364 protein-coding genes, 5 tRNA genes, 3 pseudogenes and 1 riboswitch are annotated in these 372,634 nt (G+C 65.0%); of the genes and pseudogenes, 215 read left to right on the top strand and 157 right to left on the bottom strand.

The annotated features are described in order from the left end of the window. Nucleotides 1-852 precede the first annotated feature (852 nt). From J2T47_RS09335 to algD, 12 genes are all read right to left on the bottom strand, one after another. The gene (locus J2T47_RS09335; RefSeq protein WP_253445086.1) at nucleotides 853-2,295 is read right to left on the bottom strand and encodes a mannose-1-phosphate guanylyltransferase/mannose-6-phosphate isomerase; all 1,443 of its coding nucleotides are present in this window, start codon (nucleotides 2,293-2,295) and stop codon (nucleotides 853-855) included. Nucleotides 2,296-2,577: 282 nt separating this feature from the next. Next, nucleotides 2,578-3,231 (bottom strand): alginate O-acetyltransferase AlgF, encoded by a 654-nt coding sequence (locus J2T47_RS09330; protein WP_437180965.1) that lies wholly within the window; start codon nucleotides 3,229-3,231, stop codon nucleotides 2,578-2,580. Between the two features lie 89 nt (nucleotides 3,232-3,320). Continuing rightward, nucleotides 3,321-4,511: an alginate O-acetyltransferase gene (locus tag J2T47_RS09325; protein WP_253445084.1), complete on the bottom strand. Its 1,191-nt coding sequence runs from the start codon at nucleotides 4,509-4,511 to the stop codon at nucleotides 3,321-3,323. A gap of 13 nt (nucleotides 4,512-4,524) precedes the next feature. Next, nucleotides 4,525-6,087, bottom strand: coding sequence for an MBOAT family O-acyltransferase (locus J2T47_RS09320; RefSeq protein ID WP_253445081.1), 1,563 nt, complete (start codon nucleotides 6,085-6,087; stop codon nucleotides 4,525-4,527). A 344-nt stretch (nucleotides 6,088-6,431) separates the two neighbouring features. Next, nucleotides 6,432-7,547, bottom strand: coding sequence for a mannuronate-specific alginate lyase (locus J2T47_RS09315; RefSeq protein WP_253445135.1), 1,116 nt, complete (start codon nucleotides 7,545-7,547; stop codon nucleotides 6,432-6,434). A 36-nt stretch (nucleotides 7,548-7,583) separates the two neighbouring features. Then, the gene (locus J2T47_RS09310) at nucleotides 7,584-8,996 is read right to left on the bottom strand and encodes an alginate O-acetyltransferase (RefSeq protein ID WP_253445078.1); all 1,413 of its coding nucleotides are present in this window, start codon (nucleotides 8,994-8,996) and stop codon (nucleotides 7,584-7,586) included. A gap of 10 nt (nucleotides 8,997-9,006) precedes the next feature. Further along, a complete protein-coding gene (gene algG / locus J2T47_RS09305) occupies nucleotides 9,007-10,674 on the bottom strand; it encodes a mannuronan 5-epimerase AlgG (RefSeq protein ID WP_253445074.1) in 1,668 nt (555 codons plus the stop codon). 104 nt (nucleotides 10,675-10,778) lie between these two features. Beyond that, nucleotides 10,779-12,212 carry an alginate export family protein gene (locus J2T47_RS09300; protein WP_253445132.1) on the bottom strand — a complete coding sequence of 478 codons (1,434 nt, stop codon included), beginning with the start codon at nucleotides 12,210-12,212 and terminating at the stop codon, nucleotides 10,779-10,781. Nucleotides 12,213-12,313: 101 nt separating this feature from the next. After that, the gene (algK, locus tag J2T47_RS09295) at nucleotides 12,314-13,711 is read right to left on the bottom strand and encodes an alginate biosynthesis TPR repeat lipoprotein AlgK (RefSeq protein ID WP_253445071.1); all 1,398 of its coding nucleotides are present in this window, start codon (nucleotides 13,709-13,711) and stop codon (nucleotides 12,314-12,316) included. Nucleotides 13,712-13,724: 13 nt separating this feature from the next. Continuing rightward, nucleotides 13,725-14,897 (bottom strand): alginate biosynthesis protein Alg44, encoded by a 1,173-nt coding sequence (locus J2T47_RS09290; RefSeq protein ID WP_253445065.1) that lies wholly within the window; start codon nucleotides 14,895-14,897, stop codon nucleotides 13,725-13,727. Nucleotides 14,898-14,930: 33 nt separating this feature from the next. Further along, on the bottom strand, nucleotides 14,931-16,412 hold the full coding sequence (gene alg8 / locus J2T47_RS09285) for a mannuronan synthase (RefSeq protein WP_253445061.1): 1,482 nt from the start codon (nucleotides 16,410-16,412) through the stop codon (nucleotides 14,931-14,933). 104 nt (nucleotides 16,413-16,516) lie between these two features. Beyond that, on the bottom strand, nucleotides 16,517-17,827 hold the full coding sequence (gene algD / locus J2T47_RS09280; RefSeq protein ID WP_081516164.1) for a GDP-mannose 6-dehydrogenase: 1,311 nt from the start codon (nucleotides 17,825-17,827) through the stop codon (nucleotides 16,517-16,519). On the opposite strand from algD, the gene J2T47_RS09275 reads away from it, so the two are divergent. After that, nucleotides 17,814-18,092 carry a hypothetical protein gene (locus J2T47_RS09275; protein WP_253445058.1) on the top strand — a complete coding sequence of 93 codons (279 nt, stop codon included), beginning with the start codon at nucleotides 17,814-17,816 and terminating at the stop codon, nucleotides 18,090-18,092. The genes algD and J2T47_RS09275 overlap by 14 nt on opposite strands. 920 nt (nucleotides 18,093-19,012) lie before the next feature. On the opposite strand, the gene yaaA is transcribed toward J2T47_RS09275, so the two are convergent. Further along, nucleotides 19,013-19,792, bottom strand: coding sequence for a peroxide stress protein YaaA (gene yaaA / locus J2T47_RS09270; RefSeq protein WP_253445054.1), 780 nt, complete (start codon nucleotides 19,790-19,792; stop codon nucleotides 19,013-19,015). Nucleotides 19,793-20,286: 494 nt separating this feature from the next. On the opposite strand from yaaA, the gene J2T47_RS09265 reads away from it, so the two are divergent. The 9 genes from J2T47_RS09265 (at nucleotide 20,287) to ubiT (ending at nucleotide 27,422) form a co-directional block, all read left to right on the top strand. Next, nucleotides 20,287-21,678, top strand: a complete 1,392-nt coding sequence (locus tag J2T47_RS09265; RefSeq protein WP_253445051.1) for a PhoH family protein — start codon at nucleotides 20,287-20,289, stop codon at nucleotides 21,676-21,678. Nucleotides 21,679-21,833: 155 nt separating this feature from the next. Continuing rightward, nucleotides 21,834-22,325, top strand: a complete 492-nt coding sequence (gene moaC, locus J2T47_RS09260) for a cyclic pyranopterin monophosphate synthase MoaC (protein WP_253445048.1) — start codon at nucleotides 21,834-21,836, stop codon at nucleotides 22,323-22,325. Then, the gene (locus J2T47_RS09255) at nucleotides 22,322-22,570 is read left to right on the top strand and encodes a MoaD/ThiS family protein (RefSeq protein WP_138216131.1); all 249 of its coding nucleotides are present in this window, start codon (nucleotides 22,322-22,324) and stop codon (nucleotides 22,568-22,570) included. Before moaC ends, J2T47_RS09255 begins: the two co-directional genes overlap by 4 nt. 4 nt (nucleotides 22,571-22,574) lie before the next feature. Then, nucleotides 22,575-23,027 carry a molybdopterin synthase catalytic subunit MoaE gene (gene moaE / locus J2T47_RS09250; RefSeq protein WP_253445045.1) on the top strand — a complete coding sequence of 151 codons (453 nt, stop codon included), beginning with the start codon at nucleotides 22,575-22,577 and terminating at the stop codon, nucleotides 23,025-23,027. A gap of 189 nt (nucleotides 23,028-23,216) precedes the next feature. After that, nucleotides 23,217-23,771 (top strand): molybdenum cofactor biosynthesis protein B, encoded by a 555-nt coding sequence (gene moaB, locus J2T47_RS09245; protein WP_253445041.1) that lies wholly within the window; start codon nucleotides 23,217-23,219, stop codon nucleotides 23,769-23,771. Then, a complete protein-coding gene (locus tag J2T47_RS09240; protein WP_253445038.1) occupies nucleotides 23,768-25,003 on the top strand; it encodes a molybdopterin molybdotransferase MoeA in 1,236 nt (411 codons plus the stop codon). The genes moaB and J2T47_RS09240 overlap by 4 nt, the downstream gene beginning before the upstream one ends. Nucleotides 25,004-25,058: 55 nt before the next feature. Beyond that, a complete protein-coding gene (gene ubiU / locus J2T47_RS09235) occupies nucleotides 25,059-26,054 on the top strand; it encodes a ubiquinone anaerobic biosynthesis protein UbiU (RefSeq protein ID WP_253445035.1) in 996 nt (331 codons plus the stop codon). A gap of 10 nt (nucleotides 26,055-26,064) precedes the next feature. Continuing rightward, nucleotides 26,065-26,955 carry a U32 family peptidase gene (locus tag J2T47_RS09230; protein ID WP_253445032.1) on the top strand — a complete coding sequence of 297 codons (891 nt, stop codon included), beginning with the start codon at nucleotides 26,065-26,067 and terminating at the stop codon, nucleotides 26,953-26,955. Beyond that, on the top strand, nucleotides 26,949-27,422 hold the full coding sequence (ubiT, locus tag J2T47_RS09225) for a ubiquinone anaerobic biosynthesis accessory factor UbiT (protein ID WP_437180962.1): 474 nt from the start codon (nucleotides 26,949-26,951) through the stop codon (nucleotides 27,420-27,422). The genes J2T47_RS09230 and ubiT overlap by 7 nt, the downstream gene beginning before the upstream one ends. 123 nt (nucleotides 27,423-27,545) lie before the next feature. On the opposite strand, the gene J2T47_RS09220 is transcribed toward ubiT, so the two are convergent. The 3 genes from J2T47_RS09220 to J2T47_RS09210 all read right to left on the bottom strand — a co-directional run bounded on the left by J2T47_RS09220 (nucleotide 27,546) and on the right by J2T47_RS09210 (nucleotide 30,725). Continuing rightward, nucleotides 27,546-27,914: a putative zinc-binding protein gene (locus J2T47_RS09220; RefSeq protein WP_253445029.1), complete on the bottom strand. Its 369-nt coding sequence runs from the start codon at nucleotides 27,912-27,914 to the stop codon at nucleotides 27,546-27,548. A 298-nt stretch (nucleotides 27,915-28,212) separates the two neighbouring features. After that, complete coding sequence (gene narL, locus J2T47_RS09215) at nucleotides 28,213-28,866, bottom strand: two-component system response regulator NarL (RefSeq protein WP_045210700.1); 654 nt, start codon at nucleotides 28,864-28,866, stop codon at nucleotides 28,213-28,215. Continuing rightward, entirely contained in the window at nucleotides 28,863-30,725 is a 1,863-nt protein-coding gene (locus tag J2T47_RS09210) for a histidine kinase (RefSeq protein ID WP_253445026.1), read from the bottom strand. The genes narL and J2T47_RS09210 overlap by 4 nt, the downstream gene beginning before the upstream one ends. 172 nt (nucleotides 30,726-30,897) lie before the next feature. Here J2T47_RS09210 and J2T47_RS09205 point away from each other — a divergent pair, with 172 nt between their 5' ends. The 9 genes from J2T47_RS09205 (at nucleotide 30,898) to J2T47_RS09165 (ending at nucleotide 44,016) form a co-directional block, all read left to right on the top strand. Beyond that, nucleotides 30,898-32,199, top strand: a complete 1,302-nt coding sequence (locus tag J2T47_RS09205; RefSeq protein ID WP_253445023.1) for a nitrate/nitrite transporter — start codon at nucleotides 30,898-30,900, stop codon at nucleotides 32,197-32,199. Nucleotides 32,200-32,211: 12 nt separating this feature from the next. Continuing rightward, the gene (locus tag J2T47_RS09200) at nucleotides 32,212-33,615 is read left to right on the top strand and encodes a NarK family nitrate/nitrite MFS transporter (RefSeq protein WP_253445020.1); all 1,404 of its coding nucleotides are present in this window, start codon (nucleotides 32,212-32,214) and stop codon (nucleotides 33,613-33,615) included. Between the two features lie 95 nt (nucleotides 33,616-33,710). Further along, complete coding sequence (locus J2T47_RS09195; RefSeq protein ID WP_253445017.1) at nucleotides 33,711-37,490, top strand: nitrate reductase subunit alpha; 3,780 nt, start codon at nucleotides 33,711-33,713, stop codon at nucleotides 37,488-37,490. A gap of 11 nt (nucleotides 37,491-37,501) precedes the next feature. Beyond that, nucleotides 37,502-39,037 carry a nitrate reductase subunit beta gene (gene narH, locus J2T47_RS09190; protein ID WP_151188179.1) on the top strand — a complete coding sequence of 512 codons (1,536 nt, stop codon included), beginning with the start codon at nucleotides 37,502-37,504 and terminating at the stop codon, nucleotides 39,035-39,037. 5 nt (nucleotides 39,038-39,042) lie between these two features. Further along, entirely contained in the window at nucleotides 39,043-39,783 is a 741-nt protein-coding gene (gene narJ / locus J2T47_RS09185) for a nitrate reductase molybdenum cofactor assembly chaperone (RefSeq protein WP_253445015.1), read from the top strand. Nucleotides 39,784-39,785: 2 nt separating this feature from the next. Then, nucleotides 39,786-40,472, top strand: coding sequence for a respiratory nitrate reductase subunit gamma (gene narI, locus J2T47_RS09180; protein ID WP_024765823.1), 687 nt, complete (start codon nucleotides 39,786-39,788; stop codon nucleotides 40,470-40,472). A gap of 103 nt (nucleotides 40,473-40,575) precedes the next feature. Continuing rightward, entirely contained in the window at nucleotides 40,576-41,394 is an 819-nt protein-coding gene (locus tag J2T47_RS09175; protein ID WP_253445012.1) for a peptidylprolyl isomerase, read from the top strand. A 116-nt stretch (nucleotides 41,395-41,510) separates the two neighbouring features. Then, the gene (gene moaA / locus J2T47_RS09170) at nucleotides 41,511-42,497 is read left to right on the top strand and encodes a GTP 3',8-cyclase MoaA (protein WP_253445010.1); all 987 of its coding nucleotides are present in this window, start codon (nucleotides 41,511-41,513) and stop codon (nucleotides 42,495-42,497) included. A 742-nt stretch (nucleotides 42,498-43,239) separates the two neighbouring features. Continuing rightward, on the top strand, nucleotides 43,240-44,016 hold the full coding sequence (locus J2T47_RS09165) for an ABC transporter substrate-binding protein (RefSeq protein ID WP_081516127.1): 777 nt from the start codon (nucleotides 43,240-43,242) through the stop codon (nucleotides 44,014-44,016). Between the two features lie 61 nt (nucleotides 44,017-44,077). On the opposite strand, the gene J2T47_RS09160 is transcribed toward J2T47_RS09165, so the two are convergent. From J2T47_RS09160 to J2T47_RS09110, 11 genes are all read right to left on the bottom strand, one after another. Further along, a complete protein-coding gene (locus J2T47_RS09160) occupies nucleotides 44,078-44,347 on the bottom strand; it encodes a hypothetical protein (protein WP_253445007.1) in 270 nt (89 codons plus the stop codon). A 449-nt stretch (nucleotides 44,348-44,796) separates the two neighbouring features. After that, nucleotides 44,797-45,420 (bottom strand): helix-turn-helix transcriptional regulator, encoded by a 624-nt coding sequence (locus tag J2T47_RS09155; RefSeq protein WP_253445005.1) that lies wholly within the window; start codon nucleotides 45,418-45,420, stop codon nucleotides 44,797-44,799. 78 nt (nucleotides 45,421-45,498) lie between these two features. Then, a complete protein-coding gene (locus J2T47_RS09150) occupies nucleotides 45,499-46,629 on the bottom strand; it encodes an NAD(P)/FAD-dependent oxidoreductase (RefSeq protein ID WP_253445003.1) in 1,131 nt (376 codons plus the stop codon). 13 nt (nucleotides 46,630-46,642) lie between these two features. After that, the gene (locus J2T47_RS09145; RefSeq protein WP_253445001.1) at nucleotides 46,643-47,590 is read right to left on the bottom strand and encodes an ornithine cyclodeaminase family protein; all 948 of its coding nucleotides are present in this window, start codon (nucleotides 47,588-47,590) and stop codon (nucleotides 46,643-46,645) included. 74 nt (nucleotides 47,591-47,664) lie between these two features. Beyond that, nucleotides 47,665-48,705: a DUF2157 domain-containing protein gene (locus J2T47_RS09140; RefSeq protein ID WP_253444998.1), complete on the bottom strand. Its 1,041-nt coding sequence runs from the start codon at nucleotides 48,703-48,705 to the stop codon at nucleotides 47,665-47,667. Nucleotides 48,706-48,914: 209 nt separating this feature from the next. Beyond that, on the bottom strand, nucleotides 48,915-50,873 hold the full coding sequence (locus J2T47_RS09135) for a methyl-accepting chemotaxis protein (protein WP_253444995.1): 1,959 nt from the start codon (nucleotides 50,871-50,873) through the stop codon (nucleotides 48,915-48,917). 299 nt (nucleotides 50,874-51,172) lie between these two features. After that, a complete protein-coding gene (rhlB, locus tag J2T47_RS09130) occupies nucleotides 51,173-52,723 on the bottom strand; it encodes an ATP-dependent RNA helicase RhlB (protein WP_253444992.1) in 1,551 nt (516 codons plus the stop codon). A 96-nt stretch (nucleotides 52,724-52,819) separates the two neighbouring features. Further along, nucleotides 52,820-53,977, bottom strand: coding sequence for a dipeptidase (locus J2T47_RS09125; protein ID WP_253444989.1), 1,158 nt, complete (start codon nucleotides 53,975-53,977; stop codon nucleotides 52,820-52,822). 78 nt (nucleotides 53,978-54,055) lie between these two features. Then, nucleotides 54,056-54,994 (bottom strand): GGDEF domain-containing protein, encoded by a 939-nt coding sequence (locus J2T47_RS09120; RefSeq protein ID WP_253444985.1) that lies wholly within the window; start codon nucleotides 54,992-54,994, stop codon nucleotides 54,056-54,058. 151 nt (nucleotides 54,995-55,145) lie between these two features. Then, nucleotides 55,146-57,038, bottom strand: coding sequence for an acyl-CoA synthetase (locus J2T47_RS09115; RefSeq protein ID WP_253444982.1), 1,893 nt, complete (start codon nucleotides 57,036-57,038; stop codon nucleotides 55,146-55,148). Nucleotides 57,039-57,069: 31 nt separating this feature from the next. Next, the gene (locus J2T47_RS09110) at nucleotides 57,070-57,723 is read right to left on the bottom strand and encodes an alpha/beta hydrolase (RefSeq protein WP_253444979.1); all 654 of its coding nucleotides are present in this window, start codon (nucleotides 57,721-57,723) and stop codon (nucleotides 57,070-57,072) included. Between the two features lie 513 nt (nucleotides 57,724-58,236). Between J2T47_RS09110 and J2T47_RS09105 the strand changes: the two genes are divergently transcribed. The 5 genes from J2T47_RS09105 (at nucleotide 58,237) to pcsA (ending at nucleotide 63,581) form a co-directional block, all read left to right on the top strand. Further along, a complete protein-coding gene (locus J2T47_RS09105; RefSeq protein WP_253444976.1) occupies nucleotides 58,237-59,265 on the top strand; it encodes an amino acid ABC transporter substrate-binding protein in 1,029 nt (342 codons plus the stop codon). 116 nt (nucleotides 59,266-59,381) lie between these two features. After that, nucleotides 59,382-60,566 carry an amino acid ABC transporter permease gene (locus J2T47_RS09100; protein ID WP_253444973.1) on the top strand — a complete coding sequence of 395 codons (1,185 nt, stop codon included), beginning with the start codon at nucleotides 59,382-59,384 and terminating at the stop codon, nucleotides 60,564-60,566. 10 nt (nucleotides 60,567-60,576) lie between these two features. Next, nucleotides 60,577-61,674, top strand: a complete 1,098-nt coding sequence (locus J2T47_RS09095) for an amino acid ABC transporter permease (RefSeq protein WP_081516105.1) — start codon at nucleotides 60,577-60,579, stop codon at nucleotides 61,672-61,674. Between the two features lie 12 nt (nucleotides 61,675-61,686). After that, a complete protein-coding gene (locus J2T47_RS09090; RefSeq protein WP_253444970.1) occupies nucleotides 61,687-62,463 on the top strand; it encodes an amino acid ABC transporter ATP-binding protein in 777 nt (258 codons plus the stop codon). A 401-nt stretch (nucleotides 62,464-62,864) separates the two neighbouring features. Then, complete coding sequence (gene pcsA / locus J2T47_RS09085) at nucleotides 62,865-63,581, top strand: phosphatidylcholine synthase (protein ID WP_253444967.1); 717 nt, start codon at nucleotides 62,865-62,867, stop codon at nucleotides 63,579-63,581. 58 nt (nucleotides 63,582-63,639) lie between these two features. Here the strand turns inward: pcsA and J2T47_RS09080 are convergent, their stop codons facing one another. Next, a complete protein-coding gene (locus J2T47_RS09080; RefSeq protein WP_253444964.1) occupies nucleotides 63,640-64,596 on the bottom strand; it encodes a GlxA family transcriptional regulator in 957 nt (318 codons plus the stop codon). 123 nt (nucleotides 64,597-64,719) lie between these two features. Between J2T47_RS09080 and J2T47_RS09075 the strand changes: the two genes are divergently transcribed. The 4 genes from J2T47_RS09075 to J2T47_RS09060 all read left to right on the top strand — a co-directional run bounded on the left by J2T47_RS09075 (nucleotide 64,720) and on the right by J2T47_RS09060 (nucleotide 67,278). Further along, the gene (locus tag J2T47_RS09075; RefSeq protein WP_253444961.1) at nucleotides 64,720-65,202 is read left to right on the top strand and encodes a nuclear transport factor 2 family protein; all 483 of its coding nucleotides are present in this window, start codon (nucleotides 64,720-64,722) and stop codon (nucleotides 65,200-65,202) included. Nucleotides 65,203-65,275: 73 nt separating this feature from the next. Beyond that, nucleotides 65,276-65,977, top strand: coding sequence for a glutathione S-transferase C-terminal domain-containing protein (locus J2T47_RS09070; protein WP_253444958.1), 702 nt, complete (start codon nucleotides 65,276-65,278; stop codon nucleotides 65,975-65,977). After that, entirely contained in the window at nucleotides 65,974-66,279 is a 306-nt protein-coding gene (locus J2T47_RS09065; protein WP_253444955.1) for a GIY-YIG nuclease family protein, read from the top strand. Before J2T47_RS09070 ends, J2T47_RS09065 begins: the two co-directional genes overlap by 4 nt. Before the next feature lie 63 nt (nucleotides 66,280-66,342). Beyond that, nucleotides 66,343-67,278, top strand: a complete 936-nt coding sequence (locus J2T47_RS09060; RefSeq protein ID WP_253444952.1) for a glutathione S-transferase family protein — start codon at nucleotides 66,343-66,345, stop codon at nucleotides 67,276-67,278. On the opposite strand, the gene J2T47_RS09055 is transcribed toward J2T47_RS09060, so the two are convergent. Continuing rightward, nucleotides 67,259-68,029, bottom strand: a complete 771-nt coding sequence (locus tag J2T47_RS09055) for a DUF4344 domain-containing metallopeptidase (protein WP_253444949.1) — start codon at nucleotides 68,027-68,029, stop codon at nucleotides 67,259-67,261. The genes J2T47_RS09060 and J2T47_RS09055 overlap by 20 nt on opposite strands. 327 nt (nucleotides 68,030-68,356) lie before the next feature. Between J2T47_RS09055 and J2T47_RS09050 the strand changes: the two genes are divergently transcribed. Next, a complete protein-coding gene (locus J2T47_RS09050; protein ID WP_253444945.1) occupies nucleotides 68,357-69,265 on the top strand; it encodes a hypothetical protein in 909 nt (302 codons plus the stop codon). Nucleotides 69,266-69,442: 177 nt separating this feature from the next. Here J2T47_RS09050 and yejK read toward each other — a convergent pair whose 3' ends face one another. The 4 genes from yejK to J2T47_RS09030 form a co-directional block, all read right to left on the bottom strand. Next, a complete protein-coding gene (gene yejK / locus J2T47_RS09045) occupies nucleotides 69,443-70,450 on the bottom strand; it encodes a nucleoid-associated protein YejK (protein ID WP_192291739.1) in 1,008 nt (335 codons plus the stop codon). Nucleotides 70,451-70,562: 112 nt separating this feature from the next. Next, nucleotides 70,563-70,847 (bottom strand): type II toxin-antitoxin system RelE/ParE family toxin, encoded by a 285-nt coding sequence (locus J2T47_RS09040; RefSeq protein WP_253444942.1) that lies wholly within the window; start codon nucleotides 70,845-70,847, stop codon nucleotides 70,563-70,565. Continuing rightward, nucleotides 70,837-71,076: a CopG family ribbon-helix-helix protein gene (locus tag J2T47_RS09035; RefSeq protein WP_253444939.1), complete on the bottom strand. Its 240-nt coding sequence runs from the start codon at nucleotides 71,074-71,076 to the stop codon at nucleotides 70,837-70,839. The genes J2T47_RS09040 and J2T47_RS09035 overlap by 11 nt, the downstream gene beginning before the upstream one ends. Before the next feature lie 118 nt (nucleotides 71,077-71,194). Continuing rightward, the gene (locus J2T47_RS09030; RefSeq protein WP_253444934.1) at nucleotides 71,195-72,556 is read right to left on the bottom strand and encodes a TAXI family TRAP transporter solute-binding subunit; all 1,362 of its coding nucleotides are present in this window, start codon (nucleotides 72,554-72,556) and stop codon (nucleotides 71,195-71,197) included. 237 nt (nucleotides 72,557-72,793) lie between these two features. Here J2T47_RS09030 and sbcD point away from each other — a divergent pair, with 237 nt between their 5' ends. The 4 genes from sbcD (at nucleotide 72,794) to J2T47_RS09010 (ending at nucleotide 78,818) form a co-directional block, all read left to right on the top strand. Further along, entirely contained in the window at nucleotides 72,794-74,014 is a 1,221-nt protein-coding gene (gene sbcD, locus J2T47_RS09025; protein ID WP_253444930.1) for an exonuclease subunit SbcD, read from the top strand. Then, on the top strand, nucleotides 74,011-77,475 hold the full coding sequence (locus J2T47_RS09020) for an AAA family ATPase (RefSeq protein WP_253444927.1): 3,465 nt from the start codon (nucleotides 74,011-74,013) through the stop codon (nucleotides 77,473-77,475). Before sbcD ends, J2T47_RS09020 begins: the two co-directional genes overlap by 4 nt. Then, nucleotides 77,475-77,930, top strand: coding sequence for an aminoglycoside 6'-N-acetyltransferase (gene aac(6'), locus J2T47_RS09015; protein ID WP_253444924.1), 456 nt, complete (start codon nucleotides 77,475-77,477; stop codon nucleotides 77,928-77,930). The genes J2T47_RS09020 and aac(6') overlap by 1 nt, the downstream gene beginning before the upstream one ends. 396 nt (nucleotides 77,931-78,326) lie before the next feature. Next, a complete protein-coding gene (locus J2T47_RS09010; RefSeq protein ID WP_253444921.1) occupies nucleotides 78,327-78,818 on the top strand; it encodes a Dps family protein in 492 nt (163 codons plus the stop codon). 46 nt (nucleotides 78,819-78,864) lie between these two features. On the opposite strand, the gene J2T47_RS09005 is transcribed toward J2T47_RS09010, so the two are convergent. Both J2T47_RS09005 and J2T47_RS09000 read right to left on the bottom strand, forming a co-directional pair. After that, nucleotides 78,865-79,680 carry a hypothetical protein gene (locus J2T47_RS09005; RefSeq protein ID WP_253444918.1) on the bottom strand — a complete coding sequence of 272 codons (816 nt, stop codon included), beginning with the start codon at nucleotides 79,678-79,680 and terminating at the stop codon, nucleotides 78,865-78,867. 29 nt (nucleotides 79,681-79,709) lie between these two features. Beyond that, nucleotides 79,710-80,945, bottom strand: a complete 1,236-nt coding sequence (locus tag J2T47_RS09000) for a dienelactone hydrolase family protein (RefSeq protein WP_253444914.1) — start codon at nucleotides 80,943-80,945, stop codon at nucleotides 79,710-79,712. A gap of 170 nt (nucleotides 80,946-81,115) precedes the next feature. On the opposite strand from J2T47_RS09000, the gene J2T47_RS08995 reads away from it, so the two are divergent. Then, nucleotides 81,116-81,658 carry a hydrolase gene (locus J2T47_RS08995; protein WP_253444910.1) on the top strand — a complete coding sequence of 181 codons (543 nt, stop codon included), beginning with the start codon at nucleotides 81,116-81,118 and terminating at the stop codon, nucleotides 81,656-81,658. Nucleotides 81,659-81,677: 19 nt separating this feature from the next. On the opposite strand, the gene J2T47_RS08990 is transcribed toward J2T47_RS08995, so the two are convergent. After that, nucleotides 81,678-82,568 carry a LysR family transcriptional regulator gene (locus J2T47_RS08990; RefSeq protein ID WP_253444907.1) on the bottom strand — a complete coding sequence of 297 codons (891 nt, stop codon included), beginning with the start codon at nucleotides 82,566-82,568 and terminating at the stop codon, nucleotides 81,678-81,680. Between the two features lie 158 nt (nucleotides 82,569-82,726). On the opposite strand from J2T47_RS08990, the gene J2T47_RS08985 reads away from it, so the two are divergent. Beyond that, nucleotides 82,727-84,250, top strand: coding sequence for an MFS transporter (locus J2T47_RS08985; RefSeq protein WP_253444904.1), 1,524 nt, complete (start codon nucleotides 82,727-82,729; stop codon nucleotides 84,248-84,250). Between the two features lie 23 nt (nucleotides 84,251-84,273). On the opposite strand, the gene rlmF is transcribed toward J2T47_RS08985, so the two are convergent. From rlmF to J2T47_RS08930, 11 genes are all read right to left on the bottom strand, one after another. Continuing rightward, entirely contained in the window at nucleotides 84,274-85,275 is a 1,002-nt protein-coding gene (gene rlmF, locus J2T47_RS08980; protein ID WP_253444901.1) for a 23S rRNA (adenine(1618)-N(6))-methyltransferase RlmF, read from the bottom strand. A 52-nt stretch (nucleotides 85,276-85,327) separates the two neighbouring features. Further along, complete coding sequence (locus tag J2T47_RS08975; RefSeq protein ID WP_253444898.1) at nucleotides 85,328-85,906, bottom strand: VTT domain-containing protein; 579 nt, start codon at nucleotides 85,904-85,906, stop codon at nucleotides 85,328-85,330. A gap of 9 nt (nucleotides 85,907-85,915) precedes the next feature. Beyond that, the gene (locus tag J2T47_RS08970) at nucleotides 85,916-86,212 is read right to left on the bottom strand and encodes a winged helix-turn-helix domain-containing protein (RefSeq protein WP_253444895.1); all 297 of its coding nucleotides are present in this window, start codon (nucleotides 86,210-86,212) and stop codon (nucleotides 85,916-85,918) included. 34 nt (nucleotides 86,213-86,246) lie between these two features. Further along, entirely contained in the window at nucleotides 86,247-88,076 is a 1,830-nt protein-coding gene (locus J2T47_RS08965; protein ID WP_253444892.1) for an SLC13 family permease, read from the bottom strand. Nucleotides 88,077-88,187: 111 nt separating this feature from the next. Further along, nucleotides 88,188-89,843: a thiamine pyrophosphate-binding protein gene (locus tag J2T47_RS08960; protein ID WP_253444888.1), complete on the bottom strand. Its 1,656-nt coding sequence runs from the start codon at nucleotides 89,841-89,843 to the stop codon at nucleotides 88,188-88,190. Nucleotides 89,844-89,971: 128 nt separating this feature from the next. Continuing rightward, nucleotides 89,972-90,334, bottom strand: a complete 363-nt coding sequence (locus J2T47_RS08955; RefSeq protein WP_253444885.1) for a HepT-like ribonuclease domain-containing protein — start codon at nucleotides 90,332-90,334, stop codon at nucleotides 89,972-89,974. Continuing rightward, entirely contained in the window at nucleotides 90,327-90,617 is a 291-nt protein-coding gene (locus J2T47_RS08950; protein WP_253444882.1) for a nucleotidyltransferase family protein, read from the bottom strand. Before J2T47_RS08950 ends, J2T47_RS08955 begins: the two co-directional genes overlap by 8 nt. An 84-nt stretch (nucleotides 90,618-90,701) precedes the next feature. Further along, on the bottom strand, nucleotides 90,702-93,551 hold the full coding sequence (locus J2T47_RS08945; protein ID WP_253444879.1) for a valine--tRNA ligase: 2,850 nt from the start codon (nucleotides 93,549-93,551) through the stop codon (nucleotides 90,702-90,704). Nucleotides 93,552-94,269: 718 nt separating this feature from the next. Then, nucleotides 94,270-94,641 (bottom strand): DNA polymerase III subunit chi, encoded by a 372-nt coding sequence (locus J2T47_RS08940; protein WP_253444874.1) that lies wholly within the window; start codon nucleotides 94,639-94,641, stop codon nucleotides 94,270-94,272. A gap of 19 nt (nucleotides 94,642-94,660) precedes the next feature. Continuing rightward, nucleotides 94,661-95,089: a DNA polymerase III subunit chi gene (locus J2T47_RS08935; protein WP_081516047.1), complete on the bottom strand. Its 429-nt coding sequence runs from the start codon at nucleotides 95,087-95,089 to the stop codon at nucleotides 94,661-94,663. Nucleotides 95,090-95,123: 34 nt separating this feature from the next. Then, nucleotides 95,124-96,614 carry a leucyl aminopeptidase gene (locus J2T47_RS08930; protein WP_253444872.1) on the bottom strand — a complete coding sequence of 497 codons (1,491 nt, stop codon included), beginning with the start codon at nucleotides 96,612-96,614 and terminating at the stop codon, nucleotides 95,124-95,126. Between the two features lie 191 nt (nucleotides 96,615-96,805). Here J2T47_RS08930 and lptF point away from each other — a divergent pair, with 191 nt between their 5' ends. Continuing rightward, nucleotides 96,806-97,930 carry an LPS export ABC transporter permease LptF gene (lptF, locus tag J2T47_RS08925; RefSeq protein WP_253444869.1) on the top strand — a complete coding sequence of 375 codons (1,125 nt, stop codon included), beginning with the start codon at nucleotides 96,806-96,808 and terminating at the stop codon, nucleotides 97,928-97,930. Beyond that, nucleotides 97,923-98,990, top strand: a complete 1,068-nt coding sequence (gene lptG, locus J2T47_RS08920; protein WP_253444864.1) for an LPS export ABC transporter permease LptG — start codon at nucleotides 97,923-97,925, stop codon at nucleotides 98,988-98,990. The genes lptF and lptG overlap by 8 nt, the downstream gene beginning before the upstream one ends. A 71-nt stretch (nucleotides 98,991-99,061) precedes the next feature. On the opposite strand, the gene J2T47_RS08915 is transcribed toward lptG, so the two are convergent. Beyond that, the gene (locus J2T47_RS08915) at nucleotides 99,062-99,577 is read right to left on the bottom strand and encodes an RDD family protein (RefSeq protein ID WP_253444861.1); all 516 of its coding nucleotides are present in this window, start codon (nucleotides 99,575-99,577) and stop codon (nucleotides 99,062-99,064) included. A 161-nt stretch (nucleotides 99,578-99,738) separates the two neighbouring features. Between J2T47_RS08915 and J2T47_RS08910 the strand changes: the two genes are divergently transcribed. The 7 genes from J2T47_RS08910 (at nucleotide 99,739) to J2T47_RS08880 (ending at nucleotide 107,985) form a co-directional block, all read left to right on the top strand. Beyond that, a complete protein-coding gene (locus tag J2T47_RS08910; RefSeq protein WP_253444858.1) occupies nucleotides 99,739-101,286 on the top strand; it encodes an EAL domain-containing protein in 1,548 nt (515 codons plus the stop codon). Nucleotides 101,287-101,873: 587 nt separating this feature from the next. Next, entirely contained in the window at nucleotides 101,874-102,263 is a 390-nt protein-coding gene (locus tag J2T47_RS08905) for a type IV pilin protein (RefSeq protein WP_253444855.1), read from the top strand. A 5-nt stretch (nucleotides 102,264-102,268) separates the two neighbouring features. After that, a complete protein-coding gene (pilV, locus tag J2T47_RS08900) occupies nucleotides 102,269-102,820 on the top strand; it encodes a type IV pilus modification protein PilV (protein ID WP_253444851.1) in 552 nt (183 codons plus the stop codon). Then, a complete protein-coding gene (locus J2T47_RS08895) occupies nucleotides 102,817-103,935 on the top strand; it encodes a PilW family protein (RefSeq protein WP_253444848.1) in 1,119 nt (372 codons plus the stop codon). The genes pilV and J2T47_RS08895 overlap by 4 nt, the downstream gene beginning before the upstream one ends. Then, complete coding sequence (locus J2T47_RS08890) at nucleotides 103,932-104,420, top strand: PilX N-terminal domain-containing pilus assembly protein (protein ID WP_253444845.1); 489 nt, start codon at nucleotides 103,932-103,934, stop codon at nucleotides 104,418-104,420. The genes J2T47_RS08895 and J2T47_RS08890 overlap by 4 nt, the downstream gene beginning before the upstream one ends. Nucleotides 104,421-104,422: 2 nt before the next feature. Beyond that, nucleotides 104,423-107,473 (top strand): pilus assembly protein, encoded by a 3,051-nt coding sequence (locus tag J2T47_RS08885; RefSeq protein WP_253444842.1) that lies wholly within the window; start codon nucleotides 104,423-104,425, stop codon nucleotides 107,471-107,473. An 11-nt stretch (nucleotides 107,474-107,484) separates the two neighbouring features. Beyond that, on the top strand, nucleotides 107,485-107,985 hold the full coding sequence (locus J2T47_RS08880) for a GspH/FimT family pseudopilin (RefSeq protein WP_253444839.1): 501 nt from the start codon (nucleotides 107,485-107,487) through the stop codon (nucleotides 107,983-107,985). 119 nt (nucleotides 107,986-108,104) lie between these two features. Here the strand turns inward: J2T47_RS08880 and J2T47_RS08875 are convergent. Then, nucleotides 108,105-108,190: transfer RNA gene (locus tag J2T47_RS08875), tRNA-Leu, on the bottom strand. A gap of 105 nt (nucleotides 108,191-108,295) precedes the next feature. Here J2T47_RS08875 and queA point away from each other — a divergent pair. The 6 genes from queA (at nucleotide 108,296) to J2T47_RS08845 (ending at nucleotide 114,401) form a co-directional block, all read left to right on the top strand. After that, complete coding sequence (queA, locus tag J2T47_RS08870; RefSeq protein ID WP_045210558.1) at nucleotides 108,296-109,339, top strand: tRNA preQ1(34) S-adenosylmethionine ribosyltransferase-isomerase QueA; 1,044 nt, start codon at nucleotides 108,296-108,298, stop codon at nucleotides 109,337-109,339. 12 nt (nucleotides 109,340-109,351) lie between these two features. Continuing rightward, entirely contained in the window at nucleotides 109,352-110,470 is a 1,119-nt protein-coding gene (tgt, locus tag J2T47_RS08865; protein WP_138525109.1) for a tRNA guanosine(34) transglycosylase Tgt, read from the top strand. Between the two features lie 38 nt (nucleotides 110,471-110,508). Beyond that, nucleotides 110,509-110,850 (top strand): preprotein translocase subunit YajC, encoded by a 342-nt coding sequence (gene yajC, locus J2T47_RS08860; RefSeq protein ID WP_017522301.1) that lies wholly within the window; start codon nucleotides 110,509-110,511, stop codon nucleotides 110,848-110,850. Between the two features lie 64 nt (nucleotides 110,851-110,914). Further along, on the top strand, nucleotides 110,915-112,777 hold the full coding sequence (secD, locus tag J2T47_RS08855; protein ID WP_253444836.1) for a protein translocase subunit SecD: 1,863 nt from the start codon (nucleotides 110,915-110,917) through the stop codon (nucleotides 112,775-112,777). A 10-nt stretch (nucleotides 112,778-112,787) separates the two neighbouring features. After that, nucleotides 112,788-113,705 (top strand): protein translocase subunit SecF, encoded by a 918-nt coding sequence (gene secF, locus J2T47_RS08850; RefSeq protein ID WP_253444833.1) that lies wholly within the window; start codon nucleotides 112,788-112,790, stop codon nucleotides 113,703-113,705. 159 nt (nucleotides 113,706-113,864) lie between these two features. Continuing rightward, nucleotides 113,865-114,401 carry a glycine zipper 2TM domain-containing protein gene (locus J2T47_RS08845; protein WP_253444830.1) on the top strand — a complete coding sequence of 179 codons (537 nt, stop codon included), beginning with the start codon at nucleotides 113,865-113,867 and terminating at the stop codon, nucleotides 114,399-114,401. A gap of 209 nt (nucleotides 114,402-114,610) precedes the next feature. On the opposite strand, the gene suhB is transcribed toward J2T47_RS08845, so the two are convergent. Continuing rightward, nucleotides 114,611-115,426, bottom strand: a complete 816-nt coding sequence (suhB, locus tag J2T47_RS08840) for a type III secretion system regulator SuhB (protein WP_253444827.1) — start codon at nucleotides 115,424-115,426, stop codon at nucleotides 114,611-114,613. 146 nt (nucleotides 115,427-115,572) lie between these two features. Here suhB and trmJ point away from each other — a divergent pair, with 146 nt between their 5' ends. The 21 genes from trmJ to J2T47_RS08735 all read left to right on the top strand — a co-directional run bounded on the left by trmJ (nucleotide 115,573) and on the right by J2T47_RS08735 (nucleotide 134,243). Beyond that, entirely contained in the window at nucleotides 115,573-116,352 is a 780-nt protein-coding gene (trmJ, locus tag J2T47_RS08835) for a tRNA (cytosine(32)/uridine(32)-2'-O)-methyltransferase TrmJ (RefSeq protein WP_236174186.1), read from the top strand. Further along, nucleotides 116,345-117,124 (top strand): serine O-acetyltransferase, encoded by a 780-nt coding sequence (gene cysE, locus J2T47_RS08830; protein ID WP_081515983.1) that lies wholly within the window; start codon nucleotides 116,345-116,347, stop codon nucleotides 117,122-117,124. The genes trmJ and cysE overlap by 8 nt, the downstream gene beginning before the upstream one ends. A 140-nt stretch (nucleotides 117,125-117,264) precedes the next feature. Continuing rightward, on the top strand, nucleotides 117,265-117,759 hold the full coding sequence (gene iscR / locus J2T47_RS08825) for a Fe-S cluster assembly transcriptional regulator IscR (RefSeq protein ID WP_017522294.1): 495 nt from the start codon (nucleotides 117,265-117,267) through the stop codon (nucleotides 117,757-117,759). Between the two features lie 28 nt (nucleotides 117,760-117,787). After that, nucleotides 117,788-119,002: an IscS subfamily cysteine desulfurase gene (locus J2T47_RS08820; RefSeq protein ID WP_081515981.1), complete on the top strand. Its 1,215-nt coding sequence runs from the start codon at nucleotides 117,788-117,790 to the stop codon at nucleotides 119,000-119,002. 27 nt (nucleotides 119,003-119,029) lie between these two features. Further along, nucleotides 119,030-119,416 (top strand): Fe-S cluster assembly scaffold IscU, encoded by a 387-nt coding sequence (gene iscU, locus J2T47_RS08815; protein WP_192435189.1) that lies wholly within the window; start codon nucleotides 119,030-119,032, stop codon nucleotides 119,414-119,416. A 26-nt stretch (nucleotides 119,417-119,442) separates the two neighbouring features. Further along, nucleotides 119,443-119,766 carry an iron-sulfur cluster assembly protein IscA gene (gene iscA, locus J2T47_RS08810; RefSeq protein ID WP_184591201.1) on the top strand — a complete coding sequence of 108 codons (324 nt, stop codon included), beginning with the start codon at nucleotides 119,443-119,445 and terminating at the stop codon, nucleotides 119,764-119,766. An 8-nt stretch (nucleotides 119,767-119,774) separates the two neighbouring features. Next, nucleotides 119,775-120,296: a co-chaperone HscB gene (gene hscB / locus J2T47_RS08805; protein WP_253444824.1), complete on the top strand. Its 522-nt coding sequence runs from the start codon at nucleotides 119,775-119,777 to the stop codon at nucleotides 120,294-120,296. A 44-nt stretch (nucleotides 120,297-120,340) separates the two neighbouring features. Next, nucleotides 120,341-122,200 (top strand): Fe-S protein assembly chaperone HscA, encoded by a 1,860-nt coding sequence (gene hscA, locus J2T47_RS08800; RefSeq protein ID WP_253444821.1) that lies wholly within the window; start codon nucleotides 120,341-120,343, stop codon nucleotides 122,198-122,200. A gap of 6 nt (nucleotides 122,201-122,206) precedes the next feature. After that, complete coding sequence (gene fdx, locus J2T47_RS08795) at nucleotides 122,207-122,545, top strand: ISC system 2Fe-2S type ferredoxin (protein ID WP_253444818.1); 339 nt, start codon at nucleotides 122,207-122,209, stop codon at nucleotides 122,543-122,545. A gap of 14 nt (nucleotides 122,546-122,559) precedes the next feature. Continuing rightward, nucleotides 122,560-122,760, top strand: a complete 201-nt coding sequence (gene iscX, locus J2T47_RS08790; protein WP_184591209.1) for a Fe-S cluster assembly protein IscX — start codon at nucleotides 122,560-122,562, stop codon at nucleotides 122,758-122,760. A 249-nt stretch (nucleotides 122,761-123,009) separates the two neighbouring features. Then, nucleotides 123,010-123,441, top strand: a complete 432-nt coding sequence (gene ndk / locus J2T47_RS08785) for a nucleoside-diphosphate kinase (protein ID WP_253444815.1) — start codon at nucleotides 123,010-123,012, stop codon at nucleotides 123,439-123,441. A gap of 27 nt (nucleotides 123,442-123,468) precedes the next feature. After that, nucleotides 123,469-124,617, top strand: a complete 1,149-nt coding sequence (gene rlmN / locus J2T47_RS08780; RefSeq protein WP_253444812.1) for a 23S rRNA (adenine(2503)-C(2))-methyltransferase RlmN — start codon at nucleotides 123,469-123,471, stop codon at nucleotides 124,615-124,617. Between the two features lie 16 nt (nucleotides 124,618-124,633). Next, on the top strand, nucleotides 124,634-125,392 hold the full coding sequence (gene pilW, locus J2T47_RS08775; RefSeq protein ID WP_253444809.1) for a type IV pilus biogenesis/stability protein PilW: 759 nt from the start codon (nucleotides 124,634-124,636) through the stop codon (nucleotides 125,390-125,392). Then, nucleotides 125,389-126,426 carry a RodZ domain-containing protein gene (locus J2T47_RS08770; RefSeq protein WP_253444805.1) on the top strand — a complete coding sequence of 346 codons (1,038 nt, stop codon included), beginning with the start codon at nucleotides 125,389-125,391 and terminating at the stop codon, nucleotides 126,424-126,426. The genes pilW and J2T47_RS08770 overlap by 4 nt, the downstream gene beginning before the upstream one ends. A 1-nt stretch (nucleotide 126,427) precedes the next feature. Then, complete coding sequence (gene ispG, locus J2T47_RS08765; protein ID WP_017522283.1) at nucleotides 126,428-127,540, top strand: flavodoxin-dependent (E)-4-hydroxy-3-methylbut-2-enyl-diphosphate synthase; 1,113 nt, start codon at nucleotides 126,428-126,430, stop codon at nucleotides 127,538-127,540. 18 nt (nucleotides 127,541-127,558) lie between these two features. Beyond that, entirely contained in the window at nucleotides 127,559-128,848 is a 1,290-nt protein-coding gene (gene hisS, locus J2T47_RS08760) for a histidine--tRNA ligase (protein ID WP_081515967.1), read from the top strand. 23 nt (nucleotides 128,849-128,871) lie between these two features. After that, complete coding sequence (locus J2T47_RS08755; RefSeq protein WP_253444802.1) at nucleotides 128,872-129,516, top strand: YfgM family protein; 645 nt, start codon at nucleotides 128,872-128,874, stop codon at nucleotides 129,514-129,516. 1 nt (nucleotide 129,517) lies between these two features. Next, nucleotides 129,518-130,660 (top strand): outer membrane protein assembly factor BamB, encoded by a 1,143-nt coding sequence (gene bamB / locus J2T47_RS08750; RefSeq protein ID WP_253444800.1) that lies wholly within the window; start codon nucleotides 129,518-129,520, stop codon nucleotides 130,658-130,660. Between the two features lie 83 nt (nucleotides 130,661-130,743). Further along, on the top strand, nucleotides 130,744-132,231 hold the full coding sequence (gene der / locus J2T47_RS08745) for a ribosome biogenesis GTPase Der (protein ID WP_253444797.1): 1,488 nt from the start codon (nucleotides 130,744-130,746) through the stop codon (nucleotides 132,229-132,231). Between the two features lie 81 nt (nucleotides 132,232-132,312). Then, a complete protein-coding gene (locus tag J2T47_RS08740) occupies nucleotides 132,313-133,461 on the top strand; it encodes a pyridoxal phosphate-dependent aminotransferase (protein ID WP_253444794.1) in 1,149 nt (382 codons plus the stop codon). Further along, a complete protein-coding gene (locus J2T47_RS08735; protein ID WP_253444791.1) occupies nucleotides 133,449-134,243 on the top strand; it encodes an amidohydrolase in 795 nt (264 codons plus the stop codon). Before J2T47_RS08740 ends, J2T47_RS08735 begins: the two co-directional genes overlap by 13 nt. Nucleotides 134,244-134,332: 89 nt before the next feature. Here the strand turns inward: J2T47_RS08735 and J2T47_RS08730 are convergent, their stop codons facing one another. Next, nucleotides 134,333-135,286, bottom strand: a complete 954-nt coding sequence (locus J2T47_RS08730) for an aldo/keto reductase (RefSeq protein ID WP_253444788.1) — start codon at nucleotides 135,284-135,286, stop codon at nucleotides 134,333-134,335. A 134-nt stretch (nucleotides 135,287-135,420) separates the two neighbouring features. Between J2T47_RS08730 and J2T47_RS08725 the strand changes: the two genes are divergently transcribed. Further along, nucleotides 135,421-135,753, top strand: coding sequence for a DUF5629 family protein (locus tag J2T47_RS08725; RefSeq protein ID WP_253444785.1), 333 nt, complete (start codon nucleotides 135,421-135,423; stop codon nucleotides 135,751-135,753). Between the two features lie 45 nt (nucleotides 135,754-135,798). Here J2T47_RS08725 and J2T47_RS08720 read toward each other — a convergent pair whose 3' ends face one another. Both J2T47_RS08720 and leuA read right to left on the bottom strand, forming a co-directional pair. Next, the gene (locus J2T47_RS08720) at nucleotides 135,799-136,275 is read right to left on the bottom strand and encodes a hypothetical protein (protein WP_253444782.1); all 477 of its coding nucleotides are present in this window, start codon (nucleotides 136,273-136,275) and stop codon (nucleotides 135,799-135,801) included. A gap of 72 nt (nucleotides 136,276-136,347) precedes the next feature. Continuing rightward, nucleotides 136,348-138,018 carry a 2-isopropylmalate synthase gene (gene leuA / locus J2T47_RS08715; protein WP_081515945.1) on the bottom strand — a complete coding sequence of 557 codons (1,671 nt, stop codon included), beginning with the start codon at nucleotides 138,016-138,018 and terminating at the stop codon, nucleotides 136,348-136,350. Nucleotides 138,019-138,418: 400 nt separating this feature from the next. On the opposite strand from leuA, the gene J2T47_RS08710 reads away from it, so the two are divergent. The 5 genes from J2T47_RS08710 (at nucleotide 138,419) to J2T47_RS08690 (ending at nucleotide 143,696) form a co-directional block, all read left to right on the top strand. Then, on the top strand, nucleotides 138,419-138,895 hold the full coding sequence (locus tag J2T47_RS08710; RefSeq protein WP_253444779.1) for a DUF2946 domain-containing protein: 477 nt from the start codon (nucleotides 138,419-138,421) through the stop codon (nucleotides 138,893-138,895). Between the two features lie 105 nt (nucleotides 138,896-139,000). Then, nucleotides 139,001-141,112, top strand: a complete 2,112-nt coding sequence (locus J2T47_RS08705) for a TonB-dependent copper receptor (protein ID WP_253444776.1) — start codon at nucleotides 139,001-139,003, stop codon at nucleotides 141,110-141,112. A 53-nt stretch (nucleotides 141,113-141,165) separates the two neighbouring features. After that, nucleotides 141,166-142,536 (top strand): PepSY-associated TM helix domain-containing protein, encoded by a 1,371-nt coding sequence (locus J2T47_RS08700; protein ID WP_253444773.1) that lies wholly within the window; start codon nucleotides 141,166-141,168, stop codon nucleotides 142,534-142,536. 129 nt (nucleotides 142,537-142,665) lie between these two features. Continuing rightward, nucleotides 142,666-143,154 (top strand): copper chaperone PCu(A)C, encoded by a 489-nt coding sequence (locus tag J2T47_RS08695; RefSeq protein WP_253444770.1) that lies wholly within the window; start codon nucleotides 142,666-142,668, stop codon nucleotides 143,152-143,154. Then, nucleotides 143,154-143,696 (top strand): GNAT family N-acetyltransferase, encoded by a 543-nt coding sequence (locus tag J2T47_RS08690; RefSeq protein WP_253444766.1) that lies wholly within the window; start codon nucleotides 143,154-143,156, stop codon nucleotides 143,694-143,696. Before J2T47_RS08695 ends, J2T47_RS08690 begins: the two co-directional genes overlap by 1 nt. Here J2T47_RS08690 and J2T47_RS08685 read toward each other — a convergent pair. From J2T47_RS08685 to xseA, 4 genes are all read right to left on the bottom strand, one after another. Beyond that, nucleotides 143,677-144,066 carry a DUF2809 domain-containing protein gene (locus tag J2T47_RS08685; protein WP_253444763.1) on the bottom strand — a complete coding sequence of 130 codons (390 nt, stop codon included), beginning with the start codon at nucleotides 144,064-144,066 and terminating at the stop codon, nucleotides 143,677-143,679. The two genes, J2T47_RS08690 and J2T47_RS08685, sit on opposite strands and share 20 nt — an antisense overlap. Continuing rightward, entirely contained in the window at nucleotides 144,066-144,902 is an 837-nt protein-coding gene (locus tag J2T47_RS08680; protein WP_253444760.1) for a M23 family metallopeptidase, read from the bottom strand. Before J2T47_RS08680 ends, J2T47_RS08685 begins: the two co-directional genes overlap by 1 nt. Nucleotides 144,903-145,054: 152 nt before the next feature. Next, nucleotides 145,055-145,813, bottom strand: a complete 759-nt coding sequence (locus J2T47_RS08675; protein ID WP_253444757.1) for a M15 family metallopeptidase — start codon at nucleotides 145,811-145,813, stop codon at nucleotides 145,055-145,057. Between the two features lie 6 nt (nucleotides 145,814-145,819). Beyond that, nucleotides 145,820-147,199 carry an exodeoxyribonuclease VII large subunit gene (gene xseA, locus J2T47_RS08670; protein ID WP_253444754.1) on the bottom strand — a complete coding sequence of 460 codons (1,380 nt, stop codon included), beginning with the start codon at nucleotides 147,197-147,199 and terminating at the stop codon, nucleotides 145,820-145,822. Nucleotides 147,200-147,347: 148 nt separating this feature from the next. On the opposite strand from xseA, the gene guaB reads away from it, so the two are divergent. The 5 genes from guaB (at nucleotide 147,348) to tadA (ending at nucleotide 153,558) form a co-directional block, all read left to right on the top strand. Further along, nucleotides 147,348-148,817 carry an IMP dehydrogenase gene (gene guaB / locus J2T47_RS08665; RefSeq protein WP_138525023.1) on the top strand — a complete coding sequence of 490 codons (1,470 nt, stop codon included), beginning with the start codon at nucleotides 147,348-147,350 and terminating at the stop codon, nucleotides 148,815-148,817. A gap of 82 nt (nucleotides 148,818-148,899) precedes the next feature. Next, on the top strand, nucleotides 148,900-150,477 hold the full coding sequence (guaA, locus tag J2T47_RS08660; RefSeq protein WP_253444750.1) for a glutamine-hydrolyzing GMP synthase: 1,578 nt from the start codon (nucleotides 148,900-148,902) through the stop codon (nucleotides 150,475-150,477). A gap of 286 nt (nucleotides 150,478-150,763) precedes the next feature. Continuing rightward, complete coding sequence (locus J2T47_RS08655) at nucleotides 150,764-151,465, top strand: sulfotransferase (RefSeq protein WP_253444747.1); 702 nt, start codon at nucleotides 150,764-150,766, stop codon at nucleotides 151,463-151,465. A 180-nt stretch (nucleotides 151,466-151,645) separates the two neighbouring features. Beyond that, nucleotides 151,646-153,049, top strand: a complete 1,404-nt coding sequence (locus J2T47_RS08650) for a multicopper oxidase family protein (RefSeq protein WP_253444744.1) — start codon at nucleotides 151,646-151,648, stop codon at nucleotides 153,047-153,049. Then, nucleotides 153,037-153,558, top strand: coding sequence for a tRNA adenosine(34) deaminase TadA (tadA, locus tag J2T47_RS08645; RefSeq protein WP_301295434.1), 522 nt, complete (start codon nucleotides 153,037-153,039; stop codon nucleotides 153,556-153,558). Before J2T47_RS08650 ends, tadA begins: the two co-directional genes overlap by 13 nt. A gap of 572 nt (nucleotides 153,559-154,130) precedes the next feature. On the opposite strand, the gene mltF is transcribed toward tadA, so the two are convergent. Next, complete coding sequence (gene mltF / locus J2T47_RS08640) at nucleotides 154,131-155,606, bottom strand: membrane-bound lytic murein transglycosylase MltF (protein ID WP_253444741.1); 1,476 nt, start codon at nucleotides 155,604-155,606, stop codon at nucleotides 154,131-154,133. Nucleotides 155,607-155,896: 290 nt separating this feature from the next. Here mltF and purL point away from each other — a divergent pair, with 290 nt between their 5' ends. The 3 genes from purL (at nucleotide 155,897) to J2T47_RS08625 (ending at nucleotide 160,635) form a co-directional block, all read left to right on the top strand. After that, nucleotides 155,897-159,793, top strand: a complete 3,897-nt coding sequence (gene purL / locus J2T47_RS08635; RefSeq protein WP_253444738.1) for a phosphoribosylformylglycinamidine synthase — start codon at nucleotides 155,897-155,899, stop codon at nucleotides 159,791-159,793. A gap of 80 nt (nucleotides 159,794-159,873) precedes the next feature. Continuing rightward, complete coding sequence (locus J2T47_RS08630; protein WP_253444735.1) at nucleotides 159,874-160,134, top strand: CDGSH iron-sulfur domain-containing protein; 261 nt, start codon at nucleotides 159,874-159,876, stop codon at nucleotides 160,132-160,134. A gap of 183 nt (nucleotides 160,135-160,317) precedes the next feature. Then, entirely contained in the window at nucleotides 160,318-160,635 is a 318-nt protein-coding gene (locus J2T47_RS08625) for a Nif3-like dinuclear metal center hexameric protein (protein WP_045210478.1), read from the top strand. A gap of 49 nt (nucleotides 160,636-160,684) precedes the next feature. On the opposite strand, the gene J2T47_RS08620 is transcribed toward J2T47_RS08625, so the two are convergent. Then, nucleotides 160,685-161,185: a L,D-transpeptidase family protein gene (locus J2T47_RS08620; RefSeq protein ID WP_081515923.1), complete on the bottom strand. Its 501-nt coding sequence runs from the start codon at nucleotides 161,183-161,185 to the stop codon at nucleotides 160,685-160,687. Nucleotides 161,186-161,238: 53 nt separating this feature from the next. Continuing rightward, a complete protein-coding gene (locus J2T47_RS08615) occupies nucleotides 161,239-161,790 on the bottom strand; it encodes an NUDIX hydrolase (RefSeq protein ID WP_253444731.1) in 552 nt (183 codons plus the stop codon). 135 nt (nucleotides 161,791-161,925) lie between these two features. Here J2T47_RS08615 and J2T47_RS08610 point away from each other — a divergent pair, with 135 nt between their 5' ends. From J2T47_RS08610 to J2T47_RS08590, 5 genes are read left to right on the top strand one after another with little or no spacing between them, the layout of a single operon-like run. After that, the gene (locus tag J2T47_RS08610; RefSeq protein ID WP_017522246.1) at nucleotides 161,926-162,522 is read left to right on the top strand and encodes a CoA pyrophosphatase; all 597 of its coding nucleotides are present in this window, start codon (nucleotides 161,926-161,928) and stop codon (nucleotides 162,520-162,522) included. Between the two features lie 41 nt (nucleotides 162,523-162,563). Beyond that, nucleotides 162,564-163,091, top strand: a complete 528-nt coding sequence (locus J2T47_RS08605) for a gamma carbonic anhydrase family protein (RefSeq protein WP_253444728.1) — start codon at nucleotides 162,564-162,566, stop codon at nucleotides 163,089-163,091. Next, nucleotides 163,084-163,272 carry a DUF1289 domain-containing protein gene (locus J2T47_RS08600; protein WP_253444725.1) on the top strand — a complete coding sequence of 63 codons (189 nt, stop codon included), beginning with the start codon at nucleotides 163,084-163,086 and terminating at the stop codon, nucleotides 163,270-163,272. The genes J2T47_RS08605 and J2T47_RS08600 overlap by 8 nt, the downstream gene beginning before the upstream one ends. 58 nt (nucleotides 163,273-163,330) lie before the next feature. Next, the gene (gene purT / locus J2T47_RS08595) at nucleotides 163,331-164,512 is read left to right on the top strand and encodes a formate-dependent phosphoribosylglycinamide formyltransferase (RefSeq protein WP_253444722.1); all 1,182 of its coding nucleotides are present in this window, start codon (nucleotides 163,331-163,333) and stop codon (nucleotides 164,510-164,512) included. After that, a complete protein-coding gene (locus J2T47_RS08590) occupies nucleotides 164,509-165,237 on the top strand; it encodes an SGNH/GDSL hydrolase family protein (RefSeq protein ID WP_253444719.1) in 729 nt (242 codons plus the stop codon). Before purT ends, J2T47_RS08590 begins: the two co-directional genes overlap by 4 nt. A gap of 134 nt (nucleotides 165,238-165,371) precedes the next feature. Here the strand turns inward: J2T47_RS08590 and J2T47_RS08585 are convergent, their stop codons facing one another. The 3 genes from J2T47_RS08585 to J2T47_RS08575 form a co-directional block, all read right to left on the bottom strand. Then, nucleotides 165,372-166,685: an MFS transporter gene (locus tag J2T47_RS08585; RefSeq protein ID WP_253444716.1), complete on the bottom strand. Its 1,314-nt coding sequence runs from the start codon at nucleotides 166,683-166,685 to the stop codon at nucleotides 165,372-165,374. A gap of 286 nt (nucleotides 166,686-166,971) precedes the next feature. After that, on the bottom strand, nucleotides 166,972-168,267 hold the full coding sequence (locus J2T47_RS08580; RefSeq protein WP_253444713.1) for an HlyC/CorC family transporter: 1,296 nt from the start codon (nucleotides 168,265-168,267) through the stop codon (nucleotides 166,972-166,974). A gap of 42 nt (nucleotides 168,268-168,309) precedes the next feature. Continuing rightward, on the bottom strand, nucleotides 168,310-169,110 hold the full coding sequence (locus J2T47_RS08575) for a cytochrome C assembly family protein (protein WP_253444710.1): 801 nt from the start codon (nucleotides 169,108-169,110) through the stop codon (nucleotides 168,310-168,312). Between the two features lie 221 nt (nucleotides 169,111-169,331). Between J2T47_RS08575 and ffh the strand changes: the two genes are divergently transcribed. From ffh to J2T47_RS08545, 6 genes are all read left to right on the top strand, one after another. After that, nucleotides 169,332-170,705, top strand: coding sequence for a signal recognition particle protein (gene ffh / locus J2T47_RS08570; protein WP_253444707.1), 1,374 nt, complete (start codon nucleotides 169,332-169,334; stop codon nucleotides 170,703-170,705). Nucleotides 170,706-170,849: 144 nt separating this feature from the next. Further along, nucleotides 170,850-171,098, top strand: coding sequence for a 30S ribosomal protein S16 (gene rpsP / locus J2T47_RS08565; protein WP_081515913.1), 249 nt, complete (start codon nucleotides 170,850-170,852; stop codon nucleotides 171,096-171,098). Nucleotides 171,099-171,103: 5 nt separating this feature from the next. Then, nucleotides 171,104-171,640 (top strand): ribosome maturation factor RimM, encoded by a 537-nt coding sequence (rimM, locus tag J2T47_RS08560; RefSeq protein WP_169937128.1) that lies wholly within the window; start codon nucleotides 171,104-171,106, stop codon nucleotides 171,638-171,640. A gap of 26 nt (nucleotides 171,641-171,666) precedes the next feature. Continuing rightward, entirely contained in the window at nucleotides 171,667-172,410 is a 744-nt protein-coding gene (gene trmD, locus J2T47_RS08555) for a tRNA (guanosine(37)-N1)-methyltransferase TrmD (RefSeq protein ID WP_024766884.1), read from the top strand. A gap of 43 nt (nucleotides 172,411-172,453) precedes the next feature. After that, nucleotides 172,454-172,804, top strand: a complete 351-nt coding sequence (gene rplS, locus J2T47_RS08550; protein ID WP_089391437.1) for a 50S ribosomal protein L19 — start codon at nucleotides 172,454-172,456, stop codon at nucleotides 172,802-172,804. 144 nt (nucleotides 172,805-172,948) lie between these two features. After that, nucleotides 172,949-173,362: an acyl-CoA thioesterase gene (locus tag J2T47_RS08545; protein ID WP_253444701.1), complete on the top strand. Its 414-nt coding sequence runs from the start codon at nucleotides 172,949-172,951 to the stop codon at nucleotides 173,360-173,362. Nucleotides 173,363-173,409: 47 nt separating this feature from the next. Here the strand turns inward: J2T47_RS08545 and J2T47_RS08540 are convergent, their stop codons facing one another. Together J2T47_RS08540 and J2T47_RS08535 are read right to left on the bottom strand one after the other, a co-directional pair. Next, nucleotides 173,410-174,087 carry a hypothetical protein gene (locus tag J2T47_RS08540; RefSeq protein WP_253444698.1) on the bottom strand — a complete coding sequence of 226 codons (678 nt, stop codon included), beginning with the start codon at nucleotides 174,085-174,087 and terminating at the stop codon, nucleotides 173,410-173,412. 98 nt (nucleotides 174,088-174,185) lie between these two features. After that, nucleotides 174,186-176,030 (bottom strand): cation:proton antiporter, encoded by a 1,845-nt coding sequence (locus J2T47_RS08535; protein WP_253444695.1) that lies wholly within the window; start codon nucleotides 176,028-176,030, stop codon nucleotides 174,186-174,188. Nucleotides 176,031-176,119: 89 nt separating this feature from the next. Between J2T47_RS08535 and xerD the strand changes: the two genes are divergently transcribed. From xerD to J2T47_RS08510, 5 genes are all read left to right on the top strand, one after another. Next, nucleotides 176,120-177,016, top strand: coding sequence for a site-specific tyrosine recombinase XerD (gene xerD, locus J2T47_RS08530; protein ID WP_253444692.1), 897 nt, complete (start codon nucleotides 176,120-176,122; stop codon nucleotides 177,014-177,016). Nucleotides 177,017-177,240: 224 nt separating this feature from the next. Next, nucleotides 177,241-177,969: a disulfide isomerase DsbC N-terminal domain-containing protein gene (locus J2T47_RS08525; protein WP_253444689.1), complete on the top strand. Its 729-nt coding sequence runs from the start codon at nucleotides 177,241-177,243 to the stop codon at nucleotides 177,967-177,969. A 172-nt stretch (nucleotides 177,970-178,141) separates the two neighbouring features. After that, entirely contained in the window at nucleotides 178,142-179,446 is a 1,305-nt protein-coding gene (locus tag J2T47_RS08520; RefSeq protein ID WP_184598526.1) for a homoserine dehydrogenase, read from the top strand. Nucleotides 179,447-179,536: 90 nt separating this feature from the next. Then, nucleotides 179,537-180,946, top strand: coding sequence for a threonine synthase (gene thrC, locus J2T47_RS08515; protein ID WP_253444686.1), 1,410 nt, complete (start codon nucleotides 179,537-179,539; stop codon nucleotides 180,944-180,946). 180 nt (nucleotides 180,947-181,126) lie between these two features. Then, nucleotides 181,127-181,408: a DUF3509 domain-containing protein gene (locus tag J2T47_RS08510; RefSeq protein ID WP_253444683.1), complete on the top strand. Its 282-nt coding sequence runs from the start codon at nucleotides 181,127-181,129 to the stop codon at nucleotides 181,406-181,408. Between the two features lie 53 nt (nucleotides 181,409-181,461). Here J2T47_RS08510 and J2T47_RS08505 read toward each other — a convergent pair whose 3' ends face one another. The 6 genes from J2T47_RS08505 to J2T47_RS08480 form a co-directional block, all read right to left on the bottom strand. Further along, nucleotides 181,462-181,794, bottom strand: a complete 333-nt coding sequence (locus tag J2T47_RS08505; protein ID WP_253444680.1) for a hypothetical protein — start codon at nucleotides 181,792-181,794, stop codon at nucleotides 181,462-181,464. 167 nt (nucleotides 181,795-181,961) lie between these two features. Next, nucleotides 181,962-182,663: an ABC transporter ATP-binding protein gene (locus tag J2T47_RS08500; protein ID WP_045210454.1), complete on the bottom strand. Its 702-nt coding sequence runs from the start codon at nucleotides 182,661-182,663 to the stop codon at nucleotides 181,962-181,964. Between the two features lie 3 nt (nucleotides 182,664-182,666). Further along, complete coding sequence (livG, locus tag J2T47_RS08495) at nucleotides 182,667-183,434, bottom strand: high-affinity branched-chain amino acid ABC transporter ATP-binding protein LivG (RefSeq protein WP_253444678.1); 768 nt, start codon at nucleotides 183,432-183,434, stop codon at nucleotides 182,667-182,669. Next, nucleotides 183,431-184,687, bottom strand: coding sequence for a high-affinity branched-chain amino acid ABC transporter permease LivM (locus tag J2T47_RS08490; RefSeq protein ID WP_253444675.1), 1,257 nt, complete (start codon nucleotides 184,685-184,687; stop codon nucleotides 183,431-183,433). Before J2T47_RS08490 ends, livG begins: the two co-directional genes overlap by 4 nt. After that, entirely contained in the window at nucleotides 184,684-185,607 is a 924-nt protein-coding gene (gene livH / locus J2T47_RS08485) for a high-affinity branched-chain amino acid ABC transporter permease LivH (RefSeq protein WP_169937151.1), read from the bottom strand. The genes J2T47_RS08490 and livH overlap by 4 nt, the downstream gene beginning before the upstream one ends. Nucleotides 185,608-185,723: 116 nt before the next feature. Then, nucleotides 185,724-186,845: a branched-chain amino acid ABC transporter substrate-binding protein gene (locus J2T47_RS08480; protein WP_253444672.1), complete on the bottom strand. Its 1,122-nt coding sequence runs from the start codon at nucleotides 186,843-186,845 to the stop codon at nucleotides 185,724-185,726. A 309-nt stretch (nucleotides 186,846-187,154) separates the two neighbouring features. Between J2T47_RS08480 and J2T47_RS08475 the strand changes: the two genes are divergently transcribed. Both J2T47_RS08475 and J2T47_RS08470 read left to right on the top strand, forming a co-directional pair. Continuing rightward, entirely contained in the window at nucleotides 187,155-187,472 is a 318-nt protein-coding gene (locus J2T47_RS08475; protein WP_253444669.1) for a DUF2288 domain-containing protein, read from the top strand. Between the two features lie 66 nt (nucleotides 187,473-187,538). Continuing rightward, nucleotides 187,539-187,904 carry a DUF5064 family protein gene (locus J2T47_RS08470; RefSeq protein WP_253444666.1) on the top strand — a complete coding sequence of 122 codons (366 nt, stop codon included), beginning with the start codon at nucleotides 187,539-187,541 and terminating at the stop codon, nucleotides 187,902-187,904. 67 nt (nucleotides 187,905-187,971) lie between these two features. Here J2T47_RS08470 and phnE read toward each other — a convergent pair whose 3' ends face one another. From phnE to J2T47_RS08450, 4 genes are read right to left on the bottom strand one after another with little or no spacing between them, the layout of a single operon-like run. Then, nucleotides 187,972-188,742 carry a phosphonate ABC transporter, permease protein PhnE gene (phnE, locus tag J2T47_RS08465; protein ID WP_253444663.1) on the bottom strand — a complete coding sequence of 257 codons (771 nt, stop codon included), beginning with the start codon at nucleotides 188,740-188,742 and terminating at the stop codon, nucleotides 187,972-187,974. Next, nucleotides 188,739-189,581, bottom strand: coding sequence for a PhnE/PtxC family ABC transporter permease (locus tag J2T47_RS08460; protein WP_253444660.1), 843 nt, complete (start codon nucleotides 189,579-189,581; stop codon nucleotides 188,739-188,741). The genes phnE and J2T47_RS08460 overlap by 4 nt, the downstream gene beginning before the upstream one ends. Continuing rightward, entirely contained in the window at nucleotides 189,575-190,381 is an 807-nt protein-coding gene (locus tag J2T47_RS08455; protein ID WP_253444657.1) for a phosphonate ABC transporter ATP-binding protein, read from the bottom strand. The genes J2T47_RS08460 and J2T47_RS08455 overlap by 7 nt, the downstream gene beginning before the upstream one ends. Further along, complete coding sequence (locus tag J2T47_RS08450; RefSeq protein ID WP_253444653.1) at nucleotides 190,378-191,235, bottom strand: putative selenate ABC transporter substrate-binding protein; 858 nt, start codon at nucleotides 191,233-191,235, stop codon at nucleotides 190,378-190,380. Before J2T47_RS08450 ends, J2T47_RS08455 begins: the two co-directional genes overlap by 4 nt. 156 nt (nucleotides 191,236-191,391) lie before the next feature. On the opposite strand from J2T47_RS08450, the gene J2T47_RS08445 reads away from it, so the two are divergent. Further along, nucleotides 191,392-192,291 carry an NAD(P)-dependent oxidoreductase gene (locus tag J2T47_RS08445; RefSeq protein WP_253444649.1) on the top strand — a complete coding sequence of 300 codons (900 nt, stop codon included), beginning with the start codon at nucleotides 191,392-191,394 and terminating at the stop codon, nucleotides 192,289-192,291. Continuing rightward, entirely contained in the window at nucleotides 192,288-193,079 is a 792-nt protein-coding gene (locus tag J2T47_RS08440; protein ID WP_253444646.1) for a hydroxypyruvate isomerase family protein, read from the top strand. Before J2T47_RS08445 ends, J2T47_RS08440 begins: the two co-directional genes overlap by 4 nt. Before the next feature lie 16 nt (nucleotides 193,080-193,095). Here J2T47_RS08440 and J2T47_RS08435 read toward each other — a convergent pair whose 3' ends face one another. Then, entirely contained in the window at nucleotides 193,096-195,258 is a 2,163-nt protein-coding gene (locus tag J2T47_RS08435) for a putative bifunctional diguanylate cyclase/phosphodiesterase (RefSeq protein ID WP_253444643.1), read from the bottom strand. 295 nt (nucleotides 195,259-195,553) lie between these two features. Here J2T47_RS08435 and J2T47_RS08430 point away from each other — a divergent pair, with 295 nt between their 5' ends. Beyond that, nucleotides 195,554-197,212: a phosphoethanolamine transferase gene (locus tag J2T47_RS08430; protein WP_253444639.1), complete on the top strand. Its 1,659-nt coding sequence runs from the start codon at nucleotides 195,554-195,556 to the stop codon at nucleotides 197,210-197,212. Nucleotides 197,213-197,292: 80 nt separating this feature from the next. Here J2T47_RS08430 and J2T47_RS08425 read toward each other — a convergent pair whose 3' ends face one another. Together J2T47_RS08425 and rapA are read right to left on the bottom strand one after the other, a co-directional pair. Beyond that, nucleotides 197,293-197,745, bottom strand: coding sequence for a universal stress protein (locus J2T47_RS08425; protein ID WP_253444635.1), 453 nt, complete (start codon nucleotides 197,743-197,745; stop codon nucleotides 197,293-197,295). A 230-nt stretch (nucleotides 197,746-197,975) separates the two neighbouring features. Continuing rightward, nucleotides 197,976-200,828 (bottom strand): RNA polymerase-associated protein RapA, encoded by a 2,853-nt coding sequence (gene rapA / locus J2T47_RS08420; protein WP_253444627.1) that lies wholly within the window; start codon nucleotides 200,826-200,828, stop codon nucleotides 197,976-197,978. Nucleotides 200,829-201,054: 226 nt separating this feature from the next. On the opposite strand from rapA, the gene J2T47_RS08415 reads away from it, so the two are divergent. The 7 genes from J2T47_RS08415 to J2T47_RS08390 all read left to right on the top strand — a co-directional run bounded on the left by J2T47_RS08415 (nucleotide 201,055) and on the right by J2T47_RS08390 (nucleotide 205,717). Beyond that, nucleotides 201,055-201,360 carry an aspartate-semialdehyde dehydrogenase gene (locus J2T47_RS08415; RefSeq protein WP_253444624.1) on the top strand — a complete coding sequence of 102 codons (306 nt, stop codon included), beginning with the start codon at nucleotides 201,055-201,057 and terminating at the stop codon, nucleotides 201,358-201,360. Between the two features lie 48 nt (nucleotides 201,361-201,408). Beyond that, nucleotides 201,409-202,008 (top strand): alpha-ketoglutarate-dependent dioxygenase AlkB family protein, encoded by a 600-nt coding sequence (locus tag J2T47_RS08410; protein WP_253444621.1) that lies wholly within the window; start codon nucleotides 201,409-201,411, stop codon nucleotides 202,006-202,008. Further along, nucleotides 202,005-202,166: a hypothetical protein gene (locus J2T47_RS08405; RefSeq protein WP_088419735.1), complete on the top strand. Its 162-nt coding sequence runs from the start codon at nucleotides 202,005-202,007 to the stop codon at nucleotides 202,164-202,166. Before J2T47_RS08410 ends, J2T47_RS08405 begins: the two co-directional genes overlap by 4 nt. 203 nt (nucleotides 202,167-202,369) lie before the next feature. Beyond that, nucleotides 202,370-202,480 carry a cytochrome c oxidase subunit CcoM gene (gene ccoM, locus J2T47_RS29200; RefSeq protein ID WP_277873429.1) on the top strand — a complete coding sequence of 37 codons (111 nt, stop codon included), beginning with the start codon at nucleotides 202,370-202,372 and terminating at the stop codon, nucleotides 202,478-202,480. A gap of 181 nt (nucleotides 202,481-202,661) precedes the next feature. Beyond that, entirely contained in the window at nucleotides 202,662-204,650 is a 1,989-nt protein-coding gene (locus tag J2T47_RS08400; protein WP_253444619.1) for an FUSC family protein, read from the top strand. After that, nucleotides 204,637-204,846: a DUF1656 domain-containing protein gene (locus J2T47_RS08395; RefSeq protein WP_253444616.1), complete on the top strand. Its 210-nt coding sequence runs from the start codon at nucleotides 204,637-204,639 to the stop codon at nucleotides 204,844-204,846. Before J2T47_RS08400 ends, J2T47_RS08395 begins: the two co-directional genes overlap by 14 nt. A gap of 13 nt (nucleotides 204,847-204,859) precedes the next feature. Then, nucleotides 204,860-205,717 (top strand): efflux RND transporter periplasmic adaptor subunit, encoded by an 858-nt coding sequence (locus J2T47_RS08390; RefSeq protein ID WP_253444612.1) that lies wholly within the window; start codon nucleotides 204,860-204,862, stop codon nucleotides 205,715-205,717. Here J2T47_RS08390 and J2T47_RS08385 read toward each other — a convergent pair. From J2T47_RS08385 to J2T47_RS08375, 3 genes are all read right to left on the bottom strand, one after another. Next, on the bottom strand, nucleotides 205,698-206,873 hold the full coding sequence (locus J2T47_RS08385; protein WP_253444609.1) for an MFS transporter: 1,176 nt from the start codon (nucleotides 206,871-206,873) through the stop codon (nucleotides 205,698-205,700). The two genes, J2T47_RS08390 and J2T47_RS08385, sit on opposite strands and share 20 nt — an antisense overlap. Nucleotides 206,874-207,014: 141 nt before the next feature. Further along, nucleotides 207,015-207,485, bottom strand: a complete 471-nt coding sequence (locus J2T47_RS08380) for a MaoC family dehydratase (protein WP_253444606.1) — start codon at nucleotides 207,483-207,485, stop codon at nucleotides 207,015-207,017. Continuing rightward, on the bottom strand, nucleotides 207,482-208,435 hold the full coding sequence (locus J2T47_RS08375; RefSeq protein WP_253444603.1) for an alpha/beta hydrolase: 954 nt from the start codon (nucleotides 208,433-208,435) through the stop codon (nucleotides 207,482-207,484). Before J2T47_RS08375 ends, J2T47_RS08380 begins: the two co-directional genes overlap by 4 nt. Nucleotides 208,436-208,741: 306 nt before the next feature. Here J2T47_RS08375 and fadD2 point away from each other — a divergent pair, with 306 nt between their 5' ends. Further along, complete coding sequence (fadD2, locus tag J2T47_RS08370) at nucleotides 208,742-210,430, top strand: long-chain-fatty-acid--CoA ligase FadD2 (RefSeq protein ID WP_253444600.1); 1,689 nt, start codon at nucleotides 208,742-208,744, stop codon at nucleotides 210,428-210,430. Between the two features lie 74 nt (nucleotides 210,431-210,504). On the opposite strand, the gene J2T47_RS08365 is transcribed toward fadD2, so the two are convergent. Next, complete coding sequence (locus J2T47_RS08365) at nucleotides 210,505-210,741, bottom strand: YdcH family protein (RefSeq protein ID WP_253444596.1); 237 nt, start codon at nucleotides 210,739-210,741, stop codon at nucleotides 210,505-210,507. Nucleotides 210,742-211,186: 445 nt separating this feature from the next. Between J2T47_RS08365 and fadD1 the strand changes: the two genes are divergently transcribed. The 4 genes and pseudogenes from fadD1 (at nucleotide 211,187) to hrpA (ending at nucleotide 218,825) form a co-directional block, all read left to right on the top strand. Continuing rightward, nucleotides 211,187-212,872, top strand: a complete 1,686-nt coding sequence (gene fadD1, locus J2T47_RS08360; RefSeq protein WP_253444593.1) for a long-chain-fatty-acid--CoA ligase FadD1 — start codon at nucleotides 211,187-211,189, stop codon at nucleotides 212,870-212,872. A 39-nt stretch (nucleotides 212,873-212,911) separates the two neighbouring features. Beyond that, nucleotides 212,912-213,784, top strand: a pseudogene (locus J2T47_RS29440) (cache domain-containing protein); the annotation flags it as partial. A gap of 102 nt (nucleotides 213,785-213,886) precedes the next feature. Continuing rightward, on the top strand, nucleotides 213,887-214,642 hold the full coding sequence (locus J2T47_RS29435) for a methyl-accepting chemotaxis protein (RefSeq protein ID WP_437180964.1): 756 nt from the start codon (nucleotides 213,887-213,889) through the stop codon (nucleotides 214,640-214,642). Nucleotides 214,643-214,805: 163 nt separating this feature from the next. Continuing rightward, entirely contained in the window at nucleotides 214,806-218,825 is a 4,020-nt protein-coding gene (gene hrpA, locus J2T47_RS08350; RefSeq protein ID WP_253444588.1) for an ATP-dependent RNA helicase HrpA, read from the top strand. 78 nt (nucleotides 218,826-218,903) lie between these two features. Here hrpA and J2T47_RS08345 read toward each other — a convergent pair whose 3' ends face one another. Then, nucleotides 218,904-219,608: a glutathione binding-like protein gene (locus J2T47_RS08345; protein ID WP_253444585.1), complete on the bottom strand. Its 705-nt coding sequence runs from the start codon at nucleotides 219,606-219,608 to the stop codon at nucleotides 218,904-218,906. A 135-nt stretch (nucleotides 219,609-219,743) separates the two neighbouring features. Here J2T47_RS08345 and J2T47_RS08340 point away from each other — a divergent pair, with 135 nt between their 5' ends. Next, the gene (locus J2T47_RS08340) at nucleotides 219,744-220,181 is read left to right on the top strand and encodes an HIT family protein (protein ID WP_253444582.1); all 438 of its coding nucleotides are present in this window, start codon (nucleotides 219,744-219,746) and stop codon (nucleotides 220,179-220,181) included. A gap of 28 nt (nucleotides 220,182-220,209) precedes the next feature. On the opposite strand, the gene J2T47_RS08335 is transcribed toward J2T47_RS08340, so the two are convergent. After that, on the bottom strand, nucleotides 220,210-220,629 hold the full coding sequence (locus J2T47_RS08335; protein ID WP_253444579.1) for a 3-isopropylmalate dehydratase: 420 nt from the start codon (nucleotides 220,627-220,629) through the stop codon (nucleotides 220,210-220,212). Between the two features lie 175 nt (nucleotides 220,630-220,804). Between J2T47_RS08335 and J2T47_RS08330 the strand changes: the two genes are divergently transcribed. Then, nucleotides 220,805-221,869 carry a GGDEF domain-containing protein gene (locus tag J2T47_RS08330; RefSeq protein WP_253444576.1) on the top strand — a complete coding sequence of 355 codons (1,065 nt, stop codon included), beginning with the start codon at nucleotides 220,805-220,807 and terminating at the stop codon, nucleotides 221,867-221,869. On the opposite strand, the gene J2T47_RS08325 is transcribed toward J2T47_RS08330, so the two are convergent. Further along, nucleotides 221,851-222,894 (bottom strand): acyltransferase family protein, encoded by a 1,044-nt coding sequence (locus J2T47_RS08325; RefSeq protein ID WP_253444573.1) that lies wholly within the window; start codon nucleotides 222,892-222,894, stop codon nucleotides 221,851-221,853. The two genes, J2T47_RS08330 and J2T47_RS08325, sit on opposite strands and share 19 nt — an antisense overlap. A gap of 128 nt (nucleotides 222,895-223,022) precedes the next feature. Next, nucleotides 223,023-223,535 (bottom strand): ankyrin repeat domain-containing protein, encoded by a 513-nt coding sequence (locus J2T47_RS08320; protein ID WP_253444570.1) that lies wholly within the window; start codon nucleotides 223,533-223,535, stop codon nucleotides 223,023-223,025. 424 nt (nucleotides 223,536-223,959) lie between these two features. Between J2T47_RS08320 and J2T47_RS08315 the strand changes: the two genes are divergently transcribed. From J2T47_RS08315 to J2T47_RS08305, 3 genes are read left to right on the top strand one after another with little or no spacing between them, the layout of a single operon-like run. Then, nucleotides 223,960-225,081 (top strand): beta-ketoacyl-ACP synthase III, encoded by a 1,122-nt coding sequence (locus J2T47_RS08315; RefSeq protein WP_253444567.1) that lies wholly within the window; start codon nucleotides 223,960-223,962, stop codon nucleotides 225,079-225,081. Then, nucleotides 225,081-225,692: an RNA polymerase sigma factor gene (locus J2T47_RS08310; RefSeq protein WP_253445123.1), complete on the top strand. Its 612-nt coding sequence runs from the start codon at nucleotides 225,081-225,083 to the stop codon at nucleotides 225,690-225,692. The genes J2T47_RS08315 and J2T47_RS08310 overlap by 1 nt, the downstream gene beginning before the upstream one ends. Beyond that, complete coding sequence (locus J2T47_RS08305) at nucleotides 225,686-225,925, top strand: zf-HC2 domain-containing protein (protein WP_253444563.1); 240 nt, start codon at nucleotides 225,686-225,688, stop codon at nucleotides 225,923-225,925. The genes J2T47_RS08310 and J2T47_RS08305 overlap by 7 nt, the downstream gene beginning before the upstream one ends. 171 nt (nucleotides 225,926-226,096) lie before the next feature. Here J2T47_RS08305 and J2T47_RS08300 read toward each other — a convergent pair whose 3' ends face one another. After that, nucleotides 226,097-227,011, bottom strand: a complete 915-nt coding sequence (locus tag J2T47_RS08300; protein WP_253444560.1) for a DedA family protein/thiosulfate sulfurtransferase GlpE — start codon at nucleotides 227,009-227,011, stop codon at nucleotides 226,097-226,099. 302 nt (nucleotides 227,012-227,313) lie between these two features. Here J2T47_RS08300 and J2T47_RS08295 point away from each other — a divergent pair, with 302 nt between their 5' ends. After that, nucleotides 227,314-228,630, top strand: coding sequence for an OprO/OprP family phosphate-selective porin (locus J2T47_RS08295; RefSeq protein WP_253444557.1), 1,317 nt, complete (start codon nucleotides 227,314-227,316; stop codon nucleotides 228,628-228,630). A 195-nt stretch (nucleotides 228,631-228,825) separates the two neighbouring features. On the opposite strand, the gene J2T47_RS08290 is transcribed toward J2T47_RS08295, so the two are convergent. Then, a complete protein-coding gene (locus tag J2T47_RS08290) occupies nucleotides 228,826-229,290 on the bottom strand; it encodes a GNAT family N-acetyltransferase (RefSeq protein ID WP_253444554.1) in 465 nt (154 codons plus the stop codon). 145 nt (nucleotides 229,291-229,435) lie between these two features. On the opposite strand from J2T47_RS08290, the gene J2T47_RS08285 reads away from it, so the two are divergent. Next, complete coding sequence (locus J2T47_RS08285; RefSeq protein ID WP_253444551.1) at nucleotides 229,436-230,575, top strand: acyl-CoA dehydrogenase family protein; 1,140 nt, start codon at nucleotides 229,436-229,438, stop codon at nucleotides 230,573-230,575. A 42-nt stretch (nucleotides 230,576-230,617) separates the two neighbouring features. Then, nucleotides 230,618-231,799 (top strand): CaiB/BaiF CoA transferase family protein, encoded by a 1,182-nt coding sequence (locus tag J2T47_RS08280; protein WP_253444548.1) that lies wholly within the window; start codon nucleotides 230,618-230,620, stop codon nucleotides 231,797-231,799. Between the two features lie 6 nt (nucleotides 231,800-231,805). On the opposite strand, the gene J2T47_RS08275 is transcribed toward J2T47_RS08280, so the two are convergent. The 3 genes from J2T47_RS08275 to J2T47_RS08265 all read right to left on the bottom strand — a co-directional run bounded on the left by J2T47_RS08275 (nucleotide 231,806) and on the right by J2T47_RS08265 (nucleotide 233,829). Continuing rightward, on the bottom strand, nucleotides 231,806-232,303 hold the full coding sequence (locus J2T47_RS08275) for a SprT family zinc-dependent metalloprotease (RefSeq protein ID WP_138525106.1): 498 nt from the start codon (nucleotides 232,301-232,303) through the stop codon (nucleotides 231,806-231,808). Between the two features lie 172 nt (nucleotides 232,304-232,475). Then, a complete protein-coding gene (locus J2T47_RS08270; RefSeq protein ID WP_138215354.1) occupies nucleotides 232,476-233,072 on the bottom strand; it encodes a Yip1 family protein in 597 nt (198 codons plus the stop codon). A 160-nt stretch (nucleotides 233,073-233,232) separates the two neighbouring features. After that, nucleotides 233,233-233,829, bottom strand: a complete 597-nt coding sequence (locus J2T47_RS08265) for a DNA-J related domain-containing protein (protein ID WP_253444545.1) — start codon at nucleotides 233,827-233,829, stop codon at nucleotides 233,233-233,235. A 101-nt stretch (nucleotides 233,830-233,930) separates the two neighbouring features. Here J2T47_RS08265 and ttcA point away from each other — a divergent pair, with 101 nt between their 5' ends. The 6 genes from ttcA to J2T47_RS08235 all read left to right on the top strand — a co-directional run bounded on the left by ttcA (nucleotide 233,931) and on the right by J2T47_RS08235 (nucleotide 238,228). Continuing rightward, complete coding sequence (gene ttcA / locus J2T47_RS08260; protein WP_253444542.1) at nucleotides 233,931-234,758, top strand: tRNA 2-thiocytidine(32) synthetase TtcA; 828 nt, start codon at nucleotides 233,931-233,933, stop codon at nucleotides 234,756-234,758. 19 nt (nucleotides 234,759-234,777) lie between these two features. Next, nucleotides 234,778-235,449: a DNA-3-methyladenine glycosylase I gene (locus J2T47_RS08255; RefSeq protein WP_253444539.1), complete on the top strand. Its 672-nt coding sequence runs from the start codon at nucleotides 234,778-234,780 to the stop codon at nucleotides 235,447-235,449. Between the two features lie 29 nt (nucleotides 235,450-235,478). Then, nucleotides 235,479-236,243, top strand: coding sequence for an NAD-dependent protein deacylase (locus tag J2T47_RS08250; RefSeq protein WP_253444536.1), 765 nt, complete (start codon nucleotides 235,479-235,481; stop codon nucleotides 236,241-236,243). A 69-nt stretch (nucleotides 236,244-236,312) separates the two neighbouring features. After that, nucleotides 236,313-236,939 (top strand): C40 family peptidase, encoded by a 627-nt coding sequence (locus J2T47_RS08245; RefSeq protein WP_253444533.1) that lies wholly within the window; start codon nucleotides 236,313-236,315, stop codon nucleotides 236,937-236,939. An 80-nt stretch (nucleotides 236,940-237,019) separates the two neighbouring features. Continuing rightward, nucleotides 237,020-237,550, top strand: a complete 531-nt coding sequence (locus tag J2T47_RS08240) for a C40 family peptidase (protein WP_253444530.1) — start codon at nucleotides 237,020-237,022, stop codon at nucleotides 237,548-237,550. A gap of 15 nt (nucleotides 237,551-237,565) precedes the next feature. Beyond that, complete coding sequence (locus tag J2T47_RS08235; RefSeq protein WP_253444527.1) at nucleotides 237,566-238,228, top strand: O-methyltransferase; 663 nt, start codon at nucleotides 237,566-237,568, stop codon at nucleotides 238,226-238,228. A gap of 59 nt (nucleotides 238,229-238,287) precedes the next feature. Here the strand turns inward: J2T47_RS08235 and J2T47_RS08230 are convergent, their stop codons facing one another. From J2T47_RS08230 to J2T47_RS08210, 5 genes are all read right to left on the bottom strand, one after another. Next, nucleotides 238,288-238,986 (bottom strand): pirin family protein, encoded by a 699-nt coding sequence (locus J2T47_RS08230; protein WP_253444524.1) that lies wholly within the window; start codon nucleotides 238,984-238,986, stop codon nucleotides 238,288-238,290. Between the two features lie 126 nt (nucleotides 238,987-239,112). Then, complete coding sequence (gene tcyN / locus J2T47_RS08225) at nucleotides 239,113-239,880, bottom strand: L-cystine ABC transporter ATP-binding protein TcyN (protein ID WP_253444522.1); 768 nt, start codon at nucleotides 239,878-239,880, stop codon at nucleotides 239,113-239,115. Continuing rightward, on the bottom strand, nucleotides 239,877-240,551 hold the full coding sequence (gene tcyL / locus J2T47_RS08220; RefSeq protein WP_301295430.1) for a cystine ABC transporter permease: 675 nt from the start codon (nucleotides 240,549-240,551) through the stop codon (nucleotides 239,877-239,879). Before tcyL ends, tcyN begins: the two co-directional genes overlap by 4 nt. Beyond that, nucleotides 240,548-241,348 carry a cystine ABC transporter substrate-binding protein gene (gene tcyJ / locus J2T47_RS08215; RefSeq protein WP_253444519.1) on the bottom strand — a complete coding sequence of 267 codons (801 nt, stop codon included), beginning with the start codon at nucleotides 241,346-241,348 and terminating at the stop codon, nucleotides 240,548-240,550. Before tcyJ ends, tcyL begins: the two co-directional genes overlap by 4 nt. A 119-nt stretch (nucleotides 241,349-241,467) precedes the next feature. After that, the gene (locus J2T47_RS08210; protein WP_253444515.1) at nucleotides 241,468-242,469 is read right to left on the bottom strand and encodes a D-cysteine desulfhydrase; all 1,002 of its coding nucleotides are present in this window, start codon (nucleotides 242,467-242,469) and stop codon (nucleotides 241,468-241,470) included. A gap of 254 nt (nucleotides 242,470-242,723) precedes the next feature. Between J2T47_RS08210 and J2T47_RS08205 the strand changes: the two genes are divergently transcribed. From J2T47_RS08205 to J2T47_RS08195, 3 genes are all read left to right on the top strand, one after another. Further along, a complete protein-coding gene (locus J2T47_RS08205) occupies nucleotides 242,724-243,161 on the top strand; it encodes a hypothetical protein (RefSeq protein WP_253444512.1) in 438 nt (145 codons plus the stop codon). A gap of 117 nt (nucleotides 243,162-243,278) precedes the next feature. Then, nucleotides 243,279-243,485: a hypothetical protein gene (locus J2T47_RS08200; protein ID WP_138526277.1), complete on the top strand. Its 207-nt coding sequence runs from the start codon at nucleotides 243,279-243,281 to the stop codon at nucleotides 243,483-243,485. A gap of 199 nt (nucleotides 243,486-243,684) precedes the next feature. Continuing rightward, a complete protein-coding gene (locus J2T47_RS08195) occupies nucleotides 243,685-243,936 on the top strand; it encodes a hypothetical protein (RefSeq protein WP_253444509.1) in 252 nt (83 codons plus the stop codon). Nucleotides 243,937-243,980: 44 nt separating this feature from the next. Here J2T47_RS08195 and J2T47_RS08190 read toward each other — a convergent pair whose 3' ends face one another. The 5 genes from J2T47_RS08190 to J2T47_RS08170 form a co-directional block, all read right to left on the bottom strand. Then, a complete protein-coding gene (locus J2T47_RS08190; RefSeq protein WP_253444506.1) occupies nucleotides 243,981-245,981 on the bottom strand; it encodes an acyltransferase family protein in 2,001 nt (666 codons plus the stop codon). A gap of 264 nt (nucleotides 245,982-246,245) precedes the next feature. Next, the gene (locus J2T47_RS08185) at nucleotides 246,246-246,881 is read right to left on the bottom strand and encodes an ABC-type transport auxiliary lipoprotein family protein (RefSeq protein ID WP_253444503.1); all 636 of its coding nucleotides are present in this window, start codon (nucleotides 246,879-246,881) and stop codon (nucleotides 246,246-246,248) included. Next, nucleotides 246,878-247,819 carry an MlaD family protein gene (locus J2T47_RS08180; protein ID WP_253444500.1) on the bottom strand — a complete coding sequence of 314 codons (942 nt, stop codon included), beginning with the start codon at nucleotides 247,817-247,819 and terminating at the stop codon, nucleotides 246,878-246,880. Before J2T47_RS08180 ends, J2T47_RS08185 begins: the two co-directional genes overlap by 4 nt. Continuing rightward, nucleotides 247,820-248,605, bottom strand: coding sequence for an ABC transporter ATP-binding protein (locus J2T47_RS08175; RefSeq protein ID WP_253444497.1), 786 nt, complete (start codon nucleotides 248,603-248,605; stop codon nucleotides 247,820-247,822). Further along, complete coding sequence (locus tag J2T47_RS08170) at nucleotides 248,602-249,747, bottom strand: ABC transporter permease (protein ID WP_253444494.1); 1,146 nt, start codon at nucleotides 249,745-249,747, stop codon at nucleotides 248,602-248,604. Before J2T47_RS08170 ends, J2T47_RS08175 begins: the two co-directional genes overlap by 4 nt. Nucleotides 249,748-249,877: 130 nt before the next feature. Then, nucleotides 249,878-250,099, top strand: a riboswitch (cobalamin riboswitch). Nucleotides 250,100-250,370: 271 nt separating this feature from the next. Here J2T47_RS08170 and cobO point away from each other — a divergent pair. The 10 genes from cobO (at nucleotide 250,371) to J2T47_RS08120 (ending at nucleotide 259,500) form a co-directional block, all read left to right on the top strand. Next, entirely contained in the window at nucleotides 250,371-250,982 is a 612-nt protein-coding gene (gene cobO, locus J2T47_RS08165) for a cob(I)yrinic acid a,c-diamide adenosyltransferase (RefSeq protein ID WP_253444491.1), read from the top strand. Between the two features lie 28 nt (nucleotides 250,983-251,010). Next, nucleotides 251,011-252,303 carry a cobyrinate a,c-diamide synthase gene (locus J2T47_RS08160; RefSeq protein ID WP_253444488.1) on the top strand — a complete coding sequence of 431 codons (1,293 nt, stop codon included), beginning with the start codon at nucleotides 251,011-251,013 and terminating at the stop codon, nucleotides 252,301-252,303. Then, nucleotides 252,300-252,950 (top strand): 5,6-dimethylbenzimidazole synthase, encoded by a 651-nt coding sequence (bluB, locus tag J2T47_RS08155; protein WP_253444485.1) that lies wholly within the window; start codon nucleotides 252,300-252,302, stop codon nucleotides 252,948-252,950. Before J2T47_RS08160 ends, bluB begins: the two co-directional genes overlap by 4 nt. Next, the gene (gene cbiB, locus J2T47_RS08150) at nucleotides 252,947-253,876 is read left to right on the top strand and encodes an adenosylcobinamide-phosphate synthase CbiB (protein ID WP_253444480.1); all 930 of its coding nucleotides are present in this window, start codon (nucleotides 252,947-252,949) and stop codon (nucleotides 253,874-253,876) included. The genes bluB and cbiB overlap by 4 nt, the downstream gene beginning before the upstream one ends. Next, nucleotides 253,876-254,877, top strand: coding sequence for a threonine-phosphate decarboxylase CobD (gene cobD / locus J2T47_RS08145; RefSeq protein ID WP_253444477.1), 1,002 nt, complete (start codon nucleotides 253,876-253,878; stop codon nucleotides 254,875-254,877). The genes cbiB and cobD overlap by 1 nt, the downstream gene beginning before the upstream one ends. An 8-nt stretch (nucleotides 254,878-254,885) precedes the next feature. After that, nucleotides 254,886-256,334 carry a cobyric acid synthase gene (locus J2T47_RS08140; protein ID WP_253445116.1) on the top strand — a complete coding sequence of 483 codons (1,449 nt, stop codon included), beginning with the start codon at nucleotides 254,886-254,888 and terminating at the stop codon, nucleotides 256,332-256,334. A 193-nt stretch (nucleotides 256,335-256,527) separates the two neighbouring features. Beyond that, nucleotides 256,528-257,049 carry a bifunctional adenosylcobinamide kinase/adenosylcobinamide-phosphate guanylyltransferase gene (cobU, locus tag J2T47_RS08135; protein WP_253444474.1) on the top strand — a complete coding sequence of 174 codons (522 nt, stop codon included), beginning with the start codon at nucleotides 256,528-256,530 and terminating at the stop codon, nucleotides 257,047-257,049. Then, on the top strand, nucleotides 257,046-258,101 hold the full coding sequence (gene cobT, locus J2T47_RS08130) for a nicotinate-nucleotide--dimethylbenzimidazole phosphoribosyltransferase (protein ID WP_253444471.1): 1,056 nt from the start codon (nucleotides 257,046-257,048) through the stop codon (nucleotides 258,099-258,101). The genes cobU and cobT overlap by 4 nt, the downstream gene beginning before the upstream one ends. Then, the gene (cobC, locus tag J2T47_RS08125; protein WP_253444468.1) at nucleotides 258,098-258,685 is read left to right on the top strand and encodes an alpha-ribazole phosphatase family protein; all 588 of its coding nucleotides are present in this window, start codon (nucleotides 258,098-258,100) and stop codon (nucleotides 258,683-258,685) included. Before cobT ends, cobC begins: the two co-directional genes overlap by 4 nt. Nucleotides 258,686-258,777: 92 nt before the next feature. Beyond that, nucleotides 258,778-259,500 (top strand): adenosylcobinamide-GDP ribazoletransferase, encoded by a 723-nt coding sequence (locus J2T47_RS08120; RefSeq protein WP_253445114.1) that lies wholly within the window; start codon nucleotides 258,778-258,780, stop codon nucleotides 259,498-259,500. Nucleotides 259,501-259,776: 276 nt separating this feature from the next. On the opposite strand, the gene J2T47_RS08115 is transcribed toward J2T47_RS08120, so the two are convergent. Next, entirely contained in the window at nucleotides 259,777-261,597 is a 1,821-nt protein-coding gene (locus J2T47_RS08115; protein WP_253444465.1) for an acyl-CoA dehydrogenase C-terminal domain-containing protein, read from the bottom strand. A gap of 190 nt (nucleotides 261,598-261,787) precedes the next feature. Between J2T47_RS08115 and J2T47_RS08110 the strand changes: the two genes are divergently transcribed. The 5 genes from J2T47_RS08110 (at nucleotide 261,788) to J2T47_RS08095 (ending at nucleotide 265,306) form a co-directional block, all read left to right on the top strand. Beyond that, nucleotides 261,788-262,204: a MarR family winged helix-turn-helix transcriptional regulator gene (locus tag J2T47_RS08110; RefSeq protein WP_253444461.1), complete on the top strand. Its 417-nt coding sequence runs from the start codon at nucleotides 261,788-261,790 to the stop codon at nucleotides 262,202-262,204. Nucleotides 262,205-262,278: 74 nt separating this feature from the next. Then, nucleotides 262,279-263,472, top strand: a complete 1,194-nt coding sequence (locus J2T47_RS08105; protein ID WP_253445111.1) for an MFS transporter — start codon at nucleotides 262,279-262,281, stop codon at nucleotides 263,470-263,472. Then, nucleotides 263,469-263,591: a hypothetical protein gene (locus tag J2T47_RS29195; protein ID WP_255302887.1), complete on the top strand. Its 123-nt coding sequence runs from the start codon at nucleotides 263,469-263,471 to the stop codon at nucleotides 263,589-263,591. Before J2T47_RS08105 ends, J2T47_RS29195 begins: the two co-directional genes overlap by 4 nt. Nucleotides 263,592-263,639: 48 nt before the next feature. After that, entirely contained in the window at nucleotides 263,640-264,197 is a 558-nt protein-coding gene (locus J2T47_RS08100; protein ID WP_192224069.1) for a glutathione peroxidase, read from the top strand. 170 nt (nucleotides 264,198-264,367) lie between these two features. Then, nucleotides 264,368-265,306, top strand: a complete 939-nt coding sequence (locus tag J2T47_RS08095; protein ID WP_253444458.1) for a DUF2167 domain-containing protein — start codon at nucleotides 264,368-264,370, stop codon at nucleotides 265,304-265,306. Between the two features lie 248 nt (nucleotides 265,307-265,554). Here J2T47_RS08095 and J2T47_RS08090 read toward each other — a convergent pair whose 3' ends face one another. Genes J2T47_RS08090 through purM form a run of 3 tightly spaced genes read right to left on the bottom strand, consistent with a single transcriptional unit; the run spans nucleotide 265,555 to nucleotide 267,993 of the window. Continuing rightward, on the bottom strand, nucleotides 265,555-266,271 hold the full coding sequence (locus J2T47_RS08090) for a DUF3108 domain-containing protein (protein WP_081520136.1): 717 nt from the start codon (nucleotides 266,269-266,271) through the stop codon (nucleotides 265,555-265,557). Nucleotides 266,272-266,281: 10 nt separating this feature from the next. Beyond that, the gene (gene purN, locus J2T47_RS08085; protein ID WP_253444455.1) at nucleotides 266,282-266,932 is read right to left on the bottom strand and encodes a phosphoribosylglycinamide formyltransferase; all 651 of its coding nucleotides are present in this window, start codon (nucleotides 266,930-266,932) and stop codon (nucleotides 266,282-266,284) included. Beyond that, the gene (gene purM, locus J2T47_RS08080) at nucleotides 266,932-267,993 is read right to left on the bottom strand and encodes a phosphoribosylformylglycinamidine cyclo-ligase (protein WP_253444452.1); all 1,062 of its coding nucleotides are present in this window, start codon (nucleotides 267,991-267,993) and stop codon (nucleotides 266,932-266,934) included. The genes purN and purM overlap by 1 nt, the downstream gene beginning before the upstream one ends. A gap of 212 nt (nucleotides 267,994-268,205) precedes the next feature. Between purM and J2T47_RS08075 the strand changes: the two genes are divergently transcribed. Both J2T47_RS08075 and hda read left to right on the top strand, forming a co-directional pair. Next, complete coding sequence (locus J2T47_RS08075) at nucleotides 268,206-269,246, top strand: DUF2066 domain-containing protein (RefSeq protein ID WP_253444450.1); 1,041 nt, start codon at nucleotides 268,206-268,208, stop codon at nucleotides 269,244-269,246. A 145-nt stretch (nucleotides 269,247-269,391) separates the two neighbouring features. Beyond that, on the top strand, nucleotides 269,392-270,096 hold the full coding sequence (gene hda, locus J2T47_RS08070) for a DnaA regulatory inactivator Hda (RefSeq protein WP_253444448.1): 705 nt from the start codon (nucleotides 269,392-269,394) through the stop codon (nucleotides 270,094-270,096). A 31-nt stretch (nucleotides 270,097-270,127) separates the two neighbouring features. Here the strand turns inward: hda and J2T47_RS08065 are convergent, their stop codons facing one another. Genes J2T47_RS08065 through arsC form a run of 3 tightly spaced genes read right to left on the bottom strand, consistent with a single transcriptional unit; the run spans nucleotide 270,128 to nucleotide 271,524 of the window. Then, entirely contained in the window at nucleotides 270,128-270,577 is a 450-nt protein-coding gene (locus J2T47_RS08065) for a DUF2069 domain-containing protein (RefSeq protein WP_253444446.1), read from the bottom strand. Beyond that, nucleotides 270,578-271,174, bottom strand: a complete 597-nt coding sequence (gene wrbA / locus J2T47_RS08060) for an NAD(P)H:quinone oxidoreductase (RefSeq protein ID WP_253444444.1) — start codon at nucleotides 271,172-271,174, stop codon at nucleotides 270,578-270,580. Beyond that, nucleotides 271,171-271,524 carry an arsenate reductase (glutaredoxin) gene (gene arsC, locus J2T47_RS08055; protein ID WP_253444442.1) on the bottom strand — a complete coding sequence of 118 codons (354 nt, stop codon included), beginning with the start codon at nucleotides 271,522-271,524 and terminating at the stop codon, nucleotides 271,171-271,173. The genes wrbA and arsC overlap by 4 nt, the downstream gene beginning before the upstream one ends. 124 nt (nucleotides 271,525-271,648) lie before the next feature. On the opposite strand from arsC, the gene J2T47_RS08050 reads away from it, so the two are divergent. Beyond that, nucleotides 271,649-272,878, top strand: coding sequence for a YihY family inner membrane protein (locus J2T47_RS08050; protein ID WP_253444440.1), 1,230 nt, complete (start codon nucleotides 271,649-271,651; stop codon nucleotides 272,876-272,878). 157 nt (nucleotides 272,879-273,035) lie between these two features. Continuing rightward, entirely contained in the window at nucleotides 273,036-273,233 is a 198-nt protein-coding gene (locus tag J2T47_RS08045) for a hypothetical protein (RefSeq protein ID WP_253444438.1), read from the top strand. A gap of 4 nt (nucleotides 273,234-273,237) precedes the next feature. On the opposite strand, the gene J2T47_RS08040 is transcribed toward J2T47_RS08045, so the two are convergent. Together J2T47_RS08040 and J2T47_RS08035 are read right to left on the bottom strand one after the other, a co-directional pair. Next, nucleotides 273,238-273,633: a hypothetical protein gene (locus J2T47_RS08040; protein ID WP_253444434.1), complete on the bottom strand. Its 396-nt coding sequence runs from the start codon at nucleotides 273,631-273,633 to the stop codon at nucleotides 273,238-273,240. Between the two features lie 185 nt (nucleotides 273,634-273,818). Then, nucleotides 273,819-275,228 carry a PilZ domain-containing protein gene (locus tag J2T47_RS08035; RefSeq protein ID WP_253444431.1) on the bottom strand — a complete coding sequence of 470 codons (1,410 nt, stop codon included), beginning with the start codon at nucleotides 275,226-275,228 and terminating at the stop codon, nucleotides 273,819-273,821. A gap of 30 nt (nucleotides 275,229-275,258) precedes the next feature. Here J2T47_RS08035 and J2T47_RS08030 point away from each other — a divergent pair, with 30 nt between their 5' ends. Beyond that, nucleotides 275,259-275,729, top strand: coding sequence for a TlpA disulfide reductase family protein (locus J2T47_RS08030; RefSeq protein ID WP_253444428.1), 471 nt, complete (start codon nucleotides 275,259-275,261; stop codon nucleotides 275,727-275,729). Next, a complete protein-coding gene (locus J2T47_RS08025) occupies nucleotides 275,729-276,004 on the top strand; it encodes an acylphosphatase (RefSeq protein WP_253444425.1) in 276 nt (91 codons plus the stop codon). Before J2T47_RS08030 ends, J2T47_RS08025 begins: the two co-directional genes overlap by 1 nt. Before the next feature lie 3 nt (nucleotides 276,005-276,007). On the opposite strand, the gene J2T47_RS08020 is transcribed toward J2T47_RS08025, so the two are convergent. Continuing rightward, complete coding sequence (locus tag J2T47_RS08020; RefSeq protein WP_253444422.1) at nucleotides 276,008-276,964, bottom strand: hypothetical protein; 957 nt, start codon at nucleotides 276,962-276,964, stop codon at nucleotides 276,008-276,010. Nucleotides 276,965-276,972: 8 nt separating this feature from the next. Beyond that, nucleotides 276,973-278,688 carry a proline--tRNA ligase gene (locus J2T47_RS08015; protein ID WP_253444417.1) on the bottom strand — a complete coding sequence of 572 codons (1,716 nt, stop codon included), beginning with the start codon at nucleotides 278,686-278,688 and terminating at the stop codon, nucleotides 276,973-276,975. Between the two features lie 111 nt (nucleotides 278,689-278,799). Between J2T47_RS08015 and J2T47_RS08010 the strand changes: the two genes are divergently transcribed. Then, the gene (locus J2T47_RS08010) at nucleotides 278,800-279,207 is read left to right on the top strand and encodes a PaaI family thioesterase (RefSeq protein ID WP_139791665.1); all 408 of its coding nucleotides are present in this window, start codon (nucleotides 278,800-278,802) and stop codon (nucleotides 279,205-279,207) included. A gap of 82 nt (nucleotides 279,208-279,289) precedes the next feature. Here J2T47_RS08010 and J2T47_RS08005 read toward each other — a convergent pair whose 3' ends face one another. After that, nucleotides 279,290-280,648, bottom strand: a complete 1,359-nt coding sequence (locus J2T47_RS08005) for an OprD family porin (protein WP_253444414.1) — start codon at nucleotides 280,646-280,648, stop codon at nucleotides 279,290-279,292. Between the two features lie 716 nt (nucleotides 280,649-281,364). On the opposite strand from J2T47_RS08005, the gene J2T47_RS08000 reads away from it, so the two are divergent. Together J2T47_RS08000 and J2T47_RS07995 are read left to right on the top strand one after the other, a co-directional pair. After that, nucleotides 281,365-281,790 carry an HIT family protein gene (locus tag J2T47_RS08000; RefSeq protein WP_253444411.1) on the top strand — a complete coding sequence of 142 codons (426 nt, stop codon included), beginning with the start codon at nucleotides 281,365-281,367 and terminating at the stop codon, nucleotides 281,788-281,790. 3 nt (nucleotides 281,791-281,793) lie between these two features. Beyond that, a complete protein-coding gene (locus J2T47_RS07995; RefSeq protein ID WP_045210356.1) occupies nucleotides 281,794-282,000 on the top strand; it encodes a SlyX family protein in 207 nt (68 codons plus the stop codon). Nucleotides 282,001-282,051: 51 nt separating this feature from the next. Here the strand turns inward: J2T47_RS07995 and J2T47_RS29325 are convergent, their stop codons facing one another. The 3 genes and pseudogenes from J2T47_RS29325 to J2T47_RS07985 form a co-directional block, all read right to left on the bottom strand. Further along, nucleotides 282,052-282,252: a cold-shock protein gene (locus J2T47_RS29325; protein WP_184589952.1), complete on the bottom strand. Its 201-nt coding sequence runs from the start codon at nucleotides 282,250-282,252 to the stop codon at nucleotides 282,052-282,054. An 84-nt stretch (nucleotides 282,253-282,336) separates the two neighbouring features. After that, a pseudogene (locus J2T47_RS29320) lies at nucleotides 282,337-282,648 on the bottom strand (cold shock domain-containing protein membrane protein); the annotation flags it as partial. 214 nt (nucleotides 282,649-282,862) lie between these two features. Further along, a complete protein-coding gene (locus J2T47_RS07985; RefSeq protein ID WP_253444408.1) occupies nucleotides 282,863-283,333 on the bottom strand; it encodes a Dps family protein in 471 nt (156 codons plus the stop codon). Nucleotides 283,334-283,576: 243 nt separating this feature from the next. Here J2T47_RS07985 and J2T47_RS07980 point away from each other — a divergent pair, with 243 nt between their 5' ends. From J2T47_RS07980 to nadA, 17 genes are all read left to right on the top strand, one after another. Beyond that, nucleotides 283,577-283,846, top strand: coding sequence for an FmdB family zinc ribbon protein (locus J2T47_RS07980; RefSeq protein ID WP_253444405.1), 270 nt, complete (start codon nucleotides 283,577-283,579; stop codon nucleotides 283,844-283,846). Nucleotides 283,847-283,889: 43 nt separating this feature from the next. Next, on the top strand, nucleotides 283,890-285,668 hold the full coding sequence (gene aspS, locus J2T47_RS07975) for an aspartate--tRNA ligase (protein ID WP_253444401.1): 1,779 nt from the start codon (nucleotides 283,890-283,892) through the stop codon (nucleotides 285,666-285,668). A gap of 73 nt (nucleotides 285,669-285,741) precedes the next feature. Then, on the top strand, nucleotides 285,742-286,488 hold the full coding sequence (locus J2T47_RS07970; RefSeq protein WP_253444398.1) for a YebC/PmpR family DNA-binding transcriptional regulator: 747 nt from the start codon (nucleotides 285,742-285,744) through the stop codon (nucleotides 286,486-286,488). A gap of 116 nt (nucleotides 286,489-286,604) precedes the next feature. Then, nucleotides 286,605-287,129 (top strand): crossover junction endodeoxyribonuclease RuvC, encoded by a 525-nt coding sequence (gene ruvC / locus J2T47_RS07965; RefSeq protein ID WP_081520158.1) that lies wholly within the window; start codon nucleotides 286,605-286,607, stop codon nucleotides 287,127-287,129. A 34-nt stretch (nucleotides 287,130-287,163) separates the two neighbouring features. Then, entirely contained in the window at nucleotides 287,164-287,769 is a 606-nt protein-coding gene (gene ruvA, locus J2T47_RS07960; protein WP_253444395.1) for a Holliday junction branch migration protein RuvA, read from the top strand. A gap of 10 nt (nucleotides 287,770-287,779) precedes the next feature. After that, nucleotides 287,780-288,838, top strand: a complete 1,059-nt coding sequence (gene ruvB, locus J2T47_RS07955) for a Holliday junction branch migration DNA helicase RuvB (RefSeq protein WP_253444392.1) — start codon at nucleotides 287,780-287,782, stop codon at nucleotides 288,836-288,838. 52 nt (nucleotides 288,839-288,890) lie between these two features. Continuing rightward, a complete protein-coding gene (gene ybgC / locus J2T47_RS07950; protein ID WP_253444389.1) occupies nucleotides 288,891-289,337 on the top strand; it encodes a tol-pal system-associated acyl-CoA thioesterase in 447 nt (148 codons plus the stop codon). Between the two features lies 1 nt (nucleotide 289,338). After that, nucleotides 289,339-290,034, top strand: a complete 696-nt coding sequence (tolQ, locus tag J2T47_RS07945) for a protein TolQ (RefSeq protein WP_024763367.1) — start codon at nucleotides 289,339-289,341, stop codon at nucleotides 290,032-290,034. A gap of 24 nt (nucleotides 290,035-290,058) precedes the next feature. Beyond that, nucleotides 290,059-290,523, top strand: coding sequence for a protein TolR (gene tolR, locus J2T47_RS07940; protein ID WP_081520162.1), 465 nt, complete (start codon nucleotides 290,059-290,061; stop codon nucleotides 290,521-290,523). Next, the gene (gene tolA / locus J2T47_RS07935) at nucleotides 290,520-291,575 is read left to right on the top strand and encodes a cell envelope integrity protein TolA (protein ID WP_253444386.1); all 1,056 of its coding nucleotides are present in this window, start codon (nucleotides 290,520-290,522) and stop codon (nucleotides 291,573-291,575) included. The genes tolR and tolA overlap by 4 nt, the downstream gene beginning before the upstream one ends. After that, entirely contained in the window at nucleotides 291,572-292,870 is a 1,299-nt protein-coding gene (tolB, locus tag J2T47_RS07930) for a Tol-Pal system beta propeller repeat protein TolB (RefSeq protein WP_253444383.1), read from the top strand. The genes tolA and tolB overlap by 4 nt, the downstream gene beginning before the upstream one ends. Nucleotides 292,871-292,922: 52 nt before the next feature. Beyond that, complete coding sequence (pal, locus tag J2T47_RS07925; RefSeq protein ID WP_017522099.1) at nucleotides 292,923-293,429, top strand: peptidoglycan-associated lipoprotein Pal; 507 nt, start codon at nucleotides 292,923-292,925, stop codon at nucleotides 293,427-293,429. A 3-nt stretch (nucleotides 293,430-293,432) separates the two neighbouring features. Next, nucleotides 293,433-294,275, top strand: coding sequence for a tol-pal system protein YbgF (gene ybgF / locus J2T47_RS07920; protein ID WP_253444380.1), 843 nt, complete (start codon nucleotides 293,433-293,435; stop codon nucleotides 294,273-294,275). A 200-nt stretch (nucleotides 294,276-294,475) separates the two neighbouring features. After that, nucleotides 294,476-295,123: a 7-carboxy-7-deazaguanine synthase QueE gene (queE, locus tag J2T47_RS07915; RefSeq protein WP_253444377.1), complete on the top strand. Its 648-nt coding sequence runs from the start codon at nucleotides 294,476-294,478 to the stop codon at nucleotides 295,121-295,123. Between the two features lie 37 nt (nucleotides 295,124-295,160). Beyond that, the gene (gene queC, locus J2T47_RS07910) at nucleotides 295,161-295,835 is read left to right on the top strand and encodes a 7-cyano-7-deazaguanine synthase QueC (protein ID WP_253445108.1); all 675 of its coding nucleotides are present in this window, start codon (nucleotides 295,161-295,163) and stop codon (nucleotides 295,833-295,835) included. Nucleotides 295,836-295,894: 59 nt separating this feature from the next. Next, nucleotides 295,895-295,970, top strand: a tRNA-Lys gene (locus J2T47_RS07905). A gap of 157 nt (nucleotides 295,971-296,127) precedes the next feature. Beyond that, the gene (gene nadA, locus J2T47_RS07900; protein ID WP_253444374.1) at nucleotides 296,128-297,186 is read left to right on the top strand and encodes a quinolinate synthase NadA; all 1,059 of its coding nucleotides are present in this window, start codon (nucleotides 296,128-296,130) and stop codon (nucleotides 297,184-297,186) included. Nucleotides 297,187-297,248: 62 nt separating this feature from the next. Here the strand turns inward: nadA and J2T47_RS07895 are convergent, their stop codons facing one another. Next, the gene (locus J2T47_RS07895; RefSeq protein WP_253444371.1) at nucleotides 297,249-298,685 is read right to left on the bottom strand and encodes a M48 family metalloprotease; all 1,437 of its coding nucleotides are present in this window, start codon (nucleotides 298,683-298,685) and stop codon (nucleotides 297,249-297,251) included. A gap of 226 nt (nucleotides 298,686-298,911) precedes the next feature. Between J2T47_RS07895 and J2T47_RS07890 the strand changes: the two genes are divergently transcribed. Together J2T47_RS07890 and J2T47_RS07885 are read left to right on the top strand one after the other, a co-directional pair. Continuing rightward, on the top strand, nucleotides 298,912-299,163 hold the full coding sequence (locus J2T47_RS07890) for a sulfurtransferase TusA family protein (RefSeq protein WP_253444367.1): 252 nt from the start codon (nucleotides 298,912-298,914) through the stop codon (nucleotides 299,161-299,163). 54 nt (nucleotides 299,164-299,217) lie between these two features. Beyond that, nucleotides 299,218-300,297 (top strand): AI-2E family transporter, encoded by a 1,080-nt coding sequence (locus J2T47_RS07885; RefSeq protein WP_253444364.1) that lies wholly within the window; start codon nucleotides 299,218-299,220, stop codon nucleotides 300,295-300,297. A gap of 50 nt (nucleotides 300,298-300,347) precedes the next feature. Here J2T47_RS07885 and J2T47_RS07880 read toward each other — a convergent pair whose 3' ends face one another. Both J2T47_RS07880 and J2T47_RS07875 read right to left on the bottom strand, forming a co-directional pair. Further along, nucleotides 300,348-300,818, bottom strand: coding sequence for a peroxiredoxin (locus J2T47_RS07880; RefSeq protein WP_253444361.1), 471 nt, complete (start codon nucleotides 300,816-300,818; stop codon nucleotides 300,348-300,350). 25 nt (nucleotides 300,819-300,843) lie between these two features. Further along, nucleotides 300,844-301,401: a glycine cleavage system protein R gene (locus tag J2T47_RS07875; RefSeq protein WP_253444358.1), complete on the bottom strand. Its 558-nt coding sequence runs from the start codon at nucleotides 301,399-301,401 to the stop codon at nucleotides 300,844-300,846. 171 nt (nucleotides 301,402-301,572) lie between these two features. On the opposite strand from J2T47_RS07875, the gene dapA reads away from it, so the two are divergent. From dapA to J2T47_RS07845, 6 genes are all read left to right on the top strand, one after another. Further along, a complete protein-coding gene (gene dapA, locus J2T47_RS07870; protein WP_253444355.1) occupies nucleotides 301,573-302,451 on the top strand; it encodes a 4-hydroxy-tetrahydrodipicolinate synthase in 879 nt (292 codons plus the stop codon). Between the two features lie 13 nt (nucleotides 302,452-302,464). Next, entirely contained in the window at nucleotides 302,465-303,655 is a 1,191-nt protein-coding gene (gene bamC, locus J2T47_RS07865) for an outer membrane protein assembly factor BamC (RefSeq protein WP_253444352.1), read from the top strand. Further along, nucleotides 303,594-304,352: an MBL fold metallo-hydrolase gene (locus J2T47_RS07860; RefSeq protein ID WP_253444349.1), complete on the top strand. Its 759-nt coding sequence runs from the start codon at nucleotides 303,594-303,596 to the stop codon at nucleotides 304,350-304,352. Before bamC ends, J2T47_RS07860 begins: the two co-directional genes overlap by 62 nt. A gap of 29 nt (nucleotides 304,353-304,381) precedes the next feature. Further along, nucleotides 304,382-305,092 (top strand): phosphoribosylaminoimidazolesuccinocarboxamide synthase, encoded by a 711-nt coding sequence (gene purC, locus J2T47_RS07855; protein WP_045210340.1) that lies wholly within the window; start codon nucleotides 304,382-304,384, stop codon nucleotides 305,090-305,092. Nucleotides 305,093-305,186: 94 nt separating this feature from the next. Continuing rightward, a tRNA-Ser gene (locus tag J2T47_RS07850) sits at nucleotides 305,187-305,276 on the top strand. 167 nt (nucleotides 305,277-305,443) lie between these two features. After that, nucleotides 305,444-306,124 carry a PIN domain-containing protein gene (locus J2T47_RS07845; RefSeq protein ID WP_253444345.1) on the top strand — a complete coding sequence of 227 codons (681 nt, stop codon included), beginning with the start codon at nucleotides 305,444-305,446 and terminating at the stop codon, nucleotides 306,122-306,124. On the opposite strand, the gene J2T47_RS07840 is transcribed toward J2T47_RS07845, so the two are convergent. Next, nucleotides 306,104-307,102 carry a phage integrase gene (locus J2T47_RS07840; protein WP_253444342.1) on the bottom strand — a complete coding sequence of 333 codons (999 nt, stop codon included), beginning with the start codon at nucleotides 307,100-307,102 and terminating at the stop codon, nucleotides 306,104-306,106. The two genes, J2T47_RS07845 and J2T47_RS07840, sit on opposite strands and share 21 nt — an antisense overlap. Before the next feature lie 309 nt (nucleotides 307,103-307,411). Here J2T47_RS07840 and J2T47_RS07835 point away from each other — a divergent pair, with 309 nt between their 5' ends. Continuing rightward, the gene (locus J2T47_RS07835) at nucleotides 307,412-308,329 is read left to right on the top strand and encodes a DNA-methyltransferase (RefSeq protein WP_253444339.1); all 918 of its coding nucleotides are present in this window, start codon (nucleotides 307,412-307,414) and stop codon (nucleotides 308,327-308,329) included. Between the two features lie 33 nt (nucleotides 308,330-308,362). Here the strand turns inward: J2T47_RS07835 and J2T47_RS07830 are convergent, their stop codons facing one another. From J2T47_RS07830 to J2T47_RS07810, 5 genes are all read right to left on the bottom strand, one after another. Next, nucleotides 308,363-310,105, bottom strand: a complete 1,743-nt coding sequence (locus J2T47_RS07830) for a DGQHR domain-containing protein (protein ID WP_253444336.1) — start codon at nucleotides 310,103-310,105, stop codon at nucleotides 308,363-308,365. A gap of 1,047 nt (nucleotides 310,106-311,152) precedes the next feature. Continuing rightward, nucleotides 311,153-311,401, bottom strand: coding sequence for a hypothetical protein (locus tag J2T47_RS07825; RefSeq protein ID WP_253444334.1), 249 nt, complete (start codon nucleotides 311,399-311,401; stop codon nucleotides 311,153-311,155). A gap of 696 nt (nucleotides 311,402-312,097) precedes the next feature. Beyond that, nucleotides 312,098-312,466: a hypothetical protein gene (locus J2T47_RS07820; RefSeq protein WP_253444331.1), complete on the bottom strand. Its 369-nt coding sequence runs from the start codon at nucleotides 312,464-312,466 to the stop codon at nucleotides 312,098-312,100. A gap of 100 nt (nucleotides 312,467-312,566) precedes the next feature. Further along, nucleotides 312,567-312,914, bottom strand: coding sequence for a carboxymuconolactone decarboxylase family protein (locus J2T47_RS07815; protein ID WP_017522075.1), 348 nt, complete (start codon nucleotides 312,912-312,914; stop codon nucleotides 312,567-312,569). A 142-nt stretch (nucleotides 312,915-313,056) separates the two neighbouring features. After that, the gene (locus J2T47_RS07810; protein WP_253444327.1) at nucleotides 313,057-313,539 is read right to left on the bottom strand and encodes a GreA/GreB family elongation factor; all 483 of its coding nucleotides are present in this window, start codon (nucleotides 313,537-313,539) and stop codon (nucleotides 313,057-313,059) included. A gap of 125 nt (nucleotides 313,540-313,664) precedes the next feature. Between J2T47_RS07810 and J2T47_RS07805 the strand changes: the two genes are divergently transcribed. Further along, the gene (locus J2T47_RS07805) at nucleotides 313,665-314,108 is read left to right on the top strand and encodes a hypothetical protein (RefSeq protein ID WP_253444324.1); all 444 of its coding nucleotides are present in this window, start codon (nucleotides 313,665-313,667) and stop codon (nucleotides 314,106-314,108) included. A gap of 6 nt (nucleotides 314,109-314,114) precedes the next feature. Here the strand turns inward: J2T47_RS07805 and J2T47_RS07800 are convergent, their stop codons facing one another. Then, nucleotides 314,115-314,591 carry an RcnB family protein gene (locus J2T47_RS07800; RefSeq protein WP_253444321.1) on the bottom strand — a complete coding sequence of 159 codons (477 nt, stop codon included), beginning with the start codon at nucleotides 314,589-314,591 and terminating at the stop codon, nucleotides 314,115-314,117. Nucleotides 314,592-314,855: 264 nt separating this feature from the next. Here J2T47_RS07800 and J2T47_RS07795 point away from each other — a divergent pair, with 264 nt between their 5' ends. The 4 genes from J2T47_RS07795 (at nucleotide 314,856) to rmuC (ending at nucleotide 318,211) form a co-directional block, all read left to right on the top strand. Then, nucleotides 314,856-315,224 (top strand): MbcA/ParS/Xre antitoxin family protein, encoded by a 369-nt coding sequence (locus J2T47_RS07795; protein ID WP_253444318.1) that lies wholly within the window; start codon nucleotides 314,856-314,858, stop codon nucleotides 315,222-315,224. After that, nucleotides 315,225-315,989 carry an RES family NAD+ phosphorylase gene (locus tag J2T47_RS07790; protein ID WP_253444316.1) on the top strand — a complete coding sequence of 255 codons (765 nt, stop codon included), beginning with the start codon at nucleotides 315,225-315,227 and terminating at the stop codon, nucleotides 315,987-315,989. 77 nt (nucleotides 315,990-316,066) lie between these two features. Then, nucleotides 316,067-316,276, top strand: coding sequence for a hypothetical protein (locus J2T47_RS07785; RefSeq protein WP_253444314.1), 210 nt, complete (start codon nucleotides 316,067-316,069; stop codon nucleotides 316,274-316,276). A 570-nt stretch (nucleotides 316,277-316,846) separates the two neighbouring features. Beyond that, nucleotides 316,847-318,211 carry a DNA recombination protein RmuC gene (gene rmuC / locus J2T47_RS07780; protein WP_253445105.1) on the top strand — a complete coding sequence of 455 codons (1,365 nt, stop codon included), beginning with the start codon at nucleotides 316,847-316,849 and terminating at the stop codon, nucleotides 318,209-318,211. A gap of 96 nt (nucleotides 318,212-318,307) precedes the next feature. On the opposite strand, the gene J2T47_RS07775 is transcribed toward rmuC, so the two are convergent. The 4 genes from J2T47_RS07775 to J2T47_RS07760 form a co-directional block, all read right to left on the bottom strand. Then, entirely contained in the window at nucleotides 318,308-319,654 is a 1,347-nt protein-coding gene (locus tag J2T47_RS07775; RefSeq protein WP_253444312.1) for an NAD(P)/FAD-dependent oxidoreductase, read from the bottom strand. 88 nt (nucleotides 319,655-319,742) lie between these two features. Beyond that, nucleotides 319,743-320,633, bottom strand: coding sequence for a metal-dependent hydrolase (locus J2T47_RS07770; protein WP_253444310.1), 891 nt, complete (start codon nucleotides 320,631-320,633; stop codon nucleotides 319,743-319,745). 8 nt (nucleotides 320,634-320,641) lie between these two features. Further along, entirely contained in the window at nucleotides 320,642-322,414 is a 1,773-nt protein-coding gene (locus J2T47_RS07765) for an SDR family oxidoreductase (protein WP_253444308.1), read from the bottom strand. Continuing rightward, nucleotides 322,411-323,295: a M24 family metallopeptidase gene (locus tag J2T47_RS07760; RefSeq protein ID WP_253444305.1), complete on the bottom strand. Its 885-nt coding sequence runs from the start codon at nucleotides 323,293-323,295 to the stop codon at nucleotides 322,411-322,413. The genes J2T47_RS07765 and J2T47_RS07760 overlap by 4 nt, the downstream gene beginning before the upstream one ends. A 392-nt stretch (nucleotides 323,296-323,687) precedes the next feature. Between J2T47_RS07760 and J2T47_RS07755 the strand changes: the two genes are divergently transcribed. Further along, entirely contained in the window at nucleotides 323,688-324,386 is a 699-nt protein-coding gene (locus J2T47_RS07755) for a MerR family transcriptional regulator (RefSeq protein ID WP_253445102.1), read from the top strand. Between the two features lie 4 nt (nucleotides 324,387-324,390). Here the strand turns inward: J2T47_RS07755 and J2T47_RS07750 are convergent, their stop codons facing one another. Beyond that, nucleotides 324,391-325,299, bottom strand: coding sequence for a LysR family transcriptional regulator (locus tag J2T47_RS07750; protein ID WP_253444302.1), 909 nt, complete (start codon nucleotides 325,297-325,299; stop codon nucleotides 324,391-324,393). Between the two features lie 82 nt (nucleotides 325,300-325,381). Between J2T47_RS07750 and J2T47_RS07745 the strand changes: the two genes are divergently transcribed. Beyond that, on the top strand, nucleotides 325,382-325,840 hold the full coding sequence (locus tag J2T47_RS07745) for a DMT family transporter (protein WP_253444299.1): 459 nt from the start codon (nucleotides 325,382-325,384) through the stop codon (nucleotides 325,838-325,840). Between the two features lie 144 nt (nucleotides 325,841-325,984). On the opposite strand, the gene J2T47_RS07740 is transcribed toward J2T47_RS07745, so the two are convergent. Next, nucleotides 325,985-329,461 (bottom strand): PAS domain-containing hybrid sensor histidine kinase/response regulator, encoded by a 3,477-nt coding sequence (locus J2T47_RS07740; protein ID WP_253444295.1) that lies wholly within the window; start codon nucleotides 329,459-329,461, stop codon nucleotides 325,985-325,987. Between the two features lie 232 nt (nucleotides 329,462-329,693). Here J2T47_RS07740 and J2T47_RS07735 point away from each other — a divergent pair. The 3 genes and pseudogenes from J2T47_RS07735 (at nucleotide 329,694) to J2T47_RS07725 (ending at nucleotide 333,314) form a co-directional block, all read left to right on the top strand. Continuing rightward, nucleotides 329,694-330,292 (top strand): annotated as a pseudogene (locus J2T47_RS07735) (GNAT family N-acetyltransferase). 66 nt (nucleotides 330,293-330,358) lie between these two features. Continuing rightward, nucleotides 330,359-331,210, top strand: coding sequence for an AraC family transcriptional regulator (locus tag J2T47_RS07730; RefSeq protein WP_253444289.1), 852 nt, complete (start codon nucleotides 330,359-330,361; stop codon nucleotides 331,208-331,210). 229 nt (nucleotides 331,211-331,439) lie between these two features. Beyond that, the gene (locus J2T47_RS07725) at nucleotides 331,440-333,314 is read left to right on the top strand and encodes an MFS transporter (RefSeq protein ID WP_253444286.1); all 1,875 of its coding nucleotides are present in this window, start codon (nucleotides 331,440-331,442) and stop codon (nucleotides 333,312-333,314) included. 64 nt (nucleotides 333,315-333,378) lie between these two features. On the opposite strand, the gene J2T47_RS07720 is transcribed toward J2T47_RS07725, so the two are convergent. The 4 genes from J2T47_RS07720 to rdgC form a co-directional block, all read right to left on the bottom strand. Beyond that, entirely contained in the window at nucleotides 333,379-333,588 is a 210-nt protein-coding gene (locus J2T47_RS07720; protein WP_045210321.1) for a cold-shock protein, read from the bottom strand. A gap of 205 nt (nucleotides 333,589-333,793) precedes the next feature. Next, nucleotides 333,794-334,108, bottom strand: coding sequence for a quaternary ammonium compound efflux SMR transporter SugE (sugE, locus tag J2T47_RS07715; protein WP_253444283.1), 315 nt, complete (start codon nucleotides 334,106-334,108; stop codon nucleotides 333,794-333,796). A 138-nt stretch (nucleotides 334,109-334,246) separates the two neighbouring features. Continuing rightward, the gene (locus J2T47_RS07710) at nucleotides 334,247-335,200 is read right to left on the bottom strand and encodes a bile acid:sodium symporter family protein (protein WP_253444280.1); all 954 of its coding nucleotides are present in this window, start codon (nucleotides 335,198-335,200) and stop codon (nucleotides 334,247-334,249) included. 72 nt (nucleotides 335,201-335,272) lie between these two features. Next, a complete protein-coding gene (rdgC, locus tag J2T47_RS07705) occupies nucleotides 335,273-336,193 on the bottom strand; it encodes a recombination-associated protein RdgC (protein ID WP_253444277.1) in 921 nt (306 codons plus the stop codon). A gap of 177 nt (nucleotides 336,194-336,370) precedes the next feature. On the opposite strand from rdgC, the gene J2T47_RS07700 reads away from it, so the two are divergent. The 4 genes from J2T47_RS07700 to J2T47_RS07685 all read left to right on the top strand — a co-directional run bounded on the left by J2T47_RS07700 (nucleotide 336,371) and on the right by J2T47_RS07685 (nucleotide 338,369). Next, nucleotides 336,371-336,446, top strand: a tRNA-Val gene (locus J2T47_RS07700). A 13-nt stretch (nucleotides 336,447-336,459) separates the two neighbouring features. Beyond that, nucleotides 336,460-336,536 (top strand) — tRNA-Asp (locus J2T47_RS07695). 286 nt (nucleotides 336,537-336,822) lie between these two features. Beyond that, nucleotides 336,823-337,569 (top strand): FKBP-type peptidyl-prolyl cis-trans isomerase, encoded by a 747-nt coding sequence (locus J2T47_RS07690; RefSeq protein ID WP_253444273.1) that lies wholly within the window; start codon nucleotides 336,823-336,825, stop codon nucleotides 337,567-337,569. A gap of 374 nt (nucleotides 337,570-337,943) precedes the next feature. Then, nucleotides 337,944-338,369, top strand: a complete 426-nt coding sequence (locus tag J2T47_RS07685) for a YkvA family protein (RefSeq protein WP_253444270.1) — start codon at nucleotides 337,944-337,946, stop codon at nucleotides 338,367-338,369. On the opposite strand, the gene J2T47_RS07680 is transcribed toward J2T47_RS07685, so the two are convergent. Further along, nucleotides 338,357-339,115: a substrate-binding periplasmic protein gene (locus J2T47_RS07680; protein ID WP_437180963.1), complete on the bottom strand. Its 759-nt coding sequence runs from the start codon at nucleotides 339,113-339,115 to the stop codon at nucleotides 338,357-338,359. The two genes, J2T47_RS07685 and J2T47_RS07680, sit on opposite strands and share 13 nt — an antisense overlap. A gap of 85 nt (nucleotides 339,116-339,200) precedes the next feature. Here J2T47_RS07680 and J2T47_RS07675 point away from each other — a divergent pair, with 85 nt between their 5' ends. The 3 genes from J2T47_RS07675 (at nucleotide 339,201) to J2T47_RS07665 (ending at nucleotide 340,367) form a co-directional block, all read left to right on the top strand. Beyond that, complete coding sequence (locus J2T47_RS07675) at nucleotides 339,201-339,518, top strand: helix-turn-helix domain-containing protein (protein ID WP_253444265.1); 318 nt, start codon at nucleotides 339,201-339,203, stop codon at nucleotides 339,516-339,518. Beyond that, a complete protein-coding gene (locus tag J2T47_RS07670; protein WP_081520209.1) occupies nucleotides 339,515-339,880 on the top strand; it encodes a hypothetical protein in 366 nt (121 codons plus the stop codon). Before J2T47_RS07675 ends, J2T47_RS07670 begins: the two co-directional genes overlap by 4 nt. 70 nt (nucleotides 339,881-339,950) lie before the next feature. Beyond that, on the top strand, nucleotides 339,951-340,367 hold the full coding sequence (locus J2T47_RS07665; protein ID WP_253445099.1) for a sel1 repeat family protein: 417 nt from the start codon (nucleotides 339,951-339,953) through the stop codon (nucleotides 340,365-340,367). Between the two features lies 1 nt (nucleotide 340,368). On the opposite strand, the gene J2T47_RS07660 is transcribed toward J2T47_RS07665, so the two are convergent. Together J2T47_RS07660 and J2T47_RS07655 are read right to left on the bottom strand one after the other, a co-directional pair. Continuing rightward, nucleotides 340,369-342,117 carry a bifunctional diguanylate cyclase/phosphodiesterase gene (locus tag J2T47_RS07660; protein WP_253444262.1) on the bottom strand — a complete coding sequence of 583 codons (1,749 nt, stop codon included), beginning with the start codon at nucleotides 342,115-342,117 and terminating at the stop codon, nucleotides 340,369-340,371. 91 nt (nucleotides 342,118-342,208) lie between these two features. Further along, nucleotides 342,209-344,287: a carboxy terminal-processing peptidase gene (locus J2T47_RS07655; protein ID WP_253444258.1), complete on the bottom strand. Its 2,079-nt coding sequence runs from the start codon at nucleotides 344,285-344,287 to the stop codon at nucleotides 342,209-342,211. Between the two features lie 138 nt (nucleotides 344,288-344,425). Between J2T47_RS07655 and J2T47_RS07650 the strand changes: the two genes are divergently transcribed. Beyond that, nucleotides 344,426-345,388, top strand: coding sequence for an NAD(P)H-quinone oxidoreductase (locus J2T47_RS07650; RefSeq protein ID WP_253444255.1), 963 nt, complete (start codon nucleotides 344,426-344,428; stop codon nucleotides 345,386-345,388). 73 nt (nucleotides 345,389-345,461) lie between these two features. On the opposite strand, the gene J2T47_RS07645 is transcribed toward J2T47_RS07650, so the two are convergent. The 6 genes from J2T47_RS07645 to J2T47_RS07620 are packed head-to-tail and all read right to left on the bottom strand — an operon-like array spanning nucleotide 345,462 to nucleotide 350,641. Beyond that, nucleotides 345,462-346,115, bottom strand: coding sequence for an HAD family hydrolase (locus J2T47_RS07645; protein WP_253444252.1), 654 nt, complete (start codon nucleotides 346,113-346,115; stop codon nucleotides 345,462-345,464). Beyond that, nucleotides 346,115-347,110, bottom strand: coding sequence for an ABC transporter ATP-binding protein (locus J2T47_RS07640; RefSeq protein WP_253444249.1), 996 nt, complete (start codon nucleotides 347,108-347,110; stop codon nucleotides 346,115-346,117). The genes J2T47_RS07645 and J2T47_RS07640 overlap by 1 nt, the downstream gene beginning before the upstream one ends. Beyond that, nucleotides 347,107-347,895 carry an ABC transporter permease gene (locus tag J2T47_RS07635; protein ID WP_253444246.1) on the bottom strand — a complete coding sequence of 263 codons (789 nt, stop codon included), beginning with the start codon at nucleotides 347,893-347,895 and terminating at the stop codon, nucleotides 347,107-347,109. The genes J2T47_RS07640 and J2T47_RS07635 overlap by 4 nt, the downstream gene beginning before the upstream one ends. Further along, nucleotides 347,879-348,721: an ABC transporter permease gene (locus tag J2T47_RS07630; protein ID WP_253444244.1), complete on the bottom strand. Its 843-nt coding sequence runs from the start codon at nucleotides 348,719-348,721 to the stop codon at nucleotides 347,879-347,881. The genes J2T47_RS07635 and J2T47_RS07630 overlap by 17 nt, the downstream gene beginning before the upstream one ends. Then, entirely contained in the window at nucleotides 348,718-349,527 is an 810-nt protein-coding gene (locus J2T47_RS07625; RefSeq protein WP_253444241.1) for an alkaline phosphatase family protein, read from the bottom strand. The genes J2T47_RS07630 and J2T47_RS07625 overlap by 4 nt, the downstream gene beginning before the upstream one ends. Nucleotides 349,528-349,582: 55 nt before the next feature. Then, nucleotides 349,583-350,641, bottom strand: a complete 1,059-nt coding sequence (locus tag J2T47_RS07620) for an ABC transporter substrate-binding protein (protein ID WP_253444238.1) — start codon at nucleotides 350,639-350,641, stop codon at nucleotides 349,583-349,585. A 325-nt stretch (nucleotides 350,642-350,966) separates the two neighbouring features. Between J2T47_RS07620 and J2T47_RS07615 the strand changes: the two genes are divergently transcribed. Continuing rightward, a complete protein-coding gene (locus J2T47_RS07615; protein WP_253444235.1) occupies nucleotides 350,967-351,683 on the top strand; it encodes a UTRA domain-containing protein in 717 nt (238 codons plus the stop codon). Between the two features lie 54 nt (nucleotides 351,684-351,737). Here the strand turns inward: J2T47_RS07615 and J2T47_RS07610 are convergent, their stop codons facing one another. From J2T47_RS07610 to minC, 5 genes are all read right to left on the bottom strand, one after another. Beyond that, the gene (locus J2T47_RS07610; protein ID WP_253444232.1) at nucleotides 351,738-353,027 is read right to left on the bottom strand and encodes a M18 family aminopeptidase; all 1,290 of its coding nucleotides are present in this window, start codon (nucleotides 353,025-353,027) and stop codon (nucleotides 351,738-351,740) included. A 114-nt stretch (nucleotides 353,028-353,141) separates the two neighbouring features. Continuing rightward, on the bottom strand, nucleotides 353,142-353,777 hold the full coding sequence (locus J2T47_RS07605; protein ID WP_253444229.1) for an RluA family pseudouridine synthase: 636 nt from the start codon (nucleotides 353,775-353,777) through the stop codon (nucleotides 353,142-353,144). 77 nt (nucleotides 353,778-353,854) lie between these two features. Further along, on the bottom strand, nucleotides 353,855-354,109 hold the full coding sequence (minE, locus tag J2T47_RS07600) for a cell division topological specificity factor MinE (protein ID WP_045210300.1): 255 nt from the start codon (nucleotides 354,107-354,109) through the stop codon (nucleotides 353,855-353,857). Then, the gene (gene minD / locus J2T47_RS07595; RefSeq protein WP_017522034.1) at nucleotides 354,106-354,921 is read right to left on the bottom strand and encodes a septum site-determining protein MinD; all 816 of its coding nucleotides are present in this window, start codon (nucleotides 354,919-354,921) and stop codon (nucleotides 354,106-354,108) included. Before minD ends, minE begins: the two co-directional genes overlap by 4 nt. Before the next feature lie 61 nt (nucleotides 354,922-354,982). Then, nucleotides 354,983-355,930, bottom strand: coding sequence for a septum site-determining protein MinC (gene minC, locus J2T47_RS07590; RefSeq protein WP_253444226.1), 948 nt, complete (start codon nucleotides 355,928-355,930; stop codon nucleotides 354,983-354,985). Nucleotides 355,931-356,074: 144 nt separating this feature from the next. Between minC and J2T47_RS07585 the strand changes: the two genes are divergently transcribed. Further along, a complete protein-coding gene (locus J2T47_RS07585) occupies nucleotides 356,075-357,007 on the top strand; it encodes a lipid A biosynthesis lauroyl acyltransferase (protein ID WP_253444223.1) in 933 nt (310 codons plus the stop codon). Nucleotides 357,008-357,074: 67 nt separating this feature from the next. Further along, on the top strand, nucleotides 357,075-358,238 hold the full coding sequence (locus J2T47_RS07580; protein ID WP_253445095.1) for a patatin-like phospholipase family protein: 1,164 nt from the start codon (nucleotides 357,075-357,077) through the stop codon (nucleotides 358,236-358,238). A 77-nt stretch (nucleotides 358,239-358,315) separates the two neighbouring features. On the opposite strand, the gene J2T47_RS07575 is transcribed toward J2T47_RS07580, so the two are convergent. From J2T47_RS07575 to J2T47_RS07555, 5 genes are all read right to left on the bottom strand, one after another. Next, nucleotides 358,316-359,176: a pirin family protein gene (locus J2T47_RS07575; RefSeq protein ID WP_253444220.1), complete on the bottom strand. Its 861-nt coding sequence runs from the start codon at nucleotides 359,174-359,176 to the stop codon at nucleotides 358,316-358,318. A gap of 140 nt (nucleotides 359,177-359,316) precedes the next feature. Continuing rightward, a complete protein-coding gene (locus J2T47_RS07570; protein ID WP_253444217.1) occupies nucleotides 359,317-360,129 on the bottom strand; it encodes an MlaA family lipoprotein in 813 nt (270 codons plus the stop codon). Between the two features lie 4 nt (nucleotides 360,130-360,133). Further along, nucleotides 360,134-361,483 (bottom strand): serine/threonine protein kinase, encoded by a 1,350-nt coding sequence (locus J2T47_RS07565; protein WP_253444214.1) that lies wholly within the window; start codon nucleotides 361,481-361,483, stop codon nucleotides 360,134-360,136. 85 nt (nucleotides 361,484-361,568) lie between these two features. Further along, on the bottom strand, nucleotides 361,569-362,054 hold the full coding sequence (locus tag J2T47_RS07560; RefSeq protein WP_253444211.1) for a GNAT family N-acetyltransferase: 486 nt from the start codon (nucleotides 362,052-362,054) through the stop codon (nucleotides 361,569-361,571). A gap of 70 nt (nucleotides 362,055-362,124) precedes the next feature. Continuing rightward, nucleotides 362,125-362,691: a hypothetical protein gene (locus J2T47_RS07555; protein WP_253444208.1), complete on the bottom strand. Its 567-nt coding sequence runs from the start codon at nucleotides 362,689-362,691 to the stop codon at nucleotides 362,125-362,127. A 110-nt stretch (nucleotides 362,692-362,801) separates the two neighbouring features. On the opposite strand from J2T47_RS07555, the gene J2T47_RS07550 reads away from it, so the two are divergent. Further along, nucleotides 362,802-363,167 (top strand): hypothetical protein, encoded by a 366-nt coding sequence (locus J2T47_RS07550; RefSeq protein WP_253444205.1) that lies wholly within the window; start codon nucleotides 362,802-362,804, stop codon nucleotides 363,165-363,167. Between the two features lies 1 nt (nucleotide 363,168). Here J2T47_RS07550 and J2T47_RS07545 read toward each other — a convergent pair whose 3' ends face one another. Together J2T47_RS07545 and J2T47_RS07540 are read right to left on the bottom strand one after the other, a co-directional pair. Further along, nucleotides 363,169-364,728: a beta (1-6) glucans synthase gene (locus J2T47_RS07545; protein ID WP_253444202.1), complete on the bottom strand. Its 1,560-nt coding sequence runs from the start codon at nucleotides 364,726-364,728 to the stop codon at nucleotides 363,169-363,171. Between the two features lie 74 nt (nucleotides 364,729-364,802). Continuing rightward, a complete protein-coding gene (locus J2T47_RS07540; protein WP_253444199.1) occupies nucleotides 364,803-365,024 on the bottom strand; it encodes a DUF2061 domain-containing protein in 222 nt (73 codons plus the stop codon). A gap of 283 nt (nucleotides 365,025-365,307) precedes the next feature. Here J2T47_RS07540 and J2T47_RS07535 point away from each other — a divergent pair, with 283 nt between their 5' ends. The 8 genes from J2T47_RS07535 to J2T47_RS07500 all read left to right on the top strand — a co-directional run bounded on the left by J2T47_RS07535 (nucleotide 365,308) and on the right by J2T47_RS07500 (nucleotide 372,618). Beyond that, complete coding sequence (locus J2T47_RS07535; protein WP_253444195.1) at nucleotides 365,308-366,162, top strand: glycine betaine ABC transporter substrate-binding protein; 855 nt, start codon at nucleotides 365,308-365,310, stop codon at nucleotides 366,160-366,162. A gap of 212 nt (nucleotides 366,163-366,374) precedes the next feature. Next, the gene (locus J2T47_RS07530; RefSeq protein ID WP_253444192.1) at nucleotides 366,375-366,686 is read left to right on the top strand and encodes a DUF485 domain-containing protein; all 312 of its coding nucleotides are present in this window, start codon (nucleotides 366,375-366,377) and stop codon (nucleotides 366,684-366,686) included. Continuing rightward, nucleotides 366,683-368,338 (top strand): cation acetate symporter, encoded by a 1,656-nt coding sequence (locus tag J2T47_RS07525; protein WP_253444189.1) that lies wholly within the window; start codon nucleotides 366,683-366,685, stop codon nucleotides 368,336-368,338. The genes J2T47_RS07530 and J2T47_RS07525 overlap by 4 nt, the downstream gene beginning before the upstream one ends. 77 nt (nucleotides 368,339-368,415) lie before the next feature. Further along, a complete protein-coding gene (locus J2T47_RS07520; RefSeq protein WP_253444186.1) occupies nucleotides 368,416-370,206 on the top strand; it encodes a DUF294 nucleotidyltransferase-like domain-containing protein in 1,791 nt (596 codons plus the stop codon). Beyond that, entirely contained in the window at nucleotides 370,203-370,829 is a 627-nt protein-coding gene (locus tag J2T47_RS07515) for a 3'-5' exonuclease (protein ID WP_253444183.1), read from the top strand. Before J2T47_RS07520 ends, J2T47_RS07515 begins: the two co-directional genes overlap by 4 nt. A gap of 120 nt (nucleotides 370,830-370,949) precedes the next feature. Beyond that, entirely contained in the window at nucleotides 370,950-371,108 is a 159-nt protein-coding gene (locus J2T47_RS07510; protein ID WP_017522017.1) for a DUF3309 family protein, read from the top strand. Between the two features lie 230 nt (nucleotides 371,109-371,338). Then, entirely contained in the window at nucleotides 371,339-371,638 is a 300-nt protein-coding gene (locus J2T47_RS07505) for a hypothetical protein (RefSeq protein WP_253444180.1), read from the top strand. Nucleotides 371,639-371,805: 167 nt separating this feature from the next. Beyond that, on the top strand, nucleotides 371,806-372,618 hold the full coding sequence (locus J2T47_RS07500; protein WP_253444176.1) for an SDR family oxidoreductase: 813 nt from the start codon (nucleotides 371,806-371,808) through the stop codon (nucleotides 372,616-372,618). Nucleotides 372,619-372,634 lie beyond the last annotated feature (16 nt).

The raw sequence follows: 372,634 nt of genomic DNA, 5'->3' as shown, positions 1-372,634 counted from the left end.
CTGACGGGCCATCCCTGGCCCGACAGCGCTCTCGCGACATCCATGTCGCTCAACCCCTGAAACTCCGCTTCAACGAGGCCTCCTGAACGGGGCAGTCGGAATGTGCGGATATTTCTCTGGAAGACCTTAAGTGCCAACGCCAAAGCCAAATCCGGGGATTTGGGGTTGGGATTTGGCTCTTCGTAGGAGCGAGCTTGCTCGCGAACCGCCTGGCACGGGATTCCTCATAGGAGCGGACCTTGTCCGCGAATCCACACACTTGCACGGCGGCAACAGGAAAACCTCGCCGTAGGATGGCGTGGAGCGCAGCGATACCCATCGATTGCTGTGCGGGGGCAGCATGGGTATCGCAAGCTCCACCCATCCTACAAAACCCCTCAACACCGCTGCTCTGGCTTTGGCTCTTGCAAGTCTTCCAGCGAAACAACCGCACGCGCCGAAATGCCCCTTTCAGGAGGCCGAAGGTGATCGGAGTTTCAGGGGCCGAGCGACATGGATGTCGCGAGAGCGTTGTCGGGCCAGGGATGGCCCGTCAACGCGGGCCCCTGAAACTCCGAGGAACCGAGGGTACTTTTCGCGAAGCGAAAAGCCGGATGGCAGGGGCGAGACCTTTGCCCACTTTGGGTCGCTTGCCAAAGTGGGTCGCCCGAGGGGGCGAAACAAGAAGCCGGCGCGCACGCCGAAGCAGCAAACACCTGCACCATTGATGTCGAGGCAAACGTCGGCCCTGCCGACGGATCGCGGGCATGGCCCGCTCCTACAGAGAGTGCCTGTCACAAGCATAAAAAAGCCCCCGCACCGGAAGGTGCGGGGGCATTGGCGCCGATGGGGGGAAGCGCCAGGTCCCGGGGCTTAGCGGACCACAGCCTGTACTTCCACGTTCTCCGTGGTGCGGCCGTAGACGTCTTCCAGACGCTCGATGTCGTCTTCGCCCAGGTAGCTGCCCGATTGCACTTCGATGATCTCCAGCGGGATCTTGCCCGGGTTGGCCAGGCGGTGGACCGAGGCGATCGGGATGTAGGTGGACTGGTTCTCGGTGAGCAGGAAGGTGTTGTCGTCACAGGTCACCTGGGCGGTGCCGGAGACGACGATCCAGTGCTCGGCGCGGTGGTGGTGCATCTGCAGCGACAGGCGCGCGCCCGGCTTGACGGTGATGTGCTTGACCTGGAAGCGACCGCCCATGTCCACCGAGTCGTAGGAGCCCCACGGACGGTAGACCTGGCAGTGGTTCTGGGTCTCGCTGCGGCCGGCGGCGTCGAGCTGGTTGACCACTTTCTTGACGTCCTGCACGCGGTCCTTGTGGGCGATCATCATGGCGTCCTTGGTCTCGACCACCACGATGTCTTCCAGGCCGACCACCGAGACCAGCTTGCCGTTGCCGTGCACCAGGCAGTTGTGGCTGTCGTGCACCACCACGTCGCCCATGGTGACGTTGCCGTCGGCGTCCTTGTCGTGGACTTCCCAGATCGATGACCAGCTGCCCACGTCGTTCCAGCCGGCGGCCAGGGGCACCACGCAGGCGCGGCGGGTCTTTTCCATCACGGCGTAGTCGATGGAGTTGTCCGGGCAGCACTCGAAGGTGGCGGCGTCGATGTTGATCAGGTCGCCGTCGTGCTGGCTGCGCTCGAGGGCGAGCAGACAGGTGTCGTAGATGTCGGCGTCGTGCTTCTTCAATTCCTCCAGGAAGCGGCTGGCGCGGAACAGGAACATGCCGCTGTTCCAGAAGTAGCCGCCTTCCTCGACGAACTGCTGGGCACGGGCTTCATCGGGTTTCTCGACGAAGCGTTCGACGCGGATGACGCCGTCCGGAAGGCCGCGCTCGTCGCCGGACTTGATGTAGCCGTAGCCGGTTTCCGGGCGGTCGGCGGGGACGCCGAAGAGCACCATCTCGCCCTTCTCGGCAGCGTTGGTGGCCAGTGCCAGGGCGCGCTGGAAGGCGCGCTGGTCTTCGATCACGTGGTCGGCGGGGAGGATCAGCAGCAGCTCGTCACGGCCTTCGGCCATAAGCTTCATGGCGGCGATGGCGACCGCCGGGGCGGTGTTGCGGCCGAAGGGTTCGAGGAGGATCGACTGGGTTTTCAGGTTCAGCGCTTCGAGCTGCTCCTGGACGATGAAGCGGTGTTCGAGGTTGCTCACCACCACCGGCGGTTCCATGCCTTCGAAGACCAGGCGTTCCAGGGTCTGCTGGAACAGGGTGTGGTCGCCGGTCAGGGCGAGGAACTGCTTGGGATACTGTTTGCGCGAAAGAGGCCAGAGTCGCGAGCCGCTACCACCGGAAAGGATTACTGGGATCATCGGGTTTCTCCTAAAGCGTTTGCGTTCTGTTGGCCGGACCGCGTCATGCGGGCCGGCGTGCGGTTTGGGTGACCTCTCCTGTGCTTGCCGTCGCTGCGGTGCACGGGTCTTTCTGCCGGTGTGGGGCCGGTCTTGTTGTTCTCTACAGGAGCCTTGCTGCGATGGAGCTCCCGTAGGGCGAACAACGCGAAGCGTTATCCGCCGTTTTTCTCGGGCCGTTGCTTCGGCGGATAACCGCAAGCGGTTATTCGCCCTACGTGTTGCGGCCATCGGCGGTATGGATCAGTCCGCCTTCACCGGACGCTTGACCCACACCGGGTTCAGCTTGCTGTCACCGGTGACGTAGAGGCAGACCACTTCGCCGCGCTCGAGGGTGACGGGCTTGAGGTCGCTGACCTTCTTCGCGCCGTCGAACAGCGCCAGGTTCACTTTCACCGGGTTGATTTCGCGGTCGCCGTGGCTCTGCGGGGCGACGTTGCTGACCACTTCGGTCTTGCCGTCGGCGGTCTTCAGGGTGAGGGCCTTGCCGCTGAGGTTCTGCACGCGGACCAGGGCCTTCTGCTTGTTCTTGAACGGCGGCTCGGGCACCAGGCGCGGCTGGCCGCCGGGCTGGCTGACGAGGGTGTAGTAGGCGTCCGGATCGAGCTTCACCGGCAGGCTCTGGGAGCCGACCTTGGCGGTGTAGTTGCCCGGCGGGAGGAACTTGAAGTCGCTGGAGCCCAGCGGCGAGATGTCGTTGAGGGTGGCGTTGCCGACGCTGACGGACAGCTCGCCGCTGCCGGCGTTGTAGGCCCGTACGAAGGTGGAGCCCTTGGGAGCCTGCGGGCCGTACAGCGCGCCTTCACCGCCGGCGAAGGCGCCGAAGGAGGCGGCGCCCAGGGCGATGGCCAGTGCGGACGACTTCAGGGTGCGGATGCTCATGCGGTTGAGGGTCATGCGGTTCATGGGGTGTACCTCCGTCTTCTCTCTCGTGTGGGCACGGGAGGTGCCCTGTTCGGCGCTCGTTGCGCCGTGGGTTCTTGGGTTCACTGAGCTGCTGCCTGGCTGGAGGCCAGGCGTTCGTCGCGGCTACCGGCTGCCCGCAATTGCGCCACCCAGTCCGGGTTGAACTGGCTCAGGTCGCTGTGCATCGGCAGGTAGCGTTCGGGGAATTCCCAGACCAGCAGTTGCGCCGGCTTCTGCTTGAAGCCTTCGTCCTGCAGGAGTTCGAGCATCGGTTCCAGGGGGCCCTTGCCCTCCTTGGCGTAGTTGATGACATCCGCCGAAAGCGCCTGCTTGAGGGCGCCGGCGAAGTTCCAGCGCGGATTGGCGCTGTAGCTGGTGCCGACCAGGGCGACCTGCGGCTGGGCGCTGTCGCCGAACAGGTCACCACCGCCGCTGTTATCGGAGGAGGCTGCAGCGTCCTCGGTCGGGTGGGTCTGGCGCTGCTGCAGCTGGTCTTCTTCAGGCAGCAGGCTGGTGAACAGCGGGTCCAGGGGCAGGAAGGTCAGCAGGTCGCCCTTGTGCGCACCGCTCTTGCCGGCTTCGGTGACGAAGCTCTGGCTCGGCAGGTCGGCACCGGCACCGGCGCGGATGCTTTCGCCCAGGCGCTGGGCCACGGCTTCGGCGCCCAGCGGTGTCCAGTGGGTGTCGGTGCGCAGGAAGACCTGGCCGTTGTCCTTGGCCTTCTCCATCGTTTCCAGCAGCTCGGGCGCGGCCATGCCGGCCTGGCGGGCGCGTTGCAGGAAGTCTTCATAGAGCGAGGCGTGCAGGGCGGCCGGCTGCTCCTTGCCGACGTACTCGGGGTAGAGGCGGGTCTTGGCCGGGATGATCGCCAGCACCAGCTTGACGCCGCGGCGCTCCAGTTCCTGCTGCACGCCGCGCACCAGCGCCCAGTTGTCGTCGAGCTGCTGCCGGGTGGGCGCGGGCTTGAACTCTTCATCGGTGAACAGCCAGCCGTCCTTGCCGATCACCACGCCGGGGCGGCCTTCGTCGAAGACGGTGTAGTCCAGTGCGGCCCAGAGGTTGGTGCCCAGGCGCTTGATGGGGAATTCGTCGTCGTAGTGGCCTTCGAAGGCGTGGGCCAGCTTGCCGTTGAGCACGGTGGTGCCCTCGGCGGCGGAGAAGCTGGGGAAGGCCTTCAGCGACCAGCCGGCGAGGCCCAGCAGCATCCCGCCGAAGGCGGCGATGTAGGCGTACTGGAGGGGTTTGGCGATAGTCCTGATTGCTTCTGTCATGGTCTGGCCTCGCTCAGAACTGGAAGTAGAGGAACGGCGAGTAGCTCTGCGCCGAGAGCTTGAGCACCGAGGCGGCGAACAGCAGGAGCAGGGCGACGCGGGTGGCCAGCACCGGCAGCTGGGTCATCCAGTGCGGCTGGTAGACGGCGGCGCCACTGGGGGAATAGGCGATGGCCGCCGGGTCCTGCTGGGCCATGGCCGGGGTGCGCGGCTGGGCGCTGGCCGGGCCGTCGGCGTCGACCTGTTCGGTCTTAGCGGCGGCCTTGGGCGCCTTGCTCTGCATCGGCTGGTTGTAGAACTGGCGCAGGCCGAAGAAGGCGAGCACGAGGTAGGCGATCACCAGGGTGCCGACCTGCAGGCCGGTGAGGCTGGCGCGGTTGAGCTCGGAGAGCTTCCAGTCGCCGAAGCTGAACATGGCTTCGTACATGCGCCAGGCCACGTGCAGGTTCTCGGCGCGGAAGATCACCCAGCCGACGATCACCAGCAGGAAGGTGAACACCCACTTCAGCGGATTGAGCACGCGCGGCGCGGCGTTCACGCCCAGGGCGCGCTCGATGGCCAGCCACACGCCGTGCCAGGCGCCCCAGATGATGTAGGTGACGTTGGCGCCGTGCCACAGGCCGCCCAGCAGCATGGTGAGGATCAGGTTGCGGTAGGTCTGGAAGGTGGTGCCGCGGTTGCCGCCCAGGCTGATGTACAGGTAGTCGCGCAGCCAGGTGGACAGGCTGATGTGCCAGCGCCGCCAGAACTCGGTGATGGACTGGCTGATGTAGGGCTGGTTGAAGTTTTCCATGAAGCGGAAGCCCATCATCAGGCCGAGGCCGATGGCCATGTCGCTGTAGCCGGAGAAGTCGAAGTACAGCTGCGCGGTGTAGGCCAGCGCGCCGAGCCAGGCGTCGCCGGTGGTGGGGTTCTGCAGGGCGAAGCAGTGGTCGGCCACCGCCGCCAGGGTGTCGGCGATGAACACCTTCTTGACGAAGCCCTGCATGAAGCGAGTGCAGCCTTCGGCGAACTTGTCGACGGTGTGGGTGCGGTGGTTGAACTGGTCGACCAGGTCCTTGAAGCGCAGCACGGGGCCGGCGATCAGGTGCGGGAAGATCGCCACGAACGCCGCGAAGTCGATCAGGTTGTGCGTGGCCGGAGTGTCGCCGCGGTACACGTCGATGATGTAGCTGATCGATTCGAAGGTGTAGAAGCTGATGCCGATGGGCAGCAGGATGTGGGTCAGCACGAAGGGCTGCATGCCCATCGAGGTGATGATCTCGTTGAGGCTCTCGACGCCGAAGTTGGCGTACTTGAAGTAGCCCAGCACGCAGAGGTCGACGACCACGCCGAGGATCAGCCAGCGTTGGGCGGCCCTGGTGCGTACGCCGGCGGCGCCGATGCGCAGGCCGATCCAGTAGTTGAACAGGGTGACGCCGGCAAACAGCAGGAGGAAGTCCACCCGCCACCAGGCGTAGAAGATGTAGCTGGCGACCAGCAACAGGAGGTTCCGGTAGCGGTTCCCGCTCAGGTAGTACAGGCCGAGGAAGACCGGCAGGAACAGGAACAGGAACACGTTGGAAGAAAAGACCATTCCGCGTCTCTCTCTGGAGCTTCAAACCTTGAGTGGCTCCGGACCTTCCGGCGTCTTCGCGACGCCTTGAGGAAAGGCCGGGGCTACCCGCCAATTCCTCCCCATGTGGTGCTCAATCTGTTGCGCCCGCCCGCGTCTTTATTGCGTGGGTCGGGGGGTGTTGCTTGCCGGTATTTCGGCGTTGGGGGTTCCCTCTCCCCAGCCCTCTCCCTGAAGGGAGAGGGGGTATCCGTGTCGGCTGCTGTTTTCGTGCTAGCCGGCTGACTCAATGCTTCCCGAACACTCGGAAAGCTCCCTCTCCCTTCAGGGAGAGGGCGGGGGAGAGGGGCTCTTGCCTTTCGGCTTCAGCTCCCCGCCCCCTGACGGTTGAAAACCTTGGTCACCTCACCCCCCAGGCGGAAGCTGTTGAACGGCTCCATCTTCTTCTTCCAGTCCTGGGTCTTGGGCGCGCAGCTGTAGAGCGCGCAGTAGGGTTCCAGCCAGGCGAACTTGCTGTTCTCCTTCAGGTCGCCCATGTCCTGGTCGTTGCCGGTCTTCTCGTCGAACGCGTCCTGGTCGTCCACGCCTTGCATCACGCGGTTGGCCAGGCGCTGCAGGGCGCCGTTGTTTTCCTGGCGCAGGTCGACGCCGTTCACCTGGGCGAAGGCGGCGATCATGGTCAGCGGCGGCAGCGAGTAGTTGTGGTAGGACAGGGCGCGCTGGCGACGCTTGAGTTCGTTGGGGAGGTAGCCGTCGTTGTCCACCTGGTTGGCGGCGACCTTGAACTCCTGCACGGACCAGTCGAACAGGTCGCGGCGGTTGGTCACCACGGCGGTGGACATCACCGACCAGGCGGCCCAGTAGGAGTGGTTGTTGATCTTCTTCAGCGGCAGGTCGCTCCAGTCGCGCACCACCTGGCTGCCCAGGGTGCTGAACCAGTTCTCGATCTCTTTCGACTGCTCGCCGTAGGAGGCCAGCGGGCGGCTGCTGGAGAACTTCAGGCGCATGTAGGAGGACGACAGGCTGCCCAGCGCCCATTTGCGCATGGACTTGCCGGTGTGGTTGTAGTCGCTGCTTTCGAGCGCACCGGCCTTGGCCCAGCTGTCGAGCCAGTTCATCGCGCAGTCCAGGTCGCCCTTGTTGCCGCTGCGCATGTACTGGGTGATGAGCTTGGTGGCGCCGCGCTCCATGTCGGTGATGTCCCTGATCTGGCTGCGGAACTCTTTCTCCGCATCAGCGTTCAGCGTCGAGCGTGCCGAGTCCGAGCCCTTGTACTTGCTGGTGAACTGCAGGCTGCCGGTGTACGGCGTCGGTGCGGTGGGGCAGCTGTCGGCGTCCTTCCTGCTGCCCTTGTCGCCGACGGCGGAGAAGTAGCCCGGCGGCGGCATCAGGTCGGCGGCGTAGGTGGCGCTTTCGCCGCCGAACAGGGCGCCGAGCACGGCGATGGACAGGCCGATGCGGGCGACCACGGGTGTCTTGATCTTGCGTAGGCTGGGCATGGAATTCACTCCCTCGCGTCAGTTGGCGGCCACGTCGGCCGACTTGGCTTTGGGCGTCTGACAGAGCTTGGCCTCGACTTCCAGGCCCGCCGGCATGTCGTCCGGCGCCTCGATCTCCAGGGAGAGGAACTGCTGGTTCGACCAGTCCTCGTCGTTGCGCAGTTCGAAGACGTAGCGTCCGCCGGTATCCACGGCCTTGGACTGCTCGATCTTCAGCTGCTCGCGACGACCGTTCATGTACCAGATGGTGTTCTTGAGTTCGTGCACGCCGGGGTCGGAGTAGGTGACGTCGGCGGTGTAGCTGCCCGAGCGGATCGGCAGGGCGCCGCTGTTGAGCAGCACCTCGTTGCTGCCCGCGTGCAGCTTGACCTTGCGGCTGATGGCCGGCTTGCCGTCGGCGCAGCCGTTGTCCACCAGCGGCATGGCCTGGCGATAGAAGCTCTTCTGCGCCATGTCGTAGTGGGTGGCGAATTCCCAGATGAGGATCTTCGGCGGCTTGTCGTGGAATTCCTTGCTGGTCATGTAGGCCAGCAGGGAGCTGTCGAAGCCACCGCCGGACACGGCGTTGTTGAGGATGTCGACCTTGCCGTACTGCTCCAGGAAACCGGCGAAGTTGTACGCCGGGCCGCTGTTGGAGGTGCCCACCAGCGCGACCTGGGCATCGCCGCCTTCACCGAACAGGTCGCCGCCGCCGGAATCGCCCACCGGCTCGGTCTCGAATCGGTCGACGTACTGCGGCGCGTAGCTGCTGCCGCACAGTTGCGCGGCGGCCTTGTGGAAGGTGCCCAGCTTGGACAGCAGCCCCACGCGCTTGCTCTCGAATTCCTTCTTGGGAATGTCGTTGTAGGCGGGGATGTCCTTCAGCGTCTCGGCGACGATCTTCGCGCTGCGCATCGAGCCGTACGGGGTCCAGTGGTGGTCGCCCTTGAAGTAGTACGGGTGCTCTTCCTTCTCGTCGAACAGCGGCGAGAAGTCCGGGGTGTAGATGCCGGCCTTGCGGAACTGGGCGATGGCCGCCTGGTAGTTCTGCTTGGCCAGCTCGAAGTTGAAGCTGGCCTTCTCCTGCGGGTTGAGTTTCTCGCGGTTCACCAGGCCACGGGTGGGCTGGTAGACGACGACCAGGTCGATGCCCTTGCGCTTGAGTTCGTCGCGCAGTTGCTTGAGCTCGCGCCAGCCTTCGGCGCTGGTGCCGAAGTCGGTGCGCAGGTCGTAGGTGGTGCGGAACAGCCAGTCTTCCTGGGCCGGCACCAGATGGGTGAAGAAGCCCAGGTACTTGGTGTTGTATGCCGCGTTGTTCGAAGCGGTGGGGCACAGCCCGGCAGCCGGCTGCGCGGAGTAGCTCGGCGCGTCGGCGGCGCTGGCCTGGTGGGCGAGCAGCAGGGCGGCGGTGAGGCCCGACAGGCGCAGCAGGTGGGTGGTCAGTTTGTTCATTTGTCGGTCCTCAGTTCTGCAGTTCGGCCTGGCTTTCGACGGGGTCGATCAGCACCGCGCGTTGCTGGCGCACCAGCAGGTCCAGGATCTGGTCCTGCTTCTCGCCGAGTACGCCGTTGAAGGAGATGCCGGAGGATTTGGTCGGGCCGAGCATGGCCACCTTGTAGAGCTCCAGCGACAGCGGCGAATCCACCGACAGCGGGCCCGAGCCGTTGCCGGCCAGCTTGCCGCCGACCACGATCAGCGAGACCTTGGTGTCGAAGGGGTCGAGGTCGATGTTGCGGTCGGTGTCGGAGAGGTCCTTGATGTGGCCGTAGACGCCGATCAGCTTGTTGCCGGCCGCGAGGTTCTCGTACAGGCGGATGTTCACGCTGTTACGGATGCGGATGCCGTGGCGCAGATTGGCCAGCACCTGGTTGCCGTAGATGAGGTTGTCGCCCGACTCGTAGAGGGTGATGCCGTCGGAGTGGTTGCGGTACACCTCGTTGTAGGCCACCAGATTGCGCTCGGAATTACGGTCGAGGACGATCCCTGAGAGGTGGTTGTCGTAGGTCTTGTTGTGGATGATCCAGCTGTCGTTGACCTCACGGGAAACGATGATGCCGTGCTTCTTCTTGGTCCCGTAGACGGTGTTCTCGGCGATGATCAGGCGATGGGAGCGGTCATGCGGGTCGATGCCGTAGACGATGTTGTTCTTGTAGGTGTTGCCGCGCACCACCAGGTTGTCCGCTTCGTAGCAGTAGAAGCCGTACCAGGCGTCCTCGAAGGTCGAACCGATCACCCAGCCTTTGGGGCGCGGGCGCTTCATGGTCTTGTCCATGCCCGGGCTGTACTGCGAGATGGAGATGCCGTAGGCCTTGGAGGCGTTGTAGCCGAAACTGGTGAAGTGGCTGTTCACCAGGTTGGCCTCGGCGCCGCCCCAGGAAATCAGGAAGGGGCGGAACTCGTTGGGCGTCTTGAACCAGGCCGGCTCCTGCTTCGCCTCGTTCCAGGCGGTGACCCGGGTGTCACGCACGAACAGCTTGCCGTCGTTGACCAGGAACGCGCCGCGGTCCTGGGACAGGCGCAGTTCCTTGACCTTGCCGTCGATCTCCAGGGTCGCGCCCTGGCTCACGACGATGGGCAGGCGGGCGATGTAAACGCCCGGCTCGGTCTGTTCCAGGGCGGTTTTCGGTAGCTTGCCGACCAGCTCGGCGAGGTTGACGTAACCGCCGTCGATGAAGATTGCCTGGGGCATCTGGTGCTGGCGCTTCACCCACTCGGCGAGGCGGTTCTTGCCGCCGGTGAATTCCTTCAGCGGCTGCTGCTGGACCATGCGCTGGACCTGCGCCTTACCGCGCTTGCTGCGGTCGATCTTCTTCTCCACCGCGGCGGCGGTATAGCCACTGAGGTCGGGGAGCTTGGGCGGATCGAGCTTGAGCGGTCCGCTGGGGGCGGCGGTCACGGTGTAGTTGCCGGACTCCTTCAGCGTCTGGGTATGACCCGGCTCGTTGCCCGGTTGTTCTGCCGGGGCCTTTTCGCCGTCGGCGGTCTTGCCGGTTTCGGCTTTCTTCGCATGGCTGGCGCTGGCTTCGGCCTTGGCCGCGGGCTGCGCCGCCCAGGCCGGTGCGCCGGCGCTGAGCAGGCCGCCGAGCAGCAGGGCGGTCAGCGGCAGGGCGTGTATCGGGTGGCGGTTCATGGCCGTGTCTCCTTGCGCGCGGGCCTCCACCGGAGACCCGGCCACGCAACGGGTGCGGCGCATGGCGAGCCTGGGAATCGAATGGAGGGTCATCGCTACAGTCCTCAGAAGCGCCAGATCACGTCGACGAAGGCGTGGTGCATGGTCGAGTCGACGTGGCTGCCGTAGGCGTCGCCGGGCTTGAACACGCCGCCGCGGAAGCGGATCAGCGCCGACGGTTCGTCGATTGCCTGGCTCATGGAAGCCGGCAGCAGGCCCTGCTTGAAGTACTTGGTGACGACCAGGTCGACTTCCTGGCCGATGTCCTTGGAGTCGTTGACCAGCGGCGCGGTGATGCCGCTGTTGCCGATGTCCGAGTCGCTGTCGACGCGGCGGAACTTGTTGTAGATGACGCTGGCGTCGTAGTCGTCGCGCAACTGCCAGGAGCCGAACAGGGTGGCGGCCTCAAGGTTCGACAGTTCGCCGCGGAACGCTTCGCCGAAGCGGTGCGCACGGGCACGGGTGCCCGTGAAGTTGGAGCGGTTGCTCTCAAGGCCGGTCTGTTCGAACTGGTCCTCGCCGTTCTTGCCGCCGCCACTGCCGCGGGCGTAGGCGCCGCCAACGCGCCATTGCTCGTCGATGTTCCAGCGCAGGCCGAGGTCGGCACCGTAGGCATCCACGTCGCCACTCTGCTTGCCGGCAGCGACCCGCTCGCCGTCCACCGGGACGGTGGTCAGGCGGTCACGGTTGCCGGTCAGCCAGGTAGCGCTGGCCCAATAGTTGATGGGCATCTGCGAGCGCCAGTTGTAGCCGTCGCCGTTGGCCTCGATGCCGACCCAGGTGAGGTCGCCGGTGGAGCGCTTGTCCAGCGAGTCGACGGTGTCGCCCGGGTCCGGCAGGCTGCCGCTGTCGTCGGAGTGGTGCAGGCGCAGGCCGACCCAGTGCTGGGGCATCCACTGCGTGGAGATATCGCCGAACACATGGGTGCGGTCCTTGTCCTCCGGCGCCAGGTCGGTGATGTCGGTGCGGTAGTCGGAGAAGCGCTGGGCGGCGCCGAGGTGGGCGCGCAGCAGGGTGGTATCGAAGGTCCAGTTCAGCGCTTCGATGTTGGTGTCCTGCCACATGCCGCTGTCTTCGCGCAGGCGCTGGCGACCGAAGCGCAGGTGCTCGCCGGGGTACTGGGTGAGGCCGGCGTAGTCCACCCAGAACTCGCGCAGGGCGAGGTAGGCGTCGTCGGGCTCGCGCTTGTTGTCGCTGTCGCCGCTGCTGGTGTTGTTGCCGTCGTCGTTCTGCAGGGTGTCGGTCTGGATGGTGTCGGTGGCGGCAACCGCCTGGCCCATCACGTAGGCGCTCCAGTTGCCCCACTGGCCGAACGCCCAGGGCCGCAGGTCCAGGCCGATGCCGTTGAGGTCGCCGCCGTGGGCGGTTCCCAGGTCGCGGTCATCCTCGGATTCGGCGGTGACCTTGATGTCGATGCCGAAGTTCTTCGGTGGCTCTTCCGCGGCGTGGGCAAGGCTGCCGAACAGGGTGCCGGCGAGGCTCAGGCCAACGCCGAGCATGGCGGGGAACAGGCGGGCGCGGCGGACAGCGGAAGCCAGAGCACGCGGCTGAACTCCATCGACGAGAGCAAACAGCGGGGTGGTCATCGGGTCGGTGCGCTTCATAGGTTTTCTTGTTCCTGGTTGTTCTGCAGAAGGCTGACGGTGGCTTGCCAGTTGGCGCCGCGAGCCTGTTCTTCACGCTTGAGCAACTGCTGGGCCGCACTGCGGTCGGCCGGCTGGATCTGCGGTTCGATCTGCGCCATCAGGTCGCTGGCGGTGGGCACCTGCTGGCGCTGGGCGAGTTCGCCGAAGACGTAGGCGTTGACCAGGTTCGGGCGGATGCCGCGACCCTGCGAATAGAGCTGGGCGAGGGCCATGTCGGCACTGGCCTGGCCGGCGCGGGCAGCGATGATCAGGTGGTCCACGGCCTTCTGCGGGTAGACCTGGCCGAGGAAGCCGCGGCGGTAGATCTGGCCCAGGTAGTAGTGCGCCTGGGGCTCGGTGGCGGCGGCCTTGAGCAGGTGCTGCTCGGCCTTCTGCGGCTCCTGCGGGGCCCACTTGCCGTCGTAGTAGAGGCGCCCGAGCAGCAGCTCGGCGCGGGGCTGGGCGGCGTCCTGGGCTTTCTTCAGGTAGTCGAGCATCTGGTCCAGGTCGCCCAGGTCCGGGTTGTCGTACTGCAGCTTGGCGAGGCTGACCCAGGCGGCCGGGTAGGTCGGCGCGATCTCGTTGAGCAGCGCCTGGGCGGCCTGCGGATCGGCGGTGCCGATGTTCGGATCGGCCAGGACGCCGGCCACCGATTCGACGCGCTCGGACGGCACGCGGCCGGCCTTCCAGCCTGCCTTGAGCGCTTCGAGGTGAGCCTTCTGCTTATCCGCGTTGCCCTGCTTCTGGTACACGGTGGCCAGTTCCATCCAGCACACGTCCATGCGGTTCAGCCAGCGCTGGCAGACCTGCTCGACTTCGCTGAGGTGCTGGTCGTAGGTGCCCTGGGTGCGGTACAGGATGATCTGCGCCAGGTCCGCCTGCGGCAGGCCCTGGGCGCGCCACTGGTCGATGCGCTGCTGCGGGTTCACGTTCGGCCAGGCCTGCGGGTACTGCAGGTAGAGGACGATCAGCGGAACCAGCGCACTGTCCTCGCCTTCGTCGAAGGCGCGGGTCAGCAGTTGCTCGGCTTCGCGGTGCTCGGCGTCGGTGCCGCCGGGCTTGGCCGCCAGCCATTTGCCCAGGCGGGCGCGGGCACGCGGGGAGCTCTCGGCCGCTTCGCGGTAGAGCTTCTCGGCGCGGGCCTGTTCGTCGGGGTCGCCGGTGGCGGCCTGCATGTCGGCCAGTCCGACCTGTGCGTCGGCATAACCCATGGTGGCCAGGGCCTGGAAGTTGGCCTGGGCGGTGGCGATGTCGCCGCGCTCCAGGGCTTCCTGGGCCAGACGCTGGTCGGGCAGGCCGGCGCAACCGGCCGCGGCGGCGATGGCCAATGCCAGGGCCAGGTGCGGGGCGTGTCGCAAGACAGGTCGATTCATGCGGGCAGTCCTCTTAGCGGGCGGTGGCCAGGGCCATCGCCTTGTTCAGCAGGGTGCGGCCCGGCAGGCCGCCGATGCTGACTTCAGTCGGGCGGCCAGCCATCTGGCTGTCGAGCGGCTGGTCGGGGGTGATCTGCACACGGATTTCCGAGGACAGGTCACCGTCCACCGGCGCGGTGCGCAGGATGCGGCCGCCGCGCACTTCGCTGTCGCCGGCGACCTGGAAGTTCACGTGGGTGCCGGGGGAAAGCTCGGCGGCGTTGCGGTAGGGGAAGCGCGCTTCGACGGTGGCCAGGCTGTCGCGCGGGGTCAGGGTGAAGATCACGTCGCCCTTGTTGGCGAACTGGCCGTTGGCGACGCGCTGCTCGACCACGCGGCAGTCGCACGGGCTGGTCAGGGTGCCCTTCATCTGGTGGCCGAAGAGCTTCTCGATGTTGCTCGGGTTGAGCTGTTCTTCGGTCAGGTTGCCCTTGAGCAGGTCCAGCAGGTTGGCGGAGAAGGAGGCGATGGGCGCGCCCTTGGCGACTTCCGCGCCCGGCTCGACCAGGCTTTCCACGGTGCCTTCGCGGGGCATGGTGATCTGCTGGTTGGCCACGCTGACCACGCCCGAGTCGGCATGGGTGACGAAGTACAGGTTGTAGATCTGGTTGAGGATCACCGCGAAGGCGCCGACGCCGACCACGAAGATCGCGGTGCTCACGGTGACTGCGCGGAAGCGGCCGAAGAAGCCCATGCCGCCGGAGCCTGCACCGTGCTTGCGGGCCTTGGTGAAGTTCTCGCGCTGCAGGGTGTTGAGCATGTCGCCGACGCTGATCACTTCACCGGCCAGGTAGGAGGTGATCAGGTAGCGCAGGGCGGCGATCTCGCGCGGCTTCAGGTGCTGGAATTCGCAGCCGACACGGCTGGTTTCGCGATCGTACGAACGCACCTGGAATTCCACTTCGAGGGAGAAGCTGATGCTGTCGATCTGGAACAGCAGCTTGCCCTTGTGCAGGTCGCCGACCTGCACCTGGGTGTCGTTCGCCGAGGTGAAGGCGAAGCCGCCGGCGGACAGGTCCAGCAGGCGCGCATCGATGCCTTCGCGGTGGGATCCGATGTAGCGGATGCGGGCGGGCAGCTTGACCCGGGCGTGCTGGCGCTGGGCTTCGGATTCATGCACGACATTGACGTTGACGGCGGTATTCATGAGGTCGAGTCCTGTTCGTAGATAGAAGTCGGGTCAGACGATGGTCAGCAGTACGGCGACGAAAACGCTGGCCGCGGAAAAGGTCATGGCTCGCGAGGACCAGGTGTTGAACCAGCGCTGGAAGCTGGCCAGGCCGCGGTCGAGCTTGGTGTTCTGGCGGGTCCAGGACTGCTGGTCGAGGCGGAAGAACACGTAGATCTTCACCAGGGCACCGACGATCTGGTTGTAATAGAGGATCGCCGGGTAGGCCGGCCCGATGTGGTGGCCCGACAGCGACAGCAGCAGGGTCAGCACGAAGCGGGTGATGCCGATCCACAGCAGGTAGATGAGCAGGAAGGCGATGCTGTACTTGATGCTGGCGATGATCGCGGCGACCAGGCCGAGCAGGCAGGTCCACATCGACAGGCGCTGGTCGAACAGCACCACGCTGGTGAACCAGCCCAGGCGTTGCGGGCCCAGGGCGAGGGCGCGGGAGTTCTGCCGCAGGTTGTTGCCGTACCAGCGGAACATCAGCTTGCGGCTGGCCTTGATGAAGCTCTTCTCCGGCGGGTGCTCGACCGTGTTGATCGCCGCGTCCGGCACGTAGAAGGTGTCGTAGCCCAGGCGCATCAGGCTGTACCAGCTGGACTTGTCGTCGCCGGTGAGGAACTGGAAGCGGCCCAGGCGCCAGTGGTCCAGGTGATCGCTTTCGACGTCGGTGATGAAGTCCGGGTCGGTGACCACGGCGGCGCGGAACACCGACATGCGCCCGGTCATGGTCAGCACGCGCTTGGACAGGGCCATGGAGCACATGTTGATGTGGCGCTGGGCGAAGCGCAGCTTGTGCCACTCGCTCATCACGTAGCTGCCCTGCACTTCGCAGAATTCGTTGGTGGTCAGGCCGCCGACGTTGGGGAAGAGCTTGAACCAGGGCACTGTCTTGCGCACCACGCCGGGCTCCAGCACGGTGTCGCCATCGATCACCGCGACCACCGCATCTTCGTCCGGCAGGTGGCGGGAGATGGCGCGGAAGCCGTGGGCCAGGCCGTCACGCTTGCCGGTGCCGGGGATGCGCACGAAATCGAGCTTCACGTGGTCCGGCGGGTTGAGCTTCTGCCACTGCTGCTTGATCAGCACCTCGTCGGACATCTCGACGATGGAGCACACCACGGTGGTGGGGTAGCCGCAGGCAATGGCTTCTTCGATGACCGAGCGATAGACCATCGAGGTGGTCAGCGCGTCGATGCGGAAACTGGTGACCATCAGGAATACGTGGGACGGGTCGGCCGCCTCGCCGAGCTTGCGCATCCGTCGGCGGTAGTGCGGGTAGACCACATAGAGGAACAGCATGCCGCGCAGGAAGTGCAGGCCACCCATGGAGTAGCGCCAGATGCCGACCGCGCCGATCAGCAACAGGAAGTCCTTGGATTCGGCGTCGAATACGGTCGGCGGCACGAGCAGCGCCAGCAGCATCAGCAGGCCGAGGAAGACCAGCCAGCCGGTGGCTTCACCGATGATTCGTTTGTAGGTTCCCATGGTCGAAATCCGTCTGTCGCTTCTGGAGAAGTGGGTTGCCCCTGTAGGAGCGGGCCATGCCCGCGATCACGCGCATGGCGCGCTCCTACAGGAGCAGGCGGCGCTTACCAGCAGATGCCTTCGGCGCGCTCGTCAGTGACGCTGGGCATGAAGCCGATCAGGTCGACGACCTTCTTGCCCTCGGGGGCCTGCTTCACCACATCGACGAACAGCTCGTCACCGTTGCCCAGCACCAGGACGTCGGAGGACTTCACGACGGCGTCCAGGTCCGAGACCAGCAGCGAGGAGACGTGCGGGATCTTCGATTCGATGTACTCCTTGTTCGCGCCATGGACGCGGGCGTACTCGACGTTGCGGTCGAAGATCTGCAGCTCGTAGCCCTTGCCGATGAGCATCTCGGCCAGTTCCACCAGCGGGCTTTCGCGCAGGTCATCGGTGCCGGACTTGAACGACAGGCCGAGCAGGCCGACCTTGCGGCTGCCGTGCGCGGCGATGATGTCGAAGGCCTTCTGCACCTGGTGCTGGTTGCTGCGCATGATCGAGCCGAGCATCGGGTGTTCGATGTCCAGCTGGCTGGCGCGGTAGGTGAGGGCGCGCACGTCCTTGGGCAGGCAGGAGCCGCCGAAGGCGAAGCCGGGCTTCATGTAGTAGCGCGACAGGTTCAGCTTGCGGTCCTGGCAGATCACGTCCATCACTTCGCGGCCATCGACGCCGACGGCCTTGGCGATGTTGCCGATCTCGTTGGCGAAGGTGACCTTGGCGGCGTGCCAGACGTTGCAGGTGTACTTGATCATCTCGGCGACCTCGATGGTCTTGCGGATGATCGGCGCGTCCAGCTCGCGGTAGATCTCTTCCAGCAGGTCGCCGGTCTGGGCGTCCAGCTCGCCGATGACGGTCATGGGCGGGAAGTCGTAGTCCTTGATCGCGGTGGATTCGCGCAGGAACTCTGGATTAGTGCCCACGCCGAAGTCGGCGCCGGCTTTCTTGCCCGAGCAGTCTTCGATGATCGGGATCACTACGTTGTTCACGGTGCCCGGCAGCACGGTGCTGCGCACGACCACGGTGTGGCGCTCCTTCTTCTCGCGGATGGCGTAGCCGATCTCGCGGCAGACGGACTCGATGTAGCCCAGGTCGAGGTCGCCGTTCTTCTTGCTCGGGGTGCCGACGCAGATGAACGACACGTCGGTGTCCAGTACGGCCTTCTTGAAGTCGGTGGTGCCCGACAGGCGACCGGTGCGGATGCCCTGTTGCAGCAGAGGCTCCAGGCCCGGCTCGACGATGGGCGACTTCCCGTTGTTGATCAGATCGATCTTGGTGGTGGAGACATCCACCCCAACGACTTCATGGCCTCGTGCGGACAGGCAGCCGGCACATACTGCGCCAACATACCCAAGACCAAAGATGCTGATACGCATCGCATTCACCTCTTCAATGGTCGAACTGTTTAAAGTTGCCCGGCAGGGCGATTTATTCAGGATGAGTGAATCCCCGGAGTTCACTGTTGAAGTGTTCTCCGTACTTCCTTCCAGGCAGGCATGGGAATCGAGTGCTAAACTTTCGAGCACAGTATTGGAGCAAACTTTGAATGTTTGCCCTGTTATGTTTCAGACAGATTGCAACGTTGGTGCAATGGCTGTCTGGCGTGCTCCAGTCTGGTTAGATGATTGCCTCGTCATCTGAAAAGTTCAGTTATTTCATTGGGTTGCGCTTGTTGGTCGAATCGAAAAGAGCGGATCGAAATAACCTTGGAAGCGAAACTCCAATTTCCATCGGGCATTTCTGTTTCGCCAGCGATGGTCGTTGCGCAAATAGGATTTATCCGAAATGCGGTTAGTTCCTTCCGCCCATCCCGTCTCTGCAAGTATCTGAAATATCCAATTGATATCACCTGATGCTGAGTTAATGGCAAATTGCACGGCGCTTTGCTTAGTGCAAAGTGCATGGTCGGGGAAAGTTCCATTGAATTTTTCGTTAAAAACGACCGTGTATCGTCGTTAAGACATTCGTTCAGCTGCCGTTCAGCTTTCCATCTTGCAAAGTGCAATCGTGAAATGCATGTCATGGCCAAAGGCTGTTAATGGCGAATGGATTACAAGGCAGGGAGCGAATCAGGAGGATTTCCATCCATTCGGCCTGTCCGGCGGCTCGAAAAATTTTCTCACGATTAATCCTGAAGCAGACGAACGGTCATTTTGACCATTTCCGTCGTGTGGTCTTCAGGGGGTGTTTTGGGCAATAAACGTACAGATAGGCCCCCGTGACCAGCCGGTTCCATGGTCAATGGCTTACAGGCCACTTGGAATCAGCGGTGATTTCGGGGGCGAAACAGCGGCGAAGCGGTGCGGCTGATTGCCCCCTGTAGGAGCGGGCCGCGCCCGCGAACCGTCGGCAGGGCCGGCGGTTGCACCAGCTTCGGTCTTGCAGGGGCTTTCGTAGGAGCGAGCTTGCTCGCGAACCGCCCAGCGCCGGACGTCCCGGCAGGAGGAGTGGGGCCCTGGCCCATGCCCGTAACCGCACCCATGGGGCGTTCCCGCAGGTTCTGCGCGGAAACGAAAACGGGAACCCTCAGGGCTCCCGTTTGGTGCAGCAGAAAAGGCGCTTCAGTCTTCGGCGTGGTCGCGCAGGAATACCAGCTGGTCGGCCTTGGAGTGCTCGGCGCTGTAGGCGTAGCCCGCGTAGTTGAAGTCCTTCAGGCCCTCGGGGTGGGTCAGGCGCTCCTTGATCACGTAGCGCGCCATCATCCCGCGGGCCTTCTTGGCGTAGAAGCTGATGATCTTGTACTGGCCGTTCTTCAGGTCCTTGAACTCGGTGTCGATCACCCGCGCGTTCAGGGCCTTGCGCTTCACCGCGCCGAAGTATTCGTTGGAGGCCAGGTTCAGCAGCACCTCGTCGCCCTGCTCGGCCAGGGACTCGTTCAGCCAGGCGCTGATGCGCTCGCCCCAGAAGGCGTAGAGGTCCTTGCCACGAGCGTTGGCCAGCTTGGTGCCCATTTCCAGGCGGTATGGCTGCATCAGGTCCAGCGGGCGCAGCACGCCATAGAGGCCGGAGAGCATGCGCAGGTGGCGCTGGGCGAAATCGAAGTCGGCTTCGCTGAAGTCCTCGGCCTGCATGCCGGTGTAGACATCACCCTTGAAGGCCAGCAGGGCCTGCTTGGCGTTGGCGGGGGTGAAGTCCGGGTGCCAGCTGCCGAAGCGCGCGGCGTTGAGGCCGGCCAGCTTGTCCGACAGGTGCATCAGCTCGGCGATCTGCGCCGGCGCGAGTTCCCGCAGGATGCCGATCAGTTCCTGGGCGTCGTCCAGGTGCTCGGGCAGGGTGAAGCGCTGCGTCACCGGTGCGGTGTCGTAGTCCAGGGTCTTGGCGGGGGAAATCACCATCAGCATCGTGCGGTCTCCTACAAGCGAGCGGCGATTGTAAGGAGTCGCGGGCGTTGGCTCCACCTATGGGGACGATTAGCGTCGGGGGCGACATCTATATAGGCGGGCGGGAAAGCGCTGGTATTCGGCGCAAGTGCCGGGGTAGACGCGGTGTGCGAGGCTAAGGGACTGATCTTGCGAAAAAAGCGGAGGGCGTTACGAGGGGTAGGACTCCTAAAACTAGCGCTGTCCGGAGTCCCCGCCAAGGTATTTCGTCGTGCGACGAAAAAAACTTTCCTAGGAAGGAAAAAGACTTTTTATCGTCATGTTTTTTCCTGTATTTGTTGAGTCGTAGACCGCCGAACCCTGCAGACAGGTGGCGGCCCCGGCCCGGCCAGTCCCTTGTATGCAGTGCTCTCGAATCCTGCCGATCCCAGGCGTCCGAGAGCCGGTGGCTCACCGCACGGCGGAGCGCTGTAAAGGCATTCCGTCGTAACGCTCCTACAAGAGGTGACCTGCGTATGGATGACCACGGACGCTCCCGCCCCACCCAGCCCACCCTGTACGTCCTCGACACCAACGTCCTGATCCACGATCCCAACGCCTTGCTGAACTTCCAGGAGCACCACGTCGCGATCCCGATGACGGTGCTGGAGGAACTGGACAAGCTCAAGACCGGAAAACACACCGTGGCAGCGGAATGCCGCCAGGCCATCCGCCTGATCGATTCGGTACTGGGCGAGGCCTCGCCCGAGCAGGTAGAGGATGGCGTGCCCATCCAGCGCGGCAAGAGCGGGCCGTGCGGCAGCCTGTCGATCCTCATGAGCAAGCGCGCCGAGCCGATCACCTGGCTGCCCGAACACCTCAATGACAACAAGATCATCAACCAGCTGGTGGAGCTGAAGAGTCGCCATAGCAGCAAGCGCGTGGTGCTGGTCACCAAGGACATCAACATGCGCCTCAAGGCGCGTGCCTGCGGGGTGTTCGCCGAGGACTACCACACCGACCAGCTGGTCGATGACATCAACCTGCTGTCGCGTGGCTACCATTCGCTGGGCGGGTCCTTCTGGGACCGCGTCAGCAAGGTGGAGACCCGCCAGGACCGCGGTCGCACCTGGCACCGCGTGCAACTCACCGACAACCTGCCGGCAGTGCACATCAACGAGTTCATCGTCGATGAGCAGGGCTTCGTCGGCTGGATCAAGGGCATCGACCAGGATGAGCTGACCATCCTCGACCTGCACCAGGAGCCGCTGCTGCACCAGGAAGCCTGGGGCCTGCGCCCGCGCGACGTGTACCAGTCGCTGGCGCTGTACGCGCTGCTGGACCCGGACATCCACCTGGTCAACCTGTCCGGCGCCGCCGGCTCGGGCAAGACCATCCTCGCGCTGGCTGCCGCCATCGAGCAGACCATGGTCACCAAGCGCTACAAGCGCATCATCGCGACCCGCAGCGTGCAGGGCCTGGACGAGGACATCGGTTTCCTGCCCGGCACCGAGGCGGAGAAGATGGAGCCCTGGCTCGGCGCAATCACCGACAACCTCGAAGCGTTGCATTCGGACGATGAGTGCACCCACGGCAGCGTCGACTACATCCTCAGCAAGGTGCCGCTGCAGTTCAAATCGCTGAACTACATCCGCGGCCGCAGCTTCCAGCAGAGCCTGATCCTGATCGACGAGTGCCAGAACCTCACCCCGCACCAGATGAAGACCATCATCACCCGTGCGGGCAACGGTTCCAAAGTGGTCTGCCTGGGCAACCTGGCGCAGATCGATACCCCCTACCTGTCGGCCACCAGCTCCGGCCTGACCTACCTGACCGAACGCTTCAAGGACTTCCCCCACGGCGTGCACGTGACCCTGCAAGGGGTGCCGCGCTCGGTGCTGGCGGAGTTCGCCGAAGCCCACATGTAACGCCAACCCAGGCCCGCCACCCGGCGGGCCTTTTCTTTGCGCCCCGCCTACCTCTTCTTGTATACAATCCTCCCCCCAATGCGCCGTCCGCCGGTCCTCCGGCCGCGCGCACCGGGAGTACACTGTTCCCCTGATCCACCGGAGAGTTTCCAGCCGTGCTGACCCATCTCGATTCCCAGGGCCGCGCCAACATGGTCGATGTCACCGAAAAAGCGGTGACGTCCCGTGAGGCCGTGGCCGAAGCCCGGGTGCGCATGCTCCCGTCCACCCTGCAGTTGATCCAGGACGGCGGCCACCCCAAGGGTGACGTGTTCGCCGTGGCGCGCATCGCCGGCATCCAGGCGGCGAAGCGGACCCACGAGCTGATCCCGCTGTGCCACCCGTTGCTGCTCACCAGCGTGAAGGTCGAACTGGCCGCCGAGGGCGAGGACACCGTGCACATCGTCGCCCGCTGCAAGCTGGCCGGGCAGACCGGTGTGGAGATGGAAGCGCTGACCGCCGCCAGCGTCGCCGCGCTGACCATCTACGACATGTGCAAGGCCGTCGACCGTGGCATGACCATCGACAGCGTGCGCGTGCTGGAGAAGCTCGGCGGCAAGAGCGGTCATTACGTTGCCGCAGCAAGCGTTGCCGGAGACAAGCCATGATCCGCGTGCAGTACTTCGCCCGCTACCGTGAAGCCCTCGGCCTGGATGGCGAGCAACTGAACTGGAGCCAGTCCCTGGCCAGCCTCGACGATCTGCGGCGCCTGCTGCTGGAGCGCGGCGGCGTCTGGGACGTACTCGGCGAGCAGAACCTGATGTGCGCACGCAACCAGGAGCTGTGCTCCCTGGATGAGCCCCTCGCCGACGGCGACGAGGTGGCCTTCTTCCCCACCGTCACCGGAGGCTGAGCCCATGGCGATCCGCGTCCAGCCGGCAGCGTTCGATCCGGGCGCCGAACTCAACGCGATGCACGCCGCCAACGTCGGCGTCGGCGCGGTGGTCGGCTTCGTCGGCTACGTGCGGGATTTCAACGACGGCCGCGAAGTGGGCGGCATGTTCCTCGAGCACTACGCCGGCATGACCGAGAAGGCGCTGGCGAAGATCGAGGTCGAGGCCAATGAGCGCTGGCCGTTGCTGCGCCTGGAAATCCTCCACCGCATTGGCCGCCTGGAACCGGGCGAGCCCATCGTCTTCGTCGGTGCTGCCAGCGCCCACCGGCAGGCGGCGTTCGACGCCTGCAACTTCGTCATGGACTACCTGAAGACCCGCGCGCCTTTCTGGAAGAAGGAAGACACGAGCGACGGCCCGCGCTGGGTCGAAGGGCGCTGCAGCGACCAGGCGGCTGCCGAGCGCTGGAAAAGCTGAACCGTCTGACTGCGGAGTTCCCCTGCCGGAGCGGGCCACGCCCGCGATCGCGCGCATGGCGCGGCTCCTGCAGGTTGACTCCGATGCCCCGCTCGCGCCGGGGCAGTACCTCCTAGGAGGAATGGGCGGTAGAGGGGAACGGGCGCAGGCTGGCGCCAGCCCTTTTTGCTCCGCATCGGAGAGCCCCTCATGAGCCATCTCAGCACCCCGGATTTCCAGCCGCTGGAGATCGCGGTTCTCACCGTCAGCGATACCCGCAGCCTGCACAACGACACCTCCGGCCAGGCCCTGGTGACCTCGCTGCAACGCGCCGGCCACGCGCTCGCCGAACGCCGTCTGGTGATCGACGACATCTACCAGATCCGCGCCGTGGTCTCGGCCTGGATCGCCGACCCCAAGGTCCAGGTCGGCCTGATCACCGGCGGCACCGGTTTCACCGCCCGCGATAACACCCCGCAAGCCGTCGCGCCGTTGCTCGAGCGCACCGTGGATGGTTTCGGCGAACTGTTCCGGCAGATTTCCCGCGAGGAAATCGGCACCTCCACCATCCAGTCCCGCGCCATCGCCGGCATCACCAACGGCACGCTGATCTGCTGCCTGCCCGGCTCCACCGGCGCCTGCCTGACCGCCTGGGAAAAGATCCTCCTGCTGCAACTCGACAGCCGCACCAAGCCGTGCAATTTCGTCCCCCATCTCAAGCGCCTGCCCGAGCGCCCGGTGCTGGCCTGCGGGACACGCTCATGAGCGCCTGCGGCTGTTCCGGTACCGGCCTGCGCCCGGTGGACGAGGCCATTGCCGCGCTGATGGAGTTCGCTCCCCTGGCACCGCCGACCGAACGTATCGACCTGGAAAGCGCCTTGGGCCGCATCCTCGCCGAGGACATCCACTCACCCATCGACCTGCCGTTGTGGGACAACAGCGCGATGGACGGCTATGCCCTGCGCTGCGCCGACATGGGCCCGTCCGGAGCGCGGTTGAAAATCGCCGGCTATATCGCCGCCGGCGACGCCGCCCAGGTCGAACTGCAGCCCGGCCAGGCCATGCGCATCTTCACCGGCGCGCCGTTGCCGCCGGGAGCGGACAGCGTGATCGCCCAGGAAGACTGCGAGGTCGACGGCGACTGGCTGCAGGTGCCCGTGGTGGCCCATGGCAGCCATGTGCGTCGGCGCGGTGAAGAGCTGTGCGAAGGCGATGCCTTGCTCAGTGCCGGGAAGAAACTGCGCGCCCAGGACCTCGGCCTGCTCGCCAGCGTCGGTCTGGACGCTGTCAGCGTGCACCGCCCGCTGCGCGTCTGCCTGCTGAGCAGCGGCGACGAGCTGCGCGAGCCCGGTGAGCCGCTCGCGCCGGGGCAGATCTACAACGCCAACCGCTTCAGCGTCGGCGCACTGCTGCGCGGCTGGGGCGTCGAAGTCCACGACTACGGCGTGCTTGCCGACACCCTGGCGGCCAGCCGCGATGCGCTGAGTCTCGCTGCGTCCGAATGGGACGTGCTGATCACCAGCGGCGGGGTGTCGGTGGGCGACCGCGATTACCTCAAGCAGGCGATCCGTGAACTGGGCGAGCTGCACCTGTGGAAGCTGAAGATGCAGCCGGGCAAGCCGCTGGCGTTCGGCAGCATCGCCGGCAAGCCGTGGATCGGCCTGCCGGGCAACCCGGCCGCGGCGCTGGTCACCGCCCTGGTGGTGGCGCGCCCGTTCCTCTGGCGTGCCCAGGGGCGCAGCGCCACCGATACCTTGCCGGTGACGCTGCCGGCAGGCTTCGACTGGCCCACGGCCAACTCGCGCCGCCAGTACCTGCGCGCGCGTCTGGAACTGGACAGCACCGGCGTGGCGCGCATCTGCCTGCATCCGCAGCAGGGCTCGGCCATGCTGCGCGCAGCGAGCTGGGCCGATGGCCTGGCGGTGGTGGAGGCCGGGCGCATCCTGCACGCCGGCGAACCGCTGCCCTTCCTGTCTTTCAGCGAACTCGGCGCCTGACGCCGTTCCCGGCTGCCGGCGGGGGCCGGCGGCCTCTGCACTGCCCGGGGGAAGCATGCAACTGGTCTGTCCGGCGGGAAGTCTGCCCGCCCTGAAATCGGCCCTGCGCGAGGGCGCCGACGCGATCTACGTCGGCTTTCGCGACGATACCAACGCCCGCCACTTCGCCGGCCTCAACCTCGATGACCGCCAGCTGCGCCAGGGCGTGGAGCTGATCCACAGCGCCGGCAAGCAGATGTACGTGGCGGTCAATACCTACCCCGGTGCGGCCGGCTGGACCCGCTGGCAACGCGCGGTGGACCACGCCGCCGACCTCGGCGTGGATGCGTTGATCGCCGCCGACTGCGCAGTGCTCGGCTACGCCGCCAGGCGCCACCCGAACCTCGCGCTGCACCTCTCGGTGCAAGGCTCGGCCACCAACGTCGCGGCGCTGGCCTTCTACCACGAGCGCTATGGCATCCGCCGCGCGGTGCTGCCGCGCGTACTGTCGCTGGCGCAGGTGCGCCAGGTGGCGGCGAACAGCCCGGTACCCATCGAAGTCTTCGCCTTCGGCAGTCTGTGCATCATGGCCGAAGGGCGCTGCCATTTGTCCTCCTATGTCACCGGCGAGTCGCCCAACCTCTGCGGCGTCTGCTCGCCGGCCAGGGCGGTGCGCTGGAGCGAAGAGCCCGAGGGGCTGACCTCGCGCCTCAACGACGTGCTGATCGACCGCTACGCGCCGGACGAGCCGGCGGGCTACCCGACCCTGTGCAAGGGCCGCTTCGTGGTCAACGGCGAGCGCTTCCATGCCCTGGAGGAACCCACCAGCCTGAATACCATCGACCTGATCCCGCAGCTGGCGGAAATCGGCGTCGCGGCAGTGAAGATCGAGGGCCGGCAACGCAGCCCGGCCTATGTCGAGCAGGTCACCCGCGTCTGGCGCCAGGCGCTGGATGCGTGGCAGCGCGCGCCGGAGAACTACCGCGCGCTGACGCAGTGGCAGGACGCCCTGGACAAGCTTTCCGAAGGCCACCAGACGACCCTGGGCGCCTACCATCGCTCCTGGCAGTGAGGACCTCGTGATGAAACTCAGCCTCGGGCCGGTGCTGTTCTACTGGGACCGCCGGACACTCCTGGATTTTTATGCGCAGATGGCCGAACAGCCGCTGGACGCGATCTACATCGGCGAAACCGTTTGTTCCAAACGCCGCGCCATGTCGCTCGACAATTGGCTGGGCCTGGGGCGCGAGCTGCAACAGCAGAGCGGGGCGGAAATCCTCATCTCGGGGCTGGCGCTGATCGAAGCGGCTTCCGAGCTTTCCGCGCTGCGCCGGCTGTGCGCCAATGGCGAGTTGCGCGTCGAGGCCAGCGACATGGGCGCGGTGCAGATTCTCTCCGGCCTGGGCGTCGAGTTCGTCGGCGGCCCGGCGCTCAACGTCTACAACGGCCACACGCTGGCCGAGTTGCACGCCGCCGGCTTGCGTCGCTGGGTGCCGCCGGTGGAATGCTCCGGCGAGCAGATCCATGCGGTGATTGAGCAGGCGCGCGAGCTGGGCATCAGCGATGTGGAGACCGAGGTGTTCGCCTACGGTCATCTGCCGCTGGCGTACTCGGCGCGCTGCTTCACCGCGCGCGCGGAGAACCGGCCCAAGGACGACTGCCAGTTCTGCTGCATGAACTATCCGGAGGGCATGTCGATGCTCAGCCAGGAAGGCATGCCGCTGTTCACCCTCAATGGCATCCAGACCATGTCCGGCGAGTCCAGCAACCTGCTGGCGGACTACGCCTCGCTGCGCGACAGCGGCGCCGACCTGCTGCGCCTGAGCCCCCGCGCCGAAGGCATGCTGGAAGTGGTGCAGGCCTTCGACCGCGTGCGCAAGGGCGCGACGCCGCCCTTGGCGGTGGAGGGTTGCAACGGATACTGGCATGGCCGACCGGGCATGCTGCGCAGCGATGAGGTGAACCTGTGCTGACACTGGAAACGGGTGCCCTGCGCGCCGCCGACCGCCTCCTGCCGCTGGCTGCGCGCATGCCTGCCGGATTGCAGCGCGCGGTGCTGCAGCGTGCCGCCAATCGCCTGTTCGCCGAGCCGCTGGCGGACGGCGCTTTCGATGTCCTCGACGGCCATTGGCTACGCCTGGAAGTGAGCGATCTCGGTCTGGCCTGGAGCTTCACCCACGACCGTAGCGGCCTGCGCTTCGCCGATGCCTGCACGCCCAGCGTGACCATCCGCGGCAGCTGGCGCGACTTCCTGCTGCTGGCGGGGCGACAGGAAGACCCGGACACGCTGTTCTTCCGTCGTCGCCTGGTGATCGAGGGTGATACCGAACTGGGGTTGGCGGTGAAGAACCTGATCGACAGCCTTGATCCGGACAGCCTGCCGACCTGGCTGTGGAACGCCATGCGCCGTGCCAGCCGGGTGGTGCAGGAGAACGCCTGAGTCGCTCACCCTCTGCGATATCCATGCTGCTTTGGTGCGCCAATCGATGGGTATCGCTTCGCTCCACGCCATCCTACGCTGGAGCCGTCCTTCGGCATTGAGCCGGGTCCGGGCGACCAAGGCTCAGGCCGGGACGCGGACGAGGAACTGCAGTTCCTCGTAGAGCATCTCGAAGTCCTGCACCGGTGCGTCCTCGCCGTAGCGTTTCTTCAGGCCGTATTCGGTCAGGGTGATTTCGTGCTCGGCCTTCACCCCGTGGCGCGCCAGGCAGTTCTGCACGCAATGCAGGTGGCAGCCGTCCACCGCGATGATCGGCCGGCCGGAGCAGGCCTTCTTCACCAGCGCCGGTACGTCGCCGCCGACTCCCGCAATGCAGGACATCTCCGCCAGGCCGTCACGGTCCAGGCGCAGGGCGAGGTCGTTGGCCAGCTGGGCGAGGTTGGAACAGCCGGAGCAGGAATAGACGAGGGGCAGGTGCGGCGAGGGTGGCATGGGGACCTCCGGGGTGAGTGCCGCAGTGTCCTGCCGCCGGGTACTGGTGCGACATGATCTGAATCAATTTGGCCGGTGAACTACTACCAGTTGGGTAGGGCGAATAAGGCGGAACGCTCTATTCGCCGTCGCAGGTTACCGGCGGATAACGCCTGGGGCGTTATGCGCCCTACGTGTGGGATCAGCTTTTCGTAGGAGCGAGCTTGCTCGCGAACGGCCTCGCTGCGGAGTCGGTTCGCGAGCAAGGACTGGGCGTCCCCCTCGCTCCTACAGGCAGGGTCACGCTCGACGCGGATGGCTAGACCAGATGGTTCTCCACCGCCCAAACCGCCGCCTCCACGCGCGAGCGCATGCCGAGCTTGTGCAGCACGCGTTTCACATGGACCTTCACCGTGCCTTCGGTGATGTCGAGCTTGCGCGCGATCATCTTGTTGCTGTAGCCGTGGGCGAGCTGGCGGAGGATCTGCCGTTCGCGGTCGGTGAGTTCCTCGATGCCCTTGGGCCGGTCGTCGCCACGCAGGGCCTGGGCCAGTACCTGGGTCAGCTGCGGGCTGATGGTGAGCTGGCCGGTGGCGGCCTGGCGAATGTGCTCCAGCAGGCGCTCGGGCTCCATGTCCTTGAGCAGGTAGCCGTCGGCGCCGGCGCGCAGCACGTTGATCACGTCATTGCGATCGTCGGAGACAGTGAACACCACGATGCGCGCATCCTCGCCGTTCTCGCGCATGGCGCGCAGGGTGTCGAGGCCGGTCATGCCCTTCATGTTGAGGTCGAGCAGGATCATGTCCGGCTCCAGCTCCGCGGCCATGCGCAGCGCTTCCTCGCCGCTGCCGGCTTCGCCCACCACTTCCAGGTCGTCCTCGAACTCCAGCAGCTGGACCACACCCTTGCGCATCATCGGGTGGTCGTCGACGAGCAGGATGCGCGCGCGGTCATCGGTGGGGGTGGCCGTCATGGGTGGGTCTCCGGGTACTGCGACAGGGGTTTGTGGGTGAAGCGCACGCTGACGCGGGTGCCTTTGGGCTCGCGCGGGGCGATGGCGAAGGTGGCTTCGAGGGTCTGGCTGCGCTCCCGCATGATGCTAAGCCCATAGTGCCCATTGCGGCTCTGCGCTGGGTCAAAGCCGACACCATCATCATCCACGGTAATGCACACCTGGTCCTCGGCATCCTCGAAGAGGCTCACCTTCGCCTGTTTCGCCTGGGCATGGCGCACCACGTTGGACAGCGCTTCGCGGACGATCTGCAGGATGTGGATTTCCTCGTTGGGGTTGAGCGGGATGTGCGCCAGGCGGTTGTCCAGTTCGACGGTCAGCCCGCCGCGTTCGCCGAACTCTTCCACGGTCTTCACCAGTGCCGCTTCCAGGCTGGATTGCTCCAGGCTCAGGCGGAAGGTGGTGAGCAGTTCGCGCAGTTGGCGGTAGGCGCTGTTGAGGCCTTCGCGCAGCTCGTCGAGGGTCTCGTCGATCTTCTCCGCCGGTACGTCGCGCTTGAGCAGGGTGGCCAGGCGGCTGACCTGGATCTTCAGGTAGGACAGCGACTGCGCCAGCGAGTCATGCAGTTCGCGGGCGATGGTGCTGCGCTCGGCGAACAGCGCCAGACGGTTCTCCTGCTCCTGTTGCAGGGACAGGGCGAAGGTGCGTGCGATGTTGTCGCAGAAGCCCTCGACGAACTGCTGCTGCCAGTCTTCCAGGTGGCCGTCGGGGGTCTCGATGAACAGCTCGCCGAAGCGGTGCTCGCCGATGGACAGCGGCTGCATCAGCAGCGGGTTGATGCCGCGGATCGGGTTGTTGCAGTTGTCGGCCTGGGCGCGGCACTCGCCGCAGTTGCCCTGCAGGCAGAAGCTGCCGGTGATGCCGTCGGTGGTCAGCGAGGAATAGGCGCGCTCGACGCCGTCCTTGTTCAGGCACAGGGTCACCTTGCCGGCCTGCAGCACGCGCTCCAGCTGGTTCAGCAGCGGCTGCAGCGAGCGTTCGTCGTAGGGGTCCTGGCCGAGGCGGCGGGCGCTGTCGTAGAGCAGCTCCAGGCGCTGGTGGCTGTTGGACAGGTCGCGGGTCTTGTCTTCCACCCGGGCTTCCAGTTCGCGGTAGCTGGCCTGCAGTTCCCCGGCCATCTGGTTGAAGCGCTCGCCGAGCTGGCTTAACTCGTCTTCGCCGCTGCTGCTGACCCGCGCGTCGAGGTCGCCTTCGCCCAGGCGGCGGGCGGTGCTGGTCAGCTCGCGCAGCGGGCCGACCACGTGGTAGCTCAGGTCGTAGAGGCTGATGAAGACTACCAGCAGGCTGAGGAACAGGCACAGGCCCTGCACCGTGCTGAGCATCTGCGAGCGTTGTTCGGCATTGCGCTGCAGGGTGCCGACGAAGCCGTCGATGTGCCCGACGAAGGTGTCCAGGGTAGCCAGGGCCGGTGCTTCGGAGAGGTCCAGTTTGCGCAGTTGCTCGCGCAGCTTGTCGTGCTGCAGGCGGATCGGCGCATCGGCATCGGAGCGGCGCAGCAGGCGGGTGATCTCGTCGTTGTCCAGGCGTGCGGCGAGGGTCGCTTGCAGGGCCTGGCGGTTGATCGGCGAAGGGTCCAGCGCCAGGCGGTAGGTCAGCATGCGCAGCGAGCCGGCCTGGTTGATCACCGCCGCGTCCTGGTGCGAATAGTCGGCGAACAGCAGGGCGCTGAACATCCCGGCCAGGGCCAGGGAGACCAGCAGGGTGAGGTAGCAGCCGAAGCGCACGACGATGGATTTGCGCAGCGAAGTGCGCCCGGCGGGGGGGCTACCCACAAAGAGTCGGTCACTGCCGGAAGGCTCTGGTCGAGGTGCCGTTTTCATTAAAAATGCCTTTAAAAACAGTAGCTTATGAGTTCATTCCGGAGGTACCCACTAAGGGGTAGCGGCGCGCATCTGCTCATGAAATGCCCGTCGGCACATTGATGGCGATCAAGAGTGGCTCACTAAACCTTACCTAACGTGCGGGAAACGGCTGTCAGAAGAGAGCTTAGCCATGTTATCCCACCGTCAGAAACAGTACTCCGTGCTCGGCATGAGCACACTGGCGTTCGCCGTGAACTTCGCGGTCTGGACGATGTTTTCGATCATCGGTATCCGCATCAAGGAAGAGCTGGGCCTGTCCGAGGCGCAGTTCGGTCTGATGGTCGCGCTGCCGATTCTCACCGGCTCGCTGGTGCGCCTGCCACTGGGGCTGATCACCGACCGCTTCGGCGGGCGCATCGTGTTCTTCATCCACATGCTGCTGGTGGCCATCCCGATCTACGGCCTGGCCTTCGCCACCCTCTACTGGCACTACCTGGTGCTGGGCCTGTTCGTCGGGCTGGCCGGCGGTTCGTTTGCCGTGGGCATCGCCTACACCTCCTCGTGGTTCGAGAAGGAGCGCCAGGGCACCGCCATGGGTATCTTCGGCGCCGGCAACGCGGGCGCGGCGATCACCAACCTGGTGGCGCCGATGATCGTGGTCGCCTTCGGCTGGCGCATGGTTCCGCAGATCTACTCGGTGGCCATGCTGGTGACCGCGCTGCTGTTCTGGTTCTGCACCTGGACCGACCCGGCCCACATCAAGGGCGGCGAAGCGGACCCGAGCCGCCCGCGTCCGACCCTGGCCAAGCAACTGGCACCGTTGGGTGAGCTGCGTGTCTGGCGTTTCGGCCTCTACTACTTCTTTGTCTTCGGCGGCTTCGTCGCCCTGGCCCTGTGGCTGCCCAAGTACTACATCGCCGAGTACGGCCTGGACCTGCGCACCGCGTCCTTCATCACCATGCTGTTCACCCTGCCGTCGGGCCTGATCCGCGCGCTGGGCGGCTGGTTCAGCGACCACTACGGCGCCCGTGCGGTGAACTGGGGCGTGTTCTGGATCTGCCTGGTCTGCCTGTTCTTCCTCTCCTATCCGCCGACCACCATGACCATCCACGGCATCCAGGGCGACGTCAGCCTCGGCATCGGCCTGAACGTCTGGCTGTTCACCTTCCTGGTGTTCGTCGTGGGCATCGCCCAGGGCTTCGGCAAGGCCAGCGTGTACCGGATCATCCACGACTACTACCCGCAGAACATGGGCACCGTCGGCGGCATGGTCGGGGTCATCGGCGGCCTCGGCGGCTTCTGCCTGCCGATCCTGTTCGGCTACGCCGCCGACCGCATCGGCGTGCGCTCCTCCTGCTTCATGTTGCTGTTCGGCCTGACCGTGGTCTGCATGGTCTGGATGCACTACGCGATCAAACAGCAGCAACGTCTCGACGGCCAGGCCCGGTTGGCCGACGTCGATGCCAATCCCATTCCATCTAGCCAATCTTGAGGTAGTGCCGTCATGGGCATGATCAATTCCCAACTCAAAGCCGCCAGCGGACCGCTGCTGGTCGACTGGCGCCCGGAGGACTCCGAGTTCTGGGCGCGCAGCGGCAAGCGCATCGCCGCACGCAACCTGTGGATCTCGATCCCTGCGCTGCTCCTGGCCTTCGCCGTATGGATGATCTGGAGCACCGTCACCGTGCGCCTGAACGCCGCCGGCTTCAGCTTCAGCAACGACCAGCTGTTCATGCTCGCCGCGCTGCCGTCGATCTCCGGCGCCACCCTGCGAGTGTTCTACTCCTTCATGGTGCCGGTGTTCGGCGGCCGTCGCTGGACCGCGCTGTCGACCGCCTCGCTGCTGATCCCGTGCATCTGGCTGGGCTTCGCCGTGCAGGACCCGACCACCCCGTACTGGGTGTTCGCGACCATCGCGCTGCTGTGTGGCTTCGGTGGCGGCAACTTCGCCTCCAGCATGTCCAACATCAGCTTCTTCTACCCCAAGAACCAGCAGGGCACCGCCCTGGGCCTGAACGCCGGCCTGGGTAACCTCGGCGTCTCGGTGATGCAGTTCGCCGTACCCCTGGCCGTGGCCGGTGGCCTGTTCGGCGCCTTCGGTGGCGAGCCGCAGCAGCTGTCCGACGGCGGTCGCCTGTTCCTGCAGAATGCCGGCTGGATCTGGGTGCCCTTCATCACCGTGGTGTCCATCGCTGCCTGGTTCGGCATGAACGACATCGCCGATTGCAAAGCCTCGTTCCGCGAGCAGTCGGTGATCTTCAAGCGCAAGCACAACTGGCTGATGTGCTGGCTGTACGTGGCCACCTTCGGCTCGTTCATCGGCTTCTCCGCCGGCTTCGCCATGCTCAGCAAGACCCAGTTCCCCGACATCAACCCGCTGCAGTACGCCTTCCTCGGCCCGCTGGTGGGCGCCCTCAGCCGGCCGCTGGGCGGCTGGCTGGCAGACAAGTTCGGCGGCGCGCGCATCACCCTGTGGAACTACGCGGCGATGATCGCCGGCGTGTTCGCGGTGATCAGCTTCCTGCCCAGCGCCGGCAACGCCGGCAGTTTCTTCGGCTTCCTCGGCTCCTTCATCGGCCTGTTCTTCTTCGCCGGCATCGGCAACGGCAGCACCTTCCGGATGATCCCGGTGATCTTCCGCAACGAGTGGGCCGCACGCCTGAAGCAAGGTGGCGTAAACGAAGCCCAGGCGACCAGGAACGCCAGCATGGAGTCGGCCGCGGTGATCGGCTTCTCCGCCGCCATCGGCGCCTTCGGCGGCTTCTTCATTCCCAAGGCCTTCGGTACTTCGCTGGACATGACCGGCAGCGCCGAGGGCGCCCTCTACGTGTTCGTTGCGTACTACCTGAGCTGCATCGTCGCCACCTGGTGGTGGTACGCCCGCAAGGGTGCCGAAAGCCCCTGCTGATTGCCGTGGCGGGCGCGCCTGCGCCCGCCGCCAAACCGTTCCGCGAGCTTGATTAGCGTTTGAACGCCCGGCGTAGACCGGGTGAGGAGATACAGATGAGTTACCTACTCGACCGCCTGCAATTCTTCAAGAAGAAGCAGGGTGAATTCGCCGATGGTCATGGCGAGGTCACCAACGAAAGCCGTGCCTGGGAAAACAGCTACCGGCAGCGCTGGCAGCACGACAAGATCGTTCGCTCCACCCACGGGGTGAACTGCACCGGTTCGTGCTCCTGGAAGATCTACGTGAAGAACGGCCTGATCACCTGGGAAACCCAGCAGACCGACTACCCGCGTACCCGCCCGGACCTGCCCAACCACGAGCCGCGCGGCTGCCCCCGTGGCGCCAGCTACTCCTGGTACATGTACAGCGCCAACCGCCTGAAGTACCCCAAGGTGCGCAAGCCGTTGCTCAAGCTCTGGCGTGAAGCCCGTGCCACCCACAACGACCCGGTGGACGCCTGGGCCAGCATCGTCGAAGACAAGGCCAAGGCGAAAAGCTACAAGAGCGAGCGCGGCCTGGGCGGCTTCATCCGCTCCAGCTGGGACGAAGTCACCGAGATCATCGCCGCCGCCAACGTCTATACCGCCAAGGTCTACGGCCCGGACCGCGTGGTCGGCTTCTCGCCGATCCCGGCCATGTCGATGGTCAGCTACGCCGCTGGCGCCCGTTACCTGTCGCTGATCGGCGGCGTTTGCCTGTCCTTCTACGACTGGTACTGCGACCTGCCGCCGGCGTCCCCGCAGATCTGGGGCGAGCAGACCGACGTGCCGGAATCGGCCGACTGGTACAACTCCAGCTACATCATCGCCTGGGGCTCCAACGTCCCGCAGACCCGCACCCCCGACGCGCACTTCTTCACCGAAGTCCGCTACAAGGGCACCAAGACCGTGGCTGTCACCCCGGACTATTCCGAAGTGGCCAAGCTCACCGACCTCTGGCTCAACCCCAAGCAGGGCACCGACGCCGCACTGGGCATGGCCTTTGGTCATGTGATCCTCAAGGAATTCCACCTCGAGAAGCCCAGCGCCTACTTCGTCGACTACTGCCGCCAGTACACCGACATGCCGATGCTGGTGCTGCTCGAACCGCACACCGACGGCGTGCTCAAGCCGACCCGCTACCTGCGCGCGGCGGACCTGGCGAACAACCTCGGGCAGGACAACAACCCCGAGTGGAAGACCATCGGCCTGGACGAAATCTCCGGCGAACTGGTTTCGCCCACCGGCGCCATCGGCTACCGCTGGGGCGAGTCGGGCAAGTGGAACATCGAGGAAACCGAAGGCGGCGCCAAGCGTGAAACCCGCCTCGCGCTGACCCTGATCGACGGCCCGGAAAAAACCTGCGACGTCGGCTTCCCGTACTTCGCCGGGCAGGAACACCCGCACTTCAAGGGCGTGGAGAACGACGAGGTGCTGGTTCGCCGCGTACCGTTCCGCGAAGTGACCGGCGCCGACGGCCAGACCCTGCGCGTCGCCACCGTGTATGACCTGCAGATGGCCAACTACAGCGTCGACCGTGGCCTGGGTGGCCGCAACGTCGCGGCCTCCTACACCGACGCCGACGTGCCTTACACCCCGGCCTGGCAGGCCCGTATCACCGGCGTACCGGCTGCCCGTGCCATCCAGGTGGCCCGCGAGTTCGCCGACAGCGCCGACAAGACCCACGGCAAGGCCATGGTCATCATCGGCGCGGCGATGAACCACTGGTACCACATGGACATGAACTACCGCGCGGTCATCAACATGCTGATGATGTGCGGCTGCATCGGCCAGAGCGGTGGCGGCTGGGCGCACTACGTCGGCCAGGAGAAACTCCGTCCGCAGACCGGCTGGGTCCCGCTGGCCTTCGGTACCGACTGGAGCCGTCCGCCGCGGCAGATGAACGGCACCAGCTTCTTCTACCTGCACAGCTCGCAGTGGCGCCACGAGAAGATCTCGATGCACGAGGTGCTCTCGCCGCTGGCTGACACCAAGCAGTTCCCCGAGCACGCGCTGGACTACAACATCCGCGCCGAGCGTATGGGCTGGCTGCCGTCCGCTCCGCAGCTCAACCGCAACCCGCTGCACATCGCCGCCGACGCCGAGCGCGCCGGCATCCCGGTGCAGGACTACGTGGTCCGCGAACTCAAGTCCGGCAACCTGCGCGTGGCAAGCGAGCAACCGGACGACCCGCAGAACTTCCCGCGCAACATGTTCATCTGGCGCTCCAACCTGCTCGGCTCCTCGGGCAAGGGCCACGAGTACATGCTCAAGTACCTGCTGGGCGCGAAGAACGGCGTGATGAACGATGACCTCGGCAAGGCCGGCGGTCCCTGCCCGGGCGAGGTCGACTGGGTCGACGAAGGCGCCGAAGGCAAGCTGGACCTGGTCACCACCCTGGACTTCCGCATGTCCTCCACCTGCATGTACTCGGACATCGTCCTGCCGACCGCGACCTGGTACGAGAAGGACGACCTCAACACCTCCGACATGCACCCCTTCATCCACCCGCTGTCGGCCGCCACCGACCCGGCCTGGGAAGCCAAGAGCGACTGGGAGATCTACAAGGCGATCGCCAGGAAGTTCTCGCAGGTTTCCATCGGCCACCTGGGCGTGGAGAAGGACTTGGTCACCGTGCCGCTGCTGCACGACACCGCCAACGAGCTCGCGCAGCCCTTCGGCGGCAGCGACTGGAAGAAGGGCGAGTGCGAACCGGTCCCCGGCCGCACCATGCCGACCCTGCACGTGGTCGAGCGTGACTACCCCAACACCTACAAGAAGTTCACCTCCCTCGGCCCGCTGCTGGACAAGCTCGGCAACGGCGGCAAGGGCATCGGCTGGAACACCGACAAGGAAATCAAGCTGCTCGGCGAGCTGAACCACAAGGTCACCGAAACCGGCATCAGCGAAGGCCGCCCACGCATCGAGAGCGCCATCGACGCCGCCGAGGTGATCCTCGCCCTGGCGCCGGAAACCAACGGCCAGGTCGCCGTGAAGGCCTGGGAAGCGCTGTCGAAGTTCACCGGCCGCGACCACACTCACCTGGCGCTGCCCAAGGAAGAAGAGAAAATCCGCTTCCGCGACGTTCAGGCACAGCCGCGCAAGATCATCTCCAGCCCCACCTGGTCGGGCCTGGAAGATGAACACGTGAGCTACAACGCCGGCTACACCAACGTCCACGAGATGATCCCGTGGCGCACCATCACCGGTCGCCAGCAGTTCTACCAGGATCACCCCTGGATGCAGGCCTTCGGCGAAGGCTTCGTCAGCTACCGGCCGCCGGTCAACACCCGCAGCACCGACAAGCTGTTCAACAAGAAGCCCAACGGCCACGCCGAGATCACCCTGAACTGGATCACCCCGCACCAGAAGTGGGGCATCCACTCCACCTACAGCGACAACCTGCTGATGCTCACCCTGTCGCGCGGTGGCCCGATCATCTGGATGAGCGAGCACGATGCGCAAAGCGTCGGCATCGAGGACAACGACTGGGTCGAGGTCTTCAACGCCAACGGCGCCGCCACCTGCCGCGCCGTGGTCAGCCAGCGGGTGAAGGACGGCATGGTGATGATGTACCACGCCCAGGAACGCATCGTGAACCTGCCGGGCAGCGAGACCACCGGCACCCGCGGCGGCCACCACAACTCGGTGACCCGCGTGGTCCTCAAGCCCACCCACATGATCGGTGGCTACGCCCAGCAGGCGTGGGGCTTCAACTACTACGGCACGGTCGGCTGCAACCGCGACGAATTCGTCGTGGTGCGCAAGATGAACAAGGTCGACTGGCTCGACGAGCCGGAGCAGGGCGGACTGGGCGGTGACGCTCTGCCGCAACCGCTGCCCCAGGACATTTGAGGATTACTGCCATGAAAATTCGTTCACAAGTCGGCATGGTGCTGAACCTCGACAAATGCATCGGTTGCCACACCTGCTCCATCACCTGCAAGAACGTCTGGACCAGCCGCGAAGGCGTCGAGTACGCCTGGTTCAACAACGTCGAAACCAAGCCCGGCATCGGTTACCCGAAAGAGTGGGAGAACCAGGAAAAGTGGAAGGGCGGCTGGAAGCGTAACGCCGACGGCTCCATCGTTCCGCGCATCGGCGGCAAGTTCCGCGTGCTGGCGAACATCTTCGCCAACCCGGACCTGCCGGAAATCGATGACTACTACGAGCCCTTCGATTTCGACTACCAGCACCTGCACACCGCGCCCAAGGCCCAGCACCAGCCGGTCGCCCGTCCGCGCTCGCTGGTCTCCGGCCAGCGCATGCAGAAGATCGAGTGGGGCCCCAACTGGGAAGAAATCCTCGGCACCGAGTTCGCCAAGCGCCGCAAGGACAAGAACTTCGACCAGGTCCAGGCGGACATCTACGGTGAGTACGAAAACACCTTCATGATGTACCTGCCGCGCCTGTGCGAGCACTGCCTGAACCCGGCGTGCGTGGCCTCGTGCCCGAGCGGTGCGATCTACAAGCGCGAGGAAGACGGCATCGTCCTCATCGACCAGGACAAGTGCCGCGGCTGGCGCATGTGCATCAGCGGCTGCCCGTACAAGAAGATCTACTTCAACTGGAAAAGCGGCAAATCCGAGAAGTGCATCTTCTGCTACCCGCGCATCGAGGCTGGCCAACCGACCGTCTGCTCGGAAACCTGCGTGGGCCGCATCCGCTACCTCGGCGTGCTGCTGTATGACGCCGACCGCATCCACGAAGTGGCCACCTGCGAGAACGAGCGCGAGCTGTACCAGAAGCAGCTGGAAATCTTCCTGGACCCGTTCGATCCGAAAGTGATCGAGCAGGCCCGCAAGGACGGCGTACCGGACAGCGTCATCGAGTCCGCGCAGAAGTCGCCGGTGTACAAGCTGGCCATGGACTGGAAGCTGGCCCTGCCGCTGCACCCGGAATACCGCACGCTGCCGATGGTGTGGTACGTGCCGCCGCTGTCGCCGATCCAGAACGCCGCCTCCGAAGGCCACATCGGCAACGACGGGGTGATCCCGGACGTCGAGTCCCTGCGCATTCCCGTGCAGTACCTGGCCAACCTGCTGACCGCTGGCGATACCGCGCCGGTGCTGCTGGCCCTCAAGCGCCTGCTGGCCATGCGCGCCTACAAACGCTCCGAGCACGTGGAAGGCAAGCAGGACCTGGAAGTGCTGAAGAAGGTCGGCCTGACCGTGAACCAGGTGGAAGAGATGTACCGCTACCTGGCGATCGCCAACTACGAAGACCGCTTCGTCATCCCCACTGCGCACCGTGAAGAGGCGCTGTCGGATGCCTTCGCCGAGCGTTCGGGTTGCGGCTTCAGCTTCGGCAACGGTTGCTCCAGCAACTCCGGCGTGAACCTGTTCGGCGGCAAGGCCGTGGACAAGCGCAACGTCATCCAGACCGTGCAGATACAGGAGTGATCGACATGGACACTCATAGCCAACTGCTCAAGCTCAGCGCGCTGATGCTCGACTACCCGCGCGTCGAACTGCGCGAGGAAAGCCTGGCGCTGCATGCCCTGATCCGCACCTGCGACCTCTCGGAAAAACAGCGCGATGGCCTCGCCGCGCTGCTCAACGAGCTGTGCAAGGGCGACATCCTCGACGTCCAGGCCCGTTACGACGGCCTGTTCGAGCGCGGTCGCTCGGTCTCGCTGCTGCTGTTCGAACACGTGCACGGCGAAAGCCGTGACCGTGGCCAGGCGATGGTCGACCTGATGGATCGCTACACCCAGGCGGGCCTGGTGATCGACGTCAACGAGCTGCCGGACTACCTGCCGCTGTACCTGGAGTTCCTTGCCCTGCAGGACGCCGAGTCGGCCCGTGCGGGCCTGGCCGAAGTCGCCCACATCCTCGCGCTGATCGCCTTGCGCCTGGAAGAACGCGGCAGCGCCTATGCGGCGATCTTCAACAGCCTGCTGGAGCTGTCCGGCGAGCAGCCTGACCTCGGCGCGCTCAAGCGCGACCGCGAGCAGGAAGTGCGCGACGACAGCCTGGAAGCCATCGACAAGGCCTGGGAGGAAACCCCGGTGAGCTTTACCGAGCCCGCCGTCGGTTGCCCGTCCACCAGTGCCCGGCGGATTTCCTCCGCCGCCGAACAACCCATGCAGTGGGTCGCCCAGCCGGTGCCGCAGATGCAGTACCGGGCGGCCAGAGAAGGAGTCTGAACATGTCCCTCGATCTTCTAGCGTTCGGGATCTATCCCTACGTCGCGCTGGCCATCTGCCTGATCGGCAGCTGGGCGCGCTTCGACCTCTCGCAATACACCTGGAAAGCCGGCTCCAGCCAGATGCTGAGCAAGAAGGGCATGCGGGTCTACAGCAACCTGTTCCACGTCGGTGTGCTGTTCATCCTCGCCGGTCACTTCGTTGGTCTGCTGACCCCGCACTCGGTCTACGAGCACCTGATCAGCACCGAGCAGAAGCAACTGCTGGCGATGGTCTCCGGGGGCTTCTTCGGCATCCTCTGCTTCATCGGCCTGACCGGCCTGATCCTGCGCCGCCTGACCAATGAGCGCGTGCGCGCCACCGGCAACGCCTCGGACCTGATGATCCTGCTGGTGCTCTACGTCCAGCTGATCCTCGGCCTGTCCACCATCGTTGCCTCCACCCATCACCTGGATGGTTCGGTGATGGTCATGCTGGCCAACTGGGCACAGTCCATCGTCACCTTCCAGCCGCTCGCCGCCGCCGAGGCCATCGCGCCGGTATCGCTGGTCTACAAGCTGCACGTGACCCTCGGCCTGACCCTCTTCGTGCTGTTCCCCTTCACCCGTCTGGTGCACATCGTCAGCGCCCCGGTGTGGTACTTCGGCCGCCGCTACCAGGTGGTCCGTACCAAGCGTCGCGCAGCGTGAAGAAGCGGCGGACGACGCTGGCGCGTCGTCCGCCCCACCTGAAGCTCTTCCCCCTCTCCCTTCAGGGAGAGGAAAGGGGAGAGGGTTACCGGAGGTAAGCGAAATGAGTTGCTCCCACTACGAAGCCAAGGTCGAACATGTCGACCTGCCGAAAATCGAAGTCAACGGCGTTGCCATCGCCGAGGACGAACTGGCCCGCGAGCTGCAATACCACCCGGCCGCCAGCCACGCCGAAGCCCTGTACTCTGCCTGTCGCGCGCTGGTCGTACGCCAGTTGCTGGTGCAGCGCGCCGACGCGCTGGGCCTTGCGGCCGATGCAGAAGAGGGCGAAGCGCCGGAAGAAGCGCGCATTCGCGCCCTGATCGACCGCGAAGTCGGCGTGCCAGAAGCGGACGAAGCCAGCTGCCGCCAATGGTTCGAAGCCAACCCCACCCGCCTCACCGCACCCTGGCGCATGAGCCTGCGGCACGTGCTGCTGGGCTGCGCGCCGGACGACCTGGAAGGCCGTGCCAAGGCCCGCGAACAGGCCGAGGAGCTGCTGGCCGAACTGCGTGAACACCCCGAGCGTTTCGCCGAGAAGGCGATGCGCTTCTCCGACTGCCCGTCGAAGGACGACGGCGGCGAACTGGGCTGGATCGAACCGGGGCAGACCGTTCCCGAGTTCGAGAAACGCCTGCTGCAACAGCAACCCGGCCTGCTCGGCCATCCGCTGGAAAGTCGCTACGGCCTGCATGTGGTCGAGCTGATCGCGCGCGAGGGTGGCGAGCCGCTGGACTTCACCGAGGCGCGCCCGCGCATCGCCGCCTACCTGCGTGCCCAGGTGCTGCAGCGTGCGGTCAGCCAGTACATCAGCGTGCTGGCCGGCGAGGCGCAGATTGACGGCTTCGTCTTCGACGGAGCGGAGTCGCCGCTGGTGCAGTGAACCGGTTCCGGGCCCCTCTCTCCCAATTCCTTCCCCAGCGGAGAGAGGGGCTTCGGAAACGGCCATGAATTTCGGCCTTCACCGTGGATAGTGAAGGCCGGCCGGAGTGAAACACCATGTCCGAATGGATCGACGGCCAGGGTCGCAAGATCGACTACCTGCGCCTGTCCGTAACCGACCGCTGCGACTTCCGCTGCGTCTACTGCATGTCGGAGAACATGCGCTTCCTGCCGCGCCAGCAGGTGCTGACCCTGGAAGAGATCGAGCGGGTAGCGCGCCTCTTCGTCGAGCGCGGCGTGAAGAAGCTGCGTCTCACTGGCGGTGAGCCGCTGGTGCGCCCCGGCATCGTCCACCTTTGTGAACGCCTCGCCGCGTTGCCCGGCCTGCGCGAGCTGTGCATGACCAGCAACGGCTCGCAGCTCGGCAAGCTGGCCGGTGACCTTCACGCCGCCGGCCTGACCCGCCTGAACATCAGCCTCGACACCCTGGATGCGCAGCGCTTCGCCGCCATCACCCGCACCGGGCGCCTGGAGCAGGTGCTGCGGGGTATCGACGCTGCCCAGCAGGCCGGCTTCGAGCAGATCAAGCTGAACTGTGTGGTGATGAAGGGGCGCAACGCCGATGAAGTGCCGGCGCTGGTGGATTACGCCATCGCCCACCGGCTGGACATCAGCTTCATCGAAGAGATGCCGCTGGGCCAGGTCGGCCGCGAACGTGAGGAGAGCTTCTGCTCCAGCGACGAAGTCCGCGCGCTGATCGCCGAGCGCCATGAGCTGCTCGATAGCGCCGAACACAGCGGCGGCCCCGCGCGCTACGTACGCCTGACGCAGCATCCGGGTACGCGGATCGGCTTCATCTCGCCGCACTCGCACAACTTCTGCTCCACCTGCAACCGCCTGCGCCTGACCGCCGAAGGCCGCCTGCTGCTGTGCCTGGGCCACGAGAACTCCCTGGACCTGCGCGGCCTGCTGCGCCGCCATCCGCTGCACGACGAGCCGATCCTCGAAGCCCTGCGCGGTGCACTGCAGCGCAAGCCGGCGCGCCACGAATTCACCGTCGGCGACGTGCAGGTGCTGCGCTTCATGAACCTCAGCGGCGGCTGATACAAACCTCCCTCGGCGGGCCTTCTGCCCGACGCTTGCCTTGCGTTCCTAAACATCCCCCGGAGCGAATAAACGACTCCGAGCGCCCACTTGCAGGAGCGGGCCATGCCCGCGATCGCGCGCATGGCGCGCTCCTACAGGTCGGTCGCGGGCTCCTGGGCACAAAAATACTCGGGCATAAAAAAGCCCCTGCGACATGAGCGTATCGCGGGGGCTTTGGGCATCTGCCAAAGGTATAACCGTGGAAGCTACGGTAAATCATGCGAAAGAATCGTTTCGAATCCTCCTCGGATCGCTTCGGAACGCTTCCAGACTAAGGCGGCAGTGCGCTGCGCCACATCCCTCCGAAGGAGTAGCGGCCCGGCGGCAAAGGAGAGTGCGCCGCCCTGCCGCAGTGCCCCTGCGCGCACCCATAGGGCGAATAAAGCGGAACGCCTTATCCGCCGTCCCGGCACCGATGGTCAAGCGCGGCGGATAACGCTTGGGGCGTTATGCGCCCTACCGTCGCGGCCGCGGCAAGGACGATTGACGTTGTGTACTTTTTAGTCCAGATTGGATTTTAAGTTTACGTGCGCTCGCGCGTGGACGGACCAGAACAAGAAGTCGTTCGCCTGGGTGAGGGCAAGGCAATGCCGCTGCGACCTTCCGCGTCGCGCCCCTGGACGAACCAAGACATGCCGTACTCACTGCCAGGACGTACCGGCCGGCGCTCGCCCCGGCGACCACACAACGGAGTTCATCGATGAATCGCAAAGCCCTGCTGGGCGGCCTGATGCTGGCCGCCTTCGCCACCTTCTCTCATGCCGACGACAAGCCGCTGCGCATCGGCATCGAGGCGGCCTACCCGCCCTTCGCCTACAAGACCCCCGAAGGCGGCATCGCCGGCTTCGACTACGACATCGGCAATGCGCTGTGCGAAGAGATGAAGCGCAAGTGCCAGTGGGTCGAGCAGGAATACGACGGCCTGATCCCCTCGCTGAAGGTGCGCAAGATCGATGCCGCGCTGTCCTCCATCACCATCACCGAAGAGCGCAAGCATTCGGTGGACTTCACCCACAAGTACTACTTCACCCCGGGCCGCCTGGTGATGAAGGAAGGCTCGCAACTGGACGAGCAGTTCAGCCAGCTCAAGGGCAAGAACATCGGCGTGCAGCGCGGCTCCACTGCCGACCGTTTCGCCACCGAGGTACTGGGCAAGGCCGGCGCCAACGTGGTGCGTTACACCAGCCAGGACGAGATCTACCTGGACCTGCTGGCGGGCCGCCTCGATGGCACCTTCGCCGATTCCATTCCGCTGGAGATCGGCTTCCTGGAAACCCCGCGCGGCAAGGGTTTCGCCTTCATCGGGCCGGAGTTCAAGGACCCGAAATACTTCGGCGAGGGCGCCGGTATCGCGGTACGCAAGGGCAACACCGAGCTGGTCGGCCAGCTCAACGCCGCCATCGACGCGCTGCGCGCCAATGGCAAGTACAAGGCCATCGAGGGCAAGTACTTCAAGAGCGACATCTACGGCGACTGATCTTCCCGTCGCCTCGCAGAAAAGGCCGCCTCCGGGCGGTCTTTTTCGTTGCGCCGGATTTTCAGTCGTCGTAGGAGCGGGCCATGCCCGCGATCCGTCGGCAGGGCCGACGTTCTCCTTTGCCCTGATATTGCAGGTTCGCTGCGTTGGCCTGGGTGTTCCAGCGCCGCTTCCATGGACGCGCGGACTCTGTGTTTCGCCCCCTCGGGCGACCTTCTTTGGCAAACGACCCAAAGAAGGCAAAGGTCTTGCCCCAATCATCCGGTTTTTCGCTTAGGCGAAAAATTCCCTCGTTGAAGCGAAGTTTCAGGGGCACGCCACGACGGGCCATCCCTGGCCCATCGTGGCTCTCGCGACATCCATGTCGCTCAACCCCTGAAACTCCGCTTCAACGAGGCCTCCTGAACGGGGCAGTCGGAGTGCGCGGAGGTTTCTCTGGAAGACTTTCGAGTCAGAGCCAGAGCCAGAGCCAGAGCCAGAGCCAGAGCCAGAGCCAGAGCCAGAGCCAGAGCGGTGGTGCACTTCGTAGGAGCGAGCTTGCTCGCGAACCCGCCCAACTCGGCGCCTCCCGTAGGAGCGGACCTTGTCCGCGAATCCTCCCATCTGCACGGTGGCAATAGGAAGACCTCGCCGTAGCATGGCGTGGAGCGCAGCGATACCCATCGATCCTGGCGCGCCGGTCCCAAGGGATTGCAAGCATTCGCCGGTGACGGCGGCAGTGTGCGGTTCGCGAGCAAGCTCGCTCCTACAAGGGCAGGCTGGGGCGGGAGAAGGAAGGAATCAAACCTCCTCCTTCAACTCCTTCAGGTGCTTGTACACCGTCGCGCGGCCCATGTTCAGCACGTTGGCCACGTAGTTCGCCGCGCTCTTGCCCTTGAACGCGCCCTCGGCGTGCAGGGCCAGGACCAGTTCGCGCTTGTGGTCGCGGCTGAGGGTGGAGAGGCTCAGCTGGCGCTGCTGCAGCCAGCCATGCAGGAAGGTGTTGATGCGCTCCTGCCAGTCGTCGCGGAACAAGGCATCCGGTTGCGGGATGACCTTGCTGGAGGAGAGGAACAGGTCGAGCGCCGCCTTGGCGGTCTCGAACAGGGTGATGTTGAGGTTGATGCACAACACCGCCAGTGGCTCGCCCCTCGCGTCGCGCAGCACGGTGCTGATGGAGCGGATCTTCTGGCCGTCCCAGTTGAGCTTCTCGTAGGGGCCGATGTTGCGTTCGTCACTGCCGCCTTCGAGCATGTCTTCCAGCGCCGAATCGTCGCCGATCTCGCGCTTGGAGATGTTGTTCGCCAGGTAGGCCACGCGCTGGTTGCGCAGGTCGTGGATGACCACTTCGGCGTGGGGGAAGAACAGCGCGGCGATGGCGTCGGCGATGGCCTTGTAGTTGTCCAGCGGATCAGCGGCGGTCATGGGCAAGGCTCTCGAAGGCGGTAGGACAGGCGCTGGCGAGTGTGCCGCAAGCGCCCGCGGGCTGTCACGAACGGCGGCTCACTCGGCCAGCAGGCGTGTCGGGGAAAGCATCTCGGCGGTCAGGCCGTGACGGGTCAGGTGCTCCGGCAGGGCTTCGCGGCGGATCAGCGCGGCGCTGGCCTCGCCCATTGCCGCCGAAGTCTGGATGCCATAACCACCTTGCCCGGCGACCCAGTACAGGGAAGGGGTGGCCAGGTCATAGCCAGACACCAGGTCGCCGTCGGCGAAGAATGAGCGCAGGCCGGCCCAGGTGTGGCTCGGGCGGCGGATGCTGAGGGTGGTGTGTTCCTCGATCTGGTAGATGCCCAGGGCGATGTCCAGCTCCTCGGGCTGCACGTCGTGGGGTTCCACCGGGTCGGCGTTGGCCGGCGAGCCCAGCAGCATGCCGGCGTCGGGCTTGAAGTAGAAGGATTCGTCCAGGCTCACCAGCACCGGCCAGGCGTGGCTGTCGACACCCTCCGGCGGGTTGAACAGGAAGGCTGCGCGGCGCTTGGGGGTGAGGCCCAGGGGAGCGGCGCCGGCCAGTTCGGCGATCTTGTCGGACCAGCTGCCAGCGGCGTTGACCAGCACCGGCGCACGGTAGGTCTGCTGCGCGCAGCGTACTTCCCAGGCGCCGTCGATACGGCTGATTTCCAGGGCTTCGCTGTCCAGTTGCACGCTGCCACCGTTGCGTCGGATGCCGCGCAGGTAGCCCTGCAACAGGCCGTCGGTGTCGATGTCGGCGGCGCTGGGGTCGAGCATCGCGCCGTGGACCTTCTCGCGACGCAGTACCGGCACGATGGCGCAGGCTTCGTCGGCAGTCAGCAGGCGCATCTCCGGCACGCTGTCGCGGGCGCTGGCGAACTGGCGCTGGAGTTCTTCCGGGTTGCCCTCGAAGTCCACGGTCATCTCGCCGCGCGGGGTGAGGATCGGGTGTTCGGCGAAGCCCTCGGGCGGATTGTCGAAGAAGGCACGGCTGGCGGCGGTCAGGGCGCGCACCTGCGGCGTGCCATAGGCGACCGTGTAGAGCGCCGCCGAGCGGCCGGTGGAGTGGTAGCCGGCATGGGACTCGCGCTCGAGCACGGTGACCTTGCCATGGCGGGAGAGGAAGTAGCCGGTGGAAGCGCCGGCAATGCCGCCGCCGATGATGAGGAAGTCGACTTCGATCATGTTCGTCTCCGGCTCAGGCGTTGCTGCATTGCAGATGGTAGAGCGCATTGGCCAGGGCGACGTCTTCCAGGCCGAGGCCGATGGAGCGGAAGAAGACGTGGCGCTGGTATTGCGGTTTGGCTGCCTGGCCGCTGACCAGTTCCGGCAGGTCGCCACGGATGGCACTGTCCCAGCCGTGCTCGTCACGGGCCAGGCGCATCTCGCCGGCGGAAGCCGGGGTGGTGGCGCGGTAGTCGCAGTACACGTCCATCTGCGCCAGCGACTGCGGCGGTACTTCATGGGCGCGGGCGACGTTGGTACTGATGGAGGTGATCAGCGCCGGTTTGGACAGGATTGCCGGGTCGAGTACCGGGGTGCCGGAAGAAGTGCACAGCAGCACCACGTCGGCGTCGGCCACGGCGGCCTCGAGACTGGTGGCCGGTTCGGCGCGGGCATCGATGGCTCCGAACTGGGCGAGAACGCCGGCATTCAGGTTCGGCGAGTAGACGCGGATGCTCTGCCAGTCACGCAGACCCGCCACGTAGCGCAGGTGCGCACGGGCGACCGGGCCGCTGCCGACTATGACCAGGCGCCTGGCGTCCGGGCGCGCCAGTTCCTGCACCGCCAGGGCAGTGGTGGCGGCGGTGCGCGCGGTGGTCAGGCTGCCGGCGTCGCACAGCAGCAGCGGCTGGCCGCTGTCCATGGACATCAGCAGGCTCCACGCGGTGACCAGCGACTTGGGCTGGCGCACGATGTAGGGCGAGGTCTTCACGCCGTAGACCTTCTGCGAGGCCAGCACGCCCAGGTAGTTGATGAAGTCGCCGCCGCCATTGGGGAATTCCACCAGTTGCTGCGCGGGTTGCACGGCGCTGCCGGCAGCCAGCTCGACGAACATGTCGCGCATCGCCTGGAGCACGTCGACCTGTTCCAGCAGGCGTTCGGCGTCAGCCTGGTTGAGGGTGAAAGGCGTGGCGGCGGACATGCGAGACTCCATAGTGGATTAATTTTCCATTATGGACTCTATCGTATGTTCCGCCGGGCGTCATCCTGCTCGGATCAATGGCGCAGTGCCGGGATGTACCTGAGCAGACTGTCGGGGAGTCCCGAGCGCAGGTTGGAGGTCAAGAGTTCGCGGAGTTTCGAGTAGGCGATCCCCAGCGCGATCAGGGCCAGGCCGAGCAGGGTCAGGATGATCGGGAACATGAGCGAGTCCTGGAATACCGAGTACGACAGGTAGCCCAGGTAGCCCCAGATGCCGATCCCGCCAAACACCATGAAGACCGTGCGCCGCAGTGCCACGGCCAGTGCCATGAGGCCCAGGTTGATCAGGCAATAGATCGCGCCACCCCATTGGCTGCCGTTATCCAGCTGGCTCAGGCCGCCGCAGAAGGCCAACAGGCCGACCAGGTAACCCCAGAAGGCGAAGTCCTGGCGGGTTCGTCCGTCGATCAGCAGGCTGGTGAGGAGCAACACCAGCCCAAAGTAGAGCGAAATTTCGTAGCGCACGTACCAGGTGAACCCGTCCGGATACAGCACTCCGCACAGGTCCATGGACATGAACCAAAGGGCGATGGCGATCGGCAGCATGACGAAGGGGAAGGGCAGCAGCCGGAGCATCAGCAGGCCAACCAGGACGGTGGCAACCTCCATGGCCAGGAAACCGCCCTGCACCCACTGGTAGTAGTCGTGGTAACTGGTCTGGGTATCGTCCATCGGCCACAGGCCGGTCATCCGCTCGATGGCGAAGACCACCAGCGGCGTGAGACTGACCGCCACCGCACCGAGTAGTCCGCCGGGGATGCGCAGCCCGCGTGACCAGAGACTGCGGCCAGTGAGGGTGAACAGCAGCATGTAGATCAGGCTGATCGACAGCAGGGCGACGTCGCCCACGCTCATCCAGGCGTCAGTCAGCAGCCAGCCCAGGGCGCCCATGACCAGCAGGGCACCGAAGTAGTAGGCAGTATTGGCCAGGTTCAGGTCGCCGCGGGTGGTTGGCTCTCGGCTCAGCCAGTCGAGTAGCGTCTGATCCTGGCCGGGCTGAAGGATGCCGTCGGTGACGGCGCGACGCAGGTCGTCGGCGGTGATTTTCAGAGACATGGTCAGTAGGAACGGATGGAGGAAGGTTCCGAGTCTAGGTCTGACGGTTTTTCTGGTCTTCAGGATTTTGCCTGTGACTCTGTGTGAATCTTCCTGTATGTGGGTGCTGGAGCTATTGGAGGCTCCAGGATCGTGGACGAAAGGCCACGGGCCTGACCGCTTGCAAGAGAGGCCCGCCTGCGACAAGGCCTCTCCGCGTCATCTCAGCCTCAGAGCTTGAACTGCGCCACCAGCTCTTCCTGGCTGCCGGCGACGCGGCGCAGGTGCTCGCCGCAGTCGCGGGTGTGCGCGGCGGTTTTGCGGTTCTCCACGGTCATGTCGCTCAGGCGGTGCATGTGCTGGTTCACTTCCTGGGTCGTGGCAGCCTGCTCTTCGGCGGCGGCGGCAATCTGGAAGGCCATGGCGTGTACGCCCTGCAGGGACTCGTCGAGGGCGCCGAGGGCCTGCAGCACGGCCTGGGTGTCGTGCTCCAGGGTGTGCGCCTGTTCGCTGGCGCCGCTCATGCTCGACTGTGCCTGGACGGAGGAGTCGCCCAGGCTGCCGACGATGGCGACGATCTCGTCGGTGGCGCTGCGGGTGCGCTGGGCGAGGCTGCGTACCTCGTCGGCGACCACGGCAAAGCCACGGCCTGCTTCGCCGGCGCGGGCGGCTTCGATGGCGGCGTTGAGGGCGAGCAGGTTGGTCTGTTCGGCGATGGAGCGGATCACGTCCAGCACCGAGCCGATCTGCTGGCTCTCGCCGGCCAGGGTCTGCACCACGCCGTCGGCCTGGCGCAGGCCGACCAGCAATTGGTCCTGGCGGCCGATCATGTGCTGCAGGGTGCCCTGCATGGCGACGAAGGCTTGTCGCGCGGCGGCACTGCCATCGGCGCTGCGGCTGGCGCTGCCGGCGATTTCCTGCACGGTGGCGGCCATCTGGTCCACCGCGCTGACCACCATCTCCAGGGCTTCCTGCTGCTGGTCGAGGTGGTTACTGGTGCGTCCGGCGGCGTCGAGGATGTCGCCGCTGGCGTCGCCCACGGCCTCGCTGGCCTGGCGCAGGCGTTCGACCACCTGACGCCAGGCCGTGGTCATTTCGCGCAGGGCCTGCATCAGGCCGCTGCTGGCGCTGGCGTCGTCGCTCAGGCGCAGTTCGCCGCTGGCCAGGCGCTGGGCCAGGGCCGCCATGCTGGCCGGCTCGCCGCCCAGCGGACGCATCACGCTGCGGCTGACCAGCCAGGTGCCGGCGGCGACGCCGAGCAGGGTCAGGACGCCGAGCACGAGGATCTGCCACATCAGCTTGCGTACCGGGGCGAAGGCCTGGGCTTGGTCCATTTCCGCCACCAGCGCCCAGTGCAGGCCGTCCAGGTTCAGCGGCACGAAGGATTTCAGTGCTGTCTCGTTACTCAGGCCGGGTTCGGTGAGGCGGCCCTGCTCGCCGGCCAGGGCTTTCTCGATGGCCTGGCCGGGGATGGCGCTGGGGCTTTCCTTGTCGCGGCGCACGTGGTGATCGGCGAAGCGCACCGAATCCGAGCGCAGGCTGCCGTCGCCGCCGACCAGATAGGTTTCGCCGGCGTCGCCCAGGCCCTGGCGGTTCTGCATCACTTCGTTGATCGAAGCGAGCGGCAGTTCCAGTACCAGCAGCAGTTGCAGCTTGCCGTTGTCCTTGATCGGCGCGGCCAGCCATTGCACGGGCTGCTGGTCGTTGGGCGCCAGTTCCAGGTCGCTGATGCTGGCCTTGCCGCTGTCCAGCGCGGTGCGGATGAACTTGCCGAAGGCGGTGTCGCGCCACTGCGGGGTGCCGATGTTCTGCTGGTAGTCGACGCCACGACCGAGGCTGAACACCACGGTGCCGTCGCCGGCCACCAGGCGTAGCTCGCGGTAGCCGAAGGTCTTGATGAAGTTCTCGAACACCGGGCGGTCGTAGTTGGCGGTGGTGACCAGGGATTCACTGTCCAGCCCGGCGTAGTTGCTGCCCAGGTTGGTGGCGAGGCTGCTGAGTTGGTCGTTACGCGCCTTCCAGGCGTCCATCAGCTGCCGCTGCTTGATACTGGCGACCGCCTCCAGAGCGTTCAGGCTTTGTTCTTCGAGGGCACGGCTGGCCTGGAGATAGACCACGATGGCCATCACCAGCACGGGGATCAGGCCGACCGAGAGGAAACTCAGAGCAAGTTTGGCGCGCAAGGGCATGGGAGGATTCCGACGAGTTCTTGGAATTGTTCTCGCGTGCTTTGCAAGAAGCGTGCGAATTTTTTTACGTCTGTAAATAAAACTGAGCAGAAAGGGCCGGGGCGTGGCCCATCTCGCCGTAATGACGCGGGTAATGGCGCGTGGCCATTGTTTGCGGGGGGATGCCGTACGGTCGTCCCAGCGGGTCCGGCAGGAGGAATGGGAGGCTCTAGGCAGGGGAATGCGTCACCCGCGGTAACGCCGGTGGAAACAAAAAAGGCGAAGCCCTGCGGCTTCGCCTTCTTCTGGTGCGCGAGCGATCAGTGCTTGCGCGGTACCGGCTTGAGCAGCTCGGTGGGCGGCATCTCGCAGTTGATCTTGCGGCCCAGCAGTTCCTCGATCGGCGGCAGGGCGAAGGCATCGTCCTCGCCGGCGAAGCTGATCGAGGTACCGGTGCTGCCGGCACGGCCGGTACGGCCGATGCGGTGCACGTAGTCGTCCGGATCTTCGGGCAGGGTGAAGTTGATCACGTGGCTGATGCCGTCGACGTGGATGCCGCGGCCGGCAACGTCGGTGGCGACCAGGACGCGGATCTTGCCTTCGCGGAAGCCTTCCAGAACCTTGATGCGCTTGTGCTGCGGCACGTCGCCGGACATCTGGGCGGCGCTGATGCCGTCCTTGGTCAGGCGTTCCTCGATGCGGCGCACTTCGTCCTTGCGGTTGGCGAAGACCATCACGCGGGTCCAGTCGTTCTGCGCGATCAGGTTGTACAGCAGCTTGTACTTGTCGCTGCCGGCAACGGCATAGACGTGCTGCTCGACGGTATCGCTGGCGACGTTCTCCGGCTCGATCTCGACGATGGCCGGGTCGACGGTCCACTGTTTGGCCAGGTTCATCACGTCGTCGGTGAAGGTGGCGGAGAACAGCAGGGTCTGGCGCTCGCCCTTGTACGGGGTCTGGCGGATGATCTGGCGGACCTGCGGGATGAAGCCCATGTCGAGCATGCGGTCGGCTTCGTCCAGCACCATCACTTCGACCATGTCCAGGTGCACCTCGCCGCGCTGGTTGAAGTCCAGCAGACGGCCCGGGGTGGCGACCAGGATGTCGCAGAAGCGCGATTCCAGGGTCTTGAGCTGCTTGTCGAAGTCCATGCCGCCGACGAAGCTCATGACGTTCAGGCCGGTGTACTTGGCCAGGCCGATGGCGTCGTTGGCGATCTGCACCACCAGCTCGCGGGTCGGCGCGATGATCAGCGCACGCGGCTCACCCATGTAGCGCTCTTTCGGCGGCGGGGTCTGCAGCAACTGGGTGATGATCGAGATGAGGAACGCGGCGGTCTTGCCGGTGCCGGTCTGGGCGCGGCCGATGGCGTCCTGGCCACGCAGGGTGAAGCCCAGTACCTGCGCCTGGATCGGCGTGCAGTAGGGGAAGCCCAGGTCATGGATGGCGTGCATCAGGCGCGGGTCGAGGTTGAAGTCGTGGAAGCGCGTCTTGCCTTCGGCCGGCTCGACCACGAAGTCTTCCAGCTTCCAGTTGTCGACCACCGGCGGGCGCGGCTTGCGCTCACGGCGCGGCTTCGGCTCGCGGGGCTTGTCGGCGCCTTCGGCCTTGGCAGGCTCCTGCCTGGGAGCGTGCTCGCGTTTTTCGCCGCGTTCGCCTTTCTCGGAACGCTCGGCGCGGGGTTTGTCGCTCTTCGGACCGCGGGCCGGCTTCTCCGAAGTGTCACCTTCGGGGCGCGGATTGCGCGGTTTGCGCGGACGCTTTTCGCCGCTCGGGGCGGGCTGGGAGGCAGCGGGAGCGGGGGCTGCCGGCGTGGTGACGGGCTGCTCGCCATCACCCTTGCTGAAGATTTTCTTGAGTGCTTTGAGCACGTTGGTCTCGTACTGGTTAAGGAATGAACGGCCGCCAGTGTAATGCAAGATGCCCGCAGGGCGAAGTGCCACGGGCATTCTGCCTATTGACTTGGGCTACGGAAGGCTCTCCAGCAGCAGCCGGCGGACGTTTCCGCCCATGATGGCGGCGATGTCCTGGTCGCTGAAGCCGGCTTTTGCCAGGCCCTGGGTCAGCTGTGCGAGGCCGGTGGTGTCGAAGGGCGCATTCACTGCGCCGTCGAAATCCGAGCCCAGCGCCACGTGTTCGACGCCCACCTTGTCGGCAGCGTAGCGCATGGCCTTGACGATGGCGTCCACCGAAGTCTCGCACACCGCGCCGTCCCAGTAACCAATGCCGATCACCCCGCCGGTGCTGGCGATGCCGCGCAGGTGCGCGTCGGTGAGATTGCGCGGGCCGGGGCAGGTGCCAGCGACGCCGGTATGGGAGACGATCACCGGGCGCCTGGCGATCGCCAGCACGTCGTCGATCAGCGGGCGCGAGGCGTGGGCCAGGTCGATCAGCATCTTCTTGTCTTCCAGGCGCGGGATGACCTGGCGGCCGAACTCGGTCAGGCCGCCTTTCTTCAGGCCGTGGGCGGAGCCGCCGACTTCGTTGTCGAAGAAGTGGGTCAGGCCCATGATGCGGAATCCCGCGTCGTACATGCGGTCGATGTTCTCCAGCTTGCCTTCGAGCGGGTGCAGGCCTTCGGTGGCGAGCACGGCGGCCAACTGCTTGGGGTCCTTCTGCCAGGCGGCGAGGTAGCGGGTCAGGTCGTCGCGGCTGCGCACCAGGGTGAGCTTGCCCTGGCTGTCGGCGGCGGCCTTGTCGAGCAATTCGCCCTGGTAGAGCGCGCGTTCGAGCAGGCTGTTCCAGGTGCGCGCCGGCCAGCGCTGGGCGATCACCAGCGGGGTGATGTTGTCGCTGTCGGCACTGTTGCTGTCGTAGTTCAGGCCGCGCGGGGTCTTGGTGACGGTGGAGAACACCTGCAGGCCGACGTGGCCTTCGAGCAGGCGCGGCAGGTCGGTGTGGCCGTGGTCGTGGCGATCCAGCAGGTTGCGGTCCCAGAGCAGGGCATCGTCGTGCAGGTCGGCGACGAACAGGCTCTGGTGCAGCGCCTGGGCCTGCGGCGAGGCGGGGTAAGGCGGCGGGCTGGCCACGGTATTCATCTTCCGGTCCATGTAGCCCGGCAGGTTGAAGAAGATCCCCAGGCCAACGGCCAGCAGGATGAGCAGGACGATCAGCAGTTTGCGCATATCAGCTTCCCAGCTTTGTTGTTATTGGTTTTTCGCTGGGGCGCAATCTAACAGAAGGGAAGGGGAAGGGCAGCGGGCTCAGCCGCAGAGGCAATTGCGGCCCTTCTGCTTGGCCTGGTAGAGGGCGCCGTCGGCGCGCAGGATCAGGCTCGGCAGGTTTTCCTGGATGTCCATCTCGGCCAGGCCGAGGGAGACGGTGACGCCGGGCAGCACCCCCACTGGCGAATAGAAGGAGGCGACCTGCTCCAGACTCTGGCGCAGGCGGTTGCCGATGCGCCGGGCTTCCTCGATGGCGATTTCCGGCAGGAGGATGACGAACTCCTCGCCGCCGTAGCGCGCCATGCTGTCCTTGGGCCGCAGCTGGCTGCGCAGGGTGTGGGCGACCAGGCAGAGCGCATAGTCGCCGGCGAGGTGGCCGTGCTCGTCGTTGTAGTTCTTGAAGTGGTCGACATCGAGCATGAGCATGCACAGGGGCTGTTCGTTGAACGCGCAGCGCGTGCTCTCGCGGTCGTAGATGTGCTCCAGCCAGCGCCGATTGAACAGCCCGGTGAGGGTGTCGATATTGGCGTTCTGCTCGGTGTCGAGAATGATCCGGTTACCCTCGCGGACCTTTTCACAGAGCACCGCGAGGAGGTTCTGCATGACTTGCGGGGAATGCTCGAACAGGCCGATCAGTGCCTCGCGGTGCAGGCGCAGCACCGTGGTGGGTTCGCTGGCGACGACGTAGGCCGAGGGGTGGTCGCTGTCGATGAAGCTGATCTCGCCGGCGCAGTCACCCGGATGCAAGGTGCTCACCGGCTGGTTGTCCAGCGAGCCGAGGTACACCGTCAGGTGCCCGGAGAGGACCATATAAAGGAAGTGGTTGCGGTTGAACGGCGACAGCAGGATTTCGCCGCGCTCCAGTTCACAGGCGCGGAAATCCTTGAGCAGTTGCTCCAGATTGGCCGCGGCCACGTTCTGGAACAGGCGCAAATGCTGGAGTTGGCGGATGTCCTCTTTCCACTGCGCGGCTTTCATGGCGCAGCGGACGTCGGCGAATGACTGATGATGTGCACGACTGACTCTCCCTGTAGTCCTCTTCGCACATTGAGCCATCAGTATTAGTCAGATTTGACTACTGGCAATTCGCGGTCAGACCCGGCCGACCGGCGGTCGGCCGGGTGTTTCATCAGCTTTCCAGCAGTTCCACGTGCACCGCGTAACCGCCCAGGCGGTCGGCCAGGGCGGCACGTGAGTCTAGGTCGACGCCGCCGACGAACAGGCGGACTTTCTGCCCATGGCGGTCATCGGCGATCACTTCGATGCGCGGGGCCGGGGACAGGTGCCGGGTTTCGTCCTCGAACACGCGACGAATGGCGTCCAGACGCAGCGCCGGCTTGAAGATCTTGCCCACCGCGGTGACCGGGATGGCGTCCAGCAGCCAGACGTCCTTGGGTACCGCCGCGCGCTCGGGCACGTGGCGGGCGGCGTGTTCCAGCAGTTCCGCCTCACTGGCCTGCATGCCCGGCTTGAGCTGGATGTACACCACCGGCAGCTCGCCGGCCTTCAGACACGGCTTGCCCACGGCGGCGGCCATGGCCACGGCGGGGTGGCGGTGCAGGGCTTCCTCGATCATCTGCGGGTCGATGTTGTGGCCGCCACGGATGATCAGGTCCTTGCTGCGGCCGGTGAGCCAGATGTAGCCGTCGGCGTCGATGCGGCCCAGGTCGCCGGTGTTGAACCAGTCGCCGTCGACCCAGATGTCCCTGTTCTTGCTGGCCTGCAGGTAGCCCTTGAATACGGTGGGGCCGCGCAGGCAGATGTTGCCGATCTCGTCCACGGCGGCGTCGCGCAGGTACTGGCCGTCGCCGTCGAGGATCACTGACTTCAGCTCGCAGTAGGGCAGGCGCAGGCCGATGGAGCCGGGCCGGCGCTCGCCGCCGCGCGGGTTGCAGCTGGTGCCGCAGGTGCCTTCGGTCATGCCGTAGCCTTCGATGATCTTCAGCCCGGTCTTCGCCTCGAACTGGCGGATCAGCTCCACCGGCATGGGCGCCGCGCCGCACAGGGCGAAGCGCAGACTGGAGAGATCACGGCCTTCGCTGGGCACCTGCAGCAGGGCGGCATAGATGGTCGGCACGCCGCTGAAGCTGGTGACCCTGTAACGCTCCACCAGCTTCCAGAAGTCCTGGATCAGCGTCGGGTTGCGGTAGCCCTGCGGGCCGGCCAGCAGCACCTCGCCGCCGCGCATGAAGGGCGCGAGACCGCTGACCATCACACCGTTGACGTGGAACAGCGGCAGGCCGCAGAGCAGCACGTCATGGCCGTCGTAGTCGGAGTTCAGGCCCATGATCTCGGCCATTGCCACTTCATTGAAGTGGCTGTGCGGCGCGAGCTTGGGGGTGCCGGTGGTGCCGCCGGTGTGGAAGTAGGAAGCGACTTCGTCCGGGCCGATCACCCGGCCGCTTTCCAGCTGGTCCGCCGGGCACTGGTCGAGCAGTTCGTCGAAGTCCAGTACACCCTCGGGCAGCGTGCCGCGGGCCGCCTTGATCGCCGAGCGCTGCGGTTCGGGCAGCAGGTTGGCGATGTCGACGGTGACGATGGCATTGAGTTCCGGCAGGTGTTCGCGCAGGCCGGCGACCTTGTCCCACAGGTCCGTACCCGGGAAGGGCGCCAGCGTCACCAGCACGCGCGAGTCGGCGGCGCGTACCAGGTCGGCGATGTGCTCGGGGTCGAGCAGCGGGTTGATCGCGTTGACGATCCCCGCTGCTTCGCCGCCCCAGATCACGTAATGGGTCTGCGGCAGGTTGGGAAGCAGGAACGACACCGCGCTGCCCGGCCTCACGCCCAGGCGGTGGAAGGCATTCGCCGCCTGGGTGACGCGGGCGAACAGCTCCGCATAGCTGACCTTGACCGGCTCCTCCGCTGCCGAGCCCTGCAACAGGCAGCTCAGGGCAGTGGAGGGGCCGAACTGCCGGGCCGAGCGGCGCAGCAGTTCGTAGGTGTTGGGTGGCAGGTCGCGGTCTTGCAGCGGTACCTGTTCCAGGGCTTCGACGTCACGCAGGCTGCTGATCGGGGCGTTCATGCTTCTTCTTGTTCTCCGCAGGGTCAGGGGATCACAGGCGCTCCCGCAGCCAGGCGCCGATATCGCCAAGTTCCTCGTTGCTCACTTCGTGGCTCATCGGGTAGGTGCGCCACTGGGCGGGCACCTCGTTGGCCTGCAGGAAGTCGTAGGCGGCGCGGCCCATGGCCGGCGTCACCACATCATCGAAAGTGCCATGCAGGCAGAGGGCGGACAGTTGTCTTTTTGTAGCGGGCAGCTTCATGTCGTCACTGAATGTCGGGCCATAGGTGGAAAGGGCCATGACCCCGCCCAGTTCGCCGTCCCAGCGCAGGTAACCGGTGTGCAGCACCACGGCGCCGCCCTGGGAGAAGCCGGCGAGGATGATGCGTCTGGCGGCGACGCCCTGGTCGATCTGCCCCTGGATCAGCGCGATCACGCTGTCGGCCGCGGCTTCCAGTTGCGCGTCGTCGATGGCGCGGGCCGGAGCCATGGCGAGGATGTCGTACCAGCTGGGCGCGGGCATGCCGTTGAACACGGTGACCGGGCGGGTCGGTGCCTGGGGCAGGATGAAGCGCGTCGAGGTGAAGCTGCGCTGCAGCATCTGTGCTACCGGCTCGAAGTCGTAACGGTCGGCGCCCAGGCCGTGCAACCAAATGACGCAGGAGTCGACGCTCTGGCTGGGTTCGAGGATCAGGGGCTGGGTCATGGGGGCTCCAGGATGGGGCAGGCGCTCTAGGAAGGGGCGCCGCGTGGGAGATAGGGTGGAGGGGCGATGCAAGAAGATGTCGCATGGCCATAAGTTGTGGGACTTGACTGCACGAAATTGCATGAACGGTCCTAGGCTGGTACGTCCCTTGCTACCACTACGGTCAGGCTGTGCGGCCCCACTTCCGGTAACACTCTACCGACCCCATCCGGAAAGCTGTACCGGAAGTGGCGCCGCGACAGCCTTGGGCTGCTTCAGGGCCCGCCGCGCCGGCTGCGGTCAACAGCCGGCGCGGTGGGCCTTCGCCTTCACGCAATGATCCCTTGATGACCCGTTCCAGCGCGCAAGACCTGCGCGCTCGAAGGTGTGTTCGCGGCTTGCCGAAGGAATTTTCGCAGGCCGTCTAGACTCACCTTCAGGTCTCCATCCCGTTTGTTGTCTTGCTGGTGCCTCACGAGGGTACGGCGGTGGAACCGGGACTCCAAAACACTAAAAAAGCAACGGAGAAGATCGATGAAGATGGTGAAATCCACCCTGGCAGTGCTGACCACCGCCGCCGTGTTCGGCATCAGTGGCCTCGCGCACGCTGGCGCCACCCTGGATGCTGTGAAGAAGAAAGGCTACGTGCAGTGCGGTATCAGTGACGGTCTTCCGGGCTTCTCGTATGCCGACGCCAAGGGCCAGTACAAGGGCATCGACGTGGACGTCTGCCGCGCCGTGGCGGCGGCCGTGTTCGGCGACGCGAGCAAGGTCAAGTACAGCCCGCTGACCGCCAAGGAGCGCTTCACCGCGCTGCAGTCCGGCGAGATCGACATCCTCTCGCGCAACACCACCTGGACCAGCTCCCGCGACAGCGCGATGGGCCTGAACTTCGTCGGCGTGACCTATTACGACGGCCAGGGCTTCCTGGTGAACAAGAAGCTCGGCGTTTCCAGCGCCAAGGAACTCGACGGCGCCACCGTGTGCATCCAGGCCGGCACCACCACTGAGCTCAACCTGTCCGACTACTTCCGCTCCAACAATCTCAAATACACCCCCATCACCTACGACACCTCCGACGAGAGCGCCAAGTCGCTGGAGTCCGGCCGTTGCGACGTGCTGACCTCCGACCAGTCGCAGCTCTATGCCCAGCGCATCAAGCTGGCGGCGCCGGATGACTACGTGGTGCTGCCCGAGGTGATCTCCAAGGAGCCCCTCGGCCCGGCCGTGCGCCAGGGTGACGAGGAGTGGTTCGACATCGCCCGCTGGACGCTCTTCGCGATGCTCAACGCCGAGGAGCTGGGCATCAACTCGAAGAACGTCGAGGAACAGGCCAAGAGCACCAAGAACCCGGATGTCGCGCGTCTGCTCGGCGCCGAGGGTGACTATGGCAAGGACCTCAAGCTGCCCAAGGACTGGGCGGTACAGATCGTCAAGCAAGTGGGTAACTACGGCGAGATCTTCGATCGCAACGTCGGCGACGCCAGCGACCTGAAGATCAAGCGTGGCCTCAACGCCCAGTGGAACAAGGGTGGTCTGCAGTACGCACCGCCGGTGCGCTGACCTGACCCGTTCCGGCGCCCGGAGTGTGGGCGCCGGAGTGTTTCGAACGACGTGAAGCCTCCGGGCGGTCGCGGGCTTGGCCCGTGGTCGCCTGGCGTGCTTCCGAGAGGGCTTACATGCAGAATTCCGTCAAGGCCCAGCGTCCGCGGGGGGCATCGCTCAACGATCCCGTCGTGCGCGGCTGGGCATTCCAGATCATCGCCGTCATCTTCGTCGTGGCGGTCGGCTGGTTCCTCTTCGACAACACCCAGACCAACCTCGCCCACCGCGGCATCCAGTCCGGTTTCGGCTTCCTCGACCACAGTGCCGGCTTCGGCATCTCCCAGCACCTGATCGACTACAGCGAAAGCGACACCTACGGACGGGTGTTCATGGTCGGCCTGCTGAACACGCTGCTGGTCACGGTGATCGGCATCGTCTTTGCCACCATCCTGGGCTTCATCCTCGGTGTGGCGCGGCTGTCGCCCAACTGGCTGATCCGCAAGCTGGCGACCCTGTACATCGAGACCTTCCGCAATATCCCGCCGCTGCTGCAGATCTTCTTCTGGTACTTCGCGGTGCTCGGCCCGCTGCCGAACCCGCGGCAGAGCATCAGCTTCGGCGACCTGTTCTTCATCAACAACCGCGGCCTGCAGATGCCTGCGCCGCTCGCCGCGGACGGCCTCGGCCCGTTCATCGTCGCGGTGATCCTGGCGCTCGTCGGCTGGGCGGTGATCTGGAAGTGGGCCAAGGCCCGCCGCCATGCCACCGGCAAGGCCTTCCCGGTGTTCCTCAGCGGCCTGGCGTTGCTGATCGTGCTACCGGGCCTGGTGTCGCTGGTGGCCGGTGCGCCGTTCCACTGGGACGTGCCGGTGCTGCAGGGCTTCAACTTCCGCGGCGGCTGGGTGGTGATCCCGGAGCTGGTGTCCATCGTGCTCGCGCTGTCGGTCTACACCGCCGCCTTCATCGGCGAGACGGTGCGCGCCGGCATCCAGGCGGTCAGCCACGGCCAGACCGAGGCTGCCGGGTCCCTGGGCCTGCGCCCGGGGCAGACGCTGCGGCTGGTGATCATCCCGCAGGCGCTGCGGGTAATCATTCCGCCGCTCACCAGCCAGTACCTGAACCTGGCGAAGAACTCCTCGCTGGCCGCCGCCATCGGCTACCCGGACATGGTCTCGCTGTTCGCCGGCACGGTGCTCAACCAGACCGGCCAGGCCATCGAGACCATGGCCATCACCATGAGCGTGTACCTGGCCATCAGCATCAGCATTTCGCTGCTGATGAACTGGTACAACAAGCACATCGCGCTGGTCGAGCGGTGAGAGGACTGCCATGACAACTCATACCTTCAAGCCCGACCTGCCGCCGCCCGCGCGCAGTGTCGGTGTGCTCGCCTGGCTGCGTGGCAACCTGTTCTCCAGCTGGTTCAACACCCTGCTGACGCTGGTCGGCCTCTACCTGGTCTGGCTGATCCTGCCGCCGCTGCTGGAGTGGGCGATCATCAAGGCCGACTGGACCGGCGCCACCCGTGCCGATTGCTCCCGCGAGGGCGCCTGCTGGGTGTTCATCGGTTCGCGCTTCGGCCAGTTCATGTACGGCTTCTACCCCGAGGAACTGCGCTGGCGGGTGGACCTCACCGTGCTGTTCGTGGTGTTCGGCGCGGCGCCGCTGTTCCTCAAGCGCTTCGCCTACAAGGTGAAGTACGGCCTGGGCTTCCTCGTGGCGCTGCCGATCGTGGCCTACTGGCTGCTGCACGGTGGTTTCCTCGGCCTGGAAAGCGTGCCGACCAGCGCCTGGGGCGGGCTGATGCTCACCGTGGTGATCGCCGCGGTCGGCATCTGCGGGGCGATGCCGCTGGGCATCCTGCTGGCGCTCGGGCGGCGTTCGAAGATGCCGGCGATCAAGGTCATCTGCGTCACCACCATCGAGTTCTGGCGCGGCGTGCCGCTGATCACCGTGCTGTTCATGTCCTCGGTGATGCTGCCGCTGTTCCTGCCCGAGGGGATGAACCTGGACAAGCTGCTGCGGGCGATGGTGATGGTGGTGCTGTTCGAGGCTGCCTATATCGCCGAAGTGGTTCGCGGCGGCATGCAGGCCATTCCCAAGGGCCAGTACGAAGCCGCGGCCGCCATGGGCCTGGGCTACTGGCGGACCATGGGCCTGGTGATCCTGCCGCAGGCGCTCAAACTGGTCATCCCCGGCATCGTCAACACCTTCATCGCGCTGTTCAAGGACACCAGCCTGGTGATCATCATCGGCCTGTTCGACTTCCTCAACAGCATCAAGCGCGCCACCGCGGACCCGGCCTGGCTGGGCATGGCCACCGAAGGCTATGTGTTCGCCGCGGTCGTCTACTGGATCTTCTGTTTCGGCATGTCCCGCTACTCCATGCACCTGGAGCACAAGCTGGACACCGGCCACAAGCGTTAGGAGTGAATCGTCATGTCTGAAGCCACCCAAAAGACCGCACAGCCGGCCGTCGGCGATCATGTGATGATCACCATGAAGGGCGTGAACAAGTGGTACGGCCAGTTCCACGTGCTCAAGGACATCAACCTGGAGGTCAAGCAGGGCGAGCGCATCGTCCTCTGCGGGCCGTCCGGCTCGGGCAAGTCCACGACCATCCGCTGCATCAACCGCCTGGAGGAACACCAGCAGGGCAGCATCGTGGTCGACGGCACCGAGTTGACCAACGACCTCAAGCAGATCGAGGCGATCCGCAGCGAAGTCGGGATGGTGTTCCAGCACTTCAATCTGTTCCCGCACCTGACCGTGCTGCAGAACTGCATCCTGGCGCCGATGTGGGTGCGCAAGATGCCCAAGCGCCAGGCCGAGGAAGTCGCCATGCATTACCTGGAGCGCGTGCGCATTCCGGAGCAGGCCAACAAGTTCCCCGGCCAGCTCTCCGGCGGCCAGCAGCAGCGCGTAGCGATCGCCCGCGCGCTGTGCATGAAGCCGAAGATCATGCTGTTCGACGAACCCACCTCGGCGCTCGATCCGGAAATGGTCAAGGAAGTGCTCGACACCATGATCGGCCTGGCGCAGAGCGGCATGACCATGCTCTGCGTGACCCACGAGATGGGCTTTGCGCGCACCGTGGCGAACCGGGTGATCTTCATGGACAAGGGCGAGATCGTCGAGCAGGCGCCGCCGGACCAGTTCTTCGACAACCCCCAGTCGGACCGCACCAAGCTGTTCCTCAGTCAGATCCTGCATTGACTTCGGAACAGGAACCCTCTCCCCAGCCCTCTCCCTGAAGGGAGAGGGAGCCGTTCGGTGTGAGCGGGGAGAGTGGGGGAGCCCTGATAGCTCGAATCTTTCCGGCGAGGGGGTGAGTTTCGCTTCGCACGGACAGTCCCCTCTCCCTTCAGGGAGAGGGTTAGGGAGAGGGCAGCTCGTGCACGCAGACAGAATCGTATCTGCAACGCTCATCCCCTCCGATGGCAAGCCCACGCCGCAACGGCGTATGCTGGCGGCTCCACCGCAGCAAGGTGCGACTCTCGACAAACCGGCTGAACTCGGCCGTCGGATCGGTGTTCCCATGTGCAGTGGTTTGTCAGGGATGGACTACCGTTTCAGGTAGCTCCCCTGCATCCGCCGTCCAAAGGAAGAGAGCCGAAGTGAACCTGATCCTATCGCCATTGAACCTCAGCAAAGCCAAGGCCTGGGGCGCCCACGCGGTGACCTCCAGCGGTGTAATCCTCGCGCTGCTTGCGCTCCTCGCGCTGGTCGACAACAAGCCTCAGGCCTGCCTGCTGTGGCTGGGGGCGGCCTTGCTGGTGGACGGCCTGGACGGCACCCTGGCGCGCAAGTTCGACGTCAAGGCAGTGCTGCCGCACTTCGATGGCTCGACCCTGGACCTGGTGATCGACTACCTGACCTACGTCTTCATCCCGGCGATCTTCATCTACCGTTACGTGCCGCTGCCGGAGCACACCGAGCTGCTGGCGGTGGGAGTGATCCTGGTGTCCTCGCTGTTCTGCTTCTGCAACGTCAACATGAAGAGCCAGGACAACTACTTCGTCGGCTTCCCGGCCGCGTGGAATGTGGTGGCGGTGTATTTCTTCGTGCTCGACCTGAACCCCTGGGTGAGCTTCGTCACCGTGCTGGTGCTGGCCGCGCTGACCCTCACCCGCATGAAGTTCCTGCACCCCTTCCGCGTACGCCAGTTCATGCCGCTGAACATCGCCGTGACCTTCATCTGGATGCTCAGCAGCGCGCTGCTGATCCTCCAGCACCCGGTGGATCAACCCTGGCTGCTCGGCCTGTGGTTCGTGGCGTCGGCCTACTTCGTCGGCGTCTGCGTGTGGCGCACGGCGATGGAGTGGTTCAACTAAGGCTCTTCGCAGGAGCGAGCAAGCTCGCTCCTGCGGCAATCCCATCCTCTGGCTGGCGTTAAGCCTGCCGCCCCATCAGCCGCTGCCGGAAAGCCCCCGGCGTCTCCCCGCACACCTGCTTGAACAAGCGCGCAAAACTCGCCCGGTCGGCATAGCCGACATCGCTGGCGATGCGTTCCAGCGAACGCCCCGGATCGCCCAGTGCCTCCTGTGCCGAAGCGATGCGCAGGCGCTGCACGTAATCGTTCGGCGACATACCCACCTGCTCACGGAAGCGCCGCAACAGCGTGCGCGTGGAACAGTGCACGCGTTGCGCCAGGCTGGCGAGGTCGAAGGGTTGCGCGTAGTTGTCCTCCAGCCAGGCCAGCAGCGGCTCCAACGGTGAACCGGCGGGCAGCGGGTCGGGCAAAAGGGGAGTGAAGCGCCGCTGGCGGCCGCGCCCGTGCTCGAATACCAGGGTCGCCGCCGCACGGCGCGCCAGTGCCGCGCCGGCATGACGCTCGATCAGGTACAGGCACAGGTCCAGCCCGGCTTGCGCGCCGCCGGAGCAGAGCCGGCCCTGGTCGTCGGTGCACAGCGCATCGATATCCAGCCGGACCTGGGGGTAACGTTCGCGGAACGCCGCTTCCAGCGCCCAGTGCGTAGTGGCGCGACGGTCGTCCAGTACGCCGGCTTCGGCCAGCAGGAAAGCGCTGCTGCACAGGCTGCCCAGTTGCACGCTGGCGGGGGCGCGGCGCAACCAGGCGAGCAGCGGCTGATTGGCAGCGAAGGTGGTGTCGATATCCGCACCGGTGGCGGGAATCAGCAGCAGGTCGCAGCGGGCGGCGAGGTCGAGCCCGCCTTCCACTTCCACACGGCCGAAGGGCAACGCCACCGGCGTGCCGTCGGCGCTGACCCGCAGCACCTCGAAGCGTCGCTCGCCGGCCAGGCGGTTGGCGAGGTGGAAACTGTCCATGGCCAGGCCAAGGCTGGAACACAGGGTTTGCGGGCAGACGAACAGGGCTATCCTGAACATGGCGTCTCGCTTTTCTCTGTCGATGCGGATGTCGCTATTGATCATAATGTTGTCGATATTGCCAATCGTGTCCAGTCGATCCACCCCCGATACTGCGTCATCTCTCCTGACGCGAGCCCTGCCATGGCCCACCCCAATGCCCAGCTGATCGAACGCTTCTACCAGGCCTTCCAACGCCGCGACGGCGAGGCCATGGCCGCCTGCTACAGCACCGACGTGCAGTTCAGCGACCCGGTTTTCACCGACCTGCGCGGCGCCGCGGCTGGTGACATGTGGCGCATGCTCACCGCCCGCGCCCAGGATTTCTCGCTGACCTACGAAGGTGTCGAGGCCGACGAGAAAAGCGGTTCGGTACGCTGGGTGGCGTCCTACACCTTCACCCAGACCGGTAGGAAAGTGACCAATCACATCTGGGCACATTTCCACTTTCGTGACGGATTGATCTGTCAGCACGTGGACAGCTTCGATCTCTGGAAGTGGTCGCGCCAGGCCCTGGGTGCCAAGGGCGCCCTGCTCGGCTGGGCACCGCCGGTGCAGGCGGCGATTCGTGCGCAGGCAGCCAGGGGCCTCGCGGCGTATCGCGCACAACGGGTGGGGGAGGCCTGATAGCGGGCTTTCGGGCTCGCCCGCGGCGGCTGGATAGGCTTAAATGACAGGCGACTGAGAGCCGGACGCCGCCATGATCACACTTTTCCAGTTCCCGCCCGCCTTCAACGTACCCAACGTCAGCCCCTTCTGCCTGAAGCTGGAGACCTTCCTGCGCCTCGCCGGGCTGGAGTACCAGGTCACACCCGTGATGGACCCGCGCAAGGGCCCCAAGGGCAAGCTGCCGTTCATTACGCTGGACGGCAAACCGATCGCCGACACGGCGATCATCATGCGTACCCTGCAGCAGTACTACGAATTCGACCTCGATGCCGGCCTCGATGCCCGCGGCCGCGGTTGGGCGGTGTCGATCACCCGCCTGTGCGACGAGCACCTGGTGCCGCTGCTGGTGTACTTCCGCTGGCTCGACGAGCAGGGCTTCCGCCAGGTGAAGGACGTCATGTTCCGTGGTGTGCCCGCGCCGCTGCGACCGGTGGTGGGAGTGATGCTGCAGCGCAAGATCCGCGGCGACCTCAAGGGCCGTGGCCTGTTGCGCCATAGCCGCGAGGAACTGCTGAGCTTCGCCCGCGACGACCTCGAGGCCCTGGACGGCATGCTCGGCGACCTGCCGTACTTCGGCGGCGCACAGCCGTGCAGCGCCGACGCCGCCACCTACGGCGTGCTGGCCAACCTGATCCTCAGCACCCTGGAAACCCCGCTCAACGACATGGCGCGCAGCTACGAGCGCCTGGTCGCTTATTGCGACCGCATGCAGGCGCGGGTCTGGGCGTCGTGACCGCCGCCGAGCCGAAACCCTGGTTCGTCTACCTGGTGCGCGCCGAGAACGGCGCGCTGTACTGCGGTATCAGCGACGACGCGCAACGCCGCTTCGAAACCCACCGTACCGGCAAGGGCGCGCGTTTCTTCCATTCCAGCCCGGCCCGGGCGCTGGTCTATGTCGAAGCCTGTCCCGGCAAGGGCGATGCCCTGCGCCGCGAGCGCGCGATCAAGGCGCTGACCAAGAAGGCCAAGGAGCGGCTGGTGCTGGCCAGTCCCTTCACCATCAGCGCCGTGGATGTCGTGCCATCCGAGGGATGAGGTAGGACTCATCCTACGTACGGGTTAAGCTGCCGGACCCCCTTCCGGCCGCTGGAGCCCCCCATGTCCGAGCTGATCCTGCACCACTACCCGACTTCGCCCTTCGCCGAAAAGGCGCGTCTGATGCTGGGCTTCAAGCAGCTGTCCTGGCGCTCGGTGACCATCCCGCCACTGATGCCCAAGCCTGATCTCATGGCCCTCACCGGTGGCTACCGCAAGACTCCGGTGCTGCAGGTCGGCGCCGACATCTACTGCGACACCGCGCTGATCGCCCGCCGCCTGGAACAGGAAAAGGCCGTGCCGGCGCTGTTCCCCGAGGGCCACGAATTCACCTCGTCGAGCTTCGCCCTGTGGGCCGACTCGGTGATCTTCCAGCACGCCGTCAGCCTGGTGTTCCAGCCCGAGTCCATCGCCATGCGCTTCGGCAAGCTGCCGCCGCAGTTCCTCCAGGCCTTCGTTGCCGACCGCAGCCAGTTGTTCAGCGGCGGCACCGCGAGCAAGCTGCCGGCCGAGCAGGCCAAGCACCAGTGGCCCGTGTTCATGGCCCGCGTCGAGGAGCAACTGGCCCGCGAGGAAGGCGACTTCCTGTTCGGCGAGCCCTCCATCGCCGATTTCGCCCTGGCCCACTGCCTGTGGTTCCTCAAGGGCACGCCGGTCACCGCGCCGCTGGTGGACGATTACCCGTCGGTCGCCGCCTGGCTCGGCCGCGTCCTGGGCTTCGGCCATGGAGCGGCCAGCGAGATGAGTGCCGAAGAGGCCATTGCCGTGGCTCGTGACAGTCAACCGGCGGCATTGCCGGGAGGTGCATTCATCGATCCCAACGGCTTCAAGGCCGGTCAGCGCGTGACGATAGCCGCTACCGACTATGGCTGCGACCCGGTGGCAGGCGAGCTGCTCCACGCCGGGCTGGAGAGCCTGATCCTGCGCCGCGAAGACCCGCGCGCCGGCACCGTCCACGTGCACTTCCCGCGTATCGGCTTCAGCATCCGCCCGGCCTGAGTCCGGCCGGGCCGGGGCACTGTCGCGTCACTGGGGTACGCAGGCGCGGCAGGTTCTCGGCCATCTCGCGGAAGTGTTGCAGGCGCTCGTAGCAGAGCGCCATTTCCCCGCTGTTGCTGTTGTACCAGGCGTCCGGTGCGCCGCAGCTGACCAGTCGCAGGTTCAGCGGGCGCGGTGGGTGGAACAGGCGGAAGACCTCGTTGACCATCAGCTGCAGGTGATCGCCGTCGCGTAGCAGGGCGATCAGCGGCACGGCTTGCGCCGGGTTCGTCGAAGGCGTGTCCCAGGTGAGGTGCCAGGCCGCGTGGTGCTGGATCGACGACGTGCGCCGGGTGTGCCTGATCCATTCGAACGCCTTGCTCGCCTGGCGGAATTCCTGGTCGCAGTAGACCGCCCGCTCATAGGGCAGGCCGGTGAGCGGCGGCAGCCAGTCCAGCCGAGCCATGTCGCTGCCATAGAGCAGGCAGGCGATGTTGTAGTAGCGCTGCTCGTCCAGTGGATGACTGTCCCAGGCCAGCACCTGGTCCGGCGGCGGCTTGGGCGTCTGCCATTCCAGCCGCCAGTAGTCGGCGATGTCCAGCAGGCGCGCGTCCACCTCGTCGCGTGGCAACCGGGCGTAGAGGTGGAACAGCAGGATGAAGCCGAGCTGGTCCGCCGCATCCTCCTCACGTCCGAGTACCGGCAGGTCGTACTCGGCGATCAGCACATGCCCCATCTCGTGCATCACGCTGAATTCCGCGTTGGCCAGCACGAAACGCGCGACGTTGGGCGTCAGAGGCTGGGGCGCCGGATCGGCGAAAAGGAGACGGGTGCAGAGCAGCAATAGCAACGCGCAGTATGAGCAGTGCGCCCGGGGATGCCCGGAGAGCGGGGAAGCAGCGACAGTGAAAGCAGGCAGGGCGGACATGGCGACCAGCGCGAGCGAGAGGCGCCTGCTTTGACTCTAGCAGCCGCACCGGGCGGGCTGCGGGGCGCTTTGTTGGAAGACTGTGCGATGCTCGCTTGAGGCGTCTGGCGCGGGCGTCTATTGTCCAACCCTCCTTGCACGACACTCATTGCACGAGAAAGGACGCCGCGCATGCACGCCTACGATATCGAACTGCTGAAATATTCCACGCCGGCCGCCGGGGAGGAACTCCAGGGCTGGTGCTTCGGCCTGCCGCCAGGCATCACGCCCGCGCAATGGCCGCTCGACCCGGACACCGGCTACCCGCTGATGCACGGCTTCACCCTGCGCCTGCCCGAGGACTATCGCGTGCATGGGCCGGAGATCGTCGCGCTGAGCTTCTTTTCGTTGTCGCCGGACCAGAACGACGGTGGCCCGAACTCGGTGGACGGCATTGCCGAGCAGGTCGTCGCGCCGGGCGAGCAGCCACCGGTTGACGAGCAGTTGCTGCCGTTCTGGCAGGCCGGCCGCGCCAGCCACCCGCGCCTGCATCGGATGGAAGACATCCTCGGCGGCGCCTACGCGTTGATCCTGCTGACCGAAGCCGAATTCAACGGCGCCGCGTGCCAGCCGCCGCAACTGCCGACGGGCAATGCCCTGTTGGCAGAGACCGAGCCGCCACTCTGGCTCAAGGACGGTTCTGCCAGCAGCTTCACCGAGCACGTGCGCGAAGGCGACTTCCTCCACCGGCTGTTCGGCGGCATTCCCCGGCCGGGGCTGGATGTGCGCTACCTGCTGCGCTGGGCGCCGCGAGCCAGCGACCCGAACGCCGGGATCAAGCCCGATGAATATGGCGAGACCGACTACCAGCAGTTCTACTACTGGGAGAACAACGACATCCATCGCGACAACTACCGCGAGCACGCCTGGAGCCAAGGCCACCAGCCCAACCACATCGGCGGCACCATGCGTCCGGTGCAGGGCATGCCGGACGTCGGTGCCTGCTACATCGGCTTCGAGGAGTATCTGGGTGGCTACAACTTCGGCAGCGGCAACGCCCAGCTGGACTTCCGCGACATGAAGATCGACTGGGCCTGTTGAGTCCTGCGTCATGCGGGTTCGCGAGCAAGAACTAGGCGTCCCCCTCGCTCCTACGAAGAGCATGCGGTACTGCCCGGCTACCTGTAGGAGCGAGCTTGCTCGCGAACAGCCCGGCGGAAAATCTACAGGCACAAAAAAGCCCATCGCGAGATGGGCTTATTCGTCAGCGCACCGACCTCAGTCCTTGCGGCGCTTGAGCTGGTCCTGCAGCTGGGTCGGCAGGCCGCGGATGATCAGCATGTCGCGGGCCTCGTCGTACTCCACCTTGCTGCCCAGCAGGTGCGCCTCGAAGCTGATCGACAGCCCCTCGGCGCGGCCGGTGAAGCGGCGGAACTGGTTGAGGGTGCGCTTGTCCGCCGGGATCTCCGGCGACAGGCCGTAGTCCTTGTTGCGGATGTAGTCGTAGAAGGCGCGCGGCGCCTGGTCGTCCATCAGCTCGGAGAGCGCATCCAGGGCCATCGGCTCGCCGATCTTGGCCTGGCTGGTGGCGTAGTCCACCAGCACGTCGGTCTTCTCGCGGGCCTGTTCTTCAGGCAGGTCCTCGCTCTCCACGAAGTCGCTGAAGGCCTTGAGCAGCGTGCGGGTCTCGCTCGGGCCGTCGACGCCTTCGGTGCAACCGATGAAGTCGCGGAAGTAATCCGAGACCTTCTTGCCGCCCTTGCCCTTGATGAACGAGATGTACTGCTTGGACGTCTTGTTGTTCTGCCACTCGGAGATGTTGATCCGCGCGGCCATGTGCAGCTGGCCCAGGTCCAGGTGGCGCGACGGGGTCACTTCCAGTGCGTCGGTCACCGCCACGCCTTCACTGTGGTGCAGCAGGGCGATGGACAGGTAGTCGGTCATGCCCTGCTGGTAATGGCAGAACAGCACGTGGCCGCCGGTGGAGAGGTTGGACTCTTCCATCAGCGTCTTCAGGTGCTCCACCGCCTGCTTGGAGAAGGCGACGAAGTCCTTGCCGTTGTCCAGGTACTCGCTCAGCCAGCCGCTGAACGGGTACGCGCCGGACTCGCTCTGGAACAGGCCCCAGGCCTTGTTCGGCTTGGCGTTGTAGCTCTCGTTGAGGTCGGCCATCAGGTTCTCGATGGCCTGGGAGTCGCCCAGCTCGGCGTCGCGCGCGTGCAGCGTCGCGGGGTTGCCGTCGGGCTTCTTGTCGATCAGGTGGACGATGGCGTGACGAATCGGCATGGCGGACCCGGATGTTCAGTGCCGGCGGCGCCGCGCGCATCGAAGCGGCGGCGGGGCGGGCGGATTGGAAAACGCCAGAGTTTACCCGACCCGGCGCCGGGATGCGCGACGCTTACCAGCGGACCGGTGGCAGGCGGCGGGTATGGAAGATGCGCAGCACCTGCAAGCGGCCTCCGCGAATACGGTAGGGGATCAGGTAGGGATGGCTGCTCATCGCCCATTCGCGCGTACCAGGCACGCGGCCTTCCCGGCCTGCGGCAGGATTGGCGGCGAGCAGTTCGACGTCGGCCAGCACGGCACTGACGAAGGCCCGCGCCGCTGCGGGATTGTCCTGGGCGATATGGCTGGCTTCGGTGTCGAGGTTGCGCAGGGCATTGCGCAGCCACTCAATCCGCATCGCGTGCCCACTTGTTGAGGATGGCCTTCACCTCGGCGTCGCTGGCGAAGTCACCGGCATCCGCCTCGGCTATCGCCTGCTGGATTTCGCCGATCTGCCAGGATTCGCGATTCAGGTATTCCTCCAGCGCCTGGGCGGCGAGGAAGTTCTTGCTGCGACCGGTGGCCTCGGCCAGCTTGGCAAGGGTTTCGGACTGATCGTCCGACAGGCGCAGGGACATGACGGGCATGGAGCACCTCATGTGTAGGGGCTTGAGGGTGTAGTGGCTTGCACTACAAGATACTACAACCTACTACAGGTGCTGCATGCGTCCGTCGGCTGCAGTGGATTCCGAAATCGCCGTCGGCTCACTCCGCTGGCAGCAAGCCTTCGTCACGCTCGCGGCGATTGCGGCGCAGCTGGCGCAGGCGGCGGATCACGTAGTTCAGGTGCAGGTGCAGCTCGTACAGCTCGTTGTAGTACGACAGCGGCACCTCGACCTTGGCCAGCTCGGCCTCAAGCTGCTCGAGGCGTTCGATCTCGGTGCTCAGTTCGGCGCTGCCGGTGCGCTCGTCCAGGCGCCGGTCGATCTCGCGCAGGTAGCGGTACCAGCGGTAGATGCGCGCGCGGATGCGCCAGCGGTACAGCGGGCCGATGGACTTGAGCAGTGGGATGAGGATGGCGATGAAGGGGATCAGCAGGATGATGTAGCGGTCCGCCAGCGAGGCGATGCGGAACGGCAGGAAGCGTTGCAGCAGTGGCGGGCCGCTCTTGTAGTAGCGCTCGGCGTCTTCCTGCAGGACCAGGGTGCGCGGCTCGGCGCTGGGGAAGGCGCCGGCCGGGTCGAGCAGGGTGCCGCTCTTCATCACCGCGCGCGCCGCTTCGAGGATCAGCGGGGTGAGCGCCGGGTGGAAGTCGCCGTTGACCACCAGGGTGGCGACCGGCGAGAGGGTTGCAAGGTCCTGGTCCGGCACGTTCTGCGCCAGGTTCAGCAGGCCTTCGCTGACCTCCACGCGCTTGAGGAAGGGAATCCGCGCCTCGTAGGCGTGGGCGCGGCGAAAGCCGGCGAGCTTGAGCTCGGGGCTGGCGGCCAGGCGCTGGATCAGCGGGTTCTCCGCCGGGCCGACGAAGAAGGCGGCGTCCAGCTCGCCGGCCAGCAACTGGTTGGCCACTGCGTTGCCGCCGTGGGCCTGCCAGCCGGCGGGCAGGGGATCGGTGGGGATTTCGTTGGCCTTGAGGATGGCCTCGGTCACCGCCTCGGTGCCGCTGCCGGCGCCGCCGATGGCCACGCGCAGGGCGAGCAGGTCGGCCAGGCGGTCGATCTTCGCTTCGCGGCGCTGGAACAGCCACAGCGGCTCCTGGAACATCGCACCCAGGGTTTGCAGGTGCGCGCGCTGCTTGGGCTCGAGCTGCTGCTCCTGGCCGCTCTGCACCAGTGCCAGATCCACGCCGCTCTTGCCGTCCAGCAGCTTGCCGAGGTTGTCGCGGGAACCTGCGGTGCGTACCAGCTGCAGGTCGAAGCCCTGCTTGGCGAGTTCCTCCTTCAGCCGCTGGCCGAACACCGCGTAGCCGCCACCCGGCGCGCCGGTGGCCAGGGTGGCGCTCATCGGTGGCGGCGGCGCGACGAAGTAGAAGACCGCGGCGACCAGTGCGGCCAGCACCGGCACCAGCCAGAGGTTGGCGCGGACCAGGATGGCGAGGTCCTTGAGCATGTTCAGAAGGCGTTGCATGGGGAGTCCTTGTGACGACGTGCTGTCCTGAAAAGATAGCCAGCCTGGACGCTGGTGAATGACGGGTGACGAATCAGGTGTTTCTAAACCGCTTGCACAGCGGCACCGTGGCGCAGGAGTTTCCCTGCAGGGGCGGGCCATGCCCGCGATCCGCCGGCAAGGCCGGCGAATCCGCCATCGGCCTGGCGCAAACCGCTATCATCGCAAGCCTCGAAACACGGCTGCGGACTTCACGGCATGCGCATTCTCCACACCTCCGACTGGCACCTGGGCCAGCATTTCATGGGCAAGAGCCGCGAGGCCGAGCACCAGGCGTTCTGCGCCTGGCTGGTCGAGCAGGTGCGCGAGCAGGCCGTGGACACGGTGATTATCGCCGGCGACGTGTTCGATACCGGTGCGCCGCCCAGCTATGCCCGCGAGCAGTACAACCGCTTCATCGTCGAGCTGCGCAATACAGGCGCGCGCCTGGTGGTGCTGGGCGGCAACCATGATTCTGTGGCGATGCTGGAGGAATCCCGCGACCTGCTGGCCTGCCTTGATACGCAGGTGATCGCCGCCGTCGGCACCGACCTCGATCGCCAGTTGCTGGTGCTGCCGCAACGTGACGGCCAGCCCGGTGCGATCCTCTGCGCGATTCCCTTCATCCGCCCTCGCGACGTGCTCACCAGCCAGGCCGGGCAGAGTGCTCAGGACAAGCAGCTGGCGCTGCAGCAGGCGATCCAGGCGCATTACCGCGCACTGTTCGAGCGCGCCGAGGCGCAGCGCGAGGCCCTTGGCCGGCACCTGCCGATCATTGCCACCGGCCACCTCACCACCGTCGGCGCCAGCGCCAGCGAGTCGGTGCGGGAAATCTACGTCGGCACCCTCGAAGCCTTCCCCACCAGCGCCTTCCCGGCAGCGGACTATATCGCCCTCGGCCATATCCACCGGCCGCAGAAGGTCGGCGGCCTGGAGCACATCCGCTACTGCGGCTCGCCCATTGCGCTGAGCTTCGATGAGGCGAATCAGGGCAAGGAAGTGCTGCTGGTGGACCTGGATGACCGCGGCCTGCAAAGCGTCACCGCGCTGCCGGTGCCGCGCTTGCAGCCGCTGAAGTCGGTGTCCGGCAGCCTCGCCGAGCTGCCCGCCGAACTGGCCCGCGTCGCCCGCGAGGGCAGCGCGGAGCAGCCAGTCTGGCTGGAAGTGATGGTGCATACCGACGACTACCTGACCGATATCCAGCTGCGTGTGGAGAAGCTCTGCGAGGAGCTGCCGGTGATCGTCCTGCGCACCCGCCGCGAGCGCGGCACCGCACAGGCGGCGCTGTTCAGCGAAGCCAGGGAAACCCTTGACGAACTCAGCCCCGAAGACGTGTTCCGCCAGCGCCTGGACGCCGAGGACCTGGAGGCGCCATTGCGCGAGCGCCTGACCGGGCTCTACCGCGAAGTCGTCGCCGAGCTGCAGGAGGAGCGCCCGTGAGAATCCTCAGCCTGCGCCTGAAGAACCTCAACTCGCTCAAGGGTGAATGGAAGATCGACTTCACCGCCGAGCCCTTCGCCGGCAACGGCCTGTTCGCCATCACCGGGCCCACTGGGGCGGGCAAGACCACGCTGCTCGATGCCATCTGCCTTGCCCTGTACCACCGCACGCCGCGCATGAGCGTGCTGTCGCAGAGCGGCAACGAACTGATGACCCGGCACACCGCCGACTGCCTTGCCGAAGTGGAATTCGAGGTGAAGGGCCAGTCGTACCGCGCCTTCTGGAGCCAGCGCCGCGCCCGCGACAAGGCCGAAGGTGCATTGCAGGCGCCAAAGGTGGAGCTGGTGCGCATCGACCGCGCCACCGGCGAGGGGCAGATCCTCACCGACAAGATCAACGACAAGCTGAAGCAGACCGAGACCCTCACGGGCCTCGACTTCGAGCGCTTCACCAAATCCATGCTGCTGGCCCAGGGTGGTTTCGCCGCTTTCCTCGAAGCCAACGCCAACCAGCGCGCCGAGTTGCTGGAGGAACTCACCGGCACGGAAATCTACGGACTGATTTCCCAGCGCGTGTTCGAGCGCACCCGTGAGGTGCGCGGCGCGCTGGATCAGTTGCGCGCCCGCGCAGAGGGCGTCGAACTGCTCAGCGCCGAACAGCGCATGGAACTGGAGCAGCAAGGCCGCGACGCTGCCGTTCAGGAAGCTGCCTTGCAGGCGCAGCATGCGGCTGTTCAGGCGCAACGTCGCTGGCGTGAAGACCTGACCCGCGCGCAGCAGCAGGTCGAGCAGGCCGGCGCGAAAGAAGCCGGTGCGCGCCAGGCGCTGGAACAGGCGCAACCTGATCTGCAGCGTCTGGCGGACAGCGAGCCTGCCGCCCGCCTGCAACCGTTGCATCAGGCCTGGCGAAGCAGCCACGAGACTGTCGAACAGGGCCGCGTGGCGCTGGAGGACAACCGCACGCAGCTGGCGTCCAATCGCGGAGAAGTCGCCCAGGCACTTTGGCAGGCCAAGCAATACGCTCAGCAGACGCTGGCTGCACGCGAGGGCGACTACAAGGCGGTCAGCGAACAGTGCCAGCAATTGCAGGCGCGTCTGGCGCAGCATCCCCATCGCGCAAAGCTGGGCGAGCTGCTGGGTGGCTGGCGCGCGCAATTCGCCCAGCGCTCGCGTTTGGCGCAGGCCATTGCCGACCTGCAGCAGCAAGCGCAGGCAGCTGATCAGGCAATGCAGGCAGCGACCGGGCAGCGCCAGACGCTGCTGGGCAACGCCGCCTTCCTGCAGCAGCAGTCCGACTCGGCCGGCGTGCAGGAACAACAGCATCAGCAGCAGCTCGATGCCTTGCTCGCCGGTGCCACCGAGAGTGATCTGCGTGAACGTCTGCAGCAGGCGCAACTGTACAGCCGTACCCTCGACCGCCTGGAACAATTGGCCCGGGATCGCGCCCAGGCTGCCGCGCAAGTAGCGCGCTGGCAGCCCGAGCTGGATGCGCTGCGCCAGCGCAAGGCCGGGCGCGACACGGCCATCGTCGCCTTGCGCGAGCGTTTTCAGGCGACCAGACAGCAGGTCGCCGACAAGGAAAGACTCCTTCAGCAGGAGCAGCGCATTCACCAGCTGGAGCACCTGCGCGCCCAGCTGCAACCGGGTGAGGCCTGCCCGTTGTGCGGGTCGCCGGAGCACCCGGCGGTTGCGGCCTACCAGGCGCTGGATGTGTCGGCCACGGAGAAGTTGCTGGAGCAGGCGCGCCAGCTGTTGGCCGAGCTGGAAGGCCAGGGCATCGCCTTGCGCGGCGAGCTGGCCGAACTGGATGCGCAACTGCAGCAGGGACAACGGCAACTGGACGACGCCCAGGCTGCGCTGGCGCAGCATCAGCAGGCGTGGCAGCAACAGTGCGAAGCTCAGGGCGTCGCGCTGACGGACGACCAGCAGCTGACCGTCGAGCGTGAGCGCCACGAGGCGTCGCTGTCTGCCTTGCAACATCAACTCAAGGCATTGGAAGCCCTGCGCGCCCAGCTCCAGCAGACGCAACAGCAGCGTCAGCGCGCCGAGCGCGATCACGCCGAGGCTGCGCAGCAGCTGGCGCTGTTCGAGCAGCAGCAGGCGCACGGGCGTCAGCGCCAGGAAGAGCGCGCACAGCAACTCGCGGCCCAGCGCGCGGACCTGCAACAGCAGGACCAGGCGCTGGCAACCGCGCTGGGCGAACTGGGCTACGAGGTGCCGGGAGACGGCGAGCACTGGCTGGCGGAGCGCACGGCGGAGTGGCAGCAATGGCAGCAGGACCAGCAGCGCGGCCAGGAACTGGCCGCAGCCGAGCGTGATGCCGAACAGGCTTGCCGCGCGGCGCAACAGATCGCAGCGCAATGGCAGCAGCGTTGGCAGGACGCTGGCTTCGATGCACGCGAGGTGCTGGTCATCCATGCGGCACCGCAGCAGGCATTGGCGCAGGCCGAGGAGCGATTGGCGGCTGCCCAGCGCCAGACCGATGCCTTGCAGGGCCGTGAGCAGTCGCTGCTGGAGCGGCTGGAACAGGAGCAGGCGCGCCTGGCAGAGCGTCTGGCGAGCTGGCAGCAGGCGCTGATGGCGAGCCCCTTCGCCGACGAGGCGACCTACCTCGCCGCGCTGCTGGACGATGCCCGGCGCAGTGAACTCAACCAGTTGCGCCAGCGTCTGGAAACGGCCATCACCGAAGCCGTCACCCTGCGCGCGGCGGCGGCCCGGGACGTCGAGCGCCTGCAGGCCGAACCCCATGGCGAGCAGGCGCTGGAGGAACTCGACCAGCAATTGCAGGCACTCGCCACCCAGCTGCGCGAACTCGGCCAGCGCCAGGGCGAGATCCGCGCCCAGCTGCAGGGCGACGACACCCGTCGCGCCAGCCAGCAGAGCCTGTTCGCGGATATCGCCCGGCAGGAGGAGGAACACGACCTCTGGCAGCGCCTCAACAGCCTGATCGGCGCCTCCGACGGCGCGCGCTACCGGCGCTTCGCCCAGGGCCTGACCCTCGATCACCTGGTGCACCTCGCCAACCGCCAGCTGCAGCGTCTGCACGGGCGCTACCAGCTGGCGCGACGCAGCGACGGCGAGCTGGAGCTGGAAGTGGTGGACACCTGGCAGGGCGACACCGCGCGTGACTGCAAGACGCTGTCGGGCGGCGAGAGCTTCCTGGTCAGCCTGGCCTTGGCGCTGGCGCTGTCGGACCTGGTCAGCCACAAGACCAGCATCGATTCGCTGTTCCTCGACGAAGGCTTCGGCACCCTCGACGGCGAGACGCTGGAGGTCGCGCTGGATGCCCTCGACAGCCTCAACGCCAGCGGCAAGACCATCGGCGTGATCAGCCACGTCGAGGCGCTGAAGGAGCGCATCCCGGTGCAGCTCAAGGTGCACAAGGGCGTCGGCATGGGGTACAGCCAGCTTGACGCACGCTTCCGTTTCAACCCTGAGCGCTTCGAGCCGGAGAAGGCCTGATGCAGAGGCTGGTGCGGCACTGCGACGAGAACGATCAGGCCGACTGGATCGACCTGCGCCTGCAACTCTGGCCGGGCGATCACGCGCAAGCGTTCTTCGAGGAAGCGCGCGACATGCTTGCGCAGCCGCAACGCTACGGCGCGTGGTTGGCCCGCGATGAACAGGGCAGGGCGCTCGGGTTGGCCGAAGCCTCGGTGCGCAGCGACTACGTGAATGGCACAGAAGGCTCACCGGTGCTGTTTCTCGAAGGTATCTACGTGCGCGAGGACGCCCGTCGGCAGGGCGTGGCGCGGGCGCTGGTGCGCGCTGTGCAGGCCTGGGGCAGTGCGCGCGGCTGTGTGGACTTCGCCTCCGATGCGGCGCTGGACAACACCGTCAGTCATGCCCTGCATCGCGCGCTGGGCTTCGTCGAAACCGAGCGTGTCGTGTACTTCCGCAAGCCGATCCGCGATTGACCCACATCAGTCGGAACGCTGCAGTGAGACTGCTGTCAACTTGCAATCGACGCAGGGCGATATAGGCTCAAGACCGCGCAACGCAGCCGTATCTGCCCAAGTCGGCATTCACGTGATCTTTCGTAGAGGTGATTTGTGATGAAGCAATCCGCATCGGCTCCGAAGAAACCCGCAGCGGCCAAACCCGCCGCGAAGCCGGCTGCGAAAGCGGCCAGCAAACCTGCTGCAAAACCGGCCGCCGCCAAACCTTCCGCCAAGCCAGCGGCCAGCAAACCCGCTGCCAAGACCGCAGCTGCCAAGCCGGCTGCAAAGGCCTCTGCCGCCAAGCCGGCCGCAGCCAAGTCCACCGCGGCCAAGCCTGCTGCCGCGAAAAGTGTCCCGCGCCGAGCCCCCGCGTTGGCCACGCCATCGGACCTGAGCAAGCTCGCCACCCGCGACCTGTCCGCCGCGCTCAATCGCCTGCTGGCCGATGTCTTCGCCCTGTACCTGAAGACCAAGAACTTCCATTGGCACGTCAGCGGTCCGCACTTCCGCGACTACCACCTGCTGCTGGACGATCACGCCACCGAAATCTTCGCGATGACCGACGCCATCGCCGAGCGCAACCGCAAGATCGGTGGCAACACCATCCGCTCCATCGGCCATATCTCGCGCCTGAAGCGCATCCTCGACAACGATGCCGAGTTCGTCCAGCCGCTGGACATGCTGGCCGAGCTGCAGGAGGACAACAAATCGCTGACCTCCTACATGCGCGAGGTCCATGATCTGTGCGACGAGTACCACGACATCGCCACGGCCAGCCTGATCGAGAACTGGATCGACGAGACCGAGCAGCGCACCTGGTTCCTCTTCGAGACCAGCCGCCGGGGTGACAACACCGGGCACTGATCCTGGTGTCGGCACTGGAAAAAGGCCCCGCGAGGGGCCTTTTTCGTTACTGCGCCGTCGCTGGCTGGCTCTGCCAGAAGGTGGAGAACTCCTCGAAGGGATAGCGCGCGCCGTCGTAGCTGACGGTCTTGCGCACGGTCCTGGGCGCGCCGACGTCGTCGCCTTCGTGCTCGCGCTGCACCTTCGACGTCACGATCAGGTCGGCGTAGCCGTGGTGACTGTCCTTGCCCATGGCCAGGGTGAGTTGCGAGCGTTCGATGACCAGCTTGTCGGCTCCGCCGCAGACCACGCCTTCGAGCGTCGTCCATTGCCGCAGGTAAGTGCGGAACACCTCCCTGAGCTGGCCGCCTTGTGGCGCGTAGAGGCTGAAGTCGTCATAGGACCAGGCGTCCGGGCAGCTCGCGCCGCGCGCCACGCTGCTGACGACAAGGCCGAAGCCGCGCACCTCCGGCGCCAGGCGATAGCGCGCGGTGTCGAGCCACAGGCTGGAGCCGTCGATCTCCACCATGGCGTCTTCGCCGATGCTGTCATCGCTGCGAGTCACCAGCTTGCCGCTGCGGGTGTCGAGTTGGCCGACCAGCAGGTTGAGGTTGCGCTCGCCCGGTTCGGCCTTGTCGCTCGCCGCGCTGTAGGCGACCGCAACCACCTGCAGCTTCGGGTCATCCGGCCAGGGCTTGCAGGCAGCGGCTACCACGGGTGTTGCCGCTCCGGACTGCGGTGGCTGCCAGCCCTGCTGGCCGAGCAGCCCGGCCAGTGTCTGCAAGGTGGCTGCGTCGCAGGGCTGCGCGGTGCGCTCCGCCGCGGCGGCGCTGCCGGCAAGGGCCAGCAGCGCGGCGCAGGTCCATTTCCCTATGGGGTACATCGGGTGCTCCTTGGGGTCGTTGAGGAGGCTCAGCGGCCTTCGCTGTCCTTCCACTTGTTCATCAGGGTGTTCGATTCCAGGCTCTCGTCGAGCAGCTTCTTCGCTGTTTCCACGCCGGCCACCGGCAGCCCGGCAGGGTCGAGCAGGCCGATCTGCACCAGTACGCTGGCCTGATCCCAGTAGATGTGTTCGTGGCACAGCTTGTCGCCACGGAAGCGGATCACGCCGAGCATGGGGATTTCCACGTACTTGCCGGTGGGCGGCACGCCGGGGAGCATCCAGTCGATCTCGCTGGTGTGGGTGAAGCACATGACGAATTCGTCCACCACCTGCAGCGCGCCGACGGTGCGGGATATCGGCACCAGCTTCATGTCCGGCGGGTTGCCGTGGACGAAGTGGTTGCGGTAGAAGCGCGCCAGTTCGTCCTGGCCGACGCCGCCGGTCATGGTGGGGATGTGGTTGACGTAGGGCTGGGCGACCATGGTCGCCATGGTGGCGGGCACGTCGCGGGCGGCGAACTCGTGGTGGATGTGGTCTTCCCACAGCTGCGACAGGTCGAATTCCGGGCCGATCTCGCGCTTGAGCGCGCCAATGCTGCGCTCGTGGGCCATCAGTGCCGCTGGCTTGTCGAAGTGCATGCCGTGGGGGCGGGCGAAGGCGTGGTCGACGCCGGGATAGGTGTAGATCTCCACCTTCGGCAGTTTGCCGAGGACTTCGCCGATGGCAGCGCGGGCGTCGGCGTCGCAGTACACGTCCTGTTCGGCGAAGTGCAGCACCAGGCGGCCCTGGATGTTCTTCGCCTCGTCGAGCATCTGCTCGATGCCCATGCCGTAGTAGCCCACCGAGCAGGCTGCGTCGGTGCGCGCGGCGGTGAGGTAGGCGAGCTTGCCGCCCAGGCAGAAGCCGACGTAGCCGATGCCGCGCTCCTCGACCTCGGGCAGGGCGCGCAGGGCGTCCATGGCGGCGGCGATGTCGTCCACGCCCTTGTCCACGTCGAAACGCTGGAACAGGCCGATGGCCTGGCCGAACTCGGCTTCGCTGTAGCCCAGCTGCAGGTTCGGCTGCAGGCGCCAGAACAGGTCGGGCACCAGGGCGACGTAGCCTTCCTCGGCGTAGCTGTCGGCGATGCTGCGCATGTTGGCGTTGACGCCGAAGATCTCCTGGCCGATCACCACGCCGGGGCCGTGCCCGCTGGCCGGTACCGCGAGATAACCGCTGAAGCTGCCGCTGCCGTCGCGTGCGGCGATGCTGATGTTCTTGCCCATGTTCCCTTCTCTCCCAGGCTCGTTGTTGTGTTGTTCTGGCGCCGCATAGGGTGCGTGCTGGAGCGGCGCCTGCCAAGTGGCCGAAGGTGCGATGGTGGTTGACAGTGCGTTGCCGGAGGACCACAACTCGGGTTCGACTTCCCGCTTGCGAGCCCAAGGAGGACATCAAGATGCTGCTGCGCGCCCAGGCCTCGACCCTGCTGATCATCGACATCCAGGAACGCCTGTTCCCGGCTATTCACGACAACGAGGCAGTGCTGGAACACGGCGTCTGGCTGCTGGCCATTGCGCGGCGGCTGGCTGTGCCAGTGCTGGCCACCGAGCAGTACCCCAAGGGCCTCGGCCCGACGCTACCGGCGCTGCGCGACAAGCTGGCCGAAGGCGAGGTGCTGGAGAAGATCGCCTTCTCGGCCGTCACCGATCCCGGCCTGTCACAGCTACCCGGCGGTGATCGCCGGCAGTTCGTGGTGTGCGGTACCGAAGCCCATGTGTGCGTGTTGCAGACAGTGCTCGGACTGCTGGCGGAAGACCGCGAAGTGTTCGTGGTGGCCGAGGCCGTCGGCTCGCGCCGCCCGCAGGACAAGGCGCTGGCGCTGGAGCGGATGCGCCAGGCCGGTGCGGTGATCGTCTCGCGGGAGATGGTCGCCTTCGAGTGGATGGAGCGCGCCGGAACGGAAGTCTTCCGCGAGATCAGCAGGCAGTTCATTCGCTGAGCGGAGTGTTAGCCCGCCCTCAACGGGTGACGAACAGCCGGTCGCCGAGGAAATCGAGGAATACCCGCAGCTTCAGCGGCATGCGCCGGCCCGCGGGCCACAGTGCGTGGAAGCTGCCCAGGTGCGTGGTGTGTTCGCTCAGCACCTGCACCAGCCGGCCGTCGCTCAGTGCACTGCGCACCGCGAAGTCGGGCAGGCAGGCAATGCCCATGCCCTGGCTGGCGACGTTGATCAGCATGTCGGCGGTGTTGCAGATCAGCCCGCCGTCCAGGCTTGGCTCCGCTTCTCCGGAGGCGAGCTGCAACGGCCAGCGTTGCACCAGCCCGCTGCTCGGGTAGCGGTAGTGCAGGCACAGGTGCTGGTTGAGGTCCGCCGGCCGCCGCGGCGTACCGTACTGGCGCAGATAGCCGGGCGAGGCCACCAGCATGAGGCTGAAGTCGCCCAGCTTGCGCGCCTTGAGCCGCGAGTCGCGCAGCTCGCCACCGCGCACCACGAGGTCGAACCCCTCCTCGATGACGTCCACCAGGCGGTCGGTGAAGTCGATGTCCAGCTGGATCCGCGGGTAGCAGCGGAGGAACTCCGGCAGCACCTGCGGCAACAGCCCGGCCACCAGCGGCATGCTGATCTTCAGTCGGCCGCGAGCCTGCTGGGTCGATAGCGCCAGTTCCTGCTCCGCCGCCTCCAGCTCGTCGAGGATGCGCCGGCAACGTTCGAGGAACAGCTGGCCTTCGTTGGACAGGCTCAGGCTGCGCGTGCTGCGGTGGAACAGGCGCACGCCCAGGCGCTCTTCCAGGCGCGCGATGCTCTTGCCCACCGCCGAGGCGGAGAGGCCGAGCAGGCGCGCGGCCTGGGCGAAGCTCAGGGAGTCGGCGACCTGGAGGAACACGCGCAGGCCGTTGAGGCTGTCCATGGAGGGGTATCCGTGTGGGCGGGCAACCATTGTGCCGCGCGGTGGAAGTTCGATTGCGGACAATGGCGTCCGTTTTGTTCGGAATCCTAGCCTGTTTTTCCGCAATGCCGGGTTGATTAGCTTTTGGCCGGTCTTCCTCGATTGATTGCGGACCCACCATGAAGCCTTCCCACGACATCCCTGAAAACCAGTCCGAGGCCTCGCGCTGGCTGCTGTTGCTCGCCGCCAGCCTGACGGCGGTGCTGATTCCCCTGTGCTTCACCGGCCCGGCCGTGGTGCTGCCGGCCATTGCCCATGAGCTGGGCGGCTCGGCGGTGGCGCTGAACTGGATCGTCAACGGCTACGTGCTGGCTTATGGCGCGGCGATGATGGCGGCGGGCAGCCTGGCGGACGTATACGGGCGCAAGCGCGTCTGGCTGGTCGGCCTGGCGCTGTTCTGCGTGACCACTCTGGCGATCCCGCTGGCCGGCTCGGTGGCGGCCATCGATGTGTTGCGCCTGGTGCAGGGTGCGGGTGGTTCGGCGGCTTTCGCCGCCGCCATGGCGGCGCTGGCGCAGGAGTTCGACGGGCCGATTCGCACGCGGGTGTTCAGCCTGCTGGGGACGACCTTCGGCGTCGGCCTGGCGTTCGGCCCGCTGCTCGCCGGCTGGCTCACCGACGGGCCGGGCTGGCGCTGGGTGTTCCTGGTGCCGGCGGTGTGTGCGCTGGCCTCGGTGCCGGTGGTCGTGCGTTTCTGCCGTGAAACTCGCGACCCGCAGGCGCGCGGCCTGGACTGGCCCGGCGCGCTAAGCTTCACCGCCGCGCTGAGCCTGTTCACCTACGGCCTGTTGCTGGCGCCGGAGCAGGGCTGGGCGAGCTTTCCGGTGATCGCCACGCTGGTGCTGAGCGGTGTGTTGCTGGCGCTGTTCGTGGCGGTCGAGCGCCGTGTGGAGCGGCCGCTGCTGGACCTGTCGCTGTTCAGCCAATGGCGTTTCGTCGGTGTGCAGCTACTGGGTGCGTCGCCGGCGTTCGCTTACGTGGTGCTGATCGTGCTGCTGCCGGGACGCTTCATCGGTATCGAGGGGCAGGGCGCGCTGCAGGCCGGCTGGACCCTGCTGGCGCTGTCGGCGCCGCTGCTGGTGGTGCCCTTCCTGGCTGCATTGCTGGCGAAGCACTTCAGCGCTGGCAGCCTCTCGGCCATCGGCCTGCTGATCGTCTCGGGTGGCCTGCTCTGGCTGGCGCGCAACCTCGCCGGTGGTGTCACGCCGGATATGCCGCTGCTGGTGATCGGCATCGGCATCGGTCTGCCCTGGGGGTTGATGGATGGCCTGGCAGTGAGCGTGGTCGAGCGCGAACGTGCCGGCATGGCCACGGGCATCTTCAACACGGTGCGGGTGTCCGCCGACGCGGTGGCCATCGCTGTGGTCGGTGCCTTGCTGGCGACCTTGATCGCGGCGCAACTGGAACCGCTGGGCCTGACCACGGCGGAGCGCCTGATGAGCGCCAACCAGCTGGCCATCGGCAACCTGGCGGCAGTGGTCGAGCAGTTGCCGCAACTGGCGCCCGAGCAACTGCGCAGCGATTACGTCGCGGTGTTCAGCCGGGTGCTGGACGTGCTGGCGGGCGTGACCTTCGTGGTCGCCGGGCTGGTATTCCTGCTGCTGGGGCGTGAACGCGCGCCGGTGCTCGCCGCCGAGGCTTGAGCGCGCGGTGGTGGCGGTATGAGTCAGCAGCGGCGATGTTCCGGCTCGAGGAAGGTCCAGGCGACGAAGCGGCTCTGCTTCTGCCCCTGGGCCATGTCCACGGTGCGAATGGAAATGGCGCCGGCCTTCTTCAGCGCGCGGCGGAAGTCATCGAGATTGCCGGCCTTGGATACCAGCGAGCTGAACCAGCGGACCTGCTGGCCGACCTCGGCGCTTTCCGCCGCCAGCTTGCGCAGGAAGGCGATCTCGCCGCCTTCGCACCACAGCTCGTTGCTCTGCCCGCCGAAGTTCAGCTTGGGCAGCTGACGCGACGGGTCGAGCTTGCCGAGGTTCTTCCATTTGCGCCGGCTGCCGCTGCTGGCCTCCTCGGGTGAGGAGTGGAAGGGCGGGTTGCACAGGGTGGCGTCGAAGCGTTCGTCGGCGCCCAGCAGGCCGCGCAGGATGTGTTTCGGATCGTGCTGCTGGCGCAGTTCGATGGCATCGCTCAGGCCCGGATTACCGTTGACAATAGCGTGGGCGGAGGCCAGGGCGGCCGGCTCGATGTCCGAACCGAGGAAGCACCAGCCGTAGTCGCGCTGGCCGATCAATGGGTAGATGCAGTTGGCGCCGACGCCGATGTCCAGTACCCGAACCTCAGGCCCGCGTGGCACGCTGCCGCCGTTCTCCTCGGCGAGCAGGTCGGCCAGGTAGTGCACGTAATCCGCCCGGCCGGGGATCGGCGGGCAGAGGAAGCCGGCGGGGATGTCCCACTGGCCGATGCCGTACTGCGCCTTGAGCAGTGCGCGGTTGAACACCCGCACCGCCTCGGGGCTGGCGAAGTCGATGCTCGGCTTGCCGTAGGGGTTGGTGATGACGAAGCGGCCCAGCTCCGGACAGCCCTCGATCAGCGCCGGGAAGTCGTAGTGCCCCTGGTGGCGGTTGCGCGGGTGCAGCAGGTTCGGCCGCTTGGCGGCGGGGTCGCGCAGGGCCTGGGCGGGTTTCGCCGGCGTGGCGGGGCGTTGGGGCGATCGGGGAGCTTTCGACATGAGGGCGCGCAGGGCAGGGAAGCGGAGGGCGATTTTCCCACAGATGGGCGCTTCAGCCGAGCAGCACGTTGCTCAGCCGGTCGAACAGCAGGCAGCAGAGCAGCAGCGGAATCGGCAGGCCGAGCAGGGTACCGAGCATGTAGGGCCACAAACCGATGCCCGACAGGGCGAGGCTGTAGTTCAGCGTCGGCGAGGTGATGAAGGCGTGGCGCAGGAGGAACACGCTGGTCGCCGGGCGCTGGTCGAGGTGGCGGAACACCGCGCGGGTGACCTTGTTGTTGAGCAGGCGCAGGCCATTGCCGCCAACCGCGCGCACGATCAGGAAGGTGAAGCCGCAGGAGAACACCGCCGCGCAGTAGGTGATCAACCCGCCCCAGAGTTTGCCCATGGCCAGCACCGCGGCGGCGAGGAACAGCAGGCCGGGGATGTGCAGCAGGTTGCCCAGGGCGAACAGGCCGACGAACAGCAGCAGGCCGCGCAGGCGGTTGTCGGTCAGCTCGCTGCGCAGGTAATCGAGGCTGAATTCCTCATGCAGGCCGCTGGCGCGGTAGAGCAGCACCAGCACCCCGGCGAAGGCCAGCAGCAGGATCAGTCGGCGCAGGCGCCAGAGGGTGGGTGGGACGGCAAGCATGGGTCGGGCTCAGGGGTACTGCAGGATGTCCTTGATCTTCGGCAGGTGCGCGGCGATCCAGTGCGGATCGATGGCGCCCCAGTCGCGGATGCGGTAGTGGCCGGCGTTGTTGCGCTCGCCGTCGTGCTGCTCGAAGGCACAGTCGATGTCGAGGTCGGCCAGTGCAGCGAGGGTGTCCTGGGCGGTGCGTCGGGGCATGCCGGTGGCCTCCATCAGCGCCGGGACGCTGGTGGCGGTGCCACTGTCGATCAGCCAGGCCACGTAGAGGCGGCGGTAGAAACTGCTTTTGGTCTTGCTCACTTCCATCGAGACGATTCCTTGGCGATCTTGTAATGGGCAGCTACAGCGGCAGCAGCCAGGGTACCAGCACAACGCTGACGATCATCACCAGAATCGTGAAAGGTACGCCAACCTTGACGAAATCGGCGAAGCGATAGCGCCCGGGCCCCAGCACCAGGGTGTTCACCGGCGAGGAAATCGGCGTCATGAAGGCGGCCGAGGCGGCCAGCGCGACGATCATCGCAAAGGCTTCGGGGGAGGCGCCCAGGGCCTTGGCCGTGGCGATCGCTACTGGCGCCATGAGCACGGCGGTGGCGGTGTTGGAGATGAACAGGCCGATCACCGCGGTCAGCACGAACAGGCTGGCGAGAATGGCATAGGGCCCGGCCCCGCCGAGGGCACCGACCAGGCCGTTGACCGCCAGGGTGATGCCGCCGGTCTTCTGCAGCGCCAGGGCGAAGGGCAGCATGCCGACGATCAGCAGCAGGCTCTGCCAGTGGATGGCGCGGTAGGCGCTGTCCATGTCGATGCAGCGGAACGAGCCCATCAGCAGGCAGGCGATCAGCGCGGCCATGACGTTGGGCACCAGCCCGCTGACCATCAGGACCACCATCACCGCCAGGCTGAACAGCGCGTGGGGCGCCTGGCTGGCGGCGGGAGCGGCCTCGTCTACCTCGGCGGGAAGGCTGAGCACCAGGAAGTCGCGGGCGCGCGCCTGCAGCTGGCGGATTTCCTTCCAGCCGCCGATCACCAGCAGGGTGTCGCCGACCTTCAGCTTGGCGTCCAGCAGGCCTTCCACCAGCGCCTCGCGGTTGCGCCGCAGGCCGACCACATTGAGGCCGAACTGGCTGCGGAACTCCAGGTCCAGCACGCTCTTGCCGAGCAGGACGGATTCCGGCGGCATCGTCACCTCGGCCATGCCCACTTCGTGGGCGCGCTCGGTGAAGTAGTCGCCCTGCAGGCTCAGTGGCTCCAGGCCGAACTCGTGGTACATGCCCAGCAGGTCGCTGCGCTCGCCGTAGATGTCCACCAGCAGCACGTCGCCGGCATGCAGCACGATGTTCGCGCTGGGGCTGAGGATCTTCAGGCGGAAGTGCACCATGCGCTCGATGGCGACTACGTTGGTGCCGGCGCGGGCGCGCAGTTCGATGTCGCCCAGGCTCCTGCCCACCAGCTGCGAGTCGGGGCGGATGCGCAGGCGGCGCTCGCGGCCGGCGAGCTGGTAGTCGCGGATCAGGTCGCCGAGAGTGCGGCGCTTGACGCTCTGCCCGTCGTCACCCTCGTCGTCACCCAGCCAGCGCCGCGCCACCAGCATGTAGCCGACGCCCAGCACCAGCACCACCAGGCCGAATGGCGTGAAGCTGAAGAAGCCGAAGCCCTTCGACCCCTCGCGTACCAGTTCGCTGTGGATCACCACGTTGGGCGCGGTGGCGACCAGGGTGAGCATGCCGCTGATCAGCCCGGCGAAGCTCAGCGGCATCATCAGCCGGCGTGGCGACACGTGCAGGCGCGCGGCGATGCTCAGCACCACGGGAATGAAGATGGCGACGACGCCGGTGGAGCTCATCACCGAGCCGAGCCCGGCCACGGCGAGCATCAGCAGCACCAGCAGGCGCGTCTCGCTGGCGCCGGCGCGGCGGGTCAGCCATTCGCCGATGCGGTAGGCCACGCCGGTGCGCACCAGGCCCTCGCCGATGACGAACAGCGCAGCGATCAGGATGACGTTGGGATCGGCGAAGCCGGCCAGCGACTCCTGCACGCTGAGGATGCCCGACAACGGCAGGGCGACCATCACCAGCAGGGCGACCACATCCATGCGCGGACGGTTGATGACGAACAGCCCGACGGCGCTGGCGAGCAGGGCGAGGACCCAGATCAGTTGCAGACTCATGCGCTTCCCTAGCGAATTCCCGGCGCCATTGTGCCCGCAGGAGCGGGCGCAATGCCTTGACCCGGTGCAGCTTAGCGAAGCCTGCCGTGCTGCGTGTGAAGCCAAACGCGCTTACGGCAGCCGTGCGACCGGGGTGATCTGCTGCGGATCGGTGCGCAGTTCGATCAGCGCGGGCTTGCCGCTGGCCTGCGCGCGCTCGTAGGCGGCGGCGAAATCCTCGGTGCGCTCGACCCGCTCGCCATGGGCACCGAAGGCCCGGGCGAGGGCGACGAAGTCCGGATTGCGCAGCTCGGTAGCGCTGACGCGGCCGGGGTACTCGCGCTCCTGATGCATGCGGATGGTGCCGAGCATGCCGTTGTTCACCACGATGACCGTCAGCGCCGCGCCGTATTGCACGGCCGTGGCCAGCTCCTGCGGGTACATCATGAAGCAGCCGTCGCCGGCGAAGCACACCACGCTGCGCTGCGGGTCGCGCAGCTTGGCGGCGATGGCGGCGGGGAAGCCGTAGCCCATGGCGCCGTTGGTGGGGGCGAGCTGGCTGCGCGGCGAGCGATAGCGGTAGAAACGGTGCACCCAGACGGCGTAGTTGCCGGCGCCGTTGCTGATCACCGCGTCGTCCGGGAGGATTTCGTTGAGGTACTCGACGACCTGCGCCAGGTCCACGCCCTGCGGTGGCTGGGCGTTCTGCGGTGGGGTGCTGTAAGCCAGGTAGTCGGCGCGGGCGGCGGCGGTCCATTGGGCCCAGGGCGTCTCGGCGAGCGGAGCGAGGCCGGCGAGGGCGGCGGCTATTTCCGGCATGCCGGCCTGGATGCTCTGGTCCGCCTGATAGACGCGGCCCAGCTCACTGGCGTCGGGGTAGACGTGGATCATGTCCTGCAGCGGGCGCGGGCTCTGGATCAGGGTATAGCCGGCGCTGGGTGTTTCGCTCAGGCGCGAGCCGAGCACCAGCAGCAGGTCGGCTTCCTGCACGCGCGCGGTGAGCCTGGGGGAGGCGCCGAAACCGAGCTGGCCGGCGTACTGTTCGTCGCGGTTTTCGATCAGGTCCTGGCGGCGGAACGAGGCCACCAGCGGCAGGCGGTTGGCGCGGGCGAAGGCGCGCACCTGCGCGCAGGCCTCCGGCGTCCAGCCGGTGCCGCCGACGATCAGCAGCGGGCGCCTGGCCCGGCTCAGGCGCTCGCGCAGTTCGGTCAGGGCGCCGGCGCTGGGGGCTGCACGGGTGATGGGCGTCGGTACGACGTCGGCAATATGCGCCGAGCCGAACAGCACTTCCTCCGGCAGCCCGATCACCACCGGGCCGGGGCGCCCGGACTGGGCGACGCGGAAGGCGCGGGCGACGATCTCGGGCAGGCGGCGGATGTCGTCGACCTCGGTGGCCCACTTGGCCAGGCCGCCGAACATCTGCCGGTAGTCCACCTCCTGGAAGGCTTCGCGGCCCTTGAAGGCGCTTTCCACCTGACCGATGAAGAGGATCATCGGCGTCGAGTCCTGCATCGCCGTGTGCACGCCATTGGCCGCGTGGGTCGCGCCCGGCCCGCGGGTGACGAAGCAGATGCCGGGGCGGCCGGTGAGCTTGCCGTAGGCGTCTGCCATATTCGAGGCGGCGCCTTCATGGCGGGTGACGACGGTCTGGATGGCGGTTGCGTCGTGCAGCGCATCGAGCACGGGCAGGTAGCTTTCGCCGGGGATGCAGTAGACGGTATCCACCGCATGGCGCAGCAGGGCATCTACGAGGATCTGGCCGCCATTGCGGGCCGGAGTATCGGACATGGGCGTGGGGTTCCTTGGCAGGGGAGCAGGGCGCAGCTGTGCGCTGATCTTCGGCGAACCGGCGCGGTGATCCAAGCGAGCATTCTTCGCAAGGTCATTCCGCTGAGGAATGCTTCGGCGGCAGCCCGCTATCGATGCCCAGGCTGTTGCTGGCGTAGCTCTCGCAACTGGCCGAGCAGCGTCGGGACCTCGTCGCGGACGATGCTCCACAAGGTGTCGTTGTCGATGCCCAGGTAACCGTGGATGAGCCGGTTGCGGGTCGCGACCAACATCCGCCACGGCACTTGTGCAAATGCCTGGCGGACATCATCGGGAATGCGCGTCGCCGCTTCGCCGATGATCTCCAGGTTGCGCAAGGTTGCGTCATACACCAGCGGGTTATCGACGAAGGCCGGCTTGTCCAGACCCTGGCAGTAGGTGAGGACCTTCTCCGCACAGGTAATCATGTCATCGACATAGAAATACCAGACTCGCTCGGGACTATCAGACATTCACCGCCTCCGCTTCGATGAAGGGGCGTAGCTCCGGGCGCAGCGCCTTTTCGGTTACCAGGTCGACCCTGTTGCCCAGCAAGTCTTCCAGGTAGAACTGCACGCCGAAGTAGCGTTCCGAGGTCGCAGGGCCGTCGAAGCTGACCAGAATATCCACATCGCTGTCCGGTCCTGCGTTGTCGCGAGCGGTCGAGCCGAACAGAGCCAGCCTTACCACACCGAAGCGGTTGGCCAGTTCTGGCTTGCAGCTTTCCAGCAGGGTCAGGGTGTGGTGGCGGTCCATGTTGGTTACCGGATCAGGGAATACGCCTGAAGGTAGCACAAGCAAAAAGCACAAGGCCCGCGTTGGCGGGCCTTGTGGTGACGCTTACAGACTGGCGATCTTCTCGCGCTGCTGGATCAGGTTGGTCACGGCCTGCTCGGCTTCAGCCAGCTTGGCACGTTCCTTCTCGATCACTTCCGGCGGCGCCTTGGCGACGAAGCCTTCGTTGGACAGCTTGCCGCCCACACGTTTGACCTCGCCTTCCAGGCGCTGGATTTCCTTGTCCAGGCGCGCCATCTCGGCAGCCTTGTCGATCAGCCCGGCCATCGGCACCAGCACCTGCAGGTCGCCGACCAGCGCGGTGGCGGACATCGGCGGCTCTTCGCCTTCGTCCAGCACACGGATGGTCTCGAGCTTGGCCAGCTTCATCAGCAGCGGCTCGTTGTCGGCCAGGCGGCGATGGTCCTCGGGAGAGGCGTTGTTCAGCACCAGGTCGATGCGCTTGGCCATGGAGATGTTCATCTCGCCACGGATCTGGCGGATGCCCAGCATCAGGGCCTTGACCCACTCGATGTCGCCTTCGGCGGCGGCGTCGATCTTCGCCTCGTCGGCGATCGGCCAGGGTTGCAGCATCAGGGTGTCACCGGACTTGCCGGCGGCGGTCTTGATGCGCTGCCAGATTTCCTCGGTGATGAACGGCATGAACGGGTGCGCCAGGCGCAGTGCGGTTTCCAGCACGCGCGCCAGGGTGCGACGGGTGCCGCGCTGGCGTTCGATCGGCGCGTTCTCGTCCCACAGCACCGGCTTGACCAGTTCCAGGTACCAGGCGCAGTACTCGTCCCAGATGAACTCGTAGAGGGCCTGGGTGGCCAGGTCGAAGCGGAAGGCGTCGAGCTGACGGGCGACTTCGATCTCGGTGCGCTGCAGGGCGGAGATGATCCAGCGGTCCACCGAGGACAGCTCGACCGGCTCGCCATTCACGCCGGTGTCCTTGCCATCGGTGTTCTCGATGACGAAGTTGGCGGCGTTCCACAGCTTGTTGCAGAAGTTGCGGTAACCCTCGACGCGGCCCATGTCGAACTTGATGTCACGACCGGTGGAAGCCAGCGAGCAGAAGGTGAAGCGCAGGGCGTCGGTGCCGTAGCTGGCGATGCCTTCGGGGAACTCGGCCTTGGTCTGCTTGGCGATCTTCTCGGCGAGCTTGGGCTGCATCATGCCGCTGGTGCGTTTCTCCAGCAGCTCGTCGAGGGTGATGCCATCGACGATGTCCAGCGGGTCGAGCACGTTGCCCTTGGACTTGGACATCTTCTGGCCCTGGCCATCGCGCACCAGACCGTGAACGTAGACGGTCTTGAACGGGATCTGCGCGGTGCCATCGCCATTCTTGATCAGGTGCATGGTCAGCATGATCATGCGCGCAACCCAGAAGAAGATGATGTCGAAGCCGGTCACCAGCACGTCGGTGGGGTGGAAGGTCTTCAGGTAGTCGGTCTGTTCCGGCCAGCCGAGGGTGGAGAAGGTCCACAGGCCCGAGCTGAACCAGGTGTCGAGGACGTCTTCGTCCTGGCGCAGGTTGGCGTTGCCCAGGTTGTGCTTGGCGCGTACTTCGGCCTCGTTGCGGCCGACGTAGACGTTGCCGGCGTCGTCGTACCAGGCCGGGATGCGGTGGCCCCACCACAGCTGGCGGCTGATGCACCAGTCCTGGATGTCGCGCATCCAGCTGAAATACATGTTTTCGTACTGCTTGGGCACGAACTGGATGCTGCCGTCTTCCACGGCGGCGATGGCAGGTTCGGCCAGCGGCTTGGTGGAGACGTACCACTGGTCGGTCAGCCAGGGCTCGATGACGGTGCCGGAGCGGTCGCCCTTGGGCACTTTCAGCGCGTGGTCGTCGATCTTCTCGAGCAGGCCGATGGCTTCGAAGTCGGCGACGATCTGCTTGCGCGCGACGAAGCGGTCGAGACCGGCGTAGGTGGCCGGCAGGCTGGCGTCGAGGTCGGGGTTGACGCTGCCGTCGAGCTTGAACACCTGGGCGACGGCGAGGACGGCGGCGTCCTTGTCGAAGATGTTGATCAGCGGCAGGTCGTGGCGCTTGCCGACTTCATAGTCGTTGAAGTCGTGGGCCGGGGTGATCTTCACGCAGCCGGTGCCGAACTCGCGGTCGACATAGTCGTCGGCGATGATCGGGATACGCCGGCCCACCAGCGGCAGGTCGATGAAGGTGCCGATCAGCGCGGCGTAGCGCTCGTCTTCCGGGTGCACGGCGACGGCGCTGTCACCCAGCACGGTTTCCGGACGGGTGGTGGCGACCACCAGGTGGTCCTTGCCGTCGGCGGTCTTGTTGCCGTCGGCCAGCGGGTAGCGCAGGTGCCAGAGATGGCCCTTCTCGTCGTGGTTCTCCACTTCGAGGTCGGAAATGGCGGTGTGGAACTTGGTGTCCCAGTTGACCAGGCGCTTGCCGCGGTAGATCAGGCCGTCCTCGTGCAGGCGCACGAAGGCTTCCTTCACGGCATTGGACAGACCGTCGTCCATGGTGAAGCGCTCGCGCGACCAGTCCACGGAGGAGCCCAGGCGGCGAATCTGGCGGGTGATGGTGCCGCCGGACTGGTCCTTCCACTCCCAGACCTTCTCCAGGAACTTCTCGCGGCCCAGATCGTGACGGGCGATGCCCTGGGCGGCCAGCTGGCGCTCTACCACCATCTGGGTGGCGATGCCGGCGTGGTCGGTGCCCGGCTGCCACAGGGTGTTGCGGCCCTGCATGCGGCGGTAGCGGATCAGCGCGTCCATGATGGCGTTGTTGAAGCCGTGGCCCATGTGCAGGCTGCCGGTGACGTTCGGCGGCGGGATCATGATGGTGTACGGCTCGCCGGAACCTTGCGGGGCGAAGTAGTTCTCTTTCTCCCAGAGGGGGTACCAGTGGGATTCGATGGCGTGGGGCTGGTAGGTCTTGTCCATGAGCGCGGCGGGACCCTGATAAGGCTAGACGGAAAACCGCTGAGTATAGCGGGAGGCGGGGAGATGAGGCCACCGGGGCTTCCGGATGGTGATCGCGCCGATGCCCACCTTTAGGAGCGGGCTCTGCCCGCGATCCGCCGGCAAGGCCGGCGCATGCCCCGGCGCGACTGCTGGGGCTGGCACCTGTTGGGATGCTGCGGGCTTGGGCTTGGGTGTTCTCGCGTCGCTTCGGCGTGCGCTCGAGCTTCTCATTTCGCCCCTCGGCGAGTCACTTCTTCCAAGCGCCGAAGAAGTAACCAAGAAGGCTTGCCCCTCCATCCGGTTTTTCGCTTGGGGCGAAAAATACCCTCGTTGAAGCGCAGTTTCAGGGGCACGAACTAGGCGTCCCCCCACGAAGGGCCATCCCTGGCCCATCGCGGCTCTCGCGGCATCCATGCCGCTCAACCCCTGAAACTCCACTTCAACGAGGCCTCCTGAACGGGGCATTCGGCGCGTGCGGATATTTCTCTGGAAGCCTTTTGGGAGCCAGAGCCAGAGCCAGAGCCAGAGTGGCGTGGCTCTTCGTAGGACCGAGGGGGACGCCTAGTCCTTGCTCGCGAACCACCCAGCGCTGAACTCGCCTTGTAGGAGCGGGCGTTGATTTGGGCGTAGGAGCGGACTCCGTCCGCGATTGGCCCGCAGCGGCACGGTGGGTCGGGCGAAGCGTTGGGGCGAGGTGTCAGCCTTTGCGCTGCGCCAGCAAACGCTGCATCCGCGCCTCCAGGCGCCGTTGCAGCTCGGCTTCGATCTGCGGGGCGAAGTCGTCGAGGACGTCCTGCAGGATCAACTGGGCCGCGGCGCGCAGCTCCAGGTCGAGGCGGTGCAGCTCGCTGGCCGCCGGTGAGGCTTGCGGCGCGGCGGGTTGGGCAGCGACAGGTTCCGAAGCCTGCGGCGCAGGTGTGACGACGTCGGAGAGCAGCGGGATGTTGTCCGGCTCGAAGGACTCGGTGAGCAGGGGCGGCTCGGCGCCCGACTCGTCCAGCAGGTCCTGGATCTTCTTCAGGTCTTCCAGCAGGTGGTCGGGGTCGCGCGGGGGCTTGTGGTTGTCCATGGTCTTGGCTCAGACGCTCTCAAGGGCGCGGCAGGCGATGGTCCTGCAAAGGATAGCCCTGCTCGCGGTAGCGACGGAAATTCTCCCGAGCGGCCTGACGAATCGCCGCTTCCTCGATCACCAGTTCGGCGACCCGGTTGAAGCGGTCGACGAAGGCGGGAATGGCCAGGGTCAGGTTGATCAGCAGGTCCCGGTGGCTCTCCGGCGGCTCGCCGAGGGCGAGTACGATCGGCGAGTCGGCGTCTTCTTCCACCGCGTTGTGTGGGATGAAGGTTTCGCCCCGGAAGTTCCACAGCCGGGCATCCAGCGCATCGCGCTGGGCCTCGTCGCTGCACAGCACGAAGATGCGCATGCCTTGCCGCCAGGCCTTTTCGGCCAGGCGGCAGGCGATGGTCAGGCGTGCGTCGGGATCGGCGCTGGGAATGACGTAGAAGTCGACCCGGGTCATGCGTTCGATCCCTTCGGCAGATTGCACTGTGCCATTACTTGGCGCGGTCCAGCAGGTACTGGGTCAACAGCGGCACCGGACGCCCGGTGGCGCCCTTGTCCTTGCCGCCGCTGATCCAGGCGGTACCGGCGATGTCCAGGTGCGCCCAGTGGAACTTCTTGGCGAAGCGCGACAGGAAGCAGCCGGCAGTGATGGTGCCGGCCTTCGGCCCGCCGATGTTGGCGATGTCGGCGAAGGGGCTGTCGAGCTGTTCCTGGTATTCGTCGAACAGCGGCAGCTGCCAGGCGCGGTCGTCGGCGACTTCACCGGCCTTGAGCAGTTGCTTGATCAGCGCGTCGTTGTTGCCCATCAGGCCCGAGGTGTTGGAGCCCAGGGCGACGATGCAGGCACCGGTCAGGGTGGCGATGTCCACCACCGACTGCGGCTTGAAGCGCTCGACGTAGGTCAGCGCGTCGCACAGTACCAGGCGGCCTTCGGCGTCGGTGTTGAGGATCTCGACGGTCTGGCCGCTCATGGTGGTGACGATGTCGCCCGGACGGGTCGCGCCGCCGCTGGGCATGTTCTCGGCGCAGGCCATAACGCCCACCAGGTTGATCGGCAACTGCAGCTCCAGCACGGCGCGGAAGGTGCCGAACACGGAGGCGGCGCCGCACATGTCGAATTTCATCTCGTCCATGCCCAGGCCGGGCTTCAGGCTGATGCCGCCGGTGTCGAAGGTGATGCCCTTGCCGACCAGCACGTGCGGGGCCTCGTCCTTCTTCTTCGCGCCGTTGTACTGCAGCACGATCAGGCGCGGCGGCTGGTCGCTGCCCTGGGCGACGGCGAGGAAGGAGCCCATGCCCAGTTCGCGCAGTTTCTTCTCGTCGAGGACTTCGACCTTCAGGCCCTTGTATTCCTTGCCCAGCGCCTTGGCCTGCTCGCCGAGGAAGGTCGGGTGGCAGAGGTTCGGCGGCAGGTTGCCCAGGTCGCGGGTCAGGGCCATGCCGTTGGCGATGGCCTGGGCCTCCCGGGCGCCCTGTTCGACGACCGCGGCGTCAGCTTTGTCGACCAGCAGGGTGATCTTCTTCAGCTTCGGCGCTTCGGCCTTCTGGCTCTTGAAGCGGTCGAAGACGTAGGTGCCGTCGGCCAGGGTTTCCACCTGCAGGCGGGCCTTGCCGTGGGCGTTGCGGCCTTTCACGGCCAGGTCGCCCAGGGCCAGGACGGCATCGGTGCCGCCCAGGTTCTTCAGATTGCCCAGGACGGCGGAAACCAGTTTGCGGTAGGCGCGGTCGGAGAGTTCACGCTCTTTGCCGGCGCCGACCAGCAGGACGCGCTCGGCCTTAATGTTGGGTAAATCTTGCAGGAGTAGCGTCTGGCCCACCTTGCCTGCCAGATCGCCGCGCTTGAGCAGGTTGGCGATGGCACCGCCGGTGGCTTCGTCGACGGCCTTGGCAGTGGCGCCAAGCTTGCGGCCTTCACCCACGGCGATGACCAGGGTGGCGGTCTTGAGAGTTTCCGGACCTACGCTTTTTACAAGGAATTCCATGGCTGAGTGTCCCCGGGACAAAGAGCTTGAAGGGTCTGCGAATGAAGATGGACTGCGCAGTGACAGGCCTGGCGAATCGCAGGATAATGCCGGCTATTTGCGCTGGGTCGCGTCCGCGCGCACCCGGCAATGCTTCACGGCGGCTAGTTTGAGCGTAGCCGCCTGAGCGTGACAACCCTGGAGTGTCCGGTTTGATTGTCTTCCGTTACCTGTCCCGTGAAGTGCTGATCACCATGAGCGCCGTGAGCGCCGTGCTGCTGGTCATCATCATGAGCGGCCGTTTCATCAAGTACCTGGCGCAGGCGGCCCAAGGCCTGCTCGATCCGGGTTCGCTGTTCATGATCATGGGCGTGCGTCTGCCGGGCTTCCTGCAGCTGATCCTGCCGCTGGGCCTGTTCCTCGGCATTCTGCTGGCCTATGGCCGCCTGTACCTGGACAGCGAGATGACCGTGCTCACCGCCACCGGCATGAGCCAGCAGCGTCTGCTCGCCATCACCCTGGCGCCGGCGCTGTTCATCGCCCTGCTGGTGGCCTGGCTGAGTATCTGGCTGGCGCCCCAGGGCATCACGCAGATGCAGCTGCTGCTGAACAAACAGGACGCGATGACCGAATTCGACACCCTGGCTCCCGGGCGCTTCCAGTCGATGCGTGATGGCACGCGGGTGACCTACACCGAAACCCTGGCCAACGAACGGACCGAGCTGGGCGGGGTGTTCATCTCCGACAAGAACCGCCCGCGCAACGGCAAGGACGGCGGCACTTCGGTGCTGGTCGGCACTACCGGCGTGCAGGAAATCCATGCCGACGGCAGCCGCTACCTGATCCTCAAGGATGGGTACCGCTACGACGGTACGCCCGGCCAGGCCGACTACCGCGAAATCAAGTACGACACCTACGCAGCGCTCCTGCCCAAACCGGAAGTGAGCAGCGAGATCGACGACCGCGACGCGATCCCCACCGCCGACCTGCTGGGCAGTGCCGACCCGCGCATGCAGTCCGAGCTGCAGTGGCGCCTGTCCATCCCGCTGCTGGTGTTCGTGGTGACCGTGCTGGCGGTACCGCTGTCGCGGGTGAACCCACGCCAGGGCCGCTTCCTCAAGCTGCTGCCGGCGGTGCTGCTGTACATGGCCTACCTGGCCCTGCTGATCGCCGGGCGCGGCATGCTCGACAAGGGCAAGATCCCCATGGCCCTGGGCCTGTGGTGGATCCACGGGATATTCCTGGCCATCGGCCTGCTGTTGTTGTACTGGGAACCGCTGCGTCTGAAGTTGGCCGCCCTGCGCGCGAAGTCCGGCGGGGAGCTGAAGCATGCGTAAGCTGGATCGTTACATCGGCACGACCGTCTTCGTTTCCATTCTCGCGGTGCTCGGGGTGATCCTCGGGCTGGCCGAGCTGTTCGCCTTCGTCGACCAGCTGGGGCAGATCACCGACACCTACACCCTGGGCGAGGCGCTCAAGTTCGTTCTGCTGACCGCGCCGAGCCGTGGCTACGACATGCTTCCCATGGCCGCGCTGATCGGCTGCCTGGTGGGCCTGGGTACCCTGGCCAGCAACAGCGAGCTGACCATCATGCGTGCCGCTGGCGTGTCGCTGCAGCGTATCGTCTGGGCGGTGATGAAGCCGATGCTGGTGCTGATGTTCGTCGGCATCCTGGTGGGCGAGTACGTGGTTCCCTACACCGAAACCGCTGCCCAGAGCGGTCGCGCCCTGGCTCAGAGCGGCAACGGCTCGCAGAGCTCGAAGTCGGGCCTGTGGCACCGCCAGGGGCATGAGTTCATCCATATCAACGTGGTGCGCCCGGATGGCGTGCTGCTGGGCGTGACCCGCTACAACTTCGACGACAACCGTCGCCTGCAGAGTGCGAGCTTTGCCCGTCAGGCGGTCTTCGAAAACAACCAGTGGCTGCTTCAGGACGTGACCACCTCGGTGCTGCACGCGGCTGAAAAGCGCAGTGAGGTCGTGAGCAAGCCCAGCGAGACCTGGAACATCCAGCTCAGCCCGCAGCTGCTCAATACCGTGGTGATGGAGCCGGAGGCGCTGTCGATCACCGGCCTGTGGAGCTACATCCATTACCTGCAGGACCAGGGCCTGAGCTCCAACCGCTACTGGCTGGCGTTCTGGACCAAGATCCTGCAGCCGCTGGTGACCGCCGCGCTGGTGCTGATGGCGATTTCGTTCATCTTCGGCCCGCTGCGCAGTGTGACCCTCGGTCAGCGTGTATTCACCGGTGTGCTGGTGGGCTTCACCTTCCGCATCGCCCAGGACCTGCTCGGTCCGTCCAGCCAGGTATTCAACTTCCCGCCGCTGCTGGCGGTGCTTGTGCCGGCGGCGATCTGCGCCTTCCTTGGCGCGCTGCTGTTGAAGCGGGCAGGATGAGTCCTTTCGCTGGGTAGACTCTGCGTCCACAAAAAAGCCGGCAATCGCCGGCTTTTTTATTGCCCCGGGGTTCAGCCCCGGCCCTGCGTTGCCTTGCGCACCGCCTTGGGTATCTGGATCACCACGCTTTCCGAGTAGCGGTCCTGCCAGGTGCGCTTGTCCTTGTCCCAGAGCATCCAGAGGAAGCCAAGGCCGGCACAGCCCCAGGAGGCGATGGCAATGACGAAGCGCAGCAGCGCCTGCATCAGGGTGATGCGCGTTCCGTTGGCGTTCTGTACTCGAACGCCCCAGACCTGCATGCCCAGAGTCTGGCCGCTGTAAGTCCAGAACTTCGCGAAGAAGGCGAATACGCTGATGAACAGCAGGCTGGACAGCAGCGGGTCGCCGGTCAGTGCACCCTGGTCGGCCAGCAGGCGGAGCTTCTCGCTGCCATAGATCAGGCGCAGGAAGCCTTGTTGGTAGACCAGCGTCACCACCATCAGCAAGGCCACGCAGAGCAGGAAATCGTAGAACATCGCGGCAAAGCGACGGAGGAGCGTGGCGGGCGGGAAGTCTCCCACGGGCTGGAGCTGCTGCGGCTTGGGCATGAGCGTCTTCTGTGGCGATCAGGATGTATGGGGCGGGGATTATACGGATTCCGCCGTGCGGCGCCCGGCGGCGGAGGCTGTTCTAAGCTCTATCCACGCCACTGCCGACGAGGGAGTGGCAATGCGTCGCAGGTCGCGGCGCCGCCGAGCAAGGAACAAGGATGCCGCTTCGCAGCTACACCCGGCGCCGGCTGCTGCCCCGTCTGGTCTTTTCCATTTCCATGGCGTTGCTGCCGTTGCTGCTGGGCAGCGCCATCATCTATTGGCAGGCCTTGCGCAGCCTGAGTGTCGAGGCGAGTGCCGCCTCGAACGAAGCGTTGCGGCTGCTCGACGTGATGCTGGGCAACGCCGCGGGAGCGGCCCGCGCGGCACTTCTGCACGCCGACGAGCCCTGTGACGAGGCGACGCAGGTGCTGCGCGAGCAGGTGGCGGTGGTACCGTTCGTCCGCTCGGTCAACCTCACTCGCGATGACGACATCTATTGCACCTCGCTGTTCGGCGAGTTCGATGAGCGCCTGGACCCCAGCCTCTACGTGAATGGCCGGCTGAGGATGATGGCGGGCAATTCGGTGACGCCCGACTACGCCCTGCTGATCCTGCGTCGCGTGGAGGGAAGCAACGCTGCCCTGGCGACCGTGGACGGCCGTTACCTGAGCAATACCCTGCAGTTGGTCGATCAGCGCAGTGATCTGCAGTTGCAGGTCGGCCGGCAGTGGATGGACGAGCAGGGCAGGGTGTTCGACGGTGACCCTGCGCGTCTGCCCCTGGGGCATGTCGAACTGGCCTCCGGGCAATTCCCCTACAGGGTCATCGGCGGTTTCCCGGAGGGCGCGCAGTGGGAGCACATCCGCGAGGATTCGCTGCCTCTGGTCGCCCTGATGCTGATGCTGGGCGGGGTTTCGGGGATGGCCTGCTACTGGCTCTGGGGGCGTTCGGCAACGCCCAGCCTGGAGCTGGAGCGTGCGCTGCTGGCAGGCGAATTCGTGCCCTACCTGCAACCGCTGGTGGACGCCCGGGATGGCCGCTGGGTCGGCGCGGAAGTGCTGATGCGCTGGATTCACCCCCTGGAAGGCATGGTCGGTCCCGACCTGTTCATCCCCATGGCCGAACGATCCGGTCTGATCGTGCCGATGACCCGGGAGCTGTTCCACCAGGTCGCCGACGGGTTGGCGCCTTACGGTCAGCTGCTGGGCGAGGGCTTCCACCTGAGCTTCAACATCAGCGCCGGGCATTGCACGGAGCCGGGACTGTTCGGTGATTGCCGGGATTTCCAGGCGCGCTTCCTGCCCCATCGACCGGAGCTGACGCTGGAGCTGACCGAGCGCGAGCTGATCGTTTCCAGCGAGGTGACCGACGAGCTCTTCGACAACCTGCATGGCCTGGGCGTCAAGCTGGCCATCGACGACTTCGGCACCGGTAACTCCAGCCTGGCCTACCTGCATCGCTTCAAGGTGGACGCGCTGAAGATCGACAAGAGCTTCGTCGCGATGATCGGCGTGGATGCGCTGTCTTCGCACGTTCTGGACAGCATCGTCGAGCTGTGCGGCAAACTGGACCTGATGATCATCGCCGAGGGCGTGGAAACCAGGGAGCAGCAGGATTACCTCGCCCGGCGCGGCGTGGAGGTGCTGCAAGGGTATCTCTTCGATCGACCGATGCCGCTGGCGGCATTTGTCCAGGCACTGCAGGAGCGGTCATTCGGGGGCTGATGCTGGCTTGCCGTGGCTGTTGCGGCGAGTGGTGCGAGGCGCTGGGATAATTTTCCGGCCTGTGGAGCGGTTGGTGATCAACCCGCTGTTCCTGTTCCGGGGTCAATTGACTCGATAGTTAGCTGATGAATAGTCGGATAAGCATAGTTTTAAAGATGCAATGAGTTATCGTTCGTTGTTGCGGGCAGGTGCTGTTTAATAAGTTATCAGTGCTGATTCTGTTAACTTGAAATGCGCTATTTCGAGTGTTGAATTACGTTTTTTTCACAACTTATTAACGTATATTTCATGAATTTAAGGGTTGTTCGTTGGGTTGTTTTTTGAGTTGCTTTTAATGTTTCATTTATTTTATTTAAGTTGCTGATTTTATTGAATTTATTGAGTTGAAAGTTCCGCGCTAATATCCCGCATTCAGAGGGGTGTTGGTATTTTGGCGCTCGGGATTTGGCTATCTTTTCGTTAACTAGTTTTATATACACCGATGCGTCGGCGACGACTGGTATTGAATTACCGTGTCGGCGGGGTGGCGATTCGCCATTTAACTAATAGAGTCTTTGAAAAAGGCCCCGGCAAAGAGAGTTCCGATAATGCCTGTTAGTTCCCGTGGTTTTACCCTGATCGAGTTGATGGTGGTGGCGGCGATAGTGGCGATCCTGGCTGCAGTCGCTTATCCCAGCTATCAGCAGTACGTCATCCGGGGCAAGCGGTCCGCGGCCCAGGCTCAGATGATGGATATCGCCAACCGCCAGCAGCAGTACCTGCTGGCCAACCGCGCCTACGCCAGCAAATCGGCGCTGGAAAGCGGTGGCTATGCGCTGCCCAGTGAGGTGTCGGGCAACTACGGCTACGACATCACCGTGGGCAGCGGCACGCCGCCGACTTTCACCATTACCTTCACCCCGAGCGGCGCTCAGGTCAGTGACGGCAACCTGACCCTGGGCAGCGACGGCACCCGGACGCCATCGGCGAAGTGGTGATCACCATGATGACCTCCCGGCAACGCGGCTTCACCCTGATCGAGCTGCTCGTCAGCATCCTCATCATCTCGCTGGGCCTGCTGGGCCTGGCCAAGCTGCAGATGCGCATGCAGCTGTCGGACATGGAGTCCTATCAGCGCGCCCAGGCGCTGCTGTTGCTCAATGACATTTCCGGCAGGATGAATGCCAACGCGAAGAATTCTTCCAGCTATGTCACCGGCAGCAGTTCGCCGGTGGGCGCGGGGATGTCCTGTCCGACCAGCAGCGGGACTCGCCAGCAGGCGGATCTCGCCGACTGGTGCAACAGCTTGCAGGGCGCGGCGGAAGTGGGCGGCGGCAGCGTGAAGGCCGGCGCCATGCTCGGCGGGCGCGGCTGCATCGAGTCGCTGGGCAGCAATCAGTACCTGATCACCGTGGCCTGGCAGGGCATGTCGCCGATCTCGGCACCACCTTCGAGCGTGGCGTGCGGCAGTGGCAGCTACAACGGCGGCTCCGGATGCACCAGCGATCTGTGCCGGCGCGTGGTCACCACGGTTGTACGGGTCGCCTCGCTATGAGCGGCGTCTCCCGCCTCCGGGGCTTCACCCTGGTTGAGATGATGGTCGCCATGACCATCAGCCTGCTGATCATGGTCGCGGTGCTGACGCTCTACCTGAACCTGCGCCGGACCGGCGACGACATGGCCCAGACCAACTCGCTGATCGAGAACGGCCGCTTCGCCGTCGGCCTGTTGCAGGAAGACCTCGCCCATGCGGGGTTCTGGAATGGCTACGTTCCGCAGTTCGATGACCTGACCGCGACCGATCCGCCCGCCGACTATCCGACGGCGTTGCCGCCGGTGTGTTCGGCCTTTTCGACCTGGACGCAGCAGGACAGGATCAATTCCATCGGCATCGTGGCGCAGACGTTCTCCGCGGTACCGCCGGGCTGTTCGGCAATAGTCACCAACCTGGCGAGCAACTCCGATGTGCTGGTGGTGCGGCATGCCGATACCTGCTCGCCGGGCGTTGGCAATTGCGATGCACTGGCGGCCGGCAAGGTGTATTTCCAGTCGTCCTTCTGCAAGAACGAGACCCTCGGGGCCTTTGTGCTGGATACCACCGGCTTCACCCTGACGAACCTCAATTGCCTGACCATCGCCGAGCGTCGCAGGTTCGTCATCGATCTGTATTACGTGCGTGATTACGCGGTGAGCGCGGGCGATGGCATCCCGACCCTGATGCGCTCCACCTTCGATCTTTCCGCTGGGGCTACGCCGGCCAACGCATTGCAGGCGGCTGTGCCTCTGATCGAGGGGATCGAGGCCTTCCGCGTCGAGCTCGGCCTCGACAGCCTCAGCAAGTCCAATGATCCGACCGATTACCTGTCGGCGCCGCATTGGGATGACCCCAACACCCGGGTCACCGTGACCAACCGGGGCGATGGCTCGCCCGATGGCGCCTTCGTCCATTGCGGGGCCGGTTCCTGCACGGTGGCCCAGCTGGCGAACGTGGTGGAAGCCCGGCTCTACATCCTGGCCCGTACCCGCACGCCGACGGCGGGCTACACCTCGGACAAGACCTACGCCCTGGGTGGCTCCACCCTGGGCCCGTTCACCGATGGCTACAAACGGCACCTGTTCACCTCCAGCGCCACGCTGGTGAACGTATCCCGTCGGAGGCAGACGCCATGACGACGCAGCGCAATTCGAAAGCCCAGGAGGGTGCGACCCTGGTGGTTGCCCTGGTGATGTTGCTGATGCTGATGCTGATGGTCGGCAGCGCCTACAACCTCAGCGGTACCAATCTGAAGGCAGTGGGCAACATGCAGTTCCGTAACGAGGCCATCGCGGCAGCCGATGTCGGTATTCAGCGGGTCATCGGTTCGGCCTTCGCCGCCGCGCCGACGGCCGAGCAGCTCAATGTCGACATCAATAACGACGGCACCACCGACTACCAGGTTTCCATGGCGTCGCCGGTATGCATGAGCGCCAGACCGAGCCCTTCCAATCTGGTCTGTGGGGGTGGCCAGGCAGCCATGTGCTCAACGGGGTGGGACACCGTCTGGGGGCTCAACGCCAACGTTACCGACGCCGTGACCGGCACTTCGGTAAGAGTGCGTTCCGGGGTGCGGGTGCGCCTGACCGATTCGCAGAAGATCGCTGCGTGCGGAGCATGAACATGAACAAGAGCTGCCAGGCCGGAACGCTCCGGCGGATACTCGCCCTCTGCTTCCTGTGCGTCGCCCAGTCGGCCGTCCGCGCCGAGGACATCGACCTGTTCGTCGGCACTCCCACAGGTGCCACGGACGCGCCCAACGTCCTGATCATTCTGGACAACACCGCGAACTGGAATACGCCGTTCAGCAACGAGATGACCGCGCTGGCCTCGGTGGTCAACGGGCTGCAGGTGAACAAGTTCCGCGTCGGCCTGATGCTGTTCAGCGAGACCGGTAGCGGCAACAAGGGGGACGACGGCGCCTACGTGCGTGCCGCCATGCGTCTGCTCGACAGTTCGACCAAACCCAAGTACCAGACGCTGGTCAGCAGCCTGGACGTGGGGAGCGACAAGTCCAACGGCGGCAAGGTCAGCAAGGCGATGGAGGAGGCCTGGTTGTATTACTCGGCGGGCACGCCCAACTCCGGTAATCAGAAGGCCAAGACCGACTTCACCGGCAACGTCGGCGGAACCACGGCATCCAACGCCATCTATGCCCTGAGTGGCAACGCCCTGGCGTCGAAGGACGCCACCACCTACAACAACCCGATCGTCGCCGGCTGCGCGAAGAACTTCATCATCTACATCAGCAATGGCGCGGCGCAGGACAACAGCAACGATATCAAGCAGGCCACCAGCGCCCTGGCCGCCGCCGGGGGCAACACCACGGCGATTCCCATTTCCCCCAGCGGCTCGCAGGACAACATGGCCGACGAGTGGGCGCGCTTCATGAAGAAGAGCACCCAGTCCATCACCACCTACACCGTGGATATCAACAAGGTCACCACCGGCCAGGGGCCGGGCTGGACCGCCCTGCTGAAAAGCATGGCCAACGTCAGCAGTGGCAAGTACTTCGATGTGACGGCCAGTGGCACGCAGATTTCCGATGCGCTGAATGCCATCTTCTCCGAGATCCAGGCCACCAACAGCGTGTTCGCCTCCGTCACCCTGCCGATCAGCGTCAGTTCGCAGAGCACCTACCTGAACCAGGTATTCGTCGGCATGTTCCGTCCGGATTCCGACTCCTTCCCGCGCTGGCCCGGCAACCTCAAGCAATACAAGGTAGGCGTGGTCAGCAGCCAGCTCACCACGGTGGATGCCGACGGCAACAGTGCAATCAACAGCGGTACCGGTTTCATCACCGAATGCGCCCGCAGCTTCTGGACGCCCACCGCACTGGATAACTACTGGGCGTTCAAGCCCCAGGGCAACTGCCTGACCGTGACCGGCTCCGACGTGTCCAACTATCCCGATGGCAACATCGTCGAGAAGGGCGCCCAGGCCTATGTATTGCGCCAGGCCAGCTCGCGGACCATGAAGACCTGCAACCCCACGACCTGCACGGTGCTCACCAATTTCAACACCGCCAACACGGCAGTCACCCAGGCCCTGCTGGGGGCGGCAGACGCCACCGAGCGGACCAACCTGATCGGCTGGGCCATCGGCGCCGACAATCAGGATGAGAACCTCAACGCCAACGTCACCGAGATGCGCTCGTCGGTGCATGGTGACGTCGTGCACTCGCGCCCCGCGGCAGTCAACTACGGCACCACGTCCTCACCCCTGGTGGTGGTCTACTACGGCGCCAACGACGGGCTGCTGCACGCCATCAATGGCAACCGCAGCGGCACCGTTGCGGGTGTTTCGGCCGGCAGCGAAATCTGGTCGTTCATGCCGCCGGAGTTCTACCCGCGGATCAAGCGTCTGCGTGACAACACCACCACCATCAGCTTCCCCGGCCATACCACGGGGACGCCGACGCCGCAGCCCAAGGACTACGGCATGGACGGCTCGGTTTCCGTGGTGCAGCAGGGCACCAGCACCTGGATCTATTCCGCCATGCGCCGCGGCGGTCGCTCGCTCTATGCCTTTGACGTCACCACCCCGGCCAGCCCGACCCTGAAGTGGAAGGTCGGTTGTCCCAACATGGCCAATGACACCGGCTGCGGCACCGGCCTGAGCGGCATGGGGCAAACCTGGGCGACGCCCGTTCCCGTCCTGGCGCAAGGCTACGGCAGCGGAGCCTCGACGATCCTGGCCATGGGCGGTGGCTACGACCCGTGCGAGGACGCCGATCCCAATACCTGCACGACGTCCTCCAAGGGCAATCACATCTATCTGCTGGATGCTGACACCGGTACCTTGCTGAAGACCTTCGACACTGATCGCGGAGTCGTCGGCAGCGTCGCCCTGGTCACCAACAGCAGCGGCCTGATCGCCTATGGCTATGCCTCCGACATGGGGGGCAACGTCTACCGGATTTCCGGCGTCGATGCCTTCAGCGCCATCGGCAGCACCCCGCCGGCCAACTGGACCTTGACCAAGATCGCCTCGCTGGGGTGCGCGACGGCAACCTCCTGTACGGCCAACCGCAAGTTCCTTTACGGCCCGGAGGTGGCCTCCGTCAACGGCGAGTATGTGATCCTGCTGGGCTCCGGCGACCGCGAGAAGCCGCTGCTCACCTATACCTCCGCCGCCAGCGTGGCGAACCGCTTCTATGCCCTGCGCGACAAGCCCAGCGACGTCAACTGGCTGACCCTGGAGAACGCCACCTGCGCTGCCAACCTGATCTGCAACAGCTCGCTGCTGCCCATTACCTCCACGGCCACGCCTACCAATACGCAGGTCGCGGCCTACCCCAAAGGTTGGTACCTGGGCCTGCAATCCACCGAGCAGGTGGTGACCTCGGCGCTGCTGCTCTACAACAACATCACCTTCAGCACCCACCAGCCTGCCGTGGCCAGCCCCACCAGCTGCTCCAGCCTGGGCACGGCGCGCGTCTACAACATCAGCTACCTGAACGCAGCAGGCACCGGCGACCAGCGCTTCGGCGTCATCTCCGGCGGCGGCCTGCCGCCGTCACCCGTGGCAGGGCGCGTACAACTCGACGACGGCAGCCTGAGGGACTTCATCATCGGCGGTTCTGCGGATTCGCCACTCAAGGTCTCCGAGCCGACCGCGCCGGGCACCAGTCCTCAGCCCAAGTCCTGGGTGTTCTGGGATATCGAGCGATAGGAGGGCCGGCCATGAACCTGAGCTTCCGGCGTGCTGCCAGCGGTTTTACCCTGCTGGAGCTGATGGTGACCCTTGCGGTCCTGGCAATCCTGGTCGGCATCGCCGTGCCTTCACTTGGCGATGCGACCCTCTCCGGCAAACTCGCCTCCAGTGCCAACGACCTGGTGGCGGGGGTTGCCATGGGGCGCAGCGAAGCGATCAAGCGCAACTCGGTGACCAGCCTGTGCGTATCCAGCAATGGCACCAGTTGCGGCTCGGGCGGCTGGGAACAGGGCTGGATAGTGATTGCCGGCTCCACCGTGATCCAGAAGCATCCCGCGGCACCGACGGGATTCAAGGTCACTTCAAGTGTCGCCAGGATCGACTTCCAGCCCAGCGGCGTGGGCAATACCCAGGCGAGCGTCACCGTCTGCCGCTCCGCGCCCACGGCCGGTGCCCAGGAACGGGTAGTGAATGTCAGTGCGACCGGGCGTGCCTACGTCAGCAAGACCGCGACAGGTTCCTGTTCCTGATGCGATCACAATGTCCCGGCGAAAAACCGGCCGGGCAAATCGCAGACAACAAAAAACCGGCCCTGAGGCCGGTTTCTTGTGGGCTCGGGCAGTTCAGCAGAACTGCCCGAACGATGTGGTGGTGCCCCGGGAGAGACTCGAACTCTCACTCTGTCGCCAGAAACGGATTTTGAATCCGCCGCGTCTACCATTCCGCCACCGAGGCAATGGCGCGGCAGTATAGGGAGGCGCTCTGCGCCGGTCAATCGGCTCGCATGGTCAGAAATCGGCATATCCAGTAAGATGTGCGCCCCTTCGAGAAAGCTCCCCCATGCGCGTCGCTGACTTTCATTTCGACCTGCCCGAGGCGCTGATCGCCCGCCATCCGCTCCCTGAACGCCGCTCCAGCCGTCTGCTGGTGCTGGATGGGCCGAGCGGCGAGCTCAGCCACCGGCAATTCGCTGACATCCTCGGCTTCCTCAAGCCGGGTGACCTGATGGTGTTCAACAACACCCGGGTAATCCCTGCCCGCCTGTTCGGCCAGAAGGCCTCCGGCGGCAAACTGGAAATCCTTGTGGAGCGCGTGCTGGACAGCCACCGCGTGCTGGCCCACGTGCGCTCCAGCAAATCCCCCAAGCCGGGTTCGAAGATCCTCATCGACGGCGGTGGCGAGGCCGAGATGCTGCAGCGCCACGATGCGCTGTTCGAGCTGGGCTTCAGCGAGGACGTGCTGCCGCTGCTGGAACGTGTCGGCCACATGCCGCTGCCGCCTTATATAGACCGTCCGGATGAAGACGCCGACCGCGAGCGTTACCAGACCGTCTATGCCGAGCGCGCCGGTGCCGTGGCTGCTCCGACTGCCGGCCTGCACTTCGACGAGGCCCTGCTGGAATCGATCCGCGCCAAGGGTGTGGACACCGCGTTCGTCACCCTGCACGTCGGTGCCGGCACCTTCCAGCCGGTGCGCGTGGAGCGTATCGAAGACCACCACATGCACAACGAATGGCTGGAAGTCAGCCAGGATGTGGTCGACGCCGTGGCCGCCTGCAAGGCGCGCGGCGGTCGCGTGGTCGCCGTCGGCACCACCAGCGTGCGTTCGCTGGAGAGCGCGGCCCGTGACGGCGTGCTCAAGCCGTTCAGCGGCGACACCGATATCTTCATCTTCCCCGGGCGGCCGTTCCACGTGGTCGACGCCCTGGTCACCAACTTCCACCTGCCGGAATCCACCCTGCTGATGCTGGTCTCCGCCTTCGCCGGCTATCCCGAGACCATGGCCGCCTACGCGGCGGCGGTGGAGCAGGGCTATCGCTTCTTCAGCTACGGCGATGCCATGTTCATCACCCGCAACCCGGCACCGCGCGGCCCCGAGGACTGATCCATGAGCTTCATGAAATTCGAACTGCTGGCCACCGAGGGCAAGGCCCGCCGCGGCCGCCTGACCTTCCCCCGCGGCGTGGTGGAAACCCCGGCGTTCATGCCGGTGGGCACCTACGGCACCGTGAAGGGCATGCTCCCGCACGACATCGAGGGCATCGGCGCGCAGATCATCCTCGGCAACACCTTCCATCTGTGGCTGCGTCCGGGCACCGAAGTGATCCAGAAGCACGGCGACCTGCATGACTTCATGCAGTGGAAGGGGCCGATCCTCACCGACTCGGGCGGTTTCCAGGTGTTCAGCCTGGGTGCGCTGCGCAAGATCAAGGAGGAGGGCGTGTACTTCGCCTCGCCGGTCGACGGCGCCAAGGTCTTCATGGGCCCGGAAGAGTCCATGGCCGTGCAGCGCGCGCTGGGTTCGGACATCGTGATGATCTTCGACGAATGCACCCCGTATCCGGCCGAGTTCGACGTGGCCAAGCGCTCCATGGAGCTGTCGCTGCGCTGGGCCAAGCGCTCGAAGACTGCCCACGGCGACAGCCCTTCGGCGCTGTTCGGTATTGTCCAGGGCGGCATGCACGAAGAGCTGCGCATGCGCTCGCTCGAGGGCCTGCAGGAAATCGGCTTCGATGGCCTGGCCATCGGCGGCCTGTCGGTGGGCGAGCCCAAGGAAGAGATGATCCGCGTGCTGGACTTCCTCCCGCAGCACATGCCGGCTGACAAACCTCGTTACCTGATGGGTGTGGGCAAACCCGAAGACCTCGTGGAAGGTGTGCGCCGGGGCGTCGACATGTTCGACTGCGTCATGCCCACCCGCAACGCGCGCAATGGCCACCTTTTCGTTGACACCGGGGTGATCAAGATCCGCAACGCGGTGCACAAGCACGATGAGTCTCCGCTGGACCCGACCTGCGATTGCTACACCTGCAAGCACTTCTCCCGCGCCTACCTCTACCACCTGGACAAGTGCGGCGAAATGCTCGGCAGCATGCTCAATACCATCCACAACTTGCGGCATTATCAGCGGCTTATGGCTGGTTTGCGCGAGGCAATCCAACAGGGTACATTGGCGAACTTTGTCGACGCCTTCTACGCCAAGCGCGGCCTTCCCGTGCCGCCGCTGGCGGACTGACCTTTCCTATCGAAAAAGCTTTGTGACAGGAGTTTCCAATGAGTTTTCTGATCCCCGCTGCCTACGCTGACGCCGCAGCCCCCGCCGCTGCTGCCGGCCCTGCTGGCACCGGTTTCGAGTGGATTTTCCTGGTCGGTTTCCTGGTCATCTTCTACCTGATGATCTGGCGTCCCCAGGCCAAGCGCTCGAAAGAGCACAAGAACCTGCTGTCCGGCCTGCAGAAGGGCGATGAAGTCGTCACTTCCGCCGGTATCGCCGGCAAGGTGACCAAGGTCGCCGAGGACTTCGTCGTCGTCGAGGTTTCCGACAACGTCGAGCTGAAGTTCCAGAAGGCTGCGATCGCCGCGACCCTGCCGAAAGGCACCCTGAAGGCGATCTGATCCTCCACCCAGAAACCCAACCGACGGGGCGCAAGATGCGCCCCGCGTCATAACGGGCGGTGTCATGCTCAACAAGTATCCCCTGTGGAAGTATCTGCTGATCCTGGCGGTCCTGGCCGTCGGTTTCATCTATTCCGCACCCAACCTCTATCCGGACGATCCGGCCGTCCAGATCAGTGGCGCGAGCACCGCGCTGCAGGTCACCCAGGCCGACGTGGACAAGGCCAGCAAGGCGCTCGCCGATGCCGGCATTGCCGTCAAGGCGGGCTCGCTGGGCAAGAACAGCGGCCTGATCCGACTCGTCAAGCAGGAAGACCAGCTGCCGGCCAAGGACATCGTCCGTCGCGCGCTGGGTGACGACTACGTAGTCGCCCTGAACCTGGCCCAGACCACCCCGAACTGGCTGCGTAATATCGCCGCCCACCCGATGAAGCTGGGTCTCGACCTGTCCGGTGGTGTGCACTTCCTGCTGGAAGTGGACATGGACAAGGCTGTCGACGCCCGCCTGAAGGTGTACGAGAACGAGGTCAAGAGCGCCCTGCGTAAGGAGCGCGTGCGCTACCGCAGCCTGCCTGTGCAGGACGGTGGCATCCAGCTGGGCTTCACCGAAGAAGCCGACCTGGACAAGGCCAAGTCGATCGTCGCCAAGGACTTCCGCGATTTCGAAGCCACCCAGAGCGAGCGCAATGGCATGCAGGTCCTGCGCCTGGCCATGACCGCCACCAAGCTGGCTGAAATCCGCGAATACTCGATCAAGCAGAACCTCACCACCGTCCGCAACCGCGTGAACGAGCTGGGCGTTTCCGAGCCGCTGGTACAGCGTCAGGGCGCCAACCGCATCGTCGTCGAGCTGCCGGGCGTGCAGGACACCGCCGAAGCCAAGCGTATCCTCGGCAAGACCGCCAACCTGGAGTTCCGCCTGGCCGCCGAGCCGGATGCGATCAAGTCCTCCACCGAGACCTTCGATTTCCGCGAGCCGCGTCGTCCGCCGGCGACCCTGGAGCGTGGCGTGATCATCACTGGTGACCAGGTCACCGACGCCAGCGCCAGCTTCGACGAGAACGGCCGTCCGCAGGTGAACATCCGTCTGGATGGTCACGGCGGCGAGCTGATGAACCGTGCGACCCGCAACAACGTCGGCCGCAGCATGGCCGTGGTGTTCATCGAGCAGAAGCCGATCACCCGCTACACCAAGCAGGTCGTCGACGGCGTCGAGCAGGAAGTCGCTGTTCCGGCGTTCAAGGAAGAGAAGCAGATCATCAGCCTGGCGACCATCCAGTCGCCGCTGGGCAACCAGTTCCGCATTACCGGTCTGGACGCTCCGGGCGAGTCCTCGGAACTGGCGCTGCTGCTGCGCGCCGGTGGCCTGGCTGCACCGATGTACTTCGCTGAAGAACGCACCATCGGCCCGAGCCTGGGTGCGGACAACATCGCCAAGGGTATCGACGCATCCCTCTACGGCATGCTGTTCGTTTCCCTGTTCATCATCCTCATCTACCGCTTCTTCGGCGTGATCGCCACCGTTGCCCTGGCCTTCAACATGGTCATGCTGGTGGCGCTGATGTCGATCCTCGGTGCGACCCTGACCCTGCCGGGTATTGCGGGTATCGTACTGACGATGGGTATGGCGGTGGACGCCAACGTGCTGATCTTCTCGCGGATACGCGAGGAACTGGCGGCGGGCATGTCGACGCAGCGGGCGATCCACGAGGGCTTCAACCGGGCCTTCACCGCGATCATCGACGCCAACCTGACCTCGCTGCTGGTCGGCGGCATCCTCTACGCCATGGGCACCGGCCCGGTGAAGGGCTTCGCCGTGACCATGTCCCTGGGTATTCTCACCTCGATGTTCACTGCCATCATGGTCACCCGCGCAATGGTGAATCTGATCTACGGCGGCCGCGACGTTAAGAAGCTGTGGATCTAAGGGGCCAGAGATGAATATCAAGATCGGTACTATCAACTTCATGGGCGTGCGCAACATTGCGTTCGCCGCGACCCTGCTCCTGACCCTGATCGCCCTTGGCAGCTGGGTCTTCAAAGGCATCAACTTCGGCCTGGACTTCACTGGCGGTACGTCGATCAAGCTGAGCTACGAGCAGCCTGCCGACCTCTCCAAGGTGCGCGAGCAGCTGGTCGCCGCCGGTTACAGCGAAGCCGTGGTGCAGAGCTTCGGTGATACCAAGGACGTGCTGGTGCGCATGCCCAGCGAAGACCCGGAACTGGGCAAGAAGGTCACCACTGCACTGCAGAAGGCCGATGCTTCCAACCCGGCCAAGGTGAACGGCGTCGAATACGTGGGCCCGCAGGTGGGTGAAGAGCTGCGCGACCAGGGTGGCCTCGGCATGCTCCTGGCGCTGGGCGGCATCCTGCTGTACGTGGGCTTCCGCTTCCAGTGGAAGTTCGCCCTGGGTGCGATCCTCTCGCTGATCCACGACGCCATCATCGTGATGGGCGTGCTGTCGTTCTTCCAGATTACCTTCGACCTGACCGTGCTCGCCGCGGTGCTGGCGGTGGTGGGGTACTCGCTGAACGACACTATCGTGATCTTCGACCGGGTGCGGGAGAACTTCCGCGTACTGCGCAAGGCCAGCCTGATCGACAACATCAACATCTCGACCAGCCAGACCCTGCTGCGGACCATCGCCACCTCGGTGTCGACCCTGCTGGCGATTGCCGCCCTGCTGTTCTTCGGCGGCGACAACCTGTTCGGCTTCTCCATTGCCCTGTTCGTCGGTGTGATGGCGGGTACCTACTCGTCGATCTACATCGCCAACGTGGTGCTGATCTGGCTGAATCTGTCCACCGAGGACCTGATTCCGCCGCCGAGCAAGGAAGTCGACGAGCGCCCGTAATAGAGCGTTTCCGGCCTTCCAGAGAAAACTCCCGCTTCGGCGGGAGTTTTCATTTGTAGGTGCTGTGTCACGAAACGGCCGGAACTTTCTTACAAATCGATTGCTCCAAGGCAAGGTATAGGGCAATGCCCGAATGAGAAGAAAGTCCAGGAGAACCCTATGAACAAGTCGTTGCTAATCGGTACCGTGCTGGGCGCTGTAGGCGTGACTGCCGGTGGCGCCGTGGCTACCTACAGTCTGGTGGACCGTGCGCCGCAATACGCCGAGGTGCTCGCCGTTCAACCGGTCAAGGAAACCATCAAGAATCCGCGCCAGGTCTGCAAGGACGTGGCAGTGACCCACCAGCGTCCGGTCAAGGACACCCACCAGATCGCCGGTACGGCGATTGGCGCCATCGCTGGCGGCCTGCTGGGTAACCAGATTGGCGGCGGTAACGGCAAGAAGATCGCCACCGTGGCCGGTGCCATTGGCGGCGGCTACGCGGGCAACAAGGTGCAGGAAGGCATGCAGGAGCGTGATACCTACACCACCAACGAAACCCGCTGCAGTACTGTCAACGACACCAGCGAGAAGGTCGTCGGTTACGACGTGAAGTACCTGATCGACGGCAAGGCCGGCCAGGTCCGCATGGACCGCGATCCGGGCTCGCAGATCCCGCTCGACAAGAGCGGCCGACTGATCCTGGGTCAGCAATAAGCAGTCGCCAGGTGTGCAACGAAGAAGGCGCCCGATGGGCGCCTTTTTCTTTGTCTGGCTTCTCGTAGGAGCGAGCTTGCTCGCGAAGCTCTTCATCCTGAAGCCACGCGCCCAGGCGGTTCGCGAGCAAGCTCGCTCCTACAAGGAATGTGTTCTTGCAGGCACAAAAAAGCCCGGCATTGCCGGGCTTTTGGTGTCGTGCTCAGGCTTCAGCGCTTGAGCGACGTCGGCAGGTGCGGCTGGATGCTGGTCAGCAGCGCCTTGAAGCACTTGGTGTTGCCGGCAACGATCTGGCCTTTCTCGAGGAATTCGTGACCACCGGTGAAGTCGCTCACCAGGCCGCCTGCTTCCTGGATCAGCAGGGCGCCGGCTGCCATGTCCCACTCGGACAGGCCGAACTCCCAGAAGGCGTCGTAACGGCCGGCGGCGACGTAGGCCAGGTCCAGGCTGGCGGCGCCGGCGCGGCGGATGCCGGCGGTCTGGCCGACCAGGCTGCGGAACATGCCCAGGTAGGCGTCCAGGTTGTCCATCTGGCTGTCGCGGAACGGGAAGCCGGTGCCGAGCAGGGCGCCTTCCAGGCTCTTGCGGTTGCTGACGCGCAGGCGGCGACCGTTCAGTGCGGCGCCACGGCCACGGCTGGCGGTGAATTCTTCCTGGCGGACTGGGTCGAGGACCACGGCGTGCTCGAGGCGACCGCGGTATTTGCAGGCGATGCTGACGGCGTAGTGCGGAACGCCGTGGATGAAGTTGGTGGTGCCATCCAGCGGGTCGATGATCCACAGGTAGTCGGCGCCTTCGCCGCTGCCTTCGAGCACGCCGCCTTCTTCGCCCATGATCCCGTGGTTCGGGTAGGCCTTGCGCAGGGCGGTGACGATGGACAGTTCAGCCGCGCGATCGACTTCGGTGACGTAGTCGTTGGCTTCTTTCTCGTTGACCGACAGGGTATCCAGGCGTTCGATGGAGCGGAAGATCAGTTCACCGGCGCTGCGAGCGGCGCGCAGGGCGATATTCAGCATAGGCTGCATGGAGAGGTCACCTGGGTCGTTAAAGAAAGCCGGACATTCTAGCAGAAAGCCATGGAGTTCATAGAGCGACCTGTCGCCTGCGTGGCGCAAGCCCCACTGCTGCGGTAGGATTCCCTCCCTTTTTCGCTTTTGTGTGGAGTCGCGCGTTGCTCGACAAAATTCGCGTGGTGCTGGTCAACACCAGCCATCCCGGCAATATCGGCGGTACGGCCCGTGCGATGAAGAACATGGGCCTGTCGCGCCTGGTGCTGGTCGATCCGATGGATTTTCCCAGTGGCGAGGCTCGTGCCCGCGCTTCCGGCGCCGATGACATCCTCGACGCGGCGGTAGTCGTTCCTACCCTCGAAGATGCGCTGGCAGGCTGCAGCCTGGTGCTCGGCACCAGTGCGCGGGATCGCCGCATCCCCTGGCCGCTGCTCGATCCCCGCGAGTGCGCCACCACCAGTCTGGAGCACGTCCAGCAGGGTGGTGAGGTGGCGCTGGTGTTTGGTCGCGAGTACGCCGGCCTGACCAACGAGGAGCTGCAGCGATGTCAGTTCCACGTGCACATCCCGGCCAATCCCGAGTTCAGCTCGCTGAACCTGGCGACGGCGGTGCAGGTGCTGGTCTACGAGGTGCGCATGGCCTGGCTGGCCGTTCAGGGGCAGCCGACCAAGCAGGAGAAGGTCGAATCCACCGCGATGCTCAACAGCGTTCCGGTGACTTCGGATGAGCTGGAGCGCTTCTACGCGCATCTGGAGTCGACCCTGGTGGATATCCAGTTCCTCGATCCGCAGAAGCCGCGCCACCTGATGTCGCGCCTGCGCCGCCTGTATGGCCGCAGCGGTGTCAGCAAGCTGGAGATGAATATCCTGCGGGGTATTCTCACCGAGACACAGAAAGCTGCCCGCGGGGAGCTTTCCAAGCGGAGTGATGAAGATGTTTGAGCGTGTACGCGAAGATATCCAGAGCGTATTCCATCGTGACCCGGCGGCGCGCAACGCCTTCGAGGTGCTCACCTGCTACCCGGGCCTGCACGCCGTCTGGCTGCATCGCCTGGCTCACGGTCTGTGGACGTCCGGCTGGAAGTGGCTGGCGCGCATGGTGTCGAATTTCGGTCGCTGGATGACCGGCATCGAGATCCATCCCGGCGCGAAGATCGGTCGGCGTTTCTTCATCGATCATGGCCTGGGTATCGTCATTGGCGAGACCGCCGAGATCGGCGACGACGTGACCATCTACCAGGGCGTGACCCTGGGTGGCACCAGCTGGAACAAGGGCAAGCGTCACCCGACGCTGGCCGATGGCGTGGTGGTGGGGGCGGGCGCCAAGGTGCTCGGGCCGTTCACCGTCGGTGCCGGCGCCAAGGTCGGCTCGAATGCCGTGGTCACCAAAGAGGTGCCGCCGGGCGCCACTGTCGTGGGGATTCCGGGTCGCATCATCGTCAAGGATGATGCGGATCAGGCCGCCAAGCGGCAGGCCATGGCAGAAAAGCTCGGGTTCGATGCCTACGGCGTCAGCCAGGACATGCCCGACCCGGTGGCTCGCGCCATCGGCCAGTTGCTCGACCATCTGCAGGCGGTCGATGGTCGGCTGGAAGGCATGTGCAAGGCTCTGACAGCTCTGGGTAGCGACTACTGTGCGAAAGATCTTCCGGTTCTGCGGGAAGAGGACTTCGCCGGAGTCAAGGACGAGGAGAGCAGCAAGTCGGCGCAGTGATGCGCCGGCCCTTGCATTGCTGCTACAATATGCCGCCGTTCGCTGGCTAATTCCGACTAAAGTAATAGGTCTTATAGTTGACTTAAATAGTCGGAAAAGAGCATACTCCCGCCATACCAGCGATTCTTCCGGATTTCCCCATGCGATTGACCACCAAAGGCCGCTATGCCGTCACCGCCATGCTCGATCTGGCGTTGCACGCCCAGCGTGGCCCGGTTTCTCTCGCCGATATCTCCGAGCGCCAGGGTATCTCCCTGTCCTACCTGGAACAGCTGTTCGCCAAGTTGCGCCGTGGCAACCTGGTGGTCAGCGTGCGTGGTCCGGGCGGCGGCTACCAGCTGTCCCGCGACATGACCGGCATCCACGTCGCCCAGGTGATCGATGCGGTCAACGAGTCGGTCGACGCCACCCGCTGCCAGGGGCAGGGCGATTGCCACTCCGGCGACACCTGCCTGACCCACCACCTGTGGTGCGACCTCAGTCAGCAGATTCACGAGTTCCTCAGCGGCATCAGCCTGGCTGACCTGGTCGAGCGCCGCGAAGTTCAAGAGGTCGCCCAGCGCCAGGACGAGCGTCGCTGCTCGGGCACCAAGCCGCTGCGCCTCGACAAGATTGAAGCGTCCGCCATCGATTGAGCGAACGCCCGCCTGTAGGAGTTACCTGATGAGATTGCCGATTTACCTCGACTACTCCGCCACCACCCCGGTGGATCCGCGTGTCGCTCAGAAAATGGCCGACTGCCTGCTGGTTGACGGCAACTTCGGCAACCCGGCTTCGCGCTCCCACCTCTTCGGCTGGAAAGCCGAGGAAGCGGCTGAGAACGCCCGTCGCCAGGTCGCCGAGCTGGTCAATGCCGACCCCCGCGAGATCGTCTGGACGTCCGGTGCCACCGAGTCCGACAACCTTGCCGTGAAGGGCGTCGCGCACTTCTACGCGACCAAGGGCAAGCACATCATCACTTCGAAGATCGAGCACAAGGCGGTCCTGGATACCTGCCGCCAGCTGGAGCGCGAAGGGTTTGAGGTGACTTACCTGGAGCCGACCCCCGAGGGCATCATCACCCCGGCGATGGTCGAGGCTGCCCTGCGTGACGACACCATCCTGGTCTCGGTCATGCACGTGAACAACGAAGTCGGCAGCATCAACGACATCGCCGCCATCGGCGAGCTGACCCGCTCGCGCGGCATCCTGCTGCACGTCGACGCCGCTCAGTCGGCTGGCAAGGTGGACATCGACCTGGAGAAACTCAAGGTCGACCTGATGTCCTTCTCCGCCCACAAGGTCTACGGCCCCAAAGGCATGGGCGCGCTGTACGTGCGTCGCAAGCCGCGTGTGCGCCTGGAGGCACAGATGCACGGTGGCGGCCACGAGCGCGGCATGCGTTCGGGCACCCTGGCGACTCACCAGATCGTCGGCATGGGCGAAGCCTTCCGCATCGCCAAGGAAGAAATGCACCAGGAAATGGCCCGCATCGAAGGCCTGCGCAAGCGTTTCTTCGATCAGGTGCAGGACCTGGAAGAGCTGTACCTCAATGGCAGCCCGACTTCCTACGCGCCGAACATCCTCAACGTCAGCTTCAACTACGTCGAAGGCGAGTCGCTGATGATGTCGCTCAAGGACCTGGCCGTTTCGTCCGGTTCCGCCTGCACCTCGGCCTCGCTGGAGCCGTCCTACGTGCTCCGCGCCCTGGGTCGCAACGACGAACTGGCGCACAGCTCCATCCGTTTCAGCTTCGGTCGCTTCACCACCGAAGAAGAGGTCGATTACGCCGCCAAGAAGGTGGTGGAAGCCGTTTCCAAGCTGCGTGAACTCTCGCCGCTGTGGGATATGTTCAAAGAGGGTGTCGACCTGTCCAAGGTCGAATGGCAGGCCCACTGACCCGCCCCGTAGAAGTGAGGATTAGCCATGGCTTACAGTGAAAAGGTCATCGACCACTACGAAAACCCGCGCAACGTCGGCAAGCTCAACGCCGAAGATCCGGACGTCGGCACCGGCATGGTCGGTGCGCCGGCCTGCGGCGACGTAATGCGCCTGCAGATCAAGGTCAACGAGCAGGGCGTCATCGAAGACGCCAAGTTCAAGACCTACGGTTGCGGTTCGGCCATCGCCTCCAGCTCCCTCGCCACCGAGTGGATGAAGGGCAAGACCCTGGACGAAGCCGAATCCATCAAGAACACCACCATCGCTGAAGAACTGGCCCTGCCGCCGGTGAAGATCCACTGCTCGGTACTCGCCGAGGACGCCATCAAGGCGGCCGTGCGCGACTACAAGCAGAAGAAAGGTCTGCTCTGAAGCGATTCGTTGAGTAAGGAGTTCCCATGGCCATCAGCATGACCGAAGCCGCCGCCAACCACGTTCGCCGCTCCCTCGACGGGCGCGGCAAGGGCGAGGGCATTCGTCTTGGCGTGCGCACCACCGGGTGTTCCGGGCTGGCCTACGTGCTGGAGTTCGTCGACGAGCTGGCAGCCGAGGATCAGGTCTTCGAGAGCCACGGCGTGAAGGTCATCATTGACCCGAAAAGCCTGGTCTACCTCGACGGCACCGAGTTGGACTTCACCAAGGAAGGCCTCAACGAGGGCTTCAAGTTCAACAACCCGAACGTGCGCGGTGAGTGTGGCTGCGGCGAAAGCTTCAACGTCTGAGGCTGGGTGTGGGTAGTCCCTGTCACTTCGCGCTGTTCGACCTGCAGCCGGGCTTCCGGATCGATCTGGAAGCCCTCGGCAATCGCTACCGTGAGCTGGTGCGCACCGTCCACCCGGACCGTTTCGCCGACGCTTCCGAGCGCGAGCAGCGATTGGCGCAGGCCAAGGCCGCTGAGCTCAACGATGCCTACCAGACGCTGAAGAGCGTTCCGCGTCGTGCCCTGTACCTGCTGGCCCTGCGCGGCGATGCGCTGCCGCTGGAAGCCACGGTGCAGGACCCGGAGTTTCTCCTGCAGCAGATGCAACTGCGCGAGGATCTGGAAGACCTGCAGGACAGCGCCGATCTCGACGGCGTGGCGCAGTTCAAGCGTCAGCTGAAGTCCGCCCAGCAACGGCTGGAAGAGGATTTCGCCGACTGCTGGGATGACGCCGCCCGCCGCGACCTGGCCGAACGCCTGGTGCGTCGCATGCAGTTCCTCGACAAGCTGGCGCAGGAAGTGCGCCAGCTGGAAGAGCGACTCGACGATTAATCCGCGCGGCCCGCGCCGCGCCCGATAGCCTGATTAGAAACCGCATGGCCCTACTGCAGATCGCCGAGCCCGGACAGACCCCTCAGCCACACCAGCGTCGCCTGGCCGTGGGGATCGACCTGGGCACTACGAATTCCCTGGTCGCTGCCGTGCGCAGCGGCGTCGCGGCCCCGTTGCCGGACGACCTTGGCGAAGTGATCCTGCCTTCGGCGGTGCGTTACCTCGCCGATCGCATCGAGGTGGGTGAGAGCGTTCGCGCCAACGCCTCGCAAGACCCGCTGAACTCCATCATCTCGGTCAAGCGCTTCATGGGCCGTGGCCTGGAAGACGTGAAGCAGCTGGGCGGCCAGTTGCCGTACCGCTTCACCCAGGGTGAATCGCACATGCCCTTCATCGAGACCGTCCAGGGCGCCAAGAGCCCGGTGGAAGTCTCGGCCGAAATCCTCCGTGTCCTGCGTCAGCGCGCCGAATCCACCCTGGGTGGCGAGCTGGTGGGTGCGGTGATCACCGTTCCCGCCTACTTCGATGACGCCCAGCGTCAGGCCACCAAGGACGCCGCGCGTCTGGCCGGCCTGCACGTGCTGCGCCTGCTCAACGAGCCGACCGCGGCTGCCGTTGCCTACGGCCTGGACAAGAATGCCGAGGGCCTGGTCGCCATCTACGACCTGGGCGGCGGTACTTTCGATATCTCGATCCTGCGCCTGACCCGCGGCGTCTTCGAGGTCCTGGCCACCGGCGGCGACACCGCGCTGGGTGGCGATGACTTCGACCATGCCATCGCTGGCTGGATCATCGAGCAGGCCGGTATCTCGGCCGATCTCGATCCGGGCGCCCAGCGCCGTCTGCTGCAGACTGCCTGCGCCGCCAAGGAAGCCCTGACCGATAGCGCCAGCGTTGCCGTTGCCTACGATGACTGGAGCGGTGAGCTGACCCGTGCCCGGATGGACTCCCTGATCGACCCGATGATCCAGCGCAGCCTCAAGTCCTGCCGCCGTGCAGTGCGTGACTCCGGCATCGAGCTGGAAGAAGTCAGCGCCGTGGTCATGGTCGGTGGTTCCACCCGCGTGCCGCGTGTTCGCGAGCTGGTGGGTGAGTTGTTTGGCCGTGAGCCGCTGACCGATATCGATCCGGACCAGGTAGTCGCCATTGGCGCCGCCATCCAGGCTGATGCCCTGGCCGGCAACAAGCGCGGCGAAGAGCTGCTGCTGCTGGACGTGATTCCTCTGTCGCTCGGCCTGGAAACCATGGGTGGGCTGATGGAGAAGGTGATTCCGCGCAACACCACCATCCCGGTGGCGCGTGCCCAGGAATTCACCACCTACAAGGATGGCCAGACGGCCATGATGATTCATGTGCTGCAAGGCGAGCGTGAGCTGGTCAAGGACTGCCGGTCCCTGGCGCGCTTCGAGCTGCGTGGCATTCCGCCGATGGTGGCGGGCGCGGCGAAGATCCGCGTCAGCTTCCAGGTCGATGCCGATGGCCTGCTGGGTGTTTCCGCCCGCGAGCTGTCCTCCGGCGTCGAGGCGAGCATCCAGGTCAAGCCGTCCTACGGCCTGACCGACGGCGAGATCGCCCGCATGCTGCAGGATTCCTTCCAGTATGCCGGCGACGACATGGCTGCCCGTACGCTGCGTGAGCAGCAGGTCGAGGCCCAGCGCCTGCTGGAAGCCGTTCAGTCTGCACTGGACGCCGATGGCGAGCGCCTGCTCGACGAAGATGAGCGCCTGGTCATCGATGCCGGCATGGACTCGCTGCGCGAGCTGGCCACCGGCAGCGATGCCACGGCCATCGAACTACAGATCAAGCGTCTGTCCCAGCTGACCGACGCCTTTGCCGCGCGCCGTATGGACGCCACCGTCAAAGCCGCACTGGCCGGTCGCCGGCTCAATGAAATCGAGGAATAAGCGAAGATGCCGCAGATTGTCTTTCTGCCCCACGCCGAACACTGCCCCGAAGGCGCGGTGATCGAAGCCCAGCCGGGCGAAACCATCATGAAGGCGGCGCTGCGCAACGGCATCGAGATCGAGCACGCCTGCGAGATGTCCTGCGCCTGCACCACCTGCCACGTGGTCGTGCGCGAAGGCTTCAACTCCATGGAAGCCTCCGACGAGCTGGAAGACGACATGCTGGACAAGGCCTGGGGCCTTGAGCCGGATTCGCGCCTGTCCTGTCAGGCCGTGGTCGGCGACACCGATCTGGTGGTGGAAATCCCGAAATACACCATCAACCAGGTGTCCGAAGGTCACTGAGGCGGAGCGCTGACATGAGTCTGAAATGGGTTGATGTGCTCGAAATCGCCATCCAGCTGACCGAAACCAAGCCGGACGTCGATCCGCGCTACGTGAACTTCGTCGACCTGCACCGTTGGGTGCTGGCGTTGCCGGAGTTCAGCGACGATCCTTCCCGCGGCGGGGAAAAGGTTCTGGAAGCCATCCAGGCCGCCTGGATCGAAGAAGCCGAGTGAGGGCGCGCTCACTAGAGCCGCGTACCCATTTGTCATGAACCCGCGTATAATTCGCGGGTTTTATCTTTAGGTGAGCTGTCGAAAATTTCCCCGGGGGAATTTTCCAGTCGCCGGCCCTGTCGCAGTCGGGCCGGTTTCGCGGCTTCCGCCTCACGGGCGCAGCGCGCGGCAAACCCTAGAATCGCAGGAGCTCCTGGCCACGCCAGGGGCTTCTTGGCATTACCAACCTTGCTTTTCGGAGTTATTTCCATGGCCCTGCAACGTACCTTCTCCATCATCAAGCCCGACGCCGTTTCCAAGAACGTCATCGGCGAAATCCTGACCCGCTTCGAGAAAGCCGGCCTGCGCGTCGTCGCTTCCAAGATGGTTCAGCTGTCCGAGCGCGAAGCTGGCGGTTTCTACGCCGAGCACAAAGAGCGTCCCTTCTTCAAGGACCTGGTTTCCTTCATGACCTCCGGTCCGGTTGTCGTTCAGGTTCTGGAAGGCGAAGACGCCATCCTGCGCAACCGTGAACTGATGGGCGCTACCGATCCGAAGAAAGCCGACGCTGGCACCATCCGCGCCGACTTCGCCGTTTCCATCGACGAGAACGCCGTACACGGTTCCGACTCGGAAACTTCGGCTGCCCGCGAAATCGCTTACTTCTTCTCCAGCACCGAGGTGTGCGAGCGCATTCGCTGATTTCAGCGAATGAGCGAGGGTGAATCCATGACTGATACCGCTGTAAAGGCCAACCTGCTGGGCATGACCAAGCCCCAGCTCGAGGAATTCTTCGAGTCCATCGGTGAAAAGCGCTTCCGCGCCGGCCAGGTGATGCAATGGATTCACCACTTTGGCGCCCTGGAATTCGGCGCCATGACGAACGTCGGCAAGGCCTTGCGCGAAAAGCTCGAGGCCGTTGCCGAAATTCGTCCCCCGGAGATCGTCAGTCAGGACATCTCGGCTGACGGTACCCGCAAGTGGGTGGTGCGCGTGGCCTCGGGCAGTTGCGTCGAGACCGTGTACATCCCGCAAGGCGGCCGCGGCACCCTGTGCGTGTCGTCCCAGGCCGGTTGCGCGCTGGACTGCAGCTTCTGCTCCACCGGCAAGCAAGGCTTCAACAGCGACCTGACCTCCGCCGAGATCATCGGCCAGGTGTGGATCGCCAATCAGTCGTTCGGGACCATCCCGGGCAAGATCGACCGTGCCATCACCAACGTGGTGATGATGGGCATGGGCGAGCCGCTGCTGAACTTCGACAACGTCGTGAGCGCCATGAGCATCATGATGGAAGACCTCGGCTACGGTATTTCCAAGCGCAAGGTGACCCTGTCCACCTCCGGCGTGGTGCCGATGATCGACAAGCTCGCCGAAGTGACCGACGTGTCCCTGGCCCTGTCGCTGCACGCCCCCAACGACGAACTGCGCAACAAGCTGGTACCGATCAACAAGAAGTACCCGCTCGAGATGCTGCTCGATTCCTGCTACCGCTACATCACGCGCCTGGGCAAGGAGCGCGTGCTGACGATCGAGTACACCCTGCTGGCCGGCGTCAACGACCAGCCCGAGCATGCTGAGCAGCTGATCGCACTGCTCAAGGATTTCCCTTGCAAGATCAACCTGATTCCGTTTAATCCGTTCCCGCATTCCGGTTACGAGCGTCCGAGCAACAATGCCATTCGCCGTTTCCAGGACATGCTGCACAAGAGTGGCTTCAACGTGACCGTTCGTACTACCCGTGGCGACGATATCGATGCCGCCTGTGGTCAGCTGGTAGGCCAGGTGATGGACCGCACCCGCCGCAGCGAACGCTATATTGCCGTACGTCAGCTGGCCGCCGATGCCGACCAGGCCGCGCCAGCGACCAACCGAAACTGAACTAGGGAGGAGTCCGATGACCCTGCGCGCCGCGCTGTGCTTACTGTTGGCAACCGTGCTGACGGGTTGCGTGACGACTGGTAAACAGGATCCTCTGAAAACCGAGAAGGGCCGGGACGAGGCGCGTGACGCCTATATCCAGCTCGGTATCGGTTACCTGCAGATGGGCAACACCGAGCAGGCCAAGGTGCCGCTGCGCCAGGCCCTGGATCTCGATTCCTCCAGCGCCGACGCCCATGCGGCCCTGGCCGTGGTCTATCAGGTGGAGAAAGAGCCCAAGCTCGCCGAAAGCGAGTTCCGCAAGGCGCTGTCCGCGCGCTCGGGTGATGCGCGCATCCTGAACAACTATGCGGGCTTCCTGTTCGAGCAGAAGCGTTATCAGGAAGCCTACGACACCTACATGAAGGCCACCGAAGACGGACTCTATTCCGAGCGTTCGCGCATCTTCGAGAACCTCGGTCTGGTGAGCATGAAGCTCAACAACCGCGCTCAGGCCAAGGAATACTTCGAGAAGGCCATTCGCCTGAACCGCAATTCGACGGGGGCGCTGCTCGAACTGGCTGACCTGACCTACCAGGACCGTGAGTACGTGCCGGCTCGCGGCTACTACGAGGAATACCTCAAGCGGGGCCCGCAGACCGCGCGCAGCCTGCTGCTGGGGATTCGACTGGCCAAGATCTACGACGACCGGGATACCGCTGCCAGCTACGGGCTGCAACTCAAGCGCCTGTATCCCGCTTCTCCTGAATACCAGGCATACCAGGCGGATAAATGATGAATACGTCGCAGTCCGATGTCATCGGCACGACCCGCGCCAACCCTGGCGAAACCCTGCGCCAGGCGCGCGAGAACAAGGGCTGGAGCACCGCTCAGGTCGCCGGCCAGCTGAACCTGACCGAGAACGCCCTGCGTTCGCTGGAGCAGGGGTCGTTCGAGCAGTTGCCGGGTCACACCTTTGCCCGTGGCTACATCCGTGCCTACGCCAAGCTGCTGGGCATGGATCAGGCCCAGATGGTCACTGCCTTCGACCAGTACACCGGCACCGACGCCACCGGCAGCAACGTCCAGGCGCTCGGTCGCGTGGTCGAACCGGTACGCCTGTCGCGCAACCTGCTGCGCCTGTTCAGCCTGGTGCTGCTGGCCGTGCTGATCGGCTTCGGCTACTTCTGGTGGCAGGAACGCTCTGCGCGCCCGGCCGAGACCGGTAGCCTGAACATGGAGCACGTCGAGGTCGAGAGCGCCGACGGCACCACCGAAATTCACACCCTCGACGAGCCGGAAGACCAGGCTGTCGCCGAGGACCAGGCCAATACCCCGGCGGTTCCGAGCGAGCCGGCCGGCGACAGCGGCAGCGCCGAGGCTCCGGCCGAAGGCACCCCGCCGGCCGCTGCCAACCTGGCAGTACCGGGCGCCCCGGCCGCTGCCGAAACCGCTCCGGCCCAGGCCCCGGTCGTTCCCGCCCAGCAACCGGCTGCCCAGCAGCCTGTCGCTCCGGCCAGCCCGGTCACTCCGGTCGCCCCTGTGGCTGCGACCGAGGCGCCTGCCGTTCCGGTGGTCGCTTCCGCCGGCCAGGGCGTGGTCAAGGTTCAATTCATCGCCGATTGCTGGACCCAGGTGACCGATGCCGATGGCAAGGTCGTTGTCGAGGGCCTCAAGCGCAAGGGTGATTCGCTGGAAGTCGCCGCCAAGGCGCCGGTCCAGCTGCGCCTGGGCTTCGCCCAGGGCGCCCAGGTCAGCTACAACGGCCAGCCGGTCGAAGTCACGCCGGCGCGCGGTGGCACCGCTCGCCTGAAGTTGGGTGGACAGTAAGATGCATTGCGAGTCTCCGATCAAACGTCGCCTGTCCCGCAAGATCTGGGTAGGTAACGTGCCGGTGGGTGGGGATGCCCCCATCGCCGTGCAGAGCATGACCAACACCGATACCCTCGATGTGGCCGCCACCGTGGCCCAGATCCGTCGTCTGGAAGACGCCGGCGCCGACATCGTCCGCGTCTCCGTGCCGGACATGGACGCCGCCGAGGCGTTCGGCAAGATCAAGCAGCAGGTCAAGGTGCCGCTGGTTGCCGACATTCACTTCGACTACAAGATCGCCCTGCGCGTGGCCGAACTGGGCGTCGATTGCCTGCGCATCAACCCGGGCAACATCGGTCGCGAAGACCGGGTGAAGGCCGTGGTGGATGCCGCCCGCGAGCGCAATATCCCGATCCGCATCGGCGTCAACGCCGGTTCCCTGGAGAAGGACCTGCAGAAGAAGTACGGCGAGCCTACTCCCGAGGCCCTGCTGGAATCGGCCATGCGCCACGTCGATCACCTCGACCGCCTGGACTTCCAGAACTTCAAGGTCAGCGTGAAGGCCTCCGACGTGTTCATGGCCGTCGCCGCCTACCGTCTGCTGGCCAAGCAGATCGAACAACCCCTGCACCTGGGCATCACCGAAGCCGGTGGCCTGCGTTCGGGCACCGTGAAATCCGCCGTGGGCCTGGGCATGCTGCTCGCCGAGGGGATTGGCGACACCATCCGCATTTCGCTCGCCGCCGACCCGGTGGAAGAGATCAAGGTCGGCTTCGACATCCTCAAGTCGCTGCGCCTGCGCTCCCGTGGCATCAACTTCATCGCCTGCCCGAGCTGCTCGCGGCAGAACTTCGATGTGGTCAAGACCATGAACGAGCTGGAAGGCCGCCTGGAGGACCTGCTGGTGCCGCTGGACGTCGCCGTGATCGGCTGCGTGGTCAACGGTCCGGGCGAAGCCAAGGAGGCTCATATCGGCCTCACCGGCGGCACGCCCAGCAACCTGATCTACATCGACGGCAAGCCGGCGCAGAAGCTGCAGAACGATAACCTGGTGGATGAGCTGGAACGGCTGATCCGCGAAAAAGCGGCCGAGAAGGCCGAGGCCGACGCCGCACTGATCGTGCGCGGCTGACCGCAACAAGGATCCTAAGTGAGCAAGTCCCTGCAAGCCATCCGTGGCATGAACGACATCCTGCCGGACCAGACCCCGGCCTGGCGCTATCTGGAACGCACCTTCGCCGGCCTGCTGGACCGCTATGGCTACAGCGAGATCCGCCTGCCGATCCTCGAGTTCACCGAGCTCTTCGCCCGCGGCATCGGCGAAGGCACCGACGTGGTCGACAAGGAGATGTACACCTTCCTCGACCGCAACGGCGAATCCCTGACCATGCGTCCGGAAGGCACCGCGGGCTGCGTGCGCGCCGTGCTGGAGCATGGTCTTTCGGGCGGTGGCCAGGTGCAGAAGCTGTGGTACACCGGCCCGATGTTCCGCTACGAGAAGCCGCAGAAAGGCCGCTACCGCCAGTTCCACCAGATCGGCGTGGAAGTCTTCAACCTGCCCGGCCCGGACATCGACGCCGAGCTGATCATCCTCACCTGGCGTCTGTGGCAGAAGCTGGGTATGGCTGATGCCGTGACCCTGCAGCTGAATACCCTGGGCTCGAGTGAAGCGCGCGCGCGCTATCGCGATGATCTGGTGGCCTACCTGCAGGAGCGCTTCGAGCAACTCGACGAAGACAGCCAGCGTCGCATGACCACCAACCCGCTGCGCATCCTCGACAGCAAGGTGGAAAGCACCCAGGCCCTGCTGGTCGGTGCGCCGAGCCTGCATGATTACCTGGACGAAGAGTCGATCGCCCACTTCGAGGGCCTGAAGGCCCGCCTGGACGCGGTCGGCCTGCGCTACGAAATCAACCAGAAGCTGGTGCGCGGCCTGGACTACTACTGCCGCACCGCGTTCGAGTGGGTCACCGACAAGCTCGGCGCCCAGGGCACCGTCTGCGGCGGTGGCCGCTACGACGGCCTGGTCAGCCAGTTCGGCGGCAAGCCGACGCCGGGCGTGGGCTTCGCCATGGGTGTGGAACGCCTGGTGCTGCTGCTGGAAACCCTGGGCGTGGTGCCAGCCGAGCTGAACCGCCCGGCCGACCTCTACGTCTGTGCCTTCGGTGAGCCGGCCGAGTTGGCTGCGCTGACCCTGGCCGAACAGCTGCGTGAGGCCATTCCGGGCCTGCGCCTGCTGGTCAACGCCGGCGCCGGTAGCTTCAAGAGCCAGTTCAAGAAGGCCGACAAGAGCGGCGCACAGTTCGCCATGATTCTGGGTGACGACGAACTGGCCAACCGCGTGGTAGGTTTCAAGCCCCTGCGTGGCGAGGGCGAACAACAGAATATCGCCTGGGATGCTCTGCCCGAGCACCTGGCTGCCTGCCTCAAGCAGGCCTGAATCGAGCGGATAGGAGTATTGGGGTGAGTAACCGTACCGAAGAAGAACAGATCGCTGACATCAAGGACTGGTGGCAGCGTAACGGCATGCCCCTGCTGACCGGCGCCGCTCTGGCGCTGATCGTGGTATTCGGCTGGCAGGCCTGGAAGAAGTACCAGAACAACCAGTCCCAGGGCGCCTCCATCATTTACCAGGCCCTGCTGGAAACCGCGCTGAACCCGGCCGGCAAGCCCGACACCGCCAAGGTCGCCGAGCTCGCCGGTAAACTGACCACCGACTATGCCGGCACCCCGTACGCCCAGTACGGCCGCCTGTTCGTCGCCAAGGTTGCAGTGGATAGTGGCAAGCTGGATGACGCCGCCCTCGAGCTCAAGGCCGTGGTCGACAAGCCGGTTGACGCCACCCTTGGCGAGCTGGCGCGCCAGCGCCTGGCCCGTGTCCTGGCTGCCCAGGGCAAGGCCGAAGACGGCCTGAAGCTGCTCGACGGCAACGTCGACAAGGCCTACGTCGCCACTCGCGAAGAACTGCGCGGCGACCTGCTGCTGCAGCTCAAGCGCAATGACGACGCCCGTGTCGCCTACGAAAAGGCCAAGGCTGCCCTGCCGGAAGACGCCGCCGTCGGCGCCCTGCAGATGAAACTCGACGACCTGGCCAAGGGAGACGCCTGAGATGTTGCGTTGGAAACACGTTGCACTGCTGGCACTGACCCTGATGGCTGTGGGTTGCAGCAGCAATAGCAAGAAAGAACTGCCGCCGGCCGAGCTGACCGATTTCAAGGAAGAGGTCCGCCTGGAGAAACAGTGGAGCCGTTCGGTCGGTGACGGCCAGGGCGACCTGTACAACCTCCTCGAGCCCGCCGTGGATGGCCAGACCATCTACGCCGCTTCCGCTGAAGGCCGTGTCATGGCCATGCAGCGCGAGACCGGCGAAGTGCTGTGGAAGAAAGACCTCGATCTGCCGATCTCCGGCGCCGTTGGCGTGGGCAGCGGCATGGTCCTGCTGGGCACCCTGCGTGGTGACGTGATCGCCCTGGACGCAGGTTCAGGCGAGCAGAAGTGGCGTGCCAAGGTTTCCAGCGAAGTACTGGCTGCCCCGGCCACCAACGGTGACGTGGTGGTGGTGCAGACCCAGGACGACAAGCTGATCGGCTTCGACGCCTCCACCGGCAACCAGCGCTGGATCTACGAAGGCACCGTACCGGTGCTGACCCTGCGCGGCACTGGCGCTCCGCTGATCGCGGGCCGTCTGGCCCTGGCCGGCCTGGCCAGCGGCAAGGTCGTCGCGGTGGACGTGGAACGCGGCCTGCCGGTCTGGGAAGCGCGCGTTGCGATTCCGCAAGGCCGTTCCGAGCTGGACCGTGTCGTCGATATCGACGGTGGCCTGCTGCTGGTCGACAACGTCCTCTATGTCGCCAGCTACCAGGGCCGCGCCGCGGCGCTGGACGTCGGCACCGGCCGCGTACTCTGGCAGCGTGAAGCTTCCAGCTACGTCGGCGTCGCTGAAGGTACCGGCAGCGTGTTCATCAGCCAGTCCAGCGGCACCGTGGAAAGCCTCGATTCCCGTGGTTCGTCCTCGCTGTGGAGCAACGATGCCCTGGCTCGCCGCCAGCTGTCCGCTCCGGCCGTGCTGTCGAGCAACGTGGTCGTCGGTGACCTGGAAGGTTATGTGCACCTGCTGAGCCAGGTGGACGGTCGTTTCGTTGGCCGCGAGAAGGTCGACGGTGACGGCGTGCGGGTTCGCCCGCTGGTAGTCGGCAGCTGGATGTACGTGTTCGGCAACAGCGGTAAGCTGGTCGCCTACACGATTCGCTAAGCTGAGTGTTACTGCCGGCCGCTGCCGTGAAAAACGGCAGCGGCCGTCGTGTTTTCTGAAAATCAAATTTCCTGGAGAGCCGCATGGTTCCCGTAATAGCCCTGGTGGGCCGCCCGAACGTCGGCAAGTCCACCCTGTTCAACCGCCTGACCCGCACCCGTGACGCCATCGTCGCCGAGTACGCAGGTCTGACCCGCGACCGCCAGTACGGCGAGGCCAAGTGGCAGGGCAAGAAATTCATCGTCATCGATACCGGCGGTATTTCCGGTGACGAAGAGGGTATCGACGCCAAGATGGCCGAGCAGTCGCTGCAGGCCATCGAAGAGGCCGATGCCGTCCTGTTCATGGTCGATTCCCGCGCCGGCCTCACCGCCGCCGACGAGATGATCGGCGAGCACCTGCGCAAGAAGAACAAGCGCACCTACCTGGTGGCGAACAAGGTCGATACCGTCGATCCGGACATCGCCCGCGCCGAGTTCAGCCCGCTGGCCCTGGGGCATGCGATCCCGATCGCCGCCGCCCACGGCCGCGGCATCACCCAGATGCTCCAGGAAGCCCTGGGCGAGATGTTCGCGCCCGAGCCGGAAGCGCCGGAAGACAACGACCTGCCCAGCGAGCTGGAAGAAGTCGCCGAAGGCGAGGAAGCCAAGCGCATTCCCGGCCCGAGCGAGAAGGATGGCATCAAGATCGCCATCATCGGTCGCCCCAACGTCGGCAAGTCCACGCTCGTGAACCGCATGCTCGGTGAAGAGCGGGTCATCGTCTACGACCAGGCCGGCACCACCCGCGACAGCATCTACATTCCCTTCGAGCGCAACGAAGAGAAGTACACCCTGATCGACACCGCCGGCGTGCGCCGCCGCGGCAAGATTTTCGAGGCGGTGGAAAAGTTCTCCGTGGTGAAGACCCTGCAGGCGATCCAGGACGCCAACGTGGTCATCTTCGTCATGGACGCCCGCGAAGGCGTGGTCGAACACGACCTCAACCTGCTCGGCTTCGTGCTGGAGACCGGCCGTGCGCTGGTCATCGCGCTGAACAAGTGGGACGGCATGGAATCGGCCGAGCGCGACTACGTGAAGACCGAGCTCGAGCGCCGGTTGATGTTCGCCGACTTTGCCGACATCCACTTCATCTCCGCGCTGCACGGCACTGGCGTCGGCCACCTGTACAAGTCGGTGCAGGATTCCTTCCGTTCCGCCGTGACCCGCTGGCCTACCAGCAAGCTGACGCAGATTCTGGAAGACGCCATCCAGGTCCACCAGCCGCCGATGGTCAACGGCCGCCGCATCAAGCTGCGCTACGCGCACCTGGGTGGCGCCAACCCGCCGCTGATCGTGATCCACGGCAACCAGGTGGAAGCGGTGCCCAAGGCCTATACCCGCTACCTGGAGAAGACCTTCCGCCGTGTGCTGAAGCTGGTCGGTACGCCGATCCGCATCGAGTACAAGGGAGGTGACAACCCGTTCGAAGGCAAGAAGACCCAGCTCACCGATCGCCAGGTCAACAAGAAGCGCCGCCTGATGTCGCACCACAAGAAGGCGGAGAAGAAGAAGAAGGACAAACGTAAATAACGTCTGTCGGGCTTCAGACCGCAGGCTGCAGGCGATAGAGTAGGGACCTCCCTCTCATCGCCTGCAGCCTGTAGTCACGCCATGCTTACCAGCAAACTGCCGAATGTCGGCACCACCATCTTCACCCGCATGTCCCAGCTCGCCGCACAAAGCGGGGCGCTGAATCTCTCCCAGGGTTTCCCGGACTTCCCCGGCCCCGCGCCACTGCTCGAAGCCGTCGCCCGCCACGTCATGGCCGGACACAACCAGTACAGCCCGATGACCGGTCTGCCGGCGCTGCGCGAACAGGTCGCGCTCAAGGTCGCGAGCCTCTATGGCCGCAGGGTCAGCGCCGACGCCGAGGTGACCATCGTCCCCGGCGCGACCGAAGGGATCTTCTGTGCGGTACAGGCGCTGATCCGCCCCGGCGACGAAGCCATCGTCCTCGACCCCTGCTACGACAGCTACGAGCCCTCGGTCGAACTGGCCGGCGGCCGTTGCGTGCACGTCGCGCTGAGCCAGCCGGACTTCCGCATCGACTGGCAGCGTCTGGCCGATGCCATCACCCCGCGCACGCGCCTGATCTTCCTCAACAGCCCGCACAATCCCAGCGGCGCGCTGATCGACCGTGCCGACCTGGATCGCCTGGCCGAGCTGATCCGCGACCGCGAGATATACGTCATCAGCGACGAGGTCTACGAGCACCTGATCTACGACGGTGTGCAGCACGCCAGCGTGCTGGCCCATGACGAGCTGTATCCGCGCGCCTTCGTCATCAGCTCCTTCGGCAAGACCTACCACGTCACCGGCTGGAAGACTGGCTACGTGGTGGCACCGCCAGTGCTGTCGGCGGAAATGCGCAAGATCCACCAGTACGTGAACTTCTGCGGCGTGACTCCGCTGCAATGGGCGCTGGCCGACTTCATGGCCGCGCACCCCGAGCACTTGCGCGAGCTGCCGGGCTTCTACCAGGCCAAGCGCGATCTGTTCTGCAATCTGCTGGAAGGCTCGCGCTTCACCTTCCAGCGCGCTGCCGGCACCTACTTCCAGGTGGTCGACTACTCGGCAATCCGCCCGGACCTCGATGACGTCGCCATGTCCGAATGGCTGACCACCGAGCACGGCGTCGCCGCCATCCCGGTATCGGTGTTCTACCAGCAGGCCCCAGCGGACATGCGCCTGGTGCGCTTCTGCTTCGCCAAGAAAGAGGAGACGCTGCGCCAGGCAGCGGAACGACTATGCGCGATCTGAGCCAACTGACCGACCTCAAGCTGGCCCTCGTGCAGACCACCCTGGTCTGGCACGACGCCAAGGCCAACCGCGAGCGCTTTGACGCACTGCTGGAAAGCGCCCGTGGTGCGGACGTGGTGATCCTCCCGGAGATGTTCACCACCGGCTTCTCCATGGACTCCGAGGCGCTGGCCGAAGCGGAGGAGGGTGAGACCTACACCTGGCTGCGCGCGCAGGCGGCGAGGCTGGATGCGGTCATCTGCGGCAGCGTGATCATCCGTGCTGCCGACGGCAGCCACCGCAACCGTTTGCTCTGGGCGCGCCCGGACGGCGAGATGCAGCACTACGACAAGCGCCATCTGTTCCGCATGGCCGGCGAGCACAAGCACTACACGCCGGGCGAGCAGCAGGTGCTGCTGGAATGGAAAGTTTGGCGGATTCGCCCACTGGTCTGCTACGACTTGCGCTTCCCGGTGTGGAGCCGCGACGCCGAGGACACCGACCTGCTGCTCTACACCGCCAACTGGCCGGCTGCACGCCGCCAGCACTGGAACCGCCTGCTGCCGGCGCGGGCCATCGAAAACCTCTGCTATGTCGCGGCGGTCAACCGCGTGGGCGAGGACGGCAAGGGCCACGCCTATTCGGGCGACAGCCAGGTGCTCGATTTCCAGGGAGACAACCTGCTGGCCGCCGGCAGCGCCGACGGGGTGTTCCACATCGCCCTGAGTGCGGCGGAACTGGCGGCCTACCGCGAGCGCTTCCCGGCGAACCTGGACGCCGACGAGTTCGATATCCGCCATTAACCGCGATGCCAATCGCGGACGCAGTCCGCTCCTACGCCGCATGATGTTTTCGTAGGAGCGGACTCCGTCCGCGATATTTCCGCCTCTGCTCAATACGCGCTGGCGGTATTCAACCGCTGGATCGCCTCGTCACTGAGCTTCAACTCGACCGCCGCGATAAGGTCCGGCAACTGCTCCAGCTTCGACGCACTGGCAATCGGTGCAGTGATGCTCGGACGGGCCATCAGCCAGGCGAGGGCGACCTGGGTCGGTGTGGCGTTCAGTTCGCCGGCCACTTCCTCCAGCGCATCGAGGATGGCGAAGCCGCGCTCGTTCATGAAGTTCTTCACCTTGTAGCCGCGCACGCTGCTCTTGCCCAGGTCATCCTCGCGGCGGTATTTGCCGGTGAGGAAGCCGGCGGCCAGGGAGTAGAAGTTGATCACGCCCAGGCCCAGCTGTCGCACCGTCGGCTCCAGCTGCGTCTCGTAGTTGGCGCGGTCGTACAGGTTGTAGTTGGGCTGCAGGCTCTGGTACTGCGGCAGCTTCAGCCGCGTGCAGAGCTCCTGGGCCTCACGCAGGCGCTTGGCGTCGAAGTTGGAAGCGCCGATCACCCGCACCTTGCCGCGCTCCACCGCCTCGGCGAAGGCGCTCATGGTTTCCTCCATCGAGGTGTGCGGGTCGTCGCAGTGGGACTGATAGAGGTCGATGTAGTCGGTCTGCAGGCGCTTGAGTGAGCGCTCCAGCGCCTGTTCGATGTACACCGCCGACAGCCCCTTGTGGCCGTTGCCCATGTCCATGCCGACCTTGGTCGCGATGATCACCTGGTTGCGCTTGCCGGTCTTCTTCAGCCACTTGCCGATCAGGGTTTCCGACTCGCCGCCCTCGTGGCCCGGTACCCAGCGCGAGTACACGTCGGCGGTGTCGATGCAGTTGAGCCCGGCGTCGAGCAGCGCGTCCAGCAAGCGAAACGAGGTCGCCTCGTCGGAGGACCAGCCGAACACATTGCCGCCGAAGACCAGGGCAGGAATCTTCAGGCCTGATTGTCCGAGTTCGCGTGTGCGCATCTGCTTTGACTCCTCAGGGAGATAGCGGGAACCCTCAGTGTAGACGTGCTCCCGACTGCCGCGGGGCGGATTGGCCGGCAGCGGTACGCCGGCTGGTCTATCATGGCGACCTGCCCAATTGCCGAGTGCCCGTCATGACCACGACTCCCTACCTGCTGGACCAGCTGGAAACCGCCGACATGCTGTTGATCGACGGTCTGCACGCCTGGCAGTTCGAGCTCAACGAGGCACTGCTGGACCAGGCCGATGCCGCCGCTCACGCGGACCAGCCCTTCGCCAGTGAGGACGTGGTGCTGCAGATCGAGTCCATCGACGGCCGCGACCGCCGCGAATGGTGCTTCAGCTACAACCAGGTGATGGAGGCCAGCTACCAGGCCGAAGACGAGACCTGGCTGCTGCAGGCCGGCGACCAGCAACACCGACTCTGCTGCCTTGGCGCAGTCGCCGCCAGCGGCGACGACGAGTAAGCGTCCCCTGGAATGAAGAAGGCCCCGCGAGGGGCCTTCTTCGTTTCAGATGAGGCCGAGCAGGGCGAGGAGGAAGGCCCCGCCGAAAAGCACGGCGAGTACGCCAAGCAGGAACAGGAGGCTGACGCCGAAGGCTCGCCAGTTGGAGCGCCACTGTCCACCGCCTGCGAGATGTTTCTCCACGGCGGCGCCGAAGGTCTGCTTGGCGAAGTAGTACATGCTGACGACTGTGCCGACAGCGATGGGCGTGCCGGAGACGTTGTCCGGCAGGAAGTAGCCGAGCACGAAGATGCCGACGGTCAAACCCATGCCCATCAGCCAGATGTTGCGGGTTTCGTGAGCGCGCCCCAATGCCTTGAGGTTCTGCACGATCACCCAGGCGCCGGCGATGGGTGTGCCGAAGAAGGTGGCAATGCCGACGGCGGCGAGGCGGTAGAGAGGTTCACCGGTCGCGGTGGTGGCAGCGTCCTGAAGGACGGCGGCGGGCGTCTGGAAGGGATTGTCCTGCGGGGTGTCCGTCATGTTTTCGCTCCTTCGAAAACAGCCCCGGACGCAAGATGCGTCCGGGGCAAAGGGACTTCCAGTTTACCGGGATTACGCGGCTTTCGCGTGGCCCAGCGTCACGGCGCGGTTCAGGGCGCTGAACAGCGCACGGAAGCTCGCGGTGGTGATGTTTTCATCGATGCCGATACCGTGCAGCGAACGACCACCCTCGACGCGCAGTTCGATGTAGGCGGCCGCGCGGGCATTGGTGCCGGCGCCGATGGCGTGCTCGTTGTAGTCCATGATTTCGACGTCCACCGGCAGCGAGGCGACCAGGGCTTCCAGGGTGCCCTTGCCCTTGCCGTGCCAGCGATGCTGCTCGCCCTTGTGGGTCACGTCGATGTCGATGGCGCAGACGCCGTTCTCTTCCTGCAGGCGATAGTTCTTCAGGCCGAACGGGGAGACGGCCTGCAGGTACTCGGTCTGCAACAGGGTGTAGATCTGCTCGGCGGTCATTTCCAGGCCCAGGCGGTCGGTCTCGTTCTGCACCACCTGGCTGAACTCGATCTGCATGCGGCGCGGCAGGCTGATGCCGTATTCCTGTTCGAGCAGGAAGGTGATGCCGCCCTTGCCGGACTGGCTGTTCACACGGATCACCGCCTCGTAGCTGCGGCCGATGTCCGCCGGGTCGATCGGCAGGTAGGGCACTTCCCACACGGCGTCGTCCTTCTGCTGGGCGAAGCCCTTGCGGATGGCGTCCTGGTGGGAGCCGGAGAAGGCGGTGTGGACCAGGTCGCCGACGTACGGGTGACGCGGGTGCACCGGGATCTGGTTGCACTCTTCCACCACCTTGCGCACGGCGTCGATGTCGGAGAAGTCCAGTTCGGGGTCGATGCCCTGGGTGTACATGTTCAGCGCCATGGTCACCAGGCACAGGTTGCCGGTGCGCTCGCCGTTGCCGAACAGGCAGCCTTCGACGCGGTCGGCGCCGGCCATCAGGGCCAGTTCCGAAGCGGCCACGCCAGTGCCACGGTCATTGTGAGTGTGCAGGCTGAGCAGCACGCTGTCGCGCTTGTTGATCTGGCGGCCGAACCACTCGATCTGGTCGGCGTAGTTGTTCGGGGTGGCGCACTCGACGGTGGCGGGCAGGTTGAGGATCAGGCGGTTCGCCGGGGTCGGCTGGAACACGTCGATCACTGCATTGCACACCTCGACGGCGAAATCGGTCTCGGTGGAGCTGAAGACTTCCGGCGAGTACTCGAAGCCCCACTGGGTTTCCGGCGCGGCTTCGGCCAGGCGCTTGATGGTCTGGCCGGCGGCCACGGCGATGGCTTTGACGCCGGCCTTGTCCTGGTTGAAGACGATCTTGCGGAAGCTCGGTGCGCAGGCGTTGTAGTAGTGGACGATGGCCTTCTTCGCGCCTTTCAGCGATTCGAAGGTGCGCTCGATGAGGTCGTCGCGGGCCTGGGTCAGCACCTGGATGGTGACGTCATCGGGAATGTGGTCGTTCTCGATCAGCTCACGAACGAAGTCGAAGTCGGTCTGCGAGGCGGACGGGAAGCCCACTTCGATTTCCTTCAGGCCCACCTGAACCAGGCACTTGAAGAAGCGCATCTTCTTCTCGGCGTCCATCGGTTCGATCAGGGACTGGTTGCCGTCGCGCAGGTCGGTGGACAGCCAGATCGGCGCCTTGTCGATGATCTTGTCCGGCCAGGTGCGGTCGGGCAGGGTGATCTGGGTGAAGGCGCGGTATTTCTTCGACGGGTCTTTCAACATGCTCATGAGCGGAATCCTTGTTCTCTGCGGCCTGCGTGGCCTGCGCAAAAAAATCTGAATGAGGCGAAACCGGGGGAGGGGGGCTCAGCCACGCAGTCGCGGGCTGACCAGGCGCAGGCAGGCGTGTTGGCGAAGCAGAATGAGGGTGTGTGCGGTTTTCATGGGGTCCAAGCTAATGGCCTGGAAGACCAATGGCAAGCATTTGAGAAAATTTGGTAGGAAAAGTCTATGAATGCTATTTGGCGATAAAAAATTGTCGAAAATTATGATTTTCAGCAATTTATCCTGAAGCTTATCGCTGTGCTTAACTGATTCTGCGTCTTCGTGCCGCAGCGGAGCTTTATCACTCCGTGCGATCATTGCGCACCCGCCTCAGGTGGGAATCCTCCATCCGCAAGGACATTTCGTGATCCGTCGTACACGACAAGGCGTAGGCACCTGGCTGGCGTTGTTCGCCATGCTGATGATCTATGTCGGCCCGCTGGTCTCCCAGTCGATGCCGATGGATCACGCCATGCCCATGTCCATGGATCATGTCATGCCGATGGAGCATGGCGCGGCCAACGACCACGGCAAGGCCATGTCCCACGACATGGCCGGCATGGGCGACATGCACTGCTCCGACGCTCAACGCGCCGCGGGCCAGCATGCCGCTCCGGTGTCCCATGGTGATCAGCCGCTCACCGCCGCTGCCTTCATGGAGAAGTGCGGCTACTGCAGCCTGCTGATCCACAGCCCACCGCTGACGCCGCCGCCGGTGGTGATCGAGCATGGTCTGCCTGCCGTCGGCGCACCCGTTGCCCAGTTCGTCTCTTCCGGTATTCCCGCCTCGCCGGTGTTCCCCGGCGCCCGCTCCCGTGCACCGCCGTTCCTGATCGGCTGACCCGCAATCCCGACTCCCCGACCCCGGCGCGCATGCCTGCATTCGCTTGCGCGCCGAGCGAATACGCGTGGAGCGGGCGTCATCACCGATCATGGAATTCATGGAATGACCCGCATGCCCCTGCGCCGTCGGCACACAGCCGTCGGCCTGCGCGCCCTGTGCGCGCTGACCGCCCTTGGCGGTTTCACTGCCGTCCCGGTACTGGCCGAGGAAGAAGATCACTCGGCGCACACCACCAATACCTCGGTCACCGAGCTGTCGCCCAGCGTCATCACCGCCGTGGCGCAGAGTTCGCCGCTGACCGTGGTCACCGACCCCAAGCAGCCGCGCCAGCCAATTCCCGCCAGCGACGGCGCCGATTACCTCAAGACCATTCCCGGCTTCTCCGCCATCCGCAACGGCGGCACCAACGGTGACCCGGTGCTGCGCGGTATGTTCGGCTCGCGGCTGAATATCCTCACCAACGGCAGCACCATGCTCGGCGCCTGCCCGGCACGGATGGACGCACCCACCTCCTATATCTCGCCGGAAACCTACGACAAGCTCACCGTGGTCAAGGGGCCGGAGACCGTGATCTGGGGCCCCGGCGCCTCGGCCGGGACCATCCGCTTCGACCGCGAGCCGGAGCGCTTCGGCGAACTCGGCACGCGGATCAATGGCAGCCTCGTCGCCGGCTCCAACGGCCGCTTCGACCGCGTGCTGGATGCTGCCGCTGGTGGCCCCGAGGGCTACCTGCGCTTCACCGGCAACAAGTCGCAGTCCGATGACTATGAAGACGGCAGCGGCAACACCGTGCCTTCGCGCTGGAACAAGTGGAACGGCGATGTCGCCGTGGGCTGGACGCCGGACGCCGATACCCTGGTCGAACTCACTGCCGGCAAGGGCGATGGCGAGGCGCGCTACGCCGGGCGTGGCATGGACGGTTCGCAGTTCAAGCGCGAAAGCCTCGGCCTGCGCTTTGAGAAATCGAACATCGGCGAGGTGCTCGACAAGCTGGAGGCGCAGGTCTACTACAACTACGCCGACCACGTGATGGACAACTACAGCCTGCGTACGCCCTCGGGCACCGGCATGATGGCCGGCCCGATGGCCTCCAACGTCGACCGCCGCACCCTTGGCGGACGCCTGGCCGCCACCTGGCGCTGGGACGATTTCAAGCTGATCACCGGCGTCGATGCGCAGACCAACGAGCACCGCGAGCGCAGTGGCATGGGCATCGATACCTATGACGAGCAGCCGTGGGACAAGGACGCCGTGTTCCACAACTACGGAGCTTTCGGCGAGCTGACCTGGTACGCCGCCGAGCGCGACCGCGTGATCACCGGTGCGCGTCTGGACCGCGCCTCGGTCAAGGATTACCGGCAGAGCACCGGCTCGGGGATGATGGCGATGCCCAATCCCACCGCCGACGACACCCGCGCCGATACCCTGCCCAGCGGCTTTGCCCGCTATGAGCACGACTTGGCCGACACGCCGACCACTCTCTACGTCGGCCTCGGCCATGTGCAGCGCTTTCCCGACTACTGGGAACTGTTCTCCCCGGACAAGGGCCCGACCGGCTCGGTCAACGCCTTCGACAGCATCAAGCCGGAGAAGACCACCCAGCTGGACTTCGGCGCACAGTACGAGGACGAGAAGCTCAAGGCCTGGGCCTCCGGCTATGTCGGGGTGATTCGCGACTACATCCTGTTCGACTACATGCCCGGCGGCATGATGGGCCGCACCTCCCAGGCGCGGAACGTCGATGCCCGCATCATGGGCGGTGAACTGGGTGCGGCCTACGCGCTGACCAGCAACTGGACCGCCGATGGCACCCTGGCCTACGCCTGGGGCAAGAACACCACCGACGACACTGCGCTGCCGCAGATGCCGCCGCTGGAAGCGCGTTTCGGTCTGACCTACGAGGAAGGCGACTGGAGCGCCGGCGGACTCTGGCGCGTGGTCGCGCACCAGGGTCGGATCGCCGAGAACCAGGGCAACGTGGTCGGTTACGACTTCGATGAAAGCCCCGGCTTCGCGGTGTTCTCGCTCAATGGCGCGTACAAGCTGAGCAAGAACCTCAAGGTCAGCACCGGCGTCGACAACCTGTTCGACAAGGACTACGCCGAACACCTGAACCTGGCGGGCAACGCCGGCTTCGGCTACCCGGCCAACGATCCCGAATCGATCCACGAACCGGGACGTACGTTCTGGACCAAAGTGGACTTCTCGTTCTGAAGCCCGACCGGCCCCCGCCAGTCGGGGGCCTCCTTGCGTGAGGAGACCAACGAATGCAGAAGAAGACATTCGATTTCTACAACCTGGCCTGGCGCTGGCACTTCTATGCCGGGCTGTTCGTCGCACCCTTCATGATCCTGCTGTCGATCACCGGGATCATCTACCTGTTCAAGCCGCAGCTCGACCCGCTGATGTACAGCGACCTGCTGCAGGTGAAGCCGGGTGAGGTGCGGCTGTCCGCCGACGAACAACTGATGCACCTGCATCACCAGAACCCGCAGTTGCAGGTCAGCCAGTACCTGCCGGCGCCCGCCGCCGACCGCAGCGCGCAGTTCGTTGCACAGCTGGATGGGCGCGAGGTGAACGCCTTCGTCGACCCCTACAGTGGCAAGCTGCTCGGTGTGCAGGATGGCAAGTCCAACCTGCAGGCGATGGCCCGCGCGCTGCACGGCGAGCTGATGATCGGCACCGTCGGCGACCGGCTGATCGAACTGGCCGCCGGCTGGGGCATCGTGCTGGTGGTGTCCGGACTGTACCTGTGGTGGCCGCGCAAGCGCTCGCTGCGGGTGCTGCTGTGGCCGGACCTGTCCCGTCGCGGCCGCGCGCTGTGGCGCGAGGTGCACGTGGTGGTCGGCTTCTGGGGCTCGCTGCTGATGCTGTTCATGCTGCTCACCGGGATGACCTGGACCGGCTTCTGGGGCAAGACCTTCGCCGACGTGTGGAACCGCTTCCCGGCGCCCATGTGGAACGAGGTGCCCAAATCGGACCTGGAGGCGCGCACGCTCAATGATGCGCACCGCCAGACCATTCCCTGGGCCATGGAAAACACCCCGATGCCGATGTCCGGCGGCGCCCATGCCGAGCACATGGCCCACGGTTCGGGCGGCATGGCGATGCCGCAGATCAGCCTGCAGCAGGTGGTCGATACGGCGGACAAGGCCGGCGTGACGCCGGGCTACGCCGTCGCCCTGCCCAAGGGCGAGCAGGGCGTGTTCACCGTCTCGGTGTTCGCCGACGACTCGCGCAACGACGCCACCCTGCATATCGACCAGTACACCGGCAAGGTACTCGCCGACGTGCGCTGGAAGGACTACGGGCTGGTGGCCAAGGGCGTCGAGTCCGGTGTGATGCTGCACGAAGGCAAGATGTTCGGCCTGTTCAACCAGCTGCTCATGCTCGCCGTCTGCCTGATGATCCTGCTCAGCGCCGTCAGCGGCCTGTGGATCTGGTGGAAGCGCCGCCCGCAGGGTCGCCTCGGCGTGCCGCCGATGCCCCATGCGCTGCCGGTGTGGAAGGGTGGGGTGGCGATCATGTTCATCCTTGGCGTTGCCTTCCCGCTGGTGGGCGCGTCGCTGCTTCTGGTACTGGCGCTGGACTGGGCGGTGCTGTCGCGGATCAAGCCGCGCAGCCCGGCCCTGGGTTGAACTGTGCGCTGTCTTACCCTGACGCCTGCCACGAGGCAGGCTATGCTGCGGCGCGATCGTTGCGCCCGCGGCCCGATGGATTCCCGCCGTTGCGGCGGACCTGATCACAAGCCAACTGGAGTCTCGAACATGCGTAAATCCCTGCTCGCTTTCGCTGTCCTGCTGGGCTTCTCCGGCGCCGCCATGGCCCATGAGTACGAGGCTGGCAACCTGCACATCGACCACCCCTGGTCGCTGCTGCTGCCGGCCAACTCGGTGAACGGCGCCGCCTACTTCATCGTGCAGAACCACGGCAAGGAGGCCGACCGCCTGCTCGGCGCCGACACCGACCGCGCCGCCAGCGCCGAGGTGCACCAGCATGTGGAGAAGGACGGCATGATGAAGATGGTGAAGGTCGAGGGCGTGGACATTCCCGCCGGCGGCAAGATTGTCTTCGCCCCCGGTCAATACCACCTGATGCTGTTCGGCCTGAAGAAGCCGCTCACCGACGGCGAGCGCTTCCCGCTGACCCTGCACTTCCAGAAGGCTGGCGACGTGAAGGTCGAGGTCGCGGTGCAGAAGGAAGCTCCGAAGGGCACCGACATGGGGCACGACATGCACGGCATGCAGATGAACTGATGAGCGACCGGCTCCTGCGCCCGCTGGTGTGGGCGCAAGACGGCGAGTGGCTGCTGGGTTTCGACGGCAGCTACTCGAGCGACTCGATCCTGCGGATCGAGAGCGCCGCCGATGGTTTCATCCTGCGCGAGGAGCGTCTGGCCGAGACGCAGACCAAGCGCTATCCCTTCGCCGACCTGAAGGACGACGTCACGGCGGCCGACTGGACCGCCGTGGTCGTCGACGAGGAAGGCGAGCGGCTGGGCTTTGCCATCGCCCGCTACGAAATCTGGAATCGCCGCGCCGTGCTCGACGATCTGTTCGTCCTCGCCGGTGCGCGCGGCCAGGGCGTCGGCCGGCAATTGCTGGAGGGCTGCGTGGACTGGGCGCGCGGCACCGAGGCGCGCCACCTGTGGCTGGAAACCCAGAACCTCAACCTGCCGGCGGTGGGCTTCTACCGCTCCCGCGGCTTCGCCCTCAGCGGGCTGTCCACCGATCTCTACGATCCGGCGCAGGTGCTGCCCGGGGAGATGGCGCTGTTCTTCAGCTACCCGCTGGCCTGAGGGCCAGGCGCGCCTGCCGCGCCGCGAGGATCAGCGCAAAACCGATGCAGTAGGCCAGCACATCGAGCCAGTCCGGCGTGGCGCCCAGCACGATGCGCAGCGCGCGGTTGCCGACCTGCCAGTGGAAGGTCGCGGCAAGGTACTGGCCGAACTCGATGATCAGGCCGCAGGCCAGCGCTGCGGCGGCCAACCAGTGCGCCGGTGCCTCCAGCGCGGCGCGCAGCAGGCAGTACAGCCAGATGACCGCCAGCACGTCGCCGCCGAAACCGCGCAGCCAGCCGAGGTTCGCTCCGGCCGTGGCCAGCCAGACGAGCACGGCGAACCAGAGCAGAGCGAAGAGCGCGCTGCGCCCATCGAAGCGAAGCCGCATCAGGGCTTGAAGGCGCCGATGAAGATCGCCGGGTCGACGCGGGCGTCGTTCAGGCTGACGTTCCAGTGCATATGCGGCCCGGTGGCGCGGCCGGTGGCGCCGACACGGCCGACCACGCCGCCACGCGGTACTGCGTCGCCGACCTTCACGTCGATCTTCGACATGTGGCAGAACATGCTGATGAAGCCCTGGCCGTGGTCGACGAACACGGTGTTGCCGTTGAAGAAGTAGTTGCCGATCAGGATCACCTTGCCGGCGGCCGGCGACTTGATCGGGGTGCCGGCGGGCACGGCGAAGTCCAGCCCGGAGTGCGGGTTGCGCTCCTCGCCGTTGAAGAAGCGGCGCAGGCCGAAGGGGCTGGAGAGCGGGCCGTTGACCGGCTTGTCCAGCACCAGGTTGCTCGGCGTACCGGCGCTGAAGCTGCGGTAGGCGGCAGTCTGCTCGGCCAGCTCGCGGTTGATGCGCTTGAGGTCTTCGGGCAGCGGATTCACCTGGCGGGTGTTTTTCAGGGTGATGTGTTGCTCTTTATAGTGCTTGCTGCCCACGCTGAAGCCGAGGTTGCGGCTGGCGCCTGCCTGCTTCACGGCGATCTGCTGGCTGCCGGCCTTGGCGGTCAGCGGGATGCCGACGATGGCGATCCAGTCGCGGCCTTCTTCGCGTACCACCAGCACCGGTTTGCCCTGGTAGGTGGCAGTCGGCACCGCGGCGTCCTGGCCCAGCTGGACGACGGCGACGCCGCCGGGCACCGGCTTGTTCAGCGTGCGGCTGATGAAGCCTTCGGCGTGGGCGGCCAGGCTGAAGAGGGAGGCGATGAGCAGGCAGGAAACTCGAAGCATGGCGCTATCCGTGGACGTGTCGGCGGATGAAGCGGGCAGTCTACACGCGCCGCTACGGCGGGCGCGGCGATTTCATCGAAAGCGCGATGGCTCGGCACCGTGTGTTTTTTGTAGGAGCGGGCCATGCCCGCGATCGCGCGCATGGCGCGCTCCTACAGGTGTTTCAGGCCTTCCAACTGCTGGCGCCACAACTGTTCCAACGACTGCACCTGGGTCGGGCCATAGATGGCGTGGGGCTTGCCCAGGTGCGCGGCCCACAGCTGATCGCCGTAGTCGTAATGCCACCACTCGCTGGAGAGGTTGCTGAAGCCCGCCGCCAGCATGGCGTTGAACAGCAGCCGGCGGTTGTCGCGCACGCGGCGCTGGGCTCCGTCGGGCTGGGCGATCTCTTCGTAATGGCGGGTGTAGGAGCGTGGCGTGGCCTCGTCGAACAGGCTGCCCATGTCCAGCCAGCGGCCCTCGCTGTCGCACAGGGTCAGGTCGATGGCGCCACCGGTGAGGTGCGGGCTGGGCGATTCGGCGCGGGTGCTGGGCGGCGCGACGAATTCGCGGGTGCGCCGGGTCAGCTCGCGCGGGTCGGCATCCGGCTCGTGCTGGCGGAGGATGTCGTAGAGCGTGTCGTACAGGTGCTGCTGTACTGCGAAGGGCCGCCAGGCATCGAGGATCACCAGGCGGATGCCATCGGGCAGCAGGCTCGCAGCGTGCAGCAGGCGCTCGAAGACTTCGGCGCGCGCATAGCACTCCGGCTGCGCGTTCGGCACACCGAGGCGGTGATACGCCGGCCACACCGCGAAGCCGGTGGCGATGCCCAGCGCCTGCAGCGGCTGATGACATTCGACGATGGGCACGCGGAAGGCCTCGGCCCAGTCCGGATCGGGTTGCGGCAGGATCGGCGCAAGCAGGTCGGTCATCGGCAGTCAGTCCAGCAGGGAAAGGGTCACGGGTGCCTGGTGGTTGTCCTCCACCCGCACTTCCAGCTCGCCGTCGCCCAGCTTGGCCCTAAGGCGTTGGCCGTTATTCGTCTGCGCGGCGCTGCGGATGGCCTGGCCCTTGTCGTCCAGCAGGATGCTGTAGCCACGGCCGAGGGTCGCCAGCGGGCTGACGATGTGTAGCGTCTGCATCAGGCTGTCGAGGCGCTGGCGCTGCTCGCGCAGGATCGCCTGGGTGGCGCGGGGCAGGCGGGCGCTGAGGTTTTCCAGGCGCTGGCGCAGCAAGGCAAGGTTGCGGCCGGGGTGTTGCGCGGCGAGGCGGGTGTCCAGCCGCGCGACGCGTTCCTGGCGAATCTGCAGCTGGCGCTCGAAGGCGCGGCGCAGGCGCATGTCCAGGTCGTCGAGGCGCTGGGACTGCTGGCGCAGGCGCTCGCCGGGATGGCGCAGGCGTCGGGCGGTGCCTTCCAGACGCAGGCGCTCGCGAGTCAGGCGGTCCTGGATGCGCAGGATCAGCCGGCGGCGCAGGCTGTCCAGGCGCTGCTGCAGGTCGCCGTTGTGGGGCGCCAGCAGCTCGGCGGCGGCCGAGGGTGTGGGCGCGCGCACGTCGGCGACGAAGTCGCTGATGGACACGTCGGTCTCATGGCCCACGGCGCTGACGATGGGCGTCACGCAGGCGGCGATGGCGCGGGCCACCGGCTCCTCGTTGAAGCACCAGAGGTCTTCCAGCGAGCCGCCGCCGCGGGCCAGGATCAGTGCGTCGAAGCCCTGGGCGTCGGCCAGCTTGAGTGCGCGGACGATCTGCCCGATGGCCTCGCGACCCTGCACGGCAGTGGGGATCAGGGTCAGCTCGACCTGCGGTGCACGGCGGCGGAACACGCTGATGATGTCGCGGATCACAGCCCCGGTGGGCGAGCTGACGATGCCGATGCGCCGGGGATGGGCGGGCAGCGCCTGCTTGCGCTCGGCGGCGAACAGGCCTTCGGTGGCGAGTTTTTCCTTCAGGGCCTCGAAGGCCAGGCGCAGCGCGCCATCACCGGCGGGTTCGACGGTATCGGCGATCAGCTGGTAGTCGCCGCGCCCCTCGAACAGCGAAACCTTGCCGCGTACCCGTACGGCGAGGCCGTCGCGCAGGGCCTGGCGCACGCGCAGGGCGTTCTGCCGGAACAGCGCGCAGCGCACCTGGGCGTTGCTGTCCTTGAGGGTGAAATACATATGGCCCGATGCCGGGCGGGCGAGGTTGGAGATCTCGCCCTCGACCCAGACCTGCGGGAACACGTCCTCCAGCAGGTGGCGGGCGCGCTGGTTGAGCTGGCTGACGGTCAGAACCTCGCGGTCGAGGCCCAGTCGTTGGAAGGGATCTTTCTGCATGGCGAAGGATGATAAGCGCGCCTGCGGACCGGGGCCAGCGCACGAGGTTCATAAAGGCTGCATTCAGATCGTCCGGTTGCGTTGAGCCGGGGGCCCTAGCTGAGATATAATGCCGCGCTTCCATTTTTCCCGATCGGGAGCCCCCGCCATGCTGCGCATCAGCCAAGAAGCCCTCACTTTCGACGACGTCCTCCTGATTCCGGGTTATTCGGAAGTTCTACCCAAGGACGTGAGCCTGAAGACCCGCCTGACCCGAGGCATCGAGCTGAACATCCCGCTGGTGTCCGCCGCGATGGATACCGTGACCGAAGCCCGTCTGGCGATTGCCATGGCGCAGGAAGGCGGCATCGGCATCATCCACAAGAACATGAGCATCGAGCAGCAGGCCGCCGAAGTTCGCAAGGTCAAGAAGCACGAGACTGCCATCGTTCGCGACCCGGTCACCGTGACCCCGTCGACCAAGATCATCGAGCTGCTGCAGATCGCCCGCGAGTACGGCTTCTCCGGCTTCCCGGTGGTGGAAGAGGGTGAGCTGGTCGGCATCGTCACCGGCCGCGACCTGCGCGTGAAGCCGAACGTCGGCGACAGCGTGTCCGCGATCATGACCCCGAAGGACAAGCTGGTCACCGCCCGTGAAGGCACCGCCCTGGAGGAGATCAAGGCTGCCCTCTACGAGAACCGCATCGAGAAGATGCTGGTGGTCGACGAGAAATTCCGCCTGACCGGCCTGGTGACCTTCCGTGACATCGAGAAGGCCAAGACCTACCCGCTGGCTTCCAAGGACGACGAAGGCCGTCTGCGCGTCGGCGCTGCCGTCGGCACCGGCGCCGACACCGGCGAGCGTGTTTCCGCCCTGGTCGCCGCCGGCGTTGACGTCGTTGTCGTCGACACTGCCCACGGCCACTCCAAAGGCGTGATCGACCGCGTGCGCTGGGTGAAGGAAACCTTCCCGCAGGTACAGGTCATCGGCGGCAACATCGCCACCGGCGAAGCCGCCAAGGCGCTGGCTGACGCCGGCGCCGACGCCGTGAAGGTCGGCATCGGCCCGGGCTCCATCTGCACCACCCGTATCGTCGCTGGCGTCGGTGTGCCGCAGATCTCCGCCATCGCCAACGTCGCCGCTGCCCTGGAAGGCACCGGTGTTCCGCTGATCGCCGACGGCGGCATCCGCTTCTCCGGCGACCTGGCCAAGGCCATGGTGGCTGGCGCCTACTGCGTGATGATGGGTTCGATGTTCGCCGGTACCGAAGAGGCTCCGGGCGAGATCGAACTGTTCCAGGGCCGTTCCTACAAGTCCTACCGTGGCATGGGCTCCCTGGGCGCCATGGCCGGTTCCACCGGTTCCTCCGACCGCTACTTCCAGGACGCCTCCGCTGGCGCCGAGAAGCTGGTACCCGAAGGCATCGAAGGCCGTGTGCCCTACAAGGGCCAACTGACCGCCATCGTCCACCAGCTGATGGGTGGCCTGCGCGCCGCCATGGGCTACACCGGCAGCGCCGATATCCAGGACATGCGCACCAAGCCGCAGTTCGTGCGCATCACCGGCGCCGGCATGGCCGAGTCCCACGTCCACGATGTACAGATCACCAAGGAAGCCCCGAACTACCGCGTAGGTTGAGGGTTCTCCGGTAAATGAGTCGGACACGGGGCTGGTTGATACAGCCCCGTGTCGTTTAAGAATTTCGCTACGAGAGATGGCCATGGCCCAAGACATTCACGCTCACCGGATCCTGATCCTCGACTTCGGCTCCCAGTACACCCAGCTGATCGCCCGCCGCGTCCGCGAGATCGGCGTGTACTGCGAAATCCATCCGTTCGACATGAGCGACGAAGACGTTCGCGCCTTCGCCCCGCGCGGCATCATCCTGGCCGGCGGCCCGGAGTCGGTGCACGAAGCCAACAGCCCGCGCGCGCCGCAGGCCGTGTTCGACCTGAAGGTGCCGCTGTTCGGCATCTGCTACGGCATGCAGACCATGGCCGAGCAGATGGGCGGCAAGGTACTGGGCTCCGACCTGCGCGAGTTCGGCTACGCCCGCGTCGACGTGGTCGCCAAGGCCCGTCTGCTGGACGGCATCGAGGATTGCGTCAGCGAAGAGGGCGTATTCGGCCTCGACGTGTGGATGAGCCACGGTGACAAGGTCACCGAGATCCCGGCCGGCTTCCACATCCTCGCCAGCACCCCGAGCTGCCCGATCGCGGCCATGGCCGACGACACCCGTGGCTACTACGGCGTGCAGTTCCACCCGGAAGTGACCCATACCAAGCAGGGCGGTCGCATCCTCTCCCGCTTCGTGCTGGACATCTGCGGCTGCGAAGCCCTGTGGACCCCGTCCAACATCGTCAACGACGCCATTGCCACCGTGCGCGCCCAGGTGGGTTCGTCCAAGGTGCTGCTGGGCCTGTCCGGCGGCGTGGACTCCTCGGTGGTCGCAGCGCTGCTGCACAAGGCCATCGGCGACCAGCTGACCTGCGTCTTCGTCGACAACGGCCTGCTGCGCCTGCACGAAGGTGACCAGGTGATGGCCATGTTCGCCGAGAACATGGGCGTCAAGGTGATCCGCGCCAACGCCGAAGAGAAGTTCCTCGGCCGCCTGGCCGGTGTCAGCGACCCGGAGCAGAAGCGCAAGATCATCGGCGGCAGCTTCATCGAGGTCTTCGATGAGGAAGCCACCAAGCTGCAGGACGTGAAGTTCCTCGCCCAGGGCACCATCTACCCCGACGTGATCGAGTCGGCCGGCGCCAAGACCGGCAAGGCCCACGTGATCAAGTCGCACCACAACGTCGGCGGCCTGCCCGAAGACATGCAGTTCGAACTGGTCGAGCCGCTGCGCGAGCTGTTCAAGGACGAAGTCCGCAAGATCGGCCTGGAGCTGGGCCTTCCCTACGACATGGTCTACCGCCACCCGTTCCCGGGCCCGGGCCTGGGCGTGCGCATTCTCGGCGAAGTGAAGAAGGAATACGCCGACCTGCTGCGTCGCGCGGACCACATCTTCATCGAAGAGCTGCGCAACTTCGACTGGTACCACAAGACCAGCCAGGCCTTCGTGGTGTTTCAGCCGGTGAAGTCCGTCGGCGTGGTCGGTGATGGCCGTCGCTACGCCTGGGTCGTTGCCCTGCGCGCTGTGGAAACCATCGACTTCATGACCGCTCGCTGGGCGCACCTGCCGTACGAGCTGCTGGAGAAGGTCTCGAACCGCATCATCAACGAGATCGAAGGCATCTCCCGCGTCACCTACGACGTGTCGAGCAAGCCGCCGGCCACCATCGAGTGGGAGTGAGGCTTCCCTGATTTGTAGTGTTAGCCGCTACAAATCATAGGGAGATGATGAGCGCCTGGCCGACCCCGACAAGGGCTGCCGGGCGTTTTCATTTTTCGCGTAATGCCTGTTTTTTTCGTTTCGATGAGTTGATACACACCTGTTGAGCCGCAGTGGCAAACGCTGAGCTTTTTTTATGAGAAAGAAGCCCGTGGTGTGATCATTGAAGTGTTCACAAATCTATCTGTGCTGTTTCGGGATACCGGCAGGAGAGGTCCCGAAAATTATCAGTGCAGCAGGAGTTCAAATGAATTCGCTTATGGCTGGGGTAAAGGTTTTTGGTATCGGTCTGAATAAAACAGGAACGACCACCCTGGCAAAGTGTTTGGCGCAGCTTGGCTTTCAGGGGCATGTGTCAGTTCGTCGTGATCTGCTCAGCAAGTATCGAGAAGGGCGCCTGAATGAGATCTTCTCCGTGGTCGATGCTCACCAGACCTTTGAGGATTGGCCTTGGCCGTTGATGTACAAGGAGTTGTTCTTTCGCTACGGAGAAAGTGGTCGCTATATTCTCACCAAAAGGACAACACCCCAGGTGTGGCTGAATAGCCTGAAGCGGCATAGTTTGAGGACGCCCATAGGAAAGCACTGCCGACTGCTGGCCTATGGGTATAACTACCCGCACGGAGTTGAAGGGCATCATCTCGAGTTTTATGAAGAACATAATCGAGATGTCCGCAACTTCTTCAGGCACCACGGGGCTGAGCATCTTCTGCTGGAGATCAGTTTCGACTCGGGTGACGGCTGGAGTGAGTTGTGTGGATTCCTGGGGCTGCCATCTCCTTCGGAGCCATTGCCTCATGAAAATAAGGGCAGCGTTGCCATTCCGGCTGAGTTGGAATATGAAAATTCTCTTCGGATAAATGAGCAACTGAGCCTGCTCAATAAACCCGGACAAGCTTGCGAGGGCCGAGTGGACGGCCCGGATGAGAGTCAGGGCGGCACGCGGTGATCCGAGTTCGCTATTGCATGCACCACACCGTCGGAGCGGGGACCGGCCGGGTCCAGATGCCTGCCTTGCAGGCTGTCTCTCGGAGACTGCGACACTTCTGATCAGGGGCTCCCCTGGCGCTTTCTCTTAATGAAATGAGAAGATTTGTCATTTACTATCGGTGATTTTCCGGGGGACTCCATGGCTTTTACCCGTAGACAAGTACTCGGCGGTATCGCCGGCCTGGCCGTGCTTGGCCTGGGCGCCGGTGGTGCGCGCATCTGGCTGGCGCGCCCGGAAGTCGCCGCCGAACATGATTACGAACTGATCGCCGCGCCGCTCGATCTGGAGCTGGTGCCCGGCCACAAGACCCCTGGCCTTGGCTATGGCGGCCAGGCTCCCGGCGTGGAAATCCGTGCGCGCCAGGGCGACTGGCTGCGGGTGCGTTTCACCAACAAGCTGGACGAGCCGACCACCATCCACTGGCATGGCATCCGTCTGCCCATCGAGATGGACGGCGTACCCTATATCTCGCAGCCGCCAGTGCAGCCGGGCGAGAGCTTCGTCTACCAGTTCAAGACGCCGGATGCCGGCAGCTACTGGTATCACCCGCACCTGATGAGCAGCGAGCAGCTGGGCCGTGGCCTGGTCGGGCCGCTGATCATCGACGAGCGCGAGCCGAGCGAGTTCACCAGTGAGAAGATCCTCAACCTGAAGACCTGGCACGTGGACGAGGAGGGCAATTTCACGCCCTTCAGCATTCCTCGTGAAGCGGCGCGCGAAGGCACGCGTGGGCGTCTGTCGACGGTCAACGGCGTGCCTACGCCAGTGATCGAGTTGCCGGCTGGCGAGATCGTCCGGGTGCGCATCCTCAACCTCGACAGTACCGTGACCTACCGGCTCAACCTGCCCGGCGCTGATGCGAAGATTTATGCACTGGATGGCCATCCGGTGACGCCGCGCGATTTCGGCAAGGGCCCCAAGGACCAGTACTGGATCGGCCCAGGTATGCGTCTGGAGTTGGGGGTGCGTGGACCGGCGGAAGGCGCGGAGCTGTCGTTGCGCAATGGCCCGGTGCGCGTGGCGACTATTCGCGGCGTTGCCAACCCGAAGGCGCCGACCGCCAAGTGGCCGGCCCCGCTGCCGCGCAACCCGGTGGCCGAGCCGGACCTGAAGAACGCCGAGACCATCAACTTCAAGTTCGAGTGGGTCGGCGCCAGTTCCGACTATTCCAAGGAGCAGGCTCAGCCATCGCTGTGGCAGATCAACGGCGTGGCCTGGCAGGGCGGCGAGGAGCACAAGCACAACGCGCCGCCGCTGGCGAAGCTCAAGGAAGGCAACAGCTACATCTTCGTGCTGCGCAACATGACCCAGTACCAGCACCCGATCCATCTGCACGGCATGGCCTTCAAGGTGCTGGACTCCGATCGTCGGGAGATCATTCCGTATTTCACCGATACCTACCTGCTGGGCAAGAATGAGACGGCACGCGTGGCGCTGGTGGCGGATAACCCCGGCCTGTGGATGTTCCACTGCCACGTGATCGATCACATGGAGACCGGGCTGATGGGAACCATCGCGGTGGGCGAGGCATGGTGCGGCTGACCAACAGCAAGGGGCACCCGACGGTGAAGGGGCTGGCGCCGGTCATCGACCGCAGCCGGGATATCCCGTTCATGCGAGAAGCCATGGTGCTGGCCGAACAGGGCGCGGCACTGGGCGAAGTGCCGGTGGGCGCCGTGCTGGTGCTGGACGGGCAGGTCATCGGTCGCGGCTTCAACCGGCCGATCACTTCCCATGATCCCAGCGCCCATGCCGAGATGGTCGCCATCCGCGAAGCTGCCGCCGCCACGCAGAACTATCGCCTGCCCGGCAGTACCCTTTATGTGACCCTCGAACCCTGCAGTATGTGCGCCGGTCTGCTGGTGCATTCGCGCATCCAGCGCGTGGTGTTCGGCGCCACCGAGCCGAAGTCCGGCGTGGTGGTCAGCCGGGGTAACTTCTTCGAACAGGACTTCCTCAACCACCGGGTGCTGGTGGAGGGCGGGGTGCTGGGGGAGGAGTGCAGTGCGATGCTGTCGGCGTTCTTCAAGGCGCGGCGTAGCAAAGGCTGAGCGATTCTTTCCTGGTGGTGCGGTGCGTTGTGCTACGGGCTTGATCGGCTGCTTCGGCTTGGGTGTTTTTGCGCCGCTCTGGGCGTATGCGTGAGCTTCGTGTTTCGCCCCCTCGGGCGAGTCCCTTTTGGCAAACGTCGGATAGCCGCCCTCCCAAAAGGAACCAAAAGGTCTTGCCCCTCCATCCGGTTTTTCGCCTAGGCGAAAAATACCCTCGTTGAATCGAAATTTCAGGGGCACGCCGCGAAGGGCCATCCCTGGCCCATCGCGGCTCTCGCGACATCCATGTCGCTCAACCCCTGAAATTCCAATTCAACGAGGCCTCCTGAAAGGGGCCATTCGGCGTGCGCGGATGTTTCGCTGGAAGTCTTTAAAAGCCAAAGCCGGATCGGTTGGGCTCTTCGTAGGATCGAGGGGGACGCCTAGTTCTTGCTTGCGAACAGCTCTGTTGCGGAGGCTGGTTCGCGAGCAAGCTCGCTCCTACAACGCGGGTGCCCCAGGCGAGCGTAGGAGCGGACTCCGTCCGCGATCGGTACGACACGGCACCAAGGGTGGGTCAGCTTGATGAAGCCTCAGAGCTTCTGATCCCGCCCATCCTCATCATCGGGCTTGGTCTTGTTCACGCCCGGCAGGTGCAGGCCGCTTTCGGCGAGCTGGCCGCCTTCCATCTGCGGCTGGGTCACCCAGGTGAGGATGTCGTAGTAGCGGCGCACGTTCTGCACGAAGTGCACGGTCTCGCCGCCGCGCGCATAGCCGTAGCGGGTCTTGCGGTAGTACTGCTTCTGCGCCAGGCGCGGCAGCATCTTCTTTACGTCGAGCCACTTGTTCGGGTTCAGGCCTTCCTGCTCGGCCATCTTGCGGGCGTCGTCCAGGTGGGCGCCGCCGATGTTGTAAGCGGCCAGGGCGAACCACATGCGGTCCGGGTCCTTGATGCTGTCGGGCAGCTCGTCCTTGATCTGGGTGTAGTACTTGCTGCCGCCCTGGATGCTCTGTTTCGGGTCCAGGCGGTTGGCCACGCCCATGGCCTGGGCGGTGCGGTTGGTCAGCATCATCAGGCCGCGCACGCCGGTCTTGGAGGTCGCGTCGGGCTGCCACATGGATTCCTGGTAGCCGATGGCGGCCAGCAGGCGCCAGTCTGCCTCGAGCTTGGTGCCGCTCTGGCGGAAATGCTGCTCGTACTTGGGCAGGCGCTGCTGCAGGTGCTGGGCGAAGGTGTAGGCGCCGACGTAACCCAGTACATCCACGTGGCCGTAATAACGGTCCTTCAGACGTTGCAGCAGGCCGTCCTGCTTGGCCTTGTCGAGGAAGGCGTTGACCTTGTCGATCAGGCTGTTGTCGTCGCCGGCCGGCAGCGCCCAGGCCAGGCCCTTGGCATCGCCCAGGTCGAAGGCGACGCGCACGTTGGGGAAGTAGACCTGGTTCATCGCCAGTTCGTTGGAGTCCACCAGGGTCAGATCGATCTCGCCGACGTCCACCATGCGCAGCAGGTCGACCATCTCGTCGGCGTCGGATTCGCGGTATTCCAACTTGGGGTACTGCTTCTTCAGTTCGGCCAGTTGCGAGGCGTGGCTGCTGCCTTTGAGTACGACGATGCGCTTGCCCACCAGGTCTTCGGGGCGGGTAGGGCGCTGCGCGCCGTTACGGTAGACGACCTGCGGGGTGACGTCGAGGTAGGAGTGCGAGTAGCGCACCTGGGCATCGCGCTCGCCACCCGGGGTCAGGCCGGCGGCCGCCAGGTTCGGTCCGCCGTCGCGGCCGATGCGGTCGTAGAGGTCGTCGATGTTGTCGGCGGTTTCGATCTGCAGCTGTACGCCCAGGCTGTCGGCGAAGCGCTTGGCCAGCTCGTACTCGAAGCCGGTATCGCCGTTGCGGTCCTGGAAGTAGGTGGCCGGACTGTTGCGGGTGATCACGCGCAGCACGCCGTCCTTCTGCACGCGCTCGAGGGCCGTCGGGGCTTTCGCCTCGCTACAGCCGGAAAGCAGCAGAAAGATACAGGTCGCCAAGATCCAGGCGGTGCAGCGCACACGGGACACAGTCAGGGCAAGCATCGGGGCAGTATACGCAAAGGCCGTTGTGCGCCATATCTCGACAGCTTGAAGCTTCTCTGCTAGCTGGGCTGCCGTTCGTCGGCATTTTTCGCGCTGAAGGCCGCCGGGCGGGGATTTTTCCTAGGCCGCTCGAAGGCCTTCGAAGATGAATGGTGATTTCCGCCGGAGCAACGGCAAGGAAGGTGCTTGAAAGCTGCCGCCGGGCAGCTCTTTACGGTAGAATGCACGGCCTCTGTGGGCCGGCCCGTCCGGCCCCACACACTTCCCCGTCTCCAGAGGCTGTTCCGACAATGCTGATCCTGCGCGGTGCTCCCGCCCTTTCCGCTTTCCGCCACGGCAAACTGCTCGACCTGCTGACCCAGCATGTGCCCGCCGTCACCGGGCTGTATGCCGAGTTTGCGCACTTCGCCGAGGTCACCGGAGCCCTCAACGCCGAGGAAGAACAAGTCCTGGCGCGCCTGCTGAAATACGGTCCGAGCGTCCCCGTGCAGGAGCCCGCCGGCCGTCTGTTTCTGGTTCTCCCGCGCTTCGGCACCATTTCGCCCTGGTCGAGCAAGGCCTCTGACATCGCCCGCAACTGCGGTCTGGCGAAGATCGAGCGCCTCGAGCGCGGCATCGCCTACTACGTCACCGGCGAGCTGAGCGAGGCCGACGCGCAAGCCGTCGCCGCCCGCCTGCACGACCGCATGACCCAGCTGGTCCTGAATCAACTGGAAGACGCTTCGGCTCTGTTCAGCCACGCCCAGCCCAAGCCGCTGACCGTGGTCGACATTCTCGCCGGCGGTCGCGCCGCGCTGGAGAAGGCCAACCTCGAGCTGGGCCTGGCCCTGGCCGACGACGAGATCGACTACCTGGTGAAGAGCTTCGTCGAGATGGGCCGCAACCCGCACGACGTCGAGCTGATGATGTTTGCCCAGGCCAACTCCGAGCACTGCCGTCACAAGATCTTCAACGCCAGCTGGGACATCGACGGCCAGTCTCAGGACAAGAGCCTGTTCGGCATGATCAAGAACACCTATGAAATGCACCGCGAAGGCGTGCTGTCCGCGTACAAGGACAACGCCGCGGTCATGAAGGGCTACGTCGCCGGCCGTTTCTACCCGAACGCCGAGACCCGCCAGTACGGTGCCAGTGAAGAGCCGGTACACATCCTGATGAAGGTGGAGACCCACAACCACCCGACCGCCATCGCTCCCTTCCCCGGCGCCTCCACCGGCTCCGGCGGCGAGATCCGCGACGAAGGCGCGACCGGTCGTGGCGCGAAGCCCAAGGCCGGCCTGGTCGGCTTCACCGTCTCCAACCTGAACATCCCCGGTTTCGAGCAGCCCTGGGAAGTGCCCTACGGCAAGCCCGAGCGCATCGTCACCCCGCTGGACATCATGATCGAAGGCCCGCTGGGCGGCGCCGCGTTCAACAACGAATTCGGCCGTCCGAACCTGGCTGGCTACTTCCGTACCTTCGAGCAGGCCATCGCCACCCCGCGTGGTGAGGAAGTCCGCGGTTACCACAAGCCGATCATGATCGCCGGCGGCCTGGGCAACATCCGCGAAGACCACGTGCAGAAGGGCGAGATCTCGGTCGGCGCCAAGCTGATCGTGCTCGGCGGCCCGGCCATGTTGATCGGCCTGGGCGGCGGCGCTGCCTCTTCCATGGCCACCGGCGCCTCCGCTGCTGACCTGGACTTCGCCTCGGTACAGCGCGAGAACCCGGAAATGGAGCGCCGTTGCCAGGAGGTCATCGACCGCTGCTGGCAGATGGGCGAGAACAACCCGATCAAGTTCATCCACGACGTGGGCGCGGGCGGCATCTCCAACGCCCTGCCGGAACTGATCAACGACGGCGGCCGTGGCGGCCGCTTCGAGCTGCGCAACGTACCCAACGACGAGCCGGGCATGAGCCCGCTGGAAATCTGGTGCAACGAGTCGCAGGAACGCTACGTGATGTCGGTGGACGCCGCCGACTTCGAGACCTTCAAGGCCATCTGCGAGCGCGAGCGTTGCCCGTTCGCCGTGGTCGGCGAAGCCACCGAAGAGCTGCAGCTGACCGTCGCCGACAGCCACTTCGGCAACAAGCCGGTGGACATGCCGCTCGAAGTGCTGCTCGGCAAGCCGCCGCGCATGCACCGTTCGGTCACCCGTGAAGCCGAGCTGGGCGATGACTTCGCCACTGCCGGCCTGGACCTGACCGAATCCACCGAGCGCGTGCTGCGTCACCCGGCCGTGGCCAGCAAGAACTTCCTGATCACCATCGGTGATCGCACCATCACCGGCCTGGTTGCCCGCGACCAGCTGGTCGGTCCGTGGCAGGTCCCGGTGGCCGATTGCGCCGTCACCGCCACCAGCTTCGACGTCTACACCGGCGAAGCCATGGCCATGGGCGAGCGTACGCCGCTGGCCGTGATCGACGCCCCGGCTTCCGGCCGCATGGCGATCGGCGAGACCATCACCAACCTGGCCGCCGCGAGCATCGACAAGATCTCCGAGATCAAGCTCTCCGCCAACTGGATGGCCGCTGCCGGCCACCCGGGCGAGGACGCGCGCCTGTACGACACCGTCAAGGCTGTCGGCATGGAGCTGTGCCCGGCGCTGGGCATCACCATCCCGGTGGGCAAGGACTCCATGTCCATGAAGACCCGCTGGCAGGATGGCGATGCCGAGAAGAGCGTGACCTCGCCGATGTCGCTGATCATCTCCGGCTTTGCCCCGGTCAACGACGTGCGCAGGACCCTGACCCCGCAGCTGCGCCTGGACAAGGGCGAGACCGACCTGATCGTCATTGACCTCGGCCGTGGCAAGAACCGCATGGGCGGCTCCATCCTCGCCCAGGTCAACGGCCAGATCGGCCGTGCCGCGCCTGACGTCGACGACGCAGAAGACCTGAAGGCCTTCTTCGCCGTGATCCAGGGCCTGAACGCCGACGGTCACCTGCTGGCCTACCACGACCGTTCCGACGGCGGCCTGATGGCCAGCGTGGTGGAAATGGCCTTCGCCGGCCATTGCGGCCTGGACCTGAACCTCGACGCGCTGGCCGAGAGCCGCGACGAACTGACCGCCGCCCTGTTCAACGAAGAACTCGGCGCCGTGATCCAGGTTCGCTCCGCCGCCACCCCGGAAGTGCTGGCCCAGTTCAGCGCCGCCGGCCTGGAAGACTGCGTCGCGGTCATCGGCCAGCCGGTCGCTGGCGCCGATATCGAGCTGTCCTTCAATGGCGAGCGCGTCTTCAATGCCCAGCGTCGCAACCTGCAGCGCATCTGGAGCGAGACCAGCTACCGCATCCAGCGCATGCGCGACAACGCCGACTGTGCCGACCAGGAATTCGACGGCCTGCTGGAAGAAGACAACCCCGGCCTGTCGGTGAAACTGAGCTTCGACGTCAACGACAACATCGCCGCGCCCTACATCAAGAAAGGCGTGCGCCCGCAGATCGCCATCCTGCGCGAGCAGGGCGTCAACGGTCAGGTGGAAATGGCCGCGGCCTTCGACCGCGCCGGCTTCGCCGCCGTCGACGTGCACATGAGCGACATCCTCTCCGGCCGCATCAGCCTGGAGCAGTTCAAGGGCCTGGTGGCCTGCGGCGGCTTCTCCTACGGCGACGTACTGGGCGCCGGCGAAGGCTGGGCCAAGTCGATCCTGTTCAACGCCCGTGCCCGCGATGGCTTCCAGGCCTTCTTCGAGCGCAAGGACAGCTTCGCTCTCGGCGTGTGCAACGGTTGCCAGATGATGTCCAACCTGCACGAGCTGATTCCCGGCACCGAGTTCTGGCCGCACTTCGTGCGCAACCGCTCCGAGCAGTTCGAAGCGCGCGTGGCGATGGTCCAGGTGCAGGAGTCGCAGTCGATCTTCCTGCAGGGCATGGCCGGCTCGCGTATGCCCATCGCCATCGCCCACGGCGAAGGCCATGCGGAGTTCGAGAGCGAGGAGGCGCTGCTGGAATCCGATCTGTCCGGCACCGTGGCCCTGCGTTTCGTCGACAACCTGGGCAAGGTCACCGAGAGCTACCCGGCCAACCCGAACGGCTCGCCGCGCGGCATCACCGGCCTGACCAGCCGCGACGGCCGCGTCACCATCATGATGCCGCATCCGGAGCGGGTGTTCCGCGCCGTGCAGAACTCCTGGCGTCCGGACGAGTGGGAAGAGGACGGCGGCTGGATGCGCATGTTCCGCAACGCCCGCGTCTGGGTCGGCTGAGTCCGGTCTGATGCGACACGCGAAAGGGGAAAGCTTCGGCTTTCCCCTTTTTCTTTGTCCGGCCTTCGAGGAGGGGCGTCTTGGCTGACGACGAGAGGCTTCCGCTGGTTCGCCCAGTCGCGCCGGGGCAGGTTCTGCGCCTGTGCCGCTGCGGGCAGTGCGCCAGCCTGCCGGATGCTGCTGCAAGTTGTGCCGACGCGCTGGAGCTGACGGTCGGGCGTGAGCGACATTTGCTGCTGTGCCGCTGCGGGCTGTCGGCGAAGTTGCCGTTCTGCGACGGTTCCCATGCGCCCCGCGCGCCGGGACTGAAAGAACGCTGGCGACTTTTCACCGGCCGGTGAGCTCGAAGTCCGTCACAGAATTCGTACAAAGTCGTTCGCAGGCGAACAAGCCCGGAACCGGACGGTCGAACTTCCACGACGACCTGCAAGTCATAAGAGGCAAAGTGCCACTATTTGTGGCAGGATTTGTCACCCGTGGCGCTCTTTGTCACGGCTGTGTCCCTGTTTCGATCGGAGCCTCCGATGTACAAACTGTGTTTCTACGTTCCGGAAAGCCATCTGGAACCGGTCAAGAAAGCGGTGTTCGCCGCCGGTGCAGGACGCATCGGTGCCTATGACAGCTGTTGCTGGCAGGCACTCGGACAGGGACAGTTCCGCCCCTTGCAGGGCAGCAACCCCTACATCGGCCAGGCCGGCAGCGTCGAGCAGGTCGCCGAATGGAAGGTGGAGATGGTGGTGGCCGACGAGTTGATCCATGACTCGGTGAAGGCCCTCAAGCAGGCCCACCCCTACGAGACGCCGGCCTTCGAGGTCTGGCGGCTGTCGGACATGGTGTTCTGAGCAGACATGAAAAAGGCGCCCGCGGGCGCCTTTTTTCTTTCCGTCCCGCTTACGGGCGAATCTCGATCAGCGTGCCGTCCTTGACCAGGCTCCAGACCTCGCGCATGTCGGCGTTGGTCATGGCGATGCAGCCGTTGGTCCAGTCCAGGGTCGAGAAGTACCACTCGGGGTAGTCGTCATCCATCGGCGTGCCGTGGATCATGATCATGCCGCCGGGCGACAGGCTCTTTTCCCGCGCCTTGGCGACATCGCGGGCGTTGGGGTAGGAGATGTGCATGGAGAGGTTGTACTTGTCGCTGGTCTTGCGCCAGTCGACCCAGTAGAAGCCTTCCGGCGTGCGGTTGTCGCCTTCGGCCAGCTTCGGGCCCTGCGGGCGCTTGCCCAGGGACACGCGATAGCTCTTGAGCACCTTGCCGTTGCTGATGAGGTTCAGTTTGCGCTCGGACTTGAGCACGAGAATCTTGTCGATACGACCGTCGAGCGTGGGCATCGCGTTGGCATGCGAGAACGCTGCGAAGGTCAGACAAAGTACGGCAATCAACCAGCGCATCGAGTGGTGTTCCCCGGTAGTTCCTAAAGCCTTAGAGGCGGTAAATGAGCTTATTAGTTCTTTTTCTGTGCAAGCATTGGGAGAATCCCTTCATTGCGTATCGGGAAGTTCTGAACGATCCGGTCCGCTAGGAAATATTCTAAGGTACGGCCCACGGTGGGGAAAGCCAGCTCGCCCCACGGAATGTCGGATTCTTCGAAGAGTTGCACTTCCAGGCTTTCGTCGCCGGCGGAAAAGTCCAGGTCGGCCAGGTCGGCGCGGAAGAAGATATAAACCTGGCTGATATGCGGCAGATCAAAGACCGTATAAAGCTGCAGGCCGTGGACGCGGGCATTGGCCTCTTCGAGGGTCTCGCGGGCGGCAGCCTGTTCCAGCGTCTCGCCGTTCTCCATGAAGCCCGCCGGCAGCGTCCAGAAACCCTGGCGCGGCTGGATGGCGCGGCGGCAGAGAAGGATCTTCCCCTCCCAGACCGGCAGGCAGCCGGCGACGATGCGCGGGTTCTGGTAATGCACGGTCTGGCACTGGTCGCAGATGAAGCGCGGGCGGTTGTCGCCGCTGGGGATGCGCAGGCTCACGCTGGCGCCGCACTGGCTGCAGAATTTCATGCCGCTTCCTTGTTATTGAATGGAACAATCTTGCGCGCTGCGTGGTGCGCCCAGCAAGGGGCGGGGCTTGGGCAGGGGCGTCTTTCGTGCCATGATCCTTCAATTAGAAGAATCGGCCCCCGCAGGATGTTCGGCATGCTGGACCAGCTGCGCCAACGCATACAGACGCACACACCAAGCGACCTTGAAACGGACCACAGCTTCCCGGAAGCAGCGGTTCTGCTCCCCATCACTCCCCAGGAAGAGCTCGTGCTCACCCTGCGCGCGACCGGGCTTTCGACCCATAGCGGCGAGGTCGCCTTTCCCGGTGGACGGCGTGACCCGGAGGACGTGGACCTGATCCACACCGCCCTGCGCGAGGCCCAGGAGGAGATCGCCCTGCCACCCGGACTGGTGGAGGTCGTCGGGCCGTTGAGCACCCTGGTGTCGCGGCACGGTATCCTGGTCAAGCCATTCGTCGGCTTCGTTCCCGATTTCGTGGAATACCGCCCCAACGACGGCGAGATCGACGCCGTGTTCAAGGTGCCGCTGGAGTTCTTCCGTGGCGACCCGCGGGAGACCACCCACCGCATCGATTATTTCGGCCGCAGCTGGTACGTCCCGAGCTACCTGTTCGAGGGCTACAAGATCTGGGGCCTGTCCGCGATCATGCTGGTCGAGCTGCTGAACCTGCTGTACGACGCTCGCATCGACCTGCACCAGCCGCCGTCGAAGTTCATCAAGCTGAGCTGAGACCCGATCATCAAGAGCGGCCCCCGCCTGAGGAGAAACCCATGAAGTACCGCCTGGGCTCGTCCCGAGTCGAAACCCATCCGGAGAGCTGGATCGCCCCCAACGCCACGGTGGTCGGCAAGGTGCGCCTCGACGCCGGCGCCAGTGTGTGGTTCAACGCCGTGCTGCGCGGCGACAACGAGCTGATCCACATCGGCGAACACAGCAACGTGCAGGACGGTACCGTGATGCACACCGACATGGGCTTCCCGCTGACTCTGGGCAAGGGCGTGACCATCGGCCACAACGCCATGCTGCATGGCTGTCAGGTGGGCGACTACAGCCTCATCGGTATCAATGCGGTGATCCTCAACGGCGCGAAGATCGGCAAGTACTGCATCATCGGCGCCAACGCGCTGATCCCCGAGGGCAAGGAAATCCCCGACGGCTCCCTGGTCATGGGTTCCCCCGGCAAGGTGGTGCGCGAGCTCACCGAACCGCAGAAGAAGATGCTCGAAGCCAGTGCCGCCCATTACGTCCACAACGCCCAGCGCTACGCCCGCGACCTGGCCGAGCAGGAAAATGACTGAAGAACGTCCCGTCGCCTCGCCCTGCGTGCACGTCTGCGCGCTGGACGATGCCGACATCTGCCTGGGTTGCCAGCGCAGCGCCGCCGAAATCACCCGCTGGGGCCTGATGGACAACGCCGAGCGCCGCGAGGTGCTCAAGCGTTGCGAACTGCGCGCCCGCGAGCAGGGTGTGCTGGTCTAGAGCCGGCACTGCCGACAGCTGTCCCGTTTCGAATTTCCCCTTTTCGAGGTTTCCCGCAATGCCCCGTATTGGAACTCCCCTGTCGCCCAGCGCGACCCGCGTACTGCTCTGTGGCTCCGGCGAGCTGGGCAAGGAAGTGGCGATCGAGCTGCAGCGCCTGGGCTGCGAAGTCATCGCCGTGGATCGCTACGCGAGCGCGCCGGCCATGCAGGTTGCGCACCGCAGCCACGTGATCAGCATGCTCGACGGCGTTGCCCTGCGTGCAGTGATCGAGCAGGAGAAGCCGCACTACATCGTGCCGGAGATCGAAGCCATCGCCACCGCGACCCTGGTCGAACTGGAAAACGAAGGCTACACCGTCATCCCCACCGCCCGTGCCGCGCAGCTGACCATGAACCGTGAGGGCATCCGTCGCCTGGCCGCCGAAGAGCTGGGCCTGCCGACCTCGCCCTACCACTTCGCCGACACCTATGAAGACTACGCCGCCGGCGTCGCCGCTGTGGGCTACCCGTGCGTGGTGAAGCCGATCATGAGCTCTTCGGGCAAGGGCCAGAGCGTGCTGAAGTCCGACGCCGACCTGAAGACTGCCTGGGACTACGCCCAGGAAGGCGGCCGCGCCGGCAAGGGCCGGGTCATCGTCGAAGGCTTCATCGATTTCGACTACGAAATCACCCTGCTGACCGTGCGCCACCTGGGTGGCACCACCTTCTGCGCGCCCATCGGCCATCGTCAGGTGAAGGGTGACTACCACGAGTCCTGGCAGCCCCAGGCGATGAGCCCGAAGGCGCTGGCCGAGTCCGAGCGCGTGGCCAGGGCGGTCACCGAAGCGCTGGGCGGTCGCGGCCTGTTCGGTGTGGAACTGTTCGTGAAGGGCGATGAAGTGTGGTTCAGCGAAGTCTCGCCGCGCCCCCACGACACCGGCCTGGTCACCCTGATCTCCCAGGACCTTTCCGAGTTCGCCCTGCACGCCCGGGCCATCCTCGGCCTGCCGATCCCGGTGATCCGCCAGCTGGGCGACTCCGCCTCGGCGGTGATCCTGGTGGAAGGCCAGTCGCAGCAGGTGTCCTTCGGCAACCTCGGCGCCGCGCTGAGCGAGCCGGATACCGCGCTGCGCCTGTTCGGCAAGCCGGAAGTGGACGGTCAGCGCCGCATGGGCGTGGCCCTGGCGCGCGACGAGTCGATCGACGCCGCCCGCGCCAAGGCCACCCGCTCGTCCCAGGCGGTCAAAGTCGAGCTGTGAGCCGCTGGGCGGGGCTGATGTGGTGGGCAGCGGCCTTGCCACTGCTGCCGCTGGTCCTGCCCATGGCCGTACGTACCCGGCGCACGGCCTTGCGCCTGGCACCCGCCGCCGGCGGCTGCGAAGGCATCGCAGGGGCGGAGCTTGCCGGTGAACCCTTTCGCCTGTTGCTGCTGGGTGAATCCACCGTTGCCGGTGTCGGCGCGTCCTGCCTGGATTTTGCGCTGGCTGGCCGGTTGGCCTTGGCGCTTTCCGGTCGTCTCCAACGGCCCGTCGCCTGGCGCGCGGTGGGGGAAAACGGCATCACCGCCAGCGAAGCCTGCGAACGCCTGCTGCCGCTGGTGGCCGGAGAGAATTACGACCTCGTGGCGCTGGTCTTCGGTGTCAACGACACCACGCACTTCAGCTCCAGCCAGCGCTGGCTGGGCTCCCTCGGACAGTTGATCGGGCATTTTCGCGACCGCGGTTCGCGGGTGGTCTGCACGGCGGTGCCGCCGTTGCAGCACTTCACGGCCTTGCCCTGGTTACTGCGACAGTTGCTGGGCTGGCGCGCAACGCTGCTGGATCGCCAGCTCAGTGCTCTGGCGCTGGCGCAGGGGGCGGGCTATTGCGGGGTGAGCCTGGAGATGCAGCCGCAGTTCCTCGCCATCGATGGCTATCACCCTTCTGCACTGGGCTATCAGGTCTGGGGTGAGCACCTGGCCGAGTGGCTGGTTGCCCCACGCTGATCCTGTAGGAGCGGGCCACGCCCGCGACCCGCTGGCAGGGCCGGCATTGGCGCCAGCTTCCATCGTCACCGGGATCAACGGATTCCGCCGCCTTGGCGGCCGAATCCGTTCCCGGTTATCCGCCGGTTACCGACTCAGCGGATATCGTTCAGATCCGCTTCGCGGGTCTCGCGCAGGCACAGCACCGCCAGCAGGCTGAGCGCTGCCGCCACCGACACATAGCCGCCCACCCAGCTCAATCCACCCATGCCTACCAGCTTCTGCGCGATGTACGGCGCCACCGAGGCACCGAGGATGCCGCCCAGGTTGTAGGCCGCCGAAGCGCCGGTATAGCGCACGTGGGTGGGGAAGAGTTCCGGCAGCAGTGCGCCCATGGGGGCGAAGGTCACGCCCATGAGGAACAGTTCCAGCGACAGGAACACTGCCACCTCCACCGACGAGCCCTGGCTCAGCAGCGACTCCATGGCGAAGCCCGAGGCGATGGCGGCGAGGGTGCCGACGATCAGTACCGGCTTGCGCCCGAAGCGGTCGCTCAGCCAGGCCGAGACCGGCGTGGCGGCGGCCATGAACAGTACGGCAATGCACAGCAGGCCGAGGAAGTCCTCGCGGCTGTAGCCCAGGGTGCTGACCCCGTAGCTCAGCGAGAACACCGTGGAGATATAGAAGAGGGCATAGCACACCACCATCGCCAGGGCACCGAGCAGGGTCGGTCGCCAGTGTTTGCTCAGCAGTTCGGCAATCGGCAGGCTGGCGCGTTCATGGCGTTCCATGGCCTTGGCGAAGACCGGGGTTTCCACCAGCTTCAGGCGCACATACAGCCCGACCATGACCAGCACGGCGCTGAGTACGAACGGGATGCGCCAGCCCCAGGCGCGGAACTGTTCTTCGCTAAGGAACATCGCCAGGCAGAGAAACAGGCCGTTGGCGGCGAGGAAACCGATTGACGGGCCCATCTGCGGGAACATGCCGAACCAGGCGCGGCGACCCTTGGGCGCGTTCTCCGTGGCCAGCAGCGCGGCGCCGCCCCATTCGCCACCCAGTCCCAGGCCCTGGCCGAAGCGCAATACACAAAGCAGGACCGGCGCCCAGGCGCCAATGCTGTCATAGCCCGGCAGCAGGCCGATCAGGGTGGTGGAGATGCCCATCAGCAGCAGCGAGGCCACCAGGGTGGACTTGCGCCCGATGCGGTCACCGAAGTGGCCGAACAGCGCCGAGCCCAGCGGGCGGGCAAGGAAGGCGATGCCGAAGGTGATGAAGGCGCTGAGGGCCTGGGCGGTGCCGGAGGTCTGCGGGAAGAACACCGGGCCGATCACCAGCGCGGCAGCGGTGGCGTAGACGTAGAAATCGTAGAACTCGATGGCGGTGCCGATGAAGCTGGCTACCGCGACGCGGGTGGTGGAGTTGGTCTGTTCGGCCGGTTGTGCGGCTTCGAGCGTGGCGCTGGTCATACGGGGAATATCCCTGGCAGTCAGGCGCGGCGACGACTCTGGCGGTCGTGTCCGACGTTTCTTGAGGCATCGCCATGGCGCGAGTGCGAGCGCGGCCCGGGATCGGGGCAGGGTGGGCGCGGCTCGCGGTGGGTCAGGGCGAGGCCGGCTGCTTCGCAAGGCAACGACGCGGGGTCGAGGCTCGGCGGGGCGTGCGATTGACTGGCCGGCGCGGCGTCACGGATAGCGACGGGCGCAGGCGGGAGGCTGGGTAAGCCGTCCGGATTATAGGGGCGGGCGGGGCGGCTCAGGCAAGCTCGTCGGTGTACGGCGCTTCGCGGGGTGGCGCGCCGGGCAGCCAGGCACGCACGCTTTTCACCCGGTTTTCGCCCGATTGCAGGATTTCCAGGCGGTAGCGGCCGATCTTCAGGCACACCGCGCAGTCGGGGATCTGCTCCAGCGCTTCGGTGACCAGGCCGTTGAGGGTCTTGGGGCCGTCGCTGGGCAGTTGCCAGCCCAGGGCGCGGTTGACGTCGCGCAGGTTGGCCGAGCCGTCGATGACGTAGGTGCCGTCGGCCTGGGGATGGATGTCCGGGTTGCGCAGGGTGTTCTGGTTGCTGAACTCGCCGACGATCTCTTCGAGGATGTCTTCCAGGGTGATGATGCCGATCACCTCGCCGTACTCGTCGACGACGATGCCGATGCGCCGCTTCTGCTTCTGGAAGTTGATCAGCTGGGTCGACAGCGGTGTGCTCTCGGGCACGAAATAGGGCTCCAGGCACGCGGCCTTGAGGCTGTCCTTGGTCAGCTGGTTGTGGGTCAGCAGGCGGGCGATCTGGCGCATGTGTACCACGCCCTCGACCTGGTTGATGTCGTTGCGGAACACCGGCAGGCGGGTGTGGGTGGTGTTGCGCAGCTGGCCGATGATGGTTTCCAGCTCGTCGTCCAGGTCGATGCCCTGGACTTCGTTGCGCGGCACCATCAGGTCGTTCACCGTGATCTTTTCCAGGTCGAGGATGCTCAGCAGCATGTCCTGGCGGTTGTGGGTGAGCTTCTCGCTGGAGTCGGTGACCACGCTGCGCAGCTCGTCGTTGCTCAGCGGCTTGTTGCCGCGCTGGGTCGGGTCGAGGCCGCCCAGGCGCAGCAGCAGGTTGCTGATGCCGGTCATCAGCCAGAGCAGCGGACTGAACAGCTTCTGCATCCAGATCAGCGGCAGGCTGGCGGGGAAGGCGACGCGCTCGGGGCGCAGGGCGGCATAGGTCTTGGGGGTGATCTCGCCGAAGATCAGCAGGATCAGCGTCAGCGCCACGGTGGCGATCGCCACGCCGGCCTCGCCCCACAGGCGCAGGGCCAGCAAGGTCGCCAGGGACGAGGCAATGATGTTGACGAAGTTGTTGCCGATCAGGATGGTGCCCAGCAGCCGGTCGGTGCGCAGCAGCAGCCAGCTGGTGCGCCGGGCCCCGCGGTTGCCCTTCTTGGACAGGTGGCGCAGGCGGTAGCGGTCGAGGCTGAGCATGCCGGTCTCGACGCTGGAGAAGAACGCCGAGCAGAGGATCAGGAAGACCAGCAGGCCGATCAGGTAGCCGGGGTGGATCTCTTCCATGCGCGCAGGTCCTTCAGCGGCGCATCCGCGCCGCCGTTAGCGTCAGATGTGCAGGATGAATTCCTTGACCAGCTTGCTGCCGAAGTAGGCCAGCATCAGCAGGCAGAAACCCGCGAGGGTCCAGCGGATCGCCTTGTGGCCGCGCCAGCCGAGCTGGTGGCGGCCCCACAGCAGTACGCCGAACACCACCCAGGCGAAGCAGGAGAGAATGGTCTTGTGCGCCAGGTGCTGGGCGAACAGGTTGTCGACGAACAGCCAGCCGGAGATCAGCGACAGCGAGAGCAGCGACCAGCCGCCCCAGAGGAAGCCGAACAGCAGGCTTTCCATGGTCTGCAGCGGCGGGAAGTTGCGGATCAGGCCCGACGGGTGCTTGTGCTTGAGCTGATGGTCCTGCACCAGCAGGAGCAGCGCCTGGACCACGGCGATGGTCAGCAGGCCATAGGCCAGGATCGACAGCAGGATGTGGGCGAGGATGCCGGGCTGCTCGTTGATCGGCTCGATGGTGCCGTGGGGCATCAGCACGGCCAGCAGAGTGGTCAGCGCGCCGAGCGGATAAAGGAAGATCAGCAGGTTGTGCACCGGAATGCGCAGGCACGCCAGCAGGGTCAGGGCGATGACCGCGGCGGAGATCAGGCTGGCGGCGTTGAAGAAGTCCAGCGCCAGACCCGCGGACGTCAGCAGCTCCTGGCTCAGGCTGTAGGCCTGGCAGAGCAGGGCGACCAGACCCAGCAGGAGGAGCAGCGGTTTCTGCGGCGGGGTACGGCGGGCCAGGCTTGCGCCCTGGTAGGCGGTGGTGCCGATATAAAGGACGGCGGCGATCAGGCTGGGCAGCAGAGGTTGCATAAGTCCTTGGAACAGTCCTTCGACGGGGGACCCGAAAGGTGCTGAGTTTGGCACAGATCGACTGCCCCTAGAAAGCTGCTGAGAACAGTTCGCTTCTGGCCTGCGAAGCAGTCGGTCACATCAGGATCATCGGCGGTGTTGGCGCTGGCCGCACTTGGTTATAATCGGCGGCTTGCTGACAAGCCAAACCCTGACCCGACCGGGTCTGATTAGGAACGCGCATGTTCGAAAACCTTACAGATCGCCTCTCGCAAACGCTGCGCCACGTCACCGGCAAGGCCAAGCTGACCGAGGACAACATCAAGGACACGCTCCGCGAAGTGCGGATGGCCCTGCTGGAGGCCGACGTGGCCCTGCCGGTGGTCAAGGACTTCGTCGCCAAGATCAAGGATCGCGCGGTCGGCACTGAAGTTTCCAAGAGCCTGACCCCGGGCCAGGCCTTCGTGAAGATCGTCCAGGCCGAACTGGTCGAGCTGATGGGCGCGGCCAACGAGGACCTCGACCTCGCCGCCGCTCCGCCTGCGGTCATCCTGATGGCCGGCCTGCAGGGTGCGGGCAAGACCACCACCGCCGGCAAGCTGGCGCGCTTCCTTAAAGAGCGCAAGAAGAAATCCGTGCTGCTGGTGTCCGCCGACGTCTACCGCCCGGCGGCGATCAAGCAGCTGGAAACCCTGGCCAACGACCTGGACGTGACCTTCTTCCCGTCCGATACCAGCCAGAAGCCGGTGGACATCGCCGAAGCGGCGATCCGTGAAGCCAAGCTGAAGTTCATCGACGTGGTGATCGTCGACACCGCCGGCCGTCTGCACATCGACGCCGACATGATGGACGAGATCAAGCAGGTCCACGCGGCGATCAAACCGGTGGAAACCCTGTTCGTGGTCGACGCCATGACCGGCCAGGACGCCGCCAACACCGCCAAGGCCTTCAATGACGCGCTGCCGCTGACCGGCGTCGTGCTGACCAAGGTTGACGGCGACGCCCGCGGCGGTGCCGCGCTGTCCGTGCGCGCCATCACCGGCAAGCCGATCAAGTTCCTCGGCATGGGCGAGAAGAGCGAAGCGCTCGATCCGTTCCACCCCGATCGCGTGGCCTCGCGCATCCTCGGCATGGGCGACGTGCTCAGCCTGATCGAGCAGGCCGAGCAGAGCATGGACCGCGAGAAGGCCGAGAAACTCGCGAAGAAGATCAAGAAGGGCAAGGGCTTCGACCTGGAAGACTTCCGCGATCAGTTGCAGCAGATGAAGAACATGGGCGGCCTGGGCAGCCTGATGGACAAGCTGCCGATGCTCGGCGGCGTCAACCTGTCGCAGATGGGCAACGCGCAGAACGCGGCGGAGAAGCAGTTCAAGCAGATGGAGGCGATCATCAACTCCATGACCCCGGGCGAGCGCCGCGATCCGGAAGTGATCAGCGGTTCGCGCAAGCGCCGCATCGCCATGGGTTCGGGTACCCAGGTGCAGGACGTTGGTCGCCTCATCAAGCAGCACAAGCAGATGCAGAAGATGATGAAGAAGGTCACCGCCAAGGGCGGCATGGCCAAGATGATGCGCGGCATGGGGAGCATGTTCCCCGGCGGCATGCCCAAGATGTGAGGCCAGACGGCTCGCCGCCCGGCGGGCCGAGCGCGCTGCGGCTTGCGGCGCGGGGCTTTAGCTCATAGAATATGCGGCCTTTCGGGCTATGTGCCCGAGGGCTGCATTTCTTTTTTGCAAGCAAACCATAGGAACAACGTACGCATGGTAACCATTCGTCTGGCTCGTGGCGGCTCCAAGAAGCGCCCGTTCTATCACCTGACCGTGACCAACAGCCGCAACGCTCGTGACGGCCGTTTCGTCGAGCGCGTCGGCTTCTTCAACCCCGTCGCCACTGGCGCTGAGCTCAAGTTCTCGGTCAACCAGGAGCGTCTGAACTACTGGCTGAGCCAAGGCGCTCAACCGTCTGAGCGTGTTGCTCAGCTGATCAAGGAAGCCGCCAAGGCTGCCTGAGATCGATGAACACGAATCCTGCTCCCGCCGAGGAGATGGTTGTTCTCGGCAAGATCGTATCGGTGCACGGTATTCGTGGTGAGGTGAAGGTGTATTCCTTTACCGATCCGTTGGACAACCTGCTGGACTATCGCCGCTGGACGCTCAAGCGTGGCAACGAAGTTCGACAGGCTGAGCTGGTTCAAGGTCGCGTGCAGGGCAATGTCCTGGTCGCGAAGCTGAAGGGACTGGATGATCGCGAGATCGCCCGCACCTTCGCTGAATTCGAAATCCTGGTCCCGCGCAGCGAGCTGCCGGTGCTGGACGATGGCGAGTTCTACTGGAGCCAGTTGGAAGGTCTCAAGGTGATCGACCAGAACGGGCAACTGTTCGGGATTCTCGACCACATGCTGGAGACCGGCGCCAACGATGTGATGGTAGTCAAGCCCTGCGCAGGCAGCCTGGACGACCGTGAACGCCTGCTTCCGTATACGGATCAGTGCGTGCAAGCGGTAGACCTGGAAGCCGGCGAGATGCGGGTGGACTGGGACGCGGACTTCTAACCCATGTGGATGAGAGCCTTCAGCCAATGTGGATAGGGGTTATCAGCATCTTTCCGGAGATGTTTCGCGCCATCAGCGACTACGGCATCACGAGTCGCGCGGTCAAGCAGGAGCTGATTCAGCTTCAGTGCTTCAACCCGCGAAGCAACACTGAGGACCGTCACCAGACGGTGGATGACCGGCCTTTCGGCGGTGGTCCCGGCATGGTGATGAAAATCAAGCCGCTCGAAGGCGCACTGGGCGATGCCCGGCAAGCCGCAGGCGGACCGGTGAAGGTGATCTACCTCTCGCCGCAAGGTCGCAAGCTCACGCAGGCGGCCGTGAAAGAACTGGCGAACGAGGAGCGACTGATCCTGATCGCCGGGCGTTACGAAGGCATCGACGAGCGCTTCATTGAAGAGCATGTCGATGAGGAATGGTCAGTTGGCGATTATGTCCTGTCCGGGGGTGAGCTTCCGGCCATGGTGCTGATTGACGCGGTCACGCGGTTGTTGCCCGGTGCACTGGGCCACGTGGACTCCGCCGAGGAGGACTCCTTCACGGATGGCCTGCTCGACTGTCCGCACTACACCCGACCTGAGGTGTACGCAGACAAACGTGTTCCTGAGGTGCTGCTCAGCGGCAACCACGAACACATCCGGCGCTGGCGTTTGCAGCAGTCCTTAGGCAGGACCTGGGAACGACGTGCCGATCTTCTGGATTGCCGCTCGCTTTCTGGAGAAGAGAAAAAGCTGCTGGAGGAATACATCCGCCAGCGGAACGATAGTTAACGTATCGATGGCCCGCGCCGAGCGCTGGTCTTAGGAGCACGAAATGACCAACAAGATCATTCAGCAGATCGAAGCTGAACAGATGAGCAAAGAGATTCCGGCGTTCGCCCCCGGCGACACCGTAATCGTCCAGGTTAAAGTGAAGGAAGGCGACCGTCAGCGTCTGCAGGCCTTCGAAGGCGTTGTCATCGGCAAGCGTAACCGCGGCCTGAACAGTGCTTTCACCGTTCGCAAGATCTCCAACGGCGTAGGCGTAGAGCGTACCTTCCAGACTTACAGCCCGCTGGTTGACAGCATCAGCGTCAAGCGTCGCGGCGATGTGCGCAAGGCCAAGCTGTACTACCTCCGCGAACTGTCCGGCAAGGCGGCTCGTATCAAGGAAAAACTGGTTTAATCGACCGGTTGATCCTGAAAAAAAGCAGCCTGCGGGCTGCTTTTTTCTTGCCCGTGATTTGTTCCCATCTGCCTCCGGCAGCGCATTAGAAGCACAACATCCGCAGCACCGGCAGCCACCCTCATTGCATCAGGTAGCAGTGGCATGAGCCCCAGAGAGCAGGAAATCCTCCGTCGTACGGAGCTTTCCGAAACCCGCGTGACCAAGGCGATCTTCCCGCCCACCACCAACCACCACAACACCCTGTTCGGCGGTACCGCGCTGGCCTGGATGGACGAAGTCTCGTTCATCGCCGCAACGCGCTTTTGCCGTCTGCCGCTGGTGACCGTGTCCACCGACCGTATCGACTTCAAGCACCCGATTCCCGCCGGCTCCATCGTCGAGCTGGTCGGCCGGGTGGTGAAGGTCGGCAACACCAGCCTCAAGGTCGAGGTGGAGGTGTTCGTGGAGAGCATGTCCGCCGATGGCCGCGAGAAGGCCATCCACGGGCTGTTCAGCTTCGTCGCCATCGACGAAGAGAAGCGCCCGGTGCCGGTCCTGCCGGGCTTCGAGGACTGAAATGAAAGAAGGCGCCCATGGGCGCCTTCTTTCATGGTGAGCCGGCCTCAGTGGCGCAGGCTGATCTTCAGCGAGGCCTGGGACAGGTCGATGTTCTGCAGGCTCAGGCTGCCCATGCTCTGGCTCTTGGGCGCGCCGGCGACGCGGATGTTGTCGAAGCGCACCTCGCCGATGGAGCTGGGCAGGCGCACGTTGATCGAGCCGTCCGGGTTCAGGGACGAGGAGGCGTGCGCGGTGTCGTACTGCACGTCATGCAGCGAGGTCTCGGCATCGAGGCTGTCGACCACCGGCATGACCAGGCGCGACAGCTGTTTGATGGCGCCGACACCATCACCGCTCTCGGCGCTGACCAGCAGGCTCTGCAGGGTGTCGTCGAAACCCTGGGCGCTGACATCGCTCATCTCGCGGTCGCTCAGCGGCTTGAGGCCCTTGGGAGCTTCGTGGCGGGTGATGCTCGTCGGTGCCTGGCGCTGCACATCGGCGCTGGCCAGCTGAAACGGACTGAGCAGGGCGGCGACCAATGTCGCTGTCAGGCGCAGGTTGTTCTGCTTCTTCAGCGCGCGACCGAGCTGGCGTTCGCTGATCCAGCCCTGCTGGATCAGGGTTTCGCCCAGGCGCAGTCCGTTGTTGAGCTGGAGCTGGATGGCCTTATCCAGCTGTTGGGAGGTGATCAGACCCTTGCTGACAAGGATCTGACCGAGACGGGAGTTCTGTTGACTGGGCATGGCGTGGGCTTCGTGGGGCGCAATGATGGCGTGGTGCAATCATCGTCCTTCAGAAATTTCCTGTCACCAGCCTAAAGATAGGCTGACATGGCCGGTCGTCAGGTTGCGACCGCATGGTCGGTTTCGTTCGTACTCACCGAGCTTTCCGGCGCCTCCTCGACCAGCGCAATCACCGTCCAGCCGCTGGCTGGAGCGAGCGGCCGGTCGGGGCTGGCGATATGCAGGCGGCCATTCGGATCGCGGGCAAACAGCATCAGTGCGCGCGGGCCGTGCTGTGCCTGGTATTCATTCCAGCCGAAGTTGTCGCTGAGCAGGGTCGAGCGGACTTCCGCACCACGGGCGATCAGCCCGGCCATCTGTGGGTAGGTGACCAGGTGCTGGCCCAGTGGGTGGCCACGGTGGCGGTCGCTGACCCGGTGTTTTTCGCTGCGCCGGCTGTCCTGGCTGGTGGGCAGGATGAAGCGGTGGCGCGGGCTGAACTCGTGGCGGAAGCTCATGCACATCAGTGCGTTCAGTTCGGCGTTGGGCGACAGCGCCAGCAGATGGCCCAGGCCGATCAGGTCCAGATGGGCCTCGGCATGCTGCGAGGCAGGGTTGCCGAAGTAGGTCGGCAGGTGCTCCATGCGTGCCGCGCGGGTGTTCTCCCAGCTGGAGTCGGTGAGCAGCACCTTCACCCCGGCATTCTGCAGCCCGGTGCCGACGGCACGGGCCACGGGGTTGGCGCCGATGATGAGGAACCCGGTAGGAACCGGCTCGGCGACCTTCAGCAGGCGCGCCAGGGGGCGGGCGGTGGCGCTTTGCAGGATCACCGTGCCGATGATCACCAGGAAAGTCAGCGGCACCAGCACGCCGGCCTGGGCGTGGCCGGCTTCCTGCAGGCGAATCGCGAAGATCGCCGAGACCGCCGCGGCGACGATGCCGCGCGGGGCTATCCAGCTGAGCAGGGCGCGTTCGCGCCAGTTGAGCGACGAGCCGGCGGTGGACACCAGTACGTTCAGTGGTCGGGCGACGAACTGGATCAGCGCCAGCACCAGCAGGGCGATCGGGCCCAGCCCCAGCAGTGCCGAGAGGTCCAGTCGCGCGGCCAGCAGCACGAAGAGCCCGGAGATCAGCAGCACGCTGAGGTTCTCCTTGAAGTGCAGGATCTGCCGCACGTCGACGCCCTTCATGTTGGCCAGGCGCAGGCCCATGACTGTCACCGCCAGCAGGCCGGATTCGGACATGAGCGAGTTGGAGAGCACGAACAGTCCCAGTACCACGGACAGCGATGACAGGTTGTGCAGGTAATCCGGCAGCCAGTGGCGGCGCAGCACCACGCCCAGGGCCTGGCCGCCCAGCAGGCCGGCGACGATGCCGGTGCCGATCACGCTGAAGAAGGTCAGCAGGCTGTCGGTCCAGCCCGAGCCGCTGTCGCTGGCGGCGATGAAGGTGTAGACGACCACGGCGAGCAGGGCGCCGATGGGGTCGATGACGATACCTTCCCAGCGCAGGATGTTGGCGATGGTGGCGTTGGGGCGCACCACGCGCAGCATGGGGACGATCACCGTCGGGCCTGTGACCAGGGTGAGGGTGCCGAACAGCAGCGCCATCTCCCAGGTGAAGTCCAGCAGGTAATGGGTCGCCAGGGCGATCACGCCCCAGGTGAGCAGGGCGCCGATGGTGACCATGCGCCGTACCACCGTGCCGATTTCCTTCCACTCGTCCAGGTGCAGGGTCAGGCTGCCCTCGAACAGCACCAGCGCCACCGCCAGCGACACCAGGGGGAACAGCAGCGGGCCGAACAGCGCCTCTGGCGACAACAGATGCAGGATCGGGCCGACCAGGATGCCGCTCAGCAGCAGGAAGAGGATTGCCGGCAAGCGCAGGCGCCAGGCCAGCCACTGGCTGACGAGGGAGGCGGCGCCGATACCGGCGAGGGCGTAGTAGGTGCTGTGTTCATCCATGGAGCGGTGACTTCCTGCGCGAGAGTGGTGAGAAGAATGAAGGATATGAAAGACTACCCGCGCCACATTTTCCTTTGCCCTGGCCTGAAATGACCCCGGTTTCACATTTGCTGATTGATCGCTTCCTCGACGCCCTCTGGCTGGAGAAGGGCCTGTCCGACAACACCCGCAGTGCCTATGGCAGCGACCTTGCGCTGTTCAATGGCTGGCTCGGCGAGCGCGGCGTTGCGCTGGAGTCCGCCGGCCGCGATGTGATCCTCGATCACCTGGCCTGGCGCCTGGGCGAGGGCTACAAGGCACGCTCCACGGCGCGCTTCCTGTCCGGTCTGCGTGGCTTCTACCGCTACTGCCTGCGTGAAGGCCTGATCGCCGAGGACCCGACATTGCTGGTGGATCTGCCGCAGTTGGGTAAGCCGCTGCCCAAGTCGCTGTCGGAGTCGGATGTGGAAGCCCTGCTGGGGGCACCGGAGACCGACGATCCGCTCGGTCTGCGTGACCGCACCATGCTCGAGGTGCTTTACGCCTGCGGGCTGCGCGTGAGCGAACTGGTCGGGCTGACCCTGGAGCAGGTGAACCTGCGCCAGGGTGTGGTGCGCGTGCTCGGCAAGGGCAGCAAGGAGCGCCTGGTGCCGCTGGGCGAAGAGGCGATCCGCTGGATCGAGCGCTACGTGCGCGAAGCGCGTGGTGACCTGCTGGCAGGCCGGCCGAGCGACGTGCTGTTCCCCAGCCTGCGCGGCGAGCAGATGACCCGCCAGACCTTCTGGCATCGCATCAAGCTCCACGCAAGGGTGGCAGGCATCGGCAAGAGCCTGTCGCCGCACACCCTGCGCCACGCCTTCGCCACCCATCTGCTCAACCACGGCGCCGACCTGCGCGTGGTACAGATGCTGCTGGGCCACAGCGACCTGTCTACTACGCAGATCTACACGCACATTGCCCGCGCCCGTCTGCAGGACCTGCACGCCCAGCACCACCCGCGTGGGTGAGCGGGGGTTCTGGCAACGCATGCGTTGCCAGAACCCCCGGCCATGGATGGCTGGGCCGGGGCTGAACCTGGGCAGGTCGTCTCGACAGGGATGTCTACACCTTGTTCGATCTTTGCGGCCCAGGCCTTAACCGCTACTCCCGCCGAAGCTTCCGGCTACAGCCTTTGGCTCGGTCTTGGCGGCCCGGTGTGATAGTCTTCGCCGACCGACATCAGGAGTTTTCCATGCGTTTGTCCCGACTTCTGGCTGCCGCGGCCCTTGGCCTCGTCAGCACCCTCGCTCTGGCCGCCGAGCCGGACCAGGCGATCCGCACCACCCTGCAGTCCCTGCAGCCTGACCTGCCCATCGAGAACATCTCCAAGGGCCCCCTGGAAGGCATCTACCAGGTGCAGCTCAAGGGTGGTCGCATCCTCTACGCCAGCGCCGACGGCCAGTTCGTCGTGCAGGGCAACATCTACCAGGTGAAGGATGGCAAGCCGACCAACCTGACCGAGCAGGCCGAGAGCGCCGGCGTGGCCAAGACCATCAACGCCATCGCGGCGAAGGACATGGTCGTGTTCCCGGCCAAGGGCGAGACCAAGGCGCACATCACCGTCTTCACCGACACCACCTGCCCGTACTGCCAGAAACTGCACGCCGAAGTGCCGGAGCTGCAGAAGCGCGGTATCGAAGTGCGCTACCTGGCCTTCCCGCGCCAGGGTCCGAACTCGCCGGGTGATGCCCAGCTGCAGGCCGTGTGGTGCTCCAAGGACCGCCAGGCGGCCATGAGCGACATGTTCCACGAGAAGGAAGTGAAGGCCGCCAAGTGCGAGAACCCGGTGGACGCGCAGTTCGCCCTGGGGCAGATGGTCGGTGTGCAGGGCACCCCGGCGATCATCCTCGCCGACGGCACCCTGCTGCCGGGCTACCAGCCGGCCGGCCAGATCGCCAAGCTGGCTCTGGAAGCCAAGTAAGCCGCGGCTTGCGCACTGATTGACTAATGCGGAACCGCTTCGTAATGTTCGGTTCCTTTTGACTAGGGAACAGGCAGTCGCCTGTTCTGACATGGTGCCTGCTCCCATGCCCGCCTCGTTGCGGGCATCGGCGTCTCAGGCGCCCCGATGCTGTAATCATGGGGAGTTCAGCGTGAAACCGGTGAAAGTGGGAATCTGTGGGTTGGGGACCGTCGGTGGCGGTACCTTCAATGTACTCAAACGCAACGCCGAGGAGATTGCCCGCCGTGCCGGGCGTGGTATCGAGGTTGCGCAGATTGCCGCCCGTCGCCCCAATCCGAAGTGTGAAACCGGCAGTACCCCCATTACTGCCGACATCTTCGACGTGGCGAACAACCCGGAAATCGACGTGGTCATCGAGCTGATCGGTGGCTACACCCTGGCCCATGAGCTGGTGCTCAAGGCCATCGAGAACGGCAAGCACGTGGTCACCGCCAACAAGGCGCTGATCGCCGTGCACGGCAACGAAATCTTCGCCAAGGCCCGCGAGAAGGGCGTCATTGTCGCCTTCGAAGCTGCCGTGGCCGGTGGCATCCCGGTGATCAAGGCGATCCGCGAGGGTCTGGCCGCCAACCGTATCAACTGGCTGGCCGGCATCATCAACGGCACCGGCAACTTCATCCTCACCGAGATGCGTGAGAAGGGCCGCGCCTTCGCTGACGTGCTGAAGGAAGCCCAGGCGCTGGGCTACGCCGAAGCCGATCCGACCTTCGATGTCGAAGGCATCGACGCCGCGCACAAGCTGACCATCCTGGCATCCATCGCCTTCGGCATCCCGCTGCAGTTCGACAAGGCCTACACCGAAGGCATCACCCAGCTGACCACTGCCGACGTGAACTACGCCGAAGCGCTGGGCTACCGCATCAAGCACCTGGGCGTCGCCCGCCGTACCGACAAGGGTATCGAGCTGCGCGTGCACCCGACCCTGATCCCGGCCGACCGCCTGATCGCCAACGTGAACGGCGTGATGAACGCGGTCATGGTCAATGGCGACGCTGCGGGCTCCACGCTGTTCTACGGCGCTGGCGCCGGCATGGAGCCCACCGCTTCCTCGGTGGTCGCCGACCTGGTGGACGTGGTTCGCGCCACGACCTCCGACCCGGAGAACCGCGTGCCGCACCTGGCCTTCCAGCCGGACTCGCTCTCCGACCACCCGATCCTGCCGATCGACGCCTGCGAAAGCGCCTACTACCTGCGCATCCAGGCCAAGGACCACCCGGGCGTACTGGCCCAGGTGGCGACCATCCTCTCCGAGCGCGGCATCAACATCGAATCGATCATGCAGATGGAAGTCGAAGAGCATGACGGTCTGGTGCCGATGATCCTGGTTACCCACCGCGTGCTCGAGTCCCGCATCATCGAAGCCATCGCCGCGCTGGAAGCGCTGGATGACGTCGTCGGCAATGTCGTACGCATCCGCGTCGAACAACTGAACTAATCGGGCTGCAGGCCACGGGCAGCAAGCGGCAGGCGAAAGAGCCTGAAGCTTGAAGCCCGAGGCCTGAAGCCAAAACCGAAGGTTTTGAACATGCGTTACATCAGTACCCGTGGCCAGGCGCCCGCGCTGAACTTCGAAGACGTGCTGCTGGCTGGTCTTGCCAGCGACGGCGGCCTCTACGTGCCGGAAAACCTGCCGCGCTTCACCGTCGAAGAGATCGCCTCCTGGGCCGGCCTGCCGTACCACGAACTGGCCTTCCGCGTGATGCGCCCGTTCGTTGCCGGCAGCATCGCCGACGCCGACTTCAAGAAGATCCTCGAAGAGACCTACGGTGTCTTCGCCCACAACGCCGTGGCGCCGCTGCGCCAGCTCAATGGCAACGAGTGGGTGCTGGAGCTGTTCCACGGCCCGACCCTGGCCTTCAAGGACTTCGCCCTGCAGCTGCTCGGCCGCCTCCTTGACCACGTGCTGACCAAGCGCGGCGAGCGCGTGGTGATCATGGGCGCCACCTCCGGCGACACCGGTTCGGCCGCCATCGAAGGCTGCAAGGCCTGCGAGAACGTCGACATCTTCATCATGCACCCGCACAACCGTGTGTCCGAGGTGCAGCGCCGTCAGATGACCACCATCCTCGGCGAGAACATCCACAACATCGCCATCGAAGGCAACTTCGACGACTGCCAGGAGATGGTCAAGGCCAGCTTCGCCGACCAGGGCTTCCTCAAAGGCACCCGTCTGGTAGCGGTGAACTCGATCAACTGGGCGCGGATCATGGCCCAGATCGTCTACTACTTCCACGCCGCCCTGCAGCTCGGCGCACCGGCCCGTTCCGTGGCGTTCTCGGTGCCCACCGGCAACTTCGGCGACATCTTCGCCGGCTACCTGGCGCGCAACATGGGCCTGCCGATCAGCCAGCTGATCGTCGCGACCAACCGCAACGACATCCTGCACCGCTTCATGTCCGGCAACCGCTACGACAAGGACACCCTGCACGCGTCGCTGTCGCCGTCCATGGACATCATGGTCTCGTCCAACTTCGAGCGTCTGCTGTTCGACCTGCATGGTCGCAATGGCAAGGCCGTTGCCGAGCTGATGGACAACTTCAAGGCCACCGGCAAGCTGGCCGTCGAGGATGACCGCTGGACCGAAGCCCGCCGCCTGTTCGATTCCCTGGCGGTCAGCGACGAGGAAACCTGCGAGACCATCTCCCAGGTGTTCTCCGAGTCCGGCGAGCTGCTGGACCCGCACACCGCCATCGGCGTACGCGCCGCTCGCGAGTGCCGCCGCAGCCTGTCCGTGCCCATGGTCACCCTGGGTACCGCGCATCCGGTTAAGTTCCCGGAAGCGGTGGAGAAGGCCGGCATCGAGGCGGTTCCGGCACTGCCGGCGCACCTGGCCGACCTGTTCCAGCGTGACGAGCGTTGCACCGTGCTGGCGAACGATCTGGCCAAGGTCCAGGCCTTCGTCAGCGCCCACGGCAACCGCGGCAAACCGCTCTAAAGCGCCGTTCGCCGTTCGAAGAAGCCCGCCCTTGGCGGGCTTTTTCTTGCCTGCGATCTGGCTGCGGCTGCGGGCCGTGAAACATGCCGTCATGACCAACGGTACTGAAACTGGCGAACTTTATCGCCGATCGTGCGGTCTTTTTCTGCGTGTTTTCATTTCGCAACAAGGAGATACGACATGGACCGGCTGAGCGCCCTGCTGACCGAGACCTTCGCTCCCTACGCTCCCTCCCTGGGCCCGGCACGCCCCGACGGCGGCCGTATTCTGACCCTCACCAACGATGATGGAGACGTGGTGCTGCGGCGTGTCATCGAAGGCCAGCATCTGGCCGACCATGAGCAGAGCGAGGAGGCAGTACAGACCATCCGCCGCGACCTGCTGATCTCCGAAGGCCGCATGGAGGACGATGTCGTTTCCCAGTTGCGCCAGCGCGCGCAGGTGCTGAGCTACGGCACCTGATCGACCTGGCAACGAAAATGCCGCCCAGTGGGCGGCATTTTCGTTTCAACGGCCTAGAGCTTGCCCAGGTACTTCAGGCGTGAGCGGATGCCGCCCGTGGTACGGCCGTGTTCGCGGGCGATGGCGGCGATGGTCTCCCCGGCCTCGAAGCGCTGCAGCAAGTCTGCTTCCTCTTCCGTCTGCCACGGTTTGCCGGCCTGCTGGGGCTGGTGGCGTGGCTTCGGGACAGGCATTTCCAGTGCATGGATGGCGTGGAACAGGGCGCGGATCACTTCCGGTGCCTGGCAGGGGTCGTCGACAGCCAGGGGCGCGTCGTAGCGCGGGTCGATGCCCTGGGCGAGCTTGCGTAGTACGGCTAGCGATTCGGCGGCGTGATCGGCGTGCATGGTGGCTCTCCTTGTTGTATCCGCAGATGCTTGGTGAGCCCTGATCGATTGTCTGTCGGATGCAGCGGGAGATGCGGCAGAAATGGCGGAGCCGCTGTAGGAACGGTGCGGACCGCTCGCCAATAAAAAACGGCCCCGAAGGGCCGTTTTCATCACAGTGGCAAGGATCAGCCGCCGAGGTATGCGTCGCGCACCTTGGGGTTCACCAGCAGGTTGGCGCCGGTGTCCTGCATGACGATGCGACCGTTCTCCAGCACATAGCCGCGGTCGGCGAGCTTGAGCGCCTGGTTGGCGTTCTGCTCGACGAGGAAGACGGTCACGCCTTCCTGGCGCAGCTGTTCGACGATGTCGAAGATCTGCTGGATGATGATCGGCGCCAGGCCCAGCGACGGCTCGTCGAGCAGCAGCAGCTTGGGCTTGCTCATCAGCGCACGGCCGATGGCGAGCATCTGCTGTTCGCCGCCGGACATGGTGCCGCCGCGCTGGTTGAAGCGCTCCTTCAGGCGCGGGAAGAGCCCCAGGACCTTGTCCATCTGCTCCTGGTAGTCACCCTTGCTGGTGAAGAAACCGCCCATGGCGAGGTTCTCCTCCACTGTCAGGCGGGCGAACACGCGACGGCCTTCCGGCACGACGGCGATGCTCTTGCGCATGATCACCGAGGATTCCTTGCCGACCAGTTCCTCACCCATGTAGGTGATGCTGCCGGAGGAGGCGCGCGGCGAACCGCACAGGGTCATCAGCAGGGTCGACTTGCCGGCGCCGTTGGCGCCGATCAGGGTGACGATCTCGCCCTGCTGGACTTCCATGCTGACGTCGTGCAGCGCCTGGATCTTGCCGTAGAAGGTGGAAACCTTGTCGAACTTCAGCATGACTCAGGACTCCCCCAGATAGGCTTTGATCACATCCGGGTTGCCGCGGATTTCCTCCGGGGTGCCGTCCGCAAGCGGGGTGCCCTGGTTGATCACGTAGATGTGGTCGGAAATGCTCATCACCAGCTTCATGTCGTGCTCGATGAGCAGCACGGTGACACCGTGCTCGGAGCGCAGCATGGCGATCAGCGCCTTGAGGTCCTCGGTTTCCCGCGGGTTCAGGCCGGCCGCCGGCTCGTCCAGCATCAGCAGCTGCGGACGGGTCATCATGCAGCGGGCGATCTCCAGGCGGCGCTGCTGGCCGTAGGCGAGGGTGCCCGCCGGGCGGTTGGCGATGTCCTTGAGGTTGACGATTTCCAGCCAGTGCGAGGCGTAGTCCAGGGCCTCGGCTTCCGCGCGGCGGAAGGACGGGGTCTTGAGCAGGCCGGCGAGGAAGTTGGTGTTGATGTGCCGGTGTTGCGCCACCAGCAGGTTCTCCACCGCGGTCATTTCCTTGAACAGACGCACGTTCTGGAAGGTCCGCACCACGCCCTTGTGGGCGATCTTGTGGCCCGGCAGGCCCTGGATGGGCTCGCCGCGCAGCAGGATCTCGCCGCCGGTGGGGGCGTAGAAGCCGGTCAGGCAGTTGAACACGGTGGTCTTGCCGGCGCCGTTCGGGCCGATCATCGAGATCACCTGTTTTTCCTGGACCTTCAGGGCCACGTTGTTGACGGCCAGCAGCCCGCCGAAGCGCATGGTGAGGCCGGATACTTCAAGAATCGGTCGGCTCATTTTCGCAACTCCAGGTGCGGACGCTGCATGGGCAGGAGCCCCTGCGGACGCCAGATCATCATCAGCACCATGAGGGCGCCGAACATCAGCATGCGGTACTCGCTGAACTCACGCATCAGTTCGGGCAGCAGGATCATCACCACGGCCGCCAGGATGACGCCGAGCTGGGAACCCATGCCACCCAGCACCACGATGGCGAGGATGATGGCCGATTCGATGAAGGTGAACGACTCCGGGGTGACCAGGCCCTGGCGCGCGGCGAAGAAGCTGCCGGCGAAACCGGCGAAGCAGGCGCCGAGGGTGAAGGCGGAGAGCTTGATCAGCGTCGGGTTCAGACCCAGCGCGCGGCAGGCGATCTCGTCTTCGCGCAGGGCTTCCCAGGCACGGCCCAGGGGCATGCGCAGCAGACGGTTGATCACGAACAGCACCAGCAGCACCAGCAGCAGCGCGACCAGGTAGAGGAACACGACCTTGTAGTTCGAGTTGTAGGCGATGCCGAAGAACTCGTGGAAGGTCTGCATGCCCTCGGGGGCGCGGCGCTCGAAGGTGAGGCCGAACAGGGTCGGCTTCTCGATGTTGCTGATGCCGTTGGGGCCGCCGGTGAGCCAGGTCATGTTGCGCAGCAGGATGCGGATGATCTCGCCAAAGCCCAGGGTCACGATGGCGAGGTAGTCACCGCGCAATCTCAACACCGGGAAGCCGAGGATGAAGCCGAAGAACGCGGCCATCAGGCCGGCGATCGGCAGGCACACCCAGAAGCCCAGGCCGTAGTAGTGCGACAGCAGTGCATAGCTGTAGGCGCCCACGGCGTAGAAGCCGACGTAGCCGAGGTCGAGCAGGCCGGCCAGGCCCACCACGATGTTCAGGCCCAGGCCGAGCAGCACGTAGATCAGGATCAGGGTGGCGATGTCCACCGCGCCGCGCGAGCCGAAGAACGGCCAGGCGAGGGCGATGAGGATCAGCACCATGATGATCTTGCGTTGCACCGAGGCGTGGGTCAGGCGTTCGGCCAGTTTGGTGTGCGGGTGCGACAGGGCCTGTTTCACGCTGCCGCCGAAGGCGAAGCGATCACGTACCAGTTGCCAGACGAACATCAGCACGGCGCAGGCGCCGATGGTCCACAGTCGCGCGGGACTGACGTTCTCCAGCTGCAGGCCGATGCCGATCACGCTGAGCTTCACGCCCAGCACCGGATAGGCGACGGCCATCACCAGCAGGGCGCTGAAGAATGCGGTCTTGAGTTTCTGGCTCATACCTTTTCCACCTCCGGGCGACCGAGCAGGCCGGTGGGGCGGAAGAGCAGCACGAGCACCAGCAGGGTGAAGGCCACCACGTCCTTGTACTGGTCACCGAACACGTCGGCACCGAAGGCTTCGGCAACGCCCAGCACCAGGCCGCCGAGCATGGCGCCCGGAATGCTGCCGATGCCACCCAGCACCGCGGCGGTGAACGCCTTGATGCCGGCGAGGAAGCCGATGTGCGGGTTGATCACGCCATACTGCAGGCCCAGCAGCACCGCGGCCACGGCGGCCAGGGTGGCGCCGATGACGAAGGTCAGGGCGATGATGTTGTTGGTGTTGATGCCCAGCAGGTTGGCCATCTTCAGGTCCTCCGCGCAGGCGCGGCAGGCGCGGCCCAGGCGGGAACGGGAGATGAACATGGACAGCCCGTACATGGTCAGCAGGGTGACGATGAAGATCAGCACCTGCATGTACGAGATGGTCACGCCGGTCATTTCGTCGGCGCCGATGACGAAGTTGCCCGGCAGCAGGTTGGGGATTGCCTTGTCCTTGGAATCCTGGGCCAGCAGAACCTCGTTCTGCAGGAAGATCGACATGCCGATCGCGGAGATCAGCGGGATCAGCCGGTTGCTTCCACGCAGGGGCCGATAGGCGATCCGTTCGATGGTATAGCCGTAGGCGCTGGTGACGATGATCGCCGCGGCGAAGGTACAGATGATAACGACAGGGAGACTAACGATCCCCATCATGGCCAGCCCCGTGATCACGATGAAGGCTACGTACGAGCCAATCATGTACACCTCGCCATGGGCGAAGTTGATCATGCCGATGATGCCGTAGACCATGGTGTAGCCGATGGCGATCAGGGCATAGGTGCTGCCGACGGTGAGGCCGTTGATCAGCTGTTGCAGGTAGTGATAGAGCTCAGGCATTACCTAACTCCTCGGGCGTCGCGTGAAGCGGCGCTTGTGGCGCGACGGACCCCCGGAATACTCGGATAAACAAAGCCCACTGCGTGGGCAGTGGGCTTTGTGTGGAGGCGGGTGGCTTACTTGGCTTCGGTCTTGGTGCCGTCCTTGTGCCACTGGTAGACCACGAAGTTGAAGTTCTTCAGGTCGCCCTTCTCGTCGAAGGCCAGGTCACCGGTCGGAGTCGCGAAGGTGTTGGAGCGCAGCGCCGCTGCCACCTTGTCGGTGTCTTCGCTGCCGGCTTTCTTGATGCCTTCGGCGATGACCTGGACCGCGGCGTAGGCCGGGAACACGAACGGACCGCTTGGGTCTTCGTTCTTGGCCTTGAAGGCGTCAACCAGAGCCTGGTTCTTCGGATCCTGGTCGAAGGACTTCGGCAGGGTCACGTAGAGGCCTTCGGAAGCCGGGCCGGCGATGGCGGAGATCTCTTTGTTACCCACGCCTTCCGGGCCCATGAAGCCGACTTTCAGGCCTTTCTCGGAAGCCTGGCGCAGGATCAGGCCCAGCTCCGGGTGGTAGCCGCCGTAGTAGACGAAGTCGACCTTGGCCTGCTTGAGCTTGGCGATCATCGCGGAGAAGTCCTTGTCGCCGGCGTTGATGCCTTCGAACAGGGCGACCTTGATGCCGGAGTCTTCCAGGGTCTTCTTCACGGCAGTGGCGATGCCTTCGCCGTACTGCTGCTTGTCGTGGATCACGGCCACGGTCTTGGGCTTGATGTGCTCGGCGATGAACTTGCCGGCGGTCGGGCCCTGCAGGCTGTCCAGACCGATGGTGCGGAAGATCAGCTTGTAGCCGCGGGAGGTGATGTCCGGGCTGGTGGAGGCGGCGGTGATCATCAGCACGCCTTCGTCTTCGTAGATGTCCGAAGCCGGTTGAGTGGAGCTGGAGCACAGGTGGCCAACGACGAACTTGACGCCATCGTTGACGATCTTGTTGGCAACGGCCACGGCTTGTTTCGGATCGCAAGCGTCGTCGTAGACCACGCCTTCGAGTTGCTTGCCGTCGACGCCGCCGGCCTTGTTGATCTGCTCAATGGCCATCTTCGCGCCAATGAACTGCATCTCCCCGTACTGGGCGACTGCGCCGGTCACAGGGCCGGCCAGAGCAATCTTGATGGTGTCGGCGGCCATGGAGAAGCTGGCAACGCCGGCCAGGGCCATGGCGGTGAACAGCTGGGAAAGACGCTGAGTACCCTTTTTCATAATGCTCCACTCTTCTTGTGTTTTCGTTTTTGTAGTCCTGGTTGCCAGCGGCTCACCGGACCGGGATTGCCCCGGACAGACCCACCGGAAACTGTACCGGTACAGTGTAGAGTGCCGCTTGACCGCTTGAAAAGCGGGGGGCGGCGGGTCGTTCGCGGGCATGTCGCATGATTGACACAAACGTACAGAAAAACGGCGCCTTCGGACTTCTCCCCGTGGGTTTTCCGTCACCATGGAAAACGCCGTCCGAACCTTGCCTGGCGCGGTCCCGGCGCTATCATGGCGCCGTTCGTTTACCAGGTGAGATCCATGACAGAACAAGCTAGCACCCTCTATGCCAAGTTGCTTGGCGAAACCGCGAAGATTTCCTGGCAGGAACTCGCCCCCTTCTTCGCCCGCGGCAACCTGCTCAAGGTCGCGGGTTCCGCCGATCTGGTGGAGATCGCGATGGGCGTGGCCGAGGACGATCGGACGAAGGTTGCCGCCTGGCTGGCCAGTGGTGATCTGAGCAAGGTCGACGAGATACTGGCGCAGGATTTCCATGACCGCGACCCGGAACTCTGGGCGGTGGTGATCGCGCCCTGGGTGCTGGTTCAAGAAAGAGTTCGAAAAGAGTCCGTGCACTGACCCGGGGCGATTTCCAATTCGAAAAGGCCGGCTAGACTGTCGGGATTCCATAGAAGGAGATTCGCCATGTTCGAACCGGGCCATCTGCATCTCCAGTCCCTGCCGGGTCTGGGGCAGCAGGAGATCGACGCTCACATCAACTATGAAGTCCGCAAGGATGTGGAAAAGGGCACCATCGTCCACTTCGTCATGAAGGGCGAGATCGACGGTAATTCCTTTACCGAAGAGTGGGACATGCCCAGGGAGCAGGCCTTCAACTTTGCCAGCGATGCCACCCGTATCGCGCAGAAGCACGGCCTGCACCCACGATTCGGCTCGATGGTGCGCAACCACAAGGAATACGACGCGATGTTCGAGGACATCCGTCAGAAGCTCGGCACCCATCCGGGCGACCCGATCGACCTGGACAAGGTGATCCACGGCGACTCGTAAGCGACGCATTCAACGAAAAGCCCGGCCATGTGCCGGGCTTTTTGTTGCGCGCCATCGACCGCAGGGCTCAGTGACTCACCCAGCGCTGCCGTGCCCAGGCGCTCAGGCTGTCGACGCACAGCACCAGCAGCAGCATGGCGATGATCACTGTGGCTGCCTGGGCCTGCTGGAACAGGCTGAGGCTGAAATACAGCATCTGCCCCAGGCCACCGGCGCCGACGAAGCCGAGCACGCTGGCCATGCGGATATTGTTCTCCCAGCGGTAGAGCATGTAGGCCACCAGCTGCGGCCAGACAGCCGGCAGGGTGCCGTAGGCGAAGGCAGCTACGCGTCCGCCGCCGGCCAGGCGCACCGCCTCGGCCGGAGCGGTCGGGGTGTTCTCCAGCGCTTCGGCGAACAACCGGCCGAGCACGCCGCCGGTGTGCAGCGCCAGCGCCAGCGTGCCGGCGTTCGGGCCGAGCCCGGCAGCCAGCACCATCAGTGCGCCCCAGACCAGTTCCGGCACGGCGCGCAGGGCATTCAGGAACAGCCGCGACAGGCTTTGCGCGATACGCCCGAAGCGCCCGGCTGCCGGCAGTGCCAGCAGCATGCCCAGCAGTGCCGCGAGCAGGGTGCCGATGGCGGACATGGCGAGGGTTTCCAGGGCGCCACGGCCGACCGCCGTCAAGTGCGCGCGGCTCACGTCCGGCGCGAGGAAGTCGCGGCCGTAATCGAGCATCTGGCCGAGGCCGCGGGTGTCGAACAGCCCGCCGGTGTCCATCTCCAGGTAGGCGAAGGACGCACCGATGGCGAGCAGGATCAGCAGCAGCCAGCCGAGGCTGCGCAGCAGGCCGGTCATTCGAGCCTCCCGCGCAGGAAGCGGCTGAGCAGGTCGGCGCCCAGCACCAGCACCAGGAAGGTCAGCAGGATGCTCGCCACCTCGCCGCCGGCGAACATGCGCAGCGACAGGTCGATCTGCTGACCGAGGCCGCCGGCGCCGACGAAGCCCATTACCACCGAGGCGCGGATCGCACATTCCCAGCGGTACACGGTGTAGGAGATCAGTTCTGCCGCCGCCGAGGGCAGTACGCCGTAGGCGAAGGCCTGCAGTCGCGAGCCGCCACCCAGCAGCAGTGCGCGTGTCGGGCGCGGGTCCACCGACTCGAAGATTTCCGCGTAGACCTTGCCGAGCATGCCGCCATAGGTGATGGCGATGGCCAACACCCCAGCGGTAGGGCCCAGGCCCACGGCGCGAACGAACAGCAGCGCCCAGACGATTTCCGGCACGCTGCGCAGCACGATCAGCAGCCCGCGCACCGGCCAGCGCAGCGCCCGTGCCCACCAGGCCGGCAGGCCGCCGCGGGGCAGGGCGGAGATCGACAGCGCGCGCGTCGCCAGCAGGGCGGCGGGGAAGGCGATCAGCCAGGCCAGCGCCATGCCGGCGGTGGCGATGGCCAGGGTCTCCAGGGTGGCGCGGCCGAGCAGGGCGAGGAATTCCTGGTCATGGGCCGGCGGCCAGAAGCCGCCGAGGAAATTGGCCATGGTCCGCGCGTTGTCGCCGCTGAACAGGCCGGCGATATCCAGCTCGGACAGGTGCAGGCCCGGCCACAACAGGGCCAGGGCGAGCAGGGTGAGCAGCAGGCGCGGCAGAGCCGCCGGGTCGCGGGGCGCGTTCTTGGAAAGTGCCGGGTTCAGCATCGCGGAATCTGCACCACCAGCGGTTTGCCCACTGGCGAGGAAGCGTCCTGCTGGCCGAGCTGCTCGTTGGCATAGAGGGCGCGCAGGTCCTCGGGGGTGACGTTCTCCGCCGCCTTGTCGAAGGCGATACGGCCGTCGCGCACGCCGACGATACGCGGGAAGTGTTCCAGCGCCAGGTCCACCGCGTGCAGGCTGGCGAGCAGCGTTACGCCACGGTTCTGCGCTTCACGGGTGAGCACGCCGAGGGTGTGGCCGGCGAGCACCGGGTCCATGGCCGAGACGGGTTCATCGGCCAGCAGCACTTCGGCCTGCTGGTACAGCGCGCGGGCGATGCCGACGCGCTGCAGCTGGCCGCCGGACAGCTGGTCGCAGCGTTCGAAGAGCTTGTCGCCCAGATCCAGACGCTGCAGCTCGCTGCGGGCGCCGGCACTGTCGACGGGGTAGAGCAGGCTGGCCAGGCTTTTCCACAGCGGCCACTGGCCGAGGCGGCCGGCGAGCACGGCGGTGACCACCCGCTGGCGCGGCGGCAGTGGCGGGGCCTGGTGCACCAGGGCAATGCGCGAGCGCAGGCGCTGGCGCGCGGGGCCACTGAGTGCCCAGGGCTGGGTGCCGAGCAGGTCGTAACGGCCGGAAGCCGGTTTCAGTGCGGTGGCGAGGATGCGCAGCAGGGTAGTCTTGCCGGCACCCGACGGGCCGATGATCGCCACCCGTTCACCGGCAGCGACGCTGAGGTCGATACCGGCGAGCGAGCGCTGGCCGTTGGCGTGGATATGCTCCACGCCGGTCAGTTTCAGGGTCACTTCAGCAGGCCGGCCGCGCGCGCCGATTCCTCGATGCCGGTGTAGTTCTCCGGCTTGGTTTCGATGAAGCGGCTGGCCGCCTGCAGATCGAGGATTTCCTTGTCGCGCGGCTTGCTCGGGTCGAGGGCGAGGAAGGCCTTCTTGATCTTCTCGGCCAGAGCCGGGTCGAGGTTGCCGCGCACGGTCCAGTTGTAGTCGTAGTAGGTCGGGGTAGTGGCGAAGACCTTCACCTTGTTGGTGTCGACCTTGCCGCTGTCGACCAGCTTCTGCCAGACCGAGGCGTTGAGCACGCCAGCGTCGACCTTGCCGGCCTGGACCCAGGCCACGGTGGCGTCGTGGGCGCCAGAGTAGGCCACGCGGGAGAAGAACTGCTCGGGTACCACGCCGTCCTTCTGCATGAAGTAGCGCGGCATCAGGCTGCCGGAGGTGGACGATACGGAACCGAAGGCGAAGGTCTTGCCCTTGAGGTCCTGGATCGATTTCACGTTCGGGTCGGCGGTGATGAATTTACTGGTGAACTGCTGGTCCTGCTCGCGCTGTACCACCGGGATGGCGTTGCCGGTCTTCAGGCGCGCCTGGACGAAGGTGAAGCCGCCCAGCCAGGCCATGTCGAGGCGGTCCGAAGCCAGGGCTTCGACGACGCCGGCATAGTCGGACACCGGGATGAACTTCACCGGCATGCCCAGTTGCTCTTCCAGATAGGCGCCCAGCGGCTTGAACTTGCGCAGCAGCTCGGTGGGGGCTTCATCGGGAATGGCCGAGACTTTCAGTTCTTTCGGGGTGTCGGCGTGGGCGAATACGGCGGACAGGGACAGGGCAAAACCGGCGGCGAGCGCCAGGGAGCGTTTCAGCATGGGGAGAGTTCTCCGGTTCAATGGCGGAAAAAACCCCGGGAGTATAGTGATGGCGCGGCTGTTTGGCAGCCTGCTTGTGGTCCGCCGGGTCAACTTCATGCCTGCTAGAATGCCGCCTCCCCGTGCCCGTCCTGCTGTCGAACTGGAGATCACCCCATGTCGTCCCCTTTGCCATCCCTCGCATTTGCCGGTCTCGGCCTGATGGGCGTACCCATGACGCGCCGCCTGCTCGCCGCCGGTTACCCGCTGAGCGTGTGGAACCGTTCCGCCGGCAAGCGCGACCTGCTGGCCGCCGAGGGCGCCAGGGGCGTGGAAACCCCCGCGCAGCTTTGCGCCGACGCCGAGGTGGTGATGCTCTGCCTGGCCGATACCGCCGCCGTGCGTGAAGTGGTGTTCGGGGCTGGCGGCATCGTCGAGAGCGCCCGCGCCGGCCAGCTGCTGGTGGACTTCTCCAGCCTGGAGCCGGCCGCCACCCGCGAGATGGCCGCCGAGCTGCAAGCGCGCACCGGCATGCGCTGGATCGATGCGCCGGTCTCCGGCGGCACGCCGGGCGCCGAAGCCGGCACCCTGGCGATCATGGCTGGCGGCCGGATCGAGGACATCGAGCGTGTGCGGCCGATCCTTGCCCACCTTGGCCAGCGCCTGACGCGCATGGGCGATGTCGGCGCGGGGCAGGTGACCAAGGTGTGCAACCAGATGATCGTCGCCTGCAATGCCCTGGTGATCGCCGAAGTGGTGGCGCTGGCAGAAAATTCGGGCGTCGATGCGAGCCTGATCGCCCCGGCCCTGGCCGGCGGTTTCGCCGATTCCAGACCCCTGCAGATCCTTGCCCCGCAGATGGCCGAGAGCCGCTTCGAACCGGTGAAGTGGCACGTGCGCACGCTGCTCAAGGACCTGGATACCGCCGTGAAACTTTCCCGCGAGGAAGGTTCGGCCACCCCCATGAGCGGCCTCGCTGCGCAGCTGATGCGCCTGCACGGCAGCCAGGGCCATCTCGAACGCGACCCGGCTACCCTGGTCGAGCAATACCGTCAGTCGAAGGAATTTCCCGCATGAAACTCTGCGCCAACCTGTCCCTGCTGTTCACCGAAGTCCCGCTGCTGCAGCGTATCGACGCCGCCGCCAAGGCCGGTTTCGAGGGCGTGGAGATCCAGTTCCCCTACGACGTGCCCGCGCAGGACCTGAAAGCCGCGCTCGACGAAGCCGGCCTGCCGCTGGTGCTGATCAACCTGCCGGCCGGTGACCTGATGCAGGGAGGGCCGGGCATTGCCGCCGTGCCGGAGCGCGCGGCAGAGTTCGAAGCGGCGCTGGCCAAGGCGCTGGACTATGCGCGCATCGTCAAACCGCAGCACATCAACGTACTGGCCGGGCGGCTGGTCGAGGGGCTGGAGCGCGAGGTCGCGCTGCAGACCCTCGCCGAGCGCCTGCGCGCCACCTGCGATGCCTTCGCCGGCAGCGGCACCGACGTGTTGATGGAAGCCATCAACTGTCACGACATGAAGGACTTCCTGCTCAATACCCCCGAGCACCTGCAGGACATGCTCGAGCGTGTGGCGCGGGAAAACCTTCGCGCGCAACTGGACCTCTACCACATGGCACGCATGGGCCTGGAGCTGGTGGATTGCATCTACGCGCTGATGGGCCAGATCGGCCACGTGCAGTTCGCCGACTACCCCGAGCGCGGCGAACCGGGCTCGGGCGAGATGGAGTTCGAAGTGCCGCTGCAGGTGCTCGATGACGTCGGCTACGACGGCTGGCTGGGTGCCGAGTACCGTCCCACCGGTACCACCGCCGATTCCCTGCGCTGGCTGCCGCGCTGGCGCGCCGGCAAGTTCGACTTCTGAGCCTGGATCAAGGGCCTCAGGCCTGGCTGCGCAGCAGCGCCGCGTCGCTGTCCTCGCGGTAGGCTTCGAGGAAGTCCACCAGCGCGGAGAGGGGCAGGGGCCGGCTGAACAGGTAACCCTGGGCCAGCTCGCAATGGTTGTCGCGCAGGAACGCCAGTTGCTGCGCGTGCTCCACGCCCTCGGCGATCACCTTCAGGTGCAGCTTCTGCGCCATGGCGATGATGGCCTGGGCGATCTCGCTGTCACGCCGTGATTGCGGCACATCGCGGATGAACGACCGGTCCACCTTCAGCGCATCCAGCGGCAGCTGGCGCAGGTAGGACAGCGACGAGTAGCCGGTGCCGAAGTCATCGATGGACAGGCTCACGCCCAGGTCGCGCAGGCGATTGAGCAGCGGGATGGCCTGGCTGATGTTGGACATCACGGCGTTCTCGGTGACTTCCATCTCCAGGTAGCGCGCATCCAGTCCGGTGTCTGCGAGGGTCTGCTGGACTTCATCGACCAGTCCCTCGCGCCCCAGGTTGCTGGCGCAGCAGTTCACCGCCACGCGCAAGTCCTTGTAGCCCAGATCGTGCAGGCGACGCAGGTCCTGGCAGGCGCGGCGCATCACCCAGGCGTCCAGCGCGCCGATCAGGCCATTGGCGGTCGCCAGGCCGATGAAGCGGTCCGGCGCCAGCAGGCCGTGGGTCGGATGCTTCCAGCGCACCAGGGCTTCGAGCTGCTCCACGTCGCCGTGGTCGATGCGCAGGATCGGCTGGTAATAGAGCACCAGCTCGTCGTCCCACAGTGCCTTGCGCAGTTCCTCTTCCAGCTGCAGCTCCTGGGTCGCCTTGGTCTTCAGGTGCGGACTGAAGAAATGCGTGGCATTGCGGCCGTTGCCCTTGGACTGGTACAGCGCGAGGTCGGCGTGCTTGAGCAGTTCTTCGGGTTGCTCGCTGTCGTTGGGGAACAGGCTGATGCCGACGCTCATGGTCATCACCAGGCTGCGCCCGGCGATGCTGATCGGCTCCTTCATGCGCTGCATCAGGCGCTGGGCGAGGATGCGCGCCTCGTGGTCCTCGCCCAGGTCGGCGAGGATGCAGAACTCGTCGCCGCCAAAGCGCGCCAGCAGGTCGGTGCTGCGCAATGCGCTGCGCAGGCGTTCGGAGACAATGCACAGCAGCTCGTCGCCGGCGGCATGGCCAAGGGAGTCGTTGACCCGCTTGAAGTGGTCCAGGTCCAGCAGGATCACCGCCATGCCCTGGGCCTTCTGGCGATTGCGTTGCAGACGGGCCTCGAACTCGTCGTTGAGGGCGTTGCGGTTATGCAGGCCGGTGAGGCCGTCGAAGCGTGCCAGTTTCTGCAGCGAGGCGTTGGCGCTGTCCAGTTGGGTGAGCAGGGCGTTGACCCGGCTCAGTTCGCTGACCTTGCTTTCCAGGCTGTCCTCGATCCAGGCAGCCCAGAGCCCGGCCAGCACCACGGCGAGGGCCAGCAGACCCACCATCAGCCCGAGCTGGATGGCGTTGTTGCGGCCCAGGTCCGCCACCGGCGCCACCCAGCTGGGCAGGGTCAGGGTCAACGCGGCCATGCCGGTGAAGTGCATGCTGGAAATGGCGCCGCCCAGCAGCAGGCTGGCGAGAATCTGGTAGATCCACTGGCGGCCCGGCGGCTGGCGGTTGAGTACCGGCGCCAGCACCAGCGCGACGAACGCCACCAGCACGGCCATCAGTACCGAGAGGGTGACCAGCAGCGGGTCGTAATGCTGCATCGGCGGCGACTCGATGGCCGCCATGCCGGTGTAGTGCATGCCGGCAATGCTGGCGCCGATGCAGCAGGCGGCCAGCAGGTATTGCAGCGGGCTCAGTCCGGCGTGGGCCAGCAGGCGCATGGCAACCACGCAGATGGCGATGGCGATGAGCAGTGAAAGCAGTGTCAGTCCGCCGGTGAAGTGCAGCGGCACCGAGGCGTGGAAGGCCAGCATGGCGACGAAGTGCATCGACCAGATGCCGCTGCCCAGGCAGATGCCGCCGACCCACTGCCAGCGATGGGCGTGTTGCGGAGCGCGAACCATCCGCGCGGTGATGTTCAGGGCGACGAAGCTGGCGGCGCAGGCAATGACGATGGCCAGCAGAACCAGGCCGGTATTGTGGGAACACTCCAGCAGCACAGCATCGGGTACGGCGTCCTGGTGCCAGTCCATGGGCGGGGAGCTCCGAATGTGGGGGGGTGTGAGAGCAAATTGATATCACTTTGCTGTGAGTCTAGAAAGTCGCTTTCCGCTCGCAAGGCCTGACAGTTGTTTCCGACAGACTGGCTGCCTATAGACGACGTACGGTAGTACCAAAAGGCCACATAGCTCATACCCCGGTGAAGTGGCAGAAGGATGTAGCCAACTTGACACTTTTTTGACTAACTGCCCGCTAGAGTTGCGCCGCCGGCCGGCAGGGTCGGCCATCCCATTTCCTATCCGACTATCGATGTAAGGAGTGTGCTCGATGTCCGAGGGCAAGCGCCGCCTCTTCCCACAGGTCAGCCCCGCGCGGCTGATCCTGGTGTTCTCGCTGGCACTCGTGCTGTTCTACAACTTCGCCACCTGGCGCGCGCTGAACAGCCTGGTGCCGATGGCAGGCCTCTGGGGTGTGGCGTTCTTCGCGTCCTTCGCCTTCTTCCTGTGGGCAGCCTTCACCCTGCTACTGACCCTGGTGTCGTTCCGCCCGCTGCTCAAGCCGGCGCTGACCCTGGTCGCGCTGGTGTCGGCGGCTGCGGCATATTTCATGAATTCCTACGGTGTCGTGATCGATACCGTGATGGTGCAAAACATCATCGAGACCAACCCCGGTGAAGCCACTGCGCTGTTCAGCGGGCGCCTGGTGGCCTACCTGTTGCTGCTGGGCGTGCTGCCGGCGGCAATCATCTGGCTGACGCCAGTGCGTTACAGCCCGTTCTTCCGCGGCCTGCTGAACAAGGTACTGGTGATCTTCGGCTGCCTGGTGGTGGTCGCCGTCTGCGTGGGTGCGTTCTATTCCACCTACGCCCCGGTGTTCCGCCAGGAAGAGAAGCTGACCCACTTCATCAACCCGACCAACTACATCTACGCGGTGAGCAAGTTCACCAAGCAGCGCCTGGGCATCAAGGAAAACTTCGTGGTGCAGCCCATCGGCGAAGATGCGGTGATGCCGCAGAAGGTGCGCGCCGACGGCAAGAAGTCGCTGATGATCTTCGTGGTCGGCGAAACCGCCCGCGCGGACCACTTCTCCCTCAACGGCTACGCCCGCGACACCAACCCGGAGCTGAAGAAGCTCGACATCCTCAACTTCACCAATGTCAGCTCCTGCGGCACGTCGACGGCTGTGTCGGTGCCCTGCATGTTCTCCAGGTTCCCGCGTGAGGACTACAGCGACAAGAAGGGCAAGACCAACCAGGGGCTGCTGGACATTCTCCAGCGCGTCGGTGTGTCGGTGCTCTGGCTGGACAACAACAGCGACTGCAAGGGCACCTGCCTGCGCGTGCCCAACCGCGATATTCCGAAGGACCAGCCCGGCCCGTTCTGCGACGGCAAGAACTGCCTGGATGAGGCCCTGCTGCAGAACCTGCAGGCCTATATCGACGGCCTCAAGGACAACGCCATCATCGTCCTGCACGCCGACGGCAGCCATGGCCCGGAGTACTACGAGCGCTATCCCAAGTCGCTGGAGCGCTTCACTCCGGTGTGCCGCACCAACCAGCTGGGCAGTTGCAGCAGTGAGGAACTGGTGAACGTCTACGACAACACCATCCTCTACACCGACTTCTTCCTGTCCAGGGTGGTGGAGCTGCTCAAGCAGAACCAGGAGCGCTTCGATGCCTCGATGATCTACGTCTCCGACCACGGCGAATCGCTGGGCGAGAATGGCGTCTACCTGCACGCCGCGCCCTATGCTATCGCTCCCAAGGCACAGACCCACGTGCCCATGGTGATGTGGTTCGGCAACGGTGCGCTGGGTGGTATGGGGGTGGACCGTGGTTGCCTGGAGAAGAAGGCCGACGGTGCCGAATTGAGCCACGACAACCTGTTCCACTCGGTGCTGGGTCTTTACGGCGTGCACACCAGCCTGTACCAGCCGGACCTGGATATCTTCCACTCCTGCAAGCGCGACATGACTGCTGCGCAGTGACCTGAGCGCCGCTCTGAACGGCGGCCACGAAAAAGGCCCTGCGGTTTGCACCGCAGGGCCTTTTGTCTTTGCGCGGGCTGTTATTTCTCGCGAACCAGCAGCACCGGGCGGTTGCTGACGCGCAGCAGGCCTTCGGCCACGCTGCCCAGCATCAGACGGCGCACGCCGCGGCGGCCGTGGGTACCCATGACGATGATGTCGGCCTTGGAGGCTTCGGCCTCGACCTCGATGCGCTCGGCGATCTCTTCGCTGGCGCGCTCCTGACAGACCCGCTCGTAGCTGGCCTTGACCGGGTACTCGGCGATCTTCTCCTTCGCCTTGCCGAGGATGTCATCGGCCGCCTTGAGCGCGGCTTCACGCAGCGGCTCCGGGTTGTAGTACACGGCGTAGTCGGGCAGATGGCGCAGCGGGCTGTCGACGATGGTGACGACACGCAGCTCGCCGCCGCTCAGTTGGGCCAGCTTGGCCGCTTCGACCAGGGCGCGGTCGGAAACCGGGCTGCCGTCCACCGCTACCAGAATGCGCTCGTACATGATGTGTTCCCTCAATGAGTGGCTTGGTAAGGAAACTCTATCCCCCCATGGGCGAGAATCCCTTGCGCAGCGTCAATGGTAGTCGGTGTGTCTGAAAGTGCCGGGAATAGAGCGGCTTGATTCGCTGATTGCGGACCTCGCCTATACGTAGGAGCCGGTGGCAACGGCAGCCATGAAAAAAGCCGCCACAGGTCACCCGGTGGCGGCTTCTTCATGACGCGTTGGTCGGATCAGCCAGCGACCAGTACGCGAATCGCTTCCAGGCGCAGAGAGGCCTTGTCCAGCAGCGCCAGGCTGTCGTCGCGCTGCTTGCGCAGGGCGTCCAGTTCGCTGTCGCGCACGCTGGGGTTGACGGCCTTGAGCGCGGTGAGGCGCGCCAGTTCTTCGTCCAGGGTCGCGGTCAACTGCTGGCGGGCCGCTTCGACGCGCTCGGCATGGCGCGGGGTGATCTTGGTCTCGGCCTGGGCGAACTGTTTGGCCAGCACATCACGCTGCGCCTGCACGAACTTGTTGGCGCTGGCGCGCGGCACGCTTTCCAGCTGGTCGTTCAGGGTCTCGAAGGACACGCGGGCGGACAGGTCGTTGCCGTTGGCGTCCATCAGGCAGCGCAGCGCCACCGGCGGCAGGAACCGGCCCAGCTGCAGCTTGCGCGGCGCCACGGCTTCGCTGACGAACAGCAGTTCCAGCAGCACGGTGCCGGGCTTGAGCGCCTTGTTCTTGATCAGCGCCACCGAGGTGTTGCCCAGCGAGCCGGACAGCACCAGGTCCATGCCGCCCTGCACCATGGGGTGTTCCCAGGTGAGGAACTGCATGTCTTCGCGGGCCAGGGCCTGGGCGCGGTCGTAGGTGACGGTGACGCCTTCGTCGTCGCCCAGCGGGAAGCTGGCGTCGAGCATCTTCTCGCTCGGGCGCAGGATCAGGGCGTTCTCGGAGTGGTCTTCGCTGTCGATGCCGTAGGTGTCGAACAGGCGCTCCATGTAGATCGGCAGGGCGAACTGGTCGTCCTGTTCCTCGATCTCCTCCACCAGTGCCTCGCCTTCGCCAGCGCCGCCGGAGTTCAGCTCCAGCAGGCGGTCGCGGCCGTTGTGCATCTCGGCTTCCAGCGCCTCGCGGGCGGCGGTGCCTTCGGCCAGCAGGGCCTCGAAGGCGTCGTCGTCGCCGCCGTCCAGCAGCTCCACCAGGCGCGGGCCGAAGCGGTGCTGCAGGGCGTTGCCGGTGGGGCAGGTGTTGAGGAAGGCGTTCAGCGCCTGGTGATACCACTGGAACAGGCGTTCCTGCGGGCTGTTCTCCAGGTGCGGCACGTGGATCTGGATGGTGTGCTTCTGGCCGATCCGGTCGAGGCGGCCGATGCGCTGCTCCAGCTGGTCCGGGTGGGCCGGCAGGTCGAACAGCACCAGGTGGTGGGCGAACTGGAAGTTGCGGCCTTCGCTGCCGATTTCCGAGCAGATCAGCACCTGGGCGCCGAATTCTTCATCGGCGAAGTAGGCGGCGGCGCGGTCGCGTTCGAGGATGCTCATGCCCTCGTGGAACACGGTTGCCGGGATGCCGGACTTCAGGCGCAGGGCATCGCCCAGGTCCATGGCGGTCTCGGCGTGGGCGCAGATCACCAGCACCTTGTACTGCTTGAGCATCTTCAGGGTGTCGATCAGCCACTCGACGCGCGGATCGAAGCGCCACCAGCGGTTGTTCTCGTCGCCATCGTCGGACTGCGCCTGGAAGCTGACTTCCGGATAGAGATCCGGGTGCTCGCCCAGCGGCAGCTCCATGTACTCGATCGGGTTGGTCAGCACATACGGATGCAGCTGGCGCTCCGGGAAGCCCTGCACGGCGGCGCGGGTGTTGCGGAACAGTACGCGGCCGGTGCCGTGGCGGTCGAGCAGCTCGCGCACCAGGCGGGCGCGGGCGTCTTCATTGCCGGCCTCGACGCTGGCCAGCAGCTCGTCACCCTCGCTGCCGAGGAAACCGTGGATGGCCTGGCGGGCGGCGGGGGACAGGCTGCCCTGGTCCACCAGTTCCTGCACGGCCTCGGCGACCGGGCGGTACTGGGTGCTTTCGGTGCGGAAGGCTTCCAGGTCGTGGAAACGGTCCGGATCGAGCAGGCGCAGACGGGCGAAGTGGCTGTCCAGGCCAAGCTGTTCCGGGGTCGCGGTGAGCAGCAGCACGCCGGGGATGACCTGGGCGAGTTGCTCCACCAGCTGGTATTCGGGGCTGGCCTGCTCCGGGTGCCACACGAGGTGGTGGGCTTCGTCGACCACCAGCATGTCCCACTCGGCGGCGAACAGTGCGTCCTGCGCCTTCTCGTCCTCGCGCAGCCACTCCAGCGCCACCAGGGCCAGCTGGGTGTCTTCGAAGGGATTGCTGGCATCGCTCTCGACGAAACGCTCGCGGTCGAACAGGGCGACTTCCAGGTTGAAGCGCCGGCGCATTTCCACCAGCCACTGGTGCTGCAGGTTCTCCGGCACCAGGATCAGCACGCGGCTGGCGCGGCCGGAGAGCAGCTGGCGATGGATCACCAGGCCCGCTTCGATGGTCTTGCCCAGGCCCACTTCGTCGGCCAGCAGAACGCGCGGCGCCATGCGGTCGGCGACTTCGCGGGCGATGTGCAGCTGGTGCGCGATGGGTTGCGCGCGGGCGCCGCCCAGGCCCCAGAGCGAGGACTGCAGCAGGCGGGTGCGGTGTTCCAGGGTGTGGTAGCGCAGGCCGAACCAGGACATCGGGTCGATCTGCCCGGCGAACAGGCGGTCGCTGGCCAGGCGGAACTGGATGAAGTTCGACAGCTGGGTTTCCGGGACGGTGTGCTGCTCGTTCTGCGCAGTGAGGCCGTGGTAGATCAGCAGGCCGTCGATCTCGTCCACTTCGCGGACGGTCATCTTCCAGCCTTCGAAATGGGTGATCTGATCGCCCGGGGCGAAGCGCACGCGGGTCAGCGGCGCATTGCGCTCGGCGTACTGGCGGGTATCACCGGTGGCGGGATAGAGCACCGTGAGCATGCGGCCGTCCAGCGCCAGGATGGTCCCCAGGCCGAGTTCCGCTTCACTGTCGCTGATCCAGCGTTGACCGGGTTGATACTGCGCCATGGACACCTCCCAAAAAAAGCCGGCTATGGTACCGGAACGCGCAGCGTTCAGCGATGGCCGTCGGCACCTCCGGTCGCCCGAATCATCTGCAGGGCCTGCTGGAGGCGCGCACTCATCGCGAATCGTGGAAAGTGTAGCGAGGCGCTCTCAAGTCTGTAGGACTCCGGCCGATAGCCTGACCAGAGGACTTGTCAGCGCACTTCTCCACAGGGCTCGCCCCCAGGAACAACCGATGCTGCCGCCCATTCCCCATAGTCTGGCACCCGTCACCGCCCAGCAGGACGTGCTCAAGCCGCGACCGGATGTCACCCCGGTGACCCCGCCTGCACCCAGCGCGGGCAATGCCGGCGTGGAGCTGGAGCGCCGCCCTGACGAACAGGCGCTGCGCGAGGAATACCAGCGACGGCGCAAGCGTCGCCAGCTCGCCGACGGCACGCCCGAGGGCGAGGCGCTGGAGGAACTGGAGGAAGTCGAGGAACTGGGCGAAGACGTGCGGGCCGCCCAGCGCAAGGGGCTGTGGATCGATGTCGAGGTCTGACCCGGCGGGGGAGTAGACTGGCCCCATCGCTGAGTACACGAGCTTTCCATGCTGTTCGACGACGCCCCGATCCTTCTCCCCGATGCCGAGCTGCGCCTGATTCCCGACTGGTGCCCGCCGGCGTGTGCGGCCCAGTGGCTGGAACAACTGCTCGAACAGACGCCCTGGGAGCAGACCGTCGTGCACCTGCACGGGCGCGATTACCCGGTGCCACGCCTGGTCAACTGGTACGGCGATCCCGAGGCTTTCTATACCTATTCCGGCCAGACTCACGTGCCGCTGCCCTGGACGCCGTTGCTGGCGGAAATCCGCTCGGCGGTGGAGCAGGCCGCCGGCCAGCGCTTCAACGGCGTGCTGCTCAACTACTACCGCGATGGCCAGGACTCCATGGGCTGGCACAGCGACGACGAGCCGGAGCTCGGGCGCAACCCGGTGGTGGCCTCGTTCAACCTGGGTGGCACGCGGCGCTTCGACCTGCGCCGCAAGGGGCGAAACACAATCGAACATTCCATCGAGCTGTCCGGCGGTTCGCTGCTGGTCATGTCCGGCGCGACACAGCATTATTGGCAACATCAGGTCGCCAAGACGCGCCGTCCGGTTGCGCCTCGCCTGAATCTGACTTTCCGCCTGGTGCATGCCCTGCCATGAGCAACGACGACAAGCTGATCGACTTCACCGCCGAGCGCGACAAGCGCATCCACGACGTGCACGAAAAGCGTCTGCAGGACGTGCGCAAGGCCTTCGAGCAGGCGCTGCCGCTGGGCAAGCCGCGCAAGAAGGGCAAGAGCAAGCCGAAGAAACGCTGATTCACCCCCTCCCAGGGCCGCAAGGCCCCGCTCTGCGCGGCTTCCCGCCGCACCCGAGACCCTCCGGAACTTGACCTGCGTCAGTGCTCCGGCCCTCCCCGGAAAGCGCTCTGTCGACCATTGATCCAGGTCAATGGGTCCCGCCCGGCCGCCGGTAATCTGCACACATCCCCAGACGATGTAGGCAACAGGAGGCCAGCATCATGTTCATCGACGAAGTGGTTCTCGCAGGCGTCCTTACCGTTGGCCTCATGGTTCTGTTCTTCGGTGGGGTCGGAATTTTCATCTGGAAGGACAGCCACAAGAAGGGCTGATCCTTACGGATACACAGAGCACGCAAGGCACTTCGGGCGACTTAGGTCGCCCGTTTTTTTTGCCCGTACGAAAGTCGCGGTGACATATAGTTAGCTTGCTAATAATATGGTTGATAGCAATTATCTCCGCCCCGTTGCCGGCTATCTTTAACCCATAGTCCGGAGCCTTTCGAGAGACCGCGTGCGACCTACGCTGCAGGCATTCCTCGCGCCAGATACGCTGGCGCTGAAATTCGCGATCAAGACCCTCCTGGCCGGCGGCCTGGCGCTCTGGTGCGCCTTCCGTTTCGACCTGGAGCAGCCACAGTGGGCGCTGATGACGGTGTTCATCGTGTCCCAGCCGCTGTCGGGCATGGTGGTGGCCAAGGGCATCTTCCGCCTGGTCGGCACGCTGATCGGCACGGCCATGTCGGTGGTCATGATGGCGCTGTTCGCCCAGACGCCCTGGCTGTTCCTGCTGGCCATCTCGCTCTGGCTCGGTCTCTGTACCGCCGCTTCCACCAGCCTGCGCAACCACGTTTCCTACGCCTTCGTGCTGTCGGGCTACACCGTGGCGATCATCTGCCTGCCGGCGATCAGCCATCCGCTGGATGTGTTCGACCAGGCCGTGGCGCGCAGTACGGAAATCTGCCTGGGGATCCTCTGCGCCTCGGTGGTCAGCGCCATCCTCTGGCCGCGCCGCGTCGAGGCCAGCCTGGGCAAGCAGGCCCACGCCACCTGGCTCACCGGCATGCAGGCCGCGCGCAACGAGATCGACGCCGACGCACGGCAGATCAAGGGGCTGCTGCAGGCGCTGGGCAAGATCGTCGAAGTCGACGTGCAACGTGATCATGCCTGGTTCGAGGGCTATCGAGGACGCATGCGCTCGCGGGCGCTACGGATTCTCTCCCGCGACCTGCTCAGCCTGCTGCGAACTGCGCGCGGCGTGGCCCGACAGCGCAGCGTGCTGGATGCCGGGGACCGTGCGCGTCTACAGCCCTGGTTCGAGGAACTGCGCGCCGTACTGGATGATCCGCAGGTCGACGCCATGCGCTCACTGCAGGAGCGCCTGCAGGCCGCGGGCCTGGAGGAGAGCTACTCCAACGACCTGCGCTACTGTCTGACCCGCTGCGCGCTGTTGCTGCTCAAGGCGCTGAACTCGGAGAAGACCATGCGCGCGGTGGCGGACGGTCAGGTCGACGATGTCGCCACCGGCACCCTGTCCTGGCACCGCGATGGGCTGATGGCGCTGTTCTACGGGCTGCGCAGCGCGCTGGCGCTGCTCGGCATGTCGGCCTTCTGGATGGCTACGGCCTGGCCCGCGGCGACCGGTGGCATGCTGCTGGCGGCGGTGATCTGCAGCCTGTTCGCCAACCGTGACAACGCCGTCACCATCGGCCTGGGCTTCCTGCGCGGCATCCTCTACGCAGTGCCCGCCGCCGCGGTGGTGACCCAGTGGCTGCTGCCGCAGTGGAACGGTTTCCCGTTGCTCTGCATGGCGCTCGGCGTGCCGCTGTTCTTCGCGCTGCTGGCCATGGCCACACCGGCCCTGGCGGGCACCGCGACGTCCTTCTCGATTCACTTCATCACCCTGGTGGCGCCCAGCAACGTGATGACCTACGACCTGGCCAGCCTGCTCAACTCGGCCCAGGGCATCGTCATCGGCGTCGGCTTTGCGGTGCTGATCTTCCGCCTGCTCACCCTGCCGGCGAACTGGCTCAACCGCCGGCTGATCCAGGCCACCTGCGAAGACCTCGGGCGCCTGACCCGAAGGCCGCTGGCCGAAGCCGAGAACTGGTTCGGCGGGCGCATGGCCGACCGCCTGATCCGCCTGGCACGGCACTACACCCTGCTGCCCAGGGAGGAGCAGAAGCGCTGGCAGGACGGCCTGCTGGCGCTGGACCTGGGCAATGAACTGATCCACCTGCGCTCCTGCCTCAGTGGCGCCCAGGGGCAGTTGCGCCAGCGTCGCGACCAGTTCCTCGGCTCCCTGGGCAGCGTGCTGGAAAAGGGCCCCGGCGCCGGGCGCGAGCAACGTCTGGAAAGCCTCTGCCCGCCGTTGGAGGAAGCCCTCGCGCAGGACCTGCAGGGCGACAACGAACCCAACCGCCTGGCCCGCGCCGCACTGGCGCAACTGCGCCATAGCTGGCGGCAGTGGTGCCGGCTGGAGGAACCCCATGGGGCTGCATGAATTTGCCTGGGGCGGCGTCTACCTGGGCCCGCTGTTCATCTATGCGGTGCTGGCCCTGGGCCTGACCGTGGTACTGCGCCTGCTGTTGCAGGCGACTCCCTTCGGCCGCTGGATCTGGCACGAAGCCCTGTTCGATTGCTCGTTGTTCGTGCTGATCCTCTGCGGCCTGACCTGGGCCCTGAGTTCGGCACCCTGAGAGGAGAAGCCGTATGCGCGGAACCCTTCGCGTAGCCGTCACCATCGTCGTGGTCATCGCCGCCGTCCTGGCCGGCACCTGGCTGTGGCGCTACTACATGCTGTCGCCCTGGACCCGTGATGCGCGCGTGCGCGCCGACGTGGTGGTGATAGCCCCGGACGTCTCCGGCTGGGTCACCGACCTCGCCGTGCAGGACAACCAGCAGGTCAAGGCCGGCGACCTGATCATGCGCATCGACCATGAGCGCTACGCCGCGAACCTGGAGCAGGCCAAGGCCCTGGCCGAGACCCGGCACCAGCAGTACCTGCTGCGCGTGAGCGAGGCTTCGCGGCGCAGCAAGCTGGGTATCGCGGCGATCAGCGCCGAGGACAAGGAAACCGCGCAGATCAACGCCGCCATTGCCAAGAGCGAGTACGACGAGGCCCAGGCCCAGGTGCGCCTGGCGCAACTGAACCTGACCCGCAGCGAGATGCGCGCCCCGCGTGACGGCCAGGTGACCAACCTGCGCCTGGCCCAGGGCAACTACGCCCAGGCCGGCCAGGCGATGATGGCGCTGGTGGACCAGAAGTCCTTCTACGTCACCGCCTACTTCGAGGAGACCAAGCTGCCCGGCATCCGCATCGGCCAGCCTGCGCGGGTGGTGCTGATGAGCGGCGACGTCGCCATCGACGGCACGGTGGAGAGCATCAGCAGCGGCATCACCGACCGCAACGCGATCCCCGACAGCCAGCTGCTGGCCAACGTCGAACCGACCTTCAACTGGGTGCGGCTGGCCCAGCGTATCCCGGTGCGCATCCGCCTGGACAAGGTGCCCGAGGGCGTGCACCTGAGCGCCGGGATGACCGCCAGCGTTACCGTGAAGCAGCCGTGAGTCCGGCATCCATCCGCTCGCGCTGGAACCAGCAGGACAGCGCTGCGCAGAGGATGGACGCAGCCACCAGCGCGACGCCCACCCACGGCGTCCAGGCGATGCCCGCCAGGCTGATCACCGCACCGCCCAGGGCTGCGCCGAGGGCCACGCCCAGGTGCATGGCCGAGGTATTGAGCGCCACCCCGGCGCTGCCGCTGGCCGGGTCGCTGGCCAGCAGGTAACTCTGCACGGCCGGTGAGATCATCCAGCTGATGGTGCTCCAGACCATCAGCGCGCCCAGCAGCCATGGGTGGCCGAGGCTCAGCGGAATCGCCAGCATCGCCAGGCCAAACAGAACCGGCACCACCATCAACGCGCGGCGATGGCCGAGGCGGTCGCTCAGCCAGCCGCCCAGGTAGCCGCCACCGATGGCGGCAACGCCGATCAGCAGCAACGTCAGGGCGATACCCTGGCTGTCGGTGATCCCGGCGACCTGCTGGAACCAGGGCGTGATGTAGGCGAACAGGGTGAAGTGCCCGCCCAGCAGCAGGATCGACACCAGCTGCGCCAGGTTCAGCGCAGGATTGCGCAGCTGGCGCCGGTACGCCGCGCCATTGGCCGGACTGCTCAGCGTGCGGCGCGGCAGGGCGATCCGCAGCAGCGCGGCCAGCGGCAGCGAGTAGAGGGCGATGGCAGCGAAGATCCAGCGCCAGCCGAACCAGTCGTTGACCAGCACGCCGGCCGGCACGCCGAACACCAGCGAACCGCTGATGCCCATGAAGATCAGGCCGATGGCGCGCCCGCGCTGGGCCGGCGGCGCCAGCTCCACCGCCAGCAGGCTGGCCTGCATGATCAGCAGCCCGCAGCAGGCGGCCATGCCGATGCGCATCAGCAGCAGGGCAACGTAGCCGGGACTCAGCGCAGCGCCCGCGTTGAACGCGGCGAATACCAGCAGGGTGATGACCAGCAGCCGGCGGCAGTCGGCGCCACGGGTGAGCCAGCCAAGCAGCGGCGCGGCGATGGCGAAGCTCAGGGAGAACAGGCTGGTGAGCTGGCCGGCAAGGCTCAGGGAAACGTGCAGGTCGGCGGCGAGCGAGGGCAGGATGCCGGTGAGGATGGCCTCGGCGAGGCCCGCGGCAAAAGTACAGAGGGACAGCAAAAGCAGTCGAAGGTCCATGGCGGCTCCGATTCCCGGTGAGGGGTTTCGGGCACGAAGCCTTCGGTTATCCCAGGTGGATGTAGTGTGACGGGGCAGGTTAGTCGAGCGGAAAACTGTATACAAGTTTCCGGGGCCGGACGGCCGGCCCCGGAGCTCGCCTCAGCCGATGGTGATCGGCGGCAGCGCGGGCAGCTCGATGTTGAGCTTCTCGGTCGGCGCCATGACTTCGGCTTCGCCTTTGACCACCGCCTTGCCATCCTGGTTGAGCACGACGGTGCTGATGCGCACGCGGTTCTTCGGCAGCTTCTCCAGCACTTCCAGCTCCACGGTCAGTTCGTCGCCGAGCTTCACCGGGCGGGTGAAGCTCAGGTTCTGGCCGAGGTAGATGGTGCCCGGACCGGGCAGGGTGGTGGCGATCGCGGCGCTGATCAGCGCGCCGGTGAGCATGCCGTGGGCGATGCGCTCCTTGAACTGGGTGGTGGCGGCGTAGGCGGCGTCCAGGTGCACCGGGTTGCGGTCACCGGAGACCTCGGCGAACAGCTGGATATCGCGCTCGGTGACGCTGCTCTGGAAGTTGGCCTTCTGGCCGACTTCGAGTTCGTCGTAGGGAACGTTCTGTACGGAAGTCATAGGGGCTCCTCGGTTTTCTCGACCTGCGGGACGGGGCAGTGCACGCCCAGCCAGTCGATCAGGTTGGCGGTGACCTCGTCGCGGTTGCTCTCGTTGAACAACTCGTGGCGAGCGTCGGGATAAATCTTCAGTTGGACGTCACGAACCCCGGCCCGGGTCATCGCCTGGGCGAGATCGTTCAGGCGCTTGCCCTGGCTCACAGGGTCGCGCTCGCCGCCGATCACCAGCACCGGCAGGTCGCTGCGGACGCGTGACAGGTGCTCGACGGGGGTTATATCCGCCAGGCCGCCGAGCAGGTCCACCCAGAGCTGGTTGCTGCAGCGGAAGCCGCAGAGCGGGTCGGCGACGTACTTGTCGACCTCGGCCGGGTCGCGGCTGAGCCAGTCGAAGGCGGTGCGATTGGGTCTGAAGGCCTTGTTGAACGAGCCGAAGGACAGGAAGTCGATCAGCGTGCTGCGTCCCAGCGGGCCCTGGCGCCAGCGCTCGAAGCGGGCAATGACGCGGGCGCTGTTGTACAGCGCCACCGGCTGGTAATTGGAGCCGGACAGCACCGCCGCCTTCACGCTGGCGCTGTGCTGCATCAGGTAGGCGCTGCCGATATAACTGCCCATGCTGTGGCCGAGCAGGATGATCGGCAGGTCCGGGTGTTCCTCGCGCAAATGCTGGTTCAGGGTATGCAGGTCGCCGATTACCTTGCCCCAGCCGCCGCGGTCGGCGTAGTGGCCCAGTTCGCCGTTCTCGGCAGTACGCCCATGGCCGCGCTGGTCGATGGCGTAGAGGTGGTAGCCGGCTGCGTTCAGCGCAAGCCCCAGGCGCTCGTAGCGGCCGGCGTGCTCGGCCATGCCGTGGGACAGCATGAGGGCGCCGCGGGACGGGCCTTCGGGCGCCCAGTGGCGGGTGTAGAGTGGTGTCTCGTCGCTGGCGGCAAGCCAGTAGGCGGCGTAGGGCATGGGGTCCATCCTGCTTCTTGTTCGTCGATTCTTATTGGAATGGGGCCATGGAGCGGGCCAGACGGGGCGATTCTGCCACGCCGGGACATCTTCTGTATGGATTGCCGACAGCACCGGGGCATCGTCGTGGAAGTCCCGTCCCAGGCGGCCGTCGGCTCTATCCCGCGTCATGCCGGGGTGGTGGCGCAAGATTCACGCAGTCTATGACGCCGCCTGGAGTCTTTGCGATGACCAAAGGAACTGCTAGCTTCCGTCGAATGACCGCAATGACGGTTCGGTTTCGCTCAGGTATGAGGACAAGAATAAATGCAACCTGATTTCTGGAACGACAAACGCCCGGCCGGCGTGCCCAGCGACATTGACCTGACCGCCTACCGATCGGTGGTGGAAGTCTTCGAGCGCTCCTGCAAGAAGTTCGCCGACCGTCCGGCCTTCAGCAACATGGGCGTGACCCTGACCTACGCCGAGCTGGACCGCCTGTCCGCCGCCTTCGGCGCCTACCTGCAGAAGAACACCGACCTCAAGCCCGGCGATCGCATCGCCGTGCAGATGCCGAACATCCTGCAATACCCCATCGCCGTGTTCGGCGCCCTGCGCGCCGGCCTCATCGTGGTCAACACCAACCCGCTCTACACTGCCCGCGAAATGCGCCACCAGTTCAAGGATTCCGGTGCCCGCGCGCTGGTCTACGTGAACCTGTTCGGCAAGCTGGTGCAGGAAGTGCTGCCCGATACCGGCATCGAGTACCTGATCGAGGCGCAGATGGGCGACCTGCAGCCCGCGCTCAAGGGCCTGCTGGTCAACACCGTGGTCAAGCACGTGAAGAAGATGGTGCCGGAGTACACCCTGCCCCAGGCCGTCTCCTTCAAGGCTGCTCTGCGCCAGGGCCGCGGCCATGGCCTGCAGCCGGTCAAGGTCGGCCTGGAGGACATCGCGGTGCTGCAGTACACCGGCGGCACCACCGGCGTGGCCAAGGGCGCCATGCTCACCCACGGCAACCTGGTGGCGAACATGCAGCAGGTGCACGCCTGCCTGCAGCAGCACGGCCCGGACGGCAAGCCGCTGATGCAGGTCGGCAATGAGGTGATGATCGCGCCGCTGCCGCTGTACCACATCTATGCCTTCACCGCGAACTGCATGTGCATGATGGTCAACGGCAACCACAACGTGCTGATCAGCAACCCGCGCGACATTCCCGGCTTCATCAAGGAGCTGAAGAAGTGGCGCTTCTCCGCGCTGCTGGGCCTGAACACCCTGTTCGTCGCGCTGATGGACCGCCCGGAATTCAAGGAGCTGGACTTCTCCAACCTGAAGGTCACCAACTCCGGCGGCACTGCGCTGGTCACCGCCACCGCCGAGCGCTGGAAAGCCATGACTGGTTGCACCGTGGTCGAAGGCTACGGCCTCACCGAGACCTCCCCGGTGGTCAGCACCAACCCCTACGGTGATGCCGCGCGCCTGGGCACCGTCGGCCTACCGGTGCCGGGCACCGCGCTGAAAGTCATCGACGACGACGGCAACGACGTCGGTCTGGGCGAGCGCGGCGAACTGTGCGTGAAGGGCCCGCAGGTCATGAAGGGCTACTGGCAGCGCCCGGACGCCACTGCCGAGGTGCTGGATGCCGAAGGCTGGCTGCGCACCGGCGACATCGCGGTGATCGACCCGGACGGCTTCACCCGCATCGTCGACCGCAAGAAGGACCTGATCATCGTCTCCGGCTTCAACGTCTATCCCAACGAGATCGAGGACGTGGTCATGGCCCACCCGAAGGTCGCCAACTGCGCGGCTGTCGGCGTGCCGGACGAGAAGTCCGGCGAGGCGGTGAAGCTGTTCGTGGTGGCTCGCGAGGGCGGCGTGACCGTCGAGGAACTCAAGGCTTACTGCAAGGAAAACTTCACCGGTTACAAGGTACCCAAGCACATCGTGCTCAAGGACGCCCTGCCGATGACGCCGGTGGGCAAGATCCTGCGCCGGGAACTGCGCGAAACCGCCTGAGGCGAGCGTGAATAAAAAGGGGGCTGATCCTGGATCAGCCCCCTTTTTTATCGCCGGTCGTCAGCCCGGGCCGTTCAACCGCCACAGCCGCCGCAGCAGCCGTCTTTCTTGCGCAGGATCTCGTAGAGATCGTCCTTGAGTTGCAACTTCTGCTTCTTCAGCGCCTCGATGGTGTCGTGCGATGCGGGAGTGATGCCGGCTTCCATGTTCTTGATCTCCTGGTCGAGATCGTTGTGGCTATGGAAGAGCTTGGCGAAATGAGGGTCTTCGGCTTTCAGGCGGGTAATCTTTTCGCGGTATTCGGGAAACATGAGGGTTCTCCAGGAGAGTGCTGTAGCACTTTGCGAGATCCCGGTCCCGAGAGTGTTGAGGCAGATCATTGAAGACGCCGCGTGGAGCAGGGCGAAAACGCCTGATCGAACTCCAACGATCTATCCCGTCATGACGACTGGCCTGACAAGCATTTCCCGTTCTTTTTTCCGGTTTCATTTCCCTGAAATCCACTTTGTCGGACAATCCAACAAGGCTGCAGGCCTTCTGGGACGGGCTTTTCCGACGAAAGGGAGGTTGGTGACCGGAAAGCCTGTCTCCGGTCATTTTTCTTACTGACAAGCCTGTGTTTGGTGCTGGTCGCTGTTTCCCAAAGCTGATAATCTCGGCCCGCTTTTCGCTCCCCGAGCCAGGGGGCAGCGACATAAACACAACAAAGAACCGCGAACGCGGTAAAGATGAGCTGTTGCTTAGGAGTGGGCTTCCATGACCGACAATTTCTGGAAGGACAAATACCCAGTGGGGATCGCTGCCGAGATCAACGCTGACCAGTACCCGAACATCCTCGCGGTACTCAAAGAATCCTGCCAACGTTTTGCAGACAAGCCTGCCTTCAGCAACCTGGGCAAGACCCTGACCTACGGTGAGATGTACAAGCTCTCCGGGGACTTCGCCGCCTACCTGCAACAGAACACCGATCTCAAGCCCGGCGACCGCATCGCCGTGCAGCTGCCCAACGTGCTCCAGTACCCGATCGTGGTCTTCGGCGCCATGCGCGCCGGCCTGGTCGTGGTCAACACCAACCCGCTGTACACCGCGCGGGAAATGGAGCACCAGTTCAACGACTCCGGCGCCAAGGCGCTGGTGTGCCTGGCGAACATGGCGCACCTGGCCGAGGAAGTGCTGCCCAAGACCGGCATCCGCAACGTCATCGTCACCGAAGTGGGTGACATGCTGCCGCCGCTCAAGCGCTTCATCGTCAACTTCGTGGTGCGCAACATCAAGAAGATGGTGCCGGCCTACAACATCCCCAACGCGCAGAAACTCACCGACGTCCTGGCCAAGGGCCGTGGCAAGGCGGTGCAGGAAGTCTCGCCGCACAACGACGATATCGCCGTGCTGCAGTACACCGGTGGCACCACCGGCGTGGCCAAGGGCGCGATGCTGACCCATCGCAACCTGGTCGCCAACATGCTGCAGTGCAAGGAGCTGATGGCCTCCAACCTCAAGGAAGGCTGCGAGGTCCTGATCGCGCCGCTGCCGCTGTACCACATCTACGCCTTCACCTTCCATTGCATGGCGATGATGCTCACCGGCAACCACAACATCCTGGTGACCAACCCGCGTGACCTGGCCAGCATGGTCAAGGAACTCTCGCAGTGGAAGTTCACCGGCTTCGTCGGCCTGAACACCCTGTTCGTCGGCCTGTGCAACAACGAAGGCTTCCGCAAGCTGGACTTCTCTGCGCTGAAGCTGACCCTCTCCGGCGGCATGGCCCTGCAACAGGCCGCTGCCGAACGCTGGAAGGACGTTACCGGCTGCGCCATCTGCGAAGGCTATGGCATGACCGAGACCAGCCCGGTGGTATCGGTGAACCCGTTCCAGAACATCCAGATCGGCACCATCGGCATCCCGGTTCCGTCGACCCTGTGCAAGGTCATCAGCGATGACGGCCAGGATCTGCCGCTGGGCGAGCGCGGCGAGCTGTGCGTCAAGGGCCCGCAGGTGATGAAGGGCTACTGGCAGCGCCAGGAAGCCACCGACGAGATCCTCGACAAGGACGGCTGGCTGCGTACCGGCGACATCGCGATCATCCAGGAAGACGGCTACATGCGTATCGTCGACCGCAAGAAGGACATGATCCTGGTGTCGGGCTTCAACGTGTACCCCAACGAGCTGGAAGACGTGCTCGCCACCCTGCCGGGCGTGCTGCAGTGTGCCGCCATCGGCATCCCGGACGAGAAGTCCGGCGAGGCGATCAAGGTCTTCGTGGTGTCCAGGCCGGGCGTCACCCTGACCAAGGAGCAGGTCATGCAGCACATGCACGACAACCTCACCGGCTACAAGCGTCCCAAGTCCGTGGAGTTCCGCGACAGCCTGCCGACCACCAACGTCGGCAAGATCCTGCGCCGTGAATTGCGCGACGAAGAGCTCAAGAAGATCAGGGCCTGAGCCGATAGATAAGAAACCCGCCGCAAGGCGGGTTTTTTGATGGGGCAAGGAAGCCATGTCCCTTATCCGCCTGAGGTGAACGCCTTGAACACTGCCCTTCGTTTGCGCGCCAAGGTCCTGCTCCTGGCCATCGTGCCGATCCTCCTCCTGACCCTGCTGCTCTGCGCCATTTCCACCGTTGCCCTGAAACAGCTGGCGACCCAGCAGGAAGCGCAGATCCGCGAGAACCTCACCCAGGACCGCGAAGCCCAGCTGAAGAACTTCGTCGACGTGGCCCTCGCCGCCGTCGGCCCGGTCTACCAGGCTGCCACCGAGGGGGATGCCCAGGCGCGCGAGCAGGGTATCGCGATCCTCAAGCGCCTCGAATACGGCAAGGGCGGCTACTTCTGGGGCTACGACAGCCGTTCCGTACGAGTCTTCCAGGGCACCAGCGACGAGCGCCTGGGCGAAGACTTCAGTGGTTATCGCGACCCCAATGGCGTCTATGCCATCCGCGAACTGGTGGCGGCGGGGCAGAGCGGGCAGCACTACGTGCGCTACAGCTTCACCCTGCCGGGCGGCAACGCCATCGTGCCGAAGATCGGCTATGCCCACTTCCTGCCCAAGTGGAACCTGGTGTTCGGCACCTCGCTGAACCTCGACGATGTCGAGCGTGAGGTGAAGGAAGCCGGCGCCGCCTTCGACGCCAAGATCGACAACCTGCTGCTGCTCATGGGCGGCGCAGCGCTGGCGCTGCTGGTGGTGATCGGCGTGCTCGCCGGGCTGTTCAGCCGCACCATCGTCCAGCCCATCGTGCAGGTGCGCGACAACCTCGACGACATGGCCGCCGGTGACGGCAACCTGACCCATCGCCTGAACCTTGGTCGCCACGACGAGCTGGGCGAGCTGGCCGGTTCGTTCAACCGCTTCGTCGAGAAGATCCACGTGCTGGTCCAGCAGGTCGCCGGTACCACCCAGCAGTTGTCCGGGCTGGTGGGCGACGTGGCCCAGCAGGCGCAGCGCTCCGAGCGCGCGATGGACGGCCAGCGCCACGAGACCGACCAGGTCGCCACCGCCATCAACGAGATGACCGCCGCCGCCCAGGAAGTGGCGCGCAGTGCGCAACAGGCCGCCGACGCCGCCCAGCAGACCGACCGCGAAGGCCAGGCGGCCAAGCGCGAAGTGGACCTGTGCGTCGCGCAGATCAACGACCTGGCGGGTGAGGTGCGCAGCAGCAGCGACTCCCTCGACACCCTGCGCCAGGACGTGCAGGGCATCGTCGGCGTGCTGGAGGTGATCCGCTCCATCGCCGAGCAGACCAACCTGCTGGCGCTCAACGCCGCCATCGAAGCAGCCCGCGCCGGCGAGGCCGGACGTGGATTTGCGGTGGTCGCCGACGAAGTCCGTGCCCTGGCCAGTCGCACCCAGCAGAGCACCGGGGAAATCCAGCAGATGATCGACCGCCTGCGCGGCACCACGGAAGGCTCGGTGAGTGCCATGCAGCGTGCCAGCGACATGGCCGAGCGAACCCGCGGCCAGGCCAACCAGGCCGGCCAGTCGCTGGACGCCATCGCCCAGCTGATCGGCACCATCAACTCGATGAACGCGCAGATCGCCAGCGCCGCCGAGGAGCAGACTGCGGTCGCCGAGGAGATCAACCGCAGCGTGCACCAGATCGCCGGCGGCGTGGACAGCGTGGCGGACGATGCGGCCAAGGGCGCGCGCACCGCGATCGAACTGAACGGGCTGGGCGAGCGCCTGCGTCAGCTGGTCGGCCAGTTCCGCATCTGATCCGGCGGGGCGCAACGCCCCGCCGATCCGGGTCGCCAAGCAATCGGCATGGCGGCCCGTGCCGGTCTTTTGCGACAATTCCCCCATTGTCGCCATGACAGCCCATTCCAGGGACCGGCTCCGCACCTGCTCGCGCCGCTCCCGCCTGATGCCCGCGAAGCCGATGACCACAGACAGTACGCCGACCCCCGAACAGCTCCTGCAGCGCATGGATCACGCGATGATCCGCGACCGCCATCGCCTGCGCCGGCAGCTCCACGAACTGCGCAAGCACCCCGACGAAGCCAGGCTCGTCCAGTGGGCCGAGCGCTTCCAGGCTTCCTGCGCCAAGGCCGAGGCGCGCCGTGCGAGCATCCCGCAGATTCGCTACGACGACAGCCTGCCGATCGCTGCCAAGCGCGACGAGATCAAGGCCGCGCTGGAAAAGAGCCAGGTGGTGGTGATCGCCGGCGAGACCGGTTCGGGCAAGACCACCCAGCTACCGAAGATCTGCCTGGAGCTGGGCCGCGGCACCCACGGCCTGATCGGCCACACCCAGCCGCGCCGGCTGGCCGCGCGCAGCGTCGCCACCCGCGTTGCCGAGGAGATCGGCACGCCGCTGGGCTCGCTGGTCGGCTACCAGGTGCGCTTCGAAGACCAGAGCGACGACAGCACGCTGATCAAGCTGATGACCGACGGCATCCTGCTGGCCGAGACCCAGCATGACCGCTACCTGGAACGCTACGACACGATCATCGTCGACGAGGCCCACGAACGCAGCCTGAACATCGACTTCCTGCTCGGCTTCCTGAAGACCCTGCTGCACCGCCGGCCGGACCTGAAACTGATCATCACCTCGGCGACCATCGACCTGGAACGGTTCTCCAGGCACTTCGGCGATGCCCCCATCGTCGAGGTCTCGGGGCGTACCTACCCGGTGGAAACCTGGTACCGCCCGCTGGCGGCAGAAGTGGACGAGGACGGCGAAGCGCTGTTCGACGACCTCTCCGTGGACCAGGGCATCCTCCGCGCGCTGGACGAGATCGCCGCCCACGAACGCGACATCGGCAAGCGCCCCGGCGACGTGCTGGTGTTCCTCCCCGGCGAGCGCGAGATTCGCGATGCCGCCGACATGCTGCGCAAGGCCAACCTGCGGCACACCGAGGTGCTGCCGCTGTATGCGCGGCTGACGCCGGCCGAGCAGCAGAAGATCTTCGCACCGATGCCGGGGCGCAAGATCGTGCTCGCCACCAACGTCGCGGAAACCTCGCTGACCGTGCCGGGCATCCGCTACGTGATCGACAGCGGCACCGCGCGCATCAGCCGTTACAGCTACCGCGCCAAGGTCCAGCGCCTGCCCATCGAAGCCGTCTCGCAAGCCAGCGCCAACCAGCGCAAGGGCCGTTGCGGCCGGGTCGAGCCGGGCATCTGCGTGCGCCTGTACAGCGAGGAAGACTTCAACGGTCGCCCGGCCTTCACCGATCCGGAGATCCTGCGCACCAACCTGGCGGCGGTGATCCTGCAGATGCTGCATCTGCGCCTGGGCGACATCGAGGCCTTTCCCTTCATCGAGCCGCCGGATGGCAAGGCGATCAACGACGGCTTCACCCTGCTGCAGGAACTCTCGGCGGTGAACCGCGAGGGCCAGCTGACACCGCTGGGTCGCCAGCTCGCGCGCCTGCCCATCGACCCGCGACTGGGCCGCATGCTGCTGGAGGCGGCGCAGCTGGGCAGCCTGCCGGAAGTGCTCACCGTGGCCAGCGCGTTGTCCGTGCAGGACCCGCGCGAGCGGCCGATGGACCGCCAGCAGGCCGCCGATCAGGCCCACGCGCAGTGGAAGGACCCGGACTCGGACTTCGCCGCGCTGATCAACCTCTGGCGCGGCTTCGAGGAGCAGCGCCAGGCGCTGGGCTCCAACCCGCTGCGCAACTGGTGCCGGAAAAACTTCCTGAACTACCTGCGTCTGCGCGAGTGGCGCGATGCGCACCGCCAGCTGACGCTGATCTGCCGCGAACTGCAGCTGCCCTTCGGCAGCAAGTCGGAAGGCGCACAGCGCAAGAGCGAGCCCGCTCGCGAGCAGCTCCGGCAGCACGACAACCGTGGCCGCCAGCCGGTCGCCAAGGCGGACGAGCCGAAGGCCCGCGACATCGACTACGCCGCCGTGCACAAGGCGATCCTTTCCGGCCTGCTCAGCCAGATCGGCCAGAAGGCGGAGGAGGGCGACTACCTCGGCGCGCGCCAGCGGCGTTTCTGGATTCACCCCTCCAGCGTGATCGGCCGCAAGAAGCCGCAGTGGATCATGGCCGCCGAGCTGGTGGAGACCACCAAGCTGTTCGCCCGCATGGTCGCGAAGATCGAGCCGGACTGGCTGGAGCCGCTGGCCGGGCACCTGGTGAAGAAGAACTACCTGGAGCCGCACTGGGAAAAACGCCGGGGCCAGGTGGTGGCCTACGAGCAGGTCACCCTCTACGGCCTGATCATCATCGGTCGGCGTCCGGTGAACTACGGCCCGATCGATGCGCCGGTGTCCCGTGAGATGTTCATCCGCGAGGCGCTGGTGCGCGGCGAGATCAACAGCCGTGCGAAGTGCCTGTCAGCCAACCGCCAACTGCTGGAGAAGCTCGACGAGCTGGAAGCCAAGGCGCGCCGGCGCGACATCCTGGCTGACGAGGAAACCCTGTTCGCCTACTACGACGAGCGCCTGCCGGCGGATATCTACCAGTCCGCCAGCTTCGAGAAGTGGTACGAGCGCGAGCACAAGCAACAGCCGGACCTGCTGATCATGCGCGAGGAAGACGTCCTCGCCCGTGACGCCAGCGAGGTCACCGCCGGCCTCTATCCGGATCGCCTGCGCCTGGGCGACCTGCAGCTGCCGCTGACCTATCACTTCGAGCCCGGCCACGTGCGTGACGGCGTGACCGTGCGCGTGCCGGCGCCGCTGCTGCCGCAGCTGCCTGCTCAGCGCCTGGAGTGGCTGGTGCCGGGGCTGCTGGAGGCCAAGTGCATCGAGCTGGTGCGCAGCCTGCCCAAGGCGATCCGCAAGAACTTCGTGCCGGTACCGGACTTCGTTCGCGCCGCACTGGGCAAGATGGTCTTCGCCGAGGGCGGGCTGTCTGAATCCCTCGGCCGCGAGCTGCAACGCATGACCGGCAGCCGCGTGCCGGAAGAGGCCTGGGCGGAAGCCGAGACCCAGGTGGAAAGCCACTTGCGGATGAACATCGAAGTGGTCGACGCCCGCGGCAAGTTCCTTGGCGAAGGCCGCGACCTGGCCGAACTCACCGCGCGCTTCGCCGAGGCCAGCCAGGCCGCGCTGGCGATCCCGCAGGCGGATAAACCGCAGAAACCGGTGGAAGCCAAGGGCTTTGGCGAAGTGGCGGAGAAGCTCCAGCAGAAGGTCGCCGGGCTGTCGATGACGGTCTACCCGGCATTGGTGGAAGAGGCCGGCGTGGTCAAGGAGAACCGCTTCCCGACCCAGGCCGAGGCCGACTACCAGCACCGACGCGCCCTGCAGCGCCTGCTCCTGCAACAGCTCGCCGAACCGGCCAAGTTCCTGCGCAGCAAGCTGCCGGGGCAGACCGACATGGGCCTGCTCTACCGCGAGCTGGGTCGGATCGAGTCGCTGGTGGAGGACATCCTGCTGGCCAGCCTGGACAGCGCCATTCTCGACGGCGAAAGCAATCTGCCGCGCGATGGCGCCGGGCTCGCTTCACTGGCCGAGAAGAAGCGCGGTGCCTGGACCGAACACGCCGAGCGCATCGCCCGTCTGACCCTGGAAATCCTCAAGCTCTGGCACGGCCTGCAGAAGCGCTTCAAGGGCAAGGTCGACCTGGCCATGACGGTGCCGCTGAACGACGTGAAGGGGCAACTGGCCAAGCTGGTCTACCCCGGCTTCGTCCGCGACACGCCGCTGGAATGGCTGAAGGAATACCCGCGCTACCTGAAGGCGGTCGAGCAGCGCCTGGACAAGGTCGCCGGGCAGGTCCAGCGCGACCGTGTGTGGAGCGGCGAGATGGCCGGCTACTGGGAACAGTATTCGGCGCGGCTGGCCAAGCACGCCCAGGAAGGCAAGCGTGATCCGGAGTTGGCGTTGTACCGCTGGATGCTGGAGGAATACCGCGTTTCGCTGTTCGCCCAGCAGCTGGGGACCAAGGTGCCGGTGTCGGACAAGCGCCTGTCGAAACAGTGGAGCCAGGTCGAGGCCTGACCTGCGGAGTCCCCTGTAGGAGCGGGCCTTGCCCGCGATTCGCGCGCAAGGCCCGCTCCTACAGGAAATATTCCGAGGTCAATCGCGCTTGGGGATGTTCAGCCCGCGCTGCACCGCCGGCCGCGCGAGGAATTTCTCCAGCACGCGCTTCACGTTGTGGAAGTTGTCGAAGCCCACCAGCTCACCGGCCTCGTAGAAACCGACCAGGTTGCGAATCCACGGGAAGGTGGCGATGTCGGCGATGGTGTAGCGCTCGCCCATGATCCAGTCGCGGCCTTCGAGGTGGCGGTCGAGCACCGCCAGCAGGCGCCTTGACTCGTCCACGTAGCGCTGCAGCGGGCGCTTGTCCTCGTAGTCCTTGCCGGCGAATTTGTTGAAGAAGCCGATCTGGCCGAACATCGGGCCGATCCCGCCCATCTGGAACATCAGCCACTGCAGGGTTTCATAGCGGCCGCTGGCACCGGGAGCGATCAGCGAGTCGGTCTTGTCGGCGAGGTAGACCAGGATCGCACCAGACTCGAACAACGCCAGGGGGCTACCGTCCGGACCGTTGGGATCGAGGATCGCCGGGATCTTGTTGTTCGGGTTCAGCGAGAGGAACTCCGGGGACATCTGTTCGTTGCGCTCGAAGCTGACCAGGTGCGGCTCGTAGGGCAGGCCGAGCTCTTCCAGCATGATCGACACCTTTACGCCGTTGGGCGTGGGCAGCGAATACAGCTGCAGGCGGTCAGGATGTTCGGCGGGCCATTTGCGGGTGATGGGGAACGCGGAAAGGTCTGACATGCATACTCCGGTCAGGTGAGCGAAATCTTGAGTCGGCCCTCAGGATAGACCGCTACGCGCCGACGGTCATGACCCGCGCGCGACAAACCGGTATGGTGCGGGCCCATAGACCAGCCACTGGAAAAGGGACTCACCATGAGCCTGCAAGGCACTTACGATCCGCAGAACATCTTCGCCCAGATCATTCGCGGCGAGGCTCCCTGCTACAAGTTGTACGAGGACGACGACGTGCTCGCCTTCCTCGACCTGTTCCCGCAGTCCTACGGCCATGCCCTGGTGATCCCGAAGAACTCTCCGGCGCGCAATATCCTCGAAGTCGACCCCGATGCGCTGGCCAACGTGATGCGCGTGGTGCAGCGCCTGACCGCGGTGATTGTCGATGAACTCAATCCCGATGGCGTGCAGGTCGCTCAGTTCAACGGTGCGCCGGCCGGGCAGACGGTGTTCCACATCCACGTGCACATCGTCCCGCGCTATGCCGGCGAGGGCCTGGGGATCCACGCGGCGAACAAGGCTGATGCAGGGGAGCTGGAGAAGCTGCAGGCGCGCCTCGTTGCCCGTCTGAACGGCTGAGGCGCTCCCTGGCAGGCGGAGGCGGGGCTTACTCGACCGCCGGCTTGATGTCGAAACCGGTGCGGTTGTCGCTGACGATGCGGAAGGCGTTGTTGCCACCCGGCTCGAGCGGCACCAGCAATTCACGGCGCAGCATGGCCTTGCTGCACAGGCCGTCGCCGTCCTTGTCGCCAATGATGCCGACCACGTGCTTGCCCACCGGTACGTGGAAGCTGGCCGACTCGCCCTTGCCGATGCGCGCGGCGATTTCGTGGTCGATGGTGAGGGCGACGTAGCAGCCGCCGCCGATGTAGCCCACGTCGCGGGTGACATCGACCTTGACGCTGTCCTTGCCCGGTTGCTGGTAGGCCAGCAGGCGGTCGGTGGGGACGGGCTGGACTTCATCGCTCTGGTACGAGGCGCAACCGGAAAGCGCGAGCAGGGACAGGACGGCAAGGATCGAACGCATAGACTTCCTCCATGGACAATGCAGCCTAGGCTAGCCCATCCGGCCGGTTTCCGTCGGCTGGACTACGCACCGTAGAAAATTGGAGTAGTCTTCAGCGAACGTGATTCGGGCTGGAGTGCCCGATTGCCGCCATTGAGGCCGACCCGCCGGGCGGTCGAGCCAAGGAGCAGGGCTGATGCACCGCAACAGCGATCCCGACCATCTGTTCGACTCCAGTGCCGGACCTACCGGGCTGGAAGAGGCAGACCACCGCCTGCTGATGCGGCTGATCTTCGGTTGCACCGGGGCGACCCTGGGGCTGTTCTCGATCCTGCAGTACCTCGCCGGCAATCTCTGGCTGGCGGGCGCCGAACTCGCTACCTGCGGCCTGCTGCTGTGGGCGGCGCACCGGCTGCAGCGTGTGCGCCGGCTGGTGCCCTGGATCATCGCCTACCTGCTGCCGACCTTCTGTTTCATCCTCTACATCATCGTCATGCCCAACGCTTCGGCGTCGGCCTTCGTCTGGGTCTACCTGATGCCAGTGATGGCCTACCTGCTGCTGGGCAAGTGGCGCGGCTTTCTGCTCGCCGTGCCGTTCATGCTGATCGCCACGCTGATGTACCTGCACGCCAACCACCTGCGCCTGGATGCCCCGGGGCTGATCGATATCGGCAATGGCATCTTCTGCGGCGTGCTGGTGATCGCCTTCATGCATGTGTACGAGGAGCGCCGCGCCGCCGCTTACAAGCAGCTGCGACACCTGGCGCTGACCGATGCGCTGACCGGCGTGGCCAGCCGCGAGAGCTTCCAGCGCACGCTGCGTCGCTGCATCCAGGAGGCGGCCCGCTACGAGACGCGGCTGGTGCTGGTGGTGCTGGATGTCGATCACTTCAAGAACATCAACGACCAGTGGGGCCACGATGCCGGCGACAAGGCCCTGCAGCATCTGTGCAACCGCCTGCGCCACCGCCTGCGCGCCACCGACCTGATCGGCCGGCTGGGCGGCGAGGAGTTCGGCCTGCTGCTGCCCTTCACCGACCGCTTCGACGCCAAGCCGCTGGTGGAATCCCTGCGCCGCGATATCGACGAGGCGCCGCTGATGTACCACGGCGAGCGCATCGAGATCTCCGCCACCTTCGGCCTCGCCGAGTGGCCGGGCGATGGCCTGGATGCCGATGAGCTCTACCGCTGCACCGACCGCCGCCTGTATCGCGGCAAGGCCGAGGGGCGCAATCGGCTGGTCTACAGCGACCCCGCCTGAGCCCGCCTTGCCGCCAGCGGCGCGGCAATTCGCGCATAGGCCGTGCGCACCTGGCGGGCCATCTTGCGCTCCACCCATTCGTAGCTCAGCCAGGACAGCAGCAGGATTGCCGGCACGCTGACGCTCAGCGTCTGGTAGGGCGTCAGGCCCAGCCGTTGGTGCAGCCAGTAGGCGGCGAGCCACAGCACGATCACGTGCAGCAGGTACACCGAATAGGACCAGTCGCCCAGCGTGTGCAGCACCTTGCTGCGTTCAAACAACGGCTCCAGCGCCACGCATGCAGCAAGCAGCGCGGCGGCGGGCAGGCCCCAGGTGAGCAGGCGCCAGGGATGCTCGGCGGGGAACAGCGCGATGGTCGACACCGCCGCGGCCGCCATCGCCAGCGCCAGCGGGCGCGGCCAGTTCAGCCAGCCGCGGCGGTACAGCGCTGCCAGGCCAAGGCCGAGGAGAAACTCGAAGATGATCGGGTTGCGGTAGAAGTTGCTCAGCCACGGCTCGCGCGCCAGTACCTGAGCCACCAGCAGCACCAGGGCTGTCACCAGCCACGGGCGCCAGCGTTCGGCGACCAGGAAGGAGAGGGCGAACAGGCCGTAGAAAAGCATCTCGAAGTTCAGCGTCCAGCCCACCGGCAGCACCGGGTACAGGCCGAAGCCGCCGGGGTTTTCGCTGGGGATGAACAGCAGCGAGAGCAGCAGCGATTTGCCGCCGACGCCGTAGATCGGCATCACGTCGGCGAAGGCGTAGAGGATCAGCGCGGTGATAGCCGTGTACAGCCAGTAGGCCGGAGCGACGCGGGCCAGGCGCTGGACCAGGAAGGTCAGCGGCGACATCGGCCGGCCGGCGCTGGAGAGGTGGATCACGAAGCCGCTGAGGACGAAGAAGATGTCGACCCCGACCTGGCCGCGGGTCGAGAGTAATCTGCCGCCGAGGCTGTCGGCGCGGAAGTCGAAGAACACCTGCATGAAGTGATGGAACACCACCAGCCAGGCGGCCAGTGCCCGCAGTGCCTGAAGCGAAACCAGCATGGTTGGGCGAGTCCTCCGTCGGTCGATAAAAGAAAGGGGCGCGACCTTTGCGCGCCCCTTTCCTCGACAGTCGGCTTTCGCCGATCGTTCAGCGGGCCTGCTGGACGGTGGCTTTCGCCGGCGAGGGCTCAGGCGGCTTCGAGCAATGCCAGGGTGTCGGCCGCACCCATCATCTTCGCCGCGGCCAGCGCAGTCAGCCCGCTGGCGTCGCGGGCCTCGCGGTCGGCGCCGTGCTCCAGCAGGCAGCGGACGATCTCCGGGCGATTGAACATCGCCGCCATCATCAATGCGGTCTTGCCGTCAGGGGACGTGCCCTCCACCTGGGCCCCACGGCTGAGCAGCAGGCGCACCATCTCCAGGTCGCCCTTGAAGGCGGCGCCGGCCAGCGGCGTCTGCCCGGCATTGTTGCGCAGGTCCGGGTCGGCGCCGTGGTCGAGCAGCACGCCGACGGTGTCGTGGTGGCCGTAATAGCTGGCCAGCATCAGCAGGCTGTCGCCCTTGTGGTTGCGCAGGTTGGCCGGCAGCCCCTGGTGCAGCAGTTCCGTCAGGCGCGAGGTGTCGCCCTGGCGGGCCAGATCGATCACCTGATTGGCGAATTCCAGGGTTTGTTCGTCCATTTCCGGGCGGTTCGCGGCGCTCATCCTGAAGTCTCCTTGGCAAAGTCGGGAATGCACTGAAGGATAAGGACTGGCGCGCCTGGGCGCGCCAACACTGTGCCTATGGTGCCGGTGGAAAATTTCAATCCGTTGCTCCAGGGCAGGCGTGGCGTGATTTATGTCCATGATCTTGCGCAAATGCCGCCCCCGCACGGCGACTTTTCGGCGAAAATTGCAGCATAATCAGCGATCAGCGGTTGCACCTGGGGTGAAACCGCAAACCGCCGGGCGGGCAAAGGTGCCCACCGCCGGTGGGAGTGGCACACTGCCCGGTTGCAGGGATTGCCATCCCGAAGCCTTCGCGCCAGGACGCGGAGCGACGAATATCCAGTGCCGGCCAATGGGCGGGCACCTTGATGCCTAACCTTGCCGCCCGGCCCGGCGGCGCAGATTGAGAAGAGGATTGACCGTGCATAAAGTCGTGATCAGCGGAACCGGCCTGTATACCCCGCCGTTCAGCATCTCCAACGATGAACTGGTGGAATCCTTCAACAGCTACGTCCGCAGTCACAACGAGCAGAATGCCGAAGCCATCGCCAAGGGCGAAATCGAGGCACTGTCCGAATCCAGCTCGGCGTTCATCGAAAAGGCATCCGGCATCAAGAGCCGCTTCGTGGTGAACAAGGAAGGCATCCTCGATCCGCAGCGCATGGCGCCGCGCATCCCGGAGCGCTCCAACGAAGACTGGGGCATCCTCTGCGAGATGGCGGCTGCCGCCGCGAAGCAGGCCCTGCAGCGCGCCGGCCGTACTCCCGAAGACATCGACGGGGTGATCGTCGCCTGCTCCAACCTGCAGCGCGCCTACCCGGCCGTGGCCATCGAAGTGCAGGCCGCCCTCGGCATCCAGGGCTTCGGCTACGACATGAACGTCGCCTGCTCCTCGGCTACCTTCGGCATCCAGGCCGCGGTGAACAGCGTGCAACTGGGCCAGGCCCGCGCGATCCTCATGGTCAACCCGGAAATCTGCACCGGCCACCTGAACTTCCGTGACCGCGACAGCCACTTCATCTTCGGTGATGCGGCCACCGCCGTGGTCATCGAGCGTGCCGACCAGGCCACCAGCGAGCACCAGTTCGACGTGGTCAGCACCAAGCTGCTGACCCAGTTCTCCAACAACATCCGCAACAACTTCGGCTTCCTCAACCGCGCGGCGGAAGAGGGCATCGGCAGCCGTGACAAGCTGTTCGTGCAGGAAGGCCGCAAGGTGTTCAAGGACGTCTGCCCGATGGTGGCCGAACTGATCGGCGAGCACCTGGCACAGAACGACATCCCGGTCAGCGACGTGAAGCGCTACTGGCTGCACCAGGCCAACCTGAACATGAACCTGCTGATCACCCGCAAGCTGATCGGCCGCGATGCCGAGGCCCACGAAGCACCGGTGATCCTCGACACCTACGCCAACACCAGTTCGGCCGGTTCGGTCATCGCCTTCCACAAGTACCAGGACGACCTGCCCGCCGGCTCCATCGGCGTGCTGAGCTCCTTCGGTGCCGGCTACTCCATCGGTAGCGTGATCCTGCGCAAGCGCTGATCGTGCCCGCCGACGACAGCGAGCTGTTGTCGCGCCTGCTGGCCGGTGACCAGCAGGCCTTCCGCACCCTGGTAGCCACCTACCAGGGGGCGATGCGCGCCGTGGCCATCGCCATCGCAGGCGCTGCCCATGCCGATGAAGTGGTGCAGGATGCCTGGCTCGCCGCCGTGCGCAACCTGGACGGCTTCCAGGGGCGCTCCAGCCTCAAGACCTGGCTGCTGACCATCACCGCCAATACCGCCAAGTCCCGCCTGCGCAAGGTTCGTCGCGACGTGTCGCTGGACGACCTGCCCGCACCCCACGGCAGCATCGACGACTCCCGCTTCGCCGCCGACGGCCACTGGAGCACCGCGCCGCTGGCCTGGCACGAGGACTCGCCCGAAGCCCTGCTGGCCGAGGACGAACTGCGCCAGTGCCTGGAAAAGACCCTGCTGAGCCTTTCCGAATTGCAGCGCAGCGTGTTGCTGCTGCGCGAGCGCCAGGGGCTGGAATTGGAAGAGATCTGTAATCTGCTGGAGGTTTCGCTCTCCAATGTCCGGGTGCTGCTGCACCGTGCGCGGCTGAAGGTATTCGCCACCGTGGAGCACTTCGAGGAGACCGGGGAATGCTGACCTGCAAGGAACTGGTGGCGCGCTCCAGCGACCTGCTGGATGAACAGCTGGGCTGGCGCGAGAAGCTCGCACTGCGCCGGCACCTGCTGCTGTGCCGCAACTGCCGGCGCTACCTGCGGCAGATGCGTCTGGCCCAGGCGACCCTGCGCCTGCTGCCGGAACCGCCGCGCCCCGACGCCGAACGCCTGGCTGACCATCTCGCCGAACTGCGCCGGGACAGCGCGCGGCGCTGAGCCATTCGGTCCTGGCCAGACGGCGCAGGATGAGCACCTCGCAGGATGGGTATCGCTGCGCTCCACGCCATTCTACAAAGCGCTTGCTGAGTACGTCCGTGTGATGCCGATCCCTGTAGGAGCGGGCCATGCCCGCGATCGCGCCCGCAGGGCGCTCTCACAGAAAAATCCTCAGCCCAGACTTTGCGCCCGCCACGCATCCAGCCCGCCTGACAGCGCCCAGGTGCGCGGGTGTCCGAAGGCCTGCAGTCGCTCCGCCAGCATCGCTGCTGAAAGCTCGTGGGGGCAGGCGCAGTAGATCACCACGTCCTTGTCCTCCAGGCTGCCACGCAGCTCATCGAGCGCGCCGTCCAGGCTGAAGGCGATGGAGCCCGGGATCGCTTCGTCGTCGAACTGTGCGCGCACATCGAGAATCAGCGGCGGCTCGCCAGCGTCCAGGCGCGCCCGCAACTCGTCGACGCTGATGCGTGGAATACGCGCAGTGCGCTTGAGCAGGCTGACGCGCTGCCAGAGCTTCCAGGCGATGAACAGCGCGAAGGCGCCCAGCAGTGCTGTGACACCGGCGCTGGCGTACTCGGTGAGCCAGTCGAGGATGCGGTCCACGGCATCGCTGAAGAGGCTCCCGAGCAGCAGCGCAGAGCCGGCCCAGAGGGCTGCTCCGGCGAAGTCGTAGGCCAGGAAGCGCGGCAGCGGCGTGCGCGTCATGCCAGCCATGGTGGTGGTCAGCGCGCTGGCGCCGGGGAGGAAGCGCGAGATCAGCAGTGCGCGCGGGCCGATGCGCAGGTACAGGCTCTGGCTCTGGCGAATGCAACTGTCCGGCGACAGCGAAACCTTGCACACGCTGCGCAGCATGAAGCCGCCGTAGCGCCGTCCGGCGCAGAACCAGATCAGGTCGGCAATCAGGCAGGCGCACACGGCCACCGCCAGTGCCTGGCCGAGCGGTACGCCGCTGCCTTGCAGCGCCAGGGCGCCCGCGACGATCAGTGCCGGGTAGGCCGGGATCGGCAGGCCCAGCTGTTCCAGCAGGACGTTGAAGAACAGCAGGGTCAGGCCGTGTTGCTGGATCAGGGGTTGCAGTTCATGCATCGGAAAGCCTGGGCGGGGAAGGTCTTTCAGGGAAAGGGTGACAGCATACCGGCAAAGTGGACTACAGAAACCGCCTGCAGGCCTAGTCGGACGTGGCTTAGGACCTTTATGCCATAAGGGAATCAAAAGTTCCTTTGTAATAAAAGTTTTATCTACGAGCAACCGATCTGAAATAACCCCTCGCCAAGATTCCCAGCAACACAAACGGGGGCCGCCAGAACGGCCTGTGCGAGTCCTTGGGGGGCGCGCAGCAGCCAGGCACTCGGCGTGTTCAACGCAAATACCATTAAGGGGAATCTTCGATGATCCGTAAGCACTTCGCCGGTTACGCCGCCACTGCTCTGGCACTGGCCGTTTCCGCCCAGGCTTTCGCAGGCACAGTCACCACCGATGGCGCCGATATCGTGATCAAGACCAAAGGCGGTCTTGAAGTCGGCACCACCGACAAGGAATTCAGCTTCAAGCTCGGTGGCCGTCTGCAAGCGGATTACAGCCGCTTCGATGGTTTCTACACCAAGAACGGCAACAACGGTGACGGCGCCTACTTCCGCCGTGCGTACCTGGAACTGGGCGGCACTGTCTACAAAGACTGGAAATACCAGATCAACTACGACATGTCCCACAACTCCGGCAACGCTGACAACGGCTACTTCGACGAGGCTTCCTTCAGCTACACCGGCTTCGCCCCGGTTACCCTGAAGTTCGGCCGCTTCGACCCGGACTTCGGTCTGGAAAAAGCCACCAGCTCCAAGTGGGTGACCGCTACCGAGCGTACCACCGCTTACGAACTGGCTGACTGGATCAACACCCACCAGGACGGCATGGGTGCCCAGGTTGGCGGCGTCGTCGCCAACATGGCTTACCTGGACGCCGGCATCTATGCCAAGGACGCCGACGACACCGACGGCGACAGCGTCAAGCAGTTCAACTTCCGTGGCGTGTTCGCTCCGATGAACACCGACGGCAACGTCCTGCACATCGGCGTTGACTACGCCTACCGTGACCTGGACGACACCGCCTTCGACTCCCGCATCCGTCCGCGTCTGGGCATGCGGGGTATCGCCACCAACGGCGGTAACGACGCTGGCGACAACGGCAACCGCGCTACCTTCGGCGGCGCCACCCTGAGCCCGGCCGGTTCCTACAAGGACGACTCCACCTGGGGTGCTGAATTCGCTTACGCCATCGGCCCGTTCTCCGCTCAGGCCGAATACCTGAAGCGCAAGCTGAAGGCTGATGCCGACGCTTACGAAGACATCAAGGCTGACGGCTACTACGGCCAGCTGGCCTACACCATCACCGGTGAATCCCGCGTGTACAAGCTCGATGGCGCCAAGTTCGACACCATCAAGCCGTCCAACAAGGAAATCGGTGCCTGGGAAGTCTTCTACCGCTACGACCACATCAAGGTTGATGACCCGAACGTGGTCGTGGCTACCGCCACCCGCGACGTGGGCGACACCAAGGCCAGCACCAACACCATCGGTGTGAACTGGTACGCCAACGAAGCCGTGAAGGTCTCCCTGGACTACGTCCACGTCAGCACCGACGGCATCCGCAACGCCAACGGCGACGACGACGGCAACGGTGTCGTAACCCGCCTGCAGTACGTGTTCTAAGAACGACAGCTCTACCGTTTGACTCCTTTGTGTGAACCCCGCTTCGGCGGGGTTTTTTTATGGAGTCGGGAAAGTACCTTCCCCTGAGCGCCGAACTTTTCGCTTGCGTAGGAGCGGATTTATCCGCGATCGGGTAGGGCCGGCGCAGACGGTAAGCCATCGCGGACAGAGTCCGCTCCTACGCATCTGCTCGATTCAGCGGAGCAAGGGCCCGGCCGGGCGGCGGCGGAATTCGAACTCCAGCAGCTCATCGAACGGGTTGCCCATCTCCAGCCGCGTCCAGCCCAGCTTGATGAGGAAAGCCAGCGCCGCCGGGTTATCCGGCCTGACGCTGGCCCGCCACAAGGGGCTGCTCTGCAGTTCCGGTCGGCTCATCAGCAGCGTCATCACCGCACGCCCGACGCCCGAGCCGCGTAGCTGCGGGCGGACGGCAAGGTCGGTGACGAAGTAATACGGATGCGCCGGGGTGGGCAGGCAGACCCCTACCACGGCGACCAGCAGGCCGCCACGCAGAATGCTGTACAGCGCCTTGTCCGCATCCTTCAGCACCTTTTCCAGCCAGTAGCGATCCATCGGGCCGAGTTGCGCGTAGAGCAGCGGATCGTCGAACCAGCTTTCGTACGGCGGGATGTCATCTGCCTGGAAAGGGCGAATCTGCATGCGGGCGCTCTCCGGTGCAGCTTTGGGAAGTTTCACACTCGCATCTGCTGGGCGATTGCGTCAATCGACCCTGAGCGGTCGCGTCATTGAGGCCGCGCGCAGCCAGCACCTACCCTGCGGGCACTCAACCCACCGGGAGTCGACCATGCTGCGCAATCACTTCGAGACCGAGCACAACCTGTTCCGCGATGCGTTCCGATCCTTCCTTAACAAGGAAGTGGTGCCTCACCAGGAGGAATGGGAGGAAGCCGGTGTGGTGGACCGCGGCGTCTGGCGCAAGGCGGGGGAGATGGGTTTCCTGCTGCCCTGGGCGGAAGAGGAGTACGGCGGAACCGCTCTGAAGGATTTCCGCTACGAACAGATCATGTGCGAGGAACTGGCCGCCATCAACGAACCGGGCTTCATGATCCCGCTGCACTCGGCGCTGTGCGGTCCCTACATCGCCGAATACGGCAACGCTGAGCAGAAGGCTCGCTGGCTGCCGGGGATCATCCGTGGCGAAAGCATCCTGGCAGTGGCGATGACCGAACCGTCGGCCGGTTCTGACCTTGCAGGCATGCGCACCACGGCAGTGGACAAGGGCGATCACTTCCTCCTCAACGGCTCCAAGGTATTCATCTCCAACGGCCTGCTGGCGGACCTGGTGATAGTCGCGGCCAAGACCGATCCGAACAACAAGCACGCCATGGGCCTGTTCGTGGTCGAGCGTGGCATGGAAGGCTTCGAGCGCGGGCGCAACCTGAAGAAGCTGGGCATGAAGAGCCAGGACACTGCGGAGCTGTTCTTCAACAACGTCAAAGTCCCGAAGGAAAACCTGCTGGGCGATGCCAAGGGCGGCTTCTTCTACCTGATGAACATGCTCGCCCAGGAACGCCTGACCAACGCTTGCGGCGCTGTCGCCGGCGCCGAGGCCGCACTGAACGCGACCATCGACTACGTGAAGGAGCGCAAGGCCTTCGACCGCCCGGTGGCGCACTTCCAGAACACCCGCTTCAAGCTTGCCGAGATGCGCACGCAGATCGACGTCGCTCAGGTCTTCACCGACCGCTGTGTGATGGACCATAACCAGAAGAAGCTCACCGCCGAAGTGGCCGCCGAGGCCAAGCTGTTCACCACCGAGTTGCTGTGCAAGGTAGTCGACGAGGGTGTGCAACTGCACGGCGGCTGGGGTTACATGTGGGAGTATCCGATCTGCAAGATGTACGCGAACGCGCGCATCCAGCGCATCTTCGCCGGTACTTCGGAGATCATGAAAGAGATCATCAGCCGCGGCATGAAGCTCTGAGGCGCGGCGCCCACGCATCGATTGAGCGAAACAGGAGTACCCATGAACGGCCCGCTCGCCTCACTGAAGATTCTCGATTTTTCCACCCTGCTGCCGGGGCCGTTCGCCTCGCTGCTGCTGGCCGACATGGGCGCCCAGGTGCTGCGCGTGGAGTCGCCCACGCGCATGGACCTGGTGCGCGTGCTGCCTCCGCACGTGGACGGCACCTCCGCCAGCCACGCCTACCTCAACCGCAACAAGCGCTGTATCGCGCTGGACCTGAAGCAGGCCGAGGCAGTGGAGGTGGTGAAGCAACTGGTGCAGGAATACGACATCGTCCTGGAGCAGTTCCGCCCCGGTGTGATGGACAAGCTGGGCGTGGGCTACGAGGCGCTCAAGGCGATCAACCCGAAGCTGATCTACGTGTCGATCACCGGCTACGGCCAGACCGGGCCGCTGCGCGACCGCGCCGGGCATGACATCAACTACCTGGCCCTGGCCGGCGTCGCCAGCTATACCGGGCGCCGCGAGAGCGGCCCGCTGCCGCTGGGCGTGCAGCTGGCGGACATCGGTGGCGGTTCGCTGCATGGCGTGATGGGCCTGCTGGCGGCGGTGATCCACCGGCAGCAGACGGGGGAGGGGCAGCAGGTCGACGTGAGCATGACCGACTGCGCCTTCAGCCTCCACGGCATGGCCGGCGCGGGCTATCTGGCGGCGGGCGTGGAGCCGGAGATGGAAGGCCTCGCGCTCAACGGCGGCAGTTTCTACGACTACTACCGCACCCGCGATGGGCGCTGGTTCTCGGTGGGTAGCCTGGAGCCGCAGTTCATGCAGCAGTTCTGCGCCGTCATCGGTCGCCCGGAGCTGGCCGCGCGCGGGCTGTCGCCCAAGCCGGAGGACCAGCAGGCGCTCAAGCGCGAGATTGCCATCGAGTTCGAAAAGCAGGATTTCGCCCAGTGGCAGGAGCGCTTCGCCGCGCTGGATGCCTGCGTCGAACCGATGCTGTCGTTGGCCGAGGCGGTGGAGCATCCGCAACTGGTCGAGCGCGGTGTGGTGACTCAGGTGCCCAACGGCAAAGGGGGCGAGCAGCGGCAGATGGCCTGCCCGATACGCTTCTCTGCCGGCCTGCCCGAGCCGCGCCATATCGGCGCTGCGCTGGGCGCGCACACCGCGGAAGTAATGGCGGAACTGGGATACACCGACGAGCAGGTCGCAGCGCTCAAGGCGGCGAAAGTCATCGCCTGAGCGGCATCACTCGCGGCGGGTTTCGCCGGTGAAGATCAGCGTCGCGCGGCAACGCCGGCAGTAGTAGCGGCGGCCCTGGGCGACCAGGTTGTGGCGCTGGGCGGAAAAGGGGAATTCATTGCCCTCGCCGCAGTGGCAGCGATACAGGTAGCGGGTGGAGCGGCGGCGCTTGATCTCGTAGGTGTGGCAGCGATCGGGCGGCAGGCCGTAGATGCCGCGCATGATCAGCTGCCACTCCTCGCCGTGCGGGCGAATGCGCGGACCGAACATCTGGTGGGCGATCAGGTGGGCCACTTCATGGGCCACGGTCTGCTGCAGGAAGTGTTCGTGGTTTTCCCGGTACAGCTGCGGATTGAAGCGCAGCAGGTTTTCATCCAGGTGGGCGACGCCGGCCTTCTGGCCGCGTAGCCGGAAGCTGACTTCCGGGCGGGGAAAGCGCCGCTGGAAGAAGGCTTCGGCCTGCTGGTAGCAGGCTTCGACGCGAGCGTTGAGCTGTTCAGGCATACAGTGGTTCTCCGACGGGGGCAGATTATGCCGCAGTCGGAGCGCGGGTGGAGGATTTCTCGCGGCCGCTCGTCCGGGGCGCAGGTTCAGGCAAGTCGAGCGAGTTTCAGGCAAGCACCTGGGCAAAAAGCAACCGGGCCACGAGGGCCCGGTTGTTTTTCATCGATTGGTCTCAGGTGTATTCCGGGCCGACGCCGCTGCCCCAGAGGATGACCGACAGGGCCATCATCGCCACCAGCACCACCAGTCCCACCGCCAGCACCGAGCTGGAGAACAGGAAACCTTCATCCTTGTGGATGTTCATGAAGGTCGGGATGCCGACGTAGAGCAGGTAGACCGTGTAGCAGATCGCGGCGGTGCCGATGATCATGCCCAGCCACAGGTGCGGATAGAGCGCAGCCAGGCCGCCGATGAACAGCGGGGTAGCGGTGTACGCGGCAAACACTATGCATTGGGTCAGCGATGGCGATGCGTCGTAGGTACGTGCCATCCAGTGAATGAAGGCGCCCATGATGGCGACGCCGGCGAGCATGGCGATGTAGGTCATGATGGTCAGCTGGATCGCACTGGCGGCCGTCAGCTTGACCGGTCCCGCATTGCCCAGGACCCAGCCGACCTGCGTAGTGCCGATGTAGGCGGAAATGACCGGGATGGCAGCGAGGATCAGGACGTGGGTCAGGTACATGTGGCTGATGGATTCTTCCTCGCCACGGATGTCCTGCCATTCCTGATCGGGATGGGTGAAGAGCCCCCACACATGATGGATCATGTCAGCATTCTCCTCTTCTTATAGAAGGTCGCCCCCCAGCGAGGCGCCGAATACGCGTAGCCAGCGTCATCCGGTGCCCGGCCGACCTATGCGACCTTAAGTCGCAGTATAGGAATGGCTGCAAGCCACGTCGTCCGTGGGTTTAGAGCAAATGGAAGTTTCACGGGCGGCTGTAATAGCGCTCCAGAATTTCCATGGCCTTGTTGATCGACTGCAGGCGCGTCGTGCTACCGCCCCGGTCGGGGTGGTGCTGACTGACCAACTGCCGGTAGCGCAGCTTGATCAGCGCATAGTCCACCGGGCCGTCCTCCAGCTCGAAGAGGGCCAGCGCAGCCGCCTTTTCTTCGTTGCCCTGCATGCGCGTCCAGAAGCTTTCCAGCAGCTTCTCCACATCGCGCTCGGTGGTTTCCTTCAGGTGTTTCTCATCGAGGTAGTAGGCGCGCAGGGGATCCTGCTCGCCGAGTGCCTGCACGCCGCTTATATAAGGAGAGAGACGAATCTGCAGCGGGCCGATCTCCAGATGCGCAGCGTTCTCCTCCCAGAGCCGGTCGCGCAGGCGATACAGCGCGTTGAACACCAGGAAATGGGTGCGGAACAGCACCAGCTTGTCGGTCAGCGGCAGGTTGGGCACGTGCGTCGAGTGCCGGGCCTTCAAGTGCTGAATCAACTGGAATTCGGAAATTCCTTCAGGCGCTTCCTGCAGAAGCTGCAGGAGCTGGTCCGTCAGGTCGAGGGAAGGTTCGAGATCGGGCGTCATGCTGTCAGATTAGCAGTAGCCCGATAGAGGGGCTGGGGTACGCGTCGCTTTGCGCGTAAAATGACCGGCTTTTCGTCTTGCCCTTCGGATTCCAGAGCACCATGGCCAGCACCCTTTCGGTCAACCAGAACAAACTGCAGAAACGCCTGCGCCGCCAGGTTGGCGAAGCGGTCACCGACTTCAACATGATCGAGGACGGCGACAAGGTGATGGTCTGCCTGTCCGGCGGCAAGGACAGCTACACCCTGCTGGACATCCTGCTGTACCTGCAGAAGGTGGCGCCGATCCAGTTCGAGATCGTCGCGGTGAACATGGACCAGAAGCAGCCCGGCTTCCCCGAGCACGTGCTGCCGGCGTACCTGGAGTCCGTCGGCGTGCAGTACCACATCATCGAGAAGGACACCTACTCGGTGGTGAAGGAGAAGATCCCGGAGGGCAAGACCACCTGCTCGCTGTGCTCGCGCCTGCGCCGTGGCACCCTCTACACCTACGCCGACGAGATTGGCGCGACCAAGATGGCGCTGGGTCACCACCGCGACGACATCCTGGAAACCTTCTTCCTTAATATGTTCTACGGCGGCACGCTCAAGGCCATGCCGCCCAAGCTGCTGTCCGACGACGGCCGCAACGTGGTGATCCGCCCGCTGGCGTACTGCAACGAGAAGGACATCGAGGCCTACTCGGTGCTCAAGGAGTTCCCGATCATTCCGTGCAACCTCTGCGGCTCGCAGGAAAACCTGCAGCGTCAGGTAGTCAAGGAGATGCTGCTGGACTGGGAACGCAAGTCGCCGGGTCGTACCGAGATCATGTTCCGCGCCCTGCAGAACGTGGTGCCGTCGCAACTGGCCGACCGCAGCCTGTTCGACTTCAACAGCCTGCGCATCGACGAGACCGCGACTCCGCGCTTCCTCGACGTGATGAACCTGTAAGACCTCGCAAGGACGCCCGATGCGCGATTACCCGTGGCTGTACGAATACTGCCTGAACCGCTTCGGTTCGGTCGAAGCGCTGGAGGCCCGGCTGCCGCAGGCCAAGTCGCCGGCAGAGCTGCTGGCGATCGGCGATGATCGTTACCTGTCGCTGATCAGCCTGCGCATCTTTCGCGCCGGTCTCAAGCACAGCCTGGTGGACGCCAAGTGGCCGGCCTTCGAGGAGGTTTTCTTCGGCTTCGACCCGGAGAAGGTCGTGCTGATGGGCGGCGAGCGCCTGGAAAACCTGATGCAGGAGACCCGGCTGATCCGCCACCTGGGCAAGCTCAAGAGCGTGCCGCGCAATGCTCAGTTCGTCCTCGACATCGCGCGCGAATACGGCAGCTTCGGCAGGCTGCTGGCCGACTGGCCATCCAGTGACATCGTCGGCCTGTGGAAGCTGCTGGCCAAGCGGGGCAATCAGTTGGGCGGCATGTCCGCGCCGCGGTTCCTGCGCATGGCCGGCAAGGACACCTTCGTTCTCAGTGATGATGTGGTCGCGGCGCTCAAGGCCCAGGAAATCGTCGACAAGACGCCGACCAGCCTGAAGGATCTGGCGCTCGTACAAACTGCGTTCAACACCTGGCAGGAACAAAGTGGCCGTCCGCTGTGCCAGATATCGATGATGCTGTCGTACACGGTCAACCACTGACGCGCGGCCCGGCCGCGGAGGAGGGGCGCATGGATTCGGCCATCGAACGCACCGGCGCAGCGCTGGCTCGCGCCGAACGCATCCTGGTGATTACCGGTGCCGGGCTCTCCGCCGATTCGGGCATGCCGACCTATCGCGGCCTGGGTGGTCTCTACAATGGCCGCACGGAGGAAGGGATACCCATCGAGGTGGCGATCTCCGGTCCGATGCTGCAGAAGGACCCCGCGCTGTGCTGGAAGTACCTGGCCGAACTGGGCAAGGCCTGCCTGAATGCGCAGCCCAATGCAGGCCACGATGCCATCGCCGAACTGCAAGGGCTGAAGCCCGAGTGCTGGGTGCTGACGCAGAACATCGATGGCTTCCATCGTCGCGCCGGCTCGCCAGCGGAGCGGCTGATCGAGATCCATGGCGAGTTGGCGCCGCTGTACTGCCAGTCGTGCGGGCTGGAAAGCCCTGAGCTGGCGGGGCATCTGGGTGGCCTGCTGCCGCCGAAGTGCGCGCGCTGTGCAGGCGTCCTGCGCCCGCCGGTGGTGCTGTTCGAGGAGAGGCTGCCGGAGGAAGCGATCGACACGCTCTATGCGCAATTGCGCAAGGGATTCGACGCCGTTCTGCTGGTGGGGACCACCGCGAGTTTCCCCTATATCATCGAGCCCGTGCTGCGCACGCGGGACGCGGGAGGCTTTACCGCCGAGGTGAATCCGGGGCTGACCGACCTCAGTTCGGTGGTCGAAGAAAGAATGGTGGGTCGAGCCTTAGACATTATGCCGCGCCTGCTGGGTCACATTCCGCGATAAAAAACTTGCATTGGCCTCATTGAGCGGGCAAATTAGCCCGCTAATAAATGGAGCTAATGAGACACGGTCGTGCCCATGCTTAAACGCTTAGCACCCCTCGTGCCCATGAGTTTCGTTCTGCTGCTGGCAGCTTGCGCCAGCCATTCGCCGGAATCGCAGCCGAACCAGGTCGCTTCAGTGCCTGCCACTCGAGCCGCGTTCCAGGTCAACCAGCACAACATAGCGCTGGTGAATGAGTCGCAGGACGAGGGGGCCAAAAACGATAACGGCAGTTCCACTGCCCATGTATCCGACATTCTGGACCGCGCGTTCTCGCTGATCGGTACTCCGTACCGCTTTGGTGGGAAATCCGAGCGGACCGGCTTCGACTGCAGCGGCTTCGTGGGCTATCTGTTCCGCGAAGAAGCGGGCATCAGCCTGCCGCGCTCCACGCGTGAGATGATCAACATGGACGTCCCGCTGGTCTCGAAAGAAGACCTGCAGCCGGGCGACCTGATCTTCTTCAATAACCGTGGTCGCGGTCGAGTCAGCCATGCCGGCATCTACATCGGTGACGGACAGTTCATCCACTCCGCCAGCCGCCGTGGCGGTGGTGTGCGGGTGGACAGCCTGGACGAGAGCTACTGGCGCCTGAGCTACATGGAAGCCAAGCGCGTACTCGAGCCCGGCTACGAGCCGAAGACGGTGACCCGCTAAACTTAAAGTTTTACTTTAAGTATTGCGCTCAACTCACTGTTGGTACAAAGTGATGGCACTCCTTGACGGGATGCCATCACATGCTCGTTCCTCAGCGCATCATTCTTCTCGCTGTTCTCGCCTCGCTGGCCGCCTGCGCCAGTCGCACACCGCCGTCGCCGCCGCCCGTGGTGAACGCGCCCGCTGCTCCCGTCTACAACACCCAGGCCGCTGACGATGTCCTGATCCGTGCCATTGGCCTGGTCGGTACGCCCTATCGCTGGGGCGGCAACACACCCGATAGCGGCTTCGATTGCAGCGGCCTGATCGGCTACGTCTATCGTGATGCCACTGGCCTGATGCTGCCGCGTTCTACTCGCGAGATGATCTCCATGCGCGCTCCTACCGTTGGCCGCGAGTCCCTGCAGAGCGGCGATCTGGTGTTCTTCGCCACCAGCGGTGGACGGGGTGTCAGCCATGCGGGTATCTATGTCGGGGAAGGGCGCTTCGTTCATGCGCCCAGAACGGGCGGGACCGTACGCCTGGACAGCCTCGACAGCGCCTATTGGCAGAAAGCCTTCCTGGAAGCCAAGCGTGTCCTCGCCGTGCAGAGTCTCGCCCTCCACCCCTGATTCTCAGGAGGGCCCATGACCACCCGCACGCTGAACCTGGACGACTCGCTCTACCGGTACCTTATCGACGTCTCCCTGCGCGATTCCCCAGCCAAGGCACGGCTGCGCGCCGAGACTGCCAACCTGCCGATGTCCCGCTGGCAGGTCGCCCCGGAACAGGGGCAGTTCCTCGCCCTGCTGGTCAGACTGACCGGCGCCAAGCGTATCCTCGAGATCGGCACCTTCACCGGCTACAGCGCCCTGTGCATGGCCGAGGCCTTGCCGGAGGGCGGCCATATCCTTTGTTGCGATCTGCCCGGTGAGTACAACGACATCGCCCGGGGCTACTGGCATGACGCTGGCGTCGATACGCGCATCGAACTGCGCCTCGGGCCGGCGCTGGCCACGCTGGAAGCCCTGATTGCCGGCGACCAGCAAGGCAGCTTCGACCTGGTCTTCATCGATGCCGACAAGGCCAACTATCCCATTTACCTGGAGCATGCCCTGACCCTGTTGCGCGAAGGCGGCCTGGCGGTCTTCGACAACGTGCTGTGGAGTGGGCGGGTGCTGGAGACCAGCCCGGAAAGCGCGGATACACGGGCGATCCAGCAACTCAACCTCGCGTTGAAGAAGGATGAGCGCGTGGATTACTCGCTGGTGCCGATCGGCGATGGCATGAGCCTCTGCCGCAAGCGTTGAATCCTGCGCATAAAAAAGGCACGCCAGTTGGCGTGCCTTTTTCGTTACCAGCGCCTGATTCAGGCGACGTCGACCAGGATCACTTCGCTGTCTTCCAGCGCCGTGACCTTCACCACCGACTCGTCGGCGATGGCCGCACCGTCGCGGGCCAGCAGTTCGACGCCGTTGACCTCGACCTTGCCGGTTGCCGGCACCAGGTAGGCGCGACGACCGTTGCCCAGTTCGTACTCGGTGGTCTGGCCGGCCTTCAGGGTGGCGGCGACCATACGGCCTTCGGCGCGGATGCGTAGGGCATCGCCGTCGTTTTCATAGCCGCTGGCCAGGGTCACGAAGCGCCCGGCGCGGTCGCCCTTCGGGAAGGGCTTGGCGCCCCAGGACGGCGTGCCGCCACGGACCGAGGGGATGATCCAGATCTGGAAGATCTTGGTGACATCCTTCTCCAGGTTGTACTCGGAGTGCACGATGCCCGAGCCTGCGCTCATCACCTGCACGTCACCTGCTTCGGTGCGGCCCTTGTTGCCCAGGCTGTCCTGGTGGGTGATCGCGCCCTGGCGGACGTAGGTGATGATTTCCATCTCACGGTGCGGGTGCGGCGGGAAGCCGGTGCCGGCGGCGATTTCGTCATCGTTCCAGACGCGGAGGTTGCCCCAGTCCATGCGCTCGGCGTCGTAGTATTCGGCGAACGAGAAGTGGTGCTTGGCGTTGAGCCAGCCGTGGTTGGCGCCGCCGAGTTGCTGGAAGGGTCTGCGTTCGATCATGACTTAGTCCTCGTGGGGCGCGGTTGGCCGATGGGCCAGTCCGCGCGGTTCATGGGACTATCTTCTCGCGCAGTTGATCGATAGAAAAGCGCAAATATCGGCACATATGAATCGAATAATCCGATCTTATTCCGCCGTGCGCTTCTCGCCCTGATCGAGGAACTTGCTGAGGAACTGGCGGGTGCGCTCTTCCTTCGGGTGAGCGAACAAGGCCTTGGCATCGCCCTGTTCGACGATCACGCCCTTGTCGATGAAGATCGCCCGGTTGGCGACGTCGCGGGCGAAGCTCATCTCGTGGGTGACGATGACCATGGTGCGCTTTTCCTGGGCCAGGCCGCGGATGGTTGCCAGGACCTCGCCGACCAGTTCCGGGTCCAGCGCCGAGGTGGGTTCGTCGAACAGGATCACGTCCGGCTGCATGGCCAGGGCGCGGGCGATGGCGACGCGCTGTTGCTGGCCGCCGGAAAGGCGCTTGGGATAGGAGTCCTCCTTGCCGGCCAGCCCGACCTTCGCCAGCAGCTGGCGGGCACGCTCGATGGCCTGGGCGCGCGGCTCCTTCTTCACGATGATCGGGCCTTCCACCACGTTCTCCAGCGCGGTGCGGTGGGGGAACAGGTTGAAGTTCTGGAAGACGAAGCCCACATGCTGGCGCAGCTTGCGGATCAGCCCCTGCTGGCTGCTGAGCGGCCTGGATGCATCGATGAGGATCTCGCCGACCTTGATGGTGCCGCCGTTGGGCACCTCCAGCAGGTTCAGGCAGCGCAGCAGGGTGGTCTTGCCCGAGCCGCTGGGGCCGATGATCGCGACCACTTCGCCGGCCTCGACGGTCAGGTCGATGCCCTTGAGCACCTCCTGGCCGCGGAACTGCTTGGTCAGCTGGCGTACTTCGATCATGCGTCGTGCTCCTGGTCGTGACGGTTGACCCGGTCTTCCAGGCGGTTCTGCAGGTGCGACAGGATACTGGCGAGGATCCAGTAGATCAGTGCGGCCGCGAGGTACATGGTGAAGACCTCGAAGGTGCGTGCGGTGATCAGTTGAGCCTGGCGGAACAGTTCCGGGACCTGGATGGTGGCAGCCAGGGCGGTGTCCTTGACCAGCGAGATGAAGCTGTTGCCCAGCGGCGGCAGGGCGGTGCGCGCGGCCTGCGGCAGGATCACCCGGCGCAGGGTCTCGGCGCGGGTCATGCCGATGCTGGCGGCGGCTTCCCACTGGCCCTTGTCGATGGAGCCGATGGCGGCGCGGAGGATTTCGCAGACATAGGCGGCCATGTTCAGCGAGAAGCCGATCAGCGCCGCGGGCAGTGGGTCGAGTTCGATGCCGGCCTGGGGCAGGCCGTAATAGATCATGAAGAGCTGGACCAGCAACGGCGTGCCGCGGAAGAACGACACGTAGATGCGCGCGATCCAGCGCACGGGAGTGAAACCGTACAGGCGCATCAGCGCCAGGACGAAACCGAGCAGCAGTCCGAAGAACATGCCGCCTACGCTGAGGACTACCGTGAAGACCGCGCCCTTCAACAGGAAGGGCGCGGAATCCAGCGCAAGCTGCAGGCTTGCGTCGATCATTGGGTCACGTCAGCCTTGAACCACTTTTCCGACAGCTGTTTCAGCGAGCCGTCGGCGCGCAGTTTCTCGATGGCCTTGTTCAGCGCCGCGAGCAGCTCCGGGTTGCCTTTGCGCAGGGCGATGCCGGCTTCCTGGCGGGCGAAGGGCGCGCCGGTTAGAGCCATGGCACCGTTGGTCTTGTTGACCATGTCGAAGGCAGCCAGGCGGTCCACCAGGATCACGTCGATACGGCCGCTGCGCAGGTCCTGGAACTTGGTCGGGTCGTCTTCGTAGGTGCGCACGTCAGCCTGCGGCACGTGCTCGCGCAGCCACTGCTCGTAGTTGGTGCCCAGGCCGACGCCGACCTTCACGCCCGCAAGTTTCTCCGGCGTGTCGTACTTGCCTTCGTCACCCTTGCGCACCAGCGCCTGGATGCCGGAAACGGTGTAGGCGTCGGAGAAGTCGTACTTCTTCTTGCGCTCCTCGGAGATGGTCACCTGGTTGATCACCAGGTCCAGGCGCTTGGATTCCAGCGCGGCGAGGATGCCGTCCCACTTGGTCGGCTGCAGTTTGGCGGTGGCGCCCAGCTCCTTGGCGATCAGGTTGGAGAAGTCCACTTCGAAACCGGCCAGCTTGCCGTTCTCGTCCTGGAAGCTGAAGGGTGGGTAGGTGCCCTCGAGACCGACGCGGACTTCGCCCTTGGACTTGATCTGGGCGAGCAGGTCCTCAGCGGCCTGGGCCTGGCCGAAGAGGCTGGCGCCGAGGGAGAGGGTCAGGCTGGCAAGCAGGAAATGACGTCGCAGTGCGGAGAAGGTCATGGTGGTCCCCGTTTTTGGTGTTTTAAGCAGGTTAGTCAACGCGTGGCGACTATATGGGCAGAATCGTTATGCAATAAAATAATAAAAAATTACATACCTAGTTCTGAATATTAGGTAGGTCAATTCGCCGAATGGTAGGCGAACAGCGCCGGTGAACCACCGGTGTGCAGGAACAGGATCGGTCCGGGTTTCAAGAAGCGGTCACGGCGAATGCCATCGAGCAGGCCGGCCATGGCCTTGCCGGTGTACACCGGGTCCAGCAGCAGGCCTTCCTGGCTGGCCAGCAGGCGAACCGCCTCCAGCGTGCCGGCATTGGGTTCGCCATAGCGCGGGCCGAAGTAGTCGTCCCACAGTTGGATTGCCGGCCGCGCCGGCGCGTCGTGGCCGAGCAGTTCCAGAGTCCGCTCGACCAGCCCCGCCACTTTTGGCCGCTGCGCCGCGTCGGTGCGCGAGACCGTCACGCCGATGACGTCCAGCTCCGGCAGTTCATCGGCCAGGGCGATCGCCAGGCCCGCATGGGTGCCGGCGCTGCCGGAGGCGAGCACCACGGCGGAGAACTCCTGGCCGCTGCCGCGAATCTGCTCCGCCAGCTCCAGCCCGGCGCGCACGTAACCCAGGGCGCCCAGTGCATTGGAGCCGCCAATGGGCACGATGCAGGGCTTGCGGCCTTCCCGGCGCAGACGTTCGCCGGCCTGTGCCAGCAACTCGTCCGCGGTATCGAGGTTGGGCACCAGCTCGACCTCGGTGCCGAACAGGTCCAGCAGCAGGCGGTTGCCGTTGCTCAGGTAGTTACGGTCGTCGGTGCCGATGGGGTTTTCCAGCAGCGCCAAGCAGCGCAGGCCGAGCTTCGCCGCGACGGCGGCGGTCTGGCGTACATGGTTGGACTGGATCGCGCCAGCGGTGACCAGTGTGTCGGCACCGGTCTTCAGGGCATCGGCGGCGAGGAATTCCAGTTTGCGCACCTTGTTGCCGCCCAGGGCGAAGGGGGTGGTGTCGTCACGCTTTACATACAGCTCGCGGCCCAGCTGCACGGACAGCCGCTCCAGCTTGTCCAGCGGCGTCGGGCCACCGGCCAGGTCGAGTCGGGAAAAGCGGGCGAGGGCTTCGCGCAGGGAGCTCATGGCGGGTTCTCGGAGTGACGGCGGGATGCGTCACGATAGAGCGCGTGAGGGGCGGCCGCAATGTGGCCGGCGGCCGCGTGACGCCGACCTGCACGGGAATGTCGCGCGGCGATCCGCGATCTTGCCGCGGGAATCTCCGGAGGCTGTGAATCAATGTGCGGACAGCGGCGCGGCGAACCGCTACGCTCCACGCTCAGATCCGGAATCCATAACCGGGCGATAACGAAAACAGGAAAACCAGGGCGGGAAATCCGATGACTTCAGCAGTACCTTCACGCGCTTCGCTGCAACGCTGGATGCTTCAGCTGCTCGGCGCACTGGCCCTGATGCTGGGGCTGAGCAGTCCGGCGCTGGCGGACCGGGTGATTCCCTCGGGGATGATGGTGGGTTTCGTCGACAGCGCGGTGTACCCGGTGATCACGCTCAAGCGGCCGAAGCCGAGCCTGCTGCGCCAGGTCATCACCATCGGGCTGTACAACAAGACCATCAGCTATCCGCTGTCGGTCAGTATCCGCATCCGCGATGAGAACAACCGCTTCATGGTCTACGGCCTGCTGCCGAAGATCACCGGCAAGTTCGTCGGCATCAAGATGGGCCAGGACAGCCGGATCAGCCAGATCTGGGTGATGACCGAAGCCGAAGCGACCGAGTACGTGACCCGCCCGGACACACTGTTCCCGCCGACGAGTTGATGGCTCTGCTTGCGGGTTGAAGGCCCTGCCCGTGCCGCTCGTGCGGGCGGGCAGCCGGAAGAGGGCGACTTCGGCTATCATGGGCACCGATTGAAACCCTTCAGAACCGGTCTACCCATGACGTCCTCCCAGCAGCCGCCCCGCGACGACAGCGCCGACAACGCGCAGGAACAACCCAAACTCTCCCTGGCCGAACTGGCCAAGGCCGCACTGGCCGCGCAGCAGCAGGCGAAAACCGCCTACCAGCATCGCAAACCTCACGACCAGGCCGAGTACCGCCCGCCGCACCCGCGTGGCTCGCGTCGCTCGATGGGCAAGCGCTGATCCAGCCTCTCGTCCGAAACACCGTCAGCCGGCGCTCTTGCGGGGGCGCTGGCTGAACTGCGGCGACCGGTATCGGTCGTATTCGCATCGGCCTTGCCATGCTGGCTGGCCATTCCCGCTCTCGCGAACCCGTCACGGATCGACACCTGCGCCGCGCTCTGCCCAGGCAGAAAGGGTGCCTCGCGTCCAAGGAGAATCCATGAAAGCCCTCGTTCCTGTCCTTTCTCTGCTGGCGCTCGCCGGCTGCATCACCATGACCGGCAACTTCGAAGTCAGCGCCCATGACGAGTCCGGCAAGGCCCTGAGCAACGGCAAGTTCCTTGCCCACGGCAGTGGCATCTACACCGTGCGCAACTCACTCTGCTCGGTCTACCCGAAGGCCATCGTCACCATCAAGGACGTGGAGTCGGATCAGGAACTGGAAGGCGAAAGCCCCTATCACTGCCGCTGACCCCGGGGCCCGGTGAATGCCCGGCCGGGCCAGACGCCGGCCGCTCAGAGCAATGATCGCCCTGCCTGTCGGGGCGATGTGGCCTGTTCCTCGCCCACCAGACGCTCGGTGAATATCGGCCTGAACATCGGTACCAGCAGACGGTTGCCGAATTCGCTCAGGTGATCGTCGTCGTAGTACAGCGGTCGGCCGTCGCGGCTGGCCGCGCATTGCTGGCCGTCGCACAGGTAGGGGATGGGGTCGAGCAGATGGGCGCCGCACTGCTTGCCGGCAAGGTCCTGTACGTGGTTGACGAAGGCATTGCGCTGCCGGTAGGCCTGCTGGGGCATGGACACCTTGCGCTCGCGCTTGAGCAGCATGGCTCGGCCCATGACTTCTGGCACCCGCACGCCCATTTCCGGGGTCGGGCGGACCAGGTACAGCGGATGGTTCGCCGCCAGCTCGCACGCGGTAGCCACGTAGTGCCGGCGGTAGTCGTCCAACAGCGCGGGGCTGGAGGCCGCCTCGGGCTCGGTGAAGTACAGCTTCGGCTTGTTCGGCGTTTCGTCCGCTTCGCCGGCCAGGCCACCGAACAGGTAGTAGGACGCCCGATTGATCACGATCACCGGCGTGCCCGGCAGGAGGCTGGCCTGGCGCTGTTGCAGGCGCCCGAGAATCTTCTGGCAGACCTCCTGCTTGGGCGTGTCCAGCTGGGCGCCGAAGATGATCGGGCAGCCGCTGGTGCCGATGAACAGAACGCCATCGGCGGCATTGGGCAGGCTGGCAACGATGGCATTCACCGTTGCCTGGGCGTGGCTGTCGCCCAGCACGATGGCGCGGGTATTCGGGCCGCCGTACTGGCATTCGGTTTTGGCGTCGCACTCGTCCAGGCGCGGGTTGCGGTTCTCGCGCTCATCGTCCACGCGCTGTACGGCCTCAGGCAGGCGTTGCGCGAAATCCGCCTTGCGCACCACCTTTGCCGGCCCCATCACCACCAGCATGGCGACAACGACTGCCACCGTCGCCGCCAACGGGCGCAGGTAGCCGAGACGGCGGCTGCTGGGCTGCTCCACCCAGTGATAGGACAGGTGGCCCAGCGTCAGGGTCAGCATCAGCCCGACAGCGATGGCCAGCGGCTGCCGGGAAAGCTCCAGGTAGGCCAGCGCAACCACGACTGGCCAATGCCAGAGATAGATCGAGTAGGAACGCGTTCCCAGCCATTGGGCAACGGTGTTGGCGGTCAGTCGCGCGTCGTCACGGCGCGCCAGCAGCACCAGAGCGGCGCCGCTCACGGGGACAAGGCTCAGCAGCCCCGGCCAGCTCATCTGCGGGGTGATGAAAAGCAGCGAGCCGATGATCAGTGCCATGCCGGCACGTTCCAGCCAGGGGCTCACGCGGGCATCGGGCTGCCAGCGGGTCTGGACCATGAAGGCCACGCCGCCAGCGAGCAATTCCCAGGCGCGCGAAGGGAAGAAGTAGAAAGCCTTCGAAGGCTCGGTGTCAGCCAGTACCACGCAGTACGCCAACGAAGCCAGCGCCGTGGCACCCAGCAGCGGGAGCAGCCAGCGGCGGCCGCCGAACCAGCGCCAGGCGGCCACCAGCAGCAGCGGGAAGAGCAGGTAGAACTGCCATTCCACCGACAGCGACCAGGTGTGCAGAAGCCACTTGTCATGGGAGGCGACGTCGAAATAGCCGGCCTCTTTCATGAACATGCGATTGGAGGTGAACAGCACGCTGCCCCAGACGTGCTTGCCCAGGCGCTGGTAGTCCGATGGCAGCAGGAAGAACCAGCCAAGGACCAGCAGCACCGCGCAGAGCAACAGCAGTGCAGGCAGGATGCGGCGGGCGCGGGCGAGGTAGAAGTTCCAGAAGGAGAATCCGCCGGGTGCAGCCAATGCGCCGAGGATGATCCCGGTCATCAGGTAGCCGGAGATGACGAAGAAGACATCCACGCCAACGAAGCCACCGGTAAAGCCGCTGATACCGAAGTGATACAAAACCACCGCGACGACGGCCCAGGCCCGCAGGCCATTGATGTCGTGACGGAAACTGCCAGGACTGCGCAACAAAGGTTCCTCGAACTGCAAATCGGGTGCTGCAAGCCGGCACGGCACCACGCGAGAAAATTGGGACCCTTCCGGGTGGACCGGCAGGGGCGCCGCAATGTATCGCGCCTGATACCTTAATGCTATTAGCGGAGCCCCTATGCTCCGACAGGTGTTGTTCAGATTTCGTACAAAATATGAGCAAAATCCGTGAAGGAAGGTTCCACGGAACTGATCGGCATCAGGGCAGCCGTCATGAAAAAGGCCGGCTTTCGCCGGCCTTTTTCATGGCGCTGTGGAGGGCGGTGCGAGCTTCTGTTGCTGGCCCTGCTGCAACGTCCACTGCACCACCTGCGCGGAAAGCTGGTCGGCCGCCTTGCCAAAGGCGCTGACCACTTCGGGCACCTGCTTGCCGTTCACCGGCTGGCTGACCTCGAAGGTGCGCGAGGCGACGATGCGCTGGCCGAGCGTGCGCACCAGGCGGGCGTCGTAGCGGATGTGGATCACCGGTTTGCCGTTCTGGTACTCGCTCTGGAAGGCGCGCAACTCGCCGGTCAGGTCGAGGTCGGCCTGCAGGCTGGTTTCGTCGCTGCTCAGGGCGCGGACGCTGCCATTGGCGGTGAAGGCGTCGAGCAGGCGGTCACGCAGCAGGCCCGGTGCGCGGTTGCTCCAGCGCGCGCCCTGGTAGCTGCTGAGCTGATTGCCCTGCGGGACCACGGCGATACGATTGCTGTCCAGCGCCAGGCTGGCGTTGGGCGCGCTGACCCGCAATGACCAGTTCACCGCCGCGTTGCTGCGCTCAGGCTGCTGGGCCGCTGGCAGCAGGTAGAAGTCCGGGCTCTCGGCTTCCGGGAGGATCGAGCAGGCGCCCAGCAGGCTGACCAGGGCAGCGGCGCCGAGCAGGCGGGGAAGGGCGGTCATGGCTGGAACTCCTTGTTGCGCTCGCGGCCGAGCAGATAGCCGGTGGGGTTTTCCTGCAGGCGACGGGTGACGCCGCGCAGGTCTTCCAGGGTGGAGCGCAGTTCGCGGATCGCCGGGCCGATCTCGCCCAGGCCATTGAGGCCGCCGTTCACCGAGTCGTAGTTGCTGTTCAGCAACTGCTCCACGCGTTCACTGCTGGTGCGCAGGGAGGCGAGGGTCTTCTGGGTGTCGTCGAGGATGTCCTGGCCCTTCTTGCCGCCCAGCGTCTGATTGGCGCGTTCGAGCAACTGGCTGGCGTTGGCCAGGGTGATGCGCGCCTGCTCGCTGGCGGCGGCCAGTTCCTTGAAGGTCTGGCGGATGTCGTCGCGTTGCTCGGCGACCACGCCGGTGGCCTGGTCGATGTGGTCCAGGGTGCGGCTGATGCGGTCGACGTTCTCCTGGGAGAACATGCGGTTGACGTTGTTGATCAGGTTGTTGATGTTGGTCGCGATGTCCTCGCCGTTGGCCAGCAGCTTGGCGAAGGGCGAGGGGATGGTCTTGATCACCGGCACCTCGCCGTCCTTGCTGGCCAGCGGCGGGCTGTCCTGGGCGGCGCTGGAGAGCTGGATGATGGCCTGGCCGGTGACGCCGGTGAGGGCCAGCTTGGCGCGCGTGTCTTCGCGGATCGGTGTGCTGTCGTAGACGCGGATGCGGGCGCGGACCTTGCGCGGGTCGTTCGGGTCCAGTCGCAGCGACACCACGTCACCCACGCGGATGCCGCTGTACTGCACGGTGCCGCCCTCGGACAGGCCGGTCACCGCCTCGTTGAAGATCACGTCGTAGACCTTGTACTTCTGGTCGTTGCTCGACTGTGCCAGCCACAGGGCGAAGAGCAGCGCGCCAATCGACACGACCAGGGTGAACAGGCCGATCAGTACGTGATGGGCACGGGTTTCCATTCAGCTTTCCTCCCGCAGGTGTTCGGTGGCCTGCAGTGCAGCACGGCCGCGCGGGCCGTGGAAGTATTCCTGTACCCAGGCGTCGTCGGTCCGGGCGACCTGGTCCAGCGGCCCCACCACCAGCACGCGCTTCTGCGACAGCACGGCGACGCGGTCGCAGATGGTGTAGAGGGTGTCGAGGTCGTGGGTGACCAGGAACACCGTGAGGCCGAAGGCGTCGCGCAGGGTCAGGATCAGTTGATCGAAGGCCGCCGCGCCGATGGGGTCGAGGCCAGCGGTGGGTTCGTCGAGGAACAGGATGTCCGGGTCCAGCGCCAGGGCGCGGGCCAGGGCGGCGCGCTTGACCATGCCGCCGGAAAGCTCAGCCGGGTATTTGCTGCCGGCGTCGGGCGGCAGGCCGGCGAGGGAGATCTTCACCTTGGCCATGAACTGCGCGTCCGCGCGGGACAGCCCGGCATGCTCGATCAGCGGCAGGCAGATGTTCTCGCTGACGGTCAGCGAGGAGAACAGCGCGCCGTTCTGGAACAGCACGCCGAAGCGCCTTTCCAGCTTTGAGCGTTCCAGTGGCGGCAGCGCCGGCAGGTTCTGCCCGAACACGTGCACGCTGCCCTCGCTGGGCTGGCGCAGGCCGATGATGCTGCGCAGCAGCACCGACTTGCCGGTGCCCGAGCCGCCGACCACGCCGAGGATCTCGCCCTTCATCACGTCGAGGTCAAGGTGCTCGTGCACGGCGTGGGTGCCGAAGCGGTTGGCGAGGTCGCGGACGACGATGATCGGTTCGCTCACCAGCCCATCTCCATGAAGAACAGCGCGAAGACCGCATCCAGCAGGATCACCACGAAAATCGACTGGACCACGCTGGAGGTCGTGTGCTCACCCACCGACTGCGCACTGCCGCTGACGCGGAAGCCTTCCAGGCAGCCGATCACGGCGATGATGAAGGCGAACACCGGGGCTTTGACGATGCCGACCACGAAGTGCTGCACGGCGATGTCGTTCTGCAGCATGTAGAGGAACATGCGCGGCGAGATATCCAGGGCGAGGGCACAGACCACGCCGCCGCCGAAGATGCCGGAGAGCATCGCCAGGAAGGTCAGCATCGGCAGGGTCAGCAGCAGGGCCAGGACGCGTGGCAGCACCAACAGCTCCACCGGATCGAGACCCAGGGCCTGGATGGCATCGATCTCCTGGTTGGCCTTCATCGAGCCGATCTGCGCGGTGAAGGCGCTGGCGGTGCGACCGGCGAGGAGGATGGCGGTCAGTAGCACGCCGAACTCACGGAGGAAGGAGAAGCCCACCAGGTCGACGGTGTAGATCTGCGCGCCGAATTTCTGCAGCACGGTGGCGCCGAGGAAGGCCACCACCGCCCCGACCATGAAGGTCAGCAGGGCGACGATGGGTACGGCGTCCAGCCCGGTTTCCTCCATGTGCGCGGCCAGCGAGGTGAGGCGCCAGCGTCGCGGGCGGAACAGGTTTCGCAGCAGCGTCTGCAGGGTCAGGCCGATGAAGCCGAGCAGGCCGACCAGGTGCTCGCGGAAGGTGAGGGTGGCGATGCCGATGCGCTCCAGCACATCGACCAGGGCGTTGCCCGGCTCCGGCGCCTTTTCGTCCAGGCGGCACTCGGTGATGGCGCTACCGACGGCGCGCAGCAGTGCCTGGCGTTCGGTGGGAAGGTTGCGGGCGATCTGTTCCAGCTGGCTCATGCGCGCGCCGCCGATGATTTCGGCAAGCAGCGCAGCGCCGGCTGTGTCCAGCGCGCCAAGGCCGGCAAAGTCCAGCTCGGCGGGGGACTCGGCGTGGCGCTGGGCGGCCACCTGGGCTTCCAGCGCGGCGAAATGCGCGAGCGTCCAGTCGCCGCTGATGTGCATCAGCGGTGGGCTGGCGGTGGTGTCGAGCTGAAGCTGGCCGGGCTGGGCGGTCATCGTCATGGTTCGCATTCTAGCGGAGTTACACAGTGCCATGATTGGACAGGTGTGTCGCATTTTAGAGCGGCTGCCTTGAGCTGGGACAAGCCCGGCGACATCCTGTTCAATTGACGCCCCAGCCCGCCAGCCACTAAGCTGCGCGCCTGCTTCAGGTGCTCTCGGCGCAAGCCGCGAGTGAAACAGGGAAGCCGGTGAAATCGATGCGCAATCGACCATTCCGGCGCTGCCCCCGCAACGGTAAGCGAGCTTCGAACCGCAGACAGCCACTGTGCCACGGCATGGGAAGGCGCGGTTCATCGACAGCCTCACGGCGTCACTCGCAAGCCCGGAGACCGGCCTGCTGCATCGCATGGCATCGCGGGAGGCGCTGCCGACGCCGGCGTACTCGCGCCGCGCGTTGCCGTCCTCCGCCTGCCCCGACTGGTCAGTGCCGCGCGGGTGAGAGCGGCGGAGAATCCTTCAGGTGAATTCCCTATTCCCCAGGTCGACAGCCATTGTGCTGGGCGGCCCCTGCTGCATGGCGCTGGTGCGCGCCTGCGGTTCGTCCCTGCCCATTCCACTCCTCGTGCGCTGCCGCCCGGCCGGCAGCCTGGCACCTGCGTGTTCGCTTTCAGGAGCAACCTCCCATGACTGAATCCCCGGAAAAGGACGAGCGCCATCGCTCGCGCATGCAGCGCAAGAAAGCGGTGGTCGACGAGAAGATCGCCCAGGCCCAGGGGGAGCGCGGCGTGTTCCTGGTCAACAGTGGCAACGGCAAGGGCAAGAGCAGCTCGGCCTTCGGCATGGTTGCCCGCGCGCTGGGCCACGGTATGAAGGTCGGCGTGGTGCAGTTCATCAAGGGCGCTGCGACCACGGGCGAGGAGGCTTTCTTCCGCCGCTTCCCTGAGGAAGTCAGCTTCCACGTGATGGGCGAAGGCTTCACCTGGGAAACCCAGGACCGCCAGCGTGACATCGCCAAGGCGCAGTTCGCCTGGGACGTGGCGCGCCAGTTGCTGGCCGACCCCGAGGTCGGCCTGGTGGTGCTGGACGAGGTGAACATCGCCCTCAAGCACGGCTACCTGGAACTGGACACCGTGCTGGCCGATATCGCCGCGCGTCCGCCCATGCAGCATGTGGTTGCCACCGGCCGTGGTGCGCAGCCCGAGATGCTCGAAGCCGCCGACACCGTGACCGAGATGGGCCTGGTGAAACACGCCTTCAAGGCCGGCATCAAGGCGCAGAAAGGGGTGGAGTTCTGATGCATCCCGTTGTGGCGGAGCGCGCCCGATGACTTCGCGCCAATGCCCCGCACTGCTGATCGCCGCCCCGGCTTCCGGGCAGGGCAAGACCACCGTGACCGCCGCCCTGGCGCGCCTGCACACGCGCCTCGGGCGCAAGGTGCGGGTGTTCAAGTGCGGCCCGGATTTCCTCGACCCGATGATCCTCGCCCGCGCCAGTGACGCGCCGGTCTACCAGCTGGACCTGTGGATGGTCGGCGAGGAAGAGAGCCGTCGGCTGCTGTGGGAGGCCGCCGGAGAGGCCGACCTGATCCTCATTGAAGGCGTGATGGGCCTGTTCGATGGCTCGCCGTCGGCGGCCGACCTGGCACGGCGCTTCAATGTGCCGGTGATGGCGGTGATCAACGGCCAGTCCATGGCGCAGACCTTCGGTGCCATGGCCGTTGGCATGGCGACCTACCAGAGCGACCTGCCGTTCTCCGGCGTGCTCGCCAACCGCATCGGCAGCCAGCGTCACCGCGACCTGGTGCGCGACAGCCTGCCGGGCTGGATTCGCTGGTATGGCGCGCTGCCGCGCGATACCGAAGTGGAGCTGCCCAGCCGTCACCTGGGCCTGGTGCAGGCCGATGAACTGGCCGACCTCGATGCCCGCCTGGACGCCGCCGCCGATGCACTGGCCGCCAGCGCCAGTACCGAGCTGCCGCTGCCGGTGAGCTTTGCTGCACCCCAGCCGCGTCGCGAAACTTCCCGCCTGGACGGCGTGCGCATCGGTGTGGCGCGGGACAACGCCTTCGCCTTCCTCTACCAGGCCAACCTCGACCTGCTGCGTGCGCTGGGTGCCGAGCTGGTGTTCTTCTCGCCGCTGCGTGATGACGCGTTGCCGGAAGTGGACAGCCTCTACCTGCCCGGCGGCTACCCGGAACTGCACCTGCAGGCGCTGGCCGGCAACCGCGCCATGGCCCAGGCCATCCACGCGCACCACGAGATGGGCAAGCCGATCCTCGCCGAGTGCGGCGGCATGCTTTATCTGCTCGATGCGCTGACCGATGTGGCCGGTGAACGCGCCGCACTGCTCGGCCTGCTGCCGGGCGAAGCGCGCCTGCAGAAGCGCCTCGCCGCGCTGGCGCTGCAAGCGGTGACGCTGCCCGAAGGCACCCTGCGCGGGCACACCTTCCACCATTCGTTGCTGGACAGCAGCGAGGAGCCGCTGGCCCGTGGCGTCTGCCCCAACGACAAGCCGGTGGCCGAAGCGGTGTTTCGCCGTGGCCGGCTCACCGCCTCCTACATCCACTTCTACCTGCCGTCCGATCCGGACGCCGCAGCCGCCCTGTTGAGACCATGACCGAGCACGCCTACAGCCTTGAGGAGCGCGCCGCGCTCTACCGCGCCATCGCCGAGCGCCGCGACATGCGTCATTTCAGCGGCGGCGAGGTAGCGCCCGAACTGCTGGCGCGGCTGCTCGAAGCGGCGCACCAGGCGCCCAGCGTCGGGCTGATGCAGCCGTGGCGGTTCATTCGCGTGACCTCGCGGGAGCTGCGCGCATCGATCCAGGGGTTGGTGGAGGCGGAGCGCGTGCGCACCGCCGAGGCACTGGGCGAGCGTTCCGACGAGTTCATGCGGCTGAAGGTCGAGGGCGTGCTCGACTGCGCCGAAGTACTGGTGGCCGCGCTGATGGATGGCCGCGAGGCACATGTATTCGGTCGTCGCACGTTGCCGCAGATGGACCTGGCCTCGCTATCCTGTGCCATCCAGAACCTCTGGCTGGCCTCGCGTGCCGAAGGTCTGGGCATGGGCTGGGTGTCGCTGTTCGACCCCGCCGCGCTGGGCGAACTGCTCGGCCTGCCAGTGGGTGCCGAGGCAGTGGCAGTGATCTGCCTTGGTCCGGTCAGCGAGTTCTACCCGGCGCCGATGCTGGCCCTGGAAGGCTGGCGCCAACCGCGCGCGCTCAGCGAGCTGCTGTACGAGAACCACTGGGGAGAACAGCCATGAGCCTGGCCCTGCTGAGCGTTCTTGGTGTAGCGCTGGATGCCCTGCTGGGTGAGCCGAAACGCTGGCATCCGCTGATGGCCTTCGGGCGTCTGGCGGATCGGCTGGAACGGCGTTTCAATCGCTCGCGCGCCGACGCCGGAAAGGATACCCCCGGCCTCGGCTGGCGCAGCCATGGCGTCACCGCCTGGATCATCGCCGTCATCCCGCTGACCCTGATTGCGCTGTTGCTCAGCCTCCTGCCCTGCATCGGCTGGGTCGTCCAGGCGCTGGCGCTGTACGCCGCGCTGGGCCTGCGCAGCCTGGGTGAACATGCCGAGCCGGTGGCAGTGGCCCTGCGCGCCGGCGATCTGAACGAGGCACGGTTGCGCGTGGGCTACATGGTCAGCCGCGAAACCGCCGAGCTGGACGACACCGCCGTGGCCCGCGCCGCCACCGAGTCGGTGCTGGAGAACGGCAGCGACGCGGTGTATGCCGCGCTGTTCTGGTTCGCCGTGGCCGGCGCGCCTGGCGTGGTGCTCTATCGCCTGAGCAACACCCTCGACGCCATGTGGGGCTACCGCAACGCGCGCTTCGAACGCTTCGGCTGGGCCGCGGCGAAGATCGACGATGTGCTCAACTACATTCCGGCGCGCCTGGTGGCGTTCACCTATGCGCTGCTCGGCCATACCCGGCTCGCCCTGCGTTGCTGGCGCACGCAGGCGCCACAGTGGGACAGCCCCAACGCCGGCCCGGTGATGGCCGCTGGCGCGGGAGCGCTGGGCGTATCGCTCGGTGGTTCTGCCCGCTACCACGGCGAGCTCCACGAGCGCCCGCAGCTGGGCGAAGGCCCGGCGCCGAGCGCCACGGACATCTGGCGCGCGCTGGCCCTGGTGCGCCAGGGCGTGCTGCTGTGGCTGGTGGTCATCCTCATCCTGGGAGTGCTCTGATGCTCGAACATGGCGGCCGGTTGCGCAAAGCGGCGCAGCAGTACGGTATTCCGCTCTCCGAGTGGCTCGACCTGTCCACCGGTATCTCGCCCTGGCCCTGGACGCTGCCCAGCGTGCCGGCGACGGCCTGGATGCGCCTGCCCGAAGACAGCGACGGCCTGGAAGCCGCTGCGCGCCGCTACTACGGCGCCGAGAAGCTGCTGCCGCTGCCCGGCAGCCAGGCGGCGATCCAGTTGCTGCCGCGCCTGCGCCGACCGGGCAAGGTCGGCGTGGTCTCGCCCTGTTATGCCGAGCACGCCGAGTCCTGGCGTGCCGCCGGGCACATCCTGCGCGAGGTCAGCGACCAGGAGGTCCCCCATCACCTGGAGCGTTTCGACGTGCTGGTGGTGGTCAATCCGAATAACCCCACTGGCCGGCGCATCGAGGCCGGCGTGCTGCTGGAATGGCATGCGCGCCTGCAAGAGCGCGGCGGCTGGCTGGTGGTGGACGAAGCCTTCATGGACTGCACGCCCGAACACAGCCTGGCGCCCAGCTGCGCGAGCCGTCCGGGGCTGATCGTGCTGCGTTCCTTTGGCAAGTTCTTCGGCCTCGCCGGAGCGCGGCTGGGCTTCGCCTTTGCCGAGCCGCGCCTGCTGGATAGCCTGGCGAAGCTGCTCGGCCCCTGGGCGGTGAGCGGCCCGACGCGCTGGGTCGCACAGACGGTACTGGGCGAGTTCCAGGAACAGATCCAGCGCCGCCGCGACCTGCATGAGGCCAGTCGGCATATGGCCGGGCTGCTCGGCGAGCACGGATTTGCCCCGCAGGGTGGCACGGCGCTGTTTCAGTGGGTGGTGTCCATGCGCGCTCACGCATTGCGCGATCACCTGGCGCGCCAGGGCATCCTCGTGCGCCTGTTCGAGACGCCCGCGAGCCTGCGCTTTGGCCTGCCACCCGACGAGAAGGGCTGGGAGCGCCTGGAACACGGCCTGCGCACCTTCAACCAGATGGAGAGCCTGCGGTGAGCACGCTGATGGTGCAAGGCACCACTTCGGATGCCGGCAAGAGCACCCTGGTGACCGCGCTGTGCCGCTGGCTGATTCGCCAGGGCGTGGCAGTGGTGCCGTTCAAGCCGCAGAACATGGCGCTGAACAGCGCGGTGACCGCCGACGGTGGCGAAATTGGCCGCGCCCAGGCGGTGCAGGCACAGGCCTGCCACCTGGCGCCGCACACCGACATGAACCCGGTGCTGCTCAAGCCCAACAGCGACACCGGCGCTCAGGTGATCATCCATGGCCGCGCGGTGACCAGCATGAACGCCGTGGCCTACCACGACTACAAGCGCGTCGCGATGCAGGCCGTGCTCGAATCCCACCAGCGCCTCAGCGCTCAGTACCCGGTGGTGATGGTGGAGGGCGCGGGGTCGCCGGCGGAGATCAACCTGCGCGCCAACGACATTGCCAACATGGGCTTCGCCGAGGCGGTGGACTGCCCGGTGATCCTGATCGCCGACATCGATCGCGGCGGCGTATTCGCCCATCTGGTCGGTACGCTGGAGCTGCTCTCCGAGAGCGAAAGGGCGCGGGTGAAGGGCTTCGTCATCAACCGTTTCCGCGGCGACATCGCGTTGCTGCAGAACGGCCTCGACTGGCTGGAAGAGCGTACCGGCGTGCCGGTGCTCGGCGTGCTGCCGTACCTGATGGACTTCCACCTGGAAGCCGAGGACGCCATCGATACCCGCCAGGCCGCCAAGACCGGCGAGCGCCTGCGCGTGGTGGTGCCGGTGCTGCCGCGCATCAGCAACCACACTGACTTCGATCCGCTGCGTCTGCACCCGCAGGTGGAGCTGACCTTCGTCGGCCCTGGCCAGCCGATCCCGCCGGCGGACCTGATCATCCTGCCCGGCTCCAAGAGCGTGCGCCCGGACCTGGCGTTTCTCCGCGCCCAGGGCTGGGAAGAGGCGATCCGCCGTCACCTGCGCTACGGCGGCAGGCTGCTGGGCATCTGTGGCGGCTTGCAGATGCTCGGCCGCACCCTGGCCGACCCGCACGGCCTGGAAGGTGCGGCGGGGGAGAGCGACGGTCTCGGCCTGCTGGATTTCCGTACGGTGCTGGAGCCGCAGAAGCAACTGCGCAATGTCAGTGGCCAACTGGCGCTGGAAGATGCTCCGGTGAGTGGTTACGAGATTCACGCCGGCGTCACCGAAGGCCCGGCGTTGGCGAATCCCGCCGTGCGTCTGGGCGATGGCCGCAGCGACGGTGCCTTGAGTGCCGATGGCCAGGTGATGGGGACCTACCTCCACGGGCTGTTCGAGTCCAGCGCTTGCAGCTCGGCGCTGCTGCGCTGGGCCGGGCTGAGCCAGGTGCAGAGCATCGATTACCACGCCCTGCGTGAGCGCGACATCGAGCGCCTGGCCGATCAGGTCGAGGCGCATCTGGATACGGAAAAACTGAGAGCGCTGTGCGGACTGCAGAGCGCATGACCTTTCGCGGTTATCCGCTGTTTCTTCCTGCCAATGTTTCGGCGGATAACGCTTGGAGCGTTATGCGCCCTACGCGGGCGTCGGCTCTTCGTAGGACCGAGGGGGACGCCCCAATCCTTGCTCGCGAACCGCATGACACCGGCGTTCGGCGAGATTGTTCGCGAGCAAGCTCGCTCCTACAGATGGGGAACCCATGCTTGAACTGATCCTCGGCGGCGCCCGCTCGGGCAAGAGCCGTCTGGCCGAGCGCCTGGCGCTGGAAAGCGGCCTGCCGGTCACCTACGTCGCCACGGCCCAGGCCGGCGACGGCGAGATGTCCACGCGCATCCTCCAGCACCGCGAGCGCCGCCCTGAGCACTGGGGGCTGGTGGAAGAGCCGCTGGCCCTGGCCGATGCGCTGGAGCGCCTGGCGGCGCCGCAGCACTGCGTGCTGGTGGACTGCCTGACCCTGTGGGTGACCAACCTGCTGCTCCATGAAGACGGCTGGCGCCTGCGCGGCGAGATCGACGCGCTGCTGGAAGTGCTGCCGCAACTGCCCGGGAGAATCCTCCTGGTCAGCAACGAAACCGGGCTGGGCGTGGTGCCGATGGGCGAGCTCAGCCGCCGGTATGTCGACGAGGCCGGCTGGCTGCACCAGTCCCTGGCCGAGGTCAGCGAGCGCGTGGTGTTCACCGTCGCCGGCCTGCCCATGGTGTTGAAAGGGGAAGCGTTATGAGTCTGCAATGGTGGCTGCAAGGTACCCAGCCGATCGACCGTGTGGCGCAGGGCAAGGCCGCGGCGCGCCAGGATCAGTTGACCAAGCCGCGCGGCGCGCTGGGCCGGCTGGAGGAGGAAACCATCCGCCTGGCCGGCTTGCAGGGCCGCGAGCGGCCAAGCCTGGAGCACATCTGGATCGCCCTGTTCGCCGGCGACCACGGTGTGGTCGCGGAAGGCGTGTCGGCCTATCCGCAGGCGGTGACCGTCGAGATGCTGCGCAACTTCGTGCGCGGCGGTGCGGCGATCAGCGTGCTGGCCCGCGACCTTGATGCACGCCTGGAGGTTATCGACCTGGGCACCGCCACGCCGTTGGAACCGCTGCCGGGTGTGCTGCATGTGATGGTCGGCGCCGGGACCGCGAACTTCACCAAAGAGCCGGCGATGACCGCCGCGCAGTGCCTGATTGCGCTGGAAGCCGGCCGCGAATCCGTGCGCCGCGCGCAGCAGGGCGGTGCGGAGTTGTTCATCGGTGGCGAAATGGGCATCGGTAATACCAGCTCCGCGGCGGCTCTGGCCTGCGCCCTGCTGGACGAACCGGCGCAGGCGCTGGTTGGCCCAGGTACCGGGCTGGATTCGCAGGGCGTTGCACGCAAGGTCGAGGTGATCGACCGTGCGCTGGCGCTGCATCGAGCCCACTGCGACGAGCCCTTCGAGGCGCTCTGTCGCCTCGGCGGCTTCGAGATCGCCGCGCTGGTCGGCGCCTATCTGGCCTGTGCGCAGAAGGGCATTCCGGCGCTGGTGGATGGTTTCATCTGCACCACTGCGGCGTTGTGCGCCACACACCTGAATCCCGGCTGCCGCGACTGGCTGCTGTTCGCCCACGCCGGCGCCGAGCCGGGGCACAACCGTGTGCTGTCAGCCCTCGACGCGCAACCGCTGCTCGACCTCGGTCTGCGCCTGGGTGAAGGCAGCGGCGCGGCGCTGGCCGTGCCGCTGCTGCGCCAGGCTTGCCGGTTGCACAGCGGCATGGCGACCTTTGCCGAGGCTGCGGTATCGGACCGCCCCGCATGACGCTGCGCCTTGAGCTGCTGCGTCACGGTGAGACCGAGCGCGGCGGTGGCTTCCGTGGCCGCCTGGACGATGCGCTGACCGAGACCGGTTGGGCGCAGATGCGCGGGGCGCTGGGCGATGAGTGCCGCTGGTCGGCGCTGGTCAGCTCGCCGCTCCAGCGTTGCGCGGCTTTCGCCGAAGAACTGGCGGCGCGTCATGTGCTGCCATTGGGCTTCGAGCCAGGCCTGCAGGAGTTGGACTTCGGCCAGTGGGAAGGCATTTCGCCAGCTACGCTGATGGAAAGCGATGCCGCGGCGCTGGAGCGTTTCTGGAGCGACCCCTATGCCTTCCCGCCGCCCGGTGGCGAGGCCATGGGCGACTTCGAATTCCGCGTCTTCGCGGCGCTGGAACGCCTCTACCAGACCCATGCCGGGTCGTCCGTGCTGGTCGTCACTCACGGCGGGGTCATGCGCCTGTTCGGCGCGCTGGCCAGCGGCCTGCCGGCAAGGCGTCTGCTGGAGGTGGTGGTGGCCCACGGCGAATGCATGGCGCTGGACGTGACCCGCGACGGCGATGGCTGGCGCATCCAAAAGGCAGGCAACTGATGAACGAGCCGCAGCGGGACCGCGAGCAAGAGACACCCGGGCCTGCCGAGCAGAGCGGGGAGCATCCGCACGCCGCCCATCTCAGCGATTGGCTGCTGCCGCTGGTAGCGTTGCAGTTCCTTACCCGCCTGCCGGTGCGCCTGGGGCACATGCCGACGCCGCAGCAGTTCGGCCGCGCCACGCTGTACTACCCGCTGGTGGGCTTGCTGATCGGTGCCGTGCTGTTTGCCATGGGCGAGTTGCTCAGTGGCGTGCACCTGCTGCTGCAGGCGGCGCTGATCCTGCTGGTGTGGGTGGCCTTCACCGGTGCCCTGCACCTCGATGGCCTGGCTGATACGGCGGACGCCTGGATCGGCGGCCTGGGTGATCGCGAGCGCACCCTGGCGATCATGAAAGACCCGCGCTGCGGCCCGGCAGCGGTGGTCGCGCTGGTGCTCCTGCTGCTGCTGAAGTTTGCGGCGATCACCGCCATTCTCGGCAATCACCAGCACTGGGGCCTGCTGCTGGCGCCCTGGCTGGGGCGCTGCGCGTTGCCGCTGCTGTTCTTCACCACCGACTATGCGCGCAAGGGCGGACTGGGCCTGGCGCTGGCCGATCACCTGCCGCGCGGCGCAATGCCGTGGATGCTGGCGGCCAACGCGGCGCTGATGGTGCTGGCAGGGCTTACCGGCCTGCTGGCGCTGGTGGTCGCGCTGGTGGTGTTCGTCTGGCTGCGCAGCCGCTTCATCGCCCGCCTGGGTGGCACCACCGGGGATACCGCCGGGGCGATGCTGGAAATCATCGAGTGCGCCGTGCTGGTGGCGCTGGCGCTCTGATCTCGCCGTCAGTGTTCCTTATGCAGGTGCAACTGCCTTTTTCTGAAAGTCCGTGCCCGGGCTTTCCCTCTCCCCCCGCCCTCTCCCTGAAGGGAGAGGGAGCCGATTGTAACGGCTGATACCTTGGTTTCATCCTGTTCCAAACGGTCCCCTCTCCCTTCAGGGAGAGGGGCAGGGAGAGGGCGGGCCCCCGTGCAGAATGTCATGTGGCAGCAAGCGGGCCATGCCCGCGATCGCGCGCATGGCGCGCTCCTGCAAGGTCAGGCTCGCTGCCCGTCAATCGAAGGCGAAATGCTCCGTCTTCAGCCCCATGATCGACCGCACCGGCTTCGCCATCGCCGCCGCATGGCTCTTGGCGCGCGGCAGCAGGCGGGCGAAGTAGAAGTCGCTGGTGGCGATCTTGGCCTTGTAGAAGTCGCTCGACTCGCTGCCGCCCTGGCGCAGGCGTTTGCGCGCGGCAGCTTCCTGCAGCGCCCAGGAATACGCCAGCGCGGCATAGCCGGAGAACATCAGGTAGTCGTGGCTGGCGGTGCTCACCAGGTCGCGCTGCTTGCGGGCGGTGAGGGCGATGCGCATCGTCAGCAGGTTCCACTGCGCGCAGAGCTTGAGCAGGGTGAGTGCGCGGCCGCGCATGGCCGGTTCCTGCTTGAGCAACTCGACGGCGAACTTTGCCACCTGCCGGGTGAAGTCGCGTACGGCCTTGCCCTGGGTCATCAGCAGCACCTTGCGGCCGAGCAGGTCCAGCGCCTGGATGCCGGTGGTGCCCTCGTAGAGCGTGGCGATCCGCGCGTCGCGGACGATCTGCTCCATGCCGTGTTCCTTGATGTAGCCGTGGCCGCCGAACACCTGCATGCCGAGGTTGGCGCTCTCCAGGCCCAACTCGGTCAGGCAGCCCTTGAGGATCGGGGTGAGGAAGCCGAGCTTGTCGTCCCAGCGGTCGTACTCCGCGTTGTCGTTGGTCAGCAGGCCCTGGATCATCTTGTCGGCGTACTGCGTGGCCAGGTAGATCAGCGCGCGGCCGCCTTCGGCCACGGCTTTCTGGGTCAGCAGCATGCGGCGCACGTCGCCGTGGTGCATCAGGCTGTCGGCGATTTCGCCCGGTTCCTTGGTGCCGGAGAGAGCACGCATCGAACGACGCTCGCGGGCATAGGCCAGCGCGCCCTGGTAGGCCAGTTCGGCGGTGGCGACGCCCTGGATGGCGGTGCCGATGCGCGCGCTGTTCATGAAGGTGAACATGCACTCCAGGCCCTTGTTCGGCTCGCCGATCAGGTAGCCGGTGGCGCCGTCGAAGTTCATCACGCAGGTCGCCGAGGCCTTGATGCCCATCTTCTTTTCCAGCGCACCGCAGGTCACGCCGTTGCGCGGGCCGAGGGCACCGGCCTCTCCTGCGAGGAATTTCGGCACGATGAACAGCGAAATGCCGCGCGTGCCCTTGGGCGCATCCGGCAGGCGCGCGAGGACGATGTGGACGATGTTCTCCGTTAGGTCGTGCTCGCCGGAGGAGATGAAGATCTTCGTGCCGGTGATCGCGTAGCTGCCGTCGGCGTTGGTTTCTGCGCGGGTCTTCACCTGGCCCAGGTCGGTGCCGCACTGCGGTTCGGTCAGGCACATGGTGCCGCCCCAGCGGCCTTCGGTAAGCGGGGTGAGGTAGGTGTGTTTCTGTTCCTCGGTGCCGTGCTGCATCACGGTGTTCATGGCGCCCAGCGACAGGCCCGGGTACATGGAAAACGGCCAGTTGGCGGTGCCGAGCATCTCCTGCTTGAGCGCGCCCAGGCTCATCGGCAGGCCCTGGCCGCCGTACTCCACCGGGTGCGACAGGCCCTGCCAGCCGCCGGCGACATAGGCGTCGTAGGCCTCCTTGAAGCCCGTGGGCGTGCGTACTTCGCCGTTCTCCAGGTGGCAGCCTTCCTCGTCGCCGCTGTGGTAGAGCGGGGCGATAACTTCCTCGCAGAGCTTCGCGCATTCGCCGAGGATGGCATCGACCATGTCCGGCGTGGCGTCGCCGCCGTTGACCAGGTTCTGGTAGTGGCGGGGGAAGTCGAAGACTTCGTTGAGCAGGAAGCGGGTGTCGCGCAGCGGAGCTTTGTAGACGGGCATCGGGGACCTCGGACGTGCTGCGCCCCGTCGAAAGCGCGGGGCTGGATGGCCGCAGTTATACGGCCGGGGCGCGGTGGTGCCCTTGGCTGCGCCAACGGCAAGCACCGGCATTTGGGACAATTGGCCAGTTGGGACAATCGGTCGCGCCGGCCATTGACCGAGTGGGAGTTGCGGGTATATACACGCATTCATGCTGACGACCCAATGCCTCTGCACCAAGCTGCGCCGCTCGGCCCGTGCCGTGACCCGCGTCTACGACGATGCCCTGAAGGGCGTCGGGCTGACCACTGCACAATTCTCCCTGCTGCGGCACCTGTCGCGGCTTGAGCAGCCGAGCATCTCCGAACTGGCCGAGGCCATGGGCCTGGACCGCAGCACCCTGGGGCGCAACCTCAAGCCGCTGGAGGCCGATGGCCTGGTGAAGCTGGAGGAGGGCGACGATCTGCGCAACCGCATCGTGGCGCTGACAACGGCGGGCCTGGAGCGCATCGAGCGTGGCGGTGATGCCTGGGATGCGGCGCAGCAGAATGTGGCGGCGCACCTGGGAGATGACAAGCGCCGTCAGCTGGAAGCCTTGCTGGATGAACTGGCCGCGCTGGAGAGCTAGCGGCGGCCTGCGTGCTGTTTAGAAGAACGAACAAAAGCGGGCATATACCCGCGCAGGAGTAACCGATGTCGAAGCTGTCGCGCACAGGGTTCTGGATACTGCTATCCGGCGCCCTGATCCTCGCCCTGTCCCTGGGCATCCGCCATGGCTTCGGCCTGTTCCTCGCGCCGATGAGCGCCGAATTCGGCTGGGGACGCGAGACCTTCGCCTTCGCCATCGCCCTGCAGAACCTGATCTGGGGTATCGCCCAACCGTTCACCGGGGCCATCGCCGACCGCTTCGGCGCCATGCGCACCGTGCTGGTGGGCGGCATCCTCTATGCTGTCGGCCTGGTGCTGATGGGCTATTCCGACTCGGCCTTCAGCCTGTCGATGAGCGCTGGCCTGCTGATCGGTGTCGGCCTCTCGGGTACCTCGTTCTCGGTGATCCTCGGCGCCGTTGGCCGCGCGGTACCGCTGGAGCGCCGCAGCATGGCCATGGGCATCTCCGCGGCGGCCGGCTCCTTTGGCCAGTTCGCCATGCTGCCGGGTACCCTCGGGCTGATCGGCTGGCTCGGCTGGTCGGCCGCGCTGTTGGCGCTGGGCCTGCTGGTCGCCCTCATCGTGCCGCTGGCGACGCTGATGCGTGACAAGCCGCTGCCCTTGCAGGGCCACGAACAGACGCTCGGCGAGGCGCTGCGCGAGGCGGCCGGGCATTCGGGGTTCTGGCTGCTGTCGCTGGGCTTCTTCGTCTGCGGCTTCCAGGTGGTGTTCATCGGCGTGCACCTGCCGGCCTACCTGGTGGATCGCCATCTGCCCGCCACCGTCGGCACCACGGTGCTGGCGCTGGTGGGGCTGTTCAACGTGTTCGGCACCTACTTCGCCGGCTGGCTCGGCGGGCGGATGAGCAAGCCCCGGCTGCTGACCGGCCTCTACCTGTTGCGCGCGGTGGTGATAGTCGCCTTCATCTGGGCGCCGCTGAGCGTCTGGACGGCCTACGCGTTCGGCATCGCCATGGGCCTGCTCTGGCTGTCCACGGTGCCACTCACCAACGGTACGGTCGCCACGCTGTTCGGCGTGCGCAACCTCTCGATGCTCGGCGGCATCACCTTCCTCTTCCACCAGATCGGCGCCTTCCTCGGCGGCTGGCTGGGCGGCTACGTGTATGACCACACCGGCAACTACGACCTGGTCTGGCAGGTTTCCATCCTCCTCAGCCTGCTGGCCGGCCTGCTCAACTGGCCGGTGCGCGAGCGCCCGGTCGAGCGCCCCGCACTGGGGGCCGCGTGAAACGCCCGGTGGTGATCGCACTGGTGCTGGGCCTCGGCCTGGCGCTGGCCGGGCTTGCCTGGTGGGGCTGGCAGCGTGGCGGGCTGGCGCTGATGCAACTGGGCATGGGCAGTTGCTGATGCCCGGCGCGCGGGGTAGCGTGGCCTGATCACCGGAGGATTCCCACGATGCGTCCACGTCTTTCCCTGCTCGCCCTGACCCTGCTGCTGCCGATGGCCGCGCAGGCCGCCGACTGCCCGGCGCTGCTCAAGACCCAGGGCGAACTGCCCAAGCTGCGCTCCAAGGACAGCCTCGATCTCTGCGAGCTGTACGCCGGCAAGCCGCTGCTGGTGGTGAACACCGCCAGCCACTGCGGCTTCACCCCGCAGTTCAAGGGTCTCGAGGCCGTCTACCAGCAGTACAAGGGACAGGGCCTGGAAGTGCTCGGCGTGCCCTCCGATGACTTCAAGCAGGAAGACGCCGATGCCGCCGAGACCGCCAAGGTCTGCTACGGCAATTACGGCGTGACCTTCAACATGACCTCGGTGCAGCACGTCAGCGGCGACGAGGCCATCCCGCTGTTCAAGGACCTCGCCCAGCAGGCCGACCAGGTGCCGCGCTGGAACTTCTTCAAGTACGTCGTGGACCGCCAGGGCAAGGTGGTGGCCCAGTTTTCCAGCCTGACCAAACCGGACGATCCGCAGCTGCAGGCGGCGATCGAGAAGGCTATCGCCAGCCAGCCCTGAGGCGTAGCAGCGCGCGATGAAGCCGGGCCCATGCCCGGCTTTTCCTTGCGCCAGAGCGGGCGGAAGTGAAATTTCCTGTTACAGGTTCGACGCTGGAGTGCGACAATTCGGGCCCGGCGGCACAGCAATTGGCCGTCGATGTCATGGATACGATTCAGGAGATTCACCCTATGGATGGCAAAGCCCTCTTCCTCGTCGCCCTGCTTGCACAGGCTGTCGCCGCCCCGGCGTTCGCCGCTCCCGCCACTTCCAACCAGAGCGAAGCCCCCGCGGCTGCCGCTGCTCCCGCTGCCGCCGCCGAGTCGGACGAGGAGATGTCGCCCGAGACCTTCGTCGCCAGCCTGCACTTCCAGAAGGGCAAGGTGGTGGTCGGCGATAACCTCGCGACCTTCGACCTGCCGGACAACTTCGTCTTCCTCGACGGCAAGGATGCCGAGCGCGTCCTCGAAGCCTGGGGCAACCCGCCCAACGACGAGCCGCCCCTGGGCATGCTGATGCCGGCCGGCGTGTCGCCCTTCGCTGCCGAATCCTGGGCAGTGACCGTGCAGTACGAGGAAAGCGGCTACGTCTCTGACGAGGACGCGGCGAAAATCGACTATGCCGAGATGCTCAAGGACATGCAGGACGACCTCAAGGAGGCCAATCCGCAGCGTGAACAGCAGGGCTTCGAAGCGATCCAGCTGATCGGCTGGGCTGCGCCGCCGCGCTATGATGCCGCGGAGAAGAAGCTGTACTGGGCCAAGGAGCTGCAGTTCGGCGACGCCAAGGAGCACACCCTGAACTACAACATCCGCGCGCTGGGCCGCAAAGGTGTGCTGGTGCTGAACTTTGTCGCGGGCATGGAGCAACTGCCGGAAATCGAGAAGAACGTCAGCAAGGTGCTGGCGATGACCGAGTTCAACCCGGGCAGCCGCTATGTCGACTTCAACCCCAGTGTCGACAAGGTCGCCGCCTATGGCCTGGGCGCGCTGATCGCCGGCAAGGTTGCCGCCAAGGTCGGCCTGTTCGCCACCCTGCTGGTGCTGCTGAAGAAGTTGTGGATTCTGCCGGCCCTGGCCATTGGCTGGATCGCCCGCCGCTTCAAGCGCAAGCCGTCGAACGAGGGCTGATCGCAGCTCTCGTTCTCCAGGCAAGGAAAAGCCGGGCGATGCCCGGCTTTTCTATCGGCCGCTCACTGCGGCATACGGCTCTTCGTAGGAGCGAGCTTGCTCGCGAACATTGTTTCCGCCGGCATCGGTGCCAGGCGGTTCGCGAGCAATAACGATGGCGTCCCCCTAGCTCCACAGGTCCTGCGCCACGAGTGGTGCAGAAATGAAAAAGCCGGGCATTTGCCCGGCTTTTCTTTTGCGCTGAAGGATCAGCCTTTCTCGCCCTGAACGGCCTTGCCGCCCACGGTGCCTTCCTTGAGCATGATCTGATATTCCTTGCCGTCGGACTCCTGCTGGTACAGGCGCACGAGGAGGAAGTCCCAATCCTTGGCGAACCAGAGGATGGTCTTGCGGTTGCTCTTGGTGGGGTCGCGCACGCGCTCCACCTTGATCGCGGTGATCAGCCCGGCCTGGGTGCGGACCTTCTCTTCGCCGAGCACGCGGAAGTCGTAGGTATCGGTATCGGTACCCTCGATCACCTGGTAGCTCATGGCCTTCTTGCCGACGGCCACGTCATGCTGCAGCGCGAGCTGGTAGGTGGATTTGTCCAGCTGGCCCTTGTTCAGCGGCTGGCGCACCTGGTCGCCACGGTCGCTGCCCAGTACCTGCTTCTCGGCCCAGTCGAAATCGAGCTCGGTCTGCTTGTTCTTGCCCAGGCCTTCGCGGGCCCAGCGGTAGGTCAGCGGCAGGTAGGTGTCGTTCTCGACCTTGAACGTGCTGGTCTCGGTGAGGCTGGCGAGCAGCATGGACGCCTTGAAGTCCAGTTCCCAGCGGCCGCCGTCGCCTTGCTTGAGGCTGCGGGAAGCGGTCCCGCTGATCGGCATCTGTTTCCAGTCGGCGGTGTAGCTGGCCTCGAACGGCTTCAGCTCGAAAGCCTGGGCCGGCAGGGTCAGTACAGCCATCAGGAACAGCAGGGCTCTACGCATCACGAATCTCCTAGGTTCGGTACGAATGGCCGGATGCGGGCAGAAGTTCCCCATCCAGCGTGGCGCCATGTTCACCCAGCCTGACTCGGCCTTCGGCGAACCAGCGCATGGCCAGCGGATAGATCACATGTTCCTGCACGTGAACGCGCTGCGCCAGCGTTTCCGGCGTGTCGTCAGACTCTACCGGGATTGCCGCCTGTACGACCAGTGGGCCGCCATCAAGTTCCTCGGTGACGAAGTGCACGCTGCAGCCGTGCTCGGCATCGCCAGCCTCCAGCGCACGCTGGTGGGTGTGCAGGCCTTTGTACTTGGGCAACAGGGACGGATGGATGTTCAGCAGGCGACCCTGGTAGTGACGCACGAAGTCCGCGCTGAGGATGCGCATGAAGCCGGCGAGCAGCACCAGGTCTGCGTCGAGGCCGTCGATGGCCTGGATCAGTGCAGCGTCGAAGCTTTCGCGGTCGGCGTAGGACTTGTGGTCGAGGAAGCGCGTCTCGATGTTGGCCTGGCGCGCACGCTCCAGGCCGTAGGCGTCCGCGCGGTTGGAGATCACCGCGCGGATCACCGCCGGCGTGTCAGCGCCGGCGAGACTGTCGATCAGGGCTTGCAGGTTGCTGCCGGAGCCGGAAATCAGCACCACGACATTGCAAGGTGTGGACATCAGTGGCCTTTCAGGTTGTTCAGGACCACGCGCTCGGCGTCGGCGGCGCAAGCATCGATGCGGCCGATGACCCACGGCTGTTCGCCGGCGTCACGCAGGGCTTTCAGGGAAACTTCCACCTGATCCTGGGCGACGCAGATGACCATGCCCACGCCGCAGTTCAGCACGCGGTGCATTTCGGTCTCGTCGACGTTGCCTTTTTCCTGCAGCCAGTCGAAGACCGCCGGGCGCTGCCAGCTGGCCACGTCAACCACGGCCTGGGCGTTGTCCGGCAGGACGCGCGGGATGTTGTCCAGCAGGCCGCCGCCGGTAATGTGGGCCATGGCCTTGACCGCGCCGGTCTGTTTGATCAGCTGCAGCAGCGGCTTCACGTAGATGCGGGTCGGGGCCATCAGCAGGTCGGCCAGGGGCTCGCCGTTCAGCTGGGTGGATTCGATGTCGGCACCGGAGACCTCGATGATCTTGCGGATCAGCGAGTAGCCGTTGGAGTGCGGGCCGGAGGAGGGCAGGGCGATCAGAGCGTCGCCGGCGACCACTTTCGAGCCGTCGATGATCTCGGACTTCTCCACCACGCCGACGCAGAAACCGGCCAGGTCGTAGTCTTCGCCTTCGTACATGCCCGGCATCTCGGCGGTTTCACCACCGACCAGGGAGCAACCGGCCAGCTCGCAGCCGGCGCCGATGCCGGTGACCACGGTGGCGGCCACGTCGACGTTGAGCTTGCCGGTGGCGTAGTAGTCGAGGAAGAACAGCGGCTCGGCGCCGCACACGACCAGGTCGTTGACGCACATGGCGACCAGGTCCTGGCCGATGCTGTCGTGCTTGTTCAGGTTCAGCGCCAGGCGCAGCTTGGTGCCGACACCGTCGGTACCGGAGACCAGTACGGGCTGCTTGTAACCGGCCGGGATCTCGCACAGAGCGCCAAAGCCACCCAGGCCGCCCATGACTTCCGGACGCGCGGTGCGCTTGGCGACGCCTTTGATGCGTTCGACCAGGGCTTCGCCGGCGTCGATGTCCACACCGGCGTCCTTGTAGCTCAACGAGGGTTGCTTGTTGCTCATAAATCCAGGCCTATAGAAGGGATGATTCGTCTTGCCGCCGGGTGCGCCGTTCGCGCTTCCCGGCCTGCGCGGGAGGCGCGGGATTTTATCAGGCTTGCCCGGCAGCGGCCATCTCGCGCTGTTGCCGCTGGCCGGACGGCTGTTTAAGGTATAGGCCTTCCTTGCCAGCTCGTTGCACGCTGGCATCTTCGTTTTTGCCGCGAGAGCCCGCCATGCGCCTGACCGCCCGCCTGTTGATCCTCTGCCTGTCGCTGTTCAGCCTGCCGTCCTTCGCTGAAACACTGGGCAACCTGTACCAGGTGCACGAACCGGTCGCTTCCCAGCAGCCGGACGAGCGCAATGCCGGCCTGACCCGCGCCCTGCAGACCCTGGTGCTGCGCCTGACCGGCAATGCCGGCGCGGCACAGAGCCCGGCCCTGGCCGGCTACTTCAAGGACCCGCAGCAGCTGATCAGTCAGTACGGTTTCGAGAATGGCCCGCCCATGGCGCTGGTGGTGGACTTCGACCCGACCGCCACCGACAACGCCCTGCGCCAGGCCGGCCTGCCGGTGTGGGGCGCCAGCCGCCCGAGCGTGCTGGCCTGGTGGCTGAACGAAAGCGCCAACGGTAGCAGCCTGGTGGGTGACAGCCAGGAAGCCTCCGCCCCGCTGAACCGTGCGGCGCAGCGCCGTGGCCTGCCGCTGCGCCTGCCGATCGCCGACCTCAGCGAGCAGCAGGTCGGCACTCCCGAAAACCTCAGTGCCGCCCAGCCGGACGCACTGAAATCCGCCTCCGAGCGCTACGGCGCCGACGCCCTGCTGGCGGTGGACGCCAAGGAAGCCGACGGCAAGTGGACCGCCAACTGGCGCGTGTGGATGGGGGATTCCCGCGAGCAGGGTCAGGCCCAGGGCGATACTCCGGATGCGCTGGCCGATGCGGTGATGCTCGGTGTTTCCCAGCGCCTGTCGCAGCGCTTCGTCGGTTCGGCCGGTTCTGCTTCGGCCCAGGTCGTGCAGATCGAAGGCGCCGACCTGGCCCGTTACGCCGAGGTTTCGCGCCTGCTGGAGCCGATGGGCGCCAAGCTGGTGGAAGTCCAGGGCAGGAATCTGGTCTACCGTGTGACCGCCAGCACTGAGCAGTTGCGCGCGCAGCTGGCCCTGGCCCGCCTGCAGGAAGCCCCGGCCGAACCGGCGCAACCGGCGGTCGATGCCAACGGCCAGCCGGTGCCGAATGCGGCCGTACCGGCGCAGAACGCCCTGCGCTTCCACTGGTGACGAGCGCTCCGGGGGCGGGCAAAGCCCCGCTTCCCGGCACCGGCGGCTCTGAGTCGCACGTGGTAGCTGCGTTATCCTTCTGATTTGGATAAACTTTCAGTCACCAAGGCCCACCCCAAGCGATTGAAGAAACGCCCGGCCCGGCATGACTCCTATGCAGCTCCCACTCAGCGTACGCCTGCGCGATGACGCAACGTTCGCCAACTACTACCCCGGTGCCAATGCCGCGGCGCTCGGCTATGTCGAGCGTCTGTGCGAGCCCGAGGCGGGGTGGACGGAAAGCCTGATCTATCTCTGGGGCGCCGAAGGCGTCGGCCGCAGCCACCTGCTGCAGGCCGCCTGCATTCGTTCCGAGCAACTGGGTGAGCCGTCGGTCTACCTGCCGATGGCGGACCTGGTGGCCTACGGTCCGGAAATCTTCGACAATCTCGAACAGCGCGAGCTGGTGTGCCTGGATGATCTCGACGCCCTGGCCGGCAAGCGCGAATGGGAAGAGGCGCTGTTCCACCTGTTCAACCGCCTGCGCGATTCCGGCCGCAAGCTGCTGCTGTCGGCCTCGGTATCGCCGCGCGAGCTGAAGGTGAAATTGCCGGACCTGAAGTCCCGCCTGACGCTTTCGCTGATTTTCCAACTGCACCCGCTGACCGACGACGAGAAGCTGCGCGCCCTGCAGCTGCGTGCTTCGCGCCGTGGCCTGCACCTGACCGACGAAGTGGGACGCTTCATCCTCACCCGCGGCGCGCGCAGCATGCAGTTCCTCTTCGACCTGCTGGACGAGCTGGACAAGGCCTCGCTGCAGGCCCAGCGCAAGCTGACCATTCCCTTCCTCAAGGAAACCATGGGCTGGTAAGCCCCGGTCTCCCTGATTCGCGGTTCTCCGATCAGACGCTCGCGGCTTCCTGCTGCGCTTCTTCGCCTTCGCCAGCGAGCTTGCGGTCGTACTGGAAGCGCCAGCGCGTGTACATCAGCGCCGAACAGAACAGCGACACGCTGAGGATGATCTCCGCCCAGCCGAAGATGGCATGGTTGGGATCGAAGGCGTTGAGCACGCCGAGGATGAAGTACAGGTTGATCACGTAGCACGCCCAGGCGTGACCGCGCGCGCTGCCGATCAGGATCCCCGGCGCCACCACCAGCAGCGGCAGCAGCTTGAAGCCGAGGAAGACCCACGGCACCCAGCGCGCGCCACCGTGGGCGTCGGCGAACAGCAGGTCCCAGATGACGATGAGCAGGATCAGCCCGATGAAGCTGCCGAGGGCGACCGCGCGGCTGGCGGCCAGCCGGGGTTTGAGCCATTCCATGGGCGGCAGCGGTTTGTTCTTGCGGGCCATTCAGCTCTCCAGTTTGCGGGCGACTTCGGCCAGGCGCTTGCCCAGCGCGCGGCACAGGGTGATTTCGTGTTCGTCCAGGCTGCGCTTGCCGTCGGCCGTGGCGAAGTGGCTGGCGCCGTAGGGCGTGCCGCCGCCGCGGGTTTCCAGCAGGGCGGGCTCACTGTAGGGGATGCCGGTGATGAGCATGCCGTGGTGCAGCAGCGGCAGCATCATCGACAGCTGGGTGGTCTCCTGGCCGCCGTGCAGGCTGGCGGTGGACGTGAACACCGCTGCCGGCTTGCCGACCAGGCCGCCGGTCAGCCACAGGCTGCTGGTGCCGTCGAGGAAGTACTTGAGCGGCGCGGCCATGTTGCCGAAGCGGGTCGGGCTGCCGAGGACGAGGCCGGAGCAGTCCTTGAGGTCGTCCAGGGTGGCGTAGAGCGCGCCTTCGGCCGGGATGTCCGGGGCAACGGCTTCGCACTCGGTGGAAACCGCCGGCACCGTGCGCACGCGCGCTTCCAGCCCGCCCTGCTCGACGCCTCGGGCGATCTGCCGGGCCATCTCGGCGGTGGCGCCGTGGCGGCTGTAGTAAAGGACCAGAACGTAGGGAGCGCTCAAGGCAGGATCTCCAGCACTTTTTCCGGCGGACGGCCGATCACCGCCTTGTCGCCAACTACCAGGATTGGTCGCTCGATGAGCTTGGGATGGCCGGCCATGGCCTCGATCAGTTGCTCATCGCCCAGTGCCGGGTTGGCCAGGTCGAGTTGCTTGTATTCGTCTTCGCCGGTGCGCAGCAGCTGGCGCGCGCTGATACCCAGCTTGCCGAGCAGCGCCTTGAGTTCGGCGGCGCTGGGCGGGGTTTCCAGGTAGCGGATGATCTGGGGCTGGATGCCGCGCTCCTCGAGCAATTCGAGGGCGCCGCGGGATTTCGAGCAGCGCGGATTGTGAAAAAGTGAAATCTGGCTCATGTGCCGGGACTCGCAAGGCCGATGAAGTGGCGGCTATTCTAACCGCCTCCTCGGACTGGACTGAACCGCTGTCGTTCGCCGCGATCTACGAGGACGGTTTTTCAGTGCAGCCAAAGGATATTCCATGCACGAACGCTTGCAGGGCCTGGTCGAGTTCGGCCGCTATCTGGTCCAGCGCTTCCTGGCCGACAAGGCGCCCAACAGCGCCGCGGCCCTGACCTACACCACGCTGTTCGCGGTCGTCCCGATGATGACCGTGACCTTCGCCATGCTCTCGGCCGTGCCGGCCTTCGAGGGTATGGGCGAGCGCATCCAGCTGTTCGTGTTCCGCAACTTCGTGCCGTCTACTGGCGAGGCGGTCGAGGCCTATCTGCGCAATTTCACCGTGCAGGCGCGGCATCTGACCTGGCTGGGCGTGGCTTTCCTGGCGGTCACCGCCTTTACCATGCTGGTGACCATCGAGAAGGCCTTCAATGCCATCTGGCGCGTACGACAGCCGCGTCGGGGCGTGACCCGCTTCCTGCTGTACTGGGCGATCCTCAGCCTGGGCCCGCTGCTGCTGGGTACCGGCTTCGCCGTATCCACCTACATCACTTCGCTGTCGCTGCTTTCCGGCCCCCATGCGCTGCCCGGTGCCGCGACGTTGCTGAAGTTCATGCCCCTGCTGGCCAGCGTGGCAGCCTTCACGCTGATCTACGCTGCGGTTCCCAATGCCCGCGTACCGGTGTTGCATGCGCTGGCAGGCGGTGCGTTCACCGCGATCCTGTTCGAGGCGGCAAAGTCGCTGTTCGGTTTCTATGTGAGCTTCTTCCCCGGTTACAAGCTGATTTATGGCGCCTTCGCCACGGTGCCGCTGTTCCTGCTGTGGGTGTATCTGTCCTGGCTGATCGTGCTGTTCGGCGCCGAGCTGGTCTGCAACCTGTCCTCTACCCGGCTCTGGCGCCGTCGCGCCATGCCGCGTCTGCTGGTGATCCTTGGTGTGCTGCGGGTGTTCTTCGACCGCCAGCGCCACGGCCTGCCAACGCGCCTGGTGCATCTGCACCGCGCCGGTTGGCTGCTGCCGGAAGACGAGTGGGAAGAGGTGCTGGACTTCCTCGAGGGCGAGCAACTGGTATGCCGTGCCGGCTCGACCACTGCTGCCTGGGTGCTGTGCCGTGACCTGGGCAGCTACAGCCTGCATCACCTGCTCAATCGCAGCCCCTGGCCGCTGCCTTGCCTGGAGGCGCTGCCGGCGGAGCTGGACGAGCCCTGGTACCCGGAATTGCGCGAAACGCTGGCGCGTTACCAGGCGGATCGCCAGGAGCTGTTCGGCGACAGTCTGGCGAAATGGTTGAAGCCGTCACATTCCGAGTGACGCAAAACGTCAGTTTGCGGCGAATCTGATGCTTTGACGGCTTTGTACCACTTCAGAAATGCGCCATTTCTGGCTATTTCAGAATTGGCACAGTTCTGGCTATGAAGGATTCAGGACACAGGAGTCCTTCAGAAGTTCCTCCAGGGCCAGCGAAACCATGAAAAAAGACCAGAACAACGTAGTACATCTGCATCAGCGCGATCTGACGAGCGCCCTGGAGCGGTTGAATAGAATTACTGGTCTGCAGTTCAGCAGCTGGCCCGAATCGCTCCTGCCATCCGTCTCGCAGGACGTTGCCGAACCCGCTGCAGTCGAGTCGTCGGACGACGACACGCTGGTGCGTCAGCTGGGCTGAGCCTTCAGAGGCTGGTGGCTACCGGACGCGTTGCGCCGGCCTGCTGTTCCACCGCCTGCATGAAGACTTCCTCGGCGATTACCCTCGACAGGGGGATGGCCGCGCGCAGCTTGATCTGCGCATCCTCGATCCGCTGTGAAAACGGCAGCCGGGCGACGGCAGACAGCAGGATGCGGCTCTGCTTGTTGACCGTGCCATGGTCGATCACCACTTCCCGGCTGCGCTCGCCGTCACGGTAGCTGAGCAGCAGCGTGACCGGCAGTTCCGCCACGCCGGGCAAATGTAGCCAGACCGCGACATTGAAGTCGGCCAGTCGTCCCCCGTTGGCCGCATTGGCCGGCCTTGCGCTAGCGACAATATGGCTGGGAACCTTGCTGACAAGCTGGTCTGTAGGCTGCATCGGGCTGTCCTGTCGATGGAGGCTGGCGTGCTTGGCGCCAGTCGCATTCTGAAGGCCGCTGAATAATCGGCTGGCGAGAGTCGCCCCGAAAGTCAGGACGAACGTGCGAATTATAAGGAGATGGTGTCCAGGTATTCCGGGCTTGCTGCCGATCTTGCCTGTGACATCTCTCCCAAATCCGACAATCAGGCCAGGCGCAGCGGGTGGCGAGCTACCAATGGCGTACTGAGGTTGGCGACGGGCAGCGGCAGGATGGTCTGGTTGTCGAAGCTGGCCAGTTGCAGCCACAGGTTCTCGCCTTCGACGAACTGCCCTTGGGGCACCCAGAGCCCGTGATACCAGCCGTTGCCCGGTTCCGGCGTGCTCTGCAGGACGCCGGGGTGACGCTGTGCGTCAGGCGCGCGGCGCAGCCAGACCGGACGGGGAAGCCCCTTCAGGTAGCGCAGGCCGAGGTGCAACCCGTCGTTGTTGAGGTGTCGCCAGCGCACCACGGCGAGGGTTGGTGTGCCGCCGTTGCCGGGGATCAGCAGCAGCTGGCCGACCGGCAACTGCCCGGCTTGCTGGCCGGTGCAGAGGATGCGGGCGCCGCCTGCGCTGGCGTCCATCAGCGTCGCTTCCCGGCAGGGGCTGGCCGAGCTGTCCAGCAGGTGTTGCTGAATAGCCGGGAGGCCGACGACTACGCGGCAGATGCCCTTCTGTTCGGCACGCTCATGGCGGCGCGTCTGGTGTCCCAGCCAATGGTGGCGGACGCGTTCCAGTAACACGCCCTGGTCCAGGCGGCGCAGCGGAGCCGGGTCGTGCAGGGCAATCAGCAGGGCGCCCAGCTCCAGTCGGCGCAGTTGATCGACCGGGGCGTCAGCGGCCTGTTCGACGGCAAGGCAGGGCTCGTCCGAGCCGAGGTCGACGACGAAGCCTTCCTGTTCCTCGTCGTCCCAGGGCAGCAGGCGGCCCAGCGCGGCCAGCGGTGCCAGGGCCGAGAACAGCTGGGGAGCTTCGCCCTCGGTCAGGTGGAAAGGGTTGCTCAGGGCCAGCAGCAGTATCTGCTGGTACAGCCCGCGCAAGGTACCGGCCGGAATCGGGTCGAAAGCTGCCGCAACCGGCTCGTCCAGGCACTCCTGGTGCTCACCGATCCAGTACAGCAGGTGGCTGTCGCGCCACAGGCTGCCCGGCGGCTGCTGGTATTGCTGGTAGTGACGCAGCAGGGCCTGGGCGAGGAAGTGCTGGGCCATGTACAGGCACCAGGCCATGTGCGGTCGCGATGGCTTGCGGCCGTGCAGGATCTGCAGCAACAGGCGCTTGAAGCCGGCGGCGAGTTCGCTGCAGAAGTGCACGAAGAGCGCCGGCGGCGTCCTTTCCTGGCGGATCAGTCGTTCGTAATGCCGGTATTCTTCGCTGAGGCTTTGCAGGGCGCGTTGTCTTTCCAGTAAGGTCAGAGCGCATCGGTTGAGGCGGAACAGCGTGCCCAGAGCCTTCTGCAGACCTTCCTGCAGGGGCTGTTGCCGCGATTCCTGGAGCCTGACCGCCAGGTTGCTCATTGCCTCGGCATCTTCTTCGAGGATGTCCGGCACCTCCAGGCGCAGGGCATCGAGCATCATGACCACCCCGCATACACGAGGATTGAAGGCATGGGAGTGCGGCTCCGTATTGTGATGGGCTTGATGGCCGGCCTGATCCTGGCCGGTTGCTCGGCGGACTATGGCACCGATCAGCATGGACAGAAAGTACCCGCTGCGAGGATAGATGGCCAGTGGCTAGTTATTAATTACTGGGCGGAGTGGTGTGCGCCGTGTCGCAAGGAGATTCCCGAGCTGAATCAACTGGCGGAAGAGGGCAAGACCAGAGGCTTCCGGGTGCTGGGGGTGAACTTCGACGGGCTGCGCGACGCGGACCTGGCGAAGGCCTCGCAGGACCTGGGCGTGCAGTACACCGTGCTGGCCGATGACCCTGCGTCGCGCTTCAGCCTGCCACGCAGCGAAGCGCTGCCTGTAACCTACATCGTCGACCCTGAGGGCAAGATGCGCGAGCAGTTGCTCGGTGAGCAGACCGCTGCCGGCCTGCAGGCGCGCCTGAGCGCGTTGCGCGAGGAGAAGCAGTGATGGCGAGGATCTGTCTGCACGGCTACATCAGCGGCAAGGTTCAGGGCGTGTATTACCGCCAGAGCACCCAGGAGCAGGCCGACCGGCTGGAAATCGATGGCTGGGTGCGCAACCTCGAAGACGGGCGCGTGGAGCTGTTGATCGAGGGCGAGGAAGAGGCGGTGCGCGAGCTGGAGAAGTGGCTGGCGCGCGGGCCGGTGAAGGCGCAGGTGGCGGCGGTGGAGCTGCAGCCGATGACACCCCAGGGCATCACCGGCTTCATCGTTCGCCGCTAGGCGTCAGTTGCTGGCGCCGGGGTCCGCTGCCAGGCGACCGGCGTCGGTCATCAGGCTGTGGAGGAACTCCTTCTGCAGCTCCGGATCGTTGCGGGTCAGCTCGATCAGGCTCTGTTCCAGCTCGCTCGCTTCCTCTTCCAGACCGAGGTCGGAGAGGCGCTTCACCCGGTGCACCCAGTGGTGCACGTCATCGCCTTCCAGGTCGTCATAGATCAGCGCGTGGGCTTCCTGCAGCTTGCCGCGCAGGGAGCGGCTGACCAGCAGGCTGGCGTCGGCGCGGGTATCGTCCGAAGGATCCTGGACGCTGAACTGCAGACGGCCGATACGGCTGACTTCGTCGTCGCTGAAGGGGCCTTCCAGCAGGTTCAGGCGCAACACGCCGTGGCGGTCGGTCAGCAGCTCCTGGGAGTTCTTGCCGGCGGTGACAGTGACCGGGCGCTCCGACCAGGGCAGGCTGGAGTACTCGGTACGCTTGTCGCGCTGCTTCTCGTCGATCGACGCCAGGTTCTGCTCGGCGCGGCCATTGGATTCGACGTTCATGAACGGGTTCATGCCGTCGATGCCGTAGCGGATCCAGCCGCGGGTGACGCTCTCGGGCAGGTTGCCCAGAGCGAACACGTTGACCACGTTGGCGCCGATGCCGCCGACGAAGGCGACGATGCCCAGCGGCATTTCGTAGACCTTGCGCCAGCCCTGGTACGGGGTATAGCGGTCGTAGCGACGGGTGACCTCGAACTCGGTGACTTCGAAGGTCTTCTGTTCCTGCACGCGAATGCGGCGCTGCGGCAGTTCCAGGGTGCCTGGCGTGCCCACGTCGATCTGCAGGCTGTGGTCGAGCAGCTTTCGCTCGACCCGCTCTTCATGCTCGCTGCGTTGCGACAGCTGGTTGGCGCAGCCGCTCAGCAGGAGGCTGCCGCACAGGGCGGCAGCCGCGAGGCTTGTGGTACTTCCGGTGGACATCGCTCTGCTCAGTTGCGGATCTTGGCCGTGATGAAGGCTTGCAGGTCGGACAGGGCGACAGGCTGCGACTCGGCGTCACGGCGGCCCTTGTACTCCAGGGTGCCTTCGTCCAGGCCGCGCTCGCTGACGACGATGCGGTGCGGGATGCCGATCAGCTCCATGTCGGCGAACTTCACGCCGGGGCTGGTCTTCTTGTCGCGGTCGTCCAGCAGCACTTCGAAGCCGGCGGCGGTGAGGTCCGCGTAGAGCTTGTCGGTGGCGGTGCGTACGGCTTCGTTCTCGTACTTCATCGGCACGATGGCGATCTGGAAGGGCGCCAGGGCGGCCGGCCAGAGGATCCCGCGGTCGTCGTAGTTCTGCTCGATGGCGGCGGCGACCACGCGGGATACGCCGATGCCGTAGCAACCCATGATCAGGGTGACCGGCTTGCCGCTCTCGCCCAGTACGGAGAGCTTCATGGCTTCGCTGTACTTGGTGCCGAGCTGGAAGATGTGACCGACTTCGATGCCGCGGCGGATGATCAGGGTGCCCTTGCCGTCCGGGCTCGGGTCGCCTTCGACGACGTTGCGCAGGTCGGCGACTTCCGGTACCGGCAGGTCGCGCTCCCAGTTCACGCCGAAGTAGTGTTTGTCGTCGACGTTGGCGCCGGCGGCGAAGTCGCTCATCAGAGCGACAGAGCGGTCGATGATGCAGGGCAGCGGCAGATTCAGCGGGCCGAGGGAGCCGGGGGCGGCGCCGATGGCGGCCTTGATGTCCGCTTCGCTGGCCATCTGCAGGGGGCTGGCCACCAGCGGGTGGTTGCCGGCCTTGATTTCGTTGAGCTCATGGTCGCCACGGACGACCAGGGCGATCAGCTTGCCTTCTTCGGCGGCGTGCACCACCAGGGTCTTGATGGTCTTCTCGATCGGCAGGCCGAATTTTTCCACCAGGGCGGCGATGGTCTTGGTCTCGGGAGTGTCGACCAGACGCAGCTCTTCGCTGGCCGCGCCACGAGCAGATTCACGGGGCAGGGCCTCGGCCTTCTCGATGTTGGCGGCGTAGTCGGTGGATTCGCCGAAGACGATGTCGTCCTCACCGGAGCCGGCCAGCACGTGGAATTCGTGGGAGCCGCTGCCGCCGATGGAGCCGTTGTCGGCCTGCACGGCGCGGAAGTCTAGGCCCAGGCGGGTGAAGATCTTGCTGTACGCGCCGTACATGACGTCGTAGGTCGCCTGCAGCGAGTCCTGGCTGGCGTGGAAGGAGTAGGCGTCCTTCATGATGAACTCGCGGCCGCGCATCAGGCCGAAGCGCGGACGGATCTCGTCACGGAACTTGGTCTGGATCTGGTACATGTTGATCGGCAGCTGCTTGTAGCTGTTCAGCTCGTTGCGCGCCAGATCGGTGATCACTTCCTCGTGGGTCGGGCCGACGCAGAAGTCGCGGTCATGGCGATCCTTCAGGCGCAGCAGCTCGGGGCCGTACTGCTGCCAGCGGCCGGATTCCTGCCACAGTTCGGCGGGCTGGATGGCCGGCATCAGCACTTCCAGGGCGCCGGCGGCGTTCATCTCTTCGCGAACGATGGTCTCCACCTTGCGCAGTACCCGCAGACCCATTGGCAGCCAGGTGTAGAGACCGGACGCCAGCTTGCGGATCATGCCGGCGCGCAGCATCAGCTGATGGCTGATGACGACCGCATCGGAAGGGGTTTCTTTCAGGGTGGACAGCAGGTACTGACTGGTACGCATCTTTGGCCGTTTTGTCGGTTGCGAAGGGGAATATAGGCTGGGCATTGTACGGTGCAGGTCTGGCTGCGTACAGCGCGCGGCGGGTGGAGACGGAGGAGTGGTGTGAGTCGATTGAATGCGGCGCAGGTACAGGCGTTCATCCGCGCGGGATTGCCCATGGCGGACGAGATGGATTTCCGCATCGATGCCCTGGAAGGGCGCAGCGCCTTCGCGCGAATTCCCTTCCATGGAAAGCTGGTGCGGCCGGGCGGAACGGTGTCCGGGCCGACCATCATGGCTCTGGCGGACGCGGCGATGTACGCGGTGATCCTGGCGCAGCTGGATAACGTCGAGATGGCCGTTACTTCCAACCTGAATATCAACTTTCTCAGCAAACCCAAGCCGGAAGATCTGTTGGCCGAAGCGAAGATATTGAAGCTGGGACGCCGGCAGGTGGTTTGCGAAGTGGCTGTCTACTCGGTCAGCAATCCGCAGGAGTTGGTCGCCCATGTAACCGGCACCTATGTATTGCCGATGTAACAGATACGTTCGAAGTTGTAGGTAAGTTGCAATAAAAAAGCCCGGCAGATGCCGGGCTTTCTTGTTACCTGCGTGTCGTGAATTACATCACGGACAGCGGGTAGTCGACGATCAGGCGGAACTCGTCCACGTCGCCTTCGCCCTGGTCGGAGTTGCCGCGGTGCCAGGCTTGACGGATACGGAAGGACAGATCCTTCGCAGCGCCTTCCTGAATCACGTACTTGGCTTCCAGGTTGGTTTCGTGGTGCTTGCCATCTTCACCGTACAGACCTTCGTAAGCGGTGCCGACTGCCTTGGTGCCGTCGATGTCCTGACCGTTGATGTAACGACCCATGAAGGTCAGGCCCGGTACGCCGTACTCTTTCATGTTCAGGTCGTAACGGGCTTGCCAGGATTTTTCACCCGGGCCGTTGAAGTCGGAGTACTGAACGGAGTTGGCGAGGAAGATCGAGTCGCCGCCCTTGTTGTTGTCACCGATACCGATGTAGTCGAACGGGGTATCGCCATTCACTTTCTGGAAGGCCAGGGTGAAGGTGTGAGCGCTCAGGGTGTAAGCGGCAGCCAGGGAGAAGGCGTTGTTGCTGATCTTGCCAGCTTTGGCCGAACCTTCGTCCTTGGTGTTGTAGTAGTTGAAGTCGAAGCCCAGGGACTGGTCATCGGCGATCGGCAGGGTGTAGTTCAGGTTGGTGTAGTACTGGTTCCAGACATCTTCCAGCTTGGCACCGTAGAGGGAGGCGCTGAAGTTGTCGGAGAAGGCGTACTTGCCGCCAACGAAGTCGGCGGTGTTGCCGGTTACGCCAGCGTAGTTGGCCCAGATTTCACCGTCGTGGCTGGTGTCGTTCTGGCTGGTGCCGGAGTAGTAGTGGCCGCCTTCGACGTCCAGACCTTCCAGCTCGCTGCTCATGATGGCCAGGCCGCTAGCGGTCTGCGGCAGCAGGCGGGTGCCGCCAACGGCGAACACCGGTGCGGTCGGCTGCATGTCACCGGCTTTCAGCTCGGTCTTGGAAACGCGGACCTTGATGGCGCCGCCGGCTTTGCCGAAGGAATCCTGCGGGGTGCCGTCGTCGCTGATTGCCAAGTTCTCGGTACCGGTACGGCCGCGGCCGGAATCCAGTTTCAGGCCGAGGTAGCCGAAGGCGTCAACGCCGAAGCCTACAGTGCCCTGGGTGAAGCCAGAGTTGTAGTTGGCCCAGAAGCCCTGGGTCCATTCTTCGCGGTAGCCGTTCTTGTAGCCGCTGGCCTTGGAGGCGTCGGCCACGTTGCCGCCGCCATTGCGCTGATCGCGATTGAAGTAGTAGTTGCGAACCAGGAAGTTCAGGCTGCTGTCTTCGACAAAGCCTTTAGCGTCAGCCTGATTGCCTACGAAGGGCTCGGCCATTGCCAGTTGTGTGCTGCCTGCAGAAACGGCCAGGGCGATGGCGCTCCACTTCATCACTTTCATTGTGATTGCTCCTTTGGTTTTGAAATTATTCGCCATCACTATTGCCGCGGTGATGGCTCTTTCTTTTTTTGTCGGCGCTAACTTATAGCACGCGTGTTCAGTTGGCGATAGTTGCCCAAATGAACACACAAAATCTTTACGGGACTGTCGCAAAGCTGCATGACGCATGTCGCATTCAAGCAGTTCTCGTGTTGCAAAAAGAGATTGCCCCCTGATTGCTTCATTGATGCTTCAGTCCTTGTGGTTCTCTATTCCATTGACCACTTCTTATGTTCTCCCGCCTCCGCGCCCACTTCTCCGGTTGGGGTGGTCGTCGGTGCGTTGTCCTTGCCTCTAGCAACAACCGTGCACAAATGCCCGGAGCCGCCTTCACAGTGTTCGTCTTGCGACGTGTCGACGCATTTCACGGCTTCCGTTGGGGATTTGCAACATCCACGAGCGCGCATGTCGTTTTCTGGCATCCCGTAGTTGTAGCTGTTTAAACGATTTTTCGCTGCTGATGGCCGGGATTGCCGTGCAGATTCCTGCACGCACCTGTTGTCGGGATATGCCAATCCGCGCCATGCGCGATCCTGGTGCGGCGCCACAATGGGTGTGCTCCAGTGCGATGCGCCGGTCGGGCATGTTCGCCGGAAGGGCTCTCTAGTATTCTTCGCGCCTTTCGGCTCCCCCGTGGGGCTAGGCTTAAACAAGGCTCGTCGAACAGGAGAGGTCTTATGTTCGCCCTGGATTCCCGTCTCCAGCAGGACACCGTTGCACTGGGTGATTTCCCGCTGAGCAGCCTGTTGTTGATGAACGACTCGCAGTACCCGTGGTTCATCCTGGTTCCACGTCGCGAAGACGTCAGTGAGATCTTTCAGCTGGATTCCGCCGATCAGCAACAGCTGTGGCGCGAGGCGACTCAGCTGGCGGAAGTGCTCAAGGACACTTTCGATGCGGACAAGATGAACGTGGCCAATCTCGGCAACGTCGTCAGTCAGCTGCATGTGCACGTGATCGTGCGCAAGCAGGGCGACGTCGCCTGGCCGGGGCCGGTCTGGGGCAAGCACCCGGCGGTTCCCTATAAAGAAGAAGAGCTGGCGCGGGTGCGCGAGAAGCTGCGCATGGCGCTGGGCGATGGATTTCGCTTCGGTCAGGAGTGAATGATGGATCTGGAGACTCGAGTGATGGACCTGGAGAGCCGGCTGGCCTTCCAGGATGACGCACTGCAAACCCTCAGCGACGTGGTCTACGAGCAGGAGCGGGTGATCGAACGCACCCGTCTGCAGATGCAGGCGCTGCTCAAGCGCCTGGAAGACCTGCAGGGCCAGGTTGGCGTTGCGGAAGATGATGCTCCGCCGCCGCACTATTGATGCGGGAATGAAAAAGCCCGCCGATCGGCGGGCTTTTTCATGGGGCAGTGCTTAGCGGCGGTTGGGCAGGGCGGCGATCACGTCCTCCGCCTGCAGGCCCTTGTCGCGCTGCACCACCGAAAATTCCACGCGCTGCCCTTCGATCAGGATGCGGTGGCCCTCGCCACGAATGGCGCGGAAGTGGACGAAGATGTCCTCGCCCGAATCGCGGGAAATGAAGCCGAAGCCCTTGGAGGTGTTGAACCACTTCACGGTGCCGGTTTCGCGGTCGGCACCGGCGAAGGTTTCGACGGCGGCGCTGGCGCTCGGTTTGTTGAGGCTGGCGATCCATTGCAGGACGACGGCGCCCGCCAGGCTCAGCAGTGGCAGCACGATGGCTGGCTGTTCGCCGATGAAGGGCAGTGGTGCGAGCAGGATCAGCACCTGAAGCACGACAGCCAGCACCACCAGGGCGGTGGCCAGGCCTTGCAGGGCCGAAGGCTGTTTCAGGTGGCTGCCCGGGGCGAGCAGAAGGCTGGTCAGGCCGAGCAGGGCCAGGTAGATGGCATCGCTCTGTTGCAGATAGGGCAGGGCATCACTACGCAGGCTCGGGATAAGGGACAGTACGAGTGCGGCGACGCCCGTCACGAGATGGACGGCTTTGAGCATGGCTACGGATTCACCTTGAGCGGGTAACGAAAAAAGAAGCAGCCGTCCCAGGTGCGACGCCGGAAAGGAAAATGAAAGCGTGCTGGGCGGCCTATGCGCGAAACGCACGGCGGTTATTTAACAGCAAACCACTTGCCTTCTCAAATCAACCGCTTAGGCCATTCGTAGGGGTGGGAAGCCCACCTGGCGGCGGGCTTCCTTATATAAGGACGGATTACTCGGCAAGCAGGCTGCGCAGCATCCAGGCGGTCTTCTCGTGTACCTGCATGCGTTGGGTCAGCAGGTCGGCAGTCGGCTCGTCGGCCACCTTGTCGGCCAGCGGGAAGATACTGCGCGCGGTGCGCACCACGGCTTCCTGGCCCTGCACCAGCTGGCGGATCATCTGCTCGGCGTCCGGCACGCCTTCCTCTTCCTTGATCGACGACAGGCGGGCATACGCGGCGTAGGTTCCTGGGGCGGGAAATCCCAGTGCGCGAATGCGCTCGGCAATGCTGTCCACGGCCAGAGCCAGTTCGGTGTACTGTCCCTCGAACATCAGGTGCAGGGTGTTGAACATCGGTCCGGTGACGTTCCAGTGGAAGTTGTGGGTCTTCAGGTACAGCGTGTAGGTGTCGGCCAGAAGACGGGACAGGCCGTCGGCGATGGCGGCGCGATCCTGTTTGGCGATTCCGATATCGATGTCCATGGCGATCTCCTCATCGTGGCATGTGTGATTCAAAGCGTTGGATTCGAGGCTAACACCGGGGTGGGGACGAAGCTCTTGGTCTATATCAAGGCGATCGATTGAACGAATCTATTAAAAGGCTGTGTGCCCGGCTGGCTTTTCCGTCACCGGAGCCTGGCTGCAACCTGCGGATTTTTCAGGCTATAATCCGCGTCTTTGCCGCGGGACGCGGGCCCGTGGCAGTGTGATCAGTCAAGGTGCCTCATGCCGATTTACGAGTACCAGTGCCAGTCCTGCGCGCATCAGCTGGAATCGCTGCAGAAGATCAGCGATGCGCCGTTGGTCGATTGTCCGGCCTGCAAGGCTCCCGAATTGAAGAAGATGTTGTCGGCCCCGGGTTTCCGCCTGGGCGGCAGCGGTTGGTACGAGACTGACTTCAAGACCGGAGCGAAGAAGAACCTTGCCTCCGGCGATGCCTCAGCGGCCTCTTCGGCCACCGCTAGCGGTGGTGGCGGCTGCTCCGCCAGCGAATGAGCGGTTCCCTAGAATTCAAGACTTTCGAGAAGCGAAACACACCATGATGCGCAGCCACTATTGCGGCCAGTTGAACGAGAGCCTGGACGGCCAGGCAGTCACTCTTTGCGGTTGGGTACACCGTCGCCGCGACCACGGCGGGGTGATCTTCCTCGACGTGCGCGATCGCGAGGGCCTGGCCCAGGTGGTGTTCGATCCGGATCGCGTCGAGACCTTCGCCAAGGCCGACCGCGTGCGCAGCGAGTACGTGGTGAAGATCACCGGCAAGGTCCGCCTGCGCCCTGAAGGCGCGCGCAACTCGAACATGGCCTCCGGCGCCATCGAAGTGCTGGGTCACGAGCTGGAAGTGCTGAACCAGGCCGAAACCCCGCCGTTCCCGCTGGACGAATACTCCGACGTAGGCGAGGAAACCCGCCTGCGCTATCGCTTCATCGACCTGCGTCGCCCGGAGATGGCCGCCAAGCTGAAGCTGCGCGCGCGCATCACCAGCAGCATCCGTCGTTACCTGGACGACAACGGTTTCCTCGACGTGGAAACCCCGATCCTTGGTCGTCCGACTCCGGAAGGTGCGCGTGACTACCTGGTGCCGAGCCGCACCTACCCGGGTCACTTCTTCGCCCTGCCGCAGTCGCCCCAGCTGTTCAAGCAACTGCTGATGGTGGCCGGCTTCGACCGCTACTACCAGATCGCCAAGTGCTTCCGCGACGAAGACCTGCGTGCCGACCGCCAGCCGGAATTCACCCAGATCGACATCGAGACCAGCTTCCTCGAAGAAAGCGACATCATCGAGATCACCGAGAAGATGGTGCGCCAGCTGTTCAAGGAAGTGCTGAACGTCGAGTTCGACGAATTCCCGCACATGCCGTTCGAAGAGGCCATGCGCCGCTACGGTTCGGACAAGCCTGACCTGCGTATCCCGCTGGAACTGGTCGACGTGGCCGATCAGCTCAAGGACGTCGAGTTCAAGGTGTTCTCCGGCCCGGCCAACGATCCGAAGGGCCGCGTAGCCGCCCTGCGTGTTCCGGGCGGTGCGAGCATGCCGCGCAAGCAGATCGACGACTACACCAAGTTCGTCGGCATCTACGGCGCCAAGGGCCTGGCCTACATCAAGGTCAACGAACGCGCCAAGGGCGTCGAAGGCCTGCAGTCGCCGATCGTGAAGAACATTGCCGAGCCGAACCTGAACGATATCCTCGATCGCGTTGGCGCAGTCGATGGCGACATCGTGTTCTTCGGTGCCGACAAGGCCAAGATCGTCTGCGACGCCCTGGGCGCGCTGCGCATCAAGGTCGGCCATGACCTCAACCTGCTCACCAAGGAGTGGGCGCCGATGTGGGTCGTGGACTTCCCGATGTTCGAAGAGAACGACGACGGCAGCCTGACCTCTCTGCACCACCCGTTCACCGCACCCAAGTGCACCCCGGAAGAGCTGGAGGCCAACCCGGCCGGCAAGCTGTCCCGTGCCTACGACATGGTGCTCAACGGCACCGAACTGGGCGGCGGCTCCATCCGTATCCACGACAAGTCCATGCAGCAGGCGGTATTCCGCGTGCTCGGCATCGATGATGCGGAGCAGGAAGAGAAGTTCGGCTTCCTCCTCGACGCCCTCAAGTACGGCGCACCGCCGCACGGTGGCCTGGCCTTCGGTCTGGACCGTCTGGTGATGCTGATGACCGGCGCAGCCTCTATCCGCGAAGTCATCGCCTTCCCGAAAACCCAGAGCGCCGGCGACGTCATGACCCAGGCTCCGGGTACCGTGGATGCCAAGGCCCTGCGCGAGCTGAACATCCGCCTGCGCGAGCAGCAGAAGGCCGCCGATTAAGTCGATCCAGATTGCCGCGGCGCCCGCAAGCCGGGCGCCGCGTGCGAAGCAAACAAGCGATACGGAGTGAGTTATGGCTGGTCATTCCAAATGGGCCAACATCAAGCACCGCAAGGAACGTCAGGACGCCAAGAAGGGCAAGATCTTCACCAAGCTCATTCGTGAGCTGACCGTCGCTGCCAAGCAGGGCGGGGGGATCCCGGCGGACAATCCGCGTCTGCGCCTGGCCGTGGACAAGGCGCTGACCGCCAACATGACCCGCGACACCATCGACCGCGCCATCCAGCGCGGTGTGGGCTCCAGCGAAGCGGACAACATGGCCGAGCTGACCTACGAAGGCTACGCGCCCAGTGGTGTAGCGATCATCGTCGAAGCGATGACCGACAACCGCAACCGCACCGCGGCCGAAGTGCGCCATGCCTTCAGCAAATGCGGCGGCAACCTGGGTACCGATGGTTCGGTGGCCTACCTGTTCGAGCGCAAGGGCCAGATCAGCTATGCGCCGGGCGTGAACGAAGAAGCCCTGATGGATGCCGCGCTGGAAGCCGGCGCCGACGACGTGGTGGTCAACGATGACGGTTCCATCGACGTCTTCACCACCTTCGCCGACTTCATCTCGGTCAACGAAGCGCTGACCGAAGCCGGCTTCAAGGGCGAGGACGCCGAGATCACCATGATCCCGTCGACCACCGCGTCCCTGGAACTGGACACTGCGCAGAAGGTCCTCAAGCTGATCGATATGCTCGAAGACCTGGACGACGTGCAGAACGTCTACTCCAATGCGGAGATCCCGGACGAGGTGATGGCCCAGCTGGGCTGATCCCACCACCGGCGCTGGTCTGAAGCCGGAAGCGGGAGTGGTCGTCAGCGGCGCCTCCCGCTTCCGGTTTTTGTTATCTGAAGTACAGGTTACGGACAAGGTTTGATCGGACGGACATGACCCTGATTCTCGGCATCGACCCAGGTTCACGGATTACCGGCTTCGGCGTGGTGCGCGACACCGGCCGTGGCTGCGAATACGTGGCGTCGGGCTGCATCCGTACCGGCAACGGCGAGCTGTTCGAGCGCCTGCAGATCGTCTTTCGTGGCGTGCGCGAGGTCATCCAGACCTACCAGCCGACCATGATGGGCATCGAGCAGGTGTTCATGGCGCGCAACGCCGACTCGGCGCTGAAGCTGGGGCAGGCACGGGGCGCGGCCATAGTCGCGGCGGCGGAAGAAGGCTTGCAGATCGCCGAGTACACCGCGAGCCAGGTCAAGCAGGCCATTGCCGGCACCGGTGGCGCGGACAAGCAGCAGGTGCAGATGATGGTCATGCACCTGCTCAAGCTGGTGCAGAAGCCGCAGATCGACGCCTCCGACGCCCTGGCCATTGCCCTGTGCCACGCCCACACCCGTCAGAGCCTGGTGCCGCATGGCCTGGTAGGCGCCCGTCGGCGTGGCGGTCGCCTGCGCCTGTGATATCCGGAAAAACATTGAGCAAGGACAAACACCCGTGATTGGACGCCTGCGTGGCACCCTGGCGGAAAAGCAACCGCCGCACCTGATCGTCGACGTGAATGGCGTGGGCTATGAGCTCGAAGTGCCGATGACCACCCTGTATCGCCTGCCGAGCCTGGGCGAGCCGGTGACCCTGCACACCCACCTGGTGGTGCGCGAGGATGCCCACCTGCTCTATGGCTTTGCCGAGAAGCGCGAGCGCGAGCTGTTCCGCGAGCTGATCCGCCTCAATGGCGTCGGCCCGAAGCTGGCATTGGCGCTGATGTCGGGCCTGGAAGTCGATGAGCTGGTGCGTTGCGTGCAGGCACAGGATACTTCCACCCTGGTGAAGATCCCGGGCGTGGGCAAGAAGACCGCCGAGCGCCTGCTGGTGGAGCTGAAAGATCGCTTCAAGGCGTGGGAGAATATTCCGTCCATCGCACCGCTGGTGGTGGAACCCAAGCGGGTTGGCGCAGTCTCAAGCGCCGAGTCCGATGCGGTCAGCGCGCTGATCGCCCTGGGCTTCAAACCCCAGGAGGCGAGCCGCGCCGTGGCCGCCGTGCAGGAAGAAGGTTTGTCCAGCGAAGAACTCATCCGCCGTGCCCTCAAGGGCATGGTCTAGGTAGCCATCGATGATCGAAGCCGATCGCCTGATCTCCTCTGTAACCGGTCGTGACCGCGAAGAGCAGCTCGACCGCGCCATCCGCCCGCTGAAGCTGGCCGACTACGTCGGGCAGCCGGTGGTGCGTGAGCAGATGGAGCTGTTCATCCAGGCGGCCCGTGGGCGCAAGGAGGCCCTCGATCACACGCTGATCTTCGGCCCGCCCGGCCTGGGCAAGACCACCCTGGCGAACATCATCGCCCAGGAAATGGGGGTTTCGATCAAGAGCACCTCCGGCCCCGTGCTGGAGCGCCCCGGCGATCTGGCGGCGCTGCTGACCAACCTCGAGCCCAACGATGTGCTGTTCGTGGACGAAATCCATCGCCTCTCGCCCATCGTCGAGGAAGTGCTTTACCCGGCCATGGAAGACTTCCAGCTGGACATCATGATCGGCGAGGGCCCGGCTGCGCGCTCGATCAAACTCGACCTGCCACCGTTCACGCTGGTGGGCGCGACGACTCGCGCCGGCATGCTGACCAACCCGCTGCGTGACCGCTTCGGCATCGTGCAGCGTTTGGAGTTCTACGGTGTGGACGACCTGTCCAGCATCGTCGCTCGCTCGGCGGGCATCCTTGGCCTTGAGATCGAGCCGGCGGGCGCCTACGAGATTGCCCGGCGCGCCCGCGGCACGCCGCGGATCGCCAACCGCCTGCTGCGGCGGGTGCGGGATTTCGCCGAGGTGCGGGGCACCGGGCACATCAGCAGCGACATCGCCGACAAGGCGCTGAACCTGCTGGATGTGGATGAAAGAGGCTTCGATCATCAGGATCGCCGCCTGCTGCTGACCATGATCGACAAGTTCGACGGTGGCCCGGTGGGCATCGACAACCTGGCCGCGGCCATCAGCGAAGAAAGACACACGATTGAAGACGTGCTGGAGCCCTACCTGATCCAGCAAGGCTATATCATGCGCACACCTCGGGGGCGTGTAGTGACCCGGCATGCGTACCTGCATTTCGGCCTGAACGTGCCAAAGCGGATGGGGGAGGGGACGACATCGGATCTGTTCGTCCCTGAAGATGGTAATTAATTGCATTTGTAGACGATTGCCGATTGGCAAAGTCTTTACTTGGTTCTAGAGTATGCGCGCGCAACACGGGGGTCAGCCGTTCCAGCAGCGGTATCGGGTCTATTACGAGGACACCGATGCCGGCGGCATCGTCTACTACGTCAACTACCTCAAGTTCATGGAGCGGGCTCGTACCGAGCGGCTGCGTGATCTGGGCTTCGCCCAGTCACAGCTGGCGGGGGAGAACCTGCTTTTCGTCGTTCATTCGGCGCAGGCACGCTATCACGCGCCGGCCCGCCTGGATGACGAGCTGCTTGTCAGCGTCGAGGTGGAGGAGTTGAACCGTGCGAGCCTGAAGTTTCGTCAACAGGTTCGACGGGCGTCGGATTCGACCTTGCTCTGCGAGGGGCGATTCCTGGTGGCGTGCGTGCGGGCGGACAACCTGAAACCCCGCGCTATCCCAGATGTGTTGCGTGCGGCATTTGCCGGCAGTCCGGACACCCTTTCAGCAGGAGATTAACGTGGAACCGAACGTCGTCGACCATACTTCCATGTGGAGCTTGATCAGTAACGCCAGCGTCGTGGTACAGCTGGTGATGCTGACCCTGGTGGCCGCATCGGTCACTTCCTGGATCATGATTTTCCAGCGCAGCAACATGATGCGCTCGGCGAAGAAGGCCCTGGATACTTTCGAGGAGCGCTTCTGGTCGGGCATCGACCTGTCCAAGCTCTATCGTCAGGCGGGCAGCAACCCCGATCCGGATTCGGGGGTCGAGCAGATCTTCCGTGCCGGCTTCAAGGAATTCTCCCGTCTGCGCCAGCAGGCCGGCGTTGACCCGGATGCGGTGATGGAAGGCGTTTCCCGCGCCATGCGCGTCGCCATTTCCCGTGAGGAAGAGAAGCTGGAAACCAGCCTGCCGTTCCTCGCCACCGTTGGTTCCACCAGCCCGTACATCGGTCTGTTCGGCACCGTGTGGGGCATCATGAACTCCTTCCGTGGCCTGGCCACCGTGCAGCAGGCCACCCTCGCCACCGTGGCGCCGGGTATCGCCGAAGCACTGATCGCCACCGCCATCGGCCTGTTCGCGGCCATTCCCGCGGTCATTGCCTACAACCGTTTCGCCGCCCGCTCGGAAATGCTCATCGGTCGCTACTACACCTTCGCCGACGAGTTCCAGGCGATCCTGCACCGCAAAGTGCACACCAGCGACGATTGATCGACGACCAAGAGGTAAGCCGTCATGGCAAGAGTTCGTCACAAGCGCAAGCCGGTCGCGGAAATGAACGTGGTGCCCTACATCGACGTGATGTTGGTGCTGCTGGTCATTTTCATGGTGACCGCGCCCATGCTCAACCAGGGCGTCAAGGTCGACCTGCCCAAGGTTTCCAGCGAAGCGCTGCCGCAGGATAACGATTCCCGCGTGCTCACCATCTCCATCAAGGCCGACAAGACCTACTACTGGAACATGGGCTCCGAAGTGGACCCGGATCAGGGCAAGGCCAGCCAGACTGCCGTTGACCTCGATCAGCTGGTGACTGCGGCTACCGCGATCATGGCGCAGAACAGCAGTCAGGGTAAGAAAGTCCAGGTCTTCGTCCGTGGGGACAAGGCAGTCGACTATGGCTCTGTCATGGCCGTCATGGGCGGTCTGCAGAAAGCCGGAGTCGGCAACGTCGGTCTGATTACCGAGGCACCAGGTAGTTGATGCACCAGCTCGAGCGCTCTCAATCGGAAGGCTACTTCTGGCCCACGGTCCTGGCCGTGGCCCTGCATGTCCTGATCTTCGCCATGCTGTTTGTCAGCTGGGCCAGTACGCCTGAACTGCCGCCTTCGCGGCCGATCGTCCAGGCTACCCTGTACCAGCTGAAGTCCAAGAGCCAGGCGACCCAGCAGACCAACCAGAAGATAGCCGGCGAGGCCAAGAAAACCGCGGCCAAGCAATACGAGCAGGAGCAGCTCGAGCAGAAGAAGGCTGAGCAGCAGGCATTGGCTGCTGCGAAAGCCGAGGAACAAAAGAAGGCCGATGCAGCTCAAAAGGCTGCAGATGCCGCTGAGAAAGCCGCTGAAGCCAAGAAGGCAGACGACGCCAAGAAAGCGGCCGATGCCGCCGTAGCTGCCAAGAAGGCGGCTGAGGCCAAGGCTGCCGAGCAGAAACAGCAGGCGGATATAGCCAAGAAGAAAGCCGAGGAAGAGGCCAAGAAAGAGGCCGCTGAAGAGGCGAAGAAGAAAGCTGCCGAGGAGGCCAAGAAAAAGGCCGCCGAGGACGCGAAGAAAAAAGCCGCCGCGGATGATGCCAAGAAGAAGGCTGCCGCGGTCGAGGCTGCGAAGAAGAAGGCTGCTGCTGCAGCCGCTGCCGCAGCCCGCAAGGCCACGGAAGACAAGAAGGCCCAGGCGCTGGCCGACCTGCTGTCCAACGACACGCAACGGCAACAGGCGCTGGCCGACGAGCAAGGTGACGAGGTGGCGGGCAACTTCGACGATCTGATCGTCAGCCTGGTGAGCCAGCAGTGGAGTCGTCCTCCTTCAGCTCGTAACGGAATGAGCGTAGAAGTACTGATTCAGATGCTGCCGAGCGGAGCCATCACCGGCGTAAGCGTAACCCGCTCCAGTGGTGACAAACCGTTCGACGATTCGGCGGTGGCAGCGGTCAAAAACGTGGGCCGTGTTCCCGAACTGCAAAAACTGGATCGTGCCACTTTCGATAGCCTGTATCGTCAGCGCCGAATGGTCTTCAAACCGGAGGATTTAGATCTGTGAGTACCCTGATTCGCTTCGCGCTCTTCGCCCTGGCCCTGGTGGCCGGCGCAGCGCAGGCCGCCGACCCGCTGGTGATCTCCAGCGGTCGTGACTCGGCCGTCCCGATCGCCGTGGTTCCGTTCGGCTGGCAGGGCGGTAATGTCCTGCCCGAAGACATGTCGAACATCATCGGCAACGACCTGCGCAACTCCGGTTACTTCGAGCCGATCCCGCGCCAGAACATGATCAGCCAGCCGGCCCAGGCCAGCGAAGTGATCTACCGCGACTGGCAGGCCCTTGGCGCGCAGTACGTGCTGGTCGGCAGCATCGTGCCCAATGGCGGCCGTCTGCAGATCCAGTACGCCCTGCTCAACGTGGCGACCCAGGAGCAGGTCCTGACCGGCAGCGTGGGCGGCACCACCGACCAGCTGCGCGACATGTCGCACTACATCGCCGACCAGTCGTTCCAGAAGCTGACCGGCATCAAGGGCGCGTTCTCCACTCGACTGCTCTACGTGACCGCGGAGCGTTTCTCAGTGGACAACACCCGCTATACCCTGCAGCGCTCCGACTATGACGGTGCGCGCCCGGTGACCCTGCTGCAATCGCGCGAGCCGATCCTCTCGCCGCGCTTCTCGCCCGATGGCCGCCGTATTGCCTACGTGTCCTTCGAGCAGAAGCGTCCGCGCATCTTCATGCAGTACGTCGACACCGGTCGTCGCGAGCAGATCTCCAACTTCGAAGGCCTCAACGGCGCCCCGGCCTTCTCGCCGGACGGCAACCGCCTGGCCTTCGTGCTGTCGCGCGATGGCAACCCGGAAATCTACGTGATGGACCTGGGCAGCCGTCAGCTGCGTCGCCTGACCAACAACTCGGCGATCGACACCGAACCCTTCTGGGGCGCGGACGGCTCGACCCTGTACTTCACCTCGGACCGTGGCGGCAAGCCGCAGATCTACAAGATGAACGTGAACTCGGGCGCTACCGACCGCGTGACCTTCATCGGCAACTACAACGCCAACCCGAAACTGTCGGCGGACGAGAAGACCCTGGTCATGGTTCACCGCCAGGACGGTTTCACCAACTTCCAGATCGCGGCGCAGGACCTTCAGCGCGGCAATCTCCGGGTACTTTCCAACACCAACCTGGATGATTCGCCCACTGTTGCGCCAAATGGCACGATGCTAATATACGCCACCCGCCAGCAGGACCGGGGCGTGTTGATGCTCGTGAGCATCAACGGACGTGTTCGGTTACCGCTACCCACCGCTCAAGGCGACGTGCGCGAGCCTTCCTGGTCCCCTTACCTGAACTGACGGTTGCCAACTGTTCCAAATTTATACACTGGGGTTCATTAGGAGTTACATGATGGAAATGCTGAAATTCGGCAAATTTGCCGTTATCGCCCTCGCCATGGCTGTTGCCGTCGGCTGTTCGTCCAAGAAAGGCGATGCTACTGGCGAAGGCGCCAATGGCGGCGTTGATCCGAACGCTGGCTACGGCGCCAACAGCGGTGCCGTTGACGGCTCCCTGAGCGACGAAGCCGCTCTGCGCGCTATCACCACCTTCTACTTCGAGTACGACAGCTCCGATCTGAAGCCGGAAGCCATGCGTGCCCTGGACGTACACGCCAAGGACCTGAAAGGTTCCGGCCAGCGCGTAGTCCTGGAAGGTCACACTGACGAGCGCGGCACCCGCGAGTACAACATGGCTCTGGGTGAGCGTCGTGCCAAGGCCGTTCAACGCTACCTGGTACTGCAGGGCGTTTCCCCGGCTCAGCTGGAACTGGTTTCCTACGGCAAAGAGCGTCCGGTTGCCACTGGCCACGACGAGCAGTCCTGGGCCCAGAACCGTCGCGTTGAGCTGAAGAAGTAAGAGATGCCGATGCGCCTGCGTTTTCTGACCTTGATCGTATGCGGACTGCCCCTCATGGCGGCGGCCGCGGTTCCGGTACAGGACGGTAATGGTGGCTATGCCAGCACACCGCCCTCGGGTTATGGCACCGCAGGCGCTGATGGCGCCTACGCCGGAGGCGGGATGACAACTCCCGTCTCCGGTCAGGCTCAGCTGTTCATGCAGCTGCAGCAGATGCAGGACGAGATGTCCCGTCTGCGCGGCATGCTCGAAGAGCAGCAGAACCAGATCCAGCAGATGAAGCAGGAAAACCAGGAACGCTTCCAGGACATCGACAGCCGCCTTTCCAGCGGTGCAGGTGCAGGAGCGGCCGGTGCTGCTGCTCAACAGGATTCCTCCGCTGCCGGCGCCAGTGCCGGAGCTGCCGCGGGAGCAGGCGTAGCCGCCGCCCAGCAACAGCAGCCCGCCGCCAGCAGCGAGCCGGGTGACCCGGCAAAAGAAAAGCTGTACTACGACGCCTCCTTCGACCTGATCAAGGCCAAGGACTTCGACAAGGCCAGTCAGGCTTTCGGCGCCTTCCTGCGCAAGTACCCGAACAGCCAGTACGCTGGCAACGCGCAGTACTGGCTGGGTGAAGTGAACCTCGCCAAGGGCGACCTGCAGGGCGCCGGCCAGGCCTTCGCCCGCGTCAGCCAGGCGTACCCGAGCAGCGCCAAGGTGCCGGATTCGCTGTACAAGCTCGCCGACGTCGAGCGTCGCCTGGGCAATAACGACAAGGCCCGTGGCATCCTGCAGCAGGTTGTGGCCCAGTATCCGGGCACTTCCGCCGCACAGCTGTCCCAGCGTGATCTGAAGAATCTGAAGTAAGCTTCCGATCCCATCTTGTGAAAACCCGCGCTAGTCGCGGGTTTTTTCGTTAAAATTCCCGCCCCTCGAAAGCTGCCAGTGGTTTCAGCTCGGCTGATGTCTGCTTCGCTCCGAGGTATTCCGGGCGCGCTTCGAGCGCGTCCACGACTCCAACGCAACGGAGGCGGATGGCCTGTGTAGCCGTCACGCCCGTGGCTGATATGCAACAGACCCTGCGAATCACCGAGATATTCTTCTCGCTGCAGGGGGAAACGCGCACTGCCGGCTTGCCGACCGTGTTCGTACGCCTGACCGGCTGTCCCCTGCGCTGCAATTACTGCGATACCGCCTATGCCTTCAGTGGCGGCGAAATCCAGACCCTCGACGCTATTCTCGACCAGGTGGCCCAGTACCGCCCGCGCTACGTCTGCGTGACCGGCGGCGAGCCCTTGGCCCAGCCCAACTGCATCCCGCTGCTCGAACGTCTGTGCGACGCCGGCTATGAGGTTTCGCTGGAAACCAGTGGTGCGCTGGATATCTCCGCCACCGACCGCCGCGTCAGTCGCGTCCTCGACCTGAAGACTCCGGGTTCCGGAGAAGTGGCGCGCAACCGCTACGAGAATATCGGCGAGCTGACGTCCAACGACCAGGTGAAGTTCGTCATCTGCTCCCGCGAGGACTATGACTGGGCAGTCTCCAAGCTGATCGAGTACGGCCTGGAGCGACGTGCTGGCGAGGTCCTGTTCTCGCCCAGTCACCGCGAAGTGAGTGCACGCGCCCTGGCCGACTGGATCGTCAGCGACAACCTGCCGGTGCGCCTGCAACTGCAACTGCACAAGATTCTCTGGAACGATGAGCCGGGCCACTGAGCGCGGAGGAGACCCTTCTATGTCCATCACACCATCCATGAACGACAAGAAAGCCGTAATCCTGCTCTCCGGAGGCCTGGATTCCGCGACCGTGGTCGCCATGGCCAAGGCCGAAGGCTACGCCTGCTACACCATGAGCTTCGACTACGGCCAGCGTCACCGTGCCGAGTTGCAGGCTGCCGAGCGCGTGGCGCGCCAGCAGGGTGTGATCGAGCACAAGGTGATCGGCCTCAACCTGAACGGCATCGGCGGCTCGGCCCTGACCGACAGCAGCATCGATGTTCCCGAGACGCCCAGCGAAGGTATCCCGGTGACCTACGTGCCGGCGCGCAACACCGTGTTCCTCTCGCTGGCCCTGGGCTGGGCGGAGGTGCTGGGCGCTCGGGATATCTTCATTGGTGTGAATGCCGTGGATTACTCCGGCTATCCGGATTGTCGCCCGGAGTTCGTCGAGGCCTTCGAGCGCATGGCGAACCTCGCGACCAAGGCTGGCGTCGAGGGCGACGGCTTCCGCATTCAGGCGCCGCTGCAATTCCTTTCCAAGGCGCAGATCATCGAGGCCGGCATCGCCCAAGGCGTGGACTACAGCCTCACCGTTTCCTGCTATCAGGCCGACGATGACGGGCGTGCGTGCGGTAAATGCGACAGCTGCCGACTGCGTTCCGAGGGCTTTTTCGCCGCTGGAATTTCCGACCCGACGCGATATTTCTGAAAAAAGTTATCGGGGGGTGTTGTTTTTGCGTTAGAAATCAGTATTATACGCCCCACGTTGGGTCGTTAGCTCAGTCGGTAGAGCAGTTGGCTTTTAACCAATTGGTCGTAGGTTCGAATCCCACACGACCCACCAACATGTAAGACAAAAGCCCCGTGATCGAAAGGTCACGGGGCTTTTGCCATGTGCCGGAAAAAGTCCGCCGTACGGCTGCCGACGCCGCGTCGTCTGAAGGACTGGGGTGGTAATATCGCCGGCATAATCAGACCGTGCCTGTTGAGGTTTCCACACGATGTCCCAGATTTCCGAACGCCTGCTGGTCCAGGCCCATCTGGCGGCGAAGCAGCCGCGGGTGCTGAGCGCGCAGGAAGAGGCCGACTACCGCGCGGCCATCGCCGCCGAGCTGAAGGCGCAGAACGCCGTGCTCGTCGCACACTACTACTGCGACCCGGTAATCCAGGCGCTGGCCGAGGAGACTGGTGGCTGTGTTTCCGATTCGCTGGAAATGGCCCGCTTCGGCAACCAGCATTCGGCGCAGACCGTGGTGGTCGCCGGGGTTCGCTTCATGGGCGAGACCGCAAAGATCCTCAACCCGGAAAAGCGTGTGCTGATGCCGACCCTGGAGGCGACCTGCTCGTTGGACCTGGGTTGCCCGGTGGAAGAGTTCTCCGCTTTCTGCGATAAGCATCCCGAGCGTACCGTGGTGGTCTACGCGAACACTTCGGCTGCGGTGAAAGCTCGCGCCGACTGGGTGGTGACCTCCAGCTGCGCCGTGGAGATCGTCGAGCACCTGATGGACAACGGCGAGCCGATCCTCTGGGCGCCGGACCAGCACCTGGGCCGTTATATCCAGCGCGAGACCGGCGCCGACATGCTGCTCTGGGATGGTGCCTGCATCGTCCACGAGGAGTTCAAGGCCAAGCAGCTGGAAGACCTCAAGGCGATCTACCCGGATGCCGCGATCCTGGTGCACCCGGAGTCGCCGGAAGCGGTGGTGGACCTGGCCGATGCCGTAGGCTCCACCAGCCAGCTGATCAAGGCCGCGCAGACGATGCCGAACAAGCGTTTCATCGTCGCCACCGACCGCGGCATCTTCTACAAGATGCAGCAGCTGTGCCCGGACAAGGAGTTCATCGAGGCGCCCACCGCCGGCAACGGCGCGGCTTGCCGCAGCTGTGCGCACTGCCCGTGGATGGCCATGAATACCCTGGAGCGCACCCTGGCCTGCCTGAAGGAGGGCTCGGGCGAAATCTTCGTCGACCCGGCGCTGATTCCGAAGGCGATCAAGCCGCTCAAGCGCATGCTCGACTTCACCCAGGCGGCGAAGCTCAAGCTGGCGGGCAATGCCTGATCAGCATGCGTGAATGAAAAAGCCCGGCAGATGCCGGGCTTTTTTGTGGGTGGGAGAGGGGCTCAGCGGCCCATCATTTCCTTGAGGATGCGCTCCTGGTCACGGAACTCCTGCTGGCGGGCATCCAGGCGTGCGGCCAGGGTGAAGTTGCCACCGGCGCGACGCTTGGCGAAGTCCAGCTGCTCGATCGCCTGCTTGTAGTCGCCGGTGAGCGCGTAGTACTCGGCGCGGGCCTGGTACACGCCAATGGCGTTGCCGCTCAGGGTGCAGGCGTCGGCCAGGCGGTTCCACACGTCCGGGTCCAGCGGGCGGCGCTGGGAGAGCTTGAACAGGGTCTTTTCGGCATCGGCCGCGCGATTGGTCTTCATCATCAGGTCGGCGTTGGCCTGGATCAGCGGGTAGCTGTCCGGGTACTGACCGAGCATCTTCTGCACGCGCGCCTGGGCATCGGGCAGCTTGTTGGCGGTGATGTCCACGTCGGCCATCGCCAGGTTGTAGCTGATGTCGTTGGGCGCCTTGGCCAGCAGTTGCTGGAGGTTGCTGCGGGCTTCGTTGAGCTGGCCGATCTTGGTCTGCGACAGCGCAAGGCCGTAGCGCGCGGCGTCGTTCTTCGGGTCTTCGTCGAGCTGTGCGCGGAACTGCTTGCTGGCCATCCCCGGGGTGTCCTCGAACATCTGCTGGACGCGGGCGCGCATCAGTTCGTAGCGCAGCGAGTCTTCCTTGCCGCCCTTGGGGTACTGCTCGGCGCGGTTGCGGGTGTCGGCGATGCGCGATTCGGTGACCGGGTGAGTCAGCAGGAATTCCGGCGGCTTGCCCTCGTAGCGGTACTGGCGCGCCAGGCGCTCGAACATGTTGGGCATGGAGCGCGGGTCATAGCCGGCGCGGACCATGGTGGCGACGCCGACGCGGTCGGCTTCCTGCTCGTTCTGCCGGGAGAAGCGCAGCTGGTTCTGGATCGCGGCGGCCTGGGTGCCGGCGATGGCGGCAATCCCTGCGTCACCGGCGCCAGCGGCGGCGGCGATGATGCCGGCCAGCATGGCGGCCATCACCGGTACCTGCATGCGCTGTTGTGCTTCGATGCCGCGGGCAAAGTGACGCTGGCTCAAGTGGCCGAGTTCGTGTGCCAGTACTGCGATGTACTCGCCTTCGGTCTGGGCATAGATGAACAGACCGCCGTTGACGCCGACCACGCCGCCAGGTGCCGCGAAGGCGTTGATCTGCTTGTCGCGGATCAGGATGAACGCCAGGCGGTGGTCCTGTAGTTCGCTGGACTCGGCCAGGCGGTAGACGCTGGACTCGACATAGTCCTTGAGTTGCGGATCGTTGAGCGTGTCGACCTGATTGCGCAGCATGCTCAGCCAGGCGCGGCCGAGCTGGAATTCCTGCTCCGGGGAGACGATGGACGAGCTGGCGTCTCCCAGGGAAGGCAGGTCGTCCGCCAGGACCGGCATGGCGAAGGCGATGGCGAGCGACAGCAGGGCAGGGCGGAGTACTTTCATGTACACGAGGCTCGTTCCGAGAAAGGCTCTACTTTAGCCGCACGCTGACGCCTATGCCTAGTTTGCAGGGCGGAAGTGCGGCGCAATTCGAAACGGGTATTTCCGCTTCCCGGTCCTTTTAGCCCCCGAGGCTGACGGCTTGATTAATGAACGGCGTCTTTGCCGGGCCTGGTTACTTTTCCAACGCTTTCGGTATTCTTGGGCGCCCTGACCGGAGTTCGTTTCGATGTCCGATTTCACGCCGTCCGTCCCCGTCTGTGACGCGGAGCTGGACGCCAGCGGTCTCAATTGTCCGTTGCCGCTGCTCAAGGCCAAGCTCGAGCTGAACCGTCTGCCCAGTGGTGCGGTGCTCAAGGTGATCGCCACCGATGCTGGCTCCCAGCGTGACTTCCGGGTTTTCGCCGATCTTGCCGGGCACTCGCTGCTGCATGAAGAGGTCGAAGCTGGCGTCTATCGCTACTGGCTGCGCAAGAAGTAGCCCCTGATCGCGGGTCACCGCGACGTTACCCCTTTCGTTTTGCAGGTTTCACTGATGCTCAAGGTTTTGCAGGACTGGATGCAGCGCTATTTCTCCGACGAGGAGGCGATAGTGCTGGCGGTCATTCTCGGGTTGGGCCTCACCGTCATCCTTGCCTTCGGCGGGATGCTCGCGCCAGTGCTGGCGGCGATGGTCATTGCCTTCCTGATCCAGGGCATGGTCGGTGTGCTGGAGCGCCTGCGCGTGCCTCATCTGTTCGCGGTGTGGCTGGTGTATTCGCTCTTCCTGGGCCTGCTGGCAGTGTTCCTGCTGGTTCTGGTGCCGCTGCTGTGGAAGCAGCTGTTCACCCTGTTCAACGAGCTGCCGGGCATGCTCGGCGAGTGGCAGGCGACGCTGCTGATGCTGCCCGAGCGCTACCCGGACATGGTTACCGAGGAGCAGGTGCTGCACACCGTCGAAGCGGCGCGCAACGAGTTGGGCCAGCTCGGCCAGTGGGCGCTGACCTTCTCTCTGTCGGGGCTGCCGGTGGTGGTCAACATCATGATCTACCTGGTGCTGGTGCCGATTCTGGTGTTCTTCTTCCTCAAGGATCGTCGCCGCTTCTACCACTGGTTCCGCCGCTACCTGCCGCGCGAGCGCGGGCTGATGAAGCAGGTGTGGAACGAGATGAACCAGCAGATTGCCAATTACATCCGCGGCAAGGTCATCGAGATCTTCATCACTGGCGTGGCGACCTACATCGCCTTCGCGGTGCTGGGGCTGAACTATGCGGCGTTGCTGGCCCTGCTGGTCGGCCTGTCGGTGGTCGTGCCTTACATCGGCGCCGTGGTGGTCACCGTGCCGGTGGCGATGATCGCGCTGTTCCAGTGGGGCTGGAGCGACCAGTTCATCTACTTGATGGCTGCCCACGCGATCATCCAGGCGTTGGACGGCAACGTGCTGGTGCCGCTGCTGTTCTCCGAGGCGGTGAACCTGCACCCGGTGGCGATCATCTGTGCGGTGCTGCTGTTTGGCGGGTTGTGGGGCTTCTGGGGTGTATTCTTCGCCATCCCGCTGGCGACCCTGGTCAAGGCCGTGCTGGATGCCTGGCCGCGCCAGCCAGCGGCGGAGCCGCAGGTCAGTCCGATGATGTAAAAGAAAAAGGCCGCTGATCAGCGGCCTTTTTCATTGGGCGGCGGTGCGGCTCAGCCGTTCAGTTCCTGAGCAGCGGCGAGCACGGCGTCGACATGTCCGGGCACTTTCACGCCGCGCCATTCCTGGCGCAGCACGCCCTTGGCGTCGATCAGGAAGGTGCTGCGGTCGACCCCCATGTATTCCTTGCCGTAGAGCTTCTTCAGCTTAATCACGTCGAACAGCTGGCAGACGGCTTCGTCCTTGTCGCTGATCAGCTCGAAGGGGAAGCACTGCTTGGCCTTGAAGTTCTCGTGGGACTTGATGCCATCGCGGGAGACGCCGAACACCAGGGTGTTGGCCTTGGCGAAGTCCTCGATCCGGTCACGGAAGCCCTGGCCTTCGGTGGTGCAGCCCGGGGTGCTGTCCTTGGGATAGAAGTACAGGACGACCTGCTTGCCCTTGAGCTCGGACAGGCGGAATTCGACGCCGCTGGTGGCCGGGGCCTGGAAATCGGCGACGGGCTTGTTCAGTTCGACTGCCATGGGGATTTTCTCCTTGAGCGCATCCTTACGGATGCTGCGGACGCCAGGGTTCGATCAGTGCGTCGAGGTTCAGCGCATCGGCGAAGTCGAGGAACTGATCGCGCAGCCAGCTGATCTGGGTGCCGGCCGGCAGCGTCACGGTGAGGGTGGCGTTGAGCATGCTGGTGTTGGTGTGCGGCGCCTGGTAGGTGTCGCAGGTGAGGTTCTCCAGCTCGATGTTGTGATCGATGAAGAACTGGCACAGCTCATTGAGGATGTCCGGACGATAGACGGCGCTCACATAAGCCACGTAGGGCAGGGCCTGGGCGCGGGTGACGTGGACATTGCTGCGGGTGACGCTGAGGGTGAAGCCGTGGCGCTTGGCCAGGGGCGGCAGGCCGCCCTCCAGGCGGGCCAGGGCATCCCAGCTGCCGGAGATCTGCAGGATCAGCGCGCTGAACTCGCCGTGACGGGTCAGGCGGCTGCTGACCACCGAGCAGCGGTTGTCGACGCAGGTGCGGCACAGCACGCTGGTCAACTCCATCGGGTTGGGGCCCAGAGCACTGATCAGAAGGAATTGTTCACGAGGGTGAGAGGTGGACATGCAGCTTTCCTGGGAGTGGCGGCCAAGCGGGCCGCATCGACAAAGGGGAAAGGGTAGCGAAAAGCGCCGATGAGGGGAATGTCTGGCCGCTCGCGGGTCGCTGCGTCACCTTGTGCGTGGCCGGTGGCGACAGTACCATTACGGCTTTCTTTTTCCGGCAGGAGCGGTTGCATGATTGCGGGCAGTATGGTGGCGCTGGTCACCCCCTTCGATGCTCAGGGTCGACTGGATTGGGACAGCCTCGCCAAGCTGGTGGACTTCCACCTGCAGGAAGGCACCAATGCCATCGTAGCGGTCGGCACCACAGGTGAATCGGCCACTCTGGACGTGAATGAACACCTGGACGTCATCCGTCGCGTCGTCGACCAGGTCAACGGCCGTATCCCGGTCATCGCCGGCACCGGCGCCAACTCCACCCGTGAGGCCGTCGTGCTGACCGAGGCTGCCAAGTTAGGCGGCGCCGACGCCTGCCTGCTGGTGACCCCGTACTACAACAAGCCGACCCAGGAAGGCCTGTACCAGCACTTCCGCCACATCGCCGAAGCCGTGGCCATCCCGCAGATCCTCTACAACGTGCCGGGCCGCACCGCCTGCGACATGCTGCCGGAGACCGTCGAGCGCCTGTCCAAGGTGCCGAACATCGTCGGTATCAAGGAAGCCACCGGCGACCTGCAGCGCGGCAAGGAAGTACTGGACCGCGTCGGCAAGGATTTCCTCGTCTACTCCGGTGACGACGCCACCGCCGTCGAGCTGATGCTGATGGGCGGCAAGGGCAACATCTCGGTGACCGCCAATGTCGCCCCGCGCGCCATGAGCGACCTCTGCGCTGCCGCCATGCGTGGCGATGCCGCTGCTGCCCGCGCCATCAACGATCGCCTGATGCCGCTGCACAAGTCGCTGTTCATCGAATCCAACCCCATCCCGGTCAAGTTCGCCCTGCACGAAATGGGGCTGATTCCAGAGGGCATCCGCCTGCCTCTGACCTGGCTCAGCCCGCGCTGCCACGAACCGCTGCGTCAGGCCATGCGCCAGACCGGCGTCCTGGCTTAAGGAGCTCCTTCGCATGAAGCGACTGGCAGGACTGACTGCGCTCGCCCTGGTTATCGGCAACACCTCCGGCTGCGGCTGGCTGTGGGGCCCGGAAGGCTATTTCCGTGACCGTGGCGACGATTACCTCAACGCCCGCGAAACCGCACCGATGAAGGTGCCCGAAGGCATGCAGAGCAAGCAGCTCGATCCGCTGCTGCCGATCCCGATGAACGTCGCCACCAGCACCGAGAAGGAAGGCGAGTTCGAAGTGCCGCGTCCGCAGCCGCTGTCCGGCGCCGGCGAAGTCAGCGACTTCAGCCTGCAGAAGAGCGGCGATGCGCGCTGGCTGGTTGCTCAGCGCCCGCCGGCCGAAGTCTGGCCGGTCGCCCACCAGTTCTTCCAGGACAACGGCTTCTCGATCACCAACGAGCGTCCGCAGACTGGCGAGTTCAGCACTAACTGGCAGCCGCTGTCGCAGCTCTCCGCGCCCCTGGCGCGCCGCCTGAGCAGCCGCGTATCGGGTGTCGAGCCTGACAGCGAAGCGCGCGTTCGCGTACGCATCGAACCGGGCGTGCAGACCAACACCAGTGAGGTCTACGTGCTGAGCGAAACCCGTCCGGCCGGCAGCACCGCCAGTGGCGATTGGCCGACCAAGCCGGCCGTGCCGAGCCTGGACGCTGCGCTGCTCGATGAAATGATCGCCAGCATGGCCACCAGCGCCGAGAAGGGCGGCTCCGTTTCTCTGCTCGCCGCGCACTCGGACTACGACACCCCCGGCGCCGTCCAGCTCAACAAGGACGGCAGCGGCAACCCGGTGCTGACTGTCGACTCCGACTTCGACCGTGCCTGGGTCAGCGTCGGCCGTGCGCTGGATCGCGCCGACATCCGTGTCGACGACCTCAACCGCAGCCTGGGCGTGTACTACGTCAACATCGCCGAAGGCGCGAAGAAGAAGGACGAAGACAAGCCTGGCTTCTTCAGCCGCCTGTTCGGCGGTGGCGAGAAGACCAAGGAAGAAGAGGACGCCAAGGCCCAGCGCTACCAGGTTCGCCTGACCAGCGTGAGCAACACCGTCCAGATCACCGTCGACAAAGACATCAACACTTCCGCACCGGCTGACGTGGCGCAGGGCGTGTTGGAAAAACTCCAGGAGAGTATGCGGAATGCACTTCGCGGTCCTGGGGAGCGGAAGCCGGGGCAATTCGGCCTTGGTGAGCAGTTCTGACACCCGGATACTGATCGATTGCGGCTTCCCGCTGCGTGAAACCATCCGCCGTCTGGCACGCCTGGGCGTAGAGCCCGGGCAGCTGGACGCGGTGCTGGTCACGCACGAGCACTCCGATCACATCAACGGCGTCGAACTGCTGGCCCGGCACCATCGAATACCCGTATACCTCAGCGCCGGCACCCTGCAGGGAATGCGCAAGCCGGTGACACCGGCGGGGCTGCTCAAATGCGGCGATCGCCTGGTACTGAAAGACCTGGAAGTCACTGCGGTGAGCGTCTCCCACGATGCGCGGGAGCCCCTGCAGTACGTGTTTTCCGATGGCCGGAAGCGCTTTGGCCAGCTCACCGATCTGGGGGCTGCCACGGCGCAGGTGCTGGAATGCTATCGTGGCCTCGATGCGTTGATCATCGAGGCGAATCACGATACCGACTTGCTGGCCCGCGGTCCGTATCCCTACCCACTCAAGGTCCGTGTAGGCGGCCAGTGGGGACATTTGAACAACCGGCAGGCCGCCGAACTCGTGGCCCAGCTGGGCTGGGAAAGCCTGCAGCACCTGGTGCTGGCGCATCTCAGCGAAAAGAACAACTCGCCGCAACTGGCCCGGCAAAGCTTCGTCGACACCCTCGGGTGCGACCCGGACTGGCTGCAGGTAGCCGATCAGCATTCTGGACTCGACTGGCGCACCATCGCCTGAGCCCACCCCCTAAGCAAGCGGAGCCCATCATGGAAAAACGCGAAGAACTCTATCGCGGCAAGGCCAAGTCGGTTTACACCACCGATGACGCCGACCGCCTCGTCCTGCTGTTCCGCAACGACACCTCGGCGTTCGACGGCAAGCGCATCGAGCAGCTCGATCGCAAGGGCATGGTGAACAACAAGTTCAACGCCTTCATCATGCAGAAGCTCGAAGCCGCCGGCATCCCGACCCAGTTCGACGCCCTGCTGTCGGACAACGAAGTGCTGGTCAAGAAGCTCGCCATGATTCCGGTCGAGTGCGTCGTGCGTAACTACGCCGCCGGTAGCCTGGTGCGCCGTCTGGGCGTTGAGGAGGGCCTGCAGCTCACTCCGCCGACCTTCGAACTGTTCCTGAAGAACGATGCCCTGGGCGACCCGTTCATCAACGAATCCCACGTCCAGGCCTTCGGCTGGGCGACCCTGGAGCAACTGGCCGAAATGAAGGCCTACTCCTTCAAGGTCAACGAAGTGCTGAACAAGCTGTTCGATGACGCCGGCCTGCTGCTGGTGGACTTCAAGCTCGAGTTCGGCCTGTTCCACGGCAAGATCGTCCTCGGCGACGAGTTCAGCCCGGACGGCTGCCGTCTGTGGGACAAGGAGACCCGCAAGAAGATGGACAAGGACCGCTTCCGCCAGGGTCTGGGCGACGTCATCGAGGCCTACGAAGAAGTGGCCCACCGCCTCGGCGTACCGCTCTGATCCGACCAGCTCACGCAAGCGTCTGATACCACGCGAAAAAATCTGAATAAGGGCTTCGCCTTCAGGCTTCAGGCTGGTATCATGCGCGCCGCACGGAGAGATGCCGGAGTGGCCGAACGGGACGGATTCGAAATCCGTTGAACTGGCAACAGTTCCTAGGGTTCAAATCCCTATCTCTCCGCCATTACATATGGCCGAAGCCCCTGAAATTCCTGGAGTTTCAGGGGCTTTGTCTTTTCTGCGCCAGTGCCAGTGTCGAAAAAGTGTCGAAGCCCTCGACGCAAGCCTGCTTCCGTTCCCTCAGCGCCTGCAGCAAAATGCCACGAGCATGGACAGCCTGAGCAGCAACGGATGCGCACTCACTACGTTTTGATCGATTACGAAAGCATTCCCGTCAGATCGCTCGATCTGCTGCAGGAAGCGCACTTTCGCTTGCGGGTCTTCCTGGGGCCGAACAACTCCAAGTTATCGACTGACCTGGTCATCGGAATTCAGCGAATGGGGGAGCGCGCCGACTACATCCGGATCGACGCCGCAGGCCCCAACGCACTCGACTTCCACATTGCCTACTATCTGGGGCGCTTTGCCCTGGAAGACCCGACGGCCTCTTTCCACGTGATTTCGGCAGACAAGGGCTTTGATCCCTTGCTCAAGCACCTGGAAAGCAAAGGCATCCTCGCTACCCGCTCCGAAAGCATCGAAGCCATGCCGTGCTTCAAGGAGCTTCCCGCCCTGCAGGCCACCCTGGTCGCCAGTGCTGCGAGTGCAAAAGCCGCAATGCCGGCCAAGAAGCAACCGGTAAAGGCCATCCCGGCGAACGACGAGCATCTGAAGACAGCCATGCTCGACCTGGTGCGCCGCAAAGCATCAAAGCCGGCCTCGACCAAAACCTTGATCAGCACCATACGGGCAACTCTCGGTAAGGGCGTCCCAGCATCCGAGGCTGAACGCGTCTACCAAGCCCTGTGCAAGCAAGGTTTCGTAAAGGTGAAAGGGCTGAAGGTTACCTATTCACTGCCAGAGCGTGTCTAGCGTTCTCAGCGGATTGAATCGCACAGCATCCTGCAGGTGATCCGGCGACAGGTGTGCATAGCGCATCGTCATCGCCAGCGACGTATGCCCCAGGATCTTCTGCAGCGTCAGGATGTTCCCGCCATTCATCATGAAGTGCGACGCGAAGGTGTGGCGCAGCACGTGGGATGCCTGGCCAGCGGGGAGGGCGATACAGGTCTTGATGGTCTGATCGAAGCTATTGCGGCAGTTAGAGAAAGCGCCGTGCCGTGCGAAGTGATCCTGCAGGGCGTCCTCGAGGACGCTATCGATGGGCACTGACCGAGCACGCTTCGACTTCGTGTTCACGAACGTCACGCATCCGCCTCGTACACGTCCAGGAACAAGCCCCTCAGCCTCTCCCCAGCGTGCTCCCGTTGCGAGGCAAACCCTTGCCACCATTTCCACGTGCGGCGTCTTACAGCGCTTCCTGATGGCCTCAAACAGCGTGCTGATCTGTTCCTCAGCCAACCAGGTCAACTCCCGCTCCTGGAGCTTGAGCAACTTCACCCGCTGCAGCGGATTCGCATAGGCGATCTCGCCCAACTGGTGCAGCTCGTTGTACACCGCCCGCAGATAGCCCAGGCGGTTGTTCAACGTCTTGCCATGCGCCCCTGAGGCAAGTTGCTGCGCCCGATACTCCGTGTACTGGTTGCCCGTCAACTGCAGTGCTACCGGGTCGCCCAGGTCCTCGGCCAGCTGCAGTAACAGCCGTGTGCGATTCTCGCCGTCGCTCAGCGCATGACCATGCAGAACACTCCAGCGCTCGACCAGTTCGGACAGTCGCCGGCGATCCTTGGGCTGAGGATTCCATTCGGGGTTCTGCGCCAGGCGCTGACGCATCAGGGCTTCGAAGCGCTGAGCTTCTGCCTTCGTCTGAAAAATACGACGGAAACGCCGGCCTTTTGTAGGCTCGACGTCCACAAGCCATGTACCATTACCCGTTGCCTTGATGCTCATGCCCAGTCTCCTTTTCAGGGGCATTTCTACGGCAAAGGCGGGTGGTGTAAAGGGGGAGGTCCACGAGCACCGCACGCTGCAGCACTTTGCGGAAAATTTTCTGATCAGATAGGTTGTAGGCTGCTGGATCCGCAAGGCCGTTTTGCTCATACTGGTCACGTGATCTCTGCCGAGACAGCTGAGAATTAAAGGCTTGGAATGGCCCGAAAAAAAATACTTGGATTGGCGTTGGACCACGAACATCGTGAGCTTTGCCTTGTTGCGCAACCTGCAGCGGAAAGCGTTGAAAATTCGTTAGGAAGTGTCCATATGAATAGCATGGTTGATGTTGAGAAGACCAAGCCTCAGGCAGCCCTTTTTCATGGGAGTTGCCTTGATCTTATCGATCAATATGAAGATGAGAAGTTTTCTTTAGTGGTGACTTCTCCGCCTTATTTTATTGGTAAGGAATATGATACTTCTAAGTGTGCAAATGAGTTTTTGAAACTTCACGAAGATTTGCTTCCGAAGCTTCTAAAAAAGCTAAAGCCAGGCGGTAGTTTATGTTGGCAGGTTGGGTACCATGTGAAGGATGGTGCCTTAGTGCCGCTGGATTTTTTAGTGCATCAAGCGATGTCGAAGATGTCGGAGCTGATTCTAAGAAATCGAATTATTTGGACGTTCAGGCATGGCGCAAACTGCCAAAAGCGCTTCAGTGGTCGTCATGAAACGATCCTCTGGTATACCAAGGGTGAGAACTACCAGTTTAACTTGGATGACGTGCGAGTTCCTCAGCTCTATCCTGGAAAGCGCCACTACAAGGGTGAGAAGAAGGGCGAGCATAGTGGAAATCCACTAGGCAAAAATCCAAGTGATCTTTGGGAAATAGAGAAAGAGTTTGATGTTTGGGATATTCCCAATGTTAAATCAAAGCATCCAGAAAAAACAGCGCATCCTTGCCAGTACCCTACGGCACTGGTTCGTCGTTTGATTAAAGCCCTAAGCCCTAAAGATAGTTGGATATTGGATCCTTTCGCTGGCTCAGGATCAACTGGCGTTGCCGCGGTTTTGGAAGGCAGGAATTTTGTCGGATTTGATATGGATGAAAGCTATCTTTCCTTTGCTGAAGATAGAATTACGGCGGCGTTAGAGGGGCGGGCGAAGGTTCGCGAAGATATACCGGTGCGTCTGCCTAAACCAACAGAGGCAGTTGCGCAGAGACCCTCTCATTTTGTTTTTGCGGAATAAATTAAAAAGGCACTCTAGGAGTGCCTTTTTTGTTTAGAAGTACTTATTGTATAAGTCTGTTCCAAGGTTGTTCCAGTGGCTAGATTTGTAGGGCTTGAAGTCAAATTCTCTTATTCTGCTAAGCTTGCTTTTGTAGTTTTCCAGTGTCCTGGTTTCACCGTTCTCAATTATAAATCGCAAGCACCGTATGAAGCCGTTTATGGAAGTCGGCGTCAATAGTTTTTCTTCGTCGCCAATTTTCCACTTGTCTGGTGCTGATATTTTAACAGCATTAAGTATGGTGTTGACTTCTTTGAAGCAGAATTCAATATACTCTTCCAGTGCGCTTCGGTCTTTCTGAAGTAGTATTAAGTCTTTCTTTTGGGGCTCGTCCCAGGCTGTAAATAGAGAGTCTTCTCCATCTTTTTTGATTAACGGCTTCAGTCCGTAGCTGATGATTGACGCGATTTTCAGCTTCTTTGCATCATCGAAAACATGCTCTTCAAGTTTGTCTTTCAATGCGCCCGATCTTGCAAGCTTTATAACGATAGCTTTTGCGATTGCTGTTGCGGAGTACGGGTTAACTATAAGCTCAATTTCTTGCGTTAAGGCAGACTTGACTTTCGTTTGCCTATCGTTAATCTCTAAAAAAAGTTTTGCCTCAAACTGGACCCTGGCATCGTCCGTGGTGCCTTCTGGATAAATAATGCCTGTTACTAATAGATTTTGTTTTTTTCTGAGCTTGAGAATTTCTTTCTCAAATGTATCGCTTCCCTTGTGATAAGAGAATACTCGGTGTTGTCCATCAATTAGGCCAACTACGTTGTACTCATCGGGAAGTGATATTTGAATAGGTTTTACAATTTCTAATTCGGCAGCAGTTAATTGGTTTGAAGTTTGTTCGTCGTGGATTTTTGTTGATGGCGGAAGGGTGGCGATAATGTTGTTTACGTAGACTCTCTTGCTGTCGCAAAGATACTTTCTCATCAATTTTATCTTCTTGATGTCAAGTACTCTTTGGTAAGAGAAGTTTGGATTCTGCCAGCTGTTCTTTCTCAAGACAAAACTCTTTTTGAGAAGCGAGTCTGGGTCTGCGTAAAATGAAATTACTTTGTATCCGTCAGGGTAGCTACTATTGTTTTCCGGTAGGAGAAATCCCTTGTAGAATTTTACGTTCTTTTGGTTTCCGCCGGATATCTTTGATTCGCCAATATCTGAAAAATTAATTTGTAGGTACTGAAATATTTCGTAGATTGCAGATTCAGCAACAGTCTTAACTAAAGCTGAGAAATAATTTGTGATTGCTTTTTCTATTACGTATACCCCTGCTCTCACAGCATTTTCCACATGCTCTGAATCTACAGAGTGCATGCTAAAATAGGTGATTCTTGTTACGTAATCTTTTGCGGTGAATTGGTTTGCATCGAAATGTGCTTTGAAATCAGAAAGATTGTCTGCCAAGCAGTTTATTAATGCTTCTTGATTCTGTAGGGCAAGGCCGAAGAATACTTGTTTCGATGCGAGATGTTTGTTTGGTGACGCAGTGCAGGTGTCTTCGACTAGTATTACGATATTTTCGTAGACGAATACGCCATCTAGCTCCGTAGTTCTGTTGCCAGAAGTAGTGCTTAGCGTGAACTCTTTGCTTTCGGATTTTATGTACTTAAACCCGGATTTTAAGAAAATGTCTTTAATGCTGAGCCTGAATTTTTTTTCTTCTCTTTTTCTTCTCGCCTCGGCCTTCTCTTCCGGGCTCATTTTCTTCCGTGGCTTCCGTGGCTTTTTGACCAGGCTCATTGTGCGTCCTTACTCGCGTCTAGCGATTGGTTCGTTAGCTAAAGGGTGGCTGAGTTAGCCATTGATGCGATTGTGCCATTATTTGGTTTGAAAATGTAAGTGGAGCTACCCTGACAGGCTTGGGGAGTAAAGTGCCAATCCTCACCGGCCACTCCCTTCACTGACCTTGCCTCCCTTGCCTCCCTTGCCTCCCTTGGATGCTAGGAGCTGCATGTCAGTGCTATTGCTTGGCTAGCCACTGCGGCATCCTCAGACCTGATCATAATGAGGGTGAGACTGGCCCTTCTCAGGCATCACTTCTCCGCTAATTAGCCACCAGCGGTATTGAGGATAAATTCTGGCTAGTACTTCAATTTCGTCTGCGGCTAGACGTGCTCTTCCACGCTTGATGTTCTGCCATCGCATGTAGCTCGTATCGCCAGATTCTGCTAGATCCTTGATGCTCGCTATTGAAAGCAGCTTCAGCGCGCGATTTTTTAAACTGTCTGTCTTCAGCTCGCTCTGAAGGGGATGCATTCGTTCCTTTATCTCCCTGCTGTCTCGCAAGCCATTTAGGTCGCCATCAGACGTTTCTCTGTCCGGCGAAATGCGGCGTTCGCATAATCCCGGAAGCATCGACTGCAACACGGGCAATGACTGGCGAGGCAAACGTGGTAGGGCGAGTGACGTCGCGGCACTGCGCTTCTCCCGCTTCGACTCCCCGGTAAGTGGCATCCGTCCACTGGACAAGCTTGCTGGTCAGGGCGGCAAAGACGGAGTTCTCGGTGTCCCGTGCCCGGTATCGATACCGGGCACGGAACGATCTGTCGCTGGGCTGCGAGCGACGAGAGTGACGCCGAGGCATCTATCGGCGCCGTGGCCGAGGCGCTGGTCATCTCGTCCGGCGATCAGCGTTCGGATGTCGGCGATACGGCGTGCGCGGGTTGTGGCTATCCCCCGGCAGGGGAGCTACGGCGTGCCGTATCGGGACTGGCCCATTGATCAGGGCGCAAGACGAGCGCTCGCCTGATTGGTAACGCTTTCAGCGGCAACTAGCGCGCGGATTGGTCAGCCGATGCGCCGGGCATTACTGAAGAACTTGGCGATCAGCACTGGATTTGGCGCCGGCGCTGAAGTGGCCTCTCCATTATTCATCCGCACAAGCGAACTTAACTCGGCAGTGTCGAGGTTGAGATTCCCTTGCACTTCCATGATCTGCTCAAGCAGTCCAGAAATAATGATGTTTATCGCCTGTAAATCTGCTTCCGTCGGTAGCGGATCCATCGACAACATTCCCAGCTGACTCTCGATTTTCATCCTTGGCACCACTTAGTAAAACAGACGCCAAGCTGCGAGATTGACGCTTGGCGTATCGTTAAGCATTGTACGAGATGATGTCCAAATGATGTCACTGTTGTTTCATCCAGTTCCTTGAGCCCCCAGAAGGGAGATGGACTGCGCACCCTGGTTCCTTGTGTTCCCGACATCCGGTGAATTGCGGTAGGTCCCAGGGGTGTGGCGAGCCAGAGCGAAAGTGTCGGAGGCCAGCTCGAAGTCTCCGGTGCTAGCCCGGCGACCGTTCGCCCGGTGACAGAATCCCCGCTATCCGCTTGTGAATGGCGGCGACAAGCTCGTCGGCCCCCTTGCTCAGCAAAGCGCACGCTGCGACCGGCTCACCCGCTGGCGGCTTCCAGATCGATCGGATGCCCGTGATCCCCAGCATCGCGCTCTTGCCGGCTTTGCTCTACATCGACGCCTTCTCATTCCGCTCACACCATCGTGCAGCCGGCCACAGGCAGCGCTTGTGTCGGATCGCATCCCGCCACATCGATTTTTCCGGCGTTTCCTCATCAAGGACCCTGGCGCTACGGGGTCTACCGGGAACTCAGGTGGGCGTCACATGCTTCAGATCGCTATCTCTCAGCCATCCTTGCAATGGCTGAAGCCCTGAAGTCATCAGCTCTTCAAAGACCTTGTGCTTTCTGCGTCCTGAATTCCCCGCCCTGCGTGCCCTCAGCCGCAATACCCATCCATCTTCTCTCGATTCCCCTGCGTGGGATTCGCCTGGTACTGCTGTCGCCAGAACTGGCACGGTGCGCTGTTGAAGCGCTTTTCCTGCTCCGACTTCTCGATCTGGCGATTCTGCTGCTCCTGCGTGGCCTGCTGGCGCTGGAGGTATTGCTGGAACATTTCTTCGTTGCTGCGCGGCGATGGGGGTGTAATGGGCGTTGGTGCGGATGGGGAGGCAAGACGTGTAGCGACGGCTGGCGGTAAGTCGGGCCAGATTAGCCAGGCGGTGGCGCCGGCGGCCAGGCAGCCGAGCCAGATGCCAGCAGCGATGGCGAAAGTGAGTTTCCAGAAACCGAGAGTGGGCTGTGGCATGGGCGCGGACTTTGATCGGGGAAGCGCCACTGATAACCCATCGTGCCGCGGAGGGAAAGGGGCGGGCCCGCGACACCTGAGGGGCGTCGCGGGCAGGGGCTCATTTCGGCGCGGCGGCCGACTCGTAGGCTTCGAGGGCGCGCAGGGAGTATATGTAGGCGGCGCCGGCGTTGAGGGAAATGGCGGTGGCCAGGGTCTGGGCGATCTCGGCTTCGGTGGCGCCGGCCTTGCGCGCGGCTTCGGCATGGACGCCGATGCAGCCGTCGCAGCGGGTGGTGATGGCCACGGCGATGGCAATCAGTTCGCGAGTCTTGGCGTCCAGGGCGTCGCCGTCAGCAGCGGCAGCTTCCAGGGCCTGGTAGGCAGCAATCATCTTCGGGTGTTTCTTGCCCAGCGCACCGAAGGCTTTCTTCACGGCGGGGACGTACTCGGACCAGTTGAACAGCATGATGCTTCTCCTTGAGGCCGGGAGGGTTGGGTGTGGCCTTGAAGCTTAGTCTGCGTCAGCCGGCGTGCCGGGTATTGTCTGTTCCGCTCAGATTTTTCATCGATGCGCTCGACTGTCGCTGGTCATCCGCGCGGGTGACGCATCAACAGGCGTCGAGGATTTCGTAGCGCTGGCGGGCGCTGCCGGTACCCACTTCGACCTCGTCGCCAGGGTGGCGATGGAGCAGGGCATTGCCCAGTGGTGCGCGGGTGGTGATGACGAGGATCTCGGCGCCTTCGTACTGCACCTTCAGGCCGGCGCCGTCGGGGCCGATGAAAACCCAGCGTTGCTGGTCCTGCTCGTTGACCAGTTGCACCAGGGCGCTGGGCTGGATGCCCAGCTCTTCGTCGAAGTCGCGCAGTTGCAGACTCTCGAACAGAGACAGGGCCTGGCGGATCTCCTCGACACGACGGGACTGGCCGGCAGCAAGGTAGGCCGCTTCCAGGCCAAGAGTGTCGTACTTGTTCTCGGCAATGTTTTCCTCGTGGGTCGCGGTCTCGTGGGCCGTCCGTGCGGCGCGCACGGCGACGTCCAGGTCTTCGGCCAGGCGGGCGAGGATGAGCTGGTAGGCGTGTTTCTTGTCCATGGTGACAGGGCTGGAAATGAAGGCGCCTATCCTAGGGCCTTTGCGCAGACCTGCGAAGGCGCTTTCAAGATTTTCCTGCGCTGGCCGATAGACAGGCTGAATTCCCGGAACAAAGGACATCCGGCATGAGCCTTTCCATCACTCCCGCTCTCCAGACTTTCGCGACCCAGCTGCGTGTGGCAAGCGATGCCGGCGCATCGGCTGGCAACGCCGGCGACAGCACCGGCAGCAACGCCGAAAGCCCACGGCTGCAAGCCGGTGGGGCTGCAGCCAGCGGCAAGAGCAGCAAGGGTTCTGGCAGCAGCGGAAGTTCCAGCGTGGCAGTCGAGCAACTGCAGAAGCGCCTGAAGGAATTGCAGAAACAGTTGCAGCAGGAGCAGCGCGAACTGGCCGAGGCACAGCAGCGCCATTACTCCTCGGAAGCCGAGCGGACCGCCGCGCTCATGGCGCTGCAGAGCCGCATAGCCAGCACCAGCGCCGCCATGCAGCAGACCGCTGCGGCATTGGCCGAGGCGATCCGCAAGGCCGGTGGCAGCGGCGCTGGTTCGATGGTCAGCGCCAGCGCCTGAGGTGCATCAGTAACCGCTGAGGATGTTGACGATCACGCCGCTGGCGATGGCGACCAGGATGTAGTCGCCGTTGACGTACAGCCAGCGATGGTCGCGCGGCGGTGCGTACAGGTGGCGGGCGTGCCAGTCGGTGACCCAGTAGCGGTCGCCGCGATAGTTCGGCTCCACGACCACGCCGCGGCGCCAGTCGCGATGGGGCACCGGCATGCCGGCCTGCGGGTGGAAGTCCGGGTTGCGGTAGGCGTGAGCGTTGCTCTGGCCGGAGTGGGCGTGCTGGTCGTAATGCCCCTGGGGCGCTCGCTGCGGTTGTTGCTGGGGCTGCTGCCGCTGCTGCTGTTGCGGCCCGTGATTGTCCTGCCGGTTCTGGCCATTGTTCGGCCCATTCCCCTGGCTGTAGTCCGGTCCGGGGCCGGGCTGGGCGAAACTGGCCAGTGGGCTGCCAAGAACCAGGGCGGCACAGAGCAGGGCGACGGACTTCTTCATGGTGTTCTCCTGGCGCAACCGGCAGAGCGGTGCGTAATTCCACTTTCATTGCCCGGACGATCCGGGTGCTTCATCAGACCGCAGCGCGGCGTCAATGAATGCCAAGGCTAAGTAAATGTCTGGTAAAGAGTTTTTCCGCTTTGTCAGCTTGTAGATACAAAGCTGCGGGCGAGCCGGGAAAAGGCGGGGCGCCTCTCCCTGGCTTTGTGTGGTTGCAGCATTTGATGGTATGTTTGCAGCAAATGCACTGGATGGAGGTCCGCCATGAGCGCTCTGCTGAAGGAAAACCCGGCTGCCGATGCCGTGCTGGCAAAGGCGGTGCTGACGGCGCGCGAGCACCTGGCGATGACCCAGCAGGAGCTGGCCGCCATTGTCGGCGTGGACCGCAGTGCAGTCAGTCGCTGGAAGCAGAATGGCCTGCGCGTGGACAGCAAGACCGGCGAGCTGGCGCTGCTGCTGGTGCGTATCTACCGCGCGCTGTTCGCGCTGTTCGGCGGCAGCCATGAAGACATGCGCCACTTCCTGCGCACCGAAAACCGTCACCTGGGCGGTGTGCCGCTGCAACTGATGGAACAGGTGCAGGGGCTGGTCGCGGTGGTCGAGTACCTGGACGCCATCCGGGGCAAGGTCTGAATGTCCTTCGCAGCAGGCGCCCGTCTCTGGGCGAAGCATGAGGACTCGGTCGTCGCTCCCATTCGCGGGCGCCTGGTTCGTCTGGTGGAGAGCCAGGGCCAGGTAGCGACGCTGCAACTGGTGGATACCCTGGAAGAGCAGGCGCTGCTCGAAGAGTTGCTGGAAACCAGCAAGCCGCGCATGCCGCCGCCTGCCGAGCCGCTGCACTATCTATTGAAGACACCGTTCCGCTATCCGCCGCTGCGCTGGGGCTCGCGCTTCGGCCGGCGCCATGAGCCGAGCCTGTTCTACGGGGCGCTCAAGCTGGAAACGGCGATGGCGGAGTCGGCCTTCTACCGCTTCGTGTTGTGGGAGGGGATGGCGACACCACCACCCAGTGGGCGAATACTGTCCGAGCACGCTTCTTTCGAGGCGCGCTTCCAGGTGCAGAAGGGCGTTCGCCTGCACCTGCCGCCGTTTCGCGAACACGCGGCATTGCTCGACCCCCAGGATTACAGCGTGACCCAGGGCCTGGGCAGTGCGATGCGCGATGCGGGCGTCGAGGCTTTCGAGTATCGCTCGGCGCGCTGTCCACAGGGCGGCATCAACGTCGCGCTGTTCGTTCCTTCGGCCTTTACCGAGAAGCGCCCGCGCAACCTGATGCCCTGGCTATGCGAGACGACCTCGGAGTACGTTGCCTTCAAGCATGCCCAGGTGCCCGACAGCCCGCGCATCTACCGGCGCGAGCACTATCTGCTGGATGGCAGGCTGCCGCATCCGGCCTGACCGTTCATCGTTTTGCCACTGTCGTGTCATGGTGAGCGGTGTATGTTTCGGGATGGCCAAGCAGGGAGCGCCAGACCATGGATATACGGATAGCCGTCCATCCCAGCGACAGTCGTCGCTGGCGTGTGTACCTCAATCAGTACTTCTACGACTGCAGCAATCGCGGCGCGGCCGAGCGTATTTATGCGCGGGTCTGTGAGGCCGAGCGGCAGGCTTTTCAGCTTCCCGAACCACCCCGAGTCATGCGGCCGGTGCGCTTGCCGTCCCGCCAGGTTCAGATCGCCTGAAGTTCGCCGGTATTGGCGTTGGAAAATGGAGCTTCCGGCGCGCCTGTCCTCCGCGTTGAATGTGCTGTCTTCCTGAGAACACTTCCCATCCACTGCCCTGAAACGGGGCGGTCGGCTGCTGCGTGGCGCGCACTTGTGCACAATGCTGACGCACTCTGTCAAGTCCCCGAAACATTGCAGTTGGCCACCTCGCGAATTTCCTTGCGTTTTTTAACTTATTGAAAAATAAAGGAAATTTTGATTGGTGAAAAAATCACCAATCTGTCACACGGCCCCAGTTCACTGGGGGTATGGGGTGTTTTAAGCAAGTTCTCCACTGAGTTATCCACAGCTTCTGTGGATTGTCCCGAGCGCTTGCTCAGGAGCCTTGTGCCAGGGCCTTTACAGGGCTCCGAGCCGATTCTGCTGGCCGGCTGATAGACTGGCGCGATCCATTGCCACACCCCGGAGTCCTGCATGCCCCTCGATCTTTCCGCCCTGTTGTTCGGTGCGCTCGCCGGATTGCTGCCCATGGCGGCGCTCGCCTGGCGCCTGCAGGCGCGCAGGGTGGAAGCGGAACAGGAGGCAACGCTGCTGCGCGAACGCCTGGCCACTGCGCAGCTGGCGCAGGATGGGCTGTCTGCCCAGGCCGAGGCCGATCGCGACGCCTTCCAGCGCCTGAGCGGTCGACACACTGAGCTGGCCGCCGAGACAGCGGCGCTGCGCCGCGAAGTCGAACTGGGCAAGGACGAGCGCGCGCGTCTGGGCAACGCCGAGCAGGACTGGCAGGCCGAGCGCGCCGACAAGGAAGTCGAACTGCGCCGACTCTCCGCCGAGCACGCGGCGCTGTCCGCCGAACTGCGCGAGCAGCAGGACAATCACCAGCAGCGCCTGGGCGACCTGCAAGCCGCCAAGGACGACCTGCGCGCGCAGTTCGCCGAGCTGGCCGGAAAGATCTTCGACGAGCGCGAGCAGCGTTTTGCCGAGTCCAGCCAGCAGCGCCTCGGGCAACTGCTCGACCCGCTGAAGGAGCGCATCCAGTCCTTCGAGAAACGCGTGGAGGAGAGCTACCAGGCCGAGGCCCGCGAGCGCTTCTCGCTGACCAAGGAACTGGAGCGCCTGCAGCAACTGAACCTGCGCCTGGGCGAGGAAGCCACCAACCTGACCCGCGCGCTGAAGGGCCAGAAGACCCAGGGCAACTGGGGAGAACTGGTGCTGGAGCGCGTGCTGGAGCATGCCGGCCTGGAGAAGGGCCGCGAGTACGAAACCCAGGTCAGTCTGCGTGCGCCGGACGGGGAGCGCTTCCAGCCGGACGTGCTGATCCGCCTGCCCGGCGACAAGCAGGTCGTGGTGGACGCCAAGGTCAGCCTGACGGCCTACCAGCAGTTCATTGCCGCCGAGGACGAGGTGATCCGCCAGCAGGCGCTGAAGGCGCATGTGCTGTCGCTGCGCAGCCATGTGAAGGGTTTGTCCGACAAGGACTACCGTCGCCTGGAGGGGCTGCACAGCCTGGACTTCGTGCTGTTGTTCATGCCGATCGAAGCGGCTTTCTCGGCAGCGCTGCAGGCCGAGCCGAACCTGTTCCAGGAGGCCTTCGAGCGCAATATCGTGATCGTCAGCCCGACCACCCTGCTGGCGACCCTGCGGGTGATCGACAGCCTGTGGCGGCAGGAGCGGCAGAACCAGAACGCCCGCGAGATTGCCGAGCGCGCCGGGGCGCTGTACGACAAGTTCGTGCTCTTCGTGCAGGACCTCGACGAGATGGGCACCCGTCTGCAGCAACTGGACAAGACCTACGCAGCGGCACGCAACAAGCTCTGCGAAGGGCGCGGCAACCTGATCAGCCGCGCCGAGCAGGTGAAACTGCTGGGCGCGCGGGCGAGCAAGAGCCTGCCGACGGACTGGCTGGAGCGGGCGTTGAGCGATGATTCGCCGGTGGTGGAGGAGGGCGAGTAACGCGAGTCGGCGCGACGCCCGAATACCTGATACCACCTGTAGAAGCGGGCCATGCCCGCGATCGCGCGCCTGGCGCGCTCCTGCAGGTACGCCCCTTCAGAACAGTGAGTAGGGCTTGCCCGCCGTCCCATCGGCGAAGCGCCGTAGCCTGAAAGCGTGCAGGTCCATCCCGGCGTCGCCCTGGTGAATCCACTGGCTCATCAACTGGCCGACGATGGGCCCCATGGCGAAACCGTGGCCGCAGAACCCCGTGGCGATCAGCAGGCCCGGCACTTCAGGCGGCGCATCGAGTACCGGGATGCCGTCGGGCAGCACGTCGATCAGGCCGGCCCAGCTTTCCACCACCTTCACATCGCGTAGCGCGGGGAATGCCCTGGCGAGGTTGCTCTGCGCCTGGAAGGCGCGTGAGGTATTGGCCTTCACCTGAGGATCGCGTTCGCCGAGGATCGGACCGTTTTCGCTTCTTTCCGAACCGGGCAGGCGCTGGCGCAGGTCGTGGAGCAGCGCGCCGTTGAGCTTGAAGGAGAAGCCCGCGCGGTGTTCCGGCAGGTGCGGCAGGTAATGTTTCGCGCCGCGCAGGTAATCGAGGTTGAGGTCGATATCGGCCTGGGTTTCGTCGGCGAGATTGATGCTGCCGTCGGCACGCTGGCGGAAGCCGATGCCATGGCCGATGAAGCTTTGCGCGCCGACATCCGGACCGGGGCTGGTGCGCGAGACGGTGCAGCGCACGGCTTGTTGCGGCAATGTCAGGCCGAGGCTGCGGACCAGTCGCCAACTGCTGGCGCCGGCGCACACCAGCAGCTGACGGGTCTTCACGTAGCCGCGTTCGGTCTGTACGCCGCAGATGGCGCCGGCGGCGCGGTCGATGCCGGTAACGCCGCAGCCTTCGACGAACACGGCGCCACGTTCGATCGCGCGCAGTGCATAACCCGGAGCAACGCGCCGTGGCTCGGCTTGGCCGTCGTTGGCGGTGTAGAGGGCGCCGAGTGCGGGATCGCTCAGCGCCGGCATCAGTTGCGCGACTTCAGCACGGCTCAGCAGCCGGGTACCGAGACCGAAGTTGGCGGCGACTTTCAGCCAATCCTCGTACTTGCGTTGCTGCTCCGGCGTTTCAGCGAGGTACAGGCAGCCGCCCTGGCGCCATTCCAGCGGCAGTTGCAGTTGTTCTTCAAGACGCTCCCACAGCGGGATCGCCGCCATCATCAGCGGTACTTCCGCCGGGTCGCGGGCCTGCTGGCGGACGAAACCCCAGGCACGGGTGGACTGCTGGCTGGCGAGGCCGGCCTTGTCCAGCACCAGGACGCTCAGGCCAAGGCCGGCGAGCTGCCAGGCGGTGGCACAACCCATGATGCCGCTGCCGGCGATGACCACGTCCACCTGCTCCGGCAGGCGCTCCACGCGGGAGGACAGGGCGGGGTGAAGCGGGTAGGTTCCCATCGGCATATGGCGGCATCCCTGAATCGAGTGACGGATGCCGCAGTATGCGATCGGCGCGCGCCGTGCATCCACTGCGCGGGCGCGCCGGCAGGCCTCAAGTGGCGCGTGCGGCCCGACTGGCGGCCGGCGAACGGGCCAGGTAGTCCAGCGCTTCCTGGGTGTTGGCCTCATGGTCCGGGTGGTACCAGGGCTTGAAGTAGCGGAGGAAGCTGGTGGCCACCGAGCTGATCTTCGGCAGTACGCCGTTGCGCGAACCATCGCGCCAGATGGCGGCGAAGGAGCGTGGCCTGGCGATGCTCGGATCCTGTTGCGACAGGGTGCGAGTGCCGAAGGCGAACAGGTAGATGATCAGTGGCAGCACCACGAACATCCACAGCTGGCGGCTGACGAAGCTGCCCCCCAGGTGCACGTGCAGATCGTGGGCGACGTTGCGGTGCTCCACCTCTTCGGCGCCGTGCCAGCGGAACAGGTCCAGCAGCACCGGGTCGGCCTTGGCGCGGTCCAGCTCGTCGGCCTCCAGGATCCACTTGCCGAGCACGCAGGTGAAGTGCTCCACCGCCGCGACAATGGCGCAGCGCTGGCCGATCCACCAGCGCTTGAGCCAGGCGGTGCGGTTGAACAGGGCAAGGCCCAGCGGCGTGTCGCTGAGCAATTGCTCGAACAGGTAGTCCATGACCTTCAGGTAGCGCGAGGAGTCGATGCCGTGGTGGCTCAGGTAACGCTCCAACGCTCCGCTGTGGGCGCGGGCGTGCATCGCTTCCTGGCGGATGAAACCCTGCACGTCATCGCGCAGGTTGCCCTCCTTCACGAACGGCAGGGCCTTGTTGTACAGCCGGCAGAACCACAGTTCGCCGGCCGGCAGCATCATGTGGATGACGTTGATCGTGTGGGACGCCTCGGCCTCGCCGGGAATCCAGTGCAGGGGCGAGTCGGTGTAGTCGAACTGCACCTTGCGTTGCACCAGCTTGTGATGATGGTCGTTCATGGGAGTTCTCAGGCAGTCAGTTTGAGGCGGGCGAACAGGCGCGACAGCCAGGGCATGAAGCGCCATTGCAGGGCGCCCAGGTGCACTTCGCTGCCGACCTTCACCACCGGCTGGTTGCGTTCCACCGCGCGGGCGATGCGTTCGCCGACGGTGTCCGGGCTGAGCCGGCGCCGACGATAGAAGCGCTGCACCTTGGCGCGCTGTTTCGCCTGTTGTTCGTCATCCAGCCCGGCGAAGCGTGTGGCCTGGACGATGCCGGTATCGACGAAGCCGGGGCACGCTGCGCTGACGCCGATGCCATGGCCCGCCAGTTCGGCGCGCAGGCACTCGCTGAGCATCAGCACTGCCGCCTTGCTGGTGGCGTAGGCCGGGTAGTTGCGCGACGGCGCGAAGGCCACGCCGGAGGCGACGTTGACCAGGTGCCCCGGTTTGCCGCAGTCGACCATCTGCTTGCCGAACAGCCGGCAGCCATCGATCACGCTCCACAGGTTGATGCGCAGCAGGCGCTCCCATTCCTCCGGGGTGGTCTTGAGCATCGGGCCGGCCATGCCGATACCGGCATTGCTGACCACCACGTCGGGCACGCCGAGGCTGCTCTTCACCCACTGGGCGAAGCGTTCCATGGCGGCGCTGTCACCTACATCCACGCAATAGCTGCAAGCGCTGGCGCCGACCGCGCGGGCCAGTTCGGCGCTGCGCTCGGCGGCGGCCGGGTCGATGTCCGCGGCCAGTACGCTGGCGCCGCGTTCGGCGAAGCTCAGCAGGGTCGAGCGGCCGATGCCACCGCCAGCACCGGTGACCACCACCAGCTTGCCGGCGAAGGGGCCGGCGCCGGGTTTCAGCGCGGCGCGCTGCAGTTCCGGCGTGGCTTCACCGCCCTCGATGTGGCGGACGAATTCGTCGATCCAGCCGCCCAGCCGGGTCGGCTCGGCGAGCAGTTGCCAGTGCCCGGCGGTGACGTCACGGCGCCACAGGCGTGGCGCCCACAGCGAGAGTTGCTGGAACAGCTGCTGGCCGACGTAGCGGTCGCGAGTCGGCACGATGAGCTGCACCGGCACCTCGGTATGGCGCTTGCGCGGCTTGAAGATCGAGGTGATGAAGTTGGCCCGGTAGAGCTTTACGCCATGCTCGCCGTCGCTGGCCTGGTGCGGGTTGCGTGCCGGGTTGCGGATACCCTCGACCTTGCGCAGGTACTGCGGCCAGGCCTTGGCTGCGCCGAAGCGCCACGACAGCGACGGCAGCAGCGGCAGGTGGAAGTAGTAGATGTACCAGGAGTGCAGCAGCTGGCTGGCCATCTGCAGCAGCGCGCGCGGCGTCTTGCGGCGCAGGCGGTCGCGCATCCAGAAGCCGACGTGGTCCAGGCACGGGCCGGAAACACTAGTGTAGGAGGCGATACGCGCGCGCAACTGCGGATCGGTGACGCTTTCCCAGGTCTGGATCGAGCCCCAGTCGTGGGCCACCAGGTGCACCGCGCGCTGCGGGCTGACTGCATCGAGCACGGCCTTGAGGTCCTGGCTGAGCAGCTCCAGGCGGTAATCGCGGGTCTTGCGCGGCTTGTCCGATTCGCCCGCACCACGCACGTCGTAGGCGACCAGTTGGTAGCGCCCGGACAGGCGACGGATCAGCGGCAGCCAGACTTCATGGTTGTCCGGGTAGCCATGGACGAACAGCACCATGGGCAGGTGCGGCTCACCCCAGCGCCAGACTGCCAGGCGCACGTTGCCCGATTGCACGTCCAGGCGCTCCGGCGTTGGCAGTGCTTTCTCCAGCATCGCGTTCATGCCACCTCCCGCCGGGCCGGGGCGCTGATCAGGCCGCGGGCGATCCAGCGGCGTACGTGGGGCAGGTCATCGTCCAGCCAGTAGGCATCGTCCTCGGTGACCACCAGCAGCTCTTCGAACTTGGCGCCCGCGCCACGCAGGCCCAGGTGCGGCTCGACGGCCCAGAGTCCGGGTGTCGGGGCGTGTTGCGAGCGGCCGTTGCTCGACCACAGCGGCGACCAGCCTTCGCGGCGGCCAGTGACCAGGGCGTTCTTCATCAGGGTGGCGATGTTGCGTACACCGAAGCGTGCCAGCGAGGGGCCGCTGTCCCGCGCGCCGAGTTTTTCCACACGGTGGGCCAGCACTTCGAAGGGGTAGGCCTTGTGCCGCGGCAGGGTGCCCTGGCGCTGGCAGAGGCGGTCCACCGACTGGCTGACTTCGGCCAGTGGCAGGCGCTGGCGTACCTGTTCGACGATCAGGTTGCGGTGCGCCAGCAGGTCGTCCATCAGGCGCTCCACCAGCAGGTTGTGACCCAGCGCGCCGGAGTAGCCGACGTCGGCGGTATAGGCGCCCAGGGTTGGAGCGCAGTCGAGGATGAACGGCATGCCTTCCTCCAGGCGCTGCTTGCCGGGATAGAAGGCCAGGTTGAAGCCGCCCAGATGACGCAAGCCGTCGAAGCCCTTGAACGAGGTGCGCGGACCGAACCAGGCGAACGGCTGGTGGAACCAGTCGCGCACGCCGTGATCGAGCAGCCAGGTCTTCATGAGGGCGGCGGTCTCGCGCTCGCTGATGCCCGGGCGCAGTTCGCCGGCAATGGTTTCGCAGCAGCGGTAGGCCAGTTGCTGAGTCTCGCGGAAGTGCCGCAGGTCTTCGGGGGTGGGCACCCAGGCGCCTTGGGACATGACTTTCTCCAGGCTGGTTGTTGTTATCGTTACATCGATCAATGTCACGATCGATGCTGACCCATCGGCGGTCGTTACGCCATGCCGTGCGTGCCGGGGCTGGAGTGTTACCGGTCGGGCAACCCGCTGCTGGCGCGGCTTGCGGGCGGAAGAGGGAAATCGGGCGGGCGCAGTTCCCGTCTTTGGTTGGGCTGCCGGGCTGTGCGGCGGATCACTTTGGAACGAGTGCTTTCGATTGTTCTAGGGGCATAACGGTGACTATCATCCGCGCCATGAGCACACCCCTGAACCTCCTGCAGCGCCTGCTGCAACGCCCGGATGATGCGCCCTCCACGGTGGAGGACGAGCGCGAGTACACGGTGGATGAGCTGGCCCGCGAGGGCGGCACCACGGTGCGCAACCTGCGTGCCTATCAGGACCGCGGCCTGCTGCCACCGCCCGAGCGCCGCGGCCGTGCCGGGGTGTACTTCGCCAGCCATCTGCGCCGGTTGCGGCTGATCAACCGCCTGCTGGAGCGCGGTTACAACATCGCCAATATCAAGGAGCTGCTGCAGAGCTGGGAGCATGGCCACGACCTGGACCACGTGCTCGGCCTCGACGAAGCCATAGTCGGACCGTGGAATCTGGAGTCCGCCGGCAGCATCGAGTTCAGCGACCTGCAGGCGCTGTTCGGCGATGAACTCAATGACGCGGTGATCGAGCAGGCGCTGGCGCAGGGCCTGCTGGCCTTCGACGGCGAGCGCATCAGCATTCCCAGTCCGCGCCTGTTCAACGCCGGCGTCGAGCTTTACCGGGCCGGCATTCCGCTGGCGTCGCTGCTGGATCATCTGGCGGTGCTGCGGACCGACACCGAACACCTGGCCGCCGGCATCGTACGGCTGGTGGTCACCCATCTGGTGGACAAGCCCGGCGCCGACCTGCTACCCGGCGCGGCAGACCTCGAGCGCCTCGCCGAAGTCTTCCAGCGCCTGCGGCCGGTGGCCGAGCAGGTGGTGCTGGTGGAGCTGGCGCGCGGTCTGAAGCGCTCGGCCAACGAGATGCTCGGCGAGCGCGTAGGGGAGATCCTCCGGCGGCTGGAAACCCCGGAGTAGGGTTTCAGCTGGCAGCTTGCGCCAACTTTGTACGCAGCCAGCGCCGCGCGGGATCGTCCGCGCTGGCTTCCGACCAGATCTGCACGAAGTCGAAAGGCGCCAGCTTCAGCGGTGGCTCGAAGCTTGCCAGGCCGTGACTTTCGAGATGATCCGGGAGCATTCGCGCGGCAATCGTCAGGACCAGATCGGTGCCCGCCAGCAGGCTGGGCGCCACGCTGAAGTGCGGCACGGTGGCGGCTACCTGACGGCGCCGGCCGAGTTTTTCCAGGTGGCTGTCGATCTCTTCCGCCGGACTCTGCTGCAGGGCGACCCGCAGGTGGGGGGCGGCCAGGTAGTCGTCCAGGTCCAGGTGCTGCCTTTCGCCCAGGGTTTCCCTCGAGCAAAGGCAGACGAAGCGTTCCTCGAACAGCGGCTGCACTCGCAGTCCTTCAGGCAGCATCGGGAAGACCCCGAGCGCGCCATCCAGCTCGCCGCTCGCCACCTGCTCGGCCATCCCCACGCGCGAGGCCTGGCGGATGTCCAGGTGAATACCGGGCGCTTCGCGGCGCAGCATCGGCAGCAGGGTCGGCAGCACCACCCAGGTGCCGTAGTCGGACATGCCCAGGCGCAGCTCCAGCTCGGCGCTGGCCGGGTCGAAATCGTCGCCCAGAACCAGCCGGCGCACACCACCGAGCACCTCGCGCAGTGGCTCGGCCAGTTCGAAGGCGCGGCGGGTCAGCTGCATCTGGTTGCCGGCGCGCACCAGCAGCGGGTCGTCGAGCAGGTCGCGCAGGCGATTGAGCGCGTGGCTCACCGCCGGCTGCGTCATGGCCAGGCGCTCGGCCGCGCGGGAGACGTGACGCTCGTCCAGCAGGGCATCGAGGATCACCAGCAGGTTGAGGTCGATGCGGCGCAAATCATGAATCGAATGCATTTATGCTGTACCGATCATTCATTTCCATGCGCCGGATGGATAGCAGAAGCTGAAGGCATCGACAAGAAACGGAGGAAAATCGATGTCGAAACTGCTTCTTCTGCTGCCCGCCATCGGTGTAGGCGCGCTGGTTGCCCTGCAGGCCGGCAGCAATTCCCTGCTCGGACGCCAGTTGGGTCACCCGCTGAGCGCCAGCCTGACGTCCCTGGGCGTAAGCCTGGCGGCGGTGATCATCGCGTTGCTGGCCTTCCGTGTGCCGCTTCCGCCGGCGGCGGGCATTGCCGCCACACCCTGGTGGGGCTGGCTGGGAGGGCTGTTCGGTGCGGCTTACCTGACGGTCGCGGTCATGCTGGCGCCGCAGTTGGGCGCAGCGACATTCCTGGCCTGCGTGGTAGCGGGGCAGATGCTGATGTCGGCGTTGTGCGATCAGTTCGGCTGGGCCGGCTTCCCGGTGCGGCGGTTGTCGCCCGAGGGCCTGCTGGCGGTCGGGCTGATCATTGCCGGGGTGGTGCTGTTGCAGTGGCGGGGGCGGGTCGCGTGAGGATGATCTGGCTGATGATGGTGGGCGGGTTCGCGAGCAATAACGATGGCGTCCCCCTCGCTCCTACAGGGAAAAGTCGGGTGCTCTTCGTAGGAGCGAGCTTGCTCGCGAACCGCCGCCGTAGCCAAAGCTCGGCTGGGCGACTTACCTCAGGCTCAGATGTCGACTCAACAATGCCCGCAAAGCCGCCGGCTTCACCGGCTTGGGCAGGAACTCCAGCCCGGCGGCGTGGATCTGCGCCACCAGTTCGGGACGCGCGTCCGCGCTGATCACCACGCCCGGCACCGGCTCGCCCAGGCGCGTGCGCAGCCAGGCCATGAGGTCGGTGCCCAGTTCGCCGTCGTCCAGGTGGTAGTCGATCAGCGCCAGTTGCGGGCGCGCGTCGTCTTCCAGCAGCGCCTGGCATTCCGCGCGGCTGCGCGCGGTGAGCACGCGACAGCCCCAGCGGGTCAGCAGGCTGTTCATGCCGGTGAGGATGCTGTCCTCGTTGTCGACGCAGAGCACCTGCGCGCCGTTGAGCTGTTCCGGGGTTTCCACCTTGTGCCCGTTGAGCGGCGCCGGGGCCGGCTGGCGCGCCAGCGGCACGCTGACGCTGAACACGCTGCCCTTGCCCGGCCAGGAGCGTACTTCCAGGCGATGGCCGAGCACCTTGCACAGCCGGTCGGCGATGGCCAGGCCGAGGCCGAGGCCCTTCTCGGCGCGGGTCTGGTGGCTGTCCAGGCGTTTGAATTCCTCGAAGATCACCTGCAGCTTGTCCGGCGGGATGCCCGGGCCGTGGTCCCAGACTTCCAGGCGCAGGTGCCCGGCCTCACGGCGCACGCCGAGCAGTACATGGCCCTTGGCGTAGCGGAAGGCGTTGGTGAGGAAGTTCTGCAACACGCGGCGCAGTAGCTTGATGTCGCTTTCCACGCGCAACTTGCTGCCGCGCACGTGGAAGTCGATGCCGTGCTCCTGGGCCAGCACGCGGAATTCCACGCCGAGGGTGTCGTACAGGTTGCTCAGCGGGAAGGCCGCAACGTCGGCGCTGACGCGGCCGCCCTCAAGGCGCGAGATATCCAGCAGGTCGGTGATCAGGTCTTCCGCCGAGCGCAGGGATGAGTCGAGGTGGCGCACCAGTTCGGTGGCCTCCTCGGGCAGTTTTTCCTGGTGGGCGAGGGCGGCGGAGAACAGCCGCGCGGCGTTCAGCGGCTGCATCAGGTCATGGCTGACCGCGGCGAGGAAGCGCGACTTCGACTGGTTCGCCGCCTCGGCCGTGCCCTTGGCTTCGGTGAGCGCCTGGTTGAGCTGCGACAGCTCGAAGGTGCGTTCCTGCACGCGCTGTTCGAGGCCTTCGTTGGCGTCCTTCAGGCCCTGCTCGGCGTCACGGTAGTTGGTGATGTCGGTGAAGCTCATGACGAAGCCGCCGCCGGGCATCGGGTTGCCGATCAGCTCGATCACCCGGCCGTTGGGGAACAGCCGCTCGGAGGTGTGCGGCGTGCCCTGGCGCATCCAGTACAGGCGCTTGGCGACGTGCAGGTCCGGGTCGCCCGGCCCGCAGAGGTTGCGCTCGGCGTTGTAGCGGATGATGTCGGCGATCGGCCGGCCGACGTAGATCAGCCCGTCCGGGTACTCGAACAGCTCGATGTAGCGGTGGTTCCAGGCCACCAGGCGCAGCGACTGGTCGACCACGCTGATGCCCTGGGTGATGTTTTCGATGGCGCCCTGCAGCAGTGCGCGGTTGAACTGCAGCACCTCGGAGGCTTCGTCGGCGATCTTCACCACGTCCTCCACCTGCATCTCGCGGCCTTCGATGGCGGCCTTCACCACGGCGCGCGCGGAGGAGGCGCCGAGTACGCCGGCGAGCAGGCGTTCGGTGTGGGCGATCCACTCGTCGTTGGCGTTCTGGCTGGGGGTGAAACCCTTGCCCTGGCGGTAGGCGAAGCGGATGAAGCTCTGCCGCGCGCGTTCCTCGCCGACGAAGCGGGCGGCGAGCATCAGCAGGTCTTCCAGCTGCACGGCGAGCATCGAGCGCGAGCTGAGCTTCTGGGAGATTTCCTGGCCGATGAAGCGGCTCGCCTGCCAGTGCTCGGAGACGCGAGTGCGGGAGAACACCGACACCAGCCCGAACAGCGCGAAGTTGCCGATCAGCGAAAGCAGCACGCCGAGGGTCAGCGGCTCGATGGACAGGCCGAACGGGCGGCCGGCGAGCCAGGCCAGGCCGGGGAAGGACTGCAGCGGCCAGCCCAGCCCCTTGGCGACCACCGGCAGCACCAGGGTGTAGGCCCACAGCAGCGACCCGGCGGCCAGGCCGGCGAACACGCCACGGCGGTTGGCCTGCTTCCAGTACAGCGCGCCGATCATCGCCGGGCCGAGCTGGGCGATGGCGGCGAAGGCGATCTGGCCGATGGTGGCGAGGCTCGCGGTGGACCCCAGCAGGCGGTAGCTGACGTAGGCCAGCAGGAGGATCAGCGCGATGCTCACCCGGCGCACGGTCAGCAGCCAGTGGCGGAACACCTCGAAGGGCTGCTCGGCCTCGCCTTTGCGGCGCAGCAGCCAGGGCAGCAGCATGTCGTTGGAGACCATGGTGGACAGCGCCACGCTGGCGACGATGACCATGCCGGTGGCCGCCGAAGCGCCGCCGATGAAGGCCAGCAGGGCCAGGGCCGGATGCGCCTCGGCCAGCGGCAGGCTGATGACGAAGGAGTCGGGCATCACGCCGGCGGGCAGGTGCATCTGCCCGGCGAGGGCGATGGGCACCACGAACAGCGCGGCCAGCACCAGGTAGATGGGGAACACCCAGCGCGCCAGATTGAGGTCTCGCGGCTCGATGTTCTCCACCACCAGCACGTGGAACTGGCGCGGCAGGCACATGATCGCGGTCATCGCCACGCCGGTCTGCAGCAGCATCGCCGGCCAGTGCACGGTTTCCTTCCAGTACTCGGTGAGCTGCGGGGCGACGCGGGCCTGGTCGACCAGATCGCCGAAGCCGTCGTAGAGGCCATAGGTGACGAAGATGCCGACGGCGATGAAGGCAGTGAGCTTGACCAGCGACTCGAAGGCGATCGCCAGCACCATCCCGCGGTGGTGCTCGGTGACGTCCAGGTTGCGGGTACCGAAGACAATGGTGAACAGCGCGAGGATCAGCGACACGATCAGCGCCGTGTCCTGGGCGCGGATGCCGGTGGAATCGGGGCCGGCGCCGATCAGCAGGTTGACGCCGAGGACGATGCCCTTGAGCTGCAGGGCGATGTAGGGCAGCACGCAGACCACGCAGATCAGCGCCACCACCACCGCCAGTGCCTGCGACTTACCGTAGCGTGCGGCAATGAAGTCGGCGATGGAGGTGATGTTCTCCTGCTTGCTGATCATGATCATCTTCTGCAGCACCCAGGGCGCGAAGAGCATCAGCAGCACGGGGCCGACATAGATGGGCAGGAACGACCACAGCTGGTCGGCGGCCTGGCCGACGGCGCCGAAGAAGGTCCAGCTGGTGCAGTAGACCGCCAGGGACAGGCTGTAGACCCAGGCGCGGACACGCGGCGAAAGAGGGGCGCGACGGCGGTCGCCATAGAACGCGATGGCGAACAGGACCGCCATGTAGAGCAGGGCGACCGTTGCGATCAACCCACTGGACAACGACATGCTGACTCCGGAAGTGAACTGGCTCCCCCGCAGGAGCACTGGCAGCAGTTTCGCACCAAAGTCCGGAACTGTCAGACGCCTGCTACCAATGTCTCAGTGGCGCTGTGTCACGCCTCACACTTGAGGGCCGGGCGCCGGGCTGGTAGCTTGCCGGCCTTTTCGCGGTCCGTCCGTCGAGCGCCATCGGGCGCGCGGCACTTCGCCGGGCCGCTACGCTCTGATGTGAGCGAAGATTTCGCGTCGTGTTTCGAGGAGGGCGCCATGTTCAGACCGTTACCCATCACCTTGCAGCGCGGGGCCCTGCGCCTGGAGCCGATGGTGGAGGCCGACGTGCCGGACCTGGTGACACTGGCGGAGCAGAACCGCGACGTGCTGCAGTTCATGAGTGCGCCGGGGCGCCCGGACTGGTACCGCCAGGGCCTTGCCGAGCAGCGCGAGGGCCGCGCCCTGCCGCTGGTGGTGCGCCTGGGTAACCAGATCGTCGGCACCACGCGCTTCATGGACTTCCTCCCGGCGCTGCCGGCCTGCGAGATCGGTGCCACCTGGCTGGACCAGGGCCAGCACGGCAGCGGCCTCAACGCCACCATGAAGTACCTGATGCTGCGCCACGCCTTCGACAGCTGGAAGATGGTCCGCGTGCAGTTCAAGACCGCCGCCAGCAACGAGCGCTCCCAGCGCGCCATCGAGAAGCTCGGCGCGGTGCGCGAGGGCGTGCTGCGCAACCACCGGCGCCTGGCCGGTGGGCGGCTGGACGATACCATCCTCTACAGCATCACCGACCAGGAATGGCCGCAGGTGAAGGCCGCGCTGGAAGCCGGTTTCAACGGATGAAGGGGCGGTGTAAGGTGATCGACCCGCGAGCTTTCGAGAGCCGCGGCGCGACATCGAGGCAGGACCATGGCAGATCACGACGCGAGCGGCGAACGCACCCGCTTCTGGCGCGCCCAGGAGTTGGGCGGCGTAGAGCTGCTGCACGCGCGTTATATCGAGCAGGTGTTCTCGCCCCACGTCCATGAAGGCTTCGCCTTCGTGATGATCGAGCAGGGCGCGCAGCGCTTCCACCATCGCGGCGCCGAGCACTTTGCCCCGGCGGGCAGCGTGGTGCTGATCAACCCCGACGAGGTCCATACCGGTTCCAAGGCTGACGAAGCCGGCTGGCGCTACCGCGGCTTCTACCCGGAGCTGGCGCAGGTGTCCGGTGTGCTGGAGGAGTTGGAGCTGGGTGGAGGCGGCACGCCGTCGTTCGACGCCAGCGTGGTGTTCGACCCGGAGCTGGTGCAGGCGCTGTTCGCCGCCCACCACCTGCTGGATTCCGACGCCACCGTGCTGCAGCGTCAGACTTGCTGGCGCGAGGCACTCCTGCTGCTGTTCCAGCGCCATGCGCGGATTCCCGCGGCGCCGCCCGCCGGCAGCGAGCCGCTGGCCGTCGCCCGCGCCCGTGAATTGCTCGGTTCGCGGCTGATGGAACCGCCATCACTGGAAGAACTGGCCGCCGCAGTCGGGCTGTCGCCCTTCCACTTCGCCCGCGTGTTCCGCAAGGCCACGGGCTTGCCGCCCCACGCCTGGCTCAAGCAGCGTCGCCTGGAGCAGGCGCGGGCGCTGCTCAAGCAGGGCTGCATGCCGGTGAACGTGGCGATGCAGCTGGGTTTCGCCGACCAGAGCCACCTCAGCCGGCAGTTCAAGCAGGCCTACGGTGTCGGCCCCGGAGAGTACCGCCAGGCCTGCGCGCGGTCGTTCCGTCTGGCCTGATTGCTGCTTCGCGTTCTGCCACGTTGCGCCAACGGAGGAGCGCTACCCTTGTCGACGGGCGTGCGCTGATGTCCGATCTCCCGGTACTCTGTCGAAAAGTCCGTCACTTGAGCGATTTCATCTTTCTGCGCAGGGATTTGTGCGGGAAATGTGGCTTTTCTTCACGTAGTTGCCGTCATATCCATGCTGTCATTCCGGCTCAAGGCCGCTACGCAGGTATACAAGGACGATGTCTCAACACTCGCAATTCGCCCTGCTGGGCACCAAGCGATTCCTGCCCTTCTTCATCACCCAGTTGCTGGGTGCGTTCAACGACAACATCTTCAAGCAGTCGCTGATCCTGGCGATCCTCTACCACCTCACCGTCGGCGGCGACCGCAACCTGCTGGTCAATCTCTGCGCGCTGCTGTTCATCCTGCCGTTCTTCCTGTTCTCCGCCCTGGGCGGACAGTTCGGCGAGAAGTTCAACAAGGATGCGCTGATGCGCGCGCTGAAGCTGGCCGAGATCGTCATCATGGCGGTGGGCGCCGCGGGCTTCGTGTTCGGCAGCCTGCCGCTGCTGTTCCTCGCGCTGTTCGCCATGGGCACCCATTCGGCGCTGTTCGGCCCGGTGAAGTACTCGATCCTGCCGCAGCACCTGCGCGAGGACGAACTGGTCGGCGGCAACGCCCTGGTGGAAATGGGCACCTTCCTCGCCATCCTCTGCGGCACCATCGGCGCAGGCGTGCTGATGTCGCGGCAGGACTATGCCGCTGGCGTCGGCATTGCCGTGGTGCTGGTGGCCGTCTGCGGTTTCCTCGCCAGCCGCAACATTCCCCGTGCCGCCGCTGCGCTGCCGGACCTGAAGGTCGACTGGAACATCTTCCGCCAGTCCTGGAGCATCCTCCTGCTCGGCCTGCGCCAGCGCCCGGCGGTGTCACGCTCGCTGGTGGGCAACTCCTGGTTCTGGTTCCTCGGCGCGGTCTACCTGACGCAGATCCCGACCTATGCCAAGGAGCTGCTGCACGGCGACGAGAGCGTGGTGACGCTGATCCTGACAGTGTTCTCGGTCGGCATCGCGCTGGGCTCGATGCTCTGTGAAAAGCTCTCCGGCAAGAAGGTGGAGATCGGCCTGGTGCCCTTCGGCTCCATCGGCCTGAGCCTGTTCGGGGTCCTGCTGTGGTGGCATTCGGGCGGCTTCCCGCAGGGCGAGCAGCCCTACAACTGGCTGGCAGTGCTGGAGCATTCGCAGTCCTGGGCAGTGCTGGCGGACATCCTCGGCATCGGTATCTTCGGCGGCTTCTACATCGTGCCGCTGTATGCGCTGATCCAGGCACGCACCGAGGAAGACAAGCGTGCGCGGGTGATCGCTGCCAACAACATCCTCAACGCGCTGTTCATGGTGGTTGCGGCGATCGTTTCGATCCTGCTGCTGTCGGTGGCGAAGCTGTCGATCCCCGAACTGTTCCTCGTGCTCTCGCTGATGAACGTCGCGGTGAACGTGTACATCTTCAAGATCGTTCCCGAGTTCACCATGCGCTTCCTGGTCTGGCTGCTGACCCACTCGATGTACCGGGTCGACCATCGCAACCTCGAAGCCATCCCGGATGAAGGCCCGGCCGTGCTGGTGTGCAACCACGTGTCCTTCGTCGATGCGCTGCTGATCGCCGGCTCGGTGCGGCGTCCGGTGCGCTTCGTCATGTACTACAAGATCTTCCGCATCCCGGTGCTCAACTTCATCTTCCGCACCGCGGGCGCCGTGCCCATCGCCGGGCGCAATGAGGATGCCGAGACCTACGAGAAGGCATTCGCCAAGGTTGCCCAGTACCTGCGCGAAGGGGAGCTGGTGTGCATCTTCCCCGAAGGCATGCTGACCCTGGATGGCGAGATGAACGAGTTCCGCGGTGGCGTGGAGCGCATCATCGAGGAGACCCCGGTGCCGGTGATCCCGATGGCGCTGCAGGGGTTGTGGGGCAGTTTCTTCAGCCGCGATCCGCAGAAGGGCTTCTTCCGTCGCCTGTGGTCGAGGGTGTGCCTGGTGGCCGGCCAGCCGGTGGCGCCGCAGGAAGCCCAGCGCCTGGCGCTGCAGGAGCAGGTCGCTGCGCTGCGTGGCGCAGCGCGCTGACCTTTATCCGCGGCAAAGAAAAAGCCCCGGCAATGCCGGGGCTTTTTCATGGGCGTGTCGCGGTTCAGATAACCTGAACTTCGTCAGCCTGCAGGCCCTTCTGGCCTTCAACCACAACGAAGGAGACCTTCTGGCCTTCCTGCAGCGATTTGAAGCCGGTGCCCTGGATGGAGCGGAAGTGCACGAAGACATCGTTGCCGCTTTCCGGAGTGATGAAGCCGAAGCCCTTGGCGTCATTGAACCACTTGACGGTGCCGGTCTGACGATTCGACATGGAGATACACCTTGAACAATTGAATATTGTTTTGCGGAAAAGTCCGCGCTCGTCCTGAGTTGCAAGGTGCAGTCGAAGCCGGTTGGCGGGGCGTGGCCCCACCTGGTCACGAGCCACAGTGACCCAAGCAAACACAGTGGCCCGCAGCATACCGACAAATTTTCGGGAAAGCGACAGCCCGCCGGTATCGAGAACCGATACAGCGTCAGTGGCTCAATTTCAGGCCGACCAGTCCGCACAGGATCAGCGCAACGCTGAGCAGGCGTACCGGCGCCATGGACTCGCCGAACAGCACGATGCCGACGATGACGGTGCCCACTGCGCCGACGCCGGTCCAGATGGCGTAGGCGGTGCCCAGCGGCAGATTTCTCATGGCCAGGCCGAGCAGGCCCATGCTGGTGATGATCGCCAGGATGGTCAGTGCCGTGGGTATCGGGCGGGTGAAACCTTCGGTGTATTTCAGGCCGACGGCCCAGCCGACTTCGAACAGGCCGGCGACGAACAGAATGAACCAGGACATGGAGCTCTCCAGACGGTAGATGGATACGAAGGGCCGTCCCCGCTGGAGCACCGGAAGGTGGTGAGGTCGTCCTCACAATGTGCATTATTTTGCACAAATCCGGTGCGCCGGGCAAGCCGGCGCCGGATTCCTGCCCTGTTACGGTGCCTGGTTTCGGACCGGCGGCTCGTCGCTCATGCTGCGGAACCAGGTGGCAAGCGTGGCGCCGGAGATGTTGTGCCAGACGCTGAACAGCGCGCTGGGCACCGCCGCCAGCGGCGAGAAGTGCGCGCTGGCCAGGGCTGCGCCGAGGCCGGAGTTCTGCATGCCGACTTCCAGCGCCAGTGATTTGCGCTGTGCCAGCGGCAGACCGAAGACCTTGGCGGTGAAGTAGCCGAGCAGGAAGCCGAAGCCGTTGTGCAGGATCACCACGGCCATGATCAGCAGGCCGGATTCGGCGATCTTCGCCTGGCTGGCGGCGACCACCGCGGCGACGATGATCACGATGGAAATCACCGAGATCAGTGGCAGCACGTCCACCACATGGCGCACCCGCGCGCCGAGCAGGCGCTGGGCAACGAGGCCGAGCACGATGGGCACGACGACGACCTGCAGGATCGACCAGAACAGTGCGCCGAAGGACACCGGCAGCCAGGCCGAGGCCAGCAGCCAGATCAGCGCCGGGGTGAGCAGCGGGGCGAGGAGGGTGGTCACGCCGGCGATGGCGACCGACAGCGCGAGGTCACCGCGGGACAGCCAGGTCATGACGTTGGAGGCCGTGCCGCTGGGGCAGCAGCCGACCAGGATGACGCCCACGGCGATCTCCGCTGGCAGGTGCATCAGCTGGCAGAGTAGCCAGGCCATGCCGGGCATGATGACGAAGTGGGCGATCACGCCGAGGGTGACGCGCCACGGATGCCGGGCGACCGCGGCGAAGTCTTCGACCTTGAGCGTCAGGCCCATGCCGAACATCACCACCCCGAGCATGGGCACGATGGCGATGGTCAGCGGAGTGAACAGGGAGGGGATGAAGAACGCCAGAATGGCAAAGAGCAGCACCCAGAGGGCGAAGGTGTTGCCCATGAAGCGGCTGAGCAGGATGAGAGCACGCATGGGCCGTCCTTCTTTTTATGTGGGCCTTGTGGTGTTGTCAGGCGCCGCGCGGACGCGGCGCCTGCCGGTGCATCAGATGCCTTCGGGCATCGCCTCGCCACCGAGTGCCTCGATCAGCGCCGGGATGAACTCGGCGAAGGTCAGCATCATCAGGGTGAAGCTGGCGTCGAGCTGGCCGAGGGGGTCTTCGCCGCCGTCCTGCTCTGCCTTTTCCTGCAGCATGTCCTCGAAGCGCAGGCGCTTGATCGCGACCTTGTCGTCGAGGACGAAGGACAGCTTGTCCGACCAGGCCAGGGACAGCTGGGTGACCAGCTTGCCGGAGGTCAGGTGCAGCTGGATTTCCTCGCTGGTCAGGTCCTGGCGCTTGCAGCGCACCACACCGCCGTCTTCATGGGTATCGCGCAGCTCGCACTCGTCGAGGACGAAGAAGTCGCCGGCGGCTTCCTGGGTCTTCACCCAGTCGGTCAGGGTGGCGGTCGGCGCGGTCTTCACGGTCAGCGGGCGAACCGGCAGCGAGCCCAGGGCTTCGCGCAGGGTCGACAGCAGGTCTTCGGCCTTCTTCGCGCTGGAGGTATCGACCAGGATCAGGCCGAGGCTCGGGGCGATGGCGGCGAAGGTCACCGAACGGCGAATGAAGGCGCGCGGCAGCAGGGTCTGGACGATCTCGTCCTTGAGCTGGTCGCGTTCCTTCTTGTAGACCTTGCGCATCTGCGCAGCTTCGATCTCGTCGACCTTCTCCTTGAGTGCGTCACGCACGACGCTGCCGGGGAGGATGCGCTCTTCCTTGCGCGCGCTGACCAGGAAGAAGCCTTCGCTGGCGTGCACCAGCGGGGCGTCCGGGCCCTTGCCGAAAGGCGCGGAGAAACCGTAGGTAGTCAGTTCCTGGCTGGCGCAGGAGCGCGCCGGCTTGCTGGCCAGGGCCTTCTCCAGGGCATCGGCGTCGATCTGCAGATCCTGGGTGAGGCGGTATACGAGCAGGTTGCGGAACCACATGAGGGGCTAACTCCTGGACACAAAGGATGCATTATTCCGTTCGGCGCGGTTCAGGCCAACCCCGTTTCGTCATTCGCACTCTTCATCTAAGCCTTTGGAACATCTAAAAATTTTTTTCATTCGGGGGCTTGCCAGGTGCAAATGTCCTCCGTAGAATGCGCCCCACTTCGAGACGAAGGGTGATTAGCTCAGCCGGGAGAGCATCTGCCTTACAAGCAGAGGGTCGGCGGTTCGATCCCGTCATCACCCACCACTCGAGGTCCGACGCAGCGGTAGTTCAGTCGGTTAGAATACCGGCCTGTCACGCCGGGGGTCGCGGGTTCGAGTCCCGTCCGCTGCGCCACAATTCGAAAAGCCCTCAGGTAGCGATGCCTGAGGGCTTTTTCTTTGCCTGCCTTTTTATCTTCCGAAGTCTTTCCTGCGAAAGAGTCCCAGCGAAAGTTGCCCGCTTCGTTCACAGCGATTGCGTGTGGGCCGTCTGACTTATCCTGTTAATTTTCTTATAAGTTTGCTGTGGGAACTTCTCCCCCGGTGGTGGTTCCTATTGCCCATAGCCACTGGCCACGAGCGCCTGATAAGCTCGCGGCTTCATTACTTCAGCCATGACGGCGCAAAGACAAGGATTCAGCATGAAACAACATCGGTTGGCGGCAGCGATCGCGCTGGTCGGCCTGGTTCTCGCGGGCTGCGACAAACAGGCCGCCGAAGTGGAACTCAAGACTCCTGCGCAGAAAGCTTCCTATGGCATCGGCCTGAACATGGGCAAGAGCCTCGCCCAGGAAGGCATGAATGACCTGGATTCGAAAGCCGTCGCCCTGGGTATTGAAGACGCCGTTGGCAAGCAGAAGCAGAAGCTGACTGACGAAGAGCTGACCGAAGCCTTCACCGCCCTGCAGAAGCGCGCTGAAGAACAGGTTGCCAAGAAGAATTCCGAGGCCCTGGAAGCCGGCAAGAAATTCCTCGAGGAAAACGGCAAGCGTGAGGGCGTGGTTACCACCAAGTCCGGCCTGCAGTACGAAGTCGTGAAGAAAGCCGATGGCGCGCAGCCCAAGGCCACCGACGTCGTCACCGTTCACTACGAAGGCAAGCTGGTCGATGGTACGGTCTTCGACAGCTCCATCCAGCGTGGCAGCCCGATCGACCTGCCGGTTGGCGGCGTGATCCCGGGTTGGGTCGAAGCCCTGCAGCTGATGCACGTTGGCGAGAAGATCAAGCTGTTCATCCCGAGCGAACTGGCCTACGGCGCCCAGAGCCCGAGCCCGACCATTCCGGCCAACTCGGTGCTGGTGTTCGATCTGGAACTGCTGGCCATCAAGGACCCGAACCAGCCGGAAGCTGACGCTCCCGCACCGGCTGCGGAAGCTCCCAAGCAGTAACTGAGTACCTTGGTACCAGAGAAAACGCCCCGTTACCCACGGGGCGTTTTCATTTGTGGCGGAAGCGCTCTGGAACGCTGCGCTGACCGTCGGGTCTGAAAGGGAGTAACCTTGGGGCCGGTGTTACCCTTATGCACATATTTGACGCAGTTGAAACAATGTCCTCCCCTTGACATTGAAGAGCCCTTCGCTTAGCCGCAACTGCATGATTTTTAACGCATTTACAAGGGTGAACAAAAAATCGCCGATCTGTCTGCAGCCCTCATGGGGCGGGCGTTTGGGCGATATCGAGGGTGGCTTTCAACAGAGTTATCCACAGTAAAGGTGGATAACCTGCACCCGCCCTGTACGAATCTTCCTATCGAGGTGAGTCGATGAAAAAGCCTCCGGGATTTGACCGTTTCCTGAAGCTCGCCAGCCGTTTCATCGCTGGCGGGAGATTGCCGGCCCTGCTGTTTGCGGTGTCGCGCAAGAGTGGTCGGCTGAACCTGGCCAAGACCGACCTGAAGCTGCTGCAGGAACTGCTGGTGGCCTGGGTGCGTGGCGATTACCGCGGCATCAGTTCCCAGGCGCTGGTCTCGGTGGTGGCGGCGCTGTTGTACTTCCTCTCGCCGGTGGATCTGGTGCCCGACTGGTTGTTAGGTGTCGGTTTCCTCGACGACCTGGCGGTGCTGGCCTGGGTAATCCGCCGCTGGCAATCGGAAATCGATGCCTTCAAGGTCTGGCGCGATGCGCAGGGCGTGGAAACTCGCGAAGCCCTGAAGCAACTGCCGCCGCCGGAAGCGATTCAGCGTCTCTGACGCAGTCGCGCAACCTGTTCACCAAGCAGGCGCTGGATCGAGCCATCACTGACCATCGCCTGCAGCACGGCATCCACTCGTTCAGCGGGTAGCGGAAGCGCCGGGCCGTACGAGCAGTAGATCGAGTAGCGCTGCACGCTGCTGCTGTGGATCGCCACGGGCAGTTCGCGGTGCTGCGCGAGGAGGAACTCCAGAGGACGGCGCATCTCGATCAGTGCGTCCAGGCGATGCGCTTCGAGCATGTGCAGGCGGGTATCCAGGTCGCGCACGTCCGCGCGCTTCACCCGGCCTTCAGCAAAGGCCTGCATCAGTGGAGCGGGGTAGACATAGCCCAGGCTGGTGCCGATGCGGATGTCGTGCAACTGCGCGAGGTTTTCCACCGGCGGCGCGTCGGCACGCTGGGCCAGAGCGTCCTCTTCCTCGAACAGGCTGGGCGACCAGTGCAGCTTCTCCGGCGCTTTCATCCACTGCGGATTGTTCATGCACAGCAGGTGTATCGCCCCCTGGGCGAGGGCCGGTTCTGCGCGCTTGTCCGGCGTTTCCACGAAGCGAACCTCGAGTCCCAGACGCTGCCCGACGCTTTCACCCAGATCGCGGATGAAGCCAGGAGCCAATTCATGGTCGATACTTTCTGCGTAGGGCATGCCGTTGCTGGGCGAATAGCCCCAGCGCAGTTCCTCGGCGCCACACAGGGCGCTGGCCAGGCATAGGCAGAACGGAAGGAAGCGCTGCAAGTCGGTCCCCATGTCTGGTGGCGAGAGGCGGTGCGCAGTATAGCCGGCACAGGCACGCATCAGGCTGTTAAGATGGCCGCCTGCAAGGAGTGTTGTCATGAACGTTCAAGTCATCATGCGTGACGGCGAAGCGGAGTACGCCGTGGTTCCCTGGGCCGAATACCAGGCCCTGCTGGCGGCTGCCGGCAGGGGCGTCGCCCAGGTCGTCAAGCCAGCTGCCGCTCCGGCATTCGAGGAGACGCCGGACTGGAAAACACTGCGTGAAGCCCGTGGCTTATCCCTCGAAACGCTGGCGCGTTCGGTGGGTATCAGCCCGTCCTACCTGGAACTGATCGAGAACGGCGAGCGCGAAGCCAGCGACGCCATCCAGCATGGCCTGCGTCGTGCCCTGGGCACTGGGGAGTCCGCTTCTTGAGCGTGCAGATCAGTCGCAAGCATTGGGAAGGCCTGCTCGGCGAGTTGGAAGACGCCCGCCGCCAGCGCCATCTGCTCACCTACCGCGCGCTGATCGAGCGCCTGCAATTGCCGACTCCGGCGATGACCGTACTGACCGCCGCGCTGGAGCATCTGGCCGCGCTGGATGCGCGCGGTGGTCGTCCGCTGCGCAGCTCGCTGGTGATCAGCCAGGGCGCCAGCCGCCTGCCGCGAACCGGTTTCTTCGAGTACGTCGAACGCCTGGGCCGCTTCTCCGGCGCACCGGATGGCCCCGCTGCCGCCGGCTGGCATGCGGCGGAAGTCGCGCGCGTCTTCGAGTTCGAGTATCCCGAGGAACTCTGACGTGGCGACACCCCGCGAGCTGTTCTGGCGCCTGCGTGCGCGGTTGAGTTACGCCCTGGCGCGACGCCTGATGGGCTGGCCGTGGATGGTGCGCCAGCCGCGGTCCTGGGCCTGGATGCAGGGCCAGTTTGCACGCATGGCAGCGCTGGGGGATGTGGGAGCACAGAGTTTCTACGGGCACTTGCTGCTGTTCCGCGGGCAGGGTTTCGGCGCTCGGGAGGAAGGCCTGCGCCTGCTGCGCCTTGCTGCTGCAGCGGGGGACCACAAGGCGGCGTACCAGGTGGGCGTGCAAGCGCTCAAGGGCGATACCCGCCATGCCGGTGATGCGCAGGAAGCTGCGCGCTACTGGGGCCAGGCAGCCGAGGCGGGACACCCATTGGCGGCGCGCAAGCTCGGCGAGCTGTATCGCAGCGGCGGCCCCGGCCTGGAACCCGACGAAGCCCAGGCCGAGCGCTACGAAGCGCGCGCGCACCAGCTGGGCCTCTGACTCATTCGGCCGTGAGAATGTGCAGGCTGTAGCCTGGCGTGTTCTTCGCGTGACGCTTGGCCTCCGAGGCGAGCCCTGCCAACTGGCCGGCATCCAGGCGTTGCCCGGCGCCGCTCTTCACGTGCACTACGCCAATCGACAGTGACAGCAGCGGATATTCCTCGCGTTGCCCCTGGCGGTTGTGCGCGACGAAGCAGCCCGCGTCCAGGTGCTCGCGACTGTAGAAGCGCCGGCACTGTCCCTGGAAATCCTCGAGCAGGTGATTGAGGCGTTCGCGCCAGTCCTGCGTCCCCAGCACCAGCATGAAGTCGTCGCCGCCTATGTGGCCGACGAAGTCGCGCGTTGGGTCGACCCGCTCGCCCAGGCACTGTGCCAGGCACAGCAGGACTTCGTCGCCGCGTGCGTAGCCGTAGAGATCGTTGAAGGGCTTGAAGCTGTCGATGTCGACGTAGCAGACCACCGCCTCGCGACCCTGTTGCAGCAGGCGCGCCAGGCACTGCTGGATGGGCACGTTGCCCGGCAGCAGGGTCAGTGGGTTGGCGTAGCGGGCCTGGCGGATCTTCTGTTCGGTGATCAGCTTGAGCACGTCGATCACCCGACCCAGGCCGAGGTAGCGGCCGTTCAGGGTGATGATGAAATCTTCCTCGATGCGCTGCCGCGCGCGACTGGTGAGCAGGCGGCTGACTTGCTGCAGTGACTGGCTGCGCTCCACGGCGAGGAAGTCGTCGCTCATCAGCCGGCTGATCGGCTTGCGTGCATACAGCTCCGGCGCGAAGGGCTTGAGCAGGGCGTCTGACAGCGCGTGCCGGTGGACGATGCCGACGGGCTGGTCATGGCTGTCGAGCACCGCCAGGGAGTTCAGGTTGGCCTGGGCGCGAAAGGCCTCCAGCACATCACCAATCGGCGTGCTGTCGCGCACGGCCGGCTGCTCCAGCAGCAGCGGCGCGAGGTCGGATTGCTCTTCGGCAAGCAGTGTGCCGGCGTTGTCGACTTCCGGCAGCAGGGCGCGGGCGTCGCGCGGTGGCGTTTCGTTGGGGCGGCCGAGCAGGTAGCCCTGTACCAGGTCCACACCCATCTCCGAGAGCACCGCCAGTTCTTCCGGAATCTCGATGCCTTCGGCGATCACCTGGGCGCGGGAGGCATGGGCCATCTTCAGGATCGAGCCGACGAACTCGCGCTTCACCGCATCCAGGTGAATGCCCTCGATGAAGTGACGGTCGATCTTCACGTAGTCGGGGCGCAGCTCGGACCACAGGCGCAGGCTGGAATAGCCGGCGCCGAGGTCGTCCAGGGCGATGGAGAAACCCATGGCGCGGTAGTGGTGCAGGGCGGTGTCGAGGAGGGTGAAGTCCTCGATGGGCGTCTGCTCGGTCAGCTCGATCACCACGTCGCTGGGCGAGATGCCGAAGGTCTGCAGCAACTGCAGTGTGCGCCCGGGCTGGTGGGTCGGCTCCAGCAGGGACTCCGGGGACACGTTGAGGAACAGTTTTCCCTCGAGTTTCAGGTCGCGGTAACGTGCGCAGGCCTTGCGCCGGCAGAGCAACTCCAGCTGGCTGAGGCGGCCGCTGCTGCGGGCGATGCTGAACAGCGGCAGGGGCGAGTGCAGGGGGCCGTTGGACGGGCCGCGGGTGAGGGCTTCGTAGCCCACCAGGCGCCTTTCCGACAGCGACAGGATGGGCTGGAACAGGCAGTGCAGGTCGCCGTGAGCGAGGATCTGGTCCAGCGCGCTCAACTGCTCGGTGACGGTCATGACGGTTCTCGGTGGCTGTAAAAAGCAAAAGGGCCGGTTTCCCGGCCCTGTGCATTTCACGACAGCGTCATGACTGTTTGATTACACCTGATCAGTGTTTCGCGACCTGGGAGTCGAGATTCAGGTAGTCGATCAGGATATGCCCGGACTCGGTGAGGTAGGCGTCGTCCTGCGGCTTGGTCTTGTCCTCTTCCGGCAGGGCGTTCTCGTCTTCCTTCTTCAGCTCCTTGAGCGGCTCCTGGCCCTTGGATTTGCGCAGGGCGTTCTCCATGGCCAGCTGGCGGTTCTCGATGCTGGTCTGCTGGGCGCGACGCTTGGCTTCGTTGAGGCTGACGGTCTTTTCCTTCATCAGCTCCTGGGCCAGGGCGAGGCGCTCACGGGCATAGACGAAGTCAGCGTTGTGCTCGGTGCGCGCGTCGTGGCGGGTGCGCAGCTGGTCGAGGAACGGCTTGAACGGATCGGCCTGGGCCTTCAGCGCGGGCTTGATGGTGTCCCACGGCATGGAGTCGGGCAGGGCGCTCTCGCCGATTTCCTTGTCGTCGACGATGGACGGGTAGGCGATGTCCGGGATCACGCCCTGGTGCTGGGTGCTCTGGCCGGAGACGCGGTAGAACTTGGCCAGGGTCAGCTTCAGCTCGCCATGGTTGAGCGGCTGGATGGTCTGCACGGTGCCCTTGCCGAAGGTCTGGCCACCGACGATGAGCGCGCGGTGGTAGTCCTGCATGGCGCCGGCGAAGATCTCCGAAGCCGAGGCGGACAGGCGGTTGACCAGCACGGTCATCGGGCCGGTGTAGAAGGCCTTGCCCTCGTCATCGTTGAGCACGTCGACGCGGCCGTCGCTGTTGCGCACCAGCACGGTCGGGCCCTGGTCGATGAACAGGCCGGTCAGCTCGGTGGCTTCCTGCAGGGAGCCGCCGCCGTTGTTGCGCAGGTCGATGACGATGCCGTCGACCTTGTCCTTCTGCAGTTCGGCGATGAGCTTCTTCACGTCGCGGGTGGTGGACTTGTAGTCCGGGTCGCCCGCGCGATAGGCCTTGAAGTCGAGGTAGAACGCGGGCACGTCGATGATGCCCAGCTTGTAGTTCTTGCCTTCGTGGTCGATGGTGATTTCCGACTTCTTCGCTGCCTGGTCTTCCAGCTTCACCGCCTCGCGGGTGATGGTGACGATCTTGCTGGTCTGGTCGTTCGGCGCGTTGGTCGACGGAATCACTTCCAGGCGGACCTGCGAGCCTTTCGGGCCGCGGATCAGCTTGACCACTTCATCCAGACGCCAGCCGACTACGTCGACCATCTCGCCCTTGCCCTGGGCGACGCCGATGATCTTGTCGGAGGTGGCGATCTGCTTGCTCTTCTCGGCGGGGCCGGCCGGTACCAGGCGTACGACTTTCACGTAGTCGTTGTCGCTCTGCAGTACGGCGCCGATGCCTTCCAGCGAGAGGCTCATGTTGATGTCGAAGTTTTCCGCGCTGTCCGGCGACAGGTACTGGGTGTGCGGATCGTAGGTCTGGGCGAAGGCGTTGATGTAGGCCTGGAAGATGTCTTCGCTGCGGGTCTGCTCCAGGCGCATCAGCTGGTTCTTGTAGCGCTTGGTCAGCTGTTCCTGGATGGCCTTGTTGTCCTTGCCGGCGATCTTCAGGCGCAGGACTTCGTCCTTCACCTTCTTGCGCCACAGGTCGTCGAGCGCGGCGCTGTCTTTCGCCCAGGGCGATTTCTCGCGGTCGATTTCCAGCGATTCGTCGGTGTTGAAGTCCATCTTGTCGACGCCCTTGTTCAGGGTGGCCAGGGCGAAGTCCAGGCGCTCCTTCAGGCGGTCGAGGTGACGCTTGTAGATGGTGAAGCCGGGCTCCAGTTCGCCGCTTTTCAGGAAGTCGTCGAACTGGGTGCGCCAGGGCGCGAACTGGTCGATGTCGGCCTGGGTGAAGTACATGCGCGCCGGATCAAGCGTCTTCAGGTAGCTGTCGTAGATTTTCGCCGAGCGCTCGTCGTTCAGCGGCGGCTTGTTGTAGTGATGGCGCTTGAGCAACTCAACGATGTTGAGGCTGGCGATCACCTGATCCCGGTCGGGCTGCAGGCCGTCCCAGACGTTCGGGCTGGTGGTCGCCGCGAACGAGGAAAAGGCAGTGGCGCCGAGGATGAACAACAGGGCGGTACGGGGCAAAAATCGCTTCATGCTGATTCGACTGATCGCGGAGTTATGACGCATATTAGGCCTTAATTGGCGGCGCCGGGTTCAATCGCAGATGAATTCGGCGCGAAGAAAGGGCCCGACCTTACGGATCGGGCCCTGCGAAGTCACTATGGAGGCAGCGTGAACGCATTGCAAGGCATCGAAGGGCGAGTGGAGTGGGGCGAGCGCCCGAACCCGGCTTGCGCACAGGGACAGATCCGAATCCAGGTCGCCGCCGCGGGACTCAACCGCGCCGACCTGCTGCAGGTGGCTGGTCTCTACCCGCCGCCGCCGGGGGCGAGCGACATCATCGGCCTGGAGTGTTCCGGCGTGGTGACCGAGGTCGGCGCCGGCAGCACCTGGCAGGTGGGCGACCGAGTTTGCGCGCTGCTGGCCGGTGGCGGCATCGCCGAGGAAGTGGTGGTGGACGAACGCCATGCACTGCCGGTGCCTGCGGGCCTGAGCCTGGCCGAAGCCGCCGCGCTGCCCGAGGTTTACGCCACGGCGTGGTTGAACCTGTTCATGCTCGGCGCGCTGCAACCCGGTGAGAAAGTCCTGCTGCACGCAGGCGCCAGCGGCGTCGGCTCGGCTGGCATCCAGCTGTGCAAGGCCTTCGGCAGCCCGTGTTGGGTGAGTGTCGGTTCGGCCGAGCGTCTTGCCTATTGCGAGGGCCTCGGCGCCGAGGGTGGCGCGCTGCGCGGCGAGAGCCTCGAATCGCTTCGGGATTTCGCTCCCTTCGATGTGATCCTCGATCCGGTGGGCGCGAGCTACGCCAAGCTGGACCTGGAAATCCTCGGCCGTGACGGTCGATGGGTGGTCATTGGCCTGATGGGTGGTCGCAAGGCCGAGCTGGACCTGGCGCTGCTACTGGGCAAGCGTGTCCAGCTGATCGGCTCGACCCTGCGTTCGCGCGACGCCGACTACAAGGCGCAGCTGATCGCCGAGCTGGGCCAGAAGGTCTGGCCGCTATTCGAATCGGGCAGGTTGAGTCCGCAACTGGAGCGCACCTTCCCGGTCCGTGACGCGCAGAGCGCGTTCGATGCCCTGGCGAGCAACCAGGTGCAGGGCAAGGTGGTGGTGGTGATCGACGAGAGCCTGAGCTGAGTCGATTGCAGCAATGAAAAGGGCCGCTGATGCGGCCCTTTTTTTCTGCAGAACTCTCCTGTCGCTGAAGGACTCACTTCCAGCTCAGTACATCCCAGCCCATCTTCTGCGCATGTTCCAGCAGCACCGGGTCGGCGTTCACCACGTGTGGGTGGCCCACCAGCTTGAGCAGCGGCAGGTCGTTGCGCGAGTCGGAGTAGAAGTGCGCCTCGGCCAGCGGGCTGTCGTCGCCTTCGAGCAGGTCGAGCAGGCGCAGCACCTTGCCTTCGCGGTAGGTCAGCACGCCCACGGTGCGGCCGGTGTAGTGGCCGTTGAGCACTTCCAGGTCGATGGCCAGCACTTCGTCGATGCCGATGCGTTCGGCGATGGGCTGCACCAGGTGCACGCCCGAGGCGGAGATCACCAGCGGACGGTCGCCAGCCTCGCGGTGGCGGGCCAGGGTGGCGCAGGCGTCGCTGTGGATCAGCGGTTCGATTACGTCTTCGACGAAGGTTGCCACCTCGCGCTCGATCTCGTCCACGCTGCGCCCGGCCATCGGCTCCAGGGCGAAGGCCATGTAGGCCTCCATGGGCAGCTTGCCCTGCGCGTACTGCGCCATCAGCTCGGCGTCACGCTTGAGGAACGACTCCGCGTCCACCCAGCCCAGATCGGCCATGCGCCGGGCCCACAGGCTCGCGCAGTCGCCGTCGATCAGGGTGTCGTCGAGGTCGAATATCACCAGGGCCATCAGGCCACCTCCCGAATGCTTTCAATGTCGATTTGCAGGCCGAGCGGAGTGCCGGCCGGGTACAGGCGCTCGGCGCTGCGGTTGAGGACGTCTACGGTCAGCTCGACGCCACTGGCGTCGACCCGGTAGCGGATCACGTTGCCCAGCAGGCTGTGGGAGAGTACCCGAACCGGGATGCCTTCGCCCGGCTCCACGCTCAGGCGCAGGGACTCGGGGCGGATCGCCACCTGCTGGCGGAACGGGCGGTCCAGCAACCGGGTCGCCTGGGCCGCGTCGAGGAGGTTGTAGTTGCCGATGAAACCGGCGGCGAAGGCGTTTTCCGGCGCGGTGTAGAGCGTCTCGGCGTCGCCGCTCTGGACGATGCGCCCGGCATTCATCAGCACGATGCGGTCGGACAGCGTCAACGCTTCTTCCTGGTCGTGGGTGACGAACACCGTGGTCAGTTTCAGCTCCTGCTGGATGCGCCGGATCTGCTCGCGCAGGTGCTTGCGGATGCGCGCATCCAGCGCCGATAGCGGTTCGTCGAGCAGCAGCAGGCGCGGGCGGGTGACCAGCGAGCGGGCCAGGGCGACGCGCTGGCACTGGCCACCGGACAGCTGGTGCGGATAGCGCGCGGCCAGCGGGCCGAGCTCGACCATTTCCAGCGCCTCGCGCACGCGCTGGGCGGACTCCGCAGCAGGCACTTTCTGCATGCGCAGGCCGAAGGCGACGTTCTGTTCCACGGTCATGTTGGGGAACAGCGCGTAGCTCTGGAACACCATGGCGATGCCGCGCTTCTGCGGGCTCCTGGGCACGATGTCGTCGCCGTCCAGCAGGATGCGCCCGCTGTCCACCGCGGTCAGGCCGGCGATGCAGCGCAGCAGGGTGGACTTGCCGCAGCCGCTGGGGCCGAGCAGGGTGACGAACTCGCCGCGCTCGGCGGCAAAGTCGATGTCCTGGAACACCGTGGTGCTGCCGTAGCTCTTGTTCAGTGTCTCGACGCTGAGGAAGCTCATGCCTTGTCCTTGCTTAAACGGTTGGCCGCCCAGGTGAGCAGCAGGACGAAGAGGAAGTAGGAGACCACCACCGCGCTGGTGTAGTGGCCGCTGCTGTTGCGCATGTTGTTGAGGAACACCTGCAGCGTTTCGTAGCGGGTGCCCACCAGCAGGTTGGCGAACACGAACTCGCCGATGAGGAAGCTGAAGGACAGGAACAGCGCCACCATCAGGCCCTTGCGCAGGTTCGGCAGCACTACCAGCAGGGCGGCCTGCCAGGTGCTGGCGCCGAGCAGGTGGGCAGCGTCCATCAGGTCGTGCAGGTTGATCGCCTGCAGGTTGTTGCTGATCGCCCGGTACATGAAGGGCAGGGCGATGGTGAAGTAGCAGCCGATGAGGATCCACGGCGTGCCCACGATGGGCACCGGTCCCGAGGCATAGAGCTGCAGCAGGCCGACCGACGACACCACCGGCGGCACTGCGAAGGGCAGCAGGATCAGTACGTTCATCAGCGCATCCAGGCGCGGGAAGTAGTAGTGGATGACGAACATCAGCGGCAGCACCAGCACCACACTGAGGATCAGTGCGCCAAAGCACACCAGCAGCGACTGGCCGAAGGCGACGAGGAAGCGCGGGTCGCTCCACAGGGTCAGGAACCACTTCAGGGTCAGCCCGTCCGGCAGCACGCTGGCGCTCCACGAGGTGGCCAGCGAATAGAGCAGGGTGGCGGCCAGCGGCACCAGCAGGATCAGGAACAGCGCGTAGACCACCACGCGGTGGTACAGGGGGCTAGCGTTTCGCGACATGGTAGCTCCGGCGCAGCAGCCACTGGTGGGCCAGGGTAATGATGCTCATCAGGCCGACCAGCACCATCGCCAGCGCACTGGCCATGTTCGGGTCGAGGAACACGTCGCCCGACACCAGCCCGGCGATGCGGATCGGCACCACGTTGAAGTTGCCGGTGGTCAGCGAGTAGACCGTGGCGTAGGCGCCCAGCGCGTTGGCCAGCAGGATGACGAAGGTGCCCAGCAGTGCAGGGGTCAGCACCGGGATGCCGATGTGCCGCCAGAACGCCCACTGGCTCGCGCCCAGCAGGGCTGCGGATTCGCGCCAGTCCTCGCGCAGGGCGTCGAAGGCCGGGTAGAGCAGCATCACCCCCAGGGGGATCTGGAAGTAGGTGTAGAGGATGATCAGGCCGGTCTTCGAATAGAGGTTGAAGTCCTCGATGATCCCCGCCTGTTTCAGCAGCAGCGTGATGGCGCCGTTGAAGCCCAGGATGATGATGAAGGCGAAGGCCAGCGGTACCCCGGCGAAGTTGCTGGTCATGTTGGCGAAGGCCATCACGAAGTCGCGCAATTTGCTGTCCACCTGGCGCAGCGAGTAGCTGCCGAGGATGGCGATGAACAAGCCGATCAGGCTCGACCAGACAGAAATCTCCAGGCTGTAGCGGATCGCCTGCCGGTAGAAGGGCGAGCCGAATATCTCGCTGAAGTTGGCCAGGCCCCAGCCGTCGCCGGTGCGCACGCTGTTGATCATCACCCACAGCAGCGGCGCGAGCTGGAAGGCGAAGAAGAACAGCGCGAAGGGCAGCAGGCAGAGCAGGGCGAAGAGTTTCCCGGTGTTCGATCTCATGCCTTGAGCAACTCCCGGCAGAGCGGTTTGTCGTGGGCGGCGCCGAGGATTTCGCAGAGCGTGCCGCAGAGTTCGACCTGGCGCGGGCGCGCCTGGTCATCGAGGCTGAACGCCTCGCCGAAGACGAACAGCGGCACTTCGCGCTCCTCGGGGAGAATGCCGCCGTGGCTGCGGTCGTCGTTCATGCCGTGGTCGGCGGTGACCATCACCTGGTAGCCGGCAGCCAGCCACTGGTGCAGGTATTCGGAGAGGATGATGTCGACGTGGCGCGCGCTGTTGCGGTATTGCGGCGTGCCCAGGCCGTGCTTGTGTCCGGCGTCGTCGATGTTCATCGGGTGCACCAGCAGGCAGTTCGGCGCATGCCGGCGGCGCAGCGACTCGGCGTCGGTGAACAGGTGCGAGTCGGGATAGTGGTCGGTCCAGTAGAAGTGGCCGTGCTGGATCGGCAGGGATTCGTCGTCGGTATGCCGGTCGCGCGCCGGATCAAAAGGCGTGCGGTTGTACAGCTCGCTGACCCAGTTGTACGCCGCCGCCGCGGTGGTCAGGCCGGCATCGCGGGCGTAGTGGAACAGGCTGCGCTGGTTGGACAGGCGGGACACGTCGTTGTGCAGGATGCCGCTGTCGATGGGGCGCACGCCGGTGAGGATGCATTCGTACAGCGGGCGCGACAGCGAGGGCAGCTCGCACTCCAGGCGGTAGAGCTGGCCGCGGCCGGCGTTGCACAGGGCCTGCAGGTGGCCCATGCAGTCGTGGGCGACGCTGTAGTTGAGGCCGTCGAGGACGACCAGGATGACGTCGTGGCGCATGGGGCGGGGCCTTCGTTGAAGCGCGGCCGCCCCGGCGAACCGGGGCGGCTGGGCGTCATTGCATGTTGATGATGACGTTTTCCTGCCACAGCCGCGGCAGACGCTTGGAGGTCTCTTCCCAGGCCTTGGGGTCCTTGATCGGCTGGGCCTTGGCGTACTGCTCGTTGGGCAGCAGCTTGGCCTTCACGTCGGCCGGCAGGGTCAGGTGCTCGGCGCGGATCGGCCGGGCATTGCCCTTGGCCAGGTTGATCTGCCCGGCATCGCTGAAGATGTACTCGCGGGCCAGCTTGGCGGCGTTCGGGTTCTTCGCGTACTTGTTGATGATGGTGGTGTAGCCGGAGATCACCGAGCCATCGGAGGGGATCAGCACCTCGAAGCGCGACGGGTCGATCTGGTCACGGTAGCTCAGGCCGTTGAAGTCCCAGACGATGCCGACTTCCACTTCACCCTTCTCCAGGGTGTTGATCACCGGGTTGGTCAGCGACAGGCGACCCTGCTTGGCCAGCTGGGCGAAGAACTCCAGGCCCGGCTTGATGTTCTTCTCGTCGCCGCCGTTGGCGATGCTTGCGGCCAGCACGCCGTTGACGGCCTGGGCGGCGGCGCTGACGTCACCGATGGTGACCTTGTACTTGCCCTTGAGCAGGTCGGCCCAGCTGTGCGGGACGTCCTTCACCAGTTGCTTGTTGACGATGAAGGCGATGGTGCCGGTATAGGCGAGCGCCCAGTGGCCATCCTTGTCCTTGGCCCATTCCGGGACCTGGTCCCAGGTGCTGGGCTTGTAGGGCTGGCTGACGTCCATCTGCATGGCGATCGGGCCGAAGGCGGCACCGACGTCGCCGATGTCGGCGCTGGCGTTTTCCTTCTCGGCCTTGAACTTGGCCAGCTCCTGGGCCGAGCTCATGTCGGTGTCCATGTGCTTGAGGCCGTACTTGCTTTCCAGGTCCTTCCAGGTGTCCTTCCAGTTCGCCCAGCTGTCGGGCATGCCCACGCTGTTGACCTGGCCTTCCTTGCGGGCGGCGGCTTCCAGCGATTGCAGATCGGCGGTGGCCGCCATGGCGAGGCCGCTGCCCAAGGCAATGGCCGATCCCAGCAGTGAAGCAAGCAAGCGTTTCATTCGGTGCTCCTTCGGTTCGGTGATTTCAAGCGTGGTCTAGATCAGCAAGACGCAGGCCAATCTAAGCGGGGCGGATGACAGTTTGATGTAAGCCCCAGGCGCGCCGGCCCGGCCTTGAGCTGCCGGCGGGTCGTAGGGAAAAAGCGTAGACCATCGCCAACGCCTTGATCCGCCTGGGCTACGCTGGTGTCGTTAACTGGCATGGGCGCTGCTTGCAAAGGCAGTGTCACGGGACGGTCATGGGGCTTTTCTAGGATGACCGCACCCCGTCAGGGGAAAGTAATGCCCTGTTCTGGGGCTGGACTAGTCCAAAAGAGGGAATCGAATGCGCGATACGGCGCTACCCACGGTCACGGCGATCTGCCGCGCACTCATCGAGCAGATCGACAGCGGCCTGCTCAGCGCTGGCGGCAAGCTGCCGGCCGAGCGCAAGCTGAGCGAGTTGTTCGACACCACGCGAATCACCCTGCGCGAGGCGCTGGGGCAACTGGAGGCCCAGGGGCTGATCTACCGCGAGGAACGCCGCGGCTGGTTCGTCTCGCCACCGCGCCTGCTGTACAACCCGCTGGTGCGCAGCCACTACCACGCCATGGTCGAAGGCCAGGGCCGTGTGCCGGCAACCGAGGTGCTGTCGGCCCGGCAGATTCCCGCCAGTGCGGCGATCTGCGAGCTGCTGGAGCTCCCGGCGCTATCCAGCGTCTACCAGATCCGCCGGGTGCGGCGGGTGGATGGGCGGCTGGTGCTCTACGTCGAGCATTACCTCAACCCGGCGTACTTCCCCGGCATTCTCGACAGCGACCTGACCTGCTCACTGACCGAGCTGTATGCCAGCCGTTATGACATCCGCTACGGCCGCGTGCGCTTCGACATGGTGCCCACCGCCCTGCACGGCGAGGCGGCCAGCGTGCTGCGTGTCGCCGAGGGCAGCCCGGCGCTGCGCATCACCCGCATCAACGGCGACCAGCACGGGCGCATCATCGATTGCGATCTGGAGTTCTGGCGGCACGATGCCATCCACGTCAGCGTGGAAGTGCCGGATTGATTGCAGGAGCGGAGTGCGGGAAGAAAAACGCCCGGCTTTTGCCGGGCGCTCGGGTCAGGGCAGGTCGGCGCTGTCGTAGAAGGCGCTGAGGACCTTGGCCAGGTAGTGCAGGTCCTGGCTGCCGGCCAGCTCGCGGATGGAGTGCATGGCGAAGGTCGGCAGGCCGATGTCGACGGTGCGCACGCCGATCTGGCTGGCGGTGATCGGGCCGATGGTGGAGCCGCAACCCATGTCGCTGCGGGTCACGAAGCTCTGCACCGGCACTTCGTTTTCCAGGCACAGGTGGCGGAAGAAACCGGCGGTCTCGCTGTTGGTGGCGTAGCGCTGGTTGCTGTTGATCTTGATCACCGGGCCGCCATTGAGCTTCGGGCCGTGGTTGCCGTCGTGCTTGTCGGCGTAGTTCGGGTGTACGCCGTGGGCATTGTCGGCGGAGACCAGCAGCGAGCGCTGCACGGTACGGGTGAAGGCATCGCCCTCGGGCAGCAGGCGGCGCAGCACCTGCTCCAGGAACGGGCCGTCGGCGCCGCAGGCGGAGCAGGAACCCACTTCTTCGTGGTCGGTGCAGACCAGCACGCCGCTCTGCTCGTCGCTGCTGCCCAGCAGGGCCTGCAAGCCGGCGAAGCAGGACAGCAGGTTGTCCAGGCGGGCGCCGGCGATGAAGGCCTGGTCGAGGCCGATCACGGCGGCGCGCTGGGTGTCGTAGAAGCTCAGCTCATAGTCGAGGATGGCGTCGGCGGTGATGCCGTGCTCCAGTTGCAGCTGTTCGCCGAGCAGGTCGCGGAAGTCGCGGGTCTCGCCAGCGGCGACCTGGGCGAGGATCGGCGGCAGTTCGGTCTGCGCGTTGATCGACCAGCCCAGGTTCGCTTCGCGGTTGAGGTGGATCGCCAGGTTCGGGATCACCGCGATGGGCGCCCGGAAGTCGATCAGCTTGCTCTCGACCTTGCCGGCCAGGCGGAAAGTAACACGACCGGCCAGGGACAGGTCGCGGTCGAACCAGGGGGCGAACAGCGCACCGCCGTAGACTTCGACGCCCAGCTGCCAGTAGCCGTTGCGCACCAGCTCGGGGTTCGGCTTGACGCGCAGGCAGGGGCTGTCGGTGTGCGCGCCGACCAGGCGCAGGCCATTCTCCAGCAGCGGCGCGGTGCCGAGCTTGAAGGCGATCAGCGAGGAGTCGTTGCGGGTGACGTAGTAGCGGCCACCGGCTTCGGTGCGCCAGGCGTCGCGCTCGTCCAGGCGCTGGTAGCCGGCCTCTTCGAGACGCAGGGCGAGGGCCTGGGTGGCGTGGAAGGGAGTGGGGGAGGCCGCGAGGAAATCGATCAGGCCCTGGTTGAGTTCTGTACGCATGGGTAACTCCGGACAGCGAATGGCCGGAAGTTTAACGTAAATGCGCGAATCTGCGGCCTGGGGACAGGGCGTCGGGCGTACAACCGTCCACGGTTGCACGCCGACCAGAAACGGTCAGAACGGCGCGGGCGACTCGAAGCGCAGGCGCTCGCCGGTCTGCGGATGGGTCAGGGCCAGCATGCTGGCGTGCAGGCACAGGCGGTCGCGCAGCTCCAGAGCTTCGCCTTCGGCATACAGGCGGTCACCCAGCAGTGGGTGGCCGATGGTCAGCATGTGCACCCGCAGCTGGTGCGAGCGGCCGGTGATCGGCGTGAGCTCGACGCGGCTCCAGTTGCCGTGGCGCTCCATGACGCGCCAGAAGGTCAGCGCATGCCGGCCCAGCTCGAAGTCGACCACGTGGCGTGGCTTGGTCGGCGGGTCGTAGCGCAGCGGCGCTTCGATGCGGCCGCTGTCCAGTGCCGGCTCGCCCCAGCACAGCGCGGTGTAGGCCTTCTCGGTCTCGCGGTCGTGGAACTGGCGGGACAGCTCGCGGTGGCTGTCGGCGTCGCGAGCCAGCACGATCAGGCCGGAGGTTTCCCAGTCCAGGCGGTGGACGATGCGCGCCTCCGGGTAGCCGTTCTCCTGCAGACGGGTGATCAGGCAGTCCTTGTTGTCGTCCGCGCGGCCGGGCACGGAGAGCAACAGGGTGGGCTTGTTCACCACCAGCAGGGCGGCGTCCTCGTGGACGAATTCGATCTGGGAAAGCGGCATGGAAGCTCGTACGCAAAAGTAAGTGAGACAGAAACGACTGCGGCGGCCGAAGCCGCCGCAGATTCACCCGGGCCGGATCAACGCTCCGGCAGGGTGATGTTGAGTTCCAGGATCGAACAGCTGCCCTGGTTGGCCAGCTCGACCTGGACTTGTTCCTGGTCGATTGGCACGTATTTGCGGATCACTTCCAGCAGGTCTTTCTGCAGCTGCGGGAGGTAGTCCGGTTGCGAACGGTTGCCGCGCTCATGGGCGACGATGATCTGGAGTCTTTCTTTCGCGATCGAGGCGCTGTTTTGCGCTTTCCGGCTGCGGAAGAAATCTAAAAGGCTCATTCACGTCCTCCGAACAGTCGTTGCAGGAATCCTTTCTTCTGCACGTCGAGGAAACGGTGGGGCATTTCTTTGCCCAGCAGTCGCTCGACGGCGTCGCTGTACGCCTGGCCGGCATCGCTTTCTTCGTCGAGGATGACCGGTACACCCTGGTTGGATGCCTTGAGCACCGCCTGGGATTCCGGGATCACGCCGAGCAGACGGATGGCCAGGATTTCCTCGACGTCCTCGACGCCGAGCATTTCGCCCTTGGTGACGCGCTCGGGGTTGTAGCGGGTCAGCAGCAGGTGTTCCTTGATCGCGTCCTCGCCTTTCTCGGCGCGGGCGGATTTGCTGGCCAGCAGGCCGAGCATGCGGTCGGAGTCGCGGACCGAGGATACTTCCGGGTTGGTCACGACGATCGCCTCATCGGCGTAGTACATGGCCAGGTGGGCACCCTTCTCGATGCCGGCCGGGGAGTCGCAGATCACGTAGTCGAAGGACTGCTTGAGTTCTTCGATGACCTTGCCGACGCCTTCCTGGGTGAGTGCGTCCTTGTCGCGGGTCTGGCTGGCGGCCAGCACGAACAGGTTCTCGAGGCGCTTGTCCTTGATCAGGGCCTGGGTGAGGGTCGCTTCGCCGTTGATGACGTTGACGAAGTCGTAAACCACGCGGCGTTCGCAGCCCATGATCAGGTCGAGGTTACGCAGGCCTACGTCGAAGTCGACGATGACGGTCTTGTGGCCGCGCAGGGCCAGGCCGGTGCCGATGGCTGCGCTGGTGGTGGTTTTACCGACGCCACCCTTACCGGAAGTGACTACGAGGATCTTGGCCAAGGTGATTCACCCCAAAGAAAAAACGAAGAATTCTGGTCCCTGAAAGTCGCGGCAGTATCCGTTAAAGGCGGGTGATGTTCAACACGTCACCCGACAGGCTGACGTGCACCGCCTGCCCCCATTGCGGACTGCGTCGAAGGTCTTCGGCGACCTTGTAATTACCAGCGATGGACACGAGTTCCGCGGCCAGCTGCTGGCAGAAAATCCGCGCGCTGGTGTCGCCCTTGACACCGGCCAGGGCACGACCGCGCATCGGACCGTACACATGGATATTTCCGTCGGCGAGAAGTTCCGCACCCGGGCTGACGGGGGCGAGCACGATCAGGTCACCGCCGGCGGCGTAGATCTGCACGCCGCCGCGTACCGGGGTGGTCACCAGCTTGGTCGGACGGACGACCGGCGCCGGCGGCTCGGCCGGTTTTTCCGGTGCAGCTTCCGGAGCCTCTTCCTTGGCTGCTTCCGGCGCTTCGGCGGAGGTCTGGACGGCAACCTCGGCGGACTTCTCCGATGGGGCTGCGGCGGGCTGGTCGGCCGGTTTTTCGGCCTGCACGCCTGCGCCGGCGGCCTGCTCGACCACCTTCTCGGAGAGCTTCTCTCCACGCGGGCGACGTACCGGTGCGGCGCCGGTCACCTGCGGCACGGCGTCTTTGGGCTCGACCGCGCGCTCGCGGGAGGACCCCGAGGGCGGCAGTACCGGGATGTCGAACATGGTGGCCAGGCGGATGTCTTCCTCGCGGCTGGCGCGCACTGCCAGGGTGCGCAGGCCGTGGCGGCGGCAGATGTCCAGCACGCCTTGCAGGTCGAGCTGGCCTTCGCCGTCGGGGAGCTTGTCCAGTGCCAGCACCAGGGGAGTGTCGCGGAAGAAGTTGGGCGCCTGGGCGACCTTGTCGGCGAGCTGGCGGTCCAGGCGCGGCAGGTCGTTGTGGGCCAGTTCCAGAACGGTGACGGCCAGCATGCTGCCCTTGAGCTGGAATACGGGATCTTGGTCGAGAAGGTCAGCTTGGCTCATGGTCGGACTGCGTCATCAAAATGGTTGGACTTATAGCGGACCGCCCCGGCAGCCGCAAGCGTGGCCGATGGCTAGGCCGCGCGGGAGGCGCCGGACGTGTCGGCAAGGTAGAATGTCGGGCTTCGATCGTGACCGGAAAGTTCCATGGACCGCCCCACCTTTCGCCGTGAGTTCCTCCATCCCCGCCATTGGCCGCTCTGGCTCGGCCTTGGCGTGCTGTGGCTGGTGGTGCAGTTGCCGTACCCGATGCTGCTGGGTCTGGGCCGTGCGCTGGGCGCGCTGATGTACCGCGTGGTCGGCAGCCGTCGGGCGATTGCCGCGCGCAACCTGGAGCTGTGCTTCCCGGAGCTCTCCGCCGCCCAGCGCAAGCGCCTGCTCAAGGAAAACTTCGCTTCCACCGGCATCGCCTTCTTCGAGATGGCCATGAGCTGGTGGTGGCCGAAGGCGCGACTGGCCAGGCTCGCCCATATCGAAGGCATCGAGCACCTGAAGAAGGCCGAGGCCGAAGGCAAGGGCGTGATCCTCATGGCCATGCACTTCACCACCCTGGAGATCGGTGCAGCGCTGCTCGGCCAGGTGCAGACCATCGACGGCATGTACCGCGAGCACGACAACCCGGTGTTCGATTTCGTCCAGCGTACCGGTCGCGAGCGACATAACGCCGACGCCACCGCCATCGAGCGCGAGGATGTGCGCGCCATGCTCAAGGTGCTGCGCGCCGGTCGCGCCATTTGGTACGCGCCGGACCAGGACTACGGCGCCAAGCAGAGCCTGTTCGTGCCGTTGTTCGGCATCCAGGCGGCTACCGTTACCGCCACCACCAAGTTCGCCCGCCTGGGCCGCGCGCTGGTGCTGCCTTTCACTCAGTCGCGCCTGGCCGATGGTTCCGGCTATCGCCTGACGATCCATCCACCGTTGGAAGACTTTCCCGGTGAAAGCGAAGAAGCCGATTGCCTGCGCATCAACCAGTGGGTAGAAAGCGAGATTCGCCGCCAGCCCGAGCAGTACCTCTGGGCGCATCGCCGCTTCAAGAGCCGCCCCGAGGGCGAGCCCAAGCTCTACGACAAGAAGAAGTAGTGCGTCGGCGGACTACGCTGGAACCGACGAGACAAGGACTCCTGCCGTGACCGACTCCGCCCCTTCCCTGCAATCCCCAGCCGTCACTGGCCTGATCCTCTCCGGTGGCGGCGCGCGGGCGGCCTACCAGGTCGGCGTGCTGGCCGCCATCGCCGAACTGCTGCCCGAGGGCGCGGAAAACCCCTTTCCGGTCATCGTCGGCACCTCCGCCGGTGCCATCAATGCGGTCGGGCTGGCCTGTGGTGCGCTGTCCTTCACCGGCGCGGTGGAGCGCCTGACCAAGGTCTGGAAGGGCTTCCGCACCGGGCAGGTGTACCGAGCCGACTGGCCCGGCGTGGTCAGTCAGGCGTTCAAGTTTCTCGGCCACAGCCTGCTGGGGCTGGGCAAGCGCGAGCCGGTGGCGCTGCTCGACAGCACACCGCTGCGTTACCTCCTCGAGCGCGAGCTGGACCTCTCCGGCATCGCCGCCGCCGTGCGCCGGCGCAACCTGCGCGCAGTGGCGGTGACTGCGTTCGGCTATGAGTCCGGACAGGCAGTGACCTTCTACCAGGGCCGCGCGACCATCGACCCCTGGCTGCGCCACCGTCGCATCGGCGTGCCGACGCGGCTGCAGATCGAGCACCTGCTGGCCAGCTCGGCGATACCCCTGCTGTTCCGGCCAGTGAAGATTCTCCGCGAGTTCTTCGGCGACGGCGCGGTGCGCCAGCAGGCGCCGATCAGCCCGGCGCTGCACCTGGGCGCCAACCGTGTGCTGGTGATCGGCGTCAGCGGCAATCCCACGGTGGGCAGCGCCAACGAGCAGGTGGCCACCTACCGCACCGGGCAGCCGCCGAGCCTGGCGCAGGTGGGCATCCACCTGTTGAACAGCACCTTCATCGACAGTCTGGAAGGCGATATCGAACTGCTGCACCGCATCAATTTCCTCAGCTCGCTGGTGCCCGAAGAGGCGCGCCGCGCGACGCTGGGGCTGGCGCCGGTGGATGTGCTGCTGATTTCACCGAGCCGGCCGCTGGACGAGATCGCCGCGCAGTACCGCCACGAGCTGCCCAAGCCGCTGCGCCTGTTCCTGCGCGGACCGGGGGCGACCAGGGCGAGCGGGGCGGGCGTGCTCAGTTACCTGCTGTTCGAGCCGGGCTACTGCAATGCGCTGATCGAACTGGGGTATCGCGATGCCATGGAAAAGCGCGCGGAGATCGCGCGCTTTCTGGGGATGGAAGACTGGTCGCTGTAAACCGCAGATGCCTGTAACAGCGGACCTTGTCCGCTGATCGCGGGCATGGCCCGCTCCTACAGGGGGCCGGAAAGGCTTCAGACCGCGAAGACACCATCGCGGTAATCGCGCAGGGCCTGCTCGATCTCCTCGCGGCTGTTCATCACGAACGGGCCGTACTGCACGATCGGTTCATCGAGCGGCTTGCCGGCCAGCAGCAGGACGCGTGCGCCCTTGTCGCTGGAGAGCTGGATCTCGTCGCCCTGGCCCAGGCGCACCAGGCGGTTGGTGGCGACGGTTTCGTCACCGCGCTCGCCCGGCACCTGCAGTGATCCCTCGTAGACATACAGCATCACCCGATGACCCGCCGGAATGCGCGGGGCCACCGACGTGCCGGCCGGCAGCACCAGGTCGTAGTAGTGCGGCTCGGTGCCGGGGCGCTGCACGGCGCCATCGATGGAGGTCTCGCCGTCGTCGAAGCGTCCGGCGATCACGGTCACGCCCACGCCTTTCGACGTCGTCACGCGCGGCACGTCCTCGGGCTCGATGTCGCGGTAGCCGGCCGGGGCCAGCTTGTCCTTCGCCGGCAGGTTCAGCCACAGCTGGAAGCCGCGCATGGCCCCTTCCACCTGCTCGGGCATCTCGCTGTGGATGATGCCGTGGGCGGCCGTCATCCACTGTACGCCGCCGGGCTTGAGCAGGCCGCTATTGCCCAGGTGGTCTTCGTGGCGCATGCGCCCTTCGAGCATGTAGGTGACGGTCTCGAAGCCACGGTGCGGGTGGGCCGGGAAGCCGGCGATGTAGTCGTCGGGATTCTGCGTGTCGAACTGGTCGAGCATCAGGAACGGATCGAAGCGCTCGATGCCGGGGCCGCCGATCACGCGGGTCAGGCGCACGCCGGCGCCGTCGGAGGCCGGGTGGCCGATGTGCTGGTCGATCACGGTACGTAAACGGGTCATGGGGACCTCCTTGATCTGTGAATGGAGATCATCCTAGTCCCAAATGATGGATGAATGGTTGCGAGTTTTTTGGCTTAGCTATCGATTAATTCGATGATTTGCCGGAAGGAAAACAGCCGCCCGAAGGCGGCGGTGGCGGCTCACTCCTGGATCTGCAGGCGCCGGGCTTCGGTGTAGAAGTAGCGCAGCTTCTCGTACTCGAAGGGCGTGTTCATCTGCCCGTAGCGGAAGCTGTTGCTGTAGCGCTTGTCGATGATCTCCAGCACCGGCAGTTCCCAGTACTCGCGGCTGAGGTCGGAGTAGTCCAGGTAATTCACTTCGCGGGCGGCGATGAAGTCGGTGACCAGCCCACCGGTGTCGCGCAGGTTGGACGGGCCGAGGATCGGCAGCATCAGGTACGGGCCCTCCGACACGCCCCAGTAGCCCAGGGTCTGGCCGAAGTCCTCGCTGACCTTGGGCAGGCCCATGGCGGTGGCCGGGTCCCACAGGCCGCCGATGCCGAGGATGGTGTTGAACAGCAGCCGCGCGGTGCTGTTCGCCGCGCGTTCGGCCTTGAGCTGGGCGACGCTGTTGAGCAGGGTCGGCACCTCGCCCAGGTTGCTGAAGAAGTTGCTCACGCCGGTGCGCACGAAGCGCGGGGTAACGTACTCGTAGCCGTTGACCACGGGCAGGAACACCCACTCGTCGAAGCGGTAGTTGAAGTGGTAGACCCGGCGGTTCCACGACTCCCAGGGGTCGTAGACGTTGAGAGCATCGAAGGTGGCGCGCTCGAACTCGCGCTGGTCGAGGCCGGGGTTGAACTTCAACGCATCCAGCGGGTGCTTGAAGCCGTCTTCGTCCGGCGCCATGTCGAAGGCGGTGGAGGTCGGCGTCTTTATGGGTTGCGGCGTCTCGGCCTGGGCGAGGCCGCAGGCCAGCAGCAGGGCGAGGGTCCAGGAGTGGCGAAGTGGCATGGAGTCAGTTCCCTGTCTGCGCGGTGGCGATGCCGGTGGCCGAGGCATCCTGTCCCTTGAAGAAGTCGAGCATGTCCTGGGCGTTCACACGGTAGTTGAGGTTGCCGCAGTGGCCGCCACGCGGGTAGAGCGTCAGGCGGTCGCCGAAGGTCCGGCGCAGGAAGCCGATGTCGCCCGGGCCGAGGATGACGTCGTCGGCGTTGTGCATGACGGCGATCTTCGGGCTCGCCTTCAGGTAATCCTGGACACCGTACAGGCTGACCTGGTCGACCAGCTGCGGCAGGCTGCCGCCGTCGTACTTGGCGCGCCACAGCGGCATCAGCTGGTCGGTCATGTAGCACTCGAAGTCGCACTGCATGGCCCGCTTGAAGAAGGGCGTCAGGCTGGTGCCTTCGGTGATCGGGTATTTGGGCGGGGTGATCAGGCCGCGACGGTTGATCAGGTCCGAAGTGAAGGCGATGTCGGCGGAGGAGAAGCGGAACACCGCGCCGATCAGCATGGCCATCTCCTCGTTGGAGAGGTGCTGCTTGGACTGTTGCAGGTCGAAGAGGAAGGCGTCGTTGAGGTCGACGTAGCCTTTCTGCTCGAAGTAGCGGGTCAGCTTGGCCAGCACCACCTGGTAGAAGGTGTTGGTGTCGTTGATGCCCTTGACCTGGGTCTGCACCAGCTTGTCGAGGTTGCTCACCGAGGTGTAGAGGTTCACTGGCGGGTTGAGCAGCAGCACGCGCTTGAAGTTGAAGCTGCGGCGGGTTTCGTCGAGCTTGCTGACGAAGGCTGCGTGCAAGGCGCCGAGGCTGTAGCCGGTCAGGTAGTAGTCGCTGACGGGCAGGTCCGGATGCTGCGCGCGCACGGCCTGCATCACCCGGTACAGGTCATCGGCGTCGTCGGGCGTGTAGCCGGGCGTGGCGACGCGCGATGCGCCGACCATGAAGTCCCAGCTGGTCGGCGAGGACAGTTGCACCACGTGGTAGCCGGCGTTGTAGAACAGGCGCTTGAGGTACTCCGGGGTGGTGCTGGAGTAGTGGGCGCCGGTGCCGGCGATGATGAACACCAGCGGCGCCTTGTGATTCTGCCAGGCCAGGCGGTAGTGCAGCTTCTTCACCGGCCAGAAGTTGCTCGGCAGCTCGTGCTCGCGTTCCGGGCGCAGCTTGAGCGCGTAGTCCGACTGGCGGATGTCGTCGTCCGTCGGCAACTGCGGGCGCAGCTCCGGCGGAGTGGTGGCGATAGTTGCCTCGAACGGGTTGAGCAAGGGGTAGCCGTAGCTGGCCTGATCCACATCGCGGGCGAAAGCGGGCCCGGCGAGTCCCAGTGCGAGGCTGCCGATCAGGGTGGCCACGCGGCGCAGAAATGTCATGGTTCGGAGTCCTTTCAAGAGGAGGCCAACTCTAGGGTGACCGCGCATTAAGACCAGCACATTTCCCACAAGTGCGATATGCGTTTCAGTCCTTGCGCGCCAGGTCATGCAACGCATCGCCGGTTAGACGATAGACGGTCCATTCGTCCTGTGGGCGCGCGCCCAGGCTGCGGTAGAACCCGAGGGCGGGTTCGTTCCAGTCCAGCACCGACCACTCCAGGCGCCCGCAGTCGCGCTCCACGGTCAGGCGCGCCAATTCGGTGAGCAGCGCCTTGCCCAGGCCGGCGCCACGCGCAGCAGGGCGCACGTAGAGGTCTTCGAGGTAGATGCCCGGCTGGCTCAGCCAGGTCGAGTAGTTGTGGAAGAACAGCGCAAACCCCTGGGGCTCGCCGTCCACTTCGCCGATCAGCACCTCGGCATAGGGGCGCGGGCCGAACAGGTGATCGAGCAGGCGCCGGGCGTCGGCCTTCACCTCGTGGACCAGCTTTTCGTAGTCGGCCAGTTCACGGATCAGCTCGAGTATCAGCGCGATGTCGTCGGGAACGGCGGGGCGCAGGGTGACGCAGGGCATGGGAAGGTCCTTGTGCTGCGAATGTCCCGGAGCATGCCCAAAGCCCTGCACCGCTGGCAACAGGAGCGTCTCAGTAGCGCTCCAGGCTTTCCAGCCAGATCAGTTCACAGGCGCCAGCGCCCGTGTCCTCGCGGGTCAGTGAGCTGACCCAGCGCCAGCCGTCGTCGCCTTCCACGCGCACCAGCTTGCCGGACAGGCGCACGTGCTCCCCGGCGCTGACCTGGGCCAGGGTGCGCGCGACGCTCTCGTTGGCCGGGATCATGTGCATGTTTGCGGCGTGGGCTTCCAGTTCGCGGCGGGGAATCGGCAGCTTGTCGGCGTGCCAGTAGAACCAGCGATTGCCCTGGCTGATGCGGATATCAGCCAGCACCTTCGGATCATCCATCGGCCCCCAGCCCAGGGCCAGGTCGGTGGGGGAAAGCTCGGCCTCGCGGCCCAGGCGGTAATCCTCGCGGCCGAGCACGCGGGCTTCGATGCTGAAGTCCTGCAGCGGGTAGATGGAATAGCGTTCGACGCGCAAGCCGCCAGCGGGCAGGGCCTGGCTGTGCGGCGGCGGTGCTGGGAGGCGCTCGGTCGGCCACAGCCACCAGAAGCTGGTGGCCACGCAGACCAGCAGGAACAGGGTCGATCGCTTCATCGAAGGCTCCGTGGGTGCAGGAAGTTTAAGCAGGCTTTGGCCCCTCTTGCATCGGCCCCGGCGCTGGTTATGCTGGGCGCCGATTTCCCGCCTCCCGGAGTAGTGGCGCCATGTCCCGTCGTTTGCCCCTGATCCTCCTGCTGCTCGCCCTGGCGCTCTGGCTGGCCGCCAGCTATGGCTTGCGTTTCGGGCTGATGGAGGACAGTCGGTGGGTGGGTATCTGCGCCGACGAAGCCACTCGCTGGGAGTGCAGCGCGCGCTCGCAACTGGGCTGGGCGATCCACTTCGGCGTGTTCGGCAAGCTGGCGCTTGGGCTTTCGCTGCTGGCCTTCTTCGTGCCGCGCCAGGCCGGCTGGTGGCTGGCGATGCTGGCGATGCTGGTCACGCTGCCGGCGCTGGTGCTGTACAACGCCGGGCTCGCGGTGTTCGCCGTGGTGCTGGCCGGGTTGCGCCTGGTGCGCGCGCCGGCCCGCTGAGTCAGGCCTTTCGTCCTGCCGGGCGCAGCCCGCGCAACAGCGCGGCCAGCAGGAGCAGGCTTACCGCCGCCCAGCCCAGTGCCTGAAGGTTGCTCAAGCCTTCCATTGCCAGCTGTGCGGGAATCCCTGCCGCGATGATCAGCGCCAGCAGAAGCGCTTCGCGGCGCGGCGCGGCAACCGGTCGGCACAGGTAGACCAGCGCCGGGAACAGCAGGGCCGCGCTGGGGAAGCTGCGGTAGCGCGCATCGAAGACCATCCCCAGCATCAGTACCGCGCCGGCGAAACCGCCGGCTGCCAGCCACAGTCCGGCGCGGCGTTGCAGGGCGTCGAACGCCTGCGAGCGCCAGCCCGCGCGGGCCGACAGCGCCAGGCTGATGTGCAGCAGCACCAGCAGGTTGAGGCCGGTCAGCAGCGCCGCCCAGAGCCATTCGCCCCAGAAGCGGCTGGTGATCACCGACAACTCCAGCCACAGGCCGATGCAGCCGGCGCCCAGTGCGCCGGCCAGCGGCAACAGGAAAGCACTGCGGGCAGAGGCGGGGCGGCCGCCCACCAGCAGAGCGCCAAGCAGGATCACGCCGGAAAGCCCCAGCCACAGCGGCCATCCCGGCAGGTTGCTGACCGGCCCGGCGAGCACGCCTTTCTCCTCGCGGTCGGCGCTGAACAGGCCCCAGTAGCCGCCCACCGCGCCTTCGCTCTGGCGCTTCCAGGGCTGGTCGAAGGCTTCGATCAGGTTGTAGTGCCAGCCTTTCTCCTCGGCCATGTGCACGAAGCCGCGAATGAAGCGTGCCTCGTTGACCCGGCTGGGCAGGGCGGTCTCGCGCTGGCGGCCTTCGCTGGGCCAGCCGGTCTCGCCGATGAGGATGTCCTTGGGGGCGAACTCGCGGCCGAAGTCCTCGCGGATCTTCGCCACGTGGGCAAGGGCATCGTCGATGCCGCTGGGGTTGTCTTCCCAGTAGGGCAGCAGGTGGATGGTGACGAAGTCCACCGCCGGAGCGATTTCCGGGTGCTGGTGCCAGAACTCCCAGACGTCGGCATAGGTTACCGGCTGGTGCACCTGGGCCTTTACCTTGTGGATAAGTCCGGCCAGATAGCGCCCGGTGACTTCCTTGCGCAGCAGGGTCTCGTTGCCGACGATCACCGCCTGGACCACGTCCGGGTACTGGTTGGCGGCCTTGATCAGCGCTGCGACTTCACGCTCGGTATCCACCGGGTTGGCGTTTACCCAGGCGCCGAGCATCAGCTTCAGGCCGTGCTTGCGGGCCAGCGCCGGGATGCCCTCCAGGCCGGTCATGGAATAGGTGCGCACGCAGTCGAAGCGCGTCGCCAGCAGCGCCAGGTCGGCGTCCATCTGCTCCGGGCGCAGCACAAAGGGCTGGTCGAAGGGCGACTGGTCCTTGGCGAACGGGCTGTAGGACGCGCATTGCAGCTTGTGCGTGGGCGTGGCCGCGTCGGGCAGGGTCACCGGTTTGCCGAGGCCGTACCAGAGCCCGCAGAGGGCAATGACGGCAAGCAGCAGGGCGAGGCAATAGGGGAGAAGCGGAAAGCGCGAGGACTGTGGCATGGGGGCACGCGAACCGTGGCGAGGCGCGCATCTTAGCAACGCCGCCGGCTGCCGTCAGTGCCTGCCGGTGGCGCTCAGGCGTGGCGGTGAATCCAGTTGTGCGCCGGCGCCGATTCGCCCGCGGTGTTGCCTTCGATGCGCTTCCAGAATTTCTCGTGGAAGTGGAAGCCCACCGCATTGCACAGCGGCTCGACCACCGCCACCAGGCCGCCCACGGCGATGCTGCCGGTCAGCGCGTAGGCGACGCTGAAGGCGATGGCGAAGTGCATCAGGGTGAAGGTGACGGTCTTGAGCATGGTGGCGATCCTCCAGTCGAGAATGATTCTCCGTTGTTGAAAGACTACTGCCGGGGAACCCCGTCGGGTAATCGAGCCTCTGTATGGAGGCGATAGGCCGGCAGCGGGGTCGTGGCTGGAATGGCGCGGTCGTGGATGGACGGGTTCTGTCGCGGATCGGACCGTTTGGCGTCGCTCTCAGAGCAGTTCGCCATCAGGGTGCGCCGATCATGAAGGGGCGGCCAAGACCGCGAAATGCGCCGGGTTCGCCCAGGCGCGCCGATAAAATCACGGGGAGAAAACCATGCGAATGATGCGACGCCTGTTGGGCCTGGGCGCAGGGCTGGTGCTGTCGGCGGCTGCCGGGCTGGCCGGTGCGGCGGCCAAGCCGGAAATCACCATCGGTTACGTGGACGGCTGGTCGGACAGCGTGGCGACCACGCACGTCGCCGCCGAGATCATGCGCGAGAAGCTCGGCTACCAGGTCAAGCTGATGCCGGTGGCCGCCGGGATCATGTGGCAGGGCGTGGCGCGCGGCAAGCTCGACGCCATGCTCTCGGCCTGGCTGCCGGTCACCCACGGTGCCTACTACGAGAAGATGAAGGACAAGGTGGTCAACCTGGGCGTGAACTACCCGGGCGCGAAGATCGGCCTGATCGTGCCCGAGTACGTGAAAGCCAACAGCATCGAAGACCTCAAGGCGCAGAAGGATGACTTCGGCGGCCGTATCGTCGGCATCGACGCCGGCGCCGGAGTGATGCTCAAGACCGACCAGGCGATCAAGGACTACGGCCTGGACTACAAGCTTGTGGCCAGTTCCGGCAGCGGCATGATCTCCGAGCTGACCCGCGCGGAGAACGACAAGAAAGCCGTTGCGGTGACCGGCTGGATCCCGCACTGGATGTTCGCCAAATGGAAACTGAAGTTCCTCGAAGACCCGAAAAAGGTCTACGGCGAAGAAGAGCACGTCGACAGCGTCGCCAACCCGGCGCTGGAGAAGAAGGCACCGGAAGTCTGGGCCTTCCTGAAGAAATTCCAGTGGAAGGACGGCCAGGAGATCGGCGAAGTCATGCTCGCCGTGCAGAACGGCGAGAAGCCGGAAGTGGCTGCCAAGAAATGGGTCGAGGCACACCCTGATCGCGTGAAGGAATGGCTGTAATCGGTTAGCGCCACATCACACGCGACACAGAAAAATCCCCCGCGAACGGTCCTGTTCGCGGGGGATTTTTTTATGCCGAAGCGTCTATTCCGGGCTTGTTCGCAATACCTGTCAAAACGCTACGACTAAAGTCGTCTGGAGCCCTTGCAGCGCTCAAATAAATTAGGGATCGACGACATCCGCGTCATCCCCGCTGTGAGGACAAGAACAAAATGAACGACAGCATCTACCAGCGGATTGATACCAATCCGCGCTTCAAAGAGCTGGTGGCCAAGCGCGAGCGATTCGCCTGGCTGCTCTCCCTGATCATGTTGGGCCTGTACGTGGTCTTCATCCTGCTCATCGCCTTCCAGCCGCAGTTGCTGGGAACGAAGATCAGCGCCGATTCGTCCGTCACCTGGGGCATTCCCATGGGCGTCGGGCTGATCCTCTCTGCCTTCGTGCTCACCGGCATCTATGTGCGCCGGGCGAACGGCGAATTCGACCGCATGAACCAGGAAATCCTCAAGGAGGCCCAGCAATGAAAGGCCGAATTTCTGCGGCCCTCGCTCTGGCCGCGTTCGCACCCGCACTCTGGGCTGACGCCCTCACCGGTGAGGTACAGCGCCAGCCGCTGAACATCTCCGCCATCGTCATGTTCGTCGCCTTCGTTGGCCTGACCCTGTGCATCACCTACTGGGCCTCCAAACGCAGCAAGTCCGCCGCGGACTTCTACACCGCCGGCGGCAGCATCACCGGCTTCCAGAACGGCCTGGCAATCGCCGGCGACTACATGTCCGCCGCCTCCTTCCTGGGCATTTCCGCGCTGGTGTTCACCTCCGGCTACGACGGCCTGATCTACTCCATCGGCTTCCTCGTCGGCTGGCCGATCATCCTCTTCCTGATCGCCGAGCGCCTGCGCAACCTGGGCAAGTACACCTTCGCCGACGTGGCGTCCTACCGCCTCAAGCAGAAGGACATCCGCACCCTGTCCGCCTGCGGTTCGCTGGTGGTCGTGGCCTTCTACCTGATCGCGCAGATGGTCGGCGCCGGTAAGCTGATCGAGCTGCTGTTCGGCCTGAACTACCACGTCGCGGTGGTGCTGGTCGGCATCCTGATGGTGCTGTACGTGCTGTTCGGCGGCATGCTCGCCACCACCTGGGTACAGATCATCAAGGCCGTGCTGCTGCTCTCGGGCGCGACCTTCATGGCGATCATGGTGCTCAAGCACGTCAACTTCGACATCAGCACCCTGTTCTCCGAAGCCATCAAGGTCCACCCGAAAGGCGAGTCGATCATGAGCCCCGGCGGCCTGGTGAAGGACCCGATCTCGGCGTTCTCCCTGGGCTTCGCGCTGATGTTCGGCACCGCCGGCCTGCCGCACATCCTGATGCGCTTCTTCACCGTCAGTGACGCCAAGGAAGCCCGCAAGTCGGTGTTCTTCGCCACCGGCTTCATCGGCTACTTCTACATCCTGACCTTCATCATCGGCTTCGGCGCGATCCTGCTGGTCAGCACCAACCCGGACTTCAAGGACGCCACCGGCGCCCTGCTGGGCGGCAACAACATGGCGGCCGTGCACCTGGCCGACGCCGTGGGCGGCAGCCTGTTCCTGGGCTTCATCTCCGCCGTGGCCTTCGCCACCATCCTCGCGGTGGTTGCCGGCCTGACCCTGGCCGGCGCCTCGGCCGTGTCCCACGACCTGTACGCCAGCGTGCTGAAGGGCGGCAAGGCCAACGAGAAGGATGAACTGCGCGTCTCGAAGATCACCACCGTGTGCCTGGGCGTAGTCGCGATTGTGCTCGGCATCCTGTTCGAGAAGCAGAACATCGCCTTCATGGTCGGCCTGGCCTTCTCCATCGCTGCCAGCTGCAACTTCCCGGTGCTGCTGCTCTCCATGTACTGGAAGAAGCTGACCACCCGTGGCGCGAAGATCGGCGGCTGGCTCGGCCTGATCACCGCGGTGACCCTGATGATCCTCGGCCCGACCATCTGGGTACAGATCCTCGGTCACGAGAAAGCCATCTACCCGTACGAGTACCCGGCGCTGTTCTCCATGGCCGTGGCCTTCATCGGCATCTGGTTCTTCTCCATCACCGATAAGTCGACCGCTGCCGACGAAGAGCGCGCGCGCTTCTTCCCGCAGTTCATCCGTTCGCAGACCGGCCTGGGGGCCAGTGGCGCAGCCGCCCACTGACAGCCTGAGCTAACCTGCCGGGGCCGGAGGTGGAGACACCTCCGGCCCCGCGTTTTTTTGACCTGGATGGATAACGGATGTCCGACGATTTCAACTTCGCCTCGCCACCCTTCGACCAGCTTCGCCCGCTGGAGCGCGAGCAGCTGCGCGACGCGCTGAGCGTGGGCTACTACACGGTCGACGAAGTGCTGCTGGACGCCGGTGCGCCGGTGCCGTGCCTGTTCGTGCTGATGAAAGGCGTGATCGAGGAGCGCGGCGAGGACGGCAAGCTGTTCGCCCAGTACGGCGCCGAGGACCTGTTCGACGTGCGCGGGCTGTTCTCCGGCAGCAGCAAGCACCGCTACCAGGCAGTGGAAGAGAGTATCGTCTACGAACTGCCGGCAACCGTCTTCCACCAGCTGTGCACGGACAACCCGCAGTTCGCCCGCTTCTTCCGCGCGGACCTGGCCAGCAAGCGCCAGCTGGAACGTCGCGACGGGCAGAACCTCGCCGAATTCATCCTCACCCGCATCGCCCCCGAACACCTGTTGCCGGCCATCGAAGTCGAGCCGTCGATGCCGCTCGGCGATGCCGCGCGCCTGCAACTCAGTCGTGGTGCGGACGCACTGCTGGTACGCGAGGACGGCGCGCTGGGTATCGTCACCCGCACCGATCTGATGACCGCGCACTTCCGCGATGGCTTCAGTGAGGCTCAGCCCATCGGCCCGCTGGCGCACCGCCCGCTGAGCCACGTCGAGCTGGGCGATTTTCTCTTTGACGCGATGATCCTCATGACCCGCCAGCGCATCGAACGCGTGGCGGTATGCGAAGAGGGCAGGGTGGTCGGCCTGCTGCACCTGACCCAGGTGCTCAGCCTGTTCTCCACCCATTCCCATGTGCTGGCGCTGCGCATTGCCCGCGCCGAAAGCGAGGCCGAACTGCGCGCCGCCGCCGAGACCCTGCACACGCTGATCGCGACCCTGGCGGGCAACGGCATCCGCCTGCGCTTCATCATGCAACTGGTCAGCGCGCTCAACGAACAGCTGATCGAGCGCCTGTTCGAACTGCAGGTGCCGCCGGTGCTGCGCGGCCGCTGCTGCCTGCTGGTGATGGGCAGCGAAGGGCGCGCGGAACAGCTGCTCAAGACCGACCAGGACAACGCGCTGATCCTCGACGACGGCCTGCCGGTGGAGCAGGGCCTGCTCTTGATGCAGCGCTTCTCCGCCGCGCTGCTGGCGTTCGGTTATCCACCTTGCCCCGGCGGCGTCATGGCCAGCCGGCCGGAGTGGTGCAAACCGCTGTCCGAGTGGCAGCGCGAGTTGCGCGAGCTGCCGTTGCAAGGTCGCCCCGATCAACTGATGCGCCTGTCGATCCTTGCTGACGCCTGGCCGGTAGCGGGCAACCGCCGGCTGTTCGATGGCCTGCGCGAATGCCTCTGCCAGCTGGCTGGCGACAGCAGTCGCTGGATGAGTGACCTGGCCCTGCCGGCCCTGCAGTTCGACACGCCGCTGACCTTCCTCGGCCAGCTCAAGACCCGGGACGCGCAGCTGGACGTGAAGCGTGGCGGCATCTTTCCCATCGTCCACGGCGCCCGTGTGCTGTCCGTGCGTGAAGGGCTCGACGAGCGCGGCACGCTTGGTCGCCTCGCCGCCCTGAAAGCGCTTGGTGTGCTGGATGAGTCGCTGGCGGACAACCTGGTCGAAGCCTTCGAGCTGTTCATCCAGCTGCGCCTGCGCCAGCAACTGGAGGGGCTGCGTGATGGCCGCGAGCAAGGGCTCGACGTTTCCCGCCTTAGCCGCCACGAGCGCGACCTGCTGCGCTTCGGGTTGCACACGGTGAAGAAGTTCAAGCAGAGCCTGAGCCGCCAATTCCACCTGGAGACCCGATGAACGCCTGCGTCGTTGCCCCCGATCCGCACTGGTCCGCCTGGCGCCGCCGTCTCTACTGGTGGCGGCACGACGCGGCGGAAGCGGAAGAACTGGTGTCGCTGGACCTGGAAACCACCAGCCTCGACCCGCGCAAGGCCGATATCCTCAGCATCGGCGCGGTGGTGATCCGGCGTGGCAAGCTGATCCTCGGCGAGCGCCTGGAGTTGCTGGTGGAGCCGCCGCCGTCCCTGGATGGCGAGTCGATCCGCATCCACAAGCTGCGCCGCACCGACCTCGAAGGCCAGCTGTCGCTGGTGGAGGCGCTGCGCCGGGTGCAGGCTTTCATTGGCGGTCGGCCGCTGCTGGGCTACTACCTGTCGTTCGACGTCGCCGTACTGCGCAGGCATCTGCGCGAGCAACTGGGCGCGCGGCTGGACAATCCCCGCGTGGAAGTCTCCGAAATCTACCACCGCAAGATGAGCCGGCGTTTTCCCGACCTGCACCTTGACCTGCGCTTCGACACCCTGGCGCGCAACCTGGATATCCCCATCGAAGGCCGCCACACCGCCATCGGCGATGCGCGCACTGCCGCGTTGATGTTCCTGCGCCTGCGCAAGGGCTCGCTGCCCCGCGACCTGAGCTGACTCCGAAGGCGCGCAGATTCTTTGAATCTTCCGCGCAACCTCCCGGTCGGAATCTACAAGCGCTGGCCACTCGCACCCCGCGAGCCATCGCCCCTCGTCGACTGAAAGAGGAGAGACGATATGGGACTCGGGACCATCCTGTTGATCATCCTGATCTTGATGCTGATCGGCGGCCTGCCGGTTTTCCCCCACTCGCGCAACTGGGGCTACGGTCCCTCTGGTGTGATCGGCGTGGTGCTGGTCGTGCTGCTGGTGTTGCTGTTGCTCGGGAGGATCTGACCGAGCTTCGCTGAGAGCATCGCGGATGAATCCGCTCCTGCGAATGGCACTGCGTTATCGCGCTGCGTAGGAGCGGACTCCGTCCGCAATGGCGAGAATCTCGCTCCGGCGTGTAGCGGCTTTCACCGCTTTCGTCACAGCGCCGATACGCCACAGGGTGATTCGTCGCACAGCCCTGGTAGGGCACCTGTACTAACATACTGGGCCTTTGCCATCAGGGAGTCGTAGGGATGCTGGGCGTTGTACTGGTTGTGCTCGGCGTGGTGTGGCTGCTCGTCCAGTGCGGGCTGGGCCTGCCGCCGCTGGCCGAAGCCATGACCCTGGACCCGGTGGTCAATCCGGATCGTTATTGGCAGTTCGCCTTCCTCGGCCCGGCCCTTCCCGTGGCCCTGGGCGTCTTCCTGTTGCGCTACCGCATCAGGCAATTCGCCCAGCTCAAACGCGAGCGCATCAACTGCGCGGCCCACCTGCTCGTCTCCGCCGGCATCGCCCTGGTGCTGGGCAAGCTCTGCGTGCTCATTCAGGCCTGACCGCGCAACCCGCGAAGCGCTAGTGCGCCGGCGGTTTGCCAGGGGCATTCAGCGCCCTGATTTCGCCGCTGATAGCGGAAAGCCTTGGTTACACTTCGGCTCACAGTCGTCGACAAACCCTGTCGATCACCCGTCCCGAACAAGACAAGAAAAGGCAGACCTCCCCTATGCAAAATCGCATCATGATCACCGGCGCCGGTTCCGGCCTCGGACGCGAAATCGCCCTGCGCTGGGCCCGCGAGGGCTGGAAGCTGGCGCTGGCCGACGTCAACGAAGCAGGCCTGCAGGAAACCCTGAAGCTGGTACGCGAGGCCGGCGGTGACGGCTTCACCCAGCGCTGCGACGTGCGCGACTACAGCCAGCTGACCCAGCTGGCGCAGTCCTGCGAAGAGAAATTCGGCGGCATCGACATCATCGTCAACAACGCCGGGGTCGCTTCCGGCGGCTTCTTCAGCGAACTGTCGCTGGAAGACTGGGACTGGCAGATCTCGATCAACCTGATGGGCGTGGTCAAGGGCTGCAAGGCCTTCCTGCCGCTGCTGGAGAAGAGCAAGGGGCGCATCGTCAACATCGCCTCCATGGCCGCGCTGATGCAGGGCCCGGCGATGAGCAACTACAACGTGGCCAAGGCCGGCGTGGTAGCGCTTTCGGAAAGTCTGCTGGCCGACCTCAGCCTGGTGGACGTGAAGGTCCACGTGGTCTGCCCGTCGTTCTTCCAGACCAACCTGCTGGATTCCTTCCGCGGCCCGAGCCCGGAGATGAAGACCCAGGTCGGCAAGCTGCTGGAAAGCTCGCCCATCAGCGCCGCCGACATCGCCGACTACATCCACCAGGAAGTGGCCCGCGACGTCTTCATGATCCTGCCCCACGAACAGGGCCGCATGGCCTGGCAGATCAAGCAGCAGAACCCCCAGGCGATCTACGACGAGATGGCGAAAATGGCCGAGAAGATGCAGGCCAAGCGCCGTACTCTGTCCTGATTTTCACGCCCGTTCT

This window comes from Pseudomonas nitroreducens (genome assembly GCF_024170165.1).
Classification (GTDB): domain Bacteria; phylum Pseudomonadota; class Gammaproteobacteria; order Pseudomonadales; family Pseudomonadaceae; genus Pseudomonas; species Pseudomonas nitroreducens_C.
This window is presented reverse-complemented; position numbering and strand designations above follow the sequence as displayed.

Coding starts and splice junctions, on each gene's coding strand:
- J2T47_RS09335 (WP_253445086.1), bottom strand. CDS start 2,295: ATGATCCCAGTAATCCTTTCCGGTGGTAGCGGCTCGCGACTCTGGCCT.
- J2T47_RS09330 (WP_437180965.1), bottom strand. CDS start 3,231: ATGACCCTCAACCGCATGAGCATCCGCACCCTGAAGTCGTCCGCACTG.
- J2T47_RS09325 (WP_253445084.1), bottom strand. CDS start 4,511: ATGACAGAAGCAATCAGGACTATCGCCAAACCCCTCCAGTACGCCTAC.
- J2T47_RS09320 (WP_253445081.1), bottom strand. CDS start 6,087: ATGGTCTTTTCTTCCAACGTGTTCCTGTTCCTGTTCCTGCCGGTCTTC.
- J2T47_RS09310 (WP_253445078.1), bottom strand. CDS start 8,996: ATGAACAAACTGACCACCCACCTGCTGCGCCTGTCGGGCCTCACCGCC.
- algG (WP_253445074.1), bottom strand. CDS start 10,674: ATGAACCGCCACCCGATACACGCCCTGCCGCTGACCGCCCTGCTGCTC.
- J2T47_RS09300 (WP_253445132.1), bottom strand. CDS start 12,212: ATGCTCGGCGTTGGCCTGAGCCTCGCCGGCACCCTGTTCGGCAGCCTT.
- algK (WP_253445071.1), bottom strand. CDS start 13,711: ATGAATCGACCTGTCTTGCGACACGCCCCGCACCTGGCCCTGGCATTG.
- J2T47_RS09290 (WP_253445065.1), bottom strand. CDS start 14,897: ATGAATACCGCCGTCAACGTCAATGTCGTGCATGAATCCGAAGCCCAG.
- alg8 (WP_253445061.1), bottom strand. CDS start 16,412: ATGGGAACCTACAAACGAATCATCGGTGAAGCCACCGGCTGGCTGGTC.
- J2T47_RS09275 (WP_253445058.1), top strand. CDS start 17,814: ATGCTGATACGCATCGCATTCACCTCTTCAATGGTCGAACTGTTTAAA.
- algD (WP_081516164.1), bottom strand. CDS start 17,827: ATGCGTATCAGCATCTTTGGTCTTGGGTATGTTGGCGCAGTATGTGCC.
- yaaA (WP_253445054.1), bottom strand. CDS start 19,792: ATGCTGATGGTGATTTCCCCCGCCAAGACCCTGGACTACGACACCGCA.
- J2T47_RS09265 (WP_253445051.1), top strand. CDS start 20,287: ATGGATGACCACGGACGCTCCCGCCCCACCCAGCCCACCCTGTACGTC.
- J2T47_RS09255 (WP_138216131.1), top strand. CDS start 22,322: ATGATCCGCGTGCAGTACTTCGCCCGCTACCGTGAAGCCCTCGGCCTG.
- moaE (WP_253445045.1), top strand. CDS start 22,575: ATGGCGATCCGCGTCCAGCCGGCAGCGTTCGATCCGGGCGCCGAACTC.
- moaB (WP_253445041.1), top strand. CDS start 23,217: ATGAGCCATCTCAGCACCCCGGATTTCCAGCCGCTGGAGATCGCGGTT.
- J2T47_RS09240 (WP_253445038.1), top strand. CDS start 23,768: ATGAGCGCCTGCGGCTGTTCCGGTACCGGCCTGCGCCCGGTGGACGAG.
- ubiU (WP_253445035.1), top strand. CDS start 25,059: ATGCAACTGGTCTGTCCGGCGGGAAGTCTGCCCGCCCTGAAATCGGCC.
- J2T47_RS09230 (WP_253445032.1), top strand. CDS start 26,065: ATGAAACTCAGCCTCGGGCCGGTGCTGTTCTACTGGGACCGCCGGACA.
- J2T47_RS09220 (WP_253445029.1), bottom strand. CDS start 27,914: ATGCCACCCTCGCCGCACCTGCCCCTCGTCTATTCCTGCTCCGGCTGT.
- narL (WP_045210700.1), bottom strand. CDS start 28,866: ATGACGGCCACCCCCACCGATGACCGCGCGCGCATCCTGCTCGTCGAC.
- J2T47_RS09210 (WP_253445026.1), bottom strand. CDS start 30,725: ATGAAAACGGCACCTCGACCAGAGCCTTCCGGCAGTGACCGACTCTTT.
- J2T47_RS09205 (WP_253445023.1), top strand. CDS start 30,898: ATGTTATCCCACCGTCAGAAACAGTACTCCGTGCTCGGCATGAGCACA.
- J2T47_RS09200 (WP_253445020.1), top strand. CDS start 32,212: ATGGGCATGATCAATTCCCAACTCAAAGCCGCCAGCGGACCGCTGCTG.
- J2T47_RS09195 (WP_253445017.1), top strand. CDS start 33,711: ATGAGTTACCTACTCGACCGCCTGCAATTCTTCAAGAAGAAGCAGGGT.
- narH (WP_151188179.1), top strand. CDS start 37,502: ATGAAAATTCGTTCACAAGTCGGCATGGTGCTGAACCTCGACAAATGC.
- narJ (WP_253445015.1), top strand. CDS start 39,043: ATGGACACTCATAGCCAACTGCTCAAGCTCAGCGCGCTGATGCTCGAC.
- narI (WP_024765823.1), top strand. CDS start 39,786: ATGTCCCTCGATCTTCTAGCGTTCGGGATCTATCCCTACGTCGCGCTG.
- J2T47_RS09175 (WP_253445012.1), top strand. CDS start 40,576: ATGAGTTGCTCCCACTACGAAGCCAAGGTCGAACATGTCGACCTGCCG.
- moaA (WP_253445010.1), top strand. CDS start 41,511: ATGTCCGAATGGATCGACGGCCAGGGTCGCAAGATCGACTACCTGCGC.
- J2T47_RS09165 (WP_081516127.1), top strand. CDS start 43,240: ATGAATCGCAAAGCCCTGCTGGGCGGCCTGATGCTGGCCGCCTTCGCC.
- J2T47_RS09160 (WP_253445007.1), bottom strand. CDS start 44,347: ATGGCCCGTCGTGGCGTGCCCCTGAAACTTCGCTTCAACGAGGGAATT.
- J2T47_RS09155 (WP_253445005.1), bottom strand. CDS start 45,420: ATGACCGCCGCTGATCCGCTGGACAACTACAAGGCCATCGCCGACGCC.
- J2T47_RS09150 (WP_253445003.1), bottom strand. CDS start 46,629: ATGATCGAAGTCGACTTCCTCATCATCGGCGGCGGCATTGCCGGCGCT.
- J2T47_RS09145 (WP_253445001.1), bottom strand. CDS start 47,590: ATGTCCGCCGCCACGCCTTTCACCCTCAACCAGGCTGACGCCGAACGC.
- J2T47_RS09140 (WP_253444998.1), bottom strand. CDS start 48,705: ATGTCTCTGAAAATCACCGCCGACGACCTGCGTCGCGCCGTCACCGAC.
- J2T47_RS09135 (WP_253444995.1), bottom strand. CDS start 50,873: ATGCCCTTGCGCGCCAAACTTGCTCTGAGTTTCCTCTCGGTCGGCCTG.
- J2T47_RS09125 (WP_253444989.1), bottom strand. CDS start 53,977: ATGCGCAAACTGCTGATCGTCCTGCTCATCCTGCTGGCCGTTGGCCTG.
- J2T47_RS09120 (WP_253444985.1), bottom strand. CDS start 54,994: ATGAAAGCCGCGCAGTGGAAAGAGGACATCCGCCAACTCCAGCATTTG.
- J2T47_RS09115 (WP_253444982.1), bottom strand. CDS start 57,038: ATGAACGCCCCGATCAGCAGCCTGCGTGACGTCGAAGCCCTGGAACAG.
- J2T47_RS09110 (WP_253444979.1), bottom strand. CDS start 57,723: ATGACCCAGCCCCTGATCCTCGAACCCAGCCAGAGCGTCGACTCCTGC.
- J2T47_RS09105 (WP_253444976.1), top strand. CDS start 58,237: ATGAAGATGGTGAAATCCACCCTGGCAGTGCTGACCACCGCCGCCGTG.
- J2T47_RS09100 (WP_253444973.1), top strand. CDS start 59,382: ATGCAGAATTCCGTCAAGGCCCAGCGTCCGCGGGGGGCATCGCTCAAC.
- J2T47_RS09095 (WP_081516105.1), top strand. CDS start 60,577: ATGACAACTCATACCTTCAAGCCCGACCTGCCGCCGCCCGCGCGCAGT.
- J2T47_RS09090 (WP_253444970.1), top strand. CDS start 61,687: ATGTCTGAAGCCACCCAAAAGACCGCACAGCCGGCCGTCGGCGATCAT.
- J2T47_RS09080 (WP_253444964.1), bottom strand. CDS start 64,596: ATGTTCAGGATAGCCCTGTTCGTCTGCCCGCAAACCCTGTGTTCCAGC.
- J2T47_RS09075 (WP_253444961.1), top strand. CDS start 64,720: ATGGCCCACCCCAATGCCCAGCTGATCGAACGCTTCTACCAGGCCTTC.
- J2T47_RS09070 (WP_253444958.1), top strand. CDS start 65,276: ATGATCACACTTTTCCAGTTCCCGCCCGCCTTCAACGTACCCAACGTC.
- J2T47_RS09060 (WP_253444952.1), top strand. CDS start 66,343: ATGTCCGAGCTGATCCTGCACCACTACCCGACTTCGCCCTTCGCCGAA.
- J2T47_RS09050 (WP_253444945.1), top strand. CDS start 68,357: ATGCACGCCTACGATATCGAACTGCTGAAATATTCCACGCCGGCCGCC.
- yejK (WP_192291739.1), bottom strand. CDS start 70,450: ATGCCGATTCGTCACGCCATCGTCCACCTGATCGACAAGAAGCCCGAC.
- J2T47_RS09040 (WP_253444942.1), bottom strand. CDS start 70,847: ATGCGGATTGAGTGGCTGCGCAATGCCCTGCGCAACCTCGACACCGAA.
- J2T47_RS09035 (WP_253444939.1), bottom strand. CDS start 71,076: ATGCCCGTCATGTCCCTGCGCCTGTCGGACGATCAGTCCGAAACCCTT.
- J2T47_RS09030 (WP_253444934.1), bottom strand. CDS start 72,556: ATGCAACGCCTTCTGAACATGCTCAAGGACCTCGCCATCCTGGTCCGC.
- sbcD (WP_253444930.1), top strand. CDS start 72,794: ATGCGCATTCTCCACACCTCCGACTGGCACCTGGGCCAGCATTTCATG.
- J2T47_RS09005 (WP_253444918.1), bottom strand. CDS start 79,680: ATGTACCCCATAGGGAAATGGACCTGCGCCGCGCTGCTGGCCCTTGCC.
- J2T47_RS09000 (WP_253444914.1), bottom strand. CDS start 80,945: ATGGGCAAGAACATCAGCATCGCCGCACGCGACGGCAGCGGCAGCTTC.
- J2T47_RS08995 (WP_253444910.1), top strand. CDS start 81,116: ATGCTGCTGCGCGCCCAGGCCTCGACCCTGCTGATCATCGACATCCAG.
- J2T47_RS08990 (WP_253444907.1), bottom strand. CDS start 82,568: ATGGACAGCCTCAACGGCCTGCGCGTGTTCCTCCAGGTCGCCGACTCC.
- J2T47_RS08985 (WP_253444904.1), top strand. CDS start 82,727: ATGAAGCCTTCCCACGACATCCCTGAAAACCAGTCCGAGGCCTCGCGC.
- rlmF (WP_253444901.1), bottom strand. CDS start 85,275: ATGTCGAAAGCTCCCCGATCGCCCCAACGCCCCGCCACGCCGGCGAAA.
- J2T47_RS08975 (WP_253444898.1), bottom strand. CDS start 85,906: ATGCTTGCCGTCCCACCCACCCTCTGGCGCCTGCGCCGACTGATCCTG.
- J2T47_RS08970 (WP_253444895.1), bottom strand. CDS start 86,212: ATGGAAGTGAGCAAGACCAAAAGCAGTTTCTACCGCCGCCTCTACGTG.
- J2T47_RS08965 (WP_253444892.1), bottom strand. CDS start 88,076: ATGAGTCTGCAACTGATCTGGGTCCTCGCCCTGCTCGCCAGCGCCGTC.
- J2T47_RS08960 (WP_253444888.1), bottom strand. CDS start 89,843: ATGTCCGATACTCCGGCCCGCAATGGCGGCCAGATCCTCGTAGATGCC.
- J2T47_RS08955 (WP_253444885.1), bottom strand. CDS start 90,334: ATGTCTGATAGTCCCGAGCGAGTCTGGTATTTCTATGTCGATGACATG.
- J2T47_RS08950 (WP_253444882.1), bottom strand. CDS start 90,617: ATGGACCGCCACCACACCCTGACCCTGCTGGAAAGCTGCAAGCCAGAA.
- J2T47_RS08945 (WP_253444879.1), bottom strand. CDS start 93,551: ATGGACAAGACCTACCAGCCCCACGCCATCGAATCCCACTGGTACCCC.
- J2T47_RS08940 (WP_253444874.1), bottom strand. CDS start 94,641: ATGGACAACCACAAGCCCCCGCGCGACCCCGACCACCTGCTGGAAGAC.
- J2T47_RS08935 (WP_081516047.1), bottom strand. CDS start 95,089: ATGACCCGGGTCGACTTCTACGTCATTCCCAGCGCCGATCCCGACGCA.
- J2T47_RS08930 (WP_253444872.1), bottom strand. CDS start 96,614: ATGGAATTCCTTGTAAAAAGCGTAGGTCCGGAAACTCTCAAGACCGCC.
- lptG (WP_253444864.1), top strand. CDS start 97,923: ATGCGTAAGCTGGATCGTTACATCGGCACGACCGTCTTCGTTTCCATT.
- J2T47_RS08915 (WP_253444861.1), bottom strand. CDS start 99,577: ATGCCCAAGCCGCAGCAGCTCCAGCCCGTGGGAGACTTCCCGCCCGCC.
- J2T47_RS08910 (WP_253444858.1), top strand. CDS start 99,739: ATGCCGCTTCGCAGCTACACCCGGCGCCGGCTGCTGCCCCGTCTGGTC.
- J2T47_RS08905 (WP_253444855.1), top strand. CDS start 101,874: ATGCCTGTTAGTTCCCGTGGTTTTACCCTGATCGAGTTGATGGTGGTG.
- pilV (WP_253444851.1), top strand. CDS start 102,269: ATGATGACCTCCCGGCAACGCGGCTTCACCCTGATCGAGCTGCTCGTC.
- J2T47_RS08895 (WP_253444848.1), top strand. CDS start 102,817: ATGAGCGGCGTCTCCCGCCTCCGGGGCTTCACCCTGGTTGAGATGATG.
- J2T47_RS08890 (WP_253444845.1), top strand. CDS start 103,932: ATGACGACGCAGCGCAATTCGAAAGCCCAGGAGGGTGCGACCCTGGTG.
- J2T47_RS08885 (WP_253444842.1), top strand. CDS start 104,423: ATGAACAAGAGCTGCCAGGCCGGAACGCTCCGGCGGATACTCGCCCTC.
- J2T47_RS08880 (WP_253444839.1), top strand. CDS start 107,485: ATGAACCTGAGCTTCCGGCGTGCTGCCAGCGGTTTTACCCTGCTGGAG.
- queA (WP_045210558.1), top strand. CDS start 108,296: ATGCGCGTCGCTGACTTTCATTTCGACCTGCCCGAGGCGCTGATCGCC.
- tgt (WP_138525109.1), top strand. CDS start 109,352: ATGAAATTCGAACTGCTGGCCACCGAGGGCAAGGCCCGCCGCGGCCGC.
- yajC (WP_017522301.1), top strand. CDS start 110,509: ATGAGTTTTCTGATCCCCGCTGCCTACGCTGACGCCGCAGCCCCCGCC.
- secD (WP_253444836.1), top strand. CDS start 110,915: ATGCTCAACAAGTATCCCCTGTGGAAGTATCTGCTGATCCTGGCGGTC.
- secF (WP_253444833.1), top strand. CDS start 112,788: ATGAATATCAAGATCGGTACTATCAACTTCATGGGCGTGCGCAACATT.
- J2T47_RS08845 (WP_253444830.1), top strand. CDS start 113,865: ATGAACAAGTCGTTGCTAATCGGTACCGTGCTGGGCGCTGTAGGCGTG.
- suhB (WP_253444827.1), bottom strand. CDS start 115,426: ATGCAGCCTATGCTGAATATCGCCCTGCGCGCCGCTCGCAGCGCCGGT.
- cysE (WP_081515983.1), top strand. CDS start 116,345: ATGTTTGAGCGTGTACGCGAAGATATCCAGAGCGTATTCCATCGTGAC.
- iscR (WP_017522294.1), top strand. CDS start 117,265: ATGCGATTGACCACCAAAGGCCGCTATGCCGTCACCGCCATGCTCGAT.
- J2T47_RS08820 (WP_081515981.1), top strand. CDS start 117,788: ATGAGATTGCCGATTTACCTCGACTACTCCGCCACCACCCCGGTGGAT.
- iscU (WP_192435189.1), top strand. CDS start 119,030: ATGGCTTACAGTGAAAAGGTCATCGACCACTACGAAAACCCGCGCAAC.
- iscA (WP_184591201.1), top strand. CDS start 119,443: ATGGCCATCAGCATGACCGAAGCCGCCGCCAACCACGTTCGCCGCTCC.
- hscA (WP_253444821.1), top strand. CDS start 120,341: ATGGCCCTACTGCAGATCGCCGAGCCCGGACAGACCCCTCAGCCACAC.
- fdx (WP_253444818.1), top strand. CDS start 122,207: ATGCCGCAGATTGTCTTTCTGCCCCACGCCGAACACTGCCCCGAAGGC.
- iscX (WP_184591209.1), top strand. CDS start 122,560: ATGAGTCTGAAATGGGTTGATGTGCTCGAAATCGCCATCCAGCTGACC.
- ndk (WP_253444815.1), top strand. CDS start 123,010: ATGGCCCTGCAACGTACCTTCTCCATCATCAAGCCCGACGCCGTTTCC.
- rlmN (WP_253444812.1), top strand. CDS start 123,469: ATGACTGATACCGCTGTAAAGGCCAACCTGCTGGGCATGACCAAGCCC.
- pilW (WP_253444809.1), top strand. CDS start 124,634: ATGACCCTGCGCGCCGCGCTGTGCTTACTGTTGGCAACCGTGCTGACG.
- J2T47_RS08770 (WP_253444805.1), top strand. CDS start 125,389: ATGATGAATACGTCGCAGTCCGATGTCATCGGCACGACCCGCGCCAAC.
- ispG (WP_017522283.1), top strand. CDS start 126,428: ATGCATTGCGAGTCTCCGATCAAACGTCGCCTGTCCCGCAAGATCTGG.
- bamB (WP_253444800.1), top strand. CDS start 129,518: ATGTTGCGTTGGAAACACGTTGCACTGCTGGCACTGACCCTGATGGCT.
- der (WP_253444797.1), top strand. CDS start 130,744: ATGGTTCCCGTAATAGCCCTGGTGGGCCGCCCGAACGTCGGCAAGTCC.
- J2T47_RS08740 (WP_253444794.1), top strand. CDS start 132,313: ATGCTTACCAGCAAACTGCCGAATGTCGGCACCACCATCTTCACCCGC.
- J2T47_RS08735 (WP_253444791.1), top strand. CDS start 133,449: ATGCGCGATCTGAGCCAACTGACCGACCTCAAGCTGGCCCTCGTGCAG.
- J2T47_RS08730 (WP_253444788.1), bottom strand. CDS start 135,286: ATGCGCACACGCGAACTCGGACAATCAGGCCTGAAGATTCCTGCCCTG.
- J2T47_RS08725 (WP_253444785.1), top strand. CDS start 135,421: ATGACCACGACTCCCTACCTGCTGGACCAGCTGGAAACCGCCGACATG.
- J2T47_RS08720 (WP_253444782.1), bottom strand. CDS start 136,275: ATGACGGACACCCCGCAGGACAATCCCTTCCAGACGCCCGCCGCCGTC.
- leuA (WP_081515945.1), bottom strand. CDS start 138,018: ATGAGCATGTTGAAAGACCCGTCGAAGAAATACCGCGCCTTCACCCAG.
- J2T47_RS08705 (WP_253444776.1), top strand. CDS start 139,001: ATGACCCGCATGCCCCTGCGCCGTCGGCACACAGCCGTCGGCCTGCGC.
- J2T47_RS08700 (WP_253444773.1), top strand. CDS start 141,166: ATGCAGAAGAAGACATTCGATTTCTACAACCTGGCCTGGCGCTGGCAC.
- J2T47_RS08695 (WP_253444770.1), top strand. CDS start 142,666: ATGCGTAAATCCCTGCTCGCTTTCGCTGTCCTGCTGGGCTTCTCCGGC.
- J2T47_RS08690 (WP_253444766.1), top strand. CDS start 143,154: ATGAGCGACCGGCTCCTGCGCCCGCTGGTGTGGGCGCAAGACGGCGAG.
- J2T47_RS08685 (WP_253444763.1), bottom strand. CDS start 144,066: ATGCGGCTTCGCTTCGATGGGCGCAGCGCGCTCTTCGCTCTGCTCTGG.
- J2T47_RS08680 (WP_253444760.1), bottom strand. CDS start 144,902: ATGCTTCGAGTTTCCTGCCTGCTCATCGCCTCCCTCTTCAGCCTGGCC.
- J2T47_RS08675 (WP_253444757.1), bottom strand. CDS start 145,813: ATGACCGACCTGCTTGCGCCGATCCTGCCGCAACCCGATCCGGACTGG.
- xseA (WP_253444754.1), bottom strand. CDS start 147,199: ATGCAGAAAGATCCCTTCCAACGACTGGGCCTCGACCGCGAGGTTCTG.
- guaB (WP_138525023.1), top strand. CDS start 147,348: ATGCTGCGCATCAGCCAAGAAGCCCTCACTTTCGACGACGTCCTCCTG.
- guaA (WP_253444750.1), top strand. CDS start 148,900: ATGGCCCAAGACATTCACGCTCACCGGATCCTGATCCTCGACTTCGGC.
- J2T47_RS08655 (WP_253444747.1), top strand. CDS start 150,764: ATGAATTCGCTTATGGCTGGGGTAAAGGTTTTTGGTATCGGTCTGAAT.
- J2T47_RS08650 (WP_253444744.1), top strand. CDS start 151,646: ATGGCTTTTACCCGTAGACAAGTACTCGGCGGTATCGCCGGCCTGGCC.
- tadA (WP_301295434.1), top strand. CDS start 153,037: ATGGTGCGGCTGACCAACAGCAAGGGGCACCCGACGGTGAAGGGGCTG.
- mltF (WP_253444741.1), bottom strand. CDS start 155,606: ATGCTTGCCCTGACTGTGTCCCGTGTGCGCTGCACCGCCTGGATCTTG.
- purL (WP_253444738.1), top strand. CDS start 155,897: ATGCTGATCCTGCGCGGTGCTCCCGCCCTTTCCGCTTTCCGCCACGGC.
- J2T47_RS08625 (WP_045210478.1), top strand. CDS start 160,318: ATGTACAAACTGTGTTTCTACGTTCCGGAAAGCCATCTGGAACCGGTC.
- J2T47_RS08620 (WP_081515923.1), bottom strand. CDS start 161,185: ATGCGCTGGTTGATTGCCGTACTTTGTCTGACCTTCGCAGCGTTCTCG.
- J2T47_RS08615 (WP_253444731.1), bottom strand. CDS start 161,790: ATGAAATTCTGCAGCCAGTGCGGCGCCAGCGTGAGCCTGCGCATCCCC.
- J2T47_RS08610 (WP_017522246.1), top strand. CDS start 161,926: ATGCTGGACCAGCTGCGCCAACGCATACAGACGCACACACCAAGCGAC.
- J2T47_RS08605 (WP_253444728.1), top strand. CDS start 162,564: ATGAAGTACCGCCTGGGCTCGTCCCGAGTCGAAACCCATCCGGAGAGC.
- J2T47_RS08600 (WP_253444725.1), top strand. CDS start 163,084: ATGACTGAAGAACGTCCCGTCGCCTCGCCCTGCGTGCACGTCTGCGCG.
- purT (WP_253444722.1), top strand. CDS start 163,331: ATGCCCCGTATTGGAACTCCCCTGTCGCCCAGCGCGACCCGCGTACTG.
- J2T47_RS08585 (WP_253444716.1), bottom strand. CDS start 166,685: ATGACCAGCGCCACGCTCGAAGCCGCACAACCGGCCGAACAGACCAAC.
- J2T47_RS08580 (WP_253444713.1), bottom strand. CDS start 168,267: ATGGAAGAGATCCACCCCGGCTACCTGATCGGCCTGCTGGTCTTCCTG.
- J2T47_RS08575 (WP_253444710.1), bottom strand. CDS start 169,110: ATGCAACCTCTGCTGCCCAGCCTGATCGCCGCCGTCCTTTATATCGGC.
- ffh (WP_253444707.1), top strand. CDS start 169,332: ATGTTCGAAAACCTTACAGATCGCCTCTCGCAAACGCTGCGCCACGTC.
- rpsP (WP_081515913.1), top strand. CDS start 170,850: ATGGTAACCATTCGTCTGGCTCGTGGCGGCTCCAAGAAGCGCCCGTTC.
- rimM (WP_169937128.1), top strand. CDS start 171,104: ATGAACACGAATCCTGCTCCCGCCGAGGAGATGGTTGTTCTCGGCAAG.
- trmD (WP_024766884.1), top strand. CDS start 171,667: ATGTGGATAGGGGTTATCAGCATCTTTCCGGAGATGTTTCGCGCCATC.
- rplS (WP_089391437.1), top strand. CDS start 172,454: ATGACCAACAAGATCATTCAGCAGATCGAAGCTGAACAGATGAGCAAA.
- J2T47_RS08545 (WP_253444701.1), top strand. CDS start 172,949: ATGAGCCCCAGAGAGCAGGAAATCCTCCGTCGTACGGAGCTTTCCGAA.
- J2T47_RS08540 (WP_253444698.1), bottom strand. CDS start 174,087: ATGCCCAGTCAACAGAACTCCCGTCTCGGTCAGATCCTTGTCAGCAAG.
- J2T47_RS08535 (WP_253444695.1), bottom strand. CDS start 176,030: ATGGATGAACACAGCACCTACTACGCCCTCGCCGGTATCGGCGCCGCC.
- xerD (WP_253444692.1), top strand. CDS start 176,120: ATGACCCCGGTTTCACATTTGCTGATTGATCGCTTCCTCGACGCCCTC.
- J2T47_RS08525 (WP_253444689.1), top strand. CDS start 177,241: ATGCGTTTGTCCCGACTTCTGGCTGCCGCGGCCCTTGGCCTCGTCAGC.
- thrC (WP_253444686.1), top strand. CDS start 179,537: ATGCGTTACATCAGTACCCGTGGCCAGGCGCCCGCGCTGAACTTCGAA.
- J2T47_RS08510 (WP_253444683.1), top strand. CDS start 181,127: ATGGACCGGCTGAGCGCCCTGCTGACCGAGACCTTCGCTCCCTACGCT.
- J2T47_RS08505 (WP_253444680.1), bottom strand. CDS start 181,794: ATGCACGCCGATCACGCCGCCGAATCGCTAGCCGTACTACGCAAGCTC.
- J2T47_RS08500 (WP_045210454.1), bottom strand. CDS start 182,663: ATGCTGAAGTTCGACAAGGTTTCCACCTTCTACGGCAAGATCCAGGCG.
- livG (WP_253444678.1), bottom strand. CDS start 183,434: ATGAGCCGACCGATTCTTGAAGTATCCGGCCTCACCATGCGCTTCGGC.
- J2T47_RS08490 (WP_253444675.1), bottom strand. CDS start 184,687: ATGAGCCAGAAACTCAAGACCGCATTCTTCAGCGCCCTGCTGGTGATG.
- livH (WP_169937151.1), bottom strand. CDS start 185,607: ATGCCTGAGCTCTATCACTACCTGCAACAGCTGATCAACGGCCTCACC.
- J2T47_RS08480 (WP_253444672.1), bottom strand. CDS start 186,845: ATGAAAAAGGGTACTCAGCGTCTTTCCCAGCTGTTCACCGCCATGGCC.
- J2T47_RS08475 (WP_253444669.1), top strand. CDS start 187,155: ATGACAGAACAAGCTAGCACCCTCTATGCCAAGTTGCTTGGCGAAACC.
- J2T47_RS08470 (WP_253444666.1), top strand. CDS start 187,539: ATGTTCGAACCGGGCCATCTGCATCTCCAGTCCCTGCCGGGTCTGGGG.
- phnE (WP_253444663.1), bottom strand. CDS start 188,742: ATGACCGGCCTGCTGCGCAGCCTCGGCTGGCTGCTGCTGATCCTGCTC.
- J2T47_RS08460 (WP_253444660.1), bottom strand. CDS start 189,581: ATGCTGAACCCGGCACTTTCCAAGAACGCGCCCCGCGACCCGGCGGCT.
- J2T47_RS08450 (WP_253444653.1), bottom strand. CDS start 191,235: ATGCTGAAACGCTCCCTGGCGCTCGCCGCCGGTTTTGCCCTGTCCCTG.
- J2T47_RS08445 (WP_253444649.1), top strand. CDS start 191,392: ATGTCGTCCCCTTTGCCATCCCTCGCATTTGCCGGTCTCGGCCTGATG.
- J2T47_RS08440 (WP_253444646.1), top strand. CDS start 192,288: ATGAAACTCTGCGCCAACCTGTCCCTGCTGTTCACCGAAGTCCCGCTG.
- J2T47_RS08435 (WP_253444643.1), bottom strand. CDS start 195,258: ATGGACTGGCACCAGGACGCCGTACCCGATGCTGTGCTGCTGGAGTGT.
- J2T47_RS08430 (WP_253444639.1), top strand. CDS start 195,554: ATGTCCGAGGGCAAGCGCCGCCTCTTCCCACAGGTCAGCCCCGCGCGG.
- J2T47_RS08425 (WP_253444635.1), bottom strand. CDS start 197,745: ATGTACGAGCGCATTCTGGTAGCGGTGGACGGCAGCCCGGTTTCCGAC.
- J2T47_RS08415 (WP_253444624.1), top strand. CDS start 201,055: ATGCTGCCGCCCATTCCCCATAGTCTGGCACCCGTCACCGCCCAGCAG.
- J2T47_RS08410 (WP_253444621.1), top strand. CDS start 201,409: ATGCTGTTCGACGACGCCCCGATCCTTCTCCCCGATGCCGAGCTGCGC.
- J2T47_RS08405 (WP_088419735.1), top strand. CDS start 202,005: ATGAGCAACGACGACAAGCTGATCGACTTCACCGCCGAGCGCGACAAG.
- ccoM (WP_277873429.1), top strand. CDS start 202,370: ATGTTCATCGACGAAGTGGTTCTCGCAGGCGTCCTTACCGTTGGCCTC.
- J2T47_RS08395 (WP_253444616.1), top strand. CDS start 204,637: ATGGGGCTGCATGAATTTGCCTGGGGCGGCGTCTACCTGGGCCCGCTG.
- J2T47_RS08390 (WP_253444612.1), top strand. CDS start 204,860: ATGCGCGGAACCCTTCGCGTAGCCGTCACCATCGTCGTGGTCATCGCC.
- J2T47_RS08385 (WP_253444609.1), bottom strand. CDS start 206,873: ATGGACCTTCGACTGCTTTTGCTGTCCCTCTGTACTTTTGCCGCGGGC.
- J2T47_RS08380 (WP_253444606.1), bottom strand. CDS start 207,485: ATGACTTCCGTACAGAACGTTCCCTACGACGAACTCGAAGTCGGCCAG.
- J2T47_RS08375 (WP_253444603.1), bottom strand. CDS start 208,435: ATGCCCTACGCCGCCTACTGGCTTGCCGCCAGCGACGAGACACCACTC.
- fadD2 (WP_253444600.1), top strand. CDS start 208,742: ATGCAACCTGATTTCTGGAACGACAAACGCCCGGCCGGCGTGCCCAGC.
- J2T47_RS08365 (WP_253444596.1), bottom strand. CDS start 210,741: ATGTTTCCCGAATACCGCGAAAAGATTACCCGCCTGAAAGCCGAAGAC.
- fadD1 (WP_253444593.1), top strand. CDS start 211,187: ATGACCGACAATTTCTGGAAGGACAAATACCCAGTGGGGATCGCTGCC.
- J2T47_RS29435 (WP_437180964.1), top strand. CDS start 213,887: ATGGACGGCCAGCGCCACGAGACCGACCAGGTCGCCACCGCCATCAAC.
- hrpA (WP_253444588.1), top strand. CDS start 214,806: ATGACCACAGACAGTACGCCGACCCCCGAACAGCTCCTGCAGCGCATG.
- J2T47_RS08345 (WP_253444585.1), bottom strand. CDS start 219,608: ATGTCAGACCTTTCCGCGTTCCCCATCACCCGCAAATGGCCCGCCGAA.
- J2T47_RS08340 (WP_253444582.1), top strand. CDS start 219,744: ATGAGCCTGCAAGGCACTTACGATCCGCAGAACATCTTCGCCCAGATC.
- J2T47_RS08335 (WP_253444579.1), bottom strand. CDS start 220,629: ATGCGTTCGATCCTTGCCGTCCTGTCCCTGCTCGCGCTTTCCGGTTGC.
- J2T47_RS08330 (WP_253444576.1), top strand. CDS start 220,805: ATGCACCGCAACAGCGATCCCGACCATCTGTTCGACTCCAGTGCCGGA.
- J2T47_RS08325 (WP_253444573.1), bottom strand. CDS start 222,894: ATGCTGGTTTCGCTTCAGGCACTGCGGGCACTGGCCGCCTGGCTGGTG.
- J2T47_RS08320 (WP_253444570.1), bottom strand. CDS start 223,535: ATGAGCGCCGCGAACCGCCCGGAAATGGACGAACAAACCCTGGAATTC.
- J2T47_RS08305 (WP_253444563.1), top strand. CDS start 225,686: ATGCTGACCTGCAAGGAACTGGTGGCGCGCTCCAGCGACCTGCTGGAT.
- J2T47_RS08300 (WP_253444560.1), bottom strand. CDS start 227,011: ATGCATGAACTGCAACCCCTGATCCAGCAACACGGCCTGACCCTGCTG.
- J2T47_RS08295 (WP_253444557.1), top strand. CDS start 227,314: ATGATCCGTAAGCACTTCGCCGGTTACGCCGCCACTGCTCTGGCACTG.
- J2T47_RS08290 (WP_253444554.1), bottom strand. CDS start 229,290: ATGCAGATTCGCCCTTTCCAGGCAGATGACATCCCGCCGTACGAAAGC.
- J2T47_RS08285 (WP_253444551.1), top strand. CDS start 229,436: ATGCTGCGCAATCACTTCGAGACCGAGCACAACCTGTTCCGCGATGCG.
- J2T47_RS08280 (WP_253444548.1), top strand. CDS start 230,618: ATGAACGGCCCGCTCGCCTCACTGAAGATTCTCGATTTTTCCACCCTG.
- J2T47_RS08275 (WP_138525106.1), bottom strand. CDS start 232,303: ATGCCTGAACAGCTCAACGCTCGCGTCGAAGCCTGCTACCAGCAGGCC.
- J2T47_RS08270 (WP_138215354.1), bottom strand. CDS start 233,072: ATGATCCATCATGTGTGGGGGCTCTTCACCCATCCCGATCAGGAATGG.
- J2T47_RS08265 (WP_253444545.1), bottom strand. CDS start 233,829: ATGACGCCCGATCTCGAACCTTCCCTCGACCTGACGGACCAGCTCCTG.
- ttcA (WP_253444542.1), top strand. CDS start 233,931: ATGGCCAGCACCCTTTCGGTCAACCAGAACAAACTGCAGAAACGCCTG.
- J2T47_RS08255 (WP_253444539.1), top strand. CDS start 234,778: ATGCGCGATTACCCGTGGCTGTACGAATACTGCCTGAACCGCTTCGGT.
- J2T47_RS08250 (WP_253444536.1), top strand. CDS start 235,479: ATGGATTCGGCCATCGAACGCACCGGCGCAGCGCTGGCTCGCGCCGAA.
- J2T47_RS08240 (WP_253444530.1), top strand. CDS start 237,020: ATGCTCGTTCCTCAGCGCATCATTCTTCTCGCTGTTCTCGCCTCGCTG.
- J2T47_RS08235 (WP_253444527.1), top strand. CDS start 237,566: ATGACCACCCGCACGCTGAACCTGGACGACTCGCTCTACCGGTACCTT.
- J2T47_RS08230 (WP_253444524.1), bottom strand. CDS start 238,986: ATGATCGAACGCAGACCCTTCCAGCAACTCGGCGGCGCCAACCACGGC.
- tcyN (WP_253444522.1), bottom strand. CDS start 239,880: ATGATCGAAGTACGCCAGCTGACCAAGCAGTTCCGCGGCCAGGAGGTG.
- tcyL (WP_301295430.1), bottom strand. CDS start 240,551: ATGATCGACGCAAGCCTGCAGCTTGCGCTGGATTCCGCGCCCTTCCTG.
- tcyJ (WP_253444519.1), bottom strand. CDS start 241,348: ATGACCTTCTCCGCACTGCGACGTCATTTCCTGCTTGCCAGCCTGACC.
- J2T47_RS08210 (WP_253444515.1), bottom strand. CDS start 242,469: ATGAGCTCCCTGCGCGAAGCCCTCGCCCGCTTTTCCCGACTCGACCTG.
- J2T47_RS08205 (WP_253444512.1), top strand. CDS start 242,724: ATGACTTCAGCAGTACCTTCACGCGCTTCGCTGCAACGCTGGATGCTT.
- J2T47_RS08200 (WP_138526277.1), top strand. CDS start 243,279: ATGACGTCCTCCCAGCAGCCGCCCCGCGACGACAGCGCCGACAACGCG.
- J2T47_RS08195 (WP_253444509.1), top strand. CDS start 243,685: ATGAAAGCCCTCGTTCCTGTCCTTTCTCTGCTGGCGCTCGCCGGCTGC.
- J2T47_RS08185 (WP_253444503.1), bottom strand. CDS start 246,881: ATGACCGCCCTTCCCCGCCTGCTCGGCGCCGCTGCCCTGGTCAGCCTG.
- J2T47_RS08180 (WP_253444500.1), bottom strand. CDS start 247,819: ATGGAAACCCGTGCCCATCACGTACTGATCGGCCTGTTCACCCTGGTC.
- J2T47_RS08170 (WP_253444494.1), bottom strand. CDS start 249,747: ATGACGATGACCGCCCAGCCCGGCCAGCTTCAGCTCGACACCACCGCC.
- cobO (WP_253444491.1), top strand. CDS start 250,371: ATGACTGAATCCCCGGAAAAGGACGAGCGCCATCGCTCGCGCATGCAG.
- J2T47_RS08160 (WP_253444488.1), top strand. CDS start 251,011: ATGACTTCGCGCCAATGCCCCGCACTGCTGATCGCCGCCCCGGCTTCC.
- bluB (WP_253444485.1), top strand. CDS start 252,300: ATGACCGAGCACGCCTACAGCCTTGAGGAGCGCGCCGCGCTCTACCGC.
- cbiB (WP_253444480.1), top strand. CDS start 252,947: ATGAGCCTGGCCCTGCTGAGCGTTCTTGGTGTAGCGCTGGATGCCCTG.
- cobD (WP_253444477.1), top strand. CDS start 253,876: ATGCTCGAACATGGCGGCCGGTTGCGCAAAGCGGCGCAGCAGTACGGT.
- J2T47_RS08140 (WP_253445116.1), top strand. CDS start 254,886: ATGGTGCAAGGCACCACTTCGGATGCCGGCAAGAGCACCCTGGTGACC.
- cobU (WP_253444474.1), top strand. CDS start 256,528: ATGCTTGAACTGATCCTCGGCGGCGCCCGCTCGGGCAAGAGCCGTCTG.
- cobT (WP_253444471.1), top strand. CDS start 257,046: ATGAGTCTGCAATGGTGGCTGCAAGGTACCCAGCCGATCGACCGTGTG.
- cobC (WP_253444468.1), top strand. CDS start 258,098: ATGACGCTGCGCCTTGAGCTGCTGCGTCACGGTGAGACCGAGCGCGGC.
- J2T47_RS08115 (WP_253444465.1), bottom strand. CDS start 261,597: ATGCCCGTCTACAAAGCTCCGCTGCGCGACACCCGCTTCCTGCTCAAC.
- J2T47_RS08110 (WP_253444461.1), top strand. CDS start 261,788: ATGCTGACGACCCAATGCCTCTGCACCAAGCTGCGCCGCTCGGCCCGT.
- J2T47_RS08100 (WP_192224069.1), top strand. CDS start 263,640: ATGCGTCCACGTCTTTCCCTGCTCGCCCTGACCCTGCTGCTGCCGATG.
- J2T47_RS08095 (WP_253444458.1), top strand. CDS start 264,368: ATGGATGGCAAAGCCCTCTTCCTCGTCGCCCTGCTTGCACAGGCTGTC.
- J2T47_RS08090 (WP_081520136.1), bottom strand. CDS start 266,271: ATGCGTAGAGCCCTGCTGTTCCTGATGGCTGTACTGACCCTGCCGGCC.
- purN (WP_253444455.1), bottom strand. CDS start 266,932: ATGTCCACACCTTGCAATGTCGTGGTGCTGATTTCCGGCTCCGGCAGC.
- purM (WP_253444452.1), bottom strand. CDS start 267,993: ATGAGCAACAAGCAACCCTCGTTGAGCTACAAGGACGCCGGTGTGGAC.
- J2T47_RS08075 (WP_253444450.1), top strand. CDS start 268,206: ATGCGCCTGACCGCCCGCCTGTTGATCCTCTGCCTGTCGCTGTTCAGC.
- hda (WP_253444448.1), top strand. CDS start 269,392: ATGACTCCTATGCAGCTCCCACTCAGCGTACGCCTGCGCGATGACGCA.
- J2T47_RS08065 (WP_253444446.1), bottom strand. CDS start 270,577: ATGGCCCGCAAGAACAAACCGCTGCCGCCCATGGAATGGCTCAAACCC.
- arsC (WP_253444442.1), bottom strand. CDS start 271,524: ATGAGCCAGATTTCACTTTTTCACAATCCGCGCTGCTCGAAATCCCGC.
- J2T47_RS08050 (WP_253444440.1), top strand. CDS start 271,649: ATGCACGAACGCTTGCAGGGCCTGGTCGAGTTCGGCCGCTATCTGGTC.
- J2T47_RS08045 (WP_253444438.1), top strand. CDS start 273,036: ATGAAAAAAGACCAGAACAACGTAGTACATCTGCATCAGCGCGATCTG.
- J2T47_RS08040 (WP_253444434.1), bottom strand. CDS start 273,633: ATGCAGCCTACAGACCAGCTTGTCAGCAAGGTTCCCAGCCATATTGTC.
- J2T47_RS08035 (WP_253444431.1), bottom strand. CDS start 275,228: ATGATGCTCGATGCCCTGCGCCTGGAGGTGCCGGACATCCTCGAAGAA.
- J2T47_RS08030 (WP_253444428.1), top strand. CDS start 275,259: ATGGGAGTGCGGCTCCGTATTGTGATGGGCTTGATGGCCGGCCTGATC.
- J2T47_RS08025 (WP_253444425.1), top strand. CDS start 275,729: ATGGCGAGGATCTGTCTGCACGGCTACATCAGCGGCAAGGTTCAGGGC.
- J2T47_RS08020 (WP_253444422.1), bottom strand. CDS start 276,964: ATGTCCACCGGAAGTACCACAAGCCTCGCGGCTGCCGCCCTGTGCGGC.
- J2T47_RS08015 (WP_253444417.1), bottom strand. CDS start 278,688: ATGCGTACCAGTCAGTACCTGCTGTCCACCCTGAAAGAAACCCCTTCC.
- J2T47_RS08005 (WP_253444414.1), bottom strand. CDS start 280,648: ATGAAAGTGATGAAGTGGAGCGCCATCGCCCTGGCCGTTTCTGCAGGC.
- J2T47_RS08000 (WP_253444411.1), top strand. CDS start 281,365: ATGTTCGCCCTGGATTCCCGTCTCCAGCAGGACACCGTTGCACTGGGT.
- J2T47_RS07995 (WP_045210356.1), top strand. CDS start 281,794: ATGGATCTGGAGACTCGAGTGATGGACCTGGAGAGCCGGCTGGCCTTC.
- J2T47_RS07985 (WP_253444408.1), bottom strand. CDS start 283,333: ATGGACATCGATATCGGAATCGCCAAACAGGATCGCGCCGCCATCGCC.
- J2T47_RS07980 (WP_253444405.1), top strand. CDS start 283,577: ATGCCGATTTACGAGTACCAGTGCCAGTCCTGCGCGCATCAGCTGGAA.
- aspS (WP_253444401.1), top strand. CDS start 283,890: ATGATGCGCAGCCACTATTGCGGCCAGTTGAACGAGAGCCTGGACGGC.
- J2T47_RS07970 (WP_253444398.1), top strand. CDS start 285,742: ATGGCTGGTCATTCCAAATGGGCCAACATCAAGCACCGCAAGGAACGT.
- ruvC (WP_081520158.1), top strand. CDS start 286,605: ATGACCCTGATTCTCGGCATCGACCCAGGTTCACGGATTACCGGCTTC.
- ruvB (WP_253444392.1), top strand. CDS start 287,780: ATGATCGAAGCCGATCGCCTGATCTCCTCTGTAACCGGTCGTGACCGC.
- ybgC (WP_253444389.1), top strand. CDS start 288,891: ATGCGCGCGCAACACGGGGGTCAGCCGTTCCAGCAGCGGTATCGGGTC.
- tolR (WP_081520162.1), top strand. CDS start 290,059: ATGGCAAGAGTTCGTCACAAGCGCAAGCCGGTCGCGGAAATGAACGTG.
- pal (WP_017522099.1), top strand. CDS start 292,923: ATGGAAATGCTGAAATTCGGCAAATTTGCCGTTATCGCCCTCGCCATG.
- ybgF (WP_253444380.1), top strand. CDS start 293,433: ATGCCGATGCGCCTGCGTTTTCTGACCTTGATCGTATGCGGACTGCCC.
- queE (WP_253444377.1), top strand. CDS start 294,476: ATGCAACAGACCCTGCGAATCACCGAGATATTCTTCTCGCTGCAGGGG.
- queC (WP_253445108.1), top strand. CDS start 295,161: ATGAACGACAAGAAAGCCGTAATCCTGCTCTCCGGAGGCCTGGATTCC.
- nadA (WP_253444374.1), top strand. CDS start 296,128: ATGTCCCAGATTTCCGAACGCCTGCTGGTCCAGGCCCATCTGGCGGCG.
- J2T47_RS07895 (WP_253444371.1), bottom strand. CDS start 298,685: ATGAAAGTACTCCGCCCTGCCCTGCTGTCGCTCGCCATCGCCTTCGCC.
- J2T47_RS07890 (WP_253444367.1), top strand. CDS start 298,912: ATGTCCGATTTCACGCCGTCCGTCCCCGTCTGTGACGCGGAGCTGGAC.
- J2T47_RS07885 (WP_253444364.1), top strand. CDS start 299,218: ATGCTCAAGGTTTTGCAGGACTGGATGCAGCGCTATTTCTCCGACGAG.
- J2T47_RS07880 (WP_253444361.1), bottom strand. CDS start 300,818: ATGGCAGTCGAACTGAACAAGCCCGTCGCCGATTTCCAGGCCCCGGCC.
- J2T47_RS07875 (WP_253444358.1), bottom strand. CDS start 301,401: ATGTCCACCTCTCACCCTCGTGAACAATTCCTTCTGATCAGTGCTCTG.
- dapA (WP_253444355.1), top strand. CDS start 301,573: ATGATTGCGGGCAGTATGGTGGCGCTGGTCACCCCCTTCGATGCTCAG.
- bamC (WP_253444352.1), top strand. CDS start 302,465: ATGAAGCGACTGGCAGGACTGACTGCGCTCGCCCTGGTTATCGGCAAC.
- J2T47_RS07860 (WP_253444349.1), top strand. CDS start 303,594: ATGCACTTCGCGGTCCTGGGGAGCGGAAGCCGGGGCAATTCGGCCTTG.
- purC (WP_045210340.1), top strand. CDS start 304,382: ATGGAAAAACGCGAAGAACTCTATCGCGGCAAGGCCAAGTCGGTTTAC.
- J2T47_RS07845 (WP_253444345.1), top strand. CDS start 305,444: ATGCGCACTCACTACGTTTTGATCGATTACGAAAGCATTCCCGTCAGA.
- J2T47_RS07840 (WP_253444342.1), bottom strand. CDS start 307,102: ATGAGCATCAAGGCAACGGGTAATGGTACATGGCTTGTGGACGTCGAG.
- J2T47_RS07835 (WP_253444339.1), top strand. CDS start 307,412: ATGAATAGCATGGTTGATGTTGAGAAGACCAAGCCTCAGGCAGCCCTT.
- J2T47_RS07830 (WP_253444336.1), bottom strand. CDS start 310,105: ATGAGCCTGGTCAAAAAGCCACGGAAGCCACGGAAGAAAATGAGCCCG.
- J2T47_RS07825 (WP_253444334.1), bottom strand. CDS start 311,401: ATGAAAATCGAGAGTCAGCTGGGAATGTTGTCGATGGATCCGCTACCG.
- J2T47_RS07820 (WP_253444331.1), bottom strand. CDS start 312,466: ATGCCACAGCCCACTCTCGGTTTCTGGAAACTCACTTTCGCCATCGCT.
- J2T47_RS07815 (WP_017522075.1), bottom strand. CDS start 312,914: ATGCTGTTCAACTGGTCCGAGTACGTCCCCGCCGTGAAGAAAGCCTTC.
- J2T47_RS07810 (WP_253444327.1), bottom strand. CDS start 313,539: ATGGACAAGAAACACGCCTACCAGCTCATCCTCGCCCGCCTGGCCGAA.
- J2T47_RS07805 (WP_253444324.1), top strand. CDS start 313,665: ATGAGCCTTTCCATCACTCCCGCTCTCCAGACTTTCGCGACCCAGCTG.
- J2T47_RS07800 (WP_253444321.1), bottom strand. CDS start 314,591: ATGAAGAAGTCCGTCGCCCTGCTCTGTGCCGCCCTGGTTCTTGGCAGC.
- J2T47_RS07795 (WP_253444318.1), top strand. CDS start 314,856: ATGAGCGCTCTGCTGAAGGAAAACCCGGCTGCCGATGCCGTGCTGGCA.
- J2T47_RS07790 (WP_253444316.1), top strand. CDS start 315,225: ATGTCCTTCGCAGCAGGCGCCCGTCTCTGGGCGAAGCATGAGGACTCG.
- J2T47_RS07785 (WP_253444314.1), top strand. CDS start 316,067: ATGGATATACGGATAGCCGTCCATCCCAGCGACAGTCGTCGCTGGCGT.
- J2T47_RS07775 (WP_253444312.1), bottom strand. CDS start 319,654: ATGCCGATGGGAACCTACCCGCTTCACCCCGCCCTGTCCTCCCGCGTG.
- J2T47_RS07770 (WP_253444310.1), bottom strand. CDS start 320,633: ATGAACGACCATCATCACAAGCTGGTGCAACGCAAGGTGCAGTTCGAC.
- J2T47_RS07765 (WP_253444308.1), bottom strand. CDS start 322,414: ATGAACGCGATGCTGGAGAAAGCACTGCCAACGCCGGAGCGCCTGGAC.
- J2T47_RS07760 (WP_253444305.1), bottom strand. CDS start 323,295: ATGTCCCAAGGCGCCTGGGTGCCCACCCCCGAAGACCTGCGGCACTTC.
- J2T47_RS07750 (WP_253444302.1), bottom strand. CDS start 325,299: ATGCATTCGATTCATGATTTGCGCCGCATCGACCTCAACCTGCTGGTG.
- J2T47_RS07745 (WP_253444299.1), top strand. CDS start 325,382: ATGTCGAAACTGCTTCTTCTGCTGCCCGCCATCGGTGTAGGCGCGCTG.
- J2T47_RS07740 (WP_253444295.1), bottom strand. CDS start 329,461: ATGTCGTTGTCCAGTGGGTTGATCGCAACGGTCGCCCTGCTCTACATG.
- J2T47_RS07730 (WP_253444289.1), top strand. CDS start 330,359: ATGGCAGATCACGACGCGAGCGGCGAACGCACCCGCTTCTGGCGCGCC.
- J2T47_RS07725 (WP_253444286.1), top strand. CDS start 331,440: ATGTCTCAACACTCGCAATTCGCCCTGCTGGGCACCAAGCGATTCCTG.
- J2T47_RS07720 (WP_045210321.1), bottom strand. CDS start 333,588: ATGTCGAATCGTCAGACCGGCACCGTCAAGTGGTTCAATGACGCCAAG.
- sugE (WP_253444283.1), bottom strand. CDS start 334,108: ATGTCCTGGTTCATTCTGTTCGTCGCCGGCCTGTTCGAAGTCGGCTGG.
- J2T47_RS07710 (WP_253444280.1), bottom strand. CDS start 335,200: ATGCGTGCTCTCATCCTGCTCAGCCGCTTCATGGGCAACACCTTCGCC.
- rdgC (WP_253444277.1), bottom strand. CDS start 336,193: ATGTGGTTCCGCAACCTGCTCGTATACCGCCTCACCCAGGATCTGCAG.
- J2T47_RS07690 (WP_253444273.1), top strand. CDS start 336,823: ATGAAACAACATCGGTTGGCGGCAGCGATCGCGCTGGTCGGCCTGGTT.
- J2T47_RS07685 (WP_253444270.1), top strand. CDS start 337,944: ATGAAAAAGCCTCCGGGATTTGACCGTTTCCTGAAGCTCGCCAGCCGT.
- J2T47_RS07680 (WP_437180963.1), bottom strand. CDS start 339,115: ATGGGGACCGACTTGCAGCGCTTCCTTCCGTTCTGCCTATGCCTGGCC.
- J2T47_RS07675 (WP_253444265.1), top strand. CDS start 339,201: ATGAACGTTCAAGTCATCATGCGTGACGGCGAAGCGGAGTACGCCGTG.
- J2T47_RS07665 (WP_253445099.1), top strand. CDS start 339,951: ATGGGCTGGCCGTGGATGGTGCGCCAGCCGCGGTCCTGGGCCTGGATG.
- J2T47_RS07660 (WP_253444262.1), bottom strand. CDS start 342,117: ATGACCGTCACCGAGCAGTTGAGCGCGCTGGACCAGATCCTCGCTCAC.
- J2T47_RS07655 (WP_253444258.1), bottom strand. CDS start 344,287: ATGAAGCGATTTTTGCCCCGTACCGCCCTGTTGTTCATCCTCGGCGCC.
- J2T47_RS07645 (WP_253444252.1), bottom strand. CDS start 346,115: ATGGCCCTGGTGATATTCGACCTCGACGACACCCTGATCGACGGCGAC.
- J2T47_RS07640 (WP_253444249.1), bottom strand. CDS start 347,110: ATGAGCTTCCTCAGCGTCGAGACACTGAACAAGAGCTACGGCAGCACC.
- J2T47_RS07635 (WP_253444246.1), bottom strand. CDS start 347,895: ATGTCGCGAAACGCTAGCCCCCTGTACCACCGCGTGGTGGTCTACGCG.
- J2T47_RS07630 (WP_253444244.1), bottom strand. CDS start 348,721: ATGAGATCGAACACCGGGAAACTCTTCGCCCTGCTCTGCCTGCTGCCC.
- J2T47_RS07625 (WP_253444241.1), bottom strand. CDS start 349,527: ATGCGCCACGACGTCATCCTGGTCGTCCTCGACGGCCTCAACTACAGC.
- J2T47_RS07620 (WP_253444238.1), bottom strand. CDS start 350,641: ATGAAACGCTTGCTTGCTTCACTGCTGGGATCGGCCATTGCCTTGGGC.
- J2T47_RS07615 (WP_253444235.1), top strand. CDS start 350,967: ATGCGCGATACGGCGCTACCCACGGTCACGGCGATCTGCCGCGCACTC.
- J2T47_RS07610 (WP_253444232.1), bottom strand. CDS start 353,027: ATGCGTACAGAACTCAACCAGGGCCTGATCGATTTCCTCGCGGCCTCC.
- J2T47_RS07605 (WP_253444229.1), bottom strand. CDS start 353,777: ATGCCGCTTTCCCAGATCGAATTCGTCCACGAGGACGCCGCCCTGCTG.
- minE (WP_045210300.1), bottom strand. CDS start 354,109: ATGAGCCTTTTAGATTTCTTCCGCAGCCGGAAAGCGCAAAACAGCGCC.
- minC (WP_253444226.1), bottom strand. CDS start 355,930: ATGAGCCAAGCTGACCTTCTCGACCAAGATCCCGTATTCCAGCTCAAG.
- J2T47_RS07585 (WP_253444223.1), top strand. CDS start 356,075: ATGGACCGCCCCACCTTTCGCCGTGAGTTCCTCCATCCCCGCCATTGG.
- J2T47_RS07575 (WP_253444220.1), bottom strand. CDS start 359,176: ATGACCCGTTTACGTACCGTGATCGACCAGCACATCGGCCACCCGGCC.
- J2T47_RS07570 (WP_253444217.1), bottom strand. CDS start 360,129: ATGCCACTTCGCCACTCCTGGACCCTCGCCCTGCTGCTGGCCTGCGGC.
- J2T47_RS07565 (WP_253444214.1), bottom strand. CDS start 361,483: ATGACATTTCTGCGCCGCGTGGCCACCCTGATCGGCAGCCTCGCACTG.
- J2T47_RS07560 (WP_253444211.1), bottom strand. CDS start 362,054: ATGCCCTGCGTCACCCTGCGCCCCGCCGTTCCCGACGACATCGCGCTG.
- J2T47_RS07555 (WP_253444208.1), bottom strand. CDS start 362,691: ATGAAGCGATCGACCCTGTTCCTGCTGGTCTGCGTGGCCACCAGCTTC.
- J2T47_RS07550 (WP_253444205.1), top strand. CDS start 362,802: ATGTCCCGTCGTTTGCCCCTGATCCTCCTGCTGCTCGCCCTGGCGCTC.
- J2T47_RS07545 (WP_253444202.1), bottom strand. CDS start 364,728: ATGCCACAGTCCTCGCGCTTTCCGCTTCTCCCCTATTGCCTCGCCCTG.
- J2T47_RS07540 (WP_253444199.1), bottom strand. CDS start 365,024: ATGCTCAAGACCGTCACCTTCACCCTGATGCACTTCGCCATCGCCTTC.
- J2T47_RS07535 (WP_253444195.1), top strand. CDS start 365,308: ATGCGAATGATGCGACGCCTGTTGGGCCTGGGCGCAGGGCTGGTGCTG.
- J2T47_RS07530 (WP_253444192.1), top strand. CDS start 366,375: ATGAACGACAGCATCTACCAGCGGATTGATACCAATCCGCGCTTCAAA.
- J2T47_RS07525 (WP_253444189.1), top strand. CDS start 366,683: ATGAAAGGCCGAATTTCTGCGGCCCTCGCTCTGGCCGCGTTCGCACCC.
- J2T47_RS07520 (WP_253444186.1), top strand. CDS start 368,416: ATGTCCGACGATTTCAACTTCGCCTCGCCACCCTTCGACCAGCTTCGC.
- J2T47_RS07515 (WP_253444183.1), top strand. CDS start 370,203: ATGAACGCCTGCGTCGTTGCCCCCGATCCGCACTGGTCCGCCTGGCGC.
- J2T47_RS07510 (WP_017522017.1), top strand. CDS start 370,950: ATGGGACTCGGGACCATCCTGTTGATCATCCTGATCTTGATGCTGATC.
- J2T47_RS07505 (WP_253444180.1), top strand. CDS start 371,339: ATGCTGGGCGTTGTACTGGTTGTGCTCGGCGTGGTGTGGCTGCTCGTC.
- J2T47_RS07500 (WP_253444176.1), top strand. CDS start 371,806: ATGCAAAATCGCATCATGATCACCGGCGCCGGTTCCGGCCTCGGACGC.